The sequence below is a fragment of the Streptomyces sp. CA-278952 genome (assembly GCF_028747205.1).
Taxonomy (GTDB): Bacteria; Actinomycetota; Actinomycetes; order Streptomycetales; family Streptomycetaceae; genus Streptomyces.
The window spans coordinates 4,683,019-5,144,391 of sequence record NZ_CP112880.1 but is presented as its reverse complement, the minus strand read 5'-3'; the positions used below and the strand labels follow the sequence as shown (position 1 = coordinate 5,144,391).

The window sequence follows — 461,373 nt, the reverse complement described above, 5'->3', positions numbered from 1 at the left end:
GCGGCGGTGAGGACGACGAAGTTGACGATGGCTGCGCCGACGCTGAACCCCATCTCCTCGAAGGCCTTCACGAACGGGGAGACGCCGGGCTTGAAGGTGGACCACGGCACGACCGAGAGGATCATGATCAGCGCGCCGACGTAGAAGACGGCGATGCGCCAGGGCACGGTGTTGATGGCCTTGGGCAGCACGGTCTCGGGGTCCTTGGACTCCCCTGCGGTGACACCGACGAGTTCCACGGCGAGGAAGGCGAACATGACGATCTGGAGCGTCATGAGCGTGCCGGTGATGCCGCTGGGGAAGAAGCCGCCGTCGTTCCAGAGGTTGGCGACGGTGGCGGTGTCGCCGGCGTCGGAGAATCCGACGGTGAGGACGCCCGCGCAGATCAGGATCATGCCGATGATCGCGGTGACCTTGACCATGGAGAACCAGAACTCCAGCTCACCGAAGAGCTTCACGGAGATCAGGTTGGCGCCGTACAGAATGACGGTGAAGACCAGGGCGGACAGCCACTGCGGAATGTTCCACCAGTACGTCATATAGGTGGCGGCGGCGGTGACTTCGGTGATTCCGGTGACGACCCAGAAGAGCCAGTAGGTCCAGCCGGTGACGAATCCGAAGAACGGGCCGAGGAATTCCCGGGCGTACTCCGAGAAGGAGCCGGAGACCGGGCGGTACATGAGGAGTTCGCCCAGGGCCCGCATGATGAAGAAGATGACCAGGCCCGCGATGGCGTAGGCCAGGATGAGGCTCGGTCCGGCCCGGTCGATGGCTTTGCCCGCGCCGAGGAAGAGCCCGGTGCCGATGGCTCCGCCGATGGCGATCATCTGAATCTGACGAGCGCCCAGCCCGCGCTGGTATCCCTCGCCACTGGTCCCGGAATCCCCGGCGTCGCCGCCGGGCCGGCCCTTGTCGGCCTGTCCCTCGTCGACCTGCGCCGATGTCATGGTGGTGCGCCTTTCTCCACGCCGATCCGCGCCTCACAAGGCAGCGGACCAGGTCCTGATCCCCCCGGATATGGATGGAGTGCCGCCGGCGTTCGGCCGGTTCGTGGCGCCCCCGGGAACAGGGGTGGCGTCCCCGGGCGGTCGTGAAGATTTATCACGGCCGTCAGGGGACACGGTGGGACATTCTGTGGCGCACGACACAGGAAAAAGCGGGCAAGGGGTTCTGTCCGGCACGAAAACACCGAATCATTTGGTGTGATCTTTATGCGGATCTGAGCGTCCGTTGAGCGAACGGAGGGCGCCCGCCCCGGCGTGGCGGGGGGCGCCCTCTCTGTTCACCGCATCACCGCATTGCGGCTTACGGCTTACGGCTTACGGCTTACGGCATGAGCGATTCGACGAGCGTTTCCTGGAGTGCGCCGAGCCAGAGGTAGGCCATCACCATCGGCTTGCGCGGATCGGCGTCGGGGAGCCGGTAGAGCGAGCCCTCGCCTCCCTCGTCCTCGTCGGAGACCTCCAGCCGGGTGCCGATGGTCAGGCGCAGGTCGTTGAGGGAGCGCAGCCAGCTGCGGCACTCGTCGCCGGTGAGGGTGAGGACGGCGCCGCCGTCCCCGGAGGGCGAGAGCGCGTCCAGGGTGCGGACGACGGTGACGGCGTCCTCGCGCTTGCCGGAGCGCAGGTCGTTCTCGGTGAAGCGGCGGAACTCGGAGGACAGCTCGCGGAGCTCCTCCTCCGGCTTTCCGCCCTCGGCGGGTCGGCCGGGGCCGCCGTAGGCGTCGGGGAAGAGCCGGGCGAGCGCCGGGTCGGACGGCGGCTTGCTGGGGCCCTCGGCGAAGAGAGCGGCGAGCGGGTCCTCGCCGTCGGCGGGCGTCTCGCCGGGGCCGATCAGTTCGAGCAGCTGGACGGCGAGGGAGCGCAGGATGGAGATCTCGACCTCGTCGAGCGCGACGGCCGCGCCGCCGCCTGGGGTGGCCTCGAAATGGCCGGCCATGGATTCTCCGATGGTGGGTCGAACGGGGCGGGGGGGGGAGGGCGGGGCGGTCGGGCGGGCCCGGGCGGCTCTAGTTGCGGTCCTGGGTGAGGGTGGCCCACAGTCCGTATCCGTGCATGGCCTGGACGTCGCGTTCCATCTCCTCGCGGCTCCCGCTGGAGACGACGGCGCGGCCCTTCTGGTGCACGTCCATCATGAGCCGGTGGGCCTTGTCCTTCGGGTAGCCGAAGTAGGCCTGGAAGACGTAGGTCACGTAGCTCATCAGGTTGACCGGGTCATTGTGGACGAGCGTCACCCACGGGACGTCCGGCTCGGGGACCGCGAAGGTCTCCTCGGCCGAATCGGGACGTTCGATCTCTAGCGGGGTAGCAACGCTCACCTGTCCCATGCTGCCACCCGGGCGGGTCCCACGCATAAACGGACCCCACATCTCGTCAGTTTGACGAATAGGGGGTAGCATCCCAGCCATGAACTCAGCGGACCTCGGGCGACGGGTCGGCGTTCCGTCGACCGCGCTCTTCACCGACCAGTACGAGCTGACCATGGTGCAGGCGGCCCTCAAGGCCGGCACCGCCGACCGGCACTCGGTCTTCGAGGCGTTCACCCGCCGGCTGCCCGAGGGGCGGCGCTACGGAGTCGTCGCGGGCACCGGCCGGGTGCTGGACGCGGTGGAGAACTTCCACTTCGACGACGAGATGATCGGCTTCCTGCGGCAGCGGAAGATCGTCGACGAGCCCACCCTCGAATGGCTGGCCGGCTACCGCTTCAACGGCGACATCTGGGGCTACCCGGAGGGCGAGGTCTACTTCCCCGGCTCCCCGATCCTGCGGGTGGAGGGCTCCTTCGCCGAGTGCGTGCTGCTGGAGACGGTGATCCTCTCCATCCTCAACCACGACTCCGCCATCGCCGCCGCCGCCTCACGGATGTCGGCCGCCGCCGGGGGCCGCCGGCTGATCGAGATGGGCGCGCGCCGCACCCACGAGCTCTCCGCGGTCGCCTCGGCCCGCGCCGCGTACGTCGGCGGCTTCGACGCCACCTCCGACCTGGCGGCCGGCTTCCGCTGGGCGATCCCGACCGTCGGCACGAGCGCGCACTCCTTCACCCTGCTGCACGACACCGAGCGCGACGCGTTCCGGGCGCAGGTGGACTCGCTGGGACGGGGGACGACGCTGCTGGTCGACACGTACGACGTGAACGAGGCGGTCCGGGCGGCCGTCGAGATCGCGGGGCCCGAGCTGGGCGCCGTACGGATCGACTCCGGGGACCTGCTCCTGGTCGCGCACCGGGTGCGGCAGCAGCTGGACGAGCTGGGGGCGACGGAGACGAAGATCGTGGTGACCTCGGACCTGGACGAGTACGCCATCGCCTCGCTGGCCGCCGCGCCGGTGGACGCGTACGGGGTCGGCACCCAGCTGGTCACCGGGAGCGGGCATCCCACCTGCTCCATGGTCTACAAGCTGGTGGCCCGCGCCGGCTCGGCGGAGCCGGACGCTCCGCTGGTGCCGGTGGCGAAGAAGTCGCTCGGGGCGAAGTCGTCGAAGGGCGGTCGCAAGTGGGCCGCCCGCCGGACCGACGCGAACGGCGTCGCCGAGGCCGAGGTGATCGGCACCGGTCCGGTCCCCGAGGAGCTGGCCGGCCGGCAGCTGCTGGTGGAGCTGGTGCGCGGTGGCGAGGTGCTTGCGCGGGAGCCCCTGGAGGCCATTCGGGAGCGGCACGTGGCCGCGCGCGGGGGGCTGCCGATGTCGGCGATCCAGCTGTCCCGGGGCGAGCCGGTGATCCCGACCGAGTACGCCTGAGAACGGCTCGGGGCGGCTCGGGGCGGCCCGCGGGGGCCGCCCCGGCCGTCCGGACCGGCCGGATCCGGAACCGGGGGTTTGGCGGACGGGCTTGATTGTGACGGTCCAGTGCCTAGGCTCGAACCCGCGGACACACCCGGACACCCCGGCATCCCCCTCCGCTCGGCGCCACCCCGCTCCGGCCCCACGAGCTACCGCCCCGCCGCCCATCCGCTCCCGCCCCCACCGAAGGACACCCGCCATGCACCGCGCATTGATCGTCGTGGACGTTCAGAACGACTTCTGCGAGGGCGGCAGCCTCGCGGTGGCGGGCGGTGCCGACGTCGCCGCCGCCATCACCGACCTGATCGGCGACGCCCAGCCCGGCTACCGCCACGTGGTGGCCACCCGCGACCACCACATCGACCCGGGCGACCACTTCTCGCCCAGCCCGGACTTCGAGCACTCCTGGCCGGTGCACTGCGTCGCCGGTACGGAGGGGGTCGGCTTCCACCCGAACTTCGCGCCCGCCGTCGCCTCCGGCGCGATCGACACGGTGTTCGACAAGGGGGCGTACGCGGCCGCGTACAGCGGGTTCGAGGGCTCCGACGAGAACGGCATCGGACTCGCCCAGTGGCTGCGCGACCGGGACGTCACCGAGGTCGACGTCGTCGGCATCGCCACCGATCACTGCGTGCGGGCCACCGCGCTGGACGCGGCCCGCGAGGGCTTCGTCACGCAGGTGCTGCTCGACCTGACCGCGGGCGTGTCCGGGGCGACCACGGAACGGGCCCTGACCCAGATGCGCACGGCGGGCGTGAAGCTCTCCGGAACGCCGGTCGTCACGCCGTAACCCCACCGCGCCCGGATCAGGCCTCGCCCGCCTACGCGGCCGGGCGGGCCGGTCCGGCGTACCCGGCGGGGCCCAGCAGGGCCCTGATCGGGTGCCACAGCTCCTGGCACGACTGGGATGACTGGGAAGACGAGGGCGACGGGGGTGCGAGGCCCGACAGGCCCGCCGGGTCCGCCTGCGGGGCGGCCCGCCACAGCAGACCGTCCGGATGGTGCAGCACGGCCGTGACCTCGTCCGGCGTGGGCGGCCGGTCGTTGCCGCGCAGGTAGACCGCCCGCAGCCCCAGGTTGCGCAGCCTGGTCAGGGCGCGCGCCCGGTTCGCCGCGTGCACCAGCACCCGCACCGGGCCCCCGGGCCCCGCTCCCGTACCCCCGTAAGGGCCTGTTCCGTCGGCCGGTCTGGTCAGGGTCAGTGCGACCACCACCGTGCCGTTCGGCAACCTGCAGAAACCTCCGCCTGCCATGCTCCGCGCTCCCCCGTGAGACGTCGTGTCAATAAGGATGTGAACAAGACGCACCTAAACACGATCGGCCGCCGCCCGCTAGGGGGCGACGGCCGATCATGGCGTGACCTGCGGCTTTACTTGATCAGCGGCCCGAGGGGCTGACCAGCACGCTCATCGTCGAGCCGTTGCGGGGCTCGTGGACGATGGAGATGCGGGTGTTCGTGTCAGAAACCTTGACACTGCCCGTGGGGTTCTCCTTGTACCAGTAGGTGCCCTTGCGGTCGTCGAAGACCGGGTTGCCCAGGGCGGGCTTGATGTGCAGCGGGACGTCCGCGTTGTGGAGCGTGAAGCCCTCGTTCGGGTACCAGCTGAACGGCGCGTCGAACGGCTGGATCTTGTTGCGCAGGAGCGAGCCGTCCTTCCACTTCAGCGGCTTGGCGTGCGCGTCGATCGGCAGGATCAGACCCTGGCCCGGGTGGACGGAGGTGTTGTTGTCCTTCTGGGAGGTGTCCCAGAGCCAGACCAGCAGACCGTTCTGGTACGCGTAGTGCTCGACCCAGTCCGGACGGGTGCCGGAGAAGCCGAAGTTGTACGGGCCGACCTTGAGGGTCTCGTCGTACGACACGTACTGGCGGTTCTCCGCGATGTAGTACTGCGGGTAGTCCTGGGTGAAGGACTCGCCGATGCGCGAGAAGCCCTTCGCGGTCCAGCCGTTGTCGTCGCCCTCGGCGTTGTCCGAGAAGAGCGCGGCGCCGTCGGCCGTGACGGTGATGGCGTCGGCCGCGAAGCCCTTGCCGCCCGCGCCGCCGTCCGTCTGGTAGCGGAAGCGGAGGTCGACCTTCTTGCCCGCGTAGGCGTCCAGGGAGAAGGACAGCTTCTTGTACGCGCCCGAGACGTCGGTCAGGGCCGGCTTGTCACTGGCGTCGCGCGGAATGGCCTTGCCGTCGGCGGTGCCGTCGAGCGCGGTCCAGTTGGCGCCACCGTTGTCGGACACCTCGGTGTAGAGGTAGTCGTAGTCGGCCTCGATGTCGTACCAGCCCGAAAGGTCCAGCGTGGCCTTGGACTTGCCGGTCAGGTCGACCGAGCGGGTCAGGGTGTTCGACAGGTCGTCGCCCATGTCGCTCCACCACTGCTTCGCGCCCTCGGCGGGCTTGACGACGGTGGTGGTGACGGCCTTCTTCGGCAGCTCGACAACGAGCGCCTGCGGGTTCTTGGTGTTGTACTCCGAGACGCCCAGCTTGTGCAGCGAGGTCTTGCCGGCCTTGGCCTTGTCGTAGTCGAGCCAGCCCAGCTGGAGCTTGTCCCACGAGGTCATGTCGCCCGGCAGGTTGCCGATCTCGCCGGTGCCGGTGCCGAGCCAGGAGCCCGCCGACATCAGGGACCAGAAGCCGACCGAGTTCTCGCCACCGCCGGAGGTGTCGTACAGGTCCGGGAGGCCGAGGTCGTGGGCGTACTCGTGGGCGAAGACGCCCAGGCCGCCGTTCTCGGGCTGGACGGTGTAGTCGCCGACCCAGATGCCCGTGTCGCCGATCTGGGCACCACCGGCCTTGTTGTCCGCGGGGCCGGTCGCACCGGCGTTGGTGCCGTACGCGTACCAGCGGTGCGCCCAGATGGCGTTGGTGCCCTCGGCGCCGCCGCCGGCCGACTCGTCCTCACCGGCGTGCACCAGCTGGAAGTGGTCGATGTAGCCGTCGGGCTCGTTGAAGTTGCCGTCACCGTCGAAGTCGTAGCGGTCCCACTCGTCGTACTCGGCGAGGTTCGCCTTGATCTCCGCGTCGGTGCGGCCCTTGGCCTGCTGGTCGGCGACCCAGGCGTTCACGCCGTCGCGCACCGCGTCCCACACGTTGGCACAGTTGGTCTGGCCGCAGTAGTTGGATCCGTAACGGGCCTCGTTGTAGGGGACCTTGACCCAGTCGGAGACCTCTCCCTCGACCGAGTAGCGACCCGAGGAGGTCTTCTCGTAGTAGGTCTTGAGCGAGTGGACGCCCTTGCCCTCGCCGAAGTACAGCTCCTGGAAGTGCGCCCGGTTGTAGTCGGCCTTCCAGGCGGTGCTGTTGTCCTTCTTCGGGTCCGGCTCGGCGATCTTGTTGTGCGCCGGGCCCGGGGCGCCCCCGAACTTCTTGACGGGCGGCTTGGGGCCGTCGCCGTCCGGGTCGAACATCGTGGCGTCGTCGACCTGGTCGCCGAACTCCAGCAGGATGGTGAAGATCTTGTCGGTCTTCTCCCGGCCGAGCTCCACGTACTTCTTGTCGCCGAGCTTGACGACCTTGGAGCCGTTCCGGTTCGCCACCTTCTTGTCCCCGGACAGCACCTGCTCCAGCGCGGCTTCGCGCTGAGCGGCCTGCTGCTCGCTGAAGGGGCCCTCCAGGTTGTGCTCCACGTGCCCCTTGGCCGGCGCCGGGTCACGGCGGTCGACGGTGGAGACACCGGAAGCTGATGAGCCGTCATGCGCCTGGGCGGTGGCGAAGGTCGACGCCGTCGCGGCGGTCGCGGCCATGGCCACGACAACGGCGGCGGCGCGAAGCGCCTGTCTCTGATTGGTCACTTGATGCAGTCCTCCCCGGGCGTCCGCGCAGCGACCAGGGGGGTAGAAAGCGGGCCGCGCGCGTAAACGCGTCACAAGTGACGACATTCGATCGGAGTTGTGAGAGAAAAGACAGACCTTGACTTGAACAGACCAAGTGCACTATGCGGAGTGCCCTTCCGGTATGCGGACGGTATGGGGAGGGCATGGGAACGGTAAAAGAACGTCGGTGGCCCGGACCAGGCCGTTCGCCACACCCCAACAGGCGCGTCCCCCTGTCCGGTTGGTAAGAGGCGTGACTCCGTGCGCCCCCTGTGCACCGGTACCGTGTGTTAGGTCACGCTTACTACCGGTCCGGCTCGGGCATTCACCGTCGTAGGGTCGTTCGGCGCGCACGACCGTGCCGACCGCCACCCGCCCATCCGACGTCCCAAGGACGGAAACCGCCATGCCGCGTCCGACTGCCGCACAGTTCGCCTACGGTTCGGCCACCGTCGTCGTCACGACGCTCGCCCTGCTGCTGCTGTTCCGCACGGAGTCCGGCATCGGCGTCGCCGCCGTCGGGACGACCGCGCTGGCCCTCGGCCTCCTGGTCGCCGTGCGCCTGCCACTCCCCCGTCACCGCGCCGCGGAGGGGGCGGGACGGACGGCGACCGCCGACGCCGCCCGAACCCACCACGCCCTGATGGACGGCGGGGCCCGGGAGCGGGTCGCGGCGGGCCGCTCGTCGGCACCGGCGAACGACCACTCACTGCGCCGCTGAGCGGGTGACGGACCGGAGGGTGGCCGTCCGCTAGCGGGCGACCACCACGACCGTCTTGGCCGCCTTGTCCTGCAACCCCTGCCGGTAGGGCTTGTCGGTGAACATCAGCACGATGTTGATCAGCCACCACAGGCACGGGCAGCACAGCAGCGCCGGCGCCCACAGCACGACGGCCCGCATCAGCGCGGCCCCGGTGTCGGGCACCCGCCCGTCGTTGAGCATCGCGACGCGCAGCTTGAGCAGCCGCTTGCCCAGCGTGCGGCCGTCCTTGTGGGTGAAGTACGTGTCGTAGGCGACGTAGACCACCAGGCCGATGATCGACCACAGCAGCTGGCTCCCGCCGTACCCGTTGGCGACGGCGTCGCCGAACCCGTCGTCGCCGTCCCCGTTGACATCGACCGCGCCGCCCCAGGGCAGCGAGATCAGGTACAGCGGGATCGAGATGACGAGGAAGTCGATGAGCCGCGCCAGGATCCGCTTCCCCGGCTCGGCCAGCGGCGGCATGCCGGCCAGCGGATCGGGCGCTCCGAAGCCGCCGCCGCTGCCGTACGGATCGTTCGGCGGGGGCGGAGGCGGCGGCGGTGGCGGCGCACTGCCGTACGGCTGACCCTCGGACGGCGGCGAGGGCTCCTGCGGCTTCTTGAGGAACGGATCGTCGTCCTCGGGCGGCTGGCCGGGCGTCGGCTGGTCGTTGCTCATGGGGGCAGTGCATCCCGCTCCACCGGGCCCCGCAACGGCTCAGGTGCGTTCGGGGGACACGGAGCGGCATCCGAGTCTAAACGGGCATGTCGCCGGGCGCTCGGGCACGTGTTCCCCGGGCCCGCTCAGCCCACTCGGCCGACTCAGCCCGCTCGGCCGACTCAGCCCGGTCAGCCGTCTCAGTCCGCTCAGCCCACTCAGCCCGCTCAGCCCGCTCAGCCCGCCACGAAGGTGCGGGCCGCCTTGTCGTGCCAGCACTGGCGCCAGGGCCGGTCGATCAGGCACCAGAGGACGTTGGCCACGCCGATGACGAGCAGCCCCAGCACGCCGTAGACGAGCCAGCGGCGCAGGGCCGCGCCCAGGGTGGGCGCGTCGTGGGACTCGATGTCCCGTACGTCGAGCCCGCAGAGCTTCTTGCCCAGCGTCCGGCCCCACTTGGCCGTCGGCAGCGCCTCCAGGAGGAAGCCGATGAGGAGGAAGGCGGCGAGCAGCGTCCCCAGCAGCGCCCCGGTGGTGGAGTCCAGCAGCCAGACGGTGACCGTCTCCCCCGTCTCCTTCGCCGCGGTGATCTTCCGGTCGATGTGGTCGAGCGCCCGGGTCGCCAGCGGGACGGCCGCGGCCCCGACGGCCGCGCCGAGCACGAGGCTGTCGACCAGCCGGGCGGCGAGCCGCTTGCCGAGCCCCGCTGGCCGGGCGGAGGCCTGGTTGCGGGCGAGTTGCTGGAAGGGGTCGTCGACCGGCGGCTTCCAGGGCACGACGGGCTGGTCCGCGCCCGGCCCCTGGTGCTCGTGCTGGAGCTGGTGCGGTTGCTGCTGCTGGTTCGGTTGCCGCTGTTGCGGTTCGGGCTGGGCCAGTTGGTGGACCTGCTGCGCCCAGGAGGCCGAACCGCCGCCGAGGCCCGGCCTCAGCGGCGTCTGCGGGGCCGCCGGCTGCACGGGGGCGGGGGACGGCGTGGGCACGGGAGCGGGGGCCTGGACCGGCCCCTGCCGCACTTCCTGCGGTACGGGAGCGGGAGCGGGAGCCGGGGCCGGGGCGGCCGGCGCTGGAGTCGGCAGCGGTGCCTGCTGTACCGATGCCTGCTGTACCGCTGCCTGCTGTGGCTGCGCGTTCTGTCCCAGTGGCCGCTGTGAGTGCTGTGAGTGCTGTGGTTGCTGTGGTGGCTGCGCGTGCTGTGCCTGCGCCGGCAGTGCCCGGGGCGCCGGAGCCGGTGCGAGGCTGTTCCGTGCCGCGCCCACGTTCTGCGGCCCCTGCTGCGTACCGGCGTTCGACGGTGCCGGGGCGGCCGGCTGAACGGCGTTGGACTGTGCGGCGCTGGGCCCCGCGGCGCGCGGTCCCACCGGGCGGATCGTGACCGTCCCGTCGGTCGGCGGACGCGCCCCGGCCTCCTCGGCGGACCGGCCGCCCTCCCGCGTCCCCGGCAGCGCGCCGCCGACCGGGTCCTGGGCCAGCGGCGCCCTCGGGTCGGCCGACGCCGAGGGATGGCCGGCGGGCTCCTGGGCCGGCCCGCCCCAGTCGACCCGGCGGTCCCGTTCGCCGCCGAACCCGTTCTGGCGTGCGGTGTCCGCCTGCCAGACGGACGCGGAGCCCCCGTGGTCCGCGATGGGTTCACCGGATCCGGCCGGGGCCACCGGGCCGGCCCGGAGTCCGTTCTGGACGCCCTCCTGGGGACCGTCGTCCTCCTCGTCGAAGAAGATCGGCCCGGTCTCCTCCACCGGCGCGGCCTGCTCACCGGCGGCGGGAGCGGCGGACGGACCCGCCTGACGGGGCGCGGGGCGGCTCGTGCCGGGAACCCAGGACGCGCCGTTCCAGTACCGGACGTAGCCGGGGATGGAGGGGTCGGGGTAGTAGCCCTCGCGGGGGCTTTCGTCACCGGGTGCCGGAGTTGGCGCGCTCATCAGCGGGTCCCGTATCTCTTCGAGGCCTCAGGCCGTCCCCGCCGGGCGGGCGGACGGCCTCAATACAAGGGTCCACATCTATCAGACCGCCGGCCACCCCCGGGCCGGTCCACCTGTTTGGGACCACTTTCGGGACTGCGTGAAGTTTTTTGGAGAAGTCGCGTAATAGGTGGCGGGGAGGGCGCTCTCTCCTTGTGCGGGGCGGTCACGGGGCCGGCCCACGAGCACCGGAAGGTTGTGCATTCCCATGATGAGCATCGTGGAACGTGAGCTGGAACTGAAGCTGGTCCTGTCCCCCGAGCGGTCCATTCCGGTACCCGCCCGGCTGACGTATCGCACCGACGACCCGTACGCCGTGCACATCGCCTTCCACATCGGCTCCGAGTCGCCCGTGCACTGGACGTTCGCCCGGGAGTTGCTGGTGGAGGGCGTGTTCCGGCCGTGCGGGCACGGGGACGTACGGATCTGGCCGACGAAGGTCGCGGGTCGCGGCGTCATCTGTGTGGCCCTCACCTCCCCCGACGGCGACGCCCTGCTCGAAGTGAACTCGGCGGCCGTGGCCGCCTGGGTGGAGCGGACCCTGCGGGTGGTGCCGCCGGGTTCGGAGAGCGACCGGCTCGGCATCGACGAGGCGCTGGCGGAGCTGCTGGCCCCGCTGCCGGCCGACGACCTGTGGCTGAGCGACCCGTGGGCGGCGGACGACGCGCCGTCCCAGGACGGCGAGGCGTGAGGGCGGCCGGACAGGAGGGCGCTGTCAGGAGAGCTCGCCGGGGCCGCTGTCAGAAGAGCTTGCCGGGGTTGAGGAGGCCCAGCGGGTCGAAGGCCGCCTTGATGGAGCGTTGCAGTGCGATGCCGGTCTCACCCAGTTCGCGGGCGAGCCACTCCTTCTTGAGGACGCCCACGCCGTGTTCGCCGGTGATGGTCCCGCCCAGTTCGAGGCCGAGCGCCATGATCGCGTCGAAGGACTCGCGGGCCCGGCGGGACTCGTCGGGGTCGTGGTGGTCGAAGCAGACGACGGGGTGGGTGTTGCCGTCGCCCGCGTGGGCGCAGACGCCGATGGTGAGGCCGTACTCCTCGGCGATGGCCGCCGTGCCCGCGAGCATCGCGCCGAGCTGCGAGCGCGGTACGCAGACGTCGTCGATCATCGTGGCGGGCTTGACGGTCTCCAGGGCGGTGAGCGACATCCGGCGGGCCTGGAGGAGGAGTTCGGACTCGGCGGGATTGTCGGCGGGGACCACCTCGGTGGCCCCGGCGGCGGTGCACAGGGCTCCGACGGCGGCGAGGTCGGCCGATGGGTCGGGGGTGTCGAAGGCGCAGAGCAGCAGGGCCTCGGTGGTCTCGGGCAGGCCCATGGAGGCCATCGCGTTGACGGCACGCACGGTCGTACGGTCCATCAGTTCGAGGAGTGACGGGGTGTGACCACGCTCCATGATCCGGCACACAGCGTCACAGGCGGCGGCTGCCGAGGGGAACTCGGCGGCGAGGACGAGCTGCTGGGGCGGCTGCGGTCGCAGCGCGAGGACGGCCTTGACGACGACTCCGAGGCTGCCCTCGGAGCCGACGAAGAGCCGGGTCAGGTCGTAACCGGCGACGCCCTTGGCGGTGCGGCGGCCGGTGGTCAGGAGCCGTCCGTCGGCGAGGACGACGTCCAGGCCCAGGACGTACTCGGCGGTGACCCCGTACTTCACGCAGCACAGGCCGCCGGACGCGGTGCCGATGTTGCCGCCGATGGTGCACGTCTCCCAGCTGGAGGGGTCCGGCGGGTAGTACAGACCGTGTTCGTTCACCGCGCGTGACAGCACCGCGTTGACGACGCCCGGTTCGACGACGGCGATCCGGTCGACCGGGCTGATCTCCAGGATCCGGTCCATCTTCACCAGGGACAGCACGATGCAGCCGTCCGAGGCGTTGGCCGCGCCGGACAGGCCGGTACGGGCGCCCTGCGGGACGACCGGGACGCGCAGCGCGGTGGCGGTGCGCATGACGTGCTGGACCTGCTCGACCGTGCGCGGGAGCACCACGACGGCCGGGGTGCCGGCCTCGCAGAAGCTCGCCATGTCGTGGGCGTAGGACGCGGTGACGTCCGGATCGGTGATCAGCGCCTCGGGGGGCAGTCCCGCGCGCAGCCGTTCGAGGAGATCGCTCATGATCCAAGCGTGACACCCGGGGCCAATGGTGTGAACCCGTGGGCGGCGGCGATCCGAAGGAGCGGTGTGCTCGTATGACTGACGCACAGTGATGGCCATGGATGTCATGCCGCAGCAGGATCCGGAGTCCCGCCAGCCGCCCGAGCCGTCCCGGCAGGCCCCGCAGGCCCCGAAGGCCCCGCAGGACCCTTACGTGCTGCCCGCCGAAGGCGCCACCGCCGTACCCCCGCCGCCGCCCACCCTCCGGACGACGTTGCGCCGGGCCGCGTTCGGCGCGGTCGCCGCCGGGGTGCTGCTGGCCGGGGCGCTGGTGGCGGTGGAGGACGGGGAGGGCGACGGGCCGAAGGAGCCGGGGCCGGTCGAGCGGGCCGAGGCGGCGGTGACGGCGGGCTCCCCCGCCTCGCTGTCGGACCTCACCGCGCTGATCGGGGACCGGCAGAAGTGGGTGGAGTCCCACCCCCAGGACGCCCCGTCCCTGGCGACGCTCGGCACGGCGTACGTGGAGTGGGCGCGGCGTTCGGCGGACACGACGTACTACGCACGCGCCGAGAAGACCCTGAAGCGTTCGCTGGAGGCACGGGCGGGCGAGCGCGGGAACGAGGAGGCGTGGGTGGGCCTGGCGGCCCTGGCCAACGCCCGGCACGACTTCCTCGCGGCGAAGCGGTGGGGCGAGACCGTGAAGAGGCAGCAGCCGAAGGCCTGGAGCGTGTACCCGGTCCTCATCGACGCGTACACCGGGCTCGGCGACCAGAAGGCGGCGACCGCGGCGACGGAGAAGTTCGGCGAGCTGCGCAAGGGCGTTCCGGCGCTGGCCCGCACCGCCGAGCTGTACCGGGGCCAGGGCTGGCGCGAGGACGCGCTGGCCACCGCCAGGGAGGCGGCGGACCGGGCGACGCAGCCCGCCGAGAAGGCCGAGGCGCTGCACCGGCTGGGCGAGCTGGCCCGGGAGCGGGGCGAACCGGAGGAGGCGGTGGCGCAGTTCGACGCGGCGCTGCGCACGGACGACGGTCACCACGCCTCGCTGGCGGGCCGGGCCCGGGCCCTGGTGGCGCTGGAGCGCACCGACGAGGCGCTGGCCGCGTACCAGAGCGCGCTGGAGAAGTTCCCGCGCCCGGAGTACGCCCTGGAGCTGGGCGAGCTGTACGAGTCGCTGGGGCTGGACGGGGACGCCCGCACCCAGTACGCCCGGCTGCGGAAGATGGTGGCGGGGGCGAAGAAGGCAGGGGTCGACGAGTCCCTGGTGCTGGCCCGTTTCGAGGCCGACCACGGGGACCCGGACGCGGCGGTGGAGCTGCTGCGCGGCCAGTGGGCGAAGCAGCACCGCAGTGCGGCGGTGGCGGACGCGCTGGGCTGGGCGCTGCACCGGGCGGGCGAGTCGGAGGAGGGCCTGGAGTACGCGCGGCGGGCCGCGGACACGGGCGTGCGGAACGCCTCGTACGCGTACCACCTGGGCGTGATCCAGCGGGAGCTGGAGGACTACGGTCCGGCGCGCCGGAATCTGGAGCAGGCCGTGCGCACCGACCCGGCCTTCTCGCCGCTCGCCGCGCCGCTGGCCCGTCAGGCGCTGGACGCGCTGGGCGAGCCGCCGCCGGGCGGGCCGGGTGACATGCGGCCGCCCCCGCCGCCGCCCGCCCCGGAGCCGAAACCGGAGCCGAAGCGGGAGACAGGACGGGAGACGGCGCCGGAGACGAGGCCTGAGGCTCCGGCCCCCTCGAAAGCAGCCCCGTCCCCGTCCCCGTCCCCGTCACCGTCGAACGCCGCGGCGAGCAGCGCGGCGGCCGGGAAGCCGGAAACGGCGGCCGAGGCGTCGAAGAGCCCCTGACCTCAACAGGACGCCGTGAACGACGTGGCCGCCGCGGTCCGGGGTACTGCCCCGGACCGCGGCGGCGCCATGTGCGCAGGGCACGGCTCAGAGGTTGCCGCGCTTCTCCTGCTCGCGCTCGATCGCCTCGAACAGGGCCTTGAAGTTGCCCTTGCCGAAGCCCATGGAGCCGTGGCGTTCGATCATCTCGAAGAAGACGGTCGGCCGGTCCTGGACCGGCTTGGTGAAGATCTGCAGCAGGTAGCCGTCCTCGTCGCGGTCGACGAGGATCTTCAGCTCGCGCAGGGTCTCGACCGGCACCCGGGTCTCGCCGGCCCACTCGCCGAGGGTGTCGTAGTACGAGTCGGGGGTGTCCAGGAACTGGACCCCGGCGGCGCGCATCGCGCGGACGGAGGCGACGATGTCGTTCGTGGCGAGCGCGATGTGCTGGACGCCCGCGCCGCCGTAGAACTCCAGGTACTCGTCGATCTGCGACTTCTTCTTCGCGATGGCCGGCTCGTTGATCGGGAACTTGACCTTGAGCGTGCCGTCGGCGACGACCTTCGACATCAGGGCGGAGTACTCGGTGGCGATGTCGTCGCCCACGAACTCCTTCATGTTGGTGAAGCCCATGACCTGGTTGTAGAAGCCGACCCACTCGTTCATCCGGCCGAGCTCGACGTTGCCGACGCAGTGGTCGATCGCCTGGAAGGTGCGCTTGGCGGGCGGCTCGACCATCGGCGAGGCCGCCGCGAAGCCGGGGAGGTAGGGGCCCTCGTAGCCGGAGCGCTCCACCAGGGTGTGGCGGGTCTGGCCGTACGTGGCGATGGCGGCGAGGACGACGGTGCCGTGCTCGTCCTTGACCTCGTGCGGCTCGGTGAGGCCGCGGGCGCCGTGCTCGACAGCGTACGCGTACGCGGCGCGGGCGTCCGGGACCTCGATCGCGAGGTCGATGACACCGTCGCCGTGCTCGGCGACGTGGTCGGCGAGGAAGGTGCCCCACTCGGTGGACGGTTTGATCACGGAGGTGAACACGAAGCGGGCGGCGCCGTTGGTCAGGACGTAACTCGCGGTCTCACGGGTGCCGTTCTCCGGTCCGGAGTAGGCGACCAGCTTCATGCCGAAGGCGGTCGAGTAGTAGTGCGCGGCCTGCTTGGCGTTGCCCACGGCGAAGACGACCGCGTCCATTCCCTTGACCGGGAAGGGGTCGGCCTGCCGGACGGTTTCGGGGCTGGTGTGCAGAGTCTCAGTCATGTTCGAAGGCTCTCCCCACATCGCAAGGTGCGCAATAGTTCGCGTATCGGCTGGTCAATGTGCCCAGTCAATCGCCATGATGGCCGGACTATCTGTACAGGGTGACCATCAGAGGCAGGCTCATGGCGATCGATCATCTGGACGGGCGGCTCATCGTGCTCCTGGCGCGCGAACCGCGGATCGGTGTCCTCGAAGCATCCCGGCGGCTCGGGGTGGCGCGCGGGACCGTGCAGGCGCGGCTGGACCGCCTTCAGTCGAACGGCGTCATCCGGGGATTCGGTCCCGACGTGGATCCGGCGGCGCTCGGCTACCCGGTCACCGCGTTCGCCACGCTGGAGATCAAGCAGGGCCAAGGGGCCGACGTACGCGCCCATTTGGGCGGGGTGCCGGAAGTGCTGGAGCTGCACACCACGACCGGGCACGGCGACATGTTCTGCCGCCTGGTCGCCCGTTCCAACGCCGATCTCCAGCGGGTGATCGACCGGGTTGTCGGATTTGATGGCATTGTCCGGGCCTCCACGGCGATCGTCATGGAGAATCCGGTTCCGCTGCGGATCATCCCGCTGGTGGAACAGGCGGCCGAGGACACCGACTGAGCCAAGGGCTCGGGAGGCCACCCGATCCGAAGGAGCGCCGTGTGAGCTTCTGGGAGTATCTGAACACCCGCCACCAGCAGCTCCTCACGGACGCGTTCCAGCACGTCAGCGCGGTCTTCCAGTGCATGGTGATCGCGACCGTGCTGGGCGTGGTCATCGGCGTGGTGAGCTACCGCAGCGGCTGGGGCGGCTCCCTCGCCGTCACCTCCACGTCCACGATCCTCACCATCCCCTCGCTCGCCGCGATCGGTCTGCTGATCCCGCTGGTCGGCCTCGGCGTCGCGCCGACCGTGATCACCCTGACGCTGTACGGGCTGCTGCCGATCGTCCGGAACGCCATCGTCGGGCTGCGGGGGGTCGATCCGTCGCTGGTCGACGCGGCGACGGGCATCGGGATGTCGCGGCCGGCCCGGCTGTGCCGGGTGGAGCTGCCGCTCGCCTGGCCGCCGATCCTGACCGGGATCCGGGTCTCCACCCAGATGCTGATGGGCATCGCCGCCATCGCCGCGTACGCCTCCGGGCCGGGCCTCGGCAACGAGATCTTCCGGGGCATCGCCTCGCTGGGCAGCGCCAACGCGATCAACCAGGTCCTCGCGGGCACGCTCGGCATCGTCGTCCTCGCCCTGCTCTTCGACGCCGCGTACGTCCTGCTGGGGCGGCTGACCATCCCGAGGGGGATCCGTGCCTGAGACCGAGACCGGCGCTGTCGCCCCGGAGGAGGGGACCACCGCCACCTCCGGGGCCACCATCCAGCTGGAGAACCTCACCAAGAGCTACCCGGGCACCCCGAACCCGGCCGTCGAGAACGTCTCGATGGAGATCAGGGCGGGTGAGACGGTGGTCTTCGTCGGGCCGTCCGGCTGCGGGAAGTCCACCACCCTGAAGATGATCAACCGGCTGATCGAGCCGACGTCGGGCCGGATCCGGATCGACGACGAGGACGTCACCGACATCGACCCGGTGAAGCTGCGCCGCAAGATCGGCTACGCGATCCAGTCCTCCGGCCTCTTCCCGCACATGACGGTGGCGGACAACATCGCCCTGGTCCCGAAGATGGTCGGCTGGTCCAAGTCGCGGGTCCGGGACCGGGTGGAGGAGATGCTCGACCTGGTGGGCCTGGACCCGCGCGAGTTCCACGGCCGCTATCCGCGCCAGCTCTCCGGCGGGCAGCAGCAGCGGGTGGGGGTGGCGCGGGCGCTGGCCGCCGACCCTCCCGTACTGCTGATGGACGAGCCGTTCGGGGCGGTCGACCCGATCACCCGCGACCACCTCCAGGACGAGCTGATCCGGCTCCAGCACGAGCTGCACAAGACGATCGTGTTCGTCACCCACGACTTCGACGAGGCGATCAAGCTCGGCGACCGGATCGCGGTGCTGCGGGAGCGCTCGCACATCGCGCAGTTCGACACCCCCGAGGCCATCCTGACCAACCCGACGGATGACTTCGTCTCCGGCTTCGTCGGCGCGGGCGCGGCCCTGAAGCGGCTGAATCTGACCCGCGTACGGGATGTGGGCATCGCGGACTTCCCGACGGTGACGGTCGAGGACCCGCTCCAGTCGATCTTCAACAAGCTGCGCAGCGGCCCGTACAACGAACTGCTGATGCTGGACCGCCGCAACCGCCCGTACAAGTGGCTGCGGCGCGGCGATCTGATGCGGGCGCGCGGTTCGCTGGCGCGGGCCGGGCAGCTGGTGCACGACACGGTGACCCGGGACGCCACGCTGCACGACGCGCTGGAGGCGGTCCTCACCGACAGCGGGGGCCGGGTCGCGGTGACCGGGCGGCGCGGCGAGTTCATCGGGGTCGTCGACATGAAGACGCTGATGGACAACGTGCAGGAGCTGCTGGAGGCCGACCGGCTGACCGCGATGGAGCACCAGCACGAGCTGGAGGAGCTGCGGGTCCACCAGACGGAGCAGGAGCTGGAGGGGGGTGGCGGCGGCCGATGAGTCCCAGCCATCCGTCCGGCTCCGGCAAGAACCCGGCCGCCCCCACCCGTCCGCCGGGTGAGCACGACGTCAAGGGCCACGCGTTCCACGACGAGGAGAGCGACCCCTCCCCCTCCCCCGCCCCGGCCGTGCCGGAGCGCCGGTTCACCTGGCGGAAGCTGGTGGTCCTGCCGGTGGTGCTGGTGGTCGTCCTGGTCGTCACCTACGTCTGGATCACCAACATCCACCTGGACTCGATCGCGGAGAACTCGCTGACCGGCGGCAATGTGCAGCTGCGCTGGTGGCAGCACGTGCGGTTGACGGCGATCTCCACGTTCTGGGTGCTGATCATCGCGATCCCGCTGGGCATCGCCCTGACCCGGCGGCGGCTGCGGAAGGCGGCCCCGGCGTTCACCGCCCTGGCCAACATCGGGCAGGCGACGCCCGCGATCGGTCTGCTGGCGCTGCTGGTGATCTGGCTGGGCATCGGCCCGCGGACCGCGATCATCGGCATCGTGATCTATGCGGTGCTGCCGGTGCTCTCCAACACGGTGGCGGGCCTGCGGGGGATCGAGCCGAACATGATCGAGGCGGCGCGCGGGATGGGGATGTCCGGCCGGGGCGTCCTGATGAAGGTGGAGCTGCCGCTCGCGGTCCCGCTGATCCTGGCCGGGGTGCGTACGGCACTCGTCCTGAACGTCGGCACGGCGACGCTGGCGACGTTCGGCGGGGGCGGCGGACTGGGCGACCTGATCACGTCGGGGATCCAGACGCAGCGGATGCCGGTGCTGGTCATCGGCTCGGTGCTGACGGTGGTGCTGGCCCTGCTGGTGGACTGGCTGGCCTCGCTGGCCGAGTTGGCGCTGACGCCGCGCGGGTTGGAGGAGCGATGAGGAGGACGGCGTACGTTCCCCGGCGCGGGGCCGTGGCGATCGGTGGCCTGGCCCTGGCGGTGGCGCTGGGCGGCTGCGGGCTCAAGAGCGGTTCGCCGATGGTGGACGACGTGTCGCCGGGGTCGGTCGGGCAGGGCGAGCCGCTCAAGGGCGCGACGCTGACCGTGACGTCGAAGAACTTCAGCGAGAACATCATCCTGGGCCAGATGACCGGCCTGGTGTTCAAGGCGGCCGGGGCGGAGGTCCTGGACCGGACGAACCTGCCGGGTTCGATCAGCGCGCGCGAGGCCATCATCAACGGCGACGCCGACGCGATGTGGGACTACACCGGCACGGGCTGGATCACCTTCCTCGGCCACGCGGACCCCATCGTCGACCCGGAGAAGCAGTACGAGGCGGTGCGGGACGAGGACCGGGGCAACGGGGTGGTCTGGCTGCCGCCGGCGCCGCTCGACAACACGTACGCGCTCGCTGTCAGCAAGAAGAACAACGCCAGGTACCAGCTGGAGACCCTCTCGGACGTGGCGGCCCTGTCGAAGAAGGACCCGGGTGCGGTGACGATCTGCGTGGAGAACGAGTTCGCCTCCCGCGACGACGGGCTGCCCGGCATGGAGAAGAAATACGGGATGAACATCCCGGCAGGCAACATCCGGAAGATGGACGCCGGGATCATCTACACCCAGGTCTCCGAGTCCGACTCCTGCCTGCTGGGCGAGGTGTTCACCACCGACGGCCGGATCAAGGCCATGAACCTGGACGTCCTGGAGGACGACGAGAACTTCTTCCCCAACTACAACGCCTCCCCGGTGATCCACGAGGCGACCTTCGAGAAGTACCCGGTGATCGCGGAACTGCTGGACCCGCTGGCGAGGAAGCTGACGACCGAGGTGGCGCAGACGCTGAACGCCAAGGTGGACGTGGAGGGCGAGGACCCGCACGAGGTGGCGAAGGACTGGCTGGTGGCGGAGGGGTTCATCGAGGAGGGGTGAGTTACAGAGGACCGTTGCAAACATTTCCTTGCAAAAAAGGCTTGCAAAGGTTGCTTTGCATCTCTACCTTCGAACCATGGCAGAGAACGAGGACGTCCGCCCCTACCGCTACGACGGCACCGACCGGAAGATCCACAACGTCGACGCCCGCACCTTGCGGGCCATCGCGCACCCCCTCCGGATGCGACTGCTGAAGGCGCTGCGCGATTTCGGCCCCGCCACCGCCTCCCAGCTCGGCGAGCGGCTGGGCGAGTCCAGCGGCGCGACCAGCTACCACCTGCGCCAGCTGGCCGAGTCCGGCATGGTCGAGGACGCCCCGGAGCTGGGCAAGGGCCGCGAACGCTGGTGGCGGGCGGCCCACGACGGCTCGACCGTCGAGAGCGCCGAGTTCCGGACGCACGCCGACCCGGAGGTACGCGGGGCCATCGACTTCGTCCTCCACGAGACGGCCACCGGTCACGCCCAGGAGCTGAACACCTGGCTGGGCACGATGGACGACTGGCCGGACGAGTGGCAGCGGAGCTGGGACATGAGCGACTTCACGATCCGCCTCACCCCGGAGCTCGCTCTGGAGCTGTCCCAGAAGGCCCAGGAGCTTGTGGAGAGCTACCGGGGCCGCGTCCCCGACGACACCGAGGGATCGGCCGTCGTCCGGACGCACCTGCACACCTTCCCGCGCGCCTCCGAATGAAGCCACCGCACACCGCAACTCCCCACCATCTGAAGGGAATCCCGTTATGCACGCCGACGTCCACCACCTCCTGCACACCACCCGAGCCGCCGAACTGCACCACACGGCCACGGCGTTCCGCCTCCCCCGCACCAGCCTGCGCACCCGGGTCGGCTGGACCCTGGTCGAGGTGGGACTGCGCCTGACGACCCGGAGCCGGGAGGCGACCGCGCCCCGCACCGCCGCCTTCCATCCGGCCTGACCATCGACTCGGGGGAGACAGCACCATGGGGCATCGCGGAAACCGCACACCGCTCGCCGCCACGCTCGCGGCCAACGCCATTTCCACCGCAGGTACTTCACTGACCCTGATCGGCGTCCCCTGGTTCGTCCTGGAGACCACCGGCAGCGCCGGCCGGGCCGGGTTCGTCGCCTTCTGCGCCACCCTGCCGATCGTCGTCGCCGCACTGATCGGCGGACCGGTCATCGACCGGATCGGCCGCCGCCGGGTCGCCATCGCCTCCGACGCGGTGTGTGCTGCGGCCATCGCGACGATCCCGCTGCTGCACTTCGCCGGCGTCCTCGACTTCTGGATGCTGTGCGCGCTGATGGCGGTCAACGGGTTCGCCCACACCCCGGGCAACACCGCGCGCTACGTCCTGATCCCGGACCTGGCCGAGCACGCCGGCACCACGCTCCCCCGGGCCGCCAGCCTCTTCGACGCGGTCACGCGCGGGGCCCGGATGGTCGGCGCGGCGCTCGCCGGAGTCCTCATCGCCTTCGCCGGCGCGGAGACGGTCCTGCTGCTGGACGCGGCGACGTTCGGCCTGTCCGCCCTGCTGATCGCCACGGGGGTACGCGGAATGCGCGCGGCCGAACCGAGGAAGGCCGAAGCCCCGGTATCGCTGCGCACGTACGGCTCCGAACTCCGCGAGGGATACACCCACGTGCTGGGTAACCGGCTGCTGCTGGCGATCGTGGTCATGGTGATGTTCATGAACGGCACCGACCAGGGCTGGTATGCCGTGCTGCTCCCGGTGCACGCCGAGGCCGAGCTGGGCGGCGCGACCGCCATCGGCCTGCTCACCGCGCTGTTCGGGGCGGGCGGGCTGGCGGGGGCCCTGCTGTACGGGGCGGTGGGGCACCGGTTCTCACGGCGGACGGTGTTCACGGTGTGCGTGATCCTGTGCGGGGCGCCGAGGTTCCTGGTCGCCGCGGTGACCGGGACGACGCTGCCCCTCGCGGTGACGATGCTGCTCGGCGGGATCGCGGGCGGCGTGCTGAACCCGATCCTGACGACGGTGACCTACGAACGGGTGCCGGACCGGCTGCGCAGCCGGGTGTCGGGGGCGCTGACGGCGGGTTGCGAGTTCGCGATGCCGCTGGGCGGGCTGGCGGCCGGGCTGCTGGTGGAGGGCGCGGGGGCGACGGGGGCGCTGCTGCTGATGGGCGGGGTCTACTTCCTGGCCACGCTGAGCCCGCTGGTGTTCCCGTCCTGGCGGACGCTGGACGACGGGCCGGTGACGGAGCCCGTACAGCCGGCGCCACCCGTCGTACCGTCGGTGCCGTCGGTGCCGTCGGTGCAGGTCAGCAGCTCGGCACCTTCCCGCCCGACTCCAGGGCCCTGAGCGAGCCGACCGCGTCCTTCAGCGTGGAGACGGGCACGATCCGCAACCCGTCGGGCGCCTCGGCCTCCGCCTGAGCGCACTCGGCCTTCGGCACGAGGAAGACGCTCGCCCCGTCGCGGTGGGCGCCCTGGGCCTTCATCGACACGCCGCCGACCGCGCCGACCGTGCCGTCCGCGTCGATCGTCCCCGTACCGGCGATGGTGCGGCCGCCGGTGAGGTCGCCGCCGGAGCCGTTGCCGTCGAGCTTGTCGATGATGCCGAGGGAGAGGAAGAGACCGGCGCTCGGGCCGCCGACGTCGCCGAGGTCCACCTCCACGCGCATCGAACCGGGCTCGCGGTCCAGGTAGTTCAGGGCGGCGTCGACGGCGACGTTCTGCGACTGCTTCATGTCGTCGAGGTTGTGCTTCTCGATCTCCTTCTCGGAGCCGCCGGTGGGGTAGACGGAGTCGCGCGGCATGACCGCCCGGTCGGTCCGGAACCAGCCGTCGATCACCTCGCCGATACGGACGTCCGTCTTCGGCCCGGTGGCGAGGATCGTCGTCATCCTCAGCTGCCCGTCGGTGGGCCGGGTCTCGGTGCCGGTGATGGTGATCACCGGCCGCCCGTCGTCCTCGCCGAGCACGTCCGCGGTCAGCCCGGGCCGGGCCAGGGTGAACGGCAGCGGTGCGAGGGCCGCCGTACCGAAGAGGGCGAGGACGGGCAGCGCGCAGAGGGCGAGAACGCGGGGGCGCGTGAGACGAGTGAGCACGCACCCAATCTAACCGCCGCCCCCCGGCCGGAACGCGCCAGGCGTACGCCGCCCCCGACGTCTCCGCGAGGGCGGACCCGGGCGTTCCCCGGCCGGTACGGGCCAACCGCAGCGCGTCGGCCACCCCCGGCCGGTACGGGCCAACCGCAGCGCGTCGGCCACTCCCCCGCCCGTACGCGCCTACCGCAGCGCGTCGGCCACCTCCCGGGCGGCGTCGAGCACGCGGGGCCCGACCCGTTCCGGTACGGCGTCGGCGAGCATGACGACACCGACGCTGCCCTCCACGCCCGAGACCCCGACCAGGGGCGCGGCCGCCCCGCTGGCCCCGGCCTCGAGCTCGCCGTGGGTGAGGGTGTACCCGGGGTGCCCGGCCTCCGTGGTATGCCGGGCGGACAGGATGGCCCGGCCCGCCGCGCCCCGGTCCAGCGGATGCCGGAAGCCGGCCCGGTAGGCGACGTGGTAGTCGGTCCAGGTGGGCTCGACGACGGCGACCGCGAGGGCGTCGCTGCCGTCGACGAGTGTGAGATGGGCGGTGGCCCCTATGTCCTCGGCCAGGGAGCGCAGCGCGGGCAGCGCGGCTTCCCGGACGAGCGGATGCACCTGGCGGCCGAGCCGCAGCACACCGAGACCGACCCGGGCGCGGCCGCCCAGGTCACGGCGGACCAGGGCGTGCTGTTCCAGGGTGGCGAGCAATCGGTAGACGACGGTCCGGTTGACACCGAGCTTGTTGGACAACTCCGTGACGGTCAGGCCGTGATCGGTGTCGGCGAGCAGTTTGAGGACGCGCAGTCCTCGGTCGAGCGTCTGGGAGGTCTCCGCTGTCACGACGCCCTCTCCTCTTCGGGGTGAGCGACGACGGTCCTGCTCCGGCGGGGTTGCGACGCCGGTCCCAGCGGCGACGCACGGAGAGGCCGCCGGCCTGGCAAGGCACCGGCTGCGCTCCGCGGCGGCGTTGCCACGGGGCGTTCATATGGCGGGGACAGTAGCGATCCAGTCCGCTCAGCGGAAGTCCTCGTCCAGAATCCGGTCTCCGGACACGGAGCTCCGCAACGGCCCGCGCATAAGGGCCGGTCAGCGGGGCGGCGTCCGGAAAGCGAACATCTACGCGCGTTCACGTGTCACGACTGGTGCGTGACAGAGCACACTCAGGGGTGAACAGGCGTTAACACTGCGTAAAGTATTGGTACACGATTCCTTGTGCCTCTCCCTTGATCACCGCATGCCGGAAGCACCGTCTGTTCGGAATGTGTGACGAACAACGGAACGACCGGCCGCGCGACGCGCCTGATGGGTAGCTTCCCTGACACACAGCCGCCGGCAACGGGCGGCCGGGCTCGCGGGAGGCGTTCAGATCCATGGTGTGGGACGAGTGGGAGCAGCTGAAGGCCGACGCGGCCGACCAGCGGTCGCAGCGGATGCAGTTGAACCAGTTACCGCCGGAACCGAGTGGTGGGGGCGGCAGCCGGCAAGGGGACCTCGCGGTCAACCAGACGGACCTGGCCGCGATCGGGGACGCGGCTTTCGAACTGCATCAGAACTTCGGCCGGGTGAGCGAACACGCCCGCGCCGCTTCTCAGAAGGCGGCCGGAGGGCTGAAGACGCAGGGGTTCGCACTCGGCGGCGCGCTGGACGACGTGGCATCGCGCTGGATCGACCAGTCCAGGTCGTTGTTGGACGCCACCGCGCACATCTCCAACCACCTCGACTTCACCAAGGGCGCCCACGCGGGCGACGAGGTCCACATCGCGGGAACCGTCAGCAGCATCGCCACGCTCGACGCGGGCTTCAACGAGAGGAAGGGCGCCTGATGGACCTCGACGCCCTCCGCTTCGGCAACTTCTCGCAGCTCGGTGAGGCGATCACCGACTGGGAGCAGATGGTCAAGAAGTTGGCGACCCTCAAGAGCGACGCCAAGGACAACCTGGGCGGCAAGGCGGCGAAGGCCCGGTGGGCCGGGGAGAACGCCACCGTCACCCGGTCCTTCGTGGACAAGACCGCAGGCGAGTTCGCCGACGCCCACACCCAGGCCCGCACGGTCGCCCGCATCCTCGGAGACACCCGGGACGAGCTGGTCGCCTTCCGCGACGAGCTCAACGAGGTGATCTCGCAGAGCGGGAAGAAGAACCTGACGGTCAGGGACACGGGCGACGGGTCGTTCACCGTCACGATGAACATCCACCCGGACCGCGCCGCCCAGGGCACCACGCTTCCCGAGCACAGCCAGAGCGACGTGGACGGCCTGCGCGACCGGGTCCAGGCAATTTTGCAGAAGGCCACGCGCAGCGACACCACCGCGTCCGAGGCGCTGCGGCTCATCGTGAACCAGGCCGAGCACGGGTTCTCCGGCGCCGACTACACGGACCGGGACTCCGCGGCCAAGGCCGTCGCCGAGGCAGCGGCGCTCGCCAAGACCCTCAAGAAAGACCCGACCGACCTCACGACGACCGAGCTGAACACGGTCAACGCCGCACTCGCCAAGTACGGCAAGGACCCCTTGTTCGCGGAGAAGCTCGCCACCTCCACGACGCCCGACGGGCTGCTGAAGTTCTACGCCGGCATCGCCGACCCGTACCAGGGCTATGGGGCCGACCCGAAGCGGCTGGAACAGGCCAAACTCCTCCAGAAGAATCTGGGTGTCGCGCTGGGCACCGCCACGCTCTCCGACAGCGCGGCCATGCGGTCCTGGGAGCAGAAGATGGTCCAGCTGGGCCCGGAGGAACTCGGCACCGACCACGCGAACAATCCCCGTGGATTCGCCGTCATGAGCAATCTCATGCGGTTCGGCGACTACGACGACCAGTTCCTCAACGACTACGGCGAGAAGCTCGTGGCGTTCGACAAGGAACGCAACGTCGAGCACATGAGTCCGTGGATCAACAACTGGAACAACGGCGACCTGAACTTTTACAGCAAGGACGACCGGGGCCGCGACCCGATGACCGGCTTCCTGGAGGCCCTCGGCCACAACCCCGGTGCCGCGACGCAGTTCTTCGCCCAGCCGGAAGGCGCTGGAGCGGGGGTCGACAAGGAATCCGAGGTGAACGAGAACCTCACGTACCTGACGAAGGAACGCATCTGGCTGTCCGACGCCTCCATCATGGGCGGTGACAACAAGGTCATCGCGGGTCACGACTCCCTCGGCCACGCGCTGGAGGCCGCCACCACCGGATACGTCTACGACGGCGACCCGATGACCGCCAAGGATCCGCTGATCCCCGGCAACCGCGATCTGCGCACCGCGGAGACGGCGGGGGTCATGGAACAGGTCGCGTTCCTGTACGGGAGCGAGGACGGGCCGAAGATGCTCCATGAGCAGTCCCAGTTGGCCGATAGTCTCGGCAAGATGGGGGCGGCGTACATCGACGACATCAACTACAGCCTGACGGGGGTTGGGGACCATATGAAGGACGAGGGGGCCTTTCCGGCGAAGTACGCCGGTCGTGCGGACCTCGGCAACCAGGGTGCCGTCAGCTTCCTGAGCGTGCTCGGCCAGAATGAGACCTCGCACGGTGTCGTCACGGCGGCAGAGCACCTGTACACACTGAGCGTGCTCGACGCCAACCCCGCAACGAGCAAAGCGAACATCGACAACGCGCACGATGCTCTGACGACAGGTGCCGAAGCGCGCGGCATCCTCGACCACTCCCGCGTACAGCAGGCGGAGAAGACGTACGAGGACGAGGCGGAGCAACAGAACAAGTCGCTCGGCCGTTCCGGCGACTGGGCCAAGCTGGGTGCCGGAGTCGTGGTGGGAGGCGGTATCGCCGCGATTCCGGTGCCCGGTTCCACGGCGGCGGCGCTGGTGGTGGCACCACTGGCCGCGGAGACGGTCGGCAACGCGGTCAACACGTTCATCGGGCACGAGATCGACAAGGGGATCGACGGTGCCCAGAAAGACCCCTTGCAGCAGGCCCAGATGACCAGTCAGGAATTCTACGACCAGGGGGTGGACGATCTCGGCAAGGCCTATCTCGCCTATGTGAAGGACAATCCAGAGGTCGCCGGGATCGGTGATGACCAGGAGTGGAACCAGGAAATCAAGGAGAGTTACCTCGGCACAGGCTCCGGACAGAACGACTATCGCGGACGCGCTCCGCACAAGGACTGAACATGCCATGGCCATCGGACCGAACCTCCCGACAGAAACGGGCCGCGACAGCCTGGCTCCGCGCCGCTTACGGGGTGCTGCTGCTCGCGGCGGCGACCGCCTGCGGCGGGGACGAGGACACCGGCAAGCAGGACGTGATTTCCGCCGAGCAGGTGTGCGACGGGACGCTCCGAGCATCGGCGCAGCAGGCGCTGCGGCGGGTCAGCGGGACGGACCGGTTCACCGAACTGACCGGGCGAGACGCATCGGGTGAACCGGGCACGTTCTCTCTCGAGCTCGCTGCGAAGCACCTGCACGGGAAAATCGGTGAGCGCCTGGACTGCAACGTCTACCGTGCTGACGACGACAGCGGGCATCCCCAGCTGGAAGTCGAATTCGAACCGCGAGCGGACCGCCCTGACATGAGCAAGGACGACGAGCACCTCCCGTTCGCCCTCGGCGTGCACGCCTACGTGAAGGGTGACGGCGGCGCTTACCTGTACTTCTCCTGCTCCACAGAGGGCAAGCAGGGGAAGGCGTCGTACGTGAAGGCCAGCATGTTCACCGTCGCCGGTGTGGACCCCGCCTCCACCGCCAAGGACCGCATGGCCATCCTCAACGACGTGTCCCGCGCCCTGGCCGAGCAGCTCGGCTGCGCCGACGAGGCCGCGCTGCCCGACCAGGTCCCCGAGCCCGTGAACGGCTGACGGCCTCGACGAGGACGCAAAGGAGGGCGGGACGCGTACGGATACGCGTCCCGCCCTCCTTCCTCGGGCCCGTTCTCCCGGTCACGTCATCCGCGTCGCCCACTCCTGGACCTTCGCGATCCGCTGCTGGATCTGGTGCGCCGTGGCCTCCGCGCTCGGCGGGCCGCCGCAGACGCGGCGCAGTTCGTTGTGGATCACACCGTGGGGCTTGCCGCTCTGGTGCGTGTAGGCGGAGACCGTGGTGTTGAGCTGCTTGCGCAGGCTCAGCAGCTGCTTGTGGGTGACCACGGGCCGGGCGTCGGCCGGCTTCTCCAGGAGGTCGGCCTCCTCGGCCGGCTTCTGGCGGCTGTGCGCGATCTGCCGGGTCTGCCGCTTCTGGAGGAGGAGCTGGACCTGGTCCGGCTCCAGGAGCCCGGGGATGCCGAGGTAGTCCTGCTCCTCCTCGGAACCGGGGTGGGCCTGCATGCCGAACTCGGCCCCGTCGTACAGCACCCGGTCGAAGACGGCGTCGGACTCCAGCGCCTCGAAGGGCAGCTGCTCCTCGGTCTCCTCGTCCTCCAGCCTCTCCGCGTCGGCGAGGAGCTTGTCCTCCTCCGAGAACGGGTTCTCCTCGTCGCTGCCCTTCTTCGGCTTGTCGAGCACGTGGTCGCGCTCGACCTCCATCTCGTTGGCGAAGTCGAGGAGCATCGGGATGGTCGGGACGAAGACGGAGGCCGTCTCGCCGCGCCTGCGGGACCGCACGAAGCGCCCGACGGCCTGGGCGAAGAAGAGGGGCGTGGAGATCGTCGTCGCGTAGACGCCGACGGCGAGACGTGGCACGTCGACGCCCTCGGACACCATGCGGACCGCGACCATCCAGCGCGACTCGTCGCCGCTGAACTGGTCGATCTTCTTGGACGCGGCCTTCTCGTCGGAGAGGACCACGGTCGGCGTCTCGCCGGTGACCTTCTTGAGGATCTTGGCGTACGCGCGCGCCGACTCCTGGTCGGTCGCGATGACGAGGCCACCCGCGTCGGGGATGCCCTTGCGGACCTCGGTGAGCCGCTTGTCGGCGGCGGTGAGCACGTTGGGGATCCACTCGCCGGTGGGCGCCAGCGCGGTGCGCCAGGCCTGCCCGATGGCGTCCTTGGTCATCGGCTCGCCGAGCCGCGCGGCGATCTCGTCGCCGGCCTTGGTGCGCCAGCGCATGTTGCCGCTGTAGCTGAGGAAGATGACCGGGCGGACGACACCGTCGGCGAGCGCGTTGCCGTAACCGTAGGTGTAGTCGGCGGAGGAGCGGCGGATGCCGTCGTTGCCCTCCTCGTACGCCACGAACGGGATCGGGTTGGTGTCCGACCGGAACGGCGTACCGGTCAGCGCGAGCCGCCGGGTCGCCGGGTCGAACGCCTCCTGGCAGGCCTCGCCCCAGGACTTCGAGTCACCGGCGTGGTGGATCTCGTCGAGGATCACGAGCGTCTTGCGCTGCTCGCAGCGGTTGCGGTGCAGCATCGGACGGACGCCGACACCGGCGTACGTCACGGCGACCCCGTGGTACTCCTTGCTCAGCGGGCCGGCGCTGTAATCGGGGTCGAGCTTGATCCCTATCCGGGCGGCCGCCTCCGCCCACTGCTTCTTGAGGTGCTCGGTCGGGGCGACGACGGTGATCTGCTGCACGACATGGTGGTGCAGCAGCCACGACGCGAGGGTCAGCGCGAACGTGGTCTTGCCGGCGCCGGGCGTCGCGACGGCGAGGAAGTCGCGCGGCTGCTCCTGGACGTACCTCTCCATGGCGCCCTGCTGCCAGGCTCGCAGCTTGCCGGCGGTGCCCCAAGGGGCGCGGCCGGGAAAGGCGGGTGAGAGGTGGTGGGAGGCGGTGGTAGTAGTCACGGTCTCCGGTTCGGGGCTCTCGGGTACGTGGGGCGCTGTCCGCACCGGACCCGGCCCTTGATCGGCCCGGCCCGCGATACGACAACCGGGCCACCCTACCGGGGGCCCGGTTGAAACCCGGTACGGACGAGCCGTACCGGGGGTCGACGAGACCGTGCTCACATCGCGTCGTGCAGCGCTCTCAGCCGCTCCGCGATCCGGTCCACATCCTCGACGCTGCCCATGGCCACTTCGATGACCAGCTTGTACGCCTCGTCTTGGTCGACCTCGACCATGTCGGTCCCGTTGATGTCGAGAAACACGACCGTGGACATCCACGCCATACGCTTGTTGCCGTCGACGAGCGGGTGGTTCACGGCCAGAGACTGCAACAGCCCGGCGGCCTTCTGGAACAGGTCCGTGTACGCCTCGACACCGAACATCTGGGACTGGGGACGGTGAACGGCCGAGCTGAGCAATCCGAGGTCGCGCACCGCGACCTGCTGCCCCCCGCAGGCGAGCTCCGCCAGGTCCAGGACTTCCTGGACCGTCAGGTACTTCACTACTCCCCCAGCCTCCGCAGCAGATCGGCGTGGCGCACGGCGTACTTCGCGCCGAGTCGGCGGACCGACTCCCGGTCGACCTCGACCTCCAGATAGCGGTCGATGGCCTGAAGCACTATGGCGTGCATACTCCGCCCCTCTTGCTCGGCACGGAGCTTCAGCGCCTCTTGCTGGTCCTCGCGTATACGCAGGTTCATCGCCATACCAAAAAGGTACCACTCGTGGGGCCAGAGCGGTACCGCTACTTCTCCCGCACGACGACCCGGGTCGCCACCCAGGCCCCCGCCAGCGCCACCCCCGCCATCGGCAGGAACACCGCGGCGAACGCGCCCGGGTGCGAGCCGGCGGCTCCGGCCTCCGCCGCCCCGTGCGCGGCCGCGCCCACCGCCCCGCCGCCGAGCGCGGCGAAGGCCGCGCCGCCGCCGGCCAGGAGCAGCACGTTGGAGAGCCCGTCGGATATCTGGAGGGCGGCGGAGTTGGAGCCCGCCTCCTCCGGGGCCGACAGCTTCAGCAGCAGCACGCTGGTGGAGGCGATCACCATGCCCATCCCGAAGCAGCCGAAGGCCCACGCGACGGCGACGGTCCAGACCGGGACCCCCTCGATCAGCACGGAGGGCGCGACAGCGATCGAGGCGGCGACCAGGACCATTCCGCTGACCATCAGCCGCTCACGGTGGGGCTCCATGCGCGGCCGGGACTGTACGAACGAACCGAGAGCCCAGGTCGCCCCGCCCACGGCCAGCGAGAGCCCGGCCATCGTCGGGGAGAGCCCGCGCTGGGTGACCAGCATCAGCGGTACGAACGACTCGGCGGCGATGAACGACCCGGCGGCGACCCCGCGCAGCAGGACCACCGAGGGCAGCCCGCGCCCCGCCCGTACGGTCCCGGTGGGCAGCAGGCCGCGTACGGCGGGCACCAGCAGGGCGGTGCCGAGGGCGGCCGGCAGGAGGGCGAGCCAGTTCAGCTCCTGCCCCGCGTACTGGAGCAGCCCCGCCCCGGCCGAGATCCCCAGCGCGAGCCGGATCCGGCGGCGGTCGTACGGCTCGGTGGCGGCGGCCGGGTCGGCGGGCCCGGAGGCCGTCCGCCGGATCGCCGGGAGGGCCAGGACCAGCGGGATCACTATGAGGGCCGGGATGCCGACGAAGACCCAGCGCCAGCCGAGGTGCTCGGTCACCGTCCCGGAGGCGAGCGGCCCGACGACGGAGGGGATCACCCAGCTCGCGGCGAAGGCCGCCAGGATCGCGGGCCGGATGTGCTCGGGGTAGGCCCGCCCGATGACCACGTACAGGGCGACGATCACCATCCCGCCGCCGAGTCCCTGGACCGCCCGGCCCGCGATGAAGACCCACATGCTGGTGGCCGCCCCGGAGAGCAGCAGGCCGACGCCGAACGCGGTGATCCCGGTGGCGAGCGGCTGGAGCGGCCCGCGCCGGTCGGCCCACTGCCCGGAGAGGACCATGGCGAACAGGCTGGTGGTGAAGTACGCGGAGAAGGCGAAGGCGTAGAGCGGGATCCCGTTCAGCTCACGCGCGGCGACCGGCATGGCCGTGCCGACCGCCGTGGCCTCGAACGCGATGAGGAACACCACGGAGACGATGCCGATGCTGAGCGCCCGGTAGGTGCGCCCGAGGACCCCTTCGACGGCTGCGAGGGGGATGGCGGACAGCGGGTCCGAGGAGTGATCGTCGGTCGCGGGCGGCGCGAGGTGTGCGGCATCGGTGCCGTCACGCGGTTCGAGGGCGGTCATGGGCCCAGCGTAAGAGGCATGGAGCGGTTTGAACCCTGTCCAAGTGCGGCACCGCACTCGGCCCTTGGTCGTAGGTCCCGAGCCCCGGCACCGGACCGGGTGTGAACGGCGTATGGCAGTCGCGTTGCGGGCCCGCCGGATGCCTTGAGGCGGCGGGCGGAGACCCTTAGCGTCATGGACAGCAAGGGAACAGAGCAGCGCACCACAGCACCACAGCGCCACACCCGACCGTGTGCCCGAGAGGCTCAGGGGCTCGACTGCAACTCGAGTTACACCGGTTCGAATCCGGTCACGGTCTCCATCGCGGAGTGGCCGTCCTCACGACAGGGGGCGGCCACTCTCGTTCGCGGCCGGTCAGCCGGTCTTCAGGGCTTTCATCACCTCGCGCGTATCGCTGATCAGATCGGCCCGGTAGGCGAGCATCTCGGGCTGGTCCACCACGTCCGGCAGACCGTCCGTTCCGTTGTCGATGTCCGGAGGAGACATCCAGGAGGACAGGGCGAGCGTCACGACGAAACCGCCTTCCACCACCTGCACGCGCATGGATGCGTCCTCCATGATCAGCAGATATGCCAGGTCGCCGAGGTCCGGTACGCGCTCCACCCGGTCCACGCCCGTGCCGTCGATCTCCGTCAGCGTGCTGCTCGCCTCGAACTCGGGGCGCGGGTCGGTCTCCTTGTGCAACTCGGCCGTGAGGGACGCCTGATAGCCGGTTGACCAGCCCGAGGCCTCCTCGCCGTCCGGCGCCCGGGCCGCCGCCACCGTGAAGTCGACGGTGCAGCGGATGCGGTGGAGGGCGGGGTGCTCGATGCCGTCCAGTTCGGTCGACGGCTCGGCCCTCGGCTCCCCCACCGCCCTGGCGAGCGCCCTCAGCTCCACCGCCGCGCAGGAGTCGGACTCCACGCGGTAGCCGCGCGGGTCGGGCTTCCGGTCGCCGCCGATCCCGTACGCGAAGACCGCCGACGCCCACACCGCCGACGCGACCACCGCTCCGGCGGCGGCCCACAGCAGCCGCCGGGCCCGGCGCCGGCCACCGGTCGGGAGCCCCTGCCCCGGGTCGAACCCGCTCACCACGTCCGCGGGCGTATCCGGTCCGGGTTCGCCCACCAGCTCCGGTTCAGTGATCACGTGCTGGCTCTCCCCTGATCGGGCAACGCTACGAACCTTCGGCCGGGTTCGGCCCTTCGCGGCATTCTCCGGCTGTTCGGGCCGGCCCGGAAGTGTCTGCGGGGCTGTCCCGTCACTCCGGGGAACCTCTCGCTCCGGCAGGAGACGCGAGGGGCCCCGCACGGAACCGGAAGCAAGAGGTTCACGCGCGGGGCCGCTCACCGGGCTCGGGCCGTCAGACGCCGGTCAGGGAGTACGTCCCCGTACCGTCCTGCCTGCCGCTGGAGTACTGGCGGATGAACTCCCCGTCCGCGTACCGGTCGTGACCCATCATGGATCCGGTGTACTTGTTCTGCACGCCGATCTTCGAACTGCCGGGTACGTCGCGGTAGACGTAGAACCGCTGGAGGTCGTCCTCCGCGCAGGCGGCCGTCCTCAGGACCGCCCGGTCGGTGGCCGCGTCCGGCGCGGCGATGGTCGCGCACCCGCCGTTGCCCCAGTTCCACAGGGTCGCCTCGATGACCCCGTTGCTCTCCGTCACGTTGCACAGGCGCCAGTGGTCCAGGTGGGCGCTGAAGATCGTCGAGGGCCGCAGGCGGACACCGTCGTCCGCCAGGAGCGGCGCGCCCCAGGACAGGGGCTTTCCGGGCACGGCGATCTTGTAGACCTGGGTCTGGCAGTCGAGAGCGGCCCGCGCGCCGCGCCCGGTGGCCCCGGGCTGTGCGGCGGACGTACCGCTGGTGCGGGCGGGGGGCTGTGCGAGGCGGTCCTGCTCCTTGTCCTGCTCCTGGCCCTGCTTCTCGTCCTGCTCCTGGCCCTGCTTCCGGTCCTGCTCCTGCTCCTGCTTCGCCGTCGGTGCCACCGCACCCGCCGGGTGCTCGGCCTTCGCGGCGGGTGAGCCGCAGTCGAGGAGCCCCTGCGCCTTGGCCATGATGCTGCCCGCGGGCACCGTGTCCTGGCAGCGCACCGCGCCTTCCTCGAGGGTGGTGTAGGTGGTGAAGCTGCCACCGCCGGGCCCCTCGGCCCACTTCAGCGCCCAGCTTCCGTCGCTCTGCTGGGAGCGGTTGCAGTTGAGGCTTCCGTAGGTACCGGTGACCTTCTTCGTGCCCTTGTAGACGCCGTAGTAGCCGGGCTGGTTGAAGCTCCACACAACCGTGTTCGACTCGCTGCTGGTGGAGGCGTAGCCGACCTTCACCTCCAGACCGAGGCTCGCTTTGGCCGCTTCGAGGGTCGCGACGGCGAAACTGCCCTCGACGCCGCCGGTGAGCCCGACGGAGACCGTGATGACCGTCTCGGTGCTGGTGACGACGGTGTGGTTGCCGGTGGTGCCCTCGGTGACGTACCAGCCCTTGAAGTGGGTGATCGTCGGCGACACTTCGGTGTTCTTGATGTACGGGTGGCGGGTGCCGAGGTCGGCCGCGGTGCAGGCGCCGCCGAGCTGGGGTGCCGCCGTGGCGGTGGGTACCGCGGCAGCGGGTGAGGCGGCGGCCGGTGAGGCGGCGAGGCCCATGGCGGCGACCGCCACGGCGACCGCGGGGGCGGTCACCGCCATGAATGATCTGCCGGTGAGGCTCCTGGTTCCTATGGGACGCATAAGTTTCCGTTTCCCCCTGGTCGTGACGGCCGGGACCGAACAGAGGTGAATGTAGCGGCCACAGGGGGTGCCGGAGTGAGGCCCGAACTAGCCAGGAATTACCGGGGAGGGGCTTATTCCTCCCGGGCTACGGCCGCGCAGGCATCATGTTCGTCGCTCTCTTCGGCCCCCGGGGTACGACCTCACCGCCACCGTCGGTGACGGCGCCTGCGGAGCGGGAGCGCGCCGGGGTACGCGTCAGCCCTTGGGAGGCGCTGCCACCGCCGCCTGCGGCCTGATCGGCAGGCGGTTCACCGGGCGACCGGTCGCCGAGCGGACCGCCGAGGCGACCGCCGCGGGGGCCGTGACGACCGGGACGGCCGAGGCCGGCTTCGCGCCGAAGGGGGCCACCACGTCGCGTTCCTCGACCAACTTCACGATGCGGATGTCCGGCGCGTCCAGCGAGGTCGGGAGCGCGTAGCCGGTCAGGTCGGGGTGGCGGATGATGCCTCTCGCGGTGCGGAGGTTCTCCGTGAGGGCCGCGCCGATGCCCTGGGTGATCCCCGCCTCGATGCGGATCGCCAACTGGGCGGGGTTCAGGACGCGGCCGACGTCCTGGGCGACCGCCATCTCCACCACGCGGACGGAGCCGAGTTCGATGTCGACGTCGACCACCGCACGTACCGCGCAGAACGCCAGGCCGACGAACGCGTCGCCCTGGCCGGACTCGTCCAGCGGTTCCGTGGGGTGGGGGCGGCACTGGGCGGTGGCCCAGAGTTCCTTGCCGTCCAGCTCCTCGGTGACCGTCGTGGACAGCACCCCGTCGTACGAGGTGATCTTGCCGTCGGCGATCTGGAGCAGCTCCGTGGACATGCCGAACTTGTGGGCCAGCGGCTGGAGGAGCTGGGTGCGGACCATCTTCGCCGCGCGCTCCACCGCCCCGCCCGACACCCAGGTGTGGCGGCCGTGCGTCGCCGGGCCCGCCGGGGGCTGGTCGGTGTCGACGGCGGCCACGTGGACCTCTTCGATGCCCAGGGTCTCCTGGACGATCTGCCGGGCCAGCGTGGTGAAGCCCTGGCCCGTCTCCACGGCCGCGCAGATCACCGTGGCCACGCCGTCGTGGACCCGGACCGTGGCGGTCGAGACCTCGTCCGCGCCCTCGGCCCCCAGCATGTGGACCATGCCCAGGCCGTAGCCCACGCCCCGGCGCACCGCCCCGGGCTCCCCCGCGCCCTCGGGTCCGCCCGGCAGCAGCCAGTCGTCCTCCGGGGCGTCCTTGGGGAGAGCGGGGAGGGGGTAGTCGCGTACGGCCTGGAGCAGTTCGGCCACCGGGGCCGGGCAGGTCACCGTCTGGCCCGTGGGGAGGATGTCGCCCGTCGACAGGGTGTTGCGCAGGCGCAGTTCGGCCGCATCGATGCCCAGTTTGGCGGCCAGCTTGTCCATCTGGCCCTCGTACGCCGCGCAGACCTGCATCGCGCCCTCGCCGCGCACGTGCCCCGACGGCGGGTTGTTCGTCCGGACCGCCCAGCCCTCGATGAAGGCGTGCGGGACGACGTACGGGCCGCAGGCGAAGGCCACGGCGGCCGCCAGGGACTCCGATGAGGCGTCGGCGTACGCGCCCGCGTCCAGGAGGATCTGGGCCTCCACCTTGACCAGCCGGCCCTCCGCGTCCGCGTGGTGGCGGTAGCGCAGGAGCGTGGGGTGGCGGTGGGTGTGGCCGAGGAAGGACTCCTCGCGGCTCGCGGCGAGCTTCACCGGGCAGCCGGTGCGCAGCGCGAGCAGCCCGAGGGGGATCTGGAAGCCCGGGTCCTCGCGGTCGCCGGTCGCGCCCGGCACCCCGGTCACGACGACCTTGACCCGGTCCGGTTCCAGGCCGAAGCAGGCGGCGATCAGGTCGCGGTCGGTGTGCGGGTCGGTGGAGGCGGTGTAGATCTCCACGCCGCCGTCCGGGCGGGGCACGGCGAGCCCGGCCTCCGCGCCGATCGGGGCCGGGTCCTGGCGGCCGATGCGGTACAGGCCCTCCACCACGACCTCGCCCGTCGCCTCCGCGTCGCCGTAGCGCAGCGGGATGTGGCGGATCAGGTTGCCGTCGGGGTGCAGGGGCTCCGCCGCGAACGCCTTCTCCGGGTCCGTGACCGGCTCCAGCACCTCGTACCGTACGGCGATGGCGGCGGCGGCCAGCCGTGCGGTGTCCGGGTGGTCGGCGGCGACGGCGGCGATCGGCTCGCCGTGGTGGCGGACCAGGTCAGAGGCGAACACCGGGCGGTCCACGACGTGGCGGCCGTAGTTGCTGTCCCCCGGCACGTCCTCGTGCGTGACGACCGCGCGCACCCCGGGCATCTCCTCGGCCCCCGAGATGTCGATGGACAGGATCCGCGCGTGCGGGTGCGGGGAGCGCAGCACGGCCGCCCACAGCAGGCCCTCGGCCCAGAGGTCCGCCGCGTACGGGAAGGTGCCCTCGGTCTTCGCACGGGAGTCGGTGGCGGGGAGCGACGCCCCCAGGCCCATCCGGGGCAGCTCCTGGTCCGCTCCGCCTCCGGGCCCGCCGCTCAGCGCGTCGATCCTGGGCAGGCTCGTGCTGGTCGCGTTGGCCGCGTCGCTGCTCACGCCGCCTCCTTGTCGATCACGTGGTGCTGGTGTCGCGTGTGCCGCTGCTGTACGGCGGGGCCGCGGGCGTGCCTCACAGGGCCTCTCCCTCGTGCGGGTGGGGTCCCTGCTGCATGCCGCCGGCGCCCGGTTCGGCCTGGTGCGGGATGCGGGCCTCGCCGTGGGCCACGGTGGCCGCCTCTGCGCTCGTCTCGCGGGCCGCGACGACGTCCGCGACGGCGTCGAGCACGCCCCGGTAGCCGGAACAGCGGCAGAGGTTGCCGCAGAGTGCCTGGCGGGTCTCCAGCTCGCTGGGGGCGTGGTTGCCCTCCAGGAGGTCGTGGACGGTCATCGCCATGCCGGGGATGCAGAAGCCGCACTGGACGGCTCCGCAGGCGGACAGGGCGCGCTGGACGTCGGACGGCTCGCCGTCCACGGCGAGGCCCTCGACCGTACGCACCTCGCTGCCCGCCGCCGTGGCCGCGGGGACCAGGCAGGAGGCGACCAGCCGGCCGTCGACCTGGACGTTGCAGGCGCCGCACTCGCCCTGCGAGCAGCCGTCCTTGGCCCCGGCGAGACCGAGGCGCTCGCGGAGCACGTAGAGCAGGGACTCGCCGATCCAGGCGTCGCTCACCGGGCGGTCCACGCCGTTCACATGGAGCAGGTAGGACGCGGACGGGTGCTCGCTCGGTGCGTCGAGGAGGGCGGGGACGGGGGCTGCGGCGGGGAGGGCACCCGCATCCGGGGCTGCTTCCGGTGTCGCGTCCGGGGCTCCGTCAGGTGCCGTTTCCGGGGCCGCTTGCGGGGCTCCCTCAGGTGCCGTGTCCGGTGGCGTCTCGTGGGCTGCTTCGGGGGCTTCGTCCGGTGCCGGGTCCGCTTCGGCCTCCGGAGCGGGTGCAGCCTCGGGCTCGTCGGCGGCGGGGCCCCCGATGTCGGCGGTGGTGGCGGGCTCCGCGTCCACCGCCTGGGCTGTCGGCTCTGCCGGTTCGTCGAGCGCCGGTTCGTCCTGGGCCCGTTCGTCCTGGGCCCGTTCGTCCTGCGCCGGTTCCGCTTCCGGGGTCTGCTCCGCCACGGGTACGGGGTCGGCCACCGGCTCCGGCTCCGGGGTGGCCCAGGGGGCGGGGGCGCCGCCGGGGAGCGTGGCCGGGCGGGCGCTGTCCGCGTACCACTGAGGCGTCTGCGCCGAGGCCAGGAACTCGCCCGATTCGTCCGGGAGGTCCCCGTCCGCCACCGGAATCGTCCACTGGCCGGTGTGGCCGGAGGCGTTCGCATGGCCCGAGTGGTTCACGTGGCCGGAGTCGTTCGCGTCGCCCGAGTGGTTCGCGTGGCCGGGGTGTCCGCCCTCCGGGGCCGCCGCCGTCTCCGGGGCCGGCATCCCGCCGAACGCCTCGGTGAAGTTCCACTGGGCCGTGGCGTGCGACGTGTCCTGGTACGGGCCCTGGTAGCCGCCCTGCCCGCCCTGCTGGTTCGGGTCCGGCCAGTGGACCGCGCCGGACTCCTGGGCGCTGGACTCCTGGGCGGCGGCCTCCTGGGCGCGCTGCTCGGCCTGTGCCTGCTGGGTCTGCGTCTGGAGCACCCAGCTGCCCGTCGCCGCCGGGTCGAGCCCGGCGGCCGGGGTCAGCGGCAGGATCATCGGGGGGACGTACCCCTGGCCGGGAGCGGCCAGCGGAATGTTCGCCAGGTCCTCCGGCGGGAGGTGGACGAACGCGGTGGCGTCGGCGTCGAACCCGTCGCCCTGCGGCGTCGGCTCCCAGCCGCCGTAACGGGGGTCCGGGCCCTCCGAGTGGCCCTGCCGTCCGTGCTGGTCGGGGAATTCCTCATTGCTCACGACAGTGCCCTCCCCAGCGCGCGTCGGGCGAGCGCGGCGACGGTGCGCCGCAGGTGCAGTACGGCCGGGGACAGCGGCGGGGCCTCTGTTCCGTCGGCCGGTGGTGCGTGGTCGGGGATGCAGGCCGCGGCGACGTACTCGCCGAAGGCGGCCAGCGCGTCCGGGGCCAGGCCCCGCTCGCCGTCCCAGTCGATCAGCGAGGCGATCCAGCGCTCCGCCTCCAGCGGGCGCAGCGGCATCGGGGCGATGGCGCCGACCGCGCAGCGCACGCCCCGGCGGGCCGGGTCCAGGACGATGGCGACCGAGGCGGTGGCGCGGCCCGGGCCGGTGCGGCCGGTGGCCTTCAGGAACACCTGCGGGGCGTGCAGCAGCGGTACGCGGACGAAGCCGATCAGCTCCGCGGGCTCCAGCAGTTCACGGCCGGCCAGCAGATGGGAGACGGGAATCTCGCGGCGGGCTCCGCCGGGGCCCGCGATGACCAGCTCGGCCTCCAGCGCGGCCAGCACCGGCAGGGCGTCGCCGGTGGGCGCGGAGGTGACGATGTTGCCGCCGAGCGTGCCGGCGTTGCGGATCTGCGGCGGTCCCGCGGCGCGGGCGGAGGCGGCGAGGGCGGGGATCAGGGCGGCGAAGTCGGGCCGCCCCATGCGGGCGTGGGTGAGGCCGGCGCCCAGCAGCGCGTGGCCGTCCTGGTAGTGCCAGCCGCGCAGCTCGCTGATCCGGCCGAGGCCGACGAGCCCCGAGGGGCGCAGGAGCCCCTTGTTGACGGCCGCCATCAGGTCCGTGCCCCCCGCGACCGGAACGGCCGCGGGCATGGCGCCGAGTGCCGCCACGGCCTCGTCCAACGAGGCCGGCAGCGTCACCGACTGCATCGTCTGCGGTGCGTGCGTGGTCAACCCAGCTGCCCCTTCCCGGTCTCCCGGCTGTCCCGCCTGTTCCGCCGTACGGTACGTGTTCACAGCCCGGACGTGGCAACTCTGGCACATCTTCGGATCGGACCGTCGCGAGGGTCCGCGAAGGGTGGATCCGTCCCTGACCTGCGAGATGGCCGGGTTTCGTCCTTCTTCGGCGGGGAGGGTGAATTGCCACTCTTCAGCGAGGCTTGTACGACTTATTGCGGTTCGCGGCCTCGCTCCGGCGCGTGGGGCGGGGTCTTGGGCGCGTGCCGTCAGGGCTGTTGGCCCCGGACGCGCGCCGGCCGCGGCGGTCCCGGGGGACGGCCGCGGCCGGGCGGTGCGGTGCGGGGGTCACACCACGGGCGGCGCTCCCTCGCGCGGGAAGCCGAGGATGCCGGGGCGCTGCTGCCGGGGGTACGGGCCGGCCGGCGGGCGGTAGTCCACGCCGAGGGCGTCGAGCCGGGCGTAATGGACCGTCATGCGGGCGTCGAACGCGGCGAAGTCCCGGTCGGCCGGGGCGGGCAGGGCGGACCAGGCGACCTCGGCGAAGGCGGCGAGGCGCGGGAAGACCTGGTAGTCGACGCGGGCCCGGTTCTGCATGACCTCGGTCCAGACGTTGGCCTGGGTGCCCAGGATGTGACGGGCCGCCTCCTCGCTCAGGCCCGGCGGGACGGGCTCGAAGCGGTAGACGTCCTCCAGGCTGCGGACGTACCCGATGGGCATCGGCTCGTCGGGGCCGCCGTCCTGACGGTGGTCCAGGTACACCTGCTGCTCGGGGCACATGACGACGTCGTGCCCGGCCTCGGCGGCCGCGATGCCGCCGCCGTAGCCTCGCCAGGAGGAGACCGCGGCCCCTTCGGCGAGGCCTCCTTCGAGGATCTCGTCCCAGCCGATGAGGCGGCGCCCCCGCTCGGTGAGCCAGGCGTCGAAGTGCCGGATGAACCAGGACTGGAGTCCGTCCTCGTCCTTCACGCCGAGTTCGGCGATCCGGGCCTGGGCGAGCGGGGACTCCTTCCACTGGTCCTTGGGGCACTCGTCGCCGCCCATGTGGACGAAGGGGGAGGTCTCGGGCGGGAAGAGTTCGAGCACCTCCTCCAGGACGCCCTCGAAGAAGCGCAGGGTGTCGTCGGTGGGGGCGAGTACGTTCGGGTTGACGCCCCAGGTGTCCCAGACGGTCAGGGCGGTGGTGTCGACGACGTCGGTGTTGCCCAGCTCGGGGTAGGCGCTGATGGCCGCCTGCGAGTGGCCCGGGATGTCGATCTCGGGGACGACCCGGATGTGCCGTTCTGCGGCGTAGGCGACGATCTCGCGGATGTCGTCCTGGGTGTAGAAGCCGCCGTAGGGGGTCTCGTCCCACAGCTCGGAGGCCCGGTGGCCGTATTTGGTGCGCGAGCGCCAGGAGCCGACCTCGGTCAGCCGCGGGTAGCGCTTGATCTCGATGCGCCAGCCCTGGTCGTCGGTGAGGTGGAAGTGGAAGACGTTCAGCTTGTGGGCGGCCAGGAGGTCCAGGTAGCGCAGGACGTCGTCCTTGGGCAGGAAGTGCCGGGAGACGTCGAGCATCATGCCGCGCCAGCCGAAGCGGGGTGCGTCCTCGACGACGACCGCCGGGACCTCCCAGGGGCGGCTCGCGGCGAGGGGCGCGCGCCGGAAGGCGTCCGGGCCGAGGAGTTGACGGAGGGTCTGCGCACCCCGGAAGACGCCTGCGGCGCTGCCGCCCGTGAGGCGTACGGCATCGATTCCGACGGCGAGGCGGTAGGCCTCGGGGGCCAGTTCCCCGTCGAGGGCGAGCAGGATGCCGCGGTCGCCGGCGCCCTCGGCCAGCGACAGTCCGGTGGCCGCGCCGAGCGTGGTGCGCAGCCAGCGGGCGACGCCCTCCGTGCCCGGGGCGGCGCTCAGCGGGGTGTCGTGGCCCAGCGGGTACGGCTGCCCGGAGGGGGCCGCCCTCAGGGTGCGCGGGGCCGGGATCAGGCCGAGAGCCGCGGTGTCCACGGCGCCCGTGGAGAGGGAGTCCTCGGGTGTCATGCCATCAGTCCTTTACCGCTCCGCCCAGTCCGGAGACGAGGCGTCGCTGTACGAGTACGAAGAAGACCAGTACGGGGATGGTCATCACCGTCGAGGCCGCCATGATCCCTCCCCAGTCGTTCTCGTCCGGTTTGAAGAAGACCAGCAGCGCCATGGGCAGCGTCGACTGGGAGGTGTCGCTGATGATGAACGACTTCGCGAACAGGAAGTCGTTCCAGGTGGTGATGAAGGAGAAGACGCTGGTCGCCACGAGGCCCGGGAAGACCAGCGGGAAGAGGATCTGCCAGAGGAAGCGGGTGCGGCTCGCCCCGTCGATGTAGGCGGCCTCCTCCAGGGCTTCGGGGACGGCCTTGACGAAGCCGCGCAGCATCCAGATGGCGAACGGCAGCGAGAAGGCGAGGTGCGGCAGGATCAGCGAGCCGAGCGTGTTCAGCTGCCCGAAGTCCCGCATCAGGAAGAACAGCGGGATGGTCAGCGCCTCCACCGGCACCATCTGCGCGACCAGGAACATGATCAGCAGCGTGGTGCGGAACTTGAAGCGGAACCGGGTCACCGCGGTGGCGGCGAGGAAGGCGATCAGCGCGGAGAGGATGACGACCGTGCCCGCCACCAGCAGGCTGTTGAGGAAGTAGCGGCCGAAGTCCTGCTGTTCGAAGACCCGGCGGAACGAGTCGAGCGAGGGGGACAGCGTCCAGGGGCGGGCTTCGGTGGACTGGATCTCCCCGGCCGGTTTGAAGGCGGAGAGCACCATCCAGTAGAGAGGGAAGGCGACCGCGACGGCGATCAGCAGGGCGGCGGCCTCCGCGGCCAGCCTGCGGGGCCGCTTGACGCGCAGCAGCTTGGCGATGCCGCCGCCGCGCGTGCCCTTCGCGGGATCGCGTACGGGACTGTCGGTCGTCGCGCTCACAGTTCCTCCCCCTGGCGCCTCACCAGGCGCAGATAGACCAGCGTGACGGCCAGCAGGATCACCAGCATCACGACGCCGATCGCGGATCCGAGGCTGTACTGCGAGGACGCGAACGCCTTCTGGTACGCGTACACGTTGAGCACCAGGTTCTGGCCGGCGATGCCGCCGCCGCTGGTCATGACGTAGATCTGGGTGAAGACCTTGAAGTCCCAGATGATCGACTGGATGGTGACGACGATCAGGATGGGCTTGAGCATCGGCGCCATGATGGTGCGCCAGATCCGCCACTGGGACGCGCCGTCCAGCGAGGCGGCCTCCAGCACTTCGGTCGGGATGGCCCGGATGCCCGCGTACACGGTGATCATCACGAACGGGAACGAGCACCACAGGACCGCGAAGAGCACCACGGCGAAGGCGCTGTAGCGCCCGTACATCCAGGAGAAGTCGCCGAGTCCCAGCATCTTGTTGACCGGCCCGAAGTCGGGGTCGAAGAGGAAGACCCAGACGGTGGAGCCGGTGATCGCGGGGGTGGCCCAGGCGCCGAGCGCGGCCATCATCAGCGCGAGCCGGGGCACGGCGCGGATGCGGGTGAGCAGGACGGCCAGCGCGCAGCCGACGATCAGGGTGGACACCACGCAGGCCGCGGCGAAGAGCACGGTGGCGAGGAGGACCTGCCAGAACTGGCTGTCGTTGAAGAGGGTGGCGTAGTTGCCGAAGCCCTGGAAGGTGGTGGGTTCGCCGCCGCTGACCTGGGCCTGGGTGTACTCCAGGAACGAGATCAGGCCAAGTTGGTAGATCGGGTAGACCAGCAGCCCGGCGAGCAGGACGAGCGCCGGCAGGAGGTAGAGCCACGGGGTCCAGCCGGCGCGGTTAGCGGGAGAGACGGACCGGCCGCGCCGGGGCGGGCGGGCGGCCGGGGTGCCGCCGCCCTTCCCGGCCGCGGGCGGCGCCTTGAGCGAGGTGGTGTGCGTGGTCATCGTCAGCCCGCGTCGGTGAAGGCCGTGTCCATCTTCTTCGCCGCGTCGTCCGAGGCCTCGGCCACGTCCTTACGGCCGGAGACGATCTCCTGGAACATCGTCGGCAGGACCAGCGAGGCGTCGATCTGGCCCCAGGCGGGTGAGGCGGGGACGAACTTGGCGCCCGCGCCCAGGGTCGCGACGAACGGGGCGACGAAGGGTTCCTTCTTCGCGGCGTTGTCCAGGACGTCGGTGTAGGTGGGCAGGAAGCCCATCGCGTCGAACATCTCGGCCTGGGTCTTCTTGCCGCTGAGCGACTTCATCAGGTCGACGGCGAGGGTGCGGTGCGAACTGCTCTTGAGGACGCCGAGGTTGTTGCCGCCGGCGAAGGCGGGGGCGATGGAGTTCTTGGCGACGCCGGGCAGCGGGACGACGGCGTACTTGCCCTTGACCGCGCCCGCCTCGACGGCCGCGTGGCTGAAGTCGCCGCCGATGGCCATGGCGGCCTTGCCGGAGGCGAAGGCGGTCACGACGGCGTTGCCGCCCATCGAGGCGCACTTGGCGGCCGGGCAGTTGTCGTCGCCGAACAGGGAGGTGTAGGCCTCGATGCCCTTGCGGGACTTCTCGCTGTTGATGCCCGACTTGTACGTCCCGCCGGTCTCGCCCGCGAGTTCGCCGCCGTTGGCCCAGATGAAGGGCATCGCGCCGTAGGTGTACGCGCCGCCGACCGCGAGGCCGTAGAGATCGGGCTTGGCCTTGCGGATCTTCTTGGCGGTGGAGATCAGCTCGGCCTGCGACTTGGGGGCCTCGATGCCGAGGTCCTCGAAGACGTCGGTGCGGTAGTAGAGGGCCCGGACGCCGACGAAGAAGGGCGCGCCGTAGACCTTGTCGCCGACGGTGACCGACTGCTTGGCGATCGGGTCGGTGTCCTTGGCCTCGTCCCAGGCGCCGAACTCCTCGGTGATGTCCGCGAGTCCGCCGTCCTTGACGTATCCGGCGGTGTCGGAGTTGCCGTACTCGATGAGGTCCGGGGCGCTCTTGGGGTCGTTGAACGCGGCCTTGATCCGCTGTGCGCGGGTGTCGACCGGTATGTACTCGACCTCGACCTTCGCACCCTTGTGGGCCTTCTCGAACGCGGCGACGGCCGTGTCGACGACCTTCTCCTTGGGCTTGTTGCCGACCTCCTGGAAGAGCCAGACACGGAGCGTGCCGCTCTTCTCGTCACCCTTCGCACTGGTGTCGGAGGTCTGCGGCGCGCAGGCGGTGGCGGTGAGGCCGGCCAGCACAAGCGCCGCAGCCGGGGCGGCAATTCGGGCAGAAAGCTTCATCCGGAACCCCTACCGGTCATGCGTTGCATCATGTGCAACGTGCGTTTCGTTCTGCACAACTGGCAGGAGAGTAGATCCGCGTTCCGGTGACGACAAGTGGTCTCGACCACTCTGTGACCAGCGGATGCAGCCCGTGCAACGCGACCGTTCGGTCACCGAGGGTGACCGGACAAGCGGAAGGCCCCCGGGGCGTGCGGTGTCGCACGCCCCGGGGGCCTGACAGCAAGCTGGGTCCGGACCTACTTCTTGTCCTTGCCGCCGCCCTTGCCCTTGTCCTTGTCGCCACCGGCGCCCATGGACTCGTAGATCTCCTTGCACATGGGACAGACCGGGTACTTCTTGGGGTCGCGCCCCGGCACCCAGACCTTCCCGCACAGTGCGACCACGGGAGTGCCCTCCAGGGCACTCGCCATGATCTTGTCCTTCTGGACGTAATGGGCGTAGCGCTCGTGGTCGCCGTCGCCCCTCGACACCTGCGGTGCCGGCTCGACGAGGGTCCCCGTACCTGCCCCGCGATCGGGCTCAAGAGTGCTCATAACCGCCAAGGGTACTGAAAGAGGCGGCCTCCGGTTGAGGGAAGGGTCACCCCCGGTCGAGCGGAGGTTCGCCCCCCAGTTGAACGACCGGGCGTCCCTCGGCCGAGCGACGGTTCGTCGCTCAGTTGAGCGAAGGGTCGTCCGGATACGTGGCGATCATCGCCAGCTCGCTGCGCTGGCGGCGGAGCACCGCGCGCCAGAGCCGTTCGGGGCGCGGGGAGGAGACGTCGCCGGGCTCCGACTCGACCACGTACCACGCGCCCTCGTCCCGCTCGCCTTCCAGTTGACCGGGGCCCCAGCCCGCGTATCCGGCGAAGATCCGCAGCGAACCGAGGGCGGGGCCGAGCAGCTCGGGCGGGGTCTCCAGATCGACCAGGCCGATCGCCCCGTGCACCCGCCGCCAGCCCAGCGGGCCCTCGTCGCCGGGGATCACCGCCACGCCGAGCGCGGAGTCGAGCGAGACCGGGCCGCCCTGGAAGACGACGTCCGGCTCGCCGGTCAGGCTCGCCCAGGACGCGAGGATGTCGCCAACGCCGACCGGGGTCGGGCGGTTGAGGACCACGCCGAGCGAGCCCTCCTCGTCGTGGTCGAGGAGCAGCACCACCGCCCGGTCGAAATTCGGGTCCGTGAGGGCGGGCGCGGCCACGAGCAGCCGCCCTGTGAGCGAGGACACCTCCGTCATGGCAGGAATGATCCCGCATCTTCACCCTCCACGGGGGCGAGTGTCCGTGATCCCGCCCTCAGGAGAGCGAGCGCAGCTCAGGGCGCACGGAGGCACGGGGAGCGCACCGCCGGGGGGAGGCGCGGTGGGCCATCCGGACGGTAACCCTCCGCAAGATCGGGTGTGCGGAGGGTGTTGTGGCGGATTCATGACGTTCGTACACCCCCCTTCGTCTTACGGAAGGGGGGTAGGAGGCCATTACCCTTTTCGTTGGCCCCCTGCCCGACCACTCCGGAACGCGAGATACATGACCGGCACAGACGATGTCCTGCTTGTCCACGGCGGAACCCCGCTGGAGGGCGAGATCCGCGTCCGAGGCGCCAAGAACCTGGTGCCGAAGGCCATGGTCGCCGCGCTGCTCGGCAGCGGGCCCAGCCGCCTCCGCAACGTTCCCGACATCCGTGACGTACGGGTGGTCCGGGGGCTCCTCCAGCTCCACGGCGTCACCGTCCGCCCCGGCGACGAGCCCGGCGAACTGATCCTCGACCCCTCGCACGTCGAGTCGGCGAACGTCGCCGACATCGACGCCCACGCGGGGTCGTCGCGCATCCCGATCCTGTTCTGCGGCCCGCTGCTGCACCGCCTCGGCCACGCCTTCATCCCGGGCCTGGGCGGCTGCGACATCGGCGGCCGGCCGATCGACTTCCACTTCGAGGTGCTCCGCCAGTTCGGCGCGACCATCGAGAAGCGGGCGGACGGCCAGTACCTGGAGGCCCCGCAGCGGCTGCGCGGCACCAAGATCCGGCTGCCGTACCCCTCGGTGGGCTCCACCGAGCAGGTGCTGCTCACCGCCGTCCTCGCCGAGGGCGTCACCGAGCTGTCCAACGCGGCCGTCGAGCCGGAGATCGAGGACCTCATCTGCGTACTGCAGAAGATGGGCGCGATCATCTCCGTGGACACCGACCGGACCATCCGGATCACCGGTGTCGACAAGCTCGACGGTTACACCCACCGGGCGATCCCGGACCGCCTGGAGGCGGCCTCCTGGGCGTCGGCGGCGCTGGCGACCGAGGGCAACATCTATGTGCGCGGCGCCCAGCAGCGCTCGATGATGACCTTCCTGAACACCTTCCGCCGGGTCGGCGGGGCCTTCGAGATCGACGACGAGGGCATCCGCTTCTGGCACCCGGGCGGCGCGCTGAACGCCATCGCGCTGGAGACGGACGTGCACCCCGGCTTCCAGACGGACTGGCAGCAGCCCCTGGTGGTCGCGCTGACGCAGGCCGCCGGCCTGTCGATCGTCCACGAGACGGTGTACGAGTCGCGGCTCGGCTTCACCTCCGCGCTCAACCAGATGGGCGCGCACATCCAGCTGTACCGCGAGTGCCTCGGCGGCTCGGACTGCCGCTTCGGCCAGCGCAACTTCCTGCACTCGGCGGTCGTCTCCGGACCGACCAAGCTCCAGGGCGCCGACCTGGTCATCCCGGACCTCCGGGGCGGCTTCTCGTACCTGATCGCGGCACTGGCGGCGCAGGGCACCTCCCGGGTGCACGGCATCGACCTGATCAACCGCGGTTACGAGAACTTCATGGAGAAGCTGGAGAAGCTCGGCGCGAAGGTCGAACTGCCGGGCGGTTCGCTCGTCTGATCCCCCCGACGCGCCGTGAAGGCCGCACAGTGCTGCCGCACACAGCGCTGCGCACCGCACGGTTCCCGCGTGAGCGGCCCGCCGCCCCGGTTCCGGACTCGGAGCCGGGGCGGCGGGCTGTCGGGCGTCAGAAGGGCCCCTGAAGGCCGCGTGAGCGGGCATGGCGGGCATAGCGGCCCGGGGTGGTGCCCGCGATGCGCTTGAAGTGCCGGGTGAGGTGGGACTGGTCGTGGAAGCCGACGGCGGCGGCCGCCTCGCCCGGCGGCATCCCGTCGAGCAGCAGGCGGCGGGCCCGGTCGACGCGGCGGGACGTCACGTACTGGTGCGGCGCGATGGCGTACGCAGCGCTGAAGGCCCGTACAAGATGGGTGGGGTGCGCGTGGAGCAGCCGGGCGGCCCCGTCCAGGGTGACGCCCTCGCGCAGCCGCTCGTCGAGGAGCTCGCGCAGATCCCGTGCGACGCCCCGGCCGGGCGGCGGGTCCGCGGGGAGGTCCGCGGGGCGCAGGTGTGCCCGCAGCCGCTCGCCGATGAAGGCCAGGCGGCTCTCCGCCTCGAACGCGTCGCCCGGGTCCACGAGGGCGGTGTGCAGCCGGCCGACGCGGGTGCGCAGCAGCGGGTCGGCGAGGTCGGGGGTGTCCACGGCGGGTCCGACGAGGCCCGCGTCGAGCTGCGTCATGTCCAGGTAGAGCACCCGTTTGCGGAAGCCGTCGGAGGTCGCGGGCGAGCCGTTGTGCGGGACGCCGGGCGGCAGCAGGCTCACCGTGCCGTCCGGGGTGGAGCGCTCGTGGCGGTCCAGGTCGTAGCGGACGGCGCCGTCGTCGACGATCAGGAGCGTCCAGGCGTCGTGGACGTGCATGGGGTAGGCGTGCTCGGTGAAGCGGGCGTGGAAGACCTCCACGACGCCGGCGACGGCCGGACGCCAGGCCGCGACGGACTGGATCTCCTGCCGTGGCGCCACGCCAAGAACGTACAAGACCGCGCCCGGGTCCACCGGCCAGTCTCGAACCATGAGAAACACGAACGAGACCGAGAGCGGGAGCGAGACCGAGACCACGGTGGCCGGGAGCGGGACCGCGGTGGCGGGGAGCGGGAGCGGGACCGCGGTGGCGGGGAGCGTTCCCGTCCGCTTCGACACGAAGGTCGCGGTGCTGCTCCGTGACGACCTGGAGTCCTGGCAGCGCCTGAACGTGACCGCCTTTCTGGTCAGCGGCCTGGGTACGGCGGTGCCCGAGGTGATCGGCGAACCCTACGAGGACGCCGACTCCACCGCGTATCTGCCGATGCTCCGGCAGCCCGTGCTGGTCTTCGAGGGGGCGAAGGAGACGGTGACCGCCGCGCACGCCAGGGCGCTGTCCCGGTCGCTGGCGACGGCCGTGTTCACCGCGGACCTCTTCGGCACGGGGAACGACCGGGACAACCGGGCGGCCGTACGGGCGGTGGGGCGGGACGCCCTGGATCTGGTGGGCCTGGCCGTGTACGGGCCACGCAACGCCGTCGACAAGGTCCTCAAGGGAGCGCGGATGCACCCCTGAGCCCTCCGCTCGCCCCCGGGAGGCCCCGCAATGCCCCCGGCACTGTGCGGGGGCTCCTGCGGGGCGCATGTGCCTACGGCATGCGCGAGGGCGGCCACTCCTGGTCGGGAGTGGCCGCCCTCTGTTGCGCCGTTGAGGGTTACTTGCCCTTGGCGGCTTCCTTGAGCTTCGAGCCCGCGGAGACCTTCACGCTGTAGCCGGCGGGGATGTTGATCGGGTCGCCGGTCTGCGGGTTGCGAGCGGTGCGAGCGGCACGGTGGGTGCGCTCGAAGGTCAGGAAGCCGGGGATGGTGACCTTCTCGTCGCCCTTGGCGACAATCTCACCGACGGTCTCGGCGAGCGCGGCCAGCACGGCGTCGGCGTCCTTGCGAGTCACCTCGGCGCGGTCGGCCAGGGCGGCCACCAGCTCACTGCGGTTCATGTTGTTACTCCCGTGTTCTTCTTGCCTGTGAGGCGTGAGATCGAAGCCGATGCTGCCAGGGCCCTCTGACAGTCCCCGGACCCGGGTCTGATGTCAGACCCTCTCGCCCGATTACGCATCCTGCCCCCACCAGCGGCGGGAAAGCCAATCCGGAACCCTTCGGGGTCAATGAAAAGCGCCACGGTTCGCTCGTGGTGACGCTCCGTCGACTTGGCCGAGCGGACCGCAGCGGATGCCGGGCCCCGCAGGGCCCACTGCCCGCCCACCCTAAAGGGGCGTTTGGGGCGCCGCGACCCGCGACGCGCCGTACGGCACGGGCGGGTGCGACCCGGGGTGTCCTGCGAGTGCCCCGTCAGAGGCCCCCGAAACTGTGGGATCAGACGGATACGGAAGGGGCCGTTCCGGTGTCCGTGGCGGCCTTCGCGGCGGCCCGGACGGCTCCGGCGACCGCGCCCGCCACCTTGTCGTTGAAGACCGAGGGGATGATGTAGTTCGCGTTGACCTCGTCCTCGGCGACCACGTCGGCGAGCGCGCCGGCCGCGGCGAGCATCATCTCCGTGTTGACGGTGCGGGACTGAGCGTCCAGCAGGCCGCGGAAAACACCCGGGAAGACCAGCACGTTGTTGATCTGGTTGGGGAAGTCCGAGCGGCCGGTGGCGACGACCGCCGCCGTCTGACGGGCGATCGCGGGGTCGACCTCGGGGTCCGGGTTCGCGAGCGCGAACACGATCGCGCCGTCCGCCATCGCGGCGACGTCGTCGCCGTTCAGCACGTTCGGGGCGGAGACGCCGATGAAGACGTCGGCGCCGACGACGGCCTCCTTGAGGGTGCCGGTGACGCCCTCCGGGTTGGTGTTGTCGGCGATCCAGCGCAGCGGGGAGTCGGGGTCGGCCGCGACCAGGTCCTCGCGTCCGGCGTGCACCACACCGTGGATGTCGGCGACGACGGCGTGCTTGACGCCGGCGGCGATGAGCAGCTTCAGGATGGCCGTACCGGCCGCTCCCGCACCGGACATGACGACCCGTACGTCCCCGATGTTCTTGCCCACCACGCGCAGGGCGTTGGTGAGGGCGGCCAGCACGACGATCGCGGTGCCGTGCTGGTCGTCGTGGAAGACGGGGATGTCGAGGGCCTCGCGCAGCCGGGCCTCGATCTCGAAGCAGCGCGGCGCGGAGATGTCCTCCAGGTTGATGCCGGCGAAGCCGGGGGCGATGGCCTTGACGATCGCGACGATCTCGTCGGTGTCCTGCGTGTCCAGGCAGATCGGCCAGGCGTCGATGCCGGCGAAGCGCTTGAAGAGGGCCGCCTTGCCCTCCATGACGGGCAGCGCGGCCATCGGGCCGATGTTGCCGAGGCCGAGCACCGCGGAGCCGTCCGTCACGACTGCGACGGAGTTGCGCTTGATGGTGAGGCGGCGCGCGTCCTCGGGGTTCTCGGCGATGGCCATGCAGACCCGGGCGACGCCGGGGGTGTAGATCATCGACAGGTCGTCACGGTTGCGGATGGGGTGCTTGGACGCCATCTCGATCTTGCCGCCGAGGTGCATGAGGAAGGTACGGTCGGAGACCTTGCCCAGCGTGACCCCCTCGATGCCGCGCAGACCTTCGACGATCTCGTCCGCGTGCGAGGTGGAGGTCGCGGCGATGGTGACGTCGATCCGCAGCATCTCGTGACCTGAGGCGGTCACGTCGAGGCCGGTGACCGAGCCGCCGGAGGACTCCACGGCCGTGGTGAGCTGGGAGACCGCGGTGCCGCTCGCGGGCACCTCCAGCCTGACCGTCATCGAGTACGAGACGCTGGGCGCCGTTGCCATGGCCGAGTCCTTCGCTTCCTGAGCTTCATTGCCGCACATCCGGAACCTTCGCTCCGGACACGCTTCCCGATCGTCGCACCTACTGGCTGGTAGCCGGTAATGACTGCCGTCTTTCGGAAAGTAGTTTCCACCATACGAGAAACTACCCGTTCGGCGGAACCCCCAACGGGACCCGAACCGGCCGGGCGGCCCGGCAAACAGGAAACAGAGCCCGTGCGACAGCGAAGAGAGCCCGGGAAACAGCGAGACAGAGCCCGGGAGACGGGAGCGGAGCCCGGGAAAACAAGAACAGACCCGCGCCACCAGCAGGTGACGCGGGTCTGTCTTCTTCGGTTGGGTGGCACCGACCCGCCATGCTCGCCTCGCGGCAAGTGGTCGCTCGAAGCGACGAAGGTTGGGCCCGGGGGCTTGGATCGAGCCGGTGCCACTACCAAGGTAACAAAGACCCCCGAGAAGTGATTCCCGCGCGCCGGGTTGACTCGCCGAGCCCCTTCGGCGTCAGTCCCTCAGCAGGTCCGGCACCCCGTCCTCGTCCGGCAGGTCCCGCTCCCCCGAGACCACCGTGAGCTGCTGGGTCGCCCGGGTCAGCGCCACGTACAGCACCCGCAGACCGGCCGGGGACTCGTCCGCGATCTCCGCGGGCGAGACGACCACCGTGGCGTCGTACTCCAGCCCCTTGGCCTCCAGGCTGCCCAGCGCCACCACCCGCTCCCCCAGCTCCGCGAGCCACTCGCGCGCCTGGGCGCGCCGGTTCATCGCGACGACCACGCCGACCGTGCCGTCCACCTCCGCGAGCAGCCGCGCGGCCTCCTCGCGGACCGTGGCGGCCAGGTCGCCCGCGCGTACCGGCTCGAAGCGGGGCACCACGCCGGTCGAGCGGACCGCCGCCGGCGACTCCATGCCGGGCATCGCCAGCGCCAGCACCTTCGCGGCCAGCTCCGCGATCTCCGCCGGGTTGCGGTAGTTCACGGTGAGGGTGAAGCGGCGGCGCGGCCGGGAGCCGAGCGCCTCGTCCCGGGCGGCGCCCGCCTCGTCCGGGTCGGACCAGGAGGACTGGGCCGGGTCGCCGACGATCGTCCAGGTGGCGTGCCGGCCCCGGCGGCCGACCATGCGCCACTGCATCGGCGTGAGGTCCTGCGCCTCGTCGACGATGACGTGCGCGTACTCGGTGCGCTCCGCCGCGAGCCGCTCGGCCCGCTCCCACTGGGTCTCCTCGCGCTGCGGCATCAGCTCCTCGAGACCGGTGAGCTGGTCCAGAGGGTCCGCCTCGCGCTTCCGGCGGGGCCGGTTCGGGGTGCCGAGCAGCGCCTGGAGCTCGTCCAGGAGCGCCACGTCGTGGACGGAGAGAGGCCCGCTGCCGTCCGCGTCGAGACGCTTCAGCGACCGGGCCAGGCGGCGCACCTCGCCCTGGTTGAGGATGCGCCGGGACCAGCGGCCGAGGCGTCGCTCGTCGGCCATCGCGGCCAGCACCCGGCGCGGCGTCAGCTCGGGCCACCAGGCGTCGAGGAACTCCAGGAACGGGGTCTCGGTGGAGACGTCCTCGTCGAACGACGAGCGCAGCTCCGCCACCAGCTGGGGGTCGGTGTACCGGCCGCGTCCGGAGGACTTGCTCCACAGGGCGTCCAACAGCAGCTTGCGGGCGCGCGGGCGCAGCAGATTGACCGGGGCCGTGCCGCCCAGGACGTTGTGCCGGATGCGCTGGAGCTCGTCGGCCGCCAGCTCGACCCGGCCCCCGAAGGCGACGACGCGCAGCCGGTCCGGGGTCGTCGCGGCGCCGCGCTGCTCGGGCTCCTCGCCGAAGGAGAGCTGGCCCGCCTCCTCCCGCGGGGCCGCGGGCCGGCCCTGTTCCAGCGCACCCCGGGCGGCCTTGCGCAGCACGTGGAGCATCCGGGAGGAGCCCTTGATCCGGGCCACCGCCGGTTCGTCGTAGGTGGTCGCGCCCTGGAGGCCCGCCGCGTCGTCGGAGAGCGAGCCGACCGCGCGGATCGCGACCTGGCCCTCCTCACCGAGTGAGGGCAGCACCCCTTCGGTGTACGCGACCAGGAGCGGGGTGGGCGAGACGATCAGGATGCCGCCCGCGTACCGCCGCCGGTCCTGGTAGAGCAGATACGCCGCCCGGTGCAGGGCGACCGCTGTCTTGCCGGTGCCGGGGCCTCCGGTGACCTCGGTGACGGAGGCGGCGGGGGCCCGGATGACCAGGTCCTGTTCGGCCTGGATGGAGGAGACGATGTCCCGCATGGTGTGGCTGCGGGCCTGGCCGAGCGCCGCCATCAGCGCGCCGTCCCCGATCACCGGCAGCTTCTCGCCGTCCAGGAACGCCGTCAGCTCCGGGCGCATCAGGTCGTCCTCGACCCCGAGGACCTTGCGGCCCTTGGAGCGGATGACCCGGCGGCGTACGACGCGGCCCGGCTCCTTCGGGGTGGAGCGGTAGAACGGCGCGGCCGCCGGGGCCCGCCAGTCGATCACCAGCGGCGCGTAGTCGGAGTCCAGGACCCCGATCCGGCCGATGTGGAGCGTCTCCGCGATGTCGGCGGTGGCGTCCTCCCGCACGGTGTCGTCGGCCGGCTCGACGGAGGTGTACGCGCCGTCCGGGCCGCGCTCCCCGTCCTTGCCGAGCAGCAGGTCGATCCTCCCGAAGAGGAAGTCCTCGAACTCGCTGTTCAGCCGGTTGAGGTGGATCCCCGCCCGGAACACCTGGGCGTCCCGCTCCGCGAGCGCGCCGGGGGTACCGACCTGGCCGCGTTTGACGGCGTCGTTCATAAGAAATTCCGCCTCGTCGATCTTCTCTTCGAGGCGGTGATAAACACGGTCGAGATGCTCCTGCTCGACACCGATTTCCCGGTCCCGCAGCGATTCGACAGCGGCATCCTGCGCGGCCACCGAGGCCCCCTTCTGACGTGCACTGGGCAGCCGTCAACCCTATGCGAAGGGGGGCCCGAGCGCACCTGTCGACCGGGGGCGATCGCGCGTCGCGTCGGGCGGGGGCCCGGTTCACTCGACGCCGGGCGGAATTTCTCTCTCCGGTCCGCGCCCGTCGGCCGCCCGCAGGGCCCGGCGCCGGTGCCGGGCGACCCGTTCGCGGTTGCCGCAGACCTCGCCGGAGCACCAGCGGCGCCGCCCGCCGCGCGAGGTGTCCAGGTAGAGGCGGTGGCAGTCCTCGCCCTGGCAGCGGCGCAGGGCCGCCCGTGCGGCCGGGTCGGTGAGCAGGTCCACCGCGTCCCGGGCGACGACGGCGAGGAGCCCCGCGCAGTCGGGTGCCGCGCTCAGGGCCCGCACCAGGCCGCCGTCCGCGCAGCGCACCGCGCGGGGCCCCGGAGGCGCCTCGGAGGCCAGGGAATTGACCTGCTCCAGCGCCCCGTCGGCCTCGGGACCCCCGAGCTGAGCTGTCATCAGGCGCCCGACCACGGAGCGAAGTTCGTGGAAGCGGGCCACCCAGGCGTCGTCCAGCGCCGTCAGCACGGTGCCCGGCGGGACGAGCCGGGCGTCGGTCAGCCATCGGGCCAGACATCTGGGCCCGTCGAGCTGTTCGCAGGCCCCGGGCGCCCCGCCCGCGGGCTCCGTGGCCACCAGATCGAGGCAGATCCGGCCCGTGTCGAACCGCCACATCCGCGCACCCCTGCCCGTTGCCATGCTCCTGTCACCACCTTGGGTCACCGGTCGAACGGCCACCCCCAGAGTGCCCCGGCCGGGGCCCGGCCGGAACCCCCGCCGCCGTCCCGGTGCCGGGACCCTCCCCCGTACCGTGGCGGCCATGGATCACGAGGGTGAGAGACCCATGGACCACCGGGACGGGGACACCGTGCCCGGCCCCGGCGGCCTGCGGCTGCGCCGGTGGCGCGAGGACGACCTGTCGGCGCTGCTGGAGGCGTACGAGGATCCGGCGATGCGGCGGTGGCTGGCCACCCAGGTCTCCGGGGCGGACGGGGCGGCCGACTGGCTGGAGGCGCAGCGCACGGGGTGGGCGACGGGCACCCGCTTCGCCTTCGCCGTGACCGACGGCGGGCGGGACGGCGAACCGCTCGGCAACATCGTGCTGAAGCGGCCGGACCCGGGCAACGACTGTGCGGAGGTGGGCTACTGGACGACGGCCGCGGCGCGCGGCCGGGGCGTGGCGTCACGGGCGCTGACGGCGCTGACCGACTGGGCGTTCACGGAGTTCGCCGAACAGGGCCTGTCCAGGCTGGAGTTGCTTCACCAGGTGGACAACGAGGCTTCGTGCCGGGTGGCGGAGAAGTGCGGTTACGCGCTGGCGCGGGTGATCCCGGCACTGCCGCCCTCCTATCCGCTGGACGGCCATGTGCATGCGCGCGAGGCCCCCTCGGCGGCGCTCAGCCGGCCGGCGGGTCGTCGTGCAGAAGCCGCTGGAACAGGTGGTGGTCGCGCCAGCCGCCGTTGATGTGCAGATAGCCCGGCGCGGTGCCGATCCGCTCGAACCCGGCCTTGGCGAGCACCCGTTGGGATGGACCGTTGTCGGTGACGGTCGCCGCCTCGACGCGGTGCAGGCCTAGCCGGTCGCGGGCGGCGTCGCAGACCGCGCCGACGGCTGCGGTGGCGAGACCGCGTCCGGCGTGGTCCGCGTCGACCCAGTAGCCGAGGCGGGCGTTGCGGTAGGGGCCTCGCTCGACTCCGGAGAGCGTGAAGCCGCCGATCACCCGGCCGTCGTCGTCCGCGAGCGCCCAGGGCATGGACCGCCCGGCGTCCCGGTCGGCGAGCAGGGCGGTGAGCCGGGCGGTCTGGCCCTCGACGGTGTAGAAGGTCTCGGGGCGTACGGGTTCCCAGCGGCGCATGTACGCGCGGTTGCGGGTGAGGGCCGCGGCGAAGGCGGGCGCGTCGGTGATCGCGACGGGGCGGAAGGCCACGTCCGGGGCGATCCGGCGGAGGTGATCGGTCATCCGGTCACGTTAAGGCCCGACGAGACGCCCGCATGGGCTGACCCTGCCCACGGTGGCGCTCCGGTCCGCTCGGTGACCGTACGGTGACGCTCCGGGCCGCTCAGCGGTCGTACTTCGTGTCCGCCGACGGGTCCAGCGCCAGCCGGTAGCCGCGCTTGACGACCGTCTGGATCAGCCGGGGCACGCCCAGCGCCGTGCGCAGCCGGGCCATCGCGGTCTCCACCGCGTGCTCGTCGGTGCCGCTGCCGGGCAGGACCCGCAGCAGGTCGGCGCGGGCCACCACCCAGCCGGGGCGGCGGGCCAGCGCGTGCAGGAGGGCCATGCCCGCGGGCGGCACCGCGCACAGCTCGTCGTCGACGAGGACGGCGTGGCCCCTGATCTCGACCCGGTGGCCGGCGACGGGCAGGGTGCGGGCTGCGAGCGGGAGCCTGGCGCACATCAGCTGGACGAGGGGGCCGAGCCGGAAGCGTTCCGGCTGGAGGGTGTCGATGCCCCGGGCCTGGAGCGGGAGGGCGGTGACCGGTCCGACGCAGGCCACCAGCACGTCGTCGCGCAGGGCGCCGAGGACCTCCGGGAGCACTCCGCGGGTCTCGGCGCGGCCCAGGAACGAGGCGGCGGCGGGCGCGCTGGTGAAGGTGATCGCGTCCAGGCCCCGGGCGGCCGTGACGTCGAGCATCCGGTCGAGCGGGGCGATGTCCTGCGGGGGCATCCAGCGGTAGACGGGGACGACGACGACGTCGGCGCCCGCGGCGTTGAGTGACTCGACGAAGCCGGGCAGCGGTTCGCCGTGCAGCTGGAGGGCGATCCGGCGCCCGGCGACGCCTTCGGCGAGGAGCCGGTCGAGGACCTCGGCCATCGATTCGGACCCGGGCGACCAGGCCTCGGTCAGCCCGGCGGCCCGGATGGCGCCCTTGACCTTGGGGCCCCGGGCGAGGAGTTCGACCCCGCTCAACGTCTTCAGCAGGGCGTCGCCGACGCCCCAGCCGTCGGCCGCCTCGATCCAGCCGCGGAAACCGATGGCGGTGGTGGCGACCGCCACGTCGGGGGCGTGACCGATCAGCTGCTTGGTGGCGGCGAGGAGTTCGCTGTCGTCGGCGAGCTGCACGATCCGCAGGGCGGGGGCGTGCAGGACTGCGGCCCCGCGGCGTTTGAGGAGGGTGGCGAGCTCCTCGGCGCGGCGGGCGGCGGTCACCCCGACGGTGAAGCCCGCGAGGGGGCCGTGCGTTGTGTCGTCGTCCTGCATGGCGTGTCCCGGCTCCCGTGGTTCCGCTGGTACGCGAGGTGCGAAGGCCCGAGACTGTCAACGATGCGTGACAGGCTCGGTTCCCCCGTATTTCCCGGCCGTTACGTCGTACGACGCCGGGGTGTGGTTCGGTGACCCTCTACACCTTCGCGTAGCCGAGCCGGCCCCGTGTGGGCACGGGCGCGGGACGGCGAAGGTATACCGCCCAGGTGAGGGTGAAACACACCCCGTAGAAGGCGAGGAAGGACCAGAAGGCCGCGGTTCCGGCGCCGGAGGCCTGGAAGGACTGGCGGAAGGCGAGGTTGATGGCCAGACCGCCGAGCGCGCCGACGGCCCCGATGAGGCCCATGGCCGCGCCGGAGAGCCGTCGTCCGTGGGCGGCGGCGGACTCCGCGTCGAGCCCCCGGGCGAGGGCCTTGGCGTGGAAGATGCCGGGAATCATCTTGTACGTCGATCCGTTGCCGAGGCCCGTCAGGACGAACAGGGCGGTGAAGCCGGTGAGGAAGACGGGCAGCGAGGCGTTCCCCGAGGCCTGGATGACGACGCCGGTAGCGGCGGCCATCGCGGCGAAGGTGGCCAGGGTGATGCGCGCGCCGCCGTACCGGTCGGCGAGCCGGCCGCCGACGGGCCGGATCAGGGAGCCCAGCAGCGGGCCGATGAAGGTGAGCGAGGCGGCCTGGAGCGGGGTCCGGCCGAACTGGGTCTGGAGCACCAGGCCGAAGGCGAAGCTGTAGCCGATGAACGAGCCGAAGGTGCCGATGTAGAGGACCGCCATGATCCAGGTGTGCGGGTCGCGGACGGCTTCCAGCGCGGCCCCGGTGTCGTTCTTCACGGGCCGGAGGTTGTCCATGTACAGGGCGGCGCAGACGCCGGCCAGGACGATCAGCGGGATGTACACCCCGAGGACGATGCGGGGGTGCGAGGCCCCCAGCGTGCCGATGACGAGCAGGCCGACGAGCTGGACGACGGGGACGCCGATGTTGCCGCCGCCCGCGTTCAGGCCGAGCGCCCAGCCCTTCTCGCGCAGCGGGAAGAAGGCGTTGATGTTGGTCATCGACGAGGCGAAGTTGCCGCCGCCGATCCCGGTGAGCGCCGCGACCGCGACGAAGGTGGCGTACGAGGTGCCGGGCTCCATCACCCAGAACGCGGCCAGGGCCGGGACGAGCAGGCTCACCGCGCTGAAGATCGTCCAGTTGCGGCCGCCGAACCGGGCGACGGCGAAGGTGTACGGCACCCGCACCAGCGCGCCGACGAGGGTGGCGGTCGAGATGAGGAAGAACTTCCCGGCCGGATCGATGCCGTACTCCGGTCCCATGAACAGGACCATCACCGACCACAGGGTCCAGATGGAGAATCCGATGTGCTCGGAGAGCACGGAGAACCACAGGTTGCGGCGGGCGACGCGTTCGCCCTTCTCCCGCCAGAACGTCTCGTCCTCCGGCTCCCAGGTCTCGATCCAACGGCCTGCCATCACGCGCCTCCACAGGGGGTCGGGGTGGTGTCCCCGTCGCTTCGGGGTGTCGTCCCGACGCTAGGGAGCCCGCGTTTCGGCGTGGTGCCGTGAGGTGACCGGTGGGCAACCTTGCTCTCACCGGGCCCCTCCCGGCCCGGTGAGATGAGGTGTCCGCTACCGCCTGCCGTCCGGCCAGAGCCGCGGCCGGCGCTTGGCGGCGACGTCCTCGGCCCAGCCGAAGGCGAGGACGCAGAGCGCGATGAGGGCCCAGGCGATCAGCAGCACGGGCACCCAGCTCTCCAGCAGCCAGGGCACGTTCTCGCTGAGGGCGTCCACCGACCAGAGCCGGTCGTAGAGCGTGGCGGCCGTCAGGATGCAGACGTTGTGCCAGAGGTAGACGGTCACCGCCCGCGAGTTGAGCAGGGTGATGGGCCGGTCGAAGGCGCGCAGCCGCTTCGGCCACGCGGTCCAGGTGGGGCTGAGGTGCAGCAGGAGCAGGACGCAGCCGAAGGACCACAGGGCCTGGGCGAGCGGGATGGAGTCCAGGTCGAAGCCGCTGCGGAAGCCCTCGTGGCTCGCCCACCACAGCCCCGCGCCCGCGAGGAGCGGGGCGATCGACGGCACGACGTAGGCGGGCAGCCGTTTCAGGAGGCCTTCCTGGTGGGCCATGCCGAGGACCCAGCAGGCGCCGAACGTGGAGAAGTCGGTGATCGCGGAGTCGAGGCGTTCGGTGGTGGAGAACAGCTCCAGACGCATGACGACGGCCAGGGCGAGCGGCGCGAGCAGCGTCGGCCAGGGCAGCCTGCGCAGGCCGCGCAGGATCAGCGGGGAGAACAGGACGAACCACAGGTAGGCCCGGATGTACCAGAGCGGCCCGGCCAGCTCCTCGGGCCAGCTCGCGCCGAGGAATCCGTCGATGCCCGCCACGTCGTACGCGTACGGCGGATCGCTGAGCGGCAGCACCCAGTACAGGAGGTGCTGCCACCACCAGCCGGGGTGGCCCTCGGCGTCCGGCCCCCAGCCCTGGGCGGCCATGCCGGTGACGCCGATCGCGCCGAGCAGCCACAGCGGCGGCAGGAGCCGGCGGACGCGGCCCCGGATCACCTGGACGGCCGGCCGCTTCAGCGAGCGCGCCATCAGCGTCCCGGCCAGGGCGAACATGACGCCCATCGACGGGAAGACGACGGGCAGCCAGGCCCAGCCGGTCAGGTGGTAGAGGACGACGCGGAAGAGGGCGAGGGCCCGCAGCAGGTCGAAGTACCGGTCGCGCGCGGGTTTCACGGGGGCGGGCGGCGGCGGGACCGCGTGGTCCGGCGGGACCGCGTGGTCCGGGGTGACGGCCCTCGGCAGGGGCGGGGCGGTCATACGAGGGGTCTCCGGTCCGTGCTCGTGCTGTGGCCGCTGACGGGCGGCCCGGCGTCGGGGGCCTGCCGCGGGCGCTGGGCGGAGGTGCCGCCCGGAGCCTCCACCGCGCCCGTGCGCCGCAGCTTCTGCCAGCGCAGCCGGCCGCCGGTGAGCGCGGTGATCCAGGACTGGAGCAGCACGACGTACATGAGCTGGCGGTAGAGGATCTGCTGGAGCGGCAGCGAGATCAGGTGCGTCATGCGCTCCTTGTCCAGCCGGAACGCGTAGGCGGCGCAGACCGCCTGGACGACCAGGACGCCGAACCACGCGGCGACGGTCTTGCCGGTGGGGCCGAAGACCAGCCCGTACAGCAGGAACACGTCGATCAGGGGGGCGAGGAGCGGGGCGAGCACCATGAAGAGGGAGACGAACGGCAGCCCGACCCGGCCGAAGCGGCCCGAGGGTCCGCGTTCGATGACCGCGCGGCGGTGCTTCCAGATGGCCTGCATGGTGCCGTAACTCCACCGGTAGCGCTGCGACCACAGCTGCTGCACGGACTCCGGGGCCTCGGTCCAGGCGCGGGCGTTCTCCGCGTAGACCACGCGCCAGCCGTCCCGGTGCAGGGCCATGGTGACGTCGGTGTCCTCGGCGAGGGTGTCCTCGCTCATTCCGCCGACCCGGTCCAGGGCCTCGCGGCGGAACGCGCCGACGGCCCCGGGGATGGTGGGCATGCAGCCGAGCACGTCGTACATCCGGCGGTCCAGGTTGAAGCCCATCACGTACTCGATGTGCTGCCAGGCGCCGATGAGGGAGTCGCGGTTGCCGACCTTCGCGTTGCCCGCGACGGCTCCGACCCGGGGGTCCCCGAAGGGCTGGACCAGCTCACGGACCGTGGACGGTTCAAAGACGGTGTCGCCGTCCATCATCACGACGATGTCGTAACGGGCGTGCCGGATGCCGTTGTTGAGGGCGGCGGGTTTGCCCGCGTTGCGCTGGCGCACGACCCGTACGCGCGGCAGCCGCATCGCCTCGACGAGGTCGGCGGTGCCGTCCGTCGAGCCGTCGTCGATGACGATGATCTCGATCCTGTGCTCACTGGCGGCCAGGGAGCGCACGGTCGCCTCGATGCACGCGCGTTCGTTGTACGCGGGGACCAGGACGGAGACCGGGCGGGTGACGGGCGGGCCCCAGCTGAAGCCCCTGCGGCGGACCTTGCGGGCGTGCAGGAAGGAGAGCAGCAGCATCAGCCCGAAGCGGGCGAGGACCAGGACGCCGATGACGGCGAGGCCGACGACCAGGACGCCGGTGATCCGCTCGGACACGGCGACGGCGGCGACGAACATCTTGCCCTTCCACAGCTCGAACCCGGTGACCGGGGTGTGCGCGCTGGGGGCGTCGAGGGCGGTGGTGAGCCGGGTGAAGGTGTAGCCGCGCTCCTCGAGGTCCGGCAGCAGGGTGTCGAGCGCGGCCACCGTCTGCGAGCGGTCGCCCCCGGAGTCGTGCATCAGGATGATCGCGCCCTTGCCGTCCTTCGGCGTGGCCCGCTCGACGATGGCGCGGACCCCGGGACGCTTCCAGTCCTCGCTGTCGGTGTCGTTGACGACGGTGAGGTAGCCGCGGCTGCCGATGTACTCCGTGACCGGCCAGGACGTGTTGTCCATGGCGTACGAGAAGGAGGAGTACGGCGGCCGGAAGAGCGAGGTGCGGATGCCCGCCGCGCCCGCCAGCGCCAGCTGGTTCTGCGACAGCTCCCAGTCGATGCGCTCGGTGGACTGGTAGGAGAGGTCGGGGTGGTTGAAGGTGTGCAGCCCGATCTCGTGCCCCTCGGCGACCATCCGCTCGACCAGTCCCGGGTACCGGGCGGCCATGTTGCCGGTGACGAAGAAGACGCCGTGGGCGTCGTACTCCTTCAGCTTGTCGAGCACCTTCGGCGTCCACACCGGGTCCGGGCCGTCGTCGAAGGTCAGGACGATCCGGCGGTCGGGTATGCGCAGGGTCTTGGCGTCACCGGAGCGGGCGTCGATGACGGGACCTCCGGAGAGGACGTCGTCGGGCACCTGGGTGGTGCGGTCGGCGCCGTGGACCCGGTGGTCGGCGAGGATCTCGTTGTGCACGTATCCGCGCAGCATCAGCATCGCGAGCAGGGCGACGAGGAACGTCGTCGGCAGGAGGTAGCGCATGGGGAGCCTGTACGGGCTCCGGCCACGTGACGCTCGCCTCGGTCTGCCGTTCCTGCCCCGCGTGGCGGGGGAGTTCATCTACGGGACGCTCTCTTCCTGCACCGGCTGGTCGGGAGTCCCGGCGGGAGGGGTCGTCGGGTCGGACGGCTCCGGCTCGGGGGAGGGTGGTGAGGGGTCGACCGGTGGTTCGGCGGTCGACATCGTGGGGTCCGGTTTCGTGCCGCCGTCCGGGCCGCCCGCCCCGGGCGAACGGGACGGGTCGGCGGCGAGGGACGCGGAGGGGCCCCCGGCCGGTCCGGCGGACTCCCGTACGGAGGTGGCCGACGGGGTCGCGACGCCGGGCGTGCCGGAGTCCTCGGTCGCCGCGGGGCCGGAGGCGCTGGGTCCGGGCTCCGGGGCGTCGCCGGACGGGCCGCCGGCGGTTTCGGCGGGGGCGGGGGCCTCTTCGGCCTGCTCCGCCTTCGCCTTCTCCCCGGTCTCGGACAGGGGCAGCCAGGGGGCGCTGGAGTCCCCGCCGAGGACGGCGAGGACCAGCGTCACCGCGTAGGCGACGCAGACCGAGGCCAGGACCCAGCCGAGGCGTCGGAGGGTCTTGCTGCGGCGGCCGCTCTCGTCGACGAAGACGGGGCCGTCGGAGCTGTCCGGCGGAGCGGGTTCGCCGGCCAGCTCGGCGAGCTGACGGCCCAGCCCGTCGAGCTGCATCGTCGCGTCGTCGGGCTCATACGTGTGCCCGGTTCTCTGGCCTTCGCGCCAATTGTCCACAAGTGCAGCCCCATCCCCCACTCAAGAATCAGGCGCACGAAATTGACTGGTTCTTTACTGTCGGACTGGGCCCCCACCGTCCATGAACCCGACCTTCCTACACCCGGACGATGAATGTAGCGCACGACGTTGACGCCCAAGTGCCCCTGAACGGAGTTGATCAGGAATGGTTGCGCATCAGTGACCGATCGCCCTCGGGGAGCCAGGAGCCGGGCGGCGGGGCCATCCACCCTTCAGCAAGGGCCAACTGGTCCGTAGCGCTACGCAACGCGTCTACGCCGGGGTGGTTCAGGCCCTTGCGCCAGACCAGCGCCAGCGGCGAAAGCGGAATCGGGTCGACGAGCGGGCGCAGCACCGTTCCGGGCAGCGCCGGGAAGTCGACGACGGCGAGCACGGGGTGCCCGCCCTTCGACATGACCCGCTGGAATTCGGCCACGCCCACGGCAAGCGGGACAGGCGGGGCCATCGTGATGCCCCACTCGGCGAACAGCAGCGCGGCGAGCTCCGTCCACTCCCGTGTCCGCTCGTTGCCGGCCCCCGCGTAGACGGTCTCTCCGGCCAGCTCGGCCAGGGCGACGGTCTCCCGCGCGGCGAGGGGATGAGCGACGGGCAGCATCAGGGCCATCGGCTCGTACCGCACGGGGTGCACGGAAAGTCCCGCGCGCACCGCGGGGGCCAGCCCGGCGGCCCGGCCGAAGGAGGCGTCGAGCCGGCCGGCCAGGATCTCGCCGGCGGCCCAGGTGAGACCGGACTCGAAGCGGGCCATCAGCTCGCACTCCGGCAGCAGTTCGCGGGCGCGCGCCAGCACCCGGGCGGCGGTCGCCCCGTCGCTGTTCAGGTCGACGAGCAGCGGCCGGGCGGGCGCACCGCTGAAGGCCCCGGCCAGTTCGGCGTGCGCGTCGAGCACCCGGCGGGCGTGCGGCAGCAGGCGTTCGCCGTCCGGGGTGAGCGCGACCTGCCGGGTCGTGCGGACGAACAGCTCCGCGCCGAGCGCGCGCTCCAGCCGCCGGACGTCCCGGCTCAGCGCCTGCTGCGCGATGAAGAGGCGGGCGGCGGCCCGGGTGAAGTGCAGTTCGTCGGCGACGGTGAGGAAGGCGCGCAGGAGACGGGGGTCGATGTCGGCGGGAGGCACAGCGCGAATCTACAGCGTGGGGCGCCATTCACAACCCATACGCGTGAATCGGCGCGGAGAAGGTGTTGGACCCGGGCGGCGGTCCACGGTCAGCCTGGCCGTATGCCGATATCCCCCACCGCCGCCCACCAGGAGCCCACTCCCCGCCCGGGGTCCACTCCCCACCCGGAGACCGTTCCCTACGCGGAGACCGTTCCCCGCTCGCAGCCCGTTCCCCACCCGGAGACCGTTCCCCACGCGCAATCCTTTCCCCACGCGCAGCCCGTTCCCCGGCCGGAGACCGTTCCCCGGCCGGTCGCGCCCCTTCGGGCCGTGCCACCCCGGACCGGCCCGCCCTCCCGCCCGCGCGCCGCTCCCCGGCCCGTCCCCGCCGCCCGCCCGGACCGGGCCGTCGCACCGCCGTCCACTCCCCTGCTCACCGTCGCCGGCGGCCAGCTGGTCGCGGCCCCGCGGTCCGTGCCCGGCGGTGCCGGGCGGACCGGGGCTGCCGGGCGCCGGCGATCGTCGAACCCCTACCTCCGGCTGCTGGCCACACCTGGGGCGCGGGCGTTCACGGCGGGCAACCTGATCGCCCGGCTGCCGATGGGGATGTTCAGCGTCAGCGCGGTCATCATGATCGCCGGGTCCCGGGGTTCGTACGCCCTGGCCGGGGCCGTCACCGCGACCGGGCTGGCCGCGACGGCGGTCGTCGCGCCCTTCACCGCCCGGCTCGTGGACCGCTTCGGGCAGGCGCGCGTCGCGGTGCCCGCCACCGCGCTCGCCGTGCTGGGGTCGCTGGCCCTGGTCCTCTGCGTGCACTACGAGGCCCCGGCCTGGACGCTGTTCGCCGCGTACGCCGCGACCGCGACGACCCCGAACACCGGCGGGATGTCGCGGGCCCGCTGGGCGCACCTGCACCGGGGCGACCCGGCGGCCCTGCACACCGCGAACTCCTTCGAACAGGCCGCCGACGAGCTGTGTTTCATGCTGGGCCCGGTGCTGGCCGCGACGCTCTGCGGGGCGCTGTTCCCGGAGGCGGGCACCCTGGTGGGGGCGGTTCTCCTGATGAGCGGCGTCCTGGTCTTCGCCGCCCAGCGCGCCACGGAACCGCCCGTCACCCCCCGTACGGGGGCCGTGGCCTCACCCCTGCGCACGCCGGGGGTGCCCGCGCTGCTGGCGGTCTTCCTCGCCACGGGGGCGGTGTTCGGGGCGCTGGAGGTGGTCTCCATCGCGCATGCCGGGGGCGCGATCCTGGCGCTCCAGGCGGCCGGGTCCTGCGTGGCGGGCCTGGTCTACGGTTCGCTGCGGCCCGCCCGGAACGTCCGCCTCAGGCTGCTGCTGTGCCTGGCCGGGATGACGGCGCTGATGTCCCTGCCGCTCCTGGCCGCCACCGGCTCCGCCTCTCTGCCGGTCCTGGCGCTCTGCCTGCTGGTGGCGGGGGCGGCGACCGCGCCGACGATGGTCACGGGCATGACGCTGGTCCAGCGGTCCACGCGCCCTGAGCAGTTGAACGAGGGCATGACGCTCGCGGTGACCGCGCTGCTGGGAGGCATCGCGGCCGGGGCGGCGGCCGGCGGCTGGCTGGTCGAGCACGCGGGCACGGTCACCGGCTACACGGCCCCGATGTCCGCGGCGGCCCTCGCCCTGGTCATCGCGGGAGCGGGGACGGCGGTGCGGCGAGCGAGCCGAGCGGGATAGACACGGAAGAGCGGGCACCGCAGGTGCCGGACCCGGGCATCGGGTCGGGCAGCGGGCAGCGGGCAGCAAAAAGCCTCCGCCCCGCGAGTGAACTCGCGGGGCGGAGGCTTACATGGGGTGGTGGAGATGGCGGGAATCGAACCCGCGTCCAACGGTGCGGAACCAGGGCTTCTCCGAGTGCAGTTCGCTGCGCTTTTCTCGGCCCCGGAGGTCACGCGAACAAGCCTCCGACAGGCCCAGCCACTGTTTAATTTCCTTCTCGGCCCCGTGGCCGGGCCGAGAAGTTTAGATCCCTAGTTGATGCCAGGATCCGGGTCGGGACCACCCCCGGGCTGACACTCCGCAGAGTCTTCGCTTAGCTGCTAATTAGGCAGCGAGGGCGAAGGCGGAGGAATCGCGCTTGGAATTGGCGATTATTGTTTGCGACATATGGTTTACGAGATCATTGCCGCTTCCTCGACTCGCTTCCCCTGCTTCGACATCCGCTGTCGAAACCGATCATCCCCATGTTGATTTTTCAAAACGCGCACCTTCGCTGAGGTGCACGGCCCATCGTACGTGACCAACGCCGGACGATGCCACTGTATTCCTGCCCGGCCGCCGGCCCCGCCGGGGCACGTCCCGCTCGGGCCCCGCTCAGGCGCTGCGCTGCCGCCGGCGGACCGCCGAGATGGCGCGGTTCGTCTCCCGCGTGTCCTGCTTCTCGCGGAGCGTCTGCCGCTTGTCGTACTCCTTCTTGCCCTTCGCGAGCGCGATCTCGACCTTGACCCGGCCGTCCTTGAAGTACAGCGCGAGCGGCACGATCGTGTGGCCCGTCTCCTGCGACTTCGACTCCAGCTTGTCGATCTCGGCCCGGTGCAGCAGCAGCTTCCGCTTCCGCTTGGCCGTGTGGTTGGTCCAGGTGCCCTGGACGTACTCGGGTACGTGGATGTTGTGGAGCCAGGCCTCGTGGTCGTCGATCTGGACGAAGCCGTCGACCAGGGAGGCCCGTCCCATGCGCAGGGACTTGACCTCCGTGCCCATGAGGACGAGACCGCACTCGTAGGTGTCGAGGATCGTGTAGTCGTGCCGCGCCTTCTTGTTCTGCGCGATCATCTTGCGCCCGGTGTCTTTTTCCTTCGCCATAGTGCGGTCATTTTCGCACTACGACCCACCCCCGAGGCCACTCAATACCGTCTCGGCCCGCTGCTGGGCCCTCTCCCCCACCACGAGGTCGGGTGTGATGCCCCTGCCGTCGACGTTCCGGCCGGTCGGCGTGCGGTAGTGGCCGACGGTCAGCTCGGCCACCGAACCGCCCGGAAGCTCGCTGGGCATCTGCACGGAGCCCTTGCCGAAGGTGGGCGAGCCGACGGTGACCGCGCGGCCCCGGTCCTGGAGCGCACCGGTCAGCAGCTCGGCGGCGCTCATCGTGCCGCCGTCGACCAGGACGACGAGCGGGCGGTCCGTGTCACCGCCCGGATCGGCGTACAAAGCCTGCTGCTCCCCGCGTACGTCGTACGTGGCGACCAGGCCGCCGTCCAGGAAGGCGGAGGCGGCGACGACGGCCTCGGTGACGAGTCCGCCGGAGTTGGCGCGCAGGTCGAGCAGTATCCCGGCCCCGTCGGGAGCCTCACGGACCGCTTCCCGGACCTCGGCCCCGGCGCCCTTGGTGAACGCGGCGACCTTGATCAGGACCGCCGACGACGGCTCGGCCCCCAGCCGCCGCACGGTGACCGCCTCGGTGGTCAGCCGGGCCCGCCGAAGCGTCTCGGTCCAGCTCCGGCCCTCCCGCACCAGACCGAGCTCCACCCGGCTCCCCTCGGCCGCCCCCGTACCGTCGCCGCGCAGTAACGCGACGACCTCCGCGACGGGGCGCTTGCCGACCGCGCGGCCGTCCAGGGTGCGCAACAGGTCGCCGGCGCGGATGCCGGCCCGGTCGGCGGGACCGTCGGCCTGCACGCGGGACACGGTGACGTCGCCGCGGTCGGTGCGCCGGGCGGAGAGCCCGACGCCGGTGTAGGAGCCGTCCAGCGCCTGCTCGAACTCCTCGTACTCCCGCTCGTCGTAGACCGCGCCCCAGCGATCGCCACTACGGCTGACGACCTCCTCCGCGGCGTCCTTCACGGACTTCCCGTCCGCCGCGGCCTCGGCGGCGGCGTCCTCGATCTCGTCGCGGTCGACCGGGGCGACGGTGGAGGAGACGGCACGGGTCTGCGTACCGGAGCCGGAACCGGGGTCCTGCGGCAGCGAACCGGTCGCGGCGGCAGTGGCGAGAGCGCACCCGAAGACCAAGGTCAGGGCCGCCCCGCGGCAGAGGCCGCGGGGCCGGAAACGGTGCGAACAACCCGACATGGCGCCGAGTCTAGGACAAGCCTCCTGGGGCGCACGGGCACTCGCCCGCGCGCCCCAGGGGGCACATGTCACACCTTCAGGTACTTGCGCAGCGCGAACAGAGCGGCGATGGCGGGCATCAGCAGACCGATCGCGAGCACCAGCGGGAGCTTGGTGAGGACAGCGTCCCAGCCGATGAAGTTGATCAGGTTCAGCTTCTCCTGGAGCGCGAGGCCGCCGTCGATCAGGAAGTACCGTCCGCCGAGCAGCATGGCGCAGGCCAGCACGCCGCCGATCAGGCCGGCGACGGCCGCCTCCATGATGAAGGGGGCCTGGATGTAGAAGCCGGAGGCTCCGACGAGGCGCATGATGCCCGTTTCACGTCTCCGGCTGAACGCGGAGACGCGCACGGTGTTGACGATCAGGATCAGCGCGATGACCAGCATCAGGATCATCACGTAGACCGCGACGGCGTTCATGCCGTTCATCAGCTCGAAGAGCTGGTCCAGGATGGACCGCTGGTCCTGGACGGACTGCACCCCGTCCCGCCCGGCGAAGGCCGTCGCGACGACCTTGTACTTCTGCGGGTCGTCCAGCTTGACCCGGAAGGACTCCTGCATCTGGTCGGGCGTGATGTTGCCCGCCATCGGGGAGTCGCCGAACTGCTCCTGGTAGTGCTTGTACGCCTCGTCGACCGTCTCGAAGTGGACCGTCTCGACGGCGTCCATCTTCTCCAGGTCGACCTTGATCTGGTCCTTCTGCTCCTTGGTGACAGCCCCCTTGGCGCACTTGGGCATGTCCTTGGCGTCGTTCTTGTTGCAGAGGAAGATCGAGACGTTGACCTTGTCGTACCAGTAGTCCTTCATCGTGCTGACCTGCTCGCGCATCAGCAGCGCACCGCCGAACAGGGCGAGCGAGAGGGCGACGGAGACCACGACCGCGAAGGTCATCGTGAGGTTGCGGCGGAGACCGACGCCGATCTCCGACAGGACGAACTGGGCGCGCATGGCGTCCTTTCAGTACTCGATGCTCGAAATGCACGAGGGGCCGGAGCCCCTCGGTCAGTGCTGGTAGCCGTAGACGCCGCGTGCCTGGTCGCGTACGAGACGGCCCTGCTCGAGCTCGATGACGCGCTTGCGCATCTGGTCGACGATGTTCTGGTCGTGGGTCGCCATGATCACGGTGGTGCCGGTCCGGTTGATCCGGTCCAGCAGCTTCATGATGCCGACGGAGGTCTGCGGGTCGAGGTTGCCGGTCGGCTCGTCCGCGATCAGCAGCATGGGGCGGTTCACGAAGGCACGGGCGATGGCCACGCGCTGCTGCTCACCACCGGAGAGCTCACCGGGCATCCGCTCCTCCTTGCCGCCGAGGCCGACGAGGTCGAGGACCTGGGGCACGGCCTTGCGGATCTCGCCGCGGGGCTTGCCGATGACCTCCTGCGCGAAGGCCACGTTCTCCGCGACCGTCTTGTTGGGCAGCAGGCGGAAGTCCTGGAAGACCGTCCCCAGCTGGCGGCGCATCTGCGGCACCTTCCAGTTGGACAGCCGCGCGAGATCCTTGCCGAGCACATGGACCATGCCCGTGCTGGCGCGCTCCTCGCGCAGGATCAGTCGCATGAAGGTCGACTTGCCGGAGCCGGAGGACCCCACCAGGAAGACGAACTCACCCTTCTCGATGTCCAACGAGACATCGCGCAGAGCCGGTCGGGTCTGCTTCGGGTAGGTCTTGGAGACGTTGTCGAATCGGATCACGGATGCACCACGGTCGGCCGGGAGTAGGTGAGCGTGACCATACGCGAACCGGGCTCACGCGTGCAGGCGGCGTCCGGCAATGGGCGTTTTATGGCGGATCACCCCCTGGAACGAAACGGGTCGTGCCGGACCTTGACCGGCGGGCCGCGCCGAAATCGTCGCGAGCTGGCACAGTGGTGGGGGGAACGGTTGCGTTTCCGTGAGCGTTGTGCGGAGAGAAAGCAGCAAGCGGCTCCGCCGCGCGGGAGGAGGAATGCGCATGACCTATGACCGACTGGTGTGCGCGAACTGCGCGTCCCCCGTCACCGAGGGCCGCTGCCGTGTCTGCCGTGCCGTGCGGCAGCAGATGCTGGAGGAGCAGGGCCAGGGCCCGCTGGCCGGGATGAGCCCGGCCATGCTGATCGCCCTGATGGTGGTGCTGCTGACCGCGCTCGCGCTGCTGGCGCACCAAGCGGCCTGATCCGACCCCGCGCGGCTCTCCGGGGCCGCCCCTCATAGCCCCTCCGGGGCCGACAGACGTATGCGTACGGCCGCCTGAGCGGTTCGGGCACGCAGAAGGGCCCGGGAGGCGTCGTACGCCCTCCCGGGCCCTTCTTTCTGCTGTGCCGCGCCGCCGCGCCGGGGGCTGATGCACGCCCGCTACGCGTCGGTACGGTCCGCTACGGACCTAGGCGACCGTGCGACCGCCGCCGACCAGGCGGGGCAGGATACGGAAGCCGATGCCGCCCGCGATCATCGTCGCGGCGCCGATGACCAGGAAGGTCGTCTCGGCCGCACCGGTCTCGGCGAGCTCTTCCTTGCCCTTGCTCTGCTCGACCGGCTTGTTGCCGACGCTGTCGGTGTCCGTGTTGTCGGTGCACTCGGCGCCGTCGAGGTCGACGGTGCAGCCGGCGTCGTCGCCACCGGTGGTGGAACCGCCGCCGGTCGCCGAACCGCCGCCGCCGCTCGTGGAGCCGCCGTTGGAAGAGCCACCGTTGGAAGAGCCACCGTCGGAGGAGCCGCCGGAGGTGCTGGTGCCACCCTGGTCGCCGCCGCTGTTACCGGAGGCGCCGTTGTTACCGGAGCCACCGTTGTTGCCCGAACCACCGTTGTTGCCCGAGCCACCGTTGTTACCGGAGCCACCGTTGTTACCGGAGCCGCCGTCAACGCCACCATCGGCACCGCCGTCAACGCCACCGTCAGCACCGCCGTCAGCACCGCCATCGACGCCACCATCGGCACCGCCATCGACGCCACCGTCAGCACCGCCATCGGCACCGCCGTCAACGCCACCGTCAGCACCGCCATCGACGCCACCGTCAGCACCGCCATCGGCACCGCCGTCAACGCCACCGTCAGCACCGCCATCGACGCCACCATCGGCACCGCCGTCAACGCCACCATCGGCACCGCCATCGACGCCACCGTCAGCACCGCCGTCAACGCCACCGTCAGCACCGCCGTCAGCAGCACCGCCGTCGGCGCCCGCGTCGACGCCGCCCGGGTCGCCGCCCTCGGTGGTGCCCTCGATGAGGCCACCGCCGGGACTGTCCAGGGTGGTGATCGGGGTCTCGTCCGGACCATTCAGCGCCTGCGCCGCACCGGCCGCGGTCAGCGAGGCACCCGCGGCGATAACCGCGCCGGCGGCGATCCGCGCGACGCGCATACGCGTCTTCTTCGTCATGTGTTGCTACCCCCAGTAGCCGATCTCGTCATTGGAGCAGCCATATGCGGGTCGCGGCCCTGCGGGGAATCGCCTCGGCAGGGCCACGTCGTGTCGTGGTCACCCCGCCAGCCCCCCGGTTCACACCCGTCCCAGACATACGCATGCTGCTCTAGCACCCTGGCCAGAGTTAAGGACTACGTCAAGGCCGTTCCGTGCGCTAGGCACCCATATGGGGGTTCTTGACGGTTATTCGGAAGCCGGACTGTGACGCATCGGGCACAGGCCCTCCGCAACGCAGGAAGGCCCGGACAGTTGCCTGTCCGGGCCCAACCTCCGTACCGCCGAGGTTACTTCTCGCTCTGCTTGCGCCAGCGGATGCCCGCCTCAACGAAGCCGTCGATCTCGCCGTTGAAGACCGCTTCGGGGTTGCCCATCTCGAAATCCGTACGCAGGTCCTTGACCATCTGGTACGGGTGCAGGACGTACGAACGCATCTGGTTGCCCCAGGAGTTGCCGCCGTCGCCCTTGAGCGCGTTCATCTTCGCCTGCTCCTCCTGGCGGCGGCGCTCAAGGAGCTTCGCCTGGAGGACGTTCATCGCGGACGCCTTGTTCTGGATCTGCGAGCGTTCGTTCTGGCAGGAGACGACGATGCCGGAGGGCAGGTGGGTCAGACGGACCGCGGAGTCCGTGGTGTTGACGCCCTGTCCGCCAGGGCCCGAGGAGCGGTACACGTCCACGCGCAGCTCGGACTCGTCGATCTCGATGTGGTCGGTCTGCTCGACGACCGGGAGCACCTCGACGCCCGCGAACGACGTCTGGCGGCGGCCCTGGTTGTCGAAGGGCGAGATGCGGACCAGGCGGTGGGTGCCCTGCTCGACGGAGAGCGTGCCGTAGGCGTACGGAACCTGGACGACGAAGGTGGTCGACTTGATGCCGGCCTCTTCCGCGTACGCGGTCTCGTAGACCTCGGTCTTGTAGTTGTGCCGCTCGGCCCAGCGGATGTACATGCGCTGGAGCTTCTCGGCGAAGTCGGCGGCGTCGACGCCGCCGGCCTCGGCCCGGATGGTCACCAGGGCCTCGCGCGCGTCGTACTCGCCGGAGAGGAGCGTGCGGACCTCCATCTCGTCCAGCGCCTTCTTCACCGACTCCAGCTCGGTCTCGGCCTCCGCCTGGGCGTCGGCGTCGCTCTCGTCCGCGGCGAGCTCGAAGAGGACTTCGAGGTCGTCGATGCGGCCGCGCAGGGTCTCGGCCTTGCGGACCTCGGCCTGGAGGTGGGAAAGCTTGCTGGTGATTTTCTGGGCCGCCTCCGGGTCGTCCCACAGGGACGGCGCCGCAGCCTGCTCCTCGAGCGCGGCGATGTCCGCCCTCAGCGCATCCAGGTCCAGGACGGCCTCGATCGACCCCATGGTCGAGGAGAGGGACTTCAGCTCTTCGGAAATATCGACGACTGCCACGGGTCCAGCGTAACGGCTGGGCGGATGAAGCTTGCCCTCGCCCGGAAAACCGGATGCCGGTCCCCGGCGAGGGCGCGGGGTTCCCGGAGCCTCTGCCAAGGGCTTCCGACATCTCCTACGGGGTCGCCGGCGCCGAGTTCTCGCTGTCCTGGGGCGCCGGGCCCCCGTCGCCGTCGCCGCCGGCCAGCAGGCCGCCGACCACGACGGCCGCACAGAGGGCGAGGGCGGCGACACCGAGGGTGATGCGGCGCTTGCGGACGGCCGCCGCCTTGTTGCGGGCGGAGCCGGGCCGGGGCCGGCCCGGGGCGCGGGGGGCGCGGGCCGTCCCGAGGGGGCCGCCCGCCAGCTCGTCGGGGGCGGGGACGCGCATGCTCGTGTGGGTGTCCCGGTTGGAGTCGGGAGCGGAGCCGGGCACCAGCGGGACCGCGCCGCGGCGGCGGGGCTCCTCGGAGGCCGGGGTGTACTGCTGCTCGTCGTAGGCGGCGGGCTGCTGGTCGCTCTCCTCGGGGCCCGGCTCGTCCACGTCCAGCGGGGGTATCCCCGCCAGCAGGGGCAGCAGGTCGCGCAGCCGTACGGCGAGCTCGGAGGCGCGCAGCCGGGAGGCGGGGGCCTTGGCCAGGCACTGGACCAGGAGCTGCCAGAGCTCCTCGGGAATTCCGGGGAGCGGGACGACGGTCTCGGTGACGTGGCGGCGCAGGACCGCGCCGGGGTGGCCGCCGCCGAAGGGCGTGAATCCGGCGAGCAGCTCGTAGAGCACGGTCGCCAGGGCGTAGATGTCGACGGCGGCGCGCGGCGGGAGGCCCTCGACGATCTCGGGGGCCAGGTAGTCCGGTGTACCGATGATCTTCGTGGCCTTCGTGCGGCGCGGGGTGTCGATCAGCTTGGCGACGCCGAAGTCGGTGAGCAGGGCCGGGTGCGCGCCGCCGGGGCCGAGCGGGCCCTCCATGTCGAGCAGGATGTTCTCCGGCTTGACGTCCCGGTGGACCACGTGGGCCTTGTGCGCGGCGGCGAGCCCGTCGGCGACATCCGCGATGATCGCGGCGGCGGCCTCGGGGGCGAGGCGGCGTTCGCGGTCGAGGCGGGTGCGCAGGTCGGTGCCGCGGACGAGGGTCATGACCAGGGCCAGGTCGTTGCCGTCCACGACGAGGTCCCGGACGGCGACCACGTGCGGGTGGACGAGTCCGAGCAGGGCTGTGCGCTCCTGCACGAAGCGGCCCACGAGCTCCTGGTCGGACGCGAGGTCCTCACGGAGCAGCTTGATGGCGACCGGGCCCTCGGGCCCTTCGCCGAGCCATACCGTGCCGGCGCTGCCGCGCCCCAGGATCTGGTGGGCCGTGTACCGGCTGCCGATATTCCGTGCCAAGACTGCTCCCTCAGCGGCTGGCGGTGGACCCCCGGTCGACAAAGTTACGCGGCGTTCGGGGTGTCACGTGCCCTGGAGGGCACCGACCTTCACTTCTCCGGGCCGAATAGGCCCGGAGAAGTCGACAAAGGGACAGGATTACGGGTCTTGTCGGGCCGCGCCCGTACCGTCGGCCGGGTCCCGCCCGACGGTACGGGCCTGGCCCGACCGTTACGCGTCGGGTGCCGCTCGACCGTTACGCGTCGGGCGTCGCCCGGCGGTTTCGGGTCAGGCCCCGCCCGAGCTGCCCGTGCTGTCTCCGAGCTCGGAGACCCAGCCGGTGACCGTGCCGATCGCGTCACCGATCGCTTCCCAGTAGCCCTTGCCCTGGGCGACCCAGTCCTGGAGCGGGGTCAGCTCCCAGATGAGCCAGCCGGCGACGATCAGGAGCACCACAGTGAACAGGCAGCCCTTGAGGCAGCCGAGTCCGGGGATGCGCATCGGGTTGGCACCGCGCTGCCTCGGGGGACGCGGCTCGCGCGGCGGTCGCGGGGCCGGCTGCTGGGGCTGCTGCGGCTGCGGGGGCGCGTACTGCTGCCGTTGGGGCTGCTGCGGCTGCTGGTAGCGCTGTGGCTGATGCTGCTGCTGGTGTTGCTGGGGCGGGTACTGCTGGTGCTGCGGAGGCGGCTGACGGCGCTGGGGCGGCTGCTGCTGATGGGGCGGCTGCTGCGGCTGCTGGCGCTGGGGGCGGCGGCGCAGCGGGTCCTGGCTCGGGTCGAGGTACTGGACCTGGGTCTGGTCGTTGCGGTCGCGGGCCGCCTGGAGCTGCGACTGCCAGGGGTGCGGCCCGTCCGGCTGCGGCGGCCCGTCGGGGCGCTGCGGCACGGGCGGCAGGACGGCGGTCGGGTCGGCGTGGCCGCCGCCGGGGCCCTGGCCACCCTGGCCGCCCGGGCCACCGGTCTGCTGGAAGACGCTGGTGGGCGCGGCGGGGTCGTAGGAGCCCGCGTTGCTCGGCAGCACCTGCGTGGGATCGGCCGCGCCCGGGGTGTCCGGGACGGCGGTGGGCGCCGGGTCGGGGGCGAGCAGGGCGCCCACCCCTTCGGCGGCGGCGATCTGGGCGGAGTTCGCGTGGACGCCGATGCCCGCGGCGACCGTACGCAGACCGCGGGCCAGGTTCTCGGCGCTGGGCCGCCGGTCCGGGTCCTTGCTCAGGCAGCGCTCTATGACCGTCCACAGCGGGGCCGGGACGTTGGAGGGGCGGCGGGGCTCCTCGCTGAGGTGCCGGTGCAGGACTTCGAGGGCGGTGCCCCCGGCGAACGGCGGGCGGCCCGTGACCAGCTCGTACAGCAGGATGCCCGCGCCGTAGATGTCGACGGCGGAGGTCTGCGGGCGGCCTTCGGCGGACTCCGGCGCCACGTAGGCGGGCGTGCCGACGAACTCGTGGGTCCGGGTCAGGCCCGGGGAGTCGGCCAGGCGCGCGATGCCGAAGTCGGTGAGCATCGGGTGCATCCGACCGTCGCGCTCGTCGACCAGCACGTTGGCCGGCTTGAGGTCGCGGTGGACGACGCCGTCGGCGTGGCTGGCGGCGAGCGCGTCCGCGATCTGCGCGGTGAGCAGGGAAGCGGCGACCGGGGTGAGCGGGCCGTTCTCGCGGAGGTAGCGGTGCAGGTCGGGACCGTCGATCAGGTCCATCACCAGGGCGAGGAGATCGCCCTCGACGACGAGGTCCCGGGTGCGCACGATGTTGGGGTGCGTGAGCCGCAGCAGGACGGAGCGCTCCCGCAGGAACCGCATCACGACGTCGGCGTCGTTGGCCAGCTCCTCCTTGAGGACCTTGATGGCCACGGTCTCGCCGGGCTGACCCGCGACGGCTGCCTCGGCGCCCGCGGTCTCCCGCTGGCGGGCTCGCCAGACGGTGCCCGTGGCGCCGCGTCCGAGCGGCTCCTCGAGCAGGTACTTGCTGCCTACGGGCCGCACGTCATGCGCTCCCTGCTGATCGTGGTGCTTGCGGTCCCCCGGGGGTCTTGTTCGCTCCTTGGGCCCGCCCGAATGTTCCGGCCCACTGTAGTGCCGCCGAACGGGGCACCGGGGGCTCACGTTTCGGGGGAAGACGCGCGGACCGGGCGGACGGTTGCCGCACGGCTGATCACAGGCCGATCAGGCGTTCGGTCACGGGAGGGGATTTCCGTTCGGGATCCGGCGGACAACCACGGGGAAACCCATCCGAGCGGCGGGATCCGGACGCAAGCAGGCACTTTTGCGCCCACAGCCGACCATTCAAGATCATTTAAAGGTGACCGCCGGGCGTGTTGTCAGTGGCAGGTGCGAGGATGCCTCCAGCACGGATCTGCGAGGTCGGAGTCTCGCGGTGCGTGACGACCTGTACGGACGACGTGTCCGTGCCGGGTGGGGGGAATCACAGGGCGTTTCCCCTGCCGGGCACCCCCGCGCAGAAGGGACCGCTGACGGCGATGCAGATCCGGCTGACCGTCCTCGCGCCGCGCAGCGGCCAGACCCCGGCGCGCACCTGCGACGTGCTCGTCACCGCACCCGCCGGGACGGCGCTGGCCGCCGTCGCCTCCCAGCTGGCCTCCGCCGTGGCGGGGCCCGAGAGCTCCCAGGGCGGCGGAGCGATCGTGTTCTTCGCCGGACGGGAGCGGCTGGACGGGCACCGCGTCGCGCTGGGCGAACCGCCCCTGGTGGACGGCGCGGTCCTCTCGCTCCAGGTCCCCGGCGACGACGAGGCGACGGACGACCCCGTTCCGGCCCAGCTCCATGTGGTGGCGGGCCCTGACGCGGGCGGCGTCCACCTGCTGCACGGCGGGCAGATCCGGATCGGCCGCTCCGCCGACGCGGACGTCCCGCTCGACGACCCGGACGTCTCCCGGCTGCACTGCGCGGTGAAGGTCTCCGACGACGGCCGGGTCTCGGTCGCCGACCTCGGTTCGACGAACGGCACCTCGCTGGACGGCGTCGAGGTGCGCGAGCGGCCGGTCCGCCTCGCCCCGGGCGCCCTGCTGCGGCTCGGCGAGTCCGCCCTCCGCCTCACCGCGGGCTCCCGTCCGGCGACGCTGCCGACCGCCCCGGACGGCGAGGGGCACCTGCGGGTGGCCCGCGCCGAGACGGGGTCTCCCGCCCCGGGCCACGGCACCGGCGCGCCGCTCTCCGCGCACACCCCCGACCACGGCGGCCCGGGCCACAGCCACGGTTACGGCGCACCGGCCTCCCCTTTCCCCGATTCCCCCGATTCCCCCGGTTCCGCCGGCTCCCCGGCGCCCGAAGGGCCCCACGGCGGCTCCGGAGCCCCTGGCCCCTCCCTCGAAGAGGCCTCCTGGCCCGAGCACGCCGAGGCCGGGCCGGGCGCGGACCCGGGACAGGGCCCTCATGCCCGTGGCGAGGAGTTCGCCGACGCCCCGGCGCCCCGGCGCGGCATAGGAGCGTGGGCGAGGCGGCTCAAGGGCGGCGCGAGGGGCGAGCAGGCGGCGGGCCCGGAGACCGGGGCGGGCGTCCGACGCGACACGTACGGCTCCCGCGCCCCGAACGGCCCCGGCGGCCCGACGGCGTACGGATCGTCGGCATACGGTCCGTCGGTGCCCGAATCGTCGGCATACGGTCCATCGGTGCCCGGATCGTCGGCATACGGTCCATCGGTGCCCGGATCGTCGGCATACGGAGCGGGCGCGTACGGCTCCACGGCCGGGCCCCACGACTTCCCGGGCGGTTCCCACGGCTTCCCGGGCGGCTCCCACGATCCGTCCGGCGGCCCGTCGGGGGCCGGGCACCTCGCCTCCCCGGTCTCCCCCGGCTCCCCCTTCTCCGCACTGCCCACCGCCCCCGAGGGCACCTGGCCGGATCCGGCGGCCGTGCTGCTGACCGCGCTCGGCCCCGGGCCCCGGCTCTGGGAGCGCCATCCGGAGCACCCGGAGGCGCTGGTGGTGCGGCTCGGCACGACCGATCGGGCCGACGTGCCCGCCGTGCCGGTGACCGTGGGGCTGCGGGAGGCCGGTTCGCTGGGGCTCGCCGGTCCGCGCGCCCGGCTGGCGGGTCTTGCCCGCGCGACGGTGGCGCAGCTCGCGGCGCTGCACTCCCCGTTCGACCTGGAGATCGTCCTCATCAGCACGGACCGCTCCCGCCCGGTGGAGGAACGGCGGCGCGAGTGGTCCTGGCTGGGGTGGCTGCCGCATCTGCGCCCGACGCACGGGCAGGACTGCCGGCTGCTCCTCGCGTACGACCGCGAGCAGGCGGCCGCCCGGACGGCCGAGCTGGTGCGCCGCCTCGACGAGGGCCCCCTCGGTCCCGGCTGGCCGCATCTGGACCGTGCCTCGGTGGCCGAGGCCGCTCGCGCCCATACGGGTCCGCACACGGTGGTCGTCCTGGACGGCGACCCCGGCACGGCGGTGCTGCGCGAGACCACGGCGCGGCTGGCCGGGGCGGGCGGGGCTGCCGGGATCCATCTGATCTGTCTGGCCGAGACCCCGGCCGCCTCCCCCACCTCCCCGGTGTCCGCGACGTACGAGGCCGCCTGCCGGGCCTCCATCGCCTTCCGGGAGTGCGGGGCGGTCGCGATGCTCAGCGGGGACGTCGCCACGGCGTTGCGCCTGTTGCGCACGGCGGGCGGACAGGCCGCGGGGCACGGGACGGTGGCCGCCGTGGACGCGGTGTCGGCGGCCTGGGCCGAGCGGTTCGGGCGGGCCCTGGCGCCCCTGCGTGAGGAGGGCTCGGCCGCGCTGGCCGGCCGTCCGACGACCGCGGCGCTGCCGCCGTCCGCCCGGCTGCTGGACGAGCTGGGCCTGGCCCGGGCGACACCGGCCTCGCTGATGGCCCGCTGGGCGTCCACGGCGGAGGCCCAGCCCGGCGCCTCGGCGCCCCGGGGCGCGGCGGCCCGGGCGCCCCGCCAGGAGCTGGACAGCCCCAACTCCGGGCGCACCCTCAGCACGGGCCCGCGCGTCGGCCCGCAGCGCACCACCGCCTCCTCCGTCCACCGCGACTCCGGCCGGGCGCCGTACCCGGCCGCGGGCGCCCCCGACCCGGACCGCACCCCGTACCCACCGCTCGACGCCCGCGACTCCGGCCGCACCCCGTACCCACCGCTGGATGCACGGGACTCCGAGCGAACGCCCTATCTCGGCGGCCGACGCTCCGGGCCGGGGCAGGGCCCCGGGGGACGGGACGACGGGGGACCGGGCGACGGGGCCGCGCCCCCGGCCGGCGCCGCCCACACCGGCCGACCGGTCCTCGTGCTCGGGGCGGGCCCCCGGGGGCCCCTCAGCGTCGATCTCGCCGACGAGGGGCCGCATCTGCTGATCGAGGGGCCGCCGGGCAGCGGCCGCACCGAGCTGCTCAGGGCCGTCGCCGCCTCGCTCGCCTCCGCCGCCCGGCCCGACCGGCTCGGCATCCTGCTCGTCGACGGCTCCGGCGGCGAGCGGGGGGAGCGCTGTGAAGGGCTGCTCCCCTGTACGGAGCTGCCGCATGTGTTCACCCACCTCGTGGCGTGCGACCCGGTCCGGATGCGGGAGTTCGCGCAGGCCCTGGGCGGCGAGCTGAAGAGGCGCGCCGAGCTGCTCGGCGACCTGGACTTCGCCTCCTGGCACGAGCGGCACGCCCAGCAGGAGGGCCCGCCGCGCATCGTGGGACAGCGTCCACCGAGCGGCGCCGAGCGGCGGGGCGATCTGGACTCCCCGGCCAGCGGCACCCTGCGGCTGCGCACCACCGCCCGGTCCGGGAACCCCGGCCCGTCGCCACTGCCCCGCCTCGTCGTCCTCGCCGACGACTTCGACGCGCTGGTCGCCCCGTCGCTCGGCAGTCCCGGCAGGCCGGCCGCCGGTTCGGTGGTGCGGGCGCTGGAGGCCGTGGCCCGGGACGGCGGGCGGCTCGGGGTGCACCTGGTCGCCACCTCCGCGCGTCCGGACCGCACAGAGGACACCGAGCTGGCCCGTGGCGCCCGGCTGCGCATCGTGCTGGACGCCCCGGTGCTGCCGCCGTCCCCGGACGAGCCTGCCCCCGGCCGGGGGCGGCTGGGGCACCCGGACGGCCGGGTGACGCCGTTCCAGGGGGGCCGGGTCACCGGTCGTATCCCGCGTACGGCGACGCTGCGGCCCACCGTCGTCCCGCTGGAGTGGGAGCGGATGGGCGATCCGCCGACCCGGCGCCCGGTCCGGGAGCTGGGCAACGGGCCGACCGACCTGGCGCTGCTCGCCAGCGCGTTGGAGCGTGCGGCCCGTTCCGTGAACGCGGAGCGGCTGCCGGCGCTGGTGCCGTTCCCGGTCTGATGCGACCACCGGCGCGGCCACTCTCCCGGCCCGCCCCGCCCCGCCCCCGTACCCTCACCCGGCCACCGTTCCGACGCGCTCCTCCCCCTGCCCCGGCAGGCAGGCTTCCGACATGCCCTGACATGACGTCACGAGGCGATCACGATCGGCCTGTTGGGACCTCAGGTGGTATTGCGGGGCCCGTGCGCCCGGCGTAGGACTGTGCGCACGGACGACGTAGTCCGGGCATGCGGACATGGCCGGACGCGTACAGAAGAGACGGGGCAGGAATGCGCACAACCTTCTCGATACGCAGGACCGCGATCGTGTTCACGGCGGTCGGCGCTCTGGCGCTCACCGGCTGCGGAGGCGACGGTGACGGCAAGAAGAAGACGGACGACGGCTCCGGCAAGGGCACGGACAGCGCGTCCACGGTGAACCTGCCGAAGCTGGACGGGGAGGACATCTCCGTCGCCGCGGTCTGGACCGGACCCGAGCAGGCGAACTTCACCAAGGTGCTGGACGAGTTCGAGAAGCGTACGGGCGCGAGCGTCACCTTCGTCCCGGCGCAGGACCCCATCATCAACTTCCTGGGCACCAAGATCGCGGGCAAGCAACCGCCGGACGTGGCGATGATCCCGCAGGTCGGCGCGGTCCAGCAGGCGGCGGCGAAGAAGTGGGCCAAGCCGGTCGGCGCCGAGGCGAAGGCTCAGCTCGACAAGAACTACGCGAAGGTCTGGCAGGATCTCGGCGCGGTGGACGGCACGCAGTACGGCGTGTACTTCAAGGCCGCCAACAAGTCCCTGATCTGGTACAACGCCGCCGCGTTCGACAACGCGGGGGCGAGCGAGCCGAAGACCTGGAAGGACTTCCTGACGACCGCGGAGACCATTTCCGCCTCCGGCGTCACGCCGGTCTCGGTGGGCGGCGCGGACGGCTGGACCCTGACCGACTGGTTCGAGAACGTCTACCTCTCCCAGGCGGGGCCGGAGAAGTACGACCAGCTGGCGCAGCACGAGATCCCGTGGACCGACCCGTCCGTCAAGGACGCGCTGACCACGCTGGCCACGCTCTTCGGGAAGCCGGAGCTGATCGCGGGCGGCGCGGACGGGGCGCTCCAGACAGAGTTCCCGGCCTCGGTCACCCAGACCTTCACCGGGGGCGACCAGCCCAAGGGCGCGATGGTCTTCGAGGGCGACTTCGTCTCCGTCAACATCGCGCAGACCGACGCGAAGATCGGCACGGACGCCAAGGTCTTCCCGTTCCCGGCGGTCGGGGCGGACTCCCCCGTGGTGACCGGCGGCGACGCGGCGGTGGCGCTGAAGGACACCAAGGGCGCGCAGGCGCTGCTGACCTGGCTGGCCTCCTCCGACGCGGCGAAGATCTGGGCCGAGGCGGGCGGGTTCATCTCCCCGAACAAGGGCCTGGATCTGAAGGCGTACCCGAACGACGTGCAGCGCACGATGGCCCAGGCGCTGATCGACGCCGGGGACGACGTCCGGTTCGACATGTCCGACCAGGCCCCGCAGTCGTTCGGCGGCACGCCCGGGAAGGGCGAGTGGAAGATCCTCCAGGACTTCCTGAAGAACCCGAAGGACATCGCGGGGACCCAGAAACAGCTGGAGTCCGAAGCGGTCAAGGCGTACAAGAGCTGACGCCGTGACGACAGCGACCGCGGGGGGCGCCGGTGCGGCGCCCCCCGCCGACGACGACACAAGTCCCCGTCCGTCCCCGCCCCCGGATCCGAAGAGGTCCCGCCGGAGCGTGACCGGCACCCGCAGGGTCATCGCGGCGGCGTTCCTGCTGCCCGCGCTGGTGCTGCTCGGAGCGCTGGTGCTCTATCCGATCGGGTACTCGGTCTACCGGTCGTTCTTCGACCAGGCCGGCACGGGCTTCGCCGGGTTCGACAACTACAAGGCGCTGTTCACCGACGCCACCATCGTCACGGCGGTGAAGAACAACGCGATCTGGGTGGTCTTCGCCCCGACGGTCGCCACCGCGCTCGGGCTGATCTTCGCGGTGCTGACCGAGCGGATCCGCTGGGGCACCGCGTTCAAGCTGATCGTCTTCATGCCCATGGCGATCTCGATGCTGGCGGCGGGCATCATCTTCCGGCTGGTGTACGACCAGGCTCCCGAGCGGGGTGTGGCCAACGCGGTGGCGGTGGGCGTGCACGACACGTTCAACCAGTCCTCCGTCTTCCCGAAGGCGCGCCCGCTGCCCGTGCACCCGCTGAAGAAGGGTGACGGCGGGGCGTATCTGTCCAAGGAGCCGGTCCGGGCGGGCCAGCCGCTGCGGGTGCCGCTGATCGGCGTGGCCCCGGCGAAGATGCCGGGCGACGCACGACCGGCGAAGGCGACCCCGGCGGGGTCCGGGGACGAGATCTCCGGCACGGCCTGGCTGGACTTCACCCGGGGCGGCGGCGGGAAGCCGAATGTCGTCGACCCGAAGGAGCTGGGCCTGAAGGGCCTGAAGGTCGAGGCGGTGAAGGACGGGAAGGTCCTCGCCACGGCCACGGCCGGAGCGGACGGCGTGTTCACCCTGCCCGCCTCGGCGGACGGGGCCCAACTGCGCCTGCCCGCCGACAACTTCCGCGAGCCGTACAACGGCGTTGACTGGCTCGGACCGTCGCTCGTGACGCCCGGGATCATCGGCAGCTACGTATGGATGTGGGCCGGGTTCGCGATGGTGCTGATCGCGGCGGGGCTGGCCGGTCTGCCGCGTGAGCTGCTGGAGGCGGCCCGGGTGGACGGCGCCAACGAGTGGCAGGTGTTCCGCCGGATCACGGTGCCGATGCTGGCTCCGGTGCTGGCGGTGGTCCTGGTGACGCTGATGATCAACGTGCTGAAGGTCTTCGACCTGGTGTTCATCATCGCGCCGGGCTCCTCGCAGGACGACGCGAACGTGCTGGCGCTCCAGCTGTACAGGTCCTCGTTCGGCACGGACGCGGACCTGGGGATCGGGAGCGCGATCGCGGTGCTCCTGCTGCTGCTGGTGATCCCGGTGATGCTCCTCAATATCCGCCGGATCAGGAAGGAGGGACGCCGATGAGCAGCGCACCGGAAGTGAACACCGCGCGTATCGGCCGCCAGAAGGCGGTCTCCCGGCAGGCCGGCGCCCCCGGAGCGCCCAAGGCCAAGCAGTCCCTCGGCGCCCGGATCGCAGCCCGCGCCGGCGGCGGCGTGATGCGGGTCTTCCTGATCCTGGTCGCCCTGTTCTGGCTGATGCCCACGATCGGCCTGCTGCTGTCCTCGCTGCGCGGGCCGCAGGACATCGCGGCGACCGGCTGGTGGAAGATCTTCACCGCCCCGTCGGAGATGACCTTCGACAACTACCAGCGGCTGCTGGACAATTCGACGATCACCGGCTCGCTGGTCAGCACCATCATGATCACCGTGCCCTCCACGGTGCTGGTGGTGGTGATCGGCTCACTGGCCGGATACGCCTTCGCGTGGATGGAGTTCCCCGGCCGCGACTGGTGGTTCCTGCTGGTCGTCGGGTTGCTGGTGGTGCCGGTGCAGGTCGCGCTGATCCCGGTCTCCGAGCTGTTCGGCACCATCGGGATCTTCGAGACGACGCTCGGGGTGGTGCTGTTCCACACGGCGTTCGGCCTGCCGTTCGCGATCTTCCTGCTGCGGAACTTCTTCGCGGAGATCCCCCGCGAGCTGCTGGAGGCCGCCCGGCTCGACGGGGCGGGCGAGATCCGTCTGTTCACCCGGGTCGTGATGCCGCTGGGCGGTCCGGCGATCGCCTCGCTCGGGATCTTCCAGTTCCTGTGGGTGTGGAACGACATGCTGGTCGCGCTGATCTTCGCGGACTCCGAGTCGCCGCCGATCACCGTGGCGCTCCAGCAGCAGGTACGCCAGTTCGGCAACAACATCGACGTACTGGCGCCCGGCGCGTTCGTGTCGATGGTGATCCCGCTGGCGGTGTTCTTCGCCTTCCAGCGGCAGTTCGTGTCCGGTGTGATGGCGGGCGCCGTCAAGTAGCCCTCACCACAAGGCCGTACGCCCTGGAGGGCGTACGGCTGTACGTCAACCCGAAGCGGCTCGGTTCCCCGGAACCGGGCCGCTTCGCCGTCTCCGTCCCCCGATTGCCGCGTCCGGCGTAACCCTGTCATTCCATCCGACGTTTGCGGTCTGCCTGGTTCCCGCGAACGATCGACCCATGGATGTGTAGTGCCCCGGTTCTCCGTCATCGTGCCCGCATTCCGGGTCCAGGCGTATCTGCACGCGTGTCTGGATTCCGTGCTGGCCCAGTCGTTCAAGGACTACGAGATCGTCGTGGTCGACGACTGCTCCCCCGACGCCTGTGGGCCGATCGCCGACGAGTACGCCCGCCGGGACCCCCGTGTCACCGCACTGCACCTCCCCCGCAACACCGGTCTGGGGCCGGCCCGCAACGCCGGGATGGGCCGGGCGTCCGGCGACTACCTGGTCTTCCTCGACGGTGACGACACTCTGCTGCCGGACGCGCTCCAGACCATCGCCGACCGGATCGACGCGACCGGCGAGCCCGACGTCCTGATGTACGACTACGCCCGCACGTACTGGACGGGCCGCAGCGTGCGCAACGTCCTGGCCGCCCACCTCGACGAGGGCGGGCCCGACCGCTTCCGGCTCACCGACCGCCCCGAGCTGCTGAAGCTCCTCATGGTCGTCTGGAACAAGGCGTACCGCCGCGCGTTCATCGAGGCCGAGGGGTTCACCTTCCCGCCCGGCTACTACGAGGACACCCCGTGGACCTATCCGGTGCTGATGTCGGCCGGGTCGATCGCGGTGCTGGACGCGGTCTGCGTCTCCTACCGGCAGCGGCGGCGCGGCAACATCCTCTCCACCACCAGCGAGAAGCACTTCGACGTCTTCGACCAGTACGACCGGGTGTTCGCGTTCATCGACTCGCGGCCCGAACTCGCCCTGTGGCGGCCGGTGATGTTCCGCCGGATGCTGGACCACTTCTCGGCGCTGTTCGCCTCCCGGGACCGGCTGCCGCTCCACCGCCGCGCCGCCTTCTTCCGCCGGGCGGCCGCGTCCTGCCGCCGCTACCGCACCCCCGGCGCCCCGGCCCCCCGTCGTGCCCTGTTGCGGCACGGCCTGCTGTGGCTCGGCGCGCGGCGCACCTACCAGGCACTGTCGGGGGCCCAGCGCCTGGGCGGCCGGCTGCGCCGGGGGGCGGCGGGCGCCCGCCGGGCGGTGCGGGGCGCGGCGCTGCGGGCGCACTACCGGATCCAGTCGCGGCTGCCGCTGCGCTCCCGGGACGCGGTGTTCGCCACCCGGGGAGGCGGGTACACGGGCAGCCCGGCGGCGATCGAGGCGAAGGTCCGCGAGCTGGTCCCGGGGGTGCGGACGGCCTGGATCTGCCATCCCGTCGACGCCCACACCGTGCCGACCGGCACCCGGCGCCTCGCGCCCGGCACCTTCGCCCACTGGACGGCGCTGGCCCGCTCCGCGTATCTGGTGAACGACTCCGCCTTCGACCGGGGGCTGGTCAAGCGCCGGGGCCAGGTCCTGCTCCAGACGCACGAGGGCACGCCGCTGCGGACCGTGGGCACCGATCTGCTGGACCGGCCCGCCGCCGCCCGGGGCACCGACTTCGAGCAGCTGCTGCGCTCCGTGGACACCTGGGACTTCTCCCTCTCGGCGAACCCGCACTCCACCCTCGTACGGGAGAGGGCCTATCCGTCCGCGTACACGACGCTGGAGTACGGCTCGCCGCGCAACGACGTGTACCACCGCACCGGCCCGGCGGATGTGGCGCGGCTGCGCGAGACGCTGGGGATCCCGGCGGGCAGCACCGCGCTGCTGTACGCCCCGACGCACCGCGACTACCGGCGGATCCAGCGGCCCGCCCTGGACCTGGAGCGGCTGGTCCGGGTCCTGGGCCCGCAGTTCGTGGTCCTGGCCCGGGCGCCGCACCCCGCGGGCCCCGGCGGCCACCGGGCGCCGCATCCCCGGATCATCGACGTCAGCGGGCACCGGTCCGTGGAGACGCTGGCGCTGGCGTCGGACGCGCTGATCACGGACTACGCGTCGCTGATGTTCGACTACGTCAACCTGGACCGCCCGGTGGTGCTGCACCTCGCCGACATCGAGGCGTTCGAGGCGGCCCGGGGCACGTACTTCGACATCACGGCGTTCCCGCCCGGCATCGTGGCCCGGGGCCAGGACGAGCTGTTCGACATCTTCGCCACGGACCACTGGCGGGCCTCCCGCTCGGCGCAGCTGCGGGCCGCGTTCCGGGCCCGGTTCTGTCCGTACGACGACGGGTACGCCGCCGAGCGGGTGGTGCGGCGGGTCTTCCTCGGGGAGACGGACGGGCTGCCGCTGCCGGTGCCGTCCGCCGCGCGCCGGACGCCCGCGGCCCTTCCGGCGCGGGACGGGGCCGGGGCGGGCGTCAAGGGCTGACCCGGCCCCGCCACACCCGAACGCGTGCTTCCGCACGTGCCCCGCGCGTGTTCAGCGCTCCAGGAAAGCGAACAGCTCCTCCCAGCGGCGCAGGGTCTCCGGCTCGGAGAACCGCTGGACGCCTGACCGGGCCCGCGCGCCCATCGCGTCGCGCAGCCGGGGGTTGCCGGTGAGCCGCAGCAGCCGGTCGGCGAGGGCGGCGACGTCTCCGGCGGGGGCAAGGAGCCCGTCCTCGCCGTCGCGGACGATCTCCCGCACCCCGGGCGCGCAGTCGAAGGCGGCGCAGGGCACACCGCTCGCCATCGCCTCCAGCAGGGCCAGCGGGAAGCCCTCGCCCCGGGAGGACTGGACGAAGACGGAGGCCTCGGCGAGGGCCCGCTCCACGTCGTCCGTGCGGCCCATCCACTCCACGGACCCGTCGAGGCCGAGGCCGGTGCACTGCGCCTTCAGCGCGGCCTCGTCCTCGCCGGCCCCGTACACGCGCAGCCTCCAGTCGGGGCGGGCGGGGGCGACCAGGGCCCAGGTGTCCAGGAGCAGGTCGATGCCCTTCTGGTCGCTGAGCCGGCCGATGCTGGCGACGGTCCGCGCGGTGCGCGGGGAGGGCACGGCGGGGAGGCGGGAGAGCGCGTTGGGCAGGAAGCCGACGTTGTTCATGCCGTCCCCGGCCCACTGGTCGGCGTCCTCCTCGGTGAGGACGAGCCAGTGGTCGAGCTCCTTGTAGTGGTTCTTGATCCAGCGGTAGCGGTGGCTCGCGCGGGAGTAGCCGTAGGACTCGTGGCTCATCCCGATGACCCGCAGCCCGGTGGTGTCGGCCTCGCCGACCCATTCCATCGCCCAGACCTGGGTGACGATGACGACCGCGCCGGGCCGGGCGGTCGCGAAGATCTCCGAGAGCCGGGCGACCGCCCGCTTCTTGGCGGCGACCCGGGCCGCCTCCGTGCGCCGGGCGGGGAGGCGGAAGCGGTCGCGGACGCCGTGGGGCGTCCAGGGGGTCGGGGGGTGGGCGGGGTAGAGGGCGGTGACGGGGTGGCCGGGCTCCTCGGGCAGCGCCATCTTGAGGTCGGACGCGTGGATGCCGATGGTGTGGACGCGGTGGCCCTGGCCGCCGAGGAGGCGGGCGGTCTGGTGCATCCAGCCGGTGACGCCGCCGAGTTCGTCGGTGCTGTTGGAGACGATGAAGACGTCGCGGCTCATCGGCCGGCCCCCCGGTCGTGGTCGATGGTGTGGCGGGCGCCCCGGGAGGCCCCGGGGGCGAAGACGGCGGCGACGGTCCTGCGGGCTGCGTCCCCCCGGTCGTAGGCCCCGAACCGACGCGCGAAGTCCCGCCGTCGGTCGGCGTACCGGGTGTCGGACTTCTTCAGCTCCGCGAGGGCCCCGAACAGCTCCTCCTGCGTCGCGGTCACCGGCCCCGGGGCGTGCTCCCGCAGGTCGAAGTAGCTGCCGCGCTCGGCCGCGTACGCCTCCAGGTCGGGGGCGTACAGCACGACGGGCCGGTCGAGGAGGGCGAAGTCGAACATGATGGAGGAGTAGTCGGTGATCAACACATCGGTGAGGGCGAGGAGTTCTTGGACGTCGTGGTGGCGCGAGACGTCGACGACGGTCCCGGGCGGGCAGAGCGGCAGCCGGGCGGACTCCAGGTAGTGGGCCCGTACGAGCAGGGTGTGGGTGTCGCCGAACCGCTCCGCGAACTCCCGTACGTCAAGGAGGAGTCGGGCCCTGCGCTGTTTCCCGGGACCGCCCCGGAACGTGGGGGCGTACAGCACGGTCTTCTTGTGGTCGTCCAGCCCGAGCGCCCCGGCGAGCGGCGGGCGCGGCAGCCGTCCCTCGGTCTCGGCCCGGTCGCGCTCCGCGATCAGGGCGTCGTTGCGCGGGTAGCCGGTGCGCAGGAGCCGCTTCTCGGGCAGCCGGTAGGCGCGGGCCAGGGTGTCCACGTCGTGCTCGGAGCGGACGAGGAAGTGGTCGAAGCGGTCCACGGCCCGCTGGAGCCGTTCGCGCTGGGGGGCGTTCTGGAGGCGTACGCGCCGCTCGTCGAAGCCCATCCGCTTGTACGCGGAGCCGTGCCAGGTCTGGAGGTACGTGGTGTGCCGGGGTTTGCGCAGCTGCTGCGGGAAGCCCTGGTTGTCGACCCAGTACTCGGCGCGGGCCAGCGCCCACAGGTAGCGCCAGGACCAGCGGCGTACGAGGCGGGCGCCGTCCGGGAAGCCGGCCGGGGAGGGGTCGTAGGACCAGGTGGCGTGGAGTTTCAGACCCTGGCGGCGGATCTCCTCGTAGAGGGCGCGCGGGCTGTCGCCGTAGCAGGTGCCCATGTGGCTCTCGAGGACGACGGAGCCGCGGCGCACGGGGAGCCGGGTGAGCCAGGTGGTGTAGACGGGGACCTTGAAGCCCCGGGAGCGGTAGCGGTCCAGGCGCCCCCGGAGGGACCGGACGAGGAGCTTCGCCTTGCGGGCGGGCCGGAAGCGGGTGGCGTAGCGGACCAGGCGGTGGGTGGTGCGGGCCGGGCGGCGGCGGGCGGTCAGCCGGAGCGCGAAGTGGTCCTTGAGCGTGATGTAGGGCTCCCAGGTGTCCCCGGCGAGCGGTCCGAGCCGGGGTCTGGCGGGGAACCGGAGGGACCCTTCCACCTGGTCCTGCGGGGCGAACAGGTCGCTGACGGAACGGGTCCCGTCGGGGCCCCCCGCGGTCACGGTCAGCCGCGCGTCCCACGCCGTGTCGCGGGCGCCGACGGGGCGCAGACGGCGTGAGACGTCGGCCCGCGCGCGCCAGCTGATCCCGTTGCCGTCGTGCCGGATCTCCTCGACCGGGAACGCGACGGCGCGCGCCCCGCCCCGGGCCCGGAACTCCAGGGTCGCGGTGAGAGGGGCATCGGGGGCCGGGCCGCCGTGGCCGGGCAGCACGAGGCGGCCTTCCAGCAGCAGGCGGCCCCGGTCTGCGGTGGCCCGGGTGAGCCGGTTCATCAGCCGCGCGCCGCCGAACGTGCGGTACTGGTGCCCGAGTTCGGTGACGTCGACGCCCGGCCCTTCCGGGTCGCCGCCCCAGGTGACCCGGCCGTCCGCGCCCGTCGTCAGCGGCGCGCACACGGTGGCCGGCCTGCTCAGCGCGTACGCCGCGGTGAGGACCCCTTCGGCGGCGCCCCGGGCCAGCAGGCGCACGGCGACCCGCTCCAGCGGCGGCAGGTCCGGCAGTCCGTCCCGGAAGCAACCGGTCAGCGCCCGGGCGGCGGCCGCGGCGACCCGGTCGCGGCGGGCGGCGGGCAGGTGGGGGAAGGACCGGGCGAGCGGCACCAGGTGGTCGCGGGCGAACGCCTTCTCCCGCTCCTCGCGCAGCTCGGACAGCCCGTGCGCGAGGAGGGTGTTGGCGACGCGGCGGTGGGCCTCGACCAGGGCGGCGAGGTCGCGGGCCCGGTCGGGGGCGGTCCGGCCGGTCACGATCAGCCGGCGGACCAGGGCGATCCGGCCGACCGCGGCGGCGGCGAGCGGGCCGAAAAGGATCTCGCCGTGCGTCAGGTCCTCCTCGTACCGCAGCCCGTGCCGTCTGGCGGCCTCGCGTCGCAGACAGAAACCGGTCACCAGGGCGTCCCTGACGACGAGTTCGGGGGCTTCGGTGAAGCGGGCGAGAGTGCGGGAGCGGGCGTACAGCTCTCCCTGCCAGGAAGGCTCCCGCTCCTTACCGCTGTCGTCGGCGACCCGGCTCCAGCGGCCGGCGATCAGGTCGGCGCGGCTTCTCTCGCCCGCCTGCCAGAGGTTGCGGCAGGCGTGGAGCTGGAGGCGTTCGCCGGTGGCGAGGACCAGGATGTACCGGCCGCCCGCCGCGTCCAGGCCGGCGTTGCGCAGGGCTCCGGTGGTGCGGACGGCCGGGTCGGCGTGGAGGAGGCGGACCCGCCCGGGGGCCCGCTCGGCGAGGGTCCGGGCGGCGCTCCGGACGGCCGGGGCGGCGGTGGAGGCGAGGACCACGACGGCCTCGGCTCCGCGCAGCGACTGGCCGAGCACGGACTCCACGGAGGCGCGCAGGGCCTCGGCGTCTCCGGGGCCCTCGCCGTCCCCGCCGCCGGTGATGACACAGCTGAAGTCGCTCATGCCTGCTCTCCCTTGAGCATCCGGTCGACGACCCCGGCGGCGGCGGTCCCGTCGTCGAGGTCGCAGAACGCCTCCCGGAACCGCTCGTACGCCTCCCGGTGCCCGGCGGTCGCGGCTTCCGGGTCGCGCAGGGCGGCCACGATTCCGGCGGAGTCGGGGATCAGGGGCCCGGGGGCACGCTGCTCGAAGTCGAAGCAGAATCCGCGCAGGGTGTCGCGGTAGTGGGCCAGGTCGTGGGTGTGGAAGAGCATCGGGCGGCCGGTCTGCGCGAAGTCGAACATGATCGAGGAGTAGTCGGTGACCAGGACGTCGCTGATCAGCAGCAGTTCGGCGACGTCCGGGTGGCGGGAGACGTCCCGGACGAAGTCGGTGTCGGGGACGCTGCCACCGACGAGGTAGTGGCGGCGGACCAGCAGGACGTGGTCCTCGCCGAGGCTCTCCCGGGCCCGTTCGAGGTCGAGTTGGAGGTCGAACCCGTGGCGTCCGCCCTGCCGTGGGCGGTCCTCGCGCCAGGTGGGGGCGTAGAGGATCACGCGACGCCCGTCGGGGAGCGCGAGCCGTTCGCGTACGGTGGCGGCGATCTTGTCCCGGTCGGGGGCGTGGAGCAGGTCGTTGCGCGGGTAGCCGCACTCCAGGACCTCGCCCGAGTAGCCGAAGGCGCGGCGCATCACGGGGGTGGAGAAGCTGTTCGGGGAGACGAGCACGCTCCACTGGGCGGACCGGTGTTCCATGGACGCCATGTACGCGGCATCCGCGTGCGGGGTGCCCGCGAGGTCGCGGCCGATGCGTTTGAGCGGGGTGCCGTGCCAGGTCTGGACGACGGTCTGGCCCTTGGCCCGCTCGAACCACTCGGGCAGGTGGGTGTTGGTGACGATCCACCGGCTGCGGGCCAGCGCCTCGTACCAGTCGGCGCTGTGCAGGGCGACGGGGCGGACGCCTTCGGGCACGGCCGCCTGCTGGTCGCGCACCACCCACAGGTGCTCGATGTCCTGCCCCTGGGCCGCGAGTTCGCGGTGGACGGCGCGGGGCGAGTCGGAGTACTGGCGGCCGTCGAAGCTGGAGTAGAGGACGGCGGGGCGCGGTTCGTCGGCCGTGGCGGCGCGCAGTCCGGCGTACCGTTCGCGCTGGATCCTCTGCCCGTACGGTCCCCGCTCACCCGGGGGGAGGGCGGAGGCCGACTCCAGGACGACCCGGTCGTGGTGGCACCGCTGGAGAGTGAAGTCCCGTCCCCCGACGCTCTGTTGCGCGGGCAGCATGGGATGCAGAGGCGTGGTCAGGCGGAGCGGTCGGTAGGCCTCCGGGTCCCGCTCTCCCGGCTCGCGCAGGAAGAGGTACCAGCGGCCCTCGGCGAGCGGCAGCGTCCCGCCGGGCCCCTCGACGGCGGCGGGCGCGATCACGGCCCGGAAGCCGTCGGCGTCCCCCCGCTCCAGCCCGAGGACCGCCTCCTCCCGGTGGCCGCTGTGGCGCAGGACGAGTTCCCGGAAGGCGCCCGTGGGTTCGGGGAAGGCCCCTTCGAGGACCAGGGCGCCCGACTCCTCCCAGGCGGCGGAGGTGACGACGGGCTGGACGGCCCGGTCGGTGAGCACGAGGTCGCCCGAGGGGTTGGGGGCCGCGTACAGCTCACGGCCGCCGGGCAGCGCGTAGCGTCCGTCCTGGCCGTCGGTCCGGGCCGCAACGGTCAACGGCCGGCCCTCGCCGACGAGCTGGACGCCCCAGATGTCGTCCCGTCCCCGGAGGGCGCTGAGCGGGATGTCCGCCGCCCGGGAGCCGAGCGAGCCGCGCAGGGCGAACTCCCGGGTCTCCTTGGTGCGCCACTCGGTGAGCCGGAGGGCGACCGGCCCGGCGTCGCCGAGGATCTTCACCTCCAGGCGCACTGCGTTCTCGACCGCCGACTGCCCGGTCAGGACGGCCGCGACGCGTTCGGTGCGCAGCTCCAGCTTGTTGCCGGAGAGGACGGGGACGATACGGGTCCGTTCGTCGGTGTACGTCACGGCGGGCGGGGCCGGGGTGGAGACGAGCCGCATGGGGCCCCGGCGCGGCCGGCCGGCGCCGACGACGAGGGCCTCCAGCTTCCAGGTCGTGCGCCCGCCGCTCGCCTTCCCGGCGAGTCTGCGCGGGTCGACGACGGCGGTGAACCCGGCGCGGTCGTAGCGGTGCAGGGAACGGCCGGAGCGGGCGGTGGCCTCGTCGCCCGGGACCGGGCGGGTCCGCAGGGGGATCAGTCGCTTCCCGGAGCGCAGCCAGCCGAGCCGGACCGGGCCGCCGGGGGCGTTCCGTACGTAGGCGTGGCCGGTCAGGTGCAGCAGCCCGTCCCGCCAGACGGCCTCGGTGAGGTGGGCGTGGACGGGCAGGTCCGCCGAGGTCAGTGCGGTCGTGGCGGGCGGCAGGGGGTCTCGGACGGCGGGGTGGTGGGCACGGGGGCGGAGCAGCCCGGTGACGTGGAAGGTGTCCCGGTCCTTCTTCTCGTCGGCGAGGAGGGCGAGGAGTTCGGGCAGCCGGCGTTCGCGGATGAGCTGCCACTTGACCCGCAGGTGCAGGGGCAGCGAGGCGAGGACATCGGCGTCGACGGTGGCGGCGAACGTGCCCGCGTGCTCCAGGAAGGCCTCGTGGAACTCCGCGTCGCCGCCCCCGAGCGCCTCGATGAACAGCCACAGGTCGCCGGAGAGCGCGTGGGCGTCGTAGCGGCGTCTGGCCTCGGCCAGGCCGGGCCGGGCGGCGAGGAAGCGGCTGACGGTGGTGACGGCGGTGACCCGGTCGCGGATGCCCCGGGGCACGGCCCGCCGGGTGGTGATCGAGCCGTCGCGGTCGCGCCAGTGGTAGACGGGCTCCTCGACGACGTCGACGGAGCGGGCCAGGAAGTGGGCGGGGAGGACGACGGCGATGTCCTCGTACAGCACCCCGGTGGGGAAGGCGAAGGCGTGTTCGTCCCAGAAGGCGCGCCGGAAGACCTTGTTGCAGGCGATGCGGTCGCCGAGCAGGGTCCAGTCCCGGGTGACGTGGGTCGACCGCCGGGCCTTCTCCATCGGCTTGCGGAACATCGGAGACTGTTCGAGATCCCCGTTGGCCCGCAGCCGGAGCACGTTGCCGGTGGCGAAGTCGGAGCCCGAGCCGTCGAGTTCGGCCAGCATGCGGGCGTACGCGCCGGGCGGCACGACGTCGTCGCTGTCGACGAACGTCAGGAATTCCGCACCGGAATGGGCCTCGCGGATCCCGGCGTTGCGGGCCGCGCCGAGCCCGGCGTTCTCCTGCCGCAGCAGCCGGAAGCGGGGGTCGCGCTCCACGAACTCCTGGGCCAGGGCGGGCCCGTTGTCCGTGGAGCCGTCGTCGACGAGGACGACCTCCAGATCCGGCATGGTCTGCTCGACGAGCGAGGACAGGCAGGCACCGAGGTACTCCTCGACGTTGTAGAGGGGGACGACGACGGTGAGACGGGGTGCCATCGCGGCGCACGATCCTTCCGGGCGGACGACATCAGGGGCGCTGAGCGTCGGGGGACTTGGGCTTCGGGGCGTGGGGCCCCTCGGGGGCCATGGGGTACAACCCGCGCCGGAAGGACGGGTCACCCGAGGGGGTCCGTTCGGGTGACGCGGACGGCGGAGTCACGCGCCCCGGGGGCGTGCCGGGAGCACGTTCGAGCCCCGTACCGGAAGGGCACGGGGCTCGGTGCTCGGCGCTGCCGTGAAGGGCCCGCGTCAGGGCTTCACGGCGATCCGGCCCTCGTCCATCCGCAGCAGCAGCAGCTGCTCACCGGTCTTGTCGAGGAACTCGTCGACCGCCTGCCGCGATCCCTGCCAGTAGCCGTAGTCGTCGATGAGGAGCACCCCGCCGGGGACCAACCGGGAGTACAGATGCTCCAGTTCGTGCTTGGTGGAGGCGTACCAGTCGGTGTCCAGGCGCAGGATGGAGATCTGCTCGGGGGCCTGCGCGGGGACGGTGTCCTCGACCCGCCCCTGGACGTAGTGGACGCGCTCCTTCGGGTACGGGACTGTGTCGAACCCCGCCTTGACGTCCTCCAGCGAGGCGACCGCCCAGATCGGCCGGTCCTTGCCCTGGGCGTCCAGCAGCTCCTGGGCGGGCCGCCCGTCGCGCCGCAGATCCTCGGCGGTGGGCGGGGTCATGCCCTCGTACGTGTCGAAGAGGTACAGGTCGCGCTCGGTCTCGCCGACGGAGAGCAGGGTCCGGGCGCAGGCCTGCATGGAGCCGCCGCGCCAGACGCCGCACTCGACGATGTCACCGGGGATGTCGTGCCGGGCGATGTGGCGGGTGGCGAGGATGAAGGCGTTGAGCCGCTCGGGCGAGGTCATCGAGTACGGCTTGACCGCGCGGATGATGTCCTTCGCCTCGTCGTCGTAGTCGGCCGGGAACCCGGGCGCGGGCTTCTTCGCCTTGGGTTCCGGAGCCGTTACGGGGGCGGGTGCGGCGGCCGGGGCCGGTGCGGGGGCGGTGCGGGCGGCGGGCACCGTGACGCGCCTGAGCTGGTATCCGGTGAGCTGCTGAAGGACGCCGTTGACGGCGTTGCGCCAAGCCATGCCCCGGGACAGTACGCGCGGTTTGCGCCGCATGTCATCTTTCGTCAACCTGCCATTGATCGGGACGGGCACTGTTCGAGTGAGGGCTCCTGCGCGGGCACGGTCCCCGGGCGTCCGCACGCCTCACGGCCGTCCAGCGGCCGGGGCAGCGGGACGCCGTCCACGCCGCCGACCCGGTTCGCCCACCACACCGCCAGCTCCCGTACGGCGAACATGGTGAGGCGCGGGTAGCGGGCCGGCTTGCGGAAGACGCCGACGGAGTCGCCCCAGTAGGCGGCCTTCTTGTCGATGGCCCGGTAGTCGTGCCAGATGCCCTTCTGCGGCGGGAAGTCGGTGTAGGCCTCGCGCAGTTCGAGCCGCGAGTGGGCGGCGAGCGCGCGGAACCCGTCGGGGTAGTAGCGCCAGCAGTCCTGCGCGTCGTGGACGTGGCCGCGCGAGGGAGCGGTGATGAACGCGTGTCCGCCCGGCTTCAGGATCCGGGCGATCTCCAGCATCGACGCCCAGAAGAACGGGATGTGCTCGAACGCCTGCCCGGACAGCACGACATCGGCGCTGTTGGAGCGGGCGGGGATGCGGTACGGCTTCTTCATCACCGCGTCGACGTTGGGGCCGTCCTGCACGTCGACCCCGAAGTAGTCGATGGGGTGGTGGGCGAGCAGCGCCCGGTGGGTACGGGTCTGCTTGCCGGAGACGCGCGATCCGAGGTCGACGACGCGGTAGACGCCGGCACGGGACGCGATCCTTCCGCGAGCCCTCTCGAGGGGCCCTTCGACGGGCAGATACTCCTTGATGCAGAGTTCCATCTGCTCGTAGGCGGACCGGTGCATGGACGTCTCCCAACATGGCGGGTCGAGCGGGATGTTGGGCTCAACGACCGCGCGGCGCGGAGGAATCGGCACGGAAGGCCCGCCTTGAGCCATTCGGGTTGCGGGACGCGTCGGCCGATCGGCGGCGGGCGCCGTCACAGGGAAGGGGCGAAGAACCGTCGTACGACGCGTTCCGCCGCGTGCCCGTCGTCGTACGGGCAGAACCGCTCCCGGAACGCGCCGCGCAGCGCGGCCGACTCGGGTGACCGCCACTCCCCCGTCCGGAAGACGTCGGCCAGCTCGGCCGGGGTGGTGGTGACGGGGCCGGGGGTGTCGCCGGGCCGTCCGGAGAGCAGGTCGAAGTACGTCCCGCGCGTGGCCCGGTAGGCGGCCCAGTCGGGGGCGTGGACGACGATCGGGCGGTCCAGGCAGGCGTAGTCGAAGACCAGGGAGGAGTAGTCGGCGATCAACGCGTCGGCGGCCAGGCACAGTTCCTCGACCCGGGTATGCCCGGTGACGTCGACGACCCGCGCCGCCCCCGTCCGACCGAGCCCGGCCGGCCGTCCGTAGAAGTAGTGGGCGCGCACCAACAGAACGAAAGCCGGGCCCAGTTCGCTCGCCAGCCGCCCGGGGTCGAGATCGGGCACGAAGCCGTCGCGGTAGTCGCGGTGGGTCGGGGCGTGGAGGAGGGCGGTCTGCCCCTCGGCGATGCCCAGTTCGGCGCGGATCTTCGCGATCTTCTCGGCGGTGGCGGTGAAGTAGGCGTCGTTGCGGGGATAGCCGACGTCGAGCCGTTCGTACCCGCCCGGGTAGACACGGTCCCAGACCTCGGTGCTGTGCGGGTTGGCGGAGAGGCTGAAGTCCCACTGGCCGACATGGGCGAGGACCTTGCCGAAGTCGGTCTTACGGGCGAGGGCGGGATACGCGCGCTGGTCCAGCCCCATGGTCTTGAGCGGGGTCCCGTGATGGGTCTGGAGATAGCGCTGACCGGGCCGTTTGGTGAAGCCGCCGGGAAAGCTGGAGTTGTTGACCAGATAGGTGGCGGTGGCCATGGCCCGCCAGTAGGGGCGCGAGCCCTCGATGACGTACGGCACACCGGCCGGCATCCGGTCGCGGTGCCGGGAGGAGACGACCCACACGCCCCGGATGTGCGGAACCAGTTCGCGGGCCTTGGCGTGGATCGCGGCGGGGTTGCAGGCGACGCCCCGGTTCCAGTACGCCCCGTAGACGGCGAGGTTCGGGTCGAGCGGGCGGCGCAGGTCGGTGCGGTAGGCGGCCCGCATGGCCTGGCGACGCACGAACCGCTTCACGGAAGCTCGGGTGGGCATGGCAGCCGAGCGTAATCGCGGGCCGGGGCGGCCGAGGAGCCGCGTTCACCCGTTCGGGTCAGCGCCGGTGACCCCGGGACCCGCCCCCTGTTGACCAGGACATGAAGCCACCACTGCCACCACTCCTCAGCGTCGTCGTCCCCGTCCACAACGTCGAGGCTTACCTCGAGGACTGCCTGCGGTCGGTGGCGGACCAGACCCTCGAAGCGATCGAGGTGGTCATGGTCGACGACGGTTCGACGGACGGCAGCGCCCGGATCGCGGCGGAGTTCGCCGCCCGGGACGCCCGCTTCCGGCTGGTGCGGCAGCGGAACGCCGGTCTGAGCGCCGCCCGCAACACCGGCGTCCGGCACACCACCTCCACCGTCCCCTATCTGGCGTTCGCCGACAGCGACGACATCGTCGTGCACGACGCGTACGAGCGGATGACGGCCTCGCTGGAGTCGACCGGTTCCGATCTGGCGACCGGCAATGTGTGGCGGCTGACCGCGCAGGGGCGGCAGCAGGCGTGGCAGTACCGCTGGCTGACGGCCACGCGGCCCCACACCCACATCACCCGGGACCCGCGCCTGCTGGCCGACCGGGTGGCGTGGAACAAGGTGTTCCGGCGCTCGTTCTGGGACGCGCACGGCTTCGCCTTCCCCGTGGGCAAGCTGTACGAGGACACCCCGGTGATGATCCCCGCGCACCATCTCGCCCGGTCCGTCGACGTCCTGCGCGAGCACGTCTACTACTGGCGGGTGCGGGAGGGCTCGATCACCCGGCGGCGTACGGACGTCACGGGCGTACGGGACCGGATCGCCGCGTGCGAGCAGGTCAGCGCGTTCCTGGGCGGCCGGGACGCGGCACAGCGACGGGCGTACGACACGTCCTGCCTGCGGGACGACTTCGGGTACTTCCTGGACGGCCTGCCGATGGGCGGCGAGGCGTACCGGTCGGCGTTCCTGGAGGGCGCGGGGGCCTTCGTCGACCGGGCGGGGCCCGGCGCGCTGGAGGGGCTGCCGGTGGAGCTGCGCATCAAGTGGTCGCTGGTGCGGGAGCGGTGCCTGGAGGAGCTGCTGGCGGTCCTCGCCTTCGAACGGGCCAACGGGGCGGGCACGTTCGCGGTCGAGGGGCCTCCGGGGCGGCGGCGGGCGGTGTACCCCGGGGTGCGCGGCGCGAGCGCCCGGCTCGCGCGCACGGACGTGCCCGCCGTGGCGCGGTTGCTGGAGGCGCGCTGGGGCGCGGACGGGAGGCTGCGGCTGCGCGGGTACGCGTATCTGCGCAACCTCCCCGCCGCCTCCGCCCGTCAGCGGCTCACGGTGGGGATGGTCCGGGCGGAGCGGGGCCGTCAGGTGCGGCCGGTGCCGGTGCGCTCCGTGTGCACGCCCGAGGCGACGGTGAACTCCGGTCAGGAGCTGCACGGCTACGACCACGCGGGCTTCGAGATGGTCCTCGACCCGGACCGGCTGCCCGCGACGGCGGACGGCGACGGCTGGCTCGTCGGCCTGGTCCTCGCCGCGCCCGGGGCGGTGCGTCGGGTGGCGGTGCGCGCCCCCGACGCGGGCGCGGACCAGCCGCTCGTCCACGACCTGGGCGACGGGCGGCGGGCGGTGCTCGACTACCGGGGCGGCCGGCTCCGGCTGACCGTGTCACGCCTGCGAGCACGGGCCGAGGGACACCGGACCGCCGAGACGGAGGGGGCCCCGCTGGAACTGACGGGCCGGTACTTCGGCGGGAGCGGGAGCAGGCCGACGGCATTGATGCTGACGCGCGAGGGGGCGGAGGGGGGCGAGGAGCGCTGCTGCCCGGTGGAGTACGAGGAGACCGCCGGGGGCGAGGGGCCGGACGGGGCCCGTGAGGCGGGCGGGCGCAGGGAGCCGGACGGGGTGCGTGGGGCAGGCAGGCACAGGGAGCCGGACGGGGTGCGTGGGGCAGGCAGGCACAGGGAGCCGGACGGGGTGCGTGGGGCAGGCAGGCACAGGGAGCCGGACGGGGCCCATGAGGCGGGCGGGCACAGGGAGCCGAACGGGGCCCGTGGGGCAGGCGGGCACAGGGAGCTGGACGGGGTGCGTGGGGCGGGCCAGGTGGACGAGGTGGATGCGGCGACGTGCGGGGGGCGCTGGCCGGGAGGGGGCTGTGCGGCAAGCGGGGGGCGCGGGCCGGACGGGGTCGGGTTCACGGTGCGGGTGCCGCTCGCCGACCTCGCCGGCGCCCCGCCCGCCCCGCACCGGGCCCCTCGCGAGGTCGAGGCGGCGGGCGGGCAGCGCTGGCGGGTCCGGCTGCTGCTCGCCGACGGCGCCCGCGTCCCGCTGCCCGCCGCCCCGGACCTGCCGCCGCCCGCGTGCGCGGACCCGGCGGGCGACCTGGTGCTGGACCTGGCGGCGCCTCCGTACGCGGACCGGGTGGAGTACACGCCGGAGGGGTCCCTGCGCGTCTCGGGGACGTACGGTCGCCCCGCTCCGGAGACGTACGTTCCCCCTGCTCCCGGGGCGTACGTTCCGCCCGCTCCGGGGGCGCACGTTCCGCTCGCTCCGGGGGCGGTAACCGCGTCTGTCGGCCGGCTCGTCCTGCGCCACGAGACGCTGCACGAGACGGTCCCGGTCGCGGGGACATTCGGGGAGCCCGCCACGGGAAGCACCGTGGGAACCAGCACAGAGGCCGACACAGAGCCCGGCGCGCGACCCGAAGCGGGAAACGCAGGGACCGGCGCGGAGCCCGGCGCGGAGCCCGGCGCGGAGCCCGGCGCGGAGCCCGGCGCGGAGCCCGGCGCGGAGCCCGGCGCGGAGCCCGGCGCGGAGCCCGGCGCGGAGCCCGGCGCGGAGCCCGGCGCGGAGCCCGGCGCGGAGCCCGGCGCGGAGCCCGGCGCGGGAAACATCCCAGGGACCGACGCAGAGACACGGCCGGGCCGGTTCTCCGCGCTGATCGCCCCGCCGCTCCCGGAAGGCCGCTGGGAGGTCCGCCTGGACGGCCGCCCCGTACGCGTCCTCGGCTCCGCCGCCGGGCAGCTCCCCCGCGGCGGAGCCGAGAACGTCCTGCGTCCCGAGCGTCGGCACGGCGACCGGCTGTCCGTGGTCGCGGGGCCGGATGCGCAAGCGCCGGCGGCCGGGCGGAGCGCGTACGGCAGGCGCCTCCTGCGCGCCGCGCACTACCGCGACGGGCGCACGCTCCTCCCGCTCCACGACACCGTCCTCTACGCCGGCGGCGACTCCCCGCGCGCCGTCCACGCCGAACTCGTGCGCCGGGGCGCGGAGACTGAGCATCTGTGGGTCACCGGTACCGCCCCCGGCCGCACCACCCACGTCCCGCCCGGGGCGCGGGCCGTCCCCGTGCACAGCGTCGCCTGGTACGAGGCGCTGGCCCGCACCCGCCGGATCGTCACGGACGAACAGCTGCCCGGGTGGTTCGAGCGGCGGCCGGGGCAGACGGTCGTCCAGACCTGGCACGGCACCCCGCTCGGCCGGTTCGGCGGCTGCCTGGCCGACACCCTCTACGCCGACCACCAGTACCTCGCCACCCTGCCGCGGCGGTCGGCCCAGTGGTCGGTGCTGGTCTCCCCGAGCCGCTTCGCCACCCCGTGGCTGCGCCGGTCGCTGGGGTACGAGGGGGAGGTGCTGGAGGCCGGGTCGCCCGCCAACGACGTGCTGTTCCCGCCCGACCGGGACAAGGCCGCCGAGGAGGTCCGGCGCGGGCTCGGCATCCCGGAGGACCACCGCGTCGTGCTGTACGCCCCGACCTACCGTGACCACCTGGCCCATCCCCCGGCGGCGTCCGCCGACCGCACGGTCCCCGGCCCGTACCGCTGGGACCCGGCCCTGGACCCCGGCGCCCTGGCCCGGGCGCTCGGCCCCCGCCACACGGTGCTGGTGCGCCGCCACCCCCGGGTCACCGGCAGTGTCCCGGCCGGGCCCGGCGTGCTCGACGTCTCCCACCACCCGGGGGCGGCCGGGCTGCTCCTGATCGCCGACGTCCTGGTGACGGACTACGCGGGCCTGATGTTCGACTTCGCGTTGACGGGCCGGCCGATGCTCTTCCACACGTACGACCTGGAGCACTACCGCGACACCGTGCGCGGCTTCTGCCTGGACTTCGAGACCCGGGCGCCGGGGCCGCTGCTGGTCACGACGGACGAGGTGGCCCAGGCGCTGCGCGACACCGGGTCGCTGGCGGCCCGGCACGCCGACGCCTACGAGAGCTTCCGCCGCGACTACTGCGACCTGGACGACGGCGGCGCGGCGGCCCGGGTCGCCGACCGGCTGCTGGCGGACACGGCCTGAGGGCGTCGGGAGGCCGGGGCCCGGAATCCCTCGGACGGGTGGCGGCGGGGAGAGCGGGCCCGCCGCACGGAACCCATGAGGTGTGCCCCTCTTCTCCGCGGCTTCCTCCGCCCCGTCCTCCGATGCCCCGCCCTCCGACCTCCCGCCCGCCGCGACCGGCGGCGACGGGGCCGACGGGACGGCCCGGCCACCGCTGTGGCTGCCGTCGCCGTACCTCGTGCTGGGCGGCCTGCTGTGGGCGGTGCTGTCGGCGGCGGCCTGGCAGGCTCCTCTCTGCTGCGAGGCCGGGCTCCAGGCGGCGGTCGTCGAACGGCTGCGGGTGAGCCTGCTGCACCCGGCGTTCCCGATGACCGACCTGCCCGCCGTGGCGAGCGCGCACTACTCCCCGTACGCGCTGCTCCAGGGACTCGCCGCCCGCGCCACCCGGCTCTCGGGACCGTCCGTCGTCGCGGTGGCCGCGTCGGTGAACCTGCTGCTCCTGCTCACCGGGATCGGCCGGCTCACCCGGCTGCTGACGCCGAACCGCTGGGTTCCGGTTCTCGTGCTGGTGCCGCTGCCCCTGATCCACTGGGCGGACCCGGCCCGTTGGAGCGCACCGAGCACGTTCGCGGTCGCGGTCACCCTGCACCTGTGGGCGTGGACCGGCCGGGCGGCCGCCCGGACCCCCCGCCCCGGCGATCCGAAGCCCGGCCGGACGCCCCGGTGGGCGGAGGCGGCCGTGATCGGCGTACTGCTCGGGCTCGTCCTGCTGGTCCACCCGCCGACGGCGATCGGCGCGGCGATCGGGTGCGTCGCCCTGATCGCGGTCCGGACGCGGACCCGGATCCGGCCGACCGTGTGGCGGTGGGCGTTCGCCGTCGTGTGCGCGGTGGCCGTGGCGGCGCTGTGGCCGTACTACAACGGGCTGACTGCCCCGCGCACCCCCGCCGAGGGCCGGACCACGGGGCCGCCGGCGACCGAGGGGGTACGCGCGGCCGGGGAGCCGTACGCCTGGGCGACGGCGTACGTGCCGCCGGGCGAGGTGGTCCTGACGGACAGCCGCCCGGCGATGTACGCGCTGGCCGGGCACGGAGCGTATGTGCTGGCCGACGCGCTGCCGGACGCGGGGCTCGCGCGCGCGGAGCGGCGGGAGAGGAGCCGGGCGGTGGCCGCCTACCTCGACGCGTCGACCCCGCAGGCCCGGCGGGACGGAATCACCGCTCGCTACGGGGTGCGGTGGCTGCTGCTGACCCGTTTCCAGCACCTGCCCGAGAACGCGACGATGCTGGCGTTCAGCTCGGCCACGGGCGAGGTGCTGGCGCGGGTACCGGCGGGCGGAGCGCCTTCAGACGTGCTGGAGGGTTCAGGCTAAGGATTCTCAGACGTGCTCAAGGGCTCTCGGACATGCTTGAGGGCGGCGACCGCCGAGGCGGCCAGATCGTCCAGGTAGCCCTTCGGCAGTTCGCCGCGGACCACAGCGAGCCGCCAGTACAGCGGCCCGACGATCAGATCGAGCGCCCGGTCGGGATCGCTGCCCTCGGGCAGTTCGCCCCGGGCCACCGCCTCCCTCACCACGACGGCGGCGACGCCCTGCTGCTGGTCCAGGAGCGCGGCCTTGATCGCCTCGGAGATCTCCGGATTGCGGGCCGCCTCGACCAACAGATCCGGGATGACCTGCGAGGCGACCGGGTGGCGCAGGGCGTACGCGGCCAGTTCCAGGACGGCGCGCACGTCCCCGCACAGCGAACCGGTGGCCGGGGCGGGCATCCCCTGCGCGGCGACGGCCGCGACCAGGTCGAGCACGAGCGCCAGCTTGGACTTCCAGCGGCGGTAGACGGCGGTCTTGCCCACGCCCGCACGCCGGGCGATGCCCTCGATGGACATCCGGGCGAACCCCACCGCGGCGAGTTCGTCGAAGACGGCGGCCCGGATGGCGTCGGTCACGTCCTCACGCAGGACGGCGGCGCCTGCGGGGGCGCGGCGGCGGGTTCCCCGTTCTGTGGTCATGGCCCGCATGATAGTCGGCCGCGACGAAACGGTTGCGTTGCGACGTGCAGCGCCCTACTCTCAGCGTTACGACGATACGGTCCCGTCCCAACGAGGGCGTCCCCACGGGACCGTATCGTTCCGTCGCCGATTGCCGCACCGTTCCACCGTCCCGGCTTCCGGCATCCCGGCGATATCCCCTCCCCCTCCCGCTTCCATCGAAAGCGATCGTTCGTGGTGAGCCAGACAGCAGCTCCGCCGTCCCCGGTGAGCGCCCCCGCCCAGGACATCCCCGCCTACGCACCCGGTGAGCTGGCCGCGCTGGCCGCCCGGCACGGCCTGACGGTCAGCGGCGCCCGGCCCTCGCTGCCCGCCTACATCCGGCAGCTGTGGGGGCGGCGGCACTTCATCGCCGCGTTCGCGACGGCCAAACTGACCGCCCAGTACACCCAGGCGAAGCTCGGCCAGATCTGGCAGATCATGACGCCGCTGCTGAACGCGACGGTCTACTACTTCATCTTCGGCGTCCTGATGAACACCAAGCACGGGGTGGAGGATTTCGTCCCGTTCCTGGTCACCGGGGTCTTCATCTGGACGTTCACCGCAAGCTCGATCACCGCGGGCACCCGGGCGATCAGCGGCAACATCGGCCTGGTGCGGGCCCTGCACTTCCCGCGCGCCTCACTGCCGGTGGCCCTCGCCCTCCAGCAGTTGCAGCAGCTGCTGTTCTCACTCGGCGCACTGACCGTGATCCTGCTGGTGTTCGGCCAGTTCCCGCGCCCGTCCTGGCTGCTGGCCGTTCCGGCGCTCGCGCTCCAGGCGTTGTTCAACACCGGAGTGTCGATGGCCGTGGCCCGGCTGACGGCGAAGACCCCGGACATCGCGCAGCTGACGCCGTTCGTGCTGCGGACCTGGATGTACTCCTCCGGCGTGATGTGGAGCCTGGACCACCTGCTCAAGGGGGAGCGGGTGCCGCACGCGGTGATGGTGGCGCTGGAGTACAACCCGGCGGCGCTCTTCATCAACCTCATGCGGTACGCGCTCATCGACAGCTACACCTGGGCGCAGCTGCCGCCGTTCGCATGGGCGGTAGCGGCGGGCTGGGCGCTGCTGTGCGGAGCGGCCGGATTCGTGTACTTCTGGAAGGCCGAGGAGACCTACGGACGTGGCTGACCTCAAGGATTCCCCCGGGGACGACCGTGTCCCGACGGTCGTCGTCGACGACGTCCACATCACGTACACGGTCAATGGCGCCCGTACGGGCAAGGGCAGCGCCACCTCCGCGCTCAGCCGGCTCACCACCCGCCGCCGTACCCCCGGCGCACGCCAGGTGCACGCCGTGAAGGGCGTCAGCTTCGCCGCGTACAAGGGCGAGGCGATCGGCCTGATCGGCTCCAACGGCTCGGGCAAGTCGACGCTGCTCAAGGCGGTCGCGGGTCTGCTCCCGCCGACCCGGGGCAGGGTCCACACCCAGGGCCAGCCGTCGCTGCTCGGCGTGAACGCGGCCCTGATGGGCGACCTGACCGGCGAGCGCAACGTGGTGCTGGGCGGACTCGCGATGGGCATGACGCGCGAACAGATCCGCGAACGCTACGACGAGATCGTCGACTTCTCCGGCATCAACGAGAAGGGCGACTTCATCACGCTGCCGATGCGCACGTACTCCTCGGGCATGGGCGCGAGGCTCCGCTTCTCCATCGCGGCGGCCAAGAGCCACGACGTGCTCCTGATCGACGAGGCGCTGTCCACGGGCGACGCGAAGTTCCAGCGCCGCAGCAAGGACCGCATCAAGGAACTGCGCGCCGAGGCGGGCACGGTCTTCCTGGTCAGCCACAGCAACAAATCGATCACCGAGACCTGCGACCGGGCCCTGTGGCTGGAGGCGGGCACGCTGAGGATGGACGGCCCGGCAAAGGAAGTAGTGGCAGCGTACGAGACCTTCACCAAGCGCAAGTAGCGGAACAACTCAAGCCCGCCCGGCGCTCAAGGGCAACTTTGCCAACCACCCCGGCCACCCCCAGCCCGCCCGACCACCCCCAGCCACCCCGGCCACCCCCAGCCCGCCCGGCGCTTGAGGGCAACTTTCCCAGCCGCCCCGGCCACCCCCAGCCCGCCCGGCGCTTGAGGGCATCTTTTCCAGCCCGTCCGGCGCTTGAGGACATCTCTTCAGCCCGTCCGGCGCTTGAGGACGGAACCCCCACGCCGAGGGGGCCGGCGCCCCTGACAGGCACCGGCCCCCTCACCCCCGTACGGCCACGCCTACGCGTGCGTACGCAACAACGTCCGCATCGTCCGCATAGCCACGGACAGATTCGCCAGATCGAACGCGTCCGACCCCTGAATCTCCTCCAGCGTCGACCGCGACCGGGCAAGAATCGCCGCGTTCTTCGACTCCCAAGCCCGGAACCGCTCCTCCGGCGTGGCCGACCCGTTCCCCACGCTCAGCACGTCCGAGGTGAGCGCCGCGTGCGCCGCGTACAGGTCCTCGCGGATGGAGGCGCGGGCCATGGACTGCCAGCGGTCGGCCCGCGGCAGCTCGATGATCCGGTCCATCAGCTGGGTGATCCGCAGCCGGTCCGCGAGGTCGTAGTAGACCTCGGCGACCTCGAGCGGATCCTGGCCCGTACGGTCGGCGATGGCCACGATGTCCAGCGCCGGGAAGGCGGAGGAGAACCCGGCCACCCGGACCGCCAGCTCGTCCGGCACGCCGGCGCCCGTCAGCTCGTCCAGGATCGAGTGGTACCAGTCCAGGTCCGCGCCCCTGAGCAGCTTCGGCAGCTCGTCCCAGACCCGCGCGACGCCGTCCCGGAAGCTCCGAATCGTCTCCGCGATGGCGACGGGCTGCGGCCGGTTGCCCAGCAGCCAGCGCGAACCGCGCTCGACCAGCCGCCGCGAGTGCAGCCGGATCCGGGTCTGGACGTCGGCGGCGACCTTGTTGTCGAGCGCCTCGACCGCGTCCCACACCCGGGACAGGCCGAAGATCTCACGGGCCGTGAACTGGGCCCGCACGATCTCCTCGATCGACGCCCCGGTCTCCTCCCGCAGCCGGTGCAGGAAGGTCGAGCCGGCGGTGTTCACCGTGTCGTTGACCAGGACCGTCGTGATGATCTCGCGCCGCAGCGCGTGCCCGTCGACCGCCTCGGGGAAGCGCTCGCGCAGCTCGCTCGGGAAGTAGGCGTGCACCAGCTTCTGCAGGTGCGGGTCGTCCGGCAGGACCGTGGAGATCAGCTCGTCCGCCGTCGTGATCTTGGTGTAGGCGATCAGCACGGCCAGCTCGGGCTGGCTCAGCCCCTTCTCGTTGCTGAGCAGCTCCCGGATGTGCCGGTCGGCCGGCAGGAACTCCAGCGCCCGGTCGAGTGCGCCGTCGCGCTCCAGGCGGCGCATGAAGCGCTGCTGGGCGTGGAGCAGCGAGGGTGCCTGGGCGGAGGCGTTGGAGAGCGCGACGTTCTGCGCGTAGTTGTTGCGCAGGACAAGCACGCCGATCTCGTCGGTCATGTCGGCGAGCAGCTTGTTGCGCTGCTTGACGGTCATGTCGCCGTCCCGGACCAGACCGTTGAGCAGGATCTTGATGTTCACCTCGTGGTCGGAGGTGTCCACACCGGCGCTGTTGTCGATCGCGTCGGTGTTGATCCGGCCGCCGCTGCGGGCGAACTCGATCCGGCCGAGCTGGGTGGCCCCGAGGTTGCCGCCCTCGCCGACGACCTTGGCCCGCAGGTCCTCGCCGTTGACGCGGATCGCGTCGTTGGCCTTGTCGCCGACGTCCGCGTTCGACTCGGAGACGGCCTTGATGTACGTGCCGATGCCGCCGTTCCACACCAGGTCGACGGGGGCCTTGAGGATGGTCTGCATCAGGTCGGCGGGCGTCATCTTGCTCACCGAGGGGTCGATGCCGAGCGCCTCGCGGACGTGCGAGTTGAGCGGGATCGACTTGGCGCCGCGCGGGTGGATCCCGCCGCCCGCCGAGAGCAGACCCTTCTCGTAGTCGGCCCAGGAGCTGCGGGGCAGGTCGAAGAGCCGGCGCCGCTCGGCGTACGAGGTGGCGGCGTCCGGGTTCGGGTCGATGAAGATGTGCCGGTGGTCGAAGGCGGCGACGAGGCGGATGTGCTCGGAGAGCAGCATCCCGTTGCCGAACACGTCGCCGGACATGTCGCCGACGCCGACGACGGTGAAGTCCTCGGTCTGGGTGTCGTGGCCCAGCTCGCGGAAGTGCCGCTTGACGGACTCCCAGGCGCCCCGGGCGGTGATGCCCATGCCCTTGTGGTCGTAGCCGGCCGAGCCGCCGGAGGCGAACGCGTCGCCGAGCCAGAAGCCGTACGCGACGGCGACCTCGTTGGCGATGTCGGAGAAGCTCGCGGTGCCCTTGTCTGCGGCGACGACGAGGTAGGTGTCGTCCTCGTCGTGCCGGACGACGTCGGCGGGCGGCACGACCTCGCCGGCCACCATGTTGTCGGTGATGTCGAGCAGCGCGGAGATGAACGTACGGTAAGCGGCGATGCCCTCGGCGAACCAGGCGTCGCGGTCCACGGACGGGTCCGGGAGCTGCTTGGCGACGAAGCCGCCCTTGGCGCCGACGGGCACGATGACGGTGTTCTTCACCATCTGGGCCTTGACCAGGCCGAGGATCTCCGTACGGAAGTCCTCACGCCGGTCCGACCAGCGCAGCCCGCCCCGGGCGACCTTGCCGAAGCGCAGGTGGACGCCCTCCACGCGCGGCGAGTAGACCCAGATCTCGAACGCCGGCCGGGGCGCGGGCAGGTCCGGGATGGCCTGCGGGTCGAATTTCATCGAGACGTACGAATGCGGCGTCCCGTCTTCCGTGCGCCGGCCCCCCTCGTCGCTTCCCTCGCTTGCGCTCTGGAAGAAGTTCGTCCGCAGGGTGGCCTTGATGACGGTGAGGAAGGACCGCAGGATCCGGTCCTCGTCGAGCGAGGCGACCTGGTCCAGGGCCCCCTCCAGCTCCTCCAGGAGCCCGTCGGTCAGCTCGGTGCCGGCGCTCTGGCGGCCGGGGGACATGCGGGCCTCGAAGAGCGAGACGAGCAGCCGGGTGGTGTGGACGTTGTTGCGGAGGGTGGACTCCATGTAGTCCTGGCTGAAGGTCGAACCGGCCTGCCGCAGGTACTTCGCGTAGGCGCGCAGCACCATCGCCTGCCGCCAGTTCAGCCCGGCGCCGAGGACCAGCGCGTTGAAGCCGTCGTTCTCCGCCTCGCCCTTCCAGACGGCGGCGAAGGCCTCCTGGAAGCGGGCGCGGGCGTCATCGGCGAGGTAGCCACCGTTGCCGTTGGCCAGGGGCATCCGCAGCCCGAAGTCGTAGATCCAGGCGTGGGTGCGGTCCGCGCAGCGCAGCTCGTACGGCCGCTCGTCGACGACCTCGACGCCGAGCTGCTGGAGCGCCGGGAGGACGGCGGAGAGGGAGACCTGCTCGCCGGTCCGGTAGATCTTGAAGCGGCGCTCGCCGGGGCCCGCTCCGACCGGCTCGTACAGGCTGAGGGCGAAGTCCTTCTCGCCCTGCTTGAGGGTTTCCAGGTGGACCAGGTCGGCTACGGCGGCGCGCGGCGAGTGGTCGGCCTTGTAGCCCTCGGGGAACGAGTGGCCGTACTGGCGCTGGAGCTCCGCGCCGCGCTCCTCGCCCAGCTCGGCGGTGAGCGCCTCCTGGAAGCCGTCGGCCCAGGAGCGGGCGGCCTCGACGAGGCGGGCCTCGATGCGGTCGGCGTCGGCGTCCGTCAGGTGCGGCAGCTCGGTGCCGGCCGGGACGCGGATGACGAAGTGCAGCCGGGAGAGGATCGACTCGGTGTTCCAGGCGGTGAAGTCGACGCTGTTGCCGCCGAGCTCCTCCTTGAGGATGTCGATCAGCCGCAGGCGTACGCCGGTGGTGTACCGGTCGCGCGGCAGGTAGACGATCGCGGAGTAGTAGCGCCCGTACTCGTCCTGGCGCAGGTAGAGCCGCAGCCGACGGCGCTCCTGGAGGTAGAGGACGGAGGTCACGATGGAGCGGAGCTGGTCGACGGGCGTCTGGAACAGCTCGTCGCGGGGGTAGGTCTCCAGGATCTGCAGCAGGTCGCGGCCGTCATGGCTGTTGTACGAGAAGCCCGCGCCCTCGACGACCTCGGCGACCTTGCGGCGGATGACGGGCACCCGGCGCACGGACTCGGTGTAGGCGGCGGAGGAGAAGAGCCCGAGGAAGCGCCGCTCGCCGACGACGTTGCCCTTGGCGTCGAACTTCTTCACGCCGACGTAGTCGAGGTAGCTGGGGCGGTGCACGGTGGCCCGGCTGTTGGCCTTCGTCAGGACGAGGAGCTTGTGCTCGCGGGCCTTGGCGCGGGCGTCGGCGGGCAGCCGGTCGAAGGACGGGCTGACGGGGTGGGCCTCGTCCTCGCTGTGGTGCGGGTCGGAGCGCAGGATACCGAGCCCGGTGCCGGGCACGGCGGCCAGCGCGTCGCTGTCCCTCAACTCGTACTCGCGGTAGCCGAGGAAGGTGAAGTGGTCGGCGGCCAGCCAGCGCAGCAGCTCGCGGGCCTCCTGGACCTCCTCCTCGGCGAGGTCGTCCAGCGGTTCGCCGGGCAGGTCGTCGGCGATCCGGAGGGCGGCTTCGCGCATCTTCCCCCAGTCCTCGACGGTCTCCCGCACGTCGGACAGGACGCGCAGCAGGTCGCCGGTGATCTGCTGGAGGTCGGCGCGGTCGGTCTCGCGGTCCATCTCGACGTGGATCCAGGACTCGACGAGCGCGTCGTGGGGCAGCTCGGCCTCGGCGTCCTTGGACTTCTTCCGGCCCTGGGAGGCCTTCGGGAGGCCGGGGCCGCCGGAGAGGACCTCGATGAGCTTGCCGGTGACATCGCGGCGGACGGTGACCTGTGGGTGAATCACGACGTGGATGCCGCGCCCCTGGCGGGACAGCTCGTTGGTGACGGAGTCCACCAGGAAGGGCATGTCGTCGGTGACGACCTCGACGACGGAGTGGCTGCAGGTCCAGCCGTTCTCCTCGACGGTCGGGGTGTGCACCCGGACGTTCGCGGTGCCCTGCGGACGGTTCTCGGCCAGCCGGTAGTGCGAGGCGGCGGCGCCGAAGACGTCGACCGGGTCACGGCCGCTGAGGTCCTCCGGAGCCGTATGCAGGTAGTAGCGCTGGAGGTAGGCGAGCACCGTGTCCTGACCGGGACGGGCGCTCTCGTCGGCCCCGGCAGCGGAAATCCGCGCCCGGGGGGCACCTCCCGGGCCACCGACACCACCGCCCGGACCGTTTTCAGCTACCTTGGCGGCCCCTGCGAGCAGCTCGGCCTTGGCTTCGTCCAGCTTGGTCTGCATGTCCTCTGGCTCCTGTCGCGCGCCGTTGCGTGACGTAGGTGAGAAAAGCGGCGTACCGCCACGACGCGGGGTTTCCGGTCTGGGTCGACGCTATGCCGCTTCGAGAGATACCCGGGACCATATTGGCCATTTTCGGCAGCCGGTCCGGCGTCGGGAGATCGCGGATCGCCCGGGTGCTGTGGCACTCCGGGCGGCGGCCGGGGGCTTCGCTGCCCCCGAGGCGTATCGCGCTGATCACGGCACCAGGCTATCGCCCTCGCACCCTGTTGCGTCATGAGCTGCTTGTGTACAAAAGAACCCCCCGAACTTTGACACTTTGGACAGTGCGCCGCGCCGCCTTGGCGAACTCCCGAAACGGGGGCAGTCTGTCCGTACCGCACGGATCCAGGCCCTCGGCACGCCATCGGGGCCACCGGCCCCGAGGAGCCACGCATGCCGCAGAAGATCCTCATCGTCACCGGCGACGCCGCCGAGTCACTCGAAGTCCTCTACCCGTACCAACGGCTGCTGGAGGAGGGTTACGAGGTCGACATCGCGGCCCCCGAGCGCAAGACGCTGCGCTTCGTGGTCCACGACTTCGAGCCCGGCTTCGACACGTACACGGAGAAGCCCGGCTACACCTGGCCCGCCGACCTGTCCTTCTCCGAGGTCGACCCCGGGGCGTACATCGCCCTGGTGATCCCCGGCGGCCGCGCCCCCGAGTACCTCCGCAACAACGCCGAACTGCGGAAGATCGTCGGCGCGTTCTTCTCCGCGGACCGCCCGGTCGCCCAGATCTGTCACGGGCCCCTGATCACCGCCGCCACCGGCAGCCTCAGCGGCCGCAACGTCACGGCCTACCCGGCGCTGGAACCGGACATGCAGAGCGCGGGCGCGACCTTCCAGGACACGGAGGCGGTCGTGGACGGCACCGTGGTCTCCTCCCGAGCCTGGCCGGACCACCCGGCCTGGATGCGAGAGTTCCTGAAGGTACTGCGCACCCAATAAGGCCCGCCCACACCCGCAGCTTGCCGCGCACACCCAGCTTGGCCGCACTCACCCAGCCTGCCCGGCGCTTGAGGACGCCCTTTCCAGCCTGCCCAGCGCTTGAGGGGCGTTTCCTCCAGCCCGCCCAGCACTTGAGGGCGTTCTCTCCAGCCCGCCCAGCGCTTGAGGACGTCCTCTCCAGCCCGCCCGGCGCTTGAGGGCACATTTTTCAGCCCGTCCGGCGCTTGAGGACCGGGGTCCGGGGCAGCGCCCCGAAAAGCCCGCACCCCGCCCACCCGCACACGGCACCGGCACCCGCACCCGCACCCGCACCCGGCACCGCCACCCCCGCTACGCGCCAAACGTCTCCGCCAACGCCACCGCCTCCCCCAGGCTGTCCACCACCGGCACCCCCGCCCCCTCCAGGCTGCTCCGACTGTGCGACCCCCCGGTGTACAGCACCGCCCGGGCCCCCACATGCGCCGCCGCCACCGCGTCGTCCAGCGCGTCCCCGATGACCACCGCATTCTCCGGCGCGATCCCGCCTGCCCCGCCCACCCTGGCCAGCGCCTCGAAGTGCCGCTCCATGTGGAGCGCCTTGCTCCCGCCGGACGGCCCCGTACGCCCCTCGACGCGGACGAAACGCGGCTCGATTCCGTACCCCCGCACCACCGGCACCAGCTGCTCGTGCCCGTACATGCTGAGCAGCGACTGACTGCGCCCGGCCCGCTGCCAGCGATGCAGCAGCTCCTCCACCCCGGCGGTGAGCCCACAGCCCGCCCGCTGCTCGGCGTAGTACCGGTGGAAGATGCCGTCCATCCGCTCCCACTCGGCCTCGGTGGGCAGCCGGCCCAGGAACCGCTCGTAGAACCGGGGTATGGGGATCGTGTACATCTCCCGGTACTGCTCCAGCGTGATCGGCGCCAGCTCGACCTCCGCGAAGGCGGCGTTGGTCGCCCGGATGACGGCATGGGTGTCATCCAGCAGCGTGCCGTTCCAGTCCCAGACCAGATGTGTGCGTGTCGTCCCCGAAGTCATACAGAAAAAATACCCGCCGGGTACGACAACGCCGCCGGCTCAACAGATGAGCTGCGGAATCTCCTGGACGCCGAACCAGAGGAGCTCGTGGTCCTCGGCCCCGTCCACGGTGAACTGCGCGTCGTCGTCGCCGAGGTCCGCCGCTCCCAGCACCGCCGCCGCGGCGGCCACGTCCTTCTCCGCGTCGTCGGCGTCCACGTGCACCGCCGCCGCCTTGGCCAGCGGCAGCGCGGCGGCGATCCGCACCTCGCCGAGCGATGCCGCGCTCAGCCCGTGGTCGGGGTCCGCGACGGCGGCCCCGTCCGGCACGTCGACGGCCACGACGACCCGGCGGCGCACCTCGTCCGGCTTCCCCGCGATCATCCGGAGCGAGGCGGCGGCGGCCCGGTTGAGCGCCGCGTACTCCAGCTCCTCGATGTCGTCGGAGACGTACCACTCGCGCAGCCCCGGGGTCACCGCGTAGGCGGTCAGCGGCCCGGGTCCGACCTCGCCCGCACCGTGCGCCGCTGCGAGACCGGAGAGGGTCAGGGGGACGTACACGCGCATGGCAGGTCGCTTTCGTAGAGGGAAACGTCCTCAGGATACGTGGGAACGTCCCCTTTCGGGTTTCGGCAACCGGGGTCGTCCGTCCACCGCCAACGACCCGTCACCCTCACCCCAGCCCTTGCCGCACAAGGGCCGAGCCACTGATAGGTGAACCGTGCCGCACCCGTTCAGCGCCGAGAGGCCCCTTGCGTCGCTGACGACCGCACCCGTAGAAGATCCCCAACACAAGTTACCGCCCGGTAGAAACCGGGCCCGGTCAACGGGGGCGACGATCATGAGCACGGACAGGACGAGGCCCGCGGGCCGACGCGACCAGAGTGGTCCCCGGTCAGTACCTCCGCAGCGGTCCCGCCGCTTGCAGCCCCACCGGCCGCAGCGGCCCCACCAGTGGTTCGCCGAGCGCCTGCTCGCGGTCCTCAGCGGCCAGCGCCCGGTGCACTGGATGCTCGGCCACACCATCGGCGAGGCCTACGACCAGCTCGCCGAGCTGGCCCCGACCACCCCGCTGGGGGCCACCCGGGGCAGCCGCCCCGTCCTCCGCCACTGCCGCGGGGCCCAGCCCGCCACCGGCGTGGTCGAGGCGTTCGCCAGCATCGCCGCGGGCGACCGGGTCCGGGCGATGGCCTTCCGCCTGGAGCAGGGCCCCGACCAGCGCTGGCGCTGCGCCGCGGTGGAACTGGGCGGCGAACGCCTCACGGCCGGCGCCCCGGGGCCCCGGTGACCCGGGAGACGCGGCAGGGGCCGGACACCTCGTGGTGTCCGGCCCCTGCCGGGGTACTGCCGCTGGTGCTACTTCTTGCGACGGCGACCGCCGCCGCCACCGCTCTTCTGCGCCTTGCGGCGCTCGGCGCGCGTCATGCCATCGGCAGAACCGGACCGCGTGTCACCGGTGGCGTCGTCGTTGGCGAAGTCACCCTCGACGACACCGCCCTCGCCGTCCACCGTGGGAGCGGAGAAGTGGAGCCGGTCCGGCCGCTGCGGGGCCTCCAGGCCCTTGGCGCGGATCTGCGGGGCAGCGGTGGCGCTCTCCTTCTCCAGCGAGGTGCGCTCGGCGCCGTCCTGCACCGGAACCTCCTCGACCTGCTGCTCGACCTGGACCTCCAGGTTGAACAGGTAGCCGACGGACTCCTCCTTGATGCCCTCCATCATGGCGTTGAACATGTCGAAGCCCTCGCGCTGGTACTCGACCAGCGGGTCCTTCTGCGCCATGGCCCGCAGGCCGATGCCCTCCTGGAGGTAGTCCATCTCGTAGAGGTGCTCGCGCCACTTGCGGTCGAGCACCGAGAGGACGACGCGTCGCTCCAGCTCACGCATGATGTCGGAGCCGAGGGTGCTCTCGCGCTCCTCGTACTGCTCGTGGATGTCGTTCTTGACCGACTCGGCGATGAACTCGGCGGTGACGCCCGCCAGGTCCCCGGCCGCCTCCTCCAGCTCCTCGACGGTGACCTTCACCGGATAGAGCTGCTTGAAGGCGCCCCACAGCCGGTCGAGGTCCCACTCCTCGGCGAAGCCCTCGGCGGTCTCCTGCCGGATGTAGTCGTCGATCGTGTCATCCATGAAGTGCCGGATCTGGTCCTGGAGGTTCTCGCCCTCCAGAACGCGGCGGCGCTCACCGTAGATGACCTCACGCTGCCGGTTGAGCACCTCGTCGTACTTCAGGACGTTCTTGCGCGTCTCGAAGTTCTGCTGCTCGACCTGCGACTGGGCGGAGGCGATGGCGCGGGTGACCATCTTGTTCTCGATCGGGACGTCGTCCGGAACGTTCGCCATCGACATGACGCGCTCGACCATCTGGGCCTTGAACAGGCGCATCAGGTCGTCGCCCAGCGACAGGTAGAAACGGGACTCGCCCGGGTCGCCCTGACGGCCGGAACGACCGCGCAGCTGGTTGTCGATACGGCGCGACTCATGGCGCTCGGTGCCGAGCACATAGAGCCCGCCGAGGTCCTTGACCTCTTCGAACTCCGCCTTCACGGCCTCCTCGGCCTGCTCCAGCGCGGCGGGCAGCGCCGCCGCCCACTCCTCGACGTTCTCCACCGGGTCGAGGCCGCGCTGACGCAGCTCCGCCTCGGCGAGGTCGTCCGGGTTGCCGCCGAGCTTGATGTCGGTGCCTCGGCCGGCCATGTTCGTCGCGACGGTGACGGCGCCCTTGCGGCCCGCCTGGGCGACGATCGTCGCCTCCCGGTCGTGCTGCTTGGCGTTGAGGACCTCGTGCTGGACGCCGCGCTTGGAGAGCTGCTGCGAGAGGTACTCCGACTTCTCGACCGAGGTGGTGCCGACCAGGATCGGCTGGCCCTTCTCGTGCTTCTCGGCGATGTCGTCGACGACCGCGGCGAACTTGGCGACCTCGGTGCGGTAGATCAGGTCCGACTGGTCGGCGCGGACCATCGGCCGGTTCGTCGGGATCGGCACCACGCCGAGCTTGTAGATCTGGTGGAACTCGGCGGCCTCGGTCATCGCCGTACCGGTCATGCCGGAGAGCTTGTCGTAGAGGCGGAAGAAGTTCTGCAGGGTGATCGTGGCGAGGGTCTGGTTCTCGTCCTTGATGTCCACCCCTTCCTTCGCCTCGATCGCCTGGTGCATGCCCTCGTTGTAGCGGCGGCCGGCGAGGATACGGCCGGTGTGCTCGTCGACGATCATGACTTCGCCGTCGATGACGACGTAGTCCTTGTCCTTCTTGAACAGTTCCTTGGCCTTGATGGCGTTGTTCAGATAACCGACGAGCGGGGTGTTCACCGACTCGTAGAGGTTGTCGATGCCGAGCCAGTCCTCGACCTTGGCGACACCGGCCTCGTGGATGGCCACGGTCCGCTTCTTCTCGTCGACCTCGTAGTCGCCGGTCTCCTCGATGCCCTTGAGCTGGTTGCCCGCCTCACCCTTGGTGAGGCGCGTGACCAGCTTGGCGAAGTCGCCGTACCACTTGGTGGCCTGGTCGGCCGGGCCGGAGATGATCAGCGGCGTACGGGCCTCGTCGACGAGGATCGAGTCGACCTCGTCGACCACCGCGAAGTTGTGGCCGCGCTGGACGAGCTCGTCCTTGGACCACGCCATGTTGTCACGGAGGTAGTCGAAGCCGAACTCGTTGTTCGTGCCGTACGTGATGTCACAGGCGTACTGCTCGCGGCGCTGGGCCGGCGTCATGTTGGCGACGATGCAGCCGACGCTCAGACCGAGGAACTTGTGGACCCGGCCCATCATCTCGGAGTCACGCTCGGCGAGATAGTCGTTGACCGTGATCAGGTGCACGCCCTTGCCGGACAGCGCGTTCAGATACGTGGGCAGGGTGCCGACGAGGGTCTTGCCCTCACCGGTCTTCATCTCTGCCACATAACCGAGGTGCAGGGCGGCTCCGCCCATCATCTGTACGTCGTAGTGACGCTGTCCGAGGACGCGCTTCGCGGCCTCACGGACCGTGGCGAACGCTTCGGGAAGCAGGTCGTCCAGGCTCTCGCCGTCCGCGTACCGTTCCTTGTACTCGTCGGTGAGCGCCCGCAGCTCGGCGTCGGAGAGGTTGACGAAGTCCTCTTCGATGGAGCTGACCTGGTCCGCGATGCGGTGCAGTTTGCGCAGGATCTTGCCTTCGCCTGCACGCATGAGCTTGTTGAAGACGGACACTGAGGCTGGTCTCCTTGCCGGTCGGGCCTGGCACTGGGTCGTGTAATGGACTCTGGCGCGGGCACGGCAGGTGGGCCCCACCGCAACGGCCATCGTAAGCGAGGACACCACCGCGTCGGGAGGGCTGCCGTCGCGTGGACCTCGCCGCACCCTTATAGGACAACGGTCCAAACGCACGGAAGGTGCCGGGAAGCCCCAAAAGTGCTCGCATCGGGGAAGCGGGCTCACGAGAATCGGTCCATGGAGCCGATCACTCTCACCACGGAACGACTGTTCCTGCGGCCCTTCGGCCCGCAGGACACCTACCCGGTGCACGCCGCCTGCCAGGACCCGGACATCCAGCGCTGGACGGTTATCCCTTCCCCGTACCGCCTCACCGACGCGGAGCTGTTCACCACGAAGCTCTGCCCGGCGGGCTGGCAGGACGACTCCGCCTACGGCTTCGCCCTGGTCCTGCGGGAGACCGGGGCGCTCGTCGGTGCGCTCGGCATCGACCGCCGCAGCCTGCCGGGGACGTACGAGGTCGGCTACTGGTCCGCCAAGGAGCACCGCGGCCGCGGATACGTCACCGAGGCGGTGCTCGGCTCCGCCCGCTGGGCCTTCTCCTCCCTCGGGGCGGACCGGCTGGAGTGGCGGGCCGAGATCGGCAACGTGGCCTCGCGGGCCGTCGTCCTGCGGGCGGGGTTCCGGCCGGAGGGCGACCAGCGGTCCGGACTGCTCAACAAGGGGGTGCGGCGCGACGCCTGGACGGCGGCCCTGCTCCCGTCCGACCTGGGGCTCGCGGGCTCGCACCCGTACGTCCCCGAACGGCATGCTCCGCGGCCCGCGGGGACCCCGTAGTCCCCGCGGTGACTACGGGATCCCCGCGGTGACTGCGGGATCCGCGGACGGCATCCGGGCCGGACTGTCAGTGGCGCCGTCTAGGGTTCGACGTATGACGCCTGTGCCTCCTCCCGCAGTCGAACTCTCCGCCGACCAGGCCCGCCGCATAGCGTTGCGCGCCCAGGGCTTCCTGGGGGCTCCGGACCGCCGGGCAGGAGTGCCGGGAGTGCTGCGGCACCTCGGTGCGGTCCAGTTGGACACGATCTCGGTGCTGGCCCGCTCGCACGAGCTGATCCCTTACGCCCGGCTGGGCCCGGTGAGCCGCCGGACGGTGGAGGACGCCTACTGGTCGGGCGGCCGGACCTTCGAGTACTGGTCGCACGCGGCGTGCATCCTGCCCGTCGAGGAGTGGCCGCACTTCGCGTTCCGCCGCCGCGCCTATCGCTCCCGCCCGCACTGGGGCCACGACCTGCCCGACGGCTCGTACGACACCGTGATCAAGCAGCTGCGCGACGAGGGCCCGCTGACGGCGACCGAGCTGGGCGGCGCGAAGAACGGCGGCGAGTGGTGGGACTGGTCGGCGTCCAAGGTCGCCGTCGAGCGGGCCCTGATGTACGGCGAGGTGGTGTGCACCGAGCGGCGCGGCTGGAAGCGGGTCTACGACCTGGCCGAGCGGGCCATTCCGGACGCGTTGCTCCACGACGACCTGAGCGACGCCGAGTGCCGGCGGCGGCTGGTGGCGCTGGCGGGCAAGTCGCTGGGCGTCGGCACCCGCGGTGACATCGCGGACTACCACCGGCTGAGGGGCGAGGAGTTCGACGCCGTGGTGGCCGACTCGGGGCTGGTCCCGGTCGTGGTGGAGGGCTGGGCGAAGCCGGCCTGGGCGGACCCGGAAGCGCTGGCCAAGGAGGTCCGCGGACGCCACCGTACGACGCTGTTGTCGCCGTTCGACTCCCTGATCTGGGAGCGTGCGCGCACGGAGCGGATCTTCGGCTTCACGCATCGGCTGGAGGCCTACGTGCCCAAGCAGAAGCGGATCCACGGTTACTTCGCGATGCCGTTGCTGGCGGGCGGGAAGCTCCAGGGACGGGTCGACCCGGCGCGCGAGGGCACCACGCTGGTCGCCCGGCAGGCGTCGCTGGCCGGCCCGAAGGCGGTGGCCCCGATGGCCGAGGCCCTGGTGGAGGCGGCGGCCTGGGTGGGCTGCACGGACATCCGGGTGGACCGGGTGGACGCCCCGGAGCTGCGCGAGCCGCTCCGGACGGAGATCGGCCACGCGCTCCAGCGCGCTTACCGCTGACCGGCCCCCGCTGCCCGGGTCCGGGGCGGAAGCCGGAGCCGTTCGCTACCTGATCTCCAGAATCTTCTCGCGCATGGCGTAGACCACGGCTTCCATCCGGGAGTGCAGCTGCAGTTTCTCCAGGATATTGCGGACGTGGTTCTTCACCGTGTTCTCGGAAATGAACAACTCCTTGGCGATATCCCGGTTGTTCATGCCGGTCGCCACGAGTTTCAGCACTTCCAGCTCGCGTTCGGTGAGCCGGGGCGCCGGAACGAGCCGCCGCTCATCGGTTCGCTGGATCATCGATTTGAACTCGGTGAGCAGCTTCGAGGCCATGGAGGGGCTGATCTGGGACTGCCCGTCGGCGACCGCGCGAATGGCCGTGGCGACCTCGTCGGTGGAGATCTCCTTGAGGAGATATCCGGTCGCGCCCGCCTTGATCGCCTCGTAGAGGTCGGCCTCCTCGTCACTGATCGTCAACATGATGATCTTCGCGCTGGGGGCCACTTCCTTGATGGCCGTACAGGCCTCGATGCCGCCGCGCTTGGGCATCCGGACATCCATCAGCACGATGTCGGGCAGCAGGTCGGCGGCCTTGTCGACCGCCTCGGAGCCGTCCCCGGCCTCGCCGACGACCTGGATGTCCTCCTCCTGGGCAAGGACGATCTCCAGGCCCCTGCGGAAGAGCGCGTGGTCATCGACCACGAGGACCCTGATGGGCTCCTTGCGTGAAGCGCCGTCCGCCCCGCTGCCGGTGTACGCACCGGTGTCGTCGTCGGAGTCATTCGCATCGCGCACGGGCCCGAAGGTGTCCGCCATCGTTCCTCCCCCTGAAGGCCACGGCCTGAAGTGTCGGTCGTTCGCCAACGGCACTTCACAGAACGCCGATTGGCTCGGGCCGCCATGATTCCATGCCCGGCCCCCGGCACGGTGGTCCTGCGCCCGTGCGCGAGTGCCCCCGGTGGCGCGAAAGCGCCCCGGGGGCACTCCGACGCTGTGGCCTCAGCCGCCGAGGGCACCGCCCGCGCCGCCTGCTTCGTCCGCGGCGAGCGGGTCGGTCCTCAGGTGGATGACGCCGTAGTCGTAGGCGTGCCGTCGGTAGACGACACTGGGCTCCTTCGTCTCTGAGTCGACGAACAAGTAGAAGTCGTGGCCGACCAGTTCCATCTCGTAGAGCGCCTGGTCGAGCGACATCGGTGCGGCGGTGTGGGTCTTCTCGCGCATCACGAGCGGCCCTTCGCCCTGCACTTCGAGCGAGCCGATCTTCGTGGTGGGGACGGGCTCCGACGGCTGGTCGCCGACCAGTTCGCCGTCCTCGTCGAACGAAGCGACGCCGGGGACCACGTCCCCGACCTCGGCAGCCGACAGACGACCGTTGCCCCGGCGGCTGTAGCGCTTGTCGTGCTGCTTGCGCAGCCGGGCCTCCAGCTTTCCGGTGGCCAGGTCGAGCGCTGCGTAAGGGTCGCCCGCCGCCGCTTCCGCCCGGATGACCGGTCCCCGGGAGCGGAGCGTGATCTCCACCCGGTCGGAACGGTCGGCCTGACGGGGATTCGGCTCCTTGGACACCTCGACGTCGAGGCTGATCACCTTGCCGTCGAACTTCTGGATCTTGTCCAGCTTCAGCTTCTCGGCCACGTGCTTCCGGAACCGCTCGGGCACCTCGGTCTTGCGGCCCTTGACGACGATGTCCACGCAGAACTCCGTTCCCGGATCGCTCCGCTCAGCGGCGGAACGTCTCCCTTTTGCACCAGGCCCCGGAGATCACCAGGGCCTCGGACTCGGTGGCTTTCGCCTCCTCCTCCCCCGTCGGAAGGGTCGCAACCCCACCGACTTGCGTGCTTCTCCTACCGGTGAGTTACCTGCCCGAAACCTGGTGGTGCATTCATCGAGTCCCGGCATTAACCGTTCCTCACCACCGAACATAGCCTGCGCACCAGGGTCTCGGCACCCGCTACTGGCACGTACCTCCGTTCAGGGGGTACTGCCCTCTCATTACCTGCAACGATGCGGGTTCTCGGTCAGTTCCGGTTTATTTCGAAGGCGGAGGGAGAGGCCGCGACGACCGCCGCCCGGCACACTCCGTGCACGGAGGACTCCCGACCGGCGCCGCACGCCTCGTCGACGGCCCGCGCCGCCTCCGCCAGCGTCGATCCCGTCGTCAGCAGATCGTCGACCAGGATCACCCGACCGTGCCGGAGAGGTCCCTGCCCGAGGAGTCCGTGCCGGAGGAGCCGCCCTCCCCCTGCTGTGAGCTCCAGCGCGCCGGCCAGATTCGCCCGCCGCTGCCGCGCCCCGAGACCGGCCTGGTCGGCGACCGCGCGCCGCTGCCGCAGCAGCGGAAGCACCTCGGCCCGCAGTCCCTCGCGCCGCAGGTCCCGCGCGGCCCTGGCGGCGATCCTGCGCACCGGGTCATGGCCACGCGCCGCGGTCGAGGAGCGCGCGGAGGGTACCGGGACCAGCAGCAGGAGGCCCGCACCGCCCGGCCGCCCCGCCCCGGCCCGCACACAACCCGCCAGGGCCCGGCCGAGTGCCCCGGCCAGCCCCAGCGCACCCCGCTCCTTGTGGGCCAGCAGAACCGCGCGTACGGCGTTCTCGTACGGCGCGGCCGCATACACCAGCGGAAGCCCCGGGGGCCGCGGCGAGGGCCGGACCGGGCGGGCGGGCGCACCGTGCAGCGCGCCCCCGCAGGCCGCGCACAGTTCGGTGCGTGGTCTGCCGCAGCCGGCGCAGGCCACCGGCAGAAGCAGACCGGCCCCTTCCTGCCACGTGTTCCGCATGGCCCCACTGTGCCGGGGCCGCCGGGACCGGACCACCCCTGTGGAAAACCCCGGGCGTCCGGCGGGGCCCGGGCTGCTGCCGGGTCAGCCGGGGTAGACCAACGACGTGCCCTGTTTGAGAACCGTCTGCCAGTTGTCCCCGGGCGAGAGCTTCACAATGCCGTCGCCGACGGTCTCCGCCATCAGCGGAAGCAGTTCGTCGTCCGCCGCGGCGACCGACTGGACCTGGTTCACCCCGGGCAACGACCCCGAGGCCGACGTGGAGCCGTCCGCCTGCACGTAACGCACCTGCTGGACGCCGCCCTCCTCCTTGCCGACGACCACCAGCCGGCTGCGTCCGGACCAGGAGATGGCCGTCACGTCCGCAAGCTGCGGTGCGGCCTGGCGGAGGTCCTCGACCGAGATCTCGGGCGCCACTGAGGAGCCCCGGCGCTCGACCCGGCCGATGTTCAGCGTCGTACGGCCGTCCTTCCTCAGCAGCAGGGCGATCCGCACCCCGTCCGCGGACATCCGCAGCTCCTCGATGCGTGCGCCGTCGAGACCCGGCACCCGGACCTCCTGCGGGTCACCCGCACCCCCGGTCAGCCGCAGCAGCCTGGGACCGGCCGGATCGCGGTCGGCGACCCACAGGTCGCCGCGGCCGTCCCAGCTCGGCGACGACAGCCGGTCGGCCGCCTTCTTCGCCTTGCTGCTGACGAGGGGGTCGGTCAGTTCACTGCTCTCCGTCTCCAGGGAGGACACGTAGAGGTCCTGCCCTTGGGAGGAGACCGCGGCGGCCCGTCGTTCGTCCCGGGCCACCCCGACGGCGCTCATCGGCACGATGCCCGCACCGAGCGGGCCGGTCACGGGCTCGGGCGTTCCGGTGCCGTCGGTGGCGCCGGGGATCCGCTCCACCTGACCCTTGTCGTTGATGAAGTACTGGCTGTCGACCTCGTCGGAGCCGTTGTCGGCGGAGAAATCCGGCGCGTCGTCGGCATCCAGTCCGCAGAGCTGGGCGCCGTCACCGCCCTCCAGCTCCACCCGCTCGACCCGTGCCGGGGTCAGGTCCCCGAGCGTGAACAGCACCTGCGCGGCCATCATCCGGCAGGCGCTGGGGCTCGCCTTGTCGGCCTTGTGGTTGAGCGGCACCTTCAGGACGTTCTGATCGTCCGACGGCAGCGCGATGACGTCCTTGCGCAGGGCGGTGCCCGCCGGGAACCGGGAGTCGACCACGGGCCGCAGCCAGTTCGTCGGACCGGCGAGCAGCGTCCTGACGGTCTGCGTGGCGGTATCCATGCGCGTGACCGGATCCGCACGGTTGCGTACGTAGACGGGGTCCGCGACGAGTGTCGACCGACCGCTCGTACGCCCGGTGGCGAAGTAGTACTTGTTCACGGAGCGGTAGAGGCGCTTGAAGTCGGACTGCCCGAGGACCAGACCGTCCGGCACGACGTCGATGCGCCACTCCTGCTTCCCGTCCGGCCCCTTCTCCTGCACCAGGTGCAGAGTCTGGGCGTAGTCGCTGGGCGCGAGGGGACGGTAAGAACTCTGGGCGTCGACCGCGGCCACCTTCTCGCCGGTCAGCGTGTAGGTCGTCGCCTTGTCCCGAGTGGCCCGGTTGGCCTCGTCGTGGAGCAGGGGGCCACTGCGGTTGGGGGCTTGGGCGAGCACCGTGATGCCCCCGCCCGGCTGCCAGGTGCGCCGGGCGTCGGCGCTCAGGTACTTCCGGGTGGTCGCGAACGCGGGATCATCGCTGGTCATCGACTCCAGGAAGCCGTCGACGATCTCGCTGGGCACCGCGCCTTCCCGGGGTGCCACCGCGTACACCTGCACCTGGGAGTCCCCGGGCTGTGAGGCGTCGACCGCCTTGACGTCCCCGGTCACCGGCATAGAGCCGCACCCGGCCAGCACGACGACGCCGCAGCCCAGCAGCGCGAGCATCCGCACCGCCCGTCCTCGGCCGCCCGGACGGCGGTCAGTACCCACGAGTGGTGTCCTCCTGGTCGGAATTCAGTACGCCGTTGGCCGAACGCCCACCGGGGCGCTCCTGGGCCGGGCGCGCCACGACACGTGCCCCGTTGCCGGGCAGCGCGGCGGGGTGCACCGACGTGGGGGCGCCGTTGCGGACGGCGGGGCCTCGACCGGGCACGGGCAGCGGCGACCGCTCGCCGGCCCCGGGCTGGGGCGGCACGGACATCAGCCGGTGGTCGTCCGACGTGCCCGCTGCGGCCTCGTCGCGTTCCCGGTTGCCGCGGTTGCGCCGCGAGTCCTCGGGCTCCAGCGGTATCGGCGAACCGCGCAGGGGCTCGTCCGCCGTACGCGGCAGGGTCAGCCTGAACTGGGAGCCACCGCCCGGCTCGCCCCAGGCCTGCAGCCAGCCGCCGTGCAGCCGGGCATCCTCGACGGCGATCGACAGACCGAGGCCCGTCCCCCCGGTCGTCCGGGCCCGCGCCGGGTCCGCACGCCAGAACCGGTTGAAGACCCGGGTCGCCTCGCCGGGCTTGAGCCCGACCCCGTAGTCCCGGACGGCCACGGCGACCGCGCCCTGCGCCACACCCATCCGCACCACGACGTCCCGGCCCTCACCGTGCTCGACGGCGTTGACCACGAGGTTACGCAGGACGCGTTCGACTCGGCGGGCGTCGGCCTCGGCTATCACCGGCTGGTCGTCGCCGACGACCAGGATCCGGGTGCCCTTGCGCTCGGCGAGCGGCTCGGCGCCACCGATCACCCGGTGCACCACGGTCCGCAGGTCTATCGGCTCGGCCTCCAGGGCCGCGGCGCCCGCGTCGAACCGGCTGATCTCCAGCAGATCGGCGAGCAGCGACTCGAACCGGTCGAGCTGGTCGCCGAGCAGCTCGGCGGAGCGTGCGGTGACGGGGTCGAAGTCGGCACGCGCCTCGTGGATGACGTCAGCGGCCATCCTGACGGTCGTGAGGGGGGTCCGCAGCTCGTGCGATACGTCGGAGACGAAGCGCCGCTGCATCCGGGAGAGCTCCTCCAGTTGCTGGATCTTCAGCTGGAGGTTCTGGGCCATCTTGTTGAAGGCCTCGCCGAGCCGGGCGATGTCGTCCTCGCCGGTGACCTTCATCCGTTCCTGGAGCTTGCCGGCGGAGAGCCGCTCGGCGATGCCGGCGGCCATCCGCACGGGGGTGACGACCTGCCGCACCACGAACCAGGCGATGGCCCCGAGCAGCACGACGACGAACAGTCCGGCGGTCGCCAGGGTCGTCTTGACCAGTGTCAGGGACTTCTCCTCCTGCGTGAGCGGGAAGAGGTAGTACAGCTCGTAGGGCTGCTGATCGATGTCGTAGAGCCGCTTGCCCACCACGAGGCCGGGCTGCGTCTCCTTGCCGTACGAGTACCGGATCTCGGAGTACGTCTGGAACGCGCCCTGCCCCTCGCTCACCTTCTGCCGCAGGCGCTCCGGGACGCTGGACGCCTCGACGCTGCCGGAACCGCGCGCGGCACGGCTGCTGGCGCCCTCGGTCACCGAGTCGACGCTGAGCGCCACTACGTTGAAGGCGTTCTTGCCGCCGCTGGCGAGCTGGTCGACGAGCTCGGTGCGCCAGGAGGTGCTGCCGGTCATACCGTCGGTGGGTTCGCTCCCCTGCCCGTCGGGGGCGAGGGGGGCGTTGGCCTTTTCCTGCGCCGCGGCGAAGCCGCCGACGGCCTGGGTCTGGGCGGCCTTGCCCTTGGCGTCGAGCAGGCCGTTGCGCACCTGGCCGATGACGACGAAGCCGAGCAGCAGCACGACACCGATCGACATCAGCAGGGTGCCCGCGACGACGCGGAGCTGCAGATTGCGCCGCCACAGCCGGACGGCGGGCAGCAACGGGCGGCGTACCCACCGCACCAGCAACCGCGGTACGGGCCCGCCGGGCGTCCGGTCCTCGAACAGCCGGCCGCCCTGCAGGAAACGGCTCATACGTGACGCCTTCCGTCCCGGGCCGGCAGCCCGCTCCGTACGGACTCCCGGCTCGCCGGGCCCCGGAGCAGCGCTGCCTCGGGGCATCTCAGCTCGGTCCGGCCTTGTAGCCGACGCCTCGGACCGTCACGACGATCTCCGGCCGTTCCGGGTCCTTCTCGACCTTGGAACGCAGACGCTGGACATGCACATTCACCAGGCGGGTGTCGGCCGCGTGGCGGTAGCCCCATACCTGTTCCAGCAGGACCTCACGGGTGAAGACCTGCCACGGCTTGCGGGCGAGCGCGACCAGCAGGTCGAACTCCAGCGGGGTCAGGGCGATGGACTGCCCCTCCCGCTTCACGGAGTGGCCTGCCACGTCGATGACCAGGTCACCGATGGTCAGCTGTTCCGGCGCGGGCTCTTCGGACCGCCGCAGACGTGCCCTGATCCGGGCAACCAACTCCTTAGGTTTGAACGGCTTGACGATGTAGTCGTCGGCCCCTGATTCCAGGCCCACCACCACATCGACGGTGTCGCTCTTGGCAGTGAGCATGACGATCGGCACACCGGACTCGGCTCTGATCAGCCTGCACACCTCGATGCCGTCCCTTCCGGGCAGCATGAGGTCGAGCAGCACCAGGTCCGGCTTGGCCTCACGAAATGCGGCCAGTGCCTTGTCGCCGTCCGCTACGAACGACGGCTCGAAACCTTCTCCACGCAGCACAATCCCGAGCATCTCGGCCAGTGCGGTGTCGTCGTCGACGACAAGGACGCGTCCCTTCATAATCGACATCATCCCATTAGCTAATCGTTACCTGCGATGACCTGGCACACAGCTCTGCCAGTCCGACCCCCGTGACCGGCGAAACAGCGCCCTCCTCGGTGACGATCGCCGTGATCAGTTCCGGCGGTGTGACGTCGAAGGCCGGGTTGTACGCCGGGGCCCCGAGGGGTGCGACGACCATCTCGCCTCCACCGTCGGCCGATACACCCCGCCACGATGTGAGCTCCGTCACTTCTCGCCCGGAGCGCTGCTCGACGATGATCGATGTGCCGTCCGGGGTCGCCAGATCCACGGTCGTCGTCGGCGCCACCACGATGAAAGGCACGTGGTGATACTTCGCGAGCACGGCCAGCGGATAGCTCCCCACCTTGTTCGCCACCGAACCATCGGCGGCGATGCGGTCCGCCCCTATGAGCACCGCATCGACCTCCCCGGCCGCGAACAGGGAGCCCGCCGCATTGTCCGTGAGCAGGCTGTACGCCAGACCGTTGCGCGCAGCCTCGTACGCGGTCAGCCGAGCCCCCTGGAGCAGCGGCCGCGTCTCGTCCACCCACAGCCGTCGCAGCCGGCCCTTCCGGTGCACCCGCAACGCCACGGCCAACGCCGTCCCCTCGCCACCGGAGACCAGCGCCCCGGTGTTGCAGTGGGTCAGCAGCTGATACCCGCTGCCCGGCATCAGCTCCTCCAGCAACGCCTCGCCGTACTCCGCCATACGCCCGCTGGCCTGGGCATCCTCCCGGTGCAGGGCCCGCGCCGCGGCCAGCGCCGCCGCGGCGGCCGCCTCGTCGCCCGCCCCCTTGCCGACGGCTTCCCCGTAGGCGGCCACCACCCGCCGCACCCCGTAGCCGAGGTTCACCGCGGTGGGCCGCGCCCGCTCCAGCAGACCGGCCGCCTCCGCGACGTCATGGCCCCGCGCCGCCGCGAGCGCCACCCCGTAACCCCCGGCGATCCCGAGCAGCGGGGCCCCTCGCACCGCCAGAGTCTGGATCGCCCGCACCAGCGCGGGCACATCGGTACACACCAGCTCGACCTCCTCGGCGGGCAGCCGCGTCTGGTCGAGAAGCACCACCACGGGACCCTCCGGGGGCTCGTCCCAGCGGAGTACGGAAAGCGCGGGAGGCTCGAAGCCCGCCGTCGATTGCGCGTCCTGATCAGCCATCCGCCCAGTCTGCCCGGTGAGCCGCCCGTACCTGAAGGCGCCAAGGAGACAGAGCGGCTGGTCCACCCCGGACCCACGCGTGGCACGATGGCTGCCAACCTGCCGCCCCGATGAGCGGTCAGGACGGTGAAGGAGCGAGAATGAACGACTCTCCGGGCTGGGCGTCGCCCGGATCTGCCCCCTCCGACGGCAAGGAGACGGCGATTCCCCGCCCCTCCGAGCCTCAGGACGGAAGCGGCCCGTCGGGACAGTGGTCCCCCGAGCAGCCGCCCCCCGGGCAGTGGTCCCCACCGAGCGACCCCGGCAGCGGTCCCGGAGCACGGCCTCCCGCCCCCGGCTGGGGCGGCGGCCCGCAGCGACAGGGCTGGGCGGGGCCGCCGCCGGCCGCGAAGCCCGGCGTCATCCCCCTGCGCCCCCTGAGCCTCGGCGAAATCCTCGACGGCTCCGTCTCCGCCCTGCGCGCCCACTGGCGTACCGCACTCGGCTTCAGCCTCGCGGTCTCGGTGGTCACCCAGATCGCCGTCATCCTCATGCAGCGCTATCTGCTGCCGAAACCGACCTCCGTCGACCCGAACGCCACCGGCACCGAGGCCCTCCGCCAGGCCACCGACTCCGCCCGGTCGACACTGATCTCTCTGGCCCCGGCCTCCCTCGTCACGATGATCGCCACGCTCTTCACCGCGTCGATCATCACCGTGGTCATCAGCCGCTCGGTCCTGGGCCGTCCCACCACGCTCTCCGACACCTGGGCAGAGGCCCGCCCCCGGGTCTTCCCGCTGCTCGGGCTGACCCTGCTGGTGGCCCTGATCATGGCCGCGATCATGACCGTGGGCATCGGCCCCGGCCTGCTGCTGGGCTCCGAGGCGGGAGCGGTACTCGCCTTCCTCGGCTTCGCCGCCGCCTGCGTCGTGATGCTCTGGCTGAACGTCAGCTTCGCACTCGCCGCCCCCGCCCTGATGCTGGAACGACAGAGCGTCGTCGCCGCGCTGCGCAGGTCGGCGAAGCTGGTCCGCGGCGCCTGGTGGCGTACCTTCGGGATCCTCGCCCTGACCTGGCTGCTGACCTTCCTGCTGACGTTCCTCGTCTCCATCCCGTTCGGCATCATCGCGGTGATCGCCGACGGAACCGACGTCAGCGAATTCTTCAGCGGCACCTCTCCTTCCTTCGGCTGGCCGTTCCTGATCGTCACCGGCATCGGTGAAGTGATCGTCTCGACACTGATCTACCCCTTCGTCGCCGGTGTGATGGCCCTCCTCTACGTGGACCAGCGCATCCGCCGTGAAGCACTGGACCTCGACCTCGCACGAGCCGCGGGTCTGCCCGGCTACGGCGCCGACACCCCCAGGAGCTGATGCGGTGTCGGGGGCGGGGGGCACCACCACAGCACAGCGGGACACGGCAGCGGGCGACATACCCGTGGACACTCCGCGTCTCCCCGCACGGGAGGCGGCGGAGAGCGAGCTGTCCAAGCCGATGTACCACGAGAACGACCCGAACTTCCTCCAGCGCGCACTGAACGAGTTCTGGGACTGGGTCGCCGGGGTGTTCGACGCAGCCGCGGGCGCCGCACCCGGCGGCCCGGCCGGACTCGTCGTCCTGGTCGTCCTCGTCATCGGGCTTGCCGCCGCCCTGTGGTGGCGGCTCGGCACCCCGCAACGCTCCTCCCGGAGCCCGGACGCTCTCTTCGACAACGACGGCCCCCGCAGCGCGGCCCAGCACCGCGCCACCGCCGAAGCACACGCCACAGCTCTGCGCTGGACCGAGGCCGTCCAGGAACGCATGCGTGCCATCGTCCGGTCCCTCGAGGAACGCGCCCTGCTCGACCCGCGCCCCGGCCGCACAGCCGACGAAGCCGCAGCCGAAGCCGGCCGTGCCCTGCCCGAGCACACGGCCCGGCTGCGCGCCGCCGCCCGGGCCTTCGACGACGTGACATACGGGGGCCGCACCGCGGACCAGCCGGCATACCTGTCCCTGCGTACCCTCGACCTCGAACTCGACGAGGCAAAGCCGCTGCTGCCCGGAGCCTCCCCAGGAGCCGCCGGATGACCACGGTGACCACCGCCTCCCCCACCTCGACCGCGCCCACCCCCGGGCAGGTCTGGACCCGCGCCCGGGGCATCCTGGCCGTCGTCCTCATCCTCGTCGTCGCCGGCATCACGTTCGCCGTCGTACGTTCCGGAACGAACCACGGACAGCTCGACCCCCGCTCGGCGGAACCCAAGGGAAGCCGTGCCGTGGCCGAACTCCTCAAAGCTCGCGGCGTCTCCGTCACTGTCGCCACCACTCTCGACGAAGTCACCGCCTCGACCGGCCCCGACACCACGCTCCTCGTCGCCGGCCCCAATCTCCTGACCCGGTCGCAGCAGCTCCGACTGGACGCGGCGGCCTCCGCCTCCGGCGGGCGCACCCTCCTGATCGCCCCCGGACCGGAAGCCACGACTCGACTCGCCCCCGGCGTCCACGCCGAGCCGCACCGGGCCATCAGTGCTCTCGCCCCGTCGTGCGAGCTCCCCGCCGCCCGGCAGGCCGGCACAGCGGACATGGGCGGAACCCGATACACGACACAGGACCCCAGTGCCGTCACCTGTTACCCGGCCGCGGGCCTCCCCAGTCTGGTCGCCCTCCCCACCGGACAGGGCGGCGACACCGTCCTCCTCGGCTCCCCCGATCTCCTCCACAACGAGCGTCTCGACAAACAGGGCAACGCCTCACTCGCCCTGCAACTCCTCGGCTCCCGCCCCCATCTCGTCTGGTACCTCCCCTCTCTCGCAGATCCATCCGCGACAACCGATGACGACTCCCCCGGCGACGGAAGAGAAGACCCATCAGAGGACGGAGCGAGGGACGACGCGTCCGACGAGAGCGGCTTCCTCGACCTCGTCCCCTCCGGCTGGGTGTGGGGCACCCTCCAACTAGCCCTTGCCGCAGTCCTTGCCGCCGTCTGGCGGGCCCGCCGACTCGGCCCCCTGGTGACGGAACGGCTTCCGGTGGCCATCCGCGCATCCGAGTCGGCCGAAGGCCGCTCGCTCCTCTACCGCAAGGCCAAGGCCCGCGACCGTGCCGCCGACGCCCTCCGAGCCGCCACCCGCACACGTATCGCACCCCTCGCCGGAGTGCCCGCCCGTGGTGCGCACACCCCCGACGTCCTCCTCGCCGCCCTGTCCGCGCGCACCACCACCCCGGACCACGACCTCAGCACCCTGCTCTTCGGTACGGCTCCCTCCACCGATGCCGCCCTGGTCCTCCTCGCCGATCAACTCGACGCCCTCGAAAGAGAGGTACGCACTTCATGAGCGCCCCGACCCCCGAGCCGGCCGAGCCCACGGTGCCCGCAGCGGCCCCCGTGAGGCCAGCGGAACCGGAGCCGTCCGACAGCGCCCGCGCGTCCTTGGAGGCTCTGCGCTCCGAGATCGCCAAGGCCGTCGTCGGCCAGGACCCCGCCGTCACCGGACTCGTCGTCGCGCTGCTCTGCCGCGGACACGTACTCCTCGAAGGCGTACCCGGCGTGGCCAAGACGCTGCTGGTCCGTGCACTGGCCGCATCACTCGAACTCGACACGAAGCGCGTTCAGTTCACCCCCGACCTCTTGCCCAGCGACGTCACAGGCTCACTGGTCTACGACGCGCGCACCGCCGAATTCTCGTTCCAGCCCGGCCCCGTCTTCACCAACCTGCTGATCGCCGACGAGATCAACCGCACTCCTCCCAAGACCCAGTCCTCCCTCCTCGAAGCGATGGAGGAAAGGCAGGTCACCGTGGACGGGACGTCACGGCCACTGCCTGACCCCTTCCTCGTCGCCGCGACCCAGAACCCCGTCGAGTACGAAGGCACCTATCCCCTCCCCGAAGCCCAACTCGACCGCTTTCTGCTCAAACTGACGGTCCCGCTCCCTTCACGGCAGGACGAGATAGACGTCCTCACCCGTCACGCCGACGGTTTCAACCCTCGCGACCTGAAGGCCGCGGGAATACGGCCCGTCGCCGGGCCCGCGGATCTGGAAGCAGCACGCGAAGCCGTCGCGAAGACGACCGTCTCCCCTGAGATCACCGGCTATGTCGTGGATATCTGCCGTGCCACGCGTGATTCCCCCTCGCTCTCCCTCGGCGTCTCTCCCCGGGGCGCCACTGCCCTGCTGTCGACCGCCCGTGCCTGGGCCTGGCTGACCGGCCGGGACTATGTCACCCCGGACGATGTGAAGGCCCTGGCGCTCCCCACGCTCCGTCATCGCATCCACCTGCGGCCCGAGGCGGAAATGGAAGGAGTCACCCCCGACTCCGTCATCGCCTCAGTGCTCGCCCACGTCCCCGTACCCCGATGAGGCGGTGACCATGGCCCTCACCGGACGTACCGCGTTGCTGGCCGCCCTGGGATCACTCCCCGTAGGCATCCTCGCTCCCAGTTGGACCGGAATGCTTGCGGTCAACGCACCGCTCTCACTGGCAATTCTGTGTGACTATGCCCTGGCCGCGCCAGTGCGCACGCTCCGATTCACTCGATCCGGCGACACATCTGTTCGACTCGGTGACGCGGCCGAAGTGCAACTGACGGTGACCAACACCTCGCGCCGGCGCCTGCGCGCCCAGCTGCGGGACGCCTGGCCCCCCACCAGCTGGACCTCGGGCTCCGAACGTCGTGCTTCCCGCCACACACTGGCGGTTCCCGCCGGGGAAGGGCGACGTCTGGTCACTGTTCTGCGCCCGACCCGTCGCGGCGATCGGCAGGCCGAACGCATCACCATCCGCTCGTACGGCCCGCTGGGCCTCGCCGCGCGCCAAGGACAGCACCGGGCACCGTGGACCGTACGGGTCCTGCCACCGTTCACCAGCCGCAAGCATCTGCCTTCGCGGCTCGCCCGGCTCCGAGAACTCGACGGCCGCACCAGCGTTCTGACACGCGGGGAAGGCACGGAGTTCGACAGTCTGCGGGCCTACGTGCCCGGGGACGACACTCGCTCCATCGACTGGCGGGCCACCGCACGCCAGTCCGCCGTAGCGGTCCGGACATGGCGTCCCGAGCGTGACCGGCACATCCTGATCGTCCTCGACACCGGCCGCACGTCAGCGGGCCGGGTGGGCGACGTCCCTCGCCTGGACGCCTCGATGGACGCCACGCTCCTTCTCACCGCGCTCGCCACCAGGGCGGGCGACCGCGTAAGCCTCCTCGCCTACGACCGCCAGGTCCGAGCCCGGGTCCAAGGACGGACGGCAACGGGCAATGTTCTGGCCACCGTCATCAACACCCTGGCCACGCTGGAACCCGAGCTCATCGAGACGGACGCCCGCGGCCTGAGCAACGCCGCCCTCACCGACGCTCCTCGCGGTTCGCTGATCGTCCTCCTCACGACGTTGGAGGCAGCCCCCATCGAGGAGGGCCTTCTCCCGGTGCTGCCTCAACTCACCCAGCGCCACACCGTGCTGCTGGCCGCGGTCTCCGACCCTCGGATCGAGGAAATGGCCCACGCACGGGGAACCGTGGACTCGGTGTACGACGCGGCAGCCGCCGGCCAGGCCCAGGCTGACCGTGGCCGCACAGCCGACAGGCTCCGCCGCCACGGCGTTGTCGTCGTGGATGCCACACCGGAGAATCTCGCTCCCGCGCTTGCCGATACGTACTTGGCCCTGAAGGCCGCAGGGCGTCTCTGACGGAGCGCCCAGCGCCCTGACCTGCCGACTCCGTGGTCGAGGAGTATCCGGAGAAATGCCTGCTCCAGCTCGCGTACTCCTGATTCTCCTCGGCTCCGATGCCGGTCGAGTCGTAAACGCAGAAAAGCCCCGCACCAGAAGGTGCGGGGCTTTCCCGGAAAAATTGTTCGGCGGCGTCCTACTCTCCCACAGGGTCCCCCCTGCAGTACCATCGGCGCTGAAAGGCTTAGCTTCCGGGTTCGGAATGTAACCGGGCGTTTCCCTAACGCAATGACCACCGAAACACTATGAAATTAACCAACACCGGATGAAAACACGGCCGTTCGTTATTTCAGAACTAACACAGTGGACGCGAGCAACTGAGGACAAGCCCTCGGCCTATTAGTACCAGTCAGCTCCACCCGTTGCCGGGCTTCCACATCTGGCCTATCAACCCAGTCGTCTACTGGGAGCCTTAACCCTTCAAGAGGGTGGGAATACTCATCTCGAAGCAGGCTTCCCGCTTAGATGCTTTCAGCGGTTATCCTTTCCGAACGTAGCCAACCAGCCATGCCCTTGGCAGGACAACTGGCACACCAGAGGTTCGTCCGTCCCGGTCCTCTCGTACTAGGGACAGCCCTTCTCAATATTCCTGCGCGCGCAGCGGATAGGGACCGAACTGTCTCACGACGTTCTAAACCCAGCTCGCGTACCGCTTTAATGGGCGAACAGCCCAACCCTTGGGACCGACTCCAGCCCCAGGATGCGACGAGCCGACATCGAGGTGCCAAACCATCCCGTCGATATGGACTCTTGGGGAAGATCAGCCTGTTATCCCCGGGGTACCTTTTATCCGTTGAGCGACAGCGCTTCCACAAGCCACTGCCGGATCACTAGTCCCGACTTTCGTCCCTGCTCGACCCGTCGGTCTCACAGTCAAGCTCCCTTGTGCACTTACACTCAACACCTGATTGCCAACCAGGCTGAGGGAACCTTTGGGCGCCTCCGTTACTCTTTAGGAGGCAACCGCCCCAGTTAAACTACCCATCAGACACTGTCCCTGATCCGGATCACGGACCCAGGTTAGACATCCAGCACGACCAGAGTGGTATTTCAACGACGACTCCACAACCACTGGCGTGGCCGCTTCAAAGTCTCCCACCTATCCTACACAAGCCGAACCGAACACCAATATCAAACTATAGTAAAGGTCCCGGGGTCTTTCCGTCCTGCTGCGCGAAACGAGCATCTTTACTCGTAGTGCAATTTCACCGGGCCTATGGTTGAGACAGTCGAGAAGTCGTTACGCCATTCGTGCAGGTCGGAACTTACCCGACAAGGAATTTCGCTACCTTAGGATGGTTATAGTTACCACCGCCGTTTACTGGCGCTTAAGTTCTCAGCTTCGCCACCCCGAAAGGCAGCTAACCGGTCCCCTTAACGTTCCAGCACCGGGCAGGCGTCAGTCCGTATACATCGCCTTACGGCTTCGCACGGACCTGTGTTTTTAGTAAACAGTCGCTTCTCGCTGGTCTCTGCGGCCACCCCCAGCTCAAGCAGCAAGTGCTATCACCAGTGATGGCCCCCCTTCTCCCGAAGTTACGGGGGCATTTTGCCGAGTTCCTTAACCATAGTTCACCCGAACGCCTCGGTATTCTCTACCTGACCACCTGAGTCGGTTTAGGGTACGGGCCGCCATGAAACTCGCTAGAGGCTTTTCTCGACAGCATAGGATCATCCACTTCACCACAATCGGCTCGGCATCAGGTCTCACCCTTGATGTGTGACGGATTTACCTACCACACGGGCTACACCCTTACCCCGGGACAACCACCGCCCGGGCTGGACTACCTTCCTGCGTCACCCCATCGCTTACCTACTACAAGTCTGGTTCATCGGCTCCACCACTACCCTCAACTCCGAAGAGATCGGGCCGGCTTCACGGACTTAGCATCGCCTGATTCAGTACTGGGCGTTTCAAAGCGGGTACCGGAATATCAACCGGTTGTCCATCGACTACGCCTGTCGGCCTCGCCTTAGGTCCCGACTTACCCTGGGCAGATCAGCTTGACCCAGGAACCCTTAGTCAATCGGCGCACACGTTTCTCACGTGTGTATCGCTACTCATGCCTGCATTCTCACTCGTGAACCGTCCACAACTCGCTTCCGCGGCTGCTTCACCCGGCACACGACGCTCCCCTACCCATCCATACGGGCGTTGGCCCTATGTGTATGAATGACACGACTTCGGCGGTACGCTTGAGCCCCGCTACATTGTCGGCGCGGAATCACTTGACCAGTGAGCTATTACGCACTCTTTCAAGGGTGGCTGCTTCTAAGCCAACCTCCTGGTTGTCTCTGCGACTCCACATCCTTTCCCACTTAGCGTACGCTTAGGGGCCTTAGTCGATGCTCTGGGCTGTTTCCCTCTCGACCATGGAGCTTATCCCCCACAGTCTCACTGCCGTGCTCTCACTTACCGGCATTCGGAGTTTGGCTAAGGTCAGTAACCCGGTAGGGCCCATCGCCTATCCAGTGCTCTACCTCCGGCAAGAAACACACGACGCTGCACCTAAATGCATTTCGGGGAGAACCAGCTATCACGGAGTTTGATTGGCCTTTCACCCCTAACCACAGGTCATCCCCCAGGTTTTCAACCCTGGTGGGTTCGGTCCTCCACGAAGTCTTACCTCCGCTTCAACCTGCCCATGGCTAGATCACTCCGCTTCGGGTCTAGAGCGTGCAACTCAATCGCCCTATTCGGACTCGCTTTCGCTACGGCTTCCCCACACGGGTTAACCTCGCTACACACCGCTAACTCGCAGGCTCATTCTTCAAAAGGCACGCAGTCACGACTGCATGTGCAAGCACATACAGCGACGCTCCCACGGCTTGTAGGCACACGGTTTCAGGTACTATTTCACTCCGCTCCCGCGGTACTTTTCACCATTCCCTCACGGTACTATCCGCTATCGGTCACCAGGGAATATTTAGGCTTAGCGGGTGGTCCCGCCAGATTCACACGGGATTTCTCGGGCCCCGTGCTACTTGGGTGTCTCTTAAACGAGCCGTTGATGTTTCAGCTACGGGGGTCTTACCCTCTACGCCGGACCTTTCGCATGTCCTTCGCCTACATCAACGGTTTCTGACTCGTCTCACAGCCGGCAGACCGTGAAAAAGAGATCCCACAACCCCGCATGCGCAACCCCTGCCGGGTATCACACGCATACGGTTTGGCCTCATCCAGTTTCGCTCGCCACTACTCCCGGAATCACGGTTGTTTTCTCTTCCTGAGGGTACTGAGATGTTTCACTTCCCCTCGTTCCCTCCACACTGCCTATGTGTTCAGCAGCGGGTGACAGCCCATGACGACTGCCGGGTTTCCCCATTCGGAAACCCCCGGATCAAAGCTTGGTTGACAGCTCCCCGGGGACTATCGTGGCCTCCCACGTCCTTCATCGGTTCCTGGTGCCAAGGCATCCACCGTGCGCCCTTAAAAACTTGGCCACAGATGCTCGCGTCCACTGTGCAGTTCTCAAACAACGACCAGCCACCCATCACCCCACCCATACAGGCGAGTTCACTGGGGCCGGCAACCGAAGGACAGACTCAAACGAGCCCGTACCCTCAGATACCCAACAACGTGCCCGACACAATCAACCCGTTCCCGTTTTCCACGCCGAAGCAGTACTAACGAAACCGTGCTCATCGTGCCGAATAGTCAACGTTCCACCCATGAGCAACCAGCACCGAACATTCGCCGGTGTACTGGCCTCTGACCAGACCGAAGCCTGGTAAGAAGTGCTCCTTAGAAAGGAGGTGATCCAGCCGCACCTTCCGGTACGGCTACCTTGTTACGACTTCGTCCCAATCGCCAGTCCCACCTTCGACAGCTCCCTCCCACAAGGGGTTGGGCCACCGGCTTCGGGTGTTACCGACTTTCGTGACGTGACGGGCGGTGTGTACAAGGCCCGGGAACGTATTCACCGCAGCAATGCTGATCTGCGATTACTAGCAACTCCGACTTCATGGGGTCGAGTTGCAGACCCCAATCCGAACTGAGACCGGCTTTTTGAGATTCGCTCCGCCTCGCGGCATCGCAGCTCATTGTACCGGCCATTGTAGCACGTGTGCAGCCCAAGACATAAGGGGCATGATGACTTGACGTCGTCCCCACCTTCCTCCGAGTTGACCCCGGCAGTCTCCTGTGAGTCCCCATCACCCCGAAGGGCATGCTGGCAACACAGAACAAGGGTTGCGCTCGTTGCGGGACTTAACCCAACATCTCACGACACGAGCTGACGACAGCCATGCACCACCTGTATACCGACCACAAGGGGGGCACCATCTCTGATGCTTTCCGGTATATGTCAAGCCTTGGTAAGGTTCTTCGCGTTGCGTCGAATTAAGCCACATGCTCCGCTGCTTGTGCGGGCCCCCGTCAATTCCTTTGAGTTTTAGCCTTGCGGCCGTACTCCCCAGGCGGGGAACTTAATGCGTTAGCTGCGGCACCGACGACGTGGAATGTCGCCAACACCTAGTTCCCAACGTTTACGGCGTGGACTACCAGGGTATCTAATCCTGTTCGCTCCCCACGCTTTCGCTCCTCAGCGTCAGTAATGGCCCAGAGATCCGCCTTCGCCACCGGTGTTCCTCCTGATATCTGCGCATTTCACCGCTACACCAGGAATTCCGATCTCCCCTACCACACTCTAGCTAGCCCGTATCGAATGCAGACCCGGGGTTAAGCCCCGGGCTTTCACATCCGACGTGACAAGCCGCCTACGAGCTCTTTACGCCCAATAATTCCGGACAACGCTTGCGCCCTACGTATTACCGCGGCTGCTGGCACGTAGTTAGCCGGCGCTTCTTCTGCAGGTACCGTCACTTTCGCTTCTTCCCTGCTGAAAGAGGTTTACAACCCGAAGGCCGTCATCCCTCACGCGGCGTCGCTGCATCAGGCTTTCGCCCATTGTGCAATATTCCCCACTGCTGCCTCCCGTAGGAGTCTGGGCCGTGTCTCAGTCCCAGTGTGGCCGGTCGCCCTCTCAGGCCGGCTACCCGTCGTCGCCTTGGTAGGCCATTACCCCACCAACAAGCTGATAGGCCGCGGGCTCATCCTTCACCGCCGGAGCTTTTAACCCCGTCCCATGCAGGACAGAGTGTTATCCGGTATTAGACCCCGTTTCCAGGGCTTGTCCCAGAGTGAAGGGCAGATTGCCCACGTGTTACTCACCCGTTCGCCACTAATCCACCCCGAAAGGCTTCATCGTTCGACTTGCATGTGTTAAGCACGCCGCCAGCGTTCGTCCTGAGCCAGGATCAAACTCTCCGTGAATGTTTACCCGTAATCGGGTGCACACATCACGAGAGCGGAACAACCGGTCGGAATAAGACCCGTTGTTCACAGCGTCCTCGCTGTGTAATTGCCTATCGGTCACCGAAGTGAACCCATAGGACTTTCAAAGGAACCACCAACCTGCCGAAGCAGGCCGGGGTATCAACATATCTGGCGTTGACTTTTGGCACGCTGTTGAGTTCTCAAGGAACGGACGCTTCCTTCGGTCCCGTTTCACCGGGGCCCTCCGGGCGCTTCCCTTCGTTTACTTCTTTGTCTTGCTGTCCTGCTATCTTGCGTTTCCAACTCTATCAGACTCTTTTGTGTCCGATTCCCGGTCGAAGCGGGTCTCGCATCTCGCTTTCCAGGTCCTACGCTTTCGCGTTTCTCCCTTTCCGGCGAGTCCGACTTTACCAGACTCTTTTTCGTTCCGTTTCCGGTCCGAATTCGATTTCTGGTGGCCTGCGGAACGGCCTTGCCTTTCGGTGGATCCGACTTTATCAGAAACTCACGGAGCTAAACGAACGACCCGGCGAGTTCGATAAGGAAGAATCATTGGCCCGGCGGAGCTAACAAACGCTCCTGCACGAGCGAGATACAGATTATGCGCTCATCTCGAACTTGTCCAGTCCGAGGCAACCGTTCAAATCTACCTCCCCACATCTGCCGTGTCAACGGTTTTTGTGGGCGAGGAGGACACTAGCAGGTCAGCACGGGTGAAAGCACATCGGCTGTCAGGCTGCGGTGGGAAGTTCGGCGCTGCGTTCGACCGCTGTGAGGTCGCCTGTGTCGCCGGCGCGGGTCGCGCGGCCGCCGAGGATGTAGACGTACGCGAGAAAAGCCAGCTCAGCGGCGATGCCTATGGTGATCCGAGCCCAGGTCGGGAGACCGGACGGGGTCACGAAGCCCTCGATGAGTCCGGAGACGAACAGGACCAGGGCCAGACCGATTGCCATGCCCAGGGCGGCGCGGCCCTGCTGAGCCAGGGCGGTCCGTCGTGACAGGGGGCCGGGGTCGATCACGGTCCAGCCGAGGCGTAGCCCCGTGCCGGCGGCGACGAACACCGCGGTCAGTTCGAGCAGGCCGTGGGGAAGCACCAGGCCGAGGAAGACGTCGAGACGGCCCGCGGAGGACATGAGGCCTATGCCGACGCCGAGGTTGAGCATGTTGAGGAAGAGGATCCAGATCACCGGTATGCCGAGGAACGCCCCCAGGATCAGGCACAGGGCCGCGGCCTGCGCGTTGTTCGTCCATACCTGTGCCGCGAACGACGCCGCCGGATGGCTGGAGTAGTAGGTCTCGTACTCCCCGCCCGGTCGGGTCATCGCACGGAGGTCCTCCGGTGCGGCGATCGCGGCCTGAACCTCGGGATGGGCGCCGATCCACCAGCCCAGCAAAGCCGCCACCACGATCGAGAGCACCGCGGTGGGAATCCACCAGTGGCGCGAGCGGTAGACCGCGGCGGGGAATCCCGCGGTGAGAAACCGGGCCGCGTCCCGCCAGGACGCCTTGCGGGTGCCGGTCACCGTCGAGCGGGCGCGGGCCACGAGCTGGGTGAGACGTCCGACGAGGAGGGGGTCGGGGCTGCTCGACTGGACCAGCGAGAGGTGGGTCGCCGTGCGCTGGTAGAGGACGACGAGTTCGTCCGCTTCCGCGCCGGTGAGGCGGCGCCCCCGGCGCAGGAGGTGTTCGAGGCGGTCCCACTCCGTGCGGTGGGCGGTGACGAAGACGTCGAGGTCCATGGGCGTCTGTTGCTCCAGGCATGGGTGCGTACGGGTTCGTACTACTGCGGCGCGCTGGCGGTCAGCTTGGCAGACTGTGCCCGGCTGGGGCAGAGAAGGTCGGCGAAGGGTGGGGCCCGATGAATGAGCTGGTTACCGGGGACGCGGTCGTTCTGGGGTTGAGGCCCGCACGGCTGCCGAGCCGGGCACTGGCCTCGGCGATCGATCTGGCGGTGACGTTCGTCGTCTTCATCCTGATATCGGTCGTGCTGGGCATCGCTAGCGCCTCGTTGGACGAGGCAGCGGTCGCGGCGATCGGGGTCGCCTCTTTCCTGCTGGTCCTGGTCGGTGGGCCGGTCGCGGTGGAGACGCTGAGTCATGGTCGGTCCCTGGGGAAGCTCGCCTGTGGGCTGCGGGTGGTGCGGGACGACGGTGGGCCGATCCGGTTCCGGCACGCGCTCGTACGGGGAGCCATGGGGCTCGTCGAGATCCTCATGACTTTCGGCGCCCTTGCCTCGATCGCGTCCCTGGTGTCGGCGCGGGGTCGCCGGATCGGTGACGTGTTCGCCGGGACGCTGGTGATCCGGGAACGGGTCGCGGCGACGGGCCGGTCCGTCGCCGTGCCGCCTCCCCCGCCCTGGTTGGCCGGCCGGTTCGCGCAGCTGGATCTGTCGGCCGTACCCGACGACCTCTGGCTGGGGATACGGCAGTACCTGACGCGGATGCGGCAGCTGGATCCCGGTGTGGGGCGTTCCGTCGCGGAACGGCTGGCCGGTGAACTGGTCGCCCTGACGGGAGCCGCCGCGCCCCAGGGTGTTCCCGCGGCCGCGTTCCTGGCCGCGGTGGTCCACGAGCGGCAGTCACGGGATGCGCGGCGCGTGTTCGCCGGGCCTCGCGCCGAGGGGCCGGCGCCGTTCGGGTTCGTACCGTCCGGGCCCGTAACGCCCGGGCCCGCCGGGTCTGTTGGGTCGAGTGCGCCTGGCGGGGCCGGCGGGAGTTATGGGGGGCCGGTGTCTGCCGGGGGCGGTTCCGGGGCCGGGGGCGGTTCCGGAACGGGGGGCGGTACCGCCGTTGGTCACGAGCAGCGACGTGGGAGTGCTCCCTCGGGCGGGTTCGCCCCGCCCGGCTAAGGGCTGTCCGGCTAGGGGCTGTCCGGCCCGGATCCGGGCGGCAGGTCCTGGGCGGCCGGAGTGCCGGAGGCGCGGGGCGACGGGGGCGTGTCCAGGTGTTCGAGCTCAATGCCCGGTGCCGCGAGGACCACGTCGCCGGCGATGTGGATGGCGTGTTGCTCACCGGTGTCCAGGGCGCTGACCTGGTATGCGTCCACGATCAGGGGGCCGTTGTCAGTGGTGTGCGCTTCACTGTTCACCAGGGCCCAGGACTGGTCGACGGTCCTGGGTGCGAGCACCGGGTCCGTGAAGGTGACCACGCGGACGCGGGTCGTGGGAGAAGCGGGGGTGAGGCGCAGGAGACGGGTCATGGCGATGAGGAACGCGGGGGACGTGCCGGCGAAGGTGTGGGCGCGGACATTGCCTTCGGTGGCGTGGCTGCCGGTCGGGTCGGTCCGGACCCAGGTGACCCCTTCCAGGGCTGCTCCTCGCACCTGCCAGCTCGCGGCATGGAGTTCGAGGCGGATGGGCCGGCCCAGCTCGTCCAGGGCGAGGTCGACGGAGCCGAGGTGGTCTCCGGTGGGGGATGTGGTCTGGGAGACGTAGCGCCAGCCGGAGGGGCCGGGGGCGCAGTGGAAGTGTTCTTCGCCGAGGGGGGTGTGATCGTGAAGGTCGTGGAGCGAATACCTGCCGCGGGGCATGGGGTCCTTCGGGGTCCTCGGGTCGTGCGGGGGCGGTAACGGGAGCAGGCCCCCGGCACGGGGGTGCGGGGGCCTGCGCTCGGATCTGCTGCTGCGGGCTGTGACGCCGCTCGGCGTCCGGAAGGCCGGCCTTCCGGACGCCGAGGGTGGAGCAGTTACCGCGGAGGGATCAGTAGCGGTAGTGGTCGGGCTTGTACGGGCCCTCCACCTGGACACCGATGTACGCCGCCTGCTCGGGGCGCAGCGTCGTGAGCCTGACGCCCAGGGCGTCGAGGTGGAGTCGGGCGACCTTCTCGTCCAGGTGCTTGGGCAGCACGTACACGTCGGTCGGGTACTCCTCGGGCTTCGTGAACAGCTCGATCTGAGCGAGGGTCTGGTCCGCGAAGCTGTTGGACATCACGAAGGACGGGTGCCCGGTCGCGTTGCCCAGGTTGAGGAGGCGGCCCTCGGACAGGACGATGAGGACCTTGCCGTCGGGGAACTTCCAGGTGTGGACCTGGGGCTTGACCTCGTCCTTGACGATGCCGTCGATCTTCGCGAGGCCGGCCATGTCGATCTCGTTGTCGAAGTGGCCGATGTTCCCGACGATCGCCTGGTGCTTCATCCGGGCCATGTCCTTGGCCATGATGATGTCCTTGTTGCCCGTCGTGGTGACGAAGATGTCCGCCTGCTCCACGACGTCGTCCAGCGTGGCGACCTGGTAGCCGTCCATCGCCGCCTGCAGCGCGCAGATCGGGTCGATCTCCGTGATGATCACCCGGGCGCCCTGGCCGCGCAGGGACTCCGCGCAGCCCTTGCCCACGTCTCCGTAGCCGAAGACGACGGCGGTCTTGCCGCCGATCAGGACGTCGGTGGCGCGGTTGATGCCGTCGATGAGGGAGTGGCGGCAGCCGTACTTGTTGTCGAACTTCGACTTGGTCACCGCGTCGTTCACGTTGATCGCGGGGAACAGGAGGGAACCGTCACGGTGCATCTCGTACAGGCGGTGCACACCCGTCGTCGTCTCCTCGGTGACACCGCGGATCTCGGACGCGAGCTGGGTCCACTTCTGCGGGGCCTCGCCGAGCGTGCGGTTCAGCAGGGTGAGGATGTGGGCGAACTCCTCGCTGTCCGCGGTCGACGGGTCCGGGGCGGCGCCGGCCTTCTCGAACTCGACGCCCTTGTGGACGAGGAGGGTGGCGTCGCCACCGTCGTCCAGGATCATGTTCGGGCCGCCGGTGGGGGTGTTCGGCCAGGTCAGCGCCTGCTCCGTGCACCACCAGTACTCCTCCAGCGTCTCGCCCTTCCAGGCGAAGACGGGGACGCCCGCGGGGGCCTCCGGAGTGCCGTTCGGACCGACCGCGATGGCCGCGGCGGCGTGGTCCTGGGTGGAGAAGATGTTGCAGGAGGCCCAGCGGACCTCGGCGCCCAGGGCGACGAGGGTCTCGATGAGCACGGCGGTCTGCACGGTCATGTGCAGCGAACCGGTGATCCGGGCGCCGGCCAGCGGCTGAGCGGCGGCGAACTCCCTGCGGATCGACATCAGGCCGGGCATCTCGTGCTCGGCGAGCGTGATCTCCTTGCGCCCGAAGGGGGCGAGGGAGAGGTCGGCGACCTTGAAGTCCTGGCGGTTGGTGGCCGTCGTCATAACGGGCTGCTCCTCGTGATGGGTCGAGGGTGGGCTTTCTGGGCTGACTCTGCGGGGCGGCGGGCACACGAATGCCCGGGCGTTCGCAGTGCAGTCCGTCGGAGGCCCTCTGTCCCTCGCCCGGCTCGCTCCCGCCAGCCGGTCGACCGCCATCAGCAGCGACGTCTGTTATCCGTATCCGAATCTACACCGAACGGCCCAGTGAGCCCCAGCCCCCTCGTGAAGAGGGGGGTGTGGGAGGGGTCACCGGGCCGATCGGGGCTGATGCGCGGTGGGTCAGTGGCCGGAATTCTTCGAGGCCGGGCCCTCGTCCGTCCCGGTTCCCGTTTCCGGGGCGTCGGTGGCCTTGCCCGGGTTGATTCCGGTCGCCGCGGCCTGCGCGTTGTAGATGTCCGGCTCCAGATAGATGACCCGGGCGATCGGGCACGCCGCCCGGATGCGGTTCTCGGCGGCGTTGATGGCGTCGGCGACCTCGGTCGCGGTCTCGTCGTGCTGGACCGCGATCTTGGCGGCGACCAGCAGTTCCTCGGGGCCGAGGTGGAGGGTGCGCATGTGGATGATGCGAGTGACGGTCTCGCCGTCCACCACGGCCGCCTTGATCTTCTCGACGTCCTCGATGCCGGCGGACTCGCCGAGCAGGAGGGACTTCGTCTCGACGGCCAGGACGATCGCGATGAGGATCAGCAGGATGCCGATGCAGAGGGTGCCGATGCCGTCCCAGACTCCGTTGCCGGTGCCGAGGGCGAGGCCGACGCCCGCGAGCGCCAGGATCAGGCCGACGAGCGCGCCGAGGTCCTCCAGGAGGACGACCGGGAGCTCGGGTGCCTTGGAGTGGCGGACGAATTCGGTCCAGGAGCGGTCGCCGCGTGTCTGGTTGGACTCACGGATCGCCGTACGGAAGGAGAAGATCTCGGCGATGATCGCGAAGATCAGGACCCCGACCGGCCAGTACCAGGCCTCGATCTCGTGCGGGTGCTTGATCTTCTCGTAGCCCTCGTAGACCGCGAACATGCCGCCGACCGAGAAGAGGACGATGGAGACGAGGAACGCGTAGATGTAGCGCTCGCGCCCGTAGCCGAAGGGGTGCTGAGGGGTGGCTTCGCGCTTCGCCTTCTTGCCGCCGAGCAGCAGGAGTCCCTGGTTGCCCGAGTCGGCGAGCGAGTGGACGCTCTCCGCGAGCATCGACGAGGACCCACTGAAGAGGAACGCTACGAATTTGGCCACGGCGATCGAGAAGTTGGCGACGAGTGCCGCCACGATCGCCTTGGTTCCGCCTGACGCGCTCATGAGTGCGTGGTGTCCCTTCGTCGGTGCGCGGCAGGTGCCGTCGCGGTGAGGCGGCACATTGTTGCAGCCGTCGGGACGGTCCGTGGGTCAGGCCGCCACGGTGGCCCGGAAAAGTGTTCCCGGCCCCGCTGCCTCGACGGCCTCGCCGGCCGGAACGTACGCGGACTCCCCCGGCGAGAGGGCGAGTTCGCCGACGGTGACCGAGCCCGCCGTGCAGAGCAGGATCTGGGGCGTGGGAGCGGTCAGTTCCCTGGGGGCCGCCCCTGGGGCGAGGGTGTAGCGGGACAGGGCGAACTCGTCGGCGGGGGTCTCGTAGAGCTCCTCGCCCGACGGGGCCGCCTCCGGACGCAGCACGCCGGGCTCGGTGGCCTCGAACCGGACGATCCGCAGGAGTTCGGGGACGTCGATGTGCTTGGGGGTCAGGCCGCAGCGCAGCACGTTGTCCGAGTTGGCCATGATCTCGACGCCGAGGCCGTCGAGATAGGCGTGCGGGACGCCCGCGCCGAGGAACAGGGCTTCTCCGGGCTGGAGTTGCACGTAGTTCAGCAGCATCGCGGCCAGGACCCCGGGGTCGCCGGGGAAGTGGTGGGCGATGCGGGCGTACGGGGCGTGGGTGCCGCCGAGGCGCTCGGCGGCGGCCGCCGCCTCCGCCACGGTCTCGGCCATCTCCGCCGGTTCCGCGCCGAGGATCGCCGTGAGCACCTCGCGGAGGGCCGCTTCCTCGGGGTGGGCCCGGAGGAGGTCCACGTACGGCTTGAGGGAGTTGACTCCCAGCGCCTCCATCGCGTCCGCCGCGTCGGTGGGACTGCGGAAGCCGCACAGCCCGTCGAAGGGGGTGAGGGCGCAGATGAGTTCGGGCTTGTGGTTCGCGTCCTTGTACGTGCGGTGCGGGGCGTCGATCGGGACGCCCCGGGCCTCTTCGTCGGCGTAGCCCTGGCGGGCCTGCTCCAGGTTCGGGTGGACCTGGACGGAGAGGGGTGCGCCGGCGGCGAGGAGCTTCAGGAGGAAGGGGAGGCGGGGGCCGAACCGGGTGACCGTCGGCGCGCCGAGCTCCCCCTCCGGGTCGGCGTCGATGGCCTCGGTGAGGGCCAGTTCCGTCTCACCGGACGCGGTGGTACGGGTGATGCGCGAGGGTGCTCCGGGGTGGGCTCCCATCCACATCTCGGCCTGCGGTTCGCCGGTGGGGGCGAGGCCGAGCAGGGCGGGAAGGGCCGTGGTGGACCCCCAGGCGTAGGGGCGCACGGTGTTGGACAGCCGGTCCATGGAGTCGTCCTCGGGTGGGGCGGGGTGGGGTGGGGTGGGGTGGGGGGGGGTGGGGTGGGGTGGGTGAGTGTGGCACCAGTGTTATCAGTGTTACGTGAGGTCCTGGAGTCGTGGGGATGGCCGGGGGGTGACACGGTCACGGGGGATGGACGCGGTCACGGGGGCGAGGGGGTTCGCTGGTCTCCCTGAGTTTCCTGGCTTCCCTGAGTTTCCCGGCTTCCCTGGCTTCCCTGCGTTTCCCGGCTTCCCTGAGTTCCCTGAGTTCTTTGGGTTCCATGAGTTCCCTGGGTGTTTCTGTCAGGGCTGGGGGGCCGAGGCCAGTGACAGGTAGACCGCTGCGAAGTCGGTGATCGCGAGCAGTTCGGCCACGGCCTCCAGCGCGCTGCCCTCCTCCGGCTCCAGCTCGCTCACGGGAGTGTCGTGGCCGAGTGCCAGCTCCCGGGCCGCCGGGTAGGCGCTGAGGCCTCCCGTCGGGCGGTCCCGGAGCAGGACGACCCGGGCCCTCAGCGTCTCGCCCTCGTCGACCCGGTCGCGGAAGAAGTCATCGGGGTCCGCGCCCGCCGCGAAGTCCCCGGCGAGGAGCGTGCCGTGCGAGGGCAGCGCCTCGGGCAGTTCCGCGGCCAGGGCGGGGCGGCCGGCGAGCTCGGACAGTACGGCGGCGAAGCGGCGTCCCACCGGGCCCGCGGCGTCGCCCTCCGTCCACAGCAGCGGCAGGCTGTCGGCGAGCTCGGCGGCGAGTGTCTTGGCCGGGTTGCTGTACGTGGCGATGGCCGGGCCGCAGCGTTCCGCGGTGCGGTCCAGGCGGTCCGCCACCTTCTGCAGGTCCTCGGGAGACGCGGTCACCAGGCCGACCCGGTCCAGGAGCGCCAGCAGGGGGGTGAGCAGGGCCCACAGCGTGCCGGGGCCGGCGGCGGAGGTCTCCGCGTCGTACTCGCCGTACGGGGCGGCGGCCATCGGGACGACCAGGCCGTGCACCCCGTCGACCGCCTCGCGCAGCGGTGAGCGGGTGGGGGCGACGGCGACGACGGTGCAGCCTCGGCGGTAGGCCTGCTCGGCGAGCAGGGCGAGGCCCGGTTCGGAACCGTCGGCGGTCGCGATGAGGAGCAGGTCCACGGATCCGGCCCAGCCGGGCAGCGCCCAGCGGAGGGCGCCGGGGGCGGGGGCCACACCTGTGGGGTGGATGCGTACGACGGGGGCGGCCGCACCCGCCAGTGCACCGATCAGGTCGGCGACCCCGGAGGCGGCGGTGCCGGGGCCCGCGACGAGGACGGCCCGCGGCCGGCCCTCCGGGTTCAGGCCACCGATACCGGCCTCGGCGGCGTGCCGGGCGGCGGTACGGACCCGGGCGCCTGCCTCGGCGGCGCCGCGCAGCAGATCGCGGCGGTCGGCTCGGGCCAGGGCTTCCGGGGCGTCGAGCAAGGACTCGTCGAGCATGGCGGTGGGCCTCCGATCACCGGGCGGGGTGCGGGCTGCGGGTACGGGTACGGGCGCGGTGGCGTGGCCTCCGGGGCGGGCGCGGTGCCGAACGGTGGCCGCCGGCCTGCGGTCGGGCCCGGTCGGCGTGCGCTGCCGGGGCCGTCCCGCGTTGTCCTGCCCGTACGCGTGTCGCTCGCGGTCAGGCGGGGCGGCGCGCCTCGTCGACGAGAAGGACCGGGATGCCGTCCCGGACCGGGTAGGCCAGGCCGCAGTCGTCGCCCGTGCAGACCAGCTCGGGGCTGTCGGCCGCCGAACGGTCGTCGAGCGGGGAGTGGCAGGCCGGGCAGGCCAGGATTTCCAGGAGGCCGGCTTCGAGCGCCATGGGGTGAGTCCCTTCGAGCATGCGAGTCCCGATCCGCGTGGATCAGGCGTCGTCAGCCTACCGCTGGGGTGGAGGGGGCGCGGCCTGGCCGGGGGGACGAAACCGGGGATGGGGGTGGGTGGCTGCCGTGCGGGTGGGGGTGCGATGCGGCGGTGGGGCGGGCGCGGGTGCGGGTGGGGCGGGCGGGGGTGCGCGTGGCGGGGGTGGGCGCCTGCGGCGTGCTTCTCCCCGCCCCGCCCCTTCCCGTAACCGGGGCTCCGCCCCGGACCCCGCTCCTCAAACGCCGGAGGGGCTGGAAAGAGCGGGGCCGCAGAGGGAAGCGGGCGGGTGGGAAGCGGGAGGGGGCGATCCGAAGAGCGAGGGGGCGCGCGCGTCGCGTCGCCGTCGAAGGCGCCCAGCGGGGCCGGAACCGCCCCTGGCTGGCCCTGGCTGGCCCTGGCTGGCCCTGGCTCGTTCAGGCTTTGCGGATCAGGGTCAGGACCTCGTCGCGTACCACCGCCATCGTCTCCTCCTCCCTCGCCTCGACGTTCAGGCGCAGCAGCGGTTCCGTGTTCGAGGCGCGGAGGTTGAACCACCAGTCGGCGGCCGTGACCGTGAGGCCGTCCAGGTCGTCGAAGGTGACGCCGTCGCGGTCGCTGTAGACCTTCCTGACCGCGGTCAGGCTGGCGGCCTGGTCGGCGACGGTGGAGTTGATCTCGCCGGAGCCGCTGTACCGGTCGTACTCCGCGACCAGTTCGGAGAGCGGCTTCTGCTGGCCGCCGAGGGCGGCGAGTACGTGGAGGGCGGCGAGCATGCCCGTATCGGCGTTCCAGAAGTCGCGGAAGTAGTAGTGCGCCGAGTGCTCGCCGCCGAAGATCGCGCCGTGCCGCGCCATCTCCGTCTTGATGAAGGAGTGGCCGACGCGGGTGCGGACCGGGGTGCCGCCGTTCTCGCGGACCACCTCGGGGACGGACCAGGAGGTGATCAGGTTGTGGATGACGATGCCCTCGCCGCCGTTGCGGGCCAGCTCACGGGCGGCGACCAGGGCCGTGATCGCGGAGGGGGAGACGCCCGCGCCCCGTTCGTCGACCACGAAGCAGCGGTCCGCGTCGCCGTCGAAGGCGAGGCCGAGGTCGGCGCCCTCGGCGAGGACGCGGGCCTGGAGGTCGACGATGTTCTTGGGGTCGAGGGGGTTGGCCTCGTGGTTGGGGAAGGTCCCGTCCAGCTCGAAGTACAGGGGTACGAGGTCGAGCCGGAGGCCTCCGAAGACCGTGGGGACCGTGTGGCCGCCCATGCCGTTGCCCGCGTCGACCACGACCTTGAGGGGGCGGATCGCCTTGAGGTCGACCAGGCCGAGGAGGTGGGCGGCGTAGTCGGTGAGGGTGTCCCGCTCGGTGATCGTGCCGGGGGCGGTGGCGGCCGCCGGCCGGGGGGCGCCTTCCGACCACTGCTCGACCAGGGTGCGGATCTCGGCGAGGCCGGTGTCCTGGCCGACCGGGGCGGCGCCCGCCCGGCACATCTTGATGCCGTTGTACCGCGCCGGGTTGTGCGAGGCCGTGAACATCGCCCCGGGAAGGCCGAGGGCCCCCGACGCGTAGTACAGCTGGTCCGTCGAGCAGAGGCCGATGAGCGTGACGTCCGCGCCCCGGGTCGCCGCGCCCCGGGCGAACGCGCCGGCGAGCGCCGGTGACGTGGGGCGCATGTCGTGACCGATCACGATCGCGTCGGCGGCCGTGACCTGGACGAACGCGGATCCGAAGAGTTCGGCCAGCGATTCGTCCCACTGGTCGGGCACCACTCCGCGCACGTCGTACGCCTTGACGAGCTGCGACAGATCAGCAACCACGGCCGGTCCTCCTGGGGTCTTTGCGGACCGCCCAAACTACCCGGCCGGGCAGAGGCTCAGGAGGCGGCCTCAGGAGTCCGGTGAGCGCAGCACTCTCAGGTGACCTCGGCGGGCCACTTCCACCGGGTCGGCGGCGCGTGGTCCCCGGCTTCCGGCGTCCTGGCCCCGGTCGTGCGGGCGTGCCGCTTCGCGGACCGCGTTGGCCAGTGCTTCGAGGTCGTCGCCGCTGGGGTGCGCCGGTGCGGAGCCGTCGGAGAGCCGCACCACTTCCCAGCCCCGTGGCGCGGTAAGCCGCTCACTGTGTTCGGCGCAGAGGTCGTAACAGTGGGGCTCGGCATAGGTGGCGAGCGGGCCGAGGACCGCAGTCGAATCGGCATAGACGTACGTCAGTGTCGCGACGGCAGGGCGGCCGCACGCGGTGCGCGAACAGCGACGTACAGGGCTCACGATGTTGGACGGTACCGCACTCTTGAGCGGGCTGCGACGACTCCCCCTCGGGTCACCCCACCGTGTCGCCCTGTGACCTGCGGCACGGCGGCGTTCCTGGCGGCTGCCCTGACCTGCGCCGGGGCAGGGGCCCGGCGATCGCAGGTGGTCGTGCCGGTGGCGGGCGGGGGTGGATCGCGGCGTCGGGCGCAGGGCCGATGATCGGATCACGGGCCTGAAAAGGGCTCAACCTTGGCCGAAATGTTCAACTGCGGACATCCGGGAGGCGACCGGGCCGCTCTCCGAAGGGCCCGGTCGGCCGCGTCGGCTCGCCGATCACCCCGGCTCCCGGAGCGTTACGCTGCGTCGGTGATGGACAGCTCCGTACCTCCCCACCCGTCCGAGCCGCGGCCCCGGCGCCGTGACCGGCATGGCCGCGGTATGCGCGGGCCGGTCGCGCCACCGCAGGTGCCGCTGTCGGCCAGCCGGGGCGAGACCTTTCGTGATCTGGTCCAGGACTCGGTGGAGCGGCTGGAGCGGCGCTGGCCCCAGCTGGCCGAGGTCGACTTCGTCGTCCTCGATGTGCCCGGCACCCCGGAGGAGGTCGTTCCGCTCGGCAGCGCGGTCTCCGCGGGCAAGGGGCGGCCCGCGCAGATCGTCGTCTACCGGCGGCCCGTCGAGATCCGCACCAAGAGCCGCGACGAGCGTGCCCTGCTCGTGCACGAGGTCGTCGTCGAGCAGGTCGCCGAGCTGCTGGGGCTGGCGCCCGAGTCGGTCGACCCCCGGTACGGGCAGGACTAGCTCCCTGGAGCCGGGCCCCTGGGGTGATCCCGTGGAGTGATCCCCTGGGGGCTCGAGCCAGGGGCCGGCAGGCGCCGGCTCGGCTGTCGGAGGAGGTCCGGTCGCGCTCAGTCGTCCAGGACCGAGAGGTCCTGGCGGGCCGACGGGACCTCGACCGTGCCCCCGTCGTCGGGGAGCGTCTGCACGGTGAACATCTGGACGCCGCCCTCGGTGCGCGCCAGGGTGCGCGACGCGTGGACCGGGCCGCCCGAGGTCGTCTCGACGGTCAGCGCGTAGGCGCCCTTGAGGCCTTCCGGGGCCTTCGGAGTGACGGCGAGGGTCGTGCCGGCCTTGACCGTGTACGTCTCGACGGCCGGTTCGCCTCCGTCGCTGCCCGCCGACGCGGTGACCTTCACCTCGGCGGTGGCGCCCGGTGCGGTCAGGGACAGCGTCGAGCCCTTGGCCCGGTTGTCCGGGACGCTCGCCCGTGCGCCGACCGGTCCGGTGGCCGGGATGTAGGCGATCTCCTGCTTGTCGCCCTTGCCGCGGACCACGCGCAGCGCGGCCACGATCGGGGTCGCCCGGTCCTTCCGGACGGGGCTCAGCCGCAGGGAGCCCGGTTCGCCCCGGGTGACGTCCTTGAGGTCGACGGCCGCCGTCATCGAGGACTTGATGTGCAGAGTGGCGTTCCCGGCCGGGGAGAACGCCGCGTTCTTCCCCAGGAGCTGGACCTTCACGTCGGCGTCGTCCTCACCGGGGGCGAACGCCACCAGTTGTACGGAGGTGGCGTCGGCCGGGATGCCGGGCAGCACGAGCGTGCCGGTGGGGTCGTCGGACGCGGTGATCCAGTCGCTGCCCGCCTTGTCGTCGGCGCTGAGGACGACCGCGCCGACCCGGCCCGAGCGGGTGGTGACGTGGGCGGTCAGGTGGTCGACGGCCTCGGCGGTGAGGGTGGACAGCAGAACGGCGACGCTGGAGCGGGCCGGCACGGTGATGCCGTCGCCGACCTCGGACTTGAGCGCGCCCTCGGGGCCGTACAGCTCGATGTCGGCGACGGCCGCGGAGTCCTCGGGGTTGGTGAGGTGGAGGTAGTCCTGGCGGGACTTCGCGGTGCTCGCGCCCGGGAACCAGAAGTCCGTGTCGGGAGCGGTGCAGGTGACCCCGAGGAGCCCGCGGGCGCCGCCCACGGTGACCTCGGTGGTCTGCTGGGCGGCCCAGCCGGGGGCCAGCTTGCCGGTGGCCGTGCCGACGAGGGCCGGGGCGTCGGAGCCGTCCGCCTCGGCGACGACCGGCTTTCCGGGCTCCTGCACGGCGAGGACCGGCTTGTCGGCCTTCTCCTTCGCCTTCTCCGCCGCCTCCTCGGCCTTCTTGATCTTCTTCGGGTCGGTCTCGTCCTCGGCGTCCACGACCGGCAGGGCCGGCTTCAGCTCGGCGGTGCCCTTGGCGTCGCCGCCCTCGCCCGCCGGGGTGAACGCGGTGTACTGCGTCTCCGCGAGATCGGAGTCGCTGGGCGCCGGGCAGACCAGGCTGGAGCGCTCGACCGGCAGCAGCGCGGCGGACTTCGTCCCGGTGTCCGCCGGGGCTCCGGGCGCGGTAATCGTGGCGAATCCGGTGATGGCGGCCAGGACGGCGGCGCCCGCGATCAGGGACAGGTGGGTGGACTTCACTCGGAATCGCCTCGCGATGCGTTACCGGTCTGCCACGGGGCCTGGCCCGGGGCCGGGGGGTCGGTCTGTTCGCCGTTCTCGGCGGGGTGCCGGTCGGGCTGGGGCGGCTGGGCGGGGTCGGGGTAGGGCTGCTGGTACTGCCCGCCGACGTACTGGCCGTACTCGTCGTACGCGCTCTGGTCGTTGCTGTACGCGCCCTGGTCGTTGTAGGAGCTCTGGTCGTTGTACGCGGCCTGCCCGCCGTACGTGCCCTGCTCGTTGTACTGCCGTGTGTAGGGGTCCTGGGCGTCGTAGCCCTGGTAGCCGGCGCCCTGCTGCTGCTGCTGCTGCTGTTGCTGTTGCTGTTGCTGTTGCTGTTGCTGTTGCTGGGCGTACGGGTCCGGCTGGTACGTCGCGTAGTAGTCGGCACCCTGCTGCTGGCCGTCCCACTGCGCGTACTCGCCGTACGGGTCCTGCTGTTGCGGGACCGCCGCGTAGCCGCCGGTGGCTTCCTGCGGGTCGTGCGCCGGGGGATGGGCGGCGTACGGGTCGGCGGACTGCTGCGCGGGGATGTACCCCCCCGGGTCCGCGGCCGGGCCCGGGACTCGCGACGGGTCGCGGTCGTCGGGGTGGACGCCCTCCCCGTCCCCGGACCCCGTGGGCTCCCCGGTCTCCTCGGCGGCGGCCGCCGCCTCGGCCTGGGCCGCGGCGCGCAGCCTGCGGGCGCGGCGGCCCTCTCCGTCGACCGGCTCGGCGGCGACGGCGGGCGCCGCCTCCTCGGGCAGGTCGTCGTCGATCTCCCGGCGGCGGCCCGGCAGGGCCATGACCACCAGGACCAGGAGGAGTCCGGCCTGCGCCCAGATCCACGCGGTGTGCGTGATCGGGGCGTCGTGGGTGAGGTCCAGACGGCCGCCCTCCGCGGGCAGTTCGAAGCCCTGGGCCCAGCCGTCGACGGTCTTGCGGGGCAGCGGCTTGCCGTTCAGGGTCGCCGTCCAGCCCGGGTCGGCGGCGTCCGCGAGCCGCAGCACGCGGCCCGCTTCGCCGGACGGGATCTCGGAGTGGGCCTCGACGGCGGCCGAGCCGACCGGAAGGTGCTCGCCCTCGCCGGAAGCCGGGGTGATCATGACGCGGGCGACCTGGCGGTCCACCCGCCACAGGGCGCTGCCGTCGAGCTGGCTGAGGCGGCTGAGCCCGGGCGTCGAGTCGAGGACCCGGCTCATCTCGCGCGGCGCCCCGTCCCGGACGAGGACGTAGCGGATGGCGAAGCCGCTGAGCTGGCCGCCCTGGTCGGCTCCGGAGCCGGCGACGAGGTTGGCGACGACCTTGTCGAGGTGGCTGTTGCTGCCGCCCGCCTCGGTCAGTTCACCGTCGCCGAGGCGCGCGCCCGAGCCGCGGACCAGGCTGTACTCAACGGAACCGGGCGAGCTGCCGCCGAGGACGAGGGCGCGGGGCTGGTCGCGGGTGGTGCTCTCCTCCGCCACGAAGGCGGGCACCTGGACGGGGTCGCGCCGCTCCAGGGGTCCGTCCGCGCCGCCGATCATCCAGCCGACCGCGGCCAGGGCCGGGGCCAGTCCGGCGGCCAGCGCGATCAGTACGGCGACGGGCTGGCGCCAGCCGAAGCTCTGTTCGGCGACCCGGATACGGGCTCCGTCCGCGCCCACCAGGGCGGCGGCGATCAGGGCGGCGCCGTAGACGAGGGTGGCGGGTCCGGCCCAGGTGGACCCGTTGGCGACAGCGGCGAAGAGGAAGCCGACGAGCGCGACCGCCCAGGCGGCGCGGACGGCGAACTGCCGCTCCCCGCGCAGCAGGGCGGCGAGCGCGGCCAGCACGATGCCGAGGAGCAGGATGCCGCCCGTCGCCCCGGGGCCGCCGGGGCTGATGCCGAGCAGGTCGAGGCCCGATGCCGTTCCCGTACCGAGGTCCACGCCCGCTTCTGTCAGGAACGCGGACGGGTCCGTCAGGAGGGTGAGCGACCAGGGGGCGAGGACCAGCACCGGGGTGCCGACGGCGGCGACGAAGCGGAGTCCGTACGCCGTGATGTCGCCGCGCCGCAGAACGAGGACGCCGATGCCGAGGACCACGGCGAGCGGCCAGACGATCGGGGTGAACGCCATCATGACGGTCAGCAGCAGGGTGTACGCCCAGGTGGCGCGCCAGCTGCCGCGCTCCCCCGCCGCCCTGTCCGCCTTCAGCCCGTGGGCGGCGACGCCCGCGCGGGCGGCCAGCGGGAGCAGGACGAGGAGGACGGCGGTGCCGAGCCGGCCGGTGGCCAGGGCGCCGGTCGCGGCGGGCAGGAAGGCGTACGCGACGCTCGCCCAGGCCCGCAGCAGCCGGGAGGGGAGCAGCGGGCGGGAGGCGAAGTAGGCGGTGAGCCCGGCCAGCGGGATCGAGCAGACGAGCAACACGCTGATGGCGAGGCCGGTCGAGCCGAGGAAGAGGGCCGACAGGGCGGCGAGCAGCGCGAGGTAGGGCGGGGCCGTCTGGGTGCCGCCGGTGCCGACGGTGTGCCAGGCGTCCGCGTAACTCGCCCAGAGCGCGCCGGCCTCGGCCGGGGCGGGCAGCAGGGCGCCGCCCGCCAGTGCGCCGCCGCTGAGGAGGTTGCGGCCGGCGATGAGGGAGACGATCAGGAGCAGCGCGAAGAGGATGGGTCCCGGTTTGCGGCCGATGCGCTTGAGGCGGGCGAACTGGTCGACTTCGAGGAAGTCGGCGTCGTCGCCGCCGGGCCCGGATTCGACGGCTCCGTGGCGTGAACCGCCCGAGTCGGCGTCCGTACGGCCGCCGAAGTTGCCCGCGACCTGGTCGACGGTGGCCCGGACGGTCGCGCCCGGCGGCGGGAACAGTGCGCGCAGCTCGGCGGCGTCGACGGCGCCCTTGCCGCGGTTACGGCGGGCGGCGAGGATGCGGCCGGGGCGCAGCAGGGTGCCGAGCAGGCCGGTGACCTCGTCGAGGGCCTGGCCGGGCACCTTGCCGAGGAGGTAGGCGAGGGTACGGAGCAGGGTGCCGACGACGAGCCGGAGCAGGACCCAGGGCAGGGCCTTGCCGCGGGCGTTGACGAGCATCGTGTAGACCGCGCCCGCCTTGTCGACGCGGTGCGGGCTGGCGACCGAGCGGCCGGCGCAGTCGATGGGGCGGCGTTCGCGGGCGGAGGCCTCGGCGTGCCGCAGGACGGCGTCCGGGGCGACGAGGACCCGGTGGCCTGCCAGGTGGGCGCGCCAGCACAGGTCGACGTCGTCGCGCATCAGGGGGAGCCCGCGGTCGAAGCCGCCGAGCTCCTCGTAGACGTCGCGGCGGATGAGCATGCCGGCGGAGGAGACGGACAGGACGGTACGGACCTGGTCGTGCTGGCCCTGGTCCTGCTCGCGGCGGTCCAGGCCCGTCCAGCGGCGTCCGCTGTTGGCGATGGAGACGCCGACTTCCAGGAGCTGCTTGCGGTCGTACCAGCCGCGCAGTTTGGGTCCGACGATCGTGGCGTGCTGGTCGGTGTCGACGACGCGCAGCATCTCGGCGAGCGCGTCCGGCTCGGGCGCGCAGTCGTCGTGCAGCAGCCAGAGCCACTGGACCGGTTCGCCGTGCGGCAGTTCGGGGAGGTCGTAGTTCTCGTCGACCCAGGTCCGGCCGGCCGGGTCCCAGCCGCTGGGGCGCTTGAGGTACGGCAGGTCGTCCGGGGTCAGGATTCCTGCCGTGCGGGCCGCCTCGTCGACGGCGGTGCCGAAGCTCGTACGGCGTGCGAGGTGCAGGACGCGTTCGTCGCCGAGCGCCTCGGTGACCAGCCGGGCCGAGTCGTCGGCGCTGCCGGTGTCGGCGGCGACGACGTTCTGTACGGGGCGTTCCTGCCCGAGCAGCCCGGCCAGCACGTCGGGCAGCCAGCGGGCGCCGTCGTGGGAGACGAGCACGGCGGTGACGACGTGCCGGGGGAACTCTGGGGCGGCGGCGGCCGCGTTCGGCGCCGCCGAGTGGCTGTGCACGGACATCGAGGTACGGGCCCTCCGGCCGGGTCCGGGGGCGTCCCCGGGGGCTGCATCGGTGTACACGCGCGCGCCGTCGGGGCGTTGGCGCGTCTCGGACGGGGCCCCACACTAACGGTACGGACAGGTGGCGGGGGTCGGAGCGGGTGAAGGGGCCGGGCGCGAACGTGCCGACGGCCCGCCTCCCGAGCCCCGGGGAAGGGGTCGGTGGACGGGCCGTCGGGGGCGGGGAAGCGAGTCCGGGGGCCTGCCGGACAAGATCCGGGGGCCTGCCGGACAAGAGGGGCCGCCTCGGCCGGAAGCGCGGGGAGTGCGGGATGGAGGGGGCGGGGAGTGGGAGTGGGGGTGGAGATGGGGAGGTGGGGGTGGGGAGTGAGGCTTGTGGGTGCGGGGGCGTGCGGTGGGGTGCGCGTCGCTCTGGGGCTCCCGAGGCGGCGGCGACCGGGTGATGGTGGTCCGGGGTGCGGTGGGGCCGGGTGGGAGTGTTCGGGGTGCGCCCGGTCTGGTGGGGGGTGTTCGGGTGCGCACGGGGGCCGGGTCGGTGCCCGGGTGGTTCGGGGTGCGCCCGGGGGTGGTCCGGGTCGGGATGGTTCAGGATGCGCCCGGGGGTGGTCCGGGGTGCGCTGGTTCGGGGTGCGCCCGGGGTGGTCCGGGTGCGGTGGTCGGTGGCCGACGCCTCCTGTGGCGGGGCCGGTGGGGGCGGACGTCAGATGGCGGCCTTCTTGAGGCGCCGCCGCTCCCGCTCGGAGAGCCCGCCCCAGATTCCGAAGCGTTCGTCGTTGGAAAGGGCGTACTCAAGGCATTCCGAACGCACCTCACAGGCGAGGCAGACCTTCTTGGCCTCGCGGGTGGATCCGCCCTTTTCGGGAAAGAAGGACTCGGGATCGGTCTGGGCGCACAGTGCGCGCTCCTGCCAGCCGAGTTCCTCGTCCGCGTCCTCGACCAGCAGTTGCTGGAACAGCTCGGTCATGTGCGCCCCTCGTCTGTCTCTTGCGTCCCGTGATGCAGCCGTTTGCGGCTGAACGACACGAGTGAAATTACAAGTGTGTAGCTCCGGGCCAGTCAAGCGAGGATCTGCTATTGGCCCTGGGATTCACTCTGCGGAACCAAGCGTATGCAGAAAGTGTTGAAATCAGCAAAAACCTGACATATGCCGCTGGCTCCACAGCTCCGCACTCTCTCCCGTGAGAGACGAGCGAAGGCACCCTTGTGTTGCGATTCGATCACCGAAGCGATCAAGATCACAGTCAGGTCACGGAGCGTCAGTCGCGTTTGAGGGCGCGGATGATGCGCCACATGTCCCTGCCTGGGCGCGCATAAACCTTTCTCCAGACCCGGCAACCGGAAAGGGTGAAACATTGCCCCCATTTCGGGCATTGGGTTGACAGCGGACGGCCGAGCCGGTCTCCTTGGTCCCATGCCAGCGACCACAGCCCTGCACGTCACCCACATCCGTGGGTTCCGTAGTGCTGTCCAGGCCCGCTGTTGCTGTTCCAGCTGTCACAGCTGTTGATGCCCTAGCGCTCCAGCTCTGATCCAGCCTCTCAGTCTCTCCGGTCGAGCGTCTTTCTTCGTCTCCTCTCGCTCCTGCCCCACACCTCGCACCTCCCTGCGGCTCGTTTCCGGGCTGCCGACGCTCACCGCGACTCCCCGCACGCGTACCCCCATGCCGAGGAACTACCGCAGCCATGAACAGCAGCGACAGCGACCTTCAGATCGCCGGCGACATCCTCGAGGTCCAGCACCTCCTGCAGCCCGCCCGCGAGCACCCCTCCACCGTCTCCGAGTTCGTCGGCCTCGCACGCTCCATCGCGGCCGACCGTGCGCAGTGGGCCGGAATCGTCCAGTACGACTCCGCCTCCCGCTGGTACCACCGCCTGCACCAGGGCCCCGGCTACGAGGTGTGGCTGCTCAGCTGGGTGCCCGGGCAGGGCAGCGGGCGTCATGACCACGGCCTCTCCGCCGGCGTACTGACGGTTCTGGAGGGCGAGTTGACCGAACACACCGAGCGCGGGACGCGCGCTCTCGGCGCGGGCGCGCAGCGTGCCTTCGGCCCGGGGTACGTCCACGAAGTGGTCAACGACTCGCTCGAACCGGCCGTGAGTCTGCACATCTACTACCCGGGCCTGACCGAGATGCCGATGCACGCCACGCAAAGCGCCCCGACGGCCGTGGGCGCCGTACCCGCCTGACAAACTGCTCCGCATGCGCATTGTTGTTCTGGCCGGTGGCATCGGCGGTGCCCGCTTCCTTCGCGGCCTCAAGCAGGCCGCGCCCGACGCGGACATCACGGTGATCGGCAACACGGGTGATGACATCCATCTGTTCGGGCTGAAGGTCTGTCCCGACCTCGACACCGTGATGTACACCCTCGGTGGTGGCATCAACGAGGAGCAGGGCTGGGGGCGGACCGACGAGACCTTCCAGGTCAAGGAGGAGCTCGCGGCGTACGGCGTGGGCCCCGGGTGGTTCGGGCTCGGCGACCGCGACTTCGCGACCCATATCGTCCGTACGCAGATGCTGGGCGCGGGCTATCCGCTGAGCGCGGTCACCGAGGCGCTCTGCGCCCGGTGGCAGCCGGGCGTGCGGCTGCTCCCCATGTCCGACGACCGGGTCGAGACGCATGTCGCCGTCGAGATGGACGGCGAGAGCAAGGCGATCCACTTCCAGGAGTACTGGGTGAAGCTGCGCGCCTCCGTCGAGGCGCAGGCGATCGTGCCGGTCGGCGCGGAGCAGGCCAAGCCGGCCCCGGGGGTGCTGGAGGCCATCGGTGCGGCCGATGTCATCGTCTTCCCGCCGTCGAATCCGGTGGTGTCCATCGGCACGATCCTCGCCGTGCCCGGGATCCGGGAGGCCATCGCCGAGGCCGGGGTGCCGGTCGTCGGCCTCTCCCCCATCGTCGGGGACGCGCCCGTGCGCGGGATGGCGGACAAGGTGCTCGCCGCGGTGGGCGTCGAGTCGACCGCCGCGGCGGTGGCCCAGCACTACGGTTCGGGGCTGCTGGACGGCTGGCTGGTGGACACGGTGGACGCGGGTGCGGTCGGCGAGGTCGAGGCGGCGGGGATCCGCTGCCGGGCGGTGCCGCTGATGATGACGGACGTGGACGCGACCGCGGCGATGGCCCGGCAGGCCCTGGAGCTGGCCGAGGAGGTCCGGGCGTGAGCGGTTCTCCTGGTGGCGCCGGGGGCGGTAGTGTCGCGGCCTCTTCCGGCGGTGGTGTCGCAGCCTCTTCCGGCAGTGGTGTTGTGGCTCGCGGTGGTGGCGTTACTACCGGTGACGGTGGTGTCGCGGCTTCGGGTGCGCCCTCTTTCCGGGTCTGGGCGTTGGACGGGATTCCCGAGGTGCGGGCCGGTGACGATCTCGCCAAGCTGATCGCCGCGGCCGAGCCCGGACTGGTCGACGGGGACATCCTGCTCGTCACCTCGAAGATCGTTTCCAAGGCCGAGGGCCGGATCGTCCGGGCCGCCGACCGCGAGGCCGCCATAGACGCCGAGACCGTCCGGGTCGTAGCCCGGCGCGGGCCGCTGCGGATCGTGGAGAACCGGCAGGGTCTGGTCATGGCCGCCGCCGGGGTCGACGCCTCGAACACGTCGGCCGGGACCGTACTGCTGCTGCCCGAGGACTCCGACGTCTCCGCCCGGGCCATCCGGGACGGGCTGCGGGACGCCCTCGGCGTGGAGGTCGGCGTCGTCGTCACGGACACCTTCGGGCGGCCCTGGCGCAACGGGCTGACCGATGTCGCGATCGGGGCCGCCGGGGTGCGGGTGCTGGACGATCTGCGCGGCGGGACGGACGCGTACGGCAATCCGCTCAGCGCCACGGTCGTGGCCACGGCGGACGAGCTGGCCGCGGCCGGGGACCTGGTCAAGGGCAAGGCGGAGGGACTGCCGGTCGCCGTGGTGCGGGGGCTGCCGCATGTGGTGGCGTCCGGCGACGAGCCCGGTGCCCGTGCGTTGGTGCGGGCCGCCGCCGACGACATGTTCCGGCTCGGGACGTCCGAGGCCGTGCGGGAAGCGGTGACGTCGCGGCGAACGGTGCGCGAGTTCACCGACGAGCCGGTGGATCCGGGGGCCGTGCGGCGGGCGGTGGCCGCGGCGGTGACCGCGCCGGCCCCTCATCACACGACGCCGTGGCGGTTCGTGCTGCTGGAGTCCGCCGCGTCGCGGACCCGGTTGCTCGACGCGATGCGGGACGCGTGGATCGAGGACCTGCGGCGCGACGGCAAGAGCGAGGAGTCGATCGCCAAGCGGGTGCGGCGCGGGGACGTGCTGCGCAACGCGCCGTATCTGGCGGTGCCGTGCCTGGTGATGGACGGCTCGCACAGGTACGGGGACGAGCGGCGCGACGCCGCGGAGCGCGAGATGTTCGTCGTCGCGGCGGGCGCGGGCGTGCAGAACTTCCTGGTGGCGCTGGCGGGTGAGCGGCTGGGGTCGGCGTGGGTGTCCTCGACGATGTTCTGCCGGTCCGTGGTGCGGGAGGTGTTGTCGCTGCCGTCGTCCTGGGATCCGTTGGGGGCGGTGGCTGTGGGGCATGCGGCGGGGGTGCCTCGGGAGCGGGGCGTTCGCGATGCGGAGGCGTTTCTCACCGTGCGGTGAGGTGGGGTGGGGGCGGGGGCCGTTGGGTGCCGCTTGCCTGGGTGCGGCGGGGTGCCGCTGCGTGGGGCCCTGTCCCCTGCCCATGCCCCGGCCCCCTTGTCCTCAAGCGCCGGACGGGCTGGATTCGGGGCTCCGCCCCGGACCCCGCTCCTCAAACGCCGGAGGGGCTGGAAACAGCCCCGGACGGCAGGAAACAACGTCGGAGGGGCGGGAAGCGCGTCACCCCGGAGAAGTCAACAGGTCACGGAAGGCTGGAAAGGCCCTGGTGGCTACAGGTGGGTGATGTTGCCCGGGGTCATCCTCGGGGACCGGCGTTTCGGGGTGTGGCCCGAGAGCAGGATCAGGCGGGTCGCTCGGTGGCGCTGGCCCTCGTACGGGGTGAGCAGGGACAGCATCTCCTCGTCGTCCGCGTCGCGGTTGTCCGCCAGGACGTGGCCCACGATGCCCGGGAGGTGCAGGTCGCCGACCGTGACCGCGTCCGGTGCGCCGTTCGAGCGCTGGAGGGTCTCGGCCGAGGTCCAGGGGCCGATGCCGGGGATCAGTTCCAGGCGGGTCAGTGCCTCGGGGAGGCTCATCGTCGCCGCCTCCTCCAGGCGGCGGGCCACGCGGACCGCGCGCAGGATCGTGGACGACCGCTTGGCGTCGACGTTCGCCCTGTGCCATTCCCAGGACGGGATCATCGCCCAGCCTCGTGGGTCCGGCATGACGTGCAGGCCCAGCTCCGCGGTGGGGCCGGGGGCAGGGGTGCCGAAGCGGCGGACCAGGTGGCGCCAGGCGCGGTACGCCTCGTCCGTGGTGACCTTCTGCTCCAGGATGGAGGGGATCAGCGACTCCATGACCAGGCCCGTGCGGAGGAGCCGCAGGCCCGGGCGGCGGTGGCGGGTCAGGGCCAGCAGGCGGTGGCGGGGGACGAAGGCGTCCGGGTCGTCGTCCGCGCCCAGGAGTGCGGGGAGCCCCGCCAGCAGCCAGTCCGCGCCGGGGCCCCAGGCCGCCGCCGCGATCCGGTCGCCGCGCGCCGCGAGGCGCAGGGTGCCGGGGCCCTCGGGCGTTCGGGTGGCCCGCCAGAACGTGCCGTCCGCGACCATCCGGAACGTGGGGTCCGCCGGGCCCCGGCGCAGGGGGCCCAGGACGAGGCGGAGGTCCAGCGGGCCCGCCGGGGCCCACTCCCGGGTCAGCGGCGGTCCGTCGTGCGTGGGCGCGGCCGTCCGAGGCGCCGGGGCGGCAGCCTGGTGCGGCAGCGCCGCTCGCGCGGAGCGGGGGGCGAATCGTCCTGCCACGGGTGGCCTCGGTGTTCTCGGTGCGGAGGGGCGTCCTTCGAGGGTACGGGTACGGGTGCGGGGCTACTGGTCCGAGGAGAAGCGGACCGAGGCGTCCGGCAGGAGGGCGCCGCACCAGATCCTGATCCCGTCACGCAGTTCGTTGTCCGCGCCCACCTGTGCCCCGTCGCCGATCACCGCGCCCACCAGCACCGTACGGTCGCCGATCCTGGCGCCGGCCCCGACCAGCGAGTCCGTGATGACCGCGCCCGCTTCCACGACCGCGCCGTCCAGGATCGCCGACCCGTCTATTCTCGCGCCCGCGCCGATCACCGCGCCGGCGCCGACCACCGTGCCGCCGGTGAGCTTGGCGTCCGGGGCCACGGAGGCGGTCGGCAGGACCAGGCGGTCGCCGCAGCGGCCGGGGACCGCCGGGGACGGGGCGCGGCCGAGGACGAGGTCGGCGGAGCCGCGCACGAAGGCGCCCGGGGTGCCCAGGTCCAGCCAGTACGTCGAGTCGACCATGCCCTGGAGATGGGCGCCGGAGGCCAGCAGTCCGGGGAAGGTCTCGCGTTCGACGGAGACGGGCCGGCCGGCCGGGATGGAGTCGATGACCGAGCGCCGGAAGATGTACGCCCCGGCGTTGATCTGGTCGGTGACGATCTCTTCCGGCGTCTGCGGCTTCTCCAGGAACGCCGTGACCCGGCCCGTCGCGTCGGTCGGCACGAGGCCGAAGGCGCGCGGGTCCTCGACCCGGGTCAGGTGGAGGGAGACATCCGCCCCGGAGACGGTGTGCGAGGTGACCAGGGCCCGGATGTCGAGCCCGGTCAGGATGTCGCCGTTGAAGATCAGGACCGGTTCGTCGGGCCCCGAGGACAGCTTCGGCGCGACGTTGCGGATGGCTCCGCCGGTGCCGAGCGGTTCCTGCTCGGTGACGTACTCGATGTGCAGGCCGAGCGAGGAACCGTCGCCGAAGTGCGGTTCGAAGACCTCCGCCAGGTAGGACGTGGCGAGCACGATGTGCTCCACCCCGGCCGCCCTGGCCCGCGCCAGTTGGTGGGTGAGGAAGGGGACCCCCGCCGCCGGAACCATCGGCTTCGGGGTGTGCACCGTGAGCGGGCGCAGCCGGGTGCCTTTGCCACCGACCAGGAGGATCGCTTCTTTTGCCTCTGTCACAGCACCGTCTCTGCTTCCTGCTGGGGCCTGGCCTGGTTGTGGCTGGCCAGTCTAAGCAGACCGGTCGGAAACGCCCCGGTCAGCGGCCCTGCAGTTTGGCGGAGCTGGTCCGGGCCTTGCCGAGCTTCTTGTAGAGACGCGCTCCGGGGCATTCGGTTGCGAAGGCGTTCCGATGGCCCGAGATGACGTTCATCTTGACCTTCTTGCCCTTCGCGTACTTGCCGCTTCCGCCGGAGACGAGGGTGACCTTGCCCTTGGGGTTGGCCCCGAACAGTCCGAGCTTCCAGGCGGTGAGCTTGGCGACGGCGGTCACCGCGGCGGCGGGCGGGTTGGTGGAGGAGTACGTGCCGAGCACGGCGACGCCCATGGTGTTGGTGTTGAAGCCCAGGGTGTGGGCGCCCAGGACGGCCTTGGAGACGCCTCCGGCCCGGCCCTCGTAGATGTTTCCGCACTTGTCGACGGCGAAGTTGTAGCCGAAGTCGCGCCAGCCGCTGCTCTTGACGTGGTAGCGGTAGATGCTGCGGAGCACCGAAGGGGCTTGCTTGCAGGTGTAGTTGTTCCCGCTCGCGCTGTGGTGCACGAAGGCCGCCTTGACGGACTTGGTGTACGCGAAGTTGCGCTCGCGGAGCTTCTCGTCCGCGCCCCAGCCCTTGCGGGTGACGATCTTCGGGCGGGGGCCGATGTACGGCTTCGCCCCGGCCGCGACGATCGCCGCTTCCTCCTCCGTCGCCGCCTTGGTCAGCGCGGGGATGACGGCCGCGCCGAGCGGCGCGAGGTCCGCGTTGACGGCCGAGGCCGCGGCGGATTCGGCGGTGAGCGCCTCCGGCACGGCTCCCGTCGTCGTCGGCGGCACCGGGTTGCCGGCGAACGCCGCCGGGGTGACGGTCCGGCCGGCGAGGGCGTCGGGGGCGGGTTCGGGCGCGGGGTCCTCGCCCGGGTCGACGAGTTCGAGGCGCAGCCCCTCGGGGAGCGGCACGGCGGCGGACCGGTGCTGCGGATCGGCGGCTTCCGGGCGTACGCGTACCTCCACGCCGTCCGAGTCGCCGACCCAGAGCGGGGCGGTCGCTCCGCGCACGGCGCCGGAGTTCCGTTCGGCGCTGCCGAGGTCGGCGGCGTGCTCGGCGTTGTGGGTCTCGACGTCCTGCCAGTCCGACCAGTTCGCGCCGCCGGTCGCCCGGGTGCGGACCTGGACCGTGCCGTGGAGTTCGGCTTCGGCGTCGTCCCAGACCACGCCGACCAGGGAGAACGGGCGGGCCGTCCGCCGGTCCAGCCCCTGGCCGGCCGCCGCCGGGCCCATGGACCGGTCGGACGGTGCGGCGAGGGGTTCCAGGGGCAGGGACTGCGTCGAGCCCGCGAGCGCGGCCGCACGGGTCTCGTCGGTGCGCGGCGGGGCGGCTTCGATGTGGGCCGCCGGCGGGCCGGACCCGGGCGACTCGGGGGACAGGGAAGGAGGCCGGGCCGTGGCGGAGTGCGCGGCCGGGGTGGACAGGGCGGGGGCGGCGAGCGGCAGGGTGAGGGCTGCCGCGCAGGTGACGCCGACTGAGGTGACCAATAGTGCACGCATACGCATGATCCTCGCCATATAGTGATGAGTCCGGCGACCCGGGCATCGGCCCCGGCGTGACGCGCCGTCGGCCGAACCGGTGTACGTGACACCCGTTCAGCCCGCCCCGCACAGCGGCCCCGCGTACGCTTGCGCGGATGAACTCCAGCGACCGCACCCCTGCCGACCTGCTGCGATCCGCCCTCGCCGCGGACCCGGCCCGCCCCCTGGTCACCTTCTACGACGACGCCACCGGAGAACGCGTCGAACTGTCGGTGGCCACCTTCGCCAATTGGGTGGCCAAGACGGCCAATCTGCTCCAGGGCGACCTCGCGGCGGAGCCGGACGACCGGCTCGCCCTGCTGCTCCCCGCGCACTGGCAGTCCGCGGTCTGGCTGCTCGCCTGCTCCTCCGTCGGGGTCGTCGCCGACGTCCAGGGCGACCCGGCCGCCGCCGATCTCGTCGTGACCGGCCCGGACAGCCTGGAGCGGGCGCGGGCCTGCCGGGGCGAGCGCGTCGCCCTCGCCCTGCGTCCGCTGGGTGGCCGGTTCCCGCAGGCGCCCGAGGGGTTCGCGGACTACGCGGTGGAGGTGCCGAGCCAGGGCGACCGCTTCGCGCCCTTCGCCCCGGTGGACCCGGACGCGCCCGCGCTGGCGGTCGGCGGGGTCGAGCTGACGGGCGCGCAGCTCGTCGCCCGGGCCCGCGAGGACGCCGACGCCCTCGGACTCGTACCGGGGTCCCGGCTGCTCACCGGGCGTACGTACGACACCTGGGAAGGGCTGAGCGCCGGACTGTTCGCGCCACTGGCGGCCGGCGGGTCCGTGGTGCTCTGCCGCCACCTCGGGCAGCTCGACGCGGAGGGGCTGGCCAAGCGGACCGAGAGCGAGCGGGTCACCAACACCGCGGTATGACAAGCGCCCTGAGGTGCACTCGTCCGGCCCACAGCGGGCCGAGTCCTCGGTAATTGGCTCCGGAGCGGGTAGATGATCGGGCGGTACAGACCACTCTCCTGGCCGTGCACAACCAAGCGTGAGTTTCAGCCGTCTACTCCTGCGACCGGCGGCCCCTCGCGCCGCCGAACGTGAAGGATGGACGCAGACGTGACCGACAGTGCTGGCCCGCCGTCCGACCCGGACCACCCGGCCGGGGACAAGTCGCAGGACAAGTCGCAGGGCAGGTCGCAGGAGGAGTCCGGATCCGAGGGCGCGAACCCCGAGGGCGGGGCTCCCGAGGGCGGGGCCCCCGAGGACGGGACACCGGCGGCCGGGAACGCCCAGGAGACCGCGGAGGCCCCTCAGGCCTCGGCGGGCCCGGCGGCCGGGGAGGAGACCCCGGCCGCCGCGGAGCCCGAGCCCGGGACCGAAGCGGGTGCCAAGCCCGAGTTCGGGTCCGGGTCCGGGTCCGGTCCTGAGCCCGCCAAGGCCGGGAGCGGCGGGAGCGCCGAGGGAGGTGACGGCGCGCCCGAGGCCGGGGACGGCGCCGGCGGGCAGACCTGGGCCGACCGGTCCAAGGACGGCGGCAGCACCGCCCGCAAGGGCCACTGGCTGCGCTGGACCGCGCTCGCCGCCTCGTTCCTCGTGCTGGTCGCCGCGGGCGTGGGCTGGTGGATGTACCAGAAGCTCGACGGGAACATCACCACCGACACGAGTGCCGCCGCCGAGCTCAAGGCGTACGAGAAGGAACGGCCGACCCCGGTCGTCATGGACGCCCAGAACATCCTGCTCATCGGGTCCGACAGCCGGGCCGGGGACAACCGTGAGTACGGCCGGGACGACGGCGGCAGCCAGCGCTCCGACACCACGATCCTGCTGCACCTGGCGGCGGACCGGAAGAGCGCGACCGCCGTGTCCCTCCCCCGTGACCTGATGGTGGAGATTCCCAGCTGCCGCACCTCGGACGACAAGGAGACGCGGGAGCGGTTCACCCAGTTCAACACGGCGTTCGAGCTCGGCGGCACCGCCTGCACGATCCGCACCGTGGAGCGGATGACCGGCATCCGCATCGATCACCACATGGTCGTGGACTTCAACGGCTTCAAGGACATGGTCGACGCCGTGGACGGGGTCGAGATCTGCCTCAAGGAGCCGATCGACGACAAGGACGCACACCTGGAGCTCCCGGCCGGCCGGCAGACGCTCAACGGCGAGGAGGCCCTCGGTTACGTACGGGCGCGCAAGACCCTCGGCGACGGCAGCGACACCGAACGCATGGAGCGCCAGCAGCAGTTCCTGGGCGCCCTGGTGAACAAGATGCAGAGCAACGGCGTCCTGCTCAACCCGACGCGGCTCTACCCGGTGCTGGACGCGGCGACCAAGTCGCTGACCACGGACCCGGGGCTGGACTCGCTGCGCGACCTGTACGACCTGGTGCGCGGGATGCGCAACGTGCCGACCGACCAGGTGCAGTTCCTGACCGTGCCCCGGCAGCCGTACCGCAACAACGCGAACCGGGACGAACTCATCGAACCGGACGCGGGCGACCTGTTCAAGCAACTCCGCGAGGACCGGCCCGTCGCCGTGGTCCCGGCCGACGAACTGAAGGAAGCACAGCGGGACCAGGAAGCGAAGCAGGACGGGAAACCGGACGACACGGGGTCCGAGAGCCCGACGCCCGCACCTACCTATTCGGGTTCGAGCGCGGCGGACGACCTGTGCAAGCAGTAAAGCAATTGCCAAGACATAGAACGCAATCGACGCCTAATGGGAAGAATGCCCGGTTGTAAGGGGCGTGGAATGTGTCACGCACGTCGCTCGACGCGGAATCGGCCGGATAGTGTGACGCGATCCGGTGCTTCCGGCCGTCAGGTCGTGCACTGCTGGAGCGAAGGAACGAGCGCCTTGCCGGGGGAGGGCGCCTCGCGTGGCACCGACGGAGGACGCAGGCAACCGTGGACGCGCACAGTCGTGGACGGGCGGACGATATCGACCCCGCCGACCAGTGGGTACTCAACCCGCATACCGGTAATTACGAATTGCGACTGGATCACTCCGCTGGGGAGTCGAGCAGCCCTTCGCGTACGGCTACGGCCGAGGGAAGCGGTCGCCGGGGCGACTCGCGGACCAGCTCGTCCCGCGAGGGTTCGGGACGCCGCGGCGCCGGTCCGCGTGAGCGCGAGGGCGAGGGCGCCCCGGACGGGCCGCGCCGCGCGGTGCCCGGCCAGCGCAGCCGCCGCAGCTCCCAGGGGGGACGCGGGGCCGCCGAACCGCCCGCGCCCGGCCGCCGGAAGCGCAAGCCCCAGAAGTCGCGCAAGAAGAAGGCGCTGCTGTGGACGGGCGGGGTCATGGCGTTCGTCGTGGTCGCCGGCTCGGCCGGGGCGTACGCGCTCTACCAGAAGCTCAACGGGAACATCGACGCCATCGACGTGGGTGACGCCGGCAGCAAGAACGTCGTGGCCGACGGCCCGATGAACATCCTGATCATCGGCACCGACAAGCGCACCGGCAAGGGCAACGAGGGGTACGGCGACAAGGGCAGCGAGGGCCACGCCGACACCACCATCCTGTTCCACGTCTCCGAGGACCGGACCAACGCGACGGCGATGAGCATCCCGCGCGACCTGATGACCGAGATCCCCGAGTGCGAGTCGAAGAACGAGGACGGCACCTCCACGGTCATCCCCGGCACCCCGAACGAACGGTTCAACACCAGCCTCGGACAGAACGGCCGTAACCCCGGCTGCACCATGAAGACGGTCGAGAACATCACCGGGGTCAAGCCCCACCACTTCATGATGGTCGACTTCAACGCGGTCAAGTCCCTGACCTCGGCGGTCGGTGGCGTCGAGGTCTGCATGGCGAAGCCGATCGACGACCCGAAGTCGCACCTGAAGCTGCCCCAGGGCGACTCCAAGGTGCAGGGCGAGCAGGCGCTGGCCCTGCTGCGCACCCGGGACAGCTTCGGCAACCGGAGCGACCTCGACCGGATCAAGGTGCAGCAGCAGTTCCTCGGTTCCATGATCCGCGAGATGAAGTCGAGCGACACCCTGACCAACCCGAAGAAGCTGTACTCGCTGGCCGACGCGGCCACCAAGGCCCTGACCGTCGACACGGCCATCGGCGACGCGACGAAGCTGATGACGCTGGCCGAGGAGATCGGCAAGGTCGACACGAAGAACATCAGCTTCCTCACGATGCCGGTCATAGACAACCCGGCCGAGCCGAAGCCCGTCACCGTGGTCGTGGACCCGGTCAAGGGCGAGCAGCTCTTCGCGATGATGCGCTCCGACACCTCGCTGACCGAGGTGAAGCAGAAGGAGAAGGCCGCCAAGGGCAAGCAGGCGGCCCTGCTCAAGGGCCCGAAGGCCGAGGCCGCCGACGTACGCGTGGACGTCCTCAACGGCGGTGAGATCCCCGGCGCGGCGGGCTCGACCGTCACCTGGCTCCAGAACGAGCAGGGGGTGCTGAAGTCCACCAACAAGGCCAACGCACCCGAGAAGATCAAGAAGACGACACTGGAGTACGCGCCCAACCAGGCCGATCAGGCCCGGGCGCTCGCCGAGATGATGGGGCTTCCCGCAACGGCCATGAAGCAGGGCACCACCGACGCCGAGGGACTCGAGGCGATGGTGCTCACGCTGGGGGCGGACTTCAAGGGCGCGGGCCAGCTCATCACCGGACCGGTGAAGCCGCCGAAGGACATCGAGAAGGCAAGCGCCGACAAGGCGGTATGCGCCCAGTGACACCGGGTCACCGCGCCGCAGCGGAAATCTGAACAGCATGGGGGGTCCGGTGGGACGGAGCAGCACGCCCGGGGAGAGAACGCGGTCACGCGTCCGCCGCGCCGATCAACTCGGCGGGGACGGGAGCCCGCACAGCGGTGACGGCGGGCGGAGCGGCCGCGACGGGCCGGGGGACGGCGACGGGCCGGGGGGCCCCGAGACGCCGGGGGGCGGCCGTGGGGCGGCGCATGGCCGGGGCGGGGGCGCGGGCGGCGCCCGGGGGCGCAGCAACCGCCGTGCGCCCAAGAGCGCCAAGCGGCGGGTACTGCGCTGGAGCGCCTCCGTGCTCGCCGTGCTGATACTCGGCACCGGCGGCGCCGGTTATCTCTACTACGAGCACCTCAACGGCAACATCAAGAAAGAGGATCTGACCCTCGGCGACAAACAGATGGCCGATCACCAGGTCAACGCCGCCGGGCAGACCCCGCTCAACATCCTGCTCATCGGTTCCGACGCCCGGGACTCCAAGGCCAACCAGAAGCTGGGCGGGGCGAAGGAGACCTTCGGCGCACCGCCGCTGGCCGATGTGCAGATGCTGCTCCACATCTCCGCGGACCGCAGCAACCTCTCCGTGATCAGCATGCCGCGCGACACCATGCTGAAGATGCCCAAGTGCACGGCCCCGGACGGCGAGGTCTTCCCGGCCAGCACCACGGACGTGCAGACCAACCAGAGCCTGGGCCGCGGTGGTCCGGGGTGCACGGTAGCCACCTGGTACGAGCTGACGGGCATCAGGATCGACCACTTCATGATGATCGACTTCGCCGGTGTGGTCTCGATGGCCGACGCGATCGGCGGCGTGCCGGTCTGCGTCGACGCCAACATCAACTCCCGCGGCCGGGACGGCAAGGGCTCCGGGCTGAAGCTGGAGAAGGGCACCACCTACGTCAAGGGCGAGCAGGCCCTCCAGTGGCTGCGCACCCGGTACGGCTTCGAGGACAACACCGACCTGGGGCGGGCGAAGGCCCAGCAGCAGTACATGAACGCGATGGTCCGCGAGCTGCGCAAGGGCACCAAGCTCACCGACCCGGCGAAGCTGATGAACCTCGCCGAGGCGGCCACGAACGCGCTGACGGTCGACAAGGGCCTCGACACGGTCAAGAAGCTCTACGACCTGGCCGAGGAGTTCAAGAAGGTCCCCACGAAGCGCATCACGATGTCGACCATGCCCAATGTGTACGGCACCGGCACGAACAACGGCCGGGTCTACCCGAAGGCGGGCGACGCGGAGCAGCTGTTCCGGATGGTCCGCGACGACGTCCCGCTGGACGGCAAGGCCTCCAAGCGGAAGAAGCCCGAGGCCACGAAGGACTCGTCGGCGCCGGTCGGCGAGATCGCCGTCGCCGTGCGGAACGGGACCGCGACCGACGCGCTCGGGCCCGCCTCGGGGCGCGCCGGTGACGTGATGGAGCAGCTGAAGGACGCGGGCTTCGGGAAGACCACGGTCGACTCGGGGGACGTGACCGGGGCGGCGCGGACGGCGATCCTGTATCCGAGCGCGGATCTGGAGGGCGACGCGCAGGCGGTCGCCAAGGCGCTCGGGGTTCCGCTGTCGCAGGTGAAGAAGTCCACGGACGTCTCGGGGATCTCGCTCGCCGTGGGCGCGGACTGGCGCGAGGACGGGGCCTACCCGGTGTCCAAGGGCAAGGAGAAGACCCCGGATTCGGCCGGCGCCCTCAACGGCGACGACGAGAAGGCCTGCATGAAGGTGAACCCGAACTACACCTGGTGACGCCGCGAACGGCACGTGTACGCGGCAGAAGGGCCCCTGGAAACCGCCTCGGCGGTGGGCCCTTCTGTCGTGTACGGCTGCCGGGTCAGACGGTCTCGCTGCTGCCGGTCATCGCCGGGCGGCGGCTCGCGATGACCCGCTTGGCCAGCGACCGGGGGCTGGTGAGGAAGCCGAAGCCCCAGCACATGTGCATCGTCGCCAGCGCCACCGGGATCTGTGCGCGGGCCTTCAGCGAGAGGCCCTTGCCCGCGGGCAGCGACCCGGCGACGATCGCGGCCACGTAACCGCCGGGCACGATCAGGGCCCACGGGGTGACGGCCGCGCCCAGGACCAGACCCGCCGCGATGGCGACGACGGCGGTCGGCGGGGCCAGGTAGCGGAGGTTGATCGAGCCGGAGTGGTAGCGGGCGACGACGTGGCGCCAGCGGCCGTAGTCCTTGTACTGCTTGGCGAGCGCCTTCACCGTGGGGCGCGGGCGGTACTGGACCTTCAGTTCGGGCGAGAACCAGATCAGCCCGCCGGCCTCGCGGATGCGGAAGTTCAGCTCCCAGTCCTGGGCACGGATGAACTCGACGTTGTAGCCCTCCGCCCGCTCCAGGGCCTCGCGGCGGAAGACGCCGAGGTAGACGGTCTCGGCCGGGCCCGCCTGGCCGCCGGTGTGGAAGGCGGCGTTGCCGACGCCGATCTTGGAGGTCATCGCGGCGGCGACGGCGTCCTCCCAGGCGTTCTCGCCCTCGGCGTGCATGATGCCGCCGACGTTCTGCGCGCCGGTCTCCTCCAGGAGGCGGACGGCGGTCGCGATGTAGTTCGGCGAGAGCATGCCGTGGCCGTCGACCCGTACGACGACGGGGTGGCGGGAGGCCTTGATCGCCGCGTTGAGGGCGGCGGGGGTGCGGCCGGTCGGGTTGGGCACGGTGTGGACCCGGGGGTCCTCGGCGACCAGCTCGGCGGCGATCTCGTCCGTACGGTCGGCGGAGGGGCCGAGCGCGATCACGACCTCCATCTCACCGGGGTACTCCTGCTCCAGGATGTGCCGGACCGAGTTCCTGAGATGACGTTCCTCGTTGAGCACCGGCATGATCACGGAGACGGCGGGGTACTGCGCGGCAGACATGTGGTCCTCGGGTGGTCCTCGGGGGCGCCGGGGGTGCCGCACCGCGGGAGGCGGGCGCCCCGGGAGGTGGCGTTATTCGGCCGCCACGTTACCGCGAATGGGGGATACCGGTGCGCGCCGCCGGGTCGTGGGCCGGGACGGAGATCGTATGGGCCTACCGTGCGATGGTCCCCTTGCACAGCAGATTGCACCGCAGAGGTGTCTCCCTTGCACCCCGGAGGTGTCTCCCCGTGTCCGCACCGCACCGACCGCAGCGCCCGCCGCGACCCCGCGCCGCTCCCCCGCGCCACCGCCCGCCGCCGGGCACACGGCCGGTCCGCCGCCGCAAGCAGGACGAACGGCCGCGCTGGGGCATGCGGGTGGCCACGGGCCTGTCGGTGCTGGTGCTGGGGGCCGGCGGGATCGGGCACGCCGTGGTGACCAGCCTGGAGGACGGAATCGGCCGGGTCGATCCGTTCAAGGACATGAAGAACCGCCCGCAGGGGGGCCACGGCACGAATCTGCTGCTCGTCGGCACCGACGGCCGGGACACGATCACCGAGGCCGAGAAGAAGAAGTACCGGCTCGGCGGTGCGCCCTGCCACTGCACCGACACGATCATGCTGGTCCATCTGTCGGCCGACCGGCAGCGGGCGAGCGTGGTCAGCCTCCCCCGGGACAGTTACGCCGAGATGCCCGCCCACACCGACCGCACCACGGGCAAGCGCCACGAGAGCCACCCGGTGAAGCTGAACGCCGCGTACGCGGAGGGCGGACCCGCGCTGACCGTGCGGACCGTCGAGAACATGACCAAGGTCAAGATCGACCACTATCTGGAGGTCGACTTCACCAGCTTCATGAAGACGGTCGACGCGGTGGGCGGGGTGAAGATCTGCACGGCGCGGCCGATGAAGGACGCGTACACCGGGCTGGACCTCCCTGCGGGCACCCATGAGATGGACGGCGGCCAGGCCCTCCAGTACGTGCGCTCGCGCCATGTGGACGTGGCCTCCGACCTGGGCCGGATGGAACGCCAGCAGAAGTTCGTAGCGGCGCTGATCAAACAGGCGACGAGCAGCGGGGTGCTGCTGAACCCGGTGAAGTTCCAGCAGGTCTCGGCCTCGGCGCTGGGTTCCGTCCGGGCCGACGAGGGCTTCGGCACGGAGCAGATGCTGGCGCTCGGCAAGGCGATGAAGGACTTCGGGCCGGCCTCGTCGGAGTTCGCCTCCGTGCCCATCGGCAACCCCAGTTTCCCGGTCGAGGGCATCGGCTCGACCGTGCGGTGGGACGCGGAGAAGGCGGAGAAGCTGTTCCGGGCCCTGCGCGAGGACAAGCCGCTGGCCCCGTCGAAGCCGCGCCCTGCGGCCGGTCCGAAGAAGCCTCCGGCCACGCTCGTGGACGTGGCGCCGAAGGAGATCCGGGTGCAGGTCTACAACGGGACCCCGAAGGCCGGTCTCGGCCGGACGGTGGACGAGGCGCTGCGGGCGACCGGCTTCACCACCACCGAGGCCCCGCTCAACGGGGAGGTGCGGGAGCTGAAGCGGACGCTCGTGGAGTACGACCCGCGCTGGGACCGGTCGGCGAAGTCCCTGGCCACGGCGCTGCCCGGGAGTGAGCTGAAGGCGGTGAAGGGCCAGGGCCCGCAGCTGAAGGTGACGGTGGGCTCGGACTTCACGAAGGTGCAGCGGGTGAAGGCGGAGAGCCGGGAGACGGGCGAGTTCTCCACCGTGCGCGGCGACGAGGTGGTCTGCCCGTGACCCGGCGACCCGGCGACCCGGTGACCGTGACTCGGTGACCCTGGCCCTGTGCCCCTGGCCCTGTGACCGTGACGCTGTGGCCGTGACTCGGTGACCGTACGGGTGCTCAGTCGTCGATGCCGTCGGCGGCGCGCCTCTCGCGGAGCTCCTTGATCGCGCGGCGGCGGGCGAGCCGGTGGGTGCGCCGGATCTGCGCCTCCTGGTAGCGCCGGTTGTCGCGCTCGGTCTCGGGGATCACCGGCGGTACGCGGCGCGGCTTGCCGTCACCGTCCACGGCGGCGAAGACGAGATAGGCGCTGCCGACCTGCTGGGCGGGGGTCGACTCGTTCCAGCGTTCCGCCATCACCCGGACCCCGACCTCCATCGAGGAGCGGCCGGTCCAGTTGACCTGTGCGCGTACGTGAACGAGGTCGCCGACCCTGACCGGCTCCAGGAAGACCATCTCGTCCATCGAGGCGGTCACCGCGGGCCCGCCGGAGTGCCGGCCGGCCACCGCGCCGGCGGCGTCGTCGACCAGTTTCATGATCACGCCACCGTGCACCGTGCCGAGGAGGTTGGTGTCGCTGCCGGTCATGATGTGGCTGAGGGTGGTCCGGGACGCCGCGGTCGGCTTGCCCGGAATCTCGCCCTCCGGGCGGGTGGCCTGATCTGTCATACAGTCCACCTTATGCGGGGGCCCGCGTCGCGCAGAATGCATCAGGTTCGCAACAGCCCTGGTGCGATTTCCCTTACACCCTGTAATAGCTGTGGGCCGGGACGGCACACTGTGCGGATGAACGATTGGCCCGATCGACGGACCGGCGACCGCAGCGAGCGCTACGGACGGGGCAGTGCCAACCCCCAGCCCGAGAGTGCGCGGGCGATGCCGCACATCCAGCGCCGCCCCGCCCCGCAGAGGCCGTCGGCGCCGCCGCAGAGGCCTCAGGTGCCGCAGCAGGGTCAGGGGTACGACGACCGGCACCAGGACGGCGGCTACGGCAACAGCCCCGACCCCGGGTACGACAGCGGCTACAACACGGGCCAGGTCTACGGCTCGGGCGGCGGATCGGGCGGCGGAGGCGGTCGGCGCGGCGGCGGTGACGGGGGTTACGTCCAGGGCGACCCGGCCCCGGACTGGCGCCGCCGGATCAAGCTCGGCGCGCTGACCCTGGTGGTCGTGGTGCTCGCGGTCTCGATCTCGACGTACTTCTGGGCCGACTCGAAGCTGAAGCGCGAGGTCGACCTCGCCAAGGTCATCGAGCGCCCGGAGTCCGGCGACGGCACGAACTACCTGATCGTCGGGTCGGACAGCCGTGAGGGCATGTCGGCGGAGGAGAAGAAGCGGCTGCGCACCGGTTCCGCGGAGGGCAAGCGGACCGACTCGATGATGATCCTGCACGACGGCTCCAACGGCCCGACGCTGATCTCGCTGCCGCGCGACTCCAACGTCGAGATCCCGTCCTTCGTGGGGTCCGAGTCCGGGAAGAAGTTCGCGGGCACCGGCCGACAGGTGAAGCTGAACGCCGCCTACGCCGAGGACGGCCCCGAACTCCTCGTCCGTACGGTCGAGTTCAACACCGGGCTGCACATCGACCACTACGTCGAGATCGGCTTCGGCGGCTTCGCGAAGATCGTGGACGCGATCGGCGGGGTCGAGCTGGACATCCCGAAGGCCTTCAAGGACAAGAAGTCCGGCGCCGACTTCCAGGCCGGCAAGCAGACGCTGAACGGCGAGCAGTCCCTGGCCTTCGTCCGGACGCGGTACGCGTTCGCGGGCAGCGACCTGGACCGTACGAAGAACCAGCAGAAGTTCCTCGCGGCGCTGGCGAGCCAGACGGCGACCCCGTCCACGATCATCAACCCGTTCAAGCTGTACCCGACGATGGGCGCCGGCCTGGACACGCTGATCGTGGACAAGGACATGTCGCTCTGGGCACTGGGCAACATGTTCTTCGCGATGAAGGGCGTCACGGGCGGCGAGGGCACGTCGATGAACATCCCGATCTCGGGCAGCGTCGGCTCCAACCTGGTCTGGGACAAGGCCAAGGTGAAGCAGCTGGTGGAGCAGCTCAACAACGACGAGAAGGTCACGGTCAAGGGCAACTGAGCCTGCGGGCAATGCCGTTGAAGGGCGCCGGGCTGTTGCCCGGCGCCCTTCTTCCGTCTGCCGGGCCCGCCTACGTTCCGTAGGTGATGTTCCCCTTCTCGTCCATGAGGGGGTGGATCTGGGAGGGGCCGTAGTCGTCCACGTCGGACGGGCGCGACTTCTCCGGCCCGTCCGGCCCGATCCGCATCACACGCTCGACCCGGACCACCTCGAACCGACGCCCACGCAACACGAGTTCGTTGGGCCTGCGGCGCGCGGTGAACTTCTTCGCGGCCCGCGCGCGGAGGGCCGCCTCCTTCTCGTCCACCTTCATCCAGGCGGGCAGCTCCGGCATGTCCGGCAGATCCGGCAGCTCGGGAACGGGCCGGGTGAGGTGGTGGACAAGGGCGCGGCGGGCGCCCTGCGGGGTCGAGTACTGCCCGGTCACCATCGACCAGGTCAACTCCTTCCGCTCCACCACCCGGAACGTCGTCGGGAGGAGCACCACCCCTGGGTGGGTGGTCAACGCCCGCCGGGAGTCGGCCCGTACGTCCTCGGGGAAGCGGGCGGCGGTGTACGAGAGCCCCAGCAGCCCGGCCCGGTCGATCCCCTCGGTCAGCCCGACGGCGGCGGCGTGGTCGACCACGAAGCCCTCGGTGCGGCAGGGGTCGGGCGCGTCCGGATCCCAGCTGTCCTCGTCCGGGTCGGTGGCCCGGGGCGGCTCCAGACGGTCGCCGCCGATCCGGGCGAACTCGTCGGCGCGCACGACCCGGTAGCGGACGCCGTCCGCCGACACCTCGTCGGTCGACTCGACCTCCAGCCGCGCCACGGCGTCCAGGAGGGACCTCCGCACCGCCGGGTCGTCGGTGTCGTCCCTCGCCCTGAACCACAGGAGCGAGTTGAGCTCGTCCCGGGCCATCTGCGGGAAGCCGCAGTCCAGTTCGCCCAGCAGCCGCCAGCGCGGCCGGTCACCGCGCCGCTGCTCGGCAAGCCCGAACAGGGGCCCCCGGACCACGATGTTCGGGTACTTGCGGACCGAGGCGAACGCGTCCGCCTCGGTGACCTCGGAGACCGGGTCGTCGCGACGGGTGACGTTGATCGTGAGGTGATCCGGCGATCTCTCCGGGTGAGCGTTCATGCACTCAGTGTGCCGAAGAGGGGTGCCGGTGTCAGGGGTTTCCGCCGCAAAGGGCTCCCGTCGCCCGCAGCCGACGCCGACGAGCGCGCTCCGCTGCCCACCGGGGCCGCTGAACGCGCTCGGGTCGGGGCGGGTGGCGCGTGCGCTCAGCTGCCGGGCTCCGCAAAGGACGGCGGGCCGAGCCCCGTGACGGATCTCCGGAAATCCACCCGAAATCGCTGCTCACGCCGGGTCGTGAAGCGCCACGATCCGGTGGGGGCCGACCGGATCGTGGCCCACCGCGACTCGGTGGATCGCGACGTCAACTACCTAAAGAACCAAGAGAAATTACCCAACCCCACCCCACCTGATCCCGGTGGTCAACTGCGGGACGGGCCGGTCACCCACATGGGTGAGATTCACCAACTGGGGTGGATTTCGGTCGGGTTGGCAGGCATATGCTCGCGCTGAACACAACCCCAGACATGAGACGGCCCCCGCCGGGACGGCAATCCCGAGCGAGGACCTGACCACCAAGGAAGGCACAAACTTCCCGATGGATACCCAGCACGATATCGCCCTCACCCACGCCCTGGCGGAGATTCCCGGGCCACTGCCGGTCTCCGGCGTGATCCACGTCGCGATCCCGCACACAAGCCGCTTCACGGTCGTCGGCAACCACCTCGCGCAGCACGCCGACCTCTCCCTCACCGCGATCGGGATCGGCGTCTACATCCAGTCGCTGCCCGCCGGGTCCCAGGTCGGCATCAAGGCGCTCGCGGCCCGCTTCCCCGAGGGCGAGAGGACGATCGCCTCCGCCCTGCGTGAGCTGGAGACCCACGCCTATCTGCACCGGAGCCGCGAGAGGCTGGCGAACGGCCGGATGGTGACCCGCACGGTGTTCTGCAACCAGCCGGGGGCCTTGCTGCGGGGCGCGGCAGTGGTGCCGGTAACGGTGGCAGTGGCACCGGTGCCGGTGGTGACGCCCGCGGTGCCCGCACCGGTGGTGCCCGCGCCCCTGCCTGCGCCCGAGCCCACCCCCGTACCGGAGGAAGCACACCCGCCGGTCCGCGTACCGTCGCGCATCGGGCCCAAGCCGCCGCGCCGGCCGCTCCCCCAGCCCCGTGAGCTCACCCCTGAGCTGCACCTGTCCGCCTCCGCGCTCCTCGCCGACCTTCGGCGTCACGCGCCGGAGCTGGTGCTCTCCGAGGACGATGTCGAGGAGCTGGCGCCCGGTGCGGCTGCGTGGCTGGAGCGGGGCGCACACCCCGACGCCATCCGCCACGCGCTGACGACCGAGCTCCCGCAGCCGCCCAAGTACCCGGCGAAGATCGTCAGACACCGCCTCACCGTGCTCCTGCCGCCACCGCTCCCCGGCGCCCAGGAGCTGACCCCCATCCACAGGACGCCCGTCACCCCCTTCCAGACCTGCGAGGGCTGTGACCGCGCCTTCCGCTCCCCGGCCCCGGGCCACTGCCGCGACTGCCGGGCCCAGTACTGGGAGGCGGCCTGAATTCTGTCCGGCGGATCAGGTGAATGTCAGCTCGCTGCCTCTTGGCATGGGGCGTGGCGGGCCGTGGGCAGGAGAGCGGGAGGTCCGGGGTGCGCTGGAGCTGACCGGGCGGTCCGTCAGCGACGTGGGCAGCGGTCTTGCAAGTCGGGTTCCTGGACGCGGACCTCACCCGTTTTGCCGACGTGCAGGAAATCGGCGTCTCCGTCTCCGTCGACGTCGGCGAACTGAATCTCCTCCGGCGGAATGGCGGTCTCCGGGTCCGGCACGATCTGCCCGATGTCGTGGCGGGCTTCGCACGATGGCTCGCGCGTGAGCCAGGCCCGAGCGCCGCCCTTGGGGGTGATGAGGATCGGATCGGCACGCCCGTTGCCGTCGAGGTCGGCATACCTGATCTCACGGTCGAAGAGGCGCTTGCTGAGCATCTCGGGAGGGGACCAGCCCACCTGCGTCGGGCCGTTCTCGCCCTTGACCGTCTGGTTGTACCAGACGGTCACCTTGCTGCTCGGTTCGATCCGCAGGTAGTCGACTCGCCCGTCTCCATTGACGTCGGCGAACTGGATCTCCTTGAGGTCCGGCACGATGTCGGCGGTATCGCGCAAGGGAACGTCGGCATCGCCGCCGTACTCCTTCTGACACATGCGTTCGCCGGCCGAGTTCCCTTCGACCCAGGTGTGGACGGCCACCTCGCCGGTCTTGTCGACCATCATGCAGTCGGGCCAGCCGTCGCCGTCGATGTCGCCGAAGCGCAACGCATCGCCGTCCTCGTGGGGCGCGGGGACGTAGGAGTTCTTGTGATACTCGCCGATGCGCAAGCGGTTGTCCTTGATGCCGCCGTTCCACCAGAACTTGAATGTCTGGTTCTTGTAGACCGTGACGTAATCGGCTTTCCGGTCCTTGTTGATGTCGAAGAACCAGAACGTGTTCGTGGCCGGGAAATCTTCGGGCAGGTTGACGCCGCCATCCTGTCGCGGCGGGCTCGGGGTGCCCGAACTGGCGGCCCCGATAGGTGATTTGGGGGCTGGGTCGGAAGATTCGGCGTCCGATTCCCAGGGCATCGGGGCGAAGTAGAGGACCGAGGCGACGACCGCCAGGGCGGCGACCGAGGCGATCGCGATCGTCGGGCGCCGTTTCCTGGAGGGCTTTTCCCCCGCCGGGGTGTGCATGCGGGCCCGTGCCGCCGCTTCGGGCCCGGGTACGTACGGCTCGGTACGCGTCGCGAGGAGGAGGCGGCGGAGAGCGGTGAACGTCCGGTGCTGGGGCGAGTCGGCCTTGAGGATGCTGGAGTGGTCACCCGGCAGGGCGGAGCTGTCCGGGAAGACGGACTGCGCCGAGGCGCGGGACACCACGCCGTCGCTCTCGCCCGCGTACACCGACACCGGGATGGGGCAGGTCCGGTCGGTGATCGCCGTGGCGTGCACGACGTCCCGGACGACCGTGCGCAGGGTCGCGTTGACCTGGTCGTTCAGCGGGCGCAGATCCTTCTCCTGCGGATGGCGCCCGCCCAGCGCACGCCGTCGTAGGGAGAGCAGCAGTTCCGAGCCGTTGCTCGGGCAGGCGAGTAGGACGAGCCGCTGGATGCGGGCGAGTTCGGCGCCCCTGCCGTCGTGGAGCATGCGGGCCAGATACCGCTGGGCGACCAGCCCTCCCTGGCTGTGGGTGACCAGGAGCAGTTGGTCGTACGCTCCGGCCTCCGTGACCACATACTCCTTGAGGCTGTCGGCGACGGTGTCGATCGACGGGAACACCCGCAGCGGATGGACCGGCGTCAGCCCGGTCGCGTACTCGAACGTCAGCGGCTCGACGAACCCGAGCCCCCGGTCCGCGGCGATCAGGCCGCGCAGCGGCTCCCACACCTTCGGCCCGGACATGAACCCGTGGACCATCACGAGCCCCAGTCGACTGTCCCCCACGATGCCGATCCCCTCTTCAAGAGCTGGAACGTTCACCGTAATCCCGCTTCTGACCCCTCTCCTCACGTACAACATGGGGTGGCCAAAAGCCTGCTCTGGAAACAAGATCAGCGGCGCGATACCGACGCCGGTGCGCAGGGGGCCGGGTTCTGGCTCCAGGAGGTGTCTCTCCGGTCACGGGAGTTGGGCCGAGCCGTGGCCGGCCGGGCCGTCACGCACCGGGTGCGCGTTCGGGCGTTGTCGCTATGCCTGGCGACGGCATCCGGCGAGGAGGGTCGCGACCATGCGCCCGGCGTCGGCCCGGTCGTAGTCGGGGCCGGTGATGCAGAGGTTCCCGATGGCGCGCATGAGCGTGTACGCGGTGATGTCCGGGCTGACTTCGCCGGCGGCGACGCAGGCGTCGAGCAGCGTCGCGCAGGCCGGGACCAGGGTGTCGAGCATGAGGGCGTGGAGGTTCTCCAACCCCGGATCGCCGGATCCCAGGGCGGCACCGAGGCCGTGCTTCGTCACCAGGAACTCGACGAACGCGTCCGCCCAGCGGATCAGGGCGGTGAACGGGGAGGCTGATTCCTCCAGGAGCCGGGGCGCGAGTGCGGTACAGGTGTCGATCTGGTGCCGGTAGACGGCGGTGACGAGGTCCGCCCGCGTCGGGAAGTTCCGGTAGATCGTGCCGACACCGACGCCGGCCCGTTCGGCGATGTCGCGGATGGGGGCCTGGACGCCCTGCTCCACAAAGACCGCCGACGCGGCCGCCAGCACGCCGTCGCGGGTGCGCTGTGCCTGCGCCTGGCGTACTCCGACCGATTCCGGCACGAGGCCCTCCCTTTACTCGCGGAACAATGTTCCGCTAAATTGGCGGAACGACGCTCCGCCAAAGTATGGCAGAGCGGTCCCATGGAGAAAGCACAGGTCCACCATGCCTTCCAGCCAGCTCGACCGGCGGATCGTCGCGGTCAAGCCCATCACCGTCCCCGCGCCCGGCCGCAGCGTCGACCTCCAGGTGAAGGTCACCGCCCCGCTGTCGGGCCAGAACCTGCCCGTCATCGTTTTCTCCCACGGCAACGGATGGTCCCTGGACGGATACGAACCCCTCGTCGACCGGTGGGCGGCCGCCGGATTCGTCGTCGTACAGCCCACCCACCTGGACTCCCGCCGCAACGGCATCGGGTGGGACGACCCGCGCTTCGCCACCGTCTGGCGCGTCCGGATCGCCGACCTCCACGCGGTCCTCGACGGCCTCGGCGACATCCTTGTCCGGGCCGGCGGCCTGAAGACCCGCGTCGACCATGAGCGCGTCGCGGTCGTCGGCCACTCCTGGGGCGCCCAGACGGCCGGCGCGATCCTCGGCGCGCGCGTACTGGACGCCGACGGCGTTCCCGGAGAAGACTTCTCCCACCCCGCCGTCTCGGCCGGCGCGCTGATCGCGGCGACCGGGACCGGCGACACCCTCACCCCGTTCGCGGCCGAACACCTTCCGTTCATGAGGCCGGACTACTCCACCATGACCACCCCGGCCCTGGTCATAGCGGGCGGCAAGGACCAGTCCCAGCTCTCCACCCGGGGGCCGGAGTGGTTCACCGACGCCTACCACCTGAGCCCGGCCCCGAAGAGCCTGCTCGCCATCGCCGAGGGCGAGCACACCCTGGGCGGCCTCGCCGGCGAGATGGCCGCCGAGACCACCGACGAGAACCCCGCCCGCGTCGCCCTCGTCGCCGACGCGGTCTCCGCCTACCTCCTCGGCACCCTCAAGTTCGACGACGCCGCGTGGGCCGCACTCAACGACACCGCCGCAGCCGCGGCCGGCGACGGCACGTGGAGCGTCGTCAACAAGTAAGCCCGTGGCGGGCCCGCTGCCGTGGCTCTGCCGTTTCCCGCAGCACCGGGAAATCCGTCATGACACGGCCCCCTTCGGTTCGAGTTCGGCGAAGTCCTCGTGGAGGGCGTCGAGATGGCGGCCGGTCGGTGCGCCTGCCGGGGTCAGCTCCGCCAGTCGCCAGCCGGGCAACTGCGCCTCGACCTCCGCCGGGAGCGACCCGTCCGCCGGGTCCGCCAGGGCGTACAGCACCCCGAACGCGGTCTCCCTGGCGACCTCGCGGGCCAGTGCGCCGAGGTCCTCGGGGGTGAGCCCGGCCGCCAGGGCCCGGTCGACGGCATCGGCCGCCGCCCCGTCGCTGCGGTAGGCCTCGACCCACTGCGGGGCCGCCGTGCCCCAGGCGTCGACGTCCTGCCACACCGTCCGCAGGAGGCGGTAGCGGGCGAGCTGCGGCAGCCCCTCCTCGGCCTCTGACTCGGCCCAGTCGCGGGCGTCGCCATCCGCCCCCAGGGCGCTGAAGAGGGCGGTCAGCCTGTCGAGTTCGGTCATGGAGAGGGAGGCTACCGGCCGGGGCCGGGGTGTGGCCGGGGGCGGTGCGCGGTGCGGGACCGATGAGTTATGGCGGGGTGCGCGGTCTGTACTTCCGTAAGACTGGGAGGCGGCACCGGGCACCGAACCGGGGCCCCTCGACGACACAACCAGGAGAACTGATGCGCACCCTGATCAGCACCGCCTTCGTTTCGCTCGACGGCGTCATGGAGGCCCCGGGCGGCGAGCCCGGCTACCGGAACTCGGGGTGGACGTTCAAGGACGTGGAGTTCCTGCCGGAGGCGTACGAGCTCAAGAGCCGGGAGCAGGACGAGGCCACGGCCCTGCTGCTGGGCCGGGCGAGCTACGAGGCGTTCAGCCCGGTGTGGCCGGGCATGGAGGAGTTCACGGGGTACAAGGCGATGCCGAAGTACGTCGTCTCCACCAAGCTGACCGACGGCGACCTGGTGTCCGACTGGGGCGAGACCACGATCCTGCGGTCGCTGGAGGAGGTCGCCGCCCTGAAGGAGACCGAGGGCGGCCCGATCATCGTCCACGGCAGCACCGAACTGAACCGGAACCTCGCGGACGCCGACCTGATCGACCGGTACCACCTGCTCGTCTTCCCGCTCCTGCTCGGCGCGGGCAAGCGCCTGTTCAGCGCGGCGGACAAGGACGCGCAGAAGCTGAAGCTGGTCGAGCACGAGACGTACGCCAACGGCATCCAGAAGAACGTCTTCGAGGTCGTCCGCTGACGCGCCCGGACGGGGCACCCCCAGGCCCCTGCCTCACCTGCGCCGCCCGCCCCGGCCCGACCGGTCAGCGGGCGCGCACCCCGCGCAGGACGGTCCGCGCCACCTCTGCGGGCACGACGCCCGTCGTGTCGACCTCCCGGGCCTCCCGGCGGAGCCACGGCAGGGCCCGCTCGTAGTCGGTCAGATGGTCCAGGCGCCACTGCCGGGCGCCGGCGCTCTCGGGTGCGCTGTCGGTCTCGATACGTTCGACCAGCGTGTCCCGGTCCGTGTGCAGCAGGACGTGGTGCACGGGGATACCGGCCCGCGTCAGACCGTCGTGGATCTCCCGCCAGTACGGCTCGACCAGAACCGTCTGCGTGACCACCAGCGTTCCGCCCACGTGGTCGAGCACCTGCCGCGCGGTCTCCACCACCAGGCCCCGCCAGGGCGGGAAGTCCTGGAAGTCCTTCTCCGGCACTCCGAGCACGTGACAGAGCATCTCGCCGACCTTCTCGGTGTCGAACAGCCGGGAGTCCGGGAGGAGCGAGGTCACCTCCTTCGCGGTGGTGGTCTTGCCCGCGCCGAAGGTTCCGTTCAGCCAGATGATCATCGCTCCACCCTAGACACGGCCGAGCACTCCGGGCCCGGCGCGGCCGAATACTCCGCGCCCCGGAGCGACCGTTCCCCGTAGGTTCGGACACACCCGTCGTGAGGACGGACCGACCTACGTATCAGGGAGCCCGCATGGCAACCGTCCACCGCACCACCATGGAGCCCACCAAGCTGGAGCTGCTCACCGGCTGGCTGCCGAAGCAGAGCTGGTACGAGGGCTCCGGGGAGACGCCGGACCTGGTCAGGGCCGGCGGGTTCCGTCTGGACGACCCGGAAGGGGAGGTCGGGATCGAGTTCATGGTCGTGGCGGACGCGGCCGGGCAGGAGCCGGTGGCGTATCTGGTGCCGCTGGGCTACCGCGGCGCGGCGTTGGAGGGTGCCCCCGACGAGGCGCTGATCGGCACCTCCGAGCACGGGGTGCTCGGCACCCGGTGGATCTACGACGGCGCCCACGACCCGGTGGTACTGGAACGGCTGCGCGCCCTTCTGCGCGGCGAGGCGAAGCCGCAGCAGCAGAGCGTGAGCGACACCCCCGACCCGACCGTCATCGTGCACGGGGGCGGTGCCGACCAAGGCGTCGACGTCCGGATCAACCGCGTCCTGCGGCCGTCGGAAACCGAACAGGGAGCGCCGGGCCGTCTCGTCGCCGGCTGGATCTGGCCGGACGGAACGGCCGTACGGGGAGAGCTGGCGGCCGTCGCGCCGCAGTAGCGTCCGTCACTCCGCGGTGGGCGGGGCCCATGCGAACGGCCCCGGCACCGCGCCGGGGGCCGTCGGCAGGAGGCGTTACGGCAGGTTGCGCGCCATCACGATGCGCTGGACCTGGTTGGTGCCCTCGTAGATCTGGGTGATCTTGGCGTCGCGCATCATGCGCTCGACCGGGTAGTCCCGCGTGTAGCCGTAGCCGCCGAGCAGCTGGACGGCGTCCGTGGTGACCTCCATGGCGACGTCGGAGGCGAAGCACTTGGCCGCGGCGCCGAAGAACGTGAGGTCGCCGTCGACGCGCTGGGACTTGGCGGCGGCCGAGTAGGTGAGCTGGCGGGCCGCCTCCAGCTTCATCGCCATGTCGGCGAGCATGAACTGGATGCCCTGGAAGTCCGCGATCGGCTTGCCGAACTGCTTGCGCTCCTGGACGTACCCCTTGGCGTAGTCCAGCGCGCCCTGGGCGATGCCGAGGGCCTGGGCCGCGATGGTGATGCGGGTGTGGTCCAGGGTCTTCATCGCGGTGGCGAAGCCGGTGCCCTCCTCGCCGATCATGCGGTCGGCGGGGATGCGCACGTTGTCGAAGTAGACCTCGCGGGTCGGAGAGCCCTTGATGCCGAGCTTCTTCTCCGGGGCGCCGAAGGAGACGCCCTCGTCGGACTTCTCGACGACGAACGCGGAGATGCCCTTGGAGCGCTTGGTCGGGTCGGTGACGGCCATGACCGTGTAGTACTCGGAGACGCCCGCGTTGGTGATCCAGCGCTTCACACCGTTGAGGACCCAGAAGTCGCCGTCGCGCACGGCCTTCGTCTTCATGCCCGCCGCGTCGGAGCCTGCGTCCGGCTCGGAGAGGGCGTACGAGAACATCGCGTCGCCCTTGGCGAGCGGGCTCAGGTACTTGCGCTTCAGCTCCTCGGAGCCGGAGAGGATCACCGGGAGCGAGCCGAGCTTGTTGACGGCCGGGATCAGGGAGGAGGAGGCGCAGGCGCGGGCCACCTCCTCGATCACGATGACCGTGGCGAGCGCGTCGGCGCCGGCGCCGCCGTACTCCTCCGGGACGTGGACGGCGTGCAGGTCGGAGGCGACCAGGGCGTCCAGCGCCTCCTGCGGGAAGCGGCTCTCCTCGTCGACCGCGGCGGCGAAGGGGGCGATCTTCGTCTCGGCGAGCGCGCGGATGGTCTCGCGGAGCATGTCGTGCTCCTCGGCCGGACGGTACAGGTCGAAATCGGTCGAACCCGCCAAGACGCTCACTCCCCAGATGCTAACTACCGTTAAGTAACCCAATTTTAGTGCGCCGACCGCCGGGCGGCATACGTGCCGCGTACGTGAGCTTCCCGACATGGGTGGGACATATGCGGTGCAGTGGACAGATGGAGCGGTGAATTCCGGCCTTCCGCTGCCCGACTATGCTCGGTCCGCACGTCCGTCCGCATCTCCCAGGAGCACTCCATGGCCCTCAGGATCACCGTGATCGGCACCGGCTATCTCGGCGCCACCCATGCCGCGGCCATGGCCGAGCTGGGCTTCGAGGTCCTGGGGCTCGATGTCGTACCGGAGAAGATCGAGCTGCTCTCCACCGGCCGCGTGCCGATGTACGAGCCGGGTCTCGAGGAGCTGCTCCAGCGCCACGTCGCCGGTATCGAGGGGTCCACCGGGCGGCTGCGCTTCACCACCTCCTGGGAGGAGGTCGGGGAGTTCGGCGACGTCCACTTCGTCTGTGTGAACACTCCGCAGAAGCACGGCGAGTACGCGTGCGACATGAGCTACGTCGACAGCGCCTTCGACTCGCTGGCACCGCACCTGGCCCGGCCCGCCCTGGTCGTCGGCAAGTCGACCGTCCCGGTGGGCTCCGCCGCCCGCCTCGCGGCCCGCCTCGCGGAGCTCGCTCCGGTGGGCGCCGACGCCGAGCTGGCCTGGAACCCGGAGTTCCTCCGCGAGGGCTTCGCGGTGAAGGACACCCTGCACCCCGACCGGATCGTCGTCGGCGTCGCGAGCGAGGGGGCCGAGAAGCTCCTGCGCGAGGTGTACGCCGGGCCGGTCGGGGAGGGCTCGCCGTTCGTGGTGACCGACTTCCCGACCGCCGAGCTGGTGAAGACCTCCGCCAACTCCTTCCTGGCCACCAAGATCTCCTTCATCAACGCGATGGCCGAGGTGTGCGAGGCCGCCGACGGGGACGTCGTGAAGCTCGCGGAGGCCATCGGGCACGACGACCGCATCGGGAAGAAGTTCCTGCGGGCCGGAATCGGCTTCGGCGGCGGCTGCCTGCCCAAGGACATCCGCGCCTTCATGGCGCGCGCCGGCGAGCTGGGCGCGGACCAGGCGCTCACCTTCCTCCGCGAGGTCGACTCCATCAACATGCGCCGCCGCGGCCACATGGTGGAGCTGGCCCGGGAGGCGGTGGGCGGCGACTCGTTCCTCGGCAAGCGGGTGGCGGTGCTGGGCGCCGCGTTCAAGCCCGACTCCGACGACGTACGCGACTCCCCCGCGCTCAACGTCGCCGGGCAGATCCACCTCCAGGGCGGCCAGGTGACCGTGTTCGACCCGAAGGGGATGGACAACGCCCGGCGGCTGTTCCCGACGCTCGGCTACGCGGACTCCGCGCTGGAGGCGGTGCGCGGGGCGGACGTGGTGCTGCACCTCACCGAGTGGCGCGAGTTCCGCGAGCTGGACCCGGCGGAGCTGGGCGAGGTGGCCGCCCGCCGGATCATCCTGGACGGCCGCAACGCCCTGGACAGCGCGGTGTGGCGCGAGGCCGGGTGGACGTACCGGGCGATGGGCCGCCCGAAGGCCTGAAGGGCGGCGCCCGCCGCCCTGGGGGCGAGCGCTTCGGGGCGCTCGCCCCGGTCCTGGCGGACCGTTCGCGGCGGTGGGCGCGGAGATCTTCCGGCGTCAGCCGAGCGGGGTGGGGCGCGGAGGTCTTCCGGCGTCAGCCGGACGGGGTGGGCGCGGAGACCTTGCGGCGTCAGCCGAGCGGGCCGTCCAGCTCCGTGATCGTCGCGTGGGACGGGCCCCGCCCGCTCTGCTCGTCGCGGGCCACGGCCTCCGCGTCGCGCAGCACCCGTACGGAGTTCTGCCAGGTCAGCTTGGCGAGGTCGCCCTCGGACCAGCCGCGCCGCAGCAGTTCGGCGATGAGGTTCGGATAGCCGGAGACGTCCTCCAGACCGCGCGGGGTGAACGCCGTGCCGTCGTAGTCGCCGCCGATGCCGATGTGGTCGACGCCCGCGACCGCGCGCATGTGGTCGAGGTGGTCCGCGATGGTCGAGACGGTGGCCACGGGGCGCGGGTTGGCCGCCTCGAAGTCCTCGTGGACGCGCATCGCGGTCGGGGTGGTGTCGAGGTGGTGCAGGCCGTGCTCGCGCATGTTGCGGTCGGCTGCCAGGGTCCAGGCGACCGCCTCGGGCAGCACGAACTTCGGGACGAAGGTCGCCATCGCGACGCCGCCGTTGGCCGGGAGGGCCGCGAGCACGTCGTCGGGGATGTTGCGCGGGTGGTCGCAGACGGCGCGGGCCGAGGAGTGCGAGAAGATCACCGGCGCGGTGGTGGTGGCGAGCGCGTCGCGCATGACGCCGTCCGCCACGTGGCTGAGGTCGACCAGCATGCCGACGCGGTTCATCTCGCGGACGACCTCGTGGCCGAAGGCGGAGAGGCCGCCGAGACGCGGCAGGTCCGTGGCGCTGTCGGCCCAGTCGATGTTGTCGTTGTGGGTGAGCGTCATGTAGCGGACGCCCAGGTCGTACAGGGCCCGCAGGGTGCCCAGCGAGTTGTTGATGGAGTGGCCGCCCTCGGCGCCCATCAGGGAGGCGATGCGGCCCTCGGCTCGGGCCTTCTCCAGGTCGTCGGCGGTGAGCGCGCGCCGCAGGTGCGTCGGATAGCGGGCGATCAGTTCGCCGACGACGTCGATCTGTTCCAGGGTGGCGCTGACGGCCGCGTCGCCGGTCAGGTCGGTGCGGACGTACACCGACCAGAACTGGCCGCCGACCCCGCCGGCCCGCAGCCGGTTCAGGTCGGTGTGGAGCAGACCGCGCTGGTCGGCGGCGATGTCCCGGGCGTCGAGGTCGTAGCCGACCTGTTCGCGCAGGGCCCAGGGGAGGTCGTTGTGGCCGTCCACGACGGGGTGGACGGCGAGGAGCTCGCGGGCCCGCCGCAGGTAGGCGTCGTTCATGTGCCGCCCCCTACTTTCCGAAGCCGAAGGAGTCCGCGCCCTGGACCTTGGCGCGCAGACGTTTGCCCTTCTCGGTGGCCTGGTCGTTCAGTTCCTGCTGGAACTCCCGCATCCGGTCCTGGAGCGCGGGGTCGGACGCGGCGAGGATCCGGGCGGCCAGCAGGCCCGCGTTGCGCGCGCCGCCGACCGAGACGGTGGCGACGGGGACCCCGGCGGGCATCTGGACGATGGAGAGCAGGCTGTCCATGCCGTCCAGGTACTTCAGCGGCACCGGCACGCCGATGACCGGCAGCGGGGTGACGGACGCCAGCATGCCGGGCAGGTGGGCGGCGCCGCCCGCGCCCGCGACGATCGCCTTCAGGCCTCGGCCCGCGGCCCGCTCGCCGTACGCGATCATCTCGTGCGGCATGCGGTGGGCGGAGACGACGTCGACCTCGTAGGGGATCTCGAACTCGTCGAGCGCCTTGGCGGCGGCCTCCATGACGGGCCAGTCGGAGTCCGAGCCCATGACGATGCCGACGAGAGGGGCGGCGGGGGATCCGGTGCCGGGGGAAGTCATTCGGTGATCGTTCCTCGCAGGTAGTCGGCCGCGTGCCGGGCGCGCTCCCGCACGTCCGCCAGGTCATCGCCGTAGGTGTTGACGTGTCCGACCTTGCGGCCGGGCTTCACGTCCTTGCCGTACATGTGGATCTTGAGCTGCGGGTCGCGGGCCATGCAGTGCAGATACGCCTGGTACATGTCCGGGTAGTCGCCGCCCAGGACGTTGCACATGACCGTCCAGGGGGCGCGCGGGCGCGGGTCGCCGAGGGGCAGGTCGAGGACCGCCCGCACGTGGTTGGCGAACTGGGAGGTGATCGCGCCGTCCATGGTCCAGTGGCCCGAGTTGTGCGGGCGCATCGCCAGCTCGTTGACCAGAATGCCGGGGGTCCCGTCGTCGGTACGGGTTTCGAACAGCTCCACCGCGAGGTGTCCGACGACGCCCAGCTCGGTGGCGATGCGCAGCGCGAGCTGCTGGGCCTCTCCGGCCAGTGCCTCGTCCAGCCCGAGGGCGGGGGCGATCACCGTGTCGCAGACGCCGTCCACCTGGATGGACTCGACGACCGGGTAGGCGACGGCCTGGCCGTGCGGCGAGCGGACGATGTTCGCCGCCAGCTCCCGTACGAAGTCGACCTTCTCCTCCGCGAGGACCGGGACCCCGGCGCGGAACGGGTCGGCGGCGTCCGCCTCGGAGCGGACCACCCACACGCCCTTGCCGTCGTAGCCGCCGCGCACGGTCTTGAGGATGACGGGGAAGCCCCCGACCTCCTCGGCGAACGCGGCCGCGTCGGCCGGGTCGCTCACGATGCGGTGGCGGGGGCAGGGTGCGCCGATCTCCAGGAGCTTGGCGCGCATCACCCCCTTGTCCTGGGCGTGCACCAGGGCATCGGGGCCGGGGCGCACGGGGATGCCGTCCGCCTCCAGGGCCCGCAGATGCTCGGTCGGCACGTGCTCGTGATCGAAGGTGATCACGTCGCAGCCGCGCGCGAAGGCGCGCAGCGTGTCCAGGTCGCGATAGTCGCCGATGACGACCTCGCTCACCACCTGGGCCGCCGAATCCTGGGGGGTGTCACTGAGCAGCTTGAATTTCAGGCCGAGGGGGATACCCGCCTCGTGGGTCATGCGGGCGAGCTGACCGCCGCCGACCATGCCGACTACCGGGAACGTCACGTCTTCAGGATATCCGCCACGCCGGTGGGTCCCGGACGGCCGTACGGATGCCGTGCGGCCACGAGCCCTGCGGACTCACGGGCGTCACACGGGTGGGCTGGTTAGCATGGCGGAGTTGACGTGCTTGCGTCGACACGTCTTCCAGACGCCTTCCGACGGACGGGGCCAGCGATCACCATGAGCGAACGGGGCGCACTGCGGACCCGGCTTGAGCTGCTGGCCCGGGAGGTCGCCAAGTTCGGCGCGGTCGGCGCTTTCGGCCTGCTGGTCAACATCGCGGTCTTCAACCTGCTGCGGCACACGACGGACCTCCAGGTGGTCCGGGCGAGCGTGGTGGCGACGTTCGTCGCGATCCTCTTCAACTACGTGGGCTTCCGCTACTGGACCTACCGGGACCGCGACAAGACCGGCCGGACCCGTGAGCTGGCCCTCTTCCTGCTGTTCAGCGCGGTGGGCGCGGTGATCGAGACGGGCGTGCTGTACCTGGCGACGTACGGCTTCGGCTGGAACACCCCGGTCCAGAGCAATGTCTTCAAGATCGTCGGCATCGGGGTCGCCACCCTGTTCCGCTTCTGGTCCTACCGGACCTGGGTCTTCAAGACCCTGCCCGCCAAGGAGGCCGTGCTGAACGCGGAACGGTTTCTGGAGCAGCGCAGGCCGACGGAAGAGCGGGTGACGCCCGACCCCGTACGGAACTGACCGCGGCGCGCCCGCACGGAACTGGCCGGCGGCCCACCCGTGCGGGACCGACCCGCGGCACCTCCGTACGGAACTGGCCCGCGGTGCGTCTGCGGAACTGGCCCGCCGCGCCCGTGACGGGAACCGGTCCGCCGCGTCCGTCGTTGTTCAGCGCAACGGGCGCTCAGGAGTCTTGCGGTCGACCGGGACCCGGCTGAGGAAGAGCGCGAAGACCGCCGGGTGCTGCTGGAGCAGCTCCAGCCGGCCGCCGTCCGCCTCCGAGAGATCGCGGGCGACGGCCAGGCCGATGCCGGTGGAGTTGCGGCCGCTGATGGTCCGCTCGAAGATCCGCGCCCCCAGTTCGGCGGGGACGCCGGGGCCCTCGTCGGTGACCTCGATGACCGCCTGGTTGCCGGTGACCCGGGTGCGCAGGGCGACGGTGCCGCCGCCGTGCATGAGGGAGTTCTCGATCAGCGCCGCCAGGACCTGGGCGACCGCGCCCGGGGTGCCGACGGCCTTCAGTCCGTGCTTTCCGGAGCAGACCAGTGCGCGGCCGGCGCTGCGGTAGGCGGGGCGCCACTCCTCGATCTGCTGTTTGACGACCTCGTCGAGGTCGAAGACGACGGCGGAGCCGGTGCGCGGGTCGCGGGAGTTCGTCAGGAGCCGTTCGACGACGTCGGTGAGGCGCTCGACCTGGGTGAGGGCGATGTTCGCCTCCTCCTTCACCGTGTCGGGGTCGTCGGTGACGGAGATCTCCTCGATCCGCATGGAGAGGGCGGTCAGCGGCGTCCGCAGTTGGTGGGAGGCGTCCGCGGCGAGCCGGCGTTCGGCGGTCAGCATCCGGGCGATCCGCTCGGCCGAGGAGTCCAGGACGTCGGCGACCCGGTCCAGCTCGGGCACCCCGTACCGCTTGTGGCGCGGACGGGGGTCCCCGGAGCCGAGGCGCTCCGCGGTCTCGGCGAGGTCGGTGAGCGGGGAGGCCAGCCGGTTCGCCTGGCGTACGGCGAGCAGCACGGCCGAGACGATCGCCAGCAGCGCCACCGCGCCGATGATCAGGAGCGTGCGCCCGACCTCGCGGGTGACGGCCGAGCGGGACTCCTCGACGGTGACGGTCTCGCCCTGCTCTCCGGTCTCGACGGCGCGCAGGACGCTGCCGACGGGCCGCTCGCCGACGGCGATGGGCTCGCGGCCGGGGATCTCGACCAGGGCGTACCGCTTGGGGTCGATCTGCTCGGCCAGCACCCCGGGATTGATCCGCTCCGCGCCCAGCAGCCGGCTGTCGACCACGCTGATCAGCCGGAGCGCCTCGGACTCGACGCTCTCCTGGGCGCTGGCGCTGATGGTGCGCGTCTCGACGATCACCAGCGAGACGCCGAAGACGGCGATGACGACGAGCACCACGGCGAGCGTGGAGTTGATCAGCCGGCGGCGCATACCCGCCTCTTCAGGTCGTCGGGACGCGCGTGGCCACCCGCGTCGGGGTGGTGTCCGGAGCGGTCTTCAGGGTGCATGGGGGCTTCGGATGCATGGAGGCTTCGGGTGCATGGGGGTTTCGTACGTCAGCTCTTCTCGAACCGGAAGCCGACGCCCCGGACGGTGGCGATGTAGCGCGGATTGGCGGCATCGTCGCCGAGCTTCTTGCGCAGCCAGGAGATGTGCATGTCGAGGGTCTTGGTGGAGGACCACCAGGTGGTGTCCCAGACCTCGCGCATCAACTGGTCGCGGGTGACGACCCGGCCCGCGTCCCGGACCAGGACCCGCAGGAGGTCGAACTCCTTGGCGGTGAGCTGGAGTTCCTCCTCGCCCATCCAGGCCCGGTGCGACTCGACGTCGATCCTGACCCCGTGGGTGGCGGGCTGCGGCACGGGCTCGGAGGCCCCGCGGCGCAGCAGGGCGCGGACCCGGGCGAGCAGCTCGGCGAGCCGGAACGGCTTGGTGACGTAGTCGTCGGCGCCCGCGTCCAGGCCGACGACCGTGTCGACCTCGTCGGCGCGGGCCGTCAGGACCAGGATCGGGATGGCGTGGCCGCCGGCCCGGAGCCTGCGGGCGACTTCGAGACCGTCCATCCCGGGCAGCCCCAGGTCGAGGACGACCAGGTCGATGCCGCCCTGGAGTCCGGCGTCGAGCGCGGTCGGACCGTCCTGGCGGACCTCGACCTCGTAGCCCTCCCGACGCAGTGCGCGGGCCAGTGGCTCCGAGATGGATGCGTCGTCCTCGGCGAGCAGTACACGGGTCATGGGCTGATGGTAGTCCGGACGGGGGGTCCGAGGTGAGGCCTACGACGTCACCTGCGGGTCAGCGCCACAAAGCGGACGGAGACCTTTGAATATGGGAGTGTGGTTCCACCGGGACCTGTGATCCATGTCTCAAGTCCTTCCATATCCTGCCGTGTCGTGTCGTATGGTGTCCCAACGCCTGTTGCACTACTCAAGGACCTTTGGGCGGCCATGAGCGCCAAGGGTCTCTTTTGTGTGCGGGGCCGGTTCCCGCCGGCTCCTGAGTGAATGACCTGTGAGCCGGGCCCGGAGCGCGAGGACGCGCGACGGGCGTGGATCCCGACGCGGTTCTTCCCCGCTCCGCCGCCGTATCTCCGTCAGGAGCCCGGCCGCACGGAGCACGTCCCCCTCAGGCGTGGGGATGGGGTACGCCGCGCCGGTGCCGGCTGCCCCCCACCGGGCGCGTACAGCTCACGAGGCGTCGCGTCCCGACCAGCAAGGATCGACCATGGCGTCCAGCCTGACGAAGGACTCGCCGAGTTCCGACGAGAAGACCTTCTTCGGCCACCCCCGCGGTATGGCCACCCTGTTCATGACGGAGATGTGGGAACGCTTCTCCTTCTACGGGATGCGCGCCATCCTCACCCTGTACTTGGTGGCCGCCGTGCTCGACGGCCCCCTGGAGGGCCGGGAGGCGCTCGCCGCCTCCATCTACGGTGTCTACAACGCCGTCGTCTACATGGCCGCGATGCCCGGCGGCTGGGTCGCCGACCGCCTCTGGGGCGCCCGCAAGGCCGTACTGGTCGGCGGGATCGTCATCGCACTCGGTCACTTCGCGCTCGCGCTGCCGAGCGACATCACGTTCTTCTTCGGCCTCGCGCTGATCGCGGTCGGTACGGGCCTGCTGAAGCCGAACATCTCGGCGATGGTGGGCGCGCTCTACGAGAACCAGTCCAGCGCCCGCCGTGACGCCGGCTTCACCCTCTTCTACATGGCGATCAACATCGGTGGCTTCGCCGCTCCGCTGCTGGTCGGCTACCTCGGTGAGAACGTCAACTGGCACCTCGGCTTCGGTGTCGCCGGTGTGGGTATGACCTTCGCGGTCATCCAGTACGTGCTGGGCTCCAAGCACCTCGGCGACATCGGCAAGCTGCCCGCGAAGCCCGCCTCCCCCGAGGAGCGGCGGCAGGTGCTGCGCAAGGTGGCCCTGTGGTCCGGCGTCGCGGTCGCCGCGCTGCTGATCGACCTGGCGCTGGGCACGTACGACATCGAGCACATCGTCAACGTCCTGGCCGTTCTGGGCGTCGTCGTGCCGGTCGTCTACTTCATCACGATCTTCCGGGACCCGGCGCTCACCAAGGAGGACCGGCCGAAGATCAAGGCGTACGTGTGGTTCTTCATCACGGCCGTGCTCTTCTGGATGATCTACGACCAGTCCGGATCGCTGCTGACGATCTTCGCCGACAACAAGACGGACCGCTTCATCGGCGGCTGGGAGTTCCCGGCCTCCTGGCTGCAGTCGGTCAACCCCGCACTGGTCATCATCCTGGCCCCGATCTTCGCGACGATCTGGGTCAAGCTGGCCACGCGCAACCGTGAGCCCAGCACGCCGATGAAGTTCGCGCTGGCGATGCTCCTCATCGGTGGCTCGTTCGGCATCATGGGCCTGGCGGGCGCTGCCGCCGCAAACAGCGAGACCGGCAAGGTCACCGTCTTCTGGCTGCTCGCCGTCTACCTGGCGCAGACCATGGGCGAGATGTGCCTCTCCCCGGTCGGCCTTTCGCTGTCCACGAAGCTGGCGCCGAAGATGTTCATGGGCCAGATCATGGGCCTGTGGTTCCTGGCCACGTCGACGGGCAACGCCCTGAACGGCTGGACCACGAAGCTCAACGCCCCGCTGGGCGACGCCGCGTACTACACGTTGCAGGCGGCCGTGGCCGTCGCGGCGGGCATCGCCTTCATAGTGGCGGGACGCAAGATCCGCGCTCTCATGGGCAACGTCAAGTAGCTGCCCCGGTCCCGCTCGGGACACGGCAGCGGGTCCGCACGATCATCTCGTGCGGACCCGCTGCCGTTCGGCTCAGGCGGTTCGTTCAGGCGGTTCGTTCAGGCGGTTCGGTTCAGGCGGTTCGGTTCAGGCGGTCGCGACGACTACTTGGTCTCGACCTTGACGCTCCGCAGGAAGCTGCTGAAGCCGCACTTCACCGAGGACTTCTGGCTGGGCTTCTTCCAGCTGCCCTTCACCGTCCACGGGATGGTGTGCTCGGCTCCGCGACCCCGCACCACATCGCAGACGAGCACGGCACGGTGCTTCTTGACGCTCTTGCCCTTGGCGGACTTCTTGCAGGCGGAGGTCGACACCGGACGCCCCAGCGAGAGGCTGGGCGTCGCCTTGCAGGTGTACTTCGCACCGGCCGCCGCAGCGGGCGCGGCGGTGGCCAGCGTCAGTCCGGACGTCATCAGGAGGCCGGCGAGCACGCCCGTCGCAGCCTTCTTCCCCCAGGTCACGTTCATGTCGTTCCTTTTCTCAACCCGTGCGGCACCAGCAGGTGGTCAAGCCTGCCGGACAGCGCCACACCCAGACGATGCCCTTCGCTGCTGCGAAGAGACGCACAGGAAACCTATCCTTGTCGATCTTGTGCGAGCAAGGCGCGCCGGGTGATGTGAGCAAGTTCTGAGCATGACGGGGGCTCGCCCGAAGAAGCGTTCTCCGGGCGAGCCCCCACCTCGTACTCCCGGCTCAGCGGGCGCCGCGCAGCCTCCGCCACGGGGTGAACGTGAACACCGCGCCGCCCAGCAGGATCGCCGTGCCGGCGACCAGGCCGAGCGCCCTCAGCGCACCGTCGTCCTCGGCCCCGGTGGCGGCCAGGCCGCCACCGGAGTCCGTGCCGCCGGACGTCGCGGCTCCGCCGGAGTCCGTCGCGCCGCCGCTCCCGCTGCCTCCGGACGCGCCGCCCGGCTGGGCGGAGGTGTCCAGCTCCAGGGAGGCGGCCACGCCCGCGGGCGGGGTGCAGGTGGTCGTCGTACCGGCGGCCATCACCGTCAGGACGCCGGGGCTGAGCGTGGACTTGCCGCTCGCGCCGGGCTTGTACGTGCCGGTGAGGTCGGGGATCTCGATCGGGGCGCCGGTCTTGATGACCTCCTTGTTCACCGGCCCTTCGACCTTGACCGTGCCCTTGTCCGCCCCGCCGAGCTTGACGTCCATGGACGGCTTCACCTGGCCCGCCGGGATGTCGATCGGGCTGTCCATCACGGACTTGCTGAACTCCACCGTCAGGTCGTAGTCGCCGCCGCTCTTCTTGGCGCTGATCCTGACCGGTGAGGTGGCGTTCTTGTCCCCGATCGGGGTCTTGCACGCGTAGGCGACGGACACCTCCTTGCCGGGGAAGTCGGTCTCCCCGCCCCCGCCGCCGGTGCTGCCGCCGGACGCGGCGCCCCCGGTGTCCGCGCCGCCGTCCGATCCACCCGACGTCGTGCCGCCCGAATCCGTGCCGCCGGACGTGGTCCCTCCGGTGTCGGCGCCGCCGGAGGAGGTGCCTCCGGCGTCCGTGCCGCCGCTGACCGTACCGCCGGACGTCGTGCCGCCGGACGTCGTGCCGCCCGTGGTGGAGCCGCCACCCTCGGTGACCTTGATCGTGGCCCCCGCCTCCACTTCTTCCTTCGGCGCGCACTTGGTGTCCGTGGAGATCGGCTTGGACACGTTGATGTTGTACGCGCCCGGCGTCAGGGTGATCTCCCCCGCGGTCTCCAGCTTGAGCGTGCCCTTCATATCGGGCAGCACCATGGGGCTGTTCTTGGGAATCGGCGGGTTCTGCCGGGGGCCCTCCAGTTTCAGCTCGCCGCTCGCCGAACCGCCCAGGGTGACGGTTCCGGTCGGCTTGACCGTGTCCGCTCCCAGATCCAGCACGTCCGGGTTCTTGGACGCGGCCTCGACCGTCTTCCAGACGACCTCGATCTCGTCGCCCACCTTCGCCTCGGCCGGCGCGGTCAGCTCCACCTTCGTGGTGCCCTGCACCGCGGGCAGTCCCGAGATCGGCGGCGGAACGCACTCCGTCGCGTAACTGACCTCGGCGGCCTGGGCCGGACTCGCGGCCATCAGGATGCCCGCGCCGCCGAGCATCAGCGCGACTCCGGCCGCGCTCATCCTCCGTTGCGTGCTCACGCTTGTCCCTTCGTCGTGGGTCGGGGTCGGTTCTCTGACGGTGCGGAATCCGGGGTGAACCACGGCAGCACGGCGGTGGTCGTGGCGGCGTTCGTGGTCGTGGCGGCGTTCGTGGTCGTGGTCGCTTCGGGGGTCGCGCCCGGGGCCGCGACCGTGGCCGTGCCCTCGCCGGTGCGCCCGCGCCGCTTCGGCCTCCGTCGCGTGGCCGGCGTACGCGTACGGTGCGAGCCGGCGGGACGCGGCCGGACCTTGTCCACGACCGCCATACCGATACGGAAGACGGCAGCCGGGACGACCAGGCAGAGCATGACCCAGAAGAACGTGACGCCCCAGGGGCGGCCGACCCCCCACGGCTGTTCGGCCAGCACCTTCTGCCCGTACCGCAGGGACACCTGGTAGTCGCCGTGCGCGCCCGCCGACAGTTCGACCGGCAGCTTGATCTGCGCCTTGGCGCCGGCGGCGACCGTGCCGCGCCACTGGCGCTCCTCCCACTGCGGCGCGTAGACGCCGTGCGCGGTGCCGATTTCGAAGACCGGGTCCTTGACGGGCGCGGAGCCGAGATTGCCCACAGTGAAGACGAGCCTGCGGGCCGGCGGGGCCCCGAACCAGGTGAGCAGGGAGCTGTCGCCCTCCAGGCGGGTGGTGGCCAGCACCGCGAGCTTTCCGCCGCCGGTCTGCTTCGGCAGATCCGCGATGGGGTGGCCCGCCACCGTGAACACCGCGTCGGCCAGCGCCTGTTCGCCGGTCACCGTGGCGACGTGCACCACGCAGGGGCACGGCTTCGGCGGTTCGCTGACCGGCAGCTTCTTACTGAAGGCGCCCTTCTTGTCGGTCGTGACGGCGCGGCCGTCGGCGTTGGCACAGGCGTTGGTGCCGCCGACCACGCCCCGCTCCGGAGTGGACTGACCGCAGATCAGCAGCATCAGCAACGCCTCCGCGCGCCAGCCGTCGCCGCTGACGGTGATCTCTCCGCCCTTGCCCGCCTCCTTCTTGGACAGGCTGACGGCGGGGTCGCCGTCGGCCGCCCGCGCGCCCGGTGCCGCCAGGACGGACAGGGCGGGCAGGAGGGCCAGGAGGGTGGCCGCCAGGAGCAGGAGGACGGGCGACGTGGTGCGCCGGGAGGCTCGGGGGCCGGGCTGCCGCGTCACGATTCCGCTCCCGCCTTCACCAGGGGCCCCGCCTTCACCGAGGGCCTCGTCTCTGTGGTCGGTCGCCGGTCGTCGGCCGATTCCGCGGCCGCCGGTTCGGGGTCGCCCGGCCGGACGCGTCGCCGCCGGTACGCGCCGGAGCCGAGCAGGGCCAGGGCGCCGAGGACCAGCAGCCCGGCGCCGACGGCCGGGGCCACCGGGACGTACGTCGCCGAGGCCTCGGCCTCGTCGCGGGCGCCCCCCGGGGCGGTGACGCGCAGCCGTACGGTGACCGTGTCCAGCAGCGGGGCGTCGGGCCAGGGTTCGGTCCGCTCCACCCGCCGGCCGGGGGCCAGCTCCAGCGGCAGGGGCCGTTCCGGGCGGTCCAGCGGCGTGCCGAACATCCCGTCGGCGCGTACCGCGAGCCGGGGCTCCAGCATCGCGTTGCCCCGGTTGACCAGGGCGTACCGGATGGTCCCGCCGGATATCTCGACGTCCTCGACGGTGAGCGCCGCCAGCGTCGGACCGCCGATCCGGACCCGGACCGGTACGCGGATCTCCTCGTCCCCGTCGTCGGCCACGACCCAGCCGGAGGCGTCGCCGGGGACCGCGTCGGGCGGCACCGTGAGGGCGAGCGGCACCTCGGCGCGGGTCCGGGCCGGGACGGTGACGGTGTCCGCCGCGAACCCGATCCAGGCCCCGGCCCGGCCGTCGCCCCGTAGCCGTACGGTCAGCGGGTCGCGGCCCGAGTTGGTCACCGCGAGACGGTCCTGGAGGGCCGTGCCGGGGGTGCCCTCCAGGTAGACGTACGGCCGGGCGTCCCGGTCGGCGCCCGGGCCGGCAGGCCTGGCCGTCCAGCCCGCCGGGCCGTCCGCATGGGCCCGGGTGGTGTCGGCTGGGGCGGCGGTCTTGGCCGGAACGGCGGTGTCGGCCGGAGCTGCGGCCTCGGCCCGGGCGGCGGTCTCGGCCGAGGCGTGCGCGGCGGCCGGGAGGGGGGTGAGCGCGCACAGCTGCGCGGCGAGCACCGCCGTGAGGACGAGCAGCGCCCGGCGGAGGCGCGGGGTGGGTGGCGACATGGGGCGGCTCCTCTGCCTTCCGGCGGCGATGCTGTGCTGGACCGTGCCGACCGTGCCGGTCTCAGCCCGCGGAGCGCTGTCCTCGCCGGGTCAGCCAGAGCACTCCGGCCGCCCCGCTCAGCAGCACGGTGCCGCCGAGCGTGCCGAGCGCCGCCGCCGAGTCCAGCGGGCCGGTGCGGGGCAGCTCACCGCCGCCCGAAGCGCCGCCGGTCGAACCTCCGGTGGACGCGCCGCCCGTCGAACCGCCGTCGGCGGAGCCGCCGTCCGACGAACCGCCCGCCGCCTGGACGTCGAGTTCGAGGGAGGGGCCGGGGCTGTTCTTCGGCGTACAGGTGGTGGTCGTACCGAGGGCCTTGATGGTGAGGACACCGGCCGTGAAGGTGACCTTGCCGCTCTTCTTCGGGGTGTACGTCCCCGACAGGTCGCTGATCTTGATCGGGGCGTTGGCCGGAATCGCCTCGCTGTTCGCCGGGCCTGTGACCTGGACCTTCCCCTGCTCCGCGCCGCCCAGTTCGATCACGGCGCTCGGGTTCATGGCCCCTTTGCCCAGCTCGACCGGGCTGGAGGAGACGCCCTTCTGGAAGGACATGGTGAGCTTGTAGCCGTCGCCGCTCTGCACGCTCTTGATATCGATGGGCGAGACCGCCCCTTTGGGTCCGATGGGCGTCACGCACTGGTAGTTGACGTCCACGACCTCGGCGTGCGCGGCGGGCGCGCCCGCGACCACGATCGAGCCCGCCAGCGCAGCCGCCAGCGCGAGAGTGGTCCGCTTCTGGTTCGACACCTCGTGTTCCCCTCATGCCGGACGCCGCCGCGCGCCACGACCCGTACGGGCGCACATTACTGACGGCACATCAGATTTGGCGCTCAAGGTACGCCCGGGGCCTGATGGAGGGAAGACAAAGAGCGCGCCGATCCGGCGCGCTCTTTGTCGGTGCGGGTGAGAGGTACGCCCGAGGCGTACCCGGTGAGGTGTATGGCTGAGGAGCGCGGGTGGGGGCGCGGCTAGGCCGGGGCGGCGAGCTCCGCCCAGACGGTCTTGCCGGGCGCGTCCGGAGTGCGCAGGACGCCCCAGTCGAGGCAGAGTCGCTGCACGATGAACATGCCGTGCCCACCGGGCCGACCGGCACGGTGCGGCGTACGGGGCGCGGGCTGACCGGCTCCCCGGTCGACGACCTCCACCCGCAGCACCTTGGGCGTGTGGCCGATCCGGAGCTCCTCGGGGCCTTCCGCGTGCAGACAGGCGTTCGTCACGAGCTCGGAGACGACCAGCAGGACGTCCTCGGCGGCGGCCCTGCGGTCCGCGGTGGACGCCGGGAGCCAGCCCCAGTCGTGCAGCGCCTGCCGGGCGAAGTCACGGGCCGTCGGAACAATGCCGTTGGCCTGCCCGAGTGAGAGCGTGCGCCACTGCCGCTCGGCCGGGACGGTCGAGGCTGCGCCCGTTCCATCCGGCTCGCGACCGAGGTCGCCCGGCGGATGCTGCCGGGTGGTGCTCATCAGCGCTTCACCTCACCGATTCGCCATGTCGCCATGTCGCCGTTCAACAGATAGTGATCAGTTACCGAGTGTGCCGGAGCCCTTGCGGGGCGCCGCCGGGGTGTCTCCTGCCCTGCCGTGTCGCAACAACACCCACTTGAGGCACACGATCGCGTGACACGGCCGTCATCGGGGACATCCGCGGTCGCACGCTCATGCCGGGTCAGGTGGCCAGGGCCTCTTCGAGCGTGGCGTGGACGGTGAAGACCGCCTCCGCGCCGGTGATCTCGAACACCCTCGCCACGACGGGCAGCATTCCGGCCAGATGAACCCCTCCGCCGACCGCCTCCGCCTTGAGGCGGGCGCCGAGCAGGACGTTCAGCCCGGTGGAGTCGCAGAAGTCCAGCCGAGAGCAGTCGACCACCAGGCGCGACCGCCCCTGCTCGACCGCACTCTCCAGGGGCTCGCGCAGAAGATCAGCGGTGTGGTGGTCGAGCTCACCCACCGGCGTCACGACCTCGCTGCGCCCCTCCGTCCGGGCCTCGACCTGAAGTCGACCCCGGTTAGCACTGCCGACCGTCCCGCGGTCCATGCCTGTCCCTCTTCGCCGTTCGTCACTGTGCGCGTCACTGCCTGTGCGGCTGTATGCGTAGCTGCCGCCGACCTGCCTAAAACAGTACGCGTTCCGTTCGCCACGCGGTAGTCGGAGACCTCAACAAACCGGACATATAGCGGTATTTGGCGCTTGTCACTGCTGGCCAGGACCGGGTATGGGTAGAGGGACACCAGAAACACGACCGGCTTTGGAGGCGCCGCTTCACCGCAGGAACACGTATGGGCATCGGCAGCCATATGCCGAGAACGATGGAGGAGACCCATGTCACCCCGGCTCGACGAAGCGCGTACCCACAACGCGCCGTCGGCATGTCCTCAGGGACCGACCAATTCCGACTCCCCCGCCGCGAGCGCCGTCCCCGGCCCGCGCACCAGCACCACAGGGAGCACCGGCACCACCGATCCCACCTCAGACTTCTCCGGCGCGGCCGGCGAGGGACTCGAAGGACTTCCCGAGATCCCGCCCTACGCCGAAGTGGGCGCTCTGGACGCCAGGGCCCTGTCGAAGACGCTCTTCGAGCGGCTGGAGTCCCTCGAAGAGGGCACCCACGAGTACAGCTACGTCCGTAACACCCTCGTCGAGCTCAATCTCGCGCTCGTCAAGTTCGCCGCCTCCCGGTTCCGCTCCCGCAGCGAGCCGATGGAGGACATCGTCCAGGTCGGCACCGTCGGCCTGATCAAGGCGATCGACCGGTTCGAGCTGAGCCGCGGCGTGGAGTTCCCCACGTTCGCGATGCCGACGATCGTCGGCGAGATCAAGCGCTTCTTCCGTGACACCAGTTGGTCCGTGCGCGTACCGCGCCGGCTCCAGGAGCTGCGGCTCGACCTGGCGAAGGCCGGCGACGAGCTCTCCCAGCAGCTGGACCGCGCGCCCACCGTGGCGGAGCTGTCCGAGCGCCTCGGCATCAGCCCGGAGGAGGTCGTCGAGGGCATGTCCGCGAGCAACGCGTACACCGCGAGCTCGCTGGACGCCAAGCCCGAGGAGGACGACAACGAGGGCGCCCTCGCGGACCGCATCGGCTACGAGGACCACGGTCTCGAAGGCATCGAGTACGTCGAGTCGCTGAAGCCGCTGATCGCCTCGCTGCCCTCCAGGGACCGGATGATCCTCTCGCTCCGCTTCGTCAGCAACATGACGCAGTCGGAGATCGGCGAGGAGCTGAACATCTCGCAGATGCACGTGTCCCGGCTGCTCTCCAGGACGCTGGCCAAGCTCCGCAAGGGTCTGACCCTGGAGGAATGACCCGCCCCCGAGCGGCCTTCTGTCCCGCCCATGGGGCTCCACAGCCGTTCGAGCAGCACCGCGGAAGGACCCGCCCCGGATGCCGGGAGCGGGTCCTTCCGCGTGCGGGGGCGCGGCGCCGGTCGCGAGCCCGCCTCGGGTGCCGGCCTGCCCCGGGCACCGGCCTGCCCCGGGTGCGGCTGACGAGCCGATCCTCAGGTCGCCAGGCTCCGGGTGAGTTCGCGCACCTTCTGTCGCAGTGCGGCCGTCCACTCCTTCGCGTGGGGCCCCGAGATCTTGAGGTAATCGCTCTCGGCACTCTCGGCGGCCCGCCAGTCCACGTCGATGTCCGCCTTCTCGGCCAAGGCCAGCGCCGTGGCGACGAACCCTTCGGACAGGGTGGCCATGACGGCGTGCCTCGTTTCGCCGTGCCAGGCGAGCAGAGCGTTGGCGAACGCCGCGAATACGGTGGGGTCGATCCGGCACTCGTCGACCTCCGTAGGGCTGATACCGGATGCCAGACCCAATTCGGCTTGGTAGAGGGCTACCTGACGCATGAACAGCCGCGATGCGCCGTTCGACGGGTTCCACAGGGTTCGGTCACCCATTTTGTAGTACTGACTCACGTCACCCTCTCCCTGTTGGCCACGGGGGCCGACCTTACGGCTCGTCAGACCCCCACAGAAAGCGAGCCGGGGCCCGTTCCCGTGGAGCGTTCGATCATGAACGCGCCCCGGCTCGGCCCCCGGGCCGCCGTCACACCACCCGCTGTCCGCTCCGCCAGACCGCGCTGACCAGCGGGACGCCCGGACGGTAGGCGAGGTGGACGTGGCTCGGGGCGTCGAGGAGGACCAGGTCGGCGCGGGCGCCGGGGGCGATCCGGCCGATGTCCGGACGCCGCAGGGCCGCGGCCCCGCCGGCGGTGGCCGACCAGATCGCCTCGTCCGGGGTCATGCCCATGTCGCGCACGGCCAGCGCGACGCAGAACGGCATGGACGAGGTGAACGACGAGCCGGGGTTGCAGTCCGTGGAGAGCGCGACGGTGGCTCCCGCGTCGAGGAGGCGGCGGGCGTCGGGCCAGCTGGCGCGGGTGGAGAACTCCGCGCCCGGGAGCAGCGTGGCCACCGTGCCGCCCTGGCCGAGCGCGTCGACGTCCGCGTCGGTGAGGTGGGTGCAGTGGTCGGCCGACGCCGCGTCGAGCTCGACGGCGAGCTGGACGCCGGGGCCGTACGTCAGCTGGTTGGCGTGGATCCGGGGGTGCAGCCCCTTGGCGCGGCCCGCCGTGAGGATGGCGCGGGCCTGGTCGCCGTCGAAGGCGCCCTGCTCGCAGAACACGTCGATCCAGCGGGCGTGCGGGGCGCAGGCCTCCAGCATCGGGCCGGTGACCAGGTCGACGTAGCCGGCGGGGTCGTCGGCGTAGTCGGGGGAGACGATGTGGGCGCCGAGGTAGGTGACCTCGTCGGTGTGGCGGGCCGCGATCCGCAGGGCGCGGGCCTCGTCCTCGACGGTGAGGCCGTAGCCGGACTTGGTCTCGAAGGTGGTGGTGCCCTGGCGCAGGGCCTCGGCGAGGTAGCGGGCGACGTTGGCGGAGAGCTCCTCGTCGGAGGCGGCCCGGGTGGCGGCGACGGTGGTGCGGATGCCGCCGGCGCGGTAGGGCTGCCCGGACATGCGGGCGTTGAACTCCTGGGTGCGGTCGCCCGCGAAGACCAGGTGGGAGTGGGAGTCGACGAAGCCCGGGACCACCGCGCGGCCGGCCGCGTCGAGGACGTTGTCAGTGGCGGGTGCTTTGCTGGATTCACCGGTCCAGACGATGCGGTCGCCGTCGATGACGACGGCCGCGTCCTGGATCAGGCCCAGGGGGGTCCCGTTGCCGAGGGAGGGGTCATTGGTGACCAGGCTGGCGATGTGGGTGACGGCGGTGGTCGTCATCTGGAGAGTGTTCTCCTTGCGTTCCGGGGGGTCCGGTTCTGCGGTCGGGGGCCGGTCCGGTTCTGCGGGTGGGGACCGGCCCGAGGTCTCGGGCGGGGCCCGGTCCGGGGGCTGGGGCGGGGCCCGGTCCGGGGGCTGGGGCGGGTTCCTGTCCGGTTCTGCGGTCGGGGTGCGGTCCGAGGTCTCGGGCGGGTCCGGGGTCTCGGGCGGGTCCGGGGACGCAAGCGGGTTCCGGTCCGGGGGCTCGGGCGGGTCCGGGGTCAGTGGTGCAGGGCGGCCACGGCCTCGGCGAGCGCCCGGGGCACGTCCTCGATCCGGGTGTGACGGCCGTCCCGGACGATGTGCCGGCCCGCCACGACCGTGTGCCGCACATCAGCGGCGGAGGCGGCGAATACCGCGGTCTCCGCTGCCAGTCGGGGCACCGGTCCGGCCGTCCTGACGGAGTCCAGGGCGACGGTGGTCAGATCGGCGGGGGCGCCCGGCTCCAGCACGCCCGCGTCGGGGCGGCCGAGTGCGGCGTGCCCGTCGGCGGAGGCGGCCCGGAGCAGGGCGGCGGCCGTCCAGTGGCCCCGGATGTGCGTGCGCAGCCGCTCGTTCAGCTCCATCGCGCGCGCCTCCTCGAAGAGGTCGATCACGGCGTGGCTGTCGCTGCCCAGCGAGAGCGGCGACCCCGCCTTCTGGAGGGCGGCGGCGGGGCCGATGCCGTCGGCCAGGTCGCGTTCGGTGGTGGGGCACATACAGGTGCCGGTGGCCGAGGAGCCGAGCAGCTCGATGTCCGCGTCGGTCAGGTGCGTGTTGTGGATGCCGGTGGTGCGCGGGCCGAGGACCCCGTGGTCGGCCAGCAGCCGGGTGGGGGTGCGGCCGTGGGCGGCCCGGCAGGCGTCGTTCTCCGCCGTCTGCTCGGAGAGGTGGACGTGGAGCGGGGCGTTCCGCTCCTCGGCCCACCGCACGACGGTGGCCAGCTGTCCGGCCGGGACCGCCCGGACGGAGTGGACGGCCGCGCCGATCAGGGTGTGGTCGTCGCCCTTGAGGAGGGAGGCGCGCTCCGCCCAGGCCTCGGCGGTGGTGTCGGAGAAGCGCAGCTGGTGCCGATTGGGCTTCTCGCCGAATCCGGCGGCGAGATAGGCGGTGTCCAGCAGGGTGATCCGGATCCCGGCCTCCGCGGAGGCCGCGATCAGCGCTTCGCCCATGGCGTTCGGGTTGGCGTAGGGGGTGCCGCCGGGGGCGTGGTGCAGATAGTGGAATTCGCCGACGGAGGTGATGCCGGCCAGGGCCATTTCCGCGTACGTGGCGCGGGCCAGGTCGAAGTAGGTGTCCGGGGTGAGCCGGGAGGCCGTCCGGTACATCAGCTCGCGCCAGGTCCAGAAGGTGCCCGAGCCGACCTGGACGGTGGCGCGCAGGGCCCGATGGAAGGCGTGGGAGTGGGTGTTGGCGAGGCCGGGGAGGGTCAGACCGCGCAGCGCCGTCGCGCCGGGCGGTGGCGTCTCGACCCCGGTCCTGATCCCGGCGATGCGGCCGTCCGCGACGTCGAGGGTGACGCCCGGCTCGACATGGGTGCCGAGCCAGGCGTGGTCCATCCAGTACGTCGCGGTGACGGGTGCGCCCGTCGTCCGGTGTGTCAGCTGCACGCGAGACCTTCCAGTACGTCGGCGAGTGCCTCGACCCCGGCCGTGCAGTCGTCCTCTGCGGCGTGCTCGGCGGGTGAGTGCGAGATGCCGGTGGGATTCCGTACGAAGAGCATGGCGGTGGGCACCGAAGCGGACAAAATACCCGCATCGTGGCCCGCGCCGGTGCCGAGGACGGGCAGGGGGCGCCCCGTGTCGCCGCTCGCCTCCAGGATCTTGCCGAGCTCGTCGCGCAGGGCGTGCTCGAACTCGACGACGGGCGTGAACGACTCACGGACGACGTCGAGGTCGATCCCGGCCCGCTCGGCGTACTCCCGGGCGGCCCGCTCGATTCCGGTGACGACGGCGTCGAGGGTGGCCTGGTCGGCGGCGCGGGAGTCGAGCCAGCCGCGCACGAGGGAGGGGATGGCGTTGACGCCGTTGGGCTCGACCGCGATCTTGCCGAAGGTGGCGAGAGCGCCGGTCAGTTCGGCTTCGCGGCGGGCGGCGAGGACGGTCTCGGCGTACGTGAGCATCGGGTCGCGGCGGTCGGCGAGGCGGGTGGTGCCCGCATGGTTGGCCTCGCCCCGGAAGTCGAACCGCCAGCGGCCGTGCGGCCAGATGGCGGAGGCGATGCCGACGGGGTCGCCGGTCAGGTCGAGGGCGCGGCCCTGCTCGACGTGGAGCTCGACGAACGCGCCGATCCGGGCGAGCCGTTCCGGGTCGGGGCCGATGGTCCCGGGGTCGTATCCGGCGGCTTCCATGGCGGCGGGCAGGGTGGTCCCGTCCCCGTCGCGCAGCCGGTGGGCGTCGGCGACGGCGAGCTGTCCGGCGGCGAGCCGGGACCCGACGCAGGCCAGGCCGAAGCGGGCGCCCTCCTCGTCACCGAAGTTGGTGATCGCCAGCGGCCGGGTGAACCCCACTCCCCTGCGGTGGAGTTCATCGAGCGCGGCGAAGGAGGACACCACGCCGAGTGGGCCGTCGAAGGCGCCGCCGTCCGGGACGGAGTCCAGGTGCGAGCCGGTGACGACGGCGTCCCCTGCCAGGGGGTCGCCGAGCCAGGCCCACTGGTTGCCGTTGCGGTCACTCTCGTACGCGAGACCGCGCGCCTCGGCCTGTGCGCGGAACCAGGCCCGGCAGTCGAGGTCCGCCGGTGACCAGGCGTAGCGCCGGTAGCCGCCGCTGTCGGAGTGGCGTCCGACGGTGGCCAGCTCCCGCCACATCGAGAGGAAGGAGTCACCCGCGCGCCACTGCTCCCCCCGGGCGCCGGGAGCGGTGTCGGGCTCGCCCCCGGGTGCGCCGGGGGTGTTCCCGGGCGCGCCGGGGGTGTTCCCAGGCGAGCCGGGGGTGTTCCCAGGCGAGCCAGGTGTGCTCCCGGACCTGCCGGACGGCATCAGTTGCCTTCCGTCATGGGGACGCGTACGCCTTGGTCGGCGGCGACGTTCTCGGCGATGTCGTACCCGGCGTCCACGTGGCGGATGACGCCCATGCCCGGGTCGTTCGTCAGCACGCGGCGGATCTTCTCACCCGCGAGCTTCGTGCCGTCCGCGACGGATACCTGGCCCGCGTGGATGGAGCGGCCCATGCCGACGCCGCCGCCGTGGTGGAGGGAGACCCAGGAGGCGCCGGAGGCGACGTTGACCATGGCGTTGAGCAGCGGCCAGTCGGCGATGGCGTCGGAGCCGTCGAGCATGGCCTCGGTCTCGCGGTACGGGGAGGCGACCGAGCCGCAGTCCAGGTGGTCGCGGCCGATGGCCAGCGGGGCGGCCAGCTCGCCGCTCGCGACCATGTCGTTGAAGCGCTCGCCGGCCTTGTCGCGCTCGCCGTAGCCGAGCCAGCAGATGCGGGCGGGCAGGCCCTGGAAGTGGACGCGCTCGCCGGCCATCTTGATCCAGCGGTGCAGCGACTCGTTCTCCGGGAACAGCTCCAGCATCGCCTTGTCGGTCTTGTGGATGTCGGAGGCCTCGCCGGAGAGCGCGGCCCAGCGGAAGGGGCCCTTGCCCTCGCAGAAAAGGGGGCGGATGTAGGCGGGGACAAAGCCGGGGAAGTCGAAGGCGCGGTCGTACCCGGCGAGCTGGGCCTCGCCGCGGATGGAGTTGCCGTAGTCGAAGACCTCGGCGCCGGCGTCCATGAAGCCGACCATGGCCTCGACGTGGCGGGCCATCGACTCGCGGGCGCGCTGGGTGAAGTCGGCGGGCTTGTCGGCGGCGAGACCGGCCATGTCGTCGAAGTCGACGCCGAGCGGCAGGTAGGCCAGCGGATCGTGGGCGCTGGTCTGGTCGGTGACGATGTCGACGGGCGCGCTCTCGGCGAGCATCCGGGGCAGCAGTTCGGCGGCGTTGCCGAGGAGACCGATGGAGAGCGGGCGGCGGGCGTCGCGGGCTTCGACGGCGAGCTGGAGGGCGTGCTCCAGGTTGTCCGCTTTCACGTCCAGGAAGCGGTGCTCGATCCGGCGCTCGATGGCGCGCGGGTCGCAGTCGATGCAGAGGGCGACGCCGTCGTTCATGGTGACGGCGAGCGGCTGGGCGCCGCCCATGCCGCCGAGCCCGGCGGTCAGCGTGATCGTCCCGGCCAGCGTCCCGCCGAACTTCTTCGCGGCGACGGCGGCGAAGGTCTCGTAGGTGCCCTGGAGGATGCCCTGGGTGCCGATGTAGATCCAGGACCCGGCGGTCATCTGGCCGTACATGGTGAGTCCGAGCGCCTCCAGGCGGCGGAACTCCTCCCAGTTGGCCCAGTCGCCGACCAGGTTGGAGTTGGCGATGAGCACGCGCGGCGCCCACTCGTGGGTCTGCATGACGCCGACCGGCCGCCCGGACTGGACGAGCATCGTCTCGTCCTGCTTGAGCGTCCGGAGGGTGCGGACCATCGCGTCGAACGAGCGCCAGTCGCGGGCGGCCTTCCCGGTGCCGCCGTAGACGACGAGCTTGTCGGGGTGCTCGGCGACCTCGGGGTCGAGGTTGTTCTGGAGCATCCGCAGGGCGGCTTCCTGCTGCCATCCCAGGGCGGTCAGCGCGCTGCCGCGCGGTGCCCGTACGGGGCGGGGTCCTGACATGGCGGTGCCTCCTCGCGACGGTGAAAATCTATTCACATCCTGATGCTCTGAATAGTCGTAGTCAACAGGTGCGGTTCGCGCCGCGACCGGGAACAGGTTCTGCCAGTGATGCGCAGGATGGACCGGAGGCATCGATGAGCACTGCCGAATCCCCCACGACCGGCGATCCCACGAACCCCGGAGGATCGCCGCCCCTCAAGCGCGCCCTCGGCACCAAGCTGCTGATCCTCTTCGTCATCGGCGACATCCTGGGCACCGGCATCTACGCGACCACCGGGAACGTGGCGGGCAAGGTGGGCGGCGCGCTGTGGCTGCCGTTCGCGATCGGTTTCGCCGTCGCCCTGCTGACGGCGGCCTCGTACGTCGAACTCGTCGGCAAGTACCCGAAGGCGGCCGGGGCCGCGCTCTACACCCAGAAGGCGTTCAAGGTCCCGTTCCTGACCTTCGTCGTCGCCTTCATGGTGATGTGCTCGGGCCTCTCCTCGGCGAGCGCGGCGGCGCGCGCGTTCAGCGGCGACTACCTGGGAGAGTTCACCGACGCGGTGCCGCCGACCCTGATCGCGATCCTGTTCGTCCTCGCCCTCGCCGCGATCAACCTCCGCGGGGTCGCCGAGTCGGTGAAGGCGAACGTCGTGCTGACCCTGGTCGAGGTCAGCGGGCTCGCGGTGATCCTCGCGATCGGCGCGTACGCCGTGTTCAGCGGCGACGGCGAGCCCGCCCGGCTGACCCAGATCGAGACCGGCGGCACCGGATACGCCGTGCTCACCGGGGTGCTCGGCGCCACCGCGCTGGGCTTCTTCGCCTTCGTCGGCTTCGAGGACTCGGTCAACATGGCCGAGGAGACCAAGGACCCCGCCCGCGCCTTCCCCCGCGCGATCTTCATCGGGGTGGGCATCACCGGCACCGTCTACGTCCTGGTCGCCCTGGTCTCCTCGCTCCTGGTCGACTCCCGCACCCTGGCGGGCTCCAGCGGCCCGCTGCTGGAGGTGGTGAAGGCCGGGGGCGTCGATTTCCCGCCGAAACTCTTCGCGCTGATCGCCCTGTTCGCCGTCACCAACTCGGCGCTGATCAACATCATGATGGCCTCGCGGCTCTGCTACGGCATGGCCAACGAGCGCATCCTGCCGCCCGCGATGGGCAAGGTGCTGGCCGGCCGCCGCACCCCCTGGGTCGGGATCGTCTTCGTCTCCCTCCTGGCCATCGGCCTGGTCTCCACCGGCGAGATCGAGGGGCTCGGCGACACCACCTCGTTCCTGCTGCTCTGCGTCTTCGCCGTCGTCAACGTCGCCGTGCTGGTGCTCCGCAAGGACCGGGTGGACCACCACCACTTCCGTACGCCCACGGCGCTTCCGGTGCTCGGCGCGCTCACCTCGCTGATCCTGGCGAGCCCGCTCGCCGACCGGGGCTCCGACGTGTACGTCCGGGCCGGGATCCTGCTGCTGATCGGGGTCGGGCTGTGGGTGCTCAACAAGGCGGTGATGACGGCCCGCGAGAGGTCCGGCGCCCCGGACGCCTGACGGGCGCCGCCCACCGCCGCCGCGTTTCGGCCGCTCCTTTACACCGCGGGCCGCATGTACCAAAGGAAAATGCCAGAACCTCCACCTGCCGTAAGCACGTTGCGTAGCCTCTGCGTTACAGCCGTACGCCACGTCGGGAGGGGAGATCCGCGTGCCCGGAATCGACGAGTGCCTGCTCGAAGTCATGAGGCTGCCCGGCGCCCGGGGCGCCTCGGTGGTCGACTGGACGAGCGGTCTCGCCCTCGGCACCATCGGGGAATCCCCCAACGGCGACCACGAGGCGACCGCCGCCGAGACGGCGGAGGTCGCCCGGATGACCGCCGAGCAGCCGGCCTTCGCCCACCTCGCCCCGGACGGCGGCGCACAGCACCCCGGACAGGCGCCGAGCACCCCCGTCGAGGACGTCATCGTCACCACCCGCGACGGGTACCACATGCTCCGGTTCGTCGAGACGGACTTCGACAGCAGCGTCTTCCTGCATCTGTGGCTGGACCGCTCCGAGGGCAATCTCGCACTCGCCCGGATGCGCCTGGGCGAGTTGGCCGAGCGCCTGGTGCTGGCATGAGCGCGATAGCCGCCGACCCCGACGCCCCCGGTACGGACCCGCTCCCGGTGCTCTCCCCGATGCTCCAGCGCCTCGCTGCCGAGCGCGCCACCGGCGCCCTGATGCGCGACCGGGGCACGCTCTACCTCGCCGACGGCGAGGTGGTGCACGCCGAGAGCCCCGCCACCCCAGGCATCGACGTCCTGCTCACCGCCGGCGGGACCCTGCGGCACGAGGGCTGGTGGGACGCCGTGGCACAGGCCGGGGCGAACCGCCGGGTCGGCCGCTATCTCGTCGACAGCGGTCATGTCCCGGGCGGGGCACTGGAGTTGTGCCACCTCGGCGCGGTGTACGACGCCGCGTTCTTCGCGCTCGCCCCGACCGGGACCCCCGCCCGTTTCCGCTACGGGGTCGCGCACTGGATCGGTCCGGTGCGGCCCGTCCCGGTGGCCGCCGTGGAGCGCGAGACGCTGCGCAGACGGGAGTTCCTGGACCGGATCTGGCCCGACCCCGCCTGCGACGGCGCGCCACTGCTGCGGACGGCGGCGCATCCGTCCGACGCCCCGGTTCCGGCCCGGCAGCGCCGGCTCCTGGAGCTGGCCGACGGGGTCCGTACGGCCTCGGACATCGCGCAGGCGCTGGGCCGTTCGGCGTTCCACATCCTGGTCGACCTGCGGCGGCTGGCGGCGGCCGGCCTGGTGGAGGCGGTCCGCGTGCAGCCCCTGCCGGCCTCGTCCCCACCCGGCCGGATCGCGCTCCCCGAGGTGACGGCCGACCCCGACGTCGCCCTGCTGCGCCGGCTCCGAGACGCATTGGAGGCCCTGTGATACGCGCGCTCAGACAGCGTGCCGGGAGGAGACAGCTGATGGTGCCCGAGGCCGAAGTGCGTGATGTCCTCGTCGAGCTCCAGCGGTTACGCGCCCGGGTCCCGCTGCTCTCCGGGGCGCTGGCCGCCTCCACCGACGGTCTTGTCCTGGCCCACGACACCCCGGGCGTCGAGGCGGAGGGCGTCGCCGCCCTCACCGCGGCCGCCCTCGGCGTCTCCATCCGGATGACCGACGCCACCGGCCGGGGCGGCTTCCGCGAACTGCTGGTCCGCGGCGACAACGGCTACATCGCCACCTACGCCGCGGGCTCCGCCGCCGTCCTGACCCTGCTGGCCGAGGACCGCATCAACGTCGGGCGGCTCCATCTGGAGGGCCGCCGCGCGGGCGCCCGTATCGGCGAACTCGTCGACGCCGCGCTGCGACGCACGGAGCCTCCCGCCACCGCCGCACCCCCGCGCCCCACCACCGCGCCCGGCCGCACCCTGCCGCAACGCCCCACGTAGGCGGCCCGATCCCCCCACCCGCACCGTCACCACCACCACCGGGACCCACGCCATCACGCAGAAGCCCGCGCACCGGCCCGCACCGCAGCCACCACAGAAACGGACCCGGTCACCGCGACCGGCCAGGGAAAGGAAACGAGCCTCCATGGCGAACACCGAAGCGACACTGAAGGACGCGATGAGTTCGATCGAGGGCGCCACGGGTGTCGCCCTCGTCGACTACACGAGCGGGATGGCCCTGGGCACGCTCGGCGGCGGCAAGGACTTCAACCTGGAGGTCGCCGCCGCGGGCAACACCGACGTCGTCCGCGCCAAGCTCCGCACCATGGAGCACCTGGGCATCAAGGACGAGATCGAGGACATCCTGATCACGCTCGGCACCCAGTACCACCTGATCCGGCTGCTCAAGACCCGTGGCAACAACGGCCTGTTCCTGTATCTGGTGCTGGACGCGAGCCGGGCGAACCTGGCGATGGCCCGCCACCAGTTGAAGAAGATCGAGGCGGGCCTGGAGGTCTGACCCCGGCACGGTCCGACCCCTGCACGGTCCGGGCCAGGTCTGACCTGCACGGTTCGGGCCAGGTCCGGCCCCGGGCCAGGTCCGGCCCCGGGCCACGTCCGGTCTCACCGGCGGCGACGCCGCGCCCCGCCCGGCGCGGCGTCCCCCGCCTCCGGGCCCGTCGTCCGATGTGCCCTCACCCGCTTGCCCACCGGGCCCCCGCACCCGGTCCAGTCGGTGCGCACCCAGTACAGGACGTCCTCACGACGCTCCCGCTGTCCGATGCGCACGGCCTTCAGCCACAGCCCCGCACCCGCTCCGGCGAGCAGCAGCCCGCCGGCCCCCGGCAGCGCGAACGAGGACGCCACCGCGACGACGAACGCCCCCAGCAGCCACCACCTGCGCCCGCGCCGCCACACCCGTACGGTCACGGCCCGGTCCTGGAGGAAGTCTCCCCGCCCGGCGCGGGAGGCGCTCCGGGCCAGTTCCGCGTACCGCTTCCCGCGCGCCGACGCCACGACCGCCACGGTGACGACGAAGAGCGCCGCCCCGGCCAGCAGCCCGATCCGACGCCCGGTCAGCCCCGGGACGAACGCCCCCGCCGCCGCGGCCACCAGGCCCGCCCACCACAGGGGCGCCGCCCCTGCCCGTACGGTCACGGCCACTCTCGCCAGCGACTGCCCTCCGCGCCCCACGTCCGTACCCCTCTCGCTCCACGACGCCGCGGTGCCGCGAACCCGTGTTCCCGGTTTCCGCGATCCATGATCCCGAGCACCGCCGATGCCGCGGTGCTTCTGGGCGCGGAGGTTAACGGCCGGAGATGAGCGATGCCTGAGAATCCGCGGAAGGACGGGCGCGGGCCCTCACTCCACGAACAGGCCGCGCGCCGCCGCCCGGGCGTCGAACTCCTCCAACCGGGCCTGGGCGTCGGGGAGTCCGTCGCACATCGCCTCCAGCAACACCCGGCCGAGCAGCATCGGCGCGCAGACGGTGTCGAAGGAGAGCCCTGAGCCGATCGCGGCCGGGAGCAGCAGATCGCTGTGCTTGGCGACGGGCGCGAAGGCGGAGTCGGCGACCGTCACCACGGTCAGCCCCTGGTCCCGGGCGTACGCGAGCGCGTCCACGCTCTCCTTGGAGTGGCGCGGCAGCGCGAAGCACATCAGGACGGTGGCCCCGGCCCGGCGGGCGGAGTCGATGCGGTCGGGCAGCATGCTGCCGCCCTCGTCGAGGACCCGGACGTCGGGGTGCACCTTGGCGGCGAAGTAGCCGAAGCCGCGCGCCTGCGAGGAGGCGGCGCGCAGCCCCAGCACCGGCAACGGCCGGGAGCCGGCGAGCAGCCGGCCGGCCCGCTCGACGGGCGCGGGGTCGGCGAGCACGTCACAGAGGTGCTGGAGGTTCTCGATCTCGGCGCGGACGGCCTGCTGATACTCGTTGTACGTCTCCCCCGGGTCCTCCTGCTCCCCGTCGGCGGGCGCGACCTCGCGCAGGTGCCTGCGCAGCGCCGGGTAGCCGTCGAAGCCGAGGGCGACGGCGAAGCGGGTGACGGAGGGCTGGCTGACCCCGGCCAGCTCGGCCAGCTCGACGCTGGAGAGGAACGGCGCGTCGGCGGCCCGGCGGACCATGCAGTGCGCGATACGCCGCTGGGTGGGCGTGAGCCGGTGGCCCTCGAAGAGCCGCTGCAACCGTGCGGCGGGGCTGCTCCCACTCATGCTGTCCGTCCCCTTGCCGAATCCGTCGCGCCACGACCGGCGCCGACCGTTCTATTCAGCCAGGAAGGTCGCTGTATGTCCATATGCAGTGCGGTGGGGGCGGGCGGGCCGTTCCGGTTCGAGAGCCGAAGCCCGGAAGGCGGGAGTGATCATGGATGGCCATGACCAACCACCACTAACGCCATTCCGCTGGGGTGCGGGCCAATTGCTCAAGGATGTCCCACTCCCGGGGCTTGAGGGAGGGGGAGTGCCATGCCGCACCGTTCCCCGTCCAGTAGCCGCGGTAGTTCCGGACCCCCATGAGGGAAGAGGTCGCCGTCGTCGTGTCCGCACACCCGGCAGGCAGATTCCTCGTCCGGACCGGGGGGAACGGGGCCGTCCGGTGGCATGGAGTCGCCTTTCATCCCTGTCAGCGCTCTCGCCGGCCTTTCGCCTTGAGGTAGTCCTCCAGCGTAGGCCACCTGCCCGAGTCGAAGCCGCGTGGGTTGAGTAGGGCTCAGAGGGGGGTTAGCCCCACGAAATCCGGGGGTTAGCCCCACTGTCAGCGCGCCTCGACCTCCCTACGGTGGTCGGTATGGAAGCCCGTGACCACGAGCTCAAGAAGGAGCTCGCCGCCACCCTCCAGGCCCGCGGCGAGCTGGGTGCGGAGTACGAGACCGCGCTCATCGACTCGTTCCTGGAGAAGGTCGAGCAGCGCCTCGACAGCACACTCGACCGGCGGGTGCGCCGCCAGCTCGCCGAGCAGCAGATGTCCGTCGCCCGGGGGGCCCGTCCGGCGGAGACGTGGAGCTTCGGGGAGCGGCACGGCCTGGGGATCGTCTCGTTGGTTCTGGCCATCCCGCTGTCGGCGATCGGTGTCGCGAACGCCGGGATCGAGGGGCTGGTCGTGGCCTGGCTCGGCATCGTCGGCGTCAACGCGTTCCAGGCGGCGCGGGGCGGCGGTCTGTTCCGCCGCCGGGAGGAACGCGCGCCGTCCGACTGGAGGGACTGAGCGCCGCACGAAGTGGCCCGGTGTATATCGCGGGGACCGCCGCACCCCCGGTCACCCGGGGGGCGGGACGACGGCGGTCCCCGCGAGGGACGCGGTCCGGGTCAGGGCCGGTTGCCCGCGTCCGGGCGACGATGGAGGTCCGGGAGCCGCTCCGTAGTCCGGTGTCGCCGTTCTGGGTGCCGGCGGGTTTCCCTGCCGACACCCACCAATGTGCCGGAGCCGTGTTAAGCGGGTGCTGCGCGGACGTGACGCGCTCGTACCGTTTTCGCGAAGGCCCGCCGCTTCCGCGAAGGCCGCCGCATGCCCGCCAGGGGCCGCGACCGAACCCTGCTTCCGGCCCGTCAGGTGGCCGCGGCCCGCCCCTGCTACCGGCCCGTCAGGCCTTCGCCGCGCCCGCGTCCTTGGCGAGGAACGCCAGCAGGTCCTGCCTGCTCACGACACCCTTGGGCTTGCCCTCGACGAGCACGATCGCCGCGTCGGCCCCGTCCGTGCCACTGAGCACGGCCATCAGGTCCTCGACCGGTTCGCCGGAGCCGACCTGCGGCAGCGGGGCCGACATGTGCTTCTCCAGCGGGTCGGTCAGCGAGGCGCGCTGGGTGAACAGCGCGTCCAGCAGCTGCCGCTCCACGACGGATCCGATGACCTCGGCGGCCATCACGTCCGGGTGACCGGCGCCCGGCTTCACGATCGGCATCTGGGAGACGCCGTACTCGCGGAGCACCTCGATGGCCTCGCCGACCGTCTCCTCCGGGTGCATGTGGACCAGGGAGGGCATCGGGCCCTCCTTGAAGTCCAGGACCGCGCCGACGTTGGCGGAGGAGCCGGTGTTCTCCAGGAAGCCGTAGTCGGCCATCCACTCGTCGTTGAAAATTTTGCTCAGGTAGCCGCGCCCACTGTCGGGGAGCAGCACCACGACGACGTCCTCGGGGCCGAGCCGCCTGGCGACCTCCAGGGCTCCGACGACCGCCATGCCGCAGGAGCCGCCGACGAGCAGCCCCTCCTCCTTGGCGAGCCGCCGCGTCATCTGGAAGGAGTCCTTGTCGGACACCGCGACGATCTCGTCGGTGACGGTGCGGTCGTACGCGCTCGGCCAGAAGTCCTCGCCGACGCCCTCGACCAGATACGGCCGCCCCGAGCCGCCGGAGTAGACCGAGCCCTCCGGGTCCGCGCCGATGACCTGGACCGCGCCCTCGCTGATCTCCTTGAGGTAGCGCCCGGTGCCGCTGATCGTGCCGCCGGTGCCGACGCCCGCGACGAAGTGGGTGATCTTCCCCTCCGTCTGCTCCCACAGTTCGGGACCGGTGGTCTCGTAGTGGGAGCGCGGGTTGTTCGGGTTGGAGTACTGGTCGGGCTTCCAGGCGCCCGGCGTCTCGGTGACCAGCCGGTCGGAGACGTTGTAGTACGAGTCCGGGTGCTCGGGGTCAACGGCGGTGGGGCAGACGACGACCTCCGCGCCGTACGCGCGCAGCACGTTGATCTTGTCCGTGGACACCTTGTCCGGGCAGACGAAGATGCACTTGTAGCCCTTCTGCTGGGCGACGATGGCGAGGCCGACGCCCGTGTTGCCGCTGGTCGGCTCGACGATCGTGCCGCCGGGCTTCAGCTCCCCGCTCTGCTCGGCCGCCTCGATCATGCGCAGCGCGATGCGGTCCTTCACCGACCCGCCGGGGTTGAAGTACTCGACCTTGGCCAGGACCGTCGCCTGGATGCCTGCCGTGACGTTGCGCAGCCTCACCAGCGGGGTGTTGCCGACAAGACTGATCATCGAATCGTGGAATTGCACCGTGTACTCCGGGATCTCCGAGATGGTCCGGCCCAGAGTATGCGTACAGGCCCCACTCTGCGTACAGGGAGGAGTACACCGAGCCCCCAGCGGGGCAAGTAGGTACGTGTACGGCTGTACGGCGAGGAGGAGGTGGACCGGACTGTGTCGAGAGCAAGGGTGGCACGGCGGATCGCGGCGGGCGCGGCCTACGGCGGTGGCAGCATCGGCTTGATCGGTGCGGCGGCCGTGGGCGTGTTCCTGGCGGAGGTCCAGCTCGCGAAGCGGCAGGTGGGCGGCGGGACGGCTCCGGTCCCGCCGAGCGCGGACGGACGGTACGGAGTGGCGTTCGCCGGGCCGAACGACGCGATGCGGCTCGGGATGCTCGGGGACTCGACGGCCGCCGGCCAGGGGGTGCGGCGGGCCGGGCACACCCCGGGTGCGCTGCTGGCCTCGGGGCTCGCGGCGGTGGCCGAGCGGCCGGTGGACCTGCGGAACGTGGCTCTGCCGGGGGCCAGGTCGGACGATCTGGAGCGGCAGGTGTCGCTGCTGCTGGCGGACCCGGCACGCGTCCCGGACGTCTGCGTGATCATGATCGGGGCGAACGACGTCACGCACCGGATGCCCGCGACCCAGTCGGTGCGCTGTCTGACGACGGCGGTGCGCAGGCTGCGGACGGCGGGGGCGGAGGTGGTCGTCGGGACCTGCCCGGACCTGGGCACGATCGAGCCGGTCTACCAGCCGTTGCGCTGGGTGGCCCGGCGGGTGAGCCGGCAGCTGGCGGCCGCGCAGACCATCGGCGCGGTGGAGCAGGGGGGTCGCACGGTGTCGCTGGGCGATCTGCTGGGCCCCGAGTTCGCGGCCAACCCGCGCGAGCTGTTCGGCCCGGACAACTACCACCCCTCCGCCGAGGGCTATGCCACGGCGGCCATGGCGGTGCTGCCCACGCTGTGCGCGGTGCTGGGTCTGTGGCCGGAGACCGACCGGCTGGACGGCGGGCGCCGCGAGGACATCCTCCCGGTGGCGAAGGCCGCGTCGCAGGCGGCCCGGGAGGCCGGTACGGAGGTCACGGGGGCGCGCGCTCCCTGGGCGCTCCTCAAGCACCGTCGGCGGCGGCGCCTGCCCGCCTCCACGGAGCCCACCCCGCACCCGCACCCGGACGCCGCCCACGGGCCCGTGTAGGGGCCGTCACCACCCGGCAGTACGTCGACAGGGCATTGGCAGGTCCTCGACGGGCCCTCGGCAGAACATCCTGAGCAAGCGCTTAGAAAAGAGTCCCGCATCACACGGCCTGCCGGGTGACCCCGACGATACGTCCGGGTAACTTCCAGAGGAGTTCCGTCCGTCCACACAGCCTTCCAGCCCCCTTGGAGCCGCGTGATGCCCGAAGCCGTGATCGTCTCTGCCGCCCGTTCGCCGATCGGCCGCGCCTTCAAGGGGTCCCTGAAGGACCTGCGCGCGGACGACCTGACCGCCACGATCATCCGGACCGCGCTGGCCAAGGTCCCCGAGCTGGACCCGAAGGACATCGACGACCTGATGCTGGGGTGCGGTCTGCCCGGCGGCGAGCAGGGCAACAACCTGGGCCGCATCATCGCCGTGCAGATGGGGATGGACCACCTTCCCGGCTGTACGGTCACCCGCTACTGCTCCTCCTCGCTGCAGACCAGCCGGATGGCGCTGCACGCGATCAAGGCGGGCGAGGGCGACGTCTTCATCTCGGCCGGCGTCGAGATGGTGTCCCGCTTCACCAAGGGCAATTCCGACAGCCTCCCGGACACGCACAACCCGCTGTTCGCCGATGCCGAGGCGCGCACCGCCGCCCGCGCCGAGGAGTCCGGCGCGAGCTGGCACGACCCGCGCGAGGACGGCCTCGTGCCGGACGCGTACATCTCGATGGGGCAGACGGCGGAGAACCTGGCCCGGTCCAAGGGCGTCACCCGCCAGGAGATGGACGAGTTCGGCGTACGGTCGCAGAACCTCGCCGAGGAAGCCCTGAAGAACGGCTTCTGGGAGCGGGAGATCACCCCGGTCACCACCCCCGACGGCACGGTGGTCGCCAAGGACGACGGCCCGCGCGCGGGCGTCACCATGGAGGGCGTGCAGGGCCTGAAGCCGGTCTTCCGCCCCGACGGCCTGGTCACCGCGGCCAACTGCTGCCCGCTCAACGACGGCGCCGCGGCCCTGGTGATCATGTCCGACACCAAGGCGCGCGAGCTGGGCCTGACCCCGCTGGCCCGGATCGTCTCCACCGGCGTGTCCGGCCTCTCCCCCGAGATCATGGGGTACGGCCCGGTCGAGGCCAGCAAGCAGGCGCTGAAGCGGGCCGGCCTGACCATCGACGACATCGACCTCGCCGAGATCAACGAGGCGTTCGCCGCGCAGGTCATCCCCTCCTACCGGGACCTCGGCCTGCCGCTGGACAAGGTCAACGTCAACGGCGGCGCCATCGCCGTCGGCCACCCCTTCGGCATGACCGGCGCCCGCATCACCGGCACGCTGATCAACAGCCTCCAGTTCCACGACAAGCAGTGGGGCCTGGAGACGATGTGCGTGGGCGGCGGCCAGGGCATGGCGATGGTGATCGAGCGGCTGAGCTGAGCCGCAGCGGAGGGTAGGGGTCGCGCGAGGTACGAGTGCGGCACCTGCCCGCAGCGGAGGCGAAACTCAGCGCGACCACCAGCACGAGCGGCTGAGCTGAGGCGCCTGGCCAACCCCACCGAGCTCCGACCGTGACCGAATCTCCCCCAGGATGTGATCTGCGTCCCGGGGGAGAGTCGTTTCCGCAGGTCAGGACGGATATAGGGCTAAACACCGGACCGAAAGACCTGTCCATTTCGTGACGTAATGCACTGACAGCACGTACCGGTACAGGCCAAGCTGATGTAGGAAGTCGGGGGTATCGATAGAAACCGGGAGTATGTCAGTGAGCGCCATGTCATTTGCCCTGTTGCTGACCACCGCCGCTGCCACGGCCGTCGGCGCCGCCGCACTGCACGCCGCTCACGGGCTGCGCAAGCAGGTCGCGGCGCTGCGCACGGAGCTGGCCGCCGGTCACGCACTCCATCCTTCCGTGCCACCACAGAGCCGCGGTACGGCCACTCCCGCCGAGGAGATACGCGCGGCCGTCTCCGAGGCGCTCGCCGAGGAGCGCGAGCGCGAGCTGGCCGAGGCGCGCGCCTTCTGGGCCGCCCAGGAAGCCCGTGACGCCGCCGACGCCCCGTCCCTGCTGGGCGGCCTGTCCGGCCTCGGCGACGACGCCCCGTACTACCTGCCCCGGCAGGCCGACTTCGCCGGCCTGGAGTCGATGGACCTCGAAGCGGCCGAGGCGATGGAGGAGCTCGCGGAGCTGAGCGAGCGGACCCTCGCGGAGCACGAGATCGGCGAGCTGACCGACCTCCCGGAGATCGCGGAGTTCCCCGAGGACTCCCCCGAGCTGGCCGCCGCCCGCCGCCGCCACCCCTCGCACCCGGACTTCATCCCCGTACAGACACCGGTGGTCACCGACCACGAGCGCACGGTGAACCGGCTCGGGGAACTGGCCGACACCGCGACCGAGCTGACCGACGTGCGGCCCGGCCCGCTGGGCACGCTCGACGTGTACGTCTTCGCCGACGGCACCACGCTCTGCATGACCCCTGGCCACCGCGAGACCGCCGAGCGCCTCGCCGACGCCCTGCGGGCGGGCCGGCAGCCGGTGCTGCTGGGCGGTTCGGGAGTCTCGGGCGCCTACGCGCTGACCTTCTCCTGCGGCGAGGACAACGTGTACATCCTCGCCGACCGCGTCATCGCCTCGTTCTGACCGCCGGGCGCGGGCCCCTCGTACGCCTCACGCGAACGCCCGCGCCGCCGCTTCCCCGACATACCGCACGGCCTCGTCGAGCTCCTGGGACGGGGCCGTTTCCAGTGCCACGGCCAGGTCCCGCCCGGCGACGGCGAGTTGGTCGCCCACGGCGAACATCCCGGCGTCGGGCAGCTCACGCGGCTCGGCGTCCGGGTTCTCCAGGCGCTGGGCCCGGCCGGCGAGTTCGCGGGCCGCGGCCAGCGCCTCGGCGGCCGCGCCGCGCTGGAGGCGGCTCTGCGGGGCCGAGCGCAGCCGGTCGGCGAAACGGTCCACGGCCAGGATCAGGGGCGTCGTATCGAGCACCCGGCCGACCCTACGCGGCCCTCCCGCCCGGCTGCCAGCGGCCCTAGGGGGCAGGAGACGCGGAACGGCCCGCAGGCACGATGCCTGCGGGCCGTTCCGGTGTCGCGGGTCCTGCGGGTGTTACGCGTGCTCCGCGACCGGTCAGTCGTCGCCGCTGAGGATCGCGACCAGGCGCAGCATCTCGATGTAGATCCACACCAGGGTCACGGTGAGGCCGAAGGCCGCCAGCCAGGACTCCTCGCGCGGAGCGCCATACGCGATGCCGTCCTCGACCTGCTTGAAGTTCAGGGCGAGGATGCACGCGCCGATGACGATGGCCACGATGCCGAAGATGATGCCGAGCGCACCGCTGCGGAAGCCGAGGCCGTCACCGCCGCCGAACACGGCGAACAGGAGGTTGACCATCATCAGCAGCGTGAAGCCGATGGCGGCCGCCATCACGAAGCCGTAGAAGCGGCGCGTGACCCGGATCAGTCCGGTGCGGTAGGCGATCAGCACACCGGCGAAGACCGCCATGGTGCCGATCACCGCCTGCATCGCGGCGCCGGGTGCCCAGTAGACACTGACGATGTTGCTGATGACGCCGAGGAAGACACCCTCGAACGCCGCGTACGTCAGGATCAGCGGCGGCGAGGGCCGGCGCTTGAACGAGTTCACCAGCGACAGCACGAAGCCGATGATCGCGGCGCCGATGGCGACGCCGATCGCCGTGCCGACGTTCGCCTTGTCGACCGGCAGCGTCCACCAGGCGGCGGTCGCGGCGACGATCACGGTGCCGAGCGTCATCGCCGTACGTGTCACCACGTCGTCGATGGTCATCACGTCGGGACGGGCGGGCGCCTGTGGGGCGCCCTGGATGTCCGTCTGCGCGTAGGGGTTGGTGGCGTACGGGTTGGCGGCGGTGCCCTGCGCGTACGGGTTGCCCGTCGCGGGGGCCCCGGCCTGCGGCGTCGCGTTGAAGCCCGCGTGGCCGTTGTCGCGGCTGAACCCCCGTCGCGAGAAGACCGGGTTGCTGCTCCTCATCTCACTCCTCCATGGCCACACTGCGTGGCCTTGCCACAAGAGTAATGGGTAGGCAAAAGAATCACCCTAGTGCCAGGGGAGGATCTTTGCGGCAGCCTGAGGTGACGCCCGTCGAGAGCCCGGGAGGACTGGCGTGCGGGGCGAGATCACGGACCCGGGCGCCGGTCACGGGCTGGGCCGTCCGGGTCACGCACAGTGCGGCGCGTGGTGCCCGGAGCCGGACTCGAACCGGCACGCCCCCGAGGGGCAGCGAGGTTTAAGCTCGCCGTGTCTACGTTCCACCATCCGGGCGTGCCGCGCGACTCCGCGTTTGGCTACCGACCCTAGCCGGGGACGTCCCTCGATCAGCGGAACAGTGGCGCGATGTTGTCTTATTTTATTGACCGCTTGAGGGTCCGTCAGGACATCAGGCCAAGCTGACCGCACGCCCGCGGCCGATCTTGTGCGGTCCGCACACCGCACCGGAATGACGGAAAGTCGCCGCACTCGTACGGCCCAACGCGCCAGGTCCGCGCCATCCTTCGCCAGGGCATCCGCCACCCTCGGGTCCGGCTCCGCCCCGCCCCCGGGTCCGGCACCGCTCCGGAGGGGCCGGCCCACCGTCGGCGCCGCTCCCCACCCGCGTCCCGGCGCACTCACGGTGGGTGACCACGAAGCCGTGGACGCCCCCGCGGTCAGGGTCGATGTCATACCCGAGGAGGACGGATCCACGCCCCCGATGCGACTCAAGACGGCCCCGGGAACGGGCATCGGGAGTGACGACCTGGGCCGATCGGGGCGTAACGATGGAGTAAGTCCCCGAGGCATGGCGTCAGCCCTCGCCTCAGCACGGCCCGTGCATCCGCATCACCCGAACCAGGAGCGTCCCTGTGACCACCACCCCCACCGTTCACCGCGCCACCGCGGTGGCTGCCCGCGCCACGGAGCTGTCGAAGGTCTACGGCGAGGGCGAGACGCAGGTCGTTGCCCTGGACCGGGTGACCGTGGACTTCCCACAGGGCGAGTTCACCGCGATCATGGGCCCCTCGGGCTCCGGCAAGTCGACGCTGATGCACTGCGTCGCCGGACTCGACAGCTTCAGCAGCGGTTCGGTGCGCATCGGCGAGACCGAGCTCTCCACGCTGAAGGACAAGCAGCTCACCCAGTTGCGCCGGGACAAGATCGGCTTCATCTTCCAGGCGTTCAACCTGCTGCCGACGCTCACCGCGCTGGAGAACATCACCCTGCCGATGGACATCGCCGGCCGCAAGCCGGACGCCGCGTGGCTCCAGAAGGTGATCGACATGGTCGGGCTCTCGGACCGGCTGAAGCACCGCCCGACCGAGCTCTCCGGCGGTCAGCAGCAGCGCGTCGCCGTGGCCCGCGCCCTGGCCTCGCAGCCCGAGATCATCTTCGGTGACGAGCCGACCGGAAACCTGGACTCCCGCTCCGGCGCCGAGGTCCTCGGCTTCCTGCGCAACTCGGTGCGCGAGCTGGGCCAGACCGTGGTGATGGTGACGCACGACCCGGTCGCCGCCTCCTACGCGGACCGGGTCATCTTCCTCGCGGACGGCGCGGTCGTCGACCAGATGATGCACCCGACCGCCGACGGGGTCCTCGACCGGATGAAGGCGTTCGACGCGAAGGGCCGCACGAGCTGACGCCGTCGGCGGCCGGCCCACACGGCCGCCGCACCGGCTGACGCGGGCGCCCGGCCGTACCCCGGCCGCCGCCCCCGCGCGTCCCCGTCCCCCTTCCGGAACCCATCCCAGGACACACAGACATGTTCCGTACCGCCCTGCGCAATGTGCTCGCGCACAAGGCCAGGCTGCTGATGACCGTGCTCGCCGTCATGCTCGGCGTAGCGTTCGTCTCCGGCACCCTGGTCTTCACCGACACCCTCGGCAACGCCTTCAGCAAGCAGTCCGCCAAGAGCTACGACAACGTCGCCGTCTCCGTGGAGACGTTCGCCGGCGACGACGAGAAGACCTACGGCATCGACGAGGCCACCCTGGAGAAGATCCGGGGCCTGGACGGCGTGGCCTCCGCCACCGGCCGGGTCGACGGCTTCGCCGGGGTGGCCGACCCCGACGGCAAGCTGATCGGCAACGGCTGGTCCAACACCGGCGCCAACTTCGCCCCCGGCAAGGACGGCAAGGACGCGAGCTACGACTTCACCGACGGCTCGGGCCCGGCGAAGAACGGCTCGGTCGCGCTCGACAAGGACACCGCGAGCAAGGGGAAGTACCGCGTCGGCGACCCGGTGCGGGTCGCGACCAACGGCCCGGTGAAGGAGTACACCCTCTCGGGGATCTTCACCACCGAGGACGGCGCGGTCAACGCGGGCGGCAGCCTCGTGCTGTTCGACACCGCGACCGCCCAGAAGCTCTACCTGAAGCCCGGCGTCTTCCAGAACGCCACCGTCTCCGCCGCGGACGGCGTCTCCGACCAGAAGCTGCTGGCCGCGGTCGAACCCCTGCTGCCGGAGGACGCCAACGCGCAGACCGGCAAGGCGCTGGCGGACCAGCAGGCGAAGGAGATCGAGAACGGGATGGCCGGCCTCAACGGCATGCTGCTGGCCTTCGCGGGCATCGCGCTGTTCGTCGGCATCTTCCTCATCGCCAACACCTTCACCATGCTGATCGCCCAGCGGACCCGTGAGCTGGCCCTGATGCGGGCCATCGGAGCCACCCGCCGTCAGGTCAAGCGCTCGGTGCTGATGGAAGCGGCCGTCGTCGGCACGCTCGCCTCCGTCATCGGCTTCGCCACCGGCCTCGGCCTCGCCACCGGACTGCGCTCCGCGATGGGCCTCCTGGGCGGCAAGATCCCCGCCGGGCCGCTGGTCGTCTCGCCGACGGCCGTCGGATCCGCCTTCGCGGTCGGCATCCTGATCACCGTGCTGGCCGCCTGGCTGCCCGCCCGCCGGGCCGCGAAGATCGCCCCGGTGGCCGCGATGAGCAGCGTGCACGCCACCGCCTCCACCAAGTCCCTGGTCGTACGGAACTCCATCGGCGGCGTGATCGCCCTCCTCGGTGCCGCGGGCATCGTCGGCGGCGCGGCGGCCGGCGGCACGTCCGGCAGGCAGCTGGTCGCGGGCGGCGCGTTCTTCGCCCTGATCGGCGTCATCATCCTGATCCCGCTGCTGTCGCGCCCGGTCATCGCCCTGGTCCGGCCGCTGCTGAAGAAGCTGTTCGGCGTCTCCGGGAAGCTGGCCTCGCAGAACGCGGTCCGCAACCCGCGGCGTACCGGAGCCACCGCCTCCGCGCTGGCCATCGGACTGACCCTGGTCACCGGCATCTCGGTGCTCGGCGTCACGCTCGGCCAGGCCATCGACAAGATGACCACGGACAACATCAAGGCCGACTACCTGATCTCGATGGCCAACGGCGGCTCGCTCGACCAGTCCGCGCTCACCGCGCTGACGAAGGCCGACGGCGTCTCCGCACTCTCCCCGCAGCAGGCGACCTGGTTCGAGGTCGACGGTGGGGGCTACTCGGCCTCCGGCGTCACCCCGGGCGACGTGGAGAAGGTCTTCTCCATGAAGACCGTCTCCGGTTCGCTCGGCTCGCTCGAGGACGGGCAGGTCGCGGTCGGCTCCAAGACCGCCAAGACCCACGGCTGGAAGACCGGCGACACCCTCCCGGTGACGTTCGACGACGAGAAGAAGGGCGAGGTGAAGATCGGCGCGCTCTACGAGGAGAACGAGTTCCTCTCGCCCTTCGTGATCCCGAAGGAGCTCGCGGACAAGCACAGCGCCACGTCCCGCCCCGACATCCGCGAGATCTGGATCAAGGCGGACGGCGGCGCGAGCAAGGCCAACGAGCAGTCCATCGTGGACGCGCTCGGCGACAACCCGGCGATGAGCGTCATGGACCGGCAGGACATCCGTGACAGCTTCGGCGGCTTCATCAACACCGCTCTGAACATCATGTACGGGCTGCTCGCCATGGCCCTGCTGATCGCGGTCCTCGGGGTCGTCAACACCCTCGCGATGTCGGTGTTCGAGCGGCAGCAGGAGATCGGCATGCTCCGTGCGATCGGCCTCGACCGGGGCCGCGTCAAGCGGATGATCCGTCTGGAGGCCGTCGTCATCTCGCTCTTCGGCGCGGTGGTCGGGGTCGGCCTCGGGGTCTTCCTCGGCTGGGCGATCGGCCAGACGCTGTCCGCCGACATCCCCGGCTACGCCCTGGTCATCCCGTGGGACCGACTCGGCCTCTTCCTCCTCCTCGCCGGCCTGGTGGGCGTCCTCGCCTCGCTGTGGCCCGCGCGCAGCGCCGCGAAGCTCAACATGCTGACGGCGATCAAGACCGAGTAGCCCGGGCCCGGGGAGACCGGGACGTGGGGACGACGAGGGGCCGGTGCACCGCTGCCAAGCGGTGCACCGGCCCCTCACCCGTTGACGACGTACGCGTACGGGTCAGGCACCTTTGTCCTCGGCGGACTCGGCCCAGGTGCGGGCGCGCAGCGGCATCCGGGAGCCGCCGCCGTCCAGCGGGCGCACCGCGAGGATCTGGTTGACGCCGATCTTGTTGTGCTCGAAGGAGAGGGCCGATGCTGCCATGTACAGCCGCCAGACCCTGGCCCGGCCCGGGGAGGTGGCACGTACCGCCCGCTCCCAGTGCTGCTCCAGGTTGGCCACCCACCGGCGCAGGGTCAGCGCGTAGTGCTCGCGCAGCGTCTCGACGTCCCGGGCCTCGAACCCGGCCTCCTCCAGGGTGGCCAGGGTGCGGCCGAGCGGGGCCAGTTCGCCGTCGGGGAAGACGTAGGCGTCGATGAACGCGTCGATGCGGTAGGCGTCCTCGTCCCTCTCGGGGCGGCGGGCGATCTGGTGGTTCAGGAGGCGTCCGCCGGGCTTCAGGAGGGCGTAGAGGTCGTCCGCGTACTCCCGGTAGCGGACCGATCCGACGTGCTCGGCCATGCCGATCGAGGAGATCGCGTCGTACGGGCCGTCGCCGACGTCCCGGTAGTCCTGGACCCGGATCTCGATCCGGTCGGTCAGGCCCTCCTCGGCGATGCGCTTGCGGGCGTGGGCGGCCTGCTCCTGGGAGAGGGTGACGCCGGTGACCTGTGCTCCGTACGTACGGGCGGCGTGGATGGCCATGGAGCCCCAGCCGCAGCCGACGTCCAGGAGCCGGTCGCCCTCCTTCAGGCCGAGCTTGCGGCAGACCAGGTCGAGCTTGTCGCGCTGGGCGTCCTCCAGGGTCCCCCCGTCCTGCCAGTAGGCGCAGGAGTAGACCATGGAGGGGCCGAGCACCAGGGCGTAGAAGTCGTTGCCGACGTCGTAGTGGTGGCTGATGGCCTTCTTGTCGCGGCGTCTGGTGTGCAGCGGGCCGGTGCGGCGGCGCACCTCCTCGGCGGGCGGGGCCGGGGGCGGCCAGGGGCCGGCGAGGTCGAGGAGGCCGCGGGCGAAGGCTCGGACCTTGGGGTCGCGGACCGGGTGGACGGAATCCTTGGCGTCGGCGCCCCGGTCCCAGAGCAGCCCGGCCAGATGGCCGAGCGCTGCGTACAGGTCGCCCTCGATGTCGATCTCCCCCGCCACCCAGGCGCGGGCCAGGCCCAGTTCGCCCGGCTTCCACAGGAGCCGGCGCAGGGCGCGGCGGTGGCGGATCACGAGGACCGGGGCGCCGGGCGGCCCCGATTCACTGCCGTCCCAGGCCCGGACACGGACCGGCAGGGGTTCCGAGAGCAACTCCTCGGCGAGAGCGGTCAGCCGCGACGCGGCGTCTGCCATGGCGCACACCTCCGTGGTGTTTCCCCGACAAGCACACAAGCACGACAAGCACAGGCGAACAGACATGCTCGTTGTCCCGCCTCGCCACTCCGGTGGCGTGGCGAGGTACACCTGCGTCAACTGTCCTCGCACTCTCCGTCATCCCGCTACCGGGCAACGAAACGGCAAAACGTGTGTACGCGCCATCCATATGGGCGGGAACGGGCCACGGCCCGCCGTCCGGCCCCGGTCCGGATCCCCGCCGGGATACGCCGAAGGGGCCGTCCGCACCACGGATGGCGGACGGCCCCTTCGGGCGTCGTACGGTGCGCTCCCCGCGGAGCGCTTCACCGGGGGGTCAGGAGGCCTTGGCCTTCTCGCCCTCGGACTTGGCGGCGGCCGGAGCCGGGGCCGGCTTGGCGGCCTCGTAGAACTCCTCGCGCGGCGTCTCCATGGCGCCGAGCGAGACGACCTCGCGCTTGAGGAACATCGCCAGCGTCCAGTCGGCGAAGACCCGGATCTTGCGGTTCCAGGTCGGCATGGCCATGCCGTGGTAGCCGCGGTGCATGTACCAGGCGAGACGGCCCTTGAGCTTGATCTTCACCTTGCCCATGACGATCATCGCGACACCCTTGTGCAGGCCGAGACCGGCGACCGCACCCTTGTTGGCGTGGCTGTACTCCTTCTGCGGGAAGCCCCGCATACCGGAGATCACGTTGTCGCCGAGGACCTTCGCCTGACGCAGCGCGTGCTGGGCGTTGGGCGGGCACCAGGCGTTCGGGTTGCCGGCGCGGCGGCCGACCATGTCCGGCACCTGGGCGTTGTCGCCCGCGGCCCAGATGTAGTCGGTGCCCTGCACCTGGAGCTTCTCCGAGGTGTCCACGTGGCCGCGGGGGCCGAGCGGCAGGCCGAAGCGCGCCAGCGCCGGGTTCGGCTTCACACCGGCGGTCCACACGATGGTGCTGGAGTCGACCTCCAGGCCGTTCTTCAGCACCACGCGGCCGTCGACGCAGGAGTCCATCGAGGTGGAGAGGTAGATCTCCACGCCGCGGCTCTCCAGGTGCTCCTTGCCGTAGGCGCCCAGCTTCGGGCCGACCTCGGGAAGGATCTTGTCGGCGGCGTCGACGAGGATGAAGCGCATGTCCTCGCGCTTCACGTTGGTGTAGTACTTCGCCGCGTCACGGGCCATGTCCTCGACCTCGCCGATGGTCTCCGCGCCGGCGAAGCCGCCGCCCACGAAGACGAACGTCAGCGCCTTGCGGCGGACCTCCTCGTCGGTCGTGGAGTCAGCCTTGTCCAACTGCTCCAGGACGTGGTTGCGCAGGCCGATGGCCTCCTCGACGCCCTTCATACCGATGCCCTGCTCGGCGAGGCCGGGGATCGGGAAGGTACGGGAGACCGCGCCCATCGCGATGACCAGGTAGTCGAAGGGCAGCTCGTAGGCCTCGCCGACGAGCGGCGCGACCGTGGCGACCTTGCGGTCCTGATCGATGGTCGTGACACGACCGGTGAGAACCTCAGCCTTGGGCAGCACGCGTCGCAGCGGGACGACGACATGCCGAGGCGAGATGCTGCCTGCAGCAGCTTCGGGGAGGAAGGGCTGGTACGTCATGTACGACCGCGGGTCGACGACCGTGACGGTCGCCTCTCCGTATCGCATCTTCTTCAGAATGCGACGAGCTGCGTACAGGCCTACGTACCCACCGCCTACAACGAGGATCCTGGGACGCTCCGTGGTGCTCATGCCATCGAGTATCCACCCCTCCCCAGGGGGGTGCTCGTGAGCCCCTTCACAAGGATTGGACGACCCTCTGCTACACTTCGCCGCCCACGTGACCCAGGTCATGGGCACGAAAGGGAACCACGGCGCCGCGGGAAACGTTGTTCACCGCTTGTGAGCTGGCCCTTGACCCTTGGGGACGGGTGGACCACCCCTCCCCTTCATACGGACGCAACGCTCCCGGAACGCGTACGCGACACCTCCGCACCCCCTCCGGGGCGACCGGTTCCGGCCTGATGGCCCCCAACTGCGACCAACAGGGCCCCATTCCTTGTGAAGAAGTTCACGAAGTTTCCCGCGACGTGTCCTCGGAACGGCCCCCGGACGGCCCGGAGAGGCCGGGCCAGGGGCTCAACAGTGCAGGTGGCGATGCGATTGAGCGGGCAGCCGGAGCGCTGCCCGCCCGGCTACGCGACGCTCCAGGCGATCCCGTCGAGGATGTCGTGCTCGCTGACGACGACCTCGTGGGCCCCCGTCCGCTCCATCACGGCGAGCAGGACGAGCGCACCCGCGCCGATCACGTCCACCCGGCCCGGGTGCATCACGGGGATCGCGGCGCGCTCGTCGTGGGTGGAGCGGAGCAGGTGCTCGGTGATCGCGCGGACCTGGCCGCGGGTGACCCGTGAGTGGTGGATGGCCGCGGAGTCGTACTCCGGCAGCTCCAGCGCGATTCCGGCGATCGTCGTGACGGTGCCCGCCAGTCCGACGAGGGTGCCGGCCCCCTTGAGCTCCACAACCTGCTCGGCGAGGTCGAGTGCGGCGTCGACGTCCGCGCGGATCGCGGCGACCCGCTCGTGGCTGGGCGGGTCCATGACGGCCCCGTCCACGGTCAGGTGCCGCTCCGTCATCCGTACGCAGCCGATGTCCACGGACCGGGCCGCCTCCACCCCGTCCGAACCGAGCACGAACTCGGTGGAGCCGCCGCCGATGTCGACGACCAGATACGGCTTCTCCAGGCGGTCGCCGCCCACCAGCTCCTTGGTGGCCCCGTCGAAGGAGAGCTGCGCCTCCTGGTCGCCGGTGATCACCTCGGGCTCGACGCCGAGGATGTCCCGGACCCCGGCCACGAAGTCGGCGCTGTTCTCGGCGTCGCGGGAGGCGGAGGTGGCGACGAAGCGGATCCGTGCAGCGCCCAGCTTCTCGATGGCAGCCGCGTACTCACGGCAGGCGGCGAACGTCCGCTCCAGCGCCTCGGGGGCGAGCCGGCCGGTCCTGTCCACGCCCTGGCCGAGGCGGACGATCGTCATGCGCCGGTCCAGCTCGGTGAAGGAGCCGGTGGCGGGGTCCACGTCGGCGACGAGGAGCCGGATGGAGTTCGTGCCGCAGTCGACGGCGGCGACCCGGGTCACGCGTCCTTCCCGTCGGCGGTGCCGTCCAGGGGGCGGAAGGCGAAGTGGCCGCCGTCGCCCTCCTCCACCGTCCAGCCGTCGCCCTCGGCCGGCGTCGCGCACGGCGTGACGCAGGGGCCCTTGGCCCACCACTCGGGCAGCATCGCGATGGCCTCGTCGCCCAGCGGGTTCACCCCGGGGCCGGCGGCCAGCGAGTGGCCGACCAGGACGTGCAGGCACTTCACCCGGTCCGGCATGCCGCCCGCGCTCGGGAAGCCCTCCAGGACCTCGATGGCGTCGCGGCGGGTGATGTAGTCCTCGTGCGCGGCCCGGTAGGCGTCGGCCAGCTCCGGATCGGTCTCCAGACGGGCCGTCATCTCCTTCATGACCCCGTTGGCCTCCAGCGTGCCGATCGCCGAGGCCGCCCGGGGGCAGGTCAGGTAGTACGTCGTCGGGAACGGCGTGCCGTCCTCCAGACGGGGCTGGGTCTCCACCACGTCCGGGTTGCCGCACGGGCAGCGGTGCGCGATGGCGCGCAGACCGCGCGGCGGGCGGCCGAGCTGCTGCTCGAACGCGGCGATGTCCGCGTCGGTGGGCTTGGTGGACTCGGTCTGCGGAGGGGGCGTTTCCATGCCTGCCTTGGTTCTGCTCGGAAGCTCGTGGAGGTGGACGTACGGAGGGACGTACGGGGTCGGTGTCAGTCGCGGTCGTCGGGCCGGTCGGCGCTGTCCACGCCGTCCCAGAGGTTCGAGTGCCACGGCCGGTCGCTCGCGCCCGACTCGCCGCGGCGGTCCCGGGCCGCGTCGGGGTCGGCCACGGTGTAACCGGTCTCCCCGGGGAGGACGTAGTGGAGGTGCTGGCGGGCCAGCCGCTTGATGTACGCGTCGTCCTGGAGCCGCGCCTTCTCGTCCCGCAGCTCCTCGGTGCGCCGCTCCGCCTGCTGCGAGAGCCGCTCCTGCTCGGCGATCTCGTCGCGCTGGGAGACGTACTGCCGCATCGGATAGGCGAGCGCCACCACCAGGGAGCAGACCACCAGCGCCAGGAACGCGGCCCGGCCGGTGAGCCGGGAGCGGCGGGCCTGCCGGCGGTTCTGGGATCGGTACACGCGGGCCGCGGTCTGCTCGCCGAGCAGTCGCAGCCTGGTCGCGGTGGAGAACCGGTCGCGGTCCTTCCCGGCCATGTCTCCCGCCTCCCCATCACACACGTCCGTCCCCGCACACGGTACGGGACCGGGTGCGGGGACGGGCGGAGGCTACCGTCCTGACGCTACGGGTCAGCCCTTGAAGCGCGGGAAGGCGGAACGGCCCGCGTACACCGCGGCGTCGTCGAGGATCTCCTCGATGCGCAGCAGCTGGTTGTACTTGGCGACGCGGTCCGAGCGGGCCGGGGCGCCGGTCTTGATCTGACCGCAGTTCACGGCGACGGCGAGGTCGGCGATGGTGACGTCCTCGGTCTCGCCGGAGCGGTGCGACATCATGCACTTGAAGCCGTTGCGCTGGGCCAGCTCGACGGCGTCCAGGGTCTCGGTCAGCGAACCGATCTGGTTGACCTTCACGAGCAGGGCGTTGGCGGAGCCCTCCTCGATGCCGCGGGCCAGCCGCTCGGGGTTGGTGACGAAGAGGTCGTCGCCGACGATCTGCACCTTGGCGCCGATGCGGTCGGTGATGACCTTCCAGCCGGCCCAGTCGTCCTCGTACAGCGGGTCCTCGATGGAGACCAGCGGGTACGCGGAGACGAGCTCCTCGTAGTACTCGGTCATCTCGGCGGCCGAGCGGGACTTGCCCTCGAACTCGTAGACGCCGTCCTTGTAGAACTCGGACGCGGCGACGTCGAGCGCGAGCGCGATGTCGCGGCCCGGGACGTAGCCGGCCTCCTTGATGGCCTCGACGATGAGGTCCAGGGCGGCGCGGTTGGACTCCAGGTTCGGGGCGAAGCCGCCCTCGTCGCCGAGTCCGGTGGACAGGCCCTTGGTCTTGAGGACCTTCTTCAGCGTGTGGTAGACCTCCGCGCCCCAGCGCAGGGCCTCGGAGAAGGACTCCGCGCCGATCGGGGCGATCATGAACTCCTGGACGTCCACGTTGGAGTCGGCGTGCGAGCCGCCGTTCAGGATGTTCATCATCGGAACGGGCAGCAGGTGCGCGTTCGGGCCGCCGAGGTAGCGGAAGAGCGGCAGGTCGGACGCCTCGGAGGCGGCGTGCGCGACGGCGAGCGAGACGCCGAGGATGGCGTTCGCGCCGAGCGAGGCCTTGTTCTCGGTGGCGTCGAGGTCGAACATCGCCTGGTCGATGAGGCGCTGCTCGGTGGCGTCGTACCCGACGAGCTCCGGGCCGATCTGCTCGATGACGGCGAGGACGGCCTTCTCGACGCCCTTGCCCATGTAGCGGTTGGGGTCACCGTCGCGAAGCTCGACGGCCTCGAACGCTCCGGTGGAGGCACCGGACGGAACGGCAGCACGGCCCGTGCTGCCGTCGTCGAGGCCAACCTCGACCTCGACCGTGGGGTTGCCCCGGGAGTCGAGGATTTCCCTGGCTACGACGACGTCGATGGACGGCACGAGGCATCTCCTTCTGGGATCTGACACTGGTTGTGCAGGGTCACTGTGGCCTTGCGGCACGAGCCTATCGGGCCCGGCCGCGTCGACCGGCCGACCGCCCGCCTCCTGGGACGAAAAAGGACCCAAGGACCTGCATCACGGGACAAAACTCTAGAAATCTACTGAGTGGTAACAACAAGAGGTGAACGCATGGGCCATCGGCGCCCGCCGCTCACGAAGAACCCGGCCCGGCGCGCTGGGGGACGAGCGCGCCGGGCCGGGAAGCCGTGCGAGGAGAAGTGCCGCCGGACGCTTCTCCTCCGGGGAGGAGAGACGGCGGTTACTTCAGGTGGAGCTGCTGACCCGGGAAGATCAGGTCCGCGTCCTTGACGATGTCGTCGTTGAGCTTGAAGAGCTTGCTCCAGCCGCCCTTGACGTCTTCCGCCTGGGCGATGGTGCTCAGGGTGTCGCCGGCCTTGACCTTGTACTCGCCGTCGCCCTTCTGGACCTTCTCGCCGGTCGGGGTGGTGACGGTCTTCTTGCTCTCGGCCTTGGGGGCCTCGCGCTGCTCGGAGCGCGTGGTGGGCTGCTCGGCCTGGCGCTCGGGCTGCGCCTGCTCGGGCTTGCTCTCGCCGGAGCCGGAGCCGGTGTTCACGCCCGGGTCCACACCGTCGTTGGTGAGGCCGCCGGCGCCGGCGCAGGCCCAGGCGCCCGGGCCCTGCAGGTCGAGAAGCTTCTCGGCGGCGGCGATCTGCTGGTCCTTGGAGGCCAGGTCGGCACGGGAGGCGTACTGCGTACCGCCGGCGGCGGCCCAGCTGGACTGCGAGAACTGCAGTCCGCCGTAGTAGCCGTTGCCGGTGTTGATGGACCAGTTGCCGCCGGACTCGCACTGGGCGACGGCGTCCCAGGTCTCGACGGAGGCGGCGGAAGCGCTGGTCGCGCCCATCAGCGGGACGGCGATGGCGGCACCGGTGACACCCGCGAGGGTGGCGATACGGGTGGCCTTGGACGGGCGGCGGTGCTTGCCCTTGCTGTTCAGCAGCATGGAAGGAATCTCCTCACCGACGCCTACGAGGTGAGCTGTCGGGTTCGGGCTGATGAGTTGCCCGGTCGCGCGGTGCTGCTCGCGACTTCACCCCTAGCCGGTCCCGTACGTCCCCGTCGGTTCGACGAGGCGTCCGGACCCGGCGGCTTACCTGGGTCCCCCGCTCCTGCCTACGGCGCTTACGCGTCTGTTCCCTTCGACCGACGGCAGGATTCGGCGTGACGGTCGACGGGGCCCGCGGTGCGAGCGGTTCCGACCGTAAACACAGGCAACCCCGACATTCAAAGATGGACATAGGGGGCAATCAACCCGAACTCGCCGTGACCGACGGGCTGTTTCCGCAGGTGGGGGGCGATTCACCCGGACCGGCCGGACGAATCACGCCAGTTGAAGCAAAGAGACCCATGTCTCACTTACGCAAAAGTGGACATAGGTCTCTTAACTGCCTCGCTTTTCGGGGTGTTTTCCCGAATTCGATCAGTTGGCGGCGGGCGCCCCGGCGGACGTCTCGGCACCCTCCGGTGCGGCCGGGTCCGCGTCCTCGCCCGCACCGCGGTCCAGGCGCAGGTCCAGGTTCTGGCCGGGCAGGATCAGGTCCGGGTCGGAGCCCAGGAGGTCCTTGTTCGTCTCGTACAGGCCGGTCCAGCCGCCGGGGATCTCCTGGGCGTCGGCGATCGCCCAGAGGTTGTCCCCGGGCCGCACCGTGTACCCGTCGGCGGCCGCCGCGCCACCGTCCCGCGCGTCGCCTTCGCCGCGCGATGCGTGCCGGCCGGAATCACGGGGGCCGTCCTTCCGGCCCCCGTCGGCCTCCTCGGGCGCGGGGGCGCCCCGGTGCTTGCCTCCCTTGCCGTCGCCCTCGCCCGTCGAGGCGTCGGGGGCGGTGGAGGGGTCCGAGGCGTCGGGGGCGTCGGAGGCGGGCGGGGCGGAGGGCGTCACCGAGGAGTCGGGAGTCCCGCTCCCCTTCTCCGCGCCACCACTACCGCTCTTGTCCGCCTCATCACCCTTCTCACCCTTGCCCGTTTCACGTGATTCACCGTATTCACCGGTTGCGTCCGCTTCGTCGGTCGGGGTGGGGGCCGGGTCGGCCGAAGGGTCCGCCGACGGATCGGCGGACGGGTCGGCCGACGGGTCCGTGGACGGCGAGGTGCCCGGGTCGACGCCGGGCAGACTGCCGTCCACCGCGAGACCGGAGATCACCGCACAGCTGGGCCACGCCTTCGGGCCCTGGTCGCCCAGGACCTTCTCGGCGACGGAGATCTGCTGCGAGCGGCTGGCGAGGTCGGCGCGGGGCGCGAACGCCGCGCCTCCGTACGCCGACCAGGTCTCCTGCGAGAACTGGAGCCCGCCGTAGTAGCCGTTGCCGAGATCGGCGCTCCACATGCCGCCGCTCTCGCACTCGGCGACCCGGTCCCAGGTGGTGGCCTCGGCCGCCTGCGCACCGCCGGCGCCGAGCAGGGGGATGGCGATGGCCGATCCCGTCACGCCCGCGGCGACGATGAGGGCGGGTGCCTGACGAGGGCGGCGGTGTCTGCCGTTCGCGGAGCCCATGAGTATGCCTTCCGTGCGACTGACAAGCGAGTGACCTGAGCGCCGCGCAGCGGATTCCGTGCCGGACTCCGTGCTGCTTCGGAGCACAAGTGACGCGTGAGCAAGGTGCGACCGACGCGTCGAACCGTGAACCTAGCGGGACTCGAACGTGTGTCACAAGTCGATGCAGCCCAGATCACGTGAAAGTCACGGAGTTGACACTGTGTCACTTTTTTCGGATCGGCTACCCGGCTCGAACGCGACCGGAAGGGTGCGCAGTCCACGCATGATGAGCCCGCCACGCCAGCGCAAATCGCCAGGTTCTCCCGCAAGTCGCAGGTCGGGAAGGCGTTTCAACAGGGTGGTCAGCGCGGTCTGCCCCTCCAGCCGGGCCAGCGGCGCTCCCAGGCAGTAGTGGATGCCGTGTCCGTATCCGAGGTGCTGATTGTCACGCCGCGCAAGGTCCAGGGTGTCCGGATCCGTGAACCGCTCCGGGTCGCGGTCGGCCGCCGCCAGCACCACCAGTACGGGGTCCCCGGCGGCGATCTCCTCGCCGCCCAGGGTCAGCGCCTCGGTGGCGTACCGCCAGGTCGCCATCTCGACGGGCCCGTCGAACCGGAGCAGCTCCTCGATCCCGGTGGCCAGCAGGTCGCGCTCCCCCGCCGCCAGGGAGGCCTCCAGCCGGGCGCGCTGCTCGGGGTGGCGCAGGAGCGCGTAGGTCCCGTTGCCGATGAGGTTGACCGTCGTCTCGAACCCGGCGAACAGGAGGATGAACGCCATGGCGGCCGCCTCGTTCTCCGTGAGGTGCTCGCCGTGGTCGCTGGCCCGGATCAGCCCGGAGATCAGGTCGTCGCCCGGGTTCTCCCTTTTACGGTGGATGAGTTCGGCGAGGTAGCCGCGCATCTTCTTCACCGACCGGGCGACCCCGCCGCGCGGCCCGCCGCCGTGCCGGATCATCATGCCCGCCCAGTCCCGGAAGTCGTCCTGGTCCTCCTCGGGGACGCCGAGCAGGTCGCAGATGGCGTAGATGGGGAGCGGGAAGGCGAAGTCGTGGATGAGATCGGCGTTCCCCTTCTCCACGAAGTCGTCGATGAGCCGGTCCGTCAGCTCCTGCACGCGGGGCGCGAACTCCGCGACCCGGCGGGGGGTGAACGCCTTGGACACGAGCCGGCGCAGCCGGGTGTGGTCCGGCGGGTCGATATTGAGCAGATGCGTCATCAGCTCCGCCTTGCGCTCCCCCGGGATCCCCGTCTTCCCCTTGGCGTGCGGCGACTCGGCGTGGTTGGCCGGGTTCTTGGAGAGCCGCGCGTCGGCGAGCGCCTCCTTGGCGTCCCCGTACCGGGTCACGAGCCAGGCCTCGACCCCACTGGGCAGCGCGGTGCGGTGCACGGGGCGGTGCTCGCGGAGCCAGGCGTAGGCGGGGTAGGGGTCGGTGGCGAACTCCCAGGTGAAGAGTTCGGGGCCGGGGGCCGCCGGGACGGCCTCGCTCGGGGCGGCGCTGTGGGGGCAGGCGGAGGGCTCGGGGGTGCGGGGGGCGGGGCTGTCGTTCACTCCTTGACGGTATCGGTCGGCGGACCGACGTCTTCCCGCAGCTTCCCGGCGTGCTCCGCCCCGCCCTCCGCCGCCAGGATCGCGTCGCGGTAGGCGCGGGCGGCGGCGCGCAGGGCGGTCTCCGGGTCGACGCCGTTCGCCTCGGCGCGTACGGCGAGGGCCAGGAGTTCGTAGCCGATGGTGTCGCCCGTGGGGAGGGGGACGTCGAGCTCCGCCGTACGGACGCGGCTCGCGAGCTTCGCGGCGAGGGCCAGGCCGGGCTGGCCCAGGGGGACGCCTTCGGTGACCGAGGTCCGCTGCTTCTCGATCGCCTTGGTGCGCAGCCAGTGCGCGTGGACGTCCTCGGGGGTCTCGGCGCTCTCGTCGCCGAAGACGTGCGGGTGGCGGTGGATCAGCTTGTCGACGAGGCCGCCCGCGACGTCGTCGATGGCGAAGGGCTCCGCCCCGTCCTCCGGGCGGCCTTCCTCGGCGATCCTGGAGTGGAAGACGACCTGGAGCAGGACGTCGCCGAGCTCCTCGCGCAGTTCGTCCCGGTCGCCGTCCTCGATCGCCTCGACCAGTTCGTACGCCTCCTCGATGGCGTACTTGGCGAGGCCCCGGTGGGTCTTCCGCGAGGTCCAGGGGCACTCGCGGCGGATCCGGTCCATGACCTGGACCAGGTCCAGCAGGCGGGCCCCGGGCAGGTCGTAGGAGCCGGGGAGCAGTTCCAGGTCCGGCATGGCCACCCGGCCCGAGCCGCCGAGCCGGGCCAGGCCGTCCGTCAGGCGGCTGTCGCCCTCGCCGCCGGCCAGGACGACGACGGTCCGGCCGCCCGCGCAGTCGGCGACCAGTTCGTCGGCGGAGGGCGTAACGTGCTCGACGCTTACGCCCGCCTCACGGAGGTAGGGGAGCTGCGGGTGGTCCGGACCGGGGACGAGGACCCGGTCGGCGGCGTGCAGCGTCTGCCAGGCCGGCCAGGACAGCAGGCCGGGCGCGACCCGGTGGCTGGCGGTGAGCAGGACGATGCGGCCGGGGTCGGCGGGGGTCTCGACGGGGGCGTCGGGGGCTTCGGCGTTCACTCTGCGAACCTACCCCCGGCCCCGGGGTCGCCGGCCCGCCGGTACAGGCGCCCGCCGGTTCAGGCGCCTTTCGCTTCGGGCGCCCTTCGGCTCAGGCGCCGGCCGGGGAGTCCTTCGGCGCGAACTCGGTGACCTGGGTGATCCAGGGCGCGCTGTAGTTGCCGAGCTGCATCTTCTGGTCGTCCCAGGTGCCGAAGCGCGGGTTGACGTCGATGTCGAGAGCCTTCGACGCCTTGGTGAGGGCCTCGCCGACGACCTGTTGGCCGGCCGGTGTGCCGAGGTCCGCGCCGAGCGCCTCGGCCAGCTTCGGGAGCTGGACCTCCTGGCGCATGTCGGCGTCGATCTGGTCCGGGGCGACCCAGCGCTGCTGGAGCATCATCGCTTCGAACCGCTCCTCGCCGCCCTGCTGGGCGCCGCTGGCCTTCCGCATCTCCTGGATCTCCTTGCGGGAGACCGTGACGCCCGCATCCGCGGCGGCGCGGTCGAGGATCCGGCCGAAGATCAGCCCGTGCAGCTTCGCGCGGCTGAGCTGGCCCGACTTGTTCACCAGTTGGGCGGCCTCCGGGGAGCTTTCCTGGGCGCTGCGGACGTCCGCGGCCCGATCCTGGACCGTCGACACCTCGATCCGATCGCCGCCCACGACGGCCGCGGCGCCGGGGTGGGACTGGTTGCCGCAGGCCGAAAGGAGGGGCGCGGCGACGAGTGTCGCGGCGAGGACGGCGAGCGCGGTGCGACGACGGCGGTGCAAAGGAGCCTCCCGGGGAGAGTTTGTGCATCAGTGCACAAAGCCTTGCGGTGATCGATGTTAGGCAGTGGAGGTGGCCGGTGCCACTGATTCGACCAACGATTCGGGAGGAGTTGGGGATGTGGTCGGGAAGAGGGCCCGGGAAGTGGTCGGCAGAGTGGTCGGGACGGTGCTCCGGCGGGGGCGGTACGGGGGACGCTGTCAGCCTCCGCGGACGTCCCGTTGGTGGCTGAGGAGGCGGCGCAGGTCCATCGGCAGCGGGTGGTGCGGTCCGTAGGTGCGCTCGGCGTCGTACAGCAGGGCCTGGAGCTGTGCCCGGCCCGCGGTGTGGTCGCCGACCGCCAGGAGCAGTTGCCCGATGCGGTGCCGGATGTCGAGTGCGCGGCCGGGGTCGGAGGCGATCGGCCCGTAGGCGTTCTCGTAGTACGGGAGGATCGCGCGGTACTCGACCAGGGCGGCCCCGGCCTCGCCGAGCTGTTCGAGGCACTGGGCGGCGTCGTAGCGGAACTGGAGGGCCTGGGCGTCGGCTTGGCCCGCTTCGGCGGTACGGTCCTCGGCGAGGCGGCGCAGCTCGGGCAGGGCGCGGCGGTACTGCCCGTCGTCCATCAGTGTCGCGGCGTACTGCTTGCGCAGGATGCGGACGACCGGTGAGTGCTCGCCGTGCTCGGCGGCGGCGGCCGGGAGCGTGGCGCCGAGGACGTCCACGGCCTGGGTGATCCGGCCCTCACCGAGCAGCTTCTTGACCTCGTCCACGGCCCGCGCGACGTCCGGCCGGGCGGGCGGCGGCGGGGTGCTCGGCGGCAGGTGGGCGGGGCGCGCGGGGGCCGGGGCGGCGGCCGGGGGCGGGGTGAAGGACGGCGGGGCGCCGAGGGAGGGGGGCGTCGCGGCGAAGGTGGCCGGTGCGGGCACGGAGGCGGGGGTGGCTGCCCGGTCCGGCCAGGGGGCGTGCGGGCGCAGGAACGGGCGCGTCGGGTCGAGCGGCTCGGCGGGGGTCCCGTGCTTGGGCAGCAGCGGGGCGAGGTCCTCGTACACCTCCTGGGCGGAGGCGGGCCGGTCCTGGGGGTCCTTGGCGAGGAGCCGCAGCACGAGGGCCTCCAGCGCGGCGGGGACCTCGGGGCGGGTCTTCCGGACCGGCAGCGGGGACTCGTAGAGGTGGCGGTGCAGGACGCCGAGCGCGGTGGAACCGGCGAACGGCACGTCACCGCTGAGGAGTTCGTGCAGGAGCACCCCGAGGGCGTACAGGTCGGTGTACGGGCCGACCGCCCCGCCCATCGCCTGCTCGGGGGCCATGTAGGCCGGGGAGCCGATGGGTGAACCGGTGTGGGTGAGGCGGGTGGTGTCCGTGTCGAGGACGGAGGCGACGCCGAGGTCGAGAACGGTGACGGTGCCGTCGGGCCGGACCATCACGTTCCGCGGCTTGAGGTCGCGGTGGACGATCGGCACCGCGTGCACCGCGCAGAGGACAGCGCAGAGCTGGGCGGCGACCGCGACGGCCCACGGCCAGGGGTACGGGTTCCGTTCGGCGAGATGGTCGGCGAGGTCGGCGCCCTCGACGTACTGCATGACGAGGTAGAGGTCGTCGTCCTCGCTGCCCGCGTCGTGGACGGTGACCAGGCCGGGGTGGTCGACCTGCGCGGTGACCCGGCACTCGCGGACGAACCGGCGGCGCAGTTCGTCGGCGGCGTCGCTGCCGGTGGGCCCGGCGACCCGGTCGGGGCGGAGCAGCTTCACGGCGACGCGGCGGTCCAGCCGCCGGTCATAGGCCGTCCACACCTGACCCATGCCGCCCTGGCCGAGGATGGTCGCCAGTTCGTACCGGTCGGCGATGATCCGCCCGCTCACCGGCCCTCGCCCTCCCTGTTCTCCTTGCGGAGGTAGTCGCTCAGCTCGTCCAGCTCGGCGCGGACCTGGTCGAGGCGCTGGGGTGCGGGGGTGGGCGTGGGCGGCGGGGTCGGCACGGTGTACGGGTTGGGCTGCGGGTGCTGGTTCTGGTGCTGGTGCTGTCGTGCGGGGTGTTGCTGGTACGGGAGGAGCGGTGCGGGGTGCCCGGGAGCGCTGTACGGGGGCGGGGAGCCGAGGGAGCCGTAGTGGCGGATCTCCACGTACAGGTAGTAGGTGAGCACCCCGGCCAGCAGGACGACGATCCAGAGCAGCATCAACAGCACCGCCGCGTCCGACATCTCGTCGGGGTCGTCCGGTGTGGCCATGATGAAGGCGAACAGCGCGACGTTGAGGACGATCACGACCGCGAGCAGGAACCAGTCCCGCGGCCTGCGGGTGACGATCGCGAGCCGCAGCATCGCCACCCAGCCCAACAGGCCGCAGCTCAGCACGGTCACCGTCACGAGGATCACGCGCACCGCCGTGAGCGTCGCCGGGGACGGCCGGGATGTCGTCTGCTGCTGCGGCGTCGGGCCGTAGCCGTGCATGTGCTGCTCCTGGGACGCGTATGTCGGACGTGTGGGGTGAGCGTATACACCTCCACCGACGGGCCGACCCCGGGTTGTACCCAACCGTTGTGCTTCGCCCCGCCCGCGGCCCCGCAGCCCCGGTCACCCGGCCGGTGCCGGGGCTCCGCCCGTGAAGTCCACCTCGGCCGCCGGCAGTACGCGCACCCGCCGTCCGGGGAAGCGGAGGTTGCGGTAGATCTCGTTGTGGTGCGCGACGGACGCCTCCGGTGCGGCGTACGGGCCGGGGCCCGGCCGGACGGACGTGGTGTGGCCGTCCGCGACGAGCACCACGTCGTACCCCCGGCTCAGCGCCTGCCGGGCGGTGGACTCGACGCAGATCTCGGTGGCGAACCCGGTGACGACGACCTCGGTGGCCCCCCGGGCGCGCAGGACCGTGTCCAGCTCCGTGTCGAGGAAGCTGTCCGGGGCCGCCTTGGGCACGACCGTCTCACCGGGGGCGGGGGCCAGTTCGGGCACGATCCACCAGCCCCCGGTCCCGGGCTCCAGCTCGTCGTCCCCCTGCTGCGCGAACATCACCGGCGCGCCGGCGGCCCTGGCCCGCGCCTGGAGGCCGGCGATGGCCTCGACGGTGGCGGCCGCCCGGTACGCCATCGCCACCAGGGCGTTCTGCATGTCGATGACGAGGAGGGCGGGGACGTGCGCGGGAGCCGTGCCCGGACGGGCGGGTATCGCGGTGGGAGCCGTGCCCGGACGGGCGGGTACCCCGGTGGGAGCCGTGCCCGGACGGGCCGGTCTCGTGGTGGGCACCCTGCCCGGACCTTCCGGCCTGGGCATCACAGCTGGTGCCGCACCCAGACGTTGGGCTCGACGTAGACCGCGTAACCGTGCGCGAGCGCGCAGTGCACCGGGAGGAGCGCCCCGGGGACCTCCACCGGACCGTCCGTGTCGAACGGCAGCCCGGTCCACTCCCGCCACTGCGCGAGCGAACCACTCACCGTCATCGACACCGTGGCGACCGAGTCCACCTTGCCGCCCGCCCGGGCGTGGACCCGCAGCCAGGGGTCCTCGGGCAGCCCGTCCTCGGGGCGGGTCAGCCGGGCGTACTCCTCCATCGGCAGGCCGGACCGCAGGTGCTTGCCGTTCGGCCGCACCGGGGCGACGAGCTGCCCGAAGCCGAGCCGCCGCGCGTTGTCGCGCAGCGCGGCGAGCATCCGGCCCGATATCCCCTTGCCCAGCTGGCCGGTGGCGACCGTGATGTCGATCGCGCTGACCGTGTCGGGGGTGTTCCCGCGACGCAGGTCCGAGAACGCCCACAGCAGCGCCTGGTCCCAGCCGCCGACGGGCAGTTCGCCACGCCCCTGGGTGTCCAGCAGGAAGGGCACGCTGAACGCGCGCGCGACCACGGCGCCTTCGGGGTCGGTGGCGACCAGTACGTACTGGGGGAACTCGACGGCGATCCGGGGGAAGTTCGCCCAGCCGACGAGGTCCTCCAGCATGAACTCCGGCCAGGTGTCCGGCATCCGGTCCAGGGCGTCGGCCAGCTCAGGGCGCTCGGCGAGGGTGGTGATGTTCAGCTCCATAAGCGCGACCCTAAACAGCCGCAGCACCTCCGACCAGCGAATATCGGCTCGGAACCACCGCGCGCCCACCGCGCGCGCCCACCGGCTGGTTCCGGCCGGAACCGACCGGAACCAGCCGGAACCATGAGGTGTTCATGCCGCGTCCCCACCCGTGACTTCGCACCCGGTGCGCCACTCGTCGAGGAGCAGAACCATGACCCAGCCCGCCACCACACCGCCCCGCCCCCGGAGAGCCGCCGGGTGCCTCCGGAGCGTCGTCGTGCTCGCGGTGATCCTCGGCCTGGGCTACGGGGCGTTCAAGATCTTCGGTGACGAGTCCTCGAACAAGTACTCCAAGTCGCCCTCGTCCTCGTCCGCGTCGGACGGCAAGGGCGGCTCGTGGGAGATCGGTGACTGCGGAGGTCCCGACCCGGAGAACAAGCCGGACGGCTACCGCGCCTTCGACTGCGACGAGGCGGGCGCGACCTTCAAGGCGCTGAAGATCGAGGACGCGAGCTTCCTGCCCAACGCGATCCAGTGCCCGGCCGGAACGGACTTGATCATCCAGGTCTCCCGGGTCTTCGGCTCCGGCGACGACAAGAAGGGCGGCGGCATCCCGACCAACACGGTCTGCGGCCGCAACCTGACCGGCGACCACCCCGGCGACGCGGGCGCCGGCGGCGGCCAGCTGGTCGAGGGCGACTGCATCTCGGCGACGGCCAAGGAGATCGCCTGCGCCTCGGCCGGGGCGGACGCCTTCAAGGTCCTCGGCCTCGTCAAGGAGAAGACCGAGTGCCCGGCGGCGACCACGGAGCCGATGCAGCTGATGATGGCGATGGGCCGGCCGTACGACGTCATCTGCGGCGGCAAGGTCTGAGACCCGCCCGCTCCCCGGTGCGGTGGCTGCCGCCCAGTAGCCGCTCAGCCACCGCACTGGGTGAGCATGGTCCGCTTGTCGGCGGGCGTGACCGGGAGTTCGTACTTCAGCGAGACCTGGGCGAACCGTACGGCGTAGGAGCAGCGGATCGGCTTGTACGGCGGCAGCCAGGAGGCGGGGCCGGAGTCCCGTTTGGCGTTGTTGGCCGGGCCGTCCACCGGGATGAGGTTGAGCGGATCGTTGGCGATCCGCTCGCGCTTCGCCTCGTTCCAGCGGGCGGCGCCCATCTGCCAGTTGTAGGACAGGGGCATGACGTGGTCGATCTGCACCTCGGTGGCCCGCTGCTTCCGCCAGTCGATGCTCTCGCCGGTGTAGGGGTCCTGGAGGGTCATCGACATGACCACGCAGTCGGATCCCGCCTTGTGCTCGATGTCCTTGCCGTCCCGGGCGAGCAGGTCGTTGCGGGTGTCGCAGCCGTTGCGGGCGAGCGGGATGCCGTCGATCCCGTCCTTCCAGGCGTAGCCGAACTTCTCCCGCTCGTAGCCGGTCTTCGGGCCGCGCCCCTTGGTGGCCACCTTCTCGATGACCTTCCGGGCGGCGGCCCGGTCCGCGTCGGTGGTGAGGGGGGCCAGGCCCGGCTTCGTACCGTCGGGGTTGTCCAGCGGACCGGCGCCGAAGCCCTCGGCGGACCGCGCGCCCCCGTCGGTCCCGCCGCTCGCGCTGTCCCCGCCACCGGCCGCGAGGCCGTCGGGGCCGCAGCCGCCCGCCAGGGCGATCACGACGAGAGCGCCGATGGCGGGCAGGGCCGCCGCTCGGTGCGTACGGCGGCGGTGCGTACGGGGAGCTATCACGTGAAGCCGTCCTGACGGGGAGAGAGCCGAACGCCGAGAATCCTATGGGCGCCTTCCCCGCCGGAGGGGTTTCCATGACGGCGCTTCAGCACACGGGGCTCCCCGGCCCGGTCACACCTTCCCGATGCCCAGGGTGTTCTCGGCGGGCAGCATCCCCGACCCGATGACTTCCAGCCAGGGCTCCCCCAGCAGCTCCACCAGCCGCTCGCGCCCCTGCTCCCCCAGCGCCCGCCACGGCCCGGCGGCCTCTTCGTCGGTACGCAGCTCCACCTTTACGCGCAGCTCGCGCCCCGCGTCCGTGGCCGTGCCGTCCGCAGCCAGCAGCCCGCGCTCCCGCAGCCGCCGCCGGGCCGCGCCCCACTCCTCCGGGCCCCATTCCCGGCTCGCGAACACCTCGGGGGGCGCCGCGCCGACCGCCGCGAAGGAGACCAGCGACTCGACCGGGTCGAGGCCGGCCTCGACGAGGGCGGCGATGTGCCCGTCTCCCCGGTGTTCACGCAGAACGGTCGCCGCCTGCCAGAGCACCAGGTGCGGGGCGTCGGGCCAGGGCAGCGCGGAGTTGGCGGCTCCGAGGCCGCCGGGAGTCCCGGGTCCCGCCGCCTCCGCCGCGCGGCGGGCCGGCGCGGCGGCCTCGGCGAACTCCGGTCCCTCCACGCGGTCCCCGAACAGGGCCCGATAGGACCGGTCGACGGCCCGCAGCCGGGCCGCGAGCACGGCCTCGGGGGCGGCGGTCGCCCAGCCGCCCGGAACGTAACGCTCCACCATGGCCGGGGCGAAGCTGTGGAACGTCCGCACCGCCTCCTCCGCACCCACCGCCCCCAGCGGAGCCGCCCGCCAGGCGAAATAGCTCGCCCAGCGCTCCTCGGTGTCGTACCCCAGGGCGGCGGCCTCCTCGAAGGCCTCGGGGGCGTAGTACAGAACGGCGTGCAGGGGCTCCAGGAGGTGCCACATCTGCCGCACACGGGCCGGTTCTCCGGTCATGATCTCCACCCTTCAGAACAGGCGTCACACATCTTGCCAATGACTAGATCAGACCCCCAGCATGCGCGCACCGCTGAAACTTGTCAATGACAAGATGCCGGGTAGGGTGCTGCCATGAACAGTGAGCGCGAGCGCACCTACCACCACGGCGACCTGCGGCGCGTGATCCTGGACGCCGCCCTCAACGTCATCGCGACGAACGGCCCCGGCGCCCTGAGCCTGCGCGACCTGGCCCGGCGGGCCGGCGTCTCGCACGCGGCTCCCGCGCACCACTTCAAGGACCGCACGGGCCTGCTGACCGCCGTGGCCGCCGAGGGCTACGCCCTGTTCGCCGACGCACTGGCCGCAGCCCCGGACCTCCGGGAGCGGGGCGTGGCGTACGTACGGTTCGCGGCGACGCACCCCGCGCACTTCCAGGTGATGTTCCAGCCGGACCTGCACCGCACCGACGCCCCGGACCTCCTGGCCGCCCGCGCCCGGGCGACCGAGGCCCTGCGCGCGGGCGTGGCGGACCTCCCGCCGACCGGCCGGGGCGAGGACGACCGCCTCGCGGGGGTGGCCGCGTGGTCCCTGGCCCACGGCTTCGCGACGCTGCTGCTCAGCGGCGCTCTGGCCGACGCGATGGAGGGCCGGGACCCGGAGGAGGCGTTCCGGTCACTCACGGCGTTGATCTTCACGCCGGAGAAAGGCCGCGACAGCTGACACGGGCCCCCCTAGGCTGCCCCTCATGGGCGTTTTCTCCTGAGCCACGGACGAGGTCCCGCACCGGGACCGGAAGCAGCCCGGCGTCGACAGCCGGGCCTCGTTCGTACGCCCCCGCACCCCACTCAGGAGACCCGGCCATGCCGCACACCCCGCCCGCCCACGCCCGTGAGGCCCGCACTCCCCTGCCCGCCGGAGCCCCGGCGCTGGCCCGCCGCGTCGAGCTGCTGCGCACGACGGCCGAGGCCGATCCACGGGTGGAGGGCGTCCTCCTCTACGGCTCGTGGACGCTCGGCGAGGCCGACGCCCACTCGGACCTGGACGCCTGCCTCTACGTACGGGAGGAGGACGTCGACGCCTTCGACGGGCGGGAGTTCGTGGAACGGCTGGCCCCGCTGAAACTGGTGTACACCAACATGTACGGCATCCTCGCCGTGGTCTTCGACGACCTGATGCGGGGGGAGTTCCACGTCGAGCCCACCGGCCCCGGCATCGCGGAGATCCGCACCTGGCACGGGCAGGTCCACTTCCCCCGCCCCGAAGCGGCCGTCCTGCTGGACCGCACCGGCGACCTCACGGCCGCCGCCCGCGAACTGGCCGCCTTCCGCCCGCCGGAGCCGGTGGCCACCGCCCAGCAGCTCACGGACGAACTGGCCAACTGGACCCTGATGCTGGCCCACGTCCAGGCCCGGGGCGAGTACGCCCGCGCCCACAACCTGCTGCACGCCGTGATCGCCCCGCTCCAGCTCAAGCTCTGCCGCCTGCTGCACGGTTCGACCACCCACTGGCTCACCCCGAGCCGCGCCCTGGAGGTGGACCTGCCGTCGGCGGACGTCGAGCGGTACGCCACGACGACCGGGCCGCTGACCCCGGAATCCCTCCGCACGGCGGCGGCGAACAGTTGGCGGTGGAGCCGGGAGCTGGCGGCCGGGGCGGCGGACCGGTGGGGGACGCGCCTGCCTCTGGGGCTGCACGAGGAGATCGCGGAGGCGCTGGCCCCGGCCGAGTGACCTCAGCCGGTCGAGCACGGAGTTGTCCTGCGAGACCGTCCGGGCGGCGTTCCCTCGGCTGCCGCCGCCCCGGTCGGCCGCGTCCGCGGGGCCGATGCCCCATCGTGATGCGCGGGTACACAACCCTGGGGGGGGTGTCGGCCGTCTGTAAGGCGCTGGAGGGACGATCCTTCGGCGCCATTCGTACGGAGATCGGGGATCAGGTGGGGAAGCAGGTCTGGAGAGCCGTCGTGGCCGGCGGTGCGGCGGCGGTGTTCACGGCGGTGGCCGCGGTGCCGGCCGGGGCGGCCGAGGGCGGGGCCTCGTTCAGCCGTGTCCAGGTGAACGGCGGCAAGCCGATCGTCATCGGGACGACGAAGGAGGTCGCCGTGCCCGCCTCCTTCCGGATGACGACCACGAAGCCGTGGAAGGCGCCGGGGTTGGTGTTCCTCCACCGCAACAGTGGGGAGGAGCAGCTGTGGCACTCGATCGAGACGAACGACTGCCCCAACCAGGTCGGCGCCTGCGACATCAACGAGACGATGTACTTCGACCCGAGCGTGTGGGACATGCGTAACAGCGAGGCCGGGGCCTGGAGGGTCGGGGCCGAGGTGCGTTTCAAGGACGGCAGCGGTGACGTCGACGACAAGGGCATGACGGTCTACGTCCAGCGCAACTCCCGGCTGACCGTCAACGCCTCACCGGAACCGGTGGCCAAGGGCAAGACCATCACCGTGACCGGAAAGGTCACGCGGGCCAACTGGGAGACCAGGAAGTACGCCTATTACGGTGGCCGCCACGTGAGCTTGCAGTTCAAGCCTTCCGGCTCGGCCTCCTACAGCACGGTCAAGAAGGTGTACGCGGACGGCTCGGGCAAGCTCAAGACGACCGTGAAGGCCTCCAAGTCGGGTACGTGGCGCTGGGCGTACTACGGCAACACCACCACCGGTGCGTCGACGTCGTCCGGGGACAACGTCGTGGTGAAGTGACGTCTGCCGTGTCGGCGGACCGGTGGAGGCCGAGGACTTTGGACCGCTGAGCCGGGAGACCGCCGCCGAGGGATGACAACGGCCCTCCCTCGCCCGGGCGTCGATGCGGCCCCATCGACGCCCGGGCCCCCGGTACCCCGTGACGGCCCACTCGTCCGCGAACCAGGAACGGCCCGGCTGCCCTTCCTTCTCCAGAAAGCGCGAAAAGGAGCTTCCTAGGGAGCCCGGGCGGTAGCGGAGTCACGCGTGGGTGCGGTGGGGCGAGTGAGCGGAACGGGATGGCGCGCGAGCCACTCCTGGAACTCACGGTGCCGGAACTGGTAGACGCCGCCAGTGATACGGATCAGCTCCGCCGCGTGGCACCAGCCCAGGAAGCGGCTCAGCTTGAACGGGACTCTGCGGAAGTGAACCAGCAACCAGCACAGGTACATCACCGTGTACAGCACTCGGGCCCACAAAGCTCCTGGGGACCACGCCAACCCACCGGCACGGGAATTCGCCGTCCGCCTCGACGTGACGGACGACCTCGTACGGCTGGAGGTCCGGGACAGCGGCGACGGGCGGCCGGAGATTCAGCACGCGGACGACAGCAGTTGCTCAGGGCACGGGCTGTTCCTCGTCGGTGAGCTCGCCGCGCAGTTCGGTGTCGACCACCACGTCGTGGGCAAGACCGTGTGGGCCGCCTTCAAGCGGCCTGCGACGCCGTAGGGGCTCGGGCCAGACGCGTCGGGCCCCGCCGGTCAGCCCGGCGGGGCCCGATCGTTCACGCAGTACCCGGCCCTTAAGACCCCAGGATCGTCGTCAGAAACTCCCCCGTCCACGCCAGCAGTTCGCGGCCGATGACCGGCTTGCCGCCGATCCTTCCGGCCGTCGGGCGCGGGACCAGGAGCTGGTGCGCGGTCGGCTTGATGACCGTCTTGGGGTGCAGACGCCTCAGGCGCAGCTCCTGGGACTCGCGCAACTCCACCGGGGCGAAGCGGATGTTGGAGCCCTGGAGGACGATCTCGCCGACGCCGCAGGCGCGGGCCAGCATGCGCAGGCCGGCGACCAGGAGGAGGTTCTCGACCGGTTCGGGCAGCGGGCCGTAGCGGTCGGTCAACTCCTCGCGGACCGCGCGGATGTCGTCCTCCGAGGAGGCCGCGGCGATCGCGCGGTAGGCCTGGAGGCGCAGCCGCTCGCCGGGGGCGTAGTCGTGCGGGACGTGCGCGTCGACCGGGAGCTCGATCTTGACCTCCAGCGGGGGCTCCTCCTGTTCGCCGCCCTCCATCTGGGCCCGGTAGTCGGCGACCGCCTCGCCGACCATGCGGACGTACAGGTCGAAGCCGACGCCCGCGATGTGGCCGGACTGCTCGCCGCCGAGCAGATTGCCCGCGCCGCGGATCTCCAGGTCCTTCATCGCAACGTACATCCCCGCGCCCATCTCGGTGTGCTGGGCGATGGTGGCCAGGCGTTCGTGGGCCGTCTCCGTCAGGGGCTTCTCGGGCGGGTAGAGGAAGTAGGCGTAGCCCCGGTCGCGGCCCCGGCCCACCCGGCCGCGCAGCTGGTGCAGTTGGGAGAGGCCGAAGTTGTCGCCGCGCTCCACGATCAGGGTGTTCGCGTTGGAGATGTCGATGCCGGACTCGACGATCGTCGTGGAGACCAGGACGTCGAACTTCTTCTCCCAGAAGTCCACCACCACCTGTTCCAGGGAGGCTTCGGACATCTGGCCGTGGGCCGTGGCGATCCTGGCCTCCGGGATGATCTCGCGGAGGCGGGCGGCGGCCCGGTCGATGGACTCGACCCGGTTGTGGATGTAGAAGACCTGGCCCTCGCGCAGCAGTTCACGGCGGACCGCCGCGCCGATCTGCTTCTCCTCGTACGGGCCGACGAAGGTGAGGACCGGGTGGCGCTCCTCCGGCGGGGTGGTGATCGTGGACATCTCGCGGATGCCGGTGACCGCCATTTCGAGCGTACGGGGGATGGGCGTCGCGGACATCGTGAGCACGTCCACGTTGGCGCGGAGCTTCTTCAGCTGCTCCTTGTGCTCGACGCCGAACCGCTGCTCCTCGTCCACGATGACCAGGCCGAGGTCCTTGAACTTCGTCTCGGAGGAGAAGAGGCGGTGGGTGCCGATGACCAGGTCGACGGCCCCGTCCCTGAGGCCTTCGAGGGTGGCCTTGGACTCCGTGTCCGACTGGAAGCGGCTCAGGGCGCGGACATTGACCGGGAACTGGGAGTAGCGCTCGGTGAACGTGCCGAAGTGCTGCTGGACCAGGAGAGTCGTGGGGACCAGGACCGCCACCTGCTTGCCGTCCTGGACCGCCTTGAACGCCGCCCGGACCGCGATCTCCGTCTTGCCGTAGCCGACGTCGCCGCAGATCAGCCGGTCCATCGGGACCGTCTTCTCCATGTCCTCCTTGACCTCGGCGATCGTGGACAGCTGGTCGGGCGTCTCCGCGTACGGGAAGGCGTCCTCCAGCTCGCGCTGCCAGGGGGTGTCCGCGCCGAAGGCGTGGCCGGGGGCCGCCATCCGGGCGGAGTAGAGCTTGATCAGGTCGGCGGCGATCTCCTTGACCGCCTTCTTCGCCCGCTGCTTCGTCTTCGTCCAGTCCGCGCCGCCGAGGCGGTGCAGCGTCGGGGCCTCGCCGCCGACGTACTTCGTGACCTGCTCCAGCTGATCGGTCGGGATGTAGAGACGGTCGCCCGGCTGGCCGCGCTTGGCCGGGGCGTACTCGACGAGCAGATACTCGCGGGTCGCGCCCTGGACCGTGCGCTGCACCATCTCCACGTACCGGCCCACACCGTGCTGCTCGTGGACGATGTAGTCGCCGACCTCCAGCGTCAGCGGGTCGACCGTCTTCCGGCGGCGGGCCGGCATCCGGCCCAGGTCCTTGGTGGCGGTGCGCTGGCCGGTCAGGTCCGTCTCGGTGAGCACGGCGAGCTTCAGCGCCGGGTCGACGAACCCCTGCTCGATGGCCCCGCAGGAGACGTGCACCAGGGACGGGGTCAGCTCGGTCAGGTCCGCGTCGAGGCGGGCCGCGATGCCCTCGCCGCCCAGCACCTCGACCGTACGGGTGGCCAGGCCCTGGCCCTCCGTGACGTACACCGTGCGCCAGCCGTCGGCCAGCCAGCCCTTGGTGTCGGCGAGCGCACGGGCGGTGTCGCCCCGGTACGCCTCGGGGGCGTGCATGGAGAGCTGGAGGGTGTCGTCGTCGTGGTCGGCGGCGTCGGCCGCGAACGGCGAGATCGACCACCACATCATGTCCAGCTCGCGGGCCCGGTCCCGGACGTCCGCGATGCCCCACAGCGAGGCCGCGCCCACGTCGATGGGGGCCTCGCCGCCGCCCGCGCTCGCCGCCCACGACGCCTGGAGGAACTCCTGGCTCGTGGCGACCAGGTCGGCCGCCCTGGTACGGACCCGCTCCGGGTCGCAGACGATCGCCATCGCGTCCTGCGGCAGGACGTCGAGCAGCAGCTCCATGTCGTCGACCAGGACCGGGGCCAGGGACTCCATGCCCTCGACCGCGATGCCCTCGGCGATCTTGCCGAGCAGCTCGCCCAGCTCGGGGTGCTGCTCGGCGAGGGCCGCCGCCCGCTCCCGCACCTGGTCGGTCAGCAGCAGCTCGCGGCAGGGCGGGGCCCACAGCCCGTGCGCGGCGACCTCCAGGGACCGCTGGTCGGCGATCTTGAAGTAGCGGATCTCCTCGACCTCGTCGCCCCAGAACTCCACCCGAAGGGGGTGCTCCTCGGTCGGCGGGAAGACGTCCAGGATCCCGCCGCGCACGGCGAACTCGCCGCGCTTCTCGACCAGTTCGACCCGGGAGTACGCGGCGGCCGCCAGCGCGTCCACGACCTCCCCCAGATCCGCGCTCTGCCCGCCGGCCAGCGCCACGGGCTCCAGCTCGCCGAGCCCCTTGACCTGCGGCTGGAGCACGGAGCGGATCGGGGCGACGACGACGGAGACCGGCCCCGTCTCCGGGTCGTCCTCGCGGGGATGCGCCAGGCGTCGCAGCACGGCGAGGCGGCGGCCCACGGTGTCCGACCGGGGCGAGAGCCGCTCGTGCGGCAGCGTCTCCCAGGACGGGTACTCGGCGATCGTGTCCGGCGGCAGCAGGGTGCGGAGCGCGGCGGCCAGGTCCTCGGCCTCCCGGCCCGTCGCGGTGACGGCCAGCACGGTCCGGCCGGTCTGCCGGGCCAGCGCGGCCACGGCGAACGGCCGCGCGCCGGGCGGGCCCACCAGGTCGACGTGGGCCCGGTGCCCGTCCCCGGCAGCCTTCACCGCCTCGGCGAGCGCCGGGTCCGTAACGACGACATCCAGCAGACCGTGCAGGCTCATGAAGTTTCCGTCCGGGGTTCAGATCAGGTGCGGCTCAGGGTTCACCGGCAGCCGGCTGCTACCGGGGCAACGCGAAGGGCCCGACACGTCAGGGGTGCCCGATCCGCCGGGCACCCCCGGGGGCCGGGGTGACTTCCAGAGTACGACCCGGCGACGACAGCCGCTCCCGCAACCGGTGAGCCTGCGGTCCGCCGTGCCGCCGCCCGTACCCCCGGCCCGGCCGCCCGCCTTCCCGCCCGATCCCGGCCGGCCCGGTTCACACCCGGTCCGGATCGGCCAACGCATGTCCAATTCCGGCCGGCCCGGTTCACACCTGGTCCGGATCGGCCACCGCGTGCCCGAATCCGGCCGTCCGGTCCGCGCCCGGCACCGCCGTCCGTCGCGCCGGCACCGCCGCTCGTCGACGGTCGCGCACCGTTCATCTCCGTCCCGCGCACAGTTACGCCGGGGGTCCTCACAGGAGTGTTCCCAGCGTCTAGTCTTTGCCCGACCATTGCACGGACACGCGGACGGGTACATCGACCGGCGCGCCACCCATGCGGTACGGGGCACGGTCAACGGCACGGGGCACGGGCGGAGCGAGCAGCGGCCGGGACGGGCGGCGCGGGGCGGAGCACCCTCGGCGTACACCTCCACGGCACCAGGCATCGGGGGCGTACGTGGGCGAGAACGAGATGTCTGTCTTCGGGGTCCCGGAGGCCGAGGAAGAGATCTACCGGCACTTCCTGCGCAACCCCGGCACCCGCGCCGACGAGCTCCACCTCCTGTCGCACTCCCGCCCCCGGGAGGCGCGCGCCCGGATCGCCCGGCTCCAGGAGCTGGGGCTGCTGCGCGCCGAGGACGCCGAACGGCGGATCTTCCCGACGGATCCCGAGGTGGCCCTGGCCCGACTGGTGGACATCCGGCTGCACACGCTCCATCAGGAGCTCCAGCGCGTCACCCGGTCGCGGCACGTCATTGCCGGTCTACGCGCGGAGCAGGGGGCCCGTACGCCCCCTCCCGACATCACGGGTGGCGCGCTCCTGGCCCACCGCAGCGGCTTGGTCTCCAGCATCGTCTCCCTGTGCGAGCGGATCTGGGACCAGGCCGACGAGCTGTCCCGGGCGGGCGGCGGCACGGAGAGCGGCGAGGGCGACGCCGCCCCTCGCCCTTCCGGCATCGAGCGGCGGGTGCTGGTGTCGATGTGCACGGTGGGCAAGGACGAGGCGGGCGCGCGGGAGCTGGGAGTGTCGGTGCGGACCTATCGGCGACACGTCGCCGATCTGATGCAGACGCTCGGCGCGGCCAGCCGGGCACAGGCCGCGCTGCTGGCCCGGGAACGCGGTTGGATCTGAGGCCGTAGGCCCGTAGGCCCGAAGGCCCGAAGGCCCGCAGGCCTCGGCGGGGTGGGAAACGCGGGGCGGAAGACGAACGCGGTGCGGGGACGCGCGCGGGAAGCGGGGTGTGGGGAACGCGCTCGGCCCCGGGACGTTTGGAGGAACGTCCCGGGGCCTGCGGGTCATCCTACGGTGACACCCGGAGGGTCACCGTGGTCGGGAGGACGCCGGCTCATCCGTCCGCCGCGATGGCGTTCAGGACGTTCATCCGGCCCGCCCGGAAGGCCGGGACGAGAGCGGCGAACAGTCCGACGAGGGCGGAGCAGGCGAAGACCGTGAGGATCGTCGGCCACGGGATTTCCAGGACCTCCAGTCCCTCCAGCGCCAGCAGTTTCTGGGCCGCGGTGCCCCAGCCCATCCCGAGTCCGAGTCCGAGCAGCGCCCCGAAGAGGGCGATGACCACGGACTCCAGCCGGATCATGCGGCGCAGCTGGCGGCGGGAGAGCCCGATGGCGCGCATCAGGCCGATCTCGCGGGTCCGTTCGACCACGGACAGGGCGAGGGTGTTCACCACACCGAGCACCGCGACGATGATCGCCAGGGCGAGCAGGCCGTAGACGATGTTCAGCAACTGGCCGATCTGGTCCTTCAGGTCTTCCTTGAAGTCGGCCTGGTTCTGCACCTTGTAGACGGGGTACTCGGCCATCGCGCTCTTCAGGGCCGCGTACGCCTCCTTCTCCTTGCCCTCCTCCGCCTGGCCGAACATGGCCACGTTCTGCGGCATGCTTTCGGCCGGGACGTAGGACATCGCCGTCGTGAGGTTGGTGTACATCGCGCCACGGTCGATGTTGCTGTCGTCGGAGGTGATGGCCGCGACCTTGAGCTTCGCCGTCTCCCCCGCCTTGAACGCGACGGTGAGGGTGTCGCCGACCTTGACCCCGTGCTTCGCGGCGTAGTCCTCGCCGACGGACATGGCGTTCTTGCCGTACGCCTTCGAGAGGTCGCCGGAGATCGCGGTGCGCCGGACGTCCTGCTGGTACGTCGGGTCGGCGGCGGTGACCCCCTCGTCCTCCGTCTTTCCGTTGGGGGCGGTGATCTTCGCCTTGATGTAGGTGTAGTCGGTCATGTGCTCCAGGCCGGGGACGGCGCGCACGGCGTCGGCGGCCTGGGGCACGATCGGGCGGCCGGTGCTGCTGTCCTGGACGATGAAGTCCGCTCCGACCGACTTGTCGAGCTCCTCGGTGGCCGAGGCGACCATGGAGGACCCGACGACGGACAGGCAGGCCACCAGGGCGAGCCCGATCATCAGGGCGGCTCCGGTCGCTCCCGTACGCCGGGGGTTGCGCAGGGCGTTGCGCTCGGCCAGTCGGCCGACCGGGCCGAAGAGCCGCAGGACGACGACGCTCAGGGCGCGCACCACCACACCGGCCAGGAGCGGGCCGATCACGATGAAGCCGATCAGGGTCAGCAGCACGCCGAGGGCGAGGAACACCGAGCCTTCGGTGGCCTTGTCCGCCTGGGTCGTGGCCCACAGGGCCGCAGCGCCGGCCGCCGTCAGGAACAGGCCGATACCGGCCCTGATCCAGCCGGACCTGCCGTCGGCGGGGGTCCCGGCGTCGCGCAGCGCGGCCATCGGCGAGACCTTGCCGGCCCGGCGGGCAGGGATGTACGCGGCGAGGACGGTGACGACGACGCCGAGCACGAGGCCGATCGCGGGGGTCGTCCAGGCGACGGTGAGGTCGCCGGTGGACAGCTCCATGCCCACGGCCCCCATCGCCTTCATCAGCCCGATGGCGAGACCGACGCCGGCCGCGACGCCGAGCACGGAGCCGACGATGCCGAGGAGGACCGCCTCCACCAGCACGGAGCGGTTGACCTGCTTGCGGCTGGAGCCGATGGCCCGCATCAGACCGATCTCACGGGTCCGCTGGGCGACGAGCATCGAGAAGGTGTTGACGATGAGGAAGATGCCGACGAGGAAGGCGATTCCGGCGAAGCCGAGCATCGCGTACTTCATGACGTCCAGGAAGGAGCCCATGGAGTCCTTGTTGGCCTCCGTGGCCTCCTGCTGGGTCTGGAGCTTGTACGCGGCCGAGCCGTCGAGGGCGGTGGCGATGTTCTTCTTCAGCTGGGTGTCGCTGACGCCGCTCTCCGCGCTCACCAGGATCTGGGTGAAGACGTCGGGGGCGCCGAGCAGCTGCTTCTGGGCGGTGGCGGTGTCGAGGTAGACGACGGCCGCACCCGGGTTGGTGACGGTGAAGGACGCGATGCCGCCGATCTTCGCCTTCATGTCACCGGTGGCGGCGATGATGCGCAGCTCGTCACCGATCTTCAGCTTGTGCTTCTTCGCGGTGTCGGCGTCGACCATCACCTCGGTGGGACCGCGGGGTGCGTGTCCGGAGGTGATCTCCATCGAACGCAGGTCGTTCTCGGTCCAGTTGCCCGCCATGGTGGGGGCTCCGGTATCGGAGCCCATGTTCTTGTTCTCGCTGTCGACGACGGTGACCGCCATGGAGAAGAGGGCACCCTCCGCCTTCTTCACGCCGTCTGCCTTCGCGACCTCCTGGACGACGGAGGCGGGCAGCGAGGCGGGCTTGCCGTTGTCGGGCTGCTCGTCGTTCTCGCCGGCCGCCTTCGGGCTGACGGTGACGTCGGGCGAGGTCACCGCGAAGAGCTTGTCGAAGGTGGTGTTCATCGTGTCGGTGAAGACGAGCGTGCCGCAGACGAACGCCACGGACAGCAGCACCGCCACGGCGGAGAGGGCCATCCGGCCCTTGTGCGCGAGGAAGTTGCGCACCGAGGTCTTCCAGACAGTCATGACGTCCGCCCACGTGCGTCGAAGTGCTTCATGCGGTCGAGGACCTGGTCCGCGGTCGGGTTGTACATCTCGTCGACGATGGAACCGTCGGCGAGATACAGCACCCGGTCCGCGTAGGAGGCGGCGACGGGGTCGTGGGTGACCATGACGATGGTCTGGCCCAGCTCGTCGACCGACTTGCGGAGGAAGGACAGGACTTCGGCCCCGGCACGGGAGTCCAGATTTCCGGTGGGCTCGTCACCGAAGATGATCTCCGGCCGGGCGGCCAGCGCCCTGGCGACGGCGACACGCTGCTGCTGACCGCCCGAGAGCTGGGTGGGGCGGTGCTTGAGGCGCTCGGAGAGCCCGACCGTGTCCACGACCTGCTGGAGCCAGGCGGCGTCGGGCTTACGGCCCGCGATGTCCATCGGCAGGGTGATGTTCTCGATCGCGTTGAGCGTCGGGAGCAGGTTGAACGCCTGGAAGATGAAGCCGATCCGGTCGCGCCGGAGCTGGGTGAGCTTCTTGTCCTTGAGCTTGGTGATCTCGGTCTCGTCGAGGAAGATCTCGCCCGACGTCACCGTGTCGAGCCCGGCCAGGCAGTGCATCAGGGTCGACTTGCCGGAGCCGGACGGGCCCATGATCGCCGTGAACTGCCCGCGAGCGATGTCCACGTCGACATGGTCGAGCGCGACGACCCGGGTCTCCCCGGTCCCGTACGCCTTCACGACCTGCCGCGCTCGCGCCGCGACGGCCGTACGCCCTCCAGTGCCCCCGTGCCTGGGAATGGTCACAGCCGTTGTCACGGTATTTCTCCTATGTCGGTCGATGACTGGACGTCATTGGGTACGGTCCGAGTCTGAGTTCTGGACGGTGTCCGGCGCGATGGTGCCCAGCGCAGTCTTCAGGTGGGGTTTTCCCCACCTGCCCCCCTGCGGCGGGCCGTAGCAGCGACGTAAGAACAGGTTAAGGAGACGCCCCCCGCCGCCACGTCCTCCGCCGGGAGGAACAGGCCCTGGCCACTAGGAGGGGGCGCCCCCTAGGGGACTCGCCCCCCAGGTGGAGGCGAGGTCAGGGGCACCGTTCGCCCCGGCGGGACCACGGGCGGGGCGGCCACCCAACCGGAGCGGAGGCCTCCGCCGGTGCGCCCTTGCCCACGCTGTCCCTTTCCCCCGCCGAACCCGCGACCGTTCTCCTCGTCCCACCCCGTACGGCGCTCCCGGATGAGACAGTGCCCCCGGGAGATGCGTGCATAGGGAAGGAAACCCGGTGAGCGGCGCGGACGACAAGAGCGACGTGGGCGCGGACGACACAGCGGCGGGCTCCGCCCCCGGCCCGGACGGAACCGGCACGGACGGAACCAGCACGGGCGAAACCGGCCCGGGCGCGAGCGCCACAGCCGGCCCCGGCACGGGTGCGAGTACGAGTACGGGCCCCGGCACGGGTGCGAGTACGGGTACGGGCCCCGGCGCGGGCGGGGACGGCACGAACGCGCCGCCCGCCCTCACCACCCCCCGGGGCCGCCGCCCCGTCGTGGCGGCGCTCATGCTCGGCATGGCGCTGGCGGCCATCGACGGCACCATCGTGTCCACCGCCGTCCCCCAGATCGTCGGCGACCTCGGCGGGTTCACCGTCTTCTCCTGGCTCTTCTCCGGCTATCTGCTGGCCGTCACCGTCACGCTCCCCCTGTACGGGAAGCTCTCCGACACTTTCGGCCGCAAGCCGGTCCTGATAGCAGGGATCATCCTGTTCCTGATCGGCTCGATCCTCTGCGCGGCCGCCTGGAACATGGGCGCGCTCATCGCGTTCCGCATCGTCCAGGGTCTGGGCGGCGGCGCGCTCCAGGGCACGGTCCAGACCATCGCGGCCGACCTCTACCCACTGAAGGAGCGCCCGCGCATCCAGGCGAAGCTGTCGACGGTGTGGGCCACCTCCGCGGTCGCCGGGCCGGTGGTCGGGGGGCTGCTCGCCGGGTACGCCGACTGGCGCTGGATCTTCCTGATCAACCTCCCGGTCGGGGTGGTCGCGCTCTGGCTGATCGCCCGTCACCTCCACGAACCCGCACGCCCCCGCCCCGCCGTCCGGCCCCGCGTCGACTGGGCGGGCGCGCTCGCCGTCTTCGCGACCGGCGCCCTGCTGCTCACCGCGCTCGTACAGGGCGGTGTCGCCTGGCCCTGGCTCTCGGCGCCCTCGCTCGGCCTGTTCGGGGCGAGCGCGGTGCTGGCGCTGCTCACCGTCGTCATCGAACGGCGGGCGGCGGAGCCGATCATCCCGGGCTGGGTGTGGCGTCGGCGCACCATCGCCTCGGTCAACCTGGCGCTCGGCGCGTTGGGCCTGCTGATGGTCGCGCCGACCGTCTTCCTGCCCACGTACGCCCAGTCGGTGCTGGGCCTGGGCCCGATAGCGGCCGGTTTCGTGCTCTCCGTGATGACGCTGAGCTGGCCCGTCTCGGCGGCCCTGTCCGACCGGGTCTACAACCGCATCGGCTTCCGGCTCACCGCGATCATCGGCATCGGCGCCGCCCTGCTGATCCTGCTGGCCTTCCCCCTGCTCCCCTACCCCGGCGAGCCCTGGCACCCGGCCCTGCTCATGCTCCTGCTCGGCGCGGCCCTCGGCCTGTTCCAACTCCCCCTGATCGTGGGCGTCCAGTCGACGGTCGGCTGGGCGGAGCGCGGTACGACGACGGCGTCCGTCCTCTTCTGCCGCCAGGTCGGCCAGAGCATCGGCGCGGCGGTCTTCGGTGCCGTCGCCAACGGCGTCCTGGCCGCCCGCCTCCTCGACGCCCCGGTGGCCGGCCTCCCCGACGACCTGGACGCCGTCGCCCGCGCCCTGGAGGACCCGGGCACCCTCTCCGCGGCGGCGACGGACTACCTGCGCCGGGCGGTCGACGCCGCGGTGGACCACGTCTACATCGGGGCCGCCGGAGCCGCGGCCCTGGCCCTCCTCGCCCTGATCACCCTCGCCCCGCGCCGGTTCCCGGTCATCACCGAGACCGCCGCCGCCCCCAGGACCACCGGGGCGGCCGACCGGCACGACAGCCCCTCCTAGACGCGGCCTGCCAGTACGCTGCCCGCACGCAAGGCCGAGTGATCGTGCGGCGGAAAGCCCGTCCTTCCGGCAGGCCGGGCAGGCTCCCGCCCGGTCTGATGTACGGCGCCGCCCCACGACGGGCGGCGACGCGTCCCCGCAATATGCAGGCATCCCCCGAAGCTCGGGTCCCGGGCTGCGGGCCCCGTGCTTCGGGGCGGTCGGGTCACTCTTCCGGGGGTACGTGAACGGGGCCCCGGCCCGAAGCTCGGGTGCCAAGACTCGGGCTTCGGGATGCGGGACCCGGGATTCGAGCGCCTTCTTTAACCGGTAGGTAGAAGAAGGGGGTTGGGGAAACCTCCCCTACCTCCCCGCCCCCGTCACGGCCAGCAAGTATGACTAATCGTGACAGCTTGCGGCACAGCGTCACGACTGCTTACCGTGCGAGAACCAAACGACCCCGACCGGTGTCGCAAGCACCAGGCCGGGGTCTCACCACAAGATCGATAACCCAGAAAGCCGATCCCATGGCTATCCAGCACACTAGCTCCGCCCTGCCCGCTCCCGCACTCTCCGCCGCGTACCCGATGGCCAAGCCCGGCTACGGCAAACGCTCCGCACCCGACCAACGCCCGCGTACGCGCGACGATTTCGCCCACCTGCCGACCCGCGAGCGGTACGTCGCCGGATTCGTCGACCACCTCCCCGAGGGCGCGGCGATGAGCGTGAAGACGCTGGCCAAGCAGCTCCCGCTCTACGGCCAACAGGCCGTCTCCACCTCCCTGACCGACCTCTCCGTCGCCGGCCACCTGCGGCGCGTACGCTGCGCGGTCGGCGCGGGCGACGAGACCCGCTGGGTCTTCCGCACCTTCTGGTCCCGCACCGCACGCGACAACGAGTGGTGGAACACCTACCTCGCCACCGAACAGGCCGCCCTCGCCGCAGCCCCCGTACCGGAGACGTCCGTCCCCGACACGGCACCGCCGCCACCGTGGGCCCCGGCCGAGGAGCCGCCGCCTCCGCCCGCCCCGGAGTGCCCCGGTACCGATCAGGTCCCCGAACCCACCGCCGTACCGCAGCAACGCACCCCGGCCCCGGACACCGCGCCCGCGCCGCCCCATCCGCCCGCCCCGGGGGCGGTTCCCGCGACACCCCAAGTCCCCGGGGCAGGCCGGTCTCCCGCCTACCTCGCCCTGGCCCGCCTCGGCCGCGACGACCACCGCCTCACCCTCTCCGCCGACGACTGCACCACCCTCGAACCACAAGCAACGGAATGGCTCGCCCGAGGCGTGAGCGTCGACTACCTGACCCACGCCCTCACGGCAGGACTCCCCGCCCAGGTCGACAGCCCCCTCGGCTTCCTCCGCCGCCGCCTCACCGACAAAATCCCACCCCAGCTCCCCACCGACAGCGCCCGACCCGCCACCCCCGCCCCAACTCGCCGCCTCCTCATGGAATGCACCGACTGCGGACGCCCCGGCCAGCCGGAAGCCCTCCCAGACGGCCTCTGCCGCCCCTGCCGCACCGTCCACTCTCCGGCAGACGAGACCCCGCCCCACCCTGCCGAGATCGCCGACGTCAAGGCCCACATGAGCAACCTCCGCGACCTGCTCAAACCCGTCTGAGCACAAGCGCCACGATCAACTCGTACCCCCGACCGACAGACGCCACGGGCAAAGCGCACGACAGGTCACCGAACCTCCCGCATGGCAGCCATGCACCCCCGCGAGATCCCGAACACGACGAACGCCCTTCCTCTTGCAGAGACGAGATACCACACGCGACCGGCAAAGGGCAGAATCACCCCTGTACACGCCCGACTCCAGGCCAGAACGGTTTGCCCCATCGAGGAAATATGTCCGTTTCCCAAGAAGTGGGTAAAAACAACCCTGCGGGCGCATAAACCCGCAGGTCACGAACTGTGGTCCCCGCGCACGCGGGGGTGGTCCAGACCTAGCGAGGTCGCCCGCCGCCGCATCCGGGTGGTCCCCGCGCACGCGGGGGTGGTCCCCCTCCCACGCTGCGTAGCGCCGTTCTCCGTGGGTGGTCCCCGCGCACGCGGGGGGTCCCACCGGGCCAAGGGTCTCCCCGGTGGTCCCCGCGCGTGCGGGGGTGGTCCCGCCTAATCGCGCCCCCACTGCATCCCCTGAGCTGGGGTGTTGCGACGACCGCTGGCAGGGAAGTTCGCCGGTGGGGGCATGCCCGGGGTCAGCCGAGGGAGTCGATGGCCTTCACCACCAGGGCCCGCGCTGCTGCGCCATACACCGCAGTCTGCCGCAGCTCCTCGAACGCTCTCGCGTACAAGGCGATCTCGCTGGGCTGGGTAATGCGGACCCGGGCCGAGACCAGCTCGACAGAGACGAGGGAGTTGTCGTAGAGGTGGAACGTCTCGCGCGGCCACTGCTCGCGGTGCGCCGTCGTCGGGATGATGCCGAGGGACACGGCGGGGAGGGCTCCGACGGTGAGGAGGTGGCCGAACTGGGCGGCCATCGCGTCGGCGTCGCCGATCCGGTAGTGGAGTACGGCCTCCTCGATGAGGAGGACGAAACGGTGGCCCCGCTCGTGGATGACGCGCGAGCGGTCGACGCGGGCGCGGGCGGCTTCGGCGCTGTCGTCGACCGGCAGTTCGCGGAACCGGGCGCTCATCGCGAGGACGGCGGCCGCGTATCCCTCGGTCTGGAGGAGGCCGGGGACGAGCGAGGAAGAGTAGACGCGGAACAGCTCTGTCTGCCGGAGGAAGGTGACGGAACTGTTCTGCAGCTGCGCGAGTCCGTGTCGGACCTGGTGGCGCCACTCCGTGTACATCGATTCGGCGTGGAGCGACTGGGCGATGAGGTCTTCGGCCAAGGCGTCCGCGCCGGCGGTGCGGCACCAGCGGCGGATGTCGACGGCGGAGGGGGCGGTACGGGCGTTCTCGATGCGGGACGTCTTGGCGTGGTGCCAGCCGCACCCGGCGGCCAGCTCGGTGACCGTGAGCCCGGCTCCCTTGCGGAGGTCGCGCAATCGCTTTGCGACGACTTCGCGCGCGGCCTGGGCCGAGGAGGAGGGGGATGTGGTCATGTGCCGGCCTGTCCGGGTGCGGTCGTCAGCGGATCTCGAACTGATCGTGCGCTACGCCTCGGTCCCACACGGCTTCGAACGCCTCGCCGCACAGCTTCACCGCCGTCGGGTCGGTGGTGTGCTCCGGGCCTTGCGACGAGCCGTCGCCGGCGAAGTGGTTCCACCGGACGATGCGGTCGTCGAACAGCCAGAAGTCGTTGCCGGGCAGGGCGATCTCCGAGGCGCGGCGGCGGGGCAGCCACCGCACCTGTTCGCCGGCCTCGATGTTCGTGAAGGTGCCGGAGTGCTCGTAGCGGATGTACTCACTGAGGGGCTCGGACACGATCCGGGCCCGGCGGATGACGACGCCGCGGCCTACGGTCTCGGCGACCAGGTCGAGCCAGGGCCGCCACCAGGACGCGCGGTCTGCCGGGTCGTGGCGGAAGCCGGCACGCCATTCGGCGAACGGGCCCTTCTCCTTGTCGACGGCGTAGACGTCCCGCATCTCCAGGTGCACGGCGGACCGTTCACACTGGGCCAGGAGGTCAGCGAACGTGGTTGGCGCATTCGAGGGCATCGCACGCCTCCCTGATCATGTCCACCATCCTGGCGGGGATACGGACCACGGCTTCGGTGTCCGGGATCCCTACGGCGTGCCCGGGGAGTTCGAGGGCGGCGCACTCGGCTTCGAGTTCGGGGCTCGGCTTCCATCCCTGAAGGACGAGCTCCCCCTTCCCCTGGTCGATCCACACGGTCGGACTCTCGTCGTCGCCGGTCTGCGGGTCGATTCCGATGAACTGTAACGACATGTGGCACCTCCGGCTGAGGGGTGTGCAGTTGTGTGCAACACCGTCAGGCACAGCCCGGGTGAGGTCAAGGGGGCGTTCCTGCGGTTGCCCCCGCAAGGGGCCGTGCGCACATTTCTGCACATGGCTGGTGTGCCCGCACAGGCAGTCCCTACGGTCTGGACGGTCTGGCGTACCTCACCGACTGCGACGGGGGCATACCCGTGATGACGATCAAGGCTGTACGAGGTGGGCCGCGACGGGCTCACCCTCATCGTGCGCGAGGAGGCAAAGGTCGTGCGCCTCGAACGGCCGGAGGCCCTCGCACCAGTTCCCCGCCTTCGAGTGCCCCGCGTGCCAGACGCCCGGACGATGACGTGGTGCTACGCCGACGGCGGCGGCATGCGCACCTCCCCCGTGGAGGACGACACCGGCGCCCACTGCGCTGACCACAGCGTGACCCTGCTCCGGCACGGCCACGCTCCCACTCACGAAGGAGACAGGATGGCCACGCACATCGCACGGGCCGACGATGGCAAGCACGGCGGAGAGCCGTCGGACAAGCCCTGGGTACCGGACCCCGCCCCGGCCCCGTCGCCGGACGGAAGCCGCCCACAGAAGCACAGCCCGCAGTCGTGAGTACGGCACAGCAGGAGGTGCCCACCTACGCGGCACTCGTGCAGAGCCTCGCCCACCGAGGGCTACTCAGCCCGGAGTGGCGGAAGGTCTGGGACACCGTGCCGCGCGCCGACTACATTCCCCAGGTCGTCTGGCGGCAGCTCCCGGACCGGTGTGAACCGGTCATCGGGACGGACGACCGGGCGGCGCTGGTCCACTCCGACGAGCCGGTCGTCACGCAGCTCGACGACGGGATTGAGGGTGGGCCCGGCATCGCGACGTCGTCGAACTCCATGCCGTCGATGGTGGCCCGGATGCTCGGGCTCCTCGGTATCGAGGACGGGCACCGCGTGTTGGAGATTGGCACCGGGACCGGGCATATTGCCGCACTGCTCTGCGAGCGGCTCGGCGAGGAGCAGGTCTACAGCGTAGAGCTGGACCCCGTGCTGGCTCAACAGGCCGCAAATCACCTTGCCAGGGCCGGATACCGGCCGCATCTGCACGTCGGTGACGGCGAGCAGCAGATCCCCGGTATCGACCCGGTCGACCGCCTGATCGCCACGTGCGCCCTCCGGTACGTCCCGCACACCCTGGTCCGGCAGGTGCGGCCCGGCGGCGTCATCGTCGCCCCGCTCGCCCGCGACTTCTGGTCCGGCGCACTGGTCCAGCTCCACGTCCAGGACGAGGGAACAGCGATCGGGCCGGTCTGCGGGTCGGCGATGTACATGCCGATGCGCTCGCACCGCCCGGTCGAGCACCAGATCGGGGGCAAGGGCCGGCAGCGCGCCGCGGGCCTCGACCCCGCCCGGATCCTCGGCCTCGGGTTCGCCCTGTACGCGGGGGCCCGCCTGCCCGGCGTCCGGGTCAGCGGCACGGGGACCGCGGACGGCGCCCGGGTGTGGGTGAGCCACGAGAGCGGGGCTGCCGCCACCACGGCGACGGGCGAGGTCGTGTGGCAGTACGGGCCTGGCCTGATGTGGGAAGAGATCGAGACGGCATGGCGAGAGTACGAGCAACTCGGCAGCCCGGACCCGGGACAGTTCGGGCTGACCGTGACCGACCGCGGCCAGCAGACGTGGCTGCGTGACCCGCATGCGGTGATCGAGGCGAGGCGCGGGTAGAGCCCGTCCCCAAGCGAGCGCCCGGCGGGATGCCCGCGACTCCTGCCAGGCGCTCTTCTGCTGCTACGCGACGAGCTGGGAGATCGGGGAGCCCAGAGCGCGGCGACCCGCCTTGATAGGCAAGTCGCTACTTGCCTATCGTGGAGTCATGGCGGACGATGTCTTCAAGGCCCTGGCCGACCCCACCCGGCGGCGCATCCTCGACGAGCTGACGGAGCGGAACGGCCAGACCCTGTTCGAGATATGCGCGCGGCTGGCGACCAGACACGGCCTGGGCCTGTCCCGCCAGGCGGTCAGCCAGCACCTGGCCGTCCTGGAAGCGGCGGGACTGGTCGTCACGCGCCGCCAGGGCCGCTACAAGTTTCACGACCTCGACACCGAACCCCTTGAGCACATCGTCAGCCGATGGCTCGGGCCGAAAGCACCGGAGAGCACCCCATGAGGATCAACCTGACCAGCGTCTTCGTCGAAGACCAGGAGAAGGCCCTGCGCTTCTACACGGACGTACTGGGCTTCCGGAAGAAGCACGACGTCCCGGTCGGCGGCGAGGACCGCTGGCTGACCGTGGTCTCACCGGAGGACCCCGACGGCGTCGAACTCCTCCTGGAGCCGAACAAGCACCCCGCCGTGCGGCCGTACACGACGGCCCTGGTCGAGGACGGCATCCCGGCCACCGCCTTCGCCGTGGACGATGTACAGGCGGAGTTCGACCGACTGAGCAAGCTCGGCGTGCGGTTCACCCAGGAGCCGACGGAGATGGGCGCCGTCACCACGGCGGTCCTGGACGACACCGTCGGCAACCTGATCCAGATCATGCACACCTCCTGACACCGCGCCCGCGCCCAGGACCGGCGCGGGCCGCCCTCAGGTGTTCGGGTAGGTGAAGCAGACCAGGACCGTGCGGTGGGCAACCACCAGGGACCAGTACGTACGCCGGTCGGACGGGCCCTCCCTGCAATACCTGGAGCCGGCGTCCGACGGGGCGCGGTAGACGCCGGAGACGACCAGGACATGGTCGTACGGCTTGGGTACGCGCTTGGCCCGGCAGTCGACGGCGGTGGTGGTGGTGCCCAGCGACATGCCGTCACTGGTGTTGTTGCCGAGGATGCAGTAGCGCTCCACCCAGACCCGTTCCAGGCAGATTTGCGCGGAACCTGCCGCGCGGGAGTGGTAGCTCCAGGACGTACGGCCCTTGCCCGTATCACAGCTGACATCGCTGCCCCGGTCCGCGTGACACGGAAGAGACCGGCACGCCTGGAGCCGCAGGAGACGGCCTCGGGCGGTACGTCGACGTTCCAGGCGCTACCGGGCCCGGTGCGGTGGATGGGCAGGCAGCTTCCCACCCGTACGCGCCGGAACGCCTCCGTCGTCGGGTCGCTCACGGGCGGCTGCTTCACCGCACCGCCCCCGCCGGAGCCACTGTCCTCGCCGGAGCCACTGACCCCGCCGTCGCCGCCCGAGCCCTCGTCACCGCCGTCGCCGCCCGAACCCTCGCCATCGGCGCTCCCGCTCCCGCTGCCGATGCTGACATCCACGCCGAGCTCGACACCGGGGCCACCACCCGAGTCTCCCGATTCGTCGCCATCCCTCGCCCCGGAGCCCCGTCTCAGAGCAGTGCGATCCAGTATCCCGCGGTCCCGCGCCGAACTGGGTTGCATTCGGGGGAAGTTGGCCTGACGCACCCGCCTCCTAGCCCTCGCCGTCCGGCCGGACAGCTGCCACCTCCGCCCACACCGTCTTCCCGATCGGGTTCCGGGGCTCCCACCCCCACCGCGACGCCAGGCACTCCACCAGGAACAGGCCGCGCCCCGACTCCTGATCGTCCGGCGGCAGCTTCGGGTCCTCGGGCGTCCGGCCGAGGACGGCGTCCGAGACCTCGATACGGAAGCGGCTCGCGGGACCTTCATAGTCCACCCGCACATGGAAGTTCCGCCCCCGGAGCCGCCCGTGGCACACCGCGTTGGCGGCCAGCTCCGCGACCACCAGGGCCACCGAGCACGTCGCGTCCGTCATCGGCCCGAACCCCCAGTGGCCCAACTGCCGCACGACGGAACGGCGGGCGAGCCGCGCACCTCGGGGTGTGGAAGGGAACTGCCGGGACAGCGAGCCGTAGCCGTTGGCGGTCAGGCCGAAGCCGCGCGGAACGGGCCGGACCGCTTCTCGCGCACCGGCCCTCTCCACCTGCTCCGCCTTCTCCGCCGTGGTCGTCCTCTTGCCGGTCATGCCGACCATCCGTTCACTCGACTCTCCTCACGTCACCCACACGTGCGAGTTCCGTGACGTTCCGTACTCAAGAGTCGGGAGCGCGACCTAGCCTCGGAAGGTGACAGCGCCTTACCTCGCAGGTCGTAAGGAACGGAAGCAGCGCCGTGACCAAACCCATTGACCCGCAGTCCTCCATGGCTGCGCTCTTCGGATCGCGCGTACGCAAGTTACGTACGGCGGCCGGACTCACCCAGACCGACGTGGGCGCGCTCACGCATGTGGTCGGCAGCCGCATCGCCCAGATCGAGCGCGCGACCGGGGCGAAACCGACCTTGGAGCTGGCCCGGGCTCTGGACAGGGAGCTGGTGGCGGACGAGCTGCTGATCGATCTGTGGCCGTACGTGTACCGGGAGGCGTTTCCGAACTGGTCGCAGGCGTTCATCGCGTACTCCGCCCGTGCGGCCGTGATCCGCGAGTACGCCTCCCATGTCGTGCCCGGTCTCCTGCAAACCCCCGCATACGCACGGGCGTTGCTGAGCGTGGGCCACTCACTTCGGGGCGCCGAACATCTGGAAGAACGCGTCGCCGCGCGGCTAGACCGCCAGACCCGGCTGGCCGGCCCGGGCCGGCCAGAGTTGTGGATCATCCTCGACGAGGCCGTGCTCCGTCGGCCGATCGGCGGCTCGGCGGTGATGCGCGGCCAGTTGGAGAAGTTGCTCCACATGGCGGAGGAGCCCGGCATCACCATCCAAGTGCTGCCGTTCGACCAGGGCGAGCACGGTGCGCTGGGCGGCTCCCTCACCCTGCTGGTCATGCCGGACGGCACCGAAGTGGCCTACACGGAAGGCGCACACCACGGCCAGTTGACCGAGGAACCGCACGAGGTCGAACGGTTCGTTCTGACTTACGATCAGCTCAGGGCGATGGCGCTGCCACCGCTGATGTCGCTCGACCTGATCCGATCCGTGCTGGAGGCCGATTACCGTGGAAGCCGCATCCCGTCCCGATCTGACCGCCGCCGCCTGGCGCAGCAGCAGTCACAGCAACCAGGAGGGCGGCAACTGCGTGGAGGTGGCGGACGGATTCCCCGGCGTCGTCCCCGTCCGTGACAGCAAGAACCCCCACGGCCCCGCCCTGGTGCTGACCAGCGCTGCCTGGACTGCGTTCATCGGCACCGTAACCGCCGGATAGACCCGCGCCCACCTCGTAGCGCTCGACCGAGCCCGTACTGGAGGCCGATTACCGTGGAAGCCGCATCCCGTCCCGATCTGACCGCCGCCGCCTGGCGCAAGAGCAGCTACAGCAATCAGGAGGGCGGCGACTGCGTGGAGGTGGCGGACGGATTCCCCGGCGTCGTCCCCGTCCGTGACAGCAAGAACCCCCACGGCCCCGCCCTCGTTCTCCCGGCCGCCGCCTGGACCGCCTTCGTCGCAGCGGTCGCCGCTCACTGAACATGTGTCCGCAGCCGAGCCCTGGCAAGGTTGTGTGCAACGATGCGGAGCCGCATACGGGAGGTGGATCATGGGCGACAGATTTACGGACGGACTCCTGACACCCACGGAGACGTCCTCGTACCTTGAGATCCCCTACACGACCCTCAAGAGCTGGCTGAACGAGAAGGCGGCGGGGGCCCCGCTCGTCCACGCTGTCGAGCCGACGCGCAAGAGGCAGCCCTCCGTACCGTTCATCGCAGTGGCTGAAGCTCACGTGCTGCGGTCCCTGAGCACGTTGGGACTGCGGATGAGCGAGATCAGGGAGGCGGCGGCAGCCGTACGGAAGGCCTTCGACACCCCGTACGGCCTCGTCTCCAAGCGCATCGCCACGGACGGCGTGGACATCTTCGTCGAGCACGGTCTCGGGGACCTCCGCCGGGCCAGGGACGGCCAAGCTCCCATCCAGGAGGTCGTGGCGCAGTACCTTCGCTACCTGACGTGGGAGGCGGACGACGACTTCCCGTCGAGTCTGCAGCTCAGCCAGTACGGGGAAGCGGTGCCGGTGGTGATCGATCCACGGTTCGGCCGCGGTCTGCCCGTGATCGCAGCCCATCGCGTCCCGGCCCAGGCCATCACTGACCTGTGGGAAGCCGGAGAGACCGTCGAGGACATCGCCTACGACTTCGACATGACCCCCGAGCAGGTGGGCGCACTGTGCGAAGCCGTGGTGCGGCTTGCCGCCTGAATTCTTCCTCGATCGCAACCGCCTATGCCGTTCGACACGATCGCATCGAGCGAACGTGGCCGTAGGCCGGCCCCTCACGGAGAACGTGCAGGGTTCGGCCTCACCGAGGTCGGACTGACCATCGGCAGGCGGCACCGCTCCATTTACTGGTGTCACTGAGCACGTACCGGTGCCATCCCGGATCTACCGGTACCACAGCCTCGGCCGATACGCCCCGGCAAGGCTTTTCAGATTGGCCGAAAAGAATTTATTGACCTCAAGGAATCACCAAATCGCGGCCTGCGCCGAGGTCGTGCGGCGGGCGCCATCGCCTGTGTCCCGACCATTCCCCGGGGCCCCTTTCACGCCAGCACCCCTCCGTACGGCGCGCCGCCTCGCGAATACCACAACACCCCAAGCCCGCTGGCCACTTCTCGACAAAAATCACTCTGCCTACGGACTATGCCGCAGACCGGATCATCCGCCGCACAAGCATGTCTACGATGTGGTCAACCCCCGACAGGAAAGACCGCTTCCGCTTTTCCTCCGATGCACCAAGGTGATCTGCACCTTCTCGGAGCGGCCGCATACCTTCTGCCCGGTAGAACTGAGGGAACCGCATCCATGCCGAAACCCGCACCAGCCAGTCAGCACCGGCCGAGGAAAACGCCGAGGGCCGCGATAGCCCCGCTCGTGGCCGTGTTGTCGGCGTGTGCCGTCGCCGGAGCCGTGGCAGCGACCCTGGCGCCCTCGGAAGCGCGCGGCTGGGTTGTGGCGGTGGTCCTCACCGCCTGGGTGGCCCTGACCGTCACGCTCGCCACCGCTCACGGCGTCACCCGGCGTGCCCGGCGCTCGGCCTCGGCCAAGGGCGCGGAGGCCGAACAGCTCAAGGCCTCCCTGGCCGCTCTCGAAACGGACACGGCGCACACCGCCGACGTGGCGCTGCCCGCGTTGATCCAGCTGGTACGCGGCGGAGTGCAGGCCGCCGACGCCCTCGGCCGGGTCCCGTTGCCGCGCAGCCCGCGTCAGCGCAAGGTGCTGCACGTCCTCGCGACCACGGTCGAAGGGCAGGCGCAGCAGGCCGCCGCGCTGCGGACGGAGAGCACCCGGGTCCACGACGAGCTGGGAGCGGAGAACGCACGGCTCCGTGAGGAGCTGCACGCGCTGACCTCCGAGGTCGACCGGTTCACCCGCGAGACGCTGCCGGGCGTGGTCGCCAGGCTCCGTGACGGCGAGTCCGGCGCCACCGTGCAGTCCGAGGTGTACCTGCCGGAGCAGCCGCTGCTGCGCGCGTCGGTCGAGGCGGTGCTCCGGGAGCTCGCCCTGAGCGAGCGCCGCGCTCTCGCGGCGACGACCGCGTCGGCCAAGGCGCTCAGCCGGGTCCAGGCGAAGTCCGTCAGCATGCTCGCCGATCTGCGGAACATGCAGGAACGTCACGGCGAAGAGGTGTTCGGGGATCTGCTGAAGCTGGACCACAGCACCTCGCAGCTCGGCCTGATGACCGACCGGCTGGCGCTGCTGATGGGCGGCCGACCGAGCCGTGCCTGGAACAGGCCGATCGTCATGGAGAGCATTCTGCGCGGCGCGGTCGGCCGCATCGCCGCCTACCAACGCGTACGGCTGCACTGCTCCTCCAACGTCTCCATCTCCGGCTTCGCCGCCGAAGGCGTCATGCACCTGCTCGCCGAACTGATGGACAACGCCGCCAACTTCTCCCCGCCCATCGACGAGGTGCACGTCTACGTCGAGGAACGCGGCACCGGCATCGTCGTCACCATCGAGGACAGCGGTCTGAAGATGGCCGACGCGGCGATGCGACGGGCGGCGGACTCCGTCGCCGGCCGGACGACGGACCTCGCGACGCTCCAGGGCACCCGGCTCGGCCTCGCCGTCGTCGGACGGCTCGCGCTCAAGCACCGGATCAGCGTCAACTACCGTCCGTCCTCGCGCGGCGGCACCGGCGTCGTCGTCCTGCTGCCCCGGCATCTGATCGCGCAGGAGCCCCGGGAGAACCACCCGGCTCCGGTTCAGCGGGCGGTCGCCGCACCCGCCTCGGTCGCACAGGCGCCCGCGCCGACGCCGCCCGCGCTGCCATCGCCCGCCTCCCCGGCACCGGCCTACCCGACGCCTCACGCCGCTCCGGCTTACCCGGCGCCTCCGGTCGCACCCGAGCCCACGCCCGTACAGCCGTCACCGGCCTCCACACACCCGCCCGCCACTCCCGCGCCCCTGCCTCCCTCCGTGCCCGAAGCGGGCGCGCCCGCCGCCGTAACGCCTCCTGCACCTGCGACGGCGGCGAACCATTTCGTGGTCCGTCCGCGCGAGCACGGGCGGGAGGCCGCCGGCCCGGCGGTGAGCTCCACCCCCGGCGGCCTGCCCGTACGGACCCCCGGCCGCACCATGGCGGAGGCGGACCGGGAGCGCGGCCGCCACCGCGGCTCGCCCACGCCCGCCTCTCCTGGGGACCCGCGCGGCAACGCGCCGCGGACCTCACCGCCACCCAGCGCAGGACAGCAGTTCGGTGCCTTCCGGCGCGGTACCAAGCCGGGAGGCAATCCCGGGGGCAGTACCGGAGCCGGTACCGGGGGCCGTCCCGAAGGCAGGGCGGCCGGAGACCCCGACGGCAGAGCCGAAGGGCCGCCCGACGCCGGGACCGTACCGCCGACCACCGCTCCGTAACCCGGAACGCCCATCCGTTCGGTGTCCGGTCCACCGGACGCGCTCGCTCGAACACCCGAGATTGGAGGTACGGGCCCTCGCCGCTCCCCCGGCGCCACGGTCCCGTTCACTCATCATGCAGACCACAGACAACAGCCTCACCTGGCTCCTGCAGAGGCTCCTCGAGCAGACCCCCGGCACCCGGCACGCCCTGGCCCTGTCACGCGACGGGCTCAAGCTCTGCTGGACCGAGCACCTCACCCTCGACCAGGCCGATCAACTGGCGGCCATCTGCTCGGGCATGCAGGCCCTCGCCCAAGGCGCGTCCATCGAGTTCGGCGACAGCACCGGAGGCGTCCGGCACTCGATGACCGAGTTCCACGGCGGTCTGCTCTTCATCGTCGAGGCCGGTGAAGGCGCGCATCTGGCCGTCGTCGCCACGGAGGAGGCCGACCCCAGCGTGGTGGGCCACCAGATGACGGAGATGGTCGAGCAGATCGGCGAGCACCTGCGCGCCGCACCACGCGGCGAGGTGCCGAGGAGCGCGTCATGACCCTCCGCCCCGTCGACACCGGAGCCCCCGACCGGCTCTACACGGTCACCGGCGGACGCAGCCGCTCCGCGGACTCCTTCGACCTGGTGACCCTCGTGGTCAGCGAGTGCCGGCCCACCGCCGGAATGCAGTCGGAGCACGCGCGGATCCTCGACCTGTGCCGCCACCCGACCGCCGTCGTCGAGATCGCCGCCGAACTCTCGCTTCCCGTCACCGTGGTACGCATCCTGCTCGACGACCTCCACGACATGGGCCGTATCACCGCCCGCCACCCCCGCTCGGCCACATCGCCCAACGCGCTCCCCGACTCCGACCTGCTGAAGGAGGTGCTCCATGGACTCCGGAAGCTATGAGCTGCCGGCACAGCGCACCCCGCTGGCCGACGCCGCGGAAACCGGCCTGAAGATAGTCGTCGTCGGAGGATTCGGCGTCGGCAAGACCACACTCGTCCACTCGGTGAGCGAGATCCGGCCGCTGAACACCGAAGAGGTGATGACGCAGGCGGGCGTCGGCGTCGACGAGACGGACGGCGTCGACGCCAAGACGACCACCACGGTCGCCTTCGACTTCGGACGCATCAGCCTCAACGAACGCATCGTGCTCTACCTGTTCGGCGCCCCGGGCCAGGAACGCTTCTGGTTCCTGTGGGACCGGCTGTTCTCCGGCACGCTCGGCGCCGTGGTCCTCGTGGACACCCGCCGCATGGACGACTCCTGGTACGCGATCGACCGGCTGGAACACCACGGCACCCCGTTCGTGGTGGCGGTCAACCGCTTCGACGACGACCTCGCCCACCCCCTCGACGAGATCCGTCAGGCCCTGGCGCTGCCCGAGCACATCCCGATGATCGACTGCGACGCCCGGGTCCGGCGGTCCAGCAAGAACGTACTGATCACGCTCGTCGACCATCTGCGCACGATGGCCATCGCCCGGGAGACGACACCATGAGCACCTCCAGTCCCTCCAGTCCCTCCTTCGATCCCCGGGCCCCCTCCGGCTGCCCGGTCGGTGCCGGTGGCGACGCCGGTGCGGTGCGGCTGTCCGGAGCCTCCTACCAGCAGACGCCCACCGAGCTCTACCGCTCGCTGCGACGGGATCACGGGGCGGTGGCGCCGGTGCTGCTCGACGGGGACGTTCCCGCCTGGCTGGTCCTCGGCTACGCCGAACTGACCTACGTCACCACGCACGACGAACTGTTCGCGCGGGACTCACGCCGCTGGAACCAGTGGGAGACCATCCCCCCGGACTGGCCGCTGATGCCGTTCGTCGGCTACCAGCCGTCGGTGCTCTTCACCGAGGGCGACGAGCACCGGCGCAGGGCCGGCGTCATCACCGAAGCCCTCGAAGGCATCGACCAGTTCGAGCTGGCACGCGACTGCCGGCGCATCGCCGACCGGCTCATCGCGGAGTTCGCCGGAAGCGGCCGGACGGAACTGATGAGCAGTTACGTCCACGCCCTGCCGATGCGGGCCGTGGTCCAGATGTGCGGCATGCCGGTATCGGGCTCCGACACCCAGCAGCTGGTGGAAGACCTGCGCATCTCGCTCGACGCCGGCGAGGGCGACGACCCGGTGGCGGCCTACGGACGCGTCGGCGACCGGCTGCGCCGACTGGTCAAGGACAAGCGGGCGGCACCCGGCACCGACGTCACCTCCCGCATGGTGACGCACGGGGCGGGCCTCACGGACGAGGAGATCGTCCAGGACCTGATCTCGGTGATCGCCGCGGCCCAGCAGCCCACCGCGAACTGGATCTGCAACACGCTGCGGCTGCTCCTGACGGACGAACGCTTCGCACTGAACGTCTCCGGCGGGCGGCTCAGCGTCGGCGAGGCGCTCAACGAGGTGCTGTGGCTCGACACCCCGACGCAGAACTTCATCGGCCGCTGGGCCGTACGGGACACCCAGCTCGGCGGCCGGCACATCCGGGCGGGCGACTGCCTGGTCCTCGGGCTCGCCGCGGCCAACACCGACCCGGAGATCTGGCCGGAGAGTTACGTCGGCGCCGAGAACTCCGCGCACCTGTCGTTCAGCGGCGGCGAACACCGCTGTCCCTATCCCGCACCGCTGCTGGCCGACGTGATGGCCCGTACGGCGGTGGAGACGCTGCTGGAGCAGCTGCCGGACCTGATGCTGGCGGTCGAGCCGACGGAGCTCTCCTGGCGTCCTTCGATCTGGATGCGCGGGCTGTCGACGCTGCCGGTCCAGTTCAGCCCGATGGCCCACTAGGGCGGGTCCGTCGGCACCGTTTCGGTGCGAGCGGCCGGAGTCCGTGGGTCATCCGGCCGCTCGGGTCGACGTCGACGTTCCGGTCAGCCTGTCGGTCGGACAGTCGGCGTTCCTGTCGGTCGGACAGTCCGCGTTCCGGTCAGCCGGACACCGGCGTGAAGCGGACCGGCAGGCTCTGCGGCCCTCGAGTGAAGACACCCCGCTCGACCGGGTCGAAGCCGTCGGCCAGCCGCAGGTCCGGCATCGCGTCCAGCAACTGGCCCACCCCGATCTCGACCTCGGCCTTGGCCAGCAGAGCACCGACGCAGAAGTGCCGGCCGAGTGCGAAGGCGAGATGGTCGGCCGCCGCCGAGAAGGCGTTCGTGGCGGTCAGGTCCTCACGGAAGATGTCGAAGACATCCGGGTTCCGGTAGCGGTCCTCGTCACGGTTGGCGGCGCCTATCAGACAGGTGACGGTGACACCCGCCGGTACGGTACCGCCGCTGAGCACCACCTCCGTCGCCGACTTGCGCATGATCATGTGCACCGGCGGCGTGTAGCGCAGCGTCTCGGCGAAGGCGCGGGATATGAGGGTGCGATCGGCGCGGACCGCCGCCAACTGCTCCGGGTGGCGCAGCAGATTGGTGAAGATGCCGGCGATGGCCTTGTCGGTGGTCTCACCCCCGGCGGCCAGCAGCAGACTGCAGAACGCCTTGATGTCCTCGTCGCCCATCCGGACGCCGTCGACCTCCGCGGTGCACAGCGTCGACAGCAGATCGTCGCCCGGCTCCTCCCGCCGCTTCCGGATGATCGGCAGCATGTACTCGGCGAATTCGACGCGCGTACGCTCACCGGCCCGGGCCACCTCCGGATCACCGGAGAGATTGCCGAGAAACGCGATGACGGCCGTGTACCAACCGTGAAAGCGCTCATAGTCGGACTTGTCCAGTCCGAGCATGTCGGCGATGACGTTGACAGGAAAGCGGGTGGCATAGTCGGCGACCAGATCGACGGAACCCGCATCACGGAACCTGTCGATCAATTCGCGCGAATTGCGCTCGATGACCGGTAAAAACTTCTCGCGCAGGTCGCTGCCCCGGAAGGCCGGCGCGACCAGGGCCCGACGCACGGCGTGCTCGCGCCCGCTGAGCTGGAGGATCGTCCGCCCGTGCACGGGTTCGATCTGCCAGTCGTAGTTCTCCGTGGTGAATTCGCCTTCTTTGTCCTTGAAGACGCGCTCGACGTCCTCATAACGCGAGACGATGTAACTTCCGGTGGCCTCGTGCCACATGAGGGGCGTGTCCTGACGCATCAGGCGATACGCCCGATACGGATCTCTTTCGAACTCCGGTGACAAAATGTCCGGCGCTGGGACCGACATGAACACTCCCTGCTGAACGGGGAACGGATACGTGGGAACTGAACGCTTCCATCACCTCCCGAGAACACGCGTTCGTCAAGAGTTGCCACCCGTTGCGACCTGCCGGTCCTTTGCGACCTGCCGGAACCCGTTCAGTCGCCCGACGCCACCCGCCCCGTCAGCGCCGCCAGCGAGCTGCGCACATGCGCCATGTGCGCCTGGGCCTCCTCGCGGCCCTCCTCGTGCTCCCGCAGGATCCGCTCCGTCTCCCGCACCACCCGCTCCTCACGGACCCGGGCCTCGGCCAGCAGCTCCGCCGCCCGCGCCTCCGCGTCCTCCTGGCCGTGCCGGGCCACCTCCTGCGTGGCGGCGAGGTCCCGTCCCGCCTCCGCGAGCAGCGCCTCGGCCCGCTCGGTCAGCCCCGCGAACCGGGCCTCCGACGCCGCCTCGGCGGCGGCCATCTCGGCCTCGGCCGCCTTGAGGCGCTCCGCGTGCTCCTGCTCCTGGTGGGCCAGCACGCTCGCCGTACGGTCACGGGTCGCCGCCATCACGGAAGCGGCCGCCGCCCGCACCTCCTCGGCGTCCTGCCGGGCCGCGGCGAGCAGCCCCTCCGCCTCCCGGACCGCCCCCGCCACCCGCTCCTCGGCCGCCCGGTCCGCCGCCGCACGCACCCCGCCGGCCGCCTCGCGCGCCGCGTCCCCGGCCACCCGGCCCGCCGCCTCCGCCGCGTCCCGCAGCGCCTGGCCCGCCGCGACCGCATCGGCGTCCAGCGCCTCCGCCTCGCTCTCGGCCAGCGCCAGGATCCGCTGCGCCCGCTCCCCCAGCTCCGCGTAGTCCTGCACGGGCAGCGTCGCCACAGCCTCCGCCAGCCGGGCGGACTCCGCGAGCAGCTCCTCCACCCTGCCCGTCAGCCGCGTGAGCTCGGCGAGCGCCCCGTCCCGCTCGGCGACCAGGGCGGCCGCCACCCGGTCCACCTGCTCCGGACGGTAACCACGCCCCCGCACCCCGACGACGTCGTACGCGGACCCCGGTCCAGCACTCATCCCTGAAACCTCTCTCCGACCCGCCGACACGCCCTGCCACGCTCCGACACCCGTAACACGTCAAGGATGCGGCAATTGGTGCCGGAAGTCGGAATCGATCAACCGCATTCAGGCCGGAAGCGACCGGCATCACAGACCCGGGCGAACCGGTGATCATCGGCCCGGGCCCCCGGCCCACCCCCGGTACACAAGGAGGCGCCCGGCCCCTTCCGGGGTCCGGACGCCTCCTTACGCACTCGCCGCTCAGCTCTGCGTACGGCTCAGATCAGGCCGTCCCACATCTGCTCCAGCAGCACCGACCACCAGCTCTCCGGCGACGCCAGCGCCGCCGGGTCCAGCGCCACCAGCTGTGCCTGGAAATCGACGGTCCAACGGCCCGCCTGCTCCGGGTTCAGGCCGAACCGCAACCGCCACATCCGGCCCAGCAACGCCATCGACCGCACGAACTCCGGCAGCCCGGTGTTCACGAACTGCGGCGGCACCGACTGCCCACCGGGACCCGCCTCCACCGGCACGGCCACGATGTTCGCCGTCCCGTACTGCACACAGATCGCCCGGCCGAAGTCCGTGCCCATCACCAGATACGACCCCGCGTCCGGCGCGGGCTGCACCTGCCGCTGCACCGCCAGCTCGGCCAGCGTCGGCACCACCGGCTGACCCGGCTGCGCCCAGAAGAACGGCCCGAAATCGGCGGGCAGCCCCGCCCACACCAAGGTGTGCGCGACGATCTCCGGCACCCCCTGACGGGACACCGCCCGCTGGTCGAACCGCAGGATGCCCTGCGGACCGAACGCCTGCACCAGCTCCTCGGCCACCGCCTCCGGCGGCAGCGCGGGCGCGGGCGGCATCTGCGGCAGCGGCGCCCGCACCGGCGCGGGCCGCGCCGGGCCGTCCGCGACCTGGTGCAGCTCGCCCTGGTGCGTCAGCAGATGCTGCATGCCCTGCTGACGGCTGGCGTGATCCGTGCCGTACGGGGCGACGCTGGTGATCCGCACCTGCGGCCAGGTCTCCCGGATCATCCGGGCGCAGTAACCGCCCGGCAGCTCACAGGACTCCAGCTCGGTGTGCAGCTCGATGACCTGCTGCGGCGGCACGTTCATCGCCCGCAGCTCGTGCAGCATCTGCCACTCGGGGTGCGGGGTGCCCGGCGCCGAACGGCGGATCAGCTGCTGCTCGCTGCCGTCCGGAGCCCGGAACCGCAGCACGGCCTGGTAGCCGGGGCCCACGGTCGGCTGACCGGTGGGCTGCTGCGGATAGCCGTACGCCGCCGGCGGCGGAGTGTGCCCACCGGGCGGCGGACCGGGCGGACCCGGCGGCTGCGGTACGGGACCGGGGGCTCCGACCGGCGAAGCGCCGGGGGCCCCGGGAGGACCGGGAGGACCGGGAGGGCTCGGCGGCCCCACCTGCCCCGGGCTCGCGAACATCGTCTCCGCGTGGTGCACCCCACCGGGAGGCGGCGTGGAACCGGGCGGCGGACCCGGCGGACCGGGAGGCTGCGGCGCACCCGGAACACCGGGCGGGCCGGGAGGCTGCGGAACTCCCGGGGCACCGGGCGGCCCCGGCGGACCCGGCGGCCTGGGCGCACCCGCGACGCCCGCACCGATGCTGCTCCCGTCGGCGAACATCGTCGCGGCATGGTGCATCCCCCCGCCCGGGGGCGGCGTGGAACCGGGCGGCGGACCGGGAGGCCCAGGAGGCCCGGGCGGCCCGGGAGGCGGCGTGGAGCCCGGCAGCGGCCCCGGCGGCGGGGTGGCACCGGGCGGGCCGAGCTGGGACACGAGCTGCGTCGGGACGTACCCGCCCGCCGGAGCACCGGGCGCACCCGGACCCGAAGGCGGCGGCGTCGCACCGGGCGGCATCCCGGGAACCCCCGGGGCGCCGGGCGGCGGCGGGGCCGACGAACCGCCCCCGCGAGCCCCGCGCGGCGGCACGACCGCCTTGCTGGTGGCCGCGTCCGCGATGTCACCCGCCCCGCCCGGGGGACCCTGGCCCGGCCGGAGCGCCTGCGCCACCTGCGTACGCGGCAGCTGACTGCCCCCGGACATCAGGGCCGTGGGCGCCTCCGCCGGGACGACCAGCGGCGGGGCCTCCTCGTCGTCCGTGCCCGACAGCGGCGGCGCGAACACCGTCGCGGGCAGCGGAACGGCCCCGTCGTCGGAGTCCGAGTTGGTGTCCGTACCCGCCCAGGGGGTCGCTCCTGCGGGCACCCCGTCGGAGGCCGTGGGCTCGTGGGCGTCGCCGCCGGCGGCGGGCCACGACGCGGCGGAACCCCCGGCGGAAGCGGGCGAGGAAGGCAGCGGCGACGCGTCCGCGACAGCGGAGGGCACAGGGCCGGGCTCGGAAACGGAAGCGGCAGGGGCGGCGGGCGCACCGGAGGCGGCCACGGCCGCCTCCGCCGACTCCCGGCGCTCCGCACGATGATCCGGAATCCCCAGCTTGTCCGCCGCCTCCTGGAGCCACTCCGGCGGCGTCAACAGGAACGACGTCTGGTTCAGGTCCACCCGCCGCGGCGGCTCGGGAGCCGCGACCGGCGCACCGGCCGGAGTCCCGTAATCCTCCTCGTACCGCCGGATCACCTCACCCACCGGCAGCCCCGGCCACAACGTCGCCTCACCGCTGTCCCGCGCGATCACCAGCCGCTGACGGCCCCCGTCCGACACGGGGCCCTCCGCCCGGTCCTCGGCCCACACCACGAAACCCAGCTCGAACTCACGGACCCGTACCTCACGGTGCTGGTACGCGGGCACGTCACCGTTGACCCACTCGTCCGCCCGCTCCTGTGCCTGCGCGAAAGTCACCACCGCGCTCACCCCTCCACCGGGACGGCGCGCGCGAAGCCACCGTCCACCATCAGGTTCGCCACGGTCTCCAACTCCGGCGGATTGCCCGCCAACCGCTGGAGGAAGGCATCGAAGTCCGCACCGCAGGGCAGCAACAGCCGCTCCACACGCTCCTGGACACTCCAGCCGTCCCGGTCCCGGGCATCGTCGTACGGGCAGAACCACACCGAACCAAGGTCTTGGCCGCGCACCTTCACGGCGAGAATCCCACCCTGGACAAAAGCGACACCCAGGAAATCCTTGGTGAAGTGGTCCCGCAGACACTTGTTCACGTACACCAGATCGTTCACCGCCGCCTCGTCACGCACCGTGAAGAACGGCTGGTCCACCAACAGCCCCAGCTCCGCGTCCAACGCCGCGCCCACCGGGGCCGAACCGCCCGCCACCTTCAGGAACGAGCGGTACGCACCCGGCAGCCGGTAACCGAGATCCTCCTCGACACCCTGAACCTGCTGCTCGCTCACCGCGGCCGCACCCCTGGGCAGCCGGAAGTGCGCCGGGCGGGTCTCCTGCAACGGGCGGGTGCCACGCCGGTTCTGATCCACGTCCGTGCCCGCCAGACCGCCGTGATGACGCAGCAGCGCCTTCACCTCGACCGGCACCAACTCCATCCGCCGACCGCCCGGCACGTGATGCCAGGTCCAGCCGTGCGGGGTCGCCACCGCGGGAATCGTGTCCCACAGGTCGTGACCGCTCGCCGCCAACGCCGCGTTCGCCGACACGTAGTCGGTGAGGCGCAGCTCATCGATACCGAAACCAGGAGGCGGATCGGCGATCTCGGCGGCGGCACGCGCATACGGCGAAAGAACCGGGTGACCGTTCCCGTCCATCCGCACCCCTCTGGGGTGGCGGGACGCCCGGACCGGGTCCGGGAAGTTCACGACCTGCCCGGCGTAAGCGGCGTTCGGTGGCGCGGCTTGCTGCCCGAGCCGACCTGTCGTCATGGCTGTTGCCCCCTGCTGCGTCCGGTGTTCCGCACAGCCTAAGCCGTGGGGCGACAGGGGATCCCGTCCCGCCGGATCCGTCACGAACGGTCACATGCGCGTGACGGTGAGGCGGCGCTCCCGCACCTCCGGGCGACACGCGGACACGTTTCCCCGACCCAGCTTCCCCACCACCTGGCACATTTGGCAGGCTGTCCCCGCAACTCGGGGGATTGCAGGGAGGGACGCCAACACGATGCATTCCACACAAACCGCCACATCGGGGGATCCGCGCCTCAGCTGGAGCAGCACCGAGACCAGCCGTACACCCCGACTGATCCACCGCCGCGACGGGATCCTCCCCGCCGTGGCCGCCGCGCTGTCCGTACGCGGCGAGACCCTGACCTGCACCGCCGGCAAAGGGGACCAGCCACCGGTACTGCACCCACTCGTCCAGGACTTCCTCGACACCCTCACCAGCGGCCAGCGCGAACGCTTCACCGGCCGCTGCCCCGAAGCCATACTGCTCTCCCGCCAACTCACCGCCGCCGAGAGCGGACGCTCCAAACGCGCCCAGCGAAAACCCCTGACCAACGGGGAAGCACGCCGCGCGCTCAAACACTCCCGGCTCACCACCCGCCGCATCCGCGAGGACGGCGACCCCCTCCACGGCAGCTACGCACCACCCTGCCGGTCCTGCTCCGCACTCCTGTCCCACTTCGGCGTACGCCCCGTCGACCTGACCTCCACCGGCACCGCGACCACCGCCGAGAAGGGCTGACCGCCCACCGATGCACGACCGCCAGCAGCACTCCACCACCCGATTCCCCGTCGCCGTCGACGCCGCCCTGCGCGAAGCGGGCTGGCAGCCCGGGCGCTGGGACATCCGCCAGGCCGAGGAATGGGCCGACACCCTGCGCTCCCACGCCTCCCCGGCCGGCCACCAGCACGCCGTCTTCCCGGCCGCGGTCGAGGCCTGGGCGGAGTTCGGCGGCCTCCACATCACCGCGTCCGCACCCGGCCGGCACATCGCACCCGCCGCCGTGCGCATCGACCCGCTCAGCGGCCTCCACCTGGCGCGGACCCTCGCGGACCTCGGCCGCGCCCTGGAGACGGAGGTCAGCCCGCTCGGGGCGGAGGGCGAGGAGCAGGCGGTCCTGGCGATCGACACGGACGGCCGGGTGTACAGCATCGACCACACGGGCGACTGGTTCCTGGGCCAGGACATCGACGAGGCCCTGGCCACCCTGGTCACCGGCACCCAACCGGCCCGCCTGACCTCCGCCTGATCCCCGGCCTGACCGGCCCCCTCCGGCCCGTCGGACGCTTGACGACGCCCCCGGCCACCCCTCCGGCCCGTCCGGCGCTTGGCGACGCCCCCGGCCACCCCCTCCGGCCCGTCGGACGCTTGAGGACGCCCCCGGCCACCCCCTCCAGCCCGTCCGGCGCTTGAGCACGAACCGGCCACCCCTCCAGCCCGTCCGGCGCTTGAGGACGGAACCGTCGCTCGGGACGAACGGGCACCACCGCTTCCCGGACACGGAGGGGCACCATCGCTTCCACGCCCAGGAAGGGTCGCCGCTCCCCACGCCCAGGGTTCCGTCCTCAAACGCCGGACGGGCTGAGTAGGGCGGCCATCACACAGCACGCTGAAGTGCGCAGCCCAATCCGGACAGGCTGAAATGTGCGGCCCGAAACGACTGGCTTCAGGCGTCGCCCAACGCGTCCGGAAGCACCGCCGAAACCCGGAAGCCCCCCGCGTCCGTCGGACCGGACACGAACACACCCCCCAGCCCCAGCACCCGCTCCCGCATCCCCACCAGCCCGTTCCCCCCACTCGGCAACCCCGCATCCGCCGCCGCCGCGTCCGAAGGACCGTTCTCCACCTGCATCGCGACCTCGGCCTCCCGATGCGCGAGCCGCACCCACGTCTTCGCGCCCGCCGCATGCTTGTGCACGTTCGTCAGCGCCTCCTGCACCACCCGGAACGCCGTCTGCTCGACCTCCGGCGGATACGGCCGCGCCGCACCGTCCACCGACAGCTCCACGACCATCCCCGCCTGCCGCGACTGCGCCACCAACGCCTCCAGCTCATGCAGCCGGGGCCCGTCCTCGGACGCGGCGGTGGCGGCGGCCGCGACAGCCGCCTTCCTCACCGACGCCAGCGGAACCGCCCCCGCGGCGGCCGGCGCGATCAACGCGTCCCCGGTGCGCAACACCCCGAGCATCTCGCGCAACTCCGTCAGCGCCTGCCGCCCCATGTCCCCGACCAGCGCCGCGTTGCGCACCGCCTTCGCCGGATCCTTCGGCGCTACCGCCTGGAGGGCGGCGGCGTGGACCACCATCAGGCTCACCCGGTGGGCCACCACGTCATGCATCTCCCGGGCGATCCGGGTCCGCTCCTCCGTACGCGCCCACTCGGCCCGCTCCTCGGCCCGGTCCGCGAGCAGCGACAGCTCCCGCTCCAGCGAATCGGCCCGCTCCCGCAGGCTCTCCATCAGACGGCGCCTGGCCCCTATGTAGAGGCCGAGCAGCACGGACGGGGCCGTGAGCCCCACCGCCATGAAGACGGACATCAGCGGGACGTACCAGCCCCCCGGCCCGAAGTCGGCCTGCTCGGCCACGCTCTGCCGCAGCCGCACCCAGGTGACGATGAACGTCCCCACCAGCGCCATCCCCGCCAGGACGACGGTGATCCGGCGCGGCACCTCGGACGCGGCCAGCGTGTAGAGGCCCACCAGAGCCATCAGGAAGCCCATCTCCGCGGGCGTCATCGCGACCGTCACGAGCACCACGGCGATCGGCCACCGCCGGCGCACCAGCAGCACCGAACCCGCCAACAGCCCGAACACCACGCCCACCGGCACCGGCACCCCGGTGTTCCGGGCGAACTCCACCCCCTCCAGGCCACACTCCAGCGCCGACACCAGCGCCAGTCCCACGTCCAGGGCGACACCGCGTCGCCGCTCCCACCACCAGTAGCCGCGGGTGGTCGATCCCGCCGCTTCCCGGTCTGCCCCCGTTGCGGTCATGGCATCCAGCCTACGGGCGGACGCATCCCATTTTCCGGTGACCGGCAACAGCACGTTCCGCGTTCGAACAAGCACGAAACACATCCCGATCGCCTGAAATGGCGAATCGACCGCGCTTTCGACCCGGACGTTCGCATTCCGGACGACGATCCCCGTATGACGGAAACCACAAGCAAGTACGCCGACTTCGAGGGCCTGCGCGAGCAGGCGGTGGCGCTGCGCCGGGAGGGACTCAGCCGCCGCCAGATCCGCGACCGGCTCCACGTCGACAACAACGACCTCCTCAACCGGCTCCTGGAGGGAGAGCCCGCCCCGGAGTGGACAAAGCGGCCCCGCGCCAAGGACGACGTACGGGCGAAGGCCCGGGAACTGCGGCTCCAGGGGATGACGTACGACCAGATCCAGGTGGAGCTGGGGTGCTCCAAGGGGTCCATCTCGTTGTGGGTACGGGATCTGCCGAAGCCCGAGCCACCTACGAAGGAAGAAGCGTCAGCGATCGCGAGGCGGGGATGGGAGGCGACCCTGCAACGACGCGAGACAGAGCGCCAGGCGGCCAAGGGTGCAGCGGAGCGGGAGATCGGCGCCTTGTCCGAGCGTGAACTGTTCCTCTTGGGCGTCGGGCTGTACTGGGCCGAGGGCACCAAGGACAAGCCTCATGCGCGACGGGAACGCGTGGCCTTCGTGAACAGCGACCCCGACATGATCAAGGTCTTCCTGGCCTGGCTCACCCTTCTGAAGGTCGACCACGACCGGCTTCGCTTCCACGTGATGATCCACGAATCGGCCGATGTGCCCTCAGCCCTGGACTACTGGGCAGATCTCGCCGGGACCGATGTCGCATCGTTCGGCAAGACCACGCTCAAGAAGCACAACCCGAAGACCAACCGCAAGAACGTCGGCACGGACTATCGCGGCTGCCTGGTCATCCAGGTCAGGCAAAGCGCTGACCTCTACCGTCGCATCGAAGGGTGGTGGTGCGGCATAGTAGGCGGCAGCGTTTTCGGGCAGGGCCTCGCTTTGCCCGACTGACGCGTGTTCCGCCGTAGTGTAATTGGCAGCACGGCACCCTTTGGAGGTGTTCGGTCTAGGTTCGAGTCCTAGCGGCGGAGCGACTTCGCGGGCCCCGACCACACCGGTCGGGGCCCGCCCCCGTTTCCACCAGAAACACCCCCGGTATCCTGCGGATGACCACCACCCGAAGCCGAAGGGCACATCCGTGAGCGCAACCAGCCCGGCAGCCGTCGTCGTCCTCGCAGCGGGTGAGGGCACCCGCATGAAGTCGAAGACACCCAAGGTCCTGCACGAGATCTCCGGGCGCTCGCTCGTCGGACATGTCGTCGCCGCCGCCCGTGAGCTGGACCCCCAGCACCTAGTCGTGGTCGTCGGACATGCCAGCGAGCAGGTCACCGCGCACCTGAACGCCGGCGACGCCCCCGTGCGCACCGCCTTTCAGGCCGAGCAGAACGGGACCGGGCACGCCGTCCGCATGGGTCTCGAGGAGCTGGGCGGCGCCGTCGAGGGCACCGTGATCGTCGTCTGCGGCGACACCCCCCTGCTGTCCGGCGAGACGCTCGGCGCGCTCGCCGCCACCCACGCCGCCGACGCCAACGCGGTCACCGTCCTGAGCGCCGAGGTCCCCGACTCCACCGGCTACGGGCGCATCGTGCGCGACCCCGCCACCGGTGCGGTCACCGAGATCGTCGAGCACAAGGACGCCACCGACGAGCAGCGGGCGATCCGGGAGATCAACTCCGGGGTGTTCGCGTTCGACGGGCGGCTGTTGGGCGAGGCGCTGGGCAAGGTGCGCACCGACAACAGCCAGGGCGAGGAGTACCTCACCGACGTGCTGTCCATCCTGCGCGAGGCCGGGCACCGGGTCGGGGCCTCCGTGGCGGGCGACCACCGGGAGATCCTCGGCATCAACAACCGGCTCCAGTTGGCGCAGGCGCGCCGGCTGCTCAACGAGCGGCTGCTGGAGCGGGCGATGCTCGCGGGCGTGACCGTGGTGGACCCGTCGTCCACGCTGATCGACGCGACGGTGACGTACGAGCGGGACGCGGTGGTGCACCCGGGGACCCAGCTGCTGGGGACCACGCACCTCGCGGAGGACAGCGAGGTGGGGCCGAACTCGCGGATCGGGGACACCGTCGTCGGTGCCGGGGCCCGGGTGGACAACTCGGTGACGGACTCGGCGGAGATCGGGGCGGGGGCGCTCGTCGGCCCGTACGCCTATCTGCGGCCGGGTACCCGGCTGGGGACGAAGGCCAAGGCCGGTACGTACGTGGAGATGAAGAACGCGACGATCGGGGAAGGGACCAAGGTCCCGCATCTGAGTTACGTCGGTGACGCGACGATCGGTGATCACACCAACATCGGTGCGGCGAGCGTCTTCGTGAACTACGACGGTGTCGCCAAGCACCACACGACGATCGGTTCTCACTGCCGTACCGGTTCGGACAATATGTTTGTGGCGCCCGTCACGGTCGGGGACGGGGTCTACACCGCCGCCGGGTCGGTCATCACCAAGGACGTGCCCGCCGGTTCACTGGCCGTGGCGCGGGGCCAGCAGCGGAATATCGAGGGTTGGGTGGCCCGGAAGCGGCCGGGCAGCGCCGCCGCGCAGGCCGCTCAGGCGTCGTCGCGGGAGACCGACGGGCAAAGCTGACCGGAAACAGGTGCGCCGGTGACGGCGTACCGTGATAGATGCTCACCCATTTCGGCTGGCTCGTTGCACATCGGGACCTATGCGTGCAGCGCCAGATACACGTCTGAGGAGACTGTGCTGTGACCGGGATCAAGACGACCGGCGAGAAGAAACTGATGCTCTTCTCCGGCCGCGCCCACCCCGAGCTTGCCGAGGAGGTCGCCCATCAGCTGGGAGTCGGTCTCGTGCCGACGAAGGCCTTCGATTTCGCCAACGGTGAGATCTATGTGCGGTTCCAGGAGTCGGCACGTGGCGCGGACTGCTTCCTGATCCAGAGCCACACGGCTCCGATCAACAAGTGGATCATGGAGCAGCTGATCATGCTGGACGCGCTGAAGCGCGCTTCGGCCCGCTCCATCACGGTGATCGTGCCGTTCTACGGCTATGCCCGCCAGGACAAGAAGCACCGTGGCCGTGAGCCGATCTCGGCGCGCATGGTGGCGGACCTGATGGCGACGGCGGGTGCGGACCGGATCCTCACCGTCGATCTGCACACGGACCAGATCCAGGGCTTCTTCGACGGTCCGGTGGACCACCTGTTCGCGCTGCCGATCCTGGCGGACTACGTGGGGGCGAAGGTCGACCGTTCCAAGCTGACGATCGTGTCGCCGGACGCGGGCCGGGTGCGGGTCGCCGACCGTTGGTGCGACCGGCTGGACGCGCCGCTGGCGATCGTGCACAAGCGTCGTGACAAGGACGTGCCGAACCAGGTCTCGGTCCACGAGGTCGTGGGCAACGTCGAGGGCCGGGTCTGTGTGCTGGTCGACGACATGATCGACACCGGTGGCACGATCTGCGCCGCTGCGGACGCGCTGTTCGCGCACGGTGCGGAGGACGTCATCGTGACGGCGACGCACGGGGTGCTGTCGGGTCCGGCGGCGGACCGGCTGAAGAACTCGAAGGTGAGCGAGTTCGTGTTCACGGACACGCTGCCGACCCCGGGTGAGCTGGAGCTGGACAAGATCACGGTGCTCTCGATCGCGCCGACGATCGCGCGTGCGGTGCGTGAGGTGTTCGAGGACGGTTCGGTGACGAGCCTCTTCGAGGAGCAGGGCTGACAGCGGTGTCGATCATCCTCGGGTGATCCACTTTGGGTGCGGCCTCCCCGCCGGGTAGACTCAGCGAGTTGCTCGGCGAGGGAGGCCGTACCTGTGTGTACGGCGGTCCGTTATCGACGCGCTCTTCGTAGCAGGCCTGTCGTGGGCCGGGTGACCGTTCGTGTTCCGTCTCCTGACGGCTCACCCACCTGACGAGGAGTGCAACCATGGCTGAGATCAAGCTCGCCACCGAGGTCCGTACCGAGTTCGGCAAGGGCTCCGCCCGCCGTGTGCGTCGCGCCAACCGGGTTCCCGCAGTCGTCTACGGCCACGGTGCCGAGCCGGTCCACGTCACGCTGCCGGGCCACGAGCTGCTGCTGGCGCTGCGTACGGCGAACGTCCTGATCGGTCTGGAGCTCGACGGCAAGGACATGCTGGTCATCCCGAAGGCTGTGCAGCGTCACCCCCTCCGCAGCACCATCGAGCACGTCGACCTGCTGACCGTGAAGCGCGGCGAGAAGGTGAACGTCGAGATCGCGGTGCACGCCGAGGGCGACCTGGCGCCGGGCGCCAACCTTCTCGAGTTCGTGCAGAACACGCTGCTCGTCGAGGCCGAGGCCACCCACATCCCCGAGTCCGTGACGGTCTCCGTCGCGGGTCTGGACGCCGGTGACTCGATCCAGGCCAAGGACATCAAGCTGCCGAAGGGCTCCGTGCTGGCCGGTGACGAGGACGCCATCGTGATCCAGGTCGTCGCCGCGCAGGCCGAGGAGCCGTCCGCGGACGAGGCCGGCGAGACCACCGAGGCCTGAGCCGTACCGCTCACCGTTCCACCTGCTTGACTGACGGGGTGGTGGTTCCCTTCCGGGAGCCGCCGCCCCGTTTGCCTGCCATGCCTGCCGTGCGTGCCACGCGTGCCATCTTGCTAGCCCTGCCATCCCCCTGCGTGCGAGGAGACCGAGCGCTGATGTCCGACGCCACCGACCCCTGGCTCATCGTGGGCCTGGGCAATCCCGGCCCCGACTACGCGGCGAACCGGCACAACGTCGGGTTCATGGTCGCCGATCTGCTGGCGACGCGGATCGGCGGGAAGTTCAAGCGGGCGCAGAAGGCGCAGGCGCAGGTCGTCGAGGGGCGGATGGGTCCGCCGGGTCCGGGGAGCCGGCGGGTGATCCTGGTGAAGCCGATGTCGTACATGAATCTGTCGGGCGGGCCGGTGACGGCGCTGCGGGACTTCTACAAGGTGCCGACGGATCATGTCGTGGCCGTCCATGACGAGCTGGATGTGGACTACGGGATGCTGCGGCTGAAGTTGGGCGGTGGCGACAACGGGCACAACGGGCTGAAGTCGATGACGAAGGCGATGGGTCCGGACTATCACCGGGTGCGTTTCGGGATCGGGCGGCCGCCGGGTCGGATGCAGGTCGCGGATTTCGTGCTGAAGGACTTCTCGTCGACCGAGCGCAAGGAGCTGGCGTTCCTGGTGGACCGGTCGGCGGACGCGGTGGAGTGTCTGCTGGCGGAGGGGCTGGAGCGGGCGCAGAGCGCGTACAACTCCTGAGGCGCCCTGCCTCCCTCCACAACTTCTGACATTCCCTTCCCTGGTGGGGCGTTTTTCGGCCACAGGTTGACCGCGGGTGGGGGTCTGGCCAAGGATCGGCCCCCATGAAACGGAGCTCTTCCCAGCATGCGGCGCTCGCGGGCCGTCGGGCGGCGATGGGGCTGGTCGTCCTGGTGCTGCTGGTCGCGGGTGCGTGGTCGTCGTGGAACACCGCGCACCACATCGTTCTGGCCAAGGGGCGTGACCACGGCACGGTGACGGTGACGGCGTGCGGCGAGGAGACGTGCACCGGTTCGTACGAGCCGGACGCGGTGTCGCGGGAGCGGCCGCGGGTGAGCGTGGACCGGTCGGTCGCGGCGCGGGAGGGGGATCGTTTCTCTGTCGTGGTGAAGCCCGGCACCGATGCGGTGGTCCGCACGGGGTTGCCGGGCTTTCTGCATGCGTGGGTGCCGTTGGGCGGGGCGTTGGTGCTGGCCGCGTTCGTGATCGGTGGCGGGCTGCGGATGTCGCGGGCGGCGTGGGGTGTCGGTACGGCGGGGGCGGTCCTGCTGGTGGCGACGTTCGTCGCGCTGTAGCAGGACCGCCCCGGGGCCCGTTCGTACGTCCGTACGTCCTTAGGGTCAGCCGGTGTTGCGGAGTCCTGCCGCGACGCCGTTGACGGTGAGCAGCAGGGCGCGGGCGAGCAGCGGGTCGGCTTCCTCGCCGCGCTCGGCCGCCTGGCGCTGGCGGGCCAGCAGGGAGACCTGGAGGTAGGAGATCGGGTCCAGGTAGGCGTCGCGGATGGCGAAGGTCTGCTGGAGTACCGGGCTGGTGCCGAGCAGTTCGGTGGAGCCGGTGACCTTGAGGACTTCCCTTACGGTCAGGGCGTGCTCGGCCTCGATGGCGTCGAAGACGTGCTTCAGCTCGTCGGGGACGAGTGTGTCGACGTAGTGCCGGGCGATGCGCAGGTCGGTCTTGGCGAGCGTCATCTCCACGTTGGAGAGGAAGTTCCGGAAGAAGTGCCAGTGCTCGTGCATTTCGTCGAGGACGGTGTCGAGTCCGGCTTCGCGCAGGGCCTTGAGGCCGGAGCCGACGCCGTACCAGCCGGGCACGATCTGCCGTGACTGGGTCCAGCCGAAGACCCACGGGATGGCGCGCAGGCCGTCGAGCGAGACGCCGGAGCCGGGGCGGCGGGAGGGCCGGGATCCCAGGTGCAGGTCGGCGAGTTGGTCGACGGGGGTGGAGGCGAGGAAGTACGCGGGGAGGTCGGGGTCCTCGACGAGCTTGCGGTAGGCGTCGTGGGCCGCGTCGGAGACGGTGTCCATGGCCGCGTCCCAGCGGGCGAGGGCTTCGTCGGACTGGCGGGGTGCGGTGTGCAGGGCGGAGGCCTGGAGGGTGGCCGCGACGGTCAGTTCCAGGTTCTCGCGGGCGAGGGCGGGGATGAGGTACTTGTCGGAGATGACCTCGCCCTGCTCGGTCACCTTGATCTCGCCCTCCAGGGTGCCCCAGGGCTGGGCGAGGATGGCGTCGTGGGAGGGGCCGCCGCCTCGGCCGACGGTGCCGCCGCGGCCGTGGAAGAGGCGCAGGCGTACGCCGTAGCGGTGGGCGACGTCGCGGAGGCGGCGCTGGGCGCGGTGGATCTCCCACTGGGAGGTGGTGATGCCGCCGAACTTGGAGGAGTCGCTGTAGCCGAGCATGACCTCCTGGACGTCGCCGCGCAGGGAGACGAGGCGGCGGTAGGAGGGGTCGGCGAGCATTTCGTCGAGGATGACGTCGGCGGCCTTGAGCTCGTCGGTGGTCTCCAGGAGCGGGACGATGCCGATCTTGGCCCAGCCGGCGTGGAGGTCGACGAGTCCGGCTTCGCGGGCGAGGACGGCGGCGGCGAAGACGTCGTCGGCTCCCTGGCACATGGAGATGATGTAGGACTCGATGACTTCGGGGCCGAAGCGTTCGAAGGCCTGCTTGATGGTGTGGAAGACGCCGAGGGTCTTCTCGCCGGCCGCGTCGAGCGGGGCGGGGGTGGGGGCGAGGGGCCGGCGGGAGCGGAGTTCCTTGGCGAGGAGCTTCTGCCGGTAGTCGCGGGGCATGTCGGTGTAGCGCCAGGATTCCTCGCCGAGCCGGTCGAAGAGCTGGCCGAGGGCGTGGTGGTGGGCGTCGGCGTGTTCGCGTACGTCCATGGTGGCGAGCTGGAGGCCGAAGGCGCCGAGGGTGCGGATGGTGCGGTCCATCCGGCCGTCGGCGAAGAGGCCGCCCTTGTGTGCGCGCAGGGAGGTCTGGATGAGTTCCAGGTCGGCGATGAGTTCGGCGGTGCCCAGGTAGTCGCAGCCGGGGCGGTGGGGGGTGCCTTCGGCGAGGCGCTCGCGGGTGTTGACGAGCTTCTGGCGGATACAGGTGGCCTTGAGGCGGTAGGGCTCTTCGGCGTTGAGCCGCTTGTAGCGGGGGCTGATGCCGGGGAGGCGTTCCAGGTCGGCCTGGAGGGAGGTGAGGAGTTCCTCGGTGGCTCCGGCGTAGCGGATGGAGTTGGAGAGGAGGCCGCGGAGGTGGTCGATCATCTCCAGGGCGTCGGTGATGCCGTGCTCGTGCTGGAGGATCAGGACGTCCCAGGTGACGGCGGGGGTCACGTTGGGGTTGCCGTCGCGGTCGCCGCCGATCCAGGTGCCGAAGGTGAGGGGGCGGGTGCCGGCGGGCAGTTCGACGCCGACGCGCTCCAGTTCGGCGGCGAGGTCCTCCAGGACGTCTCCGACGGCGCCCGCGTGGAGTTCGTCGAGGTAGTAGATGGCGTTGCGGGCCTCGTCGGCGGGCTCCGGGCGGACGACGCGGAGTTCGTCGGTCTGCCAGATGAGGTCGATGTTCTCGGCGAGGCGAAGGTCCAGGCGGCGGCGGTCGGCCTCGACGACCGGGGTCTCCAGGAGGGCGCCGATGCGGCGGAGCTTGTTGAGGACCGAGCGGCGGGCGGCCTCGGTGGGGTGTGCGGTGAAGACGGGCCGGACGTTGAGGTTCTTGACCGTTTCGCGGAGGTGCTCGGGGTCGGCGTCCTTGAGCCGGTCGGCGGTGCGGGCGAGCAGGCCGCCCTCGGCGGCGCGGCGGTCGCGCATCTCGTGGGCGCGGTGGACCTGCTCGGTGACGTTGGCGAGGTGGAAGTAGGTGGAGAAGGCGCGCACGAGCTGTGCGGCGGTCTCCAGGTCCGTGTCGCCGAGGAGTTCGGCGGCGGCTTCGCCGTCGGTGCGGGTCAGGGCGCGGACCCGTTCGACGAGGTCGAGGAGCTCCTGGCCCTCCTGGCGTACGAGGGTCTCGCCGAGGAGGTCGCCGAGGCGGCGGATGTCGGCGCGCAGCGCGGGGCTGGCGGCAGGGGTCTGGTCGGCACTGCTCACAGTGTGCGGCTCCTTGCAGTGAATGAGGAGGTGCGTTCGCTTCGCCGTCCCCATGCGGGTGGTGGTGGGGGCGGGTGGCGGGGTCCGGGGCCCTGCGGCTGGCAGCGGTGCTGTCGCCACGCCCCGACGAGCGGGTGCGGACCGCGCTGTCCGACGCTCCCAGGATAGGTGTCGTCGCAGGCGGCGTGTCCGTGGGCCCGATGGGGGTCGCGGTCGCCGCCCGGGACACCCGGGCCCCTATCCCCTTACCCCGTGGGCGGGCGGGGTATCGCGCGGGACGGGTTGGAGTGGCCTCTCGTGTTGTGGCGCCCGTCACTGCCATACTTACCAAGCCGTAGGTTACGGAACCGTAGCCACGGCCGTCCGCTCTTCTCCCTCACCCTCAGAGGTATCCCCCCATGGCGAGCACCCCTCATGTGATCGACGAGACCGAGCCTCCCGGGGCGGCCGGGGCCTCGTTGCCCCCCGGCACGCTGGGCGGCGACAGCAAGCGTTCGATCGAGCAGTTCGCGCTGCTGGTGTTCATCGTGGTGCCGTTCGCGGCCCTGGTCGCGGCGGTGCCGTTGGCGTGGGGCCGGGGGGTGAGCTGGCTGGATCTGGGGTTGCTGGTGGCGATGTATTTCATCGGCTGTCACGGGGTCACGATCGGCTTCCACCGGTATTTCACGCACGGTTCGTTCAAGGCGAAGCGGCCGTTGCGGATCGCGCTGGCCGTGATGGGGTCGCTGGCGGTGGAGGGGCCCCTGGTGCGGTGGGTGGCCGATCACCGCAAGCACCACCGGTTCTCGGACGCGGAGGGTGATCCGCATTCGCCGTGGCGGTTCGGGGAGAGCCTGCCGGCCCTGATGAAGGGGCTGTGGTGGGCGCACATCGCGTGGATGTTCGACGAGGAGCAGACGCCGCAGCAGAAGTACGCCCCCGACCTGATCAAGGACCCGGCGATCCGGGGCATCTCGCGCCACTTCCTGACCTTCACGATCGTCTCGCTGGCGATTCCGCCGCTGGTCGGCGGCCTCGTGACGATGTCGTGGTGGGGTGCGGCGACGGCGTTCTTCTGGGGTTCGCTGGTGCGGGTGGCGCTGCTGCACCATGTGACCTGGTCGATCAACTCGATCTGCCACGCGGTGGGCAAGCGGCCCTTCAAGTCCCGTGACCGGTCGGGGAACGTGTGGTGGCTGGCGGTGCTGTCGTGCGGCGAGTCGTGGCACAACCTGCACCACGCGGACCCGACGAGTGCCCGGCACGGGGTGATGCGGGGGCAGATCGACTCCAGCGCCCGGCTGATCCGCTGGTTCGAGATGCTGGGCTGGGCCACGGATGTGCGGTGGCCGGATGCCGAGCGTATTGACTCCCGGCGCACGTCTGTTCCGGCTGACGCGGCATGATTGACGACGTGGCGACCGACGGCAGCACGAGCAGCGAGCAGAGCAGGACCTCTCCCTCCCGCCGGGCCCGGCGGGTCCGGATGACGGGCAAGGAGCGCCGCGAGCAGCTGCTGGACATCGGGCGCGCGCTCTTCGCCGACAAGGGTTTCGAGGGCACGTCGGTGGAGGAGATCGCGGCGCGTGCCGGGGTGTCCAAGCCGGTGGTGTACGAGCACTTCGGCGGCAAGGAGGGCCTGTACGCGGTGGTGGTCGACCGCGAGATGCGCCGGCTGCTGGACATGGTGACGGGGGCGCTGACGGCGGGCCATCCGCGCGAGCTGCTGGAGCAGGCCGCGTTCGCGCTGCTGGACTACATCGAGTCGTACACGGACGGTTTCCGGATCCTGGTGCGGGACTCGCCGGTGGCGCAGTCGACGGGCACGTTCGCTTCGCTGATCAGTGACATCGCCACGCAGGTGGAGGACATCCTGGGCCTGGAGTTCAAGGCCCGGGGCTTTGATCCGAAGCTGGCCCCGTTGTACGCGCAGGCGCTGGTGGGGATGGTGGCGCTGACGGGCCAGTGGTGGCTGGACGTGCGCAAGCCGAAGAAGGCGGAGGTGGCCGCGCATCTGGTGAATCTGTGCTGGCACGGGCTGGAGAATCTGGAGGCGAAGCCTCGGCTGATAGGGCACCGGAAGAGCTGACCGCGTAACCCTTCCGCACGTCGTCACCCGTTGTGATGACGTATGCGGATTTCCCGCCGTAGGGTGGTCGGGAGGGCAGAGGATTCGTCCATGGGAGGAACCATGACCGCCGAGCCGACCACCGCGCACAGCTCCCGCTGGCCGGTGCCCCCGCAGGACGGATACACCGTGGACGATCTGTTCACGCTGCCCGATCTCCCGCCGCACACAGAGCTGATCGACGGGAGCCTGGTTTTCGTGAGTCCGCAGCGAGACTTTCACAGCACGATGATCGATCTGCTGGTGACGGGACTGCGCAGTACGGCGCCCCCGGAGGTGAGGGTGCGCCGGGAGATGACCGTAGTGCTGGATCGGCGGAACGCTCCGGAGCCGGATGTCTCCGTCGTGCGGACCGAGGCGATCACAGGGCTCGACGTGACGCGGTACCAGGCCGCCGACGTCCTCCTCGCCGTGGAGGTCGTCTCCCCCGACTCCGAGGCGCGCGACCGTGAGGCCAAGCCGCACAAGTACGCGACGGCCGGCATCCCGCACTTCTGGCTCGTGGAGATGGTCGGCACCGACCAGCACCCCGTCGTGCGGGTCTATGAGCTGGACCCGGTGACGAAGGCGTACGCGCTGACCGGGATCCATCACGACCGGCTGAAGACGGGTGTGCCGTTCCCGGTGGACATCGACGTCTCGGCGGACGCGCTCAAGGAGCTGTAGGGCCCCTCGGTCACGCCTCCGGCTTCTTGCGGGCGACGGCGAAAATGCGGCGGAACGGGAAGACCGTGCCGTACGGGCCGGGCGGGTAGGCCTCGCGGAGCAGGCCGCGGTATTCGGTGAGGAACGCGTCGCGGGCCGCCGGATCGTCGGCCAGGGCGGTGAGGACGGGGCGCAGTGCGGTGCCCTTGACCCAGTCGAGGACCGCGTCGTCGCCGGGCAGGGTCTGGAGGTAGGTGGTCTCCCAGACGTCGGCCGTGCAGCCCAGGTCGCGGAGGCGGGTGAGGTAGTCGGCGGGGTCCAGGGCGGAGGCGGTGCGGTCGCCGATGCCGTGGAGCAGGGGGCGCCAGCGGTCGGATGCGCGGAGGGCGGCCAGGAGGGTGTGGCTGGGGGCGGTGAAGTTGCCGGGGAGCTGGAAGGCGAGGGTGCCGCCGGGGGCGAGGGCGTCGAGCCAGCGGGGGAAGTGTTCGGCGTGGCCGGGGATCCACTGGAGTGCGGAGGTGGAGACGATCAGGCCGTACGTCTCGGTGGGCGTCCAGGTCGCGGCGTCGGCCTCGGCGAAGTCGAGCAAGGGGGGCCGGGCGTGGGCGGCGGCTGCGGCGAGCATCTCGCGCGAGGTGTCGTAGCCGGTGATCCGGGCGGTCGGCCAGCGGTCCGCGAGGAGGGCGGTGACGTTGCCCGCGCCGCAGCCGAGGTCGGCGATGCGGGGTGCGGGGTGGCCGGGGAGGTCGCCGATGCGGGCCAGGAGGTCGTGGAAGGGGCGGGTGCGGTGGTCGGCGTGGCGCAGGTACTGCTGCGGGTCCCAGGAGGGCTGGTCGGGTGCGGTCATGGGGAACAGGATCACGCCGAGAATCTCTTGATGTCAAGACACTTGAATTCAAGAGACTTCATGTCGAGGGACCCTCTACACTGATCGCTATGGAGGACGAGGTCGACCGACTGGTCGCTGCATGGCGCCGAGAGCGCCCCGACCTCGACGTGGAACCACTCGAGGTGCTCAGCCGCGTCTCCCGCCTGGCACGCCACCTCGACCGGGCCCGCCGCATAGCCTTCTCCGAGCACAACCTGGAGCCGTGGGAGTTCGACGTGCTGACGTCGCTGCGCCGCGCCGGCGCCCCGTACCAGCTCTCCCCCGGGCAGCTGCTCACCCAGACCCTGGTCACCTCGGGCACGATGACCAACCGCATCGACCGGCTGACCAAGAAGAACCTCGTCGAGCGGCTGCCCGACCCGAGCGACCGGCGGGGCGTCCTCGTCCGGCTCACGGCCGAGGGGCGCGACAAGGCCGACCAGTCGCTGGCCGGACTGCTCGACCAGGAACGCGCCATCCTCGGCGAGCTCTCCCGCCACCAGCGCGGCGAACTGGCCGGGCTACTGCGCCAGTTGACCGCCCCGTTCGACAACATTCCCACTTAGCGGCGCTTCGGCGGGGCCGACCCCCGCCCGGCGGGCCAGCGCCACCGCGGCCAGCGTCGAGTGCACCCCGAGCTTGCCCAGCACGTTCTGCATATGGGTGCGCACCGTGTGCGGGGAGAGGAACAGGCGCTCGGCGACCGCCTTGCGGCCGAGCCCCGCCACCATGCAGCGCAGCACCTCCCGTTCCCGGGGCGTCAGCGACTCCACCAGCCGCTCGCTCTCGGTGCGGTGCTTGCGGGCGGCGGTCAGCTCCCGCAGTACGCCGGTGAGCAGCGCGGGCGGCAGATGCGTCTCGTCGCGCAGCACGCCCCGTATCACCGCCAGTAGCCGCTGCAACGAGCAGTCCTTGGCCACCCAGCCCGAGGCGCCCGCCTGGAGCGCCCGTGCGGCGGCCCGCGGGTCGTCCTTCTCGGCGAGCACCACCGACCGGACGGCGGGCCGGGCCGAACTGACCCCGGCGACCAGCGAGATGCCGTCGACGACGCCCGTCTCCTCCTGCCGGGGCACGGGGACGGCGTGCGCGCCTCCGGCCGTCAAGGCGCCCAACTCGGCGTCCACCAGCAGCACGTCGTAACCGCGCCCCTCGGTGGCGGCCCGCTCCAGGGCGCGCAGCGCGGCCGGGCCGCTGCCCGCCGCTGACACGTCCACGTCGGGCTCGGCCGCGAGGGCCGCCGCGAGCGACTCGGCGAAGATGCGGTGGTCGTCGACCACCAGAACCCGGATACGCGCCACAGAACCCCCATCGGTGGGGGCGGACAGCTGCGGGTACGGCGTCCGGAGGGATCGGCACGGCCCGCTGTGCTCCGGCCGCCGCCTTCGCACCGCCTGCCGCCCCGCCCCCGGGCGCCGTACCCGGCTCTCTCGCTCCCCTGAATGAGCACCGGCCCCCACCGGTGCTGAGCAACAGCGTACGGGTGGGGGCCACGAGGGGAAGCTGATTCGCCGAACTGGTTGCCCCGGGTGTTTAGGGTGTGCTTCATGTTCCGTCTTGAGACAGAAGTGGACAGAGAACGTCGTATTCTGCTGAGCGGGCGACTGCACGAGGACAACATCGCGGCCGCGGCCGGCCTGCGCGCGCTGCTCTCCACCTCCGCCGAGCACGAAACTCCGCTGGAGGTCTGGGCGTTGGACGAGCACGGGGCCCTGGCCGGTGGGCTGACCGGGCGGACCTGGGCGTACTGGCTGCATGTGGATCTGCTCTGGGTCGACGCCCCGCACCGGGGCTCCGGCCTCGGCGCGCGTCTGCTCGCCGAGGCCGAACGGACCGCCCGCACCGAGCGCGCCTGTACCCGGTCGCGGCTGGAGACCTGGGACTTCCAGGCCCCCGGCTTCTACCGCGGGCAGGGGTACGAGGAGGTCGGCCGGGTCGCGGACTACCCGCCGGGCGTCACCGAGTTCATCCTGGTCAAGGAGTTGTGAACGCGGGGCTCCGCGGACTCCTCGCGGCCCGGCTCGCACCGGTCGCGCTCAGCCCAGTCGGCGCGCCCCGGCCCACGGGATGGCCTCGAAGATCCCCGGGGCCGCGTGTCCGGCCGCCGCGAACGCCTCGCTGACGGCCTTGGTCACGGTGCCGGCCGCCGCCTCCTCCACCAGGACGACCGCCGAGCCGCCGAAGCCGCCGCCGGTCATCCGCGCACCGAGCGCCCCGGCCTCGTTCGCCGCCGCCACCACCAGGTCCAGTTCGGGGCAGGAGACCCGCAGATCGTCGCGGAGCGAGCGGTGGCCCTCGTTCAGGACGGGGCCCGCGGCGCGGACGTCGCCCGCGTCGAGCAGCGCGATGACCTGCTCGACCCGGCGGTTGTCGCCGACGACATGGCGCACGTAGCGGACGACGGACTCGTCCGCCCCGGCGTCGGCGAGCGTGGTGAGGGCCGCGGCGAGGTTCTCGTGAGGCAGGTCGCGCAGCATCGGTATGCCGAGCAGCCGGGCGCCCTCCTCGCAGCCGGCCCGGCGCTCCGCGTACGCCCCGTCGCCCAGCGCGTGCTTGACCCGGGTGTCGACGACCAGCAGCGTCAGGCCCTGGGCGGCCAGGTCGAAGGGGACCTGGCGCAGGGAGAGGTCGCGGGTGTCCAGGTGGAGGGCGTGGCCCTCGGTGCAGCAGGCCGAGGCCATCTGGTCCATGATCCCGCAGGGCACGCCGACGAAGTCGTTCTCGGCGCGGCGGCCGACGACGGCGAGCTCGGGCCCGGACAGGCCGAGGCGGAAGAGGTCGTTCAGGGCCAGCGCGGTGACGACCTCCAGGGCGGCGGAGGAGGAGAGTCCGGCGCCCGTGGGCACGGTGGAGGCCAGCGCGAAGTCCGCCCCGGTGACCGGGTGCCCGGCCTCGCGCAGCGCCCAGAGCACCCCGGCGGGGTAGGCGGCCCAGCCGTGGCCGGAGTGCGGGGCGAGTTCGTCGACGCGCAGCGAGACGACGCCGCCGGGGACGTCGGAGGAGTACAGGCGCAGGACGCCGTCGTCGCGGCGGGAGACGGCCGCGACGGCGGTGTGCGGGAGGGCGAGCGGCATGACGAAGCCGTCGTTGAAGTCGGTGTACTCGCCGATCAGGTTCACTCGTCCGGGTGCCGCCCAGATGCCGTCGGGCTCGCCCCCGTACAGCTCGGAGAAGGTGGCGGCGGGGTCGGTCGCGGACGGGTCCACGGCGGTCGCGGACGGCTCGGTGGTCTCGGTCATGGGGTGGTCGTGTCCTCTCGGCGGGCGAACTGCCAGGCGTCGGCGATGATTCCGGCCAGGTCGGCGCGGGAGGGCTGCCAGCCGAGGCGCTCGACGGCGGTGGTGGCGGAGGCGACGAGGACGGCCGGGTCGCCGCCGCGGCGGGGGGCGGCGGTCTCGGGGACGGGGTGGCCGGTGACCTTGCGGACGGTCTCGATGACCTCGCGGACCGAGAAGCCGTTGCCGTTGCCGAGGTTGCAGATGAGGTGCTCGCCGGGGGCGGCGGCCTCCAGGGCCAGCAGGTGGGCGTCGGCGAGGTCGGCGACGTGGATGTAGTCGCGGACGCAGGTGCCGTCGGGGGTGGGGTAGTCGTCGCCGTACACGGAGATCGACTCGCGCCGGCCCAGGGCCACTTGGAGGACGAGCGGGATGAGGTGGGACTCGGGCGCGTGGCGTTCGCCGCAGCTGCCGTAGGCCCCGGCCACGTTGAAGTAGCGCAGCGAGACGGCGGCCAGGCCGTGGGCGGTGGCCTCCCCGCTGATCATGTGGTCGACGGCGAGTTTGGACGCGCCGTAGGGGCTGGTGGGGGCGGTGGGGGCGGTCTCGGTGATGGGGCTGGAGACCGGTTCGCCGTAGGTGGCGGCGGTGGAGGAGAAGACGAGGGTGCGCACGCCGTGCTCGCGCATCGCGGCGAGCAGGGCGGTGGTGCCGCCGACGTTGTTGACCCAGTACTTCTCCGGGTCGACGACGGATTCGCCGACCTGGGAGAAGGCGGCGAAGTGCAGGACGCCGTCGTAGGAGGGGTCCAGGTGGCGGGCGGCGTCCTGGATGCGGCCCTCGATGAACGCGGCGCCGGCCGGGACGCCCGCGCGGAAGCCGGTGGAGAGGTCGTCCAGGACGGTCACGGTGTGCCCGGCCTCCAGCAGGTGCTGGGCGACGACGCTCCCGACGTAGCCGGCGCCGCCGGTGACCAGGTACTTCTTCGGGAGCTTGCCGGTATTCGGGGAATCGCTCACTTGCTCGCTACCTCTCGCAGTCGCTCGGCCGCGGCCTCCGGCGGCACGTCGTTGATGAACACGCCCATGCCGGACTCGGACCCCGCGAGGAACTTCAGCTTGCCGGAGGTCCGGCGAATGGTGAAAAGCTCCAGGTGCAGGGCGAAGTCCTCCCGTCCGGGGACCCCGAACGGCGCCTGGTGCCAGGCGGAGATGTACGGGGTCGGCGGCTCGCCGGGTCCGAAGATCCGGTCGAAGCGCCTCAAGAGTTCCAGATAGACCTGTGGGAACTCTGTCCGCGCCCGCTCGTCCAGCTCCCGCAGGTCGGGGACGCGGCGGCGGGGGTACAGGTGGACCTCGTAGGGCCAGTGCGCCGCGTAGGGGACGAAGGCGGTCCAGTGGTCGGTGGCGAGGACGACGCGTGAGCCGTCCTTCTCCTCGCGGGCGACCACGTCGTCGAAGAGGTTGCGGCCGGTCTCCTCGCGGTGGCGGGCGGCCGAGCGGAGCATCAGCTCGGTGCGCGGGGTGACGAAGGGGTAGCCGTAGATCTGGCCGTGCGGGTGGCCGAGGGTGACGCCGATCTCGGCGCCCCGGTTCTCGAAGCAGAAGACCTGGGTGACCTGGTCGAGTGCGGCGAGTCCTGCGGTGCGGTCGGTCCAGGCGGCGAGGACGAGGGCGGCCTGTTCCTCGGTGAGGTCGGCGAAGGACGCGTCGTGGTCGGAGGTGAAGCAGACGACCTCGCAGCGGCCCGAGTCGCCGGCGAGGGAGGGGAAGCGGTTCTCGAAGACGGCGACGTCGTAGTCGCTGTCGGGGATCTCGCCGACGCGTCCGTCGCGCGTGGGGCAGAGGGGGCAGGCGTCGGCGGGCGGGTGGTAGGTGCGCGCCTGGCGGTGCGAGGCGATGGCGACCGCGTCGCCGAGCAACGGGTCGCGGCGGATCTCGGACGAGGTCGAGACGGGATCCAGCGGGCGGTGGTCGACGGCGTCGCGGACGGTGTCGTCCGCGGAGTCGTAATAGATCAGCTCACGGCCGTCGGCGAGGGTCGTAACCGTCTTCTTCACCAGAGTCCTCCACCAGATCCTCCCAACATAATCGCACATAACAAATCACAAGCAAACACACGCGTCAATGGCCACGAGCAGCCGCGAGCATTCCGCGATCCCGGGCGGTACACCGACGGCATACCCGGACATACACCCGCGCTCGATCACGATCGAACAAAGAACCCCAACGGGACTGTTCATTTCTCGAACACAGAGGCGTAAGTTCCGACGGGTTCAGTTCGCGCAACGAAGCGAGTACCCCCCATGCACACACTTGCCGAAGGGCTCCGGCTCCCCACGAACGGGCTCGACTACGCCATCCTGGCGATCTACTTCGTCGTCGTGCTCGGCATCGGCTTCGCGGCCCGTGCCAGTGTGAGGACGAGCCTCGACTTCTTCCTCTCCGGACGGTCACTGCCCGCCTGGGTGACCGGGCTCGCCTTCGTCGCGGCGAACCTCGGCGCCACCGAGATCCTCGGCATGGCGGCCACCGGCGCGCAGTACGGCGTCGCGGTGGTGCACTGGTACTGGATCGGCGCGATCCCGGCCATGGTCTTCCTCGGCCTGGTGATGATGCCGTTCTACTACCGCTCCAAGGTGCGCTCCGTGCCGGAGTTCCTGCTCCAGCGGTTCGACAGGTCCGCGCACCTGCTCAGCTCCGTCCTCTTCGCCTTCGCGGCGATCCTCATCGCGGGCGTCAACCTCTACGCCCTGTCGATCGTCGTGGAGGCGCTCCTCGGCTGGCCGCAGTGGGTCGCGATCGTCGTCGCGGGCCTGTTCGTGCTGGTCTACATCACGATCGGCGGGCTCTCCTCGGCGATCTACAACGAGGTGCTCCAGTTCTTCGTCATCCTCGCCGCGCTGATCCCCCTCACCGTCCTCGGCCTGAAGCGGGTCGGCGGCTGGGACGCGATGAGCGACTCGCTGACGAAGCAGCACGGCGGGGACTTCATGACCGCCTGGGGCGGCACCGGCATCGGTGACGCCAACCCGCTGGGCGCCAACTGGCTGACGATCATCCTGGGTCTCGGCTTCGTGCTGTCCTTCGGCTACTGGACGACGAACTTCGCCGAGGTGCAGCGCGCCCTGTCCGCGAAGAACCTCTCCGCCGCCAAGCGCACCCCGCTGATCGCCGCCTTCCCGAAGATCTTCATCGTCTTCGCCGTGATGATCCCGGGTCTGGTCGCCGCCGTGATCGTGCCCAAGATCGGCACCCCGGACTCCGACCTCACGTACAACGACGCGATACCCCTGCTGATGCAGGAGCTGCTGCCCAACGGCGTGCTCGGCATCGCGGTGACCGGTCTGCTCGCCGCGTTCATGGCGGGCATGGCGGCCAACGTGTCCTCGTTCAACACGGTGTTCACCACCGACATCTGGCAGCGGTACGTGGTGAAGGACAAGCCGGACGCCTACTACCTGCGGTTCGGGCGGCTGATCACGGCGATCGGTGTGCTGGCCTCGATCGGCACGGCGTTCATCGCCGCCAGCTTCTCGAACATCATGAGCTACCTCCAGACGCTGTTCTCGTTCTTCAACGTCCCGATGTTCGTCGTCTTCATCATCGGCATGTTCTGGAAGCGGGCCTCGATGAAGTCCGGTGTCTGGGGCCTGGTCGCGGGCACCGGGGCCGCGATGGTCAACTACTTCTGGATCTACAAGGGCGGGATCATCGACATCCCGTCCGACCAGGGCGCCAACTTCGTCTCCGCGATCGTCGGATTCGTCGCCGGAGCCGTCGTCATGGTCGCCGTCACCCTCTTCACCGCGCCGAAGCCCGAAGCGGAACTGGCCGGGCTGGTGTACGGGACCGAATCGCCGGACCCCGACGAGGCACTCGACGAGGCCGACAGCGCCTGGTACCGCAAGCCCGCGCTGCTCGGCTGGGGCGCGGTCGTCCTCGCCGCCGCCTGCTACATCCCCTACTCGTTCTGATCGGAGGCACTCACCATGTCCGACCCGCGCACATCCGACCTGCACACATCCGATCTGCACAAGGAAGTCTCCGAGCTGGAGCGCAAGTCCGCCACCGCCGCCCGGCTCTTCGACATCCGGCGGATCATCGGCGGCCTGTTCGTGGTCTACGGAGTGATCGTCACCATCGCCGGCATCAGCCCGTCCGACGCCGACCTGAAGAAGGCCGAGGGAGTCCACATCAACCTGTGGACGGGCCTCGCCATGCTGGCGCTCGGCCTGTTCTTCCTGGTCTGGATGAAGCTGCGCCCGGCCGAGGCCCCGGCAGCCCCGGAAGCGGACCCGGCCCCGGGCCCGAGGTCCGACGTCGGCTGACCCGCCCCACCGCTCGTCCGCCGTGCCCGCAGGGGCCCTACGTCACCCGCGCTGTCCGGGGAGGTACGGCCCCTGCGGTGTGCCGCCGTTGTCCGCGGCCCTCTCCAGCAGTCCCGTACGGGCCGCGAGGGCGGCCGCCTCCAGGCGGGAGCCGACGCCGAGCTTCATCAGGACCCGCTGGACGTGGGTGCGGGCGGTGCTCGGGGCGATGTCCATGCCGGCCGCGATCAGCCGGGTGCCTTCGCCCTCGGCGACCCGCACCAGCACCTCCGCCTCGCGCGGCGTCAGCATCCGCAGCAGCCGCCGCCCCTCGTCGTCGGGCTGGGCCGCCGGGTTGAGCAGTTCGGCGAAGGCCCCCCGCAGCAGCTGCGGGGCGATCGCGCTCTCCCCCGCCCGCGCCTTGAGCATGGCCCGCTCGACGCCCTCGATCCGCTCGTCGTGCCGGACGTACCCCGCGGCCCCGGCGGCGAACGCCGCGGCGATCCCGCGCGGGCTGGGCACCGGTCCGAGGACCACCACCGCCACCTGCGGGCGCTCCTGACCGATGCGCACGATCGGGTCGAAGACCCCGGGGGCGGCGGGCGAGGCCGTACCGAACAGACAGACCTCCGGGGCCCTGCCGACGACCAGCTCCGCCGCCCCGGACGTCGGCGCCGCCGCCGCGAGCACCCGGTGCCCACGCAGTCTCAGCGCCGAGGCGAGTGCCTCGGCGAGCAGCCGGTGATCGTCGACCACCATGAGCCGCACACCCACGGTCCTCACCCCCAAAGCCCCTGTACGCCCGGCCCCCGGACTCCTGCCCCGGCAAGCTACACGCTTGTTCGACGCCGCGCGGCCCTTACGTGGGAGAAGCCCCCCGGAATGCCGAATTCTGCGTTATTCGGCCCCAGTTGACCTGCGTTCATGGCTCGTTGGCCGGCCGTTCGCGATCACTCCACGGCCGGAAAGCGATCGGCCCCGCCGGTGAGGTGATCGACCGGCGGGGCCTGGCACTGCGGGGCGCTCCCGGGGGAGCGCGGTGATCAGTCGGCGCGGTAGGCGACGACGAGGTAACGCTTCTCGTCCGGGTTGACGGTGCTGGGCTTGTGGACCGAGCCGCTCGCCATGAAGAACCGGCCGTCGCTGTAGAGGAGTTCGCCCGTGTCGATGGAGAACCGCTTCTCCGCCTCCCGGACGGTCTCGTCGCTCGGGTTCTCCATCAGCAGGGTCTGCTTGAAGGTCTCGCCGTCGAGGGAGACGACCTGGCCGCCCTTGTCGTACGGGCCCTCCTTGTAGGCGATGATGCTGGTGCCGTCCATCCGGAGCGGCGTCAGCGTGTGGCGGTCGCCCGCGTCCGCCCGGCCGCCGAGGAGCTTTCCGGTGGTCAGGTCGAAGGCGACGATCTCGTTCGTGTCGCCGTACTCGCTGGTTCCGTCGTGCCTCTCGGTCGGCAGGTAGAGACGGTTGTTGCCGACGGCCATGTGCTTGCACTGCTCGACATCGGTGGAGCCGCACTCCGCCGCGTACTTGTCCGCGTCGGCGGGAATCCGGACGATCAGCTTGCCGGTGGCCGCGTCGATCGAGAAGAAGTCGGAGATGCTGCTGCCGTCGCCGGCGGTGTCGCCGACGTCGGCCGCGACCACCAGCGGCTTGGTGGAGACGATGCTCGCGTACTCGACGCCCTCGGGCATCTGGAACGAGGACAGCGGCGCGCCGGTCGTCGGGTTCAGCGCCTGCACGGTGAGCTGCGGGCTGTCGGACGTGCCGCACCTGCGGACCACGGCGAGGGCTTCGCCTCCCGCGTAGCCACGGTCGTAGCAGCCGTCCGCGCCGACCTTCGGCTTCCAGAGCGAGGCGCCGTCGGCCAGCTTGAAGGCCGCGCCGCCGGAGGTTCCGCCCGCGGCGACGGTGGTCCCGCTGAGCGTGACCTCGTCGAAGCGGATCGGCCGGTCACCGCCGGTGGCGGAGGTGACGCTCTTGCTCCACAGGAGCTTGCCGGCGCTCAGGTCGATCACGCCGACCTGGTTGCACGACGGGTACTTGTTCTCCTTGGTCGGCTTCGTCTCCTGGAAGACGATGGCCGCCTTGTAGTCCTTGCTCATGTGCCGGGACACGGTGCAGATCTCGCCGGCCAGCGGGAAGGACCAGAGCTTGGTGCCCTTGTCGCGGTCGTAGCCGTTGACCTCGGCGATGCCGGACTTGACGTACGCCTTGTCGGTGACCCAGGAGCCCGCGACCGTGGTGATGTCGGTGACCACCGGCTCCGGGAACTGGAAGGCGACCTTGGACTTGGTGTTGGCGGGCGCCTTCTCCTCGCCGCCGGCCAGGCCGCCCTCGCCGCCCTTGGCCTCGCCGCCGGTGGCGCCGGACGAGGAGGCCTCGTCCGTGCCGCCCTTGTCGTCACCGGTGGAGGCGTAGAAGATCCCGCCGCCGATGATCAGCACCACGGCGACGGCCGCGGCGACGATGATCTGCATCTGGGTGGAGAACTTCTTGCCGCCGTCGCCGGCCGGCTGCGGGGCCGCCCCGTACTGCGGCTGCATCGGCTGGGTCGGATAGCCGTAACCCTGCTGGGGCATCCCGGGCTGTCCGGGATGGCCGGGCTGTCCGGCGGGCCCCTGCGGGTAGCCGTAACCCTGCTGCGGGGCCTGGGGGTAGCCGTACCCGTTGGGCTGCGGCGCGGGCGGGGTGGGGTAGCCACCGGCCGGCGGCGGGGTGCCGTAGCCCCCGGCGGGCGCGTCCTGCGGGGCGGCGGGCTGCTGCGGCGGCTGCTCGGGCTGCGTGCCGAAGGGGTCCGCGGGCGGCGGGACGGGCCAGCCGAACCCTCCCGGCGGCGGGTCCTGCGGCGCGCCGAAGCCACCGGAGGGCGGGGGCGTGTTCGGCGGTTCGTTGGGCGGCTGCTGCGGTGGCTGGGGCGGCTGGGTCATGGCGTGCGTACCTCGGGAGACGAGTGGGTGTGGGGGCGCGTGGGGCCGGGAGAGGCCGACCGCGGTCGGATGCCGTGGCGGACCGTCACTTGGTGAACACCAGCATCGTCGACTGCTCCAGCTCTTCCTTGTCGTTGCTCGCGCTCACACGCTTGCTGAAGATGTAGGAGCGGCCGTCCTGGTAGAGGACCTTGGACGAGAAGAAGCCGTTCTCGATCCGGCCGGCCGACGCCGGGTGCTGGAGCAGCGTCTTGGGAGTGCCGCCGGTCGGCGGCAGGGTCACGAGCGCGCCGGCGGTGTCGTACTTCGGCCGCATGTAGAGCAGCACGTCGCCGCCCTCCATGCCCAGCGGCTTCAGAACGCGCTCGGCCGGGGCGGGCGCCTCCCACTTGGGCTTCCCGGTGTTCAGGTCGAAGGCGATGACCTTGTTGGTCCGGGAGGTCCCGCTGCTGTCGTCCTCGGTCGCGATGTAGAAGGTGTTGGCGTCGGCGGCGACGCCGCTGCACCCTTCGAGCTTCTCGCCGAAGACCGCGAAGCTGCCCCCGCAGTCGACGGTGAGCTTGTCGCCCTGCGCGGGTGCGAGCTGCGAGCGGAGCTTGCCGCTCTCGGTGAGCGCCGCGATGCCGTACTGCTTCTTCGCCTCGTTGTCGAACCTGACGACGAGCGGGCTGACCGAGTAGACCTTGCTGACCTCCCAGCCGCGCTTCGGCTGGTACGTCCACTTGGCCTTGCCGGTGACCGGGTCCAGCTCCTGGACCTGGTGCTGCGGGTTCTTGGCGTCGTCGGTGCGGCAGCTGGCGGCGGCGATCAGCTTCGCGCCGCCGGCGAAGGCGAAGGGCTTGCAGTTGCCCTCGGGGTTGCCGAACAGCTCCTTGCCGTCGCTGACGCGGTAGGCGTTGGAGTTGCCGGTACGACCCACCGTGACGGTGTCTCCGCTGATCGCCAGACCGATGTCCGACAGGAAGTCCCAGGTGCCGTTCTTCTTGATCGTCTTCTTCCAGCCGGCCTGGCCGGTGTTGAGATCGATCATCTGGAGGACGGAGCACTTGGCCCGGTCGGTGGTGCCGTCCTTCACGCCGATGACGAGCTTGCCGTCGGCGGTCGCGGTGTTGGGCGTGGCGCACACGTCGGCGGGGAGCGCCAGGGTCCACTTCTGCTTGCCGTCGGCGACGGAGTAGCCGGAGACGCCGCGGTACATGGCCTTGGCGACCAGGTCGCCGGTGAACCAGGGGCCCTCGACGGACGCGCCGCCGCGCGGCAGGTCGACGTCGTTCTTCTGGAGCCAGGCGACCTTGGCCTCGCCCGGCTTGCGCCCGGCGTTGAGGTCGTCGTTGCCCTCGCGGCCGTCGCCGGTGCCGTCGCCCTCGTCGACCGTCGGCGACTCGCTGGGGGGCTTGGGGTCGGTGCTCGTGCCGGCGACGGGCTTCTTGGGGTCGTCCCCGCCGTCGCTCACGAGGAACCAGGTGCCCGCTCCGGCGACCAGGACCACGGCGAGCGCCGCCGCGACCACGATGCCGGTCTTGTTCTTGAGGAACCCGCCGGGACCGGAGCCCGGTCCGCCGGGGGCGGGGGCGCCGGGGTGCTGCTGCGTCGGGTAGCCGTAGCCGGGCTGGGGCTGCTGACCGTACGGACCGGGAGCCTGCTGACCGTACGGGCCCGGGGCCTGCTGGCCGTAGGGGCCGGGCTGCTGGCCGTACGGACCGGAGGCCTGCTGGCCGTACGGTCCGGGGGCCTGCTGGCCGTACGGTCCGGGGGCCTGCTGGCCGTACGGTCCGGGGGCCTGGCCGGGCTGCTGCGGATAGCCGTAGCCGGGCCCGGCCGGGGGCTGCTGCTGCGGGTAGCCGTACGCCGGGGTGCCCGGCGGGGGCGTCTGCGGCGGGCCGGGCGGCTGCGCGGGGGGCGGCCCCTGGGACGGCTGACCGGGCGGCGTCTGCGGCGGCTTCGCGAGGTTCGGCTGGTCCTGGGGCTGCTGAGGAGCTCCGTTCGGCGGCTCCTGCGGAGCCCCGAAGCCTCCCTGCGGCGGTTGCTGGCTGGGCGGCTGGCTCATATCAGCACGTCCCCCTTCGTGCGGCCCGGTGCGCGAATCGGTCTCCCCCGCATTCCCAAGAGGGTCAATTCCCCTCGGAAAGGAGCGAATCGGGCATGGGTTCCGCGGTGTTACGACAGTCGGGCGGGGCTTCTTTCTACCACCCACCCGCCACCGGGCACCGGTTCGGGCCAACCCCTGTTCCCAAGGGAGAACCGCCTTGTGATGCCCCCGTTACGACCCGGCGGGAGGTGATGGTCAGTCACCGAAGGCGATCATCGTCGGCAGCTCCCTCTCCTCCTCGTCGGTGGCCGCGGAGACATACGTGAGCATGAGCAGCGAGCGGCCGCCGGCGTAGAGGACGAGCGGATCGGTGAAGGTGCGCTCGGTCACCGCGGCCGACGCCGGGTGGCGCAGGACCTGGCGCGGTGCGCCGCCGTCCGGCCCGAGCGCCACGATGCCGCCGCCGACGCCCTTGGTCCCGCTCTTCGCCCCGGGCGGGCCGAGGTAGATCAGCGCCTTGCCGCCTTCGACGCGCAGCGGCATCAGGGTCTGGCCCGCGGGCGCGGGGACCTTCCACTTCTTCTTGCCGGTGCTCATGTCGAAGGCGACGACGTCGTTGGTCAGCACCCCGTCCGCGAACCGGTGCTTCGTGGCGGCGTAGAGCGTGTCGGCGTCGGCGGTCACTCCGACGCAGGTGTCGAGGTTCGCGCCCACGTTCCGCCGCATGCCGGTGCACCGGGCCTCGGGGACGTCGTCGCCGGCGATGGGCCGGGAGCGGAAGGTTCCGTCGGCGTTCAGGACCGTGATCGCCCACTCGCCCTCCACCGCCCCGCCCTTGCGGAGCGAGATCACCGGTGGGTCGACGGAGTGGACTTCGTCGATCAGCCAGCCCTTCTCGGCCTCGTACGTCCACAGGGTCCGGCCGGTGGACGGGTCGACGCGCCGCACTTCCTCGATGACATCGTCGGCCTCGGACTCGGCCTCGGCCTCGCCGGCCGGCTGGTCGCGGCAGCTGACAGCGGCGAGCAGGACGGCTCCGCCGGCGAGACCGTACGACTGGCAGGGGCCGGGCAGCTTGTCCCACAGGTGCTTGCCGTCACTGACCCGGTAGGCATCGGTGCGGCCGACGCGCCCGATCGTCAGGACGTCGCCGCTGATCGCCATGACGATGTTCGCGAGCCCGTCCTGCGTCGGCGCGCGTTCGAAGGTCGCGGACCAGCCCGCCTCGCCGGTGGCCAGATCGATCATCTGGAGCTTGTCGCAGACCGAGTTCTCCGTGGAGGTGTCGGTCAGGAGCCCGATGACGATCTTCCCGTCCGCGGTCGGCCGGGTGGGCGCCGCGCAGACGTCGGAGGGCAGCCGCAGGCTCCACTTCCGCGCGCCGTCGTCGAGGGAGTAGCCGGACGCCGTGCGGTACATGGCCTTGGCCACGACATCGCCGACGACCCAGGGGCCGAGGGCGGAGGCTCCGCCCCCCGGCAGGTCCACGCCGTTCCGCTGGACCCAGCGGACCTTCGCCTCGCCCTCCTTGCGGCCCTTGTTGATCTCCGCGGCCCCCGGGGCGGGCGTCGCCTTCGGGACAGGCTCGGCGCCGGGCCGCTCCAGGGCGGTGCTCTCCTTCGCGACGGGCTTCCCGTCGTCGGCGCCGTCATCGCCGCCCACCGCGAACCAGACGCCGGCCCCGATGACGAGGGCCCCGGCGAGCACGGCGGCGACGAGACCCGCGACCCGGCCCCGCGAGCGCCCGCCCGGGGGCGAGGGCCGGGGCCCCGGGTGGCCGTACGACACGGTGGGCGGCGGGCCGTACGGGCCGGGCTGCGGCTGCGGCTGCGGCTGCGGGTAGCCGTACGGCGCCGTGGGCGGCTGACCGTACGGGCCGGGCTGGGGCTGCGGCTGGTGCTGGGGCGGCACGGGGTTCCCGTACGCGCCGGGCTGCGGTTCGTACGGAGCGCCGAAGCCCTCCTGCTCCCCCGGCCCGCCTTGCGGCGGCTGCGACATCGGTGTGGTCCCCCTCGAACGTACGGTCCCTGCCGTCCCGTTCTACCACCTGCCGCATCGCCGTCCGTCAGGCGTCCTCGGCCAGTTCCAGCCAGCGCATCTCCAACTCGTCCCGCTCGGTGACGAGTTCGCGCAGTTCGGCGTCGAGCCCCGCGACCTTCTCGAAGTCGGTGGCGTTGTCGGCGATCTGCTTGTGCAGCGTGGTCTCCCGGGTGGAGAGCTTGTCGAGCTGCCGCTCGACCTTCTGGAGCTCCTTCTTCGCGGCGCGGGCCTCCTGCGTCGAGACGGCCGGGGCCGCGGCGGATGCGGTGGACGTACGGGGCGCGGCGGCGGAGGGGGTGGACTCCTCCTCCATCCGCTGCCGGCGCTCCAGGTACTCGTCGATCCCGCGCGGCAGCATGCGCAGGGCGCGGTCGCCGAGGAGCGCCATGACCCGGTCGGTGGTCCGCTCGATGAAGAACCGGTCGTGGGAGATCACGATCATCGATCCGGGCCAGCTGTCGAGGAGGTCCTCCAGCTGGGTCAGGGTCTCGATGTCGAGGTCGTTGGTGGGCTCGTCGAGGAAGAGGACGTTGGGCTCGTCCATCAGCAGCCGCAGGATCTGGAGCCGGCGGCGCTCACCGCCGGAGAGGTCGCCGACGGGCGTCCACTGCTTCTCCTTGGTGAAGCCGAACTGCTCGCAGAGCTGACCGGCGGTCAGCTCGCGGCCGTTGCCGAGGTCGACCCGGTCGCGCACCTGCTGGACGGCCTCCAGGACCCGGAGGTTCGGGTTGAGCTCGGTGACCTCCTGGGAGAGGTAGGCGAGCTTGACGGTCTTGCCGACGACGACCTTCCCGGCGGCGGGCTGCTCGTCGCCCTGGGTGCGGGCGGCCTGGGCGAGCGCGCGCAGCAGCGAGGTCTTGCCCGCGCCGTTGACGCCGACCAGGCCGATGCGGTCGCCGGGGCCGAGCTGCCAGGTGAGGTGGGTGAGGAGGGTCTTGGGCCCGGCCTGGACGGTCACGTCCTCCAGGTCGAAGACGGTCTTGCCGAGGCGGGCGTTGGCGAACTTCATCAGTGCGCTGGTGTCGCGCGGCGGCGGCACGTCGGCGATGAGTTCGTTGGCGGCCTCGATGCGGTAGCGCGGCTTGGAGGTACGGGCGGGGGCGCCGCGGCGCAGCCAGGCCAGCTCCTTGCGCATGAGGTTCTGCCGCTTGGACTCCTCGGTGGCGGCGATGCGTTCCCGCTCGGCGCGGGCGAACACGTAGTCGCTGTAGCCGCCCTCGTACTCGTGGACGGCGCCGCGCTGGACGTCCCACATGCGGGTGCAGACCTGGTCGAGGAACCACCGGTCGTGGGTGACGCAGACGAGGGCGGAGCGCCGGGTCCGCAGGTGGCCGGCCAGCCAGGAGATGCCCTCGACGTCGAGGTGGTTGGTGGGCTCGTCGAGGACGATCAGGTCCTGCTCGTCGATGAGGAGCTTGGCCAGTGCGATCCGGCGGCGCTCGCCACCGGAGAGCGGGGCGATGACGGTGTCGAGCCCGTGCTCGAAGCCGGGGAGGGCGAGGCCGCCGAAGAGCCCGGTGAGCACGTCGCGGATCTTGGCGCTGCCCGCCCACTCGTGGTCGGCGAGATCGCCGATGACCTCCTGGCGGATGGTCTTCTCCGGGTCCAGGGAGTCGTGCTGGGTGAGGACGCCGAGTCGCAGCCCGCCGTTGTGGGTGACGCGGCCGGTGTCCGCGTCCTCCAGCCTGGCGAGCATCCGGATGAGGGTGGTCTTGCCGTCGCCGTTGCGGCCCACGACACCGATCCGGTCGCCCTCGGAGACCCCGAGGGATACACCGTCGAGCAGGGCACGGGTGCCGTACACCTTGCTGACCTGCTCGACATTGACCAGATTGACGGCCATTTCACTCCTGTCCCGGGGGTCCCTGCGGTGAGGACCGCTCGACGTACCAGAGTAGTCGCCACGCGGAGCGCGATAACGTGCCGCGATCGATCATGGGGAGTAGGCCCAGGTCGGAGCGGTGCGCAGGACATGCGATGTGGGGGGCTTCATGACGATGGCGCGGGGAACGGTACGGGGCCTGGTACCGGCGGTCCTGGCGGCGGTGACACTGGCCGGCTGTTCGTCGTCGAGCGGGGCGGGCGACGGGAGCCCGGGCGCACCGGCGGTCAGCAGCGCGACCGCGAAGGCGTCGGCCGAAGCCGGGGCGGAGAAGACCGGGGCGGACAAGGCGGGGGCGGACGAGGCCGGGGCGGACCAGGCCGGGGCCGGCGCCACGAAGGCGGCGGAGAAGGGCGGGCGGGTCGGAGGCGCGGGTTCGGCGTGCGAACTGCCCGTGTCCTTCGACATCGCCGCGCACTGGAAGCCCCGGGGTGCCTCGATGGACCTGGGCTCCGAGCTGGACCCCGAGCTGGCCGAGGAGCTGGCCGACCTCGCCGAGCAGGGCACGGTGAAGGTGGTCTGCGAGATCGACGCCAAGCCGGCGGGGCACATCGGCTTCCTCCGGGTGTGGCAGGGCGAGGCGTCCGAGGACGACCCGCGCGCGGTTCTGCAGGCCTTCGTGGCGGACGACCCGAACGCGGTCAAGGCCGCCTACACACAGGTGACGGCCGGTGCGCTCGCCGCCGCCGAGGTCGGATACACCAGCCACAGCGAACTGCTGGACGAGCCGAAGAAGGAGCGCGCCTTCGCCGTCGCGACGCCCGACGGCCCGGTCGTGGTGCCCCTGGGCGGGATGGACTCCGAGGAGCACATGGCGATGCTTCCGGCGTTCGAACTGGCGAAGAGGACCCTGAAGCTCGGCTGACCGCCCGCTCCGTGTCCGTGCCCGCCGCAGGACCGGGGGTGTGCGATACCGTGCGCCCACTGATCAAGGGCCGGGGGGCGACGTGGCGGCAACGGCGTGGGAACGATTCATCGGTCACCGGGTGCTGCCGAAGGCGACCGCCGTGGTGCTCGCCGCGGTGCTGGTGGCCGGGTTCCTCCTCGTCCGGTCCGAGCGGCGCGACGCCCATAACGCCGAGGTCCTGGAAACGGCCTGCGGTGGTGTTCTGCCGCGCGAGGCGGTGCGCGGTCTGCTGCCCGGGGACGAGACCTGGGAGCTGCGCGACGACCTGGACCTGAGCGGGCCGTCCGGGCGCGGACCGCGCACCGTGCTGCGGTGCTCACTGGAGTGGGGCGAGGACGGGACGCTGGATCTCGCGGCGGTGCCGGTGCTGGACGTTCCGCTGTCCGGCGTGCGGGTCCGGGACGTCCTCTCCACGGCGGCCGCGAAGGAGCCCGACTGGGCCACCGCGTACCGGACCGCCACCACCCAGGTCACCGCCGCCTGCCCGGCGGGTCTGCCCGGCTATCCCCGGCCGGTGACGCGCTTCCGCGTCCACGCCTCGCTGGGCGCCGACGGGTCGGAGGTGGCGGGGGCGGCGAAGGAGCTGGGCGATGCGGTGGCCGCGGTCGCCAACCACGTACGTGACCGGGCCCGCTGTGGAGGTACGGCGGTGGAGCCCTCGGACGTACGGCCGCCGCCGAGGTCGGAGGCGGAGGACTCCGAGAACTCCGGGAGCTCCGACGAGGTCCCGCAGGCCTGCCGCTGGTTCCGGCCCGGGATGCTCGACGGCAAGACCTGGGGGCCCGACGACCGGGAACCTGACGGCGTCACGGCCGACGACGCGGACGCCTGCTCCCTGAGGGTGCCGCGTGCGAAGCCGGCGAATCGGCTGGACCACTTCGCCGAGGTGAGTTCGGTGAGCTGGCGGGGGCCGCTGCTGCCCGAGGCGCGCACGGCGTACGGGGCCGAGCTGGCCGCACTGTCCCGTGCCCCGGAGCCGGGGAGCGGTGAGCAGTCGTACACGCTGGCCGTCTGGGCCGCGTCCTCGTGCTCGGGGGCCCGGACGCTGAGCCGGGTGACGGTGACGACGGCCGCGGCCGCTCTCGCGGCCGACCGGGCCGACCGGATCCTCGACGCGTATCTGACCTCGTCCGACTGCCGTGCGGCGAAGGTCATCGGAAAGGTGTGGAAGTGAGCGACGTCCGTTTCTGGCGCAGGCGATCGGTGCGCCGCACGGCGGCCTGGACCGCGACCGCGGCGGTGCTGGCGGGAGGACTCTTCTGGGTCTCCGGCGGCTACGGCTCCTGGCGCGACGACCGGGCCCTGGACGCGGCCTGCGACGGCGATCTGGCGGCCGGTGCGGTACGGGAGCTGTTCGGCGGTGTATCCCTGACCTCGTCGGCCCGCTGGGGCGACCGGCGGCACTGCACGGTCAGCGCGTCCGACGACGACACGGACGCCGGCCTGGTGCTGTGGGCCGGGAGGACGGAACGCATGACGAACCTGGAGGACTTCGACGGGTTCGACGCCCCCCTCGGTCACGGCTGGACCGGTTCCTTCCGGTTCGACCCGGACAGCGAGGACACGGACGAGGCGGGGGCCGTCCTGATGCTGAGCTGCGGCAAGGAGTCCGGTTACGGGCAGCTGATGACGGCGGAGGCCGACCTCGGCCAGGGCGGTTTCGACGACCCGGTGGCCCGGGAGCGGCTCGTCGCCGTCCTCACGGAGACGGCCTCGGCGTACGCCCGGCGCACCGCCTGTGCGGCTCCGGTCGGCGGGCGGGTGAAGCAGGTCGGCGTCACGACGAACCGCAGGGACTACAAACCCGTCGCCGCGGCCACGGGGAGCTGCGCGGGCCTGCTGGACGGGAAGACGGCCGCCCGGTGGGGCGTGCGCACGGCCCAGGAGATCACGGCGGCCCCGGCGCCCTTGGAGAACTGCGTCCTGGGCGGTCTGCGCGGCGCGTTCCTGTACGGGTTCACCGCGCATTACGGGCCGTCCGCCCGGGATGCCCGCTTCCGGCTGGACACATGGCTGGACAGCGACGCCGCCGCCCGCAGGGGCCCGGACGCGCCGACCGGCACCTACGCGCTGGCCGCCCGATGCCCCGGCGCGGGCGGGACCGCCCTGTTCGAGGTGGAGCCCCTCCGCGACCGGAAGCTCGCGGCGCCGGTCGTGGACCACCGGGGGCTGCGGGCTGCCCTCCAGCGCTTCGCCGAGCGCTCGGCGAAGCTCCATGACTGCGAGACGCCGCGGTCGGTGTAAGGGCGGGAAGGGCCACAGCGGCCGGGTTTCCCTTGCCGCCACCTCTCGGGGAGCTGTACGCTTTCCCGTACGTACAGAATGGTGTACAGATACCCGGGAGGCGATCATGCGCACGATGACCTACACCGAGTCCCGCGCGAAGTACGCCGAGACCCTGAGCGCCGTCGTGGACGACCGCGAGGAGGTCGTGGTCACGCGCGCCGGGCATGAGCCCGTGGTGATAGTGGCGCTCGATGAGTACGAGTCCCTCAAAGAGACCGCGTACCAGCTGCGGAGCCCGGAGAACGCCCGCCGCCTGCTGGCCTCGATCGACCGCCTGGAGAACGGCGGCGGCACGGTGCGGGAGCTCGCGGAGTGAAGTTCGTGTGGGACCAGTCGTCCTGGGACGACTACGTTTGGTGGCAGAACCAGGATCGCAAGATCCTCAAGAGGATCAACACACTGCTCCAGGACATCGCCCGCAACGGCAACGAGGGAATGGGAAAGCCGGAGCCCCTGAAGCACGGCTTCCAGGGCTACTGGTCCCGGCGCATCACCGACGAGCACCGGCTCATCTACACGGTCGCCGGCGACGAGGTCCGTATCGCCGCCTGCCGCTACCACTACGGCCGGTGAGGCCTGCCCCTACCGGGCGGCCCGCCCCGCCCGCCCCGCCCGCTCCACCAGCAGCCAGCCGCCCAGCGTCATCGCGACGGCGGCGGGCGCGCTGACCGGGATCGCGATCAGCAAGGCGGTACGGCCGTGCAGCAGGTCGCCGAAACCGACCATGGACAGGCCCAGCACGCCGAGCAGGCAGAGCGTCGCGCCCAAGGCCGCGAGGGGGCCCGCTCCCGTGGCCCCCGGACTTCCCGGGGCCGCGGAGACCGGGCGTTCGAAGGCGCGGAAGGCGGCGACGAGCCCGGCGGTGAGGGCCGCCGCGAGGGCGAGCCGCAGCGGGACCTGGGCCCACCAGGCGGCCGACGCCGGCTCGGGCAGCTCGACGTCGAGGGCGAGCAGCGCCCCGTACACCCCGAACATCGCCGTGAGGTGCCAGAGGAACGCGGTCATCGCCACCCCGTTGGCCGCCACCACCGTGCGCCAGACGCGGGGGCGCTCCAGCAGGCGGGCGGCCGGGGTGCGGAGGAGTTCGACCGCGCCGACGAGCCAGAGGCCGTGGCAGAGCAGGGCGAGGGTGGGCGGGGCCATGTTGCTGACCTTCTCGCCGGGCATCCCGACCATGGACAGCGGGTAAGGCCCGAACGCCACCAGCGCTCCGGCGGCGACCAGGCCGGCCCCGGCGAGGAGCGCGGGGCGGCGGATGCGGCCGTCGGCGCGCAGGAAGCCGAGCTGGTGGACGGCCAGCCAGACGAACGCGAAGTTCAGGAACTCGACGTAGGGGACTCCGGCCGCGAAGCGCAGCACGTCCACCGCGAGCGCCGCCCCGGCCAGTCCGGCGAAGGCCCCCCAGCCGTACCGCTCGTGCAGCTTCAGCAGCGGTGGGGTGAACGCGACCATCGCCAGGTAGATCCCGATGAACCAGAGCGGCTGGGTCACCATGCGCAGGGTGACGCCGGTCAGTCCGCCGCCCCCGCCGAGGAGTTGGACCAGCAGCGCCGCCGCACCCCAGACCAGGACGAAGACCATGGTCGGGCGCAGCAGCCGCTGGAGGCGGGCGCGCAGGAAGGCCGAGTAGACGGAGTCCTCGGACCCTGCGGGGCGCTTGCGGAGAAGGGAGCGGTAGGACAGCGCGTGGGAGAAGCCGCCGACGAAGAAGAACACCGGCATGACCTGGAGCAGCCAGGTCAGCGGCTGGAGCGCCGGAACGACGGCGAGCAGATTGCCCACGCCGTCCGGGGTGACGGCGGCCATCAGCCAGTGGCCGAGCACGACCGCGCCGAGCGAGGCGACCCGCAGGAGGTCGACGTAGCGGTCCCGGGTGACGGGCGTCGCCCCGGCCAGTTCACGAACACTTGATCCCATGGGCGTACGGTCGCGCGGGCCGGGCGGGGCGCGGCAGCGCGGCCGTACTCAGATCCGGGATGAGTACGCCGGGCCGGTAGCTCAGATGATGTGCGCCCCCGGCGCGGGCGAGGCCGCCACACGCGTGTCGCGGCAGGTCCCGGACGCCAGCAGTGCGGCCGCCACCTTCTCGGCCGCCGACTCGTCCGCCACCAGGAACGCCGTCGTCGGCCCGGACCCGGAGACCAGGGCGGCCAGGGCCCCCGCCTCGGTGCCCGCGGCCAGGGTGTCGGCGAGGGAGGGGCGCAGGGAGAGCGCGGCGGGCTGGAGGTCGTTGCCCAGGGCCTTCGCGAGTGCGCCGGAGTCGCCGGAGCGCAGGGCGGCGAGGAGGGCGGGGGACGCGGTCGGTTCCGGGACTTCGGTGCCGGCCGTGAGGCGGTCGAACTCCCCGTAGACGGCGGGCGTGGAGAGGCCGCCGTCCGCCACCGCGAAGACCCAGTGGAAGGTTCCGCCGACCTCGATCGGGGTCAGCTTCTCGCCGCGTCCGGTGCCGAGGGCGGCCCCGCCGACCAGGCTGAACGGGACGTCGCTGCCCAGCTCCGCGCAGATGGCCAGCAGCTCGTCGCGGCTCGCGCCGGTCCCCCACAGGGCGTCGCAGGCGACGAGGGCTGCGGCCCCGTCGGCGCTGCCGCCCGCCATGCCGCCCGCGACCGGGATGTCCTTGGCGATGTGCAGGTGGACGGCGGGATCGACGCCGTACCGCTCGGCCAGCGCGAGGGCGGCGCGGGCGGCGAGGTTGGTGGTGTCCAGCGGGACCTGGGCGGCGTCCGGGCCCGAGCAGGTGATGCGCAGCCCGTCGGCCGGGACCGCGGTGACCTCGTCGTACAGGCCGACGGCGAGGAAGACGTTGGCCAGGTCGTGGAAGCCGTCGGGGCGGGCGGCGCCCACGGCGAGCTGGGCGTTGACCTTGGCGGGGACGCGGACGGTGACTGCCGTACCCACAGGTTTCACCGGGCCGCCTCCGGTGTGCGAGCGGCTCATGCGGCCGCCTCCGGCTTGTTCTCGGCGATCGCCGCGAACTCCTCCACCGTCAGCGCCTCGCCGCGCGCCTGCGGCGAGATCCCGGCGGCGACGAGCGCCGCCTCGGCGGCGGGCGCGGAGCCGGCCCAGCCGGAGAGCGCGGCGCGCAGGGTCTTGCGGCGCTGGGCGAAGGCGGCGTCCACGACGGCGAATACCTCGGCGCGGCTCGCGGTGGTGGCGATGGGCTCGGTGCGCCGGACCAGCGAGACGAGCCCGGAGTCGACGTTCGGGGCGGGCCAGAAGACGGTGCGGCCGATGGACCCGGCGCGCTTGACCTCCGCGTACCAGTTGGCCTTCACCGACGGCACGCCGTAGACCTTGTTGCCGGGGCGGGCGGCCAGCCGGTCGGCGACCTCGGCCTGGACCATGACGAGGGTCCGCTCGATGCTGGGGAAGCGCTCCAGCATGGTCAGGAGGACGGGCACGGCCACGTTGTACGGGAGGTTCGCCACGAGCGCGGTGGGGGCCGGGCCCGGCAGCTCGGTGACCTGCATCGCGTCGGAGTGGACCAGGGCGAAGCGGTCGGCGCGCTCCGGCATCCGGGCCCGGACCGTGGCGGGCAGCGCGGCGGCGAGCACGTCGTCGATCTCGACGGCGACGACGCGGTCCGCCGCCTCCAGCAGCGCCAGGGTCAGCGAGCCGAGCCCGGGGCCGACCTCGACGACGGTGTCGTCCGGGCGGACCTCGGCCGTGCGCACGATGCGGCGGACGGTGTTGGCGTCGATGACGAAGTTCTGACCGCGCTGCTTGGTGGGGCGTACGCCCAGCTTCGCGGCCAGGTCGCGGATGTCTGCGGGGCCCAGGAGGGCGTCGGGCTCTGTGCTGCTCACCCGGTAAGCCTACGGCCGCGGCGCGACCCGGCCGCAAAGCGTGTCCCCGGGGCCCGCCCGGGGGTGCGGAAGCCGGTCCCGCCCGAGGGTCAGAACCGGTCCCGCCCGAGGGTCAGAAATCGAACGCGCGCGCGGTGTTGTCGTAGATCGCGGCGGCCAGCACGTCCTCGTCCAGCCCCTTCACCTCGGCCATGGCGCGGAGCGTGACCGGGATGAGGTAGGGCGCGTTGGGCCGCCCTCGGTACGGGGCGGGGGTGAGGAAAGGGGCGTCCGTCTCGACGAGGACCAGCTCGGTCGGGGCGACGGCCAGGGCGTCCCGCAGCGGCTGGGCGTTCTTGAAGGTCACGTTGCCCGCGAAGGACATGAAGTACCCGGCCCGCGCGCAGATCCGGGCCATGTCGGCGTCGCCGGAGTAGCAGTGGAACACGGTCCGCTCGGGCGCGCCCGCGTCGAGCAGGACCCGCAGGACGTCCTCGTGCGCGTCGCGGTCGTGGATGACCAGGGCCTTGCCGTGCCGCTTGGCGATCTCGATGTGGGCCCGGAAGGACTCCTCCTGGGCGGCGACGCCCTCGGGCCCGGTGCGGAAGAAGTCCAGGCCCGTCTCGCCGACCCCGCGAACGTGGTCGAGGGCGGCCAGTGCGTCGATCTCCGCCAGCGCCTCGTCCAGCGCCGCCCTGCCGCCGGGCTCCCTCGCCCCCTGCCGCGCGGTGCCGGCGGTGCCCTCGACGTACCCGTGAACGATGCGCGGGGCCTCGTTGGGGTGCAGGGCGACCGAGGCGTGGACGGCGGGGTGGGCGGCCGCGGTGTCGGCGGCCCAGCGGGAGCCGGTCACGTCGCAGCCGACCTGGACGACGGCTGTCACGTTGACCGCGGCGGCCCGGGCGAGGGCCTCCGCGACGGTGGCGTCCTGCATGTCCAGGTGGGTGTGGGAGTCGGCGACCGGAACCCGCAGGGGCTCGGGCAGCGGCGGGGCTTCGGTACGGCTCATGCCGACGATCGTACGAGGGCCCCACCCTCGTACGACCGTCGGCTGCGGAAGCCACCCGGGTACGTCATCCGCGACGGAAGGCCCACCCCATCCGCGCCAAAAGGATCACGTCACCCGCAGTGGTTGGTCTGTGTCGCCTGCGGTGGCCGACGGTGAGCGGGATGACTCACCTGCGGTGGAAGGGGTGGAGCAGGTCGGACAGGCGCCAGTGGCGGGCCGGGGTGGCGGCGGTCGACACCGTCCGGTCCTTCGCGGCGGCCTCGGATGCCGCGCGCGGCATCCGCTGCTTCCGCAGCAGCTCCTGGACGCCGGCGACCCGCCCCGCCCGCATGATGCGCACCACGTGTCCGCCGCAGTTCGTGCAGGTGGGCGTGGAGAGCGGGGACGGCACGCGCTCGCCGTCCGCCTTGTAGACGACGAAGGCGTGACCGTGGACGTCGACATGGTGCTCTATCTCGTAGGACTGCTCCCAGCCGTACCCGCACTTCATGCAGGCGAAGGCATACGCCTCATGGACAGTGGTGGCTGCGATCTCGCTCATGCCTGCTCCTCTTGGCCGCGGGTCACGCGCTCCGGGGACGGGCGGCCCGCCCGAGGGTTTTCGAGCAGGTGGCCCGTCTCCCTCCCAGTGGACACCTGCACCCGTACGGACGCACCAGCTCGGAGCCAATGTTGGTGCGTTCTTGGCCTCCTTTGGAGGCCCTTTGCCGACGCATGGCAGTGGACTGGACCAGGAGAGGGCGGTGCGTGACCGCCGGGCCACCGAGCGCCCCCGAGTGCGCCGTGCGCCGATCGTGAACGCGCCCGGCGCACCACCCCCGCCCGCCCGCCCCTCTCCCCTGAATTCCCGGGCTTTTTCCCCACCCGCGCCCCCATGAATTCACCATTCAATTGAAATCACAATTTACCCGGGTGTCGCACGCCGATTTGCGGCGCCCCCCTTTCTCCTTTTCACTCATTACGTCCACCCCATTTCCCACAGGACGGGGAACAACCCATGTTCACCACGGACACCACTGCCACCGACGTCGAGCTCGACCTCGACGCCGCCCTCAACCCGGGCGAGGTCGAAGGCCTGTACCGCGACTCCCGCGAATGTGCCTATCTCGCGCTTCTCGCGGGCGGCGGCGCGCTGCTGCTCTCGCCCCCGACCCCGCGCCCGAAGAAGGGCTAGTCGACGGCACATGGACCAGACACATGCTCCGTCGCCCCTCGCGGGCGCCGTGCATGACCTGGCGACAGAGGTGGTCCTCGCTCTGCGGAGCGGGGACCACCTCGCCACGGTGTGCGGCGCGGCGGGAATCGACGAGGAGAACCGGACCGGAATCGCGGCGGCACGGGTCATCGGGGCCGATCTGCTGCTGCCCAGTGTTCTGTACGGACGTCTTCCGCATCCGGGTGACGTCGCCGTGCTCGACCGGGCGGTGCGGGAGTTCCCACCGAAGCCCGACGCTCCGGCCGCGACGGCCTGGAGCCACTGGCACATGATCTCCACGCTCCAGCGGATGGCGCCGCCTCCACCGGGTGCGGCCGCCCCCGCGACGTACGCGGAGCCGGACGCCGCCTGGCTGGAGGGGGCGCCCTGGCAGGCGTTCACCCATCAGCTCTCGGTTCTCGCACCGCTGGCCGTCCCGGCCGCCCCCTCGGCCGTACGGCGCGCGGCGGCGAACCGGGCCGTCGACCTGTCGCGCGGCTTCGTCCGCGCGGTCCGGCGGCGCGACTGGCTCCAGGCGGCGGGCGCGGGCCGCTGGCTCGTGGCCGTCGGCGGCGAACCGGCGACGCTGGGCCTGGAGCGCGGCCTGGACTTCGTCGAGCTGATGGGCGGCCACGATCCCCGGGTCACCCTCCACGTGCGGGCCGCCCGGCTGATGGCCGAGGCGGGTCCACGGTGACGACGACCGCGACCGAGGGCCCCTCCCAGGACCGCCCGGCCGACGGCCCACGCGGACGCCCGGGTCCGGGGCCGGGCCCCGGGGCCGCGGCCCACCGGGGGCACCCGGCCTCCGGCGCCGCGCTCGCGGTCCTCCCCGCAGTCCTGCGCTCCGCCCTCGCCTGGACCGACGCGCACCGGGCGGACTTCGCCCTCCCCGACGACGTCCTGGAACCCCACGCCCAGGTCAACGCCACTCTGAAGCCCCTGGGCGAGCTGGCTCAGCTCGGCTCCACGATCCGCCGCACCACCGCCCCCGGCACCCCGGAGCACGAGCTGGCCGGGGAGCTCGTCACTTACGCCTGGGAGCAGGTGGAGGCGGGCGAGCTGCTGCTGGAGCTGCTGCGCGCCGAGCCGTTCGCCGCGTACCCGTACGAGATCTACGCCGCCTTCGCCGGGTACGGGCTGCGCCACGAGGGCTTCGAGGCCCTGGCCCGCCCGCTCACCGCGACCCGTGCCTGGGCCCACACCGAGCAGCACGCCAACCGGCAGCTGGGCCTGGTCAACTCCGAGCGGCGGGTCGGCGTCGTACCCCACACCGACGCGGGCGCGGTCCTGTCCCGGACCTGGCTGGGCGGCCTGTCGGAGCCCTGGATGTTCGAGGGCCCCTCCGGCTACGCGCTGACCCACACCGTCTTCCACCTCACGGACTGGGGCCGGATGCCCGACCGGGTCCCCGAGAGGATCGACGGCTATCTGCGGACCTGGCTGCCCGCGTGGGCCGACGGCTGCCTGGAGAGCGGCCAATGGGACCTGACGGGCGAACTGCTGGCGGTGGCGGCGTCGCTGCCGGGCCTCGCACCCGCGGAGTTGCTGGACGCGGTCTGGCCGGTGCTCGCCGACGTACAGCACGCGACCGGCTGCGTCCCGGAGACCGGCCCACCGGTGCGGGACGGGACGTCACCGGACCCGTACCCCTTCATCGACTGCTACCACTCCACGCTCGTCACGGCCTTCGCCGCAGCCCTGTCCCTGGGGTCGCTGCGGTCGCCGGGGCAGACGGACGGGACGGGCGGGTCCGCCCCCGGCCGGGAAAGGCGGACCGCATGAGCAGCGGCATCCAGCAGATCCACGACGTCGGGGCGAAGGCCCTGGGCTGGCTGTACGAACACCGGGAGGGGTTCCGGCTGGAGGCCGACCCGTCGCCGGAGGCGGGGATGCTGGACCGCTTCAAGCCGCTGGGAGAGCTGGCGCTGATCGGCAAGGTCATCTTCCGCGAGGGGGTGGCCGGTTCCCAGCAGTCCTCCCTCGCCCACAAGCTCCTGGACCACGCCTGGCACGAACTGCTGGACTCCGGCGCGCGGCTCCTGGAGGGCCAGCGGCGCGAACCGCTCTCGCCGGTGCCGCTGGAGGTCTACGTACCGTTCCGGGAGCTGGGCTACCGGCAGCCGGACCTGGAGTCCGCGATCCGGCTCAACCACCGGCTGGCCAGCTGGGCGGCGCTGGAGGTGCTGCCGGTGCGGCGGCTCGGCCTGAGCGCGATCGAGCGGCGCTTCGGGGTGGAGCCGAGCATCCCGGAGACGGCGGCGCTGGCCCACACCTGGCTGGCGCGACGGGCCGAGCCGTGGACGGTCGAGGGCCACATCGGCTACGACATCACGCACACGGTCTTCCACCTCACCGACTGGGGCGAGAAGCCGACCGGGCTCCCGGCCGACATCGCGGAGTATCTGGCCCTCTGGCTGCCGGTCTGGCTGGACGACTGGCTGGACCTGAAACGCTGGGACCTGCTGGGCGAGCTGCTGGTCGTCGACGCGTGCCTCCCCGGACCGACGCTGGACCCGGCGGCCTGGCAGGGGTTCGCGCAGGCCCAGCAGCCGGACGGGGCGATGCCGGTGGTCGGCGGGATGCCCGAAGGCGACGAGGAGTCGGTGTTCGACCTCGTCTACCACCCGACGCTGGTCGCCGCGTTCGCCTCGGCGCTCGCGATGTCCCGGGCCCTGTCCGACCTCTCCGCCGCCCCGGCCCCGGCATGACGGACACGACATCGGTCCGCGTGGACACCCCCGGCTCCCCGGCCCCCGCACGCCTCCTGGCCGAGGCCGCAGGTGCGATCGACGCGCCCGACCTGGTGCTCGCGGTCAGCCGGCACGGGGTGCGCACCGTCCACACCGGGGGGAGCGGGGAGCCCGGCCCGGTCCCCCGAGAGCTGCTGGGCTACGAGCTGGGCTCGGCGTCGAAGCCGTTCGCGGGGCTGCTGCTGGCCCGGCTGGTGGCGCAGGGCCGGGTGCGGTACGCGGACAGGGCGGCGGACCTCCTGGCCCCGGGGCTCCCGGTCCACCCGGCGGTGCGCCGGATCACCCTGCGCCATCTGCTCACCCACACCTCGGGGCTGCCGGGCCTGCCCGCCGACTTCTACCCGCAGGCGGTGCCCCGCTGGTCCACCGACCCGTACGGCGGCTACCCGGCCGGCCGGGTGGTCCGGGCCTTCCTGCGGGCCCGCCCGCGCCACCGGCCCGGGACCCGCTGGCACTACTCGAACTTCGCCGTCTCGGTCCTCGGCCACACCCTGGCGGCGGCCACCGGCACCCCGTGGGAGGTGCTGCTGCACCAGCAGGTGCTGGCCCCGCTGCGCCTGGGCGCGACCCGGGTGCGCCCGGGTCCGGAGGGCACGGAGGCGGTCGGCCACGGCCGCGACGGGACGCCGGTGCCCGCGCTGGACACCGGGGGCTTCACGGCGGCGGGCGCGGTCCGGGCGACCCCGCTTGACCTGCTCACGTTCCTGGAGGCGCACCTGGAGGACCGCCCGGGCGGGTCCCCAGCCCCCCTGGACCCGACGCTGGCGGCCGCGCTCGCCGACGTGTCCCGCCCCCTGCTGCGGCGGGGTCTGCGGCACGCGCACACCCACACGCTCACGTGGTTCCACCACCCGTCCCCGTACGGCCCGGTCCTCTTCCACGCGGGAGCGACCCTCGGCCAGCAGGCGTTCCTGGGCTTCCGCCCGGACACGGGTCTCGCGGTGGCGGCGACGGCGACGCGGCGGGTGCACCGGGCGGACACATTCGTCGCGACGGCGTACGGCCTGCTGACGGAGACTCCGTAAGCGCTACGGCCTGCTGACCGAGACTCCGTAGGCGCTACGGCCCACTGCCCAGACGCAGTAGGCGCTACGGCCCACTGCCCGAGACGCCGCAGACGCCGCAGACGCTTCGGCCCGCCGGCCGAGACGCTACGGCTTCGGCGGAGCGGCCTCCTCCGCGCCCTTCCCCGCACCCTTCCCCGCACTCTTCTCCGCGTTCTTGGCGGCCACCACCGCGTCGAAGACGTCCCGCTTGGGCAGCCCCGCGGCGGCGGCGACGGCGGCGATCGCCTCCTTGCGCCGCTCCCCCGCCTCCTCGCGCACGCGCACGCGCCGCACCAGCTCCTCGGCGTCCAGCCCCTCGTCGCCGGAGTCGGTGGCGCCCTCCACGACGACCGTGATCTCCCCGCGTACGCCGTCGGCGGCCCACACGGCCAGCTCGCCGAGCGGACCGCGCTTGACCTCCTCGTACGTCTTGGTCAGCTCCCGGCACACGGCGGCGCGGCGCCCGTCGCCGAAGACCTCCGCCATCGCGGCGAGGGTGTCGTCGAGCCGGTGCGGGGCCTCGAAGAAGACCATGGTGCGGCGCTCGTCCCCGACCTCCCGGAGCTTGGAGAGCCGTTCACCGGCCTTGCGGGGCAGAAACCCCTCGAAGCAGAACCGGTCCACGGGCAGCCCGGAGAGGGCGAGCGCGGTGAGGACCGCGCTGGGCCCGGGGACGGCGGTGACGCGGATGTCCTTCTCCACGGCGGCGGCGACGAGCCGGTAGCCGGGGTCGGAGACGGACGGCATGCCCGCGTCCGTGACGAGCAGGACACGCGCGCCGCCGGTGAGGGCTTCGACGAGTTCCGGCGTACGGGCCGACTCGTTCCCCTCGAAGTAGGAGACGACACGCCCCGAGGTGTGGATGCCGAGCGCCTGGGTGAGCCGGCGCAGCCGCCGGGTGTCCTCGGCGGCGACGACGTCGGCCCGCTCCAGTTCGGCGGCGAGGCGTGGCGGGGCGTCCGACACGTCACCGATGGGGGTCCCTGCGAGCACGAGCGTTCCAGTCGTTCCAGTCACATCAGCCATCCTCGCAGCACGGGCAGCGCTCTTCGCACAGATGCGTTCCCTACGATGGCGCGGTGACGAGTACCGCACCCGAGACCCAGCGGGGCCAAGACGCCGGGGACCCGCTCGGCGAACAGCCGACCTCCTGGCAACGGCGGCTGCGCCGCTTCGGCCATGTTCCCCGCCCGGAGACCTCGCTCCGCGACCGGCTGGACCCGCCGTACACCCGGCCCGGACGGCAGGTGTGGTCGGTGCTCGCGGTCCCGCCGCACGTCGCCGACCGGCTGGTGCGGTGGTCCGGCTGGTGCGGCCCGCTGCTCGTGACGCTGGTCGCCGGGCTGCTGCGCTTCTGGCGGCTGGACCAGCCGCACGCGGTGATATTCGACGAGACGTATTACGCGAAGGACGCGTGGGCGCTGGTCAACCAGGGATACGAGGGGTCCTGGCCCAAGGACGTCGACAAACTGATCCTGAAGGACCCCTCGTCCGTCCCGATCCCGACCGACCCGGGCTATGTGGTGCATCCGCCGGTCGGCAAGTGGATCATCGGGCTGGGCGAGCAGCTGTTCGGCTTCACGCCGTTCGGCTGGCGCTTCATGGTGGCGGTGCTGGGCACGATCTCGGTCCTCCTCCTCTGCCGGATCGGCCGCCGGCTGTTCCGCTCCACGTTCCTGGGCTGTCTGGCGGGCCTGCTGCTCGCGGTGGACGGGCTGCACTTCGTGATGAGCCGGACCGCGCTGCTCGACCTGATCGTCATGTTCTTCGTGCTGGCCGCGTTCGGCTGCCTGGTGGCCGACCGTGACCATGCCCGCCGCCGACTGGCCGACGCGCTGCCGGTCGACGAGGAGGGGGTGCTGCGCCCCGACGCCCGGATCGCGGAGACCCTGCGCCTGGGATGGCGGCCGTGGCGGCTCGCGGCGGGCGTGATGCTGGGCCTGGCCTTCGCCACGAAGTGGAACGGCCTCTACGTCCTGGCGGCGTTCGGCCTGATGACGGTCCTGTGGGACGTCGGAGCCCGGCGCACGGCAGGGGCCGTGCGCCCGTACCAGGCGGTGCTGCGCCGCGACCTGGTCCCCGCGTTCCTCTCCACGGTGCCGGTCGCGATCGTCACGTACGTCGTGTCGTGGACCGGCTGGATCGTCACGGACAAGGGCTACTACCGGAACTGGGCGGCCACCGAGGGCAAGGACTCCTCCTGGAGCTGGCTGTTCCCGGACTGGCTGCGCAGCCTGTGGCACTACGAGAACCAGGTGTACGACTTCCACGTCGGCCTGACCTCGGGCCACACCTACGAGTCCAACCCGTGGAGCTGGCTCGTGCTGGGCCGGCCCGTGTCGTACTACTACGAGGAACGGGCGGGCTGCAAGGAGTCGGCGACCGGCAAGTGCGCCAGCGAGGTCCTCGCCATCGGCACCCCGCTGCTGTGGTGGCTGGCCTGCTTCGCCCTCGCGTACGTCCTCTGGCGCTGGTTCTTCCGCCGCGACTGGCGGGCGGGCGCCATCGCCTGCGGTGTGGTGGCGGGCTGGCTGCCCTGGTTCTTCTACCAGGAGCGGACGATCTTCCTCTTCTACGCGGTGGTCTTCGTCCCGTTCCTGTGTCTGGCCGTGACGATGATGCTGGGCGCGATCGCGGGCCCGGCGGCGGGCACGGGCGCCCGGGCCGAACTGGGCCTCACCGCCCAGGACCCCACCGGCGAACGCCGCCGCACGCTGGGGGCGATCGCGGTGGGCGTGCTGGTGCTCCTGATCGTCTGGAACTTCATCTACTTCTGGCCGCTGTTCACGGGGACGCAGATCCCGGACGACCTGTGGCGGGACCGGATGTGGCTGGACACGTGGGTGTAGCTGGGAAAACGGCGGGCTCGCCGCCTGGTGGTGTCGGGCCCGTCGTGGTCGTTAGTGGTGGCTGTTGGTCGTTCTGGGTCGTCCGCCGACGGCCCACAGACGGCCCACCAGAGCCACTCTGCGGAGCCGCCTGAGCTACTGCGAGGCCAATGGACCTCCCCAGGCCCGATCCGTTGCTCGCCCTAGCCGCCATGCGCAACCATGCGTGGGCCCGCAGTCTCACTCGGTGTAGTGGCTGCTCTGAGCTGTCGTGTTCCTTCATCTGAAACCCCTGGAGGATGACCTACCTCGCGCGTCGCCACCACCCGGGGCGTTGGGCTTGAGCGCCGCTTAACCCACCCGCTGGTCCGCTCAAGTCCCAAATGCCACCCAAGAAGCATCATGTGATGGCAAAATATATCAACGACAACGCCATCGCGACCCTGCGCCCGAAGCACCCTGAGGGGACTCCAAATTGCCTGAACTATTCGGCCACCTCCCGCGACCGAGAATTCTAATTCACGGCTTTACGCAGGACGAGGAGATAGTTGAGCATATTAAGAAAATTGCCCCTACCGTTCGACTGATCGACAGCGACGACATATACAACATCCGCCAAAAGGAGTGGGATGCCGTAGTAACGAAAGGTGGAACCCTCTCCCTTCGTAGCCATCTCAACATCTTCCAGATAGGAGGCGACCATGTCGGAACGATGAAAACTTCTTCTGCAAGCGTGTCAGTAAATGCCGACTGGACAACTAAAGCAACCCACTTCGTCTTGCCAGACGATTGCCCATCAGAGGTTCGATCCCTCAGCCGAAATGACCTTCTTCCCATGGTCCAGAAATTTTCCCCCAATGAACACTGGTCCTTCCGGTCAGCGAGGGGTGGGATTGACACCAATCGGGATAGGTATCCCGCCGTGACACCCTTCCTCACGGATGCCGACGATAAGGTTCTCGCTGGCAAAATTTCGGGAGAAACGTCGGAAATTTGGTGGCTGCCTAACGTGGGCTGCAGTCTAACCAGTTGGGTCTCTGCGGCTTTCCAGAGCTGGAGCATGCTCTATCCGGACCGGTTCCCTCTGACGGAAGAGTGGAAGAGGCGGGAGCCGTGGCTGAGCCCAGAGGAGAGGGAGATCAGGGATCGCCTTCAGAAGGTGGAAACTGATCTATCCGAGGCAATCGCGAAACTCGCGAACGAAAAGGCAAGACTCAGTGTTGAACTAGAGGAAAAGGCAGCAGAGGTCGATTCGACAGTCAGGAAACTTCTCACCACCCAAGGGGATGAACTAGTTGACCAAGTAGAGCAATCCCTAAGGGAGCTCGGATTTCTGGTTACGAATGCGGACAAGGAAATTTCAACCCCAGGAGATCGACGGGAAGACCTCCGCGTTTCCGATCCAGACCTTCCGGAATGGACCGCAATTGCAGAAGTGCGCGGATATGCACGTGGCGCCCAACTTAACGACCTGCTTCGTCTGGGAAGATTCACAACTAGATACCTGAGAGAAACAGGCAGGGAACCGTCATCGACTTGGTACATCGTGAACCAGGAGATGGCGAAGGATCCCGATATACGACAAGCCCCACTGGCATCCAACAAAGACGAAGTGGAAACCTTCGCAGAGTCTGGCGGTCTAGTAATCGACACGAAGGGTATATTTAGAACGCTGATGATGAAACGGGAAGGCTCCCTCAGTGCAAGCGAGGCTCGAAGTCACATTAGGAAATCATCTGGATACTTTCAGGTTCAGAAAAATTCCAGATAAACCTAGCAACCCTGCGGCCCTGTACGCAGAGATGTCGACTCGGGAGGAGCAGCCGCCGCGGTACCCGGTGCGCCCAGTTTCGGGGGGTACAGCTGGGACATCGTGGGCTCAGCACTGGTGCTGCTGGGGTCGCGGTGAGTCGTTGACGGTGGCTGCTGGTCTCATGGGCTGGCTGTCCGTTGACGCACGGCCAACGCACCGAAGCACACGCGCCTGAAAAATAGGGCCTGCCGCACGCCACAAGCTGAGCACGCACGAAAGCGAGAGACGCGCATGACTGAGTCAGCAGTGCAGTCACCCCGTTACGCTAGCGACCATCAGCCGACGATCTGGGGGTGTGCGCCGAGGATGGGGCCCAAGACACAGAGGGTCTACGAGACGATCCGATCCTGGATCGAGTCGGGCAGGTATGCGCCCGGCGACAAGCTGCCTTCAGAGCGCACGCTGAGTTCCGAGCTGGACATTGGCCGCACAGCTCTGAGGCAGGTACTGGCACGACTCGCCAACGAACGTTTCATCAAGGCACATGACCGAAGCGCCTACCGCGTGTCTGGCGGCACCGGCGTGCCGACGCCGAACGACCTGCCAGCGTGGCAGATCCATGGCAGTCGCCGCATCTATGAGAACCGGTGGGTCAACCTCGATCTGGTCGACGTCGAACCGCCCGGAGTCGAGCGCTTCGAACACCACGTCGTGCGTCTTCACCACGTCGCAATCACCGCTGTGATCGACGACCAGAACCGCGTGCTCATGCTCTGGCGATATCGCTTCGTACCGCAGCAGTGGGGCTGGGAGCTTCCCGGCGGCATCGTGGACGCTGGGGAAGACCCGGCTGCCACAGCCGCACGTGAAACGGAGGAAGAGACTGGCTGGCGTCCGGCCAAGGTCGAGCACGTAGTGACCTACCAGCCGATGATCGGCATGGTCGATTCGCCACACGAAATCTTCGTGGCGAGTGGTGCCACCCACGTCGGAGAGCCCACCGACGCCGAGGAAGCCGGTCACGTCGCTTGGGTGCCGTTGGACGAGATTCCCGGCCTGATGAGCGAGGGCAAGCTGATGGGCTCCGGAACGATCGTTGCCCTTCTCCACCTCCTCTCCTCACGCCCTACAGCCGCCCAGTAAGCAGCTCCACACGCTGGCGATACCGCACGGACCCCGTGCGGTTCGCTGCCAGCCTTGCCCGCTGAAGGTGGCTACGCGCCTGGTCCAACTCGCCGCGCGCAAGGTGGGCCTGCGTGAGGTCGCAGTGCACGCCGGCGCTTGCACGCACGAATGATGGGTCGGCGCTGTTCAGCGAGTTGTACAGCTCATCCATAGCTGACTCGTCACCGAGTTTGGCCAGCACGTTTCCACGCCAGCGCGTGAGGTGGCCAGTGTCGAGGAAAATGCTCAGCATGTCCGGGTCACGCACCTCGCCATCGTCCGGCAGCAAGGTTTCCGCCCGCTCCAATGCTGCACGCGCCTCCGACGCCATGCCTACGCCTGCGGCAGCGCACAGCTCCGCCTCAGCAGCAGCGAGCCAGGCGCGGAGTCGCGGTGACTGGCGCTCTGCCTGCGTCTGCTGCGCGTCTCGAACCAGTTCGATCGCGAGCAGCGGGCGGCCCGCATCGGCCAACACGTAAGCCTGCTCCCCCATCGCGTGAGCCAGATACAGCGGGGACCCAGCGTCTTGCGCTGCCTTCTTCGCCAGCTCGTACCGTCGCCACGCCCGCTCTACGGCTCCAGCGTCCAGAGCTTGCCAGGCGGCGAGAGTAGAGGCCCCGGCAAGTGCGGCGGCGATAGGCCGCCTGGTGCCTGGAAGAACAGCGAAGGTCAACGCGTCCTCCATCGCGGCCAGATGCCCGTTCATCTGGTCGACCAGTCCGGCCGCGCCCATCTGCCGGTCCATCGTGCGCAACAACTCGGTCTGGTCGAGAAACGACCCGACCATGGACTCACTGAGACTGCTCGCTGAATCGATCCGACTCAGCAGCTCGTCGTAACCGCCGGCCGCAGGGCGGACCTCTCCTACGTCACCCCGAAGTTCAGCGTCCGTGATACCTAGCAGCGGTCGGAGCAGCGCCGCGTATCGGTCCGTAACGGCCCGGCGACCGTTCTCCCACTCTGAGATGTAGACCTTGAGACTCGCTGGCGAGGCGATGTCGAGAAGTCGCTGTTCGGCGAATCGCCGCATCTCGTGGATGAGTTTCTCCTGCGACCATCCCCGCGCCTTCCTGGCCGCCCGTAACCCTGTCGTCATGCCGCCTCCCTTAAAGCCGCAGGTGAGAGCTGGTTAACCCCATCGACATTAACCCGAGTTGGCTACCGGGACACCCCCCTTTGGCCGTTCTCTGGAGATGCACGCAGACACCAATCGCGCCGAAGGGGTTGCATCTGGTGCGCACCAGATGCTTACCTATTGGTGCGCACCAGATGAGCCCCAAGGGTTCGGACGGCGTGCACGACCAGAGCGCCCGGAGGGTCCCGGAAACGGGAGTGAGCCCAAAGGAAGCCCTGTTCCTTGAGAACTGAACAGCGTGCCAAGTACGAACGACAGGCATCTGCGACAAGCCGCAGGCCCTGCCGCACGACCAGCAAGCACCTTCCTCCCCGGCCCTTCAAGGTCAGCGGGACCCGTCCGTGCGGTGAGACAAGGGCAGAGATCGCGACCACACCAAACACCCACGTCAGCCCCGATGGAGAACGACGTGAAGCAACGAAGACTTTGGGCGCCGCCCGCGCTGGACCGGCGCGGGCAGCGACGCCCATCTGCGTCGGCGGCGAGCAGTAACAGCCGCCAGTACGAACCATGCTTCCCCGCGGCTATCGCGGGGCCGGTTGCCTCCCCCGCCCGTCCAGTCCGCTTCACGCGGTGCTGTACGGGCGGGGCTGAGGGGAGCCGGTTTCTGGTTCCAACGGCGAGAACCCCCGGAGCGGGAACTCCGGGGGTTCGTGTTGAGCCGTCCCTGTCTGAGAGGAACAGACCCATGAAGAGCATCGCAGCACTTCAGGCGGCCGTTACCGCCGCCCCGTTCGACGGCGAGCCGACGGACGCCGAGCTGGACGCGATCGACCGGGAGATGCCGTTGATCCTGGCGGACGTCGACCTGCTTGACGCGCAGATCATGACCATCGGCCGCACGCCGACCGAGCTGGACGAGCGGCGTATCCGCCGGGCCCGCCGGCGGGTGCTGGCCGCCCGCCGGGACCTGGCCAACCTCGCCACCGTCGCCGCGACGGACACCACGGTTTCGGGCGGTGTGGCATGACGGTCTACGGCGCGCGGTTGTCCAACAGCTTCCACGGCGAGTGGGAGCTGTACGTCATCACCGACCTGAAGAGCTACGACGATTGGCCCGAGCACTCGTTCGGGGCCGGGCCCATCCCCACGTTGCAGGAACGGGCGGACGCTCTGGCCCAGCTCGGTTTCGTCCTCGCGGACGACGCTGGGTGGGAGTGGCAGGAGTCCCCCACCGGCGTCATGGACCGCGTCGAACTGCTGGCGTCCGCGAACGTCCGGCGGAAGGACGGTGCGGCATGAGCGACACCAACACCATCGCCGTCCGGCGGGCGCTCCTGCTGGTGTTCGCGGGTATCGCCCTGGCCGTCGTCGGGGCCTCGCTCGCCACGGCCACCGGCCGCCCGGTGTGGCGGGCCGTGGCCGCCGTCGGTGCTCTCGCCCAGACCTTCGGTTGGGTCCTCGCGGTGCACTTCCGCCGGGGTGGTGCGGCATGAACCGCTGGGGCAAGGGCCTGCTGATCGCCGCTCTGGTCGGTGTGGTCGGCATGGCGTTCCGGGTGTCCTGGAACGCGCTGAAGGACGTCGCCACCGCCACCGGGGCCGACGAGACCGCCGCCACCCTCTACCCGTTCGTCGTCGACGGACTGATGGCGCTCGCCCTGGTCGCGACCCTCGTCCTGACCGACGACGCCCGCCGCTTCGCCCTGCGGGTGCTGGCCGCCTACACCCTGGCCTCACTCGTCCTCAACTACGTCCACGGGCTGGTGCCGGAGCTGCACGACAAGGTGGTCGACTGGGGTCGACTGGCCGACTGGGACCCCGCCAACTGGGCGCTGGTCCTGCTCGCCACGTCGCTGCCGGTCGGGTCGATCTACTTCGGCTCCGACCTCGTCGCCAAGGTCCTGCACCACCGACCGATCGAGCACCCGACCACCACACCGAATCATGATCAATCGGCTGAGACATATGTAAATCGGTCTACGGCTGACCTGGAAGTATCGGCCCCCGCGCCGATCACTCCGCCCCCGGCTCCTGCGGAGCTGGAAGCCGCCCCGGCGGTGTCCCTGGTGAAGCCGACCGATCGGGTCCCGGTCGGTGTGGTGGCCGCTGAGTCGACCCGTCCGCGTCGGGCGACCGGACGCATCCCCGAGGTGGCCCGGTCGAGTCGACCGAACCGCACCGCCGACGAGCTGCTGACCGAAGCCCGTAAGGCCACCGTCGGCTGGACCGATCGGGAGCTGACCGCCGAGGGCATCCGCAAGGCCGTCCGCACGTCCCCGGCCAAGGCCCGCGTCCTGCGCGACACCCTGCGCGCCGAGCGGGATGCCGCCCGGGGGGCCCGCAAGCAGGCCGAGCAGTCGGCCGGCACGGGTGAGGCGGCGGCCTGATGGCCGACGTCTACCGGTGGCACCTCGCCCCCGACGGGTTGGCCACCCGCCGTCAGCTCCGCGCGCTGGGGCTGCGACCGGGGGGTCAGGACGTCGTCGCCGAACTCCACCGCCCCCGCCGCCGACGTGAACCGCTGGTCGCCTACCTCTACCGCGTCGACCGGGCCAAGCCTGTCCGTCCCATGACCCCGGGCCGTGCCGCTGCTCTGGATGCGGCGATGCGGGCCCGCCGCACCTGCCCCAACTGCCGCACCGACATGGGCTATTGCATCCCCCGGTCGCTCGGCATGTGCGTCCCCTGCCACGACACCCCACCGCCCCGGAAGGACAGCACCTCATGAAGCCGCGCCGCCCCGTCCAGCTCACCTCCCTGGTCCACTACACCGGCCGTGACCATCAGACCACCTACCTTCCGGAGGCGGTCACGGTCGACATCACCCGGCAGTGCATCCGCCGGGCCCGCTTCCACGGCGCGACCGTGACCCTCCACCCGACCACGGACCGCACCGGTGACGCCGTCCAGCTCGCCCACGTCCACTACGGCCCCGGCCACTGGTCCAACACCGACGCCGTCACCGACATCTACGAAATCCCTGTCAACGCGCTCCTCGACCTCTGAAGGAGGCACCGCCCATGGACCACCTCCCCGCCCCCCGAACCCCGTCCGTCGTCCGCCTCCCGGACGGCACCCCCGCCTACACCGACCACCTCCCCACCAGCTACCGGCCGACCAACGCGGTGCCGCAGGTGGTGCACGTCCACCAGGCACCCCCGGACCGGACGGTGCAGCGTCTCGCGCTCGGCTCCGGTGTGGGCGCCGGGGCGGTGGCCGCCGGCGTCTACTTCGGCCCGCTCCTCGTCGGCGTCCTGACCGCGATCGCCGCGAACCTCGCGCTCCTCGCCTTGGTCGCGTCCGTGTGTGCCTGGGGCGTGGTCACGGTCGTGAAGTCGGTCGGCGGCAGCGACGGCAAGGCTGCCGCCTCCTCTCTGCGCAAGGGCCGCCGTCGCTGACGGCCCTCCGTCCGTCCGGTCTCGTACCGGGCGGGCTGAGGGCCGGACAGACCGGCCTCGCCCCACCAGGAGGTTCACGTGTACAGCTACACCCGAGCCGAGTCCCGCGAGCGCTCCAAGCTGTTCCGCAAGGGCTTCAAGCAGGCCCTGGCCGACTGTGTCGACGCCAAGGTGACGGCCCGTATCCACGCCATCGACGCCGTGGCCGCCGAGCGCGGGCAGCGGGAGCTGAAGGCACTGCACGAGGTGCAGGCCACCGCCCGGCAGGAGTTGACCAGGGCCAAGGCCGCCGAACGCACCGCCCCCCGCACCGACAAGACCGCCGCCCGCCAGGCCCGCAAGGACGCCGAGCAGCGCGTCCGCCTCGCGGAGCGGGCCGTTCACAGGGCCGAGCGCGACTGAGCGGGGGCGGCCGGGCCCGGCCAAGGAAACCGGCCACCCCTCTTTCCCCCGTCCCGAACCATCGAGCAGGAGGAAGTACCAGCATGACGGACACCACCGCGCCGGCCGCGCATCTGCGGCCGGTCCCCGACCTGGACGACGACACCGAGACCACCGCACCGGTCGCGGTCGACAACCCCGCCCTGCCCGAGCCGAAGATGAGCGTGGAGAAGCGCAAGCCGGTCCTGGCCGGTTGGCTGACCGACCGGCGCGACTTCACCGCCACCGCCCGCCACGCCGGCGCGAACGCCGGATACAGCGCCCTCTTCCACGGCGTGCGGCTCCCGGTCTACGCCGGGCGGCTCGCGCTGATGTCCCCGCGGGGAGCCTGCCGGTTCATCGCCACCACCAACCGGTGGATCTGGGACCGCGAAGCCGCCCCCCTCCGCGCCGCCGCCGTCCGCGCGGAGGATGTCGAGGAGTACATGCGCCTGTCCCGGCTGCGGGCCGGACGGGTCCGGCTGCGCGGCCTGGTCACCCTGGTCGCCGCCGTGTTCGGCGTCGGCTTCGCCCTCTGGCTCTACGTCATGGCACCCGCGCTGATGTACGCGTTCGCGGCCGGCGGGGTGCTGCTGCTCGGCACGGCCGGTCAGCAGCCCGACGCCCCGGTCATCGGCCCCGCCGTGCTGAAGACGGAGGTGCAGAAGCTCACCGGCAGCATCGTGCTGCGTGGTCTCGACTCCATCGGCAACAGCCGGATCAGTGCCGCGATCAAGAAGGGCGGCGATATGAACGGGCTGCGCTTCACCAGCGAGATCGTGCGTGACGGGCCCGGCTACCGCGCCGACCTCGACCTCCCCTACGGCGTCACGCCCGAGGACATCATGGAGGCCCGCAAGCCGCTGGCGTCCGGGCTGCGCCGCAAGGTCGGCTGCGTCTGGCCCTCACCCGACCCCACCGAGCACGAAGGACGCCTGGTCCTGTGGGTCGGGGACAAGCCGATGAACGAGACCACCAAACCCGCCTGGCCCCTCCTCAAGGCGGGCACGGTCGACCTCTTCAAGCCGGTGGTGTTCGGCAACGACCAGCGGATGCGCGACGTGTCCGTGACGCTGATGTTCGCCGCCGTCGTCGTCGGCTCGATCCCCCGCATGGGCAAGACGTTCCTGATGCGGCTGTTCCTCCTCATCGCCGCACTCGACCCCCGCGCGGAGCTGCACGCGTTCGACTTCAAGGGCACCGGAGACTTCGGCGCCCTTGAACCCGTCTGCCACCGCTACCGGGCAGGCGAGGAGAACGACGACATCGAATACGTCCTCGACGCCCTGCGGGAGCTGAAGGAGGAGCTGCGCCGGCGGGCGAAGGTCATCAAGTCCCTGCCGCGCTCCCGCTGCCCGGAATCCAAGGTCACCCCCGAACTGGCCAGCGACAAGAGTCTGGGGCTGCACCCGATCGTGGCCGGGTTCGACGAGTGCCAGGTGCCCTTCGAGCACGAGGAGCACGGCAAGGAGATCGAAGCGATCTGCACCGACCTCGTCAAGCGCGGCCCGGCCCTGGGGATCGTGACCTTGTTCGGGACGCAGCGCCCGGACGCGAAGTCGCTGCCCACCGGAATCAGCGCGAACGCGGTGCTGCGGTTCTGCCTCAAGGTCATGGGGCAGCCCGCCAACGACATGGTGCTGGGGACCTCGATGTACAAGGCCGGGTACCGGGCGACGATGTTCTCCCGCTCCGACCGCGGCATCTGCTGGATGGCCGGCGAGGGCGACGACCCCCGCATCGTGGCATCGGCGTTCGTGGACGCGGTGGCCGCCGAGCAGATCGCCGCACGCGCCCGCCAGGTCCGCGAGGAGTACGGCAACATCACCGGCCACGCCATCGGCGCGGGACCTGAGAAGTCCGGGCAGTCCGATGTGCTGGCCGACGTGCTGGCCGTCATCGCCCCCGGCGAGAAGGCTGTCTGGTGCGAGCGCATCGCCGCCCGCCTCGCCACCGCGCAGCCGGACGTCTATGGCGGGTGGAAGGGCGAGAACGTCACCGCCGCCCTCAAGCCCCACGGCATCAAGGCCGGGCAGGTCTGGGGCCAGACCGACACCGGTGAGGGCAAGAACCGGCGCGGCATCGACCGCGCCGACATCACCGCTGCTGTCACCCGTCGTAACCAGACCAAGGCCGCCGCCTGACCGCAGCAGCGCTGCTAGACCTAGCACCCCCGGCTGCTAGGTCTAGCACCCCCGCTAGCACCCCGCACCCGCCCTGAGCTGCGACCTAGCGTCTAGCAGCCCACCTGCGGAAACACCCGGAAACCCGCCTGCCGAAGGGATGTGAGCCCCTCGTGGCGCTCGCTAGCCTCCTCATCCTCCTCACCGCCGCCGGTTACGCAGTGTTGTGCGCGGTGAAGCCGTTCGCCCCGTGCCGGAAGTGCTCCGGCATCGGCGTCCGCACCCGCCGCACCGTCACCCTCTGCCGCCGCTGCCACGGCCACCGCTCCCGACTCCGCATCGGGCGACGGCTGCTCAACAACAGCCGCAGCATCCACGCCGCTGGCACCCGACCCCGCATCGCCGACCGGAAGGCCACCCCATGGCAGTGACGCTCTCCCTCGTCGCCCTCTTCGGACTCGTCCTGTTCTTCCTGCTGCGGTCCGGCAGCCTCACGCCCGGCGGCGCGTTCACCGCCGCCGGGTTCGGGTTCTTCCTCGCCACCACCGGCGCCGCCGGACCCATCAACGAGATGGCCGCCGCCCTCGTCGACGCCCTCCCCAACATCTGAGGAGCACCCCGTGCGACTGCGCCTCCAACTCACCGGCTGGGACCGCCGGACCCTGACCCTGACCGACACCCCCGACCCCGACTGCCCGCTCTGCGACGGGCGCGGCGGGCGCGGGTACGACTATGGCGACCACGAAGGGGAGTACGCCGGCACCGAGTGGGACCCCTGCACATGCTGGGACGAAACCCGCCGCCGGACCCTGCTCCGACTCCCGCGCATCCCCCGCCGACGCCGGGCCGACCGCGACCCGTGGAGCAACGAACCGCCCTTCTGACAGGCCGAGGGCGGCCCCCGCATCTCGCCAAAGAACCGGGGCCGCCCTCGCTTGCCAGCACCTCTCACAGAACTGGAGACACCAGCATGACCCAACCCACCCCCATCCGGCGAGTGCCGGACGGGACCTTACGAGCCGTGGCACTGTGCGCCGGCTACGGCGGACTGGAGACCGCGCTCGGTGCGGGTATCGGCGCGGTGCCGGTCGCCTACGCCGAGAACGACCCCTACGCCGCCGCCGTGTTCGCCGCCCACCACCCCGGGGTGCCGAACCTCGGAGACATCACCCGCGTCGACTGGGAGCGGGTCCGTGACCTCTACCGGCCCGCGATCGTCGGGGCCGGTTTCCCGTGCCGCAACATCAGCAACGCCGGACGGAAGGATGGGATCAGTGGCCAGTGGTCGAGGGTCTGGAAGAACGTCGCTGCGGCTGTGGGCGTCATTCGACCGCGCTACGTCTTCCTGGAAAACGTGGCGGCGCTCCGCTCGCGGGGGCTGGACGTCGTCGCCCAGGACCTGGCCGCGATCGGGTATGGCGTCCGGTGGACATGTCTACGAGCTGGTGACCCCGAAGTCGGGGCCCCGCACGAGCGCGACCGGTGGTTCGCAGTTGCCCATCCCGCTGATGCCGACCCCCACCACCTCGGACGGCACTGGCGGCCCCGGCACCAGCCCGAAACGACGCGGTGGGCTGAACCTGCGCACCGCAGTGACCCGGCTCCCGGCACCCCCGCCCGAGTCCTGAGGCTGGTCCCCACGCCGGCCGCCCGGGACTGGAGGTCGGGTGCCTCCAACCTCTTGGAGCGCAACGCGCGCCCGCTGAACGAGTTCGTCGTCAACCGGCTCCCCTACAGCGGGAGCTGGATCTCCACCGACGGCATCGACTACGGGCCCGCCATCCGCCGCTGGGAACACATCACCGACCAACCGGCCCCCTGCCCCACCGAGCCCGGCATGCGGGGCAACCGCCGCCTGTCACCCGTCTTCACGGAATGGCTCATGGGACTGCCCGCCGGCTGGGTCACCGACGTCCCCGGTATTCCCCGCAAGGAACAGCTCCGCATCCTCGGCAACGGCGTCATCCCCCGCCAGGCACACCACGCCTACGGGCAACTCCTCGGAGCCACCCCCGCCGCCTGGACCAACCCCCGGGCGGTGGCCGCATGAACACTCGCCTCCTCAACGCAGCCATGGACGCGGCCGAACGTGGCTGGCACGTCCTCCCCCTGCGGCCGGCCGACAAGCGCCCCGCCCTCCACGGCGAGACCGCCTGCACCGGCACCGGGGACTGCGCGAACGGCCACCGCAAGTGGGAGCAGCGCGCCACCACCGACCCCGACCGCATCCGCGCCGCCTGGTCGACCGGGGCGTTCAACGTCGGAATCGCCACCGGCCCGTCCGGGCTGGTCGTGGTGGACCTGGACCCGGTCAAGGCCAAGGACCCGAAAGGAACGCCTGACGGCGTCACTTCCCTGCAAGCGCTCTGCGAGCGCGCCGGGCACCCCGTCCCCGCCACCTACCGGACCCGGACCGCGAGCGGCGGACGCCACCTGTACTTCACCGCCCCCGACGGGGTGCGACTCGGCAACAGCGCGGGCAGGCTCGGCAAGCACATCGACACCCGCGCCCACGGCGGCTACGTCGTCGCCGCCGGAAGCACCCTCCCCCACGGCACGTACGAGGTGGTCGACCCCACCCACCCCGCACCACTCCCGGAATGGCTGTACGCCCCTCTGACGCCCCATCAGCCCGCCCTGGGCCTGACGGCTGCACCCGTGGCACTTCGGGCCTCCAGGTATGCCGCAGCGGCTCTCAGGGCCGAAACGGCGGCCGTGGCCGGGGCTGGTGAAGGCGTGCGGAACTGGACGCTCGTTCGGGCCGCCCGAGCCCTGGGGCGGTTCATCCCGTCCGGCGACCTCGCCCGCCATGAGGTAGAGGCGGCTCTTAATTCGGCGGGATTGCGGGCCGGACTCCGCGAGAACGAGTGCAGGGCCGCCGTGGCCAGCGCTCTGAACTGGTCCATCGCCAACAACCCCGGGCGGCCGGCATGACCACCGCCCCCAATCCCCCCCTTAAGAGCCTGCCTGCCACCCCGAACACCCCGCAGGACGCCAACCCCGCCGCAGCACGAATGACCGGTGGCGAGCCGAAAGGCGTCGGCCGTCAGGCCGTCCCCGTTGCTGTTCTCCCTGATCCGCACACGGTCACGGTGACCGGCATCCGCCCCGGCCTCACGGTGCGCGGGCTCGGACGCAACCAGATCCCCGCCGCGGACTGGCTCTGCGTCTGCGGCCACCACGAACGCGCCCGGGGCCGCGACCGCGTCACCGACCTGACCACCCGCGCCCGCGTCGACCACTGCCCGCACACCGAGCAGCACCGGAGGAACGCCGCATGAACACCCCCAACCAGCCTGCCGGGCCCATCGACGGTGCGGCGCTGCTGAACGAGGTGGAAGCCTTCCACCGCCGCTTCAACGTCTTCCCCCGGGAAGCCGCCTATGTCGCCGTGGCGTTGTGGGACGCGCACGCGCACCTGTTGGACGCGTTCGACAGCACCCCCCGCCTCGCCTTCCTCTCCCCGGAACCCGGATCGGGGAAGTCCCGCGCCCTGGAGGTGGTGGAGACCCTGGTCCCGCGCCCCATGCTTGCCGTGAACGCCCGGGCCGCAGCCCTGTTCCGGTCCGTCTCCGACCCCGCCGGGCGGCCGACGATCCTGTTCGATGAGATCGACACCGTCTTCGGTCCCAAGGCGGGGGACAACGAGGAGCTGCGTGGCTTCCTGAACGCCGGTCACCGCCGCTCCGGGGTCACCTACCGGTGCGTCGGGGACGGGGGCAATCAGACGGTGGTGGAGTTCCCCTCCTACACCGCCGTCGCGGTCGCCGGTCTCGGCTACCTGCCCGACACCATCACCACCCGCTCCGTCATCATCCGCATGCGCCGACGAGCACGGAACGAGACCGTGGAGCCCTTCCGGGCCCGGCTCCACGAAGCCGAAGGGCAGGCGCTGCGGGAACGGCTCGCCCAGTGGGCCGACACTGTGCGGGAGGACATCGCGGGCAGGTGGCCGCAGATGCCCGACGGTGTCAGCGACCGGCCGGCGGATGTGTGGGAGCCGCTGCTGTCCGTCGCGGACGCGGCCGGGGGCGACTGGCCCGAACGCGCCCGCACCGCCTGCCTGGAGCTGGTCAACGCCGCCCGCGCCGACGACAAAGGGTCCCTCGGCATCCGGCTGCTCACGGACCTGCGGGACCACGTGATGGCAGGCATCGACCGGATGCCGACCGTCGCGATCCTGGACCGGCTGTGCGCCCTGGACGAAGCGCCGTGGGCCGACATGAGCGGGCGCCCGCTCGACTCCCGGGGCCTGGCCAAGATGCTGGGTGAGTACATGACCAGCGACAACACTCCGGTCAAGGCCCGCAACATCAAGACCGCCGGGACCGTCCTCAAGGGCTACTACGCCCTCGATCTCCACGACGCCTGGCAGCGGTACTGCCCCCCACCCCCCTCAGAAGCCGCTACCTCCGCTACCTCCGCTACCGCGCAGGTCAGCGACCCGGAAACGGTAGCGGCAACCCTCTTCCCCTCCGCTACCTGAGCGCTACCCGCTACCGGCCCCACCCCACCACGGGGCGGGGCCGGTAGCGGCACCCATCCGCTACCGCTACCCCATCCGCTACCACAAACAAGCCTCTGACCAGGGCGGTAGCGGAGGTAGCGGAGGTAGCGGACCTGACAGGAAGGGGCCCGGCCCCGATCCCGCCGTCCAGGAGAAACCAATGGCAGCCGCAATCACGGCAACGCTCCGCGCCGGACTCCCCGATCGCTACTTGACCCCCGACGACATCGCCGCTCTCCTCTCCGTCCCGCTCGAAACCGTCTACGCCTGGCGCAAGAAGCGCACCGGCCCGCCCGGCTTCCGTATCGGCAAGCACCTCCGCTACGACCCCGCCGCCGTGCGCGCATGGATCACCAGCCTGGCTGAGCACGAAGCCGCCTGACCCGAACCACAACCAACCGCAGGGGCATGACCACCAGGTCGTGCCCCTGCGGCGTACCCAACAGGAGCACCCCTTGGCCGGCCACATCCAAGACCGCTGGTACAAAACCGAACCCGGACCCGACGGGAAGACCCGCCGCGTCAAGAGCGACCGATACGGCTCCGGACTCCGCTACCGCGCGCGCTACATCGGCCCCGACGGCACCGAGAAGTCCAAGTCGTTCCCGGACCGACAGAAGCGCCTCGCCGAGAAATGGCTGAGCAAGACCGAGGCCGACATGGATAGCGGCCAGTACGTGGACCCGAAAGCGGGCCGGACCACCTTCCAGCAGTACGCCGAACGCTGGGTGTCCTCGCACGCCGGGGAGGTCAACAGCGGGGAAGGCGCCGAGCGACGGCTGAGGCTGCACGCCTACCCGACCATCGGCAGCCGGCCGCTCGGCTCCTTCAAACCGGAGCACGTCCGCACTTGGCTGGGGGTGCTGAAGAAGTCCATCCCGAACGAGACACACCGCCGGGTGATCGCCGCAACCGTGTCCGCCGTTTTCAACGCGGCCGTCGATGACGAGTTGCTGGCGCGGAATCCCTTCAAAGCCCGCTCCGTCCAGATGCCGAAAGCTGGGGACGCAACGGTGAAGCCGTGGACCGTCAGCCAACTGTTCGCCGTGCAGAGCTCTCTGCCGGCACGGTTCCGTACAGCAGTGGATCTGGGCGGGGGGTGCGGGCTACGCCAGGGAGAGATCTTCGGATTCTCCGTGGATGAGGTGGACTTCGAGAATGGCTGGGTCACCGTAAGCCACCAGCTCAAACGCCTCCGAGGTCGGTACGTCTTCGCTCCCCCGAAGGGTGGGAAAACCCGGCAGGTGCCCCTCCCCAGAGCGGTCGCGGACGCGCTCCGGTCTCACGCTTCCGCCTTCCCGCCCATCGCTGTCAGCCTGCCGTGGCGCACCGTGGACGGGGAGCGGCGCACCAAGCGCCTGTACTTCAGCGGAGCGGCCGGAATGCACGTCCGGGTGAGCCACTTCAACGACTTCATGTGGAAGCCTGCTCTGGTCGCTGCCGGGATCATTCCGGAGCCTGAAGAGGGCGAGCGGTACGCCTCCGCCCGGGAGCACGGTATGCACGCCCTGAGGCACTTCTACGCCTCCGTGCTGCTGGATGCTGGCGAGAACATCAAAGCGCTGAGTCGGTATCTGGGGCATGCGGACGCGGGGTTCACTCTGCGGACGTACACCCACCTGATGCCGAGCAGCGAACTGCGCACCCGCAACGCGGTGGACGCCCTGTATCAGGGGCCGCAAAACCATGATCACGGCCCAGAGACGGCCCAGGACGAGTGACGGCCCGCTCTCAGGGTCCGTTTTGGCTGGTCATCGGCGGTGCCGCGCCTACATCGCAGAACTTCATCTACTTCTGGCCGCTGTTCACGGGGACGTCGATCCCGGAGGACCTGTGGCGGGACCGGATGTGGCTGGACACGTGGGTGTAGGCACCACGGCGTGACCGGGGCAGGCAAGAAGCCGAGAAACGCGGGCGGGCCGCGACGAATCATCGTCGCGGCCCGCCCGCATTTCTCTTCTGGACCCGAAGGTTAGAAGAAGTGCTTTCGTCCGCCCACCGCGCGGCCGGTCGCACCCAGGATCCACAGGATGGCGCCCACAAGAATGAGGATGCCGCCGATGGTCGTCAGGAGCCCCATGCCGACAAGCAGGCCGATGATCAGCAGAATAAGTCCAAGGACGATCATTTTCGTTTCCCATCGTCAAGTCGGTTCAAGCGCGGATGCGCTTGCACTTCACAACGGCCTCAGTGCACCTCACCGGTACCGCCCGGTTCCGAATGTCGCCAGAACCTCGTTGCGAAGGTCCTGGTGCCCGGCAATTCGGCATTCACACATCGCTCTCACATCATCGCAATGACGTTGGCCGCTGTCGCGCCAGAAAGATCGCGGCCACCCCCGAAAGCACCAGGAAGAACGCGGCGGCCGCGCCCGACACCCACACCAGCAGGGCCGCGCCCCCACCCCCGACATCGTCTTCGCGGGCGACCACCCGCGGGTCGTCCGCCTGGTACCGGACGGTCATGGCGGCGCCGACGGACCGCTTGCCGCCTCCGCTGCCCACCGGGAGGTCCGCCACCACGGTCTGCCCGCCGGCCTCGAACTTCACCTCGCACTGACCCGCCATGCACGCGCCGCTGGTGTGCAAGGTCGCCCGAGCCCGTTCGCCGTCCTTGAGGGAGCGCAGGTGTTCTGCCGCCGGAAACATCACCAGCGCCGACAGCGCCCCCAGCAGCAGGCCGAGAGCCAACGACATCAGCATGGACGCACGAGGCCCCAGCCCGTTCGCTCCGCCGCCGGCCGTACCCGTTCTCGCCGGGGCGCGCACTCCGGACGCGCCCCCGTTCGCTCCGCCGTCCACCTGGCTCGCCCCCTTGCCCGTCGGCGTCGAGCCGACGTTCCGCTTCCTCGTGTCCGAGCAGGGTAGGCGGGTGACCGAGGGGATTTCACGGGGCGATGTCGGCATAGCCGGACGGGCCGCGGCTGCCTGTTGTCGGCAACCACGGCCGGGGGTGTCCGTGCCCTCGCGTAGGTTGAGCGCCGTCACAGTCGAACGGAGGCACACGGTGAAGGCGTACGAACTGGGGTTCGGGGAATCCGTGGAGAAGCTGACGGTCCATCCCGGCACGGCCATCGAGATCGATCTGCCCGGCGCCCGCGTCGCCGGGTGGTGCGGCGGTCGTGCGCCCGGCATCGGGACCGCCGCGTGGCCCCGGAGCCCTGTCACCGGACTGCCGATGACGCACGTCATCACCCTCGAACTGCCGGAGGACTACCGGCGCAAGGGCGAGGACCTGGTGGCCCTCTCCTTCTTCCAGGCCGACGACCATGTCGCCGACGACATCGAAGGCGTCGCCGGACTGCTGGAGGGCACCGCGCCCACCGCCGAGCAGGCCGCCGATCCGTTCCTCGCCGCGGTGGCCGCGACGGCCGCGGCACGCCATCCCGAGCAGCGGGACCTGGAGGACCTCATCGGCGGCGCGCACGCGCTCCTGTGGCTCACCGCCGAGGAGTTCGCCGCGCCCCGCATCGATCCTCCGGCCGACATCCGCCCGGCCGGTCTCGGCGACCACTACAGCCGCGGCCAGAACGCCTGGGACGACAGCGTCCCCGAGACCACGGTCTGGCTCGGCGAGCGCACCGGCGACCCCAACATCGGCGTCGCCCCGTCGGAGGACGGCGCGGGCGGCTATGTGGCCGCCTGGTCCTCCGACGACGAGCAGCTCGAGGAGTACTGGTCGTCCATCGAGGGAACCTCGCACCTGGGCGGAACGATCATGCCCTGCCAGGGGATGCCCGAGGGTCTGACCCCGTACGTCTTCGAGCTGGAGGACGGCGTCGGCGGGCTCAACCTCGGCGGCGGCAACGCGCAGATCGACCTGGAGTCGGACGTCTTCGACTGGGCGCAGTAGCGCGGCGGGACGGCAGGGCGGCAGTGCGGCAGTGCGGTAGCCGGCACGACGGGTCGCCGCCCGGGGCTCAGTCGCCCCCGCAGCCGCCTCCGCAGCTCGACCCGCAGCCGCCCCCGTTGTGCCGGTTGCCGGAGCCGCTCCCGCTCGACCCGCGCGACGGGCGGGGCGGTGGGTTCTTGCGGCGCTCCTCCGCCTCGCGCTGTGCCCTCCGTTGGCGCTCCGCCCGCTCCCGGCCCTCGCGCAGCCGCTCCTGCTGCCGGGCGGCGCCGTCCGCCGGTTCCCACGGGCCCAGCCGGTGGCGGCGGTCGGGGCGGAGCGGGGCCGTGGTCACGGTCGCGTACATCCGCCCCATCTCCTGGTGGCGGTGGTATTCGGCGCAGGCGTAGGCGAGGACGACCTCGTCGCCCTCCGCGAGGGTGCCGTACAGGACCGCCTCGAAGGGCTCGTGCTTCGGGTCGATGTCGTGGTGCCCGTTCCCCACCCCGTACGCCGAGCCGCTGCCCAGGAGCCGCGTCCGGTCGCGGGTGTCGCTCGCGCGGGGGGCGTACGCGATCAGGGGCGGCGCGGTGCGGGTGCGGGCGTCCGCGCAGATCCAGTGGCGCCCGTCCGCCCCGGCGCGCACGCCCACGATCAGGGCCGGCTGCTCCTCCGCGTGCAGCCGCCGCGCCGCCCGGTAGGCGAGCTGGCCCCAGCCGCCGAAGGTCGTGCCGGCGACGAGGAGCACCAGGGCGATGCGCTGCTGCCCGACGGCGTCGTACCCGACGCCGCCCGAGGTCAGGTCCTCGACCAGGCCGTCCGTCAGAATCCCCACGGCGACCAGGCAGAGCGCCAGCCCGAGATACACCTGCGCGTGACCGCGATGGCCGTCCGATTCCGGGACGCGGTCGGGCAGCGGGAAGCGACGCTTTCCGGCCGCTTCGAGGGCCAGGGCCCGCTGCCGGCCACGGGCCCGCAGCCGGAGGCAGCTCCCCGTGAGCGCCATGGCGCAGACGGCGAGGACGAGCAGGTGGCCGGCTGCCGCCGGCCGGTCGGAGTCTCCGGGCCGGGCCAGGGAGAGCCCCGCCGCCACGGCGACGTACAGCGCGGCCGGAAGGGCAGCGACCGGAACGTACCGGTACCAGAACGGCAGGGCGGTCAGCAGGACCACGCCCGGGTACCTCAGCCAGTCCGTCCCGCCCCCGCCGCCCCAGGCCGCGGACGCCGACGAGAGCCCGAACAGGAGGACGTACGCCGCCACGACGAGGGCAGCGAGGATCCAGCCGCCCGCGACCGGGGCGAGCACGGCCGGGACCCCCGCTCTGCGCCACCGTTCGGCATCGGCGGCGGGCCAGACGGCGACGCCGCCGGACAGCCGGGAGACCGTGCCGCCTCCGGTCACGGACCAGGTGACGGAGGCTCCGTCGGGCAGGATCTCGGGTGGCAGACGCTTGATGTGATAGGCCGTCACCGGTCCACCGCCACACGCCCGCATATGCCCATGCCGCACGCCCCCCGACGCTCACTCCCCCGTGCATTCCCGGCCAGTCTGCCCACCACGGGCCACCGCCACACAGCGGAGAGCGCTTCCCGGCCAAGCATTCCGGTCCGGTAACAACGTCCTCACCGCCTGCCGCAAGCCTTTAGGGTTCCTCACGGTTGCCCCTTGAACCTGTTCAGGGGGTCTCCTGGGGAGGGGGACTGCGAGATGCGCAGTGGAGCGAAGGTCGCCGTGATCGGCGGAGCGTTCGTCCTGGTGGCCGGAGGGATCGGTTACGGGGCGTACAGCATGCTCGGGGACACGGGCGGCGGGGACGGCGGTACGCGGAGCGCCTCCGAGTCGTCGAAGGTGAAGACGGGGCCGCCGAGCGCGGAGGAGATAGCGGAGACGTCGAAGGGCTTCCTCGACGCGTGGGCGTCCGGCGACGCGACGGCCGCGTCGCTCCTCACCAACAACGAGGCGGGCGCGGAGCCGGTGCTCGCCTCGTACGGCGAGGACGCCCGCATCGGCAAGGTCAAGATCACCCCGGGTCCGGCCGTCGGCACGAAGGTGCCCTACACGGTCAAGGCCACCGTCTCCTACGACGGGAAGTCCAAGCCCCTGTCGTACGCCTCGGAGCTGACCGTGGTGCGCGGCCTGACGACGGGCAAGGCCCTGGTCGACTGGGCCCCGACGGTCGTGCACCCGCAGCTGACGGAGGGCGCGACGCTGAGGACGGGCGAGTCCTCGACACCGGCGATCGAGGCCGTCGACCACAACGGGAAGGTCCTGACCAAGGAGGAGTACCCCTCGCTCGGGCCGATCCTGGACACGCTGCGCGAGAAGTACGGAAAGAGCGCGGGCGGTTCGCCCGGCATCGAGACGTGGATCGAGCCCGCCGACGAGACCCAGCCGGACGTCAGCCTGCTGACGCTGGCCAAGGGCAAGCCGGGCAAGGTGCGGACGACGATCGACGCGGGCGCGCAGGCGGCGGCCGAGCGGGCGGTGAAGAAGTACGCGGAAGCCTCAGTGGTCGCGGTCAAGCCGTCCACCGGGGCGATCCGCGCGGTGGCCAACAACCCGGCGACCGGGTTCAACGCGGCGATGCAGGGGAAGCAGGCGCCCGGCTCCACGCTGAAGATCATGACGGCGGCGATGCTGCTGGAGAAGGGTCTGGTTACGGCGAACGGGGCGGCGGAGTGCCCCAAGGACGTGCTGTACCAGGGGCGTTCGTTCCACAACCTGGAGCACTTCGCGCTGCCGGACGGCAGTACGTTCACGCAGAGCTTCGCCAAGTCGTGCAACACCGCCTTCATCAAGCTGATCGACGACACGAAGGACGACGCCGCACTCGCCAAGGAGGCCCGGGACGTCTTCGGGATCGGCCTGGACTGGAAGACGGGTGTCGTCACGACCGACGGCAGTGTGCCGGAGGAGACCGGTGGCGTGGCCGCCGCCCAGTACATCGGCCAGGGCACCGTCCAGATGAACGCCCTCAACATGGCGTCCATCACCGCCACCGCCCGCACCGGCACGTTCCGTCAGCCGGTCATCGTCCCGCAGTCCCTGGACAACCGGCAGTTGGCGACGGCCTCGCGCTCGCTGTCGCCGTCCGTCACCCAGCAGCTCACGACGATGATGCGCGCCACGGCCGCCTGGGGCACCGGCGCGGAGGCCATGGCCTCGGTCGGCGGTGACAAGGGCGCCAAGACCGGCTCGGCCGAGGTCGACGGACAGGACACCTCCAACAGCTGGTTCACCGGCTTCAGTGACGACCTCGCCGCGGCGGCGGTCGTCCAGACCGGCGGCCACGGCGGCGACGCGGCGGGCCCGGTCGTGGCGGAGGTGCTGAAGGCAGGCCGCTGAGGCCGCGGCCGACGAACGTGAGGGGCCAGGGGCCCGTGTTCGACCACGGAGGAATCACGTATGGGTCCACGCAGACCGCATCCCTGGTGGGGCCGGACAGCAGGCGTCATCGGCGTGCTGATGGTGTGCACCGGAGCCGTTGTCGTACTGCGCTCCCAGCCGACCGGCGACGTGGACCCCTTCGGTGCGCTGGCCGGCGGGCTGGGGGCGGTCATCGGCGCCGCCGGGCTGGTCCTCCCCGCCTGGCAGCACCGGCAGAGTCGCCGGGACGGGGCGGTGGGCACCCTCGTCCGCGCGGTCCACGCCCACGAGGACAAGCAGTACCGCACACTCCTGGGCCCCGGCAGCACCTTCCTGCCGGTGCGCTTCCGCTTCTCGGTGACGCCGGACGGCGTCCCCCCGGACACGGGTTCCGAGGAGTGGCGGACCATCACCGACCGCTACCTCGGCCTGCCCGGAGACGAGAGGCGCCTCGCGGTGATCGGCGCCCCCGGTACGGGCAAGTCCTTGCTGGCCAAGGAACTGGTCCGGTCCCTGGCTTCCCGCCACGGACGGGAAACGGCCGGCGGAGTACCCGTACTGCTCTCCCTCTCGTCGTGGAACGGGCCCCCGGACCGTGAGAGTCCACGGAGCGAGGCCTTTCACCTGGCGTTCCGCCGCTGGCTCGTCCAGCAGGTATCACAGACCTACGGACAGCACCCCGCTCTCGTCGATGAGGCACTGACGGACGACTCGGTCCTCGTCCTGGACGGCCTGGACGAACTCGACCCGACAGACGGCCTGGCCGAGCGCCGCCCCACGGAGGCGGGTGCGCGCCCCCGGGCGGTCGCGCTGCTCAGCTATCTCACGATGAACCAGGACCGATTCCGCAACGTGGTCATCACCTGCCGCAAGGACGTCTACGAGCAGTTCGAGGGGCCGACCCCGCTGGCCGGGGCCGCTCGCGCCGAACTGCTGCCCGTTCCACCGGACATGGCGCTCGACTACCTGAGAAACCGCAGCGCGTGGTCCCACAGCGGACTCACCGAACGCTGGGACGGGGTCCTGGACGAGATGCGGGTCGCCCCCGAGGGGCCTCTCGCACGCGCTCTGAGCACCCCGTGGCGGCTCACCATGATCGCCAACGCCTTCCACGTGCGGGACGAGGACGGCACAGGGTGGCTCAGGGACCCCTCGGTGCTGGTGACCCGGTGGGGGCACGAAGCCCTGCGGGAGGCTTTCCAGGCACACCACGCGTGGTACGCGGCCGATCACGGCTGGGCGGAGCCCCTAGGGAGCTTGCGGTCACCGGAGGAGCAGTTGCGGGAAGCGCAGGACTCCAGCGTCGCCGAGTGGATGAGCAGCGAAGCGGAGGAATATCTGCTGTCGCTCTTCGTCCCCTCCGTCGTGGCGGAGCACCCGCGGGAACGCGACCGCTATCCGGCCGAACGGGTCTCCGCGTGGCTCGGCCTGCTGGCGACACACCGCGCCGTCGACGACATCGATCCCCACCCGCCTCTGACACTTCTCGCCCGCAGCCGCGCACAGTTGACGCCGCATCAGTTGTGGCCGCTCGGCGGGCGTCGCCTGGTACGCACCGCGCACGGCGCCCTGGACACCCTCATCGTTCTGCTGGTCGCAGGGCTGGGCCTCCTCTCCCTCCGCCACCCGGCGGACATCGCCTTCCTCCTTCCCCTGATCCTCGCCGTCCTGTTTCCGGCGATCAACGCGTGGTCCGACCGGTCGGACGTCAGCCCGCTGAGCCGCACCAACCTGACCGATCGCACCTGGGGGATCCCGAACCGGTATCCGGTGGTCTGGGGGATGACGGTCTGGGGGGTCATCTCCGGCTCCATGTACGGGTTCGGCGTGGCGGTGAACATCGTGGGAGCGACGCCGACCGACATCCCGACGCCCGTATGGGTGGCGGCGGTTGTGGGGGCCTGCGTCGGGGTGCCGCTGTGCAGGACCTGGTCGGTGGAGACCTACAGCTCCATCAGAGGCTCGGTACCCGGCCGGCGCCACAAGGTCTTCCTCGTCTGCGCGGCGCTGCGGGGCCGCCTCCCGCTGCGGCTCGGCCGCTTCCTCGACTGGGCACACGAGGGCGGGCTGCTGCGCGTGGACGGCCACGCCTACCGCTTCCGGCACGACGAGTTCGAACAGTACCTGTGGCGGTCCTCCTGGCGACCGGAGATCCTCTCCAGGAGCCTGGCCGCCGCGACCGCCGCCCACCGGGCCGGAGAGGCGGCGACCGGCCGCCCGGCGGAGGCGGAGCAGATGCTGGAACAACTGGACCTGCTCGACCGGAACCGCATGGACCTGTACGCCACCTGCCCCGACGCGGTCGGCATCAGCGGCGCGCGAGCGGGCGCCGCGCTGCGTGCGTGGGCGGACCAGCTGTCCACCGGCACCGTGGAGCCCGAAGTGAACGACGCCCTGAGGAACCGGGCCGAGGACGCGGTACGCCGCTTCCACGAAGCGGCCTCGCGCGTCGGTTAGGCGCCTACGAGCCCGCCGGCTCCCACCGGACGGAGTGAGTACACCCGCCCGTCCGGGGGAACGGCGTACGCGGCAGGGCGCGGCCGCCTCGCGCCCACCACCCGGAACCCTCTCGCATGCATGCTGCACCGACCGCTAGCGTGCTGCCATGAGCACTCCCGAACCCCTCGAAACCACTCCCGCCGCCCCCGTCTCCCACGCCCACCCCCGGTTCGCCGAGGCGCTGGCCGAGCTGGGCCTCCAGGTCGAGGTGCGCCGCTTCCCCGACGCGACCCGTACGGCGGCGGAGGCCGCCGCCGCGATCGGCTGCTCGCTGAGCGAGATCGTCAAGTCCCTGGTCTTCACGGCGGACGGCGCCCCGGTGCTGGTCCTGATGGACGGCTCCTCGCGGGTGGACGTCGAGCTGGTGCGGCGTGAGCTGGGCGCGCAGAAGGTCAAGCGGGCGGACGCGGACCTGGTCCGGGAGACGACGGGTTACGCGATCGGCGGCGTACCGCCCTTCGGCCACGCCACCAGGACCCGTGTCCTGGCCGACCGACGCCTCCTGGACCACGCGGTGGTGTGGGCGGCGGCGGGCACCCCGCACACGGTGTTCCCGCTCGACCCGAAAACGCTGATCGCCCACGCGGGCGCGACCGTTGTGAATGTGCGCGAGCCCGCCAAGTGACCCCTCTGGTCGCTCTCGCGGTCCTCATAGCCGCGGTCACGCACGCCAGTTGGAACGCCATCGCGCACGCGATCAAGGATCAGCTGCTCTCGTTCACGCTGATCTCCGGCGGCGGTCTGCTGATCGGCGCGGCGATGGCCCTCTTCGCCCCGTTCCCGGCGGCGGAGGCCTGGCCGTACCTGACGGCCTCGGCCGCTCTGCACGTGCTGTACATGCTGCTGCTGATGCGCTCGTTCACGCTCGGCGACTTCGGGCAGATGTACCCGATCGCGCGGGGCACGGCCCCGCTGGTGGTGACGGTCCTGGCGGCGGTGTTCGTCGGCGAGCGCCCGGACGGCTGGGCCACGGCGGGCGTCGCGGTGGCCTCGGCCGGGCTGGTCGGGGTGGCGCTGTGGGGCATCCGGGGCTCCGGCAAGCGCCCGCACTGGCCGGCGATCGTGGCGGCCCTCGGCACGGGTCTGGCCATCGCCGGATACACGACGGTCGACGGCGTCGGGGTGCGCGCCTCGGGCACCCCGCTGGGTTACGTCGCCTGGCTGATGGTCCTGGAGGGCCTGGCGATCCCGGCGTACGCGTACTACCGCCGCCGCGCCGAACTGGTGACGCAGCTCAGGCCGTTCGCCGTACGGGGCCTGCTCGGCGCTGCCCTCTCGGTGGCCGCGTACGGGCTGGTCCTCTGGGCTCAGACGAAGGCCCCGCTCGCCCCGGTCGCGGCGCTGCGCGAGTCGTCGATCATCGTGGGCGCGGCGATGGGCACGCTGTTCTTCAAGGAGCGCTTCGGGGCCCCGAGGATCGCGGCGGCGGGGCTGATGGTGGTGGGCATCGGCCTGATGCTGCACACGAGTTGATGCCCCCCGCCCTGCGTATCGGCAGGGGCGAGGGGCATCGATCACCGATCGTGAGAGGCCGGCCTCAGACGGTGGTCTTGGACGGCTCGTCGTTCCTGTCCTCGTCCGTTCCGCCGGCCTTCCGGGTGCGGACGTATTCGAGGAAGGTGTTCAGCTCGCGCTTGACGACGGGCGCGAGGAGGTAGAGACCGATGATGTTGACGACGGCCAGGGAGAAGAGCACCGCGTCGGCCAGGTCGATAAGGGTCTGCAGGGTGAGCAGGGACCCGGAGACGGCGAGCAGGGTGTAGAGGGACTTGAAGACGGTCTCGCTGGTGCGGCTGCGGCCGAAGAGGTAGGTCCAGGCCTTGAGGCCGTAGTAGCCCCACGTGAGCACCGTGGAGATCGCGAAGAGCAGCACGGCGACGGTCAGGACGTACGGGAACCAGGGCAGCACGGTCTCGAAGGCGTCCGAGGTGATCGTCACGCCGCCGATCGACTCACCGTCGCGGGCCTCGGCCCAGCTGGCGGGGTTGGCGATGACGATGGTCAGCGCGGTCATGGTGCAGATGACGACCGTGTCGATGAACGGCTCCAGCAGGGCGACCAGGCCCTCGCTGGCCGGGTGCTTGGTCTTGACCGCGGAGTGGGCGATCGGCGCGGAGCCGAGGCCGGCCTCATTGGAGAACGCGGCGCGCTGGAAGCCGATGATCAGTGCGCCGAGCACACCGCCCGCGACGCCTTCGGGGTTGAAGGCACCCTCGATGATCGTCCCGATCGCGGCGGGCACGGCGGTGACGTTGACGAGGATGACGACGAGGCAGGCGGCGATGTAGATCCCGGCCATCGCGGGGATGAGCCGGCTGGTGACCGAGGCGATGGAGCGGATGCCGCCGAGGAGCACGATGCCGACGAGGGCGGCGACGAGGATGCCGAAGAAGAGGGCGCCGGCGGACGATCCCATCGCCCCTTCCTCGCCGCCGGTGACGGAGACGAGCTGGGCGTAGGACTGGTTGACCTGGAAGAGGTTGCCGCCGAAGAGCCCGAAGAACAGGATCATGATCGAGGCGAGGACGGCGAGGACCTTGCCGAAGGTCTTCCCGTTCTTCCCGAAGCGTTCGCCGAGCCCCTTGGGCAGGTAGTGCATCGGTCCGCCGGAGACGGTGCCGTCGGCGTGGACCTCGCGGTACTTCACGCCGAGGGTGACCTCGACGAACTTGGTGGCCATGCCGAGGAGACCGCAGAGGATCATCCAGAACGTGGCTCCGGCGCCACCGATGGAGACGGCGACGGCCACACCGGCGATGTTGCCGAGGCCGACCGTGCCCGAGACGGCGGCGGTCAGGGCCTGGAAGTGGTTGACCTCGCCCGCCGAGTCCTTGTCGTCGTACTTGCCGCGCACCACGTCGATGGCGAGACGGAACTTGCGTACCTGGATGAATCCGAACCAGCCGGTGAAGACGAGGCCCGCCACCACCAGCCAGGCGACGATGAGCGGGAGGTCCGTCCCGCCGACGGGGACGGCGTAGAAGACGATCTCGCCGAGCCATTTGGCTATCGGTTCGAAGAACCCGCTGACGGCTTCGTCGACGTTCTCGGTTATGGATTCGAGTGACACGTTGGCTACCTCGATGACGCGGGAACGGCGGACAGGTGGGGTCTCTTCGCCGGTCGGTGTGCGATGGGGGGACGTATCTGGGGTGATGAGCGAACGTCGTTGTCCGGTCGGCGACCCGGCGTGTCCCATGGAGTGGACGACGGCGACGGTCGCTCTGGCCTGCCACCGGGGCGGTCCCGGCACTCCGCTTCGGCGAGGGTTCCGCCTACGAAGTTGGGCATTTGTACCACGCCGTTTACCCGATCTTTAGTGATGCAGGTCACATTCCCGGAGGGTGCGTGCGAAGATGCTGGGCGGGTGACGTCATCGTTATGCGGAACCGCGGATACGTTTATCGGACACCTATCGGCAGGCCGGAGGGGATGCCTCCGGTCAGAGTGGGTACCTCCGGTCAGAGGGAATGCCTCCGGCCAGAGGGGTCTTCCCGCCTCGCTTACCCCGCCGGCCGCCGCGTAGACAGACCGGCGCGGCTCATGACCCCGTCGCGACGGCCGCGCAGATCTCCCGCACCGCGACGAGGACCGCCTCCGGCGACTCGTCCAGCAGAAGGTGCCCGGCCCCCTCGATCACCCTGAACTCCGCCCCGAGCCGACGCCGGACGGCTGGACCCAGGTGACACGGGGGAAGAAACGGGTCGAATTCCCCTGTGGCGACCAACGTGGGGACAGAGCGCCGCAGTTCGAGCAGACCGGACGGAAGGGGAGGCGGAGCGAGACTGGTACGGCAGCAGCGCCCGACCAGATCCATCCACTCCCCCAGACCGTCGGCCACCTGCCCCTGCCCTTGCCCTCGCCCTTGCCCCGGAGCCGCCATGCAACGCACCAGCGCCGTCGAACGGGCGACCGTGGGCCGCAGGAGCCAGGGGACGGTGGCGGCCAGAAGAGGGGCGGGAACCCTCAGCCGGACGAGTCCGGCGCTGGACAGCAGCACCCGGCCGACGATCTGAGGGGCGTCGCAGGCGAGGGCGACTGCGCCGCCCAGGGAATGCCCCATGACGACGACCGGCCCAGGCGCCACGCGCGCGAGAGCCTCGGCCAGCCACTTCCCGTACCAGGAAGAGCGCTTGGCACGAGGCCGCCGGTCCGCGCTGAGCCCGGGCTGACCGGGCAGATCCAGGACGACCACCCGCCGCTCCCGGGCGATCGCTTCCGCCACCGGCAGGCACAGAGCGGCGTTCATGTTCGTCCCCGGCAGCAGGACGACACTCGGCTCCCCGTCGCGCGGCTCCGGCCCTGCGGTCACGACTCCGGTGACCCCCGCCGAGGTCACCACCTCACTGCGGGCATCGGCCAGGCCCGAGCCGTCGATCCGGTGCACGCACCAGCGCCGCACTTCCGCTCGCGCCTGCTCGCTCCGGTACACGGAAGTCATGAGGCCGTCCTGGTCGGGGCGATACCGGTATCGGAGGGCGCGCACCTCGCGATCGGGACGGTGAGGTCAGTGCGCCGCGGCGTACGCGACGAAGCCTGCCCACGCGGCGGGGGCGACGGCGAAACGGGGACCCCGCGCGTTCTTGGAATCGCGTACGTGAACGGCGTCGGGGGCGGTGGCGACCTCGACGCAGTCGTTGGGGTTGCTGCTGTCGCTGTAGCTGCTCTTGAACCAGTGCAGCTCGGAAGCATCCCTGGCAGAGGGTCTGTAGGTCATGTCTCTCCCAGCACTTGCTCGATGAAGGCCCGGGACTCATCCGGCGTAAGAGCCCGGGACCCGATGACGCCGTACCGCAGCTCAAGGATACGGAGTTGCTTCGGATGCGAGATAGGCCTGCCCGCGAACTCGTCATCCGCCCGCCCGACAGCCGAGCCGTCAGCAAACTTCAGCACTTGGATCCGTCCACCCGTTCCCGGGTGATCCCACCGGCAGGTCGGCATCACCTGGATGTCCACGAAGGGCAACTCCCCAAGAAGAAGCAGCCTTTCCAGTTGCCGCCGCCAGACCGCCACACCGCCGATCGGGCGACGCAGCGAGGCCTCTTCCTGGATGAAACTGAGTTCGGGTGCGGGTACCCGGTCGAAGATGGAGTGCCTGGCGATGCGCCCGGCCAGCGCGCGTTCCAGCTCGTCCGGTGGCAGAACAGGGCGTCGGGTACCGAGCAGCGCCCTCGCGTACTCCTCCGTCTGCAACAGACCGTGCAGGTTGTGGCTGCCATACGAGGCCAGTTCGACGGCCTTGGCCTCCAGCTTCGCCAAGTCCCGGATCTTCTTCGGGTACCGCACCTCCGCCAGATCGGACTTCATCGCCGCGAGCTTTCCGTCCGCGCCCACCGCAAGGTCCGCCGCGTCCATGAACTCCGGACGGGGGATGCGCCGACCGCCCTCGACCTTGTAGACGAGGTCCTCGCCGTACCCCATGGCGGAGCCCAGCTCGCACGCCCGCATGCCCGCCGCCTCGCGCCAGGCCTTGATCTGGCGGCCCACCGCCGCGACCACCGCCGCACCCGGCTCGTCATCGGGATCGACGTCCCAGCCGGGCTCGTCCACCCCGCCGTCCCCACGCTCCGTACCGTCGCCGACCACACTCATGCGAGCCCCGTTTCCAACGCGCCTGTCGTCCTTTTCCCAACCGCGCCCCTGCCCCGTACGTCACGGGGGACAGCCGGGACAAGGCCGGACAAGCCCTGGACACTCACCGTACGCAAGGGCTCGGTCACTGGGCACAGTACGCAGAGGCGGCCACGCTGAGTGACATGAATCGAGAAACCACCCGCACCCAACACCTCCCCGTCGACCGTGCGTTCACCGTGCTGCTCTCCCCCACCCGTCGAGGGGTCCGGCTGGCCCGACTGCTCACCGCAGCCCATCTCGGGGCGTGGGGACTCCCGGCGGAGGCGGAGACGGCGGCGCACATCGTGGCCGAGCTGGCGGCGAACGCCACGGTGCACGGGCGCGTGAAGGGCCGGGACTTCCAACTCGGCCTCACCGTCAGCGGAGGCACGCTGCGGATCGAGGTCACCGACACGCGCGGCGACAGCATTCCGCCCGGGCCGGGAGCGGTGAAGCCGCCCGAGGACGACGACTCGGAGACGGGGCGGGGCCTGCTCATCGTGGAGGCGCTGGCAGACCACTGGGGCATCACCCCCGGGCCCGTTCTCCGTAAGACCGTATGGGCGGAGATCGACCTCGTACGGTGACGGCCCCCACCGGGTCGTGCGCCGCCGCGACCCGGTGCGTCCCGAAGGACCCGCGACCGGATCGTTCTCGACCGCGACCCGGTGAAGCGCGACATCAACTACCTAAAGAAACAAGAGAAAAAACCCCACCCGACCCACCCCGGCGACCACCTGACGCATCCCAGGGGCTCGTCACCCACACGGGTGAGATTTCCCAACTCAGCTCGCTTTCCGGCGGGTTGTCCGGCATATGCTCACGCCAGCAACACCCCACCCGACATACGTCGGCCCCCGACCGGGACTGCAATCCCAACCGAGGGCCTGACCACCAAGGAAGAGACAGCTTCCCGATGGATACCCAGCAGAATACTGCGCTCACGCGCGCCCTGGCAGAGGTTCCCGGACCACTGCCCACCTCCGGCGTGATCCACATCGTCATCCCGCACACCGACCGCTTCACCGTCGTCGGCAACCACCTCGCCCAGCACCCCGGCCTCAGCTGCACCGCGATCGGCATCGCCGTACGCATCCAGTCACTGCCCCAGGGGACGGAAGTCAGCATCAAGGCACTCGCCGCCCACTGCCACGAAGGCGAGAAACGCATCGCGGCCGCCCTGCGCGAACTGGAAGCCCTCGGCTACCTGCAACGCCTCCGGGAACGGCTCCCCAACGGCCGGGTCATCACCCGCACAGTCTTCTGCAACCAGCCCACAGCGCTGTTACACCCCCGCCAGACGTCGGGCCCCCAACGACCCGCCGTAACAACCACACCCCAGGCACCGGCACCGCCTCAGGCCCAGACACCGGCACCGGCACCTGCGGTGAGGCCCGAACGGCCCATGCCGCCCGCCACGTCCGACCAGTCCGAGCAGACCGACCCGCCCGCGCCCGAAACGCCCGCACCCGTGCCCCTACCGCCCCCTTCCCCCTTCGCAACGCCGCCGGCCCCGCTCTTCGTACCGCTCGTACCGCCCCCGACCGCACCCAAGCCGCCGCCCCGGCCTCTCCCCCGCCCCACCGAGCTCACCCCGGAACTCGACCGCGCGGCCACCGCGCTCCTCAGCGACCTGCCCCGCCACGCACCTCAGTTCACGCTCTCCGAGGACGACCTCCGTCGACTGGTCCCCGGCGTCGCGGCCTGGCTCGAACGCGCGGCCCGCCCCGACGCCATCCGCCACGCCCTCACCGACGATCCGCCCCACCCCCTCAAGCACCCCGCCAAACTCCTCAAATACCGGCTCACCGAACTGCTCCCGCCACCACCCCCGGGCATCCACGACCTCGCCGCACTCGCCCGCCCCCACATCAGGGTCACGCCCTTCCAGACCTGCGACGACTGCGACCGGGCCTTCCGCTCCCCCACCCCCGGCCACTGCCGCGACTGCCGCGAACACCGCACACACCGCGCCCACCACGCTGACCAGACGTCGCACCAGGCGCACCGAACCGAAGACGTGCGGAGCGCCGCCTGAGATCTCCGGCCGAGTCCGCCCCGGCCATGTCGTTGGCCACTCGCCGCGGTATTCACCGCCGGCCGGAGGCTCGCTGGCGCTACCCGTTCCCCTTGACGGTGAAATCGTGCTCAAGTTTGTCGGCGCCGGGGTAGCTGGGCGTCTCCACCCTGTAGGTGTAGGCACCAAGAACGTCGCCACCCCCGCCACTCCCGCCGTTCCCGCTACCTCCAATTCTTTCTGGCGATGCGCATCGTGCTGCGCCAAAGTCCCATGCATACACGATCTTGAGAGGATTGGAGGTGTCGAGCCTCGCCCAGCGTGATGGGGTGTCACGGTCGACGCAGTCGTCGGACCACCAGATCGGCTCGCCCGAGGGGTCGTACACGGTGATCGGGGTCGTCGTTCGACCCAGGTCGAAGCGGCATTCCGGACCGGACTTGCGTTGGAACGACATCTCGAAGTCAACCGGCTCCCCGAACACCACCGGGTCGGGCTGGCGCCCCATCGACCACCGGAAGTCAGTCGGAGGGCTGTCGTTACAGTCCGACAGCTTCATGATCGCGGGCGTGTTGATCTCGGTGTCGCCGATGTAGGCGGTCTTGTCGTCGGAGCGCGTTGGCAGAGGACTCGGCTTGTCGTCGGCCGCGTGCCGCCCCGAGGGAGAGCCGCTGCTGCCCGAATTCTTCTTCCCGGAGCCGGACTTGTCGGAGGCGAAGCTCTCGATGCCCCAGACGACGCCCCCGACGAGAAGCGTGACACCGGCGGCCGAGGCCAACCACGTGCGTGCCCGCGGTGCCCCGCGTCGCGCCGAGGGCACGGCCGTCGTCGACCGACGTCGCGCGACGACTGGTACCGGCGGTTCCGGATCCTCCGGTGCGTGGTCGCCCTCGTCGTCTGTCACCGTCCCCGCTCTCGCGCCCAGTGGCCGGTCCTGGCGGTGAACGAGTACGTCGCCGGTTTCCACGGCCCCGTTTCCACCGCCTCCACGCTGATGGGCGCGTTGTCCCGTGCCCTTTCGGCGTCCGCCTCCTCGGGCGAGCGGCGGCCCGGGTCAGGCCGTGCATGCCAAGCGGCTTCCGCTCCGGGCTGTGCCCCCGGCGACGGCGCCGCCGCCGGTGGTGTGGCCGCCGACGATGGTGTCGCCGCCGACGGTGTTGCCGCCAACGGTGCGGGAAGCTTCGCGTGGTTACGTCCCAGCGCCACCTGGGCACCGCTGTTGCGGTCCCTGGCCTGCGGAACGGGATGCCCTCGGGCTCTCATCGTCCGATACAGGTGCCGGTAGATGGTTCCCAGGTCCAGCAGTGCGGGACCGCCGGGGATGCCATGGTTCAGCGTGTCGAGCAGAGTGCCGGTGAAGGCGGTGTACGTATCTCCGACCGGTGCCAGGGCGGTGCGGGTCTCGGCTGCGGCGGCGAGGAGGTAACTGCCTTCCACGGCGGCCTGCTCGGCGAAGCCGGTCGATGCGTTCATCCGCCCGAGAGCCAGACCGCTGTAGCAGCAGTCCAGGATCACGACGTGGCGCTCGGCGTTGGAATCCATGAGGAGGACCTGGCGGAGCCATTCGAAGGGCAGGCTGGTCTCCACATGGCCGAACTCGGTGTGGGGCAGTGCCAGGCTGAGAGCGTCCTGCTCGATCAGCCCATGTCCGGCGAAATAGACGACCAGAGTATCGGTGGCTTCGGCGGCAGCCCGTCTTACCGCGCCCACCACGGTGTGCGCGGCGGCCGCGTTCTCGACGACGGTCACGTGCTGCGGCGGCAGTTGCAGCGACAGCGGTCCCGACAGGAGCCCGGAGAGGGCTCGCAGGTTGTTCGATACTGCCGGCAGCTGCTCAAGACGCTCGTACCGGCTCGTTCCCACCAGGACCGCCCGCGACCCCCTCGGGTCAGGTAAAACGCTCACTGGCTCGCGTCCTCATCACCGGCAGCGTCGAGCATCTGGACCACCCGCTCGATCTCCGCATCAGAACCGCCGGTGAGAACGAAAACGGTGTCCCCGCGGTGGATCTCCAGCCGCGGCTGTCGCGGTCGGGTCCGCCGCCACGCGACCAGGGCCAGCACGAACGACGCCGCGCTCCATCCGTTCCCCGTCACCAGCTGAAGCACGTCGAGCGCCGTGCCCATCTCCCCCGGCCGCGGCGCGGTCCCCTGCACCCCGATCGTGGCAGATCCTCGTACCTCGGGGTCCGACCGCAACCAGCCCCGCAACGACCGCAGGTCACCCGCGGACTCGACCCGAACCTCCAAGAGCATGCAGACCTCCCCAGTCTCCGCGCACCCCCCGTGTGACGATGCGCACCCATTCTCCGTCACAGCACCGCGCCCGCACCGGGAAACGCCTCACGAGTCCGCCGACCCCGCTGTTGCGCGGGGGCGGATGATGCCTTGACCCGTCCGGGTCACGTGGGACGACGGCCAGGTGATCACCTTCGGGCGGCTGGAACCTAGTCCTGGAGCGCGGCAACCAGGCTGGCGACGGTGACCGTGTTGAAGACGAAGGCGATGACCGCGTTCGCCGAGATGGTCCGCCGCATGGCGCGGGAGGTCACGTTGACGTCGGTGGTGCCGAAGGTCGTCATGACGGCCACAGCGAAGTACACGTAGTCGGCCCAGGCCACAGACCCCGCTCCGGGGAAGTCGAGCGCCGCTTCGTTCTCCACCAGATTGTCGGCCTGGAAGGCGACGGCGAACGCGACGACGACGCACGTCCAGGCGATGACGACGAGTGACAGCGCCATCAGGGCGCGCGGCCCCTCGGCAAAGGTGGTGCTGAGGTGGCCGGGCAGCCACACGACAGCCACGGCCAACGCGGCTGCCGCGATGAGGATGGAGGCCCCCGGTCCGGGTGCGGTGCCCAGGACGTACCGCTGCAGGAACGTGCCGCGGGCTTCACGGTCGGCCCAGGAACGGATCTGCTCCGGCGAGGCGCGAAGAAAGGCGGTCAGGGTGATGGCCAGGTACGGGACCAGGAAGGCGAAGAACACCAGCACGCCGACGTCGTAGGCCGAGATCCGCACGACACTGTCGAGGGGCAGCACCACGGCCGCACTCGCCGCGATGAGCAGGCACACGAGTGAGCGGCGTCGTTCGGGCAGCCAGGAAATCACGGACGGGCTCCTCCGGGCATTCACGGTGCGGATGGCGGCGACGCTAGACGAGTCGGCTCCCGCCGGGACCGTGGGCTCTCGCGGCGTCCACGAGGTGGTGTGTACCGTCCCCCGGACGGCCCACGGACGGCGTCTTCACGCACGGATCTTCAACTCCCTCGCCCCATGCACGCAGACGTTTGCGCTATCGAGGGTGCCGGGGCGGCGGGTGCCGCATAGTCTGCCGAGCTGTGGACACCCGACGTGCTGGTCAGCAGCTCCGGCTCATTGCCGAGGTCATGGAGGTCGCCGAGGCGAACGACGTAGCCGTGTGGCTTCGCGGTGGCTGGGCGATGGACTTCTTCCTCGGCGAGATCACGCGGGACCACGGGGACATCGACTGGTTCACGTGGGAGGCCGGCGCAGGGAAGCTGGCCGCCGCCCTGGCGCGAAGCGGCTATGAGCCGGTCGCCGGACCACCACCACAGCAGCAGCTCGACTTCGCCAAAGCCGGTCTGGAGATCAGCGTCGCGCTCCTGTCCAAGGACGGAGCCGGCCGCACCTGCGTCGCTGGTGGCCCGTGGGCCGGAACCCTGTGGCCCGAGGCCATGCCCGCTGCCGCCCCTGGTCGCCTCGCCGGCCTGGAGGCCTCCATCGTCAGCCCACAGGGACAGATCGAGATCAAGCGCATGACTCCGGTCTGGGTGCCCGGTATGCCGCGCCGGGCCAAGGACGTCGAAGACATCGCCCGCCTGGAAACGGCGCTGTCCCAACGCGGCGAGCGACACGCCTGAAACCGTCGGGGGCAATCATCCCGTCCGGCCGACCCGCGCGCACCTGCCGTCCCCTCCAGAGCGAGCGCCACCGCGCGGACGTCACCGGTGCTGCGGGCCACGGCTACGATCCCAGCCCATGACGTCCATGACGCGCAGCGAAGACGCAAACGAGAACGGGAACGGGAACGGGAACCAGGGCGCCGACCGGTACGAGATCGACACCGACCCGGACCGCATCGACATAGGCCTGGTGCACCACTGGCTCTCCACCGACGCCTTCTGGGCACGCGGCCGCAGCCGCGACCTCGTCGAGCGGTCCATGGGCGGGTCGCTCAACTTCGGTGTCTACGGCCCCGACGGGGCTCAGGTCGCCTACGCCCGGGTCGTCACGGACCGGGCGACCTTCGCCTGGCTCTGCGACGTCTACGTGGACCCGGCGCATCGCGGGCGTGGCCTGGGCGTACGGCTGGCGACCGCCGTGCGCGACCACCTCGCCCCGTACGAGCTCAAGCGGATTCTCCTCGCCACGCTCGACGCCCACGAGCTGTACGCCAAGGTCGGGTTCGTCCCCGTGACCGACCCCTCGATGCTGATGGCCCTGAGCGCTGAGCAGTAGGTGGGCACCGTGCCGGACAGAGACGGGACACCGCCTCGCGACGACAGCCCGCACCACGCCCTCGCTGCCCTTCTCACTCGACGCTCGACCACGGACTTACGGCTGCGCCCTTACGGCTGCTTCCTTACGGCTGTGCCATCGCCTGCCGGAAGCCCGTGTTCACTGCGAGGATCCCGCCGTCCACGCGCAGCGTCGTCCCGGTGATCCAGGCCGCGTCCATGGAGGCGAGGAAGGCGACGGCGGACGCGATGTCATCGGGGGTGCCGACGCGGCCCAGCGGGTAGAGGGCGGCGGCCCGGTCCAGTTCGGCGTCGCGGCCCGCCCAGGCGTCGGTGCGGATCGTGCCGGGGGCGACCAGGTTGACGCGTACGCCGCGCGGTCCTGCGTGGCCCGCCAGCGTACGGGTGAGGCTGGTCAGGCCCGCCTTGGCCGCGCTGTACCCGTGGCCGCCGAAGTCCTGTTCGCCGTTGACCGAGCCGATGGTGACGATCGCACCCCGGCCCGAGGCGACCAGGTGCGGCAGCGCGGCGCGGGCGCAGCGGAACGGGCCGGAGAGCGTGATGTCCAGGTCGCGTTCCCAGACCTCGTCCGACTCGTCCTCGAAGAGCGGCTCGTCCTCGCCCGCCGCATAGGCGTTGTTGACCAGGACGTCGAGCCGGCCGAAGGCGGCGACCGCGTGGGCGACGGCCGCCTCGACCGCCGCCCGGTCGGCCACGTCGCAGACGAGGGATTCGGCGGTGCCACCCGCCTCGCGTATCGCCGCCGCCGTGTGGGCGGCGCGCTTGGCGTCGAGGTCGGTGACGAGGACAGAGGCCCCTTCCGCCGCCAGGCGGCGGGCCGTTGCCGCGCCGATGCCCTGGCCGGCGGCGGTGATCAGGACGCTGTATCCGGCGAAGCGGGCGGCCGAGGTCCGGTCGGATGCTGGAGTCATAGCGCCGACCGTACTGCTCTGACCAAGGCCTGGGCACGGGGGTCGGCGGTGACTCCCTTCTGGAGGCCGTTGGTGACATAGCCCAGCGCGATGCCCGACTCCGGGTCCGCGAAGCCCAGCGAGCCGCCCCGGCCCGGGTGCCCGAACGATCCGGGGCCCAGCAGCGGCGCCGCCGGGCCGTGCAGCATGTAGCCCAGGCCGAAGCGGGTGTTGACGACCAGCACCCGGTCCGGGCCCGCCGACTCCTCCGTACGGGCCAGGGTGAGCGTGGCGGGGGCGAACAGGCGGCGGTGGCCGTCGACGGGGCCGATCATCGCGGCGTAGCAGCGGGCCAGGCCCCGGGCGGTCGCAATGCCGCCCGACGCGGGGAGTTCGGCCGCACGGTAGGCGGGGTCGTTCTCGTCGGGGAACGGGTCGATCGCGCCGAACGCCCTGCGGGTGAGGGAATCCGGGTCCCGGTAGGCCTCGACGACGGAGCGCTTGGGGCGTACGCGCAGGGCGCTCGACGCGGTGGCCGCCGCCGGGGGCTCCACCGGGCCGATGCGGCCGACGCGGTGGGCCTCGTCGGCCGGGAGCCCGAACCAGAAGTCGAGGCCGAGTGGGCGGGCGATCTCCTCGGCGATCCAGCGGCCGATGGTGCGGCCGGTGGCGCGGCGGACCAGTTCGCCGATCAGCCAACTGTAGGTCTGGGCGTGGTAGCCGTGATCGGTGCCGGGCTCCCACTGCGGGCGCTGGGCGGCGACGGCGGCGGGCCCGGAGACCCCGTCGGCCGCCTCGGCGGGGGTCAGGGCGGTGTCCAGGGCGGGTACCCCGGCCCGGTGGGCGAGCAGGTCGCGGACGAGGACGCGTTCCTTGCCGTTCGCCTTGAACTCCGGCCAGTAGGTGGAGACCGGGGCGTCCAGGTCGACCTGTCCGCGCTGGTGGAGCAGCAGGGGGACGGCGGCGGCGATGCCCTTGCCCGCCGAGCGGACGATCTGGACGGTGTCGACGGCCCACGGCTCGGTGCCGTCGACGTCGCGCGTACCGGCCCACAGGTCGACGACCTTGCGCCCGTGGCGGTAGACGGCGACGGCCGCGCCGCGCTCCCCGCGCTGCTCGAAGTTGCGGACGAACGCCTCCGCGACCGGCTCGAACCCGGGCGCTACCGTGCCCCGTACGTCCACGGTGACGGCTGGGGCCACGGCTTCGGCCCCGGCTTCGGCTTCGGTCCCGGCTTCCGTCCCGGTCACGTGCGCTCCCGTGTGTGGTTCGGTTCCCGTGCCTGATCCCCATACCGCGCCTGGTTCAGCCCCCGTGCCCGATTCCGCTCCCGTTCCCGTTCCCGTGCCCGATCCCGATTCCGCTTCCGCGCCCGCCGTCGTGCTCGCTCCCGCGCTCCCGCTCATCCCCCCATGGTGCACGTCCCGGCAGGGTGTTCGGGGGGCGGGTCGCCGTCAGCCCCGTGCTGTCACCACCTGTTTACGCCGACGGAAACAGAGCTCCAGGGGCGTACGGCAGATCGTGGGCGACCGTCAACGCGATGACGGTCACAGGTGCGTCGAGGAAACCACCGGGTAGACGCAGGGGAGGCTCCGCCTCCCGCGGGGTCCGCACGGTCTCCACGCCCGTGCGGACGAGGTCCTGCGGGCGGGGTCATGAACCCATCGACAGCAGTGCCCTCCTGCGAACTGCATGCAAGGGCGGAAGCTCGGCAACTGGATAGGACTCATCGCGCCACTTCCGCAAAATATGGGACATTAGAGGGCAGAGTTACGCATATATAGGAGGAGCCGGCCCATGTCCCCTGTGATCGAAGTACATGCGCGCGCCCGGCTCATCACCGATGGCCCCCTGACCCGCCCGGTCCCCGTCGACCTGCGCTACGACCCCGCCGACGAGCGGCGCGCCGTCCACATAGGACTGCCCGACGGCACCGACTGGTCGTTCGGCCGCGACCTCCTGGAGCGCGGCCTGCGGACCCCGATCGAGCGCGGCGACGTCCGCATCTGGCCGTGCGGCCGTACGCAGCTGATCGTGGAGCTGCACTCGACGGATGGCGTCGAGGTTTTCCAGTTCGAGATCCGGACGCTGATCCGCTTCCTGGCCCGCACCCACGCCCAGTCACCGGCCACCCCGGCGGACGCGGGCCGGGAGTCGCAGCCGCAGCCGCCGTCCCGCACCGCCCGCCCGGAACGGGGCGCGCAGACGGAACGGGGCGCGCATCCCGAGCGGGGCGCGCAACCCGCCCGCGGCTGAAGCACCGCCGCCAAGGGCCGCCGGGACGAGCGCCGGGAGAGATGCTCAGCCGCGGCCCGCGCCCGCTTCCGCACCCTGGCGATCCACCGCAGCCCGGTGATCACCGGTCACGTCGCCGGCAGCGTGCTGCAGATCCTCGCCGGCCTGGTCCTGGTCGGAGCCGTGGCCGTGGCCATCGGCTTCCGTTCCGTCGACGCCACCGCCCTGGAGTGGCTGGCCGCCTTCGGACTGGTCACGCTCTTCGCCCTGGCGCTCACCTGGATCGCGGTCGGGATGGGCATGGCCAGCCCGAACGCGGAGGCCGCCGCCAACAGCGCACAGCCGCTGATCCTCCTCCCGCTCATCTCCAGCGCCTTCATCCCGGCCGACACCATGCCCGGCTGGTTCCAGCCGATCGCCGAGTACCAGCCCTTCACCCCCGTGATCGAGACCCTGCGCGGCCTGCTCCTCGGCACCGGGATCGGCCACAACGGCTGGCTGGCCGTCGGCTGGAGCCTCGGCCTCGTCGTGCTCGGCTACCTGTGGTCGAAGTCGCTGTTCCTCCGCGACCCGGCGGCACGCTGACCGCGTGCGGCGCCCCGCCCGCGCCTCGCCCGCCCTCTGCGACAAGAGGGAAGCCCCGCCAGAGGAAAACTCCGCAAGAGGAAAGCCCCCGTGCAGTTCGCACGGGGGCTTTCGCTGTGCCCCGGTCCCCGTCCCCACAGGTAACCGGCGCTTCCGGGGCCACGCTCCGCTCAGGCGCGGCCCCGGAGCTGGGAGGGCACGGTCGGGACGGACGGGTCAGACGCGGGCGAGCTCGCGCTCACCCTCGCCGCCGCCGTCCCCGGGCCCCTGCTCGGAGCCGGAATCGCCGGTCAGCTGCTTCTGGAGCTTCTCGCCCTCCACGTCCACGTTGGGCAGCGCCCGGTCCAGCCAGCGCGGCAGCCACCAGGCCCGCTTGCCGAGCAGGGCCAGGACGGCGGGCACGATCGCCATCCGCACCACGAAGGCGTCGAAGAAGACGGCGATGGCGAGCGAGAAGCCGATCATCTTGATCATCTGCTCGCTGGAGCCGATGAAGCCGGAGAAGACCGCCATCATGATCACCGCCGCGGCCGCGACCACCCGTGCGCCGTGCTTGAAGCCGGTCACGATGGCCTGGCCCGGGCTCTCGCCGTGGACGTACGCCTCGCGCATCCGCGTGACGAGGAAGACCTCGTAGTCCATCGCGAGACCGAAGACCACGCCGACCATGAAGATCGGCATCATGCTCATGATCGGACCGGCCTGCTCGACACCGAAGAGCGAGCCGAGCCAGCCCCACTGGAAGACCGCGACGACCGCACCGAGGGCCGCGACCACCGAGAGCAGGAAGCCCAGGGCCGCCTTCAGCGGGACGAGGATCGACCGGAAGACCAGCATCAGCAGCAGGAACGCGAGGCCGACGACGAGCGCCAGGTAGGGCAGCAGCGCGTCGTTCATCTTCTGCGAGAAGTCGATGTTCATCGCGGTGGCGCCGGTGACCAGGACCTCCGCGCCGGTGTCGGACGTGACGTCCTGACCCGCGTCACGGATGTCGTGGACGACCTCCTCCGTGGCGTGGGAGGACGGCCGGTCCTTGGGGATGACCGTGATCGTCGCGGTGTCGCCGGCCTTGTTGAAGGCGGGCGGAATGACGGCGCTGACGCCGATCGACTCGATCTCCTCGGCGACCCGCGAGGCGGCGGCCTTGCCGTCCGAGCTGTTCTTCGTGTCGACGACGACCAGCAGCGGACCGTTGAACCCGGGACCGAAGCCGTCCGAGAGCATGTCGTACGCCTGACGCTGCGTGGTCGACTTCGGCTGGGCGCCGTCGTCGGGCAGACCCATCTCCAGCGAGGCCGCCGGTACGGCGATGATGCCGAGGCCGAGGACGCCGACGAGCATGACCCAGACCGGCTTGCGCAGCACGAACCGCGCCCAGCGGGTGCCCATGTTCGGCTTGGCCTCGGTGCTCTTCTCCGCCTCGGCGGCCTTGCGCGCCTTGCGGCCCATGACCCGCTTGCCCGCGAAGCCGAGGGCGGCCGGGACCAGCGTGAGCGCGATGAGTACGGCGATGGCCACCGTGCCGGCGGCGGCGAAGCCCATCTTCGTCAGCATCGGGATGTTGACGACGGCCAGGCCCGCCAGGGCGATGACCACGGTCAGTCCGGCGAAGACGACCGCGGATCCGGCCGTTCCCACGGCCCGTCCGGCGGCTTCCTCGCGCTCCCGGCCCTCGGCCAGTTCGGCGCGGTAGCGGGAGACGATGAAGAGGGCGTAGTCGATGCCGACGGCGAGCCCGATCATCATGGCGAGGATCGAGGTGGTGGAGCCCAGGTCCAGCACATTGGCCAGCGCGGTGATCGTGGAGACCCCGATACCGACCCCGACCAGCGCGGTCACCAGCGGAAGTCCGGCGGCTACCAGCGAGCCGAAGGTGATGACCAGGACGATGGCGGCGATGACGACACCGATGATTTCGGCGGTCCCGGTGTGCGGCACGACCTGGAGGGCGTCACCGCCGATCTCCACCTTCATGCCGCTCTGCTGCGCGTCCTTGCCCGCGTCCTCCAGTGAGTCACGGGTCGCGTCGGTCAGCTCCATGGAGTTGACCTTGTAGGAGACCGAGATGTACGCCGTCGAACCGTTCTGGCTCACGGCCTGCGTCTCGAACGGATCGGCGACCGAGGCGATCTGCTTCGAGCCGGACCGCAGCTCCTCGACGATGCCGGTGATCTCGCTCTTGTTGGCGGAATCGGTCACCTTCTCGTCCCCGGGCGCCTCGAAGACGACACGGGCGGTGGCACCGTCGGCACTGGTGCCGGGGTTGCGCTGATCCAGCAGGTCGAAGGCGCGCTGCGCCTCCGTACCAGGAATGGAGAAGGAACTGGAGGTGGCGGCGGGCGCGGTGGCCGCACCGATCCCGGCGACCGCCAGCAACGCCACCCAGATCAGGGCGACGAAGCGGCGGCGGCGGAAGGTGAGCCGTCCGAGCTTGTAGAGGAAAGTGGCCACGGGGGCGTACTCCCGGTCAGGTCGTTTGAGTGGAATTGGGCGTGAGGAACCAGCCCGACGACGAGAGCGGCGTGTCAGGTGGAGCGTCGGGGAGAGGGCCGTACGGGTGGGACGGGGAGGTCAGACACCGAGGGCGGGGAGAACCACGGAATCCACGTAGTCGATGAGGAACTCCTGGTCGACAGGACGGTCCTCGATCAGCTGCCGGGCGGCCAGCGCGCCGACCAGCATGTGCGGGATGTACTTCAGCGCCGGATTGTCCGGTCGCAGTTCACCCCGGTCCATCGCCCGTTGCAGCATCTGGTCGAAGCCGGTCATCTCCGGCTCGATCAGCAGCTCGCGCAGGGCCTGGAGCAGCTCGGGGTACTCATGGACGGCATGGCTCAGGCCCCGCATCAGCGCGGCGTCCTTCTCCATCTGGCAGTCGTCGGTCCGGCTCAGCGCGGCATGGAAGTCCCCGCGCAGCGAACCGGTGTCGATGTCCGCGAGGTTCCCCGGCTTGTTGTGCCGCAGCGCCTTCGCGACCAGCTCGGGCTTTGAGCCCCACTGGCGGTAGAGGGTGGCCTTGCTCGACCGGGTACGGGCGGCGACGGCGTCCATGGTCAGGGCGTCGTAACCGACCTCGCGGAGCAGGTCGAGGACGGCCTCGTACAGCTCGCCCTCACGCTCGGGGGTCAGCCTGGTGCGTGCCATGTGCCGACCTCCTTCGCTTCACTGTCCGGTGTCCCGCTCAACAGTCCCGGTCACCCGCTCAGCAACCCGCTCATCATCGAACGAAACTGTTTCGTACACCTGAACCGTACCCGCACGGCCCAGCGAAACGAAATCGTTTCGCTTGTGTTCTGCACCACAAGTTGCCCCGGGACCCGCGCACCGAAAACATTGGGGGGTGAGTGACGACGTCGCGTATCTCCGTTTCCCGCACCTTCACCAGGACTTGCTGTGCTTCGCGGCCGAGGACGACCTCTGGGTCGCCCCCCTCGCCGCCGCCGGGCACCGCCCCGGACGGGCCTGGCGGGTGACCGTCGACCGGACCCGGGTCAGCCATCCACGCTTCTCGCCCGACGGCTCCTCCATCGCCTACACGACCTGGCGCACCCTGGACCCCGAGATCCACCTCGCCCCGGTGGACGGCGGCCCGGCCCGCCGGCTCACCCACTGGGGCTCGACCGACGCCCGGGTCTGCGGCTGGAGCCCCGATCCCGGCGAGGCGTGCCAGATCCTCGCCGTCTCCTCGCACAACCAGCCGTTCTCGTACTTCTCCTGGGCCTACAGCGTCCCCACCGACGGCGGCCCCGGCGGCAAGCTCCCCTGGGGCCCGGTCTCCGACATCGCGGTCGCCGACATCGACGGCGAGCGCCGCACCCTGCTGCTCACCGGCACGCCCCCGCACGAACCGGCAGCCTGGAAGCGCTACCGGGGCGGGGCCATGGGCCGCCTGTGGCTGCACGGCGAACGCCTGCTCCCGGACATCGACGGCCACCTCGCCAACCCGATGTTCGTCGGCCGCCGCATCGCGTTCCTCTCCGACCACGAGGGCGTCGGCAACCTCTACTCCTGCCTGATGGACGGCACCGGCCTGCGCCGGCACACCGACCACGACGCCTTCTACGCCCGCAACGCCTCCAGCGACGGCCACCGGGTGATCTACCAGTGCGCCGGCGAGCTGTGGCTGGTCGAGGACCTGGACGCGCCCGACGCCACCCCGCGCAAGCTGGAGGTGCGCCTCGGCGGCCCGCGCACCGGCCGGCGCGTCCACCAGGTGCCCGCCGCCAGCAACGTCGACTCGCTCTCCGTCGACGAGACGGGCCGGGCCAGCGCCGTCACCGTACGCGGCAGCCTCTACTGGCTCACCCACCGCGACGGCCCCGCCCGCACCATCGCCGACACCCCCGGCGTCCGGGTGCGGCTGCCGGAGATGCTCGGCAGCGGCGGTCAGGTCGCGTACGTCACCGACGCGGACGGCCCCGACGCCGTCGAGATCGCCTACCTGCCGCGCGCCAGCGGCGACCGCCCGGCGCGCAGGCTGGCCTCCGGGCTGCTGGGCCGGGTCCAGGAGATGATCTCCGACCCGGAGGGGGAACGCCTCGCCATCGCGTCGAACGACGGCCGCCTGCTGCTCCTGGACACGGGGGAGCCGGAGCCTCTGGAAACCGTGGAGAAGGAGCAGGAGAAGGCCCCCAGCGGCTCGACCCGCGCCGACCTCCACGCCGCCACCGGTGCGGCGACCCCGGACAGTGCCGCGCCGGTCGACGAGCACCCCGGTCTCACCGAGCTGATCCGCTCGGTCAACGGACCCGTGCGCGACCTCGCCTTCTCCCCCGACGGCGACTGGCTGACCTGGTCGCACCCGGGCATCGGCCGCTCGCTGCGGCAGATCAAGCTGGCCCGGATCTCCGGCCCCGGCGCCCCGGTGATCGTCGACGTCACCAACGGCCGCTTCGAGGACGAGAACCCGGTCTTCACGGACGACGGCCGCTACCTCGCCTTCCTCTCCTGGCGCGGCTTCGACCCGGTGTACGACGTCCACACCGGCGACCTGTCCTTCCCGCTCGGCTGCCGCCCGTACCTGGTCCCGCTCTCCTCGGCGACCCCGTCGCCCTTCGCCCTCTCGCCCGACGGCCGTCCGGCGGCGGGCGGCCTGGACCCGGTGGACGTGCCGGACGGCGGCACGCCGGAGGGCTCCACGGTCATGGTCGAGTTCGAGGGGCTGGAGAGCCGGGTGACGCCGTTCCCCGTCTCCGCCTCCAAGTACTCGGCGCTGGCCCCGGTGAGCGGCGGCGGGCTGGTCTGGCTGCGCTGGCCGATCTCGGGGGCGCTGGGCGAGACGTTCGCGAACCCGGCCGACATGTCGGGGCGGCCGACCCTGGAGCACTTCACCATCGCGAAGGCCCGCAGGACCGAACTGGTCGACCACCTCGACTGGTTCGCGGTCAGCGGTGACGCGTCCCGCCTGGTCGTGATGGACGACGGCGAACTCCGCGCCGTACCGGCCACCGAGGCGGGCGACACCGACTCCACGGTCTACCTGGACCTGCGCCGCATCCTGCACGAGGTCGACCCGGGGGCGGAGTGGCGGCAGGCGTACGGCGAGGCGGGGCGGATCATCCGCTCCTACTTCTGGGAGCCGGACATGTGCGGCATCGACTGGGACGGAGTGCTGGACCAGTACCGCCCCCTGGTCGAACGGGTCGCGTCACCCGACGAGTTCGCGGATCTGCTGCGCGAGGTGCTGGGCGAGCTGGGCACGTCGCACGCGTACGTCACCCCCGCCCGCCGCAACGAGGGCCCGCCGCACTACCAGCGCGCGATCGGCCTCCTCGGCGCCAACCTGGTCTGCCGTGACGGCGCCTGGACCATCCAGCGCATCCTGCCCGGCGACTCCTCGGACTCCAAGGCCCGTTCGCCGCTGGCGGGCACGGGGATCCGGGAGGGCGCGGTCCTCACCCACGTCGACGGCCGCCCGGTGGACCCGGTCGCCGGCCCGTACCCCCTGCTGACCGCGGCGGGGGGCACGACGGTGGAGCTGACCTTCTCCCCGGCGGGCGGCGGCCCGTCCCGCCGGGTGGCGATCATGCCCCTGGTCGACGAACGCCCGCTGCGCTACCAGGACTGGGTGGCCAAACGCCGTGGCGTCGTACGGGAGTTGAGCGGCGGCAAGTGCGGTTACCTCCACATCCCGGACATGGGCGGCTCGGGCTGGGCGCAGTTCAACCGCGACCTGCGTCTGGAAGTCTCCCGCCCCGCCCTGATCGTGGACGTACGGGGCAACGCGGGCGGCCACATCAGCGAGCTGGTCGTGGAGAACCTCACCCGCAAGATCCTCGGCTGGGACCTGACCCGCAACGCCCAGGCGGTGAGCTACGCCTCCAACGCGCCGCGCGGCCCGGTCGTCGCCCTGGCCGACGAGGCGACCTCCTCCGACGGCGACATGATCACCGCCGCGTTCCGGCTGCTGAAGCTGGGCCCGGTGGTGGGCCAGCGCACCTGGGGCGGCGTGGTCGGGATGACCGGCCGGCACCGGCTCGGAGACGGCACGGTGATCACGGTCCCGATGAACGCGGCCTGGTTCGACACGTACGGCTGGTCGGTGGAGAACCACGGCGTGGAACCGGACGTGGAGGCCCTGCGCACCCCGCTGGACTGGGCGGAGGGCCGGTACGCCGTCCTCGACGACGCGGTCCGCCTGGCCCTGGAACTGCTGGCCGCGCACCCGGCGGCGACCCCGCCCTCGTACGAAACGGCCCCGAACCTGCGGCGGCCACCACTGCCGCCGCGGCATACAAGCCCGTCCGGCGATTGAGGACATCTTTTCCAGCCGCACCCGGGCGCGCCTTCGGGGCTCCGCCCCGAACCCCGCTCCTCAAGGCCCACAATTCAGCCCACCCGGCGATTGAGGGCATCCTTTCCAGCCCGTCCGGCGATTGAGGACATCTTTCGAGCCCGCACCCGGGGAGCGGCGCCCCACGCCAAGAAGGAGGCGCACCCGGTCACCCGGATGCGCCTCCTGGAGCGACGCGTACGCACGCGCGAGCCGCAGCACGCACGCGTCACACCTCAACGACCGTCAACGGTCAAAACGCTCGCGCGCCTGGTCCTTCGCGTCCTGGGCACGGTCCTTCATGCCCGAGGAGGAGTCCGACTCCTGGTCACGGCCCTGGGAGGCCCGGTCCTTGGCCTCGTCCTTGCCCTGACCCGCCTTCTGCTTGGCCTGGTCGGCGAGCTCCTGCGCCTTGTCCTTGAACTGGTCCGAAATACCCATGCTGTTCACTCCTGTGGGATGCGTGGGGTACGTGGGGGACGGCCCCCTGCGGGGCCTCGCTCAGCGTTGCACGGCCCGACATCCCTCGCATTTCGTACCGCTACGTACGGTCAGCACGCTCCGCCCGCGCGTCCTGGTCCGCCGCCCCCCCGGCCCCCACCAGCCCTTTCGACACGGTGTGGAGCCGCGGCTCGAACCGCCGCATCTCGCGCTGCCCGCCGATCGCGATGACGGACGGAAGGTAACCGCGGACCGACTGCATTCCACGCAGCCACCACTGGGCGTAGACATGCGGAGAGCGCCGCGCGATCCCGTCCACGATCCGGTCGACGGCCGGGCCGAGCGGGTACGTCCGGTTCATCGGCCACGGCAGCCGCTGGCGCAGCTCGCGCATCACGTCGTCCTGGTCCGCCCCGCGCACCATGTCGGTGTCGGTCCAGGAGAGGTAGCCGACGCCGACCTTGACGCCCTTGTAGCCGACCTCGGCGCGCAGGCTGTGCGCGAAGGCCTCGACGCCCGACTTGGATGCGCAGTACGCGGTCATCATCGGGGCCGGGGTGATCGCGGCCAGCGACGCTATCTGGAGGAAGTAGCCGCGGCTCTCCATCAGTACCGGGAGGAAGGCCCGCCCGGTGACCGCGCCGCCGATGAGGTTCACCTCGATGACCCGCCGCCAGGCGTCCGGGTCCGAGTCGGCGAACGGGCCGCCCGAGGCCACGCCCGCGTTGGCGACGACGACGTCGACCTTGCCGAAGCGCTCCTTCACCTCGCGCGCCACCTGGGCCATCGCCTCGTGGTCGGTGACATCGGCGAACCAGTGGTCGCTCTCGCCGTGCAGCCGCTCGGAGACCTTCTTCAGCTCGTCCCGCTCCAGGCCGACGAGCGCCAGCGTCGCCCCGCGTGCCGACAGCTTGCGGGCCAGCAGTTCACCCACCCCCCGGGCCGCGCCGGTGACGACGACGACCTGGCCCTCGAGACCGCGCTTGCCGCTCATGCGACATCCTCCTTCTCCGCCGTGGCGGCTCTCCGCTCGGCGGCCGCCCCCGTGGCGACGTACCGGGTGACCAGCTCCCTGATCTTCGCCGTGACGGCCTCCGGGGCCTCCATCGGCGTCATGTGCCCCATCCCTGCCAGCTCGGTCAGCCCGAGCCCGACCGGCAGCGCGGCCGCGATGGCCCGCGCGAGGGCCGGCGGCGTCAGCCGGTCGTCCGTTCCGGCGATCACCGCGGTCGGCACTCGCAGCTCGCGCACGCCCGCCGCGAGGTCCAGCTCGGCGAGCACATGGCCCCACTGCACTCTCGTGCGGCGTGGGCAGGCGTGCACGATGCGGGCGCAGGCGTCGACCCGGTCCGGAGCCGAACCGGGGCCCATCGTCGCGTACTTGAGGACCTTCCTGGAGACCGGGTTGACCGGCCCGAGCGGTGCTTTCGCGCCCAGTACGGCGGTGGTGAGCCGGGTCCGCAGCGCACCCGCGCGCAGCGGCAGGACGCGGGCCTCGGCGGCCAGCCGCGTACTGCCGGTGGAACAGAGCAGCACGGCGGCGGCGTGCTCGCGCAGTCCGGGGCGCGCGGCGGCGGCCATCACCGTCATCCCGCCCATGGAGTGCCCGGCGAGCACCGCCCTGCGGCCCGGGGCGAGCGTCGCGGCGAGGACCGCTTCGAGGTCGTCGGCCAGCGCGTTCGTGCTGTAGCCGCCGGGCCCCGGGGCGGGGGTGAGCCCGTGGCCGCGCTGGTCGTAGGCGATGACCCGGTGGTCGGCGGCCAGGTCGCGTATCTGGGCGTCCCAGAAGCGGGTGTTGCAGGTCCAGCCGTGAGCCAGGACGACCGCCGGGGCGTCCTCGGGGCCGTGCAGTTCGACGTGGATCCGGGAGCCGTCGGCGGAGCGTGCGGTCACGTCGGCCGCCGGCACCGGCGGTACGGTGTCGCGGTGCAGGAGGCGGCTCATCGCGCGGCCTCCTCGGCGACGGCACCAGCGCCGGAGCCGGCGCCGGAAGCCGTGTCGGAGCCGGCGCCGGAAGCCGTGTCGGAGCCGGCGCCGGAAGCCGTGCCGGAACCGACGGTCACGGTCTCGCGATCGGTGCGGCCCGGCTGCTCCGGTACGCGTCCGCTCCCGGCCGCCCGCCCCGTCCCGCCCACCGCACCGGCCCGGACGACGTCGTACTCCGCGAGGTCCACCGAACGCGTCTGCCGCCGGAACTCACCCGTGGTGCCGGGCCAGACGGTGGTGTTGCGGCCCGCCTCGTCCAGGTACCAGCTGGTGCAGCCACCGGTGTTCCACACCGTGCGCTTCATCCGCTGCTGGACCCGGTCGTTCCACGCGGTGACGGCGGCGGAGCGGGCATCGAGCGCGGCTCGTCCGCCCAGCACGTTCAACTGCCGCAGGTAATCGGCCATGTAGTTCAGCTGGGACTCGATCATCAGGATCATGGAGGAGTTTCCGAGCCCGGTGTTGGGGCCGATGATCGTCATCCAGTTGGGGAACCCGGCGGCGGTCGCGCCGCGCAGCGAGTTCATGCCGTCCTTCCAGGACTCGGCGAGCGTGATGCCCTCCTCGCCGACGACCCGCTCCGCGATCGGCATGTCCGTCACATGGAAGCCGGTGCCGAAGATGATCGCGTCGACCTCCGCCTCGCTCCCGTCGGCGGCGACCACCGTGGAGCCGCGTATCTCGCTGAGCCCGGAGGCGACGACGTCCACATTGGGCTGGGCGAGGGCCGGATAGTAGGTGCTGGAGAGCAGGATCCGCTTGCAGCCGATGCGGTAGTCGGGGGTCAGCTTGGCGCGCAGCGCCGGGTCCTTGATCGCCCGCGCCATGTTGGACTTGGCTATCTTCTCCACCAGCCCGAGCTGATCCGGGTGCTTGGTGAAGGCACTGACCTGCAACTCCCTGATGCCCCAGAGCAGTCCGCGGCGCGCCGTGCCGGTGGCGGGGACGGCCCGGTGCAGCGCCCGCTCGGCCTTGCTGATCGTGCGGTCCACGCGCGGCATGACCCAGGGCGGGGTCCGCTGGAAGAGCGTGAGCTTCGCGGTCCTCGGCTGTATCGCCGGGACGATCTGGATCGCGGACGCGCCCGTTCCGACCATCGCGACGCGCTTGCCGGCCAGGTCGTAGTCGTGGTCCCAGCGCGCGGAGTGGAAGACCTTGCCGGGGAAGGAGTCGAGCCCGGTTATGTCCGGCGTCTTGGGGTCGGAGAGCGGCCCGGTGGCGGAGACGACGACATCCGCGTGGAGCACGGCCCCGCCGGCTGACTCGATCACCCAGTAGAGATTCGCCTTGTCCCAGGTCATCAGCTTCACCTCGTGGTTCAGCCTGATGTGCGGGCGGAGCCCGAAGGTGTCCGCGACGCGCTCCAGGTAGGCCCGGATGTGCTTCTGCCCGGAGAAGGTGCGCGGCCAGTCGGGGTTGGGGGCGAACGAGAACGAATAGAGGTGGGACGGTACGTCGCAGGCGCAGCCGGGATAGCTGTTGTCGCGCCAGGTGCCGCCCACCGAGTCGGCCCGCTCCAGGACGACGAAATCGGTGATGCCTTCGCGGCGCAGCCGTACGGCGGCCCCCAGGCCCCCGAATCCGGTTCCGATCACCGCCACACGTACGTGCTCCTGCTGGGCCATGCTGCCGCCTCCCGCGGTACGTCACACGACTCTGCCAGCAATCACTGGCATTGTTCGGAGAGTAGAGCAGGACCGTACCGATCGGTAGGGGGCGGACCGAGGAAAGTTACCGGCGGTACAACATAGGGTGCCCCTGTGGCCGAAGGACGCGAGCACCGCGAATACCGCATGGAGGAGTTGGCCCGGGAGGCCGGCATCACCGTGCGGACCCTGCGCTTCTACCGGGAGCGCGGGCTGATTCCACCGCCTCGCCGCGAGGGCCGCATCGCCTGGTACGACGACCACCACCTGGCCCGGCTGCGGACCATCACGGGCCTGCTGGAGCGCGGCCACACCCTCAACGGCATCGCCGACCTGGCGGCCACCTTCGAGAGCGGCCGCGATGTCGCCGAGGTGCTGGGCCTGGGCGAACCGACCGAGGAGACCCCGGTCCGCCTCACCCCGGAGCAGCTCGCGGACTACTTCGAGGGCGAGGTCACGCCCGAGAACCTCGCCACCGCACTGGATTTGGGCTATCTCGCCACGGACGGGGACGAGATCGTACACATCAGCCGCCGCCTGCTGGAGGTGTCGGCCGAGCTCGTACGGGAAGGGGTGCCGCTGTCCACGGTGCTCTCCTCGGGCCGCCGCGTCCGCGAGCACGCGGACGCGCTCGCCGAGATCTTCGTACGGGTACTGCATGCCCACACCAAGGAGACCGAACCGGCCCAACTCCGGCCACTGGCCCGCGCGGTGGTGGACGCCGAGCTGTCCATGGCCCTCGACCGGAGGCTGCGCCGCGAGGACGGGACACAGCCCCCGAAGTCCGACTGACGCACCCCTTCCCCGGGGTGCCGACGGGGCTCTCCGGGGTGCCCACCGGGCTCTCCGGCGCGCCTACCGAGTTCTCCGGGGTGTCGGCGGGGCTCTCGGGGTGCCCACCGGAGACCCCCGGGCACCGACCGGGCGCCTACCGCTCGTAGACGACCGTCACCGGCGCGTGGTCGCTCCAGCGCTCGCCGTGCGTGGCCGCCCGCTCCACCCAGGCCTTCACCGCACGCCCGGCCAGCCCCGGGGTCGCCATCTGGTAGTCGATGCGCCAGCCGCTGTCGTTGTCGAAGGCCCGCCCCCGGTACGACCACCAGCTGTACGGCCCCTCGACCTCCGGGTGCAGCGCCCGCACGACGTCCACGTACGCGGCCTCCTCCAGGACCCGGGTCAGCCAGGCGCGCTCCTCGGGGAGGAAGCCGGAGCTCTTGCGGTTGGCCTTCCAGTTCTTGAGGTCCGCCTCCTGGTGGGCGATGTTCCAGTCGCCGCAGACCACGACCTCGCGGCCGGCCGCTGCGGCCCGCGTCTTCAGCCCTTGGAGGTAGGGCAGGAAGGCGGCCATGAAGCGCTCCTTCTCGTCCTGACGCTCGGTGCCGACCTCGCCGGAGGGCAGGTACAGGCTCGCGACGGTGACACCCGGGAGGTCGATCTCCACGTACCGGCCGCTCGCGTCGAACTCCTCCGCCCCGGGGACCCCGAAGCCGCCGAAGCCGATCTGGACCCGCTCGGGGGCCTGCCGCGAGTAGAGCGAGACGCCGGCGCGGCCCTTGGCGGCGGCGGGCGCGTGGACGGCGTGCCACCCTTCGGGGGTGCCCACCCCTTCGGGCAGCTGGGCGAGCTCGGCCCGCACTTCCTGGAGGCAGAGCACATCGGCGTCGGTCCCCGCCAGCCACTCGACGAAGCCCTTCTTGGCGGCGGCGCGGAGCCCATTAACATTCACGGAGGTCACTGTGAGCAAAACATGCTCCCCATCTTCACGAGCGTTCGTAGCTCACTGACTGAGGTCACTGTGAGCATCCCGAAACAGTACCCACTCCACCCCTACGCATAGATGTACGATATTTAGCATGATTATTCAGACTCGCCCTTTCGACCACCCCGATGCCGTCAAACTCAACGACCAGGTGCAGCTCGAATACGACGAGCGCTACGGCGATGGGGGCGATCTCACACCGCTCGACCCCTCGATGTTCCTTCCACCACGCGGCCTGTACCTGCTCGCCTACGACGAGCTGGACCGCCCGGTGGCGACCGGCGGCTGGCGGACCCAGGACCGCAACGACGAGGGCTACTGGGACGGCGACGCCGAGATCAAGCGGATGTTCGTGATACCCGAGGGGCGCGGCAGGGGCCTGGCCCGGCGGATGCTGGCCGCCCTGGAGGAGGACGCGCGCGCCGCCGGCCGGGTCCGGATGGTCCTGGAGACCGGCGACCAGCAGCCCGAGGCCATCGCGCTGTACGCGTCGAGCGGCTACACGGTCTGCGAGAAGTTCGGCCACTACCGGGGGTACGAGAGCAGCATCTGCATGGCCAAGCCGCTCCAGCGGCCCGGAGCCTGACCCGGCTCCCCGTCCGGCGGGAAGCCGGCCTGCCCGGCGGGGCGGTAGCTCAGCCGCCCCCGCCGAGCACCAGGACCACATGCTCGTCCTCCCCGTGCCGCACTGTGCCGGTCGCGGTGAACCCGCACTTCTCCAGCAGGCGTATCGAGCCGGTGTTCCCGGCGGCGGGGTCCGCGTACAACGGGCGGGCCGTCTCCCGCTCCAGGAACGCGTCCAACGCCCGGGTGCCGATGCCCCGGCCCCAGTACGCGCGGCCGAACCAATAACCGACGTAGCGCCGCTCGCCGTCCCACCAGGCCACGATGTTCCCGGCCGTCTCGCCGTCCACGTCGACCGTCTGCACGAGGTTGGCGGGGTCCCCCAGCACCTTCGACGTCCAGTGCGCCATGAACGCCTCCCGCTCGCGCGGCGGGAAGCGCGATCTCCGGACCGCCTCCGGGTCGTGCTCGTACGCGAGGAAAAACTCCAGGTCCGCTGGTTCGACATCCCTGAGAAGCACGTTGTTCTCCATGCCGACCGAGTCTGGCACCCGCCACTGACAATCGGCCGGGCCGCTCAGCGCGGGGTGGCCAGCACCTGGGTCCAGTAGGGGCCGCGCGGGGAGTCGGCGATGCCCACGCCCACGTGGACGAAATCGCAGTTGAAGATGTCGCCGTTGCGGCCCGGGCTGTTGCGCCACTCCTCGACGACCGCCGCCGGATCGCTCATGCCGGTCGCGATGGTCTCCCCGACAGCCGACCAGTCGTAGCCCGTGGCATCGACCCGGTCGCCCGCGCCCCGGCCCGAGGAATCCGTGTGGTCGAAGTAGTTGTGCGCGGCCATGTCCTCGGAGTGCCGCTGCGCCACCCCGGTCAGCCGGGGGTCGGTCTCCAGCTCCGGGCAGCCGTTCGCGGCGCGCAGGGTGTTGACCCGGGTGACCACGCCCGCTTCCGGGCGCGGGCGCGGCTCGGCGGGCTCGGGTGGGGCGGAGGGCGACGGGGCGACGGTGGGCGGCCGGGAGGCGGCCGTACGGCTCGGCGTCGGCGAGGGCGAGGTCGAGGCCGTGGAGGGAGCCGGAAGCGGCTCGGCGGGGGCGGCCGCGGGCGGCGGGGGCGAGGGGCTGTACGTGACGCCCCCGCCCCGTGACGCGGGCGGGGCGGGGGCGGAGGGCCAGATCAGGACGGCGAGGGCGGTCACGGCGGCCGCGCCGGCTATGAGCCCCGCCGCCTTCCCCGCCGAGAACGCGCCGGAGGCGGAAGGTGCGGAGGCTGGCGGTGCGTACGCGGCTGCGGGGGCGGACGCGGCGGCCGGGGCCGCCGATGAGGCGAAGGCCACCGCCGCCTGCTGCCCGCTGTCGTAGAGCGGCACCACCAGGGCGAGCCCGGAGAGCAGACCCTCCGGCGGAACCAGCCCCGCACTGCCGTCGGAGCAGGAGGCGCAGCCGCGTACATGGCGGGCGATCCGCTTGCGCCACAGCGGCGTCGGCGTACCGTCCCAGTCGCCCAGCAGGTCCTCCAGGGCCGGGCAGCGGGGGTCGGACGCCAGGGCCCGGACGACCGCGCGGCCGATGTCGAGCTGGTTCTTCACCCGCTGGACGCGTACGGCGGCGTGCTGCGGGGAAAGTCCGAGCGCCTCGGCGAGTTCGGACCGGGTGAGGTCGCCGGTCGTCTCCAGCCACCACAGGGACAGCACGTCGCGCTCGGAGTCGTCCAGCCAACGGGTGGCCTCGGCCGTCTCGCGCCGCTGGCCGGAGAGTTCCAGGCGCAGGATCGTCAGGTCGACGAAGTCGGCGGCGGGGTCGGCGGGCTCATCGGTCGCCTCCAGCGGGGCCGGGCGGTGGCCGAGGCCGGACCAGCGGGTGCGGACCTGGTTCATGGCGATGGCGACGAGCCAGGAGCGGAAGCGGGCCGGATCACGCAGCGAGGGCAGTCCGGACAGCGCCCGGAGCATGGTCTCCTGCACCACGTCGTCCACGTCCGGATGGCCGTTGAGGGCGCGCCCGACGACGTTGTAGACCAGCGGGAGGTACTGGGCTGCCAGCCGTTCCCCGGCGGCCCGGTCGCCCTCCCTCGCCGCGATGACCAGAGCGGTGCTGTCCACGCCGTTCACGCCCTTCGTTCGGTTCGCCACCCGGATGTGGGACAGGTCACCCCTGAGGGTTTTGTTATCCGTCCCCCGCCCGGTGGTCAACCAGTATGCGGGGGCCCGTAGGCCGTCCCGCCGTGAGAGTGCCGGGAACGGGAGGAACATGTCGAGCGATACGGACACCGACGTCACGCTGCCGGAGGCCACGGGCATCGGAGCGAGCGACTCCACCGGTCCGGACCCCACCGCAGCGCAGGCCACCGAAGCACACGCCGCCGCGACACAGGCCACCGAGGCACAGGTCATCGAAGCACAGGCCCCCGCAGCGCAAGCCCCCGAGGCGCACGCCACCGCGGCGCGGACGGGCGAGGCCATCACCACCTCGGCCCTGCACGCGGCGGCGACCGGCGCCGACACCTTCCCCGGGGCGCTGCGGGAAGCTCTGAACCGCCGCGGGCTGTCCCTGGAGCGGGTGAGCGAACGGCTCAGGATGCGCGGCATCACCATCAGCCAGGCCACCCTCAGCAGCTGGCAGCGCGGCCGCAGCCAGCCCGAACGCGCCCGGTCCCTGCGCGCGGTGGAGGTGCTGGAGGAGATCCTGGAACTGCCCGCCGGAGCCCTGCGCTCGCTGCTCGGACCGCGCCGCCCGCGCGGCCGGATCACCCCGCCCGGCGCGGAGGGGGCGGCGCTCCAGATCCTCGGCGAGGACTCGGTGGTGGAGAAGGCGCTCGGCGCGCGCTTCCGCCACTTCAACCAGGAGACCAGCTCCCTGATGGTCCACGACATCGTGAGGATGGGAGAGAGCGGCACACTGAGCGCGATCTCCACCACGAACGTGCTGCGGGCCAGCCGGGCGGGGGCCGACCGGGCGATCTTCGTGCTCAGCTTCGACGACGAGGCGGCCGAGCCGGTCGACATCAGGGTCAGCTGCGGCCGCCTCGCCGAGGCCACCTATCTGAAGGGGCTCAAATCCCTGGTGCTGGAGATCCATTTCGGCCGGGAGCTGGCCAAACTGGACACCACGGTGGTGAGTTACGCGGTCGAGGTGAGCCCGTCCGAAACGCCTGCCACCCACTACGAACGCTGGTCGCGGACGAACCTCCACGAATACCTCCAGCAGGTCTTCTTCCACCCCGGCGCCCTGCCGTCGGACTGCCACCGCTACGTCCGCGAAAAGGTCGGCGCCCCGCCCCGCGCCCGGCGGCGCATCCCGCTGAGCGAATCGCACGACGTCCATGTCCTCACCTCCCGGTGCAAGCCCGGCGTCCACGGGGTGGCGTGGGACTACGGGACGGGAACAAGGGGAACGGGAGACCGCCCAGGATGAGTGGACGGCCTCCCGCGTCTGGGGGGGTGGCCTTGGCCGGTCGGATCTGTGGTGCTGCTACGTAGTGCTGCTACTTGGTGTTGAGGGTCAGCCCGTAGTACGCGAGGGCGTCGTCGAGCGGCTGGAAGTAGGAGGAGCCGGGCGAGTTGACCTGACCGTTGCAGCGCTGGTTGCTGGGACCGCCGGACGTCATGCCCTGGGCCTGGTCACCGGAGATGTACGCGCCTCCGCTGTCCCCTCCCTGGGTGCAGACGCTGGAGCTCGCCAGGCCGGTCACGACGGTGTCCGGACCGCCGTTCCGGTCGGTGTAGGTGACGCTGACGTTGTACGAGCCGACCCGGCCGCAGGTCCACTGGGTGGTCTGACCGGACTTGCAGAGCGCCGCGCCCGACGGGGCGCGCTTGCTGCCCTTGACCGGGACGGTGCCGGCCCGGCCGTACGTGGTGACGTCGAGGCCGATCGAGTGGCCGGCGTCGACGGCCGCGATGCCCATGTCCACACTGCGGGTGCCCAGCGCGAACCGGGTGTGGGTGCCCTTGGCGAACCGGGTGCCGTTGTAGGCCAGGGCCGGCAGGTCCTCGATGCAGTGCCCGGCGGTCACGAGCACCTGCCTGCCACTGCGGTCCTTGGCACCGTAACCGACGGAGCACAGGTAGCCGTTGAAGGTCATCCGGCTGCCGGGCGGAACGACGGCCTGGGTCTCCAGCTTCTCCTGGCCCTTCACGACGCGTACGGCGTCGCCGTTGCTCTTCGCCGCCTTGAGGAAGCTGCGGGTCGCGGCGTCGGAGTCGCCGTTGACCTCGACGGTCACGGTGTCCGAAGCGAGGTCGACGGACCACGCGGACACTCCGGCCGGGGCGCTCTTGAGCGCCTTGGCGTCGAGCTGTGCCTTGATCCGGTCGAGCTCGCTCTCGCCGCGCTCGGGGACGCGGGCCGTGAGCCCCGCGGCCCGGACGTCCTTCGCCGCTTCGGCGTCGGCGGCGTTGACGATCAGCGAACCGTCCTTGGCGAAGAAGGCCCCGAGCGTGTGGACCCGGTCCTTCCGCAGCTCCGCGAACCGGTCCTGCTGGTCGGCCTCGCGGTCCAGCCGCCGCACGGCGGCCTTCTCGCTGACACCCAGGGTGGTGGCGAGTGCCTTCACCATCTCCGGCTGGTACGCCGGAGCCGAGGGCGCCGAGGGCTCCGTCGGCGCCCCGGCGTAGGCCCCTGTGGCGACTCCGGCCGACAGAAGGGCGCCGATCGAGGCGGCCACGATGTATCTGCGCGCGTTCTTCTTCCTGCTGTGCTTCACGCGATTCCTTCCGCTACGCAGGCGAGCGTCCAGACAATGGGGGGGGTGGCCACACCGTGCCTGGGGAAGCACGGTGTGTTCCATGGACACTGCCCGGCGGCGATGACATGTTCCTGTCGCCGCGCCCCGAACTCTGGCCCAGCCGGAACTGCCGCGACAAGAAGCGGAGATGGGGCTCTTTTCTACAGAACTGGCCGAGAACTGTAGAGAGAGATCGACGGAAAGCCCAGGTGCAGACCTTTGCGCCGAAAAATGTGGCCGTACCCGAGCCCCGCCCGAACACCATGGACCAGCAGTAGAGTTGCTTTACGAATGAGGGGGACTCCACCGTGAACACTGGCCGACAAGCCGTACTGATGTGGACGGGGCTGGTGGTCGCCGTGCTCGCCGGAGTGCTGTCCTTCCTCAGCTGGGACCGGGCCGACCAGGTGGCCGGAGTGGTCTCCGCCGTGGTGGGCGTGGCCGCCCTGGGAGTCGGCGTGTACGGAGCGCTCGGCCCGCCCCGGGGCCCCGACGTGCGGGTCTCGGCGACCGGAAGGGTGACGTCCCGAGGCGGCGGCGACGCCAACACCGGCTTCGCCGCTCCGGCCTCCACCACCCCGCCCGGTTCGGTGTCCGTCAGCGACACCGGCGACGCGGAGGGCGACGGGGGCAGCGCGAACACCGGCTTCCGGCAGGGGTAGCGGCGCGGTGGCCGACGCCAGGATCGGAGTGAAGGGGACGGGCGACGCCTCAGCGGAGGGCGGCGTGGTGTTCGTGAACACCGGCGCGGTCACAGGCGATGTGAACCTGCATGCCCCCCGCACCGCCGTGTCGGGTTATCTGCTCCAGGTCGAAAGGATGGCCGCAGCCGACTTCCGGGGACGTGAAGCCGAGCTTTCGGAACTGGCGTCTTTCGGTACGGAGGCGCGTTCCCCAGGTGTGTCCGAAAAGAACTACTGGCGTTGGCTGGCCCCGCCTGGGCCGGAAAGTCCGCTCTGCTCGCGGAGTTCGTCCTGAATCCGCCGCCCGGAATCGACGTCGTCGCGTTCTTCATCACCTCCCGCATGGCGGGCCAGAACGACGCCGCCGCCTTCTGCGAGGTCGTCCAGCGACAGCTGTACGCCCTCTTACGGGAGGAGGAGCCGCTGAGCACTCCGCACACGCGCGACGAACAGATGCGGCTCGCCCTGAACCGTGCGGCCGAGCGCTCCGCGGCGGAGGGCCGGCGCCTCGTGCTCGTGGTGGACGGTCTGGACGAGGACCACGGCGTCACCGCCGGGCCGGACTGCCACAGCATCGCCGCGCTCCTGCCTCGGACGCCTCAACACGGCATGCGGATCGTCGTGGCCGGACGGCCGCACCCGCCCGTTCCGGACGACGTACCCGGCGACCATCCGCTGTGGACCACGGAGATCAACCACTGGCTGGAGCCCTCCCCCCACGCCCAGGCCACTCGCCGGGACGCCGAGCAGGACCTGCTGCGGCTCCTCGACGGCGGCGGGCTGGGGCGTGAGCTGGTCAGCCTGACGGTGGCGGCGGGCGGCGGCCTCAGCGCGAACGACATCGCGGAACTGACCGGAAGCCGGCCCCGTCGGGTGGAGCGCGAACTGTCCGCCGCCAGCGGCCGCAGCTTCCGCCGCCGCTCCGCGCACTGGACGCCCCGCGGGCCGGAGGTCTATCTGCTGGCCCACGAGGAGATCCAGCGCAGCGCGGCGGACCTGGTCACGGACGCGGAACTGGCGGACTGCCGCGCGCGTCTGCACCGGTGGGCAGAGACGTACCGGAGCGCGGGCTGGCCTCCCACGACGCCCGCGTACCTGCTGCGCGGCTACGCACAGCTCCTGCGCGAACCGGGGGACACCGGGCGGCTGGTGGAGCTGGTGTGCGACGCCGCACGGCAGGAGCGGCTGTGGCAGGTCACCGGGGCGGACCTCGAAGCGCTCAGCGAACTGTCGACCTCGCTGGACCAGTTGCTGGCCCACAGCAGGCAGAGTGGCGACCCGGACGTCCCGGCTGCGCTGCGCCTGGCCGCCGCCCGTGATGGGCTACACCGACGGACCGGGGCCCTGCCCGCCGAACTCATCGGCCTGTGGGCCCGGCTGGGGCACGCTGAGCGGGCCGTCAGCATGGCGGAGTCGCAGCGGGGGTGGTCCCTCCGGTCGCTCTCCCTCACGGCGGTCGCGACGTCCCTTGCGGCGACCGGCCATCTGGAACGGGCGACCGCGCTGGCGGACGACGCGGAGACTGCTGAGCACCGGGACAACTTCCTCTGGGCGATCACCAAAGGGCTGGTGGAAGCCGATCGGTACACCGAGGCGGTGCGGACGGCCTCCCGCGTGAATGACGCGGGAACAAGAGCCGATGCACTCGTCGCGACCCTCAAGGCGGTGGCTGAGGCACGGACGCGGTCGAAACCGGTGAATCCGGATGTCATCACCTCCCTCTCGGACACAGCCATGCGGGCCACCACGATGGAGCCCGGCACCGTCGTACCAGTCGCGCTGTTCGCAGATCTCGCCTGTGCGTTCTCGCTGCTCGGCGACGGCCGAAGGGCCCGGGAAGCGACCGGCCTCGCCTTCGCCGCCGGTTCGGACGACGGGGCCTGGCGGCGGGCCTGGCACCTCAGCCGCATCGCCGTACGGCTGGCCGGGGCACCGGGTCTCCGGGAGCGCGCCACCGAGGCCGCGCTCGAATCGGCGGCCACAGTCGCCTTGGTGGACGACTCCCGGGAACGTGACGACTTGATCCCCAGGGTCGCCGCCGGCCTCGCGGCGGTCGGCCGTCACGGACACGCGGCGGCCATGATCGACCGGTTCTGCTCCCTCCCGAGCGCCCGCTCCAGCGGGCTGCTGTCCATCGCGACCGTGATCGCAGAATGCGGTGATGTGGACAAGGCACTGGAGTGGACCGACCGCATCACCGATCCGCTCGACCGGTGCAAGGCCTTCGCCGCGGTCGGAAGGTGCTTGGCGAAGTCGGCGGATTCCGTACGGGCCGGGGAAACGGCCCAGCGGATTCTTGATGTCCTCGACGAGCTGCCCGACGGGAACACGCAGGTGACTCTTCTCGTCAGCATGGCGGACTTCCTGAGCCGGGTGGGCCGGGACGAACCCGCCGGGGCCGCGGCTGTGGCGGCAACAGACATCGCCCGGGGCGGCTTCGCCCCGGGCGGCAACGTGGCCACACAGGTGGCGGTCGCGGTCGCACTGGCGGCGACAGGGGCCCGGGACAAGGCCCAGCACCTCATCGACCGAGCCGCGGAGACGGCCGAAGCGGAGCGGAGACACCTCCGCCTCGTGTACCTGCTGAAGGTGGCCAGAGGCCTTCACGCCATGCAATGCCACGACCGGAAGGACGGACTGCTCTCCGCTCTGCTCGACGAGAGCCGACAGGAGTCGCACAGCCCGGAGCACACCGACTCCCTGCGGTACCTCGCCGAGGCATTCGGTGAGGCGGGCAGCCCGGGCCGGGCAGGAGAGCTGGCACGACAGCTTCTGGACCGAGCCATGAACGTGATCAGCCCGTCCCTACGGCGTTGGATCCTGTATCACGCCGCAGATGCTTTCCTCGCGGCAGAGGACTTCGGCTCGGCCTTGACACTCACTGGAGCGCTACCGGAGGGTGAGGAGCCCACCTTCCTGTCCAACGTCGTCCGGAAGCTGGTGGAGACCGGCGATCGGGACCGGGCCACGCAGCTCGCCCGCGAGATCTCGGATGTCTACGGAGATCAAAGGAGTCTGGAATACGTCGCGGCAGGCACAGCGGCCGCCGGCGACCTCGCGCACGCCGTCGCCCTGCTCGGCGAGATCTCCCCGCCCGTCCTGCGCGAGAAGGGCACGGTCGCCGTCGTCCGGGCCGCGGCCCGCTCCGGCGCGGCGGAGGAAGCCCAGGGCCTCGCCGAGGCCCTCACCGTTCCGGACCACCGGAGCAAGGCCCTCGGCGCCATCGCCCACTCCCACGGCCCGACCCCCACGGGCCGCCGCCTTCTCGTCGAAGCGCTGGCGCTGGGCCCCTGGGACCAGTTGGTCGAGGCGATCGCCGGGGTGGCGCCGGAGCATGTGCTCCTGCTGGCGGACTTGTCCCCGGCCGAGCGGTAGGCCTCGGCCGACTCCGGACACGACCTGGGCGCGCCCCGGGGCGGGGGCCGTGCCGTCAGTCACCAGCGGGACCGGCCCCGTAGTCCGCCTTGAATCCGCCCAGACCGTCGGCGAGGCAGGCCAGCCAGCCACTCGATGAGTACGGCCGGGGAGGATCGACCTCCATCCCCAGCTCGGCCGTCGCGAGGGCGTAGTCGGACTCTTCGAGGCCGAGGGCGAGAAGCTCGCGTACCTCTCCCGCGAGGCGGGCAACCAGCTGCGGGGCCGTGGCGGCGGTGTAGTCGCGCACGGCCGCGTCGTGGTCCGGAAACTCGTCCGGCATGTCCTGCGAGAACCAACCGCCGAGGAACTGGCCGAGCTCGGGAAAGCGGGCATGCCACTCCCAGTGCGTGCGGGGGCTCGCCGGGGGCGGGACCTCACCTTCCTCGAGCGACCGCTTCAGATGGTCCGCGACAACGAACAACCAGTCCTGGATCGCCGACCCGGCCAGGCCGACATCCGGCACGGGGTAGAACTCACCGAGGCTCAGGCGCAGGCGGCCCGGTGGATTGCGGGCGTACGTGCGGATCTGGCGTTCGGCCGTGGCCAAGGCCTCGGGGCGGGTGTGCCAGGTGTGGCGGAGGTAGGCCTGGAGAGCTTCGCTCGGCCTGTCCGGCTCGTCGTCGGCCGACATGCCGGTGTACGCCCTGAGCACCAGGTCCAATTCGCCATAGCGACGGTCGAATTCGGGCGGCTTCATGGACACGGCGTTGGACCTCTACAGATAGATCGGGACGGAGGTGAACACGACGAAGCCGTGCGGGCTGGCCGGCTCACGCTTGAGGACGACCCGTGCCGCGCGCACCTCGACAGGCTCCCGCCCGGCGAGCATCATCGCCTGGAGCAGGACGCGGCCGACAGGAACCTCACGAGAGGGCCAGGCGGCCTCGATGGCGAGACGGGCGCGGGTGCCCTGCGCGAGCCAGCGGTGAATCTTCTGCTCGTTGCCGGTCACCACCTGCTGGGTGGCCCATTGGGCGGTTTCCCGGTCGGGATAGGTGGCCGAGCGAGTCCTTACGGTCATGCGAAGACTTCCTGTGGGCTGTGCGTCATTCAGGAACCGGAATGCTCGGTCCGCATATGGTCGTCGATTCTCCGGATGATCTCTCGTAGCGCGTCGTGCGAAACCCAGGGAATCCAACGCGTCACATTGACGGACAGCGCATCGGACCGCGGAAAGATCACGAGTACCGATTGGGCATCGGCTACCAGCCGGGAGAACGTCTCGCTGCAGAAGGGATGCTCCGCTTCGACGAAAGCCGCGATCGAATCGGACAGCGAGGGGTACTCGCCGTCATAGATCCAGTTGGCGCCGAAACCGCGAAGCTCCGGAAAGCGCGCTGTCGCCTCCCAGTCCGCCAGGGGCAGATCGGCGAATCCGGCATCCGGCTGCTGGTCGGCCGCCCTCATCAGACCGGCCAGCCCATGCAGATAATCGTCTCCCGGAACGCCGTTTCGAGCCTCATCCAACCGTTCGGTAAACGTACGGGGGAAGAACGCCGGGCCCTCCGACCGCAACAGGTCGGCCGTGTGGTCGAGCAGGGCGGCGACGGACGCGACGGGAAACAGCCAGCGCGACGTGTCGGCAGCGCACATGGTGCGAACGAAGCGCCTGAGCTCGTCGTTCAGGTCGAGGGCGCCCTGCGACTGCTGGGCACGCAGTGCTGTCTCGACCACACGTCTGACCGGCCCGTCGTTGAAGAGGGTACCGGTGTGCGAGATCACGTCGCGATCATCTCCATGAAAGTTCCGGGGGTCTCAGGGGGACACGGGGTATGACGTGATCACCACGAAAGGGGGGTCCATGCCCTTCTGGTACTTCAGGGCGACCTGCGCGGAGCGCACCTCGCTCGCGGTCGCCCCCATTCCGTGCGCATCATAGTCGGCGCGCTCGACGGTGCGCCCGGTGGCGTCCGGGAAGGTGAGGGTCAGCGGCGGGGATATTTTGGAGTTGTTCGGGTCCCACGCGGGGTTGTTCCTTTCCCGCTGCTGCACCCGCTCGATCCACTTCTCGATCCGGTCTGCGTTGTCGATGTCGTCGAGCGCCGCCTGGGTGTACCGCTGCGCGGATGGGAGATCCTTGTACGCCGAAGCGGACGGGGCGTTGTTCTGATCGCGCAGTCGCTGGGTCAGCTGGTCGTCGGTGAGCCCGATGTGCTTGTCCACACCATGGCTGTTCCCGATGCCTTCCTGACTCGCGAGATCGAGCGGAAAGAAATGATCCTTCGGATCCTCGCCCGGAACCATGTATTGGTGCTCGTTCTTGAAGTCGTTCAGTGCCCTCGCACCGAACGACTCGGCCCGCGCCTCCTCCGCGTGGAACGAGGGCGCGCTCCGGTGCGCCTCGTCCAGTGGAGCCATCAGTGCGTCCAGCCTCGGCACCAGTGCGTTGACGCGGGAGTTGTATTCGGTGACGATCGCGTTCAGTCTCGCGGTGTCGATGTTGAGGACGATGCCCGCACCGATCTGGGCGGCGCCCTTGACGGCCCCCTTCGCCAGGCCCTTGACGAGCCCCTTGACGTCGTCCATGCCGACGCCGTCCTTGAGGTCCACCTCGACCTTGGGTACGGCGTCCTTGACTGCGTCCCAGTAAACGTCCCAGACCTCGCCGTTGACGTACACGGCCGCCTCGGCGAACTGGTACAGCAGATCGCTGACCTTCTGGGCGGTGTCGAACAACACCGTCATCACCGGATGCGTAGCGGTGGGCGAGGAGGCCGAGTCGTGCTTCCACTGGTAGCCCGCAGTGCCCGTGCCCCACGCCGTCGTGCCCCACAGCGAGCTGCAGAACTGGCGCATGGCATCGTGCCATTCGCTGTTGCTCTGTTGCGTGATGCTGCTGACATTGCCCGTCAGTGCGCTCTCGGTCATGGAGAGCGTCATGGTCATCGCCATCCATGCCTTGGAGAGCGAGTTGAGATAGTGCTGCTGTGGGTACGGGTAGACCTCGGCGACCTTGCCCATCCGGAAGGCGTGCTTCACGACGGGCCGCAGTACGTCACGGATCGGCCCCGGCACCCATTCGAGCAGCGAACGGATCCAGCCGTCGCCGCCGTCGTCGTCCCCCCACTTCAGGTTCGGCACGGAGCCGTAGCCGGGCTCGTTCTCGATGACCTGCGGGAGGGGTTGGGTGACCGCCTTCGTCCGGCCCGTGGGGTCGTTGGCCGCTTCGGCCTTGGCGTAGTTGTTGGCCGTGGAGGTGAAGCCGACCGCAGCACCTCCGACGCTGACGACACTCCTCGCCCACACCTCGAGAAAACGGTTGCCCACCTTCACGTAGGAGGCCGCGAATGCCTGGGGGGCTGTGCCGTAGCCGCCGGCGTCCGGATACTGCCTCAGCTTGTCCAGGAGGTCCTTGGCGCCTCTGTCCATGGGCGTCTGCTGCATCGCCACACCGCTCGAGACCCGGAACAGGTCCGCCGGTTTGACGTCGATGGTGCCGTTCTGCCCGGGCCCCTGCGCGCCCGACTGCGAGCCGGAGCCAGGTCCCGCCATCAGCCGACGCCCCAGCCCCGCAGCACCGCCCGGTGTGCCGCTGCGTAGTTCACGTGCCCCTTGGTGACGACCTCGTGCAGCCACTTCTGTGCCGCCCGCAGATCCCGAGCGGAGTGGTCCCACTTGTCGAGTTCGTCGACAAATGCCTCGCGGGCCTCGCCCTCCCAGGTGAGAACAACCTTCTCCGCCCGGCCGTACAAGAGGTCCAGTTGCTCGTTGAGGTTCTTCAGGATGTCCTCAAGCTCGCCGGACAGACTCCGCAGCGTCGCGAAGTCGACCGTTATGTGATCGTCGTCCGCCATCCTTCTCCCCCATGCTCACAGATCGTCGAGGCTGCTCCGCGGCGCCGCGGTGGCCTGATTCGGAGTCGAGAGCTCAGCGGCCTCGGCCCGCACATCCGTCTCGGTCTGGATCTGCCGCAACTGCTCCATGACGTCGAGCTCCTGCTCCGAGAACCCGTCCCGGCTCAGCCTCACGCCCTGTTCAAGGCGCTGAAGGATCATACGGATGCGTACGGCGTCCTCGGCGGCACCCCGATGCAGGGCCCGATACGCCTTGGCTGCGGGCCCTTGCCAGCCGGCCTCGATGCTGTCGACAACGGCATCCATGCGCTTGACCTGCTTGTCCAGATGCGTCTGCATCGCATCGAGGTCGTTGGCGAGAGCGGTCAGCCGATCACCTTTGACCCGCAGTCTGCTCTGTCCGCCTTCACCGCTCATGGATAGCCCCCGGGTTCATGGTGGTCAACAGCCCCCGCCGCCACTTCCGTTGCACGCGACACCCTAGCAATTGCGCCTCGGTGCGCGGCAGCGGCGGCTCCGGACGCCTGCACGCATACGAAAGCTGTGGCAACGGACAGCTGAAGCCTGTCGCCTCACGCCAGCGGTGACGAGGCACGCCCGCATACCGACCCCGGCCCCCGGGCCGCCGCGCTTCCAGACCGGCTTTCACACGAGGAGAAGCCAAAACGAGGAGATCCCGGTCAGACGGTGACCGTCTGACCGGGATCTCCTGAACCGCTCCGGGATGTACCGTGAACAGCTTGTCTTGTGGACCTGTGGGGATTTGAACCCCAGACCCCCTCGATGCGAACGAGGTGCGCTACCAGACTGCGCCACAGGCCCTTGCGACGTGTGAAACTCTAGCACCCCCACAGGGGTGCTTGGAAATCCGTTCCCCCGCTGGTCAGCGGTGTCGGGATTTCCGCGCCACCCGCCGACTCACTCGTTGGCCGCACGCGGCCGGTCCTCGTCGTCGTACTGGTCGAAGAGCGGCGTCCGGCCCCGGTCGCGGTTGCGGCGGGACTGGTTCGTGCGCTGACGCGGGGCCGGGTCGACCGCGGGGGCCGTCGGGTGCGACGTGCCCGTCTGGGTGGGCTCGGCGGTGCTGGAGCGGGCCGCGCTCCAGGTCTCCGGGTCGTTGACCTCCACGCCGCCCGTGGCCCGGGGGGCGACGGGCGCGGTGACGTAGGTGGGCAGCGGCACGGGAACGGGCTCCCAGCTGTCGCCCTGGACGCGGCCGCGCTCGCGCTGCTGGTCCACCCACTCCGCGTGATCCGTCTGCTCGACGAGGGCGCGGCGGCCGGCCTCCTGCGGGGAGACCGTGGGCGTCGGCTCCGGCTCCCGGTGGTGGGCCTCCGAGTCGTCGTCGGGCTCGGCGGGGGCGGGGGCCGCGGGCTGGTGCCTGCGGGGGCGGTTCTCACGCAGCCGCTGTGCCGCGGCCTCGGCCCGGCGGCGGTCCATGGTGAAGGCGAACCGTCGGCGCTCCTGGGCGCGCAGATGCACGATGTACGTGCTCAGCAGCACGGCGGGCACGGCGGGCGCCCACAGGAAACCGAGGCCGCCGACCGCCGCGACGACCGCCCCGAGGGTGAAGGCCAGGAAGAGGACGACGGTGGTCCGCCTGCGTCGCGCCAGGACCTGGGTTCGCTGGGCGCGCCGGGCCCGCTCGGCGTCGGCCGCGCCGGAGCTGGGGCGTCGCCGGGCGAGGGGCATGTGGTCCGCGGGGCGCTCGTCGGACCGGCGCTCGTGCGCCTGACGGTCCGACGGCTGCGCCGCCGGTCGCTCGTGCGCCTGACGGTCGCGCGCCGGGCGGTCGGAGGCCTGGTGGTCCGGGGCACGCTCGGGAGCGTGCGCCGGGTCGGTCAGCCTGGCTTCCGTGTGCGCCGGAGGCGCGGCAAAGGCCCGGACGTCCACGGATTCCATACGATCCGTTTCCCGGTCCGGGTCGACGTCGGGCGTCGCCTCCTCGGCGGTGCGCTCCCGCAGCTCCTTGGCGTACCGGCGCTCCATCGCCGCCCGTCCGGACAGCAGCCGGATGGCGGTGCTGAAGCGTTCCGTCGGACGGGCTTCGTTGAGCTCGTCCTGCCTGCGGAGCCACATCGGTACCAAGTAGGCGGCCCAGGCCCCGACGATGACTGCGTAGATGAGGCCGCTGCTGCTCACGCTCACACCGTAGAGGGGTTTGCGCGGAAGGATCCGCCAATTGGCCCGGTGTGTCGCACGATCCGGCCGATATCCCGGACTTTTTTTGCGATTGTTCGGATCAACAGCCGCCGATAGCCCGGCCCAATGCGGCCGCCGGACGATCAAATTCGAACACGTATTTCATTTCGTCGGTCGGTCCGGGCCCCTCGGCGTCACGGGGCGCGCCCGGCGCCAGCGACGGAGCATCCCCTCGGGCACTTCCTCGGCGGTGAGGGCGAAGATCAGATGGTCACGCCAGGCGCCGTCGATGTGGAGATAGCGCGGGCGCACGCCCTCCGAACGGAATCCGAGTTTCTCCACCACCCTGCGGCTGGGACCGTTCTCCGGGCGAATGCAGACCTCGATACGGTGCAGGCCCACGGCGCGGAAGCAGTGGTCCACGGCGAGGGCCACGGCCGTCGGCATGACCCCACGCCCGGCAACGCTCTGATCGACCCAGTAACCGACGTGCCCGGAACACATCGAGCCCCAGGTGATCCCCGCGACCGTGAGCTGGCCGACCAGCCGGCCCTCGTACTCGATGGCGAACGGCAGCATCCGCCCCGCGTTCGCCTCGGCGCGCAGGTGGCGGACCATCTGCCGGTACGTGGGGCGCTGCGCCATCGGACCGCCGGGAGCGGGCGGCGGGACCGTCGCCTCCCAGGGACGCAGCCAGTCACGGTTGCGCCGGTTGACCTCGCGCCACATCCGCTGGTCACGCATCTTTATCGGGCGCAGGACGATCTCGCCGTCGGTCAGCGTCACCGGCCAGGTCGCGATGTTCAGCTCGGGCTCCCCGGTCGGGGGTGGTCGCCGCCGCGGAGCTGGTCGACGGCGTGCACCAGGAGCCGGCCGAGGACCGCCAACCCGTCCTTCACCCCTCCGGTGGAGCCGGGGAGGTTGACGATCAGGGTGCGGGAGGCCACACCCGCGAGGCCCCGGGAGAGGGCGGCGGTCGGGACCTTGGCCAGGCCCTCGGCCCGGATCGCCTCCGGGATGCCGGGAATCTCGTGGTCGAGGACGCGACGGGTGGCCTCGGGCGTGGCGTCGGTGGGCGAGATGCCCGTACCACCGGTGGTGACGATCACGTCGTAGCCGGCGGTGACGCCCGCGCGCAGGGCCGCCTCGACCGGGTCACCGTCGGGGACGACCTGCGGGCCGTCGACGGTGAAGCCGAGGCCGGTCAGCGCTTCGGCGATCAGCGGGCCGCCCCGGTCCGCGTACACCCCGGCGGATGCCCGGTTGGAGGCGGTGACGACGAGGGCGGCGTACGGGGCGCGCAGCGCTGCACCCGCGGGCTCGGGCGTCCGCCGCTCATGGCCGGGGGCTGCCGGCTCGGACGTTCGCTGCTCGTGGCCGGGGGCTCCGGGCTCGGACGTTCGCTGCTCGTGGCCGGGGGCTCCGGGCTCGGGCGGCGTCACGCGCCCGGTCCCTCCGGCGCGGTGCGCCGGTAGTCGCCGGACTTGCCGCCCGACTTCGCCTCGACCCGTACGTCGGTGATGACCGCGCTCTTGTCGACGGCCTTGATCATGTCGACCACCGTGAGGGCCGCCACCGAGACCGCGGTGAGGGCCTCCATCTCGACGCCCGTGCGGTCCGTCGTCTTCACGGTGGCCGTGATCTCCACCGCGTCGTCGGCCACGCTCAGATCGACCTTCACGCCGGAAACGGCCAGCGGATGGCAGAGCGGGATCAGGTCCGGGGTGCGTTTGGCCCCCATGATCCCGGCGATCCGGGCGGTGGCGAGGGCGTCGCCCTTGGGGACTCCCTCGCCGCGCAGCAGCTCGATCACGCGCGGCGAGACGAGCACCCGGCCGGAGGCGCGGGCGATGCGGGTGGTGACGTCCTTCTCCGACACGTCGACCATGCGGGCCGCGCCCGCCTCGTCGATGTGCGTCAGCCTGTTCTGCGTACTCAACTCACTCCGCCTAGCGGTAGGGGCGCCGGTTGGCCTCGGGAACCGGAGGAGGTCCCCCGGAAGGCACGGCGGCAGATACCGTACCGCCACCGAGCGGCGGTCAGCCGAGCAGGATCACGTCCGTCTCCGTGCCGGGCTCGACCGAGGTGACGTCCTCCGGTACGACGATCAGCACGTCCGCCTGCGCGAGCGCGGCGATCAGATGCGAACCGGAACCGCCGACCGGAGTGACCGTCCCCGCCTCGGCGTCGTGACGGCCGCGCAGGAACTGGCGGCGGCCGTCCGGCGACGTGAGCGCCTTGTCGGCGCTCAGCCGGGCGCGGGCCGTCGGGCGGTGCACGTCGGTGAGGCCCATCAGGGCACGGATGGCGGGGCGGACGAACAACTCGAAGGAGACATAGGCGGAGACCGGGTTGCCCGGCAGGGCCAGCAGCGGGGTGTGGTCCGGGCCGATCGAGCCGAAACCCTGCGGCTTGCCGGGCTGCATGGCGAGCTTGCGGAACTCGACCCCGCTGCCCGGCTCGTCCTCGTCCCCGACGGAGGACAGCGCCTCCTTGACCACGTCGTACGCGCCGACGCTGACACCGCCCGTGGTGACGACGATGTCCGCGCGGATCAGCTGGTCCTCGATCGTGGCGCGCAGTGTCTCGGCGTCGTCGGTCACCGCGCCGACCCGGTAGGCGATGGCTCCGGCGTCCCGGGCGGCGGCCGTCAGCGCGTAGCTGTTGGAGTCGTAGATCTGGCCGCCGGTCAGCTGCTCGCCGGGCTGGACCAGTTCGCTGCCGGTGGACAGGACGACCACGCGGGGGCGGGGCCGTACGACCACGGTGGCGCAGCCGATCGCCGCGAGCAGCCCGATCTGCGGCGGGCCGACGACCGACCCGGCTGCCAGGGCGAGGTCGCCCGGCTTGACGTCGCTGCCGCGCTCGCGCACATGGGCGCCGGCCACGACGGGCCGGTGCACCCTGACCTCGCCGGTGGCGCCCTCGGGCGCGTCGCTGTGGGCGCGCATGGCGACGGCCGGGCCCTCGCCCGTGCCGCCGTCGGTCCACTCCACCGGGACCACGGCCTCCGCACCGGCGGGCAGCGGCGCGCCCGTCATGATGCGGGCGGCCTGCCCCGGTCCCACGGCCTGGTCGTCGGCGAGCCCCGCACTGCCCGCGGCCACGTCGCCGATGACGGTGAGGACCGCGGGGAACTCCTCGCTGGCGCCCTCGACATCGGCGATCCGGACCGCGTAACCGTCCATGGAGCTGTTGTCGAACGGTGGCAGGGCCACCTCCACGACGACGTCCTCGACGAGGACGCAGCCCTGGGCGTCCGGCAGCTGCAGCTCGATGGGCTCCAGCGGCCTCACCGTCGCGAGGATGTCGTCCAGGTGTTCGTCCACCGACCAGATCGTGCTGCTCACGGGGTTACATCTCCTCAGCGACGTACTTGCGCAGCCAGGTCCGGAAGTCCGGCCCCAGGTCTTCACGTTCGCACGCCAGTCTGACAATGGCGCGCAGATAGTCGCTGCGGTCGCCGGTGTCATAGCGGCGGCCCTTGAAGACGACGCCATGCACGGGGCCGCCGATCTTCTCGTCCGCGGCGAGCAGCTGGAGCGCGTCGGTGAGCTGGATCTCGCCGCCGCGGCCCGGCTCGGTGTGTCGCAGTATGTCGAAGACCGCGGGGTCCAGGACGTACCGGCCGATGATGGCGAGGTTGCTGGGGGCGTCGGCCGGGTCCGGCTTCTCGACCAGGTCGGTGATGCGGACCACGTCGCCGTCGGCGGTGGCGTCCGCGGCGGCGCAGCCGTAGAGGTGGACCTGCGAGGGCTCGACCTCCATCAGCGCGATGACGCTGCCGCCCTCACGCTCCTGGACCTCGACCATCCGGGCCAGCAGGGCGTCGCGCGGGTCGATCAGGTCGTCGCCGAGGAGCACCGCGAAGGGCTGGTCGCCCACGTGCGGGGCGGCGCAGAGCACGGCGTGTCCGAGGCCGCGGGGGTCGCCCTGTCGCACGTAGTGCATGGTGGCGAGGTCGCTGGACTCCTGGACCTTGGCGAGGCGTTCGGCGTCGCCCTTGCGGGTGAGCGCGGACTCCAGCTCGTAGTTGCGGTCGAAGTGGTCCTCGAGGGGACGCTTGTTGCGGCCGGTGATCATCAGTACGTCGGAGAGGCCCGCCGCCACGGCCTCTTCGACGACATACTGGATGGCCGGCTTGTCGACGACAGGCAGCATCTCTTTGGGAGTGGCCTTCGTGGCGGGCAGGAACCGGGTGCCGAGACCTGCTGCCGGGATGACGGCCTTGCTGATCCTGGGGTGCGACTGAGTCATGTGCAGACCTTAACGGTTGCACACGGCCGGAAGCTGATATTCCGGTTAACTTCATCCGTAAATATGCCCATACGAGAATCGTGCGAGTCACCCTTGAACACCGACAAGTCCGGAAAGCCGGCCGCGAAGAGCTCCCTGCGGCGCGAACTGCTCGCCGCTCGGGCCCTCCTGACGAAGGAGGACGCCGCCCGGACGGCCGCGGTGCTTGCCGAGGCCGCCCTGGGCCTGCCCGAACTGGCCGACGCCCGTACGGTCGCCGCGTACGTCTCCGTGGGGCGTGAACCGGGCACCCGCCCCCTCCTGGAAGCGCTGCGCGGGCGTGGCGTCCGGGTGCTGCTGCCGGTCCTCCTGGCCGACAACGACCTGGACTGGGCGGCCTACGAGGGCCCGGAGCATCTGCTCCCGGCCGGGCGGGGGCTCCTCGAGCCGGACGGCCCGCGCCTGGGCCCCGCCGCCGTCCTGGAAGCCGAGGCGGTGCTGCTGCCCGGCCTGGCGGTGGACGGGGCCGGGATGCGACTGGGGCGGGGCGGCGGCAGCTACGACCGGGTGCTGGCCCGGCTGACGGCCGCCGGGGCGCATCCGTCGCTCGTCGTGCTCCTGTACGACGACGAGGTGGTCGCGCGGGTCCCCTCGGAACCGCACGACCACCCCGTGGACGCGGTGGTCACGCCGGCCGGAGCGCGGCGCTTCGTCACCCCTCGATAGACCTGCGGTCTCGGCGGACCTACGGTTTCAGCGTCAGCGTGTCGACGGTGGACGCGTCGACCGCCTCCGCCCCGAAGGACCAGTCGAGCAGTTCACCGTCGACCCACTTGTCGGTCTGATCGGTGTAGTGCGCGTTGAACGCGTGCCCGGATGCCCCGCTGAGGTTGATCCAGCGGGACTTGTCCCAGTCCCCCACGTTGACGACCATCCGCATCGACGGCACCCAGACGACCTCGTAGCCGCTCGCCGCGTTCCAGCCGGTGGCGTTGACCGCCGCCTCACCGCCGCCGAGGTTCCAGGGGCCGCGGTTGAGCGCCCGCTGGAGCAGGCCGGGGCCTTCGGTGCCGAGGGTCTGGTTCTTCAGCGTCAGCCGGTGCAGGCGGCCCCAGCTCCAGGTGGAGATGTCCTTGCCGAGCTTGGAGGTCAGCTCCCAGCGGGCGTCCTCCATCGCCCGGGCGAACAGGTCGTCCCGGCTCTCCAGGGCGTCCTCGCGGCCCCGGGCGGGGGCCTTCCACCACTCGTTGTCCTGGTCGTCCACGATGTCGCGGACCACCTGGAACCAGCGGTCGCCGCCGTCCGGCTGCGCGGTGTCGCCGTCGCGCTGGCCGCACTCGCGGACAAGCTTCTTCTGCTGGTCGACCGGGCCGCTGTTCTTGGCCGGCGGTACGTTGAGGCAGTCGCCCTCGACCCGCATCTCCTTGGGCAGCTTGTTGCCGAAGGCGAGTTTCAGGATGTTGCGCCAGACGCCGTTGAAGTACGCGGCGGCGGCCGAGTCGGGCTCCTGGGTGTAGTCCCAGCCCTCCAGCAGCTTCTGGGCCTCGCGGACGCTCGGGTCGGAGATGTTGATCTTCTTCAGCTCGGGCACCAGCAGCGCGGCGATCTCGCTGAAGTTGTCCATCTGCATCTTCTGCATGTCATCGGTCGAGACCTTCTCGCCGCCCTTGATCTTCTGGGTCAGGAGGTCGTTGATCCGCTGACTGCGGGCGCCGTAGCCCCAGTCCTTGGTCAGGAGATGGGGGTACTTCTTCTCGTCGATGACTGCCTGGTTGGCGGTGACGATGAAGCCGCGGTCCGGGTTGTACTCGTACGGCAGCTCCTCGAAGGGGATGTACCCCTCCCACGCGTACTTCGGGTCCCAGCCCGGCGCGGGCGCCGTGCCGTCGTAGCCCTCGGAGCGGACCGGGATCTTGCCGGGGGCCTGGTAGCCGATGTTGCCCTCGGTGTCGGCGTAGATGAGGTTCTGCGAGGGGACCTCGAAGTTCTCGGCGGCCTTCCGGAAGGTGGTGAAGTCCTTGGCCCGGTTGAGCGCGAAGACGGCGTCCATGGACTTGCCGGGCTCCAGCGCGGTCCACTTCAGCGCCACCGCGTAGCCGTCTGCCCGGTCGGGCGCGGCGGTGCTGACGGGGGCCTTCTGGCCGACCTTGTCCAGCTCCTTGCTGCGGTCGGAGACCAGAGGGCCGTTGTTCGTCTCGCGGACGGTGATCGTCCGGTCCTTGCCGCCCGCGACCTTGATGGTCTCCTCACGGGTCTTGAACGACTTGTTCTCGCCGTCGTACAGGTAGCCGTCGTCGGTGACCTTCTCCAGGAAGAGGTCGGTGACGTCGGCGCCCAGGTTGGTGAGGCCCCAGGCGATGTCCTGGTTGTGCCCGATGATCACACCGGGCATGCCGGAGAACGTGTAGCCGGCCGTGTCGTACTGGCAGGTCTTGGAGAGCTCCCGGCAGTGCAGGCCCATCTGGTACCAGAGGGAGGGCAGCATCGGCGCGAGGTGCGGGTCGTTCGCGAGCAGCGCCTTGCCGGAGGTCGTGTGCTCACCGCCGACGACCCAGGAGTTCGAACCGATGCCGTTGCCGTTCGGGCCGAGCAGCGCCGGGATCTCGTCGAGGGTGTCGGAGAGGGCGGAGAGCTGGGTGTTCAGGCCCTCCGTGGCGCCCTCGGGGGTCGTGGAGCCGATGGTGTCCGACGGGTTGGCCTCGGGGTCGAACTTCCCGGTGGCGGAGGAGATCGCGCCGTTCTCGACGATCGGCTTGTTCCGCTTGTACGGGTAGCCGGGGTACAGGTCCTCGATCTGGTCCTTGTCGAGGCGGCTGGTCAGCAGCGAACGGTCGATCTCGTCCTGCATGTTGCCGCGCAGGTCCCAGGCCATCGCCTTCAGCCAGGCCACCGAGTCGACCGGGGTCCACTCACCGGGCTTGTAGTCGTTGGTCAGCCCCAGAGCCGCGTACTCGACCGAGATGTCCCGGCCTTCCTTGCCCTTCAGATACGCGTTGACACCCTCCGCGTACGACTGGAGGTTCTTCTTGGTGCTCTCGTCCAGGACCTCGTCGTACTCCTTCTGCGCCACCTTCCGCCAGCCGAGCGTCCGCAGGAAGGAATCGGTCTCCACCTGTCCGGAACCGAACATCTCGGAGAGCCGGCCGGACGTCATGTGCCGCCGGACGTCCATCTCCCAGAAACGGTCCTGGGCCTGGACGAAGCCCTGGGCGCGGAAGAGGTCGGCGTCGGAGTCCGCGTAGATCTGCGGGATCCCGTAGGAGTCACGTTTGACCTCGACGTCGCCGGAAAGGCCGTCGAGAGTCATCGACCCGGTGGTCTGCGGGTACGAGGCCCGCACGGTGGATACGGACCAGTAGGCCCCGTATCCGACACCCGCGACGAGCGCCAGCACCAGGACGAGCACGAGCAGGCGGGCGCGTCGCCCCTTCTTCCTGCCGGGCTTCTTCGCGTCGGAAGGGCCGGAAGAGGCGGTTGTGTTGGCGGGCATCGCTGTCCTTCGAGGGGCAGGGTGGTCCTGGGAGTGCAGGAGCAACCATAGGCGCAGCCGAGAAGCCACTCGGACGCGGTATAGGGATGCATCCATTTGCGTCTTCCTCGTACGAACACTCGAACCCGTCAAGGAATCGTTAAAGATTAGGTAAGGTAACGAAGTAACTGGCTGCCGGAGGACGATCCGGCAGGCGCACGCAGGGAAGGAACGGACCCTGACTGTCCACGCGCTCAACGAACTCCTGCTCGTCTGCTCGCTCGTCCTGCTCGTCGCCGTGGCGGCGGTACGGATCTCCTCGCGCAGCGGGCTCCCCAGCCTGCTCCTGTATCTCGGCATCGGGATCGCCCTGGGGCAGGACGGCATCTTCGACGTCAAGTTCGACAACGCCGAGCTGACGCAGGTCTTCGGCTACGCCGCACTGGTCGTCATCCTGGCCGAGGGCGGACTCGGGGCGAAGTGGAAAGAAGTCAGACCCGTCCTGCCCGCGGCCGCGGTGATCTCGACCGTCGGCGTCGCCATCAGCGTGGGCATCACCGCGGCGGCCGCGCACTATCTGGTCGGCCTGGACTGGCGCCAAGCCCTCATCATCGGCGCGGTCGTCTCCTCGACCGATGCGGCGGCCGTCTTCTCCGTGCTGCGCAAGGTGCCCCTGCCGCCACGGATCAACGGTGTCCTGGAGGCCGAGTCGGGCTTCAACGACGCTCCCGTCGTCATCCTGGTCGTCGCGTTCTCCGCGGTCGGCCCGGTCGAGCACTGGTACGTCCTGGTCGCGGAGATCGCCATGGAGCTGGCCATCGGCGCCGCGATCGGCATCGCGGTGGGCTGGCTGGGGTCCCTGGCCCTGCGCCACGTGGCCCTGCCCGCCTCCGGCCTCTACCCGATCGCCGTGATGGCCATCGCCGTCTCCGCGTACGCGGCGGGCGCCATGGCCCACGGCAGCGGGTTCCTCGCCGTCTACCTGGCCGCGATGATCCTCGGCAACTCCAAGCTGCCGCACTGGCCCGCCACCCGGGGCTTCGCCGACGGGCTCGGCTGGCTGGCCCAGATCGGCATGTTCGTGCTGCTCGGCCTGCTGGTCACCCCGCACGACCTGGTCGACGACTTCTGGCCCGCCATCGTCGTGGGCCTGGTGCTGACCATGGTGGCGCGGCCGCTGTCGGTCTTCCTGAGCCTCGCGCCGTTCCGGCTGCCGGCCCGCGAGAAGGTCCTGATGTCCTGGGCCGGGCTGCGCGGGGCGGTGCCCATCGTCCTGGCGACCATTCCGATGGTGTCCGGGGTGGAGGGCAGTACGAGAATCTTCAACATCGTGTTCGTCCTGGTCATCGTCTACACCCTGATCCAGGGCCCGACGCTGCCCTGGGTCGCGAACAAGCTGAACATCGCCGACGATCCGGCCGAGGCCGCCGACCTGGGCATCGAGTCGGCCCCGCTGGAGCGGCTGCGCGGACACCTGCTGTCGGTCGCCATCCCCACGAAGTCCAAGATGCACGGCGTCGAGGTCGGCGAGCTCCGGCTCCCGGCGGGCGCCGCGGTCACGCTGGTGGTCCGCGAGGGCAAGAGCTTCGTGCCGTCCCCGGCGACGGTGCTGCGGCGCGGGGACGAACTGCTGGTGGTGGCCACCGATCCGGTGCGCGACAGGGCGGAGGAACGGCTGCGGGCGGTCGGCGAGGGCGGCAAACTGGCCGGCTGGCTGGGTACGGGCAGATCACCCGCCGCCGGCGCACCCGGCATGACGGGACCCCATGGCGGTTCCGCCATCCCCCAGGCGATGAAGCTGGCCAAGAAGCTCGGCGGGGCCGGTGCCGGTGCCAACGGCAGCGGAAGTGGTAGCGCGAACGGCAGCGGCACGAAGACCAGTCCCTGAGACCCACTAAGGCGACGAACTAGGAATCGGCAGCGAACGCGTCCCAGATCACAGGCTGATACGGAAGCCCTGTACGCAATCACAGGCATACAGGGCTTCCTGCCTGTACGATTAAGGCAAACCTGATCGACCAACTCTGTCTGATGCAGAGCTGGCGCGACCGTATGGCGGTCGTGGTGTCTCTTCGCCCGGCGTTTCTTCGCCGATTGCAGCGAGTCGCCCGGCATCTACCGCAGTTCCGCGCGAAGAGGACAGCTCTCGGCCGCTTCCGTCCGGCCCGCCCCACAAGGGCGCCGGGAAGCAGGGCCACCAGGCGGCAGAAAGGCAAGGACCGTGGCGACCACGGTCTCCGACCGCCCCGGCTACGGGCAACTCCTGCGTACCCCCGGTGTGTGGACCTTCCTCCTCCCGGGCTTCGCCGCACGGCAGCCCTTCGCGATGCTCACCATCGGCATCGTCCTCCTCGTGCAGCACACGACCGGCTCGTACGGCAGCGCGGGCGCCGTCGCGGCGGTCTCCGGCGTCTCCATGGCGCTGTTCGCCCCGCAGAGCGGCAAGCTCGCCGACCGCTTCGGTCAGCGCGCCGTCCTGCTGCCCGGGGTGCTTCTCCACGCCGTCTCCGTGAGCGCCCTGACCGTACTGGCGCTGGCGGACGCACCCCTGTGGGCGCTGTTCGTCGCCGCCGTGCCGACCGGCGCCTCGATCCCGCAGGTCGGCCCCATGGTGCGAGCCCGCTGGGCGGCGATGCTGGGGGCGACCCCCGACCGGCCCGCCTCTCCGCTGATGTCCACCGCGGCCGCGTTCGAGTCGGTGACGGACGAGTTCACGTTCGTCCTCGGCCCGGTGATCGCCACCGCGCTCTGCACCGGCGTGCACCCGGCGGCCGGACTGATCACGGAAGCCGCCCTGACGCTGGTCGGCGGCCTCTTCTTCGCCGCGCAGCGCGCCACCCAGCCCGCCCCTCGCAACGCGGCCACCGCGGCCGAACCGCACGCCTCGGCGCTCTCGGTGCCGGGTGTACGCGTCCTGGCCGTCGCCTTCCTGGGCATCGGCGCGGTCTTCGGCGGGATGCAGGTCTCGCTGACCGCGTTCTCCGAGGAGATCGGCCACCCCGGAGTGAACGGCGTCCTCTACGGGGTCTTCGCGGCGGGCAACATGCTGGCCGGCATCGCCTGCGGCGCCATCGCCTGGAAGAGCAGCCCGCGCCGCCGGCTGATCGTCGGGTACGTGGCGCTGACGCTGACCGCGTCCGGCCTGTGGGCCGTTCACTCGGTGCCGCTGCTTGCCGGGCTCGGCCTGCTGGTCGGCCTCTGCATCGCTCCGGCGCTGATCAGCGGCTACACCCTGGTCGACGCGCTGGTGCCCGCCACCGCCCGCACCGAGGCCTTCACCTGGCTGACGGGCGCCGTGGCGCTCGGACAGGCGGCCGCCGTGACCGTGGCGGGGCAACTCGCCGACGCCCATGGCGCGAGCACCGGTTTCCTGGTGCCTCTGGCCGGAACCGTGCTGGCGCTGATGACCCTGCTGGCCCTGCGTTCGCGGCTGACTCCGAGGTCCCCGGGACGCACCGCCGCACGTGCGATCGGTCACCGCGAGCCGGTCACGGTGGACTGATTCAACGGAATACGTCAGTATGGACCGTCGTTAGCACTCATTGAGTGAGAGTGCCAGGAGGAGCAAGTGCCGACCTATCAGTACCAGTGCACCGCGTGCGGCGAAGGCCTCGAGGCGGTGCAGAAGTTCACCGATGATGCCCTGACCGTGTGCCCGAGCTGCGACGGACGCCTCAAGAAGGTGTTCTCCGCGGTCGGCATCGTCTTCAAGGGTTCCGGTTTCTACCGGAACGACAGCCGTGGCTCCTCGTCGAGCAGCGCGCCGGCGACGACGGCAGCGAAGTCGTCCGACTCGACGTCGGCCTCGTCCTCGTCCTCGTCGTCGGGTTCGGACACGAAGGCGAGCGCATCGTCGTCATCGTCCTCTTCGTCCGGCTCCTCCTCGTCGTCGGCCTCCGCGCCGGCCTCGTCGAGCGGTACGTCGGCCGCCTGAGCCCGCGTACGCCCCATCTGCTTCTCATCGGACCCCGCCGAGGCCACTCGGCGGGGTCCGGGCGTTCGTCCCGTGAATCGCTCCTCCGGATACGGTGACCGCATGGCGAACGCACTTGACGAAACGGGCTCCGGTACGGGTACGGCGGGTACCGGGAGTTCCGCGGAGATCGGTGTCATCGGCGGCTCGGGCTTCTACTCCTTCCTGGAGGACGTCACCGAGGTCTCCGTGGACACCCCTTACGGGAAGCCGAGCGACTCGGTCTTCCTCGGCGAGCTCGGCGGCCGGCGGGTGGCCTTCCTGCCCCGCCACGGACGCGGCCACCACCTGCCACCGCACCGCATCAACTACCGGGCCAACCTGTGGGCGCTGCGCTCCGTCGGGGTCCGGCAGGTGCTCGGCCCCTGCGCGGTGGGCGGGCTGCGACCGGAGTACGGGCCGGGCACCCTGCTCGTCCCCGACCAGCTGGTGGACCGCACCAAGGCCCGCGTGCAGACCTTCTACGACGGTGAGACCCGGGCCGACGGAACCGTGCCGAACGTCGTCCACCTGGGCTTCGCCGACCCGTACTGCCCCGAGGGGCGCAAAGCCGCACTCGGCGCGGCTCGCGGACGCGACTGGGAGCCGGTGGACGGCGGCACCCTGGTGGTCGTCGAAGGTCCCCGCTTCTCGACCCGTGCGGAATCGCGTTGGCACGCGGCGATGGGCTGGTCGGTCGTGGGTATGACCGGACACCCCGAAGCGGTCCTCGCCCGCGAGCTGGGCCTCTGCTACACGACGATGACCCTGGTGACCGACCTGGACGCGGGCGCCGAGGCGGGCGAGGGCGTCTCGCACGAGGAGGTGCTCCAGGTGTTCGCGGCCAACGTGGACCGGCTGCGCTCGGTGCTGTTCGACGCGGTGGCCGGGCTGCCGAGGAGCGAGAACCGCACCTGCACATGCGCCCACGCCCTGGACGGGATCGACACGGGAATCGCCCTGCCGTAGCGGGCATCGCCACCGCGCGGGCAGGCGGACGTCGCCGGAACGGGTGACGGAGTTATCCCCAGCGCGAGGACTGTCCACAGGCCTCAGCGGGATCCGCGCGGGCGGGGGAAAGTGAGGGGAGTTCGGCCGGATCAACCGGTCCGGACTCCCCTTTCCCGTTCCTTCCCCCTGCCCTCGTCCGCCCGAATCCAGGTGGTGCCATGTCCCCGTCCATGATTCCGTCCCCGTCCCCCTCCCCGCTCACATCCGCGCCCGCGACCGCGTTCACGTCCTTGCCTCCCTTCCCGTCTCGGTCCCCTTCGCCGTCTCGGTGCCCGTCCCCGTCTCCGCCTCCGGCGCCGGCGCCCGCGCCGTGCGGGGTGCGGCCGTTCGGGCCCCTGCGCGTGCGGGGCGGTGGGGCGGACCGGCTGCGCCGGATGCTGCGCCGACAGCGGCGGTCGGCGGCTGCGGGCCTCGCGCTGGCGGGCGCCGCGCTGGCCACCACCGGTCTGAACAGTGCCGACGGAGGGGCCGGCCCACCCGACGCTCCGCCGGGGGCCGGCACGTCGTCCGTGCGGCTGGTCTCCGCGCCGGTCAGGATCGCGGACCCGGAGACCGTACGGCTGCTGCGCCCCGGGGACCGGGTCGATGTGATCGCGGTCGGTGGTACCGGCGACGGAGCGCGCGTGGTGGCGCGAGGGGTGCGCGTGGCGAAGGTGCCGCGCACGGCCGGGGGACCCGGCGGTCACGCGGCGGACGTTTTTGGCGCCGGGGCGGAGGCCGGGGCGCTGGTGGTGTTGTCCGTGGAGCGCTCGACGGCCACAGCGCTGCTGGGCGCGGGCGCTTCGGGTCGGCTGGCCGTGGCGGTGTCCGATGCGCACTGACGTTTTCTCGAGTCACCCGGGAGAACCAGCGGGTTGGACAGTGACGCCTTCTTCCGCCGGGACCGGACTCGGGCGAAGGCCCGGGCGGAACGAGCGGAACAGGCGGGGCAGCCGCGGGCCCGCGCGAGGACCGGTAGTCCTCCGGGTCATCGCTCAGATGTGGTGGGGCGGCTTCTCGTCCAGGAAGCGCGCGAGGTCGGCGGCGCTGCCGCCGGAGAGAGGCCGCTCACCCCACCCCTGGTCCGTATCGTCCGCGGACTGCCGGTCCAGCGGATCGTCGAAGTCCAGAACCGGCTTGGGCTTCGGTTCCTTGTGCTGCTGCTCCTGTGGCTGCTGCTGCTTCGCATCGCGCGGGCTGGGGGCGGGGGCGGCGCTCATGTCTCCAGGGTACGGCGGCTCACCACGAGGTGTGAGCCGCCGCCGTGGAGCCGGGCGGCAGGTGTCAGCGGTCCTTCGGGTCGATGAGCCACAGGCCCAGCACGACGAGGAACGACAGGCAGAGGAAGCCGGCCCCCCACCAGGCCGTGCCGGTGTTGCCCTCCATCCACTCGTCGATCAGGACTGTCAGTCCCCAGAGCTGGCCGATGACGACGGTCATGGCCAGGGTGAGCCGGGCGGTCAGCTTCGAGGAGCGCTCGGGGTCCTGGTCGGTGCCCGCTCCGGGCCCGGGGCCTGTGTGCCGGACGCGGGGGTCCCCGTATCCGCTGGTGGGGCGGATCTGCGGATACCGCTCGTGGACGGGCCGGTTCAGTCCGGGGTCGGCGCTGCCGGGGTGGTACGTGGGGTAGTGGGTGCCGGGGGGCGGCAGCGGCTGCTCGGGGTGCGGGGTGTCGCTCATGCCCGCCCGCCCGGATTCTCGGCGGTGGCGGAGGGCTCGCGCTCACCGGCGGGCCGGGGCGGGGATTCGGCTCCGCCGCCGATGTCGGGGCAACCGATACGGGAGGCGAGGTCGGGGCGGTCGCCGCCGAGCTGCCGGCAGAGACCTCCCTCGATGCTCTCGCCGGAGCGGGTGGTCCCCACCGCCCAGACACTGCCGTCGTCCTGCTCGATGACCACGACCTTGGGCAGCCCGCGCGGCGGCGGCCCCGCCGTGACCTCGCCGGACCGGGCGTCGAAGACTCCTTCGTGGCACGGGCAGTACAGCTCGCCCTCGCTGCCCCGGTCCTTGCGCCAGAGCACGGCGCAGGCGAGGTGGGTGCAGACGGCGGAGTAGCCGACGAGGGTGCCGTCGTCGAGGCGGACGGCGACGGCCCGGTCCTCCTCGCCCGGGTAGCGGAAGACGATCGACTCGCCGGGCAGGAGTCGCCCGGCGATGCGCTTCGCCTCGGGGGCCTTGCCCTCCTCGCCGTCGCTGTGGCGGTGCAGCATGCCCGCGGCCACCCCGATGCCGCCGACGGCGAGGCCGCCGGAGACGGTGGTGACAATCCGGAGGTAGTCGCGCCGGGTGGTGAGGGAGTCGGCGGCGATCCGGTCCTGGAGGGCCTCGCGCGGGTCTCCCCCGGCGGAGTGTTCCGCACTCGGCTGCTGATCGGTAACGCTCATCGGCGGACGTCCTTCCCATTGATCTCGACGACGGGAAGCCCGCCGGGTACCGGCCACTGGACCCGTTCGGCGGGGACGACCATGGCCACACCGGTGCGGACCTCGGTCTCGCCGAAGACGAAGGTGTCGGCGACCTGGACGCCGGGGCGCTCCGCCTGGAGCTCCTCGACGGTTCCGTAGAAGAGAGCGCCGGTCGGGCAGACGGTGGCGCACATCGGGGCGAGACCGTAGGCGGTGCGGTCGTAGCAGAGGTTGCACTTCATCTGCAGTTTCGCCTGGAGGTCGATCTTCGGTACGCCGAAGGGACAGGCGTTGACGCAGTTGGAGCAGCCGATGCAGCGGGTGGTGTCGGCCTGCTGCACCACGCCGTCCGCGGTCACCAGGATCGCGTCGGCGGGACAGACCTCGGCGCACGGGGCGACCGGGTCCTCGCAGTGCATGCAGACGGTGGGAAGGGAGGCGACGGAGTGACCCTCGTCGGTGTAGTCGAGGTGGATCATCGATGTGCCGCGGTGCGAGTCGCACTCACGGCAGGCGGAGACACAGGCCTGGCAGCCGATGCAGCGCCCCGGGTCGATGAAGATCGTTCTGCCCATCATGGGGCTTCAGCTCCTCTCCGAGGTGCCACGGCCCTGGGGGGCCGTGGGAGGCAGCGGGTCGGTACGGGAGACCTGGGTCTCCGGGTAGGCGACATGGCCGGGAGCGACCGGCGGGGCGGGGACCTCGTCGATCCGCTCGGCGTGCTCGATGCGGCAGGCGCACACCTTGTACTCGGGGATCTTGGACCGGGGGTCGAGGGCGTCGATGGTGAGGGCGTTGGCCGCGGTGGGGACGGGCCAGTGGTAGGGGATGAACACGGTGTCGGGGCGGATCGCCTCGGTGACCAGGGCGGGGAAGACCTCGCTGCCGCGCCGGGTGACGACACGGACCGGCTCACCGTTGCGGAAGCCGTGCGAGGGGTGGACCTCGGCCCACGGGCGCGGGGTCTGTTCGACGAGGGCGCCGAGCCTGCGGGTCTGGTTGCCGGAGAGGAAGTGGGCGACGGTGCGGCCGGTGGTGAGCGACATGGGGTGCTCGTCGTCGTACGGGTCCATCGGCGGGTGCCATTCGACGACCTGGAGGTGGATCTTGCCGTCGGGGTGGTAGGTCTTCCCGTCCTCGAAAAGGCGCGGGGTGCCGGGATGGTCGGTGGTGGGGCAGGGCCAGGCGATGCCGCCGGTCTCCTCCAGGCGTTCGTAGGTGATGCCGTAGTAGTCGTTGACGGTGCCGGCGGAGGCGACGCGCAGCTCGTCGAAGACCGACCGGGAGTCGGGGAAGTCGAATTTGTCGCCGACGCCGAGCCGTCGGGCGAGTTCGCACATCGCCCAGGTGTCGGTGCGGACGCCGGGCGGCGGGTCCTGGGCCTTGTTGTGCTTGACCACGCGGGCTTCCGCGTTGGCCATCACCCCTTCGTCCTCGGCCCAGGTGGTGACGGGGAAGACCACGTGGGCGTTGGCCGCGGTCTCGGAGAGGAAGAAGTCGAATTGCGCGTGGAACTCGGTGGTGTCGTACCCCTCCTTGACCACCCGGTAGTTGGGCAGGGAGACGAAGGGGTTGTTGCAGATGCCGATGAGGCCGCGGATCTCGCGGCGCTGCATCTGCCAGACCATTTCCATCATGGAGGTCCCGGCGGGCGGGAGTTCGGACTCCTCGATGCCCCAGATCTCGCAGATCTGGCGGCGGTGCTCCTCGTTCATGATCGAGCGTCCGCCGGGGAGGAGGTCGGACTTCTGGCCGTGCTCGCGGCCGCCCTGCCCGTTGCCCTGGCCGGTGATGGTGCCGTAGCCGGCGCCGGGCTTGCCGATGTGGCCGGTGGCGGTGCAGAGGTTGATCACGGTGAGGCAGTTCTCGACGCCCTGCGAGTGGTGCTCGATGCCCCGGGCGTGCCAGGCCATGGCCTTGGGCGCGCGGGCGAAGGTCCGGGCGACCTGGACGATCTGCTCGGCGGGGATCCCGCAGATCGCGGCGGCACGGGAGGGTGGGTATTCGGCGGCCTTGGCCTTGACCTCCTCCCAGCCGGTGGCGTGGGCGGCGAGGTAGTTCTCGTCGGTGAGCCCTTCCTCGATGACGACGTGCAGGACGGAGGTGAAGAAGGCGGCGTCGGTGCCGGGCTTGAGGGCGACGTGGATGTCGGCGGTCCGGGCGATGGCGGTCTCGCGCGGGTCGATGACGATGAGGCTGGCCCCTCGGTCCCGGGCCCCCCAGACGTACTGGGTCATCACGGGGAAGCACTCACCGACGTTGGAGCCCGCGATGAGCAGGCAGTCGGTGAGCAGGATGTCGGAGAAGGGGTTGCCGGCCCGGTCGATGCCGAAGGCGAGCTTGTTGGCGCCCGCGGCGCTGACCATGCAGAGGCGCCCGTTGTAGTCGACGTGCCGGGTCTTGAGCGCGACCCGGCCGAACTTGCCCACCAGATAGGTCTTCTCGGAGAACAGGCTGGCCCCGCCGAGGAGCCCGAAGGCGTCGTTGCCGTGGGTCTGCTGGATGCGCTTGATCTCGGAGACGGTGAAGTCGAGCGCCTCCTCCCAGGAGACCTCGCGGAACTCCTCGTCACGGGAGCGGCGCATCAGCGGGGCGGTCAGCCGGTCGGGGTGGTTGACCTGCTGGTAGGCGTTGATGCCCTTGGGGCAGAGCCGCATCCGGTTGATGTCGTGGTTGCGGGGTTCGACGCCGAAGACCTTGCCGCCGCGGTCCACACGCAGATACATCCCGCACTGGACGCCGCAGAAGCAGCAGTGGGTCGGCACGAGCGTCTCGCCGTTCTGGTCGGCGTGCCACTGGTCGGCCGGGATGCCGCCCGCGTCCCGGAAGGCGCGGGTGCCGGGAGGGGCGAGGGAGGGGTCCAGGGGGATGAAGGTGCGGCGGTCGGCAGCAGCTCGCGGATCCGCGGTCACTTGAAGCCCTTCTTCACATGGGAGAGATAGGCGCTGCCGCGCAGCACCCGCTTGCAGCGCGGGCAGTACTCGGCCCAGGAGTCGAAGTCGAGCCGGAGGTCGCGCATGGTGCCGCGCAGGTTCTCGACATAGGGGCCGGTGTCGATGGGCTCCTCGCAGCGGCGGCAGGCGAACACCTCGTCGTCCTTGCGGCCGGTGTACTTGAACAGCTGCATGCCGACCGCGGCCGGTCGCTGGACGATGTGGAAGAACTTGCCGAACGGGATGTAGATGAGGGTGAAGACGACCGACGCCATGTGCAGGATCGCGAGGAACTGGTAGCCGCCGCCGTGCAGGAAGATCGAGGAGAAGGTGAGCAGCAGCCCCGTGACGGAGATGACGATGAGCGCGATCAGCGGCACCAGGTCGTAGGCGAAGCGCTGGCCGGTGGCGGCGCCACGGTCCTTCATACGGCGCCACAGGAAGTACGAGGCGCCGGGGATGACGAGGACGGCGGCGATGTCCAGGCCGTGGAACATCAGCCAGCCGAGGACGTTGAGCGAGTCGAATCCGAGGATCTTGAAGCCCCAGATCCGCATCTCGTAGCCGGGTCCCGACCCGCTGCCGGAAGTGAAGGTGAACCAGCCCCAGGTGAGCGGGAAGGTGATCAGGGCGGCGAGGATGCAGCCCCAGAAGATCAGCTGGTGGGCGGCCCAGCGGGCGTGGGAGCGGGCGCCGAGGAATTTCTGGAAGCCCAGATAGGTGGCGATCATCTTCGGCAGGGCGGTAGGGGCCCCGCGGAAGTTGTCCAGGGAGAAGAGGCTGCGCCAGCCCTGTTTGAAGAGGCGCCGGGCACCGGGGGCGGAGATCCAGACGGTGTACCGGTAGGCGACGCCGAAAGCGAGGAAGACCGTGGCCACGGCATAAGGGAGGAGGGCCGAGTCGAAGTTGCGGAGCATACGGCTGCCCAGCACGATCGCGAGGATCAGCAGGGCGGAGACAACCACGCCGACGAGCGTCGCCCGGGTGGTGACGGACCGGGGGCCGGTAGCGGAGGAAGACGTGGCCGAGGGGCCTGAGACGTCGGGCTCGGCTGCTGCGGTGGCTTCTGAGGGCTCGGTCACCCGGCCACCGTAGGACTATTTGGGTCGATTGAACCCGTTTTGGTGGGTGAGAGGGTGAGAGGGTCGCCCGGACAGTCGCAAGGCGCCTTGCCCGGGCGGGGCGCTTCGGGCTCACCGCGCCCCGCTCCCCGGTACGTTCGCAGCACATCGGCTCGCACTCCCGCGGGCCCCGATCCCGACCGGAGGAGCCGCACGATGATCCCCGTGAACCCCGAGGACGACGCCGAGGGCCCCGGGGCCGGGGCCGCCGAGCACTCGATTCCGCTGGACGCGCTGACCGATGTTGCCGGAATCCGCGTCGGCCATGCCGAGGTCACCGGTGCGGGCGCGCTGAGCGGAACGACCGTCGTCCTGGCACCCGAGGGCGGGGCCGTGGCCGCCGTGGACGTACGGGGCGGCGGGCCGGGCACCCGGGAGACGGACGCGCTGGACCCGCGCAATCTGGTGCAGCGGGTCGACGCCGTCGTCCTCACGGGCGGCAGCGCGTACGGGCTCGACGCCGCGTCCGGCGTGGTGGCCTGGCTGGAGGAGCAGGGCCGGGGCGTCCGGGTCGGCACCGGACCCACCCAGGTGGTACCGGTCGTTCCGGCCGCCGCCCTGTTCGACCTCGGCCGGGGCGGCGACTGGCGGGCCCGCCCCGACGCGTCGACCGGCCGCGCCGCCGTGGAGGCCGCGGCTGCCACCGGGGTCGGGGCACCCGTGGCCCAGGGCGGCGTGGGCGCGGGCACCGGCGCGGTGGCCGGGCAGCTCAAGGGCGGTGTCGGCACGGCGAGCACCCGCCTCGCCTCCGGGGTCACGGTGGCCGCCCTGGTCGCGGTGAACGCGGCGGGCTCGGTGGTCGACCCCCGGACCGGGGTGCTGTTCGGGGAGTACGGGGCCGGGGAGCCGCCGGCCCACCCTTCGGCCGAGGTCCACGCTGCGGCGGGGCGGCGTCTCGCGCGGGAGCGGGAGGCGACGGAGGCGGCCGGAGGCGGGGCCCCGCCGTTCAACACGACGATCGCGGTCGTCGCCACGGACGCGGACCTGACCCGGGCGCAGGCCCAGAAGCTGGCGGGCACCGCACACGACGGGCTGGCCCGCGCGGTGCGCCCGGTCCATCTGCTGACCGACGGGGACACCGTGTTCACGCTGGCCACCGGGCGGGTGCGGGTGCCACAGGAGGGCCCGGCCGCCGTCAACGAGATCCTGGCGGCGGGCGCCGACGTCCTGGCGCGGGCCATCGTCAAGGCCGTGCGCGCGGCCCGGAGCACCGAGGGGCCGGGCGGCAGGCTCCTCTCGTACACGGAGCTGTACGGCGGCTAGCGGCACGCACGCGCACGGCGGTCGGTGCCACGCACTCGCACGGCGGTCGGCCCCACTGAGCTGTACGGCGGTCGGCGCCACGGAGCTGTACGGCGGTCGGCCCGACGGAGCCGCCGGCGCTCGGCGTCACCGAGTTCTACGGCGGTCGGCGGCCGATCCGATCGGCGGAGCGCTGGGGGCGCGCGGCGTGAGCGAGGGGCGTGCGGGCGGCCGACTCATCCTCCGCGTAAGGGAGTTCACCCCAAGCGCCCGAAATGCACCGGGAACACGGAGGGAACTTTCTGCGTGCGCCCTACGTTTTTACGAACCCCGGTCACGATGTCGGACGCAGGGACTACGTTAAGCACGCACCAAGTAACACGCGGCGACGGCCTGGAGACACCACCTTGAGCGATCCGTACGAGACAACCGAGCACCACCTCGACCGACTCCTGCGATGCGCCCTCAACTCCTTCGACCTTCCCGACAGCACGGTCGACCGCCTCGGCACCGCGCTCGCCCACAGCAGTTCGCTGCACTCGTCGCACCACAGTTCCGTGCTGCACCGCGAGACCTACCGTCACACGTATCTCCTCGCCGACGGCTCCGCCCTCACTCTGTGGGAGCTGGTGCACAGCGGAGGCCGGGACGTGCGGATACCGCGCCGGCACGAGCTGTACGACGACGAGGGCGACGCCCGCATCGCCGCGTCCCGGCTCGCGGGAAGCTTCTCCGACTCCCCGGCCTTCGGCGACGAGGGGGTGCAGGAGGGCCAGGGCGATCTGGAGATGCTGACGGTCCTGATGTCCGCCCCGCCGGCCCCGCTCCCCCGGACGTACGCCCCCGACAATTCCGCGGACCACGCCCGCCGGGTGTTGCGCCGCGCGGAGAACGCCGACCGGCCGGGTGAGCGGAAGACACGGCTGCTCCGGTCGGCATTCGCCCACCACATCACCCAGATCTTCGGGCGGCAGTGCCGCGTCGACGGCCGCCCGGCCGGTTTCACGCTCTACGAGCACGCGTTCCTGCTGCTGGACGGCAGCGAGACGAGCCTGTGGGAGGTCGAGCACACGGCGACACCCGACGGCCGCCACATGTGCGAGGTGTACGAGAACGAGCAGACCGCCCGTGCGGCGATGGAGAGCCGCACCCGGATCTGCTGAGCCGAACCGCCGTGACCGGCCGAGGCGGGTTCGCCGCCGAGGCCGGTCACTGGGGGTCGGTCACAGCTGTGCCGGGTCACGCCGCCCACACGGATCAGCGCGCTCCGCCCCCCACGTTCGCGCCGCCCCCCACGTTCGCGCCACCCCCCACGTTCGCGCCACCCCCCACGTTCGCGCCACCCTCCGCATGCGCGCCGCCCTCCTCGTGGGCCTCGTCCTCGACGTGGGCGCGCGGCCGGGCGGGCAGCGCGAACATCACCAGGAAGATCACCGAGAGCACCCCGGTCACCCACCACAGCGACTGCTGGAACGCGTCGACGAACGCCGGGCCGACCTCGTCGGGGGCCAGTCGGTCGCCGATCGCCCCGAAGAAGACGACGGACACCAGGCCGAGACCGAGCGCCGTCCCCATCTGCTGCACGGTGTTGATCAGCCCTGACGCCGAACCGGCGTGCTCCTTGGGCACTTCGGAGAGCACGGCGTCGGTCAGCGGAGCCACGATCAGCCCCATCCCCACACCCATGACCACCAGCGGGACCGCCATCTGCAAGGACGTGATGCCCTGCCCGTACCGCTCGCTCTCCCAGAGGTAGATCAGCAGTCCGGCGATCATGAGGAGCGCACCGGCCTGGAGGACCTTGCGGCCGAAGCGGGGCACCAGCTTCTGCACCGAGATCCCGGCGGCCACCGAGACGGCGACGGAGAACGGGATGCCTGTCGTGCCGGCGCGCAGCACACTCCAACCGAGACCCAGCTGCATGTACATCGTCCAGACCAGGAAGAAGATGCCGAGGCCGACGCCGAAGGTCAGCTGCACGGCGATGCCGGCGGCGAAGCTCTTGACCCGGAACAGGGACAGTTCGATCAGCGGCGAGCCGTCGCTCAACGCCTTCTGACGCTGGTAGGCGACCAGCACCCCGAAGACGAACAGGCTGCCCACCATCGACAGATGGCCCCAGAGCGGCCAGCCCAGCTCGTGTCCCCGGGTGAGCGGGTAGATGAGCATCAGCATCGCCAGGGTGATCAGGGCGACGCCGGGCAGGTCGAGACGGACCGCCCTGGGGGCCTTCGACTCGGTGATGAACTTCGCGCCGAGGACCATTCCGGCGATCCCGACGGGCAGGTTGATCAGGAAGATCGGCCGCCAGCCGAGCCCGAAGAGGTCGAACTCGGTGAGCAGGGCGCCCAGCAGCGGCCCGGAGACCGCTCCGAGTCCGACGACCGCGCCGAAGAGGCCGAAGACCTTGCCACGCTCGTGGGCCGGGAAGGTGGCGTGCACGATCGAGAGGACCTGGGGCACCATCAGGGCCGCCGTCGCGCCCTGGAGGATCCGGGCCGCGACCAGTATCTCGGGGCTGCCCGCGAAGCCGCACAGGGCGGAGGCGAGCGTGAATCCGCCGATGCCGATGAGGAAGAGCCTCTTGCGCCCGTAGATGTCGCCGAGGCGGCCGCCCGTGATCAGTCCGGCCGCGAACGCGAGGGCGTAACCGGCGGTGATCCACTGGATCGCGGAGACCGAAGCCCCGGTCTCGCGCTGGATGCTGGGAATCGCGATGTTGACGATCGTGACGTCGACCAGGTCCATGAAGGCGGCGGTCATCACGATGGCCAGGGCGAACCAGCGCCGCCGGTCGGCCGGGGCGGGCGTGGGTGCCACCGGTGTCTTTACCGGTGCGGGCGGCGTGGGCGGAGCGAGGTACGACGCCGTGGGCGCCGGGGGTGCGGAAGAAGGCATGCGAAGAACCTAGGCACCCATTAGGTCAGAACATGACCTGATGGGCCGCCATCCTGAAGCCATGACCGACACTCCAGCACGACTGCTGAAACTGCTGTCGCTCCTCCAGACTCCCCGTGAGTGGCCCGGCGGCGAGTTGGCCGAGCGGCTCGCTGTCAGTCCGCGCACGATCCGCCGCGACGTCGACCGGCTGCGCGACCTGGGCTACCCGGTCGAAGCCTCACGCGGATCCGTCGGCGGCTATCGCCTGGTGGCGGGCGCCGCCATGCCGCCCCTCCTGCTGGACGACGAGGAGGCGGTGGCCATCGCAGTGGGGCTGCGGGCCGGGGCGGGCCACGCGATCGAGGGCGTCGACGAGGCCTCCGTACGGGCGCTGGCCAAGCTGGAACAGGTGCTTCCCTCCCGGCTGCGGCACCGGGTCTCCGCGCTCCAGAACGCCACGGTGCCGCTGACCCGGGGCGACGGCGCCACCATCGACCCGCGGACCCTGACGACGCTGGCCTCGGCGGCCACCGGGCGGGAGCGGGTGAGGTTCGCGTACCGCAGCGGCGACGGCACCCGGACGCAACGGCAGGTCGAGCCGTACCGGCTGGTGAGCACCGGGCAGCGCTGGTACCTGGTGGCGTACGACCTCGGCCGGGAGGACTGGCGTACGTTCCGGGTGGACCGGGTCGGCGAGCCGTACGCGACGGGGGCGCGGTTCGCACCGAGGCCGCTGCCCGTCGAGGACGCGGGGAGCGACGGGAGCGGTGCGGGCGGCGAGGCGCGGAGCGACGCGGAGAGCGGGGACGCGGCGAAGTACCTGTCCCGGTCGATGCGGCGGATGAAGCCGGAGCTGCGCCTCGATGTGTGGTTCGGGGCGCCGGCGGAGTTCGTGGCGGCGCGGCTGCCCGCGCATCTGGGGGCGCCGGAGCCGGACGGGGAGGGTGGTTGCCGGCTGCGGACCTCGTGCACGGATTCCCTGGAATGGGTGGCGCTGCGGCTGGCGCTGGTGGACTGCGAGTTCTCCGCGCAGGGGCCGCCGCAGCTGGTGGAGTACCTGGAGGGCCTCGGCACCCGGCTGACCCGCGCCGCCCGGGGCCGGCGCCCGGCTGATCGTCCGGCCGCCGATCCGGAACAGGGATGAGCCCCGACGCCGGGGGGGGGTGGGCGCCGGGGCTCAGCTCAGGGACCGGTGAAAACCGGTCGGGTGACCGGAATGACCCGGTCGGTCGGCCGGTGCGAACCGGCTTGATAGGGAGATTACGGGTTATTGGCTCACGCCGCAGCGTCAAAGCCCGTGTCGTGAGCCATTCGCTTCAATTCGAGCAGTGCGTGCTTCTCTATCTGGCGGATCCGCTCCCGCGTGAGGCCGTGCTGCTTGCCCACTTCGGTCAGCGTCCGCTCCCGGCCGTCCTCGATGCCGTACCGCATCTTGATGATCGAGGCGGTCCGGTTGTCGAGCTTGCCGATCAGGTCTTCCAGCTCCTCGCTGCGGAGCAGGGTCATCACCGACTGCTCGGGCGAGACGGCGGAGGTGTCCTCCAGCAGGTCGCCGAACTGGGTGTCGCCGTTGTCGTCCACGGACATGTTGAGGCTGACCGGGTCGCGGGCCCAGTCCAGGACGTTTCCGACGCGCTCGGTGTTGGAGTCGAGCTCGGCGGCGATCTCCGCGTGCTCCGGGTCGCGCCCGTGCTCGCGGTTGAACTCGCGCTGGACCCGGCGGATCCGGCCGAGCTCCTCCACCAGGTGGACGGGGAGCCGGATCGTGCGGGACTGGTCGGCGATGGACCGGGTGATGGCCTGCCGGATCCACCAGGTGGCGTACGTGGAGAACTTGAAGCCCTTGGCGTAGTCGAACTTCTCGACCGCGCGCACCAGGCCCGCGTTGCCCTCCTGGATCAGGTCGAGCAGAGGGAGCCCCGCGCGCGGGTAGCGGCGGGCCACGGCGACGACGAGCCGGAGGTTGGAACGGATGAATATGTCCTTGGCGCGCTCGCCCTCGGCGACCAGCGCCTCCAGCTCCTCACGCTTCGCGTCACCGGCGGCGCTCTCCACCCCGCCGTCGAGGATCTGCTGGGCGAAGACGCCCGCCTCGATGGTCTGGGAGAGGTCGACTTCCTTGGCGGCGTCGAGCAGCGGTGTGCGGGCGATCTCGTCCAGGTACATGCCGACCAGGTCGCGATCGGCGATTTCCCCGCCCACGGCGCGAACACTGCCTGCCCGGCCGGATCCACCGGAGGTGGTGGACGTACGACGGGCGACGGCACGGGTTGCCATGCGTGCTCCCTTGCTGAGTAGGTCGCGACACCCTTTCGAGGTGCCCTGCATCCGATGGAAACAACGACTGGAATCCGGACAGAATTCCCATGCCGCACATTCACTTTCGCGCTCATGCAGTACCCTGTCCGGCGCCGACCGCTGGATTCCGTTTCCGGATTCCGCCGGACGCGCAGGTCAGAGCCGGTGGCGGGGAGAAACGGCCCCTGTGCGGCTCTCCAGCCGGGTACCCGGAATCGGCTCATCCATGAGACCGCACTCACACGCACGCCCCAGATCCCCTCGCCCGGCCGCCGCCCGGCGCCCGGGAAGCCGTGCTCCCACCCCGAAGGACGGCTCGGGCGGCGTTCGGGTTGCTCAGGGGCTCGGGGTGTCCGCGACGCGCCGGACCGGGAGGGCCCGGGCCCCGGGGCGTACGTCCGCCGGCGGATCCGGCAGGTAACCGAGGCCCGGAGTACCGGAACCCCGGTCCGAGACCGACCGGGACCGCAGCCCGATCCGCTCCCGCCCGCGCGTGCCTAGTCCGTACGGACCCCCCTGCTGGCGGGCGAGGCGAGCGCCCCGCGCGTCCGGCAGCTGGCCCATGCCCTCGGCTACTGGGCCGCCCGGCACCAGCCCCTGCCCGCACTGAAGCCGCTCGGCCCGGCCCCGAGCGCTGCGGCGGCACTGGACCGGGTCCCCGCTGGTGCCGGACCGGAGCGGTGACATCCGGGACCGGTTCGCGCAACTGACCGGGCTCCCGGACTGACCGGGGCGGGAACCGGGCTCCGGCCCGGGGCGGGAACAGGAGGCCGGGGAGCTGTTCGCCCGGGCGGCCGCGCACGGCGACGACCCCACCATCAAGTTCACCGACACGGCACTGGACGTGGGCGACGCGCTCGCGTTCTCCGCCGCCCGGCGCGCGATCGAGCTGAACCCGCCGGTCTTCTGACCCGCCGGTCTCTGACCCGCCGGTCTTCTGACCCACCGGTCCCTGACCCGCCGGTCTCAGCCGAACTGCACCGAGCGCTTCGCCAGCCCCATCCAGAAGCCGTCGATGACGCTGCGCCCCCGGTCCAGCTCGCCCTCGGCCGCGCCCAGCGTCACGAACAGCGGCGCGAAGTGCTCGGTGCGCGGGTGGGCCAGCTTGCCGGCCGGGGAGGTGTGCTCGAAGTCGATCAGCGCGTCGATGTCCTGGGCCCGCAGTGCGCGGTCGCCCCAGTCGTCGAACTCCGCCGACCACCCGGGAACGCCGCCGCCCGGGTGGCGCAGAGCGGCCAGGTTGTGGGTGAAGAAGCCGCTGCCGACGATGAGCACGCCCTCGTCCCGCAGGGGGGCGAGTTTGCGCCCGACGTCCATCAGCTTCTGCGGGTCGAGGGTCGGCAGGGAGATCTGGAGTACGGGGATGTCGGCGTCCGGGAACATCTCCACCAGCGGTACGTACGCCCCGTGGTCGAGGCCGCGGTCCGGGATGTCCTGGACCGGCGTCCCGGCGCCACGCAGCAGCTTGCGGACGCTGTCGGCGAGCCCGGGCGCGCCCGGGGCTCCGTAACGCACCCCGTAGTAGTGCTCGGGGAAGCCCCAGAAGTCGTAAACGAGCGGCAGGGTCTCGGTGGCGCCCAGCGCGAGCGGGGCCTCTTCCCAGTGGGCGGAGACCATCAGGATCGCGCGGGGGCGGGGCAGCCCCGCGGACCAGGCGGCGAGTTCGCCGGGCCAGACGGGATCGTCGGCCAGCGGCGGTGCGCCGTGCGAGAGGTAGAGGGCGGGCATCCGCTCCGCGGTGGCTGTCATGGCACTCCCATCCACGGGACGCGGTCCCGGGGAGACGGGTGCCGCTCGGGGCACCCGGCCACGGGATCCGGTCACGAACTCGTCCGAGCAGGAGTTCCCCGAGGTCATCCGGGGGATCGTTGTTCAGGGGCCCTGCGAAACTCCTTCGGATCCCCTGCGGGGATCTCTCGGGGCAGGTTTCTTGAAACTTCAAGCTCCTACCTCCGGAGACCTTAGCCCTATCTAGTTAAACTTTCAAGAAAAGGTCGTACAGTGGAGTACATGACCACGGCATCCACCAGCGCGCCGCGCTGGCTCACCGACGAGGAGCAGCACGCCTGGCGCGCCTATCTGCATGCCACCACGCTGCTGGAGGACCACCTCGATCGCCAGTTGCAGCGCGATGCCGGCATGCCGCACACCTATTACGGACTGCTCGTCCAGCTCTCGCAGGCACCCCGCCGCCGGATGCGGATGACGGAGCTGGCCCGGAACGCGAAGATCACCCGCTCGCGGCTCTCGCACGCCATCGCCCGGCTGGAGAAGAACGGCTGGGTGCGCCGTGAGGACTGCCCCTCCGACAAGCGCGGCCAGAACGCGGTGCTCACGGACGACGGCTACGAGATGCTCCGCCGCTCGGCCCCGGGTCACGTCGAGGCCGTACGGCAGGCGATGTTCGACCGGCTCACGCCCGAGCAGGTGAGCAGCCTCGGGGAGATCATGCGGGTGCTCGCGACCGGCCTGGAGCCGGAGGGCACGGACGCGGATCTGCCCTGGCTCCGCTGAGCGATCGCTGAGCGGAACCAGGGCAGGGAAGCCGCGGGGCGCGGAGCCACGGGCGGGGTGCCACGGGGAGGCGCGCTACCGGGGCGGGGCAGGGACCGCCGTCGTCAGTGGGCGACGACCGGGATCCTGAACTCCTCCTCGGCGTCCGCGTCGGACGCGCCGTCCGTCCCACGGGGCCCCATCTCGGGGCGGCCGGTGTTGATGAGGGCGATCGCGATGGCGGCGGCGACGACGAGGATGCCGACGGCCCACCAGATCGCGGCGGCGAAACCGCTGACCATGGCCTGGAGCTCCAGGAGTCGCGGGTCCGTGGCGCGGGCCGCGTGATCGGCGACGTACGCGGTGGTGGCGCTCGCGGCGATGGTGTTCAGCAGGGCGGTGCCGATGGCGCCGCCGACCTGCTGCGAGGTGTTGACCATCGCGGAGGCCACGCCCGCGTCACGCGGCTCGATACCGTGCGTGGCCAGGGACATCGCCGGCATGAACGCCGTACCCATTCCGAGGCCGAGCAGCAGCATGCCGGGCAGGATGACGGCCGCGTAGCTGGTGTTCAGGTCCAGCTGGGTCAGGAGCAGCATGCCGACCGCGGCGACCAGGAAGCCGGGGCCCATCAGCAGGCGCGGCGGGACCCGGGTCATCAGCCGGGTGCCGATCTGGGTGGAGCCGGTGATCATGCCGACGATCATGGGCATGAACGCGAAGCCGGTCTTCACCGGGGAGTAGCCCTTCACGACCTGGAGGTAGTAGGTCAGGAAGAGGAACAGCCCGAACATCGCGATGATGGCGAGCCCCAGCGAGAGGTAGACCCCGCCGCGGTTGCGCTCGGTGAGGACGCGCAGCGGCAGCAGCGGCGACTTCACACGCGCCTCGGTCACGACGAAGGCCACCAGCAGCACGACGGCGGCGATGAACATCGAGACGGTCAGCGTGTCCGACCAGCCGGCCGACTCGGCGCGGGTGAAGCCGTACACCAGGGCGACCAGGCCGAGCGTGGAGAGCACGACGCCGGGGATGTCCAGCGGTGCGCGGTTGCGGGCGCCGGAGGGCTCGCGGATGACGAAGTACGCGCCGGCGGCGGCGACGATGGCGAACGGGATGTTGACGTAGAACGTCCAGCGCCAGTTCAGGTACTCGGTGAGCAAGCCGCCGAGGATCAGCCCGACCGCGCCACCGCCACCGGCGATGGCCCCGTAGATGCCGAAGGCCTTGGCGCGCTCCTTGGCGTCGGTGAACATCACGGCGAGCAGGGAGAGGGCGGCCGGGGCGAGCAGGGCGCCGAAGACACCCTGGAGGGCCCGGGAGCCGAACATCATCGCCTCGTTCTGCGCGGCCCCGCCGAGCGCGGAGGCCAGCGCGAAGCCGATCAGCCCGACGACGAAGGTGCGCTTGCGTCCCCAGAGGTCGGCGATCCGGCCGCCGAAGAGGAGGAGCCCACCGAAGGCGAGGGCGTAGGCGGTGATGACCCACTGCTTGTTGCCGTCGGATATGCCGAGGTCGGTCTGGGCGGAGGGCAGAGCGATGTTCACGATGGTCGCGTCGAGGACGACCATCAGCTGGGCGAGCGCGATGAAGGCCAGGGCCTTCCAGCGACTCGGATCGGGAAGGGCGGTGTCAGCCGTTTTTGGCATGGGTGTATCCACCTAAGGACGTGCGAGGGCGCCGAGGCGTCGCGAAATGGGCGTCGGCGGTACGTGCTCGTGTACGCGCGACGGGGTGCGGTGAGGCGGTGAGGTGAGGCGGGTGCGGTGAGGCGGTGGGCCGAGGCCCTCAGGACACGGCCGGAAGGTTCAGGTTGGAAGGTTCAGGTCAGTGCGGGCCAGGGCGGTTCGACGACAGACCTAGGGACGCCGCAGGTCCTCCAAGGTCGCCGCCGATCCGGGCAGTACGGAGCGGGCCGGGGTCTCCAGTCCGTCCAGGAACAACTGCAGATGACGGTGGGTGAACCGGTCGATGCCCTGGCAGGCGATGCCGGGGAGCGGCCGGGTGAGCTGGGAGAGGGCGACGAGTACGTCACCGACGGCGATGTCGGTACGCAGCCGCCCCGCGGACATGGCGCGCGCGACGAGCCCTTCGACGGCCTTTTCCAGGCGTCGTCGCTCGGCGAGCAGTTCGGGGTGGTCCCTGTCGAAGACGCCGGAGAGCATCGGGCACAGGGCGCCGATCCGTTCGTCGGCGGCCGCGTGCACGAAGCGGCTGAGGGCGGCGAACGGGTCGGACTCCGCCGCGGCGGCCTCTTCGGCCCGGAGGGTGGTGCGGGAGGTGACCGCGAGGACGACCTCATGGGTGAGGGCGGCCCGGTCGGGGAAGTTCCGGTAGAGCGTGGCGTTGCCCACGCCGGCTCGCCGTGCGACGTCGTCCAGCGCCACGTCCGGCCCGAACTCGACGAACAGCTCGCGCGCGGCCGCGATGATCCGCTCACGGTTGCGCAGCGCGTCGGCCCGCGGGCGCGGCGCCCGGCACGGTGCCGCGGGTGCGGTGCCGCCGGCGGCTGCCGGTGCGGTGCCCTTCACGGCGGTTCTGGTGGTCCCGGCGGTGGTCTCCACGACGACGCCCCTCCCCTTCTTCTTCCCTCTGGGTAGCCGGTCGGCCCCCCTCGGTAACCGGGGACCGCTTCCCCGTTTAGCGGGGACACGTATGCAAACGGGGAGAGGCTCCCCGCTTATTTCCCGCCCCCACGTGACCTGAGTCACATCGCGTCGGAGAGAAAACCCTCCGATCGGCGCACCCAGCGAGCGGCCCCGGACCTCCCGGCACAGGCTGATCGCCAGAGCGCAGTCAGGGGTCGGCCGACTGCCGCGGACCCCGAAGGCGCCTCTATGCAGCAGCCCCGCCACCGGATACGCAGACACCGCCGCCCGGTCGCCCTGGCCGGAGCGACCGCGCTGGCCATAGCGGCCATGGCCTCGGCCAGCACCACCCTTCCGAGCGCCGGCCGTGCCTCGGCGGGCCCGTCCGCCGCCGGCCAGGACTCCGCACTCGCCCCGTGCCGGATCGCCGCCACCATGGGCGTACAGATGTCCGAAGGGCTGCCGACCCCGCCCGGCTACGCCCGGTCGACCGGCGAGATCAAGGCCCTCAACCTGATGATCGACTTCCCGGACGCGGAGGGCACGGAACCCGCGAAGGACCGGTACGCGGAGTTCTTCCCGCAGACCTCCGAGTGGTTCAGGGCCAGCTCCTACGGCCGGCTCGTCTACCGGCCAGAGGCCCCCGTCACGGACTGGCTGCGGATGCCGATGCCCTTCACGGAGTACGGGATAGAGCGCGGCTCACCCTTCGAGCCGGGCTACCGCCAACTGGTGAAGGACCTCGTCGCGGCCGCCGACCCCCGGGTCGACTTCTCCGCGTACGACCTGGTCAACGTCCTGGTCAGCCCGAACGCCGGCCCCTCCGCGCTGGACACCGTGCTCTCGGTGACCTTCTCCGGCAACGACGAGGCCCCGACGGCGGACGGTGTCCCGCTCTCCAACACGTCGTTCGTCTACAGCCGCCAGGACGACGGATCGGGGTCGTACGCCGAGACCGGCTACCGCGTCCTGCCGCACGAGAACGGCCATGTCTTCGGGCTGCCCGACCTCTACACGATGGAGGGCGGCGGCTCGGTCGGGCACTGGGACATCATGTCCGAGGACTGGGGCGCCAACAACGACTTCCTGGCCTGGCACAAGTGGAAGCTCGGCTGGCTCGACAACGAGCAGATCAGCTGCGCGTCGAAGGCCGGCGTCAGCGAGCACACCCTCGGCCCGCTGGCCACCGAGGGCGGCACCAAGCTCGCCTTCGTCCCGCTGAGCGAACGGTCCGGCTACGCGGTGGAGGTCCGTACGGCGGCGGGCAACGACGAGGCGGTCTGCCGACCCGGGGTGCTGATCTACAAGGTCAGCTCCGACGTGGACACCGGCCAGGGCCCGGTCTCCGTCGCCGACGCCACCGAGGACAGCGGCGGCTGCACCCGGCGCCCCAACGTGCACGCGGAGCTGTCCGACGCCCCGTTCCGCCCCGGCCAGACCTTCACCGACCGGGCCAACGGCGTACGGATATCCGTGCTGGACGAGGACGGCGACGGGAACTACCGGGTGCGGGTCACGCGCCCGTGAGCGGCTCGGCGTCCGCAGCGCACGCTGCGGTGTCCTTCTCCGCGCCCCCCTCGGCGCCCTGCACGAAGGCGCGGAGGCGGTGCTTGAGGAGCTTCCCGGTGGCGTTGCGCGGAAGCTCGTCGTCGGTGAGCAGCACCCGGACGGGCACCTTGAAGGCCGCGAGCCTCGCGCCGACGTGCTCGCGCAGGCCCCCGGCGGTGACCCCGGCCCCGGGGCGCGGCCGGACGACGGCCGCCACCTCCTCCCCCAGCACCGGGTGCGGGATGCCGAGAACGGCGGCGTCGGCCACGTCGGGGTGGTCGTGCAGGACGCCCTCGACCTCGACGCAGTACACGTTCTCGCCGCCCCGGACCACCACGTCCTTGAGCCGGTCCACGATGGATACCCGCCCCTCGCGGCGTACGGCGAGGTCCCCCGTACGGAACCAGCCGCCGTCACCGAAGGCCTCCTCGGTCGCCGCCGCGTCGCGCCAGTAGCCGCGGAACAGCGACTGGCCGCGCAGCCACAGCTCCCCCGCCTCCCCGTCGGGCAGCTCCTCGCCCGACGGCCCGGCGACCCTCACCTCCGTGACCGGGGTGGGCCGTCCCGCGCCGCCCGGCTCCGCCCGGTAGGCGTCCCCGAAGTGCGCGAGGACCCCGCCGCTGGTCTCGGTGAGGCCGTAGCCGTTGCGGGGTTCGACGCGTTCGCCGTACCGGGCGGTGAGGCGGGCGACCAGGGCGGGCGGGGCGGGGGCTCCCCCGGTGCTGAACAGCGTCAGGCTCTCCAGCCCGTCCCCGGCCCGCTCCGCCGCCTCCAGCAGCTGGAGCCCGGTGGTGGGGACCCCGGCGAAGTGCGTGACGCGGTGCGCCCGGATCAGCCGCAGCGCCTCGTCCGCGTCCCACTTGTGCATCAGGACGAGAGTGCCGCCGGCCGCCATCGCACCGTAGAAGCCGGTGAACGCCGCGACGTGGAAGAACGGGAACGTCATCAGGGAGACGGGGGCGGGCCCCTGCCCCGGGATGACGCCGCGCGCCAGCGCGGAGGCCGCCGCGTGGTAGCGGGGGTTGAGCGCGGCCCCTGCCTGGGCGAGGTGGGTGGCCACCGCACCCTTGGGGCGGCCGGTGGTGCCGGAGGTGTACAGGATCGTGGCGTCGTCCTCGGGCCGCGGCTCGATGTCGGGCGGCGCGGCCAGCGGATCGGGCGCGGGGAACTCCTCGTACCGCTCGACGCGCAGCCCGGTTTCGCCCACCTCTCCGTGGTCCCCGTGGAAGAGGACGACGCGCGTCCCGCTCCGCCGGGCCCATCCGGAGACCCGCCCCAACCGCTCCCCGTCCACGAGGAGCACCCCGGGTTCGCAGTCCTCCAGGGCGTGGACGAACTCGCCCTCGGTCCACCAGGCGTTGAGCGGTACGGCGATGAGACCGGCCAACTGGGCGGCCCAGAAGGCGATCTGCCACTCGGGATGGTTCCGCATCGCGATCACGGCCCGGTCGCCGGAGCGCAGCCTATACCGCTCCCGCAGGCGTACGGCGAGGGCGGAGGCGGCGGCGAAGAACTCGGCGTAGGAGTACCGCTGTTCACCGGCGACGAGGAACGGCGTGTCGCGGTAGGCCCAGGTGGTCTCCACGAACTCCCGGAGCGTACGGGGGCCGTCGGCGTACTCCGGCGTCCCCTGCTCGCCGATGACCACGGCGAAGGGCGCGCCGGGCGCGGTGAGGGAGGCCTCGACGCGCGCGGCGCGCCGGGCGCGTTCCGCGGAGGCCCCGGCGTCTTCGGGGGCCGGGGACGGGGACGGGTGGGTGTGCGGCACGGACGGCCTCTCTCGCGCTGACGCTGACGCTGACTGCTACGCGAGACGCTATGCGGACGGGGGCGCGGCGCCAAGGCCGGACGAGCAGGGCGCACGGACGCGGGCGGGAGGAGGATCCGGTTCCGGTCCCGGCGGAGGGGGTGGCCGGGACCGGCATGGGAAGAAGGGCCAGGTCCCGGTCCCGGTCCCGGCGGAGGTGGTGGTGGCCGGGACCGGGACGGCAGGAAGGGTCAGGTTCCGGTCCCGGCGGAAGGGGTGGCCGGGGCGGGCGCGACAAGAAGGGTCAGGTTCCGGCGGAAGGGGTGGCCGGGGCGGGCGCCCGCTCGCCCGGAGCCGAGCCGGCCGGGCGCTGCTTGACGGCATCGACGACGGCCCGGTCCGTCACCGCGGTATGGCCCTTGACCGTGCCCGCCTTGATGCCCTCCGCATCGCGGGTCTGCACGGTGCGCTCCCCCAGATACGTGTACGTCTCGCGGTCGAAGATCCACTCGGTGCGCGAGCCGTCCCCCTCGTCGGTACGGGCGATGGCGATCCCGTGCCGGCCGGCCGCGTCGACGGAGTCGTCGACGAGGACCACCCCGGGAATCCGGGCCGCGGCACGGTAGAGGCCGGCGGCCAGCTTCGGCGGAGCCACCTGCTCCCTCAGCAGGTCGCCGATGGTGCTGAAGGCCTGCTGGTCGGGACCGTTGCCCATGCCCCGGGTCTCGTCGTAGATCTTCTTCAACAGGATCTCCGGGTCGGTGGGCAAGGTCCTCAGGTAGTCGTAGCTGGGCGAGTTGAGCGTGCGCTCCCCTCCTTCGGGGTCGTCCAGCGTGATGCCTCCACGGTCGACCGCCTCCTTGTAGGGCTCGATCAGCCAGCCCTTTCTGCCGTCGGGCGACATCCAGACCTCGCGGGGATGGATCTTGTCCACGTAGCTCTTGTTCTTCCCGTCGGCGCCCTCCCAGGAGACCAGCCAGGAGACCTCGCTCCGGACGTACAGGAACTGCCCCGGGCCCGGCTCGGGCAGCTCCGCCCTGGCCGCCGCCCCGGAGATGTCGGCCACCGCGCCCGCCAGCCCGGCGGTGCTCCCCCGGACCACCTGGACGACCGGGGCGGGAACGGCCCCGGCGGGCGGGGCGACCGCGCGGCCGGGGCTCTCCGAACCGCTGGAGCCGCCCGGGCTGCCTGCGAGTCCGGCGACCCCGGCGGCAGCCAGGGCAAGAGCGGCAGCAACGCCGACCAGGACCGGGCGACGGCCGGGGCGGCGGACCGGCCGGGAGGCGTGGGCTCCCTCATGCAGACCGGCGGGCGGAGCGCCGGTCGAGGTGTCGGGCGCGGTACCGGGCACGGGGGCGGGCGCGGGGTCGGGCGCGGGGTCGGGCGTCCGGTTCCGGATCTCGGTCATCAGGTGCTCCTCAAGGCCGCTCAGACGGTCGGAGGAGAGTTCCGGATCACCGGGTGCGGGCAGCAGCCGGGCCAGTTCCGCGTGGTCGAGCGGCTCTTCGCGCCGCCGCCAGGGGGTGCGGATCATCGGGTTCTCTCCTCGTTCGACCGGGCCGCTGTGGTGCGACCACCCTGTATTTGTCCGCTGGCCCCATCGGGTTCCATCCCACCGGGTTCCATCCCACCGGGTTCCATCCCACCGGGTCCCGTCCTGCCGGGCTGCGTCATGCGAGGCCCCGCCCCACCGGGTCCCCTCCTGCCGCCCGGTCGCCGCAACTCGCTGTCGGTGAGCTTGCGGAGCCGGGCCCGCGCACGGGACAGCCGGGACCGCACGGTGCCGACCGGTACGCCAAGCGCCTCCGCGACCTCGGCGTAACCGAGACCGGCCCACACACAGAGCGCGAACACCTCCCGTTCGGAACGCCGCAGTTTCCCCAACGCGCGTTTGGCGGCCGCAAGTTCGTCGGAGTCGGCCATCCGCCCGACGAGTTCGTCGGCGAAGTCGGGCAGAACGTCCCGCAACGGCACCCTGGCCAGGGCACGTTCATGGCGCCGGGCGGCGCGCCCCGTGTTGCGCAGCACATTGACAGCGATGCCCATCAGCCAGGGCCTCGGGCTCTCCCCCTCGTCCCGCAGCTTCCCGCGCAGCCGCCATGCCTCCAGAAACGTCAGCGACACGACGTCCTCGGCCGCGCTCCAGTCTCCGGTGGTCCGGACGGCGTGCCGGAAGACGAGCTGGGCATGATCGCGGAACAGCTCCCGGAAGGCATCCGGATCTCCCGCGCGGATACGCGCGTGCATCGAGTAGTTCACTCCCTGATTTGTCCGCCCACCCGGACAGGTTCCGGTGACGCGCATCACAGCCGACCCGCCCGAGGCACCGCGGCGAAGCCTCGAAGCCTCGGAGCCTCGAAGAGCACAGGGACACCGACGGGCGCACGACCAACAAGCCCGAGGAACAGCGCTCACCCACCCGCTACACTGTCGGCGGCGGCCCGGTCTTCACGACGGGGCCTCCGACACATCCCGGCCTTCGTAGCTCAGGGGATAGAGCACCGCTCTCCTAAAGCGGGTGTCGCAGGTTCGAATCCTGCCGGGGGCACAACGCGTTATCGCTCTGACCTGGGGATTCTCCCCCAGTTAGGGGTCCTACTCGGCCTCGGACTTCTCGTCCGAGGCCGTTTGCGTGAGCGGTGCGTGAGCGGACGGGGAGTTGATCTCCCGGATTTCCCCCAACGGATCAGCACCATCCGGCACGGATTCCGCGTCGGCAGACTCTGCGTCGTCGAGCTCGGCCTCCGCCTCGGGAGCGATGTTCTCGGGGATTGTGCGCGCTCGCGGCACGAGCCGGGCCGCAGCCTCTGCGATTGCCAGATCCGCTTCGGGGAGCAGGCTCGTGTACGTGTCCGACGTGATGGTGATCGAGGAGTGGCCGAGCATCTCCTGGATGTCCTTCAGGCCGGCACCGGCCGCGTGAGCCAGGGTGGCGGCACCGTGACGGAGGTCGTGGAGCCGGATCGGCGGTAGACCGAGTTCCTCGTGCAGTTCGATGAACCGCCGCGTGACGTTGGCAGGGTGGAGCAGTTCTCCGTTCTCACGGGTGAAGACCCTTCCGGTCTCCACCCAGGCGCTCTCCCACTCCTTGCGGTCCTTGTCCTGCTGGGCACGGTGCCGTGTCAGGGCCTGGACCGTGTCGGAGTCGAGGGCGATGGTGCGCGCTCCGGCGTCCGTCTTCGGATCGTCCTCGTACACCTCCCAGCCGTTCACAACGAGTTGCTTGGCGACCGTGAGGAGCCCGGCGTCCAGGTTCGTGTCGGTCCACCTCTGACCGCACGCCTCGCCTCGCCGAAGTCCGCGGAAAGCGACCAGGTGAAACAGCGCGTACAGCCGGTCCTCGGCTACATGGTCGAGGAAGAGCCCGGTGTGTTCCGGCGTCCAGACCATCACCGGCGAGGGCTTCTCTCCGGTGCGCTTCCAATGGAGGATGCGCTCCTCAGTCCACACAAGCGCCTTGGGGCGCCTGCCGGCCTCCAGCTCGACGTGGGCGGCCGGGTTGAAGGTGATCAGCTGCTGGGCGATCGCCGCGTTCAGCGCTGCCCGCAGCGTGGAGCGAACACGTTGCCGCGTCGCCGGACCGACAATGCGGCGGTAGGGATCCATCTCGGCGATGGCCGCTTTCATCGCCTTACGGCGGGCGCGGGGCTCGCGCCCCTTCCAGGCAATCTGCGCGAGATCCTCGAACGCCTTGCGTCGTGCGGCGTTCCCCTCGGCGATCTCGACGTTGGCCTCGGCTATGGCCTCGAACATCTCCGAGAGGTGAGTGACCCGAAGGCGGTCGAGCCGTACGTGCCCGATGCGCGGCTGAAGGTGGACGCGAATATTGCTCTCGTCGCGGCTGATTGCACTCTGCCGCCCCTTCTTGCCCGCCAGCCAGATGTCCAGCCACTCGCCGACCGTGAGGCGGCTGGTGAGGTCCAGGCCGTGGCTCAGGCGCCGACGGGTCGCCTCGATGTCCGGTAGCGGAGCCTTCTCGTCTGCCACCTTCTCCAGCAACTCGGCGATCTGATCGAGACCTTCGGAGTCATCGGAGTCGGCGAGGCCGAGAAGCGCCCGTATGTGGTCGAGGTCGACTTGGGCAGCCTTGACGCTGCCGTAGCCGGCACGGCTGAAGGATCGGCGGATTCCATCGGCTCGGGGTGGGAGTTCCTGGCGTATGGAGTAGGAGCCGTGCTTGCGGCTGGTGAGCTTGGGGCACTTCTTGCCGAGCGGCTTGCCGGTCTCGGCGTCGCGGCAGTAGCAGCGGCGGTGGGTTGATCCCTTCAAGGGCGTTCCTCCGTGGTGGTATCGGGGGCCCATTCGGGCGGGTCGACGTCGTGGAGTGCGGGTGGGAGATCGGGCGGGGTGGCCCCGTCGCCGAGGAGGTCTCGGCGGAGGTAGCGAAGGTTGTACTTCGCGGACACGGCCCGGTCGGCGTACTCGGTCCGCTTGCGTTCGGCTTCTTCCTGCTGGGCGCGGCTGGTTGCCGTCTTGGCGGCGAACCGTGCCTGCTCTTCTTCGTCGAGCGCAGCGAGGGCGGTGCTCACGAGGCTGGCGTGAATTTCGAAGTCGGGCACGAGGCCGGCGTCGTGCCCCGGTACTTCCTGCTCGCCGGTGAAGCGCCGCAGGGCGTCCCAGGTCGGCACGAGGTGCTCGAAGGGGAGCGCCTGGGTCTGTTCGACGTAGCCGACCGGGAAGATCAGGCAGGGCGGGTATGTCTCCAGGGCAGCGGCCAGGACCAGGACGTCCACCAGTGGCAGGCCGGCCCTGCGGCCGGACTCCATGTTGGCGATCACGTTGCGCGGGATCGGGTGCCCGAGCTGCTCGCACCGGTCGGCGAGTTCCTGCGCGCTCCACCCCATCTCCTTTCGTCTGCGGCGGACTTCGCCGGCCACGTTCGCCTGGACCCGGTCCACCCACTCCGGGAAGTCGTCCGCTTCATCATCCACACCACGTTGTGTCATACGGACACATTAGCTTGTGGATTCTTGTTGGTGGCTGCCTGGAGCCGGACGTGATGCCCGCGTTCGCCGACGGCTGTACCGAAGGGGATGGCGCATGCGCGAAAACACCGCAGAGGGATCACTGAAAGGGATGAGTCGTGAGGACCTGCTAGCCCTGCCGGTGGCCGTTGACCTCGAAACCAGCAACCGCGCCCTGGGGCTCGGGCGGAGCAAGGGGTATGAGCTGGCAAAGCGCGGCGCGTACCCGTGCAAGGTCCTGCGGCTGGGCAACGCCTACCGGGTTGTGACCGCGGATCTGCTGATCCTGTTGGGTCTGGCCGCGTGAGAGGGCGGGAGCGTAGCAAACGGTTCTGCGCTGAGCTGACACAGAATGGCTGGACTGCGGCCGGGCGTGACCGTACTGTCCGTGGTCCCTCGCGGTGCCCCAGTGCCTGCGGGAAGGGGGAGAGCCTCCGGCGGTGCAACGCCGGAGGCCCCATAGCTCCCCAGCGATCCGATGAGAACCGACCCGGCGGAAAGGGCGGGCGAGCCCGCCACCGCCAGACGAGGAGCTGCCCAGTGGAACCCGGCAACCCCAAGGGCTATTCCGAGCCCGCCAAGGCGAGCTGGCCCGCGACCGCCATCCCGGGCCGGCCGGGTGCCCACCTGGGCGCCTCCCAGCCCGTGGCCGCCGATCCGGGCCTGGCCGGCGGTTCGGCCGCCGACAGCGGCGCTGAGGCTCAGGCGCCAAGCGGGCTGCAGTACCTCCCCGATGCGGAGCCGACGCAGGGCTCCGTGCTGCTGGATGAACTGCACTCGCAGATAGCCCACTTCATGATCCCGCCGTCAGCGGAGGCGCTCGATTCGATCACGTTGTGGGTGGTGGCCACACACCTGCAGCCCGCGTGGCAGCACGCGCCGCGTCTGGCGGTGGTGGGGCCGGCGAAGCGGTGCGGCAAATCGCGGCTCCTGGACGTGCTGACCGAGACGGTCCACGAGCCGATGCTGACGATCAACACCACGCCGGCGGCGATCTTCCGCTCAATCACCGAGGAGGAGCCGCCGACGCTTCTGGTGGACGAGGCGGACACTATTTTCGGTACGCCGAAGCAGGCGGAGCGGAACGAGGAGACGCGTGGCCTGCTCAACGCCGGTCATCAGCGTGGGCGTTACGTGACTCGGGTCGTCGGGAACGACCACACGCCGCACAAGTTCGCCACCTTCGCCATGGCGGCCATCGCGGGGATCGGCGACCTGCCCGACACGATCATGGACCGGTCGGTCGTGATCCGGATGCGTCGGCGGGCCGAAGGGGAAAGGGTGAAGCCCTTCCGCTCTCGTCGTGACATTCCTGCCCTGCACGAGCTGCGCGACCGGATAGACGCGTGGGCCCGCCCGCTTCTGGAGGAGGCCGCGATCCTTGAGCCGGACATGCCGGTCGAGGACCGTGCAGCCGACACCTGGGAGCCCTTGGTGACCGTCGCCGAACTGGCCGGGGGGTCCTGGCCGCGCCGAGCCCGAGTGGCGTGCGCGCGGATGGTTGCTGCCGAAGTGGTCGCCGAGGAGGACAATCCTGGCGGCGCGCGGATCCTCGCCGACATCCGTCGGATCTTCGCCGCCCAGCGAGAGGTGGACAGCCTGTCCACCGAGGAACTCCTCCATCACCTGCGCCAGGACCCCGAGGGCCCATGGGCGGAGTGGGGGCGCGGTGGGCTGAATGCCCGCGAGCTGGGCAGGCTGCTGCGAAGCTTCGGCGTGGGGCCGGGCAACGTCCGGATGGCCGACGGAACGCAGCGCAAGGGCTACACGCGCAACAAGTTCCTCGACAGCTGGCGGCGGTACTGCCCCACCGTCCACCCCGTCGGCACCCGCTCCGCCCTCGACAAGGGCTGAGGCCCGCCGTCCTGGTTACCGTCCCTGCCGTCCCTGCCGTGATCTCGCAGGTCAAACAGCCTGCTAGCGAGACGGCGACCGGGGCCAAGACGGCAACGCGAACACGACCACCGACGCTGCCGCCCAAGACGCTGCCCGGATCCGTCTTTCACCGTCTTACCCGTCCTTGCCGTATCAGAGCAGGTCACAGCCATGGGCGGTGAGACGGAAGACGCAATGCCGCCGTCCCTACTCGGGACAGATGCCCTGTCCCGAGTAGGGACAGACGCCGTGTCCCGACTCGGGACACGGTCACCCAGCCGGGTGCTGGCGCGGCGAACCGCCCCCGCCGTACTGCGACAGAGCTGAAGACGCCGGCGGCATCACCGAGACGGACAGCCGGAGCCGCTGCCGTACCGCCCCTGACCTGCACTTGCAACGGCCAAGACGCCAAAGACGCACCACGCCACCACTCCAGGAGCACCCGCTTGCCCACCCCTCCCCTCTCACCCCCGCACCACCACCGGCCGGAGAACCGAACGGCCGAAGAACAGCCGGCAGCGTCCCAGGGTGCTGCCGAGCGATACGCGCTCATCGCGGCCGGCATCGTCATCGTCGCCCTGACCGCCGGAGCGTTCTGTCTCTCCTACGCGCACCTGGCCGACGTCGCCGGGCAGCACGGGCTGGGAGATTCACCGGTCCGCCGCTGGGCATGGCCCGCCACCCTGGACGCCTTCATCGTCGCGGGCGAGCTGCTCATGCTCCGCGCAGGGCTGCGCCGCATCACCGACCGATGGGCCACCGCCGTGACCGCCATCGGCTCGGCTGGCTCCATCGCTCTGAACGTCGCTGGGGTCAGCGGCACACGCGAAACCGGTGACGTCCCATTCCTCGACTACGTGGTGGCCGCGGTTCCACCGGCAGCCGCAATGGTGGCCTTCGCCGTACTGATGCGGCAGATCCACCAGCTCGTGGACCAGCACCCGCTCGCAGGTTCCGGGCAGGTGCTGAGGGCATCGGTGACCACACCTCTCCGGGCCGCCGTGTCCGATGGGTCTCCGCAACCTCCCGCGGAGGTTGCGGAGACCAAGTCCCGCGGTGGCCGTCCGCCCGGTGCCCCGCTCGGGGATCTCGTGGAGATCGGCAGGGCTGCCTGTGCTGAGCAGGGAAAACTCACCCGGGCCACTGTCCGGAAGGCAGTTGAGGACAAGGGTCTTCCGATTTCCAGTAAGCGGCTGACCGAGGTGACGAACGTCCTCCGGAACGAACTCACAGCCACCGCCGAAAGCGGTCCAGCCAGCGGCTGACCAGGAACCTGCTGGGTGACCGGAACCCGTTCCGGTCACCCGGCCAAGCCTGTCGCTACCGGCTCATCACACCCATGGGCGGGTCCATGTGACCGTTCGCAGCTCGCAGGCCCTACCGAGAGCCCGCCTCATCCTCGTCTGGAGAACCCTTCATGATGCACGAGCCGCACCACTCCAATGAACAGATACCGTCGCCAAAGTCGCCTGTGCTGACGGAACGTGTGCGGCAGGCATTCGGACGGGCTGCTTCCGACGGAGCAAGTTGTCGGGTAAGGAGTCCTTACCCGGCCTCCGCCCCAGGGGAGGCGGAGGCGTCCGGCTCCGAGGGGGCGCCGGAGGTGGCTGGCCCGGGGGAGCCGACTCGGGGAAAAGCCCCACAGCCGCCCACGCCGCGCCGCCGCCTTCGCGAATCCACGCTGCGCGAGAAGCGCGTCCACCCCCGCTACAGCGACGACGAGTTCGCCCTCCTCGCGAACGCCGCCGCCCTCAGCCGCATGCCAGTCGGCGGCTATGTCGCCGAGACCTCGCTGGCCGCCGCCCGCGCGGATGATCCCACCGCCTCGGTGGCCGACTACCGGGCCATGGTCAAGGCGCTGATGGCGGCCAACGGGCAGCTCGGCAAGATCGGCGGCAATCTCAACCAGCTCGCATGGCACCTCAACAAGGACGGCGCGTGGCCCGCACTGGACCCCGTGCAAGAGCTGCTGGACCGGGTCGAAGCGTCGATCGCCGATGTGGACGTGGCCGTCGCTCAGGTGACCTCAGGGCGGTGAGCACGTGATTCCGAAGATCATCCTTGGCAAGGGTGCTCGCGCCACCCGTCGCCTCATCGGTTACCTGTACGGACCGGGCAGCGCCAACGCGCACGCCGACCCGCACCTGGTCGCGTCCTGGAACGGCTTCGGACCCGACCCCGGTCGCAGCCCCCGCCGCAACCCGAAACAGGTCGAGGACCAGCTCGCCGCGCAGCTCGACCAGCCCGTGAAGATGCTCGGCGACAAGGCCCCGACGACCACGGTGTGGCATTGCCCGGTCCGGGCCGCGCCCGAGGACCCGATCCTGTCCGACGCCGACTGGGCGGACATCGCCCGCCGGATCGTGGCCGCCGCCGGCATCGCCCCCGAAGGTGACGAGGAAGCCTGCCGCTGGGTGGCAGTCCGCCACGCCGACGACCACATCCACATCGCCGCGACCCTCGTACGCCAGGACGGCCGCCGCCCCGGTCGCGACCACGACATCCGTGCCGTCCAGCGCGAGGCCCGCAAGATCGAAGTCGACCTCGGCCTGCGCCGCCTCAACCCGGGCGACGGCACCGCCGCCAAACGCCCCACCAGTAAGGAGCACTTCAAGGCCAAGCGCCAGGGCCAGGACACCACCACGCGCGAGATTCTGCGCATGCGCGTACGGCGAGCGGTGGCCGCCGCTTCCAGCGAGGCCGAGTTCTTCGCCGTGCTGGAGGCGACCGGCGTAGACGTGCGGCCCAAGGTCGGACCGTCCGGCGACATCCTCGGCTACAGCGTCGCCCTGCCTGGCGACCTCAACAAGCACGGCGAACCGGTGTGGTTCTCCGGCTCCACCCTCGCCGGCGATCTCTCCCTGCCCAAGATCCGCCACCGCCTCACCGCCACCAGTCCTGAACCGGTCACCGCCCGGCCGGCCGACCCCTGGCACCAGGCCACTGCCGCCACCGAACGCATCCCCGACCACCTCACCCACGGAGACGACCAGATCGCTCAAGGCCAGCTCGTCGCCCTCGGCGGAGCCCTCGACCTGCTGCCCCTCGCCGCACCAGCCGCCGCGAGGAGCGAGCTCGAACGGGCCGCCGCCCTCTTCGAGCGCGCCACCCGTTCCCACATCACCGCCGACCTCGAGAGCGCCCGCGTCCTGCGCCGCAGCGTCCAGACGATCCTGCGCACCCCTGCCGCGACGCACGACGGGGCCGGGCTGGCGATGTTGCTGGACGCCGCCCTCATCGCCGTGGCCTTCGCCAAGCATTGGCACCGCACCCACCAGCACGCCCAGCAGGAGGCGGCAGCCCAGCAGTCCCTCGTCCACCTCCAGACCGCCTACACCCAGGTCGCCGTTCCCGTCCTGGACGGCCTCGCCCGCCGCACCCCCGGCATCCAGACCAAGCAGCGCTACGCCCGCCACCTCCAGCAGGCCGTCCCCGAGCACGCCGACCGCATCCTGCAAGACTCGGCCTGGGACGCCCTCGCCACCGTCCTCATAGACGCGGAAAAGGCCGGCCACAACCCGGCCACCATCCTTGATCAGGCCCTCGGCCAACGCACCCTCGACGACGCCCGCAGCCCCGCCCGCGCCCTGACCTGGCGCATCCACCGCCTCGGGCAACGCCACACACCCAGCCCCCTCGCCCAGGCAGCCACATCCCGCAGCACCACACGGCTCCCTGCCACCCCGTTCCACACGCCGGCGGCCACACCGACCGCCGTACAGCAGCCGCAGGTGCGGCGGCGTTGACCGACCCTCGTGTTCCCCGAGGGAACAGGGAAAGCGTTCCCTCGGGGAACACCCGATTCGTTCCCTCGGGGAACGGGCGCGTCCCACCGAGACAGACCAGTGATCCTTGTGCGTCTGCACGGCCGACTCCCGTATCGTCGCCAGGGTGACCGACGCGAACGTGGCGGACAGGACGCACCTCCCCACAGACGATCTTGCTGAGCTGGTCCGGGCATACGACATCGGCGAAGTGCTGGACCGACAGCACCTGGCCGATGGCCTCATGAACGTGAACTGGCGGTTGGACACCCGGGCCGGGAGGTTCGCCCTCAAGCGGGTCACGGACGTGCCGCTCGATCGGCTGCGTCGCAACCTCGCAGTCCTTCCTGTCCTGGCTTCGTACGGCGTCCCCGCATGTGCCCCACTCCCCACCGTCCACGGCGATGTGATCGCCGAGGTCCGCGGTGGCGTCTACTGCCTCTTTTCCTGGTCGGCCGGGGAACACGTTCGCGGAACTGACCTGTCGCTGACGCAGACGTCCAACCTCGGCACACACCTCGCGGGACTCCATAAGGCACTCGGCCGTGCTGTCGATGAGGCCGGGATGCCCGCAGTGCCGGCCTCGGTCGCCGCTGAGGTGACCGAGGCCGGCCGAGCCGTCCAGAAGGCTGACCGGCTTGCCGGAGCCGTGTCGGCTCGGGGTGCGGGCGACGCTTTCGACAGGGCCGCGGGGACTGCCCTCGAAGAGCGCAAGATCCTCCTCGACAAGCACGCCCACCTGCGCCCCGAGGGAGACATCCCTGCGGGCCCGCATGGCTGGACGCACGGTGACTTCCAGTACCGGAACCTCCTCTGGGCGGACGGCGGAGTGGTCGCCGTCCTGGACTGGGATCGGCTCGGAGTCCGCCCGTACGCGGAAGAAGTCGTTCGTACGGCGCAGGTGCAGTTCGGGGTGGAGGGCGTGTTCGACCTGGAGCGGGTGGCGGCGTTCGTGGCCGGCTACCGGTCGGTGATCCCGTTGGAACCGGCCGCATTGCTCGACGCCGCGCGACGACTGTGGTGGAAGCGGATGACGGACTTCTGGCAGCTCGAGTTCCACTACGGCCGGGGCGACCACTCCTGCGATGAGCTGTTCATCGCCGACGAGGCGCTTCTTCACTGGTGGACGGAGCGGCTCGACGCGGTGGAGCGGGCATTCACCGGATCTGCCTAGATCCCCAGCTCCCGGAGCTCGGGCAGGCACGGTCGCGTGAACGTGACCGCCTGACGCCGGGCCCTCATGCCCAGCGCCTCGTGGTCCGCCTCCCGGATCGCGCGTGCCCACGTCTCGGGGCCGGCTGTGCTCGGCAGGACGATTCCCGCGTCGCCGATGGCTTCGGGGATGCCGCCCCGGTCGACCCCGATGCTCGGGACGCCGTGGAGCGCGGCCTCGACGATCACGCGGGGGAAGGCATCTTCCACGGTAGACGGGACCAGCAGCAGGAGATGGCTGCGGTACAGAGGCCTCATGTCGTACACGCGGGGCACGTACGTCACGTTCGGGTAAGCGGCGAAGCCGGCGGCCGTGTCCCACCAGCCTTCGACCAAGGTGAAGTGCTGTTCTGGCATGAGACGGATGAGCTGGTGCAGTAGCTCGGATCCCTTGGCGGGGATGGGGTTGACCATGAGTACGGACGCGGTGCGGGCCTCGCCCGAGCCCTCCCCGGGCAGCGCGAACGGCGGGTACATCACGGCGAGGCGGGTGCCAGGCGTGTGGGGTGCGCGTGCCTGGACGAAACCCGACACGGCGAGGCCGTAGTGGGGTCGGCCGACGAGGACCTCCAGGCCAGTGGCGGAAACGGAGTGCAGGAGGCCGGCGACGAGCGCGGTCGGTCTGGCCTGCGCGGCGAGCTGCGCCGAGCCTTCCTGCGAGGTGAACACGACATCGGGGCTGAGGTCTCCCAGCAGGCTGCCCAGCGCGTGCTCCACGTTGTTCTGCATGAACGCCGCGCACTCGACCCCGTTCCACCGGTAGCGCAGGGTGCCGTCCGCCTCGTCGTACGCGACGCAGTGCCTGTCGAGGTGGGCGCACATGTCGGTGAGCTGGGTGACCCCGTCCCAGGGCGCCTCGTGTGAGCCGAGGTAGGTGACGTGCCAGCCGGCGGCGGCGAGTTCCTCCGCGAGGAGCTGCTGGGTGACCTCGGCGCCGCCGATGAGGAACGGGGGCGGGGTGCGACGCCAGGCGAACAGGGCGGTGGGCATCTTCTTTCACCTCGCCAGGAAGGTGACGAGGGCTTCCACGGCCTGGGCCACATCGTCCGGCCCCGCATCGGCGGCCAGGACCGTGAGCTCTCGCGTCACGGGCCGACGGGGTGTGTGGACGAAGTAGTCGCGGGCATGGCGGAGGAAGCCCGGCTCGTGGAGGAAGTATTCGGACTCGGCGGCGGTGTGGCCGGCGGTCTTGCGGCGGAGGTGGAGCGTCTCCGCCGGTACGTCGAGGTAGAGGGTGTGGTCCGGGCGCAGGAACGGGAGCGTCCTGAGCCGGTCGCGGAGCTGGTGGTGGACGCCGTACCCGAACAGGGCGTCCAGGGCGTATGCGTGGGCGAGGAGGGTGTCCACGGACCGGTCGAGGATGACGAACTGCCTGCCGCTCGCGACGGCCTCGGCGACGCGGGTCGCCTCGACCTCCATGAACCTCTCGAAGGCGGCGAGTTGGGCAGCCGCCGAGTCGGTCTGGGCCGGAGGGATGTCGTCGCGGTGGGCGATGTGCCTGACGTAGCAGTCCGAGACGAACGCCCGCGAGCCGAGGGCGGTCTGGCGGAGGTGGCGTATCGCCGTGGACTTGCCTGCGTAGGAGGGACCTTCCAGGGCGATGATCAGCACGTCGGCTCCTCCGTTCGGTAGAAGCGTTCGGCATAGAGGCCGGGCCCGTCGACGAGGTCGGCCGCCGTGGTGAAGGCGTGCCGGATCGGCCGGTACATCTTCCGCGCTGGATGCATCTGCGAGCCGTGCATCCGCAGGACGGTGACCTTGTCCAGAACGGCGTCGGTGATGTCGACCAGCTCGGGCCGCATCGTCGCCCCCGTACGTGTACGGAACAGGTGCTGGTCGCAGCCGACGAGCGCGTACGTCGACCAGAACGCTAGGTCCTCCCAGAACCAGGTGCAGCCGAGGCGAACGGCGGCCTCATGGACGAGGAGGTGGTCGGGGTGGCGGGTGACGGCGGCGGGGGCGAGGAGTTCGGCGCCGGGGTGGGCCGCGGTGATCCGGCGGACTTCCTCGGTGATCTGGTCGAGCACCTGGGGGTTGTAGGGACGGTACGGGGGCTCGGCGTCCTTGTGGCCGAGGAGGTGTCGGCGGGCGACGAACGGCGCGAGCGCGGCGGTACCCTCCCGGTCGCGCAGCTCGGACACGGTGTCGACGTCGGCGTACGTGACCTCCAGGGCGGGGTGCACGCTCCGGGACCGGGTGAAGACGGTGGCCACGGTCAGCGGTCGGGGGCGGGCGAGGAAGGTGCCCGAGGCCGAGAGGGCGAAGTCGTCGTGATGGGGTTCGATGGCGAGGACCGGGCGGCCGACGGGGGTGCGCGCCTCGATGTAGTACGGGACGCGGGCGTGGGGTGCGGTCACCTCTAGGACGCGGTGGTCGTCGTTCCGGTGGCGGGCGGCGAGCTGCTGGGTGTGCGTCTGGTGGGCGCGGTGGAGGTCGTCGGGGAAGGTGTAGATGCCGTGCCCGTCCGGCACTGGCAGGTCGACCAAGGGCTGGGGCTGGGGCTGCACAGGAGTCTCCTTCGTCATCGCACGGTCGTCTCGTACCAGTGGCGCCACATGCGGGGCGACCGGAGGCGCAGGCGGGCGGTCACGGGGTTCTGCCACCAGAGCATCCGCAGGCTCGACCACTGGTCGTAGCGGCGGGTCGACGGGCGCACGCGCAGTTCGTCGAGGATGGTCGCGGGCCGGTCGGTGGCCTGGCCGTGGGCGGTGAGGCGGGCGAAGAACTCCACGTCCTCGCTCATGAACAGGTCGTCCCGGTACCCACCGATGTGGTGGAAGGCGTCGGTGGTGCAGAACTGGTTGACGCCCTGGGCCCCGCCGCGCCGGGTGCGGTAGTGGTCCCAGTAGGCGCACAGCAGGCGGGCGCCGAGCCGTTCCGGGGTGTAGAGCGGCGGGATGGCGCCGCCGACGGCCCCGGCGTCCATGGCGGCAGCAGCAGCGGTGACCGCCTCCAGGGGCAGAGCCACGTCCGCGTCGGTGAAGATGAGCCGGCCACCGCGGGCGGCTGCCGCTCCTGTGTTGCGGACCCGGCCGATGTTGTGGACGGACTCGGTGACGACTCGGACACCGAAGGAGGAGGCCATGTCGGCGGTGGCGTCGGTGCTGGCGTTGTCGACGACGATCACCTCTCCCGTACGGCCGGTGATCTCCTCCCAGCGGGTGAGTGAGGCGAGGACGGAGGGCAGGTAGCGGGGCAGGTAGGCGGCCTCGTTAAAGGCCGGGATCACTACCGACAGGGCGGGGGTGCTCATCAGCGCGTCCTTTCCGGGCGGCGCGTACGGAAGAAGTGCGGGGTCCGTCGGCTGAGGTCGTCCAGGCGGCGGGCCCACAAGGCGCGGTCGTCGCCTGGGGAGGAATGCGCCCAGGAGCGCAGGGTGTGGAGGATGACCCAGGCGCCCAACAGGTGGCGATCGAGGGCAAGGGGGTAGGCGTCGGTGACCGTGCGGGCCCGGAGAGTCGAGAGGGCGCCGGTCATGACGAGGGTCTGGGCGACGTCGGATTCGCGGGGACCGGCCGCGGCGTCGGTGAAGTCGATCAGGTGACGGATGGCTCGGGGGCCGGCGATCACGACGTTGTCGCCGTGGAGGTCGCCGTGGCACCACACGGGCGCTGTGTGGACGGCGTCGGCGATGGCGGCCAGCGCGGGCGCGATGCGGTCGAGGTTGCTGGGCGGGCAGCGGCGGCCCAGTGAGGTGACCTGCTCGTGGAGCGGCCGGCGCGGGGCCGACGGCCGGACGGGGGCCCGGTGCAGGCGGCCGAGCAGGCCGGCCAGGTCTTTCAGAGCTCGCTCGTCGGAGATCCGGCCGGAGCGCATGGCGCAGCCGAGGGTGAGCGGGCCGAGGTCGGCGGTGACGAGGGCGGTCGCCTCGTGGCCTGGAACGTGCCCGTATCCGATGAGGGCCGGTACGGGGACGTGATCGGCCACGGCCCGGATGGCAGCGCTCTCCGTGATCGCGTTGCGGCGTGCGGTCGCCGCGTACAGCTTGATCACGACACCGCGTCCGTCGGCCAGGCCCGCCCGGTACACGACGGTGCGCGTACGTGCGGACAGCCGGCGGGCGGTGCGGGCCGGTACCCCGGTCAGGGCGAGGGCAGCGCGCGAGACAGCGGGCGGTACCCCCGCACTCACCGCCCACCCGCCGGTTCCACGCCGACGGCACCCAGACGCCGGACGTGACGCATGGCCCTTTCCAGGTGCCGCCGGTATTCGACGACTTCCTCCGTGACGGGGCAGTCGGCCTGCCACGGCTTCTCGGGACCGACGAAGTGCACGAGGGCGGCAGCCGGATCGGGCTTCGGCGACCGTGTGACGACCCGGCGCACCCAGTTCCCGCGTTCCAGGAATCGGCCGACCTCGAACCGGTTGAAACCACCGGACACCGGGCGCACTCGGCCGGATCGCAGAAGCCACAGGTTCAGGGCGTCCTGGTCGTTGTGGAGGATGTGGCGCCGGGCGTGGATCAGGGCCTGCTCGACGCCTCGGCGGATGCGGGACATGTGATCGGTGTGGGCCCAGAGCACGCCGGCGTTGAAGTACGGGCGTCCGCGCAGGTGGGGCCAGCGCTCGGCGGCTCCGGGCAGCGCCGGGCACTCGCCGACGGTCGGGTTGAACTCGTCCCGCACGGCGCCCGTCTCGTCCGGCGCGAGGGAGCCGAGCGGCTCGCTCACGTCTCCGCGTACGAGTACGTCGGCGTCCACGTAGATCAGGTAGGGACGGCGGACGAAGCTCGGCGTGAACTCGAACCTCAGATAGGTCGTGACGGTGATGTACGAGGCGTCTGCCATGCGCGAGGAGCGCAGAGGGGCGCATTGACGGAGGTCGAAGGAGCCGACGCCGGCCCGCTTGGCGAGGTCGGCGAGGAGGAGGGCCTGCGACGGGGTCAGGTCGAGGGTGAGCACCCGTACGGCAGCTTCGCGGCGGGCGGCCGGGGTGAGGCTGTCGGCCAGGCCAGCGAGGGCGGCGAGGCCGGGGACGAGGTATTGCTGGTCGATGCAGAGGCCGAACGCGTACACGGGGACTTCGCCTTTCAGGCGTGGTGCACGGGCGTGACGGAAGGGTCGGCAGCCAGCGCGGTCGCTCACGGCGTATCCCTGGCTTCGGAGCGGGCGAGGATTTCGAGGCTGTCGGGGTCGTCGGTCTCCCAGTGGGGGCCACCGCCGGTCGGCGGCCGCAGCACCCACACGGTGCCGCCGGCGCGGACGTCGGTGACGATCGCCCGCCGTCCGCCGCCGTCCCGGACGAGGTCGCCGACCCAGGCGCGCCGGGCGCTCACGAGCCGTCCTCCTCGTACGTGCCTGTCTGCGTGAACCAGCCGGAGGCCGCGTCCGCGATGTCGCGGCGACGACGGGCCTGGCCGGGGGTTCGACGGGTCGGGGTGCCGCTCGACGCGTCCGCGAGGAACCCTCCCCGGTCGCGGAGGAGAACGCCGAGAGCCGCGAACTGGGCGGCGTCGGCGGCGACATGCGTCAGGCCGCTGACGACGACACCTCGGATCATTCCGGCGGACAGGGCGGCCGTGACGGCCTGCCAGCCCGGCCGCTCCATGAGCGGCAGCGACGGGGCGGGGTCGGACCAGACGCCGGCGACGTGCCAGTGCCGGGCCTCGGCGTAGTAGCGGCCACGCTCCTCGCTCTCACCGAGGGCGGTGGAGGTGGTGGCGCAGGAGTAGACGGCGACGGGTACGTGCCCGAGGCCGCCGGGCGGGTTGATCGGCATGCCCACAAGGCTGCTGGGCTGCGGAGTCGGGGCCCAGGCACGGCTCGTCGCAGTGGAGAGACTCCGTATCCGGTCGGACCGCCACGCCGCGTGGCAGCGGAAGCAGGGTCGCCCGAAGGTGTGCCACGCCCCGTAGCAGTCGCGCTGATGGCGCGTCCGTACCTACTACGGGCCGTGGTACTTCGGCTCGTAGGTCAACGCACTCCGAGGGGTACGCCCGCGGAGTTCGCCAGTCCTCGCAGTCGGTTGACGGACACCCCGGCGAGTCGACTGATGATGACGCCGGGAAGCATCTGGTGACGCACCCATCCCGGGGCCATCGCGCAGACGGCCTGGAGGGTGTCGGCTGCGGCCTCCCACCGACGGCATTCGACCTGGGTGAGCGCTACGTCCAGGCCGTAGCGGGCCCGAGTGGCCAGGGGCACCGTGTCGTCCAGGCGAACGGTGTCCATGAGCCGCAGCGCTCCAGCCGTATCGCCGAGGGCTACGGCGATACTCATGGCCTGCGTTGCGGCGTACATCGGTCCGTACGGCTGGGCGTGCGCGCCACGGGCATGCTCGTCCCCGATGCGGGCAGCGACGGCATGCGCCTGCGAGAGGTATTCACGGGCGTTGTCCGAGTTCGCACCGCCCCGGGACGCGGCGACGGCGGCGTTCGTGACGAGCTGCCCGTACACACTCAGCCGGTCCGGGTCGTGCTCGCTCATCTTGGGCTCGATCCGGTCGGCTTGTGCTACGGCAAGGAGGAAGCCCTGCTTGGTCCGGCCGTCGCGGAGGTTGACCCACGCGGTGGTCGCGGCAAGGTGCGCTTCACGGAGATCATCTCCGCCCTGCACGGCGATCTGGCGTCCGTACGTCAGCGCCGCATACGCCAGATCTCGTGATCCGAGCACGTTGGCGGCCATGCCCGCCGTCTGAAAGGTGTCGACCAAGACGCCGGCGGCGGCCTCCCGCTCATCGAGGCCGGCCGTGTCGAACCTGGCCCGCGCCTCGGGAAGGAGCCCCCCAAGGAGAGTACCGAGCTCGGTGTACCGGCCTCCCCAGTACGCGGCGTCCGCACGACGGACGACGGCGCGGAGCTCTTCGACGGTGCCCGGCTCGACCTCGGCGGGGATGCCGATGGCCGCGTCATGAGTGGCTGCGGAGACCAGGCGCAACGCAGCCCGCTCGTCGCGGTCCATGGACCGCCGTGGCGCCTGCTGCCCGAGGAGCACGGCGATGTCCGTACCGAGCGCGTCGGCGATCGACAGCAAGGACGGCAGGGAAGCCGTCCCGCCGCGTTCGAGCTTGCGCACCACGCCGAAGGACACGCCGGCCGCCTCCGCCAACTGCTCCTGTGTCATGCCACCGCGCAGCGCCTTCAAGCGCTCAGAGGTGGTGTACTCCGACCACTGCATGCTCCAGAACCTCCGCGTGATGGACCCCACACGGACAGTACTGGCTGGAGCGGTGGAGCCGACAGCCTTTGATCAGAGCGCACTTGGGTTCACGCGGCGAGCACCGCCGTGACACCAAGGAGGGCCTCCAGCTCTGTCACGGCCTCATCCTCGTCCGTGACGTGGACCGTGGCGATGCCCAGATCGGCGGCCGGCGGAAGGTTCACCGCGTGATCGTCCACGAATACGCACCGCTCGGCAGGCAGTCCGATCCGCTCCAGGGCGAGTTCGTAGATCGCCGGATCGGGCTTCGCCATGCCGACCAGCTCGGAGACGACGTGCACGTCGAACAGGTCCCAGATGCCGACGTGTTCGTACGGGTTGAACGGGTCGAGGCCGAAGCTGTTGGACAGCAGCGCAAGCCGGTGGCCGGAGGCACGCGCGGCACGCGCGAGCGCGACCATCCGACGGGCCACAGGCACCCGGGCCCAGGCCCGCCCCATCAGGTTCACCGGATCCACGTGCGCACCCAACAGCGCGGCCGTGCCCTCGTTCCACTCGGCCTGCCCGATCTCCCCGATCTCCAGAGCCTCGTACAGACGCCGGCCCTCAGGGTGATCGTTGAGAGTGCTGCGCCATGCGCCCGGAGCCAGCCCTTCCGACACGCACCAGGCGCGGTGGATATCGATCGGGCTGGCGGTAAGCACCCCGGCGAAGTCGAGGATCAGGCCGCGCCTGTCGGCGACATCAGTCCTGTGCGGCATCCGGTGATCGTTCCTTCCCTGATGGGTCTCCCGACGACGCTACCGCGCACTGACCACGTGGACAGACGAAGCCTCCCCCGCTGATCAAAGGGGCTGAGCTCGCTTCTGGGCCAAGCCACCAGCGGCCTCGCCCTGATCCCCCGCCTCCTCAAGCACGAAAGAATATTCACGTAAGACTCACGTCTTCTGTGCCCGCAAATGCCTGCCAGCCACCCCGTTCATGACTCCAAAGCAGTACTACGATTACTCCACAAGCGTGGCGATTTTTACTTTCCCCGAGAATCTGCCTTAGCCTCTCGTCCAGCTTGCACACCCGTCCCCTCCGGACGAACGCCACCAAGCCCGAGAAGAGGAAAGCGTTGGAGCTTGCGAAGATCAGACTTTCCGATATTAGAATCACGAAATCCCCTACCGAAAGAATCCGAGACCTTGACGGCCTGGCCTCGTCCATCAGGACTTCCGGCTTGAAGGAGCCCCTACTCGTCGCCGAGAAGGACCACTTCCTATTGAGCGGAAATAGGAGATTCGAGGCGAGCAAGCAGGCCCATATGCACTTCGTGGCCGCCATCTTCGCCAAGGATATCGAAGAAGGCGCCCTGGAGCTGCGGCAGCATATCGAAAATCCAGACCCACTCTACTCACTCCCTATGACCGTAACGGAAAGAGTGACGGCTGCCTTCAACTTGCATCGGCTTCCACCACCCAGTGGCGCCGACGAAGGATTCCGGCGAGAAGTTTCAGCCGCTGCCGCTGTGGGCCTCCCCACCAAGGTGTACAAGGTGCTTCGCTCCACCCTCCGGAAAGCAGAGAGGGAGATGACCACCCCCGACTCTGCAGGAACGGCCGAGAGATCGCTCTCTCTCATGGTGGAAGCAGTCGAAAAACCCGGCCTTGACTACCCCCTGGTGTCCGTGCTCGCGAAATTGCACCAGCTACTCCTGCAGGGAATCTGCCCCGACACGCTGGAATCCTGCTTCCCATACCTAGGCGGTAAGCCGAGGGTGCACGAAGCTGGCTCAACCAGTGCCCGCATTGCCAGTAGCTCCCTCCCCAAGGCTCGCTCCCACCGGAGGGAATACGACTATGTCCGAACCGCCGATGTAGTTATTGGAACGCTAGAAGGGTTGTCTGATGTCGTAACAGACGACCTGGCAACCTCCGAGCATTTCGCATACATGCTCAAGGCGCTTAAGGATGCCCGCCGAATGTCGCACACGTACGTAAAAAAGATGGAGAAGATGCGCAATGAGTAGCCGAACCCAGCATGCTGTCGAAATCGAGTTGCTCGTACCCAGTCAGGTAACGACGGACCGAGCTGTGAACACTCGCCCCGTGGACACGGCCTGGGTGGCGCGTAAGCTCAGGGAAGGCTTCGACTTGGGACGCCTTGGAGTTCCTCAAGTGTCCGCCCGATCAAACGGCACATACATTTGGCTCGACGGGCAGAATCGAGGAGCTCTGTGCGTCGCCGCAGACCACGGAGAAACAAAGATCGGAATGAAGGTATTCCGCGGCCTCACCAAGGAACAGGAAGCAGAGCTTTTCCTCGGCCTCAACGACAATCGGCGCGTACAACCCTTGTATAAGTTCATGGCCGAAGTTACCGCCGGACACGGCGAGTCTCTCGATATCACGCGCACTGCGCGAGACCTCGGTTGGATCGTCTCAGATTCCGGGGCTGGCAACGCAATCATCGCAGTTGCAGCGCTCCGCAAGATCTACGGAAAGTCGACAGAGAAAGGGCAGCTACTGAGGCGGACCTTGCGGGTCGTCACTGACTCCTGGGGACATATCCCCGCCGCAGGGAACAGCTACGTGCTTCTCGGGGTAGCCTCTGTGCTTTACGAGTTCCCTTTCCTCGACTCTGATGCACTGGTGCGCAAGCTTTCCAAGCTTCCCGGTGGCCCTGCAAGTCTCCTTGGTAAAGGACGGGGCTACAAGCAGGTCACCGGAGGCACCGTGGTGGAGGGGATCGCCAGAGTGGTTCGGGATGCATATAATTCAGGGCGGCGTTCTGGTCGGCTAGCCACAGAATCCCGAGAGCCGTTCTGAATGCAGGACCCAATTGCCCAAAGCACCCAATCTCGATCACTCCTGAGTCCTCATCGATTCACTGACGAGGAGTCAGGAACGGTCGAGGTTGGCACCAGTTCAGGATAACGAACCTCAAAGGTGCGACCCCTGGGAACCACGGCGCACTCGCCCGCATAAACACCTACTCTAGTGCTCCATATGCTGACGTCACTCTTCGATTAGTTGCAAGTTGGCTGCCCGGTGGTCACCTGCTGCCGCCAACCCGTCGACGAGGCGTCGCCACCGTGCAATATGGGCCGGCAACATTTCATCGCGTGAGTGAAGTGTCTTGAGCCAGTCGGTGACGTACCAGCACTTGTTGGCGATGGCGCCATAGTTATCGTCGACCAATCGCTCCGCCAAGTCGAGCCCCCTGCCTCGCTGCCACTCCAGCGGAGCGCACTTGCCAAGCTTCGCGAGTGCGTCGAGGGCCTTGGGTTCCTGCCGGGCGATCCCTATCCAACGATCCACGAGGCCAGCGAGGCTGTCGGGGTGTAGCCAGCCTTCTCGGGCGCGATCTAGGGTCGCGTCGATGTCGGTGTCGCTCATGTCGATCTCGGGAGCAGGTAGTAGTGCCCCCAATGCGTAGTCGCCCCAGTGGTGATCGGTGCGTAGTTCAGTGCCGTCGCCGATGGCATCGAGGGCGGTCTCCATGACGACGGACCAAATGTCCAGAAGGGCCGGGCGTAGGTCATCGTCATAGGTGAACAGCACGGTGAGGTCATGGAGGAAATCCTGCAGGGCGCGACCGTTGGCAGCGAAGCGCCGTACATGTGCTTTGAGCGGCTCGGTGTTACCCCTGAGCGCCAGGGCAACGATGACGCGAGCGATCTGCCGGCTGTGCCGGTTCTCGTACCCTTCCCTCGCCCAGTGGTCGGCAACGCGGGCGTGGGCGTCAAGCAGGACTTCAGCAAGTCCGTTCGCCTGATCTGCCACACAACTGTTGCTGAGGGACGCTGAACCGGCAGCAATAAGTGGCGGAATCAGTGACGTCAGATAGAGCCGCTCCGTCTCGACCTCGGGCAACGTCTGCTCGTAAGGACCGTCGAGCCGGGGACGGCCAAGTACACCAGTGGTCGGGTCCCAGTCGCCAAGGCGACAGTCCTGCAGTCCCGCCCGCACGACGTTGAGCACTGCTTGGTGGCGGCACGGGCTCGACTGCTGGTCAGCGTCGCACGGCGCGTCCCAGACAGGTTCGACAGCCAGGGCAAACGTGATGCGCACCTCGTCGAAGTGGTTCGTGGTGCAGCGGTCCAAGGCGCCGATGATTGCCTGACGATCAAGGTCGACGTCGTCAGATGCCACGGCCAAGAGTGCCGGCAGTCCAGTCGCCGCAGATCGATCAGCTCCCACCGAGTAGAAAGAAGAAGAGACGTACTCAGCCCGACTCGGTTCGGCGATCGCCTCGATCAGGACATCCGTCGCCCAACGCAAGTCGTCAACCGGCACCTGGATCCGTCCGCGGGCGTGTGCGACGGCTGCGGCAGCAGCGACGGCAGCAATCGGGTCAAGGCGGTTGAGAGCAGGATTGGGTGGGTCGTCGCCCAGGGATCGCACCAAGACGATGTCAGGCAGAAGAGTGTCAACCGGGCCAACGCGATCGGCGGATCTGGCGTAGGTGTTCTGCAAGCGCAACGCCTGGCCGGCACGATCGAACATCTCAGCTTCGGGCTGCATGCGAGTCGCCAGCGGCTCGGGGTGCTGATACTGCACGATCAAGTTGCCAGACTCATCAGTTTCCGGATGAAAATCCTCCGGCCTGAACGTCGCCGCCCACCCCCGTACTGAGGTGAGCATCCGATCAGCATCCGCACCGCCCTGGGAGTCAGCGACCAGTTCCTCGGCACGACGGATGAGTTCCTCGCCTGTGGCCGCGAGCTCGTTCAGCCGGTTCTGATCACCGGAGAGGGTCGCCCGGATGGTGAGTTCGGCGGCGACGTCACGCAGATTACTTCGACGGCGAGAGCGCCCCACAAGGTCAGGTTCGTCCGGGCCTTGTACGTACAGCACTCCTTCACCAGCGACTCGCGCGAATTCCAGATGCCATACGTCTGGATCCCGCATCCAAGGATCCAGCAGATCACCCGCCTGCTCCAGATGCCGCACAAGGAACCCGACCACGAGGCCAGGCATGGCCAGGTTGTTGCAGTCACGCAACAGCAACTGCATGACCCGAGCCATCGGAATATCAGCGATGGCCACAAGCTGGTCCGCGAGGCGCTCAACCGCGAGCAGCGCACTCATGCACGGGTACGGGCCGACTGACGACCCTCGATACCAGGCCCATACGTGTTCGTCCCCGACGCAGTGCCTGACACCGACCCCCAGCAGATCCAGATCCACGCCGGTCAGCTCATCTTCGGGAATCTGAACGTGGCTATCGCGGTCTCCGACCCGGATGGCCGCCGCGTGGTCGAGCATCCGATTAATCAACGCCAGCGTCGGCACGGTGCGGGCCTTCAGCAGCTGCCAGAAGGGGCCGCGGTACCAACCTGCCATCCGTTCAGTGATGCCTCCACGAGCACGGTGGTGCCGGATGCCATCATCAAACGGGTACGAACGAAACCCGCCGTATTTAGCCGCCTCGGAGTCATATCGTTCGATGTAATAGGACTCAGCAAAGACCAAGAGCAGATCCGGCTGATGCCTAGCCATGCCCGTCACGGGCCAGAAATTTTCCACGACAGGGTCGAGACGTGCACCACCGTCGTCAGCAATTCCCCTGAGGAACGCCTCGGCCCGTCCATCGAGATCTGGGCCAAGCAGTGCCAATGCTTCCACAGCAAATTCGTCCCAATGCTCTGGCTCGGCTGCGAGGATGCGGTCCCTCACCGTCTGCCGAATCGGGATGGATACACCCACCTCAGCTCTCACCAGCCCGCGCAGCCAGGCCAGCACCAGTTCGCGGATGGCGCGACTCATGTCATAGGTAGCCCGGGAGCTGTCATCGGAATCGGCATCGTGTTCGCGGCAGAAGGTCAACTCGACCAGCGGCGCAAGCACCACCGGGTCGCCGACGTCATGGGACGCGTAGCGCTGCATGGCCAACCGAATCGTTGTACGCAATCCGGCTTGCCGGTCCTTCTGCAACTCGGGCCATGCCCGGCCAAGGACCTCGCCGGCTGTACCGAGGGTGAGCACTGCCTCCCACGGCACATCCGACCACCGCTCGCCGTGGTCAACCGCGATCTGATCAAAGACGGCACGCAGGTGTGCAAGTGACCGCCTGACGTCAGCAGTAGTGAGTAGCTGGGCCTGGCATGCGACACGTGCGGCACGTAGCGCCCAGCGCGGCGCATCGGCAGCTGAGAGGAGATCGAAGCCGTCCGTGACGAGCAGCCGCACCATTGCCATGTCTCGCACGAGATCGCTGGCAAATCGATCGGACCGGTTCCAGGCACTGGTCGCGTTCAGCGGCGCCAGCAAACCGTCGGAACGCAGAGAAGGCAACGCGGCTGAATCAGGTGGCGCAGAGTTCTCGTGCGGAAGCAGCTGGCGCCTGGCCAGTGCACGAAGAGATTGATCACGAGCGTCAGGGGAGGGCCCTCCTGCCACCACCATCTCTCCGCGGCGCACCAAGTGCCCCCAGACGGCGGCGAACAGGTCAGCCTCCGACGCCACTCCTTGAGGGGCCGCCACGCTCGGACCTGCACGCAGCAACATGTCAACCAGACCTGGCCTGCCCAGCAACCACTGCGCCCGCTCGTCACTGGCCCACCGCTGCAGTTGCGGAAAGACCTCAACCAACTGCGTGATCTCAACCGAGGTCAGCCGAGGGACCTCATGCTCACGAACGAGGCTCTCGATGACCTCGCCGTGCCGCTCCACACTTTCCGCTGCCTGCATGAGGACATCACGTGCGGCTCCGGAACCATCAGTGCGGGTTACCGCCACCACGCCAAGCCCGGCGGTCATGGCCGCCCGTGCAAGGTCGGAGAGCAACCGGGCACGGCCTTCCAGCACCGACTCCGCGCCATCAACGACCAGCAGGCGCCCCGTACCGACCGCCGAGGCGCCGAGCACCACTGCGAGCCGGGCACCGAGCAGCGTCTCGAATTCCACCAGGGTCGCGGGAATCTCTCGCAGGTTCAGCACTGTGACTGCGACCCCGTCGGCTCGCAGCTGGCTGGCGGTACGCAAGGCCAGAGCCGACTTGCCAGCATCAGGCTCACCGTGAACGATCAGTGCGGTCGCCTGCGATGCGACCGCTCTTGCTTCGGCAGCCAGGGCGCTTCCGGCCTCGACGCGCTCCAACTCAAGGTTCTCGCCAGCGCCGGTCAACCGGAACCGTACGAGATTCTCAGCCGTCTCCGACAAGGCGTCGAGGACACGCCACGCTGCGGGGTAGGACGGGGAGCGGTCAAGAGCCGCGGCCCCGGAAAGCTGCCTTCGCAGCATGCTCTCGGTGACAGTGGCCGCTGCCGGGGCGTACCCCTGAGAGAGCCTGCCCAGCACTTCGAACAGTGCGTCGGCATCCTCTACGGAGGAGTCGGGAACGATACCCCGCAGACGCCCCACGACCGCTGTGCGGTCGGACTCGTCGACTCCCTCCAGCCTCAGCTCCCACAGCCAGAGCACGTGCAGGACTCGCCAGGTCAGCTCCGCGTCAGGTGTCTCGGTACGTACCTTCGGGCTGGCAGCCGCCTTAGCGATCAACGCATCCAGATGAGTCAATCGCGTGCGAACAGCATTGCTCGTACGTCCCGCCTGTTCCACGGCTGCGCGGAACGACTCCTCATCGGGCTGCCCATGAGCGATCACAGCCAGCTCACGCACCTGTTGTACGGCCGGATTGGGACTGGCCACTGCAACTGCCAGGCGCCAGCGTCCCGTACTGGCCTCGTCCCAATGGTCGGTAACAACCCGCAGGTAAGACACAAGTAGATCCGCTGTGGAATCGTCGCTGGTTACGAAGCTCGGGGCCCTACGCACTCCG

At 71.1% G+C, this 461,373-nt stretch carries 392 protein-coding genes, 5 tRNA genes, 3 rRNA genes, 1 other RNA gene, 2 pseudogenes and 1 riboswitch (2 of these 404 cut by a window edge); of the genes and pseudogenes, 176 read left to right on the top strand and 227 right to left on the bottom strand.

The features are described 5' to 3' along the window. From N7925_RS23040 to clpS, 3 genes are all read right to left on the bottom strand, one after another. Window positions 1–947, bottom strand: partial view of an amino acid permease gene (locus N7925_RS23040; protein ID WP_265601352.1) — the 5' portion only. The gene continues 499 nt to the left of window position 1, outside the view; the window shows 947 of its 1,446 coding nt (coding positions 1–947); its start codon is at window positions 945–947; the stop codon falls past the left edge of the window. Between the two features lie 379 nt (window positions 948–1,326). Continuing rightward, window positions 1,327–1,938, bottom strand: coding sequence for a DUF2017 domain-containing protein (locus tag N7925_RS23035; RefSeq protein WP_265601351.1), 612 nt, complete (start codon window positions 1,936–1,938; stop codon window positions 1,327–1,329). Window positions 1,939–2,008: 70 nt separating this feature from the next. Then, entirely contained in the window at window positions 2,009–2,326 is a 318-nt protein-coding gene (clpS, locus tag N7925_RS23030) for an ATP-dependent Clp protease adapter ClpS (RefSeq protein WP_026290599.1), read from the bottom strand. Between the two features lie 79 nt (window positions 2,327–2,405). Here clpS and N7925_RS23025 point away from each other — a divergent pair, with 79 nt between their 5' ends. Both N7925_RS23025 and N7925_RS23020 read left to right on the top strand, forming a co-directional pair. Next, a complete protein-coding gene (locus tag N7925_RS23025; protein WP_274345013.1) occupies window positions 2,406–3,734 on the top strand; it encodes a nicotinate phosphoribosyltransferase in 1,329 nt (442 codons plus the stop codon). Window positions 3,735–3,975: 241 nt separating this feature from the next. Beyond that, window positions 3,976–4,566, top strand: a complete 591-nt coding sequence (locus N7925_RS23020; protein WP_265601349.1) for an isochorismatase family protein — start codon at window positions 3,976–3,978, stop codon at window positions 4,564–4,566. Window positions 4,567–4,597: 31 nt separating this feature from the next. On the opposite strand, the gene N7925_RS23015 is transcribed toward N7925_RS23020, so the two are convergent. After that, window positions 4,598–5,029, bottom strand: a complete 432-nt coding sequence (locus tag N7925_RS23015) for a hypothetical protein (RefSeq protein ID WP_265601348.1) — start codon at window positions 5,027–5,029, stop codon at window positions 4,598–4,600. A 124-nt stretch (window positions 5,030–5,153) separates the two neighbouring features. Further along, the gene (locus N7925_RS23010; RefSeq protein ID WP_274345012.1) at window positions 5,154–7,556 is read right to left on the bottom strand and encodes an immune inhibitor A domain-containing protein; all 2,403 of its coding nucleotides are present in this window, start codon (window positions 7,554–7,556) and stop codon (window positions 5,154–5,156) included. 427 nt (window positions 7,557–7,983) lie between these two features. Here N7925_RS23010 and N7925_RS23005 point away from each other — a divergent pair, with 427 nt between their 5' ends. Beyond that, complete coding sequence (locus N7925_RS23005) at window positions 7,984–8,298, top strand: hypothetical protein (RefSeq protein ID WP_265601346.1); 315 nt, start codon at window positions 7,984–7,986, stop codon at window positions 8,296–8,298. Between the two features lie 30 nt (window positions 8,299–8,328). Here the strand turns inward: N7925_RS23005 and N7925_RS23000 are convergent, their stop codons facing one another. Further along, on the bottom strand, window positions 8,329–8,997 hold the full coding sequence (locus N7925_RS23000; RefSeq protein WP_265601345.1) for an RDD family protein: 669 nt from the start codon (window positions 8,995–8,997) through the stop codon (window positions 8,329–8,331). A gap of 215 nt (window positions 8,998–9,212) precedes the next feature. Beyond that, a complete protein-coding gene (locus N7925_RS22995; RefSeq protein WP_274345011.1) occupies window positions 9,213–10,892 on the bottom strand; it encodes an RDD family protein in 1,680 nt (559 codons plus the stop codon). A 247-nt stretch (window positions 10,893–11,139) separates the two neighbouring features. Between N7925_RS22995 and N7925_RS22990 the strand changes: the two genes are divergently transcribed. Continuing rightward, window positions 11,140–11,622 carry an SsgA family sporulation/cell division regulator gene (locus N7925_RS22990; RefSeq protein ID WP_265601344.1) on the top strand — a complete coding sequence of 161 codons (483 nt, stop codon included), beginning with the start codon at window positions 11,140–11,142 and terminating at the stop codon, window positions 11,620–11,622. 49 nt (window positions 11,623–11,671) lie between these two features. Here N7925_RS22990 and N7925_RS22985 read toward each other — a convergent pair whose 3' ends face one another. Beyond that, window positions 11,672–13,039, bottom strand: coding sequence for an FAD-binding oxidoreductase (locus N7925_RS22985; RefSeq protein ID WP_265601343.1), 1,368 nt, complete (start codon window positions 13,037–13,039; stop codon window positions 11,672–11,674). 97 nt (window positions 13,040–13,136) lie between these two features. Here N7925_RS22985 and N7925_RS22980 point away from each other — a divergent pair, with 97 nt between their 5' ends. Continuing rightward, on the top strand, window positions 13,137–14,861 hold the full coding sequence (locus tag N7925_RS22980; RefSeq protein ID WP_274345010.1) for a tetratricopeptide repeat protein: 1,725 nt from the start codon (window positions 13,137–13,139) through the stop codon (window positions 14,859–14,861). An 87-nt stretch (window positions 14,862–14,948) separates the two neighbouring features. On the opposite strand, the gene hppD is transcribed toward N7925_RS22980, so the two are convergent. Continuing rightward, complete coding sequence (gene hppD, locus N7925_RS22975; protein ID WP_274345009.1) at window positions 14,949–16,094, bottom strand: 4-hydroxyphenylpyruvate dioxygenase; 1,146 nt, start codon at window positions 16,092–16,094, stop codon at window positions 14,949–14,951. A 122-nt stretch (window positions 16,095–16,216) separates the two neighbouring features. Between hppD and N7925_RS22970 the strand changes: the two genes are divergently transcribed. The 8 genes from N7925_RS22970 to N7925_RS22935 all read left to right on the top strand — a co-directional run bounded on the left by N7925_RS22970 (window position 16,217) and on the right by N7925_RS22935 (window position 22,799). Then, entirely contained in the window at window positions 16,217–16,690 is a 474-nt protein-coding gene (locus tag N7925_RS22970; RefSeq protein WP_003968841.1) for an Lrp/AsnC family transcriptional regulator, read from the top strand. A gap of 41 nt (window positions 16,691–16,731) precedes the next feature. Then, on the top strand, window positions 16,732–17,379 hold the full coding sequence (locus tag N7925_RS22965) for an ABC transporter permease (protein WP_265601340.1): 648 nt from the start codon (window positions 16,732–16,734) through the stop codon (window positions 17,377–17,379). Next, the gene (locus N7925_RS22960) at window positions 17,372–18,640 is read left to right on the top strand and encodes an ABC transporter ATP-binding protein (RefSeq protein WP_265601339.1); all 1,269 of its coding nucleotides are present in this window, start codon (window positions 17,372–17,374) and stop codon (window positions 18,638–18,640) included. Before N7925_RS22965 ends, N7925_RS22960 begins: the two co-directional genes overlap by 8 nt. Beyond that, window positions 18,637–19,512 carry an ABC transporter permease gene (locus N7925_RS22955; protein WP_265601338.1) on the top strand — a complete coding sequence of 292 codons (876 nt, stop codon included), beginning with the start codon at window positions 18,637–18,639 and terminating at the stop codon, window positions 19,510–19,512. Before N7925_RS22960 ends, N7925_RS22955 begins: the two co-directional genes overlap by 4 nt. Then, window positions 19,509–20,501 (top strand): glycine betaine ABC transporter substrate-binding protein, encoded by a 993-nt coding sequence (locus N7925_RS22950; RefSeq protein ID WP_416222924.1) that lies wholly within the window; start codon window positions 19,509–19,511, stop codon window positions 20,499–20,501. Before N7925_RS22955 ends, N7925_RS22950 begins: the two co-directional genes overlap by 4 nt. Before the next feature lie 76 nt (window positions 20,502–20,577). Continuing rightward, window positions 20,578–21,192: an ArsR/SmtB family transcription factor gene (locus N7925_RS22945; protein WP_265601337.1), complete on the top strand. Its 615-nt coding sequence runs from the start codon at window positions 20,578–20,580 to the stop codon at window positions 21,190–21,192. A 46-nt stretch (window positions 21,193–21,238) separates the two neighbouring features. Continuing rightward, window positions 21,239–21,433 (top strand): hypothetical protein, encoded by a 195-nt coding sequence (locus N7925_RS22940; RefSeq protein ID WP_274345008.1) that lies wholly within the window; start codon window positions 21,239–21,241, stop codon window positions 21,431–21,433. A 25-nt stretch (window positions 21,434–21,458) separates the two neighbouring features. Next, on the top strand, window positions 21,459–22,799 hold the full coding sequence (locus N7925_RS22935; RefSeq protein WP_274345007.1) for an MFS transporter: 1,341 nt from the start codon (window positions 21,459–21,461) through the stop codon (window positions 22,797–22,799). Here the strand turns inward: N7925_RS22935 and N7925_RS22930 are convergent. Together N7925_RS22930 and N7925_RS22925 are read right to left on the bottom strand one after the other, a co-directional pair. Beyond that, window positions 22,759–23,547: a S16 family serine protease gene (locus N7925_RS22930; RefSeq protein ID WP_274345006.1), complete on the bottom strand. Its 789-nt coding sequence runs from the start codon at window positions 23,545–23,547 to the stop codon at window positions 22,759–22,761. The two genes, N7925_RS22935 and N7925_RS22930, sit on opposite strands and share 41 nt — an antisense overlap. A 180-nt stretch (window positions 23,548–23,727) precedes the next feature. Beyond that, window positions 23,728–24,372, bottom strand: coding sequence for an IclR family transcriptional regulator (locus N7925_RS22925; RefSeq protein ID WP_265601333.1), 645 nt, complete (start codon window positions 24,370–24,372; stop codon window positions 23,728–23,730). A gap of 530 nt (window positions 24,373–24,902) precedes the next feature. On the opposite strand from N7925_RS22925, the gene N7925_RS22920 reads away from it, so the two are divergent. The 3 genes from N7925_RS22920 to N7925_RS22910 are packed head-to-tail and all read left to right on the top strand — an operon-like array spanning window position 24,903 to window position 28,341. Then, a complete protein-coding gene (locus tag N7925_RS22920) occupies window positions 24,903–25,355 on the top strand; it encodes a hypothetical protein (protein ID WP_265601332.1) in 453 nt (150 codons plus the stop codon). Further along, window positions 25,355–27,655, top strand: a complete 2,301-nt coding sequence (locus N7925_RS22915; RefSeq protein WP_274345005.1) for a DUF6571 family protein — start codon at window positions 25,355–25,357, stop codon at window positions 27,653–27,655. The genes N7925_RS22920 and N7925_RS22915 overlap by 1 nt, the downstream gene beginning before the upstream one ends. Before the next feature lie 2 nt (window positions 27,656–27,657). Then, entirely contained in the window at window positions 27,658–28,341 is a 684-nt protein-coding gene (locus tag N7925_RS22910; RefSeq protein WP_274345004.1) for a hypothetical protein, read from the top strand. A gap of 81 nt (window positions 28,342–28,422) precedes the next feature. Here the strand turns inward: N7925_RS22910 and N7925_RS22905 are convergent, their stop codons facing one another. The 4 genes from N7925_RS22905 to N7925_RS22890 form a co-directional block, all read right to left on the bottom strand. Beyond that, a complete protein-coding gene (locus N7925_RS22905; RefSeq protein ID WP_265601329.1) occupies window positions 28,423–30,207 on the bottom strand; it encodes a DEAD/DEAH box helicase in 1,785 nt (594 codons plus the stop codon). A 158-nt stretch (window positions 30,208–30,365) separates the two neighbouring features. Continuing rightward, the gene (locus tag N7925_RS22900) at window positions 30,366–30,749 is read right to left on the bottom strand and encodes a type II toxin-antitoxin system death-on-curing family toxin (RefSeq protein WP_265601328.1); all 384 of its coding nucleotides are present in this window, start codon (window positions 30,747–30,749) and stop codon (window positions 30,366–30,368) included. Continuing rightward, window positions 30,749–30,946 carry a CopG family transcriptional regulator gene (locus N7925_RS22895; protein WP_416223000.1) on the bottom strand — a complete coding sequence of 66 codons (198 nt, stop codon included), beginning with the start codon at window positions 30,944–30,946 and terminating at the stop codon, window positions 30,749–30,751. Before N7925_RS22895 ends, N7925_RS22900 begins: the two co-directional genes overlap by 1 nt. 44 nt (window positions 30,947–30,990) lie before the next feature. Continuing rightward, window positions 30,991–32,496, bottom strand: coding sequence for an MFS transporter (locus tag N7925_RS22890; RefSeq protein WP_265601326.1), 1,506 nt, complete (start codon window positions 32,494–32,496; stop codon window positions 30,991–30,993). A 226-nt stretch (window positions 32,497–32,722) separates the two neighbouring features. Between N7925_RS22890 and N7925_RS22885 the strand changes: the two genes are divergently transcribed. Further along, window positions 32,723–32,797, top strand: a tRNA-Cys gene (locus tag N7925_RS22885). Window positions 32,798–32,850: 53 nt separating this feature from the next. Here N7925_RS22885 and N7925_RS22880 read toward each other — a convergent pair. The 11 genes from N7925_RS22880 to N7925_RS22830 all read right to left on the bottom strand — a co-directional run bounded on the left by N7925_RS22880 (window position 32,851) and on the right by N7925_RS22830 (window position 46,914). Beyond that, window positions 32,851–33,624 carry a hypothetical protein gene (locus N7925_RS22880; protein ID WP_274345003.1) on the bottom strand — a complete coding sequence of 258 codons (774 nt, stop codon included), beginning with the start codon at window positions 33,622–33,624 and terminating at the stop codon, window positions 32,851–32,853. A 214-nt stretch (window positions 33,625–33,838) separates the two neighbouring features. Beyond that, window positions 33,839–35,155, bottom strand: coding sequence for a hypothetical protein (locus N7925_RS22875; protein ID WP_274346538.1), 1,317 nt, complete (start codon window positions 35,153–35,155; stop codon window positions 33,839–33,841). A 279-nt stretch (window positions 35,156–35,434) separates the two neighbouring features. Continuing rightward, on the bottom strand, window positions 35,435–37,783 hold the full coding sequence (locus N7925_RS22870; RefSeq protein WP_274345002.1) for a xanthine dehydrogenase family protein molybdopterin-binding subunit: 2,349 nt from the start codon (window positions 37,781–37,783) through the stop codon (window positions 35,435–35,437). 73 nt (window positions 37,784–37,856) lie between these two features. After that, a complete protein-coding gene (locus tag N7925_RS22865; RefSeq protein ID WP_274345001.1) occupies window positions 37,857–39,590 on the bottom strand; it encodes a (2Fe-2S)-binding protein in 1,734 nt (577 codons plus the stop codon). Next, window positions 39,587–40,483, bottom strand: coding sequence for an FAD binding domain-containing protein (locus N7925_RS22860; RefSeq protein WP_265601322.1), 897 nt, complete (start codon window positions 40,481–40,483; stop codon window positions 39,587–39,589). The genes N7925_RS22865 and N7925_RS22860 overlap by 4 nt, the downstream gene beginning before the upstream one ends. Before the next feature lie 351 nt (window positions 40,484–40,834). Then, window positions 40,835–42,505 carry a beta-N-acetylhexosaminidase gene (locus N7925_RS22855; protein ID WP_274345000.1) on the bottom strand — a complete coding sequence of 557 codons (1,671 nt, stop codon included), beginning with the start codon at window positions 42,503–42,505 and terminating at the stop codon, window positions 40,835–40,837. A gap of 4 nt (window positions 42,506–42,509) precedes the next feature. Continuing rightward, window positions 42,510–43,352, bottom strand: a complete 843-nt coding sequence (locus tag N7925_RS22850) for a carbohydrate ABC transporter permease (RefSeq protein WP_274346537.1) — start codon at window positions 43,350–43,352, stop codon at window positions 42,510–42,512. 56 nt (window positions 43,353–43,408) lie between these two features. Continuing rightward, window positions 43,409–44,389 (bottom strand): carbohydrate ABC transporter permease, encoded by a 981-nt coding sequence (locus N7925_RS22845; RefSeq protein WP_265601320.1) that lies wholly within the window; start codon window positions 44,387–44,389, stop codon window positions 43,409–43,411. A 2-nt stretch (window positions 44,390–44,391) separates the two neighbouring features. Beyond that, a complete protein-coding gene (locus N7925_RS22840; RefSeq protein WP_265601319.1) occupies window positions 44,392–45,696 on the bottom strand; it encodes an extracellular solute-binding protein in 1,305 nt (434 codons plus the stop codon). A 239-nt stretch (window positions 45,697–45,935) separates the two neighbouring features. Continuing rightward, window positions 45,936–46,232 carry a DUF3039 domain-containing protein gene (locus tag N7925_RS22835; RefSeq protein WP_103506920.1) on the bottom strand — a complete coding sequence of 99 codons (297 nt, stop codon included), beginning with the start codon at window positions 46,230–46,232 and terminating at the stop codon, window positions 45,936–45,938. 121 nt (window positions 46,233–46,353) lie between these two features. Next, complete coding sequence (locus N7925_RS22830; protein WP_265601318.1) at window positions 46,354–46,914, bottom strand: YqgE/AlgH family protein; 561 nt, start codon at window positions 46,912–46,914, stop codon at window positions 46,354–46,356. Window positions 46,915–47,200: 286 nt separating this feature from the next. Between N7925_RS22830 and murA the strand changes: the two genes are divergently transcribed. Next, window positions 47,201–48,541: a UDP-N-acetylglucosamine 1-carboxyvinyltransferase gene (murA, locus tag N7925_RS22825; protein WP_097866898.1), complete on the top strand. Its 1,341-nt coding sequence runs from the start codon at window positions 47,201–47,203 to the stop codon at window positions 48,539–48,541. Window positions 48,542–48,668: 127 nt separating this feature from the next. On the opposite strand, the gene N7925_RS22820 is transcribed toward murA, so the two are convergent. After that, window positions 48,669–49,550: an AraC family transcriptional regulator gene (locus N7925_RS22820; RefSeq protein WP_443032235.1), complete on the bottom strand. Its 882-nt coding sequence runs from the start codon at window positions 49,548–49,550 to the stop codon at window positions 48,669–48,671. Between N7925_RS22820 and N7925_RS22815 the strand changes: the two genes are divergently transcribed. Beyond that, window positions 49,549–50,073, top strand: coding sequence for a DUF2000 domain-containing protein (locus tag N7925_RS22815; protein WP_274344998.1), 525 nt, complete (start codon window positions 49,549–49,551; stop codon window positions 50,071–50,073). The two genes, N7925_RS22820 and N7925_RS22815, sit on opposite strands and share 2 nt — an antisense overlap. A gap of 139 nt (window positions 50,074–50,212) precedes the next feature. On the opposite strand, the gene N7925_RS22810 is transcribed toward N7925_RS22815, so the two are convergent. From N7925_RS22810 to N7925_RS22795, 4 genes are all read right to left on the bottom strand, one after another. Then, window positions 50,213–50,494 (bottom strand): HU family DNA-binding protein, encoded by a 282-nt coding sequence (locus tag N7925_RS22810; protein ID WP_003968811.1) that lies wholly within the window; start codon window positions 50,492–50,494, stop codon window positions 50,213–50,215. Between the two features lie 376 nt (window positions 50,495–50,870). After that, window positions 50,871–52,307 (bottom strand): NAD-dependent malic enzyme, encoded by a 1,437-nt coding sequence (locus tag N7925_RS22805; RefSeq protein ID WP_274344995.1) that lies wholly within the window; start codon window positions 52,305–52,307, stop codon window positions 50,871–50,873. 498 nt (window positions 52,308–52,805) lie between these two features. After that, complete coding sequence (locus N7925_RS22800; RefSeq protein ID WP_265601314.1) at window positions 52,806–55,187, bottom strand: HelD family protein; 2,382 nt, start codon at window positions 55,185–55,187, stop codon at window positions 52,806–52,808. A gap of 111 nt (window positions 55,188–55,298) precedes the next feature. Continuing rightward, entirely contained in the window at window positions 55,299–55,937 is a 639-nt protein-coding gene (locus tag N7925_RS22795; RefSeq protein ID WP_274344994.1) for a CGNR zinc finger domain-containing protein, read from the bottom strand. A 145-nt stretch (window positions 55,938–56,082) separates the two neighbouring features. Here N7925_RS22795 and N7925_RS22790 point away from each other — a divergent pair, with 145 nt between their 5' ends. Continuing rightward, the gene (locus N7925_RS22790; RefSeq protein ID WP_265603977.1) at window positions 56,083–56,703 is read left to right on the top strand and encodes a GNAT family N-acetyltransferase; all 621 of its coding nucleotides are present in this window, start codon (window positions 56,083–56,085) and stop codon (window positions 56,701–56,703) included. Here the strand turns inward: N7925_RS22790 and N7925_RS22785 are convergent. The 7 genes from N7925_RS22785 to N7925_RS22755 all read right to left on the bottom strand — a co-directional run bounded on the left by N7925_RS22785 (window position 56,636) and on the right by N7925_RS22755 (window position 65,313). Next, complete coding sequence (locus N7925_RS22785; RefSeq protein ID WP_265601312.1) at window positions 56,636–57,199, bottom strand: GNAT family N-acetyltransferase; 564 nt, start codon at window positions 57,197–57,199, stop codon at window positions 56,636–56,638. The genes N7925_RS22790 and N7925_RS22785 overlap by 68 nt on opposite strands. 100 nt (window positions 57,200–57,299) lie before the next feature. Beyond that, window positions 57,300–58,442 carry a uroporphyrinogen-III synthase gene (locus N7925_RS22780; protein WP_265601311.1) on the bottom strand — a complete coding sequence of 381 codons (1,143 nt, stop codon included), beginning with the start codon at window positions 58,440–58,442 and terminating at the stop codon, window positions 57,300–57,302. A gap of 139 nt (window positions 58,443–58,581) precedes the next feature. Continuing rightward, window positions 58,582–59,913 (bottom strand): nitrate/nitrite transporter, encoded by a 1,332-nt coding sequence (locus N7925_RS22775; protein ID WP_265601310.1) that lies wholly within the window; start codon window positions 59,911–59,913, stop codon window positions 58,582–58,584. Window positions 59,914–60,069: 156 nt separating this feature from the next. Further along, entirely contained in the window at window positions 60,070–61,260 is a 1,191-nt protein-coding gene (locus N7925_RS22770; protein ID WP_274344993.1) for an acyltransferase family protein, read from the bottom strand. Then, complete coding sequence (locus tag N7925_RS22765; protein ID WP_274344992.1) at window positions 61,257–63,497, bottom strand: bifunctional polysaccharide deacetylase/glycosyltransferase family 2 protein; 2,241 nt, start codon at window positions 63,495–63,497, stop codon at window positions 61,257–61,259. Before N7925_RS22765 ends, N7925_RS22770 begins: the two co-directional genes overlap by 4 nt. Then, on the bottom strand, window positions 63,498–64,181 hold the full coding sequence (locus N7925_RS22760; RefSeq protein WP_274344991.1) for a hypothetical protein: 684 nt from the start codon (window positions 64,179–64,181) through the stop codon (window positions 63,498–63,500). A gap of 160 nt (window positions 64,182–64,341) precedes the next feature. Beyond that, window positions 64,342–65,313, bottom strand: coding sequence for a LysR family transcriptional regulator (locus N7925_RS22755; protein WP_265601307.1), 972 nt, complete (start codon window positions 65,311–65,313; stop codon window positions 64,342–64,344). 582 nt (window positions 65,314–65,895) lie between these two features. Between N7925_RS22755 and N7925_RS22750 the strand changes: the two genes are divergently transcribed. Continuing rightward, a complete protein-coding gene (locus N7925_RS22750; protein WP_416222999.1) occupies window positions 65,896–66,990 on the top strand; it encodes an MFS transporter in 1,095 nt (364 codons plus the stop codon). Between the two features lie 118 nt (window positions 66,991–67,108). On the opposite strand, the gene ssrA is transcribed toward N7925_RS22750, so the two are convergent. From ssrA to ftsE, 5 genes are all read right to left on the bottom strand, one after another. Continuing rightward, window positions 67,109–67,496: a transfer-messenger RNA gene (ssrA, locus tag N7925_RS22745) on the bottom strand. Window positions 67,497–67,626: 130 nt separating this feature from the next. Beyond that, a complete protein-coding gene (gene smpB / locus N7925_RS22740) occupies window positions 67,627–68,115 on the bottom strand; it encodes an SsrA-binding protein SmpB (protein WP_265601306.1) in 489 nt (162 codons plus the stop codon). Window positions 68,116–68,133: 18 nt separating this feature from the next. Further along, window positions 68,134–69,321 carry a S41 family peptidase gene (locus N7925_RS22735; RefSeq protein WP_265601305.1) on the bottom strand — a complete coding sequence of 396 codons (1,188 nt, stop codon included), beginning with the start codon at window positions 69,319–69,321 and terminating at the stop codon, window positions 68,134–68,136. Window positions 69,322–69,389: 68 nt separating this feature from the next. Beyond that, window positions 69,390–70,307 (bottom strand): permease-like cell division protein FtsX, encoded by a 918-nt coding sequence (gene ftsX / locus N7925_RS22730; protein ID WP_050359626.1) that lies wholly within the window; start codon window positions 70,305–70,307, stop codon window positions 69,390–69,392. A 54-nt stretch (window positions 70,308–70,361) separates the two neighbouring features. Next, the gene (ftsE, locus tag N7925_RS22725) at window positions 70,362–71,051 is read right to left on the bottom strand and encodes a cell division ATP-binding protein FtsE (RefSeq protein ID WP_003968787.1); all 690 of its coding nucleotides are present in this window, start codon (window positions 71,049–71,051) and stop codon (window positions 70,362–70,364) included. A 259-nt stretch (window positions 71,052–71,310) separates the two neighbouring features. On the opposite strand from ftsE, the gene N7925_RS22720 reads away from it, so the two are divergent. Next, entirely contained in the window at window positions 71,311–71,511 is a 201-nt protein-coding gene (locus N7925_RS22720; protein WP_265601304.1) for a hypothetical protein, read from the top strand. 207 nt (window positions 71,512–71,718) lie between these two features. On the opposite strand, the gene N7925_RS22715 is transcribed toward N7925_RS22720, so the two are convergent. The 4 genes from N7925_RS22715 to N7925_RS22700 all read right to left on the bottom strand — a co-directional run bounded on the left by N7925_RS22715 (window position 71,719) and on the right by N7925_RS22700 (window position 77,469). Further along, window positions 71,719–72,714, bottom strand: a complete 996-nt coding sequence (locus N7925_RS22715) for an LPXTG cell wall anchor domain-containing protein (protein ID WP_274344990.1) — start codon at window positions 72,712–72,714, stop codon at window positions 71,719–71,721. Between the two features lie 329 nt (window positions 72,715–73,043). After that, window positions 73,044–74,150 (bottom strand): peptide chain release factor 2, encoded by a 1,107-nt coding sequence (gene prfB / locus N7925_RS22710; protein WP_265601302.1) that lies wholly within the window; start codon window positions 74,148–74,150, stop codon window positions 73,044–73,046. A gap of 115 nt (window positions 74,151–74,265) precedes the next feature. Continuing rightward, the gene (locus tag N7925_RS22705; RefSeq protein WP_265601301.1) at window positions 74,266–75,513 is read right to left on the bottom strand and encodes a serine/threonine-protein kinase; all 1,248 of its coding nucleotides are present in this window, start codon (window positions 75,511–75,513) and stop codon (window positions 74,266–74,268) included. A gap of 267 nt (window positions 75,514–75,780) precedes the next feature. Continuing rightward, window positions 75,781–77,469: a serine/threonine-protein kinase gene (locus N7925_RS22700; RefSeq protein ID WP_274344989.1), complete on the bottom strand. Its 1,689-nt coding sequence runs from the start codon at window positions 77,467–77,469 to the stop codon at window positions 75,781–75,783. Window positions 77,470–77,963: 494 nt separating this feature from the next. On the opposite strand from N7925_RS22700, the gene N7925_RS22695 reads away from it, so the two are divergent. The 5 genes from N7925_RS22695 (at window position 77,964) to N7925_RS22675 (ending at window position 88,144) form a co-directional block, all read left to right on the top strand. Next, window positions 77,964–81,761, top strand: coding sequence for an FHA domain-containing protein (locus N7925_RS22695; protein ID WP_274344988.1), 3,798 nt, complete (start codon window positions 77,964–77,966; stop codon window positions 81,759–81,761). Between the two features lie 269 nt (window positions 81,762–82,030). Continuing rightward, complete coding sequence (locus tag N7925_RS22690; protein WP_274344987.1) at window positions 82,031–83,395, top strand: ABC transporter substrate-binding protein; 1,365 nt, start codon at window positions 82,031–82,033, stop codon at window positions 83,393–83,395. 109 nt (window positions 83,396–83,504) lie between these two features. Beyond that, on the top strand, window positions 83,505–84,791 hold the full coding sequence (locus tag N7925_RS22685) for a carbohydrate ABC transporter permease (RefSeq protein WP_274344986.1): 1,287 nt from the start codon (window positions 83,505–83,507) through the stop codon (window positions 84,789–84,791). Then, window positions 84,788–85,729 (top strand): carbohydrate ABC transporter permease, encoded by a 942-nt coding sequence (locus tag N7925_RS22680; protein ID WP_274344985.1) that lies wholly within the window; start codon window positions 84,788–84,790, stop codon window positions 85,727–85,729. Before N7925_RS22685 ends, N7925_RS22680 begins: the two co-directional genes overlap by 4 nt. Window positions 85,730–85,918: 189 nt before the next feature. Beyond that, window positions 85,919–88,144, top strand: coding sequence for a bifunctional glycosyltransferase/CDP-glycerol:glycerophosphate glycerophosphotransferase (locus tag N7925_RS22675; RefSeq protein WP_274344984.1), 2,226 nt, complete (start codon window positions 85,919–85,921; stop codon window positions 88,142–88,144). Window positions 88,145–88,195: 51 nt separating this feature from the next. On the opposite strand, the gene N7925_RS22670 is transcribed toward N7925_RS22675, so the two are convergent. The 6 genes from N7925_RS22670 to N7925_RS22645 all read right to left on the bottom strand — a co-directional run bounded on the left by N7925_RS22670 (window position 88,196) and on the right by N7925_RS22645 (window position 98,877). Next, entirely contained in the window at window positions 88,196–89,338 is a 1,143-nt protein-coding gene (locus N7925_RS22670) for a glycosyltransferase (protein ID WP_265601294.1), read from the bottom strand. Then, window positions 89,335–92,214: a bifunctional glycosyltransferase/CDP-glycerol:glycerophosphate glycerophosphotransferase gene (locus tag N7925_RS22665; protein ID WP_274344983.1), complete on the bottom strand. Its 2,880-nt coding sequence runs from the start codon at window positions 92,212–92,214 to the stop codon at window positions 89,335–89,337. The genes N7925_RS22670 and N7925_RS22665 overlap by 4 nt, the downstream gene beginning before the upstream one ends. Beyond that, window positions 92,211–95,654 carry a bifunctional glycosyltransferase/CDP-glycerol:glycerophosphate glycerophosphotransferase gene (locus N7925_RS22660; protein ID WP_274344982.1) on the bottom strand — a complete coding sequence of 1,148 codons (3,444 nt, stop codon included), beginning with the start codon at window positions 95,652–95,654 and terminating at the stop codon, window positions 92,211–92,213. The genes N7925_RS22665 and N7925_RS22660 overlap by 4 nt, the downstream gene beginning before the upstream one ends. 252 nt (window positions 95,655–95,906) lie before the next feature. Beyond that, window positions 95,907–96,776, bottom strand: a complete 870-nt coding sequence (locus tag N7925_RS22655) for a TylF/MycF/NovP-related O-methyltransferase (RefSeq protein WP_274344981.1) — start codon at window positions 96,774–96,776, stop codon at window positions 95,907–95,909. An 11-nt stretch (window positions 96,777–96,787) separates the two neighbouring features. Then, on the bottom strand, window positions 96,788–97,570 hold the full coding sequence (locus N7925_RS22650; protein WP_274344980.1) for a methyltransferase domain-containing protein: 783 nt from the start codon (window positions 97,568–97,570) through the stop codon (window positions 96,788–96,790). 134 nt (window positions 97,571–97,704) lie between these two features. After that, on the bottom strand, window positions 97,705–98,877 hold the full coding sequence (locus N7925_RS22645; RefSeq protein ID WP_274344979.1) for a CDP-glycerol glycerophosphotransferase family protein: 1,173 nt from the start codon (window positions 98,875–98,877) through the stop codon (window positions 97,705–97,707). Between the two features lie 101 nt (window positions 98,878–98,978). On the opposite strand from N7925_RS22645, the gene N7925_RS22640 reads away from it, so the two are divergent. Continuing rightward, on the top strand, window positions 98,979–103,133 hold the full coding sequence (locus N7925_RS22640) for a CDP-glycerol glycerophosphotransferase family protein (RefSeq protein WP_274344978.1): 4,155 nt from the start codon (window positions 98,979–98,981) through the stop codon (window positions 103,131–103,133). Between the two features lie 82 nt (window positions 103,134–103,215). Next, complete coding sequence (locus N7925_RS22635; RefSeq protein WP_274344977.1) at window positions 103,216–104,484, top strand: hypothetical protein; 1,269 nt, start codon at window positions 103,216–103,218, stop codon at window positions 104,482–104,484. On the opposite strand, the gene N7925_RS22630 is transcribed toward N7925_RS22635, so the two are convergent. Next, window positions 104,481–105,119 (bottom strand): TetR/AcrR family transcriptional regulator, encoded by a 639-nt coding sequence (locus N7925_RS22630; RefSeq protein WP_274344975.1) that lies wholly within the window; start codon window positions 105,117–105,119, stop codon window positions 104,481–104,483. The two genes, N7925_RS22635 and N7925_RS22630, sit on opposite strands and share 4 nt — an antisense overlap. A gap of 246 nt (window positions 105,120–105,365) precedes the next feature. Between N7925_RS22630 and N7925_RS22625 the strand changes: the two genes are divergently transcribed. Next, window positions 105,366–106,271: an ABC transporter permease gene (locus tag N7925_RS22625; RefSeq protein ID WP_274346536.1), complete on the top strand. Its 906-nt coding sequence runs from the start codon at window positions 105,366–105,368 to the stop codon at window positions 106,269–106,271. Further along, entirely contained in the window at window positions 106,264–107,055 is a 792-nt protein-coding gene (locus tag N7925_RS22620) for an ABC transporter ATP-binding protein (protein ID WP_265601285.1), read from the top strand. The genes N7925_RS22625 and N7925_RS22620 overlap by 8 nt, the downstream gene beginning before the upstream one ends. 302 nt (window positions 107,056–107,357) lie before the next feature. On the opposite strand, the gene N7925_RS22615 is transcribed toward N7925_RS22620, so the two are convergent. Then, window positions 107,358–112,397 (bottom strand): NAD-glutamate dehydrogenase, encoded by a 5,040-nt coding sequence (locus N7925_RS22615; RefSeq protein ID WP_274344974.1) that lies wholly within the window; start codon window positions 112,395–112,397, stop codon window positions 107,358–107,360. Between the two features lie 432 nt (window positions 112,398–112,829). Between N7925_RS22615 and N7925_RS22610 the strand changes: the two genes are divergently transcribed. Next, window positions 112,830–113,384 carry a DJ-1/PfpI family protein gene (locus N7925_RS22610; RefSeq protein WP_265601283.1) on the top strand — a complete coding sequence of 185 codons (555 nt, stop codon included), beginning with the start codon at window positions 112,830–112,832 and terminating at the stop codon, window positions 113,382–113,384. A 330-nt stretch (window positions 113,385–113,714) separates the two neighbouring features. On the opposite strand, the gene N7925_RS22605 is transcribed toward N7925_RS22610, so the two are convergent. Next, a complete protein-coding gene (locus N7925_RS22605; RefSeq protein WP_265601282.1) occupies window positions 113,715–114,401 on the bottom strand; it encodes an HAD family hydrolase in 687 nt (228 codons plus the stop codon). Between the two features lie 39 nt (window positions 114,402–114,440). Continuing rightward, window positions 114,441–114,947, bottom strand: coding sequence for a DUF6912 family protein (locus N7925_RS22600; protein ID WP_274344973.1), 507 nt, complete (start codon window positions 114,945–114,947; stop codon window positions 114,441–114,443). Between the two features lie 274 nt (window positions 114,948–115,221). Between N7925_RS22600 and N7925_RS22595 the strand changes: the two genes are divergently transcribed. Beyond that, window positions 115,222–115,668, top strand: coding sequence for an Rv3235 family protein (locus N7925_RS22595; RefSeq protein WP_265601280.1), 447 nt, complete (start codon window positions 115,222–115,224; stop codon window positions 115,666–115,668). Window positions 115,669–115,736: 68 nt separating this feature from the next. On the opposite strand, the gene secA is transcribed toward N7925_RS22595, so the two are convergent. Further along, entirely contained in the window at window positions 115,737–118,562 is a 2,826-nt protein-coding gene (gene secA, locus N7925_RS22590) for a preprotein translocase subunit SecA (RefSeq protein WP_274344972.1), read from the bottom strand. Between the two features lie 240 nt (window positions 118,563–118,802). Here secA and N7925_RS22585 point away from each other — a divergent pair, with 240 nt between their 5' ends. Together N7925_RS22585 and N7925_RS22580 are read left to right on the top strand one after the other, a co-directional pair. Continuing rightward, window positions 118,803–119,402, top strand: a complete 600-nt coding sequence (locus N7925_RS22585; RefSeq protein ID WP_274344971.1) for a GNAT family N-acetyltransferase — start codon at window positions 118,803–118,805, stop codon at window positions 119,400–119,402. A gap of 94 nt (window positions 119,403–119,496) precedes the next feature. Then, entirely contained in the window at window positions 119,497–120,684 is a 1,188-nt protein-coding gene (locus N7925_RS22580; RefSeq protein ID WP_265601277.1) for a winged helix-turn-helix domain-containing protein, read from the top strand. A 45-nt stretch (window positions 120,685–120,729) separates the two neighbouring features. Here N7925_RS22580 and N7925_RS22575 read toward each other — a convergent pair whose 3' ends face one another. The 7 genes from N7925_RS22575 to mtnA all read right to left on the bottom strand — a co-directional run bounded on the left by N7925_RS22575 (window position 120,730) and on the right by mtnA (window position 129,275). After that, window positions 120,730–121,485 (bottom strand): response regulator, encoded by a 756-nt coding sequence (locus N7925_RS22575; protein ID WP_265601276.1) that lies wholly within the window; start codon window positions 121,483–121,485, stop codon window positions 120,730–120,732. A gap of 183 nt (window positions 121,486–121,668) precedes the next feature. Further along, window positions 121,669–122,358, bottom strand: a complete 690-nt coding sequence (hpf, locus tag N7925_RS22570) for a ribosome hibernation-promoting factor, HPF/YfiA family (protein ID WP_003968752.1) — start codon at window positions 122,356–122,358, stop codon at window positions 121,669–121,671. Window positions 122,359–122,684: 326 nt separating this feature from the next. After that, a complete protein-coding gene (locus N7925_RS22565) occupies window positions 122,685–123,443 on the bottom strand; it encodes a ComF family protein (RefSeq protein ID WP_265601275.1) in 759 nt (252 codons plus the stop codon). A gap of 84 nt (window positions 123,444–123,527) precedes the next feature. Next, window positions 123,528–125,363, bottom strand: a complete 1,836-nt coding sequence (locus N7925_RS22560) for an LpqB family beta-propeller domain-containing protein (RefSeq protein WP_274346534.1) — start codon at window positions 125,361–125,363, stop codon at window positions 123,528–123,530. Window positions 125,364–125,397: 34 nt separating this feature from the next. After that, window positions 125,398–127,437, bottom strand: coding sequence for an MtrAB system histidine kinase MtrB (gene mtrB / locus N7925_RS22555; protein ID WP_274344970.1), 2,040 nt, complete (start codon window positions 127,435–127,437; stop codon window positions 125,398–125,400). Between the two features lies 1 nt (window position 127,438). Next, a complete protein-coding gene (gene mtrA, locus N7925_RS22550; protein ID WP_007448372.1) occupies window positions 127,439–128,128 on the bottom strand; it encodes a two-component system response regulator MtrA in 690 nt (229 codons plus the stop codon). Between the two features lie 4 nt (window positions 128,129–128,132). Further along, the gene (gene mtnA / locus N7925_RS22545) at window positions 128,133–129,275 is read right to left on the bottom strand and encodes an S-methyl-5-thioribose-1-phosphate isomerase (RefSeq protein ID WP_274344969.1); all 1,143 of its coding nucleotides are present in this window, start codon (window positions 129,273–129,275) and stop codon (window positions 128,133–128,135) included. A gap of 140 nt (window positions 129,276–129,415) precedes the next feature. Between mtnA and N7925_RS22540 the strand changes: the two genes are divergently transcribed. The 5 genes from N7925_RS22540 to N7925_RS22520 are packed head-to-tail and all read left to right on the top strand — an operon-like array spanning window position 129,416 to window position 134,917. After that, a complete protein-coding gene (locus N7925_RS22540; RefSeq protein WP_274344968.1) occupies window positions 129,416–130,627 on the top strand; it encodes a glycerophosphoryl diester phosphodiesterase membrane domain-containing protein in 1,212 nt (403 codons plus the stop codon). 4 nt (window positions 130,628–130,631) lie between these two features. After that, complete coding sequence (locus N7925_RS22535) at window positions 130,632–131,321, top strand: DUF4129 domain-containing protein (RefSeq protein ID WP_265601271.1); 690 nt, start codon at window positions 130,632–130,634, stop codon at window positions 131,319–131,321. Then, window positions 131,318–132,568 carry a DUF4350 domain-containing protein gene (locus N7925_RS22530; RefSeq protein ID WP_274344967.1) on the top strand — a complete coding sequence of 417 codons (1,251 nt, stop codon included), beginning with the start codon at window positions 131,318–131,320 and terminating at the stop codon, window positions 132,566–132,568. Before N7925_RS22535 ends, N7925_RS22530 begins: the two co-directional genes overlap by 4 nt. Beyond that, window positions 132,565–133,593: an AAA family ATPase gene (locus N7925_RS22525; RefSeq protein WP_274344966.1), complete on the top strand. Its 1,029-nt coding sequence runs from the start codon at window positions 132,565–132,567 to the stop codon at window positions 133,591–133,593. Before N7925_RS22530 ends, N7925_RS22525 begins: the two co-directional genes overlap by 4 nt. Window positions 133,594–133,603: 10 nt before the next feature. Next, window positions 133,604–134,917 (top strand): DUF58 domain-containing protein, encoded by a 1,314-nt coding sequence (locus N7925_RS22520; protein ID WP_274344965.1) that lies wholly within the window; start codon window positions 133,604–133,606, stop codon window positions 134,915–134,917. A gap of 165 nt (window positions 134,918–135,082) precedes the next feature. Here the strand turns inward: N7925_RS22520 and rrf are convergent. The 4 genes from rrf to N7925_RS22500 form a co-directional block, all read right to left on the bottom strand. Further along, a 5S ribosomal RNA gene (gene rrf / locus N7925_RS22515) occupies window positions 135,083–135,199 on the bottom strand. A gap of 79 nt (window positions 135,200–135,278) precedes the next feature. Next, window positions 135,279–138,403 (bottom strand): 23S ribosomal RNA (locus N7925_RS22510). Between the two features lie 305 nt (window positions 138,404–138,708). Further along, window positions 138,709–140,234: ribosomal RNA gene (locus tag N7925_RS22505) — 16S ribosomal RNA — on the bottom strand. The 16S, 23S and 5S rRNA genes sit together here, the layout of an rRNA operon. Window positions 140,235–140,968: 734 nt before the next feature. Continuing rightward, the gene (locus N7925_RS22500) at window positions 140,969–141,976 is read right to left on the bottom strand and encodes a stage II sporulation protein M (RefSeq protein ID WP_274344964.1); all 1,008 of its coding nucleotides are present in this window, start codon (window positions 141,974–141,976) and stop codon (window positions 140,969–140,971) included. A gap of 119 nt (window positions 141,977–142,095) precedes the next feature. On the opposite strand from N7925_RS22500, the gene N7925_RS22495 reads away from it, so the two are divergent. Continuing rightward, window positions 142,096–143,085 (top strand): RDD family protein, encoded by a 990-nt coding sequence (locus tag N7925_RS22495; protein WP_274344963.1) that lies wholly within the window; start codon window positions 142,096–142,098, stop codon window positions 143,083–143,085. An 11-nt stretch (window positions 143,086–143,096) separates the two neighbouring features. Here the strand turns inward: N7925_RS22495 and N7925_RS22490 are convergent, their stop codons facing one another. From N7925_RS22490 to N7925_RS22455, 8 genes are all read right to left on the bottom strand, one after another. Beyond that, window positions 143,097–143,765 carry a hypothetical protein gene (locus N7925_RS22490; protein ID WP_274344962.1) on the bottom strand — a complete coding sequence of 223 codons (669 nt, stop codon included), beginning with the start codon at window positions 143,763–143,765 and terminating at the stop codon, window positions 143,097–143,099. Between the two features lie 169 nt (window positions 143,766–143,934). Continuing rightward, window positions 143,935–145,392 carry an adenosylhomocysteinase gene (gene ahcY / locus N7925_RS22485; protein ID WP_265601264.1) on the bottom strand — a complete coding sequence of 486 codons (1,458 nt, stop codon included), beginning with the start codon at window positions 145,390–145,392 and terminating at the stop codon, window positions 143,935–143,937. Between the two features lie 276 nt (window positions 145,393–145,668). Further along, window positions 145,669–146,679 (bottom strand): cation diffusion facilitator family transporter, encoded by a 1,011-nt coding sequence (locus N7925_RS22480; protein ID WP_265601263.1) that lies wholly within the window; start codon window positions 146,677–146,679, stop codon window positions 145,669–145,671. 87 nt (window positions 146,680–146,766) lie between these two features. Continuing rightward, complete coding sequence (gene manA, locus N7925_RS22475) at window positions 146,767–147,942, bottom strand: mannose-6-phosphate isomerase, class I (protein ID WP_274344961.1); 1,176 nt, start codon at window positions 147,940–147,942, stop codon at window positions 146,767–146,769. Window positions 147,943–148,239: 297 nt separating this feature from the next. After that, entirely contained in the window at window positions 148,240–149,376 is a 1,137-nt protein-coding gene (locus tag N7925_RS22470) for an SIS domain-containing protein (protein WP_274344960.1), read from the bottom strand. A gap of 181 nt (window positions 149,377–149,557) precedes the next feature. Next, entirely contained in the window at window positions 149,558–149,740 is a 183-nt protein-coding gene (locus tag N7925_RS22465) for a Trm112 family protein (RefSeq protein ID WP_003968734.1), read from the bottom strand. Window positions 149,741–150,194: 454 nt separating this feature from the next. After that, on the bottom strand, window positions 150,195–151,565 hold the full coding sequence (locus N7925_RS22460) for a phosphomannomutase/phosphoglucomutase (protein ID WP_274344959.1): 1,371 nt from the start codon (window positions 151,563–151,565) through the stop codon (window positions 150,195–150,197). Window positions 151,566–151,634: 69 nt separating this feature from the next. After that, window positions 151,635–152,012, bottom strand: a complete 378-nt coding sequence (locus N7925_RS22455) for a DUF3499 domain-containing protein (protein WP_274344958.1) — start codon at window positions 152,010–152,012, stop codon at window positions 151,635–151,637. Between the two features lie 351 nt (window positions 152,013–152,363). Between N7925_RS22455 and N7925_RS22450 the strand changes: the two genes are divergently transcribed. Further along, window positions 152,364–152,792, top strand: coding sequence for a metallopeptidase family protein (locus N7925_RS22450; protein WP_265601258.1), 429 nt, complete (start codon window positions 152,364–152,366; stop codon window positions 152,790–152,792). A gap of 107 nt (window positions 152,793–152,899) precedes the next feature. Here N7925_RS22450 and N7925_RS22445 read toward each other — a convergent pair whose 3' ends face one another. The 3 genes from N7925_RS22445 to N7925_RS22435 all read right to left on the bottom strand — a co-directional run bounded on the left by N7925_RS22445 (window position 152,900) and on the right by N7925_RS22435 (window position 159,352). Next, window positions 152,900–154,438, bottom strand: coding sequence for a DUF5719 family protein (locus N7925_RS22445; protein ID WP_274344957.1), 1,539 nt, complete (start codon window positions 154,436–154,438; stop codon window positions 152,900–152,902). Next, complete coding sequence (locus N7925_RS22440; protein ID WP_274346533.1) at window positions 154,435–158,388, bottom strand: glycosyltransferase family 2 protein; 3,954 nt, start codon at window positions 158,386–158,388, stop codon at window positions 154,435–154,437. The genes N7925_RS22445 and N7925_RS22440 overlap by 4 nt, the downstream gene beginning before the upstream one ends. A gap of 700 nt (window positions 158,389–159,088) precedes the next feature. Further along, window positions 159,089–159,352 (bottom strand): WhiB family transcriptional regulator, encoded by a 264-nt coding sequence (locus N7925_RS22435; RefSeq protein WP_003968728.1) that lies wholly within the window; start codon window positions 159,350–159,352, stop codon window positions 159,089–159,091. Window positions 159,353–160,070: 718 nt separating this feature from the next. Between N7925_RS22435 and N7925_RS22430 the strand changes: the two genes are divergently transcribed. From N7925_RS22430 to N7925_RS22420, 3 genes are all read left to right on the top strand, one after another. Continuing rightward, window positions 160,071–160,574, top strand: coding sequence for a cysteine dioxygenase (locus N7925_RS22430; RefSeq protein WP_274344956.1), 504 nt, complete (start codon window positions 160,071–160,073; stop codon window positions 160,572–160,574). Window positions 160,575–160,587: 13 nt separating this feature from the next. Continuing rightward, entirely contained in the window at window positions 160,588–161,544 is a 957-nt protein-coding gene (gene cofD, locus N7925_RS22425) for a 2-phospho-L-lactate transferase (protein WP_265601254.1), read from the top strand. A gap of 83 nt (window positions 161,545–161,627) precedes the next feature. Further along, window positions 161,628–162,977, top strand: coding sequence for a coenzyme F420-0:L-glutamate ligase (locus N7925_RS22420; RefSeq protein WP_274344955.1), 1,350 nt, complete (start codon window positions 161,628–161,630; stop codon window positions 162,975–162,977). 269 nt (window positions 162,978–163,246) lie between these two features. Here N7925_RS22420 and N7925_RS22415 read toward each other — a convergent pair whose 3' ends face one another. The 3 genes from N7925_RS22415 to N7925_RS22405 form a co-directional block, all read right to left on the bottom strand. Then, window positions 163,247–164,254, bottom strand: coding sequence for a DNA-3-methyladenine glycosylase family protein (locus N7925_RS22415; RefSeq protein WP_274344954.1), 1,008 nt, complete (start codon window positions 164,252–164,254; stop codon window positions 163,247–163,249). A gap of 63 nt (window positions 164,255–164,317) precedes the next feature. After that, on the bottom strand, window positions 164,318–165,409 hold the full coding sequence (locus N7925_RS22410; protein ID WP_265601252.1) for an NDP-sugar synthase: 1,092 nt from the start codon (window positions 165,407–165,409) through the stop codon (window positions 164,318–164,320). A gap of 79 nt (window positions 165,410–165,488) precedes the next feature. Beyond that, a complete protein-coding gene (locus N7925_RS22405; protein ID WP_274344953.1) occupies window positions 165,489–166,973 on the bottom strand; it encodes a peptidoglycan recognition protein family protein in 1,485 nt (494 codons plus the stop codon). Window positions 166,974–167,110: 137 nt separating this feature from the next. On the opposite strand from N7925_RS22405, the gene N7925_RS22400 reads away from it, so the two are divergent. From N7925_RS22400 to N7925_RS22385, 4 genes are all read left to right on the top strand, one after another. After that, window positions 167,111–167,863: a TIGR03089 family protein gene (locus tag N7925_RS22400; protein ID WP_265601250.1), complete on the top strand. Its 753-nt coding sequence runs from the start codon at window positions 167,111–167,113 to the stop codon at window positions 167,861–167,863. Between the two features lie 177 nt (window positions 167,864–168,040). Continuing rightward, a complete protein-coding gene (locus N7925_RS22395) occupies window positions 168,041–169,615 on the top strand; it encodes an LCP family protein (protein WP_274344952.1) in 1,575 nt (524 codons plus the stop codon). Between the two features lie 485 nt (window positions 169,616–170,100). Next, window positions 170,101–171,630, top strand: coding sequence for an LCP family protein (locus tag N7925_RS22390; RefSeq protein WP_265603972.1), 1,530 nt, complete (start codon window positions 170,101–170,103; stop codon window positions 171,628–171,630). Between the two features lie 37 nt (window positions 171,631–171,667). Next, entirely contained in the window at window positions 171,668–173,401 is a 1,734-nt protein-coding gene (locus tag N7925_RS22385; RefSeq protein ID WP_274344951.1) for an LCP family protein, read from the top strand. A gap of 85 nt (window positions 173,402–173,486) precedes the next feature. Here the strand turns inward: N7925_RS22385 and N7925_RS22380 are convergent, their stop codons facing one another. Further along, window positions 173,487–174,515: a glycosyltransferase family 2 protein gene (locus tag N7925_RS22380; RefSeq protein WP_073804932.1), complete on the bottom strand. Its 1,029-nt coding sequence runs from the start codon at window positions 174,513–174,515 to the stop codon at window positions 173,487–173,489. A gap of 230 nt (window positions 174,516–174,745) precedes the next feature. Between N7925_RS22380 and N7925_RS22375 the strand changes: the two genes are divergently transcribed. Beyond that, window positions 174,746–176,251 carry an LCP family protein gene (locus tag N7925_RS22375; RefSeq protein ID WP_265601247.1) on the top strand — a complete coding sequence of 502 codons (1,506 nt, stop codon included), beginning with the start codon at window positions 174,746–174,748 and terminating at the stop codon, window positions 176,249–176,251. Between the two features lie 106 nt (window positions 176,252–176,357). Here N7925_RS22375 and N7925_RS22370 read toward each other — a convergent pair whose 3' ends face one another. Beyond that, window positions 176,358–176,906, bottom strand: a complete 549-nt coding sequence (locus N7925_RS22370) for an acyl-CoA thioesterase (RefSeq protein ID WP_265601246.1) — start codon at window positions 176,904–176,906, stop codon at window positions 176,358–176,360. Between the two features lie 117 nt (window positions 176,907–177,023). Between N7925_RS22370 and N7925_RS22365 the strand changes: the two genes are divergently transcribed. Then, entirely contained in the window at window positions 177,024–178,337 is a 1,314-nt protein-coding gene (locus tag N7925_RS22365; RefSeq protein ID WP_265601245.1) for an LCP family protein, read from the top strand. Window positions 178,338–178,407: 70 nt separating this feature from the next. Here the strand turns inward: N7925_RS22365 and N7925_RS22360 are convergent, their stop codons facing one another. Further along, window positions 178,408–179,454 (bottom strand): DUF5954 family protein, encoded by a 1,047-nt coding sequence (locus N7925_RS22360; RefSeq protein ID WP_274344950.1) that lies wholly within the window; start codon window positions 179,452–179,454, stop codon window positions 178,408–178,410. A 535-nt stretch (window positions 179,455–179,989) separates the two neighbouring features. Here N7925_RS22360 and N7925_RS22355 point away from each other — a divergent pair. After that, window positions 179,990–180,946 (top strand): hypothetical protein, encoded by a 957-nt coding sequence (locus N7925_RS22355; RefSeq protein ID WP_274344949.1) that lies wholly within the window; start codon window positions 179,990–179,992, stop codon window positions 180,944–180,946. A gap of 116 nt (window positions 180,947–181,062) precedes the next feature. On the opposite strand, the gene N7925_RS22350 is transcribed toward N7925_RS22355, so the two are convergent. Together N7925_RS22350 and N7925_RS22345 are read right to left on the bottom strand one after the other, a co-directional pair. Further along, on the bottom strand, window positions 181,063–182,856 hold the full coding sequence (locus N7925_RS22350; RefSeq protein WP_274344948.1) for an alpha/beta fold hydrolase: 1,794 nt from the start codon (window positions 182,854–182,856) through the stop codon (window positions 181,063–181,065). A 243-nt stretch (window positions 182,857–183,099) separates the two neighbouring features. Continuing rightward, the gene (locus tag N7925_RS22345; RefSeq protein WP_274344947.1) at window positions 183,100–183,669 is read right to left on the bottom strand and encodes a TetR/AcrR family transcriptional regulator; all 570 of its coding nucleotides are present in this window, start codon (window positions 183,667–183,669) and stop codon (window positions 183,100–183,102) included. 103 nt (window positions 183,670–183,772) lie between these two features. Between N7925_RS22345 and N7925_RS22340 the strand changes: the two genes are divergently transcribed. Further along, complete coding sequence (locus tag N7925_RS22340; protein ID WP_274344946.1) at window positions 183,773–184,690, top strand: alpha/beta hydrolase family protein; 918 nt, start codon at window positions 183,773–183,775, stop codon at window positions 184,688–184,690. Between the two features lie 57 nt (window positions 184,691–184,747). On the opposite strand, the gene N7925_RS22335 is transcribed toward N7925_RS22340, so the two are convergent. Next, window positions 184,748–185,218 carry a hypothetical protein gene (locus N7925_RS22335; RefSeq protein ID WP_274344945.1) on the bottom strand — a complete coding sequence of 157 codons (471 nt, stop codon included), beginning with the start codon at window positions 185,216–185,218 and terminating at the stop codon, window positions 184,748–184,750. 161 nt (window positions 185,219–185,379) lie between these two features. Between N7925_RS22335 and N7925_RS22330 the strand changes: the two genes are divergently transcribed. After that, window positions 185,380–185,952 (top strand): dihydrofolate reductase family protein, encoded by a 573-nt coding sequence (locus N7925_RS22330; protein WP_265601238.1) that lies wholly within the window; start codon window positions 185,380–185,382, stop codon window positions 185,950–185,952. 64 nt (window positions 185,953–186,016) lie between these two features. Here N7925_RS22330 and N7925_RS22325 read toward each other — a convergent pair whose 3' ends face one another. Then, window positions 186,017–186,541, bottom strand: coding sequence for an AAA family ATPase (locus N7925_RS22325; protein ID WP_274344944.1), 525 nt, complete (start codon window positions 186,539–186,541; stop codon window positions 186,017–186,019). Between the two features lie 134 nt (window positions 186,542–186,675). Here N7925_RS22325 and N7925_RS22320 point away from each other — a divergent pair, with 134 nt between their 5' ends. Next, entirely contained in the window at window positions 186,676–187,254 is a 579-nt protein-coding gene (locus tag N7925_RS22320; RefSeq protein ID WP_274344943.1) for a maltokinase N-terminal cap-like domain-containing protein, read from the top strand. Between the two features lie 75 nt (window positions 187,255–187,329). Here N7925_RS22320 and N7925_RS22315 read toward each other — a convergent pair whose 3' ends face one another. Next, on the bottom strand, window positions 187,330–188,487 hold the full coding sequence (locus N7925_RS22315; RefSeq protein ID WP_265603971.1) for an acyl-CoA dehydrogenase: 1,158 nt from the start codon (window positions 188,485–188,487) through the stop codon (window positions 187,330–187,332). 207 nt (window positions 188,488–188,694) lie between these two features. On the opposite strand from N7925_RS22315, the gene N7925_RS22310 reads away from it, so the two are divergent. Next, on the top strand, window positions 188,695–190,038 hold the full coding sequence (locus N7925_RS22310) for a UDP-glucose dehydrogenase family protein (protein WP_274344942.1): 1,344 nt from the start codon (window positions 188,695–188,697) through the stop codon (window positions 190,036–190,038). A gap of 169 nt (window positions 190,039–190,207) precedes the next feature. Here N7925_RS22310 and N7925_RS22305 read toward each other — a convergent pair whose 3' ends face one another. The 3 genes from N7925_RS22305 to N7925_RS22295 are packed head-to-tail and all read right to left on the bottom strand — an operon-like array spanning window position 190,208 to window position 193,114. Continuing rightward, a complete protein-coding gene (locus tag N7925_RS22305) occupies window positions 190,208–191,407 on the bottom strand; it encodes a dipeptidase (RefSeq protein WP_265601234.1) in 1,200 nt (399 codons plus the stop codon). Between the two features lie 10 nt (window positions 191,408–191,417). After that, window positions 191,418–191,966 (bottom strand): 5-(carboxyamino)imidazole ribonucleotide mutase, encoded by a 549-nt coding sequence (gene purE, locus N7925_RS22300; RefSeq protein WP_069754867.1) that lies wholly within the window; start codon window positions 191,964–191,966, stop codon window positions 191,418–191,420. After that, window positions 191,963–193,114 (bottom strand): 5-(carboxyamino)imidazole ribonucleotide synthase, encoded by a 1,152-nt coding sequence (locus N7925_RS22295; RefSeq protein ID WP_274344941.1) that lies wholly within the window; start codon window positions 193,112–193,114, stop codon window positions 191,963–191,965. Before N7925_RS22295 ends, purE begins: the two co-directional genes overlap by 4 nt. A 177-nt stretch (window positions 193,115–193,291) precedes the next feature. On the opposite strand from N7925_RS22295, the gene N7925_RS22290 reads away from it, so the two are divergent. After that, window positions 193,292–193,813, top strand: a complete 522-nt coding sequence (locus N7925_RS22290; RefSeq protein ID WP_265601231.1) for a GtrA family protein — start codon at window positions 193,292–193,294, stop codon at window positions 193,811–193,813. A gap of 147 nt (window positions 193,814–193,960) precedes the next feature. Here the strand turns inward: N7925_RS22290 and N7925_RS22285 are convergent, their stop codons facing one another. Next, on the bottom strand, window positions 193,961–195,226 hold the full coding sequence (locus N7925_RS22285) for an ATP-binding protein (RefSeq protein ID WP_265601230.1): 1,266 nt from the start codon (window positions 195,224–195,226) through the stop codon (window positions 193,961–193,963). 125 nt (window positions 195,227–195,351) lie between these two features. After that, complete coding sequence (locus N7925_RS22280) at window positions 195,352–196,029, bottom strand: response regulator transcription factor (protein ID WP_118899228.1); 678 nt, start codon at window positions 196,027–196,029, stop codon at window positions 195,352–195,354. Window positions 196,030–196,516: 487 nt separating this feature from the next. On the opposite strand from N7925_RS22280, the gene N7925_RS22275 reads away from it, so the two are divergent. Beyond that, window positions 196,517–198,016, top strand: coding sequence for a peptide MFS transporter (locus N7925_RS22275; RefSeq protein WP_265601229.1), 1,500 nt, complete (start codon window positions 196,517–196,519; stop codon window positions 198,014–198,016). Window positions 198,017–198,159: 143 nt separating this feature from the next. Here N7925_RS22275 and N7925_RS22270 read toward each other — a convergent pair whose 3' ends face one another. From N7925_RS22270 to N7925_RS22240, 7 genes are all read right to left on the bottom strand, one after another. Continuing rightward, entirely contained in the window at window positions 198,160–198,522 is a 363-nt protein-coding gene (locus tag N7925_RS22270; RefSeq protein ID WP_073804949.1) for a hypothetical protein, read from the bottom strand. Between the two features lie 226 nt (window positions 198,523–198,748). Continuing rightward, a complete protein-coding gene (locus N7925_RS22265; RefSeq protein ID WP_274346532.1) occupies window positions 198,749–200,152 on the bottom strand; it encodes a hypothetical protein in 1,404 nt (467 codons plus the stop codon). Window positions 200,153–200,166: 14 nt separating this feature from the next. Further along, window positions 200,167–201,318 (bottom strand): hypothetical protein, encoded by a 1,152-nt coding sequence (locus tag N7925_RS22260; protein WP_274344940.1) that lies wholly within the window; start codon window positions 201,316–201,318, stop codon window positions 200,167–200,169. Then, complete coding sequence (locus tag N7925_RS22255; RefSeq protein WP_274344939.1) at window positions 201,315–202,373, bottom strand: COG1470 family protein; 1,059 nt, start codon at window positions 202,371–202,373, stop codon at window positions 201,315–201,317. The genes N7925_RS22260 and N7925_RS22255 overlap by 4 nt, the downstream gene beginning before the upstream one ends. A 61-nt stretch (window positions 202,374–202,434) precedes the next feature. Continuing rightward, window positions 202,435–203,157 (bottom strand): peptidase, encoded by a 723-nt coding sequence (locus N7925_RS22250; protein ID WP_265601226.1) that lies wholly within the window; start codon window positions 203,155–203,157, stop codon window positions 202,435–202,437. 221 nt (window positions 203,158–203,378) lie between these two features. After that, entirely contained in the window at window positions 203,379–203,870 is a 492-nt protein-coding gene (locus tag N7925_RS22245; RefSeq protein WP_265601225.1) for an ATP-binding protein, read from the bottom strand. A gap of 202 nt (window positions 203,871–204,072) precedes the next feature. Further along, the gene (locus tag N7925_RS22240; protein ID WP_003968692.1) at window positions 204,073–204,441 is read right to left on the bottom strand and encodes an STAS domain-containing protein; all 369 of its coding nucleotides are present in this window, start codon (window positions 204,439–204,441) and stop codon (window positions 204,073–204,075) included. 285 nt (window positions 204,442–204,726) lie between these two features. On the opposite strand from N7925_RS22240, the gene N7925_RS22235 reads away from it, so the two are divergent. Next, a complete protein-coding gene (locus N7925_RS22235) occupies window positions 204,727–205,707 on the top strand; it encodes an RNA polymerase sigma factor SigF (RefSeq protein WP_274344938.1) in 981 nt (326 codons plus the stop codon). 194 nt (window positions 205,708–205,901) lie between these two features. On the opposite strand, the gene N7925_RS22230 is transcribed toward N7925_RS22235, so the two are convergent. From N7925_RS22230 to hutU, 5 genes are all read right to left on the bottom strand, one after another. Further along, complete coding sequence (locus N7925_RS22230) at window positions 205,902–206,312, bottom strand: DUF6086 family protein (RefSeq protein WP_274344937.1); 411 nt, start codon at window positions 206,310–206,312, stop codon at window positions 205,902–205,904. 130 nt (window positions 206,313–206,442) lie between these two features. Further along, window positions 206,443–207,615, bottom strand: coding sequence for an imidazolonepropionase (gene hutI, locus N7925_RS22225; RefSeq protein ID WP_274344936.1), 1,173 nt, complete (start codon window positions 207,613–207,615; stop codon window positions 206,443–206,445). A 260-nt stretch (window positions 207,616–207,875) separates the two neighbouring features. Then, window positions 207,876–209,243 (bottom strand): formimidoylglutamate deiminase, encoded by a 1,368-nt coding sequence (locus N7925_RS22220; RefSeq protein WP_274344935.1) that lies wholly within the window; start codon window positions 209,241–209,243, stop codon window positions 207,876–207,878. Continuing rightward, window positions 209,234–210,613, bottom strand: coding sequence for an allantoate amidohydrolase (locus N7925_RS22215; RefSeq protein WP_443032234.1), 1,380 nt, complete (start codon window positions 210,611–210,613; stop codon window positions 209,234–209,236). Before N7925_RS22215 ends, N7925_RS22220 begins: the two co-directional genes overlap by 10 nt. Beyond that, window positions 210,613–212,271: a urocanate hydratase gene (gene hutU, locus N7925_RS22210; RefSeq protein WP_265601220.1), complete on the bottom strand. Its 1,659-nt coding sequence runs from the start codon at window positions 212,269–212,271 to the stop codon at window positions 210,613–210,615. Before hutU ends, N7925_RS22215 begins: the two co-directional genes overlap by 1 nt. A gap of 134 nt (window positions 212,272–212,405) precedes the next feature. Here hutU and N7925_RS22205 point away from each other — a divergent pair, with 134 nt between their 5' ends. The 5 genes from N7925_RS22205 to N7925_RS22185 all read left to right on the top strand — a co-directional run bounded on the left by N7925_RS22205 (window position 212,406) and on the right by N7925_RS22185 (window position 216,182). Next, window positions 212,406–213,788 carry an APC family permease gene (locus N7925_RS22205; protein WP_274344934.1) on the top strand — a complete coding sequence of 461 codons (1,383 nt, stop codon included), beginning with the start codon at window positions 212,406–212,408 and terminating at the stop codon, window positions 213,786–213,788. Between the two features lie 151 nt (window positions 213,789–213,939). After that, complete coding sequence (locus tag N7925_RS22200) at window positions 213,940–214,353, top strand: hypothetical protein (protein WP_265601218.1); 414 nt, start codon at window positions 213,940–213,942, stop codon at window positions 214,351–214,353. Continuing rightward, window positions 214,350–215,159: a helix-turn-helix domain-containing protein gene (locus N7925_RS22195; protein WP_274344933.1), complete on the top strand. Its 810-nt coding sequence runs from the start codon at window positions 214,350–214,352 to the stop codon at window positions 215,157–215,159. Before N7925_RS22200 ends, N7925_RS22195 begins: the two co-directional genes overlap by 4 nt. Before the next feature lie 38 nt (window positions 215,160–215,197). Then, entirely contained in the window at window positions 215,198–215,662 is a 465-nt protein-coding gene (locus tag N7925_RS22190; protein ID WP_274344932.1) for a roadblock/LC7 domain-containing protein, read from the top strand. A 145-nt stretch (window positions 215,663–215,807) separates the two neighbouring features. After that, on the top strand, window positions 215,808–216,182 hold the full coding sequence (locus N7925_RS22185; protein WP_265601215.1) for a hypothetical protein: 375 nt from the start codon (window positions 215,808–215,810) through the stop codon (window positions 216,180–216,182). A gap of 104 nt (window positions 216,183–216,286) precedes the next feature. Here the strand turns inward: N7925_RS22185 and N7925_RS22180 are convergent, their stop codons facing one another. Continuing rightward, a complete protein-coding gene (locus N7925_RS22180) occupies window positions 216,287–216,826 on the bottom strand; it encodes a hypothetical protein (protein WP_274346530.1) in 540 nt (179 codons plus the stop codon). 198 nt (window positions 216,827–217,024) lie between these two features. Continuing rightward, complete coding sequence (locus N7925_RS22175) at window positions 217,025–217,870, bottom strand: MurR/RpiR family transcriptional regulator (RefSeq protein ID WP_265601214.1); 846 nt, start codon at window positions 217,868–217,870, stop codon at window positions 217,025–217,027. A gap of 574 nt (window positions 217,871–218,444) precedes the next feature. Here N7925_RS22175 and N7925_RS22170 point away from each other — a divergent pair. Beyond that, entirely contained in the window at window positions 218,445–218,861 is a 417-nt protein-coding gene (locus N7925_RS22170; protein ID WP_274344931.1) for a hypothetical protein, read from the top strand. Window positions 218,862–219,237: 376 nt separating this feature from the next. On the opposite strand, the gene N7925_RS22165 is transcribed toward N7925_RS22170, so the two are convergent. Beyond that, window positions 219,238–220,644, bottom strand: coding sequence for a cystathionine beta-synthase (locus N7925_RS22165; RefSeq protein ID WP_265601212.1), 1,407 nt, complete (start codon window positions 220,642–220,644; stop codon window positions 219,238–219,240). A 159-nt stretch (window positions 220,645–220,803) separates the two neighbouring features. Here N7925_RS22165 and N7925_RS22160 point away from each other — a divergent pair, with 159 nt between their 5' ends. From N7925_RS22160 to N7925_RS22150, 3 genes are all read left to right on the top strand, one after another. Further along, on the top strand, window positions 220,804–221,805 hold the full coding sequence (locus N7925_RS22160) for an SGNH/GDSL hydrolase family protein (protein WP_274346529.1): 1,002 nt from the start codon (window positions 220,804–220,806) through the stop codon (window positions 221,803–221,805). A 198-nt stretch (window positions 221,806–222,003) separates the two neighbouring features. After that, the gene (locus tag N7925_RS22155) at window positions 222,004–223,224 is read left to right on the top strand and encodes an acetyl-CoA C-acetyltransferase (RefSeq protein WP_274344930.1); all 1,221 of its coding nucleotides are present in this window, start codon (window positions 222,004–222,006) and stop codon (window positions 223,222–223,224) included. Between the two features lie 334 nt (window positions 223,225–223,558). Continuing rightward, on the top strand, window positions 223,559–224,425 hold the full coding sequence (locus N7925_RS22150; protein WP_265601210.1) for a hypothetical protein: 867 nt from the start codon (window positions 223,559–223,561) through the stop codon (window positions 224,423–224,425). 27 nt (window positions 224,426–224,452) lie between these two features. Here N7925_RS22150 and N7925_RS22145 read toward each other — a convergent pair whose 3' ends face one another. The 3 genes from N7925_RS22145 to N7925_RS22135 form a co-directional block, all read right to left on the bottom strand. After that, window positions 224,453–224,770: a hypothetical protein gene (locus tag N7925_RS22145; RefSeq protein ID WP_265601209.1), complete on the bottom strand. Its 318-nt coding sequence runs from the start codon at window positions 224,768–224,770 to the stop codon at window positions 224,453–224,455. A gap of 141 nt (window positions 224,771–224,911) precedes the next feature. After that, entirely contained in the window at window positions 224,912–225,793 is an 882-nt protein-coding gene (locus N7925_RS22140; RefSeq protein WP_018961323.1) for a Bax inhibitor-1/YccA family protein, read from the bottom strand. Window positions 225,794–225,998: 205 nt separating this feature from the next. Further along, a tRNA-Leu gene (locus N7925_RS22135) sits at window positions 225,999–226,084 on the bottom strand. Between the two features lie 578 nt (window positions 226,085–226,662). Here N7925_RS22135 and N7925_RS22130 point away from each other — a divergent pair. Both N7925_RS22130 and N7925_RS22125 read left to right on the top strand, forming a co-directional pair. Then, window positions 226,663–227,433 carry an ABC transporter ATP-binding protein gene (locus tag N7925_RS22130; protein WP_097867229.1) on the top strand — a complete coding sequence of 257 codons (771 nt, stop codon included), beginning with the start codon at window positions 226,663–226,665 and terminating at the stop codon, window positions 227,431–227,433. Window positions 227,434–227,555: 122 nt separating this feature from the next. Beyond that, a complete protein-coding gene (locus tag N7925_RS22125) occupies window positions 227,556–230,087 on the top strand; it encodes an ABC transporter permease (RefSeq protein WP_274344929.1) in 2,532 nt (843 codons plus the stop codon). Between the two features lie 102 nt (window positions 230,088–230,189). Here the strand turns inward: N7925_RS22125 and N7925_RS22120 are convergent, their stop codons facing one another. The 15 genes from N7925_RS22120 to N7925_RS22050 form a co-directional block, all read right to left on the bottom strand. Then, entirely contained in the window at window positions 230,190–231,503 is a 1,314-nt protein-coding gene (locus N7925_RS22120; protein WP_274344928.1) for an SAM-dependent methyltransferase, read from the bottom strand. A 337-nt stretch (window positions 231,504–231,840) separates the two neighbouring features. Beyond that, complete coding sequence (locus N7925_RS22115; RefSeq protein WP_274344927.1) at window positions 231,841–233,226, bottom strand: NAD(P)/FAD-dependent oxidoreductase; 1,386 nt, start codon at window positions 233,224–233,226, stop codon at window positions 231,841–231,843. A 443-nt stretch (window positions 233,227–233,669) separates the two neighbouring features. After that, the gene (locus tag N7925_RS22110; protein WP_274344926.1) at window positions 233,670–234,611 is read right to left on the bottom strand and encodes a Ppx/GppA phosphatase family protein; all 942 of its coding nucleotides are present in this window, start codon (window positions 234,609–234,611) and stop codon (window positions 233,670–233,672) included. Continuing rightward, on the bottom strand, window positions 234,608–235,222 hold the full coding sequence (locus N7925_RS22105; RefSeq protein WP_265601204.1) for a DUF501 domain-containing protein: 615 nt from the start codon (window positions 235,220–235,222) through the stop codon (window positions 234,608–234,610). Before N7925_RS22105 ends, N7925_RS22110 begins: the two co-directional genes overlap by 4 nt. A gap of 65 nt (window positions 235,223–235,287) precedes the next feature. Next, complete coding sequence (locus N7925_RS22100; protein WP_265601203.1) at window positions 235,288–235,770, bottom strand: FtsB family cell division protein; 483 nt, start codon at window positions 235,768–235,770, stop codon at window positions 235,288–235,290. 93 nt (window positions 235,771–235,863) lie between these two features. Continuing rightward, the gene (gene eno, locus N7925_RS22095) at window positions 235,864–237,144 is read right to left on the bottom strand and encodes a phosphopyruvate hydratase (protein WP_274344925.1); all 1,281 of its coding nucleotides are present in this window, start codon (window positions 237,142–237,144) and stop codon (window positions 235,864–235,866) included. Window positions 237,145–237,463: 319 nt separating this feature from the next. Continuing rightward, on the bottom strand, window positions 237,464–238,168 hold the full coding sequence (locus tag N7925_RS22090) for a transglycosylase family protein (RefSeq protein WP_265601202.1): 705 nt from the start codon (window positions 238,166–238,168) through the stop codon (window positions 237,464–237,466). A gap of 5 nt (window positions 238,169–238,173) precedes the next feature. Further along, a riboswitch (cyclic di-AMP (ydaO/yuaA leader) is annotated at window positions 238,174–238,356 on the bottom strand. A gap of 289 nt (window positions 238,357–238,645) precedes the next feature. Continuing rightward, window positions 238,646–239,716 carry a transglycosylase family protein gene (locus tag N7925_RS22085; protein ID WP_274344924.1) on the bottom strand — a complete coding sequence of 357 codons (1,071 nt, stop codon included), beginning with the start codon at window positions 239,714–239,716 and terminating at the stop codon, window positions 238,646–238,648. A 186-nt stretch (window positions 239,717–239,902) separates the two neighbouring features. Next, complete coding sequence (locus tag N7925_RS22080; RefSeq protein WP_274344923.1) at window positions 239,903–241,246, bottom strand: cytochrome P450 family protein; 1,344 nt, start codon at window positions 241,244–241,246, stop codon at window positions 239,903–239,905. Further along, window positions 241,243–242,304, bottom strand: a complete 1,062-nt coding sequence (locus tag N7925_RS22075) for a nucleoside triphosphate pyrophosphohydrolase (RefSeq protein WP_274344922.1) — start codon at window positions 242,302–242,304, stop codon at window positions 241,243–241,245. The genes N7925_RS22080 and N7925_RS22075 overlap by 4 nt, the downstream gene beginning before the upstream one ends. 91 nt (window positions 242,305–242,395) lie before the next feature. Then, complete coding sequence (locus tag N7925_RS22070) at window positions 242,396–243,052, bottom strand: SurA N-terminal domain-containing protein (RefSeq protein WP_265601198.1); 657 nt, start codon at window positions 243,050–243,052, stop codon at window positions 242,396–242,398. A 198-nt stretch (window positions 243,053–243,250) separates the two neighbouring features. Then, window positions 243,251–244,891, bottom strand: a complete 1,641-nt coding sequence (locus N7925_RS22065) for a serine/threonine-protein kinase (protein WP_274344921.1) — start codon at window positions 244,889–244,891, stop codon at window positions 243,251–243,253. Then, on the bottom strand, window positions 244,888–245,478 hold the full coding sequence (locus N7925_RS22060; RefSeq protein ID WP_274344920.1) for a hypothetical protein: 591 nt from the start codon (window positions 245,476–245,478) through the stop codon (window positions 244,888–244,890). The genes N7925_RS22065 and N7925_RS22060 overlap by 4 nt, the downstream gene beginning before the upstream one ends. A 123-nt stretch (window positions 245,479–245,601) precedes the next feature. Continuing rightward, window positions 245,602–246,132, bottom strand: a complete 531-nt coding sequence (locus tag N7925_RS22055; protein WP_274346528.1) for an isochorismatase family protein — start codon at window positions 246,130–246,132, stop codon at window positions 245,602–245,604. 161 nt (window positions 246,133–246,293) lie between these two features. Then, window positions 246,294–247,040 carry an N-acetyltransferase gene (locus N7925_RS22050; protein ID WP_265601195.1) on the bottom strand — a complete coding sequence of 249 codons (747 nt, stop codon included), beginning with the start codon at window positions 247,038–247,040 and terminating at the stop codon, window positions 246,294–246,296. 193 nt (window positions 247,041–247,233) lie between these two features. Between N7925_RS22050 and N7925_RS22045 the strand changes: the two genes are divergently transcribed. Further along, window positions 247,234–247,896 (top strand): hypothetical protein, encoded by a 663-nt coding sequence (locus N7925_RS22045; protein ID WP_274344919.1) that lies wholly within the window; start codon window positions 247,234–247,236, stop codon window positions 247,894–247,896. Window positions 247,897–247,940: 44 nt separating this feature from the next. On the opposite strand, the gene N7925_RS22040 is transcribed toward N7925_RS22045, so the two are convergent. Together N7925_RS22040 and N7925_RS22035 are read right to left on the bottom strand one after the other, a co-directional pair. Then, complete coding sequence (locus N7925_RS22040) at window positions 247,941–248,747, bottom strand: HNH endonuclease family protein (protein WP_274344918.1); 807 nt, start codon at window positions 248,745–248,747, stop codon at window positions 247,941–247,943. 111 nt (window positions 248,748–248,858) lie between these two features. Further along, window positions 248,859–249,728, bottom strand: coding sequence for an SCO6745 family protein (locus tag N7925_RS22035; RefSeq protein WP_274344917.1), 870 nt, complete (start codon window positions 249,726–249,728; stop codon window positions 248,859–248,861). Between the two features lie 114 nt (window positions 249,729–249,842). On the opposite strand from N7925_RS22035, the gene N7925_RS22030 reads away from it, so the two are divergent. The 3 genes from N7925_RS22030 (at window position 249,843) to N7925_RS22020 (ending at window position 252,408) form a co-directional block, all read left to right on the top strand. Then, entirely contained in the window at window positions 249,843–250,430 is a 588-nt protein-coding gene (locus N7925_RS22030) for a TetR/AcrR family transcriptional regulator (RefSeq protein WP_274344916.1), read from the top strand. Window positions 250,431–250,570: 140 nt separating this feature from the next. Continuing rightward, window positions 250,571–251,440, top strand: a complete 870-nt coding sequence (locus tag N7925_RS22025; RefSeq protein WP_274344915.1) for a nucleotidyltransferase domain-containing protein — start codon at window positions 250,571–250,573, stop codon at window positions 251,438–251,440. A gap of 203 nt (window positions 251,441–251,643) precedes the next feature. Further along, entirely contained in the window at window positions 251,644–252,408 is a 765-nt protein-coding gene (locus N7925_RS22020; protein WP_274346526.1) for a hypothetical protein, read from the top strand. 215 nt (window positions 252,409–252,623) lie between these two features. On the opposite strand, the gene N7925_RS22015 is transcribed toward N7925_RS22020, so the two are convergent. Next, entirely contained in the window at window positions 252,624–252,854 is a 231-nt protein-coding gene (locus N7925_RS22015; RefSeq protein WP_274344914.1) for a hypothetical protein, read from the bottom strand. Between N7925_RS22015 and N7925_RS22010 the strand changes: the two genes are divergently transcribed. Continuing rightward, complete coding sequence (locus tag N7925_RS22010) at window positions 252,844–253,116, top strand: ATP-binding protein (RefSeq protein ID WP_274344913.1); 273 nt, start codon at window positions 252,844–252,846, stop codon at window positions 253,114–253,116. The two genes, N7925_RS22015 and N7925_RS22010, sit on opposite strands and share 11 nt — an antisense overlap. A 73-nt stretch (window positions 253,117–253,189) precedes the next feature. Here the strand turns inward: N7925_RS22010 and mfd are convergent, their stop codons facing one another. After that, a complete protein-coding gene (gene mfd / locus N7925_RS22005) occupies window positions 253,190–256,723 on the bottom strand; it encodes a transcription-repair coupling factor (RefSeq protein WP_274344912.1) in 3,534 nt (1,177 codons plus the stop codon). Between the two features lie 659 nt (window positions 256,724–257,382). Between mfd and N7925_RS22000 the strand changes: the two genes are divergently transcribed. Then, window positions 257,383–258,057 carry a helix-turn-helix transcriptional regulator gene (locus tag N7925_RS22000; RefSeq protein WP_274344911.1) on the top strand — a complete coding sequence of 225 codons (675 nt, stop codon included), beginning with the start codon at window positions 257,383–257,385 and terminating at the stop codon, window positions 258,055–258,057. Window positions 258,058–258,271: 214 nt separating this feature from the next. Here N7925_RS22000 and N7925_RS21995 read toward each other — a convergent pair whose 3' ends face one another. Together N7925_RS21995 and N7925_RS21990 are read right to left on the bottom strand one after the other, a co-directional pair. Further along, the gene (locus N7925_RS21995; RefSeq protein WP_274344910.1) at window positions 258,272–260,857 is read right to left on the bottom strand and encodes an ABC transporter permease; all 2,586 of its coding nucleotides are present in this window, start codon (window positions 260,855–260,857) and stop codon (window positions 258,272–258,274) included. Next, window positions 260,854–261,642 (bottom strand): ABC transporter ATP-binding protein, encoded by a 789-nt coding sequence (locus N7925_RS21990; RefSeq protein ID WP_265601185.1) that lies wholly within the window; start codon window positions 261,640–261,642, stop codon window positions 260,854–260,856. Before N7925_RS21990 ends, N7925_RS21995 begins: the two co-directional genes overlap by 4 nt. A 463-nt stretch (window positions 261,643–262,105) precedes the next feature. Here N7925_RS21990 and N7925_RS21985 point away from each other — a divergent pair, with 463 nt between their 5' ends. Both N7925_RS21985 and N7925_RS21980 read left to right on the top strand, forming a co-directional pair. Next, complete coding sequence (locus N7925_RS21985) at window positions 262,106–263,884, top strand: MFS transporter (protein WP_443032231.1); 1,779 nt, start codon at window positions 262,106–262,108, stop codon at window positions 263,882–263,884. Between the two features lie 506 nt (window positions 263,885–264,390). Beyond that, complete coding sequence (locus N7925_RS21980) at window positions 264,391–265,488, top strand: MarR family transcriptional regulator (protein ID WP_274344909.1); 1,098 nt, start codon at window positions 264,391–264,393, stop codon at window positions 265,486–265,488. 583 nt (window positions 265,489–266,071) lie between these two features. Here N7925_RS21980 and N7925_RS21975 read toward each other — a convergent pair. From N7925_RS21975 to N7925_RS21965, 3 genes are read right to left on the bottom strand one after another with little or no spacing between them, the layout of a single operon-like run. Beyond that, window positions 266,072–266,923, bottom strand: a complete 852-nt coding sequence (locus tag N7925_RS21975; protein ID WP_274344908.1) for a helix-turn-helix domain-containing protein — start codon at window positions 266,921–266,923, stop codon at window positions 266,072–266,074. A 25-nt stretch (window positions 266,924–266,948) separates the two neighbouring features. Continuing rightward, window positions 266,949–267,479, bottom strand: a complete 531-nt coding sequence (locus N7925_RS21970) for a DUF6879 family protein (protein ID WP_274344907.1) — start codon at window positions 267,477–267,479, stop codon at window positions 266,949–266,951. Then, window positions 267,448–267,711, bottom strand: a complete 264-nt coding sequence (locus N7925_RS21965; RefSeq protein WP_274344906.1) for a hypothetical protein — start codon at window positions 267,709–267,711, stop codon at window positions 267,448–267,450. The genes N7925_RS21970 and N7925_RS21965 overlap by 32 nt, the downstream gene beginning before the upstream one ends. Before the next feature lie 480 nt (window positions 267,712–268,191). Here N7925_RS21965 and N7925_RS21960 point away from each other — a divergent pair, with 480 nt between their 5' ends. From N7925_RS21960 to N7925_RS21945, 4 genes are all read left to right on the top strand, one after another. Continuing rightward, window positions 268,192–268,326 (top strand): hypothetical protein, encoded by a 135-nt coding sequence (locus N7925_RS21960; protein ID WP_274344905.1) that lies wholly within the window; start codon window positions 268,192–268,194, stop codon window positions 268,324–268,326. Continuing rightward, complete coding sequence (locus N7925_RS21955) at window positions 268,323–269,426, top strand: methyltransferase domain-containing protein (RefSeq protein ID WP_274344904.1); 1,104 nt, start codon at window positions 268,323–268,325, stop codon at window positions 269,424–269,426. Before N7925_RS21960 ends, N7925_RS21955 begins: the two co-directional genes overlap by 4 nt. A gap of 148 nt (window positions 269,427–269,574) precedes the next feature. Then, the gene (locus N7925_RS21950) at window positions 269,575–269,868 is read left to right on the top strand and encodes an ArsR/SmtB family transcription factor (protein WP_007447021.1); all 294 of its coding nucleotides are present in this window, start codon (window positions 269,575–269,577) and stop codon (window positions 269,866–269,868) included. Next, on the top strand, window positions 269,865–270,254 hold the full coding sequence (locus N7925_RS21945) for a VOC family protein (protein WP_265601181.1): 390 nt from the start codon (window positions 269,865–269,867) through the stop codon (window positions 270,252–270,254). Before N7925_RS21950 ends, N7925_RS21945 begins: the two co-directional genes overlap by 4 nt. 36 nt (window positions 270,255–270,290) lie before the next feature. Here N7925_RS21945 and N7925_RS21940 read toward each other — a convergent pair whose 3' ends face one another. Further along, a complete protein-coding gene (locus N7925_RS21940) occupies window positions 270,291–270,548 on the bottom strand; it encodes a hypothetical protein (RefSeq protein WP_274344903.1) in 258 nt (85 codons plus the stop codon). Window positions 270,549–271,115: 567 nt separating this feature from the next. Continuing rightward, a complete protein-coding gene (locus N7925_RS21935; RefSeq protein ID WP_274344902.1) occupies window positions 271,116–271,658 on the bottom strand; it encodes an ATP-binding protein in 543 nt (180 codons plus the stop codon). A 167-nt stretch (window positions 271,659–271,825) separates the two neighbouring features. Here N7925_RS21935 and N7925_RS21930 point away from each other — a divergent pair, with 167 nt between their 5' ends. The 9 genes from N7925_RS21930 to N7925_RS21890 all read left to right on the top strand — a co-directional run bounded on the left by N7925_RS21930 (window position 271,826) and on the right by N7925_RS21890 (window position 279,227). Continuing rightward, on the top strand, window positions 271,826–272,740 hold the full coding sequence (locus N7925_RS21930) for a helix-turn-helix domain-containing protein (RefSeq protein WP_274344901.1): 915 nt from the start codon (window positions 271,826–271,828) through the stop codon (window positions 272,738–272,740). Further along, window positions 272,697–272,822: a DUF397 domain-containing protein gene (locus tag N7925_RS21925; RefSeq protein WP_331617653.1), complete on the top strand. Its 126-nt coding sequence runs from the start codon at window positions 272,697–272,699 to the stop codon at window positions 272,820–272,822. The genes N7925_RS21930 and N7925_RS21925 overlap by 44 nt, the downstream gene beginning before the upstream one ends. A 53-nt stretch (window positions 272,823–272,875) precedes the next feature. Then, complete coding sequence (locus tag N7925_RS21920) at window positions 272,876–273,082, top strand: DUF397 domain-containing protein (protein WP_274344899.1); 207 nt, start codon at window positions 272,876–272,878, stop codon at window positions 273,080–273,082. 70 nt (window positions 273,083–273,152) lie between these two features. Beyond that, window positions 273,153–273,809, top strand: coding sequence for a DUF433 domain-containing protein (locus N7925_RS21915; protein WP_274344898.1), 657 nt, complete (start codon window positions 273,153–273,155; stop codon window positions 273,807–273,809). Between the two features lie 603 nt (window positions 273,810–274,412). Further along, window positions 274,413–276,467: an ATP-binding protein gene (locus N7925_RS21910; protein ID WP_274344897.1), complete on the top strand. Its 2,055-nt coding sequence runs from the start codon at window positions 274,413–274,415 to the stop codon at window positions 276,465–276,467. A 115-nt stretch (window positions 276,468–276,582) separates the two neighbouring features. After that, window positions 276,583–276,999, top strand: a complete 417-nt coding sequence (locus N7925_RS21905; RefSeq protein ID WP_007447032.1) for a roadblock/LC7 domain-containing protein — start codon at window positions 276,583–276,585, stop codon at window positions 276,997–276,999. After that, window positions 276,996–277,352 carry a DUF742 domain-containing protein gene (locus N7925_RS21900; protein ID WP_265601174.1) on the top strand — a complete coding sequence of 119 codons (357 nt, stop codon included), beginning with the start codon at window positions 276,996–276,998 and terminating at the stop codon, window positions 277,350–277,352. The genes N7925_RS21905 and N7925_RS21900 overlap by 4 nt, the downstream gene beginning before the upstream one ends. Then, window positions 277,333–277,947: a GTP-binding protein gene (locus N7925_RS21895; RefSeq protein WP_265601173.1), complete on the top strand. Its 615-nt coding sequence runs from the start codon at window positions 277,333–277,335 to the stop codon at window positions 277,945–277,947. Before N7925_RS21900 ends, N7925_RS21895 begins: the two co-directional genes overlap by 20 nt. After that, window positions 277,944–279,227 (top strand): cytochrome P450, encoded by a 1,284-nt coding sequence (locus N7925_RS21890; protein ID WP_274344896.1) that lies wholly within the window; start codon window positions 277,944–277,946, stop codon window positions 279,225–279,227. The genes N7925_RS21895 and N7925_RS21890 overlap by 4 nt, the downstream gene beginning before the upstream one ends. Before the next feature lie 139 nt (window positions 279,228–279,366). Here N7925_RS21890 and N7925_RS21885 read toward each other — a convergent pair whose 3' ends face one another. The 4 genes from N7925_RS21885 to N7925_RS21870 all read right to left on the bottom strand — a co-directional run bounded on the left by N7925_RS21885 (window position 279,367) and on the right by N7925_RS21870 (window position 285,393). After that, window positions 279,367–280,518, bottom strand: coding sequence for a cytochrome P450 (locus N7925_RS21885; RefSeq protein ID WP_274344895.1), 1,152 nt, complete (start codon window positions 280,516–280,518; stop codon window positions 279,367–279,369). Between the two features lie 200 nt (window positions 280,519–280,718). Continuing rightward, a complete protein-coding gene (locus N7925_RS21880; protein ID WP_274344894.1) occupies window positions 280,719–281,609 on the bottom strand; it encodes a cellulose-binding protein in 891 nt (296 codons plus the stop codon). Between the two features lie 260 nt (window positions 281,610–281,869). Beyond that, the gene (locus N7925_RS21875; protein WP_443032230.1) at window positions 281,870–284,410 is read right to left on the bottom strand and encodes an SUKH-4 family immunity protein; all 2,541 of its coding nucleotides are present in this window, start codon (window positions 284,408–284,410) and stop codon (window positions 281,870–281,872) included. Window positions 284,411–284,415: 5 nt separating this feature from the next. After that, window positions 284,416–285,393: an SMI1/KNR4 family protein gene (locus N7925_RS21870; RefSeq protein ID WP_274346524.1), complete on the bottom strand. Its 978-nt coding sequence runs from the start codon at window positions 285,391–285,393 to the stop codon at window positions 284,416–284,418. A gap of 235 nt (window positions 285,394–285,628) precedes the next feature. Between N7925_RS21870 and N7925_RS21865 the strand changes: the two genes are divergently transcribed. Further along, window positions 285,629–286,153 (top strand): YwqJ-related putative deaminase, encoded by a 525-nt coding sequence (locus N7925_RS21865; protein WP_265601167.1) that lies wholly within the window; start codon window positions 285,629–285,631, stop codon window positions 286,151–286,153. Between the two features lie 10 nt (window positions 286,154–286,163). Beyond that, window positions 286,164–286,661, top strand: a complete 498-nt coding sequence (locus N7925_RS21860) for an SUKH-3 domain-containing protein (protein WP_265601166.1) — start codon at window positions 286,164–286,166, stop codon at window positions 286,659–286,661. Between the two features lie 417 nt (window positions 286,662–287,078). On the opposite strand, the gene N7925_RS21855 is transcribed toward N7925_RS21860, so the two are convergent. Next, window positions 287,079–288,404, bottom strand: coding sequence for a sensor histidine kinase (locus N7925_RS21855; RefSeq protein WP_274344892.1), 1,326 nt, complete (start codon window positions 288,402–288,404; stop codon window positions 287,079–287,081). Between the two features lie 156 nt (window positions 288,405–288,560). Between N7925_RS21855 and N7925_RS21850 the strand changes: the two genes are divergently transcribed. From N7925_RS21850 to N7925_RS21820, 7 genes are all read left to right on the top strand, one after another. Continuing rightward, on the top strand, window positions 288,561–289,433 hold the full coding sequence (locus tag N7925_RS21850) for a hypothetical protein (RefSeq protein ID WP_274344891.1): 873 nt from the start codon (window positions 288,561–288,563) through the stop codon (window positions 289,431–289,433). 7 nt (window positions 289,434–289,440) lie between these two features. Continuing rightward, window positions 289,441–289,513: transfer RNA gene (locus tag N7925_RS21845), tRNA-Gln, on the top strand. A gap of 107 nt (window positions 289,514–289,620) precedes the next feature. Then, entirely contained in the window at window positions 289,621–291,069 is a 1,449-nt protein-coding gene (gene glmU / locus N7925_RS21840) for a bifunctional UDP-N-acetylglucosamine diphosphorylase/glucosamine-1-phosphate N-acetyltransferase GlmU (protein WP_274344890.1), read from the top strand. Window positions 291,070–291,188: 119 nt separating this feature from the next. Beyond that, a complete protein-coding gene (locus tag N7925_RS21835) occupies window positions 291,189–292,166 on the top strand; it encodes a ribose-phosphate diphosphokinase (protein WP_015609053.1) in 978 nt (325 codons plus the stop codon). A 206-nt stretch (window positions 292,167–292,372) separates the two neighbouring features. Continuing rightward, window positions 292,373–292,957 (top strand): 50S ribosomal protein L25/general stress protein Ctc, encoded by a 585-nt coding sequence (locus N7925_RS21830; RefSeq protein WP_265601162.1) that lies wholly within the window; start codon window positions 292,373–292,375, stop codon window positions 292,955–292,957. A 155-nt stretch (window positions 292,958–293,112) separates the two neighbouring features. Continuing rightward, entirely contained in the window at window positions 293,113–293,706 is a 594-nt protein-coding gene (gene pth, locus N7925_RS21825; RefSeq protein WP_018961721.1) for an aminoacyl-tRNA hydrolase, read from the top strand. Window positions 293,707–293,810: 104 nt separating this feature from the next. Continuing rightward, window positions 293,811–294,281, top strand: a complete 471-nt coding sequence (locus N7925_RS21820) for a hypothetical protein (RefSeq protein ID WP_265601161.1) — start codon at window positions 293,811–293,813, stop codon at window positions 294,279–294,281. A 45-nt stretch (window positions 294,282–294,326) separates the two neighbouring features. Here N7925_RS21820 and ppc read toward each other — a convergent pair whose 3' ends face one another. Further along, a complete protein-coding gene (gene ppc, locus N7925_RS21815; RefSeq protein ID WP_274344889.1) occupies window positions 294,327–297,056 on the bottom strand; it encodes a phosphoenolpyruvate carboxylase in 2,730 nt (909 codons plus the stop codon). A 398-nt stretch (window positions 297,057–297,454) separates the two neighbouring features. On the opposite strand from ppc, the gene N7925_RS21810 reads away from it, so the two are divergent. The 3 genes from N7925_RS21810 (at window position 297,455) to N7925_RS21800 (ending at window position 299,829) form a co-directional block, all read left to right on the top strand. Continuing rightward, window positions 297,455–298,441 carry an acyl-CoA desaturase gene (locus N7925_RS21810; protein ID WP_265601159.1) on the top strand — a complete coding sequence of 329 codons (987 nt, stop codon included), beginning with the start codon at window positions 297,455–297,457 and terminating at the stop codon, window positions 298,439–298,441. Further along, a complete protein-coding gene (locus N7925_RS21805; protein ID WP_026291172.1) occupies window positions 298,438–299,124 on the top strand; it encodes a TetR/AcrR family transcriptional regulator in 687 nt (228 codons plus the stop codon). The genes N7925_RS21810 and N7925_RS21805 overlap by 4 nt, the downstream gene beginning before the upstream one ends. A 102-nt stretch (window positions 299,125–299,226) precedes the next feature. Then, window positions 299,227–299,829, top strand: coding sequence for a Uma2 family endonuclease (locus tag N7925_RS21800; protein WP_274346523.1), 603 nt, complete (start codon window positions 299,227–299,229; stop codon window positions 299,827–299,829). Window positions 299,830–299,839: 10 nt separating this feature from the next. Here N7925_RS21800 and N7925_RS21795 read toward each other — a convergent pair whose 3' ends face one another. Further along, window positions 299,840–300,655 (bottom strand): trans-aconitate 2-methyltransferase, encoded by an 816-nt coding sequence (locus N7925_RS21795; protein ID WP_265601158.1) that lies wholly within the window; start codon window positions 300,653–300,655, stop codon window positions 299,840–299,842. A gap of 89 nt (window positions 300,656–300,744) precedes the next feature. Between N7925_RS21795 and N7925_RS21790 the strand changes: the two genes are divergently transcribed. Further along, window positions 300,745–301,242, top strand: a complete 498-nt coding sequence (locus N7925_RS21790; protein ID WP_274344888.1) for a MarR family winged helix-turn-helix transcriptional regulator — start codon at window positions 300,745–300,747, stop codon at window positions 301,240–301,242. On the opposite strand, the gene N7925_RS21785 is transcribed toward N7925_RS21790, so the two are convergent. Beyond that, on the bottom strand, window positions 301,198–301,974 hold the full coding sequence (locus tag N7925_RS21785) for a response regulator transcription factor (protein WP_274344887.1): 777 nt from the start codon (window positions 301,972–301,974) through the stop codon (window positions 301,198–301,200). The two genes, N7925_RS21790 and N7925_RS21785, sit on opposite strands and share 45 nt — an antisense overlap. A 246-nt stretch (window positions 301,975–302,220) precedes the next feature. On the opposite strand from N7925_RS21785, the gene N7925_RS21780 reads away from it, so the two are divergent. Next, a complete protein-coding gene (locus N7925_RS21780) occupies window positions 302,221–302,661 on the top strand; it encodes a GNAT family N-acetyltransferase (protein ID WP_265601155.1) in 441 nt (146 codons plus the stop codon). 48 nt (window positions 302,662–302,709) lie between these two features. On the opposite strand, the gene galK is transcribed toward N7925_RS21780, so the two are convergent. Genes galK through galT form a run of 3 tightly spaced genes read right to left on the bottom strand, consistent with a single transcriptional unit; the run spans window position 302,710 to window position 305,947 of the window. Then, window positions 302,710–303,912: a galactokinase gene (galK, locus tag N7925_RS21775; protein ID WP_274344886.1), complete on the bottom strand. Its 1,203-nt coding sequence runs from the start codon at window positions 303,910–303,912 to the stop codon at window positions 302,710–302,712. Beyond that, complete coding sequence (gene galE, locus N7925_RS21770) at window positions 303,909–304,907, bottom strand: UDP-glucose 4-epimerase GalE (RefSeq protein WP_265601153.1); 999 nt, start codon at window positions 304,905–304,907, stop codon at window positions 303,909–303,911. The genes galK and galE overlap by 4 nt, the downstream gene beginning before the upstream one ends. Continuing rightward, entirely contained in the window at window positions 304,904–305,947 is a 1,044-nt protein-coding gene (gene galT / locus N7925_RS21765; RefSeq protein WP_274344885.1) for a galactose-1-phosphate uridylyltransferase, read from the bottom strand. Before galT ends, galE begins: the two co-directional genes overlap by 4 nt. A 246-nt stretch (window positions 305,948–306,193) precedes the next feature. Here galT and N7925_RS21760 point away from each other — a divergent pair, with 246 nt between their 5' ends. Further along, a complete protein-coding gene (locus N7925_RS21760) occupies window positions 306,194–307,864 on the top strand; it encodes a sodium:solute symporter family protein (RefSeq protein WP_265601151.1) in 1,671 nt (556 codons plus the stop codon). A gap of 15 nt (window positions 307,865–307,879) precedes the next feature. After that, window positions 307,880–308,218, top strand: a complete 339-nt coding sequence (locus tag N7925_RS21755) for a hypothetical protein (protein ID WP_274344884.1) — start codon at window positions 307,880–307,882, stop codon at window positions 308,216–308,218. 42 nt (window positions 308,219–308,260) lie between these two features. Here the strand turns inward: N7925_RS21755 and N7925_RS21750 are convergent, their stop codons facing one another. From N7925_RS21750 to N7925_RS21730, 5 genes are all read right to left on the bottom strand, one after another. Next, window positions 308,261–308,956 carry a helix-turn-helix transcriptional regulator gene (locus N7925_RS21750; protein ID WP_274344883.1) on the bottom strand — a complete coding sequence of 232 codons (696 nt, stop codon included), beginning with the start codon at window positions 308,954–308,956 and terminating at the stop codon, window positions 308,261–308,263. A gap of 284 nt (window positions 308,957–309,240) precedes the next feature. Next, window positions 309,241–311,124 carry an outer membrane protein assembly factor BamB family protein gene (locus N7925_RS21745; protein WP_274344882.1) on the bottom strand — a complete coding sequence of 628 codons (1,884 nt, stop codon included), beginning with the start codon at window positions 311,122–311,124 and terminating at the stop codon, window positions 309,241–309,243. A gap of 85 nt (window positions 311,125–311,209) precedes the next feature. Then, a complete protein-coding gene (locus N7925_RS21740; RefSeq protein ID WP_274344881.1) occupies window positions 311,210–313,171 on the bottom strand; it encodes an outer membrane protein assembly factor BamB family protein in 1,962 nt (653 codons plus the stop codon). Window positions 313,172–313,408: 237 nt separating this feature from the next. Then, on the bottom strand, window positions 313,409–315,151 hold the full coding sequence (locus N7925_RS21735) for an outer membrane protein assembly factor BamB family protein (RefSeq protein ID WP_274344880.1): 1,743 nt from the start codon (window positions 315,149–315,151) through the stop codon (window positions 313,409–313,411). Between the two features lie 67 nt (window positions 315,152–315,218). Further along, window positions 315,219–317,036, bottom strand: coding sequence for an ABC-F family ATP-binding cassette domain-containing protein (locus N7925_RS21730; RefSeq protein WP_274344879.1), 1,818 nt, complete (start codon window positions 317,034–317,036; stop codon window positions 315,219–315,221). 148 nt (window positions 317,037–317,184) lie between these two features. On the opposite strand from N7925_RS21730, the gene N7925_RS21725 reads away from it, so the two are divergent. The 5 genes from N7925_RS21725 to N7925_RS21705 all read left to right on the top strand — a co-directional run bounded on the left by N7925_RS21725 (window position 317,185) and on the right by N7925_RS21705 (window position 320,841). Beyond that, window positions 317,185–317,940, top strand: a complete 756-nt coding sequence (locus N7925_RS21725) for a lipoprotein (protein ID WP_274344878.1) — start codon at window positions 317,185–317,187, stop codon at window positions 317,938–317,940. Window positions 317,941–318,022: 82 nt separating this feature from the next. Beyond that, window positions 318,023–319,156: a hypothetical protein gene (locus N7925_RS21720; RefSeq protein WP_274344877.1), complete on the top strand. Its 1,134-nt coding sequence runs from the start codon at window positions 318,023–318,025 to the stop codon at window positions 319,154–319,156. Next, on the top strand, window positions 319,153–320,226 hold the full coding sequence (locus tag N7925_RS21715) for a hypothetical protein (RefSeq protein ID WP_274344876.1): 1,074 nt from the start codon (window positions 319,153–319,155) through the stop codon (window positions 320,224–320,226). The genes N7925_RS21720 and N7925_RS21715 overlap by 4 nt, the downstream gene beginning before the upstream one ends. 106 nt (window positions 320,227–320,332) lie before the next feature. Then, a complete protein-coding gene (locus N7925_RS21710) occupies window positions 320,333–320,584 on the top strand; it encodes a type II toxin-antitoxin system Phd/YefM family antitoxin (RefSeq protein WP_050358889.1) in 252 nt (83 codons plus the stop codon). Further along, entirely contained in the window at window positions 320,581–320,841 is a 261-nt protein-coding gene (locus tag N7925_RS21705) for a Txe/YoeB family addiction module toxin (protein WP_274344875.1), read from the top strand. Before N7925_RS21710 ends, N7925_RS21705 begins: the two co-directional genes overlap by 4 nt. A gap of 9 nt (window positions 320,842–320,850) precedes the next feature. On the opposite strand, the gene N7925_RS21700 is transcribed toward N7925_RS21705, so the two are convergent. From N7925_RS21700 to N7925_RS21680, 5 genes are all read right to left on the bottom strand, one after another. Next, the gene (locus N7925_RS21700) at window positions 320,851–322,185 is read right to left on the bottom strand and encodes an acyltransferase family protein (RefSeq protein ID WP_274344874.1); all 1,335 of its coding nucleotides are present in this window, start codon (window positions 322,183–322,185) and stop codon (window positions 320,851–320,853) included. An 81-nt stretch (window positions 322,186–322,266) separates the two neighbouring features. Beyond that, window positions 322,267–323,205 (bottom strand): 4-(cytidine 5'-diphospho)-2-C-methyl-D-erythritol kinase, encoded by a 939-nt coding sequence (locus tag N7925_RS21695; protein ID WP_274344873.1) that lies wholly within the window; start codon window positions 323,203–323,205, stop codon window positions 322,267–322,269. After that, window positions 323,202–324,074 carry a 16S rRNA (adenine(1518)-N(6)/adenine(1519)-N(6))-dimethyltransferase RsmA gene (rsmA, locus tag N7925_RS21690; protein WP_265601138.1) on the bottom strand — a complete coding sequence of 291 codons (873 nt, stop codon included), beginning with the start codon at window positions 324,072–324,074 and terminating at the stop codon, window positions 323,202–323,204. The genes N7925_RS21695 and rsmA overlap by 4 nt, the downstream gene beginning before the upstream one ends. Before the next feature lie 112 nt (window positions 324,075–324,186). Beyond that, entirely contained in the window at window positions 324,187–325,062 is an 876-nt protein-coding gene (locus N7925_RS21685) for a TatD family hydrolase (RefSeq protein WP_274344872.1), read from the bottom strand. Between the two features lie 166 nt (window positions 325,063–325,228). Beyond that, the gene (locus N7925_RS21680; RefSeq protein ID WP_274344871.1) at window positions 325,229–325,603 is read right to left on the bottom strand and encodes a hypothetical protein; all 375 of its coding nucleotides are present in this window, start codon (window positions 325,601–325,603) and stop codon (window positions 325,229–325,231) included. A 456-nt stretch (window positions 325,604–326,059) separates the two neighbouring features. On the opposite strand from N7925_RS21680, the gene N7925_RS21675 reads away from it, so the two are divergent. Genes N7925_RS21675 through N7925_RS21655 form a run of 5 tightly spaced genes read left to right on the top strand, consistent with a single transcriptional unit; the run spans window position 326,060 to window position 330,035 of the window. Continuing rightward, window positions 326,060–326,236 carry a hypothetical protein gene (locus N7925_RS21675; protein ID WP_098892314.1) on the top strand — a complete coding sequence of 59 codons (177 nt, stop codon included), beginning with the start codon at window positions 326,060–326,062 and terminating at the stop codon, window positions 326,234–326,236. Window positions 326,237–326,246: 10 nt separating this feature from the next. After that, on the top strand, window positions 326,247–326,954 hold the full coding sequence (locus N7925_RS21670) for a hypothetical protein (RefSeq protein ID WP_265601135.1): 708 nt from the start codon (window positions 326,247–326,249) through the stop codon (window positions 326,952–326,954). Next, entirely contained in the window at window positions 326,951–328,042 is a 1,092-nt protein-coding gene (locus N7925_RS21665) for a DUF6895 family protein (RefSeq protein ID WP_274344869.1), read from the top strand. Before N7925_RS21670 ends, N7925_RS21665 begins: the two co-directional genes overlap by 4 nt. Beyond that, window positions 328,039–328,968, top strand: a complete 930-nt coding sequence (locus tag N7925_RS21660) for a DUF6895 family protein (protein WP_265601133.1) — start codon at window positions 328,039–328,041, stop codon at window positions 328,966–328,968. Before N7925_RS21665 ends, N7925_RS21660 begins: the two co-directional genes overlap by 4 nt. Further along, entirely contained in the window at window positions 328,965–330,035 is a 1,071-nt protein-coding gene (locus N7925_RS21655) for a serine hydrolase domain-containing protein (protein WP_274344868.1), read from the top strand. Before N7925_RS21660 ends, N7925_RS21655 begins: the two co-directional genes overlap by 4 nt. 126 nt (window positions 330,036–330,161) lie before the next feature. On the opposite strand, the gene rsmI is transcribed toward N7925_RS21655, so the two are convergent. Then, window positions 330,162–331,082, bottom strand: coding sequence for a 16S rRNA (cytidine(1402)-2'-O)-methyltransferase (rsmI, locus tag N7925_RS21650; RefSeq protein WP_265601131.1), 921 nt, complete (start codon window positions 331,080–331,082; stop codon window positions 330,162–330,164). Window positions 331,083–331,135: 53 nt separating this feature from the next. Between rsmI and N7925_RS21645 the strand changes: the two genes are divergently transcribed. From N7925_RS21645 to N7925_RS21635, 3 genes are all read left to right on the top strand, one after another. After that, complete coding sequence (locus N7925_RS21645) at window positions 331,136–332,905, top strand: dolichyl-phosphate-mannose--protein mannosyltransferase (protein WP_274344867.1); 1,770 nt, start codon at window positions 331,136–331,138, stop codon at window positions 332,903–332,905. A gap of 454 nt (window positions 332,906–333,359) precedes the next feature. Next, window positions 333,360–334,655: a hypothetical protein gene (locus N7925_RS21640; protein ID WP_274344866.1), complete on the top strand. Its 1,296-nt coding sequence runs from the start codon at window positions 333,360–333,362 to the stop codon at window positions 334,653–334,655. Between the two features lie 348 nt (window positions 334,656–335,003). Then, window positions 335,004–335,780: an NUDIX domain-containing protein gene (locus N7925_RS21635; protein ID WP_274344865.1), complete on the top strand. Its 777-nt coding sequence runs from the start codon at window positions 335,004–335,006 to the stop codon at window positions 335,778–335,780. On the opposite strand, the gene N7925_RS21630 is transcribed toward N7925_RS21635, so the two are convergent. Then, window positions 335,764–336,897 carry a helix-turn-helix domain-containing protein gene (locus N7925_RS21630; protein ID WP_274344864.1) on the bottom strand — a complete coding sequence of 378 codons (1,134 nt, stop codon included), beginning with the start codon at window positions 336,895–336,897 and terminating at the stop codon, window positions 335,764–335,766. The genes N7925_RS21635 and N7925_RS21630 overlap by 17 nt on opposite strands. A gap of 727 nt (window positions 336,898–337,624) precedes the next feature. Here N7925_RS21630 and N7925_RS21625 point away from each other — a divergent pair. The 18 genes from N7925_RS21625 to N7925_RS21540 all read left to right on the top strand — a co-directional run bounded on the left by N7925_RS21625 (window position 337,625) and on the right by N7925_RS21540 (window position 349,047). Further along, entirely contained in the window at window positions 337,625–337,906 is a 282-nt protein-coding gene (locus N7925_RS21625; protein WP_274344863.1) for a DUF6284 family protein, read from the top strand. After that, the gene (locus tag N7925_RS21620) at window positions 337,903–338,178 is read left to right on the top strand and encodes a DUF6303 family protein (RefSeq protein ID WP_274344862.1); all 276 of its coding nucleotides are present in this window, start codon (window positions 337,903–337,905) and stop codon (window positions 338,176–338,178) included. Before N7925_RS21625 ends, N7925_RS21620 begins: the two co-directional genes overlap by 4 nt. Beyond that, entirely contained in the window at window positions 338,175–338,372 is a 198-nt protein-coding gene (locus tag N7925_RS21615; RefSeq protein WP_274344861.1) for a hypothetical protein, read from the top strand. The genes N7925_RS21620 and N7925_RS21615 overlap by 4 nt, the downstream gene beginning before the upstream one ends. Beyond that, on the top strand, window positions 338,369–339,265 hold the full coding sequence (locus N7925_RS21610; protein ID WP_274344860.1) for a DUF2637 domain-containing protein: 897 nt from the start codon (window positions 338,369–338,371) through the stop codon (window positions 339,263–339,265). The genes N7925_RS21615 and N7925_RS21610 overlap by 4 nt, the downstream gene beginning before the upstream one ends. Then, the gene (locus tag N7925_RS21605; RefSeq protein WP_274344859.1) at window positions 339,265–339,606 is read left to right on the top strand and encodes an RRQRL motif-containing zinc-binding protein; all 342 of its coding nucleotides are present in this window, start codon (window positions 339,265–339,267) and stop codon (window positions 339,604–339,606) included. Before N7925_RS21610 ends, N7925_RS21605 begins: the two co-directional genes overlap by 1 nt. Then, window positions 339,603–339,884, top strand: coding sequence for a hypothetical protein (locus tag N7925_RS21600; protein WP_274344858.1), 282 nt, complete (start codon window positions 339,603–339,605; stop codon window positions 339,882–339,884). The genes N7925_RS21605 and N7925_RS21600 overlap by 4 nt, the downstream gene beginning before the upstream one ends. 14 nt (window positions 339,885–339,898) lie before the next feature. Further along, window positions 339,899–340,276 (top strand): DUF6251 family protein, encoded by a 378-nt coding sequence (locus N7925_RS21595; RefSeq protein ID WP_274344857.1) that lies wholly within the window; start codon window positions 339,899–339,901, stop codon window positions 340,274–340,276. Window positions 340,277–340,354: 78 nt separating this feature from the next. Then, entirely contained in the window at window positions 340,355–340,678 is a 324-nt protein-coding gene (locus N7925_RS21590; RefSeq protein ID WP_274344856.1) for a hypothetical protein, read from the top strand. Window positions 340,679–340,761: 83 nt separating this feature from the next. Next, the gene (locus N7925_RS21585; protein WP_274344855.1) at window positions 340,762–342,840 is read left to right on the top strand and encodes a cell division protein FtsK; all 2,079 of its coding nucleotides are present in this window, start codon (window positions 340,762–340,764) and stop codon (window positions 342,838–342,840) included. A gap of 152 nt (window positions 342,841–342,992) precedes the next feature. Next, window positions 342,993–343,250: a hypothetical protein gene (locus N7925_RS21580; protein ID WP_274344854.1), complete on the top strand. Its 258-nt coding sequence runs from the start codon at window positions 342,993–342,995 to the stop codon at window positions 343,248–343,250. Then, window positions 343,241–343,429, top strand: a complete 189-nt coding sequence (locus N7925_RS21575) for a hypothetical protein (RefSeq protein ID WP_274344853.1) — start codon at window positions 343,241–343,243, stop codon at window positions 343,427–343,429. The genes N7925_RS21580 and N7925_RS21575 overlap by 10 nt, the downstream gene beginning before the upstream one ends. Window positions 343,430–343,439: 10 nt before the next feature. Further along, a complete protein-coding gene (locus tag N7925_RS21570; RefSeq protein ID WP_274344852.1) occupies window positions 343,440–343,703 on the top strand; it encodes a hypothetical protein in 264 nt (87 codons plus the stop codon). Between the two features lie 137 nt (window positions 343,704–343,840). Beyond that, window positions 343,841–344,869 carry a DNA cytosine methyltransferase gene (locus N7925_RS21565; RefSeq protein ID WP_274344851.1) on the top strand — a complete coding sequence of 343 codons (1,029 nt, stop codon included), beginning with the start codon at window positions 343,841–343,843 and terminating at the stop codon, window positions 344,867–344,869. Continuing rightward, entirely contained in the window at window positions 344,866–345,753 is an 888-nt protein-coding gene (locus N7925_RS21560; RefSeq protein WP_274344850.1) for a bifunctional DNA primase/polymerase, read from the top strand. The genes N7925_RS21565 and N7925_RS21560 overlap by 4 nt, the downstream gene beginning before the upstream one ends. Before the next feature lie 158 nt (window positions 345,754–345,911). Then, window positions 345,912–346,100: a hypothetical protein gene (locus tag N7925_RS21555; RefSeq protein ID WP_274344849.1), complete on the top strand. Its 189-nt coding sequence runs from the start codon at window positions 345,912–345,914 to the stop codon at window positions 346,098–346,100. After that, window positions 346,097–347,305, top strand: coding sequence for a DUF3631 domain-containing protein (locus N7925_RS21550; protein ID WP_274344848.1), 1,209 nt, complete (start codon window positions 346,097–346,099; stop codon window positions 347,303–347,305). Before N7925_RS21555 ends, N7925_RS21550 begins: the two co-directional genes overlap by 4 nt. 181 nt (window positions 347,306–347,486) lie before the next feature. Beyond that, complete coding sequence (locus N7925_RS21545) at window positions 347,487–347,708, top strand: helix-turn-helix transcriptional regulator (protein ID WP_274344847.1); 222 nt, start codon at window positions 347,487–347,489, stop codon at window positions 347,706–347,708. Between the two features lie 73 nt (window positions 347,709–347,781). After that, window positions 347,782–349,047: a tyrosine-type recombinase/integrase gene (locus N7925_RS21540; protein WP_274344846.1), complete on the top strand. Its 1,266-nt coding sequence runs from the start codon at window positions 347,782–347,784 to the stop codon at window positions 349,045–349,047. Between the two features lie 251 nt (window positions 349,048–349,298). Here the strand turns inward: N7925_RS21540 and N7925_RS21535 are convergent, their stop codons facing one another. Together N7925_RS21535 and N7925_RS21530 are read right to left on the bottom strand one after the other, a co-directional pair. After that, entirely contained in the window at window positions 349,299–349,454 is a 156-nt protein-coding gene (locus N7925_RS21535; RefSeq protein ID WP_003968543.1) for a hypothetical protein, read from the bottom strand. Window positions 349,455–349,614: 160 nt separating this feature from the next. After that, entirely contained in the window at window positions 349,615–350,028 is a 414-nt protein-coding gene (locus N7925_RS21530) for a hypothetical protein (protein WP_274344844.1), read from the bottom strand. Between the two features lie 304 nt (window positions 350,029–350,332). Between N7925_RS21530 and N7925_RS21525 the strand changes: the two genes are divergently transcribed. Then, window positions 350,333–351,178 (top strand): hypothetical protein, encoded by an 846-nt coding sequence (locus N7925_RS21525; protein WP_274344843.1) that lies wholly within the window; start codon window positions 350,333–350,335, stop codon window positions 351,176–351,178. 67 nt (window positions 351,179–351,245) lie between these two features. Here N7925_RS21525 and N7925_RS21520 read toward each other — a convergent pair whose 3' ends face one another. Continuing rightward, a complete protein-coding gene (locus tag N7925_RS21520; protein ID WP_274344842.1) occupies window positions 351,246–352,625 on the bottom strand; it encodes a hypothetical protein in 1,380 nt (459 codons plus the stop codon). Window positions 352,626–352,862: 237 nt separating this feature from the next. On the opposite strand from N7925_RS21520, the gene N7925_RS21515 reads away from it, so the two are divergent. The 4 genes from N7925_RS21515 (at window position 352,863) to N7925_RS21500 (ending at window position 358,493) form a co-directional block, all read left to right on the top strand. Continuing rightward, the gene (locus tag N7925_RS21515) at window positions 352,863–354,500 is read left to right on the top strand and encodes a penicillin-binding transpeptidase domain-containing protein (protein WP_265601126.1); all 1,638 of its coding nucleotides are present in this window, start codon (window positions 352,863–352,865) and stop codon (window positions 354,498–354,500) included. A 60-nt stretch (window positions 354,501–354,560) separates the two neighbouring features. Then, a complete protein-coding gene (locus N7925_RS21510; RefSeq protein ID WP_274344841.1) occupies window positions 354,561–356,978 on the top strand; it encodes an NACHT domain-containing protein in 2,418 nt (805 codons plus the stop codon). A gap of 148 nt (window positions 356,979–357,126) precedes the next feature. After that, on the top strand, window positions 357,127–357,645 hold the full coding sequence (locus tag N7925_RS21505) for a YbaK/EbsC family protein (RefSeq protein WP_274344840.1): 519 nt from the start codon (window positions 357,127–357,129) through the stop codon (window positions 357,643–357,645). Then, complete coding sequence (locus N7925_RS21500; protein WP_274344839.1) at window positions 357,642–358,493, top strand: DMT family transporter; 852 nt, start codon at window positions 357,642–357,644, stop codon at window positions 358,491–358,493. The genes N7925_RS21505 and N7925_RS21500 overlap by 4 nt, the downstream gene beginning before the upstream one ends. Window positions 358,494–358,557: 64 nt before the next feature. Here the strand turns inward: N7925_RS21500 and N7925_RS21495 are convergent, their stop codons facing one another. The 4 genes from N7925_RS21495 to N7925_RS21480 form a co-directional block, all read right to left on the bottom strand. Further along, entirely contained in the window at window positions 358,558–360,090 is a 1,533-nt protein-coding gene (locus N7925_RS21495; RefSeq protein WP_274344838.1) for an alanine/glycine:cation symporter family protein, read from the bottom strand. Window positions 360,091–360,561: 471 nt separating this feature from the next. Continuing rightward, a complete protein-coding gene (locus N7925_RS21490) occupies window positions 360,562–361,461 on the bottom strand; it encodes an alpha/beta fold hydrolase (protein ID WP_274344837.1) in 900 nt (299 codons plus the stop codon). A 66-nt stretch (window positions 361,462–361,527) separates the two neighbouring features. Further along, the gene (locus N7925_RS21485; protein WP_274344836.1) at window positions 361,528–361,737 is read right to left on the bottom strand and encodes a DUF397 domain-containing protein; all 210 of its coding nucleotides are present in this window, start codon (window positions 361,735–361,737) and stop codon (window positions 361,528–361,530) included. Continuing rightward, complete coding sequence (locus tag N7925_RS21480) at window positions 361,734–362,612, bottom strand: helix-turn-helix domain-containing protein (RefSeq protein WP_274344835.1); 879 nt, start codon at window positions 362,610–362,612, stop codon at window positions 361,734–361,736. Before N7925_RS21480 ends, N7925_RS21485 begins: the two co-directional genes overlap by 4 nt. 164 nt (window positions 362,613–362,776) lie before the next feature. On the opposite strand from N7925_RS21480, the gene N7925_RS21475 reads away from it, so the two are divergent. After that, entirely contained in the window at window positions 362,777–363,220 is a 444-nt protein-coding gene (locus N7925_RS21475; protein WP_274344834.1) for an ATP-binding protein, read from the top strand. 329 nt (window positions 363,221–363,549) lie between these two features. After that, window positions 363,550–364,671, top strand: a complete 1,122-nt coding sequence (locus N7925_RS21470; RefSeq protein WP_274344833.1) for a hypothetical protein — start codon at window positions 363,550–363,552, stop codon at window positions 364,669–364,671. A gap of 79 nt (window positions 364,672–364,750) precedes the next feature. Here the strand turns inward: N7925_RS21470 and N7925_RS21465 are convergent, their stop codons facing one another. The 4 genes from N7925_RS21465 to N7925_RS21450 form a co-directional block, all read right to left on the bottom strand. After that, complete coding sequence (locus N7925_RS21465) at window positions 364,751–365,554, bottom strand: hypothetical protein (protein WP_274344832.1); 804 nt, start codon at window positions 365,552–365,554, stop codon at window positions 364,751–364,753. Then, the gene (locus tag N7925_RS21460; RefSeq protein ID WP_274344831.1) at window positions 365,551–366,555 is read right to left on the bottom strand and encodes a caspase family protein; all 1,005 of its coding nucleotides are present in this window, start codon (window positions 366,553–366,555) and stop codon (window positions 365,551–365,553) included. The genes N7925_RS21465 and N7925_RS21460 overlap by 4 nt, the downstream gene beginning before the upstream one ends. Further along, complete coding sequence (locus N7925_RS21455; RefSeq protein WP_274344830.1) at window positions 366,552–366,905, bottom strand: effector-associated constant component EACC1; 354 nt, start codon at window positions 366,903–366,905, stop codon at window positions 366,552–366,554. The genes N7925_RS21460 and N7925_RS21455 overlap by 4 nt, the downstream gene beginning before the upstream one ends. A 191-nt stretch (window positions 366,906–367,096) precedes the next feature. Then, window positions 367,097–367,759, bottom strand: coding sequence for a DUF1345 domain-containing protein (locus N7925_RS21450; protein ID WP_274344829.1), 663 nt, complete (start codon window positions 367,757–367,759; stop codon window positions 367,097–367,099). 230 nt (window positions 367,760–367,989) lie between these two features. On the opposite strand from N7925_RS21450, the gene N7925_RS21445 reads away from it, so the two are divergent. Then, window positions 367,990–368,532 (top strand): nucleotidyltransferase domain-containing protein, encoded by a 543-nt coding sequence (locus N7925_RS21445; protein WP_274344828.1) that lies wholly within the window; start codon window positions 367,990–367,992, stop codon window positions 368,530–368,532. A 118-nt stretch (window positions 368,533–368,650) separates the two neighbouring features. Beyond that, on the top strand, window positions 368,651–369,130 hold the full coding sequence (locus N7925_RS21440) for a GNAT family N-acetyltransferase (RefSeq protein ID WP_274344827.1): 480 nt from the start codon (window positions 368,651–368,653) through the stop codon (window positions 369,128–369,130). Window positions 369,131–369,254: 124 nt separating this feature from the next. Here N7925_RS21440 and N7925_RS21435 read toward each other — a convergent pair whose 3' ends face one another. Continuing rightward, complete coding sequence (locus N7925_RS21435; protein WP_274344826.1) at window positions 369,255–370,061, bottom strand: SDR family NAD(P)-dependent oxidoreductase; 807 nt, start codon at window positions 370,059–370,061, stop codon at window positions 369,255–369,257. Next, on the bottom strand, window positions 370,058–371,224 hold the full coding sequence (locus tag N7925_RS21430; protein ID WP_274346522.1) for a serine hydrolase domain-containing protein: 1,167 nt from the start codon (window positions 371,222–371,224) through the stop codon (window positions 370,058–370,060). The genes N7925_RS21435 and N7925_RS21430 overlap by 4 nt, the downstream gene beginning before the upstream one ends. 613 nt (window positions 371,225–371,837) lie before the next feature. Here N7925_RS21430 and N7925_RS21425 point away from each other — a divergent pair. Both N7925_RS21425 and N7925_RS21420 read left to right on the top strand, forming a co-directional pair. Beyond that, complete coding sequence (locus tag N7925_RS21425; protein ID WP_265601107.1) at window positions 371,838–372,296, top strand: SsgA family sporulation/cell division regulator; 459 nt, start codon at window positions 371,838–371,840, stop codon at window positions 372,294–372,296. Between the two features lie 60 nt (window positions 372,297–372,356). Continuing rightward, window positions 372,357–372,860, top strand: a pseudogene (locus N7925_RS21420) (ABC transporter permease); the annotation flags it as partial. A 216-nt stretch (window positions 372,861–373,076) separates the two neighbouring features. Here the strand turns inward: N7925_RS21420 and N7925_RS21415 are convergent. Both N7925_RS21415 and N7925_RS21410 read right to left on the bottom strand, forming a co-directional pair. Continuing rightward, window positions 373,077–375,311, bottom strand: a complete 2,235-nt coding sequence (locus N7925_RS21415; RefSeq protein WP_274344825.1) for an MMPL family transporter — start codon at window positions 375,309–375,311, stop codon at window positions 373,077–373,079. A 120-nt stretch (window positions 375,312–375,431) separates the two neighbouring features. Continuing rightward, window positions 375,432–376,004 (bottom strand): TetR/AcrR family transcriptional regulator, encoded by a 573-nt coding sequence (locus N7925_RS21410; RefSeq protein WP_265601105.1) that lies wholly within the window; start codon window positions 376,002–376,004, stop codon window positions 375,432–375,434. 196 nt (window positions 376,005–376,200) lie between these two features. Here N7925_RS21410 and N7925_RS21405 point away from each other — a divergent pair, with 196 nt between their 5' ends. After that, window positions 376,201–379,614 carry a S41 family peptidase gene (locus N7925_RS21405; RefSeq protein ID WP_274344824.1) on the top strand — a complete coding sequence of 1,138 codons (3,414 nt, stop codon included), beginning with the start codon at window positions 376,201–376,203 and terminating at the stop codon, window positions 379,612–379,614. A gap of 264 nt (window positions 379,615–379,878) precedes the next feature. Here the strand turns inward: N7925_RS21405 and N7925_RS21400 are convergent, their stop codons facing one another. From N7925_RS21400 to N7925_RS21385, 4 genes are all read right to left on the bottom strand, one after another. Beyond that, entirely contained in the window at window positions 379,879–380,073 is a 195-nt protein-coding gene (locus tag N7925_RS21400) for a hypothetical protein (protein ID WP_265601103.1), read from the bottom strand. 100 nt (window positions 380,074–380,173) lie between these two features. Beyond that, window positions 380,174–381,067 carry an SDR family oxidoreductase gene (locus N7925_RS21395; protein WP_265601102.1) on the bottom strand — a complete coding sequence of 298 codons (894 nt, stop codon included), beginning with the start codon at window positions 381,065–381,067 and terminating at the stop codon, window positions 380,174–380,176. Further along, the gene (locus N7925_RS21390; RefSeq protein ID WP_265601101.1) at window positions 381,064–382,017 is read right to left on the bottom strand and encodes an alpha/beta fold hydrolase; all 954 of its coding nucleotides are present in this window, start codon (window positions 382,015–382,017) and stop codon (window positions 381,064–381,066) included. Before N7925_RS21390 ends, N7925_RS21395 begins: the two co-directional genes overlap by 4 nt. Next, window positions 382,014–383,684, bottom strand: coding sequence for a flavin-containing monooxygenase (locus N7925_RS21385; protein ID WP_274344823.1), 1,671 nt, complete (start codon window positions 383,682–383,684; stop codon window positions 382,014–382,016). Before N7925_RS21385 ends, N7925_RS21390 begins: the two co-directional genes overlap by 4 nt. Before the next feature lie 168 nt (window positions 383,685–383,852). Between N7925_RS21385 and N7925_RS21380 the strand changes: the two genes are divergently transcribed. Continuing rightward, on the top strand, window positions 383,853–384,497 hold the full coding sequence (locus N7925_RS21380) for a MerR family transcriptional regulator (RefSeq protein WP_265603959.1): 645 nt from the start codon (window positions 383,853–383,855) through the stop codon (window positions 384,495–384,497). A gap of 136 nt (window positions 384,498–384,633) precedes the next feature. On the opposite strand, the gene N7925_RS21375 is transcribed toward N7925_RS21380, so the two are convergent. Next, window positions 384,634–385,449: an exodeoxyribonuclease III gene (locus N7925_RS21375; RefSeq protein WP_274344822.1), complete on the bottom strand. Its 816-nt coding sequence runs from the start codon at window positions 385,447–385,449 to the stop codon at window positions 384,634–384,636. Window positions 385,450–385,558: 109 nt separating this feature from the next. Between N7925_RS21375 and N7925_RS21370 the strand changes: the two genes are divergently transcribed. Next, window positions 385,559–386,050, top strand: coding sequence for a GNAT family N-acetyltransferase (locus N7925_RS21370; protein WP_274344821.1), 492 nt, complete (start codon window positions 385,559–385,561; stop codon window positions 386,048–386,050). A gap of 49 nt (window positions 386,051–386,099) precedes the next feature. Here N7925_RS21370 and N7925_RS21365 read toward each other — a convergent pair whose 3' ends face one another. Further along, window positions 386,100–386,561, bottom strand: a complete 462-nt coding sequence (locus N7925_RS21365) for a GNAT family N-acetyltransferase (RefSeq protein WP_274344820.1) — start codon at window positions 386,559–386,561, stop codon at window positions 386,100–386,102. 44 nt (window positions 386,562–386,605) lie between these two features. Continuing rightward, window positions 386,606–388,138 carry a sigma-70 family RNA polymerase sigma factor gene (locus N7925_RS21360; RefSeq protein ID WP_274346521.1) on the bottom strand — a complete coding sequence of 511 codons (1,533 nt, stop codon included), beginning with the start codon at window positions 388,136–388,138 and terminating at the stop codon, window positions 386,606–386,608. A gap of 139 nt (window positions 388,139–388,277) precedes the next feature. On the opposite strand from N7925_RS21360, the gene N7925_RS21355 reads away from it, so the two are divergent. After that, entirely contained in the window at window positions 388,278–389,441 is a 1,164-nt protein-coding gene (locus N7925_RS21355; RefSeq protein ID WP_274344819.1) for a helix-turn-helix domain-containing protein, read from the top strand. A 70-nt stretch (window positions 389,442–389,511) separates the two neighbouring features. Here the strand turns inward: N7925_RS21355 and N7925_RS21350 are convergent, their stop codons facing one another. Next, window positions 389,512–390,732, bottom strand: a complete 1,221-nt coding sequence (locus N7925_RS21350; RefSeq protein ID WP_274344818.1) for a S1 family peptidase — start codon at window positions 390,730–390,732, stop codon at window positions 389,512–389,514. Window positions 390,733–391,061: 329 nt separating this feature from the next. On the opposite strand from N7925_RS21350, the gene N7925_RS21345 reads away from it, so the two are divergent. Continuing rightward, window positions 391,062–391,415, top strand: coding sequence for a hypothetical protein (locus N7925_RS21345; RefSeq protein ID WP_274344817.1), 354 nt, complete (start codon window positions 391,062–391,064; stop codon window positions 391,413–391,415). 261 nt (window positions 391,416–391,676) lie between these two features. After that, window positions 391,677–394,811, top strand: a complete 3,135-nt coding sequence (locus N7925_RS21340; RefSeq protein WP_274344816.1) for a hypothetical protein — start codon at window positions 391,677–391,679, stop codon at window positions 394,809–394,811. A 55-nt stretch (window positions 394,812–394,866) separates the two neighbouring features. Here the strand turns inward: N7925_RS21340 and N7925_RS21335 are convergent, their stop codons facing one another. The 13 genes from N7925_RS21335 to galU all read right to left on the bottom strand — a co-directional run bounded on the left by N7925_RS21335 (window position 394,867) and on the right by galU (window position 405,046). Beyond that, entirely contained in the window at window positions 394,867–395,556 is a 690-nt protein-coding gene (locus N7925_RS21335; RefSeq protein ID WP_265601091.1) for a contact-dependent growth inhibition system immunity protein, read from the bottom strand. A 12-nt stretch (window positions 395,557–395,568) separates the two neighbouring features. Continuing rightward, window positions 395,569–395,874 carry an RNase A-like domain-containing protein gene (locus tag N7925_RS21330; RefSeq protein WP_265601090.1) on the bottom strand — a complete coding sequence of 102 codons (306 nt, stop codon included), beginning with the start codon at window positions 395,872–395,874 and terminating at the stop codon, window positions 395,569–395,571. Between the two features lie 29 nt (window positions 395,875–395,903). Further along, window positions 395,904–396,575 carry a hypothetical protein gene (locus N7925_RS21325; protein WP_274344815.1) on the bottom strand — a complete coding sequence of 224 codons (672 nt, stop codon included), beginning with the start codon at window positions 396,573–396,575 and terminating at the stop codon, window positions 395,904–395,906. Window positions 396,576–396,608: 33 nt separating this feature from the next. Beyond that, window positions 396,609–398,345, bottom strand: a complete 1,737-nt coding sequence (locus N7925_RS21320; protein WP_274344814.1) for an RNase A-like domain-containing protein — start codon at window positions 398,343–398,345, stop codon at window positions 396,609–396,611. After that, a complete protein-coding gene (locus tag N7925_RS21315) occupies window positions 398,345–398,647 on the bottom strand; it encodes a WXG100 family type VII secretion target (protein ID WP_265601087.1) in 303 nt (100 codons plus the stop codon). Before N7925_RS21315 ends, N7925_RS21320 begins: the two co-directional genes overlap by 1 nt. 15 nt (window positions 398,648–398,662) lie before the next feature. Beyond that, window positions 398,663–399,064 carry a WXG100 family type VII secretion target gene (locus N7925_RS21310; protein ID WP_265601086.1) on the bottom strand — a complete coding sequence of 134 codons (402 nt, stop codon included), beginning with the start codon at window positions 399,062–399,064 and terminating at the stop codon, window positions 398,663–398,665. A gap of 331 nt (window positions 399,065–399,395) precedes the next feature. Continuing rightward, window positions 399,396–399,469, bottom strand: a tRNA-Ala gene (locus N7925_RS21305). 96 nt (window positions 399,470–399,565) lie between these two features. Then, a complete protein-coding gene (locus N7925_RS21300) occupies window positions 399,566–400,789 on the bottom strand; it encodes a gephyrin-like molybdotransferase receptor GlpR (protein ID WP_274344813.1) in 1,224 nt (407 codons plus the stop codon). 162 nt (window positions 400,790–400,951) lie between these two features. Next, window positions 400,952–401,575 carry a GNAT family N-acetyltransferase gene (locus N7925_RS21295; RefSeq protein WP_274344812.1) on the bottom strand — a complete coding sequence of 208 codons (624 nt, stop codon included), beginning with the start codon at window positions 401,573–401,575 and terminating at the stop codon, window positions 400,952–400,954. A gap of 17 nt (window positions 401,576–401,592) precedes the next feature. Then, entirely contained in the window at window positions 401,593–402,093 is a 501-nt protein-coding gene (locus N7925_RS21290; protein ID WP_322784840.1) for a MogA/MoaB family molybdenum cofactor biosynthesis protein, read from the bottom strand. 134 nt (window positions 402,094–402,227) lie between these two features. Further along, window positions 402,228–402,728: a cyclic pyranopterin monophosphate synthase MoaC gene (gene moaC, locus N7925_RS21285; RefSeq protein ID WP_265601082.1), complete on the bottom strand. Its 501-nt coding sequence runs from the start codon at window positions 402,726–402,728 to the stop codon at window positions 402,228–402,230. A gap of 100 nt (window positions 402,729–402,828) precedes the next feature. Then, window positions 402,829–404,139 carry a molybdotransferase-like divisome protein Glp gene (glp, locus tag N7925_RS21280; RefSeq protein WP_274344811.1) on the bottom strand — a complete coding sequence of 437 codons (1,311 nt, stop codon included), beginning with the start codon at window positions 404,137–404,139 and terminating at the stop codon, window positions 402,829–402,831. A 4-nt stretch (window positions 404,140–404,143) separates the two neighbouring features. Beyond that, on the bottom strand, window positions 404,144–405,046 hold the full coding sequence (gene galU / locus N7925_RS21275) for a UTP--glucose-1-phosphate uridylyltransferase GalU (protein WP_265601080.1): 903 nt from the start codon (window positions 405,044–405,046) through the stop codon (window positions 404,144–404,146). A 93-nt stretch (window positions 405,047–405,139) separates the two neighbouring features. On the opposite strand from galU, the gene N7925_RS21270 reads away from it, so the two are divergent. Further along, on the top strand, window positions 405,140–405,751 hold the full coding sequence (locus N7925_RS21270; RefSeq protein WP_265601079.1) for a 5-formyltetrahydrofolate cyclo-ligase: 612 nt from the start codon (window positions 405,140–405,142) through the stop codon (window positions 405,749–405,751). 19 nt (window positions 405,752–405,770) lie between these two features. Here N7925_RS21270 and N7925_RS21265 read toward each other — a convergent pair whose 3' ends face one another. Then, complete coding sequence (locus tag N7925_RS21265) at window positions 405,771–408,515, bottom strand: penicillin acylase family protein (protein ID WP_274344810.1); 2,745 nt, start codon at window positions 408,513–408,515, stop codon at window positions 405,771–405,773. Between the two features lie 277 nt (window positions 408,516–408,792). Here N7925_RS21265 and N7925_RS21260 point away from each other — a divergent pair, with 277 nt between their 5' ends. The 5 genes from N7925_RS21260 to N7925_RS21240 all read left to right on the top strand — a co-directional run bounded on the left by N7925_RS21260 (window position 408,793) and on the right by N7925_RS21240 (window position 414,278). Further along, complete coding sequence (locus tag N7925_RS21260) at window positions 408,793–410,382, top strand: potassium/proton antiporter (RefSeq protein ID WP_443032225.1); 1,590 nt, start codon at window positions 408,793–408,795, stop codon at window positions 410,380–410,382. Window positions 410,383–410,715: 333 nt separating this feature from the next. Next, window positions 410,716–411,996, top strand: coding sequence for an MFS transporter (locus tag N7925_RS21255; protein WP_274344809.1), 1,281 nt, complete (start codon window positions 410,716–410,718; stop codon window positions 411,994–411,996). Between the two features lie 66 nt (window positions 411,997–412,062). After that, complete coding sequence (locus tag N7925_RS21250; RefSeq protein ID WP_274344808.1) at window positions 412,063–412,428, top strand: FmdB family zinc ribbon protein; 366 nt, start codon at window positions 412,063–412,065, stop codon at window positions 412,426–412,428. A gap of 102 nt (window positions 412,429–412,530) precedes the next feature. After that, a complete protein-coding gene (locus tag N7925_RS21245; protein ID WP_265601075.1) occupies window positions 412,531–413,415 on the top strand; it encodes an S-methyl-5'-thioadenosine phosphorylase in 885 nt (294 codons plus the stop codon). Window positions 413,416–413,798: 383 nt separating this feature from the next. Then, window positions 413,799–414,278 (top strand): hypothetical protein, encoded by a 480-nt coding sequence (locus N7925_RS21240; protein WP_274346519.1) that lies wholly within the window; start codon window positions 413,799–413,801, stop codon window positions 414,276–414,278. 153 nt (window positions 414,279–414,431) lie between these two features. On the opposite strand, the gene N7925_RS21235 is transcribed toward N7925_RS21240, so the two are convergent. From N7925_RS21235 to N7925_RS21210, 6 genes are all read right to left on the bottom strand, one after another. Further along, window positions 414,432–414,656, bottom strand: a complete 225-nt coding sequence (locus tag N7925_RS21235) for a hypothetical protein (protein WP_265601074.1) — start codon at window positions 414,654–414,656, stop codon at window positions 414,432–414,434. Window positions 414,657–414,720: 64 nt separating this feature from the next. Then, window positions 414,721–415,116 carry a hypothetical protein gene (locus tag N7925_RS21230; protein WP_274344807.1) on the bottom strand — a complete coding sequence of 132 codons (396 nt, stop codon included), beginning with the start codon at window positions 415,114–415,116 and terminating at the stop codon, window positions 414,721–414,723. Beyond that, entirely contained in the window at window positions 415,113–415,820 is a 708-nt protein-coding gene (locus tag N7925_RS21225; protein WP_274344806.1) for a QcrA and Rieske domain-containing protein, read from the bottom strand. Before N7925_RS21225 ends, N7925_RS21230 begins: the two co-directional genes overlap by 4 nt. Beyond that, the gene (locus tag N7925_RS21220) at window positions 415,817–416,419 is read right to left on the bottom strand and encodes a 4Fe-4S dicluster domain-containing protein (protein ID WP_003968479.1); all 603 of its coding nucleotides are present in this window, start codon (window positions 416,417–416,419) and stop codon (window positions 415,817–415,819) included. The genes N7925_RS21225 and N7925_RS21220 overlap by 4 nt, the downstream gene beginning before the upstream one ends. A gap of 6 nt (window positions 416,420–416,425) precedes the next feature. Next, on the bottom strand, window positions 416,426–418,753 hold the full coding sequence (locus tag N7925_RS21215; protein ID WP_265601071.1) for a molybdopterin oxidoreductase family protein: 2,328 nt from the start codon (window positions 418,751–418,753) through the stop codon (window positions 416,426–416,428). Then, window positions 418,750–419,856, bottom strand: a complete 1,107-nt coding sequence (locus tag N7925_RS21210) for an MFS transporter (RefSeq protein WP_265601070.1) — start codon at window positions 419,854–419,856, stop codon at window positions 418,750–418,752. The genes N7925_RS21215 and N7925_RS21210 overlap by 4 nt, the downstream gene beginning before the upstream one ends. A gap of 195 nt (window positions 419,857–420,051) precedes the next feature. Here N7925_RS21210 and N7925_RS21205 point away from each other — a divergent pair, with 195 nt between their 5' ends. Both N7925_RS21205 and N7925_RS21200 read left to right on the top strand, forming a co-directional pair. Next, the gene (locus tag N7925_RS21205) at window positions 420,052–421,158 is read left to right on the top strand and encodes a P1 family peptidase (RefSeq protein ID WP_274344805.1); all 1,107 of its coding nucleotides are present in this window, start codon (window positions 420,052–420,054) and stop codon (window positions 421,156–421,158) included. 386 nt (window positions 421,159–421,544) lie between these two features. Beyond that, on the top strand, window positions 421,545–422,300 hold the full coding sequence (locus N7925_RS21200) for a DUF6227 family protein (protein WP_274344804.1): 756 nt from the start codon (window positions 421,545–421,547) through the stop codon (window positions 422,298–422,300). A gap of 94 nt (window positions 422,301–422,394) precedes the next feature. On the opposite strand, the gene N7925_RS21195 is transcribed toward N7925_RS21200, so the two are convergent. After that, complete coding sequence (locus tag N7925_RS21195; protein WP_274346518.1) at window positions 422,395–423,900, bottom strand: MFS transporter; 1,506 nt, start codon at window positions 423,898–423,900, stop codon at window positions 422,395–422,397. 196 nt (window positions 423,901–424,096) lie between these two features. Here N7925_RS21195 and N7925_RS21190 point away from each other — a divergent pair, with 196 nt between their 5' ends. Further along, complete coding sequence (locus N7925_RS21190; RefSeq protein WP_274344803.1) at window positions 424,097–425,161, top strand: helix-turn-helix transcriptional regulator; 1,065 nt, start codon at window positions 424,097–424,099, stop codon at window positions 425,159–425,161. A 131-nt stretch (window positions 425,162–425,292) separates the two neighbouring features. On the opposite strand, the gene N7925_RS21185 is transcribed toward N7925_RS21190, so the two are convergent. Next, window positions 425,293–426,294, bottom strand: coding sequence for a sigma-70 family RNA polymerase sigma factor (locus N7925_RS21185; protein ID WP_265601066.1), 1,002 nt, complete (start codon window positions 426,292–426,294; stop codon window positions 425,293–425,295). Window positions 426,295–426,816: 522 nt separating this feature from the next. On the opposite strand from N7925_RS21185, the pseudogene N7925_RS21180 reads away from it, so the two are divergent. Further along, window positions 426,817–427,225: pseudogene (locus N7925_RS21180) on the top strand (hypothetical protein); the annotation flags it as partial. A 56-nt stretch (window positions 427,226–427,281) separates the two neighbouring features. On the opposite strand, the gene N7925_RS21175 reads toward N7925_RS21180, so the two are convergent. Next, entirely contained in the window at window positions 427,282–428,064 is a 783-nt protein-coding gene (locus N7925_RS21175) for a dioxygenase family protein (protein WP_274344802.1), read from the bottom strand. A gap of 252 nt (window positions 428,065–428,316) precedes the next feature. Here N7925_RS21175 and N7925_RS21170 point away from each other — a divergent pair, with 252 nt between their 5' ends. Then, entirely contained in the window at window positions 428,317–428,829 is a 513-nt protein-coding gene (locus tag N7925_RS21170) for a MarR family winged helix-turn-helix transcriptional regulator (protein WP_012380482.1), read from the top strand. A gap of 104 nt (window positions 428,830–428,933) precedes the next feature. Here the strand turns inward: N7925_RS21170 and N7925_RS21165 are convergent, their stop codons facing one another. Together N7925_RS21165 and N7925_RS21160 are read right to left on the bottom strand one after the other, a co-directional pair. After that, complete coding sequence (locus N7925_RS21165) at window positions 428,934–430,457, bottom strand: MFS transporter (RefSeq protein WP_265601065.1); 1,524 nt, start codon at window positions 430,455–430,457, stop codon at window positions 428,934–428,936. Between the two features lie 210 nt (window positions 430,458–430,667). Further along, on the bottom strand, window positions 430,668–431,339 hold the full coding sequence (locus N7925_RS21160) for a TetR/AcrR family transcriptional regulator (RefSeq protein ID WP_274346517.1): 672 nt from the start codon (window positions 431,337–431,339) through the stop codon (window positions 430,668–430,670). Between the two features lie 306 nt (window positions 431,340–431,645). Between N7925_RS21160 and N7925_RS21155 the strand changes: the two genes are divergently transcribed. Continuing rightward, the gene (locus N7925_RS21155; RefSeq protein ID WP_274344801.1) at window positions 431,646–432,923 is read left to right on the top strand and encodes a M6 family metalloprotease domain-containing protein; all 1,278 of its coding nucleotides are present in this window, start codon (window positions 431,646–431,648) and stop codon (window positions 432,921–432,923) included. Here N7925_RS21155 and N7925_RS21150 read toward each other — a convergent pair. The 3 genes from N7925_RS21150 to N7925_RS21140 all read right to left on the bottom strand — a co-directional run bounded on the left by N7925_RS21150 (window position 432,910) and on the right by N7925_RS21140 (window position 436,938). Next, window positions 432,910–434,712, bottom strand: coding sequence for a class I adenylate-forming enzyme family protein (locus N7925_RS21150; RefSeq protein WP_274344800.1), 1,803 nt, complete (start codon window positions 434,710–434,712; stop codon window positions 432,910–432,912). The genes N7925_RS21155 and N7925_RS21150 overlap by 14 nt on opposite strands. Window positions 434,713–434,995: 283 nt before the next feature. After that, window positions 434,996–436,225, bottom strand: coding sequence for a CU044_5270 family protein (locus N7925_RS21145; RefSeq protein WP_274344799.1), 1,230 nt, complete (start codon window positions 436,223–436,225; stop codon window positions 434,996–434,998). Further along, complete coding sequence (locus tag N7925_RS21140; RefSeq protein ID WP_274344798.1) at window positions 436,222–436,938, bottom strand: RNA polymerase sigma factor; 717 nt, start codon at window positions 436,936–436,938, stop codon at window positions 436,222–436,224. The genes N7925_RS21145 and N7925_RS21140 overlap by 4 nt, the downstream gene beginning before the upstream one ends. Before the next feature lie 228 nt (window positions 436,939–437,166). On the opposite strand from N7925_RS21140, the gene N7925_RS21135 reads away from it, so the two are divergent. Then, window positions 437,167–437,239, top strand: a tRNA-Arg gene (locus N7925_RS21135). A gap of 47 nt (window positions 437,240–437,286) precedes the next feature. On the opposite strand, the gene N7925_RS21130 is transcribed toward N7925_RS21135, so the two are convergent. Then, window positions 437,287–438,960, bottom strand: coding sequence for a site-specific integrase (locus N7925_RS21130; protein ID WP_274346516.1), 1,674 nt, complete (start codon window positions 438,958–438,960; stop codon window positions 437,287–437,289). Continuing rightward, window positions 438,957–439,622, bottom strand: coding sequence for a helix-turn-helix domain-containing protein (locus tag N7925_RS21125; protein WP_274344797.1), 666 nt, complete (start codon window positions 439,620–439,622; stop codon window positions 438,957–438,959). The genes N7925_RS21130 and N7925_RS21125 overlap by 4 nt, the downstream gene beginning before the upstream one ends. Window positions 439,623–439,731: 109 nt before the next feature. On the opposite strand from N7925_RS21125, the gene N7925_RS21120 reads away from it, so the two are divergent. From N7925_RS21120 to N7925_RS21095, 6 genes are all read left to right on the top strand, one after another. Then, the gene (locus N7925_RS21120; RefSeq protein WP_274344796.1) at window positions 439,732–439,962 is read left to right on the top strand and encodes a hypothetical protein; all 231 of its coding nucleotides are present in this window, start codon (window positions 439,732–439,734) and stop codon (window positions 439,960–439,962) included. A gap of 233 nt (window positions 439,963–440,195) precedes the next feature. After that, window positions 440,196–441,509 (top strand): DUF3631 domain-containing protein, encoded by a 1,314-nt coding sequence (locus tag N7925_RS21115; protein ID WP_274344795.1) that lies wholly within the window; start codon window positions 440,196–440,198, stop codon window positions 441,507–441,509. Window positions 441,510–441,976: 467 nt separating this feature from the next. Next, window positions 441,977–442,795 carry a DUF2637 domain-containing protein gene (locus tag N7925_RS21110; RefSeq protein WP_274344794.1) on the top strand — a complete coding sequence of 273 codons (819 nt, stop codon included), beginning with the start codon at window positions 441,977–441,979 and terminating at the stop codon, window positions 442,793–442,795. Between the two features lie 338 nt (window positions 442,796–443,133). After that, the gene (locus N7925_RS21105) at window positions 443,134–443,568 is read left to right on the top strand and encodes a plasmid mobilization protein (protein ID WP_274344793.1); all 435 of its coding nucleotides are present in this window, start codon (window positions 443,134–443,136) and stop codon (window positions 443,566–443,568) included. A gap of 4 nt (window positions 443,569–443,572) precedes the next feature. After that, window positions 443,573–445,276 carry a mobilization protein gene (locus N7925_RS21100; protein WP_274344792.1) on the top strand — a complete coding sequence of 568 codons (1,704 nt, stop codon included), beginning with the start codon at window positions 443,573–443,575 and terminating at the stop codon, window positions 445,274–445,276. 106 nt (window positions 445,277–445,382) lie between these two features. After that, a complete protein-coding gene (locus tag N7925_RS21095; protein ID WP_274344791.1) occupies window positions 445,383–446,468 on the top strand; it encodes a phosphotransferase in 1,086 nt (361 codons plus the stop codon). Here the strand turns inward: N7925_RS21095 and N7925_RS21090 are convergent. The 10 genes from N7925_RS21090 to N7925_RS21045 form a co-directional block, all read right to left on the bottom strand. Beyond that, window positions 446,465–447,496, bottom strand: coding sequence for a glycosyltransferase (locus tag N7925_RS21090; RefSeq protein ID WP_274344790.1), 1,032 nt, complete (start codon window positions 447,494–447,496; stop codon window positions 446,465–446,467). The genes N7925_RS21095 and N7925_RS21090 overlap by 4 nt on opposite strands. Before the next feature lie 6 nt (window positions 447,497–447,502). After that, window positions 447,503–448,117, bottom strand: a complete 615-nt coding sequence (locus N7925_RS21085) for an AAA family ATPase (RefSeq protein WP_274344789.1) — start codon at window positions 448,115–448,117, stop codon at window positions 447,503–447,505. After that, window positions 448,111–449,031, bottom strand: coding sequence for a PIG-L deacetylase family protein (locus tag N7925_RS21080; RefSeq protein WP_443032222.1), 921 nt, complete (start codon window positions 449,029–449,031; stop codon window positions 448,111–448,113). The genes N7925_RS21085 and N7925_RS21080 overlap by 7 nt, the downstream gene beginning before the upstream one ends. After that, window positions 449,028–449,759, bottom strand: a complete 732-nt coding sequence (locus tag N7925_RS21075; protein ID WP_018961497.1) for a glycosyltransferase — start codon at window positions 449,757–449,759, stop codon at window positions 449,028–449,030. Before N7925_RS21075 ends, N7925_RS21080 begins: the two co-directional genes overlap by 4 nt. After that, window positions 449,759–450,637 carry a phosphotransferase gene (locus N7925_RS21070; RefSeq protein ID WP_274344787.1) on the bottom strand — a complete coding sequence of 293 codons (879 nt, stop codon included), beginning with the start codon at window positions 450,635–450,637 and terminating at the stop codon, window positions 449,759–449,761. Before N7925_RS21070 ends, N7925_RS21075 begins: the two co-directional genes overlap by 1 nt. Further along, a complete protein-coding gene (locus N7925_RS21065; RefSeq protein WP_274344786.1) occupies window positions 450,634–451,521 on the bottom strand; it encodes a glycosyltransferase family 8 protein in 888 nt (295 codons plus the stop codon). The genes N7925_RS21070 and N7925_RS21065 overlap by 4 nt, the downstream gene beginning before the upstream one ends. Window positions 451,522–451,586: 65 nt before the next feature. Continuing rightward, window positions 451,587–451,781, bottom strand: coding sequence for a hypothetical protein (locus N7925_RS21060; RefSeq protein WP_018961500.1), 195 nt, complete (start codon window positions 451,779–451,781; stop codon window positions 451,587–451,589). Beyond that, window positions 451,778–452,224, bottom strand: a complete 447-nt coding sequence (locus tag N7925_RS21055) for a recombinase family protein (protein WP_274344785.1) — start codon at window positions 452,222–452,224, stop codon at window positions 451,778–451,780. Before N7925_RS21055 ends, N7925_RS21060 begins: the two co-directional genes overlap by 4 nt. 194 nt (window positions 452,225–452,418) lie before the next feature. Further along, the gene (locus N7925_RS21050) at window positions 452,419–453,621 is read right to left on the bottom strand and encodes a helix-turn-helix domain-containing protein (protein ID WP_274344784.1); all 1,203 of its coding nucleotides are present in this window, start codon (window positions 453,619–453,621) and stop codon (window positions 452,419–452,421) included. A gap of 89 nt (window positions 453,622–453,710) precedes the next feature. Beyond that, the gene (locus tag N7925_RS21045; RefSeq protein ID WP_274344783.1) at window positions 453,711–454,364 is read right to left on the bottom strand and encodes an HAD family hydrolase; all 654 of its coding nucleotides are present in this window, start codon (window positions 454,362–454,364) and stop codon (window positions 453,711–453,713) included. Window positions 454,365–454,669: 305 nt separating this feature from the next. Here N7925_RS21045 and N7925_RS21040 point away from each other — a divergent pair, with 305 nt between their 5' ends. Then, window positions 454,670–455,617: a ParB N-terminal domain-containing protein gene (locus N7925_RS21040; protein WP_274344782.1), complete on the top strand. Its 948-nt coding sequence runs from the start codon at window positions 454,670–454,672 to the stop codon at window positions 455,615–455,617. 79 nt (window positions 455,618–455,696) lie between these two features. Beyond that, on the top strand, window positions 455,697–456,416 hold the full coding sequence (locus tag N7925_RS21035) for a DUF6551 family protein (protein WP_274344781.1): 720 nt from the start codon (window positions 455,697–455,699) through the stop codon (window positions 456,414–456,416). Between the two features lie 189 nt (window positions 456,417–456,605). Here N7925_RS21035 and N7925_RS21030 read toward each other — a convergent pair whose 3' ends face one another. After that, on the bottom strand, window positions 456,606–461,373 hold the 3' portion of the coding sequence (locus tag N7925_RS21030; RefSeq protein ID WP_274344780.1) for a hypothetical protein. The gene runs 245 nt beyond the window's last position; only the last 4,768 of its 5,013 coding nucleotides appear in the window; the start codon falls outside the window, past its right edge — the gene reads right to left on this strand; its stop codon occupies window positions 456,606–456,608.

Excerpts from the sequence above, each read along its gene's own strand:
- N7925_RS22370 (WP_265601246.1), bottom strand. The coding sequence starts at position 176,906 with ATGACAGATCAGGCCACCCGCCCGGAGGGCGAGATTCCGGGCAAGCCG.
- N7925_RS22560 (WP_274346534.1), bottom strand. The coding sequence starts at position 125,363 with ATGCTCGCGCTGCTGGGCTGCGGCGTCGTCGTGCTGGCCGGGTGCGGC.
- N7925_RS22500 (WP_274344964.1), bottom strand. The coding sequence starts at position 141,976 with ATGGACCTCGACGTCTTCGTCACCGCCCACCGCACGGAGTGGGACCGC.
- N7925_RS21330 (WP_265601090.1), bottom strand. The coding sequence starts at position 395,874 with ATGACCGTAAGGACTCGCTCGGCCACCTATCCCGACCGGGAAACCGCC.
- N7925_RS21400 (WP_265601103.1), bottom strand. The coding sequence starts at position 380,073 with ATGGGTATTTCGGACCAGTTCAAGGACAAGGCGCAGGAGCTCGCCGAC.
- N7925_RS21230 (WP_274344807.1), bottom strand. The coding sequence starts at position 415,116 with ATGAGCGACACCCCGCACCCCGAGCAGCCGCTGCCGCCCCCCGGCACC.
- N7925_RS22305 (WP_265601234.1), bottom strand. The coding sequence starts at position 191,407 with ATGAACGACGCCTACCTGCGGCGGGCCCGCGAGCTCCTCGCCGTCCAC.
- N7925_RS21575 (WP_274344853.1), top strand. The coding sequence starts at position 343,241 with ATGGCAGTGACGCTCTCCCTCGTCGCCCTCTTCGGACTCGTCCTGTTC.
- N7925_RS21320 (WP_274344814.1), bottom strand. The coding sequence starts at position 398,345 with ATGGCGGGACCTGGCTCCGGCTCGCAGTCGGGCGCGCAGGGGCCCGGG.
- N7925_RS22920 (WP_265601332.1), top strand. The coding sequence starts at position 24,903 with ATGGTGTGGGACGAGTGGGAGCAGCTGAAGGCCGACGCGGCCGACCAG.
- N7925_RS22480 (WP_265601263.1), bottom strand. The coding sequence starts at position 146,679 with ATGAGCGCGTCAGGCGGAACCAAGGCGATCGTGGCGGCACTCGTCGCC.
- N7925_RS21055 (WP_274344785.1), bottom strand. The coding sequence starts at position 452,224 with ATGCCGATCAACCCGCCCGGCGGCCTCGGGCACGTACCCGTCGCCGTC.
- N7925_RS23000 (WP_265601345.1), bottom strand. The coding sequence starts at position 8,997 with ATGAGCAACGACCAGCCGACGCCCGGCCAGCCGCCCGAGGACGACGAT.
- N7925_RS21970 (WP_274344907.1), bottom strand. The coding sequence starts at position 267,479 with ATGCCCTCGAATGCGCCAACCACGTTCGCTGACCTCCTGGCCCAGTGT.
- N7925_RS22835 (WP_103506920.1), bottom strand. The coding sequence starts at position 46,232 with ATGAGCACTCTTGAGCCCGATCGCGGGGCAGGTACGGGGACCCTCGTC.
- N7925_RS22985 (WP_265601343.1), bottom strand. The coding sequence starts at position 13,039 with ATGAGCGATCTCCTCGAACGGCTGCGCGCGGGACTGCCCCCCGAGGCG.
- N7925_RS21315 (WP_265601087.1), bottom strand. The coding sequence starts at position 398,647 with ATGGCGGACGACGATCACATAACGGTCGACTTCGCGACGCTGCGGAGT.
- N7925_RS22890 (WP_265601326.1), bottom strand. The coding sequence starts at position 32,496 with ATGACCGCCCTCGAACCGCGTGACGGCACCGATGCCGCACACCTCGCG.
- N7925_RS21140 (WP_274344798.1), bottom strand. The coding sequence starts at position 436,938 with ATGCACGCGCGTATCCGCGCGGGAGATCCGGATGCCTTCCGGGAGCTG.
- N7925_RS22465 (WP_003968734.1), bottom strand. The coding sequence starts at position 149,740 with ATGGCGCTCGAAGCCGGCCTCCTGGAAATCCTGGCCTGCCCGGCCTGC.
- N7925_RS21820 (WP_265601161.1), top strand. The coding sequence starts at position 293,811 with ATGAAACGGAGCTCTTCCCAGCATGCGGCGCTCGCGGGCCGTCGGGCG.
- N7925_RS22935 (WP_274345007.1), top strand. The coding sequence starts at position 21,459 with ATGGGGCATCGCGGAAACCGCACACCGCTCGCCGCCACGCTCGCGGCC.
- N7925_RS22170 (WP_274344931.1), top strand. The coding sequence starts at position 218,445 with ATGGAAGCCCGTGACCACGAGCTCAAGAAGGAGCTCGCCGCCACCCTC.
- N7925_RS23005 (WP_265601346.1), top strand. The coding sequence starts at position 7,984 with ATGCCGCGTCCGACTGCCGCACAGTTCGCCTACGGTTCGGCCACCGTC.
- N7925_RS22205 (WP_274344934.1), top strand. The coding sequence starts at position 212,406 with ATGAGCACTGCCGAATCCCCCACGACCGGCGATCCCACGAACCCCGGA.
- N7925_RS21865 (WP_265601167.1), top strand. The coding sequence starts at position 285,629 with ATGCATTCCACACAAACCGCCACATCGGGGGATCCGCGCCTCAGCTGG.
- N7925_RS22340 (WP_274344946.1), top strand. The coding sequence starts at position 183,773 with ATGCCTTCCAGCCAGCTCGACCGGCGGATCGTCGCGGTCAAGCCCATC.
- N7925_RS22470 (WP_274344960.1), bottom strand. The coding sequence starts at position 149,376 with ATGCTCGACGAGTCCTTGCTCGACGCCCCGGAAGCCCTGGCCCGAGCC.
- galU (WP_265601080.1), bottom strand. The coding sequence starts at position 405,046 with ATGACTCAGTCGCACCCCAGGATCAGCAAGGCCGTCATCCCGGCAGCA.
- N7925_RS22105 (WP_265601204.1), bottom strand. The coding sequence starts at position 235,222 with ATGGAAACGCCCCCTCCGCAGACCGAGTCCACCAAGCCCACCGACGCG.
- N7925_RS22190 (WP_274344932.1), top strand. The coding sequence starts at position 215,198 with ATGGTGCCCGAGGCCGAAGTGCGTGATGTCCTCGTCGAGCTCCAGCGG.
- N7925_RS22395 (WP_274344952.1), top strand. The coding sequence starts at position 168,041 with ATGGACGCAGACGTGACCGACAGTGCTGGCCCGCCGTCCGACCCGGAC.
- N7925_RS21235 (WP_265601074.1), bottom strand. The coding sequence starts at position 414,656 with ATGAGCGCCGCCCCCGCCCCCAGCCCGCGCGATGCGAAGCAGCAGCAG.
- N7925_RS21175 (WP_274344802.1), bottom strand. The coding sequence starts at position 428,064 with ATGACAGCCACCGCGGAGCGGATGCCCGCCCTCTACCTCTCGCACGGC.
- N7925_RS22055 (WP_274346528.1), bottom strand. The coding sequence starts at position 246,132 with ATGCAGAACGCCCTGGTGGCGATGGCGTACCGGGCGGCCGCCACCGTC.
- N7925_RS21880 (WP_274344894.1), bottom strand. The coding sequence starts at position 281,609 with ATGAGTGCTGGACCGGGGTCCGCGTACGACGTCGTCGGGGTGCGGGGG.
- N7925_RS21480 (WP_274344835.1), bottom strand. The coding sequence starts at position 362,612 with ATGAGTGTGGTCGGCGACGGTACGGAGCGTGGGGACGGCGGGGTGGAC.
- N7925_RS22120 (WP_274344928.1), bottom strand. The coding sequence starts at position 231,503 with ATGGCAGACGCCGCGTCGCGGCTGACCGCTCTCGCCGAGGAGTTGCTC.
- N7925_RS21975 (WP_274344908.1), bottom strand. The coding sequence starts at position 266,923 with ATGACCACATCCCCCTCCTCCTCGGCCCAGGCCGCGCGCGAAGTCGTC.
- N7925_RS23015 (WP_265601348.1), bottom strand. The coding sequence starts at position 5,029 with ATGGCAGGCGGAGGTTTCTGCAGGTTGCCGAACGGCACGGTGGTGGTC.
- N7925_RS21675 (WP_098892314.1), top strand. The coding sequence starts at position 326,060 with ATGTTCACCACGGACACCACTGCCACCGACGTCGAGCTCGACCTCGAC.
- N7925_RS22715 (WP_274344990.1), bottom strand. The coding sequence starts at position 72,714 with ATGACGAAGAAGACGCGTATGCGCGTCGCGCGGATCGCCGCCGGCGCG.
- N7925_RS22025 (WP_274344915.1), top strand. The coding sequence starts at position 250,571 with ATGCCGCACACCCCGCCCGCCCACGCCCGTGAGGCCCGCACTCCCCTG.
- N7925_RS21725 (WP_274344878.1), top strand. The coding sequence starts at position 317,185 with ATGACGATGGCGCGGGGAACGGTACGGGGCCTGGTACCGGCGGTCCTG.
- N7925_RS22790 (WP_265603977.1), top strand. The coding sequence starts at position 56,083 with ATGGACCACCGGGACGGGGACACCGTGCCCGGCCCCGGCGGCCTGCGG.
- N7925_RS22335 (WP_274344945.1), bottom strand. The coding sequence starts at position 185,218 with ATGACCGAACTCGACAGGCTGACCGCCCTCTTCAGCGCCCTGGGGGCG.
- N7925_RS22150 (WP_265601210.1), top strand. The coding sequence starts at position 223,559 with ATGTCATTTGCCCTGTTGCTGACCACCGCCGCTGCCACGGCCGTCGGC.
- N7925_RS21655 (WP_274344868.1), top strand. The coding sequence starts at position 328,965 with ATGACGGACACGACATCGGTCCGCGTGGACACCCCCGGCTCCCCGGCC.
- N7925_RS22585 (WP_274344971.1), top strand. The coding sequence starts at position 118,803 with ATGGAGCCGATCACTCTCACCACGGAACGACTGTTCCTGCGGCCCTTC.
- N7925_RS22990 (WP_265601344.1), top strand. The coding sequence starts at position 11,140 with ATGATGAGCATCGTGGAACGTGAGCTGGAACTGAAGCTGGTCCTGTCC.
- N7925_RS21205 (WP_274344805.1), top strand. The coding sequence starts at position 420,052 with ATGATCCCCGTGAACCCCGAGGACGACGCCGAGGGCCCCGGGGCCGGG.
- N7925_RS22750 (WP_416222999.1), top strand. The coding sequence starts at position 65,896 with ATGGGGATGTTCAGCGTCAGCGCGGTCATCATGATCGCCGGGTCCCGG.
- N7925_RS21790 (WP_274344888.1), top strand. The coding sequence starts at position 300,745 with ATGGAGGACGAGGTCGACCGACTGGTCGCTGCATGGCGCCGAGAGCGC.
- N7925_RS21995 (WP_274344910.1), bottom strand. The coding sequence starts at position 260,857 with ATGACTGTCTGGAAGACCTCGGTGCGCAACTTCCTCGCGCACAAGGGC.
- N7925_RS21805 (WP_026291172.1), top strand. The coding sequence starts at position 298,438 with ATGATTGACGACGTGGCGACCGACGGCAGCACGAGCAGCGAGCAGAGC.
- N7925_RS21550 (WP_274344848.1), top strand. The coding sequence starts at position 346,097 with ATGAACACCCCCAACCAGCCTGCCGGGCCCATCGACGGTGCGGCGCTG.
- N7925_RS21220 (WP_003968479.1), bottom strand. The coding sequence starts at position 416,419 with ATGATGGGCAGAACGATCTTCATCGACCCGGGGCGCTGCATCGGCTGC.
- N7925_RS22280 (WP_118899228.1), bottom strand. The coding sequence starts at position 196,029 with ATGACCCGTGTACTGCTCGCCGAGGACGACGCATCCATCTCGGAGCCA.
- N7925_RS21965 (WP_274344906.1), bottom strand. The coding sequence starts at position 267,711 with ATGTCGTTACAGTTCATCGGAATCGACCCGCAGACCGGCGACGACGAG.
- N7925_RS22855 (WP_274345000.1), bottom strand. The coding sequence starts at position 42,505 with ATGACACCCGAGGACTCCCTCTCCACGGGCGCCGTGGACACCGCGGCT.
- ftsX (WP_050359626.1), bottom strand. The coding sequence starts at position 70,307 with ATGCGCGCCCAGTTCGTCCTGTCGGAGATCGGCGTCGGTCTCCGCCGC.
- N7925_RS21670 (WP_265601135.1), top strand. The coding sequence starts at position 326,247 with ATGGACCAGACACATGCTCCGTCGCCCCTCGCGGGCGCCGTGCATGAC.
- N7925_RS21155 (WP_274344801.1), top strand. The coding sequence starts at position 431,646 with ATGCAGCAGCCCCGCCACCGGATACGCAGACACCGCCGCCCGGTCGCC.
- N7925_RS22600 (WP_274344973.1), bottom strand. The coding sequence starts at position 114,947 with ATGCGCGTGTACGTCCCCCTGACCCTCTCCGGTCTCGCAGCGGCGCAC.
- N7925_RS22050 (WP_265601195.1), bottom strand. The coding sequence starts at position 247,040 with ATGGAGCTGAACATCACCACCCTCGCCGAGCGCCCTGAGCTGGCCGAC.
- murA (WP_097866898.1), top strand. The coding sequence starts at position 47,201 with ATGACCGGCACAGACGATGTCCTGCTTGTCCACGGCGGAACCCCGCTG.
- N7925_RS21365 (WP_274344820.1), bottom strand. The coding sequence starts at position 386,561 with ATGGAGAACAACGTGCTTCTCAGGGATGTCGAACCAGCGGACCTGGAG.
- N7925_RS21660 (WP_265601133.1), top strand. The coding sequence starts at position 328,039 with ATGAGCAGCGGCATCCAGCAGATCCACGACGTCGGGGCGAAGGCCCTG.
- N7925_RS22815 (WP_274344998.1), top strand. The coding sequence starts at position 49,549 with ATGAGAAACACGAACGAGACCGAGAGCGGGAGCGAGACCGAGACCACG.
- N7925_RS22830 (WP_265601318.1), bottom strand. The coding sequence starts at position 46,914 with ATGACGGAGGTGTCCTCGCTCACAGGGCGGCTGCTCGTGGCCGCGCCC.
- N7925_RS22595 (WP_265601280.1), top strand. The coding sequence starts at position 115,222 with ATGAGCACGGACAGGACGAGGCCCGCGGGCCGACGCGACCAGAGTGGT.
- N7925_RS22060 (WP_274344920.1), bottom strand. The coding sequence starts at position 245,478 with ATGCACGGCTACGGCCCGACGCCGCAGCAGCAGACGACATCCCGGCCG.
- N7925_RS21595 (WP_274344857.1), top strand. The coding sequence starts at position 339,899 with ATGGACCACCTCCCCGCCCCCCGAACCCCGTCCGTCGTCCGCCTCCCG.
- smpB (WP_265601306.1), bottom strand. The coding sequence starts at position 68,115 with ATGGCGAAGGAAAAAGACACCGGGCGCAAGATGATCGCGCAGAACAAG.
- N7925_RS22285 (WP_265601230.1), bottom strand. The coding sequence starts at position 195,226 with ATGCGCCGCCGGCTGATCAACTCCACGCTCGCCGTGGTGCTCGTCGTC.
- N7925_RS22630 (WP_274344975.1), bottom strand. The coding sequence starts at position 105,119 with ATGACCACAGAACGGGGAACCCGCCGCCGCGCCCCCGCAGGCGCCGCC.
- N7925_RS21225 (WP_274344806.1), bottom strand. The coding sequence starts at position 415,820 with ATGAGCGTTACCGATCAGCAGCCGAGTGCGGAACACTCCGCCGGGGGA.
- N7925_RS21515 (WP_265601126.1), top strand. The coding sequence starts at position 352,863 with ATGCGCAGTGGAGCGAAGGTCGCCGTGATCGGCGGAGCGTTCGTCCTG.
- N7925_RS22100 (WP_265601203.1), bottom strand. The coding sequence starts at position 235,770 with ATGGCCGGGAAGGACCGCGACCGGTTCTCCACCGCGACCAGGCTGCGA.
- N7925_RS22950 (WP_416222924.1), top strand. The coding sequence starts at position 19,509 with ATGAGGAGGACGGCGTACGTTCCCCGGCGCGGGGCCGTGGCGATCGGT.
- N7925_RS22565 (WP_265601275.1), bottom strand. The coding sequence starts at position 123,443 with ATGCGGAACACGTGGCAGGAAGGGGCCGGTCTGCTTCTGCCGGTGGCC.
- N7925_RS22780 (WP_265601311.1), bottom strand. The coding sequence starts at position 58,442 with ATGCAGGACGACGACACAACGCACGGCCCCCTCGCGGGCTTCACCGTC.
- N7925_RS22955 (WP_265601338.1), top strand. The coding sequence starts at position 18,637 with ATGAGTCCCAGCCATCCGTCCGGCTCCGGCAAGAACCCGGCCGCCCCC.
- N7925_RS22520 (WP_274344965.1), top strand. The coding sequence starts at position 133,604 with ATGGCCCTCACCGGACGTACCGCGTTGCTGGCCGCCCTGGGATCACTC.
- hutI (WP_274344936.1), bottom strand. The coding sequence starts at position 207,615 with ATGACGACCACCGCCGTCACCCACATCGCCAGCCTGGTCACCAATGAC.
- N7925_RS21605 (WP_274344859.1), top strand. The coding sequence starts at position 339,265 with ATGGCCGACGTCTACCGGTGGCACCTCGCCCCCGACGGGTTGGCCACC.
- N7925_RS22770 (WP_274344993.1), bottom strand. The coding sequence starts at position 61,260 with ATGACCGCCCCGCCCCTGCCGAGGGCCGTCACCCCGGACCACGCGGTC.
- N7925_RS22450 (WP_265601258.1), top strand. The coding sequence starts at position 152,364 with ATGGACAGCTCCGTACCTCCCCACCCGTCCGAGCCGCGGCCCCGGCGC.
- N7925_RS22495 (WP_274344963.1), top strand. The coding sequence starts at position 142,096 with ATGAATGAGCTGGTTACCGGGGACGCGGTCGTTCTGGGGTTGAGGCCC.
- N7925_RS22115 (WP_274344927.1), bottom strand. The coding sequence starts at position 233,226 with ATGAGCACCACGGAGCGTCCCAGGATCCTCGTTGTAGGCGGTGGGTAC.
- N7925_RS21080 (WP_443032222.1), bottom strand. The coding sequence starts at position 449,031 with ATGACGAAGGAGACTCCTGTGCAGCCCCAGCCCCAGCCCTTGGTCGAC.
- N7925_RS22530 (WP_274344967.1), top strand. The coding sequence starts at position 131,318 with ATGACCACGGTGACCACCGCCTCCCCCACCTCGACCGCGCCCACCCCC.
- N7925_RS22540 (WP_274344968.1), top strand. The coding sequence starts at position 129,416 with ATGAACGACTCTCCGGGCTGGGCGTCGCCCGGATCTGCCCCCTCCGAC.
- N7925_RS22910 (WP_274345004.1), top strand. The coding sequence starts at position 27,658 with ATGCCATGGCCATCGGACCGAACCTCCCGACAGAAACGGGCCGCGACA.
- N7925_RS21370 (WP_274344821.1), top strand. The coding sequence starts at position 385,559 with ATGATTATTCAGACTCGCCCTTTCGACCACCCCGATGCCGTCAAACTC.
- N7925_RS21915 (WP_274344898.1), top strand. The coding sequence starts at position 273,153 with ATGGGCGACAGATTTACGGACGGACTCCTGACACCCACGGAGACGTCC.
- N7925_RS21470 (WP_274344833.1), top strand. The coding sequence starts at position 363,550 with ATGGATACCCAGCAGAATACTGCGCTCACGCGCGCCCTGGCAGAGGTT.
- N7925_RS22940 (WP_274345008.1), top strand. The coding sequence starts at position 21,239 with ATGCACGCCGACGTCCACCACCTCCTGCACACCACCCGAGCCGCCGAA.
- N7925_RS22320 (WP_274344943.1), top strand. The coding sequence starts at position 186,676 with ATGGCAACCGTCCACCGCACCACCATGGAGCCCACCAAGCTGGAGCTG.
- N7925_RS21395 (WP_265601102.1), bottom strand. The coding sequence starts at position 381,067 with ATGAGCGGCAAGCGCGGTCTCGAGGGCCAGGTCGTCGTCGTCACCGGC.
- N7925_RS22215 (WP_443032234.1), bottom strand. The coding sequence starts at position 210,613 with ATGCCGTCCGGCAGGTCCGGGAGCACACCTGGCTCGCCTGGGAACACC.
- N7925_RS22325 (WP_274344944.1), bottom strand. The coding sequence starts at position 186,541 with ATGATCATCTGGCTGAACGGAACCTTCGGCGCGGGCAAGACCACCACC.
- N7925_RS22435 (WP_003968728.1), bottom strand. The coding sequence starts at position 159,352 with ATGACCGAGCTGTTCCAGCAACTGCTGGTCGAGGACGCGGACGAGGAA.
- N7925_RS22365 (WP_265601245.1), top strand. The coding sequence starts at position 177,024 with ATGAACGATTGGCCCGATCGACGGACCGGCGACCGCAGCGAGCGCTAC.
- N7925_RS21190 (WP_274344803.1), top strand. The coding sequence starts at position 424,097 with ATGACCGACACTCCAGCACGACTGCTGAAACTGCTGTCGCTCCTCCAG.
- mtrA (WP_007448372.1), bottom strand. The coding sequence starts at position 128,128 with ATGATGTCGATTATGAAGGGACGCGTCCTTGTCGTCGACGACGACACC.
- N7925_RS22665 (WP_274344983.1), bottom strand. The coding sequence starts at position 92,214 with ATGAGCGACTTCAGCTGTGTCATCACCGGCGGCGGGGACGGCGAGGGC.
- N7925_RS22805 (WP_274344995.1), bottom strand. The coding sequence starts at position 52,307 with ATGGCAACGGCGCCCAGCGTCTCGTACTCGATGACGGTCAGGCTGGAG.
- N7925_RS22245 (WP_265601225.1), bottom strand. The coding sequence starts at position 203,870 with ATGAGCACCACCCGGCAGCATCCGCCGGGCGACCTCGGTCGCGAGCCG.
- clpS (WP_026290599.1), bottom strand. The coding sequence starts at position 2,326 with ATGGGACAGGTGAGCGTTGCTACCCCGCTAGAGATCGAACGTCCCGAT.
- N7925_RS22310 (WP_274344942.1), top strand. The coding sequence starts at position 188,695 with ATGGCCCTCAGGATCACCGTGATCGGCACCGGCTATCTCGGCGCCACC.
- N7925_RS22615 (WP_274344974.1), bottom strand. The coding sequence starts at position 112,397 with ATGCAGACCAAGCTGGACGAAGCCAAGGCCGAGCTGCTCGCAGGGGCC.
- N7925_RS21900 (WP_265601174.1), top strand. The coding sequence starts at position 276,996 with ATGACCCTCCGCCCCGTCGACACCGGAGCCCCCGACCGGCTCTACACG.
- N7925_RS21075 (WP_018961497.1), bottom strand. The coding sequence starts at position 449,759 with ATGAGCACCCCCGCCCTGTCGGTAGTGATCCCGGCCTTTAACGAGGCC.
- N7925_RS21810 (WP_265601159.1), top strand. The coding sequence starts at position 297,455 with ATGGCGAGCACCCCTCATGTGATCGACGAGACCGAGCCTCCCGGGGCG.
- N7925_RS22275 (WP_265601229.1), top strand. The coding sequence starts at position 196,517 with ATGGCGTCCAGCCTGACGAAGGACTCGCCGAGTTCCGACGAGAAGACC.
- N7925_RS21380 (WP_265603959.1), top strand. The coding sequence starts at position 383,853 with ATGGAGGAGTTGGCCCGGGAGGCCGGCATCACCGTGCGGACCCTGCGC.
- rsmI (WP_265601131.1), bottom strand. The coding sequence starts at position 331,082 with ATGGCTGATGTGACTGGAACGACTGGAACGCTCGTGCTCGCAGGGACC.
- N7925_RS21860 (WP_265601166.1), top strand. The coding sequence starts at position 286,164 with ATGCACGACCGCCAGCAGCACTCCACCACCCGATTCCCCGTCGCCGTC.
- N7925_RS21800 (WP_274346523.1), top strand. The coding sequence starts at position 299,227 with ATGACCGCCGAGCCGACCACCGCGCACAGCTCCCGCTGGCCGGTGCCC.
- N7925_RS22645 (WP_274344979.1), bottom strand. The coding sequence starts at position 98,877 with ATGCCCACCCGAGCTTCCGTGAAGCGGTTCGTGCGTCGCCAGGCCATG.
- N7925_RS21945 (WP_265601181.1), top strand. The coding sequence starts at position 269,865 with ATGAGGATCAACCTGACCAGCGTCTTCGTCGAAGACCAGGAGAAGGCC.
- N7925_RS21980 (WP_274344909.1), top strand. The coding sequence starts at position 264,391 with ATGGCTATCCAGCACACTAGCTCCGCCCTGCCCGCTCCCGCACTCTCC.
- N7925_RS22640 (WP_274344978.1), top strand. The coding sequence starts at position 98,979 with ATGAAGCCACCACTGCCACCACTCCTCAGCGTCGTCGTCCCCGTCCAC.
- manA (WP_274344961.1), bottom strand. The coding sequence starts at position 147,942 with ATGGACCGGCTGTCCAACACCGTGCGCCCCTACGCCTGGGGGTCCACC.
- N7925_RS21195 (WP_274346518.1), bottom strand. The coding sequence starts at position 423,900 with ATGACCGCCGCCTTCATGGACCTGGTCGACGTCACGATCGTCAACATC.
- N7925_RS21855 (WP_274344892.1), bottom strand. The coding sequence starts at position 288,404 with ATGACCGCAACGGGGGCAGACCGGGAAGCGGCGGGATCGACCACCCGC.
- N7925_RS21440 (WP_274344827.1), top strand. The coding sequence starts at position 368,651 with ATGACGTCCATGACGCGCAGCGAAGACGCAAACGAGAACGGGAACGGG.
- N7925_RS22405 (WP_274344953.1), bottom strand. The coding sequence starts at position 166,973 with ATGCGTGCACTATTGGTCACCTCAGTCGGCGTCACCTGCGCGGCAGCC.
- N7925_RS22175 (WP_265601214.1), bottom strand. The coding sequence starts at position 217,870 with ATGAGTGGGAGCAGCCCCGCCGCACGGTTGCAGCGGCTCTTCGAGGGC.
- N7925_RS21850 (WP_274344891.1), top strand. The coding sequence starts at position 288,561 with ATGACGGAAACCACAAGCAAGTACGCCGACTTCGAGGGCCTGCGCGAG.
- N7925_RS22680 (WP_274344985.1), top strand. The coding sequence starts at position 84,788 with ATGAGCAGCGCACCGGAAGTGAACACCGCGCGTATCGGCCGCCAGAAG.
- N7925_RS22240 (WP_003968692.1), bottom strand. The coding sequence starts at position 204,441 with ATGGACCGCGGGACGGTCGGCAGTGCTAACCGGGGTCGACTTCAGGTC.
- N7925_RS22290 (WP_265601231.1), top strand. The coding sequence starts at position 193,292 with ATGAGCGAACGGGGCGCACTGCGGACCCGGCTTGAGCTGCTGGCCCGG.
- N7925_RS21090 (WP_274344790.1), bottom strand. The coding sequence starts at position 447,496 with ATGCCCACCGCCCTGTTCGCCTGGCGTCGCACCCCGCCCCCGTTCCTC.
- N7925_RS21730 (WP_274344879.1), bottom strand. The coding sequence starts at position 317,036 with ATGGCCGTCAATCTGGTCAATGTCGAGCAGGTCAGCAAGGTGTACGGC.
- N7925_RS22775 (WP_265601310.1), bottom strand. The coding sequence starts at position 59,913 with ATGGCAGGCCGTTGGATCGAGACCTGGGAGCCGGAGGACGAGACGTTC.
- N7925_RS21145 (WP_274344799.1), bottom strand. The coding sequence starts at position 436,225 with ATGATCCGCACCCCCTGGCGGCGGCGCGAAGAGCCGCTCGACCACGCG.
- N7925_RS21490 (WP_274344837.1), bottom strand. The coding sequence starts at position 361,461 with ATGACTTCCGTGTACCGGAGCGAGCAGGCGCGAGCGGAAGTGCGGCGC.
- N7925_RS22895 (WP_416223000.1), bottom strand. The coding sequence starts at position 30,946 with ATGAACCTGCGTATACGCGAGGACCAGCAAGAGGCGCTGAAGCTCCGT.
- N7925_RS22440 (WP_274346533.1), bottom strand. The coding sequence starts at position 158,388 with ATGTCCGTGCACAGCCACTCGGCGGCGCCGAACGCGGCCGCCGCCGCC.
- N7925_RS22525 (WP_274344966.1), top strand. The coding sequence starts at position 132,565 with ATGAGCGCCCCGACCCCCGAGCCGGCCGAGCCCACGGTGCCCGCAGCG.
- N7925_RS22660 (WP_274344982.1), bottom strand. The coding sequence starts at position 95,654 with ATGGCACCCCGTCTCACCGTCGTCGTCCCCCTCTACAACGTCGAGGAG.
- N7925_RS21710 (WP_050358889.1), top strand. The coding sequence starts at position 320,333 with ATGCGCACGATGACCTACACCGAGTCCCGCGCGAAGTACGCCGAGACC.
- N7925_RS22030 (WP_274344916.1), top strand. The coding sequence starts at position 249,843 with ATGAACAGTGAGCGCGAGCGCACCTACCACCACGGCGACCTGCGGCGC.
- N7925_RS22995 (WP_274345011.1), bottom strand. The coding sequence starts at position 10,892 with ATGAGCGCGCCAACTCCGGCACCCGGTGACGAAAGCCCCCGCGAGGGC.
- N7925_RS21585 (WP_274344855.1), top strand. The coding sequence starts at position 340,762 with ATGACGGACACCACCGCGCCGGCCGCGCATCTGCGGCCGGTCCCCGAC.
- N7925_RS22380 (WP_073804932.1), bottom strand. The coding sequence starts at position 174,515 with ATGTCTGCCGCGCAGTACCCCGCCGTCTCCGTGATCATGCCGGTGCTC.
- N7925_RS22605 (WP_265601282.1), bottom strand. The coding sequence starts at position 114,401 with ATGACTTCGGGGACGACACGCACACATCTGGTCTGGGACTGGAACGGC.
- N7925_RS22045 (WP_274344919.1), top strand. The coding sequence starts at position 247,234 with ATGACCCAGCCCGCCACCACACCGCCCCGCCCCCGGAGAGCCGCCGGG.
- cofD (WP_265601254.1), top strand. The coding sequence starts at position 160,588 with ATGCGCATTGTTGTTCTGGCCGGTGGCATCGGCGGTGCCCGCTTCCTT.
- N7925_RS22720 (WP_265601304.1), top strand. The coding sequence starts at position 71,311 with ATGACCTATGACCGACTGGTGTGCGCGAACTGCGCGTCCCCCGTCACC.
- N7925_RS21885 (WP_274344895.1), bottom strand. The coding sequence starts at position 280,518 with ATGCGTCAGGACACGCCCCTCATGTGGCACGAGGCCACCGGAAGTTAC.
- N7925_RS21050 (WP_274344784.1), bottom strand. The coding sequence starts at position 453,621 with ATGCAGTGGTCGGAGTACACCACCTCTGAGCGCTTGAAGGCGCTGCGC.
- N7925_RS21390 (WP_265601101.1), bottom strand. The coding sequence starts at position 382,017 with ATGAGCCGCCTCCTGCACCGCGACACCGTACCGCCGGTGCCGGCGGCC.
- N7925_RS21695 (WP_274344873.1), bottom strand. The coding sequence starts at position 323,205 with ATGAGCCGCTCGCACACCGGAGGCGGCCCGGTGAAACCTGTGGGTACG.
- N7925_RS21185 (WP_265601066.1), bottom strand. The coding sequence starts at position 426,294 with ATGGCAACCCGTGCCGTCGCCCGTCGTACGTCCACCACCTCCGGTGGA.
- N7925_RS22330 (WP_265601238.1), top strand. The coding sequence starts at position 185,380 with ATGCGCACCCTGATCAGCACCGCCTTCGTTTCGCTCGACGGCGTCATG.
- N7925_RS22195 (WP_274344933.1), top strand. The coding sequence starts at position 214,350 with ATGAGCGCGATAGCCGCCGACCCCGACGCCCCCGGTACGGACCCGCTC.
- mtnA (WP_274344969.1), bottom strand. The coding sequence starts at position 129,275 with ATGGCTGATCAGGACGCGCAATCGACGGCGGGCTTCGAGCCTCCCGCG.
- N7925_RS21700 (WP_274344874.1), bottom strand. The coding sequence starts at position 322,185 with ATGGGATCAAGTGTTCGTGAACTGGCCGGGGCGACGCCCGTCACCCGG.
- N7925_RS21455 (WP_274344830.1), bottom strand. The coding sequence starts at position 366,905 with ATGCTCTTGGAGGTTCGGGTCGAGTCCGCGGGTGACCTGCGGTCGTTG.
- N7925_RS22265 (WP_274346532.1), bottom strand. The coding sequence starts at position 200,152 with ATGAGCGCGGCCGGAGTCGCGCTGATGCTCGGCGGCGCGGGCATCCTG.
- N7925_RS21435 (WP_274344826.1), bottom strand. The coding sequence starts at position 370,061 with ATGACTCCAGCATCCGACCGGACCTCGGCCGCCCGCTTCGCCGGATAC.
- N7925_RS21600 (WP_274344858.1), top strand. The coding sequence starts at position 339,603 with ATGAAGCCGCGCCGCCCCGTCCAGCTCACCTCCCTGGTCCACTACACC.
- N7925_RS21685 (WP_274344872.1), bottom strand. The coding sequence starts at position 325,062 with ATGAGCCGTACCGAAGCCCCGCCGCTGCCCGAGCCCCTGCGGGTTCCG.
- N7925_RS22785 (WP_265601312.1), bottom strand. The coding sequence starts at position 57,199 with ATGACCGATCACCTCCGCCGGATCGCCCCGGACGTGGCCTTCCGCCCC.
- N7925_RS22845 (WP_265601320.1), bottom strand. The coding sequence starts at position 44,389 with ATGACCACGCACACCACCTCGCTCAAGGCGCCGCCCGCGGCCGGGAAG.
- N7925_RS21355 (WP_274344819.1), top strand. The coding sequence starts at position 388,278 with ATGTCGAGCGATACGGACACCGACGTCACGCTGCCGGAGGCCACGGGC.
- N7925_RS21245 (WP_265601075.1), top strand. The coding sequence starts at position 412,531 with ATGGCGAACGCACTTGACGAAACGGGCTCCGGTACGGGTACGGCGGGT.
- N7925_RS22255 (WP_274344939.1), bottom strand. The coding sequence starts at position 202,373 with ATGTCGCCACCCACCCCGCGCCTCCGCCGGGCGCTGCTCGTCCTCACG.
- N7925_RS21740 (WP_274344881.1), bottom strand. The coding sequence starts at position 313,171 with ATGAGCCAGCCGCCCAGCCAGCAACCGCCGCAGGGAGGCTTCGGGGCT.
- N7925_RS22945 (WP_265601337.1), top strand. The coding sequence starts at position 20,578 with ATGGCAGAGAACGAGGACGTCCGCCCCTACCGCTACGACGGCACCGAC.
- N7925_RS22490 (WP_274344962.1), bottom strand. The coding sequence starts at position 143,765 with ATGCCCCGCGGCAGGTATTCGCTCCACGACCTTCACGATCACACCCCC.
- N7925_RS21750 (WP_274344883.1), bottom strand. The coding sequence starts at position 308,956 with ATGGTGGTCGACGATCACCGGCTGCTCGCCGAGGCACTCGCCTCGGCG.
- N7925_RS21410 (WP_265601105.1), bottom strand. The coding sequence starts at position 376,004 with ATGGCACGCACCAGGCTGACCCCCGAGCGTGAGGGCGAGCTGTACGAG.
- N7925_RS22765 (WP_274344992.1), bottom strand. The coding sequence starts at position 63,497 with ATGAACTCCCCCGCCACGCGGGGCAGGAACGGCAGACCGAGGCGAGCG.
- N7925_RS22650 (WP_274344980.1), bottom strand. The coding sequence starts at position 97,570 with ATGCACCGGTCCGCCTACGAGCAGATGGAACTCTGCATCAAGGAGTAT.
- N7925_RS22090 (WP_265601202.1), bottom strand. The coding sequence starts at position 238,168 with ATGCTGCTGAACAGCAAGGGCAAGCACCGCCGCCCGTCCAAGGCCACC.
- N7925_RS22140 (WP_018961323.1), bottom strand. The coding sequence starts at position 225,793 with ATGAGGAGCAGCAACCCGGTCTTCTCGCGACGGGGGTTCAGCCGCGAC.
- N7925_RS22875 (WP_274346538.1), bottom strand. The coding sequence starts at position 35,155 with ATGGCGGTGACCGCCCCCGCGGTCGCCGTGGCGGTCGCCGCCATGGGC.
- N7925_RS22155 (WP_274344930.1), top strand. The coding sequence starts at position 222,004 with ATGCCCGAAGCCGTGATCGTCTCTGCCGCCCGTTCGCCGATCGGCCGC.
- N7925_RS22915 (WP_274345005.1), top strand. The coding sequence starts at position 25,355 with ATGGACCTCGACGCCCTCCGCTTCGGCAACTTCTCGCAGCTCGGTGAG.
- N7925_RS21935 (WP_274344902.1), bottom strand. The coding sequence starts at position 271,658 with ATGGTCGGCATGACCGGCAAGAGGACGACCACGGCGGAGAAGGCGGAG.
- N7925_RS21780 (WP_265601155.1), top strand. The coding sequence starts at position 302,221 with ATGTTCCGTCTTGAGACAGAAGTGGACAGAGAACGTCGTATTCTGCTG.
- N7925_RS21795 (WP_265601158.1), bottom strand. The coding sequence starts at position 300,655 with ATGACCGCACCCGACCAGCCCTCCTGGGACCCGCAGCAGTACCTGCGC.
- N7925_RS22270 (WP_073804949.1), bottom strand. The coding sequence starts at position 198,522 with ATGAACGTGACCTGGGGGAAGAAGGCTGCGACGGGCGTGCTCGCCGGC.
- N7925_RS22035 (WP_274344917.1), bottom strand. The coding sequence starts at position 249,728 with ATGACCGGAGAACCGGCCCGTGTGCGGCAGATGTGGCACCTCCTGGAG.
- N7925_RS21475 (WP_274344834.1), top strand. The coding sequence starts at position 362,777 with ATGAATCGAGAAACCACCCGCACCCAACACCTCCCCGTCGACCGTGCG.
- N7925_RS21910 (WP_274344897.1), top strand. The coding sequence starts at position 274,413 with ATGCCGAAACCCGCACCAGCCAGTCAGCACCGGCCGAGGAAAACGCCG.
- N7925_RS22820 (WP_443032235.1), bottom strand. The coding sequence starts at position 49,550 with ATGGTTCGAGACTGGCCGGTGGACCCGGGCGCGGTCTTGTACGTTCTT.
- N7925_RS21120 (WP_274344796.1), top strand. The coding sequence starts at position 439,732 with ATGCGCGAAAACACCGCAGAGGGATCACTGAAAGGGATGAGTCGTGAG.
- N7925_RS21165 (WP_265601065.1), bottom strand. The coding sequence starts at position 430,457 with ATGCCAAAAACGGCTGACACCGCCCTTCCCGATCCGAGTCGCTGGAAG.
- N7925_RS21630 (WP_274344864.1), bottom strand. The coding sequence starts at position 336,897 with ATGACGACAGGGTTACGGGCGGCCAGGAAGGCGCGGGGATGGTCGCAG.
- N7925_RS22430 (WP_274344956.1), top strand. The coding sequence starts at position 160,071 with ATGAACAGCAGCGACAGCGACCTTCAGATCGCCGGCGACATCCTCGAG.
- N7925_RS21610 (WP_274344860.1), top strand. The coding sequence starts at position 338,369 with ATGAACCGCTGGGGCAAGGGCCTGCTGATCGCCGCTCTGGTCGGTGTG.
- N7925_RS21950 (WP_007447021.1), top strand. The coding sequence starts at position 269,575 with ATGGCGGACGATGTCTTCAAGGCCCTGGCCGACCCCACCCGGCGGCGC.
- N7925_RS22575 (WP_265601276.1), bottom strand. The coding sequence starts at position 121,485 with ATGGCGGACACCTTCGGGCCCGTGCGCGATGCGAATGACTCCGACGAC.
- N7925_RS22125 (WP_274344929.1), top strand. The coding sequence starts at position 227,556 with ATGTTCCGTACCGCCCTGCGCAATGTGCTCGCGCACAAGGCCAGGCTG.
- N7925_RS22385 (WP_274344951.1), top strand. The coding sequence starts at position 171,668 with ATGGGGGGTCCGGTGGGACGGAGCAGCACGCCCGGGGAGAGAACGCGG.
- N7925_RS22185 (WP_265601215.1), top strand. The coding sequence starts at position 215,808 with ATGGCGAACACCGAAGCGACACTGAAGGACGCGATGAGTTCGATCGAG.
- N7925_RS21905 (WP_007447032.1), top strand. The coding sequence starts at position 276,583 with ATGCAGACCACAGACAACAGCCTCACCTGGCTCCTGCAGAGGCTCCTC.
- N7925_RS21485 (WP_274344836.1), bottom strand. The coding sequence starts at position 361,737 with ATGACCTACAGACCCTCTGCCAGGGATGCTTCCGAGCTGCACTGGTTC.
- N7925_RS21265 (WP_274344810.1), bottom strand. The coding sequence starts at position 408,515 with ATGCCCGCCAACACAACCGCCTCTTCCGGCCCTTCCGACGCGAAGAAG.
- N7925_RS21745 (WP_274344882.1), bottom strand. The coding sequence starts at position 311,124 with ATGACCCAGCCGCCCCAGCCACCGCAGCAGCCGCCCAACGAACCGCCG.
- N7925_RS21930 (WP_274344901.1), top strand. The coding sequence starts at position 271,826 with ATGGCTGCGCTCTTCGGATCGCGCGTACGCAAGTTACGTACGGCGGCC.
- ahcY (WP_265601264.1), bottom strand. The coding sequence starts at position 145,392 with ATGACGACGGCCACCAACCGCCAGGACTTCAAGGTCGCCGACCTCTCC.
- N7925_RS21890 (WP_274344896.1), top strand. The coding sequence starts at position 277,944 with ATGAGCACCTCCAGTCCCTCCAGTCCCTCCTTCGATCCCCGGGCCCCC.
- N7925_RS21560 (WP_274344850.1), top strand. The coding sequence starts at position 344,866 with ATGAACACTCGCCTCCTCAACGCAGCCATGGACGCGGCCGAACGTGGC.
- N7925_RS21385 (WP_274344823.1), bottom strand. The coding sequence starts at position 383,684 with ATGGCCCAGCAGGAGCACGTACGTGTGGCGGTGATCGGAACCGGATTC.
- N7925_RS21425 (WP_265601107.1), top strand. The coding sequence starts at position 371,838 with ATGTCCCCTGTGATCGAAGTACATGCGCGCGCCCGGCTCATCACCGAT.
- N7925_RS21045 (WP_274344783.1), bottom strand. The coding sequence starts at position 454,364 with ATGCCGCACAGGACTGATGTCGCCGACAGGCGCGGCCTGATCCTCGAC.
- N7925_RS22810 (WP_003968811.1), bottom strand. The coding sequence starts at position 50,494 with ATGAACCGCAGTGAGCTGGTGGCCGCCCTGGCCGACCGCGCCGAGGTG.
- N7925_RS21545 (WP_274344847.1), top strand. The coding sequence starts at position 347,487 with ATGGCAGCCGCAATCACGGCAACGCTCCGCGCCGGACTCCCCGATCGC.
- hppD (WP_274345009.1), bottom strand. The coding sequence starts at position 16,094 with ATGACTGAGACTCTGCACACCAGCCCCGAAACCGTCCGGCAGGCCGAC.
- N7925_RS22400 (WP_265601250.1), top strand. The coding sequence starts at position 167,111 with ATGAACTCCAGCGACCGCACCCCTGCCGACCTGCTGCGATCCGCCCTC.
- N7925_RS21505 (WP_274344840.1), top strand. The coding sequence starts at position 357,127 with ATGAGCACTCCCGAACCCCTCGAAACCACTCCCGCCGCCCCCGTCTCC.
- N7925_RS23025 (WP_274345013.1), top strand. The coding sequence starts at position 2,406 with ATGAACTCAGCGGACCTCGGGCGACGGGTCGGCGTTCCGTCGACCGCG.
- N7925_RS22840 (WP_265601319.1), bottom strand. The coding sequence starts at position 45,696 with ATGAAGCTTTCTGCCCGAATTGCCGCCCCGGCTGCGGCGCTTGTGCTG.
- N7925_RS23020 (WP_265601349.1), top strand. The coding sequence starts at position 3,976 with ATGCACCGCGCATTGATCGTCGTGGACGTTCAGAACGACTTCTGCGAG.
- N7925_RS23035 (WP_265601351.1), bottom strand. The coding sequence starts at position 1,938 with ATGGCCGGCCATTTCGAGGCCACCCCAGGCGGCGGCGCGGCCGTCGCG.
- mtrB (WP_274344970.1), bottom strand. The coding sequence starts at position 127,437 with ATGCCCCGAGGCAGCGCTGCTCCGGGGCCCGGCGAGCCGGGAGTCCGT.
- N7925_RS22695 (WP_274344988.1), top strand. The coding sequence starts at position 77,964 with ATGCAGATCCGGCTGACCGTCCTCGCGCCGCGCAGCGGCCAGACCCCG.
- N7925_RS21960 (WP_274344905.1), top strand. The coding sequence starts at position 268,192 with ATGGCCACGCACATCGCACGGGCCGACGATGGCAAGCACGGCGGAGAG.
- N7925_RS21625 (WP_274344863.1), top strand. The coding sequence starts at position 337,625 with ATGAAGAGCATCGCAGCACTTCAGGCGGCCGTTACCGCCGCCCCGTTC.
- N7925_RS21755 (WP_274344884.1), top strand. The coding sequence starts at position 307,880 with ATGTCCGACCCGCGCACATCCGACCTGCACACATCCGATCTGCACAAG.
- mfd (WP_274344912.1), bottom strand. The coding sequence starts at position 256,723 with ATGAGCCTGCACGGTCTGCTGGATGTCGTCGTTACGGACCCGGCGCTC.
- pth (WP_018961721.1), top strand. The coding sequence starts at position 293,113 with ATGTCCGACGCCACCGACCCCTGGCTCATCGTGGGCCTGGGCAATCCC.
- N7925_RS21535 (WP_003968543.1), bottom strand. The coding sequence starts at position 349,454 with ATGATCGTCCTTGGACTTATTCTGCTGATCATCGGCCTGCTTGTCGGC.
- N7925_RS22235 (WP_274344938.1), top strand. The coding sequence starts at position 204,727 with ATGTCACCCCGGCTCGACGAAGCGCGTACCCACAACGCGCCGTCGGCA.
- hutU (WP_265601220.1), bottom strand. The coding sequence starts at position 212,271 with ATGTCAGGACCCCGCCCCGTACGGGCACCGCGCGGCAGCGCGCTGACC.
- N7925_RS22580 (WP_265601277.1), top strand. The coding sequence starts at position 119,497 with ATGACGCCTGTGCCTCCTCCCGCAGTCGAACTCTCCGCCGACCAGGCC.
- N7925_RS22735 (WP_265601305.1), bottom strand. The coding sequence starts at position 69,321 with ATGTCGGGTTGTTCGCACCGTTTCCGGCCCCGCGGCCTCTGCCGCGGG.
- N7925_RS22085 (WP_274344924.1), bottom strand. The coding sequence starts at position 239,716 with ATGGGCTCCGCGAACGGCAGACACCGCCGCCCTCGTCAGGCACCCGCC.
- N7925_RS21620 (WP_274344862.1), top strand. The coding sequence starts at position 337,903 with ATGACGGTCTACGGCGCGCGGTTGTCCAACAGCTTCCACGGCGAGTGG.
- N7925_RS21830 (WP_265601162.1), top strand. The coding sequence starts at position 292,373 with ATGGCTGAGATCAAGCTCGCCACCGAGGTCCGTACCGAGTTCGGCAAG.
- purE (WP_069754867.1), bottom strand. The coding sequence starts at position 191,966 with ATGACTTCCCCCGGCACCGGATCCCCCGCCGCCCCTCTCGTCGGCATC.
- N7925_RS21760 (WP_265601151.1), top strand. The coding sequence starts at position 306,194 with ATGCACACACTTGCCGAAGGGCTCCGGCTCCCCACGAACGGGCTCGAC.
- N7925_RS21680 (WP_274344871.1), bottom strand. The coding sequence starts at position 325,603 with ATGAGCGAGATCGCAGCCACCACTGTCCATGAGGCGTATGCCTTCGCC.
- N7925_RS21310 (WP_265601086.1), bottom strand. The coding sequence starts at position 399,064 with ATGAGCGGTGAAGGCGGACAGAGCAGACTGCGGGTCAAAGGTGATCGG.
- N7925_RS21635 (WP_274344865.1), top strand. The coding sequence starts at position 335,004 with ATGGGGCCCAAGACACAGAGGGTCTACGAGACGATCCGATCCTGGATC.
- N7925_RS22670 (WP_265601294.1), bottom strand. The coding sequence starts at position 89,338 with ATGAGCCGCGACGTCTTCATCGTCTCCAACAGCACCGACGAACTCGGC.
- N7925_RS21735 (WP_274344880.1), bottom strand. The coding sequence starts at position 315,151 with ATGTCGCAGCCGCCGCAAGGCGGGCCGGGGGAGCAGGAGGGCTTCGGC.
- N7925_RS22690 (WP_274344987.1), top strand. The coding sequence starts at position 82,031 with ATGCGCACAACCTTCTCGATACGCAGGACCGCGATCGTGTTCACGGCG.
- N7925_RS22970 (WP_003968841.1), top strand. The coding sequence starts at position 16,217 with ATGGCGATCGATCATCTGGACGGGCGGCTCATCGTGCTCCTGGCGCGC.
- N7925_RS22355 (WP_274344949.1), top strand. The coding sequence starts at position 179,990 with ATGGATACCCAGCACGATATCGCCCTCACCCACGCCCTGGCGGAGATT.
- N7925_RS21870 (WP_274346524.1), bottom strand. The coding sequence starts at position 285,393 with ATGACGACAGGTCGGCTCGGGCAGCAAGCCGCGCCACCGAACGCCGCT.
- N7925_RS21615 (WP_274344861.1), top strand. The coding sequence starts at position 338,175 with ATGAGCGACACCAACACCATCGCCGTCCGGCGGGCGCTCCTGCTGGTG.
- N7925_RS22795 (WP_274344994.1), bottom strand. The coding sequence starts at position 55,937 with ATGGCAACGGGCAGGGGTGCGCGGATGTGGCGGTTCGACACGGGCCGG.
- N7925_RS21510 (WP_274344841.1), top strand. The coding sequence starts at position 354,561 with ATGGGTCCACGCAGACCGCATCCCTGGTGGGGCCGGACAGCAGGCGTC.
- N7925_RS22980 (WP_274345010.1), top strand. The coding sequence starts at position 13,137 with ATGGATGTCATGCCGCAGCAGGATCCGGAGTCCCGCCAGCCGCCCGAG.
- galK (WP_274344886.1), bottom strand. The coding sequence starts at position 303,912 with ATGACCGAGACCACCGAGCCGTCCGCGACCGCCGTGGACCCGTCCGCG.
- N7925_RS21895 (WP_265601173.1), top strand. The coding sequence starts at position 277,333 with ATGGACTCCGGAAGCTATGAGCTGCCGGCACAGCGCACCCCGCTGGCC.
- N7925_RS22655 (WP_274344981.1), bottom strand. The coding sequence starts at position 96,776 with ATGCGGCGCAAACCGCGCGTACTGTCCCGGGGCATGGCTTGGCGCAAC.
- N7925_RS22610 (WP_265601283.1), top strand. The coding sequence starts at position 112,830 with ATGCCGCAGAAGATCCTCATCGTCACCGGCGACGCCGCCGAGTCACTC.
- N7925_RS22360 (WP_274344950.1), bottom strand. The coding sequence starts at position 179,454 with ATGAACGCTCACCCGGAGAGATCGCCGGATCACCTCACGATCAACGTC.
- N7925_RS21530 (WP_274344844.1), bottom strand. The coding sequence starts at position 350,028 with ATGCTGATGTCGTTGGCTCTCGGCCTGCTGCTGGGGGCGCTGTCGGCG.